Source organism: Acinetobacter courvalinii, from assembly GCF_014635545.1.
GTDB lineage: Bacteria > Pseudomonadota > Gammaproteobacteria > Pseudomonadales > Moraxellaceae > Acinetobacter > Acinetobacter courvalinii.
Genome location: NZ_BMDA01000001.1, coordinates 260410 through 721782, shown reverse-complemented (window position 1 = coordinate 721782; position 461373 = coordinate 260410). Strand labels below are relative to the sequence as shown.

Sequence of the window (461373 nt, the reverse complement as noted above, 5' to 3'; positions counted from 1 at the left end):
CAGAAGATCCAAATTCGGTTGATTACTATACCTTGGTCAATCTGGAAAATACCTCTCGAACACTTTATGGTGATGAGTTTGCGGATTGGGTGATGAAGAATAAAAATCCAACCGAGCTATTATTCCGCGTTGCCGATGAAACAGGTGTGGTGCTGTTACCAGGTTCTGGCTTTGGTGTATTGCATCCATCTGCCCGTGCATCATTGGCCAATTTGAATGAATATCAATATGCAGCTATCGGAGACTCATTAAGACGCTTTGCTGAAGAATCTTATCAAGAGTACTTAAAAACCAAGAAAGGCAAAAAATAAACCTGTTCTTAAATACATAAAAAAGCAGCTTAAGCTGCTTTTTTATTCTTCAAAGCTTTACATTAAAGATCAAGCACCAGTTTCTTGCCTTTGGCACGTGATACACAGATCATCATCGATTGCTGTGAGGCTTTTTCATCATCACTCAGATATTGGTCAAAATGCTCTGCCTCACCTTCTAGAATCGTGGTTTCACACGTGCCACACACCCCTTCACGGCATAAACACTCCACATCAATATTCAGCAATTCAATCGCTTGTAAAATGGTTTGATTGCCTTGAACTTCGACTTGCTGATTGGATTTGGCCAACACCACCGTAAATGCTTCCCCCTCTTCAGGTACAGTTGAAGCAAATTGTTCCCAGTGAATATATTCATCGCGATAACGATGGTAATTACAACGATCAATCACCGCATCAATCATCGGTTTCGGACCACATACATAGACATGCGTGCCTTTGGGTTGAGACCCAATCAATTGATCAAGATCAAGACATTTTCCATCCGAATCCACATAGCTAAATATATGTTCGCCATGTTTTTGTTTGAGTTCTTCTAACAGTGCTGCATACTCTGGTGAACGATAGGCATAATGCAACTCATAGTCGGCACCGCGTGCAGCCAGTTCATCCATTTGCGGTACAAACGGGGTGATGCCAATTCCACCTGCAATCAGAATATGTTTCTCGCCATCTGCCGCCAATGGAAACAGGTTCTTCGGTTCAGAAATCAGAATCTCGCAGCCTTCGTTACACTGATCATGCATAAAGACTGAACCGCCCTTACCTTCAACGTCCTTGCGTACACAGACTTGATAAGTCGACAGATCTTGAGCACAGCTCATCAATGAATAAGCATTGGACAACTGGTCATTCATTTTTACAATGATATGACTGCCGCCATTAAACTGAGGGAAATTTTGTCCATCCTGACGTTTAAATGTGAACCGTTTAATCAACGGAGTCAGTTGCTCTACACAAGTGACCACTGAAGGGAACATTTCATAATGACTCGCCATGTCTAAATCCTCTTTACCGCCTGCTGCTCATCCCAGCATTTTCTATTTTTAAACGCAAATGGCCTGTTGGTCGACATTTAGCTCGTCCCAACAGGCAGTATTGCTATAATCCTAAACACATATACTTAATGGTCATGAATTCTTCTAAACCGTATTTAGAACCTTCACGCCCCACTCCTGACTGTTTGACACCACCAAATGGCACGACTTCGTTGGAAATAGCGGTGGAATTCATCCCGACCATGCCATATTCCAGTTGCTCAGCCACACGCCAGATCCGTGAAATATTTTCGCTATAAACATAAGCGGCCAAACCAAAAATCGTATCGTTGGCTTGTGCCACCATATCGGCTTCATCCGTAAAGCGAATTAACGGTGCAACGGGGCCAAAAATTTCTTCCTGAACAATCTCCATATCACGCGAAACATCGGTTAACACCGTTGGTTCAAAGAAAGTCTGACCCAATGCATGCTGTTGACCACCACACGCCACTTGTGCACCTTTTTCACAGGCATCATCAATCAACTGTTTTGCTTTCAACACCGCTTTGTCATTGATTAACGGTCCGATCTGCACATTCGATTCCAAACCATTGCCGATTTTGAATTTCTGTACCTCTTGCACAAATTTCTCGGTAAATGCCTGATAAATCTGGTCATGCACATAGATTCGATTGGCACAGACACAGGTTTGCCCAGCATTACGGAACTTGGCAAAGATTGCGCCTTGTACCGCTTTATCCAGATCGGCATCATCAAACACAATCAGAGGTGCATTGCCACCGAGTTCCAACGCCAACTTTTTGATGGTGCCTGAACATTGCTGCATCAATAAACGGCCGACTGGTGTAGAACCGGTAAAGGTCAGTTTTTTGACTTTTTCATGGCTAGTAAAGACCGAACCAATCTCTTGCGATTTGCCTGTCACCACATTAATGACACCCGCAGGAATGCCCGCCATTTCTGCCAGTTTAGCAAGCGCAAGTGCACAATACGGCGTTTCATTGGCAGGTTTGATCACGATGCTACAGCCCGCTGCCAAAGCAGGCGCTGCTTTACGGGTAATCATCGCAATCGGGAAATTCCACGGTGTAATGGCGGCAACCACCCCCACAGGTTCTTTGGTCACAATAAAACGTTGCTGACTGTTGGTGGTTGGAATCACATCGCCATAAACACGTTTGCCTTCTTCGGCAAACCATTGAATAAATGAAGCGGCATATTTCACTTCACCCAAGGCTTCGGCTAAAGGCTTACCCTGCTCAATGGTCATGATCCGTGCCAGCTCATCCGCATGGCTCAAAACCAGTTGATACCAAGCCAGTAACAGATCTGCACGTTTTTGTGCCGTTAATCCTTTCCATGCTGCTAAAGCTTGATACGCCACTTCTACCGCTTGCGTAGCTTCCGCTGCACCCATATTTGGAATCTGGCCAATTTCTTCACCCGTTGCCGGATTGGTCACAGGGATTGTGGCACTGGATTGTGCATTCACCCATTGACCATTGATCAATCCGCGTTGTTGAAATAATGAACTTTCTTGCAAAGTTGACATGTCATGATCCTATCGATTGAAAGCAAGGTACGGTCTGCGTCCCGTACCTTAAATGACTGAATAGCTGATACGCGATTATTTGTGATATTGCGCAACAAGATTCTGGAAATAGGCAATGCCATGCTCACTGATCCCTGAACGTTGCTTGTCAGTCATAATCCGGCCCTGACCACGATAACCCCGTGATTTCAAGCCACGTTGTACGCTTTCAACCAGTTCCAGGTCTTCAGGACGGAAGACATTGCGATACCATTCAATCAAGTCTTTCTGATCTTGGGTCAACTCTTCATTGGTGAAGAAAATATCGTAGTGCTGCAAAGTGGTTTCCGCATCCATCGGAAATTCATAGATCACGGTCATGAAGTTTGCACCGGGTGGCACGTTAAACATGGTGCATGGCCAGGTCCAGAAACCGCTAAAGGTCGGGTCTTTCACCGATGGGTCAAGCTTGAATGACTTTTCTGAAGAACGTGCATAACCATATTGCAGCGTCCAGTTCTGATGGGTGGTGTGCCAGTATTTATCCACCTGTACCGAGTCGGCAAAACCGGGATGCGCCGGACCACAGTGATAACATTCCAAATAGTTATCCACGATCACTTTCCAGTTGGCAGGCGTTTCAGTCACAAAACGTGCCGCCAGTTTCAAATCCTTAATGACCGCACAGGCTTCATTCAGTTTTTGTGCAAATTCAGGCAACTGATCTTCAACACAAGTGGCATTTTCATCCATATTGATAAAGACAAAACCGCCATATTCTTCCACTTTTAACGGCACCATGCTGGAGTTTTGCTTGTCAAAAGACTCGACATGATCACAGTTACGCGCCAGTGCCAAGCTCCCATCTAGCTTAAAGGTCCATGCATGATACGGACAGGTAATCACATTTTTAGCTTTACCGCTACCGCTTAACAGCTCATGACCACGATGTGGGCAGACATTATAGAATGCACGCAGTACACTATCTTTGCCGCGAATCACGATGATGTTTTCACCAATGACCTTACGGGTAATATAGTCATTGTTCTGGGCAACTTCACTGCCATGTGCCACGCAAATCCAGCTTTTCGCAAAAATTTCTTCTTTTTCACGCTCAAATACCTGAGATGAGGTATAGAACACTTTGGGGAATGTCCATGCCACATCCGGGTTTGAACAGAAATCTTCTGGTAATTTTTCAACTGCATTCATGGTTTTACTCCATTAAACTCTTTTGTCCTAACGACCGTTTTATCAAAATTGGCTGGTGTTCAAATCACTTGAACATTTGCTTTAACGAACTCAGCATGTGCTGATATAAATCCTGTACCACAGGACAGTCGCGTACTAAACGTAAACTGCCATGCAGTAATCCTTTGCCGAGATAAAACTCGGCAGCAATATGGGCTTGTTTTAACTTGTCCACGAAAATACGTCCGTCGTCACTCAGTGGATCGTATTCAGCCACCGCAACAAAACTGCGTGGCATGTCAGAAAAATCCTGTGCGTTCAATGGCGCTAAACGTGTATCTTTCCAGTCGCTTGCATTCGGTGCATATTCCTTCAGGTAATAATGCATTTCCTCTAGCGTCAGTAACGGCGCATGTGCATGCTGCTGGCAAGACGCCGTATCAAAACTGCTGCCTAAACATGGGTAGATCAAGGCCAGTCCGCAGGCCTGTTTCCCTGTATGCTGCAACTGAACCGCCAGTGCTGCGGCTAGATTGCCACCTGCACTATCACCTGCTAATACCACCTGCGCTGGATTGATGTTCCAGTCTGCGCCATGCTCATGTAGCCAGTGATAGACCGTTTCACAATCCTCATAAGCCGCAGGAAAATGATGTTCTGGTATCAAACGGTAATCTACGCTCAACACTGCAACATTCAGATCACGGCATAAATAGCGGGTGATAAATTCATGTGAATCCAGATTGCCCAGCATCCAGCCACCACCATGGATAAACAGGATACATGGCCACCCCTCCGCGGCTGCTTGGCCTAATGGGGAATACAACCGAACATTGACGGGATGAGTCGCATGCACAACGGTTTTATCTTCAATATGGACTGACCCATCGCGTGGCAAGGTGTAATGCAGGCACATCGCATCATAGGCTGCACGTATTGAATCAATATCGTTATCCGCGGCTGAATAAATGCTGCTCCAGTACACCAGACTTTGCATTTCTTCGCTTAACTCATAGCGCGTGTTCGATTGCTGTGTCATGATAATTCCTTTTGACTGCTTTTATGGGCCAGTGCGGTTGCCGCAATATCAATCTGCATCTGTTGATTTGGGTCAGTGTGCTCAAGCGCGTCCAGATCACTAAAGCTGCTTTGTTCAATCAAATGCGATGGCACTTTGGAATAATCCTCAATCAACCATTTCACCAGGCCATAGGTCTGTACCAGAATAATCACAATAAACGGTAAGGCAGTCACAATGGTGGCCGTTTTCATGGTGTCTAAGGGTGCCTTTGAGAAAATCATCGCAATCGGTACCAGGGTTAACATCAGACACCAGAACAAACGCGCATTCGGAGATGGATCTTGCCCTTCACTTAAACCACGGGTACAGGTTGCAGACACCGCATAACCGACCGCATCCATATGTGCCGCAAGGAAAATCACCATAATGCCAAGGAACAACCACATCATCAGCTTGCCTGCTGGCAATAAACCCAACAGTTGACCAATCGCCACTTCACCACCTTGCTGACTCAAGATTTGCGGAACATTGACCATACCGTGAATGAAGCTGTGAACGCTGTAATTTTCAAATACCCCAAAGATGAACCATAAACCAACGCTACCGCCGATGACCATGGCAAGAATCACTTCTTTAATGGTGCGTCCTTTAGATACACGGGTGACAAACAAAGCCACGCCCGGTGCATAAGAAATCCACCATAACCAGTAGAACACCGTCCATTCACGGGTGAATTTGCCATCGCCCATCGGGTCGGTAAACAGGCTCATATCGACAAAGTTGGTTGCCATGAGGCCGAAGCTCATCAATGAATTATTCATAATGAACTGGGTTGGTCCAAAGCACAGCACATAGATCGCAAACAGCACCACACCCAAACACACCATATGACTCAAGCGCTGCATGCCTTTATCCATACCGACATAGGAGCTGAGTGCGAATAACACAGATACCGCTAAAATGATGATCACTTTGGTCATGAAGGTATTTGGAATACCCGTGAGTTGCGAAAGAATGTTAGTAAAGGTAACGGCAGTCAAAACCAGCGAAATGGTCAAGGCACCAAACATACACAGCAAGAACATCAGGTCGACCACACGTCCAACTGGGCCCGTTGCTTTAAAGCCTGTGACCGCTTCCACCATTGACGCCAGACTCAAGCCTTTGTTCTTTCTGACATGATAGCTATAGCACAGTGAAATTGATGCCAAAGCATAAATCGACCATGCACTCAAACCAGAGTGAAAGAAGGAATAAGCCACGCTGTATTTCAGCGCTGCTGCCGATTCAGGAGCTAAATTCAACCCCGGCGTTTGGTAATAATAGGCCCAGTCCAGAAAGCCCCAGTACAAGGTGGATGACCCAATCCCAGATAGAATGAACATGAAAATCCATGACATGGTGCTGTATTGGGGCTTGCCTTCACCGAGCTTGATCTTGCCGTATTTACTAAAGGCCAAACCGAAGGTAAAAATAATTGATAAAAAAGCAAATAACAGCACTGGCGTAGTGAATACCGAGGTGGTCCACTGCATCCATTTTGCCGCCAGCTGTATTGATTCAGATGAGTAGATTGCCAGACCAGCCACCGAGGTAAATACAACGGCCAGACTGGTGATCGCAAGCGTCTTATCTGTATAAGGTTTTGTAATTTGATTATCCATATCTATTCAATCCATCTCGGATAGTGACTATTCCCTGAGGGGTACTTACTCCATCGCGAATAAATCCATTTTTTGCTGAGTCACACAGGCTGCAATCGCATCACCCACTTCATAGGTTTTTGCCGTTCCACCGACATCAGGCGTTTTCGGGCCATGCACCAACACATGCTCAATCGCCTGCATGATTTCCTGTCCAGCCTGAACCACCTGTTCATCTCCATCTGCCAGGAAATCCAGCATCATCGCACCCGACCAGATCGCTGCAATCGGGTTGGCAATTTGCTGACCGTAAATATCGGGTGCTGAACCATGTACAGGTTCAAACAAGGACGGAAACTTACGTTCAGGATTCAGGTTAGCCGAAGCCGCCAGACCAATCGTGCCTGTACATGCAGGACCTAAATCTGACAAGATGTCACCAAATAAATTCGACGCCACCACCACATCAAAACGCTCTGGCTGTAGAACAAAACGTGCCGCTAAAATATCAACGTGTTGCTTATCTGCCTTGATCTGTGGATAGCGTTTCGCCATTTCATCAACTCGTTCATCCCAATACGGCATGCTCACCGCAATCCCGTTCGACTTGGTTGCAGCCGTGATTTTCTTAGCCTCACGTTGATCGGCAAATTCAAAGGCATATTTCAAGATGCGATCGACACCGTGACGAGTAAACACCGCTTCTTGCAACACAAACTCACGATCGGTGCCTTCAAAGGCTTTACCACCAATGGCAGAATATTCACCTTCACTGTTTTCACGCACCACATAAAAATCGATATCGCCCGGTTGCTTGCCTGCCAGTGGACATTTCACCCCTGGCATTAACTGGACCGGGCGTAAGTTCACATACTGATCAAAACGACGGCGGAACTGCAGCAATGATCCCCATAGTGAAATGTGATCCGGCACCTTTTCAGGCCAACCCACAGCACCAAAGAAAATTGCATCATATTCCTGTAAGACTTCAAACCAGTTATCCGGCATCATTTTGCCGTGTTCAAGGTAGTAATCACAGCTGGCCCAATCAAAGCTATCCATTTGAACTTGAATGCCATATTTGTCTGCTGCTGCCTTTACAACCTTGATGCCTTCTGGTAGAACTTCTAAGCCAATTCCATCGCCTGCAATCGTGGCAACTTTATACTTTTTTGCCATAACGCTCCCTTACACCTTTGGTTAATATCCTGAGTTGTAAACATGCTGTTTTCGGCAGCAATGATCAATAAGAAAACTATCACCCCAATGGACACGGATCGTGAATAATCTACCTAACCTATCGGATTTAAAGGTTTTTTGCACAGTCGCCAAACGCAAGAGTTTCGTCGACTCAGCGGAGGAGCTCGGTGTTTCACCTGCATTTATCAGTAAACGCATCAATATTTTAGAAACCAACCTGAACTGCAAACTGTTCCACCGCAGTACCCGCCATGTCAGTTTGACCGAAGATGGCAAACTGATTCTGGATCGGGTCTCCAATATTCTGGATGAATTTGATGAAATCAGTGAGCTGGTGAATAACCCCTTAAGCACGCCCACCGGTCATCTCGACATTGTCAGCAGCTTTGGTTTTGGCCGTAAACATGTTGCGCCCATTTTGTCTAAACTGATGACCATGTACCCCAAACTGGAGATTCAGTTTGATACCATCGACAACACCAAAGACCTGATCCAGCACAGCATTGATCTGGATATTCGCATTGGCAACGACATTGCGCCGAATATGATTGCCAAAAAACTGGTGCCGAATTTCCGGATTTTCTGCGCTGCGCCAAGCTATTTGTTGCAACAAGGCATGCCTGAAAGTCTGGATGATTTACGCAATCATGATTGCCTGACCATCAGTGAACGAGATCAATCCTCAGTGTTATGGAAATTACGCCATCCTTCGGAAGATCGGTCGGTACATGTCACACCACGTTTTATTTCCAATAACGGCGAGATTATTCACCAGTTGGCAATTGAAGGACATGGCATTATCTTACGTTCGATTTGGGATGTGGCGGATGAATTGATTAGCGGTCAGTTACAGCATATCTTGCCGGAATACTGGCAAGATGCCGATGTCTGGGCAGTGTATCCTTCACGTTTAAAAAGCTCGTCTAAACTACAGACCTGTATCCTGTTCATTCAAAATGAACTGATCAACCGTTTACAGCATATCCAAAACCTCAGCCGTGGTCAGTTGATCCAACCGATTGAGCCGATCAATCCAAATACAGAGAAAGTATTTCTATAATCCCGCTAAGCTGCCGGCTTTCTTTTTTCAACCACATCATGCACATTAGCAAGATCATGAATTAACAGGCAGCTTATGAGCACGGCAATATTTGGCCTTATTTTACTTGCAGCGGCATGTCATGCCACATGGAATGCCATTGTAAAAGCGGGTACAAATAAGTTTTTAACCACGGTATTGGTCACTGCATCCGCAGCCGTCTTAGCTGCGATATTGTTGCCCTTTTTTCCAATACCGCAACGCGAGAGCTGGCCTTTTATTCTGGCTTCAACGGCAATACAAATTCTGTATTTTGGCATGGTGGCTAAAATCTATCGGGTTGCCGATATGGGCCTGACCTATCCCTTAATGCGTGGTACAGCACCACTGATTGTGGCCGTTTTAGGTACCTTGTTATTGCATGAACAACTTCAATTCAATGCATGGCTAGGCATCATCACCATTTCCATCGGCATTTTATCGATGATTCTGGCTGCACCCAAAACGGGACGCAAAGGCATTGGTTTAGCGTTGCTGAATGCAGTGCTGATCGCAGGTTATACTTTGCTGGATGGTCATGGCGTTCGTCTTGCAGGATCAGCGATTGCCTATATCCTATGGAGTTTCGTACTCTCCGGACTGATCTTTTTTATCTTTGCCCTGAAAATGCAATATCGTCAGATGGGTGAGTATTTTCGTCATAATTGGCATTTAGGTTTAATCGGTGGAATCGGTTCATTTTTCTCTTATGGTTTGGCACTGTGGGCGATGACACTTGCACCGGTTGCGATTGTTGCCGCACTAAGAGAAACCTCGATTTTATTTGCCACGCTGATCTCAATCTTTATTCTAAAAGAACGCATCAATGCAGTACGGATTATCTCTTCGTGCATCATTTTAATCGGGGCTTTGATCTTAAGAACCGCCTAAATGAAAAAAGCCAGTCTATCGCAAACAGACTGGCTCATTTTCAACGCCGAATTTAGAAATAATAACCTAACGATAAATAGAACAATTTATTCCATTGATTGCTGTCACCTTGTGCCAGTCCATCTGCGCCACTACCCGTCATTGGGTCATTGCGACTCCAGATATATTCACCCTGTAGGCCGACTTTTTTATAGTTAAAATATAGACCTGCGATTAAGCGATCCGAATCTTGATAGCCTGATTCATCTTTATAAAAACGGCTATACGACACATAAGGTTTAATATTTTCTAACTGGTGGAAAGGCTTGGCAAAAGTATAGTTAATTTCATTGGCCATATATTTGCCTTTGTTGGCCACCTGATAGGGATAGTCAAATGCACCAATGGTCGAGCTTTTCGGTAAAAGATCATCTGCATTTTTAACGTCCTGCTCGCCTGCCAAGAACAACCATTGCCATGCCTGATAATTGGTGGTGCTAAAAACACTCCAGGTACTACGATGCCCATCTCGGTTGCTGCGGTTATTTTCCAATTCCGAATACCAGTAAGACCCACCAATTTCCGTGGAGAAATTCTGAGATTGATCTAGCTCAAACTTTCTAGATAAACGCGTCACCCACATATTCTTTTCATCAATATCAGTGCCTTGGGTCAGATCATCTGCGCGCACAAAGTTACCGCTATAGCGGCTGGAATCCTTGGAGGTACCTTTGTAATTGCCGCCATCGGTCGGGTAAAAACCGAGAATGAAGTTATATAGATTGTCCTTAAACTGGTACTTCACCCCAAGATTCTGGATATCTTCCAGTCCAACGGTATTGAGTAAAGTTTCATAATAGCTATTGCCCCACAGTCGCCCAAAGCCAAAATCAACCGATTGAAAACCGACTGTCAGCCGTTGCTGATCTGAAAATTTATAGCCTGCCCAAGCATCTTTTAAAAACAGTGCATCGCACAAGCGGTCATACTGGTAGCAACGTACATCCATCGATGCAATCCAGTCTGGGTTTTCATAACTCAAGACCGCCTTGATATCGGCCAGTTGCCAGTCATCATTTTTAGAACCTTCATTGGCTTCGACAATATAGTCTTTATGGATATAGCGGGTACGGATTGCACCTGTCAGTTTCAGTTCACCCGCTTGGGTTTTCGGTTCACCGATACTGATATCGGCGGCCCAGACTGGCGTATTTGCCAAGACACCCATTGAACCCAAGAGAAGCAGTGCTTTTTTCATTGTTGTACGTCCTTGTTTAACCTTATATGAAAATGAAGAAATTCATGCAGACAAACAATGCTTAAACTATAAAGTTGGTCTTTACGGAGTGTGTTTAATGGGACAGGATTTGAGATGCTGAAACTATTTACACAGTTTAAAAAATTTAATTCATGCAATAGATAGCTTCTTCTGAAATCTGATTTACATGAACAATTTCAGGTTGACTATCCTTAAACTCTTTAATTTCAAAAGTATTATCACGATCAAATAGGTTGAAAGAGGATATTCCAGTTCCTAAACACACCAAGGTAATCAATACTGCAAAAATCTTATGCTTAGGCCACATCTCAGGAACATGTTGTTCTTGATCAACTTTTTGTAAATTAATCACCATTGAACCCGCAACGAAGTCATGAAGTGAACGGCGGTTTTGTCGGTTAAAAATATAAAAATAAATAAGCAGAATTTGTAAGCAGGCCAACAGCAGGTTGAATAATTCAGATAACAGTAAAATCGGAAAATAACCACTTAATGATATGAGGCAGGATGGCGCAAACAAGATGGCTGAACGAAGCAATGATGGGATTACAGCAAGATCTTTTCCATGTATGTCAGCCACTCTGATTTTTAAAAGCTGTTTGCCAAAAGTTTGACCAGAATGTAAATGACTGTTTAACAAACCAAAATATAAAATAACAAAGGCATATCCAATAAAAATAGATATAACTGGAAACGGATACATAAACTCAGAGAGAAGTCGAATCGTAATAATATCTAAATTCAGTCAGAATATTGGGTTGTCGAATCTGGAACAATAGACCATTTTCACTATAGCTATAGTGCTTTTCCTCACCGTCAAAGGCTTGTTCACTGACCAACTGACCAAACTTGTTATAGTTAAATTGGTATTCAGCCCGATTTTGGTTAATAAGCTTTTGGATATGGCCCTGCTCTTATCCCATTGATAGCCCACTCGGTGCTGATTGGCATCAATGCGTTGTTCTAACAGACCGACAGTATTGTATTGATATTGAGTGGTTAAGCCGTTGGTATCAGTGTGTTTGAGCAGACGGCCTTCTTGATCATGCTCAAATAGCTCTTTCAAGCCATCTGGATAAACAATCGCTTGAAGCTGAATCTAAGAGTTTTAGACGCCGTGTAAATTTTTTAAAGCCCTCAAATGAGGTTTTTTTCAATCCATTCATCCACTTTACCTAAAAATTCACTATAAAAATAGAGCTTAAACATAAGTGAGCAAATAGAATGCCTAAGCTCTATTCTATTTTACTTAATTGTAATCACAGGTAAACCATCTCCACAGAATGTTGTTCCTTGTTCTTGATAAATCATGCCAACATTCCACTCCTTATCAATTGGAGAGAAAGTTAACTTATCATCTTCATTAATAATATCTTTCGAATATTTTTTAGGTCGAATAACTTCTAACTGATGTTTTTTCCCATTACAAAAAATATCCGTATTTTTTATACTCTTATTAAAAGTCCATCCATTTTCCTTAATTTTTGGAAAAATATTTTTTTGATAACTTTCTTCATTAAGTTCTTCTATTGGAATTTGCACCACTAAAAAACTTTGTGTTGGAGCAAAAGCAATGCCCTCATCTCTCAAAATATATTTCTGATCGTTAAGAATCCTATCTAATTGCTCTTTAAAAAAACTTAATTGTCCTTTGAATTGATCTGAAGGGACTTTACTGTAATCATTTTGAGCTGTTTCATTTACGCTTATGGCTTGCCGCTTTAGCTCAACATCTTTATTGCATGCTGATAATAAAAGACCAAGACCTGTAAGTAATAGTAAATAATTAAATTTTCTCATAGCTATTTTTTATCTTCCTCATACTGATTAGTAGATAATGGAACTGAAACTCCAACTTCCAATATAGGACCTGGAGTTCCCACACCTGCATTATAGCTACGTGTATGCCTTAAAGGATTATCTTTTGTAGCCATAGGTTTCGTTGTTGAAATTATACCTCCATACGCTCCCATTCCTATAGTAGTTGAACCTCCGGCTAAAAATTGATCAGTAATTGCAGCCTTACTAACATATGGATTAATTCGTTTATAAACACTCGCATCAATCCATGAGGCGGTACAACTTCCACCTTTTGACTTAGCCAAACTTTCTGGATTACCGATTGTCGCTATAGGAGCTTTACCACCGCCTACATACACATTCCCATTATAATTATTTACACTAACACTCCCAGACACACCAATAATGCCCCCGCTACATGATAAATAATCGGGTTTAACAATTTGTGCTAGTCTTTGTACATCTTGTTTTGCGTAATAAAGACTCGTTGGGGGGTGATAATGCTTTTGATCACATTTCTCCTTACCATAGTATTGATAACATGAAACTTTTTGATTAACAGCTGGACCACCTAATGATGCTAAAGCCCCCCAATCATTTAATCCATGAGGATCAACTTTTTGCATAGTATTTCTTACATAAATTGATGTATTTAAACCACCATTTATACTTATTGGATCTTTACTCAAATACCTAGCGCTATACGGTTCATAATAGCGATAACGGTTATAATGCAGTCCTGTTTCATTATCGTAATACTGACCTTGGAATCTCAGATTACTCTGCTCAAATGGATTGTCCTTATTGAGCATCTGAATCTCGAGTGCAGTCCCCCAGGTATCCTGAGTAATTTCCCAGACACATTTACCTGCGGCATTACTCAATGTTTGCGGTGTTCCGACTTGATCACAATGATAAAAAACAGTTTGTTCTAAAGCCACACGGTTTTTACGTGTATCGCTGCTCCAAATCGGATCTTTATAAATAGAATAAGGCTTGTTGAGATATTCACTATAATCAGGTGTTTCTATCAGTTGAATAAAACCTTGATATCCCGCCTGCATTAAGGGTACAAAACTATCAGGCTCATAAACATAATGTTTGGTATAGCTGTTCTCAGGCTTGTCCGAATTTTGGCATGATTCCCAAATCATCAAATCTCCATCCCAACCGAATAAGGTTAACTCTTGATTTGATGATTTCTTATATAAACGACGGCCAAAGACATCATAACCATACTGAGTCACTAGCCCATTTAAGTTACTTTCGATCAAACGATTGAGATTGTCCCAAGTCAGTTTTAAGATTTTACCATTTTGCGTGATTTCAGTTACATTACCACGTATATCATATTGATAATGCTTACCTTGATATTGTTTGATTAAATTGTTCTTGACATATGTTGTCTGACTGTTCATTAGATCAATAAGATTCCCCGCTGGATCAAACTTAAAACTCTCGTTTTTATGCTGACTCTGGGTTGAAATCAAACGTCCAATCGGATCATATTGATAATTAAGTTGTCCTAAACGACTGTCTTCAACTTGGGTGAGCAAATAGTTTTTGTCATATTGATAATATCTATGCGCTTGGTAAGAGAGTCGACCTGAGGTTTTTTGTTCAGGCTCAATCTGCTGAGAAATCAATAACCCGACATCATTATAATGTTTGGTTTGCATCAAACCATTTGCCAAGAAACGTACTGTCTCACGATGTAAATCATCTCGCTGAAAAGAAACAACATCCTGCTGGTTAAACGCTATTCCGTAGATATTTCCTGAACCATAGCTCAAATTGGTCTGCTGCTGTCCATCTGGGCGAATGGTTTTAACCAGATTACCTAATTCATCATATTCATAACGTAGCACCGCTGTTAAATTAAATAAAGTATATTCTTGATGTTCTCTTATAATTTGTCCATTCCTATTATAAAACCAACTGATTTGGCTATTTTCATCTTTTACACAGTTTAATTGTCCTTTTAAATTATAATCAAAAAATTGGGTAGCAGCATGTCCACTATTGATGTTTTGAAATACTTTTGAACATATTTGCCCATCCTCGAAATAGCTCAAAGTAACCTTAATATTTGAATAAATAATTTCTGATAAAAAACCATTTTGATTGTAATTAAAAAACTTTTCTTCTCCATCAAAAGCTTTCTCAAAAACTAGTTTTCCAAAGTGATTATATTCAAATAAATATTCAGCTTGATTTTGATTAATAATTTTGTGAATACGTCCTTGTTTATCCCATTGATAACCCACATGATGCTGATTTGCATCAATCCGATGCTCAAGCAAACCGACAATATTGTATTGATATTGGGTAATTAAGCTATTGGTATCGGTGTGTTTAAGCAGGCGCCCCTCTTCATCATGCTCAAACAACTCTGTTAATCCATCAGGATAAATAATCGTTTGAAGTTGACCTTTATTTTTACCTTGACAACCATAAATATATTTAACAATTTGATTCGATGGGGAAATTTCAATATTTACATTTTCATTTTCATCATATTCCCATGTAGTACTTTTGCCCGAACAATCGGTATAAGACAGCATTTGTCCTTGATCATTGTACTGAATTTTCTTGATACCCCCTTTGGCATCAATCACTTCCACCACTTGATTACTGGTGTTGTATTTATATTGGGTAACATGACCTAAAGGATTAATCTCTTTGCTGACATTGCCGTGTACATCATATTCACGTTTCCAGATATTGCCTTCTGGATCTTTGGTCTCGGTTAAATTGCCTTGTTCATCATAAGCAAAGCGAATCACACCACCATTCGGCTGTACAATTTTCGCCAGTTGGCCCTGATCATTATATTCTTGCTGAGTTTCCCGACCTTCAAAATCAATTTGTCGGGTGATACGTTTCTCACCGTCTCGAGAATACCAAGACTCTCGACCATCGGCTAAACGGATACGATAGGTAAAACCATCCAAATCGAAATAATAATAGGTCGGTACATCATAAGCATCGTAAACAGCAACTTGGCGTAAACGCGGATGCCATTTCAGTTTGGTATGGAAACTGCCGTCATCCGCCCATTCTTCAATGGCTTTGGCATTTGGCAACGTCGATTCATAACGAATATTTTGTCCACGACCTGTACGATCGGTATAGCGCGTTAGCTGATGCGCCTGATTATATTCGTATTGACGTGCATGTCCATTTTGATCGAAAGCTGTCATCAGATTGCCTTGTGCATCATAGTGATAGCGTGCCCAAGGTTCAACTTGATCATCCACAAATACAGCAATAATCTTAACTTGCTCATTAAAGGCAAATTTTAGTTGATGCTGTACCTGTTCAAACTGGAAATCAATGGCTTGAAGATAAGCAACACCATCTGCCAAAAGGTAACTTAGGCTAATTTTTTCATTGGTGTTTTCATTGAATTGTTGGATTAAATGATAGGGCTGGCCAAGACCAAATTGATGAAAATGGAAACTCCAGTCACCACCAAAATTTAATAATAAATCACCATTTTCAATTGGGTGAACCGTCATTCCCTCAAAAGGAACCGTGTAAGCCTGCTGCAAAATCGTGGATGGTAAGGCATGTTTACGCCCTTTCGCATCAATGAAGATATAACCTTGTGGCTTTGGCAGGATCACATTGGAAAAAGGCATCATCCAACGAGCACCCATCATCCCCTGATCAAACTCATCCATTTGCGAGTTATATTGGCGACTAAATACAAAACCAACTTTCGGTAAATAGAAATCGGCATGCTGAACCCGCTCTGCGCCAATTGAATAACTGATACTCTTACTAGTCTCTGAACCGTTACCTTCACAAGGTGGTGCATTCAACGCATCCGCCTGTAAGCTCACAAACTCCAAGGTATCACCTTTGGTATGGCGCTCATATTCTCCCGTCTGGTTAATCGGCACACTGGCATTGCCTTTATTTTCGCTGGCTTGAATTGCAGTTAAAGTTTGTTGTAATAACCAGGCCAAGCTGTATTTTTGTCCTGCATTGGCTTGCTGCTGTAAAGTCTGGCTTAAGGTTGTAAGTGCTTGTATTGCTTCTTGTTGCAGACGTGTTTGAATATTTGGTTGTAGTTTAGGAGTTAAATCTGCCTGACTCGGTTTACCGATTAAATCAATGAGTGGTGCAGCCCAATTGCTAAATTTAAGTTTGGGATCTCTTTTCTCGGCTGTCGCACCTGCCGACGTTGCAGTCATGCTCGCACTTATTGGTGTCGCAGGCACGGACAAACTCGTAAGAATACTACTTCCTAAAATCGTTGCCTGTGAGAGCAAGGTCGCTAATTTGGCTTGCGTTTCTTGTAAAAACTTTTCTAAATCACCTGCGACCATCGCATTCAGATGCAGGCCCAAGCGTTTAATATCCGCGTCTTTAATCTTTCCATTTTCTGGATATAAACATTGTGACATTAGACCAAACATCGGACGTAATACCATACGCGCATGTGCTTCATTGCTTGGTTCTGCAAATAAACCAATTAAATTTGCAGCGAGCAATGCACCCTGTTGTACTGCAGCATCCTCTGTCTTGCTGTCAGTCGCGTATAAAATTAAATCCAGCACACTGCCTGTTAAAGCAAAAATATTGGCTACCGTTGCCGTATTTGCACTACCTTGTAATTGTTCTAAACTGGTATTGCCACATACCTGTAAATAAAGCTGGATTTGCTTGGCAATCATTTGCAGGTCAGTTACCGTGTGTACGCTGTCCAAATTAAAAACAGCAAGTTCAACCTTCGACGCTTTTTGATCTGTTGCCTGTTGTGTTTTTTCCGTAGCCATCAATCTCAAACCCTTAATTTATTTCAATACATCTATTTTTTAAATTGCTGCGCGTGAATTAAAATCTGTCCTAACCATTGTTCTGACCATGAAAACGATCAACGATGCCTTGTTGAAGAATCGAATCCATTTGGGTGGACTCCGCCAATTTTGTAGCTGCCTGATCTTTTACAAAACCCACACCCTGTGCTTTGATCATGTCAACCGACTGGCTCGGATTCATGGCGAGTTGTGCCAAGCTTTTCATTTGGTCTGGAGAAATATTAAGGTTCAGTTGCTTTGAAACAGCACTTAAAGCGGTATTACTGACTTGATCCTTGATTTGCCCAACCGTCTGCTCAACCAAACCATTTAAGGTATTTTTACCTATATTTTTAAGACTATTTTTATCCATTGAAACTAAACTGCTGGTCAGCTGTTGCTTCATGTTCTGTCCCAATGCACTGCTTAATGAGGCGGCAACTTTTTCTACCGGCTCTGCCCAAGTATAATCACGTTTAAAGTCACTACTTGATGCCCATGCACTGGTCTCATCTTTTTCAAAAATGACCTTGGCTGCGCCTGGTGCAATACCTGTCACTTGAGCAAAACCATTTCCATCCAGTTTGCCAGTCAGTTGCTTACCCAGAGAATCAATCACTTTATAGCTGTTCTGCTTAAAGAAATTATCTCCCCCATAACTTCTTAATAACTGTAGCGCTCCTTTTAGTGATTTTGCTTGTGGTAACTGAGGTGCATTGCTGCTTGCACTTGCGCCTGAGGCCAGTAAATGCTGCCCAGCCTTCACCTCAAACTTGCCACTGGTCACGGGGAAAATCCCCGAACCATTCAGCTTAATCTGAGAACCACCGGCAGTAATCACAATCTCTTTCGGACTGGTAATTTCAATTCGATCTTCGGTTGAAATAATCTGAATACCTTGCTTGGCCAGTAAATCCATGCCATCCGACTGTGCTTGGACTTCAAACTTACCTTTAGCAGCCACCTGTTTAATCCCATTCTGCGCAGCAAACACACTGATTCTGTTTTGTGCATGCGTAATCAGATTTTTCTGCGTGCTTAAGTTGATACTATCGCCTGCAAACTGATTGATCTGCCCATCCGCAGATAAATGAATATCTTCATTGCTACTTAAACCAATACCCGCAGGTGAGTTCAGCAATAATAATGATTTTTTAAACTGGGCGATCTTCTCTTGAATCTGCTCAGCGAATTCTTTGAGTTGATCAACGGATTCAATCTCATCGGTCTGCTGGTTCTTGGCCACTTCACTTAAGGCTTTGGCATTGCTTTGGTTACCTTCTAGCTGCTGCTTGGCAGGCTGTGCATCCAGATGTTCGCCTTGGGCTTGATCCTGTTTATGCGTGGAAACGAGTAAACCTTCTCCAGCTCGTACGGCTCCCCATTGATCGGTACGCAGTTCAAAACCTTCGCCCCGATCTTCACTTTCCGCTTTATCTTTCGGGTGGCTCAGTTTACCTAAGTTAAGTTGACTAGCAGCATGACTGCTCTGCAGTTGTGCGCTAATCTGTCCAGTGGTGTCATCAAAGCGTAACTGGTTAAAGCCTTCGCCCTGATATTCTTTGGATTTGATCCCTGCCAGTTTTTTGGTGTCTGGTAGCTTGCCTGCATTGTCGAATTTGCTTGGACTACGATGGGCTTCGTGGATACGTCCCACTACAAATGGACGGTCAATGTTGCCATCAAAGAAGTCGATGACTACGATTTCATCGATACGCGGCAGGAAGCGTGCGCCATAGCCTTCTCCAGCCCACGGGGTCAGTACATCGACCCAGGCTGAATCGGTATCGTTGTCATTGGCACCTGCACCGCCATCATGGCTATGATCTTCATTACGGGTAAACAGGAAACGGACTTTGATACGGCCCCATTCATCCACGTGAATTTCTTCGCCGCTTGGGCCAACTACTTTGGCCCGTTGCGGTGAAGCGGCTGGACGGTGTTGTAATGGGTTAAATTCAGGAACGGTTTTGATGCTACGTCGTTGCAGCGTCAGCTGATTGGCTTGGCGTTCTTCTGTATTGCTTTGTTGGCTTGGCTGCCAATTACTTTGGGCCAATAGCTGATGAATCTGCTGGTGCAAATCTTTAGGCAAGTTGTTCTGGTTGTAGAAGTGTTTGCCTGTGATCAGGAATTCTTTATCACTGCCATCGTGTTGGTCGATTTCAGGGTGTTCTGCCAGTTCAAACCAGTAACCGACATGGGTGTCACGGACGGTGGTCTTCGCCACGAACTGTTTCGATTGCAGATCGTAATATTGTCCGAGGTTCTGATTCAGCTTTTCTATCTGGGCGTTGCCGGACTGGGTTGCTCCATCTTCACCATTCAGATCTTGCATCCATGCCGGTGAAAAATGCCAGGCCTGTTCTAGTCCAAGACTGGTATTGTCATGTTGTTCGCTGTGTTTATGCGTGCTTTGGACACTGCCTGCACCGTCTTCCTGTTCCAGTGCATCAGCTTGCCAGCGTTGCACATGTACGCTGCTCGGTTGTAATGAGCGTTGTCCGACCAGACTGGTCATGCTGTCGTATTGTTCGGTGGCACTGCTGCGGTGATAACGGATCTGGCGACGGTCTAAGGCCTGATACTGGCTATTGTCGTCAATCAAACGCAGTTTTTGCGGCTGAATCGCAGCACTACTTTGTGGAACGGTTCGTTCTGCTTCATTCACCAGCCAGTTGATGCCTTCGCTGCGTAGCAAACGGGTGAGAAAGTCATAGTCGCTCTCATTAGACTGCATTATGAATGGGCGGATATCGTAATCCTGGCTGAGTCCACTGAGGTCCAGCGTTAGACTGGAAGCGAATAAGGGGCTTTTTTGTTGCCATTCTTTAAAGACAACTTCCACTACATCACGCACGCTTTTATTCATAAACACACGACTGTTACGGCGTTGTTTCCACAGAGCCGTTGGATCTTCAAGCGTGAGTTTATAGAGGGTTAAGCTACCGTCAGATTGGCCTTGCAAGGCTTGCGTAATAATGCCTGTGACACGGCTGAGTTGTCCCTGATCGGTGACGGTATCAATGGCGGCCTGGCTGCCGATGAACTGTTTCAGGGGAATGCTGGCATTGGTCGACAAACAGATCAGCTCAGCCTTAAAACCGGCGTTCAACGCATGCTGGCCATCAATACGTTGCAGGAAAACTTGAGTATTTAAATTTTGATTCGAAAACTGAATATGAATGGCACGTTTTTGTGCTGTAAGGCCTAAACTTTCCAGAGCCTGAAAAATATTGTTCAGCATTTTTTATAGAACATTTCATTAAATTTGCCATATTTTACTCAAAAAAACGATTTAATGTCTATACAGTTCTGTCTATAGATGACCATAATTGTCACATTCTATTTATTTTTTTAAACTTCCCTGTTAAGTACTGCACACGCTGCTGCTCAAAAAGACATTTTCCCTTTGTTCAGCTGCTGCGGATTTATTTGGTCAAGCGGATGGCTTTACCGTAATGTGTTGGGTTGAGTCTGATCATCAGTATGCTCACCACCACTACCATTGCCAAATGCCAGATCCAACCAAGGGTATAACCACCTGTGAGACCGTGAAATACAGCAAGTAGCCACGGCGCAAGCGCTGCAAGTAAGAAACCACCACCTTGCATCAAGGCAGAAAGCTGTCCTGCATGTGCGGGATCAGCCAGATGATCAAGTACCACAATCATCAGTAAGGCAAAACTGCCACCCAAGCCTGCCCCTAAAACCACGACCCATAGATAAGGCAGATATTCAGGGATAAAAGCCAAGCCCGCAAATCCAAGTAGTTGCATGAGCAAAGTTAAACCAATCCATATCCGGCGGTCCTGATTGCTTCGGGATAAATAAGGCAATAGCAATGCTGCCGCAGCTTGACTGAGTGTCAGTACTGCCATCAAATTACCGCTCGCTGTTGCACTCCAGCCTCGCTCCTGATACGCAGGTGCCAGCCATGCCACGATTGAGCTGTAGCCACCATTGATCAACCCAAAGCAAAAAATCAACAACCATGTCCGCGGCTGTTTCATGAATACACCAACCGATGGAAGTTTGTATTGAGATTTTGCAGGTCGAGCCAAAAAACAACTGGCAAGAAGAAATGCAGCAATTGCGGGTAAAGTGAAAATCGATAGACCAACTTTCCAGTCTCCACTTACGCTAGTGACTATCGGCGCAATTAAAGCACCCAAAGCCCCGCCGCCCATCAACATGGCTGAATATAGCCCCATCATCGGCCCTAGATGATCCGCAAATTCTCTTTTGATCATGCTTGGAAAGCAGGCCTGTACAATCGCCACACCTAAACCAATGATGGCAGCAGTCAAAATCAAGAATCCACCATTCGGCACAATAAAACGTAATGCACATCCCAGACAGATAATTGCTAAAGCCGTCAGAATGGCCTTACGTTCACCCAAGGCACTTTGTATCGAAGGCCCAACAAAGGCAATGATTCCCATCAGCAGCATAGGAACTAAAGTGAGTAAGGCAATCCCTTGCAAACTCAGGCTGGTTCCTGTTCGTATCGGATTCGCAACTGGCCCAATGCTGGTCATAAAAGGCCGTAAATTGAGTCCGACCAATGCCACAGTTGCGATCAGCATCGGACGATGTTGAGGAGAAGTCAGCATGATTCAGGCCAATGATTTCCAGTAAGCATACAAATCTGGTTTTTGCTCCAGCCGTACAGGGACATAGCGAATCTGCATCGATTGCTCTGCAAAAGGCTTGGCCAGGTCGGCATAAATTGCAGCGGTAGATAAGCCAAAGGGTTCACCCGCTTCATTTGAGTAGGCATAAGTCACGGCTTGTATACCTGCCATACGCATGGCAGCCATACACATCGGACAGGGATGTCCACTGGCAAACACCGAACATCCTTCCAGATTGGCCGAGTTCAGCTGTTTGCTGGCTGCACGGATGGCCTGTAACTCTGCATGCGCAGTGGGATCATTGCTGCTGAGAATCTGATTCACACCGGTCGCAATGACCACGCCATCTTTGACAATCACCGCCCCGAATGGACGGCCACCCGCCTCACTATTTTGATAAGCAAGTTCAATGGCCTGACGTAGAAAATCCGTATTTTGTTCCATGTTTATCCCCTCTCGGTTTTATTTTGCGCCTGCAGCCAATAATGCATTTTCAATCGTCTTGTAACCGCGTGCCTGAGCGTGTGCCAATGGCGTTACGCCATCACGATCAGCCAGATTGACATTGGCACCTGCCTTAATTAGAAGGTCGACGATTTGCTGATAGCGCGTGTCGCCATTGCCCAGCATGATGGCTTCCAGTAATGCCGTCCAGCCCAGATGATTGACATGATCAACATTCACATCAGCCGCAATCAGGGTTTTTACCGTGTCGACATGTCCCCGCTCAGCCGCAGGAATCAATGCTGTACCGCCATAACGATTGGTACTTTTCAAGTCTGCACCATGTTGCAAGGTCATGTTCAATATCTCTAAATGTCCTCTTGCACCCGCATAGAGATAAGGACTGTCCTGAATATCATCTTTGGCATTGACATCAGCTCCCGCCTTGATCAACGCCTGTGCCGCCTGAATATGGTTGGCGCGTGTAGCAATCATTAACGCGGTTGCACCTGATGAGTCACGCACATCGATGTCTGGACTTTTAGACAAGAGTTGCTCGATTCGGACCACATCATTTTGTGCTGCCGCCTGATGTAAAGCATTATTTTGCATCGTATCTCCTGAGCTGGCATAACCACAGGCAGACAATGCCATGATTAAAGCAGCAGCGATTAAGGATTTGTTCATCGACTTCCTCCTAGCCAACATAAAAAGGCAGCAAAAATCGGGTCACCCCTGTTGGTTGCACCATTGCTATCCTTCCAGTCAACCCATTTATAAGTTGAGCATAGCGAGATTCCCTACTATTTAAAAATTAAATTATTGAATCAAATGTATTAAGATAATGAATACCTATTTAAGTTTTAAATGGAAAAATAATTCCAAACAATGAGTTATTGCGATGTTTGATCCACGCTTGTTACGCGCCTTTGTCACGATTATTGAGGCAGGTAGTTTTACTCTCGCAGCCGAACGATTGCACATGACGCAATCAACGGTCAGCCAGCAACTGGCAAGGCTGGAACAAGCTACAGGAAAGCAGTTGATTGATCGTCATGCCCGGCCATTGCAGCTGACCAGTACAGGCGAATATCTGATTAGTTATGCTCGACGCATTCTAGCACTGCAGCAAGAGGCACAAAATGTTCTCGGTGATCCGACGGGCACCATCCCGATTCATATTGGTTTGCCCGAAGATATTATGAATACCGATATGGCGCTGGCATTAAGTGCATTTAGCAAACAGCATCGTAGTATTCGGCTGGATGTAACAGCTGGACTGAGTCGTGATCTGATGGAAGGCTACCGAAGTGGACAATTTGATCTGGTGATTGTGAAAGAAGCCATTGCCAGTGCGGATCGTCACGCGACTTTTCCTGAAGAAATGGCTTGGTTTGAAAGTATTGATCATGGCGGAAACTGGTCAGATCCAATTCCACTGGTGACCTTTCCACAAGGTGGGCTATATCGCGAAGATATGTTTGAGCAGATCGAACGTGAACGGCGACACTGGTATATCGCATTTACCAGTAACAGTTTAGCCAGCGTACTGATTGGTGTTGAAACCGGGCTGGGCGTGTCCCTGCTTCCGGTGGTTACCACCCGAGGCTATCGGGTACGTGAATATCTTGCGTTGGGTAAAGCACAGCCAATGACAGTTTCGATCTATGCCTGGGATAAAGACGGACTGGTTGCACAGCTTTTACAGCAAATGACCGAAGTATTGAATCGACGTTTTGAACACTCAAAGGCGTCTGCTTTCTGATTTTTAAATGACCAGAAAGACAAAATTAAATCGTCTTTAAGTGTCAAAAAATATGCTTCATGTGCCAATAATCTGTTTCATGGCACAAGAAGTTAAATTCATTCATCTACTGTCAAGACATGTCTGATACTGCTTACTACTATCAATAGACATCAGTCCATTTGATAAGTAGATCACCATGGCAAAAAAAACAGCCACAAGATACAGCGAATATCGTCGCAATAACCTGATTTTCAAGGTCATTGATACAGGTCCAATTGATGGTAAACCAGTTATTCTTTTACATGGCTTTCCAGAAACTGCCCACAGTTGGCAAGCAACTAGTGAAATCCTCAATCAGCATAACTTCCGCACTTTTGCCATTGAACAACGTGGCTATAGCTTAACTGCTGCTCCCAAAGGTCGTTTCCAATATTCGATTGGTGAACTGGTTGCCGATGTCAAAGCTTTCATTGATTTGTTAGGAAAGCCTGTATACGTCATAGGTCATGACTGGGGTTCGATCGTTGCTTGTGAATTGGCCTTGCAATACCCAAATTTGGTAAAACATCTAACGCTGGTTTCTGTTCCTCATACAGGCGCATTTCTAAAAGCCATGCTGAGCAGTACGCAAATCTTCACCTCTTATTATATTGGCTTTTTCCAGTTGCCATTCATTCCTGAACTGTTATTTAAAAGAGCCAAGACGCTCAGCCATTTTTTATTGAAAAATTCGGGAATGAATACCGCACAGATCAACGATTTTCAGCAGTATTTTGTTCAGGAGGATCGTATTGGCGCGGCGATTAACTGGTATCGCAGTATGCCACTGGCCCCAATTCGCTCTACCTTCAAGAAAGTCAAAGTGCCAGCCCTGTTTATTTGGGGGAATCAAGATATTGCGATTGGCAAAAAAAGTGCCCAGCTCAATAAACAGTTTTTTGCTGGTCCTTATCAAGAAGTTCATCTGGATGCCACCCACTGGATTCCGGTCCAGAATGCTGAACAGCTCAGCCATTATTTTCTAAAAGCAGTCAATTAAGGAGAACTGTAATGCACCCTAAACAACGACTGGAAAACCATTATTTGGAACAGCGCCGTGTCCAATTTGATTTTAGCCAAACCCCTGAACACTGGATTTATAACAATCCTTTTGCCACACATTTAATTAATGCCGTGCATTTAATTTTACCAGTGGGTGAACTGTGGATGTGTCGTGCCTTTAATGAAGCGCTACCCTATGTAAAAGATGAAAAGCTTCGTGCTGATGTAAAAGGATTTGTACATCAAGAAGCACATCATGCCTCTGCCCACAAAGTCGCGCAAGACTATTTAAGACATTATGGCTATAAAATTGATGACTTTATTGCTGCCCTAGATACAATATCGAAGCAACTCAATACAGCACCTTTGGGCTTGGCATTACCGCAAAATCTGGCTTATCGCTGGTTAACCGTCCGTGTCGGCATTGCCGCAGCAGTCGAGCATTTCACCACCATGTTGGGCACCTGGTGTCTGGATGACCAACCTTGGCAAAACAAAACTGCCGATGAAATGATGTCTGATCTGATGACCTGGCATCTGGCGGAAGAGGTTGAGCACCGTAGTGTCGCTTTTGATCTGTATATGCATTTATGTGGTGAAGACAATAAAACTTTTGCCTATTTACAGCGCCAGATGATCATGATGGGTGTTGCGCCAGGCTTTACCCTCGCGATTTATCAATGCTTTAAGAAATTAGCACAGCAAGATACACAGGCCCAGCGCTATAGCCAGTACGGTTTACTGCGTTCTTTGGGTCAAACCGCAATTGAAAATGCCCGTAGCAAACAGGTCCCAAGTTTCTTCTCCATGATCTTTAGTTTAAGGCATTGGGTGAAACCCAGTTATCATCCCTACGATGAGGGAGATACACTTAAGGCCTTAGAAGTGATTAATAACTCTGCTGCAGTAAAAGCCCTAACCAGGCTCCGCGTCTGTTAAAGCAAAGTTGGTCACTTTTCTCAGGCACATCAAGTGCCTGTTTTTTTAATTCTAGATTAAATAAAAAAGCCTTATGCAATGACATAAGGCTTTTTTTTATCGTTAACCTTAAAGGAATCTATAATTCTTGCTATCAAAGTGCTCCAGATCATTTCTCATATATTGCATGGTCCAAGGATAATTAACCACATTGGTTTTATTTTCATCCAGATAATAACTTGCGCAACCACCTTGATTAAATACCGTGCCATGTAGCTTATTCTGCAATGTACGGTTAAATTGATCATCCGCGAAATGATTGATTTCAAAGCTGGCCAATTGATTATCCAGTACAAAACGAATTGCCTGAACCGCATAGTTCACCTGATTTTCAGCTGCCGTAATTAAAGAGTTATAGCTAATACTATTCGGTCCAAGCAACATAAATGCATTTGGCAAATCCTTGATCACACAGCCTTTATAGGCTTGAACGGTTTGTTTTGACCAAATGTCATCCAGCAAAGTTCCATTCTTAGTGATAATCCGTTTCGCAATCGGCGGTTTTGCGACCTCGAAACCGGTACTCCAGACAATAATATCCAGTTGGATTTCTTGCCCATCGACCAAAATCCCCTTAGGGGTAATCTCCTTCACTCCTTGATTGATCAGATTTACATTTTTTGCAGCCAAGGCCGGATAATAAGTATTGGAAAACAAAATCCGTTTACAGCCCAAAGTAAATTTAGGAGTTAGCTTTGTACGCAGTACTGGATCCTGAACCTGATAATGCATCCAGTTAATCAATCCTTTGCCCAATACATTCAAGGTTTTGGGTTGATTGACACTTGAACTGAACATATCCATGGAAATGCTGGTGACTTTACGCAGCGATTGCATGGTAAAAGGGACTTTTTGCTGTAAATTTTTAGAACTTTCATTCAATACCAGATTCGGTTTTGGAATCACCCACGGTGCTGTTCTTTGAAATACATACAGTCGCTCAACGATGGGCTGAATTGCAGGAATAATCTGAATCGCGGATGCACCTGTCCCAATGACGGCAACCCGCTTGTTGCTTAAATCAACCGAGTGATCCCATTGTGCAGAATGAAATACCTTTCCCTTGAAGCTTTCCAAGCCCTTAACAGCTGGAGTTGCGGGTTCACTTAGAGGCCCTGTCGCAAAAAATACGAACTTGGCGGTGTAGCGTCCCTGATTGGTGTCAATCAACCAGACTTGTTGCTCATTTGACCAAGCCGCAGTAGATAGCTCGGTATTGAATAAAATATGTTGATCCATTTTAAAGCGGTTGGAGACATCTTTAATATATTGCTGTATCTCTTTCTGTTTCGAAAAAATATGGCTCCAATTGGGATTAGGGGCAAATGAATAAGAGTAGATGGATGACGGTACATCACATTCACAACCTGGATAAGTATTTTCACGCCAAACGCCCCCAACCTCATTGGATTTTTCCAAAATAATAAAATTATGAATGTTTTCCTTCTGGAGTTTTATTCCTGCTGCAATCCCTGAGAAACCGGCACCTATAATCACCACATCAAATGAATAAGCTTTAGTATTCCCATTTTGACCTAAATCTGACATTTTCCACTCCAAGAGATAAAGTTTTACTCGCTAAGCCTTTCAATACATTTCAAGTAGGCTTAAAAGACATATCCTTGGAAAATAATTAAATTTAGTACTAAAAACTTGACAGTAAATGCCACGGAGAAGAAAGATAAGTCAAATCAACACAATTTACTTATTCAACCATCTAATAATATTTTGATTTTTAATAGAATATTTCTCCAACTCTAAATAAAAGTATTCTGTCCTTTGATGATAAAGCTGAATGTGAGTAAATACGTTAAAATAACCAAGTAAATAAAAAAATCTGATCAATCCTATATTTTATTCACATGAAGTTAAAGGATTTGACTTTGATATCAGCAGAGCATTTATGACCGAAACACCAAGTATTCCCTCGGTTCTATTAGAACTGATTGCAAAGTATTTACAACAAAGAAATATGTCCAATTCCCAACTCGATGAATTGAGTCAACAATATGCTCATCAACAACGAATGCCGCTAAGTAAATGGTGGGAATTATTAGAAGAAATCTACCAGCAACATCCGACACCAGTTTTGGGGCACTATATTGGCGAATTGGCTGAACCACACCATATTCATATTTTAGGCTATTTGGCACTTTCCAATCCTAATCTGAACAGTTTTTTAAACTGCTTCAAGAATTTTCAGCCAATTTTACAAAATTCAGCGGCCTTTTCAATCCTGCAAAAAGAAGACAGCTTTTGTATGTGCTGGACCCCAGTCGTGCATAAAAACTCCCAACTTTCCAATGAGGTGCTAATTTCTGGTGTAGTCAGTACAATTCGAAAAATTTTACATCGTCCCGATATCCAGCCTTTAAAAATAGAGTTTTCAGCTGTGGCGCCAGCAGACTGTACGCCTTATCAACAGGTCTATGGCTGCCCTGTCAGCTTTGATTCTGAAGTACTACGCTTATGGCTGCCACTCGAAATCCTGCATCTACCGATTCCGAGCAGCGATCCTCATCTCAAAAAACTATTGGATCAACAGGCTGAAGCCTTACTTAAAAGTATCCCAAACCCGGATACCTTTTTGAAAGATCTACAGTTGCTCATCGTCAATATGCTCAAGAGTGGAGAACCCTCTGCAGAGCATATTGCCAGACAGATGAAACTATCCTTAAGAAGTTTTTATCGTAAATTGGGCAGCTATAATTTACAGTACAGTGATCTGGTCAAAAGTATACGTTTAGAACTGGCAAAAAGCTATTTGGTCAAATCAGAGCTGTCTCTCACTGAAATTGCACTGCTACTCGGTTATGCCGAACAAAGTGCTTTTAGCCGTGCCTTTAAACAATGGGAACACCTGACACCATCTGAATATCGAAAAAGCCATCTCAGCTAAAAAACCTCCTAAAAGCAAAAAGAGTGAATCATGGGCATGATTCACTCCTTCTAGAAAAGTACCAATTGGAAATTTAGAAACTAAATCCAATATTTAAATTGATGCGGTATAGCCATTGGTCACTATAGGGCGAAACCGTTGAGGTATAACCTGTGGCATTGGAAGCCCCACCAATAATATTGGAGTTTTTACCCCAGGTATAATCAGCCCATACCATAAACGGCGAAGCAATAAACATCATCCCTGTGGTATTCATTTGTGAAGCCGACCAATCATCACGTTTCTTGTCCATATAGCTATAGTCATTATAGAAACGGATGGCCTTGAGTTTACCCATATCCTGCACAGGCAAGGTATAAGCAAGGTTTAAACTGGCAACAGTGGCTTCCGAAGCAATGAAATAGGCAGGTGTAAATCCATTATTGCCCATCAAGGTCACATCATTACTGACCCCATCAGGGTTTTTGGCATCATATTGATAATGAATCACAGAACTTTGTAAATTAAAGCGTTTGTAATTATTATCGGTATGTAGGCCGACTGCATAATATTGACCATTTTTATCAGTCGTTTTATTATGCAATTGCGCAATCGCCCCTGAAACGCCAAACTCTTGCTTACCGAATTCGGTTTCAAGCTTGCGTACAATACGCGTGTTAAATTGGTGACGCTTTTCGTTTTGATAGGCTTTCTGATTCGGGAAAGCATTTTCTGAAAGATCATCATAGGTTGCACTTTCAGGCGAATAACGCAGACTGGTCTCCAGCATTTGCGGATAATAGCCGAGTTTTACATCCCAGTCCTTGTTATGAAAATTCCAGTTCAAACCTGGCGCAACGTTATTGCCGTAGCCGAGGAAGAATGGAATATGGTATGTCCAGCCATTCTGCGGATAGGGATAGATCGCAAAAGGTTTATAGACAAAACCTGCTTCGATACTATTATTTTGATCAAGGTTATAGCCCACATAGGCTTTCTCGACCGAACGCTTTTCCTGATCTTGAAACAGGTAACTGGCATTAAAATAGGCATCATCAAATTTACCTTTTAAGTCCACCCGAAAAATATCGAAATACAGCTTACCAAATCCACCATTCGGTCCTTCCCAATTTTCATAACGCTGATTGAGTCGTACCACACCGCCGACTTGTACTGAATCCGTACCGTCTTCACTTTTCCATTCTAGGGCTGAGCTTTGTGCAAACACCTGGGATGGTGTACCCAAATAACATGCAGCAAGCATCGCGACCATCACTGTCTTTTTCATCGGTTGTTCCTTCGCTTTCGTCCCAACGATCCTGTTGGTCTTGTTGTTGTTTTACCTATAAAACATAGTTTTTATTGCCTTATGGGCAAAAAATTTTGCCCATAACGCGGTCTTCACATCAGCACGGACTGCCAATGCTCAGTGGGATTAGTACAGTTTTTTCTGTGGCGGACCTGCGAAGTTCAATGGCCCAATTGAATGCATATCCAGTTCAATCACACTTGGCCCTTGGAATGCAACGGCTTGCTGAATCACGGTCTTGAATTCATCCGCACTGCCTACTTTCCAGCTCTTCACGCCCATGGCTTCGCCTAAGACTTTATAGTCTGGGGTATGCAATTCATTGAAATACTGGCGACCACCGAAGTAGTTATTTTGAATGCCGCGCATTACGCCATAACCACCATCATTCATGATCATCAGCACCATATTGGTATTTTCTTGCGCCATGGTTGCGATTTCGCCGATACCTAACATCAAACCACCATCACCGACCAAGCCAATGACTTTCTTGTCAGGTTTGGCAATCGAAGCACCAATCGCAGTTGCCAGACCTAGACCAATGGCACCTGCTAGAGAATGAATATTCTGGTTTGGTGCCTGTACCGGGAATAAACGACTGCCCCAGGTACTGCCTGACATGGTAATGTCACGTACAAAAATACCGTCTTGCGGTAATGCGGCGCGTAAGTGATCACAGATCAAGGCATATTGATCAAGCTGCTTGCGTAAAGCATCAATCGCAGCCTGTTTTGCCTGCACCACAGCTGCATCATAATCTGCGTCAACTTTTGAGATACCTTGCAAGCCCGTCAATACACGTTGCAACACATCTTTGGCATCACCACAAATAAAATTACGAACTTTGTAATTACGCTGCTGTGCTACAGGATTGGCATCAATCTGGATAATATTGTCAGGGAACTGCACGGAATAGGTCTTGGTTTCATTACTACGTAAACGAGAACCCACCACTACTAATAGATCAGCATCTTTAAGCAGCTGCTCAACCCCAGCCGAGTTATGGAATGCACCTAGGCTACGCGGATGATCATCGGCCAATACGCCACGCGCATGGGTTGATGACACCACAGGAATACCAAGATCAGCAATCGCCTTGACTTCCGCAATGCTATTCAACGTACCACCACCGATCCAGAACACAGGGCGTTTGGCTTTTTTCAGTTCTTCAACGATTAAGTCGACTTCGATCTGTTCAGCCTGTGGCAATTCAAGGGCTTTTACTGGCCCCAAGTTTAGCGGCAAATCGATTTCGGCTGCCTGTACATCAATCGGCAACTCGACACTGACTGGCCCCATCGGCACTGTCGTGGCGACACGAATTGCTTCACGAATCACGCCTACTGCATTGTCAGGACTGGTGATACGAAATGCCGCTTTGCTGGATGCACGTAAGAAGGTCAGTTGATCTTTGGTTTCATGAATAAAACTGGCATCACGATCCAGATATTCACGCTCTACCTGTCCGGTTAAATGCAACACTGGACTGCCTGCATTCATCGCTTCAATCAATGAACCGACTGCATTACCTGCACCGGCACCAGTACTGGTGAGCGCTACACCGAGTCCTTTAAAACGTGAATGACCATCGGCCATCGTAACTGCACCCGCTTCACCGCGTGCCGCCACAAAACGGATTTTTTCACGACGACCCACTGCATCGGCAATCGGTAAGTTATGGATCGAGATTACCCCGTAAATACTGTCTACTTGGTGTGCTTCTAAAACACGGGCGATGGCTTCGCCGACATTTACACGTTCTGTCATTTGTATATTCCTCAAAAACGGTTCATTCCATGAATGTATTAATTCGCCCAAGGATTTGGCTGCTCGCTTAATCCCATATAGATACTTTTTTGTTGCATGTAAGACAAAATGCCTAAACGACCTTTTTCACGACCAATGCCACTTTCTTTAAAGCCGCCAAATGGCGCAGAAATCGAGAATTTCTTATAGGTATTGATCCAGACCGTACCAACTTCTAAGGCACGGGCAATTTGCCATGCCTTACGATAGTTTTCTGTCCAGATACCTGCAGCAAGTCCAAAACAGCTGTCATTGGCTTGTGCCAGCAAATCTTGTTCATCGTCATATTTCATCACCACCAGCACAGGGCCAAAAATCTCTTCCTGACAGGTCTGTGCTGAGTTGCTTAAGCCAGTGATAATGGTGGGCAAGTAATAGCTACCTTTGGCAAACTCACCTTCAGTCAAGGCATGACCACCGACCAGCACTTGACCGCCTTCCTGCTTGGCCAGCTGGACATAGGCATCGACAGAAGCCAAATGTTTCGGATTGATCAAAGAGCCAAGGTGTACGCCTGCAGTTTCAGGATGTCCAACCCGTAAGCCTTTGGTGATCTCAACCAGACGACTAAGGAATTGATCATAGATGCTGCTGTGTACAAATAAACGTGAACCTGCAATACAGGCTTGTCCTGCCGAACTAAAGATGCCATAAGCCACGCCTTTGGCTGCCAGTTCAATATCTGCATCTGGCAATACAATCGTTGGAGACTTTCCACCCAATTCCAAAGAGGTGGTAATCAGTTTATCCGCTGCCAAATGTGCCAGATGACGCCCCGTAGTCGTTCCGCCGGTAAATGAAATTTTACGTACCAGAGGATGCTTCACGATCGCATCACCAATCACCGAACCACGTCCGACCAGTACACTGAGTAAACCTTTTGGTAGTCCTGCTTCTTCAAAGATTTTGGCGAGTTCCAATGCAATCAAAGAAGTCACTTCTGCAGGTTTTAGAATCACGGCATTACCTCCCGCAAGCGCAGGTGCCAGTTTCTGTACTTCACTGGCGATCGGCGAGTTCCACGGGGTAATTGCAGCCACCACGCCCACAGGTTCATGCACGCTCATGGTCATGAAATCTGCGGCACGTTGCGTGGTCAGCTCATCATTTAAGGTTTCGCAGGCTGCTGCTACATAACGCGCTGTTGCTGCCGCACTTAGGGTCAAGGCACGGGTTTCAGCCAGTGGCTTGCCATTATCGCGGGTTTGTAGCTTTGAAAGTTCATCCACACGCGCTTCAATAATGTCGGCCACTTTATATAAAATACGGGCACGTTCATGCGGCATGCTGTTGCGCCACTCGGCTTTACGCCAAGCCGCATCTGCCTTTTCGATGGCTTCATTGACATCTTCCAGATTCGCCGTTGAGATTTCAGCATTCACCGATTGATCTGCTGGAAATAAACTTTGAATCGTAGCGCCTTTACCTAATCGCCATTCACCTGCGATATAAATTTCCTTTACCATGATCAAATCCTTTTAAATCTGAATTGCTTCAACGCTATTGCGACAAGCGCGAATCACACTTAATGCAGCCAAGGTTGAGGTTTTGGGATTACTCGCCAATGGCACCCCCACCAGTTCAATGGTCATTTCACCAAACACGCCTTCCGCCACGATGGTGTGTTTGTTCTTATTGATATTTGGATCAACCGTCAGCTCCACCAGAGTCTCATCCATACCCAGTCCAGCCAGTGCAATCGTGGCGGCCACATTTGCATTGGCTGGAAACTTCAAGGCAGCTTCTCTGGCTGTACCACGGAAAAAAACCGTTGCTTCACAGACCTGATCAAGATCGACCAGTTGTTCTGCATAGCTGCCACGCCAGCTTTTCGGACTCTTACAGCCCTTATAGGTGACCTTTTCCAGACCGCCTTCTTTGGCCGCAGAGATGCCATCAATCCCGGCAATTGCACCCGCTAATAAATGCAGATGCGCATCATGTTGTTCTGCCGTGTTTTTCAGTTGAATTAAAAATTCGTTATCCGCCAGAGTGCCCACGGAAATCAGGCCAATGGTCCAGCCTTTTTCCAGCACTTTTTGCGCATGTTCTTTCACCGCTGCCTGACCAGCCACTTCAATCACGTAGTCCGGTGTACCCTGACATTGATCAATTGAAGAAATGACCTGTACATCAGCCGCAACCTGCGCCCGTACTTTTTCGACACTGCGTGCAGGGACCACAATCCATTTAAGTTGCAGGTCTTGAGGCATATGCGCATACACTTCTGCTGCCATGGCGCCAAAACCGATCATCATCAACTGTTTCATGGGAACACCTTATAAATGTTTATTAAATCCACCAGAGACATCGAGTGTCGAACCTGTGGTATAGGATGCTAAAGGTGATGCAAGGAACACCAAGGCACGTGCCGGTTCTTCCGGCTTGCCTAGACGTTGCATTGGAATACCACGGTTTTTGGCGATATTGCCAGTCCACTGCTCCCATGTTGCATTGAGGTCTGAACGGGTTTCAAAACGGCGTTTCCACTGGGCCGACTCCACCATGCCCAACAGGATTGAGTTGACCCGGATGCCGTACTGGGTAAATTCATGCGCCAGTGAATGGGTCAGGTTCAGCAATGCCGCACGTGCAGATGAAGTCGCAATCATGTGCGGTTCAGGTTGCAGGGCCAGCAAAGAATTCACATTGGTAATCGACCCGCAAGCCGACTGTTTTAAATCTTCCAGAAATGCCCGCACAGGATGCAACACACTGAAATACTTCAGTTCAATTTCCTTCATCCAGTCTTCATCCTGAGTATCTTCAAAATTAGACACACGGCCCTGACCTGCATTATTGATCAGCATGTCGACATTGCCCAGATGCTGATGGACCTGTTGGGCAAAGCGTTTCACATCTTGTTTATCCAAGACATTGCATGCGCTAGTGAAGATATTGGCATGCGGATATTGTTCTAAAATATATCGTTTTGATGCTGCCAAACGCTGCTCATCACGGCCACACCACGCCACCTTGGCACCTTCTGCAACTAAAATTTCGACTGCAGCCAAACCAATGCCTGACGAGCCACCTGTGACAACTGCTACTTTTCCTTCAACTTGGAAGCTCATATCCATATCTCTCGTTTAAGTCTTAATGCGCCGATAAAACAATGTCGTTAAACTGTTCAGGTTGATCGACATAACTCAGATGACCTGCATCGGTAATGAGATGACATCGGCTCAATTGCATTTCTACAGCCAGTTCCTTGATCGCTTGCGCAGGTGTAATTCCATCCTTGTCACCCGCAATGACCACACAAGGAACTGTCAGTTCTGTTAAATAATTTCGAATTTCGTCATACGCCAGCAAATAAGATGCTCGGGTAAAACCGTCTAAGGTCAGTTGCCCCATCACTTCACTGACCAATGCCAGTGCCTGAGGGTCCTGTTTATAAATCAAATGCGGACCACGACTGGCTGCCATGCCTGCATTGCCCAAGCTTTTCAACATATTTGGTCGTTTTTGATAGACCTGTGCTTTGGTGTCTTCATCGGAACGTTGATAGCCTTGTGCCGCATTGGCAAGCACTAAAGTCTGTACCCGTTCAGGATAAAGATGGGCAAATGCACTGGCTTGCAATGCACCCAATGAATGACCAATCAGCATGGCTTTTGCAATGTTCAGCGCATCCATCAACCCCAATACACGTTCTGCATAATCACTTGCATCCGGTTGATCTGTGCTTAAGCCATCGGATAAGCCATAACCCGGTGCATCCCAGGCAATGACATGAAAATGCTGACTGAGTGTCTCTAGCTGGTTAATCCAGGATGCTGAACCCGAGCTAATCCCGTGTAGCAAAATCAGCGGCTGGCCTTGACCTGCTTCGCGATAAGCCTGCACAGCGCCATTGACGACAACGGTTTTAACGGGATAGTGAATTAAACGCTCAGTCAGGGTCATCATGTCATTCCTTCTACAGTTATGAAATCAATCGGATTAACGTTTGATTTGAGACAATGGATGCTCAGGTGGATAGTTCGGAATAGACGGTTTACCCGCACCCAACATCACACACATCAAGGCATCTTCCTGACCCGGATTGAACAGGCCGCGATAAATACCCGGTGGAATTGAAATCAGGTCACGCTCTTTCAGTCGGGTTTCGAATTTTTCGCCGTTATGTTCAATGAACAGGTCAATTTCGCCACGTAACATGAAAAACACTTCTTCCACATCGTGATGAATGTGCAAAGGCCCTTCGCACTGTGCTGGAAGCACCATAGTTGAAAAGGTAAAGTTTTCAGCTGGAACCGTATTGCCATCATTGACCACACCGGTTGCACCCGTGCCCATATAACGCATTTGTGCACGGCGATATTTGGGGTCGTAATCTGCCTGAAATTTCAAGGCATCAAAATCATATTTACGTGTTTCAAAGCGTGCGATACGGGTATTTAACCAGTCTTGTAAGCTTGTACCTTCAGGTTGTGTCCATGATTCAAATTGTTGAGTAGTCATGTTTGAACTCCTAGGTTTTTGTTCAATAGTTTGATTAATAACGTTTCAATAAAGGAACCAAGAAAAACGATCCGATCACGGCGACGGCTGCCAGGAAGGTAATTCCTAAATTAAAACTGTGGGTTTGCATCACGATGTAACCGATCAGAACAGGTGCAATTGCACTGGCAAAATTCCCCATTCCGTTGAAAATTCCACCCGCAGTTGCCCCCACATCGGCAGTGGTGACACGGGCAAGTAAGGCGAATACAGCTGCGACACCAAAGCCCCACGCCATTGCACTTAAAGACATGGCCGCGATAACGAGAATCGGGTCAGTCATAATGACCATGACATACATAAAGATGCCTGCCACCAACAGTCCACTGAAGACCTGAACAGCACGGCGGCCTAACTTGTCAGAAAGGAAAGCACCTATCACTTCACCAATCAGCATGGCAATAAATGGCAAGCTTGAGTAAATACCAAACTCTTTGAGGTTAAAGCCTTTGTCCTGAATCAGATAAGAAGGCACCCAGCTGTTTAAGCCCCACAGATAAGTCATCAAGGCAATATTGAAAATACATACCAGCCAGAAGGCACGGTTTTGCAATAACAGCTTGGTATTGTGAATATGACCTTTGAAATTCAAACGTTTGCTGCTCGATTCCAGTTCAATGGTTTTCTTGAGTTGTAAATTACGCAAACCAAATGCAATCGCCAGCAGTGCAATCACCGTTAAACCTGCCATTACAAAGAAGGTGGTGTGCCAGTCATGCTTCGCAAGCACCGCTGCGGTAATGGGAAAACCCAGAAATGCACCAATCGGTGTTCCTAACAGGAACATGGTCGAAGCACGTGCCTGCTGGCGGTCAGTATAAGTCTGTTTAACGATGGCATACGCCAGTGCAAACAATGGTCCTTCAGCTAGACCAAGCAAAACGCGCAGGATCAACATGCCGGTATAGTTGGTGGTAAAACCCATACAGAACATCAGGATGCCCCATGATGCGACGCTCCAGAACAGCATTTTCTTCGGGTTAAAAATATCGCCAAGGAAACTCAAAAATACCGAAGAGAAGCCATAAGCCAACAAGAAGCTGGTCATCAGCCATCCGAGTTTTGCCTTGTCTTCTGCAATTCCCATCGCACCTTGGAAGTGCGGGTCAGCAAACAAGACCGCGATACTAATTTTGTCGAAGAATGCCAGAACGACACATACCATTAGGACGAAAGCAGGAACCCAATGCTTTAATCCACTTTTCTCTTCATTACTCATACTTCATTCCTTCGATTGAGTCATGAACCGGATCTAATGTTTATGGTTTTAATTTCATGACATTAAATTCAGGGTCTGCTAATAATTTTGGGTCTAACTCGGTATTCGACTGCATCCAGCGCTTTGCCAGTTTGACCAGTTTTGAATCATTGATGGCGATCATGTTCAACAAACGATTTTGATCATCTAAATACAAATAACTGCATTGATCATCTGCGCTTTTTCGAACCACAATCTGCCCTGTTTTTTCAGGTTGATAAGTACCTAAAATCTGAATATTGAAGTGATACTGATCTGACCATAACCACGGAATATCGCTATATTCGGTTTCAATACCCAGCATTGATTTTGCTGCGGCAATCGCCTGATTCTGTGCATTGGCCCAAGACTGGATGCAATAGCCAAGGCCCGGATGAATCGCTACATCACCTGCGGCATAAATATCCTGATCAGACGTCTGCCCAAAACCATTCACCACAATGCCATCTTTCACGTCCAGACCTGCATTGACACCCAGCTCTTTGGCAATATCCGCCCCGGCACCGACTACCACACAATCAAACAGTTCACTTGCATTCGGATGATTCACCACTTCAACTTTTTGCTGACCGGCTTCAATCAAATGCAGGTTTTTACTGTCTAAATGAATCTGAGTACCCTGTTGCTCATGCATGTTTTTCAGAAACTCAGAGACATCCGGACTGACACTACGTGCACACAGGCGATTGCCATATTCAAAAATATGAACCTCTTTGCCTTGTTTACGTGCGGTCGCTGCAATTTCCAGTCCAATCCAGCCGCCACCAATCACGGCCAGCTTTTGTGAATGCTGCAAGATTTCGGCTAGGCGCTCACAATCCTGAACATTACGTAACGTCACCACATTGGGAATAAACTGCCACGTATTCACGGGTACACGCGCACGACTGCCTGTGGCGATCAATAATTTGTCATAGGGTAAAACCTGACCATTTTCCAGCACCACCTGCTTCAGCTGACGATCGACCTGTGTGGCAAGTGCTGGCTTGTGCCACTGAATATTAAAATCCTGCACCTGCTCTGGAGAAAACAGATGCAAGCTTTCATAAGTGGCTTCTTTTGAAAGTACCTGTTTTGACAATGGCGGGCGTTCATAGAACACACGGTCTTCATTAGAGACCACATGAATTTCACCTGCATAACCATTCTGGCGCAAGGTACTGACGGCCCAACCTGCGGCTTGTCCTGCACCCACAATTACAATTCTTTCCATCGCTTGCACTCCCTGCTCAACCGGACTTAGACAGGTTTGATCTGACGGCGGGTCTGATCATCCAGACCGCCTTCAATCGCCCATTCTGTAAAGAGTTCCAGACGATGTTCTTCAACACGTGGCTGCCACTCTTCAGTCAGATAGTCATCATTGGTGTAATACTCAAATGCGCCACCCAGCGGTGAATTGACATACCAGAAGTAAGCTGAAGAAATCGGATGACGTCCCGGGCCAATAAAGGTTGACCAGTCAGAACGGTTCATGTGCAATCCACCACCAATGACTTCATGAATATCACGCACCACAAATGCCACGTGATTGAGTCCAGCTGGTTTATTTGGTACCGAAAGCAAGAACAGGTCATGGTGGAAACCTTTACCGCGACAGCGTAAGAATGCACCACGATTGCGATAAGCATCTGATAAGAAGAAACCAAGTTTTTCGATATAGAACTGTTCCGTCTTTGCTAAATCAGGGGTAAAAAACACCACATGACCAATTGCGACCGGTTGCCCCTTGTCATAAACAGGGCTGGCTGCATTGACACGCTGCACGTTGCCGTACTGGTTAATGCCTTCTGTTTTTAAGGCAGGTAGATCTTGGGTAAAGCTTTTCTGAAAGCGAATGGTCATGCCATTCGGGTCCAGACACTGCACCATGTCCGCAGTGGCCTGATAACCCTCTACATCCTTTAAAGCGGTTGCTAAATTTGCCAAATCCTGATTCGCATCATCTAGCCCCCAAGTCACTTCACGTAACGTTGAACCTGACTCAATGGCTTTTGGTAAACGCTGGTCATCACAATCAAATAAGTAAATCTTGCTGCCATTTTGAGTCTGGTAAAGATCAGTCCCTTCAATATCCGACTGGCTTTGCTTGAGGCCGAAATCTGCCAAAAATTTATTCGAAGCAGCTCTGTCTTCAACACCAAACTTTAAAATCTCAATCCCTGTAATCATGAGATGACTCCTTAATTAAAGACAAAACCGCCATTTACCGGAATATTCTGTCCTGTCACAAACGAGGACAAATCTGACAGTAAATAAAGGGCTGTTCCGTTCAAATCCTGTGGTAACTGCTGACGTTGAATCGCACGACCATTCACATAGAGATCATGGCGTTCTTGCGGCACATAGGCTGTAGCTTCGACCAGAGTCAGTCCTGGTGAAAGCGTATTGATACAGATATTGAACGGTCCAAGTTCTCTCGCCATGGAACGGGTCATGGCGGTTAATGCACCTTTGCTCGCCACATAGGCCATCAGATTCGGTGCGCCCCATAAAGCGGTATCCGAAGCCACATTAATAATTTTGCCTGCACTAGATTGCTGGAGATAAGGCACCGCAGCCTGGGTCACCAACCAGGTACCTTTGACATTGATGTTCATGACACGATCCCAGAGATCAGGGTCATAATCCATCATGCTTTTACCACCGACATTGGTTGCCAGTGCGGCACAATTCACCAGACCATCTATTCCGCCCATGCGTTCAGCCGCTTGCTGAACTGCTTGCTGGATCGAGTCGGCATTGGCCAGATCAATACTGACCGCATCAACCTTAAAGCCTTGTGCTTGCAAAGCAGCAGCTTCTTGTTGCACCAGATCAGTCAAGATATCCGCCATGACCACTTGCGCACCGGCTTCCGCGATGGCTTGTGCAAAGTCTCGCCCCAAGCCTCTTGCCGCGCCTGTGACAAGGACTTTTTTGTCCTGCAACAACGCGACATTAACCATGAACTTCTTCCTGCATTTCAATACGGTTCGACGTATTCAATGCTGCAATTTTCTTTAACTGTTTTTCCGCTTCTTTTTTCATTAAGCGGCGTAAACGGGACAGACCAACATCATGTTGATACAGGAATTCGTGTTGACGGGCATTCGGTGCAAGATTTTCTAAAATAATGCGATCCTGTTCCAATACATCCCAGTGCAATTTTTCTAAGTGATTGCGGTAAAGGAAGCGCCAGACATTACGTTGCCAGCCACTGACTTTACGGCAACGCCAGAAGAACACACGGGTATTGTTGGCATCTATCGGTGTGGCATAACCCACAATCCAGAACTCGCCGCCTGGACCAAAGTCTTTACGATACGGGATTGAAAGGCGTAACCAGCTTGCACCGGTATTGGCATATTCAACCCAGTCAAAATTCACACCAACCTGGCCTTCTTTTTCAAAAATAAAGCCATTTGGCGTTGAACGATGTTTCATTTCCGCCGTACGGTCACCCTCTGCCATTGAGTGTGAGGTGCAATGCAAATAACTGCCGTGCATCGGGTCCATGACATTATCAATCGCATACTGATGATTCACTTTCCAGTCCGCCTGACATAAGAATGAACTCCATTCTTCACTTGCCAGTTGTTCAGGAAAATCTAGCGGCTTAGGTTCTTCATTGGCATCGATACCGAACCACATGAAAATTGCACCATGCTGTTCAATCACAGGATAGCTTTTGACACATGAAGTACCTTTCATTGGACAATCATGTACCGCAGGCACATCTTCTACAACGCCATCATGGCGAACTTCAACACCGTGATACCAGCAAGCCACACGATTGCCCAGATTCCAGCCCAAAGAAAGACGTGCGCCACGATGCGGGCAACGATCCTCCAAGGCATGCACCTGACCTTCTGCGTCACGCCAAACCACGATATTTTCACCTAAACAGGTAATACCGACTGGATTTGCAGCCACTTCCCAGCTTGCTAACACAGGATGCCACTGATCACGTAAACCTAAATCTAAATACTCTTCTACACTTGGAGTCACTGATACTGCTGCGTTCATCACTATTCTTCCTTGAATTAATAACCTAAACGTTGCATTTCTTCTGAGAACTTTTCAGAAGTCCAAAGCTCACCAGATTCACAGCGAAAACCTTGCTGGTTTAAAGACTGGACTAAATCTGTGAGTTCAGTGACGCCTGTAGAAAAGGCTTTGATGAGATGTTGAACAAAATCCTGTTCATAAACCGTTGGCTCTTTATAACGTGTTTGCCAAACCAGTAGCTCTGCCTGTCCCGGTATCTGAATATTGTTAATCCCTGCTTCGGTCGCTGGCGTGGCATGAATCCAGTTCGCTAGCTTCTCATTAAAAGTTTTCATGAGATTCCATCCTTTAAAATAAAACTTATAGTTGAATTTGAACGTCCTGCCCTTCAACACGTACTGGATAGGTGCACAAATCACGGCATCCTGGTCCACTCTTCAACTCACCTGTCTGGATATCAAAGATCGCCTCATGCAATGGGCATTCCACTGTTTGATCTTCGATAAAGCCTTCTGTTAACAAGGCAAAGGCATGTGGACAAACATTCTCGATGGCAAAGTAATTATCATCGATGAAAAATACGCCAATTTTCTTACCGTCGACTTCAATGGCTTTCGGCTCGTCTTCGGTGATGTCGTCTTGCTGACAAACTGAGATCCAACTCATCCTTGCATCCTCATTTGTTTTATATATAAAACATTATTTGATATAACAAACTTTAGATAAGAATACTCCCATGATGTTTTTTCTGTCAAATTAAATATATTTATAAAATTCAATATCTTGAATTTTAAAACACATTCTTTTACGTTTTACTAAAAAAATTTTGTTTTATATATAAAAAAATATTTTATAAATCTAATTGCAGTTACAATACAAATCGAAGAAAACGAAATGTACAGCAGTGTGCTTTTTTGATAGGAAAATTGAACAGATGAATTCAAGCATTGAAACAGACTCCCAAGAATCTGATGCAATAAAAAATGAAGAGCGCTATTTAGTCCCTGGCTTAGTGCGTGGTTTGGCAATCTTGCAGGCGTTTAACCAGCAAACCCAAGAAATGACGATTACCGAAATTGCCGAAATTCTGGATGTTAACCGTTCCAGCGCTTTTCGCCTGATCTATACGCTGGAGTCTTGTGGCTTTTTACGCAAAGCCTCACAGAAAACCTATGCTTTGGACTCAAAGGTCATGGAGCTTGGCTTTAACAGCTTAGCCAGACAGTCCTTACTGGATTTAGCCACACCATTAATGAAAGAGTTACGCGATCAAACCCAGCTCGCAGTCCATCTTTCTATCTTGGAAGGCACGCATATTGTCTTTATTAACAATATTCAGTCCAATGGCACATTCACCAGTAATATTGGCCTAGGCACACGCTGGCCTGCACATGCAACCGTGATTGGGCAAATGCTATTGGCAGATTTAACTGAAGCCGAAATTAAAGAGCGTTATAAAGGTTTTAATCAATGGGACACTTTTTCTGAACTTACCCCGAAAAATCTCAAAGAGCTGTTACAGCGTCTCCATTTTGTAAAGACACAACGTTCTATGGTGAGTTGGGGCCACTATAACCATGATATGGCTGCTTGCGCTGCGCCGATTTATAAACAATCCACCAGTAAAATGGCCGCTGTTTTATCCGTGAGTTGTCCGCTTGGCAGTTATGATGAACAGTATTTTAGAAATGAAGTTGCCGAAGCGGTCATTCAAACTGCAGACAAGATTTCTAAATTTATCTATTAATATAAAAAAGCAGCTTTCGCTGCTTTTCTTTTAACTCGGAATTGCCAAGTTCTGGTTTTGGCTTAAATATCTGCTTCCAATTTATTTTTTAAACGTTTATCCATGCGCTGAAACAGTGGTCTGGACAGATTCATCATCCAGGTCGGTACGGTATTTAACAGTGCATTGGCCACCAACCCGGACTTGCTGCTAACACGATAGGATTTTTCAGTAATCGCTTTCACAATCCATCCGGCTGCTGCTGCTGTATCCAGCATTTTCATATGTTTATAAATTGCTGTTTTAGAAGACATTGGTGTTCTAACCATCGGAAAATACACAATGCTGACATCAATTCCCTTGTCCTTAAGCTCCATTGACAAAGAGCGGGAAAAAGATTCAAGCGCGGATTTACTGGCCAGATAGGCCGAAAACAAAGGAATGGGAACTTGCGTTGACATGGTCGAAATATTAACAATATGCCCTGCACCATGTTCCAGAAAATGCGGCAATATATGCAGGGTCATATTCACCGCAGCAAAATAATTAATCTGCATGGTGCGCTCGTAGTCATGTAAACGATCAAGTGACTCAAGTATAGGACGTCGAATTGATCGAGCTGCATTATTCACCAGCACATCAACCTTTTGATGCTCGGCTAAAATCAAGGCGATGCAGGTTTTTAACTGCGCCGAATCCGTAATATCTGCTGGGTAGATAAATACTTGCCCTGCCTGTGCTTGAATAACTGAATGTATGCGTTGCAGTTCTTCAGTGCGGCGTGCAATAAGACAAACTTTCGCACCTGCTTGTGCAAGTTGAATCGCCGCTTCTTCACCAATTCCACTGGAAGCACCAGTAATAATAATCGTCTTATTGCTGAGATCCATCGTTTTCCCTCTTGCTGGATATTGAAAGCCTGATGATGGGCTTAATATTTTAATCTATCGAGTTTAATAGACTTTTGTCGTAGAGTTGCCATTTTCAGGCATACCAAATCATCATGTACTCCTACCATGATCATTGAGGCTTATATTGCTCGATTTGTGCTGCGACTTTTTTTAATCCTCGGGTAGCTGACCATTTGAGTTGAGCCAAGACCAATGTTGCAAGTAAAGGGATTTTACTTTGCAACCAGATGGTATAGCTTACGTAGGTAATCCCCTCTTTTTCTTCAAATTCCAGACGGCCTAAATGAAAAGAAAACATACAGTTCCTTAACATTTGATATTCAATCATCTGATTGGGGATCATTTTGGTAATTTCTTCCTGAATAAACTTAAAAGGTCCAATTCCCATTTTTCTGATCGAACCAATACCATCACTATTTTGTGGATCCTGAGCACTTTTAAACAGGACAGAATGCAATGGCCACAAGATAATATTAAATGTTCTATGTTTGCAAAAAATAGGAAAAACCAAATCTAAAGAGGCATTAAACTGTTGTTTCATCACTATATATTTGATCATATCTATTCTACCTTTTCTGCCCTGGCAAGTATAAAATTATCTCATTCTCTTCTAACAGGAATGTGAGCACTAAAATTCTGAGCTAATTTAGTTTTAATGCATTAAATTCCTACAGTTGAATACGCTTAGTAAGCAACTTTGAAAAACTGAACTCTCAATTATATAGATCCGATAAAATGTATCTTGACGTTTATCTATCAATTTGACTTTTTGTGCCATTCCATCTAGAGACATGTCAGCCAGTTATATCTCAAATATTAACACTCGCACACACCAAACATATTATAGATAAAATATACGGGTGCATCTTCTGGATAGGCATCACTATCCTTCACTACAAATAAAACATTATTACTCAATATAATTAATGAGTTATCATTCCGACTTAAAACTGCTCCCTTCGCTATTTTCTCATTTAATTTATTGAGATGCTGATCACGCTTTATAAAAAAAACTTTCTGCCCCGACTTGATTTCACCAGGATTAATTTTTTTATATAAACCACACTTTTTACAAACCCATTTCTTCATTATCAAACTCAAAATAAAAATATGATAATAAAAATAGTCAAGCAATACTTAACAGCATAAACATTAAAAATTAACATCATGGTCTTTTTCTATTCAACAACCTACGATAAAGTACAATTAAAACATAAAAAACAAACCCAAAAGGACAGTTCATTTTTTCTTAAAAACTTTAATAATATAAGTAATAAACCCGCTATAAAATAGAATATAATTTTTTGATAACTAAAAAACAAAGTAAATAACAACAGTTATTTAGCCTATTTAAAAACTATAATCTGAAAGTTAAAATTTTCTATTCAGATTCAAATTCTGCATACAATCTGGCCTTAAAAATATTGACACCTAATAAAATAATTAATTGATTTTTAATAATTTTTAAGATTAAAAATTCATCAAATCCTATCCAAAACATTTATCATTTTTCATAAAATTCAAGAAACCTTATTCAAGGCTTCTTGTTTGAATGAAATTAATCAACGTTTGCTGTTATTTTAGTTTTTAGATTAGCATTTACGCCTGATTTTGTATTTGCACTCGAGTTATGCTGGCTTTGCGCTGAGCTCTTCAACTGGCTGTTCAGATTAGATTTTAAACGTGCTTGAGCATTTGATTTAAGTTTTTTTGACTTTTTTTGTTGATATTCTGCATTCTTCTTCAAACGTGCTTTTGTATCTGAAGTTACTTTTCCGGCAGCCTTGGCTGAACCAGCGCCATACGCTGTTGTTTTGCTCATCGCATTTTCAGTTTTAGTAACAGCATTTGAGCCCACTTGAGTTGCTGTGCTCATCGTCGCTTGAGCGTGTTGCGTCCCTGCTTGCAGGGTATTTTTCGCAGTATAAGCTGCATTGACTGCACCGTTAGCAGAACCATTTGCCTTGACTTGCACCTGAGCTGAACCATTGGCTGCATCCTGCGCATTTTTTACGGTTTCTACCGTCTGGTGCGCAATTCCAGTTCCAATATCTCTCGCGGTACCTAGTGTTTTTTGTGCTCCCCCTACAGCAGCATTCATCGTATTCTGGCTGGTACTTTTTACTGCGCCTGTCACACCATTTACTAAATAGCCAGTCCCAACATTTGCCTGAGCCGAGCCATTTACATGCGCACCAACAGTCTGAGCAAAAGCCGAGGCAGAAACAAGCATGCTGGTTGTTACGATAGCGCTTTTGATCAATTTATTCATGACAACTTCCTTTAATTTTAGACCCTATGAGGTCGTTTGGAAAATGCATCATAGCGACTAAAAAAAGGCAGTATGAAAAATTCATTAAAACTTTACAGCTCAAACACAGGCCGTAAAACATCAGGGAGAAATGATGGATTATACAATTCAAATTTGAAAGTGATTCAATTTTAGGCAGTATTATCGATTCAAAACAGAACGACTAATATAAAAATTATTTTTAGTTTATTTGCCCTTCTTGGCTGATATGATCCCTTATGAAAGAACATACCTGCATGATTCACAGTAATTATCTTAACATTCTGCTTGATACTGCTGCGGAGTTTCGTATTTCAAAACAGGAACTCATAAAGAGAAGCCAACTTCCCTTGTCTTTATTTGATCAAGAACATCTTCCTGAGAAAATAAAATTTAGTGACTGGGTTTGTATTATTTCTTATCTCCTCGAACTTGTACCTGACAAAGGTATTGGATATAGGTTTGGCCTTAACTGTCGTGTGACATCACATGAAACATTAGGTTTTGCCATGCTTTCAAATGATACTCTTGGCAACGTAATTCTTGATCTACAAAAATATTTTAATATCCGTCTTCATAAGATGGAACTGAATATTTATAACAAGAATGATAAATTAATCATGACCATACATCCACTTTATCAATTAGAGAAGCACATAAGAGTCGAAAAACAGGAGGCCATTAGTCAGTTCTTAACAGAAGCAGCGATTGTGAATATCATCACAAATCTTAAAGAAATTACAGAGTATGAAATTACTGGTATGCAGGTACGGGTCAAGTGGGGGAAAAATTATTATCATTCTCTATTTGAAAAGCGCCTTCCAGAATTTAAATTCAATCAAGACAAGAACCAAATCATTTTCGATCTTAAATGTCTTGATCTCCCTCTCAAATTCAGTTCCAAATCAGCTTATCATTTTGCGATTCAGCATGTACAAGAAGAATATTTAATTTCTCAAGAGCCAGATAATAAAATTGTTTCTTTAGTGAATAGAAATATCAGGCTTATCCCCAACGAAGGCTTTCCGACACTCACAGATACAGCTAGAAAACTACGCGTCTCTGAAAGGGTACTCAAAAGAGAACTGATGCTCGCCAATACCACATTTTCATCGTTGATTCAGACCAAAAAATTTGCGCTGACCAAACAATTAATCTCTTCCAATAAAAGTATTCAGGAAATCTCGGACATTCTGGGATATAGCCATATCAATGCTTTTTCTCGAGCATTTAGAGGCTGGACGGGTAAAAATCCTAGAGACTATATCCGCGATCAAAAAAGCAGCTCAGGATACGTCGCTCAATTACATTAAAAGTATCAACTTTTAGGCTGGGGAAGCTGGTTTAAAATATGAGGTGCCAAAACTTCAAATTTCTTAATTAAGAAATCTAGAAAAAAACGGATTCTCGGCGCAATATATTTATTCTTATGCATAACCGCATAGATACCAGCTTCCCTGACGATGCCTTCCGTTAAAATCGCCTGTAGATTTCCTTTTTTTAAGTCCGAAGCGACATCCCAGATAATTTTTCTGGTGATGCCATGGCCTGCAAGTGCCCACATACGGGCCTGAACACTGTCATTAGTTTCCCAGGCAGTCTCCATATGTACAGTATATTTTAAGTTTTGCTGATCAAAATTAAAATAATATTCATTCAAGGGGCCATTTTCTGTCGTCAGCACAATGAATTTATGTTTGGCCAGATCCGAAGGACGTTCAGGGATTCCATATTTTTCCAGATAGGCAGGTGACGCGCAAAGTACTCGCCAGTTGGGTGCCAGATAACGAGCCACTAGCAAATCATTATCTGGTAGGCCAAATCTGATGGCAATGTCGATATCATCATGGATCAGATTGGAATTTGAGTCCGTCAAGGTCAGAGAAATACTCAAGTCTTGATAAATGAAACTAAACTCCTCAATCCATTGACTGAGCAAGTTACGCCCTAAATCTACAGCTGCAGAAATCCTGATCTTCCCTTTAACTGTAGATTGTTTATCTTGCAAGGCAACTTCTGCATCATCTATAGCTTGTAAGGCAATTCGACAATATCTTAAAAAAACCTGCCCTTCATCGGTCAACCTTAAACTACGCGTTGTCCGATCAAATAACTTGGCTTCAAGTGATGACTCCAGCTTGATCAGTCGGGCACTGGCGGCAGCAGGAGAAATGCCCATTTTACGCCCAGCAGCGGACAGGCTTTTTAATTCTGTTGCCTCGACAAAGAGGCGCATATCACCTAAACGATCAGTCGCCATTTTAAATCTAGATTAGAAAGTTAGTTCATTATTAGAGACATTATCAAATTGCAGCGAATCGATCAAACTATCTGCAATGCTATCTTGTATATTATCTATGAAACAACAGCTGCACCCTTCTCATACTGAATCGACAACGATTAATGATTTGGCACAACTGCCAATCGCTCCATTGCTAGCCCTGATGCTTGCAAGTTTCTTAGCCACAGCCAACGAAACCATTCCTGCAGGCTTGCTTACCCAGATTGCCTCGGGTTTCATGACCAATGAGGCATGGGCTGGCCAAACCGTTACCTTGTGTGCATTAGGTGCTGGAATCTCGGCGATTCCTTTAACCTTACTCACTCAAAAATTTCAGCAACGTCATCTGTTACTGGTCAGTTTAATCACCTTTGCCGTATGTAATTTTTTAACCGCTTTATCTCACAATTTCATTTTTGTCCTATTACTCCGTTTTCTGATTGGTTTAGCCACAGGACTAGCCTGGAGTATCTTGGCAACTTATGCACGCAGCATGGCCCCAAAGCAATTACAAGGGCGAGCCTTAGCCCTCGCCATGCTCGGCATTCCATTGGCTTTAGCCTTGGGAGTCCCCATGAGTGCCTGGCTAAGCAACTTCATTGGCTGGCGTAATATTTTTATAATTTTATCTCTTATCGCAATCCTCTTGGCTCTTTGGATCTTTTTCCGGGTACCCTCTTATCATCAACCCTCTCGTCAACAGCATGTTCCATTAAAAACCGTGCTGCAAATACCTGGCTTAGGTCCAATCCTGTTTCTGGTCATGGCATGGATCCTTTCACATTACTTGTTGTATACCTATATTGCTCCATTACTGGCAGCTATAGGTTTAACCTATCAACTTGACTTTGTTCTGCTTATTTTTGGTCTGGCTGCTCTAATCGGGATTTGGCTCGTTGGAATGCTGGTCGATCAATATTTAAAAAAACTCATATTCATCAGCCTTGGGGCTTTTCTGCTTATCTCAGTTTTATTCAGTATTTATTTTCATCTCCTAGATTTAAAATTTTTTGCCCTTTTTACTGTAATTTGGGGTCTAAGTTTTAGTGGTGCCCCCACTTTACTACAAACTGTCCTTGCCAATGCTGCACAACATTATGCAGATGTCGCACAATCGCTGTTAGTTACGGTTTTTAATCTTTCCTTTGCCTGTAGTGGCATCATCGGTGGGATTTTATTAGAAACCTTAGGAATACAATATTTCCCTTTCATGATCTCATTTATTTTAGCCACAGCGATTGCAGTAATGCTTATCCATAGAAACAATATTTTTAAATAAAATCATTTCAACATGGTCATTAAATAAGGACTTAGTGACCACACTTTTATCTGTAAAATATTAGCTTGAAGTTAATAATCATTTAAATCGGTTTATTGATTGCAAGAATAAATAACCATAATTTCAAAGCTCAGAAAAAAAGGAGTTCCACCACGTTGATCCGATAACCTTATATTTTATTAATTAAACTATAGGTTAAAAATTTCATAATTTATTTTTAAGGGAAAATTAAAAGGATTATGAAAATGAAAAATATATTTTTAAGGAATCAAAACAAAATGTCAGCAATCAAGTTAGGTTTTATTTTTGGAACAGTTATGATGACAACGACTACTTTTGCTCAATATGATTGTAATAGTTTAGGTCTAAAGGATTGTCCTTCCCCCCTTGATAAAAATTTACCTACTGCCCATGACATGCTGTCCTGGTCGCAAAATGACAGGATCATTGGCTTTAGAAACACGTACCGACTGTATGATGGTAGCGTTTTCAGACCCGACCGAAAAAATACCCTTACACTTCCAAAAAGTAAGTCTAACTTAAACAATAACACCATAAGCTATAGCATAAATAATAAAAAATATGATCTAAATCAATATTTAAAAAATCAGAATGTGACCGGATTAATAATTTTGAAAGATGGCAAGATTGCACTTGAATATTATGGGCACGGTAATACACCAACTACGCTCTGGACTTCTCGCTCAATTGGCAAATCTGTAGTATCGACCTTAGTAGGTATTGCCATTCAACAAGAAAAGATCGATTCTGTTGATGATCCAATAATTAAATATCTTCCAGACTTGCAAGGTACTGCCTGGCAACACGTGACCTTAAAGCAAATCTTGCAACATACCTCTGGAGTAGAATGGAATGAAGACTATACCGACCCAGTCTCTGATTTTGCCCACATGACTTACTGTGAAGCCAAAATCAATCCGGATGAATGTGTATATCAGCTGGTTAAAAATGTAAAAGCAAAAAACAAGCCTGGCGAAGTGTGGTCTTATAATACTGGCGGTGCATGGTTGGTCGGTAAAGTACTGGAAGCTGCGACAGGACAAAATATTGCTGCCTATTTACAGGACAATCTATGGAAAAAAGCAGGCATGGAACGTGAAGGTGTATGGCATTCCTATCAACGTGATGTGACTGATATGGGTGGCCACGGTTTTAATGCCACATTAAGAGATTATGCAAGATTTGCACTTTTCGTTTCTAGAGAAGGAAAACTGTCTAATGGCCAAAAACTGCTTCCGGATCACTGGTTAGCAGATTCAAGTAACTGGACTCAAGCCCGTAATTCGGTCACGCCAGAATATCCTAAAGGTCAATACGGCTATCAATGGTGGAATTATCATCCAACCTCAGGCACCCCCTTAAGCTCGAAAAATATGGATGCGACCTTCTGGGGACGCGGTATATTCGGGCAACGCATGGCGATTAATCCTAAAAATAATATTGTGATGGTGCAATGGAGTGCCTGGGATTCCGCACGTCCATCGGCTGAAATTGAAAATGAAAATGCCCTGTTCTTTAATGCCGTAACGAATTATCTGAATCAGTAGAATCTCAGGACAATACTGGCACATCAAGTCAGTATTGTTCCTGCTTTAAAGCATAGGCCCTTAAAATTCAGTTGAGTGATCGGGTTATATTTCTAAAACAGGTTTTGTGCGTAGGATCTATCAGCTTTTCAATAAGAAACAATCCTGCTACCCAAGCCTGTGATTAAGTCTATACAATTGTTTTCATTATTTTAATCTAGATGTGCGCATGAAAATAGAAGAAGAACTGACTCTGAAAAAAATCCAGATTTTTTTAGCGTTTATGCGCCATGGCAACTTGTCAAAAACTGCTGATGAAATGCAAATCAGTAATGTCAGTGTGCATAAGGCCCTGCATTCACTGGAAAGTTCTCTGGGTTGTCCTTTATTTAAAAATGAAGGACGAAACCTGATCCCCCTGAAAAGTGCCTATGTGTTACAGGAGCATTCGCAACAACTGGTCCAGGACCTGCTCAATGCTGTCAATAAAACCCGTGAAGCAGCAGGCTTTGCTGCAAAAATTTTAAAACTGGGTTCACTCTATTCCTTAACGGTCAATACCATTCCCAATGTCATTAGCGGGTTGAAATTAAGAAGAGGCGAACTGGACATCCAGTTGCTGCTCAGCTCAAATCTGGATCTGGTCAAGAAACTGAAATCGACAGAACTGGATGCCATCATTGTGGCGCTAAATGACACCACCTGCGATGCTGATTTTGAAAAACTGCCGATGTTTCAGGACAATATTTATTTGGCTGTCAATAAAAACTCTGCATTGGCGACCTTGGACAATATCGACCTGAGCAGCTTAAAAGACGAAAAATTTTTAACCCTTTCACAAGGCTTTGCAACGCGCAATGATTCGGACATTTTGTTTGAAAAGGCTGGCATCGATCCCAAAGTGTTTTTACAAGTCAGTGATATTTTTACCTTGATCAGTATGGTCAGCACGGGTGTAGGCTTGGCCCTGTTGCCGGGTCGCATCTCAACAATTTATGAAAGCTCGGTCAAACTTATTCCACTACAGGCCCCTTATCAGATCAAACAGGAAATTGGTCTGGTATTTCTTAAAAGTAAAGAGCGCGATCCAAATCTGCTGGCTCTGATCGCCGAGTGCCGGATGTTTGCAAGACAATATTTTTAATTATTCAGTCACTTAGTATTATTATAACGAGCCCACCAGATCATTCCTTTTTATATAAAAATAGAACCTTAGCCGATCAAGACAAGGTTCTATTTTGCTTCTCTTGATATCAATCCAGATGCATCACCACAGTTCTAGTGGTTTTCTTCTTTCGGGTCACAATCAGTCCACAAATCACCACGCCTATGGTGACACTTAAGGATAAGGTGGTTTCATAACTATACTGCGGTGAAAAGAACATATAAGCCAATACACTCAGGATAATGAGGATCACGAACCAGGTTAGCCACGGAAATAACCACATTTTAAATGGCACTTCCAAGCCAGCTTGCTCCAGTTTTGTTCTTAGGCGTAGTTGTGAAAAAGCAATCACCAGATAGACCAGTAAGGCAATTGAACCGGTACTGGAGAGTAACAACCCGAACACCTTGCCTGGAAATGCATAATTGATGACACAACAAATGAGGCCAATAAATGTTGAGGAGAACACCGCAACTGCAGGCACACCTGCGTAATTGATATGGGTAACTTTGCTCGGTGCTTCATGACGGGTGCCTAAACGGAATAACATACGCGAGGAGGTATAGATCGCCGCATTCATACAGCTTGCGACTGCAATAAATACGACCGCATCAATAATAAGTTTAGTTCCGGGAACATTCAGGCTCATCAGGACATACTGGAAAGTGCCATACTTTTGCAAGTCGGGTGAGCGCCAGTCGACCAAGGCGACCGCGATAAACATCGAGACCACAAAGAATAGGATAATACGGTACAGCACCAGATTGGTGGCCCGTCTTATTTTCTGTTGCGGATTAGACGATTCTGCTGCTGCAATCGACACAATCTCCACACCGAAAAATGAAAATGCCGTAATCAGGATTGCGGCTAAAATGCCGCCAACACCATGTGGCATGAATCCCGAATTGTTGTATAAATTGGCAACACCGCTGACATTTTGCGCTAAAGGCCAGAACCCGGAAATCGCTAATATACCAATGATAATAAATCCAATAATCGCAACCACTTTGATTAAAGAGAACCAGAACTCAAATTCACCAAAACTTTTGGTACTGAAAAAGTTGGCCAGACTTAAAAAAACGATAAAACAGAAGGCATAAGTGGAAACCGAAAAATAAGGAAACCATGAATATAAAATTTGCGCACCCGCAATCGCTTCGACAGGAATCGCCAATACCCAGAACCACCAATATAACCAGCCAATCGTAAATCCTGCCCAGGGACCTATCGCCTTCCGTGCATAAGTTGAGAATGATCCGGTATCGGGTTCCAATACCGCCATTTCTCCGAGCATACGCATCACCAGAAACACCATGATACTGGTGGTCAGGTAGGCTAGAATCACTGCAGGGCCTGCCTTGGCAATCGCCGCCGATGAACCGACAAATAAACCTGCACCAATCACACCGCCGATACTAATCATTGTAATGTGGCGATTTGAAAGTCCTTCGCCTAATTTTTTTGTTTTAACGCTATCCATATTTTATTCCTTAAAATAATTTGGGTTGGTTCACGACATGTTTCAATTCCTATCCAAAGAAAAAGGGAAAACTCAGGTTTTCCCTTGATGCAAAAATTAATTTAAAGTTGGCATCGCGAACTGTTTGGCTTCACGGACTTGCGCAGAAGGCCAGCGTTGGGTAATGGTTTTACGACGGGTATAGAAACGCACGCCATCCGGGCCATAAGCATGCAGATCACCAAATAATGAACGCTTCCAGCCACCAAAGCTATGATAGGCCACCGGAACGGGTAAAGGCACATTGATCCCGACCATACCGACCTGGATATGACTGCTAAAATAACGGGCGGCTTCACCATCACGGGTATAGATGCAGGTCCCGTTACCATATTCATGCTCATTGATCAGTTGCATGGCTTGCTGCATGGTATCCACTCGCATCACTTGCAATACTGGCCCAAAAATTTCCTGTTGATAGCTGGTCATCTTCGGTGTGACCTGATCAATCAAGGTCGGCCCAACAAAGAAACCATTTTCATAACCAGCAGGTTTGGCATCACGGCCATCGACCACAATTTTTGCACCTTGCTGTTCTGCACTCTGAATATAGGCTTGCACCTTATCTTTATGGGCTTGCGTGATCAAGGGGCCAAAATCATTATTGCTATCGGCATAATGCCCAAATTTCAATTTCTGCATTTCTTGGGTCAGCTTCTCAATCACAATATCTGCAACTTCATCACCAATCGCCACGGCGACTGAAAGCGCCATACAACGCTCGCCGGAAGAACCGAAAGCAGCACCTAATAATGAAGTCACCACATTATCAATATCTGCATCTGGCATAATAATGGCATGGTTTTTTGCACCACCCAATGCCTGACAACGCTTACCTGCTGCGGTAGCTGTACGATAGATATATTCAGCAATAGGGGTTGAACCGACAAAACTGACCGCCTGAATTTTTGGATGGTTCAATAAGGTATCAACCGCTTCTTTGTCGCCGTTCACCACATTAAATACCCCATCGGGTAAGCCCGCCTGTTTTAGTAATTCAGCCAGGAATAAGACGACTGACGGTGCTTTTTCTGAAGGCTTTAATACAAAACAGTTACCACAGACCAGTGCCATCGGGAACATCCACAACGCCACCATTGCGGGGAAATTAAACGGGGTAATGCCTGCAACTACACCTAAAGGCTGAAATTCACTCCACGAGTCGATATCTGGCCCGACATTTTTTGAATATTCACCTTTGAGTAACTCTGGTGCGCCACAGGCATATTCTACATTTTCAATGCCGCGTTGCAGTTCCCCTTTCGCGTCATGGGAAATCTTGCCATGCTCCTGTCCAATCAATTCACAGATTTTTTCAGCATTTTCTTCCAGTAACTGTTTGAACTTAAACATCACGCGCGCACGCTTGATTACTGGTGTATCACGCCATGCCGGAAAAGCCTGCTCTGCCACGTGAACTACGTCATTGACCGTTTGAGAATCTGCAATTTCAACCACTTTACTGATTTCACCCGTTGCCGGATTATAAACAGGCTGTCTTTTGGCAGACTTGGACACCACCTTTCCATTAATAAAATGTCCTACCACCTGTGTTTCCTGTGCTGCTTGACCGTCATGGCTATGCGTCGTTTCACTTGAAAAATGTTCTAAGTTATTCATCTCTTATTCCTTGTATGGGATCATGTCTTCCGATTGATGTGCTTTTGAGTTAAAAATTGAATTTATTTCACCTGATAAAGTGCATCGCCAACCGCATTCATCAATCTTGACAATTGCGCCTCGGTGCTATTAAACATTGGGCCAAACTGCAAGGTATCTCCGCCAAAACGGACAAAGAAACCGGCTTTCCAAAGTTTCATTCCAAGTTCAAAACCTCGGATCGTGGCATCACCATCGCGTGGCGCCAGTTGTACAGCACCAATCAGTCCACAATTACGGATATCCAGAATATGTGGTGCACCTTTTAATTCGTGTAGTAGCGTTTCAAAGCTTGGTGCCAATGCCGCAGATTGCGCCAATAAATTCTGTTTTTCCAATACATCCAGTGTGGCTAAAGCTGCTGCACAGGCGACCGGATGTGCGGAATAGGTATAACCATGGGTGAACTCAACCGCATGCTCAGGTAAATCTTGCTGCATGAACGCGTCATAGATGTCATGACTTGCCACAACCCCACCGAGTGGAATTGCACCATTGGTAATCTGTTTGGCAAAATTCAGAATATCAGGTGCAACACCAAAGTACTCGGCTGCGGTCCATTTCCCCAAACGACCAAAGCCGGTAATGACCTCATCAAAAATCAACAAGATATCGTGCTGGTCACAGATTTCCCGAAGTCGTTTTAAATAACCTGTGGGTGGCACAATACAGCCTGCAGAGCCTGATACAGGTTCAATAATCACAGCCGCAATATTGGACGCATCATGTAACTCGATCAGCTTGAGCATTTCATCTGCCAGCTCAATCCCGCCTGTTTCTGCACAGCCTTTGGTAAAACTCAAGTCGGGTTGCAAGGTATGAGGCAAATGATCCACATCCATCAACTGACCAAACATTTTACGGTTGCCTCCGATTCCGCCAAGGCTGGTTCCTGCGACATTGACGCCGTGGTAACCGCGAGCACGACCAATCAGTTTAGTCTTGCTGGGTTTCCCCTTAATCCGCCAATAGGCACGCGCCATCTTGATTGCAGTATCAGCTGACTCAGAGCCTGAATCCGTAAAAAATACATGTTGTAATTTTTCAGGCATGTGCTGAATAATTTTTTCTGCCAGTTGAAACGACAAGGGATGCCCAAACTGGAAGCCAGGAGAATAATCCAGTTTTGATAACTGCTGGCTCACCGCCTGCTGGATTTCCGGCAAAGTATGCCCTGCACCACAAGTCCATAATCCAGACAAGGAATCATAGACTTCACGGCCTGTGCTATCCACTAAATAGGCACCTTTTGCTCCCACAATGATACGGGGGTCTTTATGGAAGTTACGGTTGGCAGAAAATGGCATCCAGTGTGCTTGATAATTGAGGTTCATCTGGGCGCTTGGCGATGTTGCTTCCAATGCTTCATCACGGTCATTTGCGGTATCGATATCAAACATAATCACTCTTCTTGTTTTGTGGTTATCTCTGGAGTGTACAGAGCCAAATAGTTTTGATAAATTCAAATTGTCTTGAGTTTAGATATAAAAAAGCAAAACTAAATGAAACCGAAAAAATTAAATCAAGTGACTGATTTTGATATAAAACTTCTTAAGATATTTAAAACGGTTTGTGACTGCCATAGTTTTAGTTCCGCTGAAAGTATTCTTGGGATTAGTCGCTCAGCCATCAGTCTGCACATGAGTGATCTGGAAAATCGCTTGGGTATTCGGCTGTGTCAACGCGGACGGGCTGGCTTTGCCCTCACCGACGAAGGACGGGAAATTTTGGAATATATCGAAGTTCTAACGGCTTCGATTGAAGACTTCCGTGCCAAAATCAACCAGATGCACAACCAGCTCAAGGGAGAATTTAATATCGGGATTATTAATAATCTGGTGACCATGCCCAGTCTGTATATCACCAATACGCTGGCCCAACTTGCGGAAGAAAATGCAGAAGTGGTGATTAATATCAGTATGAGCACCCTTTCCGATATCGAATGCCGGGTACTGGACAACCGTTTACACGCGGGCGTGATTCCTCTGGTGACGCCCTTGTCTGGACTGGATTATTTGCATTTATATGAAGAAAAGTCATTTCTGTATTGCGGCAAAAATCATCCTTTGTTTAATCATCTGGATGAAATCAAATCGAAGGATCTGAATAACTGGCAAGCGGTGCTGCCGAATTATGCGATAACCGCAGAAGCATCGAAACTACATCAACTTCTGGACTGTTCAGCCACCGCCAGTGACCGTGAAGGCATTGCTTTTATGATCCTGACCGGGAAATTTCTTGGCTTCCTGCCCGATCACTATGCCAAGAAATGGGTCGATGATGGTTTTATGCAACCGGTTCTGCAACAGGTCATCCATCATAGCACCCCGATTTGCCTGATTACCCATAAAGGCAAAAATTACAATATGGTGTTAAAAGCATTTATGGATATTCTTAAAACCAGAATTATACCGCTAAGTTAGTGCATTTTTAGACAAAGCAAAAAGCCAATTGCAAAGACCATCGACTTTCCTGTTCCAGAGATTAATAATGCAGGTTAAGCTTCGCCTGTTTCTGCAACCTTTATCTTGGAGTTGTCTGTCATTTTACTGCCATGATCCGACTCGTGCCGTTTTAGCATTGATATAGCAAAGATCGCAATGATGGCTGGAATGGCAATCATCACAAAATTGAGTTTATGTGGCAGTCCTAAACTCAGTAATATTCCAGTCAAAATTGGTCCAACAACTGCACCCAGTCGCCCTACTGAAGAAGCACAGCCAATACCCGTGGAACGAATACTTAAAGGATAGTATTGAGCGACATAACTATAAAGCAGGATTGATGTTCCAATTGTTGCTGCCCCCGCAACTGTCACCAAACCATATAAAACATATACTGGCGAGTTATAGCCCAATCCTAGCAACGCAAAAACGCCAGCAACAAACATGGTTAAAATCACCGGCTTCAAATGGAATTTATCTGCAAGGATTCCTCCTGCGATCGCACCAATCATGGCACCGACATTCAACGCCAGCAGGAATAAAATACTTTTGCCTAATGAATAACCTGCTGCCAGCATCAGTTTCGGTAACCAGCTATTTAGGGTATAAACCATCAGCAGGCACATAAAGAATAATACCCAGAACATGAATGTACTTAGCGCACGACCTTGCTGGAATAGTGCTTTAGCAGAGCTCCCTGTCACCAGATTATCTTCATTTAAATATAATCGTGTATTGCGGCTTAATGCTTGTTCGGGTGCGATTTTTTGGATAATGGTATAAGCCTGCTCAGGCTTGCCAGTTTTAACCAAGAAGGTTAAGGACTCGGGTAAGAACTTCCATAGAATCGGTAATAATAGTAAGGGAATGCCTGCAATCAGGAACATGATTTGCCAGCCTTGGCTTTCTACCAGATAACTGCCGAGCAATGCAGAAATCATTCCACCAATCGCATAGCCACTAAACATGCTCCCCACCAAGGTACTGCGTATGCGCTTTGGTGCATATTCAGAGGTTAATGCCACCAGATTCGGCATTACCCCCCCAATACCCAAACCAGCCAAAAATCTCAAGGCACCAAACTCAAAGGGACTTGATGCAAAAGCACCTAAAAAGGTAAAACCACTAAAAAAAGCCACACAAATCAAGATGACATTTTTTCGACCAATTTTATCAGCCAAAGCACCAAAAAATATGCCACCAATCATCATTCCACATATCGCAGTACTGGCCAGCATACCTGCCTGTACCGCTGTGAGTGACCACTCTTGCATCAGCACAGGCAAAACTACACCATAAATTACCAAGTCATAACCGTCAAAAATAATAATCAGTAAACACCAGAGCAAAATACTCCAGTGAAAAGGGGTAAATTTTGCCTGGTCAATGATTGCATTGACATTCAGCCTCGAATCCGTCATTTATACATCTCCTCAATGAGATAAATCCCTGTTTATTTTTTAAAAAAACATAGTGCATCCTAAAGAAAAACAATATTATTCAAATCCTTAATTAAAAGTCGTAACTCGCCATCATGTTGACACGATTATCAATCCCGTTACGGCCATCGAAGGTTTCACGCTCGCCATAGACATATTCCACGCCCAAGGTGATTGGCTTGTACGGGTTGTACATCGCATTAATCCAGCCCTGCCATAATTCTTTATTCTGGGTGAGATTGCTTTTCTGGATTTCAGCAAAGCGATTGTCATCCTTGGCCTTCATATAGCCATAACCTAAAGTGGAGCGCAGCTGGGAATTAAACTGATGGGTGATGCCCGCAGAAATCGTATCGAACTCGTTGCTCTGAATATTATTTTGATCATCAATCACATAACTATTATTGGCCCAAAGCAGAAAGCGACCATCCCCTTTGACATGGTAATAATCAGCCTTTAAGAAAGTTTGCGGACTCAATTGATATTTGCCCCCTAGCCCGACACCCCATGCCCACTCCTTGTCGGTACTGGTTTTTTTCTCAGCCATAAACGTTCGGCCTGACAATAACGAGCCATTGTCAAATTTATGATTGAGGCGTCCCACCAAGGCAGGCATACGCATTTCATTGTCCGGATCTGAAGTTGCAATATATTTTGGATCTTCAATCGCGACCGCAAAACTGGTGTTTGCCGAGAGCTCATCGCTATAGCGCAGCATCGGTGAACGTTGCAAGGCCCCTCCCACAAAAGTTCCGGCATCCACCGTTTCCGGATAGTATTCAGGTGCAATAAATGTCGACCAAGTTTGACCAATCAGCCATTGATCAAGGGTGATATACGCATGACGGATACGGAATTGATCCCGCGTTGCACCCCCAAAAAAATCCATTTCCAGCTTACCGCCCACTTCGCCAGCGACACTCGGTGTTTTAAAGTTTAGCCCCAGACGCGTGACATTGACGGTTGAGTGTAAACGGTCTTTTTGCTGCGCTTCCTCTGCCGTGTGCTCCAGTGGCACACCACTGATATTGTTATACATGGTCGATGCACCTTTGGCCTGATAAGAGGCATCGGCACGGATATAACCATATAAATTGACCTCTGCACCGCCTTTACTCAGGTTCAGCTTAGGTGCTGTTGTCTCGGTTACTTGGGGTGAAGCCGTCACAGCCACTGGAGTGGCAGGTTGTACGGGTGCTTTTTGCTGCACATATTGCTGCAGCATCGCTCTTAATTCTTGTACTTCCTGTCGGAGTTGCGCAATTTCAGCCTGATCCGTTGCTGCATAAACAGGTGACATCACCGTTATAACCGACAGTGCCAACAGGCTTTTTTGTACCGTTAAAATAAACTTATCCATTTAAATCAATTTCCTTGTTCGCAGATCTTCCCGACCTTTTAAGATCATTGTTTATTTGTGTTTTTCCTTTGCCTGAAAGGCAATTTCACAGCACATTTTTTATTTTAAAAATCAACACCATTTGATTTATTTGGTTTCACCTCCTCTGTTTTAATCCTTGCGAGGTCTTTCTATTCTTAAATGGCAACAGCAAGCCAAAGCCGAATTGTCCAAACATGACAATCGCCATTGATCAGCTTAATTTTTCTGTGCAATCAGCCCCTGATAGGCCAAGGTCTGGCTAAAAACATGGACATTGCTAAAACCGGCATGACTAAGCAGGTGCTGATAATTCGTGAAAGACAGCGTGTAAAAATCCTGTCCTAAACGTTCCATCATCGCCTGACTCTGCGCTGCACTCAGTCCATTGGCCTGGCATAACAACGGTAAGGCTTTCATTTGCAGTGTATCTTCACAATGCATCAGATCGTAGGTCAATAAAATGCCACTGCTTTTTAAGCGTTTTGCCATCTCAAAAAAGAAAGCGGGCTTGTTCTCATGCGCAATAAAATGAGCAACGAGAATACAAAGTACGGCATCAAACCTTTGCAGTTCGGATAAACAAGTTGTCTCTCCATGTACAAAGTTAACGCGAGCTTGCTGCCCGATTGCCTGAATTTGCGCTTGAGCCTTTTGCAGCATGGCGAGAGAAGGATCAATAGCGGTAAAAGACCAGCTCGCATGCTTGTTCAGTAGATATTCCAGCTCATAACCTGTGCCGCAACCCACCACCAGAATATGCGCATCCCGTCTCAAACTGGCCTGTAAAATGGCATCGACTTGCTGATGCATCAGCTCGTAGCCCGGAATCAGACAACGAATATGCTGGTCATAATGCTCCACCACTTTGTGGCTGTTAAAATCTTTGGCCATTTCATCCCCTGTTTTTTTAGTCACATGGCACTCAGCAATCGCTAAAATCCTGAGTGATCCCAGCGTGCTTAATTTTAATCAAAGACTTCTGCTGTCAGGTTTAACTCGGCACGCATGATTTCCTGCAATTTAAATTTCTGTGCTTTGCCTGAGGCTGTCATGGGGAATTCAGCAAAGAATTTGACATAGCGTGGCACTTTATTATGTGAAATATGTTCTTTGCAGAAGTGTCTAATGCTGTCTTCATCACATTGATGATGTTCATGCAAAATAATGCAGGCGCAGAGTTCCTCGCCATAACGGCTGTCTGGCAGACCAATCACCTGAACATCCGAAATATCGGGATGAGTATATAAGAAATCTTCGATTTCCTTAGGAAACAGGTTTTCCCCGCCACGGATCACCACATCCTTGATGCGGCCTTTGATTTTGATAAAACCGTCTTGATCCATTTCTGCGATATCACCGGTATGCATCCAGCCTGCCGCATCAATGACCTCTTTGGTTTTTTCAGGCTCATCCCAATAACCTGCCATGACTGAATAGCCACGGACACAAAGCTCACCCAGCACACCTTGCGGAACAATCTCGCCTTCCAGATCGACAATTTTGACTTCCAGATGCGGATGTACATGTCCAACTGTACTGACCCGTTTATCAATGGAATCATCAATATAACTTTGTACACTGACCGGTGACGTCTCGGTCATGCCATAACAAATGGTAATGTCAGACATGTGCATGCGGTCTATGACCCGCTGCATGATTTCTCGTGGACATGGACTACCTGCCATGATACCGGTACGCAAACTGGATAAATCGAATTCGGTAAATTGCTCATGCTCTAACATGGCAATAAACATGGTCGGCACCCCGTAAGCTGCGGTGCATTTTTCCTGGTGGATGGTTTTTAAAGACTCTAGTGGATTAAAAACGGCAGCTGGATACACCATGGTTGAACCGTGGGTAATACAAGCCAGATTCCCCATGACCATGCCAAAACAATGGAATAAAGGCACCGAAATACAGACCCGATCCTGAGGGGTTAAACCAATGCCTTCACCGACAAAATAACCATTATTGAGAATATTGTGATGGGTCAGCATGGTTCCTTTCGGATTCCCTGTGGTGCCGGAAGTAAATTGGATATTAATGGTTTCATCAAACTGCAAATGCTGGGCTAAAGCATGTAGCTGCTCGAGTTGCTGGGGTGTCGGCTGTCCGACCAGATCGCTAAAACGGTGAATACCGCTATGCTGCTGTTCATCAATTTTGATCACATATTTTAAATGCGGTAAACGTGCTGAATGAAGTACCTTATCTGTACTCAATGCCAGTTCAGGTGCAATCTTACTTAGTAATTCCTGATAATCTGTGGTCTTGAATTGCGCTGCAATGACCAGCCCTTTACAGGCCACCTTGTTCAGCACATATTCCAGTTCATGGCTTTTATAAGCCGTATTCAGATTAACCAGAATGATGCCGGCTTTTGCAGCTGCAAACTGCGTCACGGTCCATTCCACACAGTTCGGAGACCAAATCGCTAAACGATCGCCCTTTTTTAATCCCAGTTTTAACAGGCTACAGGCAAAGGCATTGACCTCATCCTGCAATGCCTTATAGCTCAATCGTCTGTTCTGATGAGCACTGACAATGGCCTCCTGCTCCGCATATTGCGCACAGGCCTGATCAAATTTTTCTCCAATCGTCATCCCCAACAGGGGCTGAGAACTGGTTCCAGAAACATAGCTTAACCGTTGTTGTTGCATTGAATCACTCTCCTTGATTCTTTGTAATTCTGTTTTCAGTCATCTAATTATTTTGAGTACAGCTACTTTTCCAACATCCTGTTGTGTCATTCTAATGATGCTGTTGGCCTTACTTTTTCTGCACCGCATCCACACAAAAGTCAGCAATCTGCTTGGAAAAATAGTTTTTATACTGCTGATCAAACTTGATATTTTGCGCTGGATCTAAAGGTTCAACCACCACATAGGTCATTGCACCCACCACACACAGCGCTGCGGTATTAAGATCCTCCAGCACAAACTCACCACTTGCATTTCCATCTGCAAGGATTTTTTTAATACTCTGTTTAATCAGCTGTTTCACACGGAAACGCTCATGTTCAACTGTAGAATCAACAGGTTCAAACATGAGTGAATAGGCCAGCTGAGGACTATTCAGTGCCCGTTTTACAAAGCTGGTGACGGCCTTATGTAATTTCTGCTGTGCGCTTAAATTACTTTCGGTAATCGAATCAATCACCAATAGCTCGGTATTAATCGCCTCGGATAAAACTTCAATCAGCACCTGACTTTTATTATCAAAGTAGCGATACACCAGTCCACTTGAAACACCTGCTTGCTCAGCAATGGTTTGTATTTGTGCGTCCTTAAACCCTCCCTCCGAAATCAATTTTCTGGCTGAACTCAAAATCGCTTTGCGATTTTGTTCCATCCGCTCCTGCATCAAAGATGATCGTTTATAGCTCATGAATTTTATTCTCTACCAAATAAAATGAATTGTAAATCATTTTATGAATCACTATTCACTTTTTCAAAAAATCATTGTATGGTACTTCTTAAGCACATACAACAACGCTTTTTGGAACAACAAATATAACCAATGGGATGACGATACAATGAACTTACGTAGCTTGAATTTTGGTCTGGATGAAACGTTAATTGCGCTACAAGATTCAGTAGCCGCATTTTGTGCAAAGGAAATTGCACCCATTGCCCAGCAAGTTGATCAGGACAATCTATTCCCGGCCCAGCTCTGGAAAAAATTTGGTGATATGGGCCTGCTCGGTCTTACCGTTTCTGAAGAATACGGTGGCACCAATTTAGGCTATCTGGCACACATCATTGTGCTACAGGAAATTTCACGCGCATCTGCCTCCATCGGGCTTTCTTATGGCGCGCATTCCAACTTGTGTATTAACCAGATTAACCGGAACGGTAGCGAACAACAGAAGCAGAAATATTTACCAAAACTGATTTCAGGTGACTTTGTCGGTGCTTTGGCAATGTCAGAACCGAATGCAGGCTCCGATGTGGTCAGCATGAAACTGCGTGCCGAGCAAAAAGGTGATTATTTTGTTCTCAATGGTTCGAAAATGTGGATCACCAACGGCGGTGATGCCGATGTGCTGGTGGTTTATGCCAAAACTGATCCACACGCAGGTGCCAAAGGCATGACCGCCTTCCTGATTGAAAAAGACATGAAAGGTTTTAGTCATGGCAGCCATTTAGACAAACTGGGTATGCGTGGCTCTAACACTTACCCGCTATTTTTTGACAATGTTGAAGTACCTGCCGAAAACGTATTGGGCGGTGTCGGTAACGGTGCCAAAGTACTGATGAGTGGTCTGGACTATGAACGTGCTGTATTAAGTGCTGGCCCGCTTGGCATTATGGATGCCTGTCTGGATGTGGTGATTCCTTATTTACATGAACGTGAACAGTTTGGTCAGGCTTTAGGTGAATTCCAGCTTATGCAAGGCAAACTGGCCGACATGTATTCCACCTGGCTGGCATGTAAAGCACTGGTCTATGCCGTGGGTGCAGCCTGTGACAAAGCTGATCATGACCGTAGCTTACGTAAAGATGCAGCAAGTGCGATTTTATATGCAGCTGAAAAAGCCACATGGATGGCAGGTGAAACCATTCAGACTTTAGGCGGCAATGGTTATATCAATGAATACGCTGCTGGCCGTTTATGGCGTGATGCCAAACTTTATGAAATTGGTGCAGGCACTTCTGAAATTCGCCGGATGCTGATTGGCCGCGAACTGTTCAATGAAACCAAATAATAATAAACAATAAGGACGCAGCGTATGAACCAATTACACAGCAAGATCAATGTTCGAAGTGAAGACTTCAAAACCAACCAGCATGCCATGCAGACCTTGGTTGCAGACCTTCAACAGGTTGCTCAAAAAGTGGCGCTTGGTGGCGGTGAAAATGCCCGTCAAAAGCATCTTTCCAGAGGCAAACTTTTACCACGCGATCGTATTGATCAACTGATTGATGTAGGTACCGCGTTTTTAGAAATTGGTCAGTTGGCTGCTTACAAAGTTTATGAAGATGACATTCCTGCTGCGGGCGTGATTGCCGGAATTGGGCAAGTCAACGGTGTGACCTGCATGATCGTCGCCAATGATGCAACGGTTAAAGGTGGCACCTATTATCCGTTAACCGTGAAAAAGCATTTACGTGCGCAGGAAATTGCCGAACAAAATCATTTGCCTTGTATTTATCTGGTCGATTCAGGTGGTGCGTTCTTACCGATGCAGGATGAGGTCTTCCCTGACCGCGATCACTTCGGACGGATCTTCTATAATCAGGCCCGTATGTCGAGTCTGGGGATTGCCCAGATTGCTGTAGTAATGGGCAGTTGTACCGCAGGTGGCGCCTATGTCCCTGCTATGTCAGATGAAACCATTATTGTCCGCAATCAAGGCACCATTTTCTTAGGCGGTCCTCCTCTGGTCAAAGCTGCGACTGGCGAAGTAGTCAGTAGCGAAGATTTAGGCGGTGGTGATGTACACACTCGTCTCTCAGGTGTGGCGGATCATTTAGCTGAAAACGATGAACATGCGCTTGCGATTGCACGGAACATCGTTGCGAACCTGAATAAAAAGCCAAATGACCTAAATAAACAAGTTGATGAACCGTTGTTTGATGCATCGGAACTTTATGGCGTGGTGCCAAGTGATGCGCGTAAACCTTTCGATGTACGTGAAGTCATTGCACGTATTGTAGACGGCTCTCGTTTTGATGAGTTCAAAGCACGTTTTGGTTCAACACTGATTACTGGTTTTGCTTCACTCTATGGTATGCCAGTCGGCATCATCGCCAATAACGGGATTTTATTTTCCGAGTCTGCACAAAAAGGCGCGCACTTCATTGAGCTATGTACACAGCGCAATATTCCATTGTTATTCCTGCAAAACATTACCGGTTTTATGGTGGGTCGCCAGTATGAAAATGAAGGGATTGCCAAAAACGGCGCCAAACTGGTGATGGCAGTTGCCACCGCCAATGTACCCAAACTCACCTTGATTATTGGTGGTTCATTTGGTGCAGGTAACTACGGTATGTGTGGCCGTGCTTATTCCCCCCGCTTTTTATGGACTTGGCCGAACTCTCGCATTTCAGTGATGGGCGGCGAACAAGCAGCAAGCGTACTCTCGACCTTAAAGCGTGATCAGATTGAGCAAAAAGGTGCCGAGTGGTCAACGCAACAAGAAGACGAATTTAAACAACCGATTCGTGAACAATATGAACGCCAAGGCCATCCATACTATGCTTCTGCCCGCCTTTGGGATGACGGTGTCATTGACCCTGCTCAAACTCGCCAAGTACTCGGTTTAAGTCTTGCTGCTGCGATGAATGCGCCGATCCAGCCAACCAAATTTGGCGTGTTCCGCATGTAAGAGGTGTCTATGAGCTATCAATTTTTACAACTCGAACAACAAGGTCAGGTTGCCTATGTTTGGCTGAACCGCCCTGAATTGCACAATGCTTTTAATACGGCAGTCATTGAAGAGCTGCATGCCTGCTTTAAGCAAATTAATACACGTGATGATATTCGTGTTGTGGTTTTAGCAGGTCGCGGCAAAAGCTTTTCGGCAGGTGCCGACCTCAACTGGATGAAACAGGCAGGTCAGGCATCTTCAGCAGAGAATGAAGCCGATGCATTAAAACTGGCGCAAATGCTGGAAGCACTCGCAACCCTTAAACAACCGACTATAGCCCGTGTACATGGTATTGCCTTTGGTGGTGGTATGGGCTTGGCATCAGCATGTGATATTTGCATTGCCAGCACCGATGCCAAGTTTGCAACTTCTGAGGTGCGTTTAGGGCTTGCTCCATCTACCATTAGTCCCTATGTGATTCGGGCAATTGGTGCAAGACAAGCCTCTCGGTACTTCTTAACAGCCGAGCGAATTTCGGCACGTGAAGCCAAACAGATTGGTTTAGCCCATGAAGTAGCAGATGCTGAAGACTTGGATAAAAAAGTTCAAGAAATTATTGATGCTTTATTACTCGGTGGCCCACATGCCCAAGCGGCATCAAAACAACTCATTCAAATGGTGAGCAACCAGACCATGAGCAATGATTTGCTGCAACAGACAGCCCATCATATTGCTCAAGTTCGTCAAGGCAGTGAGGCAAAAGAAGGGCTGAGTGCCTTTTTAAATAAACAGCAGCCTGCTTGGGTTTCTAATTCGAATAACAATAATTAAGGATGATCATCATGTTTGAAAAGATTTTAATTGCGAACCGTGGCGAGATTGCCTGCCGTGTGATTCGCACAGCTAAAAAATTAGGTATTGCAACGGTTGCCGTTTACTCAGATGCAGACGCAAATGCACAACATGTCAAACTTGCAGATGAAGCGGTTTATATTGGTCAGTCCCCTGCAACGCAAAGTTATTTACAGGTGGATCGTATTATTCAAGCAGCGATTGATACCGGTAGCCAAGCGGTTCACCCGGGCTACGGCTTCCTTTCTGAAAATGACCAGTTCGCGCTTGCTTGCCAACAACACAACATCTGCTTTATTGGCCCGCCAGTGGATGCCATTTTAGCGATGGGCTTAAAAGCGACCTCGAAAGCTTTAATGGAAAAAGCTGGTGTCCCTTTAACACCGGGTTATCACGGAACCAACCAGGATGCCGACTTTTTAAAACAACAGGCAGACCGAATTGGCTATCCAGTTTTAATCAAAGCCAGTGCTGGCGGCGGCGGTAAAGGCATGAGTCTGGTTGAGCGCAGTGAAGACTTTCTGCATGCCTTAGCCTCGTGTAAACGTGAAGCCAAATCGAGCTTTGGTAATGATGACGTCTTGATTGAGCGTTATGTGATTCAGCCAAGACATATTGAAGTGCAAGTGTTTGGCGACACACATGGCAACTATGTACATTTGTTTGAACGTGATTGTTCTGTACAACGCCGCCATCAAAAAGTACTCGAAGAAGCGCCTGCACCACAAATGCCAAGCGAAAAGCTTGATGCAATGCGTCAAGCGGCCATTGATGCTGCACGTGCGGTAAATTACGTTGGCGCAGGTACGGTTGAGTTTATTGTGGAACAAGACGGTACGGCGTATTTCATGGAAATGAATACCCGCCTACAAGTCGAACACCCTGTTACTGAAATGATTACTGGTGAAGACTTGGTTGAATGGCAACTTCGTGTGGCTTATGGCGAAGCTTTGCCTAAACTACAAAACCAATTGCAAATTCACGGTCATGCGCTCGAAGCACGGATCTATGCCGAAGAACCTGAAAAAGGCTTTTTACCTGCCATTGGTAAAATTGACTATTTGCACTACCCAACGCAAAACCCATATGTACGTGTCGACAGCGGTATTGTAGAAGGCGATGAAATCACCACCTATTACGACCCAATGATTGCCAAACTGATTGTATGGGGTAAAAACCGTGAAGCGGCGCTCATTCAAATGCAACACGCTTTAAGCCAATTCCATGTGGATGGCTTAGGCAACAATATTGCCTTTCTTGAAAAGATTGTTCGTAGCGAATCGTTTAAACAAGCCAAGCTTGATACCAACCTGATTCAACGTGAACATGATTTTCTATTTAACACGCAACAGACAAAACCTGAGCTTATCGTGGCAGCAGCATTTATTGAGTTTCTTAGCAAACTTGATAGCAATTGCTCAAGTCAGAAACAGCTTTGGCAAGCTCAACCACTCTGGCGTTTAAATATTGCTTATCAGCACAGTATTAAACTGAACTATTTAGATCAGCCCATTAAAATTAAATTTGCCTCAAATAAAGATGGCTTCATCGCAGAATATAACGGTCAAAGCTACCCGATTTCAGGTCAATTGATCGATGCACACACCGCCTCTATTCAAATTGGCGGGTCTCAGCAAAAGCTGTCTTTTAACCAAAGTCAGCAAGGCATTACCTTATTCCAAAATGGACAAAGCTATAAGTTTGCCTATATCCGTCACGACTTTAATCAAACAGATCACCAAGCCGATGAAGGTCACCTAAAAGCACCAATGCCGGGTGTGGTCACGCAAGTACTGGTGAGCGCCAATCATAGCGTGAAGAAAGACGATATTCTGATGACGCTTGAAGCCATGAAAATGGAATATACTATCCGTGCGCCTAAAGACGGCGTGATTGTAGACTCCTATTTCCAGGTGGGTGATCAGGTCAAAGCTGGCGACGAGCTTGTGGAATTTCAGCCTGTACAGGAGGAAGTTGCATGAGTGAGTTTGTCAAAATCGTGGAGGTCGGTCCCAGAGACGGCCTGCAAAATGAAAAGCAGGCTTTAACTGTTGAGCAACGCTTAAACTTCATTCATGACCTGATTCATGCAGGTCTGAAATCGATTGAAATCGGTTCATGTGTGTCGGCAAAATGGGTGCCACAAATGGCGCAGAGTGACGAGCTGTTTAAGCTACTCCCCCAAACTAGCGATGTGCAATTTAGCCTACTCACGCCCAATATCAAAGGTTTTGAAACTGCTCAAGCGGTCGGATGTAAAGAGGTGGCGGTGTTTACCGCCGCTTCGGAAAGCTTTACCCGTAAAAATATTAACTGCTCTATTGACGAGAGCTTTGAAAAATTTAGCGATGTCCTGAGCGCAGCAAAAGCACATAACATCCGTGTGCGTGGTTATGTCTCCTGTATTGTCGATTGTCCCTATGAAGGCGCAATTGCCCCGGAGCAAGTGGTAAAAGTTGTGAAACGGCTGTATGACATGGGCTGCTATGAAGTGTCTTTAGGTGAAACCATTGGCACCGCAACACCAGATCGCGTTCAAAAAGTCTGGCAAGCCTGTCTGGCTGAACTCGATAGCTCCGTTTTAGCTGGGCATTTCCACAATACCTACGGCATGGCGATTGCCAATATTTATCAGTCTTTACAGCAAAGCATTCGTGTGTTTGATTCATCCCTTGCAGGACTAGGTGGCTGCCCTTATGCCAAAGGTGCTTCGGGTAATGTGGCGACCGAAGATCTGTTTTATCTACTCTCTCATATGGGCTTCGAAACAGGCATTGATCTGGAAAAACTGATGCAGGCCAGCCAGAATATTAGCAAGGTACTCAACCGAAAAAGCTTGTCGAATTATGCCAATGCGTATTGGCAAACCAAGTGTGCCTAATAATAAATTAAAATAGCTCAGCATCTGGTATAAGGCTTAATATTAAGCAAAGTACCAGATCATCCTCTCTCATCTTTATCTCATTTCATTCAGGAATTGGGATTAAATCCCTCATACAATTTTTTTAAAATTTATGGTTTATCTCTGTATGAAATGCCTCTTTCTAAAGAAGCATTTTCTACTTTTAATTTTAATCCTTATTATTTTGGGTTTCTTTACTACCACACCTCAAATAATTTATAAAAAATAATCCGTATCCTGCTGTATTTTTGGAGAAACATGTTGCTTAACCCACTCCAGCCAAGTCCGCGTTTTGACATCGACAAAATCCCGTGACGGCAGCAAGGTATACACCCCAATATCGGGAGAACGCCACGCTGGTAAAATACGGCGTAATCGACCTGTGCGAATTGCATCGATGGAAGAAAAGGTAGGCAATAAGGCAATACCCATATCCTGCTGCACCACATCCAGTAGCAATTCAGGGGTATCGGCAATGAGTGGCCCATTGATATCAATCTGATACGAACAGCTATTTTCACTGGTCAGATGCCACTGCGGTGTAATCGAAGGATTGACCAGACGTAAGCAGGCATGTTGCTGCAAATCATCCAGTGATTGAGGTTCGCCATGCTTTTCCAGATAGGCAGGCGAAGCACATAACACCGAAAAAATCGTACCAATGCGACGCGCCACAAATCTCGAATCCGCCAGAGATTCAGTCAAGTAGAGACTGACATCAATGCCCTTACCCAATAGATCGGGTACATTTTGTGAGGTTCGATATTCAACTGTCAGGTCGGGATAGGTTTGACAGAACTCCGCCATCATCGGTGCCAGATAATGATGACCGAAACTCGCCATGCTCAGCACCCGTAACCGCCCTTGCGGCTTGGTGGCCATACCCATTGCCTGTGCTTCAGCCTCCTCCACCATGGCAAGCACCTGACGGCACTGCTCGGCATAGCTTTCACCAATCTCGGTCAAGGCGTGCTGGCGGGTGGATCGTTGTAGTAGTTTTGTACCTAAACGTCCTTCTAATTCGCTAATTAATCGCGAAACTTGCGCAGTTGTCAGTTCCATCTGTTCAGCGGCAGCCGTGAAACTCCCGCTATCAATCACTTTCAGGAAGGCATTCATGGCATGCAAGAGTCCACCATCAAGATTTTTGCGCATAACGTAAATATCTTTTTCTAAATTACGCATTGTTGCACCAGTTTGGATCAACCACAATGACATTAATGTACATACATTGATCAGCTCTTTTTCCAACCCGAACTGTTCAATCTTTTTTCTTATGATGTACTTACTCCAAATATTCAACCGGATGTTGAAAAAACAAGTAGTCAAAACTACGAAGAATTCTAAGGAGATATAAATGAATATAGCGACAAAAGTTACTCCAAAAATGATCGCTACTAAAGATGTATCACTGGACGATAAATATATCAGTGATCACGGTTCAGCCTATATGACAGGCATTCAGGCACTCGTTCGGTTACCTCTAGCACAGACTCGCCGTGATGAATTGAACGGATTGCACACTGCCGGCTTTATTTCAGGTTATCGCGGATCCCCGGTCGGTAACTATGACAATTTCCTTTGGCAAATTGGAGGCATACTTAAAGATCATCATGTCGTCTTTCAACCCGGTATCAATGAAGATTTAGCAGCAACCGCAATCTGGGGCACCCAGCAAGCCAATCTTGCAGGTCAGGGAAAATATGATGGCGTTACCTCCTGGTGGTATGGCAAAGGCCCTGGTGTAGACCGTTCCGGCGATGTATTACGTCATGCCAATCTGGCTGGAACGGCTGAACATGGTGGTGTAGTGGCTTTATTTGGTGATGACCATTCCTGTAAATCATCTACCGTTCCCCATCAATCTGAACATGTCATGATCGGTTGTGGCATTCCAATTTTCTATCCAACCTCTGTGCAACATATTCTTGATCTGGGTGTACATGCTGTCGCAATGTCACGTTTTGCTGGCCTATGGACTTCAATGAAACTGGTCAGTGAAATTGTAGAAACTTCGGCTTCCGTCAATGTGGATTTAGATCGGGTCATTCCCGTGATTCCAGAAGATGTGGACTTCCCTGCTGATGGTGTCAATATTCGCTGGCCTGATCATGGCATCCAGCAAGAACAGCGTCTGTATCAACATCGCTTACCCGCTGTGCTGGCCTATGCCCGCGCCAATCAGCTGAATCAGACCACCTGGCCGTGCGAAAATGCCCGTATCGGGATTGTGGCCAGCGGTAAGGGCTATCTCGACACCATTGAAGCCTTACGCATTCTAGGGATTGAGAACGAAACAGCACAACAGCTTGGGCTACGGGTCTATCAGGTTGGATTGATCTGGCCACTAGAGCCGCAAGGGATTCGTGAATTTGCCAAGGGCTTGCAAGAGCTGATTGTGGTGGAAGAAAAACGTCCTATTCTTGAATCACAAATCAAGGATGAACTGTATTCCCTGCCTGATCAGCAACGCCCACACGTCTTCGGAAAAGCAACTCATGGTAAAGGTGAATGGAGTACCTCCATTGAAGAAGCACCGCTGATTGGTCATTATGAGTTCCAACCTGAACCGATTGCCAAAATGCTGGCGGCACGTTTTCTGCAACTTGATTTACCGCAGAATTTAAGACAACAAATTCAGAATCGCATCGATTTATTGCAAAAAGCAGAACAAGAGTCCCGCCGTGTACTGGATCTGGCAGACCGCAAACCGTATTTCTGTAGCGGTTGTCCGCATAATACGTCCACGGTGGTTCCAGAAGGCAGTCGCGCCTTAGGCGGTATCGGTTGTCATTATATTGCGGTGTCACTGGATCGCGGAACGGAAACTTTCTCGCAAATGGGCGGTGAAGGCGTCAGTTGGGCCGGTGCCTCACATTTCACCAATGAAAAGCATATTTTTGCCAATCTCGGTGACGGCACCTATTTCCATTCAGGCTATCTGGCGATTCGACAAGCCATTGCAGCCAATATCAATATCACCTATAAAATCCTCTATAACGATGCGGTTGCGATGACCGGTGGTCAGCATGTCGATGGACATTTGAGTGTCGCCCAACTCACCCGTCAGCTGGATGCCGAAGGCATTAAAAAACAGGTCATCGTAACGGATGAGCCAGCGTTGATTCATGCAGAAGAACACCTTGCGCCAAATGTAGAAATCCGCCACCGCAATGATCTGGACGCGGTGCAACGTGAATTGCGTGATATTTCAGGTGTCACCGCTTTGGTCTATGTGCAAACCTGTGCCAGTGAAAAACGTCGTCGCCGTAAACGTGATATGTATCCGGACCCCGCTGAGCGTCTCTATATCAATAGCGATATCTGCGAAGGCTGCGGTGATTGCTCGAAAAAATCAAATTGCCTGTCGATTGAACCGGTCGAAACCGCGCTGGGCACCAAACGTCAAATTAACCAGAGCAGTTGTAATAAGGATTTCACTTGTGTCGAAGGCTTCTGTCCAAGTTTTGTGACTGTACATACCCGTGATATGAAACGTCCCGACAAGTTTGAAGGTTTTGCCCCAGGCTGGCCTGAACGACCAATTCTTCCTCAACTCGATCGTACACCAAGCCGGATCATGGTCGGTGGCGTAGGTGGTACCGGTGTAGTCACCGTCGGCGCATTATTGGGAATGGCCGCGCATCTGGAAGGTAAAGCAGCACGTGTCATGGACATGGCTGGACTGGCACAAAAAGGCGGTACGGTGTATTCCTACGTACAGCTAGCCTCAGATGATGAACAAATTTCTGCAACCAAAATTCCCGCCGGTCAATGTGATCTTCTGATTGGTGCCGATGCGGTAGTGGCAGGCAGTAATGCCGCCCTGTCACGTTTAAAACCGGATGCGATGGTGATCGTCAATGAAGATGGTTCCCCAACCTCTGACTTTATCAATAAACGTGACTGGTTTGCGCCGATTACGGATTTGATCAATCGTCTGCGTGGTCGTGTTGATCAGGGCAAACTGGTGTCTTTACCAGCTGCACGTATTGCGACACAGGTCTTGGGCGATGCCATCTTTGCCAACCAGCTCTTGCTGGGAATGGCATGGCAATCGGGGCAGATTCCATTACTGCGTGAGAGCATTGAAAAAGCCATTCAACTGAACGGTACGGCAGTCGAGAAGAATCTGGAAGCATTCCGCGTTGGTTGCCATCTCGCCAGCGATCCAGATCTGGCCAAGCGATTACTGGATAGCTTACCTAAACAGCATGTGCCACAAACACTGCCAGAACTGATTGATGATCGTTCGGTCCGTTTGCAAGACTACTGGAATGATGCGTACGCCAATACATACCGAAATATTGCAGAACAGGCCGCGAAGGTGTTACCGGAAGAACTGGCCAGCACGATTGCCACACAGCTTTATCGGGTCATGGCCTATAAAGATGAATATGAAGTAGCGCGCCTGCTCACAGGAGCCAGCTTTAAAAAATCAATCGAATCACAATTCGGACGTGGGGTACGTTTATCCTATCACCTTGCCCCACCGACACTGGGCACCAACGTCCGCAAACACATTTTTGGTTACTGGATGCGCTTCCCGATGATGTTACTCGCCCGCTTACAATGGCTGCGTGAAACCTTCCTTGACCCATTTGCACGTCAGGAAGAACGCCAACATGAGCATGCATGGCGTGATCGCTACATTGACTTTGTAAAAGCACTGGTTGCAGCACCACAACAGTATGATTTGACGGTGGCTGCACAGATTGCCGAGCTTCCAGCAGAAGTACGTGGCTTTGGCCATGTTAAAATGCAGGCGATGCAATCTGCAAATCAACGCTGGGATGAGCTATCAACTCAGCTGAATAACAACACTTAAAAACAATTAAATCACTGGCTGAGTCAGTCCCATCAAAAGGGAGTGGCTCAGCTAGCCGATTCAAAATCAATTGCAATAAATGATCATCCACACAAATAGCCGTTTCCCCGATTTAATAGCCTTTGAAGGTATCCACCTGATTCAACAAAGCTTGGCCCTGCATCACCCGTTGATCATTTTCCAAAATCTGATTCACTACAATTGACCAGGGTGCATGTGAAGCAACATGCGGCGTGATCACCACTTTTTCATGTTGCCAAAGTGGATGATGTTCAGCCAAGGGCTCTTTGCTAAAAACATCCAGAATCGCGCCACGTAAACGTCCAGAATCCAGATAAATTAATAAATCCTGCTCAACCAGATGCTGACCACGACCACAATTAATGATACAGGCCTGCTCAGGAAGCTGGTCAAATAAAGATTTTGATAAAATCCCCTGTTTACTTTCCGTAAGTGGCAATAAGTTAATCAGAATTTCAGCCTGTGCTAAAAACTGATGAAAATCTTCAGCGCCGGCATAGCATGTGACCTGTGCAATCTGTTTAGGACTACGAGACCAGCCAGCAACCTGATAACCCAGTGCGGCAAACTGTTTCGCCATATAGGCACCCATTTGGCCGAGCCCCATAATTCCGATTTTTACTTCAGCATGCGCGCGTTGCGGGTATTGTCGCCAGCGTTGTTGCTGCTTTTGTGCAAAGGCCTGATCAAAAAACCGTTGATAATATAAAACACCCCATTGCAGATAATCGAACATCCCATGTTGATGGAGCTGATCGACCACCCGACATACTTTATATTGTGACCCAATTCTTTGTAGATTCAGGTGCTCAACGCCAGCAGCCATTGAATGAATCAGTTTTAATTCAGGTAACTTCTCCAGATGATCCAGATCGGGAAACCATGAAACTGCCGTGGTGGCAAATTGAGCCTGCTCACTGTCTGCCAAACAGTACGAACCTGGTGGAGCATATTGTAAAAATGCATCTTCAAGCCATTTTTGAACCTTGGGCACCGTGGTTGCAATTACAATCATGTACAGTATTCCTCACGCTGCTGTTCAATCAATGACAAGGCGGCGTTCCAGGCATTTAGAATAATTTTTTCAACACCGTTAGATTCGAACTGCTGGGTTGTATGTTCACACACCGCTTCGGAAGGAAAATGTAATTCCGCCCCACCCGCAAGCGCCTTGATCTGGGCCTGACATGCTCGCTCTAAAAAATAAATTTCATGAAAAGCACGCTGCACACTATCCCCTGTTGCCAGCAAGCCATGATTTCTTAAAATCATGACACGATGATTGCCCAGATCCTGAACCAGCCGTACTCTTTCCTCAGTCGATAGTGCGACACCTTCATACTGGTGATAACTGACTTTTTTATAAAATTTCAGTGCGTGTTGTGAGATGGGCAACAAACCCTGCTGCTGTGCTGAAACTGCAATTCCATCGGCAGTGTGGGTATGAATGACACAGTGAATATCTTCACGCGCAGCATGCAATGCGGAATGGATGACAAAACCGGCGACATTGACTGTTTTACCTTGATCATAATCTTCTACGATATTGCCTGCACCATCAATTTTCACCAGATCCGAGGCTTTCATTTTTTCAAATGGAATGCCATAGTGATTAATCAGAAAATGCCCCTTCTCATCAGGTACACGCAGACTAATATGGGTATCGATCAGATCCGTCATCCGATAATAGGCAATCAATCGATATAAAGCCGCTAACTGACAACGCGCGTCCCATTCGGTTGTCGAAACCATGTCTTTTAAACTCATGTTATCTCCCTATTTAAGTGCTTCCGATAGCAAATAGTCTTTTTCATTTTTAGATGTAAAGGCCATGCATAGTCAATGCATCTAGTTAAAGTCAGGTTTCCTCTTTTGCATAAATGCGGCCACACCTTCTTTATAATTGTCTGATTGTCCTGCGATACGCTGAAATTCGCGCTCCAGTTGCAACTGCTCAGCAAGCGTGTTGTCTGCAGCATGATTTAACGCTTTTTTTATCAATGCAATTGAACTACCGGGACGTTCGGCCAACTGTTCAGCCAATGCGGTGACATTTGCTTCGAACAGCTCATCTTCATAGACCTCCCAGATTAACCCCCAATCCAGGGCTTGCTTGGCAGAAAGCTTTTCTCCCAGCATGGTCAGCCCTTTGGCACGAGCCAAACCGACCAGTTGCGGTAAATTCCATGTTCCCCCCGCATCAGGGATCAGGCCAACCTTGCAAAAAGACTGTATAAAGACAGCAGACTGTTTAGCCACCACCAAATCACAGGCCAATGCCAGATTGGCACCTGCGCCGGCAGCGACGCCATTTACCGCAGCGATGACGGGTTTAGTCATGTCTGTAATTTTAAGTACCAGCGGATTATAGAGTTTTTCTAAAGCTGCGCCTGCATCATAATCCGGCGCAGCAATAACATCCATCCCCCGTGATCTTAGATCCTGTCCAGCACAAAAACCTTTGCCTGCGCCAGAGATGACTACCACTTTGATTTCCTTGGAAACTGCCCACAGATCTAAGGCTGCTGCAATTTCACGATGCATGTGTTCATTGAAACTATTCAGCACTTCTGGACGATTCAGCGTCAAATAACCGATACGATTGTGTTGACGAAGCAAAATATGTTCAAATTCCATTTCTGTTTAGACTCCTAAATAAATCCAGACCGTTCCACACAGACTTAGAATGCAAAAGCCGCTGCATCCAGTTCCATCACAGCCTCAGCTCCAGATGCAATAGCAGCGGCATGTGCTTGGGTACGATGTAATAATTTCTGAAAGAAGAACTTGGCTGTCGTGAGTTTGGCCTGATAGAACTTTTCTTCTGTCGTTCCTGTAAGCAACTGTTCTTGAGCAACCTGAGCCATCCGTGCCCAAAGATAGGCAAAGACCACATAGCTGGAAAAATAGAGATAATCGACCGAAGCCGCACCAATTTCTTCTGGGTTTTGCTTGGCTTTTTGTGCAATATCGCGGGTCAGCGATAACCATTGCTGCTTCAGTTCAGTGAGTTTTTCCCCGTAAACTGACAGGGTTGTATTGGACTGATGCTCAATAATCCACTGCTCAATTAAATCGGTCATGTTTTTTAACAGTTTGCCTTCGGACTTCAATACTTTCCGTGCCAGTAAATCTAAAGACTGGATTTCAGTAGTGCCTTCATACAAGGTAGATATCCTTGCATCACGCACAATCTGCTCCATGCCATGCTCAACAATAAATCCATGCCCGCCAAAGATCTGCATGCCATGCTTGGCAGACTCATTTCCCGATTCAGTCAGGAAAGCCTTGGCAATAGGCGTTAGCAAGGCCAGTAAATGATCTGATTTTTCACACTGTTCCGGGTCATTGGAACTTTCCACAATATCGACATGCTGCGCCAGAAAATAAGCCAACGCCCTCCCTCCTTCAGAGAAAGCTTTTTGGGTCATTAACATGCTGCGAACAGCAGGATGGACAATAATTGGATCTGCATTTTGATCCGGGCATTTTGCACCCGCTAAAGAACGCATGGCCAAACGATCTTTGGCGTAGGCTAAAGCACCCTGGAAAGAAATCTCGGATGCAGCCAGTCCTTGCACAGCCGTGCCAATGCGGGCGGTATTCATAAAGGTAAACATACAGTTTAGCCCACGGTTTTCAGGGCCAATCAGATAACCTTTTGCAGCATCAAAATTTAAAACGCAGGTGGCATTGCCATGAATTCCCATCTTATGTTCAATCGCGCTACATATCACATTGTTTCGGCCTTGTAGATTTCCCTGATCATCAACATTCATTTTAGGCACAATAAACAGCGAAATTCCTTTGGTACCCGCAGGAGCATCGGGTAAACGTGCCAACACAATATGGATAATATTTTCAGAAAGATCATGTTCCCCTGCAGAAATAAAAATCTTTTCCCCCGTGATGGCATAACTTCCATCTGGATTGGGTAGCGCTTTGGTCCGAATTAGCCCCAGGTCAGACCCTGCATGCGACTCTGTCAAACACATGGTGCCGGTCCAGACACCTGTGATTAACTTGGTTAAAAATAGCTGTTTCTGCTGTTCAGTGCCGTGATGCTCAATGGTGCGCATCGCGCCATGGGATAAACCCGGATACATCGCCCACGCCCAGTTCGAGCCACACAACATTTCTGAAATCGCGATACGCAGCAGTGTCGGTAAACCTTGACCGCCATATTCAGGATCGGCTGTGAGTGAAGTAAAACCGAGTTCCACATATTTATCATAAGCTTCTTTAAAGCCTTTCGGGGTGGTGACTACCCCTTGGTTTAAATGACAACCTTCCTGATCGCCATTTTGATTCATCGGTGCCAACTCATTTTCACAAAAATCTGCTGCAGCCTCTAAATATTGATCCACCAGTTCACGACTGACGACATCCTGATATTTAGATAATTTTTGGTAGTTTTGTTCGGTTTGAAGCAATTCATGCAGCACAAATTGCATATCGCGTTGAGGAGCTTTGTATAAAGGCATGGTTTTTTCCTTATCTATCTTTCACCAAGATGCAATCAAGCGATAATCCTGAATGAACTTTTCTTATTCCTGACTTTAAAAATATCAAATAAATTTCTTATTGCAAAATTTATTTTCATTTTAATAGCTTTAATTTTGTAAAACCACTTCCAGATTCACATTAAAAAAACCGTAAGACACTGTATACATATAAAAATATAAATCTAAAATGCATTTCCATAAAAAATAAAGCGAAAAATAAAATTTTGTTTTACGAAATTATATTCCGTAAAAAATTAAATTATAGTATGTTGATGAGATTGCTTAGACTTGCAAGGATGATTTATGGATAACCCGAAATATACTGGTCTTGAATTCTTAACTGCTTTAAAAAATGGTGAGGTCTCTGCTTCTCCCATGGCTCACACCATTCCCATGGAACTGGTCGAAGTCTCAAAAGGAAAAGCGACTTATAAAGTGACCCCTGGACAACAACATCGAAATATACAGGGTGGTGTGCATGGCGGCTTTTGTGCAACAGCGCTGGATACTGTCACCGGGAGTGCAGCACATACCTTACTTGAACATGGCGTTGGCTATGGAACCATTGATTTAAATGTAAAAATGATTCGTCCTATGCAAGTTGATAGTATTTATTACGCGCAGGCCGAATTGATTAATGCCGGACGAAATATCATTACGACTGAAGGTAGAATTGTCGATGAGAATGGAAAAGTGTATGCATTTGCTGCTGCGACTTTAATGATTATTCGCAAGGCCTAGAAAGAAAGCGCCTCTTTATGAGGCTTGCTTCTCCAGCTCAGCATTCTTTACTGCACGAAAATCCAGACGATCAATCATAAAACTGATCACAGCCATGCTAAGCCCCAAAGCTACACAGGCCGGCCATCCCCAATGTTTCCATGCATACACAGCAATGAAGGAACCTAATGCTGCGCCACCAAAATACAGGGTCATATAAATCGAGTTAATACGGGAACGTGCTTCTGCGGAAATCCGGTACACCAGATTTTGATTTAAAACATGAAAGGCAGACAAACCAAAGTAAGCCAGAATAACCCCGATGGCATAGGCAAATAATGACTGCTGAGCAAAATACAGCGGTATCCAGGCGATTATCAGTAACCACATACAGATCAGCGCAACCCGATTTTCCCCACCTGCTGCAATCTGCTTTCCCGCCCACGGCGTTGCAAAAACCCCTGCCAGTCCAACGATACCAAATAGACCAATCTGGAAGTCATTAAAGTGGTATGGCGCATTGGCGAGAATAAAGGTCATGGTGGTAAAAATAAGTGCCAAAATACCGAAGCCAATTCCGCCCGCCAGACCACGACGGAGTAAATGGGGTTGATGTGTCGCCAAAGAAAATAAAGAACGATAAATTTGTAGAACCGTTAATTGATGAGATTTTCGGGCATCGGGTAACTTTAACCACATCACTGCTGCAAACGCTAAAATCAACAAACCACTTAATAAATAGACAGCATGCCACGACCAGATTGTAGATAATAACCCTGCAACTGATCTGGCCAGTAAAATTCCAAGAAATAAACCGCTCATTAAGGTCCCTACAATTTGCGGGCTTTTTTCAGGTCTCGCCAATCCTGAGGCAAATGGGACCAACACCTGTGTTGCGATCGAAAAGAAAGTCGCTAAAAAGGTGAACCCATACAGTACCGGCAAGGACTGGCTAAACGACAAGCCTACTTGGGCAAATCCGGTGCAGCACATCAACACACAGATATAGCGCCGCTTTTCAAAAAAATCCCCAAGCGGAACCAAAATAAAAAGACCAACTGCATAAGACAGTTGGCCAATGACGATGGTAAAAGCCACCTGCTCTGCATTCACCTGCAAGGCTTGAGCAATTGAATAAATCAGAGGCTGGTTATAATAGTTCGACCCTGCACAAAGGCCACATGTCACTGCCATGATGAAAATAAAACTTTTTGACAATAGCGTGTCTGTGTCGGGCCGAATCATTTTTTCCATTTAGCCTGTCCTATTTTTAAAACTTGTACATCGATACAAAGTTAAGACGAGATACATCCGCTGTTCTGCCATCAAATACTTCACGTTTGCCCTGATGATATTCGAGCCCGATATCAATTTGCTCAGCTGGTGAATAAAAGATATTGGCAGCATAATCGGTTAAACGTTTATTCGCATCCTGATTCAGCTTGGCATATTCAGTATTGTCATCATATTCAAATAAAGAAGCAGATAGATTGCTACGCCACTGATCATTGAATTTATACGAATAACCAATATTAAAGCTATGCAGTTTATTCATCAGCAAATCGGTTTTATCCTGATCTAAAGAGAAATCACCTGCCGCATTCAATGCAGTTGCATTTGCCAAACCACTTTGCGTGGTATAAGGCATGAACTTCTGATCCCCTACAATATATTGATAATTCGCCTGAACAGATTGTTGCGGATCAAATTGGTATTTTAATCCTGTTCCAGCGCCCCAACTGACTTTCTTGACCGTATCTTTGGCTACATCGACTGATTTTTCGTTCAAGAAACCTTGCGCCAATGCAGTCAGAGGGCCTTGCTTAAAGGTATATCGCCCCGTCAATGAAGGAAAAGCGGAAACCCGTGACCCGGTATGTTCCAAAGCAACTTTCAGGTCGTGATTCTGATCAATTTTCCAGTCATAACGCACTTGTGGCGTACGGGTATAAGACGTCCCCATAAACTGAGTATAATCCACGGATTCGGTTCGGGTTTCCATATTGGACATCAATGACCAGGTTTGACCAAAGGTCCAGTCTTTATAGGTAAAATAGGCATGGCGAATACGGAACTTGCCATCTCCCGTTCCCATATTGGAACTGTCAAAGAAATCAGCTTCGACATTACCTGTGACCGTCTTGTCCGGACTATTGAAATACACTCCCAGTCGGCTGGCATTAATACTTGCATCGGAACGGGAATGATTCGCGCGTTTATCATTTTCAAATGGAGTCCGATAAATACTGCTGGTGGTTCTTCCGCCTGAATCGGGTGAGGATTTAAAATCAACTGCAGCATCCAGCCGGGCGATTCCATACACCTTTACATTATCGGTCCAGGTCACCCATGACGGCGCAATCGGCTTTACCGTCTCGGCAGTGATATTTTTTTCTACATTTTCTTCAATTTTTGCCTGTTTAACCTGCAAATTATTTTGCGTCTGCTTTTGTGCTTGCAGCTCTGCCTTTAATTTTTGCAATTCGGTTTCTAACAGATTGATCCTTTGTTCTGTCGTGGTTGCCGTATTGGCAAAAATAGTCCCTGAAGCCACAGCACATGCTGTCGCTAAAATGAGTTTTTTCATCTTTTAATCCTTTAAGATAGTTGTTTCCGTGTGCTTCAGTTAAGCCACTCGCGCATCAATCAATGGACAGGCTGTCAGCGCCTGTAATTGTTCAAAACTTAAACCTGATACCATTTCCTTGACATAGGCTTGCTGATCTTTGAGCTCAATAATGCATAAATCGGTGTAAATACGGTCGACACATTGCTCGCCAGTGATGGGATATGTGAGTGCTTCAACAATTTTTGCCTCACCTTTTTTAGTCACATGTTCCATATACACATAAATACTTTTAGCGCCCACCGCTAAATCCATTGCCCCACCTACAGCAGGTACATCATCAGCTTTGCCGGTGTGCCAGTTGGCTAAATCCCCATTGACCGCAACCTGAAAGGCACCAATGACACAAATATCCAGATGCCCGCCACGCATGATGTCGAACGAATCACCATGATGCATAAAACAGCCTCCATCCAGCAAGGTCACCAACTCCTTGCCAGCATTGACCAGATCCTCATCTTCTTCCCCGGGTTGTGGAGGTGGCCCAAAAGCCAGAACACCATTTTCAGAATGCAGGAATATCTCCTTATCCTTAGGCAGATACTTGGCGACATTGGTGGGAAGGCCAATGCCCAGATTGACATATGCACCTTCAGGAATATCCTGCGCAATCAACATGGCAATCTCTTCACGAGAGCGTTTTTGAACTGACATTAGATATCTCCTACTTTCACAACATGTTGTACAAAGATTCCCGGGGTAATAATGCACTCTGGATCGAGTGTTCCTATCTCAACCGTATCGTTAACCTGAACAATGGTGGTTTTTGCAGCCTTGGCCATAATCGGCCCAAAGTTTCGTGCCGCCTTGCGGTAGGTTAAATTGCCCCAGCGATCGGCTTTATCAGCATAAATCAGGGCAAAATCAGCATCAATCGGATATTCAAGTACATAGTTTTTACCGTTAATGCTGCGGGTTTCTTTGCCTTCAGCAATTTTGGTTCCATAACCTGTCGGGGTAAAAACCGCCCCCAAACCAGCACCTGCAGCCTGAATACGACATGCCAGATTGCCTTGGGGTACCAGTTCCAACTCGATTTTTCCTGCGCGATATAAGTCCTGGAATACTGTTGACCCTGCTGACTTTGGAAATGAGCTGATCATCTTCTTTACACATCCGGCGATGATCAATTTCGTTAAGCCCCGATCACCGGAAGCCGCATTGTTATTGACAATGGTCAGCTCTTTTTTTCCCAGATCAATTAAGGCTTCGATAAGCTCTGCAGGTTGACCAGTAACCCCAAAGCCACTGGTCATGATGGTTGCACCATCTGGAATTGCTTTTAAAATCGGTTCGATATTCGCTGTGATTTTATTTATCATTTCATTAATCCCTTTTCATCCTTCAATTGAAGTAACAGCGCAAGCCATTACTCTGCTTTTTGCGGGTTAAATAGTCGGTCTTTAATAAATAACAATGGAATTACGCCGCAGATAAAGTAAGCACCCGCCATCACTAATAGACCTAAACCAATCGAGCCATTTTGAGATAGAAAACCAATTGTTAATGGAGAGAAAATAGAAAGTACTTTACCAATGTTATAAGCGCCACCCACTGCCGAGCCCCGAATAGAGGTCGGGAAACTTTCTGTCATATAGGTGGCATTAATTGCGTAAGGAATACCGTAAAGGAAACCGAAGAACAGCATCATCCATAAAATATTCGTTGGTGTATTTAAGTAGACAATGACTGGAATAAATAAGGCTGTGCCAATGGTTCCAAAAGCAAATACAGCACGACGTCCTAATTTATCGGCAATAATTCCTGCAATCACTTTGGCAAACATCATAATCAGGAAAGTACCGACCATATACATGGCCATTTCTTTAAACTTGATGCCAAGATCAGACTCTAAATAAGCCGGTAACCAATTACTTACCCCGTAATAACCGAACTGCAATGCACCTGTACTAATAATCCAAAGTACAAACATGGTGCCGTGTTTCTTATCTCTTAAAATTTCAAGATATGGGTTTTGACGTTTTTTAGGTTGGTTACTTTGAGCGACTTCTAGCGCTTTTAATTGACGTGCTTTTTTCCAAGACTCAGGTTCAGGTACACAAAAGTGCATTAAAATTGATAACACCACAGGCGTAATTGCAATCCAATAAAGGAAGCGCCAGCCATGTTCAGGAATAATATGACCCGCTAATAAAGTCGCTAACAAAGAACCTAAGGTATAGCCCGTCATGAGAGTAGCCAAAACAGTCGAGCGATGTTTGGTTGGCACCATTTCTGACATTAAAATATTACAGGCAATATAGAGCGCACCTAAGCCCATCGCCCCAAAAGTTCTTAAAACTGCAAATTGCAGATAAGAATCAGTAAAACCCAGCGCACTAGTTAAAACTGAAGAATAAGCAATAAAGAATACAATGATGCGGACCCGACCAAAGCGGTCACAGGCCCAACCACCAATCAGGCCACCAATTGCTGAACCTAAAAGTGTTAAACTGCCTAATGTTCCAGCTTGTACACCCGTTAAATGAAATTCTGTTTTAAGACTGGTCAGGCTCAATGCCAAAAAACCCAAATCTGCCCCGTCACATAACAATGTTAAAAAAGCGAATATAAATGCGGTAATCCAAATCTTTTTAGGTGTTTGAATCGCTTCCCCGCGATCAATTTTTTGTGTAGCTGTATCTGTTGTCATGTCCATATCCTCAGCAAGAATATGAGGCATCCCCTGCCTCATGGCACTTGATTTTTTATTAGGTCGTCGCTTCCCGAATCATGTTTTTTGCAATAATTAATTGTTGAACCTGCGTCGTTCCTTCATATAAACGGAACAGGCGTACATCGCGGTAAAAACGCTCAATTGCATATTCACTGATATAACCCGCACCTCCATGAATCTGTACACAGCGATCAGCCACGCGCCCACACATTTCAGTGGCGAACATTTTTGCGCAAGATGCTTCTGTACTAATGTTTTCGCCATTATCTCGGCGGCGAGCTGCATCCAGCACCATACATTTGGCTGCATAAATCTCGGCTTTTGAGTCGGCCAACATGGCTTGGATTAACTGGAAGTTTGCAATAGGTTGACCGAACTGCTTACGTTCGATGGCATATCGTAGTGCATCGTCTAGCATACGTTCTGCCACACCCACACTGTACGCGCCAATATGTAGTCGACCTTTGTCCAGAACTTTCATGGCGGTCTTAAAACCAACGCCTTCGACGCCACCAATCAGTGCAGTGGCTGGTACACGACAATTTTCAAAAATCACATCACAGGTATGAGAACCTTTTTGCCCCATTTTCTGATCGATTTTGCCCAGACTAATGCCTGGTGTATTTGCTTCAACCAAAAAAGCAGAAATACCACTGGCACCTTTAATGTCAGTATTGGTGCGGGCCATAACGGTAAACGTCGCCGCATGGGGTGCATTGGTAATAAAACGTTTGGTGCCATTTAGAATATAAAAGTCACCGTCTTTGACTGCACTGGTTTTTAAAGAAGCAGCATCTGAACCGGCTTCAGGTTCAGTCAGACAAAATGAACCAATAATTTCACCGCTGGCATAGCGTGGCAGATACTTTTGCTTCTGTTCTTCTGTACCATCAATCAGAATCGCGCTGGAACCAATGCCATTATTGGTCCCAATCAAGGACCGAAATGCAGGTGAGGTTTGTCCGAGTTCAAATGCAACATTGACCTCCTCTTCCATGGTGATTCCTAAGCCGCCATATTCCTCCGGAATCGTGAGTCCGAATAAACCCAACTCACGCATTTGCTGGACAATGTCATCAGGAATCTTGTCCTGCTCAGCAACTTCATGCTCACGCGGAATCAATTCATTTTTTACAAAGTCGCGAATTGTTGTAAGCAACTGCTGCAACATCCCTTCATCACGGATCATCTGTGATCTCCCTTTTTATGTACTTGCATCGTATTCCTCAGCTACTTCCCAGCTGATTGCAGAGACGATGTTTTAAATCTTGTTTACTGTGGATGTGTTTCATAGTACGAGAATAAAAACCTAAATTTCAAGTTTTTTTGGAAATTAATTTCGTTAAACGAAATTTAAAAATCAGCCAGTACTAAATATCAAATACTTATGTGAATAAAACCCTAAAACACAGCGGAGACAAATAAAAAATGCTTGAAATAAATTTCAAAATAAGCATGATTAAAACAATATAGTTTTGATCTGCGAAACAAGGAATTCAAAAATGAGCAAAATAACAGGGAATAATTTCATTGAGCTTGATTATTCCACTCCGCAAGTGGCGATTGTCAAAATTAATCGTCCCGATGCCAAAAATGCACTGAATACAGAAGTCCGCAAGCAACTGGCTCAGGCGTTCACCGAGTTAAGTTTCAATGATGATATTCATGCCATTGTGCTGACAGGGGGTGAAGAAGTGTTTGCTGCGGGCGCAGATCTCAAAGAAATGGCAACAGCCACATCAACTGAAATGTTACTTCGCCATACCGAGCGCTACTGGAATGCAATTGCCCAATGTCCGAAACCTGTGATTGCTGCGGTAAATGGTTATGCGCTTGGTGGTGGCTGTGAACTGGCGATGCACGCCGATATTATTATCGCGGGTAAAAACGCAACCTTTGGTCAACCCGAAATTAAAGTGGGCTTAATGCCAGGTGCAGGTGGTACCCAACGTTTGTTTCGTGCTGTAGGGAAATTTCATGCCATGCGCATGATTATGACAGGTGCAATGGTCAAGGCAGAAGAAGCTTATATCATTGGTCTGGTTTCTCAGGTCACTGAAGATGACCAGACCATTGCAACAGCGATCCAGATGGCACAAAGTCTGGCAAAAATGCCCCCAATTGCCTTACAACAAATCAAGGAAGTCGCCTTGATGAGTGAAGATATTCCGCTGAATGCCGGACTGGCACTCGAACGTAAATCATTCCAGCTATTGTTTTCAACTGAAGATAAAAACGAAGGTATTCAAGCTTTTATTGAAAAACGTAAACCTTCTTATCAAGGTAAATAATTTAAAACGATAATCACAAAGGAATGAAAATGAGCAGAAAAGTATTGATTAGTGCAGGTGGTTCCGGGATTGGACGATACATTGCCGAAGCATTTTTAAATAATCATGATGAAGTTTTTGTTTGTGATATTAGTACTAAAAGCCTAGAACAGTTTCAACAAGACTATCCAAAACTACACATACATAGCTGTGATTTGGCTGATCAAAAACAAATTAAACTGATGCTTGGCGAAGCAGTTCAAAAACTTGGCGGAATTGATATTTTAGTGAATAACACGGGCATCTCAGGTCCGACTGTTGCAGCAGATGAGCTAAGTTTTGAAGACTGGAACACGGTGATTAATTTAAACCTGAATAGCACTTTTTTAATTACCCAGTTAGCCATTCCTTATTTAAAGCAAGCACAGGCAGGCGTAATTATTAATATGTCGTCTATTGCTGGTCGCTTAGGCTATCCATACCGTTTAGCCTATTCCACTTCAAAATGGGGCCTGATCGGTTTTACCAAAACCCTATCCATGGAACTTGGTCCTGACAATATTCGCGTTAACGCTATTCTTCCGGGTGCGGTCGATGGTGATCGGGTTCAGCGTGTATTACAGGCCCGTGCCGATATAGCCCATACCTCACTTGAAGAAGTGACTCAAAACGCATTGAAAAATCAGTCACTCAAATACTTTGTCGATCCAAAACATATTGCAGATTTATGCCTGTTTCTGGCCTCAGATAGCGGACGTTCAATTTCAGGCCAGATTTTACCGATTGATGGTGACAAGCAATGCCTAAGCTAAATCACCCAACTTTATTTTTCCGTTTAATTTCAAATATAGATTAATCATCAGGATGATCGACATGACTTATGATATTAAAAGCATGGCTGTGATTGGTGTCGGGATTATGGGCAGCGGAATTGCCCAAATTGCTGCACAGTCAGGTCATACCACTTATTTATATGACACCAAAGCAGGTGCAGCTGAACAGGCAAAAGATAAACTGGCAGCAACTTTCCAGAAGCTGGTGGATAAGAATAAAATTACAACTGAACAGGCGGCAGCAGCAAACAAGAACTTAGTTGTTGCGCATCAACTGGAAGATTTAAAAGACTGTGACCTGATTGTAGAAGCGATTATTGAACGTCTGGATATCAAACAAAGTTTGATGCAGCAGCTTGAAGCAGTGGTTTCTGAACACACCATTTTAGCATCCAACACTTCCTCTCTTTCGATTACTGCAATAGCCGCGAACTGTAATAGACCTGAACGTGTGGCCGGTTTTCATTTCTTTAACCCCGTTCCGCTCATGAAAGTGGTTGAAGTCATTCAAGGCTTGAAAACCGATCCGGCGATTATTAAAGCATTAATTGAACTGTCTCGGGCATTTGGTCATCGTCCTGTCGTGGCCAAGGATACGCCTGGATTTATTATTAACCATGCTGGTCGCGCTTATGGCACGGAAGCACTCAAAATTTTAAATGAAAATGTTTGTGACATCAGTGAAATTGACCGTATTTTACGTGATGGAGTCGGTTTTAGAATGGGACCATTCGAACTGATGGATCTCACAGGACTGGATGTTTCCCATCCGGTCATGGAGTCGATTTATCATCAATATTATGAAGAAGCCCGCTACAAACCCAATCCACTGACCAAACAAATGCTGGAAGCAAAACAGCTTGGACGTAAGGTCAAACAAGGTTTTTATAATTATGCAACGGGTGAAAAAACAGGTGAACAACCTGCCAAGTTTGTAGAGCGTTTAGCGCAATATCCAAGAGTTTGGGTAGCTGCCGATTTCTTAGACGATAAAAAACAGCTCGAAGATTATTTAACTCAGCAAAATATCGACATAGACACCAATCCCGAACCTCAAACAGATAGCTTATGTTTGCTCGCTTGTTACGGTGAAGATACCACCCAAGCAGCTATACGCTTAAGGGTTAACCCTGAACAGGCGATTGCGATAGACATGCTTTATGGTATTGCAAAGCACCGTACTTTAATGCCGTCACTGGTCACAAAAACCGAATATCGTCAGGCTGCTCATTCAATTTTCAATCTGGATGGCGGGATGGTCAGCATGATTAATGAAAGTATTGGCTTTGTTGCACAACGTGTTTTAGCAATGGTCATTAATTTAGGCTGCGATATTGCCCAGCAAAATATTGCAACGGTAGATGACATTAATGCCGCGGTACGTCTTGGCTTAGGCTATCCATTTGGCCCAATTGAATGGGGTGATCAAGTCGGCAGCCAAAAAATCTTACTTATTTTGAACCGTATAACAGCACTTACGCATGACCCGCGTTACCGCCCTAGTCCGTGGTTACAGCGTCGTGTCGCACTTCATTTACCTCTTACTTTTACTTATGAGTCTTGAAAAGGAATTTCTCCATGTTAAATGCCTATATCTATGAGGGTTTACGTAGTCCCTTTGGCCGTCATGCCGGTGAACTTGCCTCCATTCGTCCTGATGATTTAGCCGCAACAGTCATTCAAAAGTTGCTAGAAAAAACTGGTGTTCCGGGTGCTGATATTGAAGATGTGATTTTAGGTGATACCAATCAGGCGGGTGAAGATAGCCGTAACGTTGCACGAAATGCGCTATTACTGGCAGGCCTACCTGTCACTGTGCCGGGCCAGACAGTCAACCGCTTATGTGCCAGTGGTTTAGGTGCCGTAATTGACTCGGCACGTGCCATTACTTGTGGTGAAGGCGATCTGTATATCGCAGGTGGTGTAGAAAGTATGTCACGTGCACCTTTTGTCATGGGCAAAGCGGAAAGTGCTTATAGCCGTGATGCTAAACTTTATGACACCACCATTGGCTCTCGTTTTCCCAATAAAAAGATTACGGCCCAGTACGGCGGCCATTCAATGCCGGAAACCGGTGATAATGTCGCGGTCGAGTTTGGTATTAGCCGTGAACAGGCCGATCTGTTTGCGGCCCAATCTCAAGCCAAATATCAAAAAGCCAAACAAGAAGGTTTCTTTGCCGATGAAATTACGCCGATTGAGGTATTTCAGGGTAAAAAATTACCGCCTAAACTGGTTTCAGAAGATGAACATCCTCGCCCAAGCTCTACGGTTGAAGCCCTCACCAAACTAAAACCGCTGTTTGAAGGTGGCGTAGTGACTGCGGGTAATGCATCAGGGATTAATGATGGTGCAGCAGCTCTGTTGATTGGTTCAGAAGCAGCAGGTCAAAAATATGGCCTAAAACCAATGGCAAAAATCTTGTCAGCAGCAGCGGCCGGGATTGAGCCACGCATTATGGGTGCAGGTCCGATCGAAGCGATTAAAAAAGCAGTTGCGCGTGCAGGGCTTACTTTAGATGACATGGATATTATTGAAATCAATGAAGCTTTTGCCTCTCAAGTTTTATCTTGTTTAAAAGGCTTGAATGTTGATTTTAATGATCCACGTGTCAATCCGAACGGAGGTGCGATTGCTGTTGGTCATCCACTCGGCGCTTCTGGTGCCCGTCTTGCCCTAACAGTTTCACGTGAACTGATACGCCGTAACAAGAAATATGCTGTGGTCAGCCTATGTATAGGTGTCGGACAAGGTCTAGCGATGGTGATTGAAAACGTTTCATAATCATGTCATTGACACTCCATTCATCACAACGACACAGTGATGAATGGATTTATTTTGCAGAGCGAAATATAATGACAAGCTATTGCTTTATTATATTTGAGTATCGAATGTCTCAGAATCCTGAAACTGAACAACCCATAAACTTTGATGAGATACGCCTAGATCCGATTTCACATATTCATCGGGAAAATAATCCGCAATTTATCGCTTCTCTGGCACGTGGTTTAGAACTGTTACGCTGTTTTTCGGTCAACAATCAAGTGCTGGGAAATCAGGAACTGGCCAAGATGACCGGTTTACCCAAACCCACCATTGCCCGTATTACCAATACTTTGGTGTCATTGGGTTATTTGAAACAATTGCCTGGCTCAACCAAATATACACTGGATATTGGGGTTTTATCTCTCGGTTATGCCGCCCTGTCCAATATCTCTATCCGTAATATTGCGCATCAATATATGGAAGAGATGAGCCAGTACGTTCAGGCGCCTGTGGCCATGGCCACACGTGACCGCCTGAATATGGTGTATATCGATGTGGTCCAGACCGAAACTGCATTAAATATGCGTCGCCCGATCGGATCAACCTTACCCCTGCACAGTAGTTCGATGGGACGGGCTTGTTTAGCCGCAACTCCTGAACGTGAACGTAATTTTTTACTTGATGCGCTTAAACAGAAAAATCCTGAAAACTGGCCTGCAATCAAACGTTCTCTGGAACGGGCATTCCGTGATTATCAGGATTATGGCTACTGCCTGTCTCTAGGCGAATGGCATAAAGAAGTGAACTCGGTCGCTGTGCCTCTGGTCAGCTCGAAACACGGTCTTTATGTGTTTAACTGCGGCGCACCAAGTTTCCATTTAAATCCGGAAAAACTCGAAGGTGAAATTGGACCACGTTTAATCCATATGGTACATAACATTCAAGATGCCTTGAGTGAAACACATTAATACAGCCAGATTGAGCGATGCCTGATCATGGTTGAGGATTAAAATGCCAATTTCATTGTGACAATAGACATGATGAAAAATGCACTCTATACCCCGACCATCATCCTGATGGCAATTGCAGCAGGTATCTGTACCGGCGGCAATTATTTTAGCCAGCCCTTAATTCATTCGATTGGCCTGAGCATGAGTCTGGATGAAACCACCACGGCCTGGGTGCCCACGCTGGCGCAGATTACCTATGCCTGTGGTTTGCTGTTCCTGATGCCTTTAGGCGATATTCTGGAAAAACGTAAACTGCTGTTTAGCTTTATGTTACTGGCAGCATTTGGACTGATTCTCAGTGGTTTTGCCACTAATATTTATCTTTTAATCTTGGGAACCATCATTACCGGCCTGTTCTCCAGCTCGGCACAGCTGTTATTACCTCTTGCCGCCAGTCTGGTTCCGATCCAGCAGAGCGGACGTGTAGTGGGCTTCCTGCTCAGTGGCCTGATGATGGGGGTTTTACTGGCGCGTTCCCTTTCCGGGCTGATGTCTACCCTGTTTGACTGGCATGTAATTTACCTGCTGAGTGGATTTCTGTTACTGGCCATTGCGATTATCCTGTACCGTAATATCGGATTGTTTCCCCCAACCAAATCCGAGAACTATCTTTCCAGCATACGTTCACTGCCACAGATTTTTCTCAATAGTCCTCGCCTTAGAACACGCACCTATATCGGGGGGTGTACTTTTGCCTGTGTCAGCCTGATTTTTACCACCATGTCGCTGCTGTTGGCGCCTGCACCCTATTTTTTTAGTGATTTTAGTATTGGTTTATTTGGGTTTGTCGGTATTCTGGGAACCTTTATTGCCAATTTTTCAGGCAAGTTTATTGATCAGGGCTATGTCCATAAAATTTCGGTTTATTGTGGTCTTGGCCTGATTTTAAGCTGGCTGTTCTTTCTCCTGCTTCCCTATCATTTTCTCTTTTATGTCCTTGGCTTACTTCTGCTCTACGCAGCACTATCGGCTGTTCATGTCACCAACCAGAGCATTGTATTCAAGCTGAATCAGGAATTACGTTCACGCTTTAATGCGCTGTATATGACGGGGTATTTTGCAGGTGGAGCGCTCGGTACTACGGCTGGAAGTTATGCCTGGAAACATTTTGGCTGGACAGGCGTTTGTATTCTGGGACTTGTTTTTGCGGTTTTATGTTTATTTTTCTGTATTCGGGATGCCAAAAGCCAGCATAGTGATTGATGCTGGCTTTTTAAAACAATAAGACTTAACTAATCTCGGTACGGATATTATTCACCATATGTAATAAACGCGGTGCAATATCTTCCTCAAGTTTTTCACGGTTCATGATAAAGCTTGGCCCGCCACAGTTAAACACCAGCAAACCATGCTGTTCATGAACCAAGGGCACAGCGACCGAGTTGACATCCTTATGCCATTCACCTACGGAAAAACAATAGCCAAAGTCCTGATAATCCTTAAAGGCCTTATCCAGATCGCGGTTAATCTTGATCCAGTCCTCTTTATGCTTGCTACGAATCGCATCCAGCAAAAACTCCCGTTCATCTTCTGGCATGGCGGCCAGACAGGCACGTCCCATTGAACTCAGATGAATAGGTAAGTAAGTCCCCACCTGACGGCGCATGGTCATATTGCCTTTGCCCTGTACCACATCCAGATAGATCATATTCAGGCGATCACGTGTAGCCATGGCAACTGCAGCACCGGCATAGTCCGCCAGATTTTTCATATAGGGATGTGCAATTGAGCGGATCGACACATTGGACAACATGGAATAACCAAAAGCCAATACCCCCACCGAGAGCTGGAATTTACTTGAATTTGGCACCTGCTTGATATAGCCCAAACGCGATAAGGTATGGGTTAAACGGGTAATGGTTGGCTTGGGTAAACCCGTCATCTGCGCCAGTTCCTGATTGCCCAGATGTTGATGCTTGGGGGTAAAGCAACGTAGCAGTTCTAAACCGCGGGCTAAAGCCGTGATAAATTGACGGTCATTTTCATCCTGCATGTCTTCAATCGGATGCAATAGTTCATGCCTTAAAGGCGCTAATAATTTTTCTGTTTGTTCTGCATCTACGGCATCATTCATGATTCTACCAATCTACTTCTTTATTTCGCACTGCGAAAATTATAATCTATTTTTTCTATAATAAACAGTGAAAAGCATTTTCTGCTTTATCCGGGCAATTAAAATAATGGTCATCTACAGCCCATGCCAAAATACAGATGCATTTTGACATAGGTGCATGCTTTATCCAACAATCCCTTTCAGCTTGAGTTGCTGCAGTTTTTCCGGTGAAAGTATCCGGCTGAGAATCGTATCGGTATGTTGCCCCAATAAAGGCGGTGCAGTTTTATACTCGACTGGCGTTCTTGAAAGTTTAATCGGCGATCCAATCACGGTCAGCTTTTCGCGTTGCGGATGCTGCATTTCAACCAGCATTTCCCTTGCCTGCACCTGTGGCTCCTGAAAGGCCTGCTCCAGATTATTGATCACACCCACCGGAACTTTGGCGGCATGAATGGCAGCAACCCAATCATCGGCGCTCTTGCTTAAAAAATGCTTGGATAAAATTCCGATGATTTCCTCACGATAGCGGATACGATCGGCATTGCGTCGAAACCGGGGATCATTCGGTAAATCAGCTAAACCGATACTGCTACATAACTGAATAAACTGGGTATCATTGCCACAGGCAATAATAAACTCCCGATCAGCAGCTTTAAACACTTGATAAGGCACGATATTGGCGTGTGCATTACCATAACGCTTGGGGATATTTCCGGATGAAAGATAATTCATGCCCTGATTGGCCATGGTGGCAATTTGCACGTCAAGCAGCGCCATATCAATATACTGCCCCAAACCAGTCTGATGGCGGTTAAGCAACGCAGCCTGAATGGCAATGGTTGAATAAAGCCCGGTCGCCAGATCCGAAAATGCCACCCCGACTTTTTGCGGACCGCCACCCGGCAAATCATCCTTTTCACCAGTGATGGACATTAACCCGCCCATGCCCTGGATAATAAAATCATAACCAGGCTCTTCTGCTCGCGGGCCAGTTTGTCCAAAACCAGTAATCGAGCAATACACCAGTTCAGGGTTAATAGCAGCTAAAGACTCATAGTCCAAACCATATTTTTTTAGTGAACCCGCCTTATAGTTTTCAATGACAACATCGCTATCCTGAATTAAAGCCTTGATCAGCTCCTGTCCTTCAGGGCTGGCAATATCAATCGCCACCGAGAGCTTGTTCCGGTTGGTCGACTGATAATAAGCTGCCTCTTGCGTGTCTTGTCCTGAATTATCCTTCATCCAGGGTGGTCCCCAAGACCGGGTATCATCTCCAAGCCTTGGCCGTTCTACCTTGATCACTTCTGCACCCAGATCAGCAAGTATCTGGCCACACCACGGTCCAGCCAGCACCCGACTCAAATCAAGTACACGAATTCCATTTAAAGCACCCATGTTTATCCCTTCAATTTACAGCTTATTTCCCAGATGAAAACTTATTTAACAAAGTTTCGCATAGCGATATATATTTTTAATATACAAACAAGATTTATAAAAATCAAACCCTAATTTTTCATTAAAAAATATGATTAATTTCCAATAAATATAGATGAATTAAATCAACAGATTAGAAAAAACAAAATATAAATAATATATCGCATTGCGAAATTTATTTTCAAAATATATTGTTTTGCGGCTTTTCTTTGATTACTATCGCATCAATATTGATGATTTTACGAACACCGTATGGCTGTTTTTAGCTGTATGTACAAAGGATATGACTATGATTCGTGATCAGGAAACGCTGAACCAGCTGGTCGATATGATTCGGCAATTTGTTGAAGGTGTTTTGATTCCTCATGAGAATGAAGTCGCTGAAACGGATGAAATTCCTGAAGATATCGTTGAGCAAATGAAAGCTCTCGGATTATTCGGTTTAACCATTCCAGAAGAATACGACGGACTTGGGCTGACCATGGAAGAAGAAGTCTATATCGCCTTCGAACTTGGTCGTACCTCTCCTGCCTTTCGTTCTTTTATTGGAACGAATAATGGCATTGGTTCTAGTGGACTCATTATTGATGGGACTGAAGCACAAAAATCTTCTTTCTTACCCCGTTTAGCACGCGGTGAAGTGATCGGCTCTTTTTGCTTGACTGAACCGGAGGCCGGCTCGGATGCTGCCGCCCTAAAAACAACTGCAGTTAAAGACGGCGATTGCTATGTCTTAAATGGAACCAAACGCTTTATTACCAATGCGCCGCATGCAGGTGTATTTACAGTGATGGCGCGAACCAGTCCGGATATTAAAGGTGCAGGTGGTATTTCGGCCTTTATCGTGGACAGCAGCACCCTGGGGATTTCTCTTGGTAAACGCGATAAAAAGATGGGACAAAAAGGTGCGCATACCTGTGATGTGATTTTTGAAAATTGTCGCGTACCCGCTTCGGCATTGATTGGTGGGATCGAAGGGATCGGTTTTAAAACGGCGATGAAAGTTCTGGATAAAGGCCGACTGCATATTGCAGCGCTCAGTGTCGGGGCAGCAACACGAATGCTGGATGATGCATTGAATTACGCGATTGAGCGTAAACAGTTTGGTCAGCCGATTGCCGAATTTCAACTGATTCAAGCCATGCTGGCTGACTCTAAAGCCGAAATCTATGCAGCTCGATGTATGGTGCTGGATGCAGCACGCTTACGCGATCACGGACAAAACGTCAGTACAGAAGCCTCTTGCGCCAAAATGTTTGCCACTGAAATGTGCGGTCGCGTGGCGGATCGTTGTGTACAGATTCATGGCGGCGCCGGCTACATCAGTGAGTATGCCATCGAACGCTTTTACCGTGATGTCCGCCTGTTCCGTTTATATGAAGGTACCACGCAAATTCAACAAATGATTATTGCCCGAAACATGATCCGGGCGGCCTCTTAATCAATTCCCCAGCACTTTAAACGACTTAAGGTGCTTTAAAAATCAAATGTAGGTAATGGATTATGGCTACACACGACAACTCACCCGTTTCCGCTGTACAGGCCCGCACCTGGAAAATTGCTTTTATTTTTGCCTTTCTGGCTCTACTGGTCGATGGTGCCGATTTGATGCTGCTGTCTTATAGCTTAAACAGTATCAAGGCAGAGTTTGGCTTAAGTTCGGTTCAGGCTGGAATGCTGGGTAGTTTTACCTTGGCAGGTATGGCAATTGGCGGGATTTTTGGCGGCTGGGCATGCGATAAATTCGGACGCGTCCGCATCGTTGTGATTTCTATTCTCACCTTTTCGCTATTAACGTGTGGCTTGGGTTTTACCCAAAGCTTTATGCAATTCGGAATATTAAGATTCTTTGCTTCACTTGGTCTGGGTTCACTTTATATTGCCTGTAATACCCTCATGGCAGAATATGTTCCTACCCGCTATCGCACCACTGTACTCGGCACCTTACAGGCTGGCTGGACTGTGGGATATATTGTAGCAACGCTTCTGGCTGGCTGGATTATTCCTGATCATGGCTGGCGTATGCTGTTTTATGTCGCGATTGTTCCGGTCATGATTGCCGTATTGATGCATCTGCTTGTTCCAGAACCTGAAGCATGGCAGCAGTCCCGTTTAAAACAGTCAAATGCCCCAGCAAATACCGAAAAAACTTCTGCCTTCAAACTGATCTTTCAAGATAAACGCAATCGGAACATGTTTATTTTGTGGGCTTTAACCGCAGGTTTCCTACAGTTCGGTTATTACGGCGTAAATAACTGGATGCCGTCCTATCTGGAAAGTGAACTGGGCATGAAGTTTAAGGAAATGACCACGTATATGGTCGGCACTTATACTGCCATGATTCTGGGTAAAGTACTGGCAGGTATGATGGCAGATAAACTGGGTCGCCGTTTTACCTATGCCTTTGGGGCAATTGGCACTGCGATTTTTCTCCCGCTGATTGTGTTTTATAACTCTCCAGACAATATTCTGTTTTTACTGGTCACATTCGGCTTCTTATATGGCATCCCATACGGCGTAAATGCAACCTATATGACTGAGAGTTTCGCGACTGCTATCCGTGGTACCGCGATTGGCGGTGCGTACAATGTCGGTCGTTTAGGTGCCGCAATTGCGCCAGCCACCATCGGCTTTTTAGCCTCTGGCGGTTCGATCGGTTTGGGTTTTGTGGTCATGGGTGCAGCCTACCTGATCTGTGGTGTGATTCCGGCACTGTTTATCAAGGAAAAACAATATGATCCACAGAACTCTTAAAAGGATATTACTGAACATCATGGGGTAGCGTTACGCGATGATGGCTTGAATATACTGATCTGTTCAATGTATTCATGCAGGAGAATTCATCTTCTTCTTACCCAAAAGCTTAGGGTATTGATCACTCTAAGATTGAACTTTTTAGGTAAACCTAGTCCTCTCGAGGGCTAGGTTTAAAAAAAGCAAACCTATCAATGGCAAGCGTTAACGCATTAAATGGCTGATCTTTTCTACATCAATCACCGTACACTGATTAAATTCAGCGAAACGCTGTAACTCCAGCTCTAAAGCGTTGATAAAAGCCTCCCAATCCTGCATATTCGGATCTTCCAAATGCAGAGCAATGACTTCTAGTCGCTTTTCACGTCGATGCACTTTACAATCGATACGACCCACAAAGCGATCTGCATACAACAGCGGTAAACAAAAATAACCGTATTGTCTTTTGGCGGCGGGGACATAGCATTCGATGCGATAATTAAAGTCAAATAAGCAATCCAAGCGCTCCCGATGAATCACCAGATTATCAAAAGGAGACAATATTTTTAGTTCCGGCTGAATGATGGGCTGATGTTCCAATATTGCGCTGGCAGCATAAACCGTCTGTCCATTTTCGAGTTGCAAAACCTTCACCAAACCCGCATCAATATAGTCATCCAGAACAGTACGCATTACATGACGTAGCTCTTTTCCCTTTAAATGTAATAACTGTTTCCATGTAAATACGCCATGGGCCCGTATATTCATTTTTAACAAATAATCAGCATATTCATGCAAGGTCGGTGTGCTGAGATCGATGCCCTGAGGTATACTGCGCTCCGTCAGGTCATAGACTTTCTCCATCCCGTTACGCTCACAGATCATCAGGTCACCTTGCATAAATAACTGTTCAAGCGCTTTTCGGTTTGGTCCGGCATTCCACCAACCAGCGGAACCTTTCCGCGTTTGCTTTTCCATCTGTCGAAGCTGAATTTTACCTTCTGCCCTGACCCGTGCCAGAATTTCAGTCATCAAACGCTGATCAGCCCTGTAATAGCGGCTTTCACCCTTTCGGATTGCATTCATCAATGGTATGGCATAACGATAATCCCGCATCGGCAGATAAGAAGCTGCATGCGCCCAGTGTTCAAAAATCTGTTGCTGTTGCACCAGCTGATTTAAATAATCCAGCTGATAATCAGGCACCCGATTCCACAAGACATGGTGATGGGCACGCTCAACCACTGAAATGGTATCAATTTGCACATAGCCCAGATGTTCAATCGCGTTCAGGGTTCCGGATAATCCCTCACCGAATATGTCATTTTTGTGCAGACCTTGATGAGACAAGGCCAAAGCTTTTAATAATGAAAGCATAGTTTTATCATTTATATTGTTTTCGTGAATCCAGTGGAAGGCTCATGCATTGAGTCAACCCAGCCCCTATACATTAACACATCCGGCCTGATCATTTGGCCTGTATATAAAAGCGTGGTGCCTGTCCTAAAGAACGTTTAAATGCTGCTGTGAATGCACTGCTACTGCTATAACCAAGCGCAATTGCCACCTCGGTAATCGACTGTCCCAGCTCCATACGCGTCAAGGCATTGAGTAAACAAGCCTGTTGCCGCCAATGGCTAAAACTCATCCCCGTCTGTTGCCGAAAAATTCGGGTGAAATTACGACGGCTCATCCCGACCCGTTCGGCTATCTCATCCAGATCATGATCTAAGCTCGGTGCTTTTAATAGTTGCAGACATAATGCTGCCAGACGTGGCTCTTGTGGCAAAGGTGCATTCAACGGCAATTCAGGCATCAAGGCAATTTCTGCAATAATCAGTTGCATCAAATAGTCATCCCGCCCGCCCAGTTCATATTCAGCAGGCAAATCTACTGCGCTAGATAACAGTTCATGTAATAACGGCGATACATTGATCACCGCACAATCACCAGGCAAGCCTGCCTTGCTTGCAATGTCTGGAAGTATATAAGCGCTTCGTGTTTTGGTGAGTCCCCCCATGTGTACCTCATGGTCAATTCCAGCGGGAATCCAGAGTGCCCGTTTTGGCGGCACCACCCAGCTGCCTTTACTGGTCGTGACGGTTAATACCCCTGTGATCGCATATAGGCATTGTCCCCGGGCATGACGATGGCTTGCCAGAATCTGGCCATCCACATAATCATTGCCCGTCGCCATCACATTACGGGCGACATCTTCAAAATCGTTGACCTGAATATTACGCATTGCCTTGGTCCTTCAAAATGGCCTGAACTCGATACTATATGTCCCAAATATGATTGTGGGCCGCTTTCAGTTCAGTTTAGGATATAAATGCTGAAAAACAAACCTTCTTCAATAGCACGATTTAAGCTAAAACAGCATGTTGGAGCACGCATGGCAAATCATACAGGGACGCTTGAGAACACAGGTCCACAAGCGCAATGTCCACCACAGGATCAACCACAAAAATTCGTGTTAGGTATTGTCGGTGCAGTCGCATTTGCCCATCTCTTAAATGACTCGATTCAGGCGGTGGTCACTGCAAGTTATCCTCTGCTCAAAGCAGAGTTTTCATTGAGTTTTGCCCAGATTGGCTGGATTGCTTTGGTTTATCAAATCACGGCCTCATTATTACAACCCTGGATCGGCCTGTATACCGATAAACATCCTAAACCGTATTTACTTCCAGCCGGGATGTTTGCCACGCTCATTGGCATTGGACTGATGGCAACAGCAGGCAGTTATCACAGCCTACTTTTTGCTGCGGCACTGATTGGGGTGGGTTCATCCACCTTTCACCCTGAAGCTTCCCGTATTGCGCGCACGGCTTCGGGTGGCCGTTTTGGTACGGCGCAATCCATGTTTCAGGTTGGCGGAAATACCGGTTCAGCCCTTGGCCCCTTAGTCGCTGCTGCCGTGATTATTCCTCACGGACAAGGTGCAATTGGCTTATTTGTTTTAGTCGCTGCTTTAGCTATTTTCGTGTTGTTACGCGTAACCAAATGGCTGGTTAAACAAGCACCAGTACAACGCCTCGCCAGTCAACGTGCTATGTCGACCTTGACGCGTCAACAGGTGATTCAGGCCATGACCGTGATCTGTATTTTACTATTTGCCAAGTTTATTTATATCGCAGCCATTACCAACTATTTTACCTTTTACCTCATTGAAAGATTTAATGTTTCAATTCAAACCTCTCAGCTCTACCTATTTATATTTTTAGGCGCTGTTGCACTCGGTACTTTTGCAGGTGGTCCAGTCGGTGACCGTATCGGACGTAAAGCCGTGGTTTGGGTGTCTTTCCTGGGGATTGCGCCATTTGCCCTGATGCTGCCTTATGTCGGCCTAACGGGAACTGCCATTCTGGTGATTATCATTGGTCTAGTGATGTCTTCTGCTTTCTCTGCGTTGGTGGTCTATGCTCAGGAAGCGGTACCCGGCCGGGTGGGCATGGTCGCAGGCTTAATGTTTGGCTTGATGTTCGGTATTGGTGGAATTGGTGCAGCAGGTTTAGGTCATTTGGCGGATACACATGGCATTGTCTGGGTCTATAAACTTTGTTCTTTCCTACCTTTGTTAGGCTTTATGACTGCGTTATTACCCAACACTAAAAAGTAATTTTTATCTTCCCTATCAGACAACAGCCACTCTCGGCTGTTGTCTGACCTGTAAAACATTAAAGTGATTCAGACCTGATCTATTTTAATAAAATACACGGATTCACTAGACTGAATCGGCGGCTCTGCAAATGGAACAATGATAATGCAATTGGCAGCAGCAAAACCATCGATCTGAAAAGCTTGTTGTGGAATGATCTGTAGCGAATATTGACCATCTGCTTCAAACTGGTAGCGTCCCCATAATAATGTTCTATACTTTGGATCAGGCTCAAGCTGCTGGTCGATCCTGCCTTGCAAATACAGATTCTCAAAAAAATCAGGATCATGCTTATTTAAAATATATTTCACAAATACGTGCATCAACAACGCAACGTCATGCATATTGCCAGGTAGGCTGATAATTGTCGTTCGATCTTCAGTGATCTCTGTACGTATTTCCCTTAACTGCCCACGTTCACCATAACGGTTTACGACCTGAGTGAGTCTAGGGCTTCGGTCATTACTCTGAAAAATCCGGAATTCACTGGCTGGCATACAACAGGTCGTAACGGGACCATCACCATTGCCTTGATAAAAGTTAGCCAGCTTTGAAAGCCCCAATCCAGAACCATAATGATTTAAAGGTGACCAGCATAAAATAATGTCAAACTCAGGGATTTGCTCGTCAAAAAACTGATGATATTCGTCCCAAGCGGAAGTCAAGCTTCCATCTAATGCGGGATGTCCAGCTTCTTGATGGTAATTAAATGCCCCGTCATAACGTGCCGGTTTATGCGGTTTAATTTCAACCTCGCCATACCCCCATGTTTTTAACAGATCTTTGAGGTATAAGCATTCTTCACTGATTTCCCCCGCTTGATCGAAAGGAAACATATTAACAATCAGTATTTTAGGGTGTCGATAAATAGAAAGCTCTGTAATACCCGCACGTCTGAGTGCGACTAAGCGTTCAGGTGTAATTTTCTGATTTTTTGCAATGATTAAATCGCCTTGTTTAAACACACTGCCTTGTTGAATAACACCTTGCATCGGCGCAATGGTTTTTTTTATTTTTACACCGCTGCTCTTACCAGAGAAATCTAAGCGCTTATCCTGTTCTAAAATAATAGTATCTACCCCTTCAGGAAGTCTGGTAAATTTAGGTATCTTGATTATATATCTGTCCAGATCGAGTTTATAAGGATTAATAGAGTGATATAACTGCTGTGTCCAGAAATACAAATCTCTTTCTATCACCAGATTTTTTGAACTAACCTGCTGAGTGATATTCGAATCAATGCCCCAGCCTTCATAGGCAGAAAAATTATGCAGGGGGAAATCCTGTAATGCATAAAGATCATCGGTATTGATCTGATTGAGTGCATCATCCAGCTTAACCCGCTGTTTTACATTTCCTTTTGGCAAATATTGATGAATGCGGTAAAAGGCATCCGTTAATCTACAGGGAAGGTTTTCAGGTACAGGCAATCGATTGAACATCTATATTATTCCGCAGCGTACTGATAAAGTGAGTACGACTCTATTATTTATAATGATAAAAATATGACAGCTTTTTAAAATATGATTATCCCTTCATACTGAAGAATAAAGATATTAAAGAAAAAGCCCCAGCAAAAAAAGCCAGGGCATTTTAAATGATTTACAAAAAAAATGACGCTTAATATATAAGCAGTTAAAACCTATACTTTTATAATCTTGAAGTTAATTTAAATCATTCAATAATCAAATCTTTGGCTGGGATACCCTCACCATAAACAGGTTTTAAAGTTTTTTCATAAGCTTGTTGAATAACCCCCTCTTTAGCCAACTTTTCTAAATCCTGGTTTAACCAATCTAGCAATTCTTTATTGCCTTTTTGTACAGCAGGTGCAATTAAATCTTGCTCACCCAGATTGGTAATGCCGACGGTGTAATTTGGATTTTCTTTCGCCCAGGCCAGTACCAATAGATTGTCATGGGCCAAAGCAGCACCACGGCCATCTTTTAGCGCATCAAAGGTTTCGGTATTTTGCTCATATTTTTGCAGCTTAATTTCAGGATGTTGTTTGCTGAAAAAAGAGTCCGCTGTGGTGCCCTTATTCACTAATAGAGTCTGATCCTTTAATTGAGCAATATCCGTTATCGGTTTATTTTTTGGAGACACCACACCTAAGGCAACTTTTAAATAAGGCTTGGCAAAATCCACCACTTGCTTACGTTCAGGGGTCACGGTGAAATTGGCAAAAATAATATCGACTTTATTGGCTTTTAGATATTCGACACGATTGGCCGCTTCAGTCAGAACAAACTGCACTTTATTTTCATCACCCAATAAGTCTTTGGCCACATGCTTGGCAATTTCAACATCAAAGCCCTGATTTTTACCTTGCGCATCCAGATAACCAAACGGCGGCTTGTCGCTAAATACGCCAATACGAACCACACCATTTTTCTTGATCTGTTCAATACTGGAAACCTGAGCTGAACTATCCGCTGATTTTTCTGCCGACTGTGGGGTCTTGTTACATGCGGTGAGACCCAGACTGAATACAGAAGCCAGCAACAGTTTTTGAATATTTGAGAATGTTATTGTCTGCATATCGTTACCTCTATTTTTGACCTTTTCATTTATGTTATTGCTTCGCTAAATCGACATCTAAAAAGATATTAGGATTCACTTTTTCACCGTATATCGGCTTTAAGGTTTGGTCATAAATCTTTTGAACTTCGCCCGTGCTTCGTAGCTGTTTGATTTCATCATTGAGCCAGTGCAGCAATTCGGTATTGCCTTTTTTCACGCCTGCGGCGATAAAATCTTCATTGCCAATCTGTGGAATACCGACCACATAATCCGGATTCTTGGCAGCCCATGCCAAGGCATAGGTACTGTCTTGGGAAATCGCATCCCCCCGACCATCGGTGAGTGCATTAAACGCATCGGTATTTTGTTCAAACTTCAACAAATTCACTTTCGGATAGTTTTTAGTGAAATAGCTGTCCGAGCTTGAACCTTTATTCACAATTAAAGTTTTACCTTCCAGACTTTTTACATCGGTAATGGCTTTGGCTTTAGGTGAAACAATACCTAGTGATGCCTTTAAATAAGGTTGGGAAAAATCCACCACCTGTTGACGTTCGGGTGTCACAGAGAAGCTGGCAAAGACCACATCGACTTTGTCTGACTTTAAAAATTCAACCCGGTTGGCTGCCTCTGTGACGACAAACTGGATTTTATTTTCATCTCCGAGCAAATCTTTGGTCACACGCTTCGCCAAGGCGACATCGAAGCCCTGATTTTTGCCTGCACTGTCCACATAACCAAACGGCGGGTTATCCGCGAACACTCCAACCCGTAGCACATCATTTTTCTTGATCTGCTCCAAGGAGCTGTCTGCTGTACTACTTTTGGTTTCGGATGAAGCCGGTTGATTACACCCTGTTAATATGCCTGCCACCAGCACACAGCTCATGCCAAGACTGACCGTTTTTATTTTCGATGTATTGCCAGATCGTCCGGCCACTAAATGTAATCTCATCACGTCCTCTGATTGCTTTTAATAATTCAAAATATTTAAAAAAGTTTTGGCCCGTTCCGTCTGCGGATGCTGAAAAAAATCCTCAGGGGTGCTTTGCTCAATAATCTGGCCCTTGTCCATAAAAATAATGCGATCTGCCACTTTGCGGGCAAAGCCCATTTCATGCGTAACAATCAGCATGGTCATGCCCTCTTGTGCCAGTTTTAGTACCACATCCAGCACTTCGCGTACCATTTCCGGGTCTAAAGCTGCAGTAATTTCATCCAGTAGAATGACTTTGGGCTGCATCACCAAGGCACGGACAATGGCAATCCGCTGTTTCTGCCCACCTGATAGATTAGATGGATAATCATATTTACGATCCAGTAAGCCCACGCGCTGCAATAACTGATCTGCCAGTTGTTCCACTTCTGCGCGTTGGCGTTTTTGTGCTTTTAGCGGACCCAGCAGAATGTTATCAATCACATTCATATGCTTGAATAATTCATAGTTCTGAAACACCATGCCAATCTGCTGACGTACGCTATCCCAAGGCAAGTCCTGCCCAAGCACGCCCACATCTTTGAGCTGAATTTCTCCCTGCTGAATCGGTTCCAGCCCATTGATACAGCGCAACAAGGTGCTCTTTCCACAACCGGATGGCCCCAAAATCACCACCACTTCACCTTGTTGCACATTCAGATCAATGCCATGCAATACCTGACTTTGCTTATAAAATTTATGTAAATGCCGTATCGATAACAAAGTCATGCGTTTTCCCACACTTTTTCTAAATGCGCTGCTAAAAGCGATAATGGATAACAAATCAGGAAATAAAGAATAAAGATAAAACCGTAGATCCATAACGATGCACTAGGAACCGTTAATAATGAATTTTCAATAATTTGCTGCCCTACCTTCAGCACTTCCACCATACCGATCAATACTGCCAGAGAGCTGGTTTTGATCATGCGAGTAAACAGATTCAGTGCGCCCGGGGTGACTCGTTTTAAGCTTTGCGGGAAAATCACATAAACCAGAATTTGTACATGATTTAGACCTACGGCATAAGCTGTATCACGTTGATGATGATCGATCGAAGTGATAGAAGCACGAACCAGATCCCCCATTTCCGCGGTTCCCCATAAGGTAAAGACAAAAATACAGACCCAAAATGATGACAACTGCCAGTTAAACCATGTCGCCAGACCAAAATAGAACACAAATAACAGCACCAGAATCGGCACAATCCGAATGGTTTCCAGATAGAAACGGCACAGGATCTTGACCAGCAAATTTCTGGAGGTCATGATCACGCCAAAAATGGTGCCGAAAATGGCAGATAAAAATACCGATAAGAAGGCAATTTCAATGGTTTGCAACAAGCCATACAGTAAACGCTCGACATGGCTCGGTTGAAATAAATACTCAAGTCCCATGGCTCACCTTACGACTGCGATATTCCAGATAACTGGTCAGCGCTGAAACGGGTAGCAAAATCATCAGATAAGCCACGATTAACAGAAATAAAGCTTCGGTGGTTTTATAATCCATCCCGATCAGGTCTTTGGTCACAAACAGAAGTTCTACCACTGCTATGGCACTCAAGACCGAGCTTTCTTTAATCAGGAACAAACAGTTTGCGCCAATGGCAGGAATGGACAGCGATAACGCTTGGGGAAATACCACATATTGAAAGACTTGCACGGCGTTTAATCCTACACTTCGGGCCGAATCAATTTGCCCTTGCGCAACGGACTGTAAACCCGCACGGAAAGCTTCTGCCATGTAGCTGCCGCCAAGAAAAGTCAGACCAATCACACCGCAGGTAAATCCATCTAGTTTGATCCCGATCTTGGGCAAGCCGTAGTAGAGAAAAAATAGCTGAATGAGCAAAGGTGTATTGCGGGAAACCTCGATATAGACTTTGACAATTTTATTGAGTATCCGGACCTGATATGTGCTGATGATGCTACAGATCAGCCCAAGCAGAATAGAGAGTACGATACCGATAAAGGAGATTTTTAAGGTCATGAGGGTGGCCGCATAGAACTGCGGCAACACACTCTGTATATACTGCCAATCCAAAGAAAACATCCGAATAAAAAATTGATTCTTTTGATAAATACATTGTTGTTATTTATCTTTGGATGAGTCTAATCTGGTTGAAAATTCACATAAAATATTATTATTTGCTAAGCTTTGCTGAAATTGGAATGATGGGTTTTTAGCTAAGTAAAAAATAAAAAAGTGGCGATATTTCAGATTAAATACCGCCATTCTTAAATAAAAAATCATATTTCAACAAGAAAATGCAGTTAAACTATAAAACTCATTCGGCATGCCACCATTTTACAAAATTTCCGCTTTCATCATATATTTTATGAGCTAATGAATAAGGGCAAAACATTAAAAAGTACCACCCTAAATAGCCATTTTCCTCATCCATCTTATCCATTTCTGCTTTACCAATCCAAACCTCTTTAAGTAAAGCAAGCTGTTCTTCTGGTGTGCCTGCTAAATGCTCGCCATCTCTTGATGGTTCTTCACTATTTAAATTATAAAACAAACATTTATCTCCACTTTTCAATAAGGCTTCTAATGCTTTAAAGAAGGCAGTATCTGGATCATATTCTATTTCTAATTCTGGATAAAATCTAGTTAACTCATCATCACTAGCGTACCAAAGATACTCTAATCCCATATTTTCATGCCATTCCTGAAATATCTTTAAAATTGCACTTATTTGATTCATTGAAATTTCAACTCCAATTTATTTACTTTCATTCCAGCAGGTTTCTGAATATCAATCGTAAAACGTGCCTGCGATTCAGTCTGAGATAAAGAAAAATTTCTTAATACCACGGTGCTGCCATCTGCTTGAGGTACACGAATAATGTATCCAGGCTGACCACTTAATGAAGTTTTTCCTTTAATCGGTTGATACATTGGGTTACCTGTGCTTGGCAACGTTCTTATTCCTGCTATATCTTTAAACGCTGTATAAATATCTTCATTTGAAGCTCCTTTATAAACAGCTGCTCCTGAAGATAAATTTGCATCAGGTTTAAAAACTTTACCATTTATAGGTAGATCTAAATTTTTCAGGTTTGATTCTTTTGCAGCTGCAATAATTGCATTTTTTGTAGTAGACGTCCCAAGATTCTTAACAAGAACTTTTTGATCAACTTTAAGAACATCAACATTTTTACCTGCTTTTAAATCAACTCCAATTGCTAAATCAATTAAAGCAAATGCTCTATCCCCCATAGTTGATGAAGGACTAACTAATGTAATGAGATTATCACCAATATCAATGACACCTTGGACCCCTTCTTTCCTTAACATTTCGGTAATTTCAGAAGGCTTCAACTTAGCTCGTGCTGCTGCTGGCATTTCCGAAATCACTTTAGCAACTTTATATGCTGCCTTACCAGCTGTTGTGAGAACTTTAGCCAAGGCATTATTTTCAACAGTTGTCTCTGCCTTATTCGCAGCGGTAACAACATCATATCCAGCAAAAGCAGCTACCGAACCTGCTACAATTTTACTAGTATCTTTAATACTTTTTCTTTCAGCTTCAGTTAAATCTAATGCAGTTTTTCCTTCAGGAATCATGAGTTCTGCTACAATTTCACCAACACCTGCTCCAATCGCACCCGCCCCACAACTTGAATCCGTTACTGCCGCAGTTGCACATCCTGCTGCCGCATGAGCAATTTTATGAAGTACATATTCAAGTGTACCTGGATCAACTTTTCCAAAACCTGTACCAATTTGACTCGCTAATTCCCCTTGCAATGCTCCAGATAATCCTGCCAATAAGGCTTTTTCAAGATTATCCTGTAAATTTCCACCATTAATTGCCGTCTGAACTAAAGTCGATCCAACAGCATTAGTAAAATTATTCATTAAACGATCAGACAATAACGTACTATCTGGTTTAAGGTTTAAAGCTGTACCTACTTGATTCAACAGCCCAGCAGTGACAACACTAGTCACTAATCCCCTAACTGATTCTTTACTTCCTAAATCTTTTAGTGTTTTTCCAAGATCTCCACCATTATTAATCAAACTAACGCTTGCTTGAGTAGCTAACGTAGCAACAGCAGCCTGTGCACTTGCTCCTAATGATGCAACTCCTGTTGCGGATGTAACAGAAGTGGCAGCGGCAGAACCAGCGCCTGACGTCAACACCGTTACAATAATAACGATAAGTGCAGCCCCAGCTCCTGTTAGTCCTTGTGACTTATAATCCCAATTCTCTTGAGCGAGTTTTACCGCTTCCCAATTCACATCTTTACGAGCAATTAAAGCTTTCAGATATTCATTGCCAGGTTGATTAGAAAGCTTAATCACTTCTGCACGCACATCATTATTTTTGCCAGAAACGACGGGTACTTGTACAGTCAGTCCACCTTTCGCAATAAACGTTGGCGCAACAGGTCCTTTAAAACTTGGAAGTTCTGCGGTCTCCGTAATAGAGCCTTTATCTTGCATTGACTGCCAAACAACACTATTACTTTCTTTTTTTAGGGTTTCCGTGACTGTAGTTGAAGCTCCTTCCAAAGTAATGGTTCCACCCGCTTGAATATTTGCACCCTCTAAGTAATTGAATACAGTACCTTTTAAACGAGTATCAAATCCGGATTTTGTTCCGATATAATTGGCATTTAATACGGCGGGCAGTTCTGATTTCACATTCCGCGTATTCGTGGTATGTGACTTATTTAGTTTGACACCAAGAAATGAACTTTTTTTACTAATGTCTGTGGTGTTCAGTGTTTCATCATTAGCAGTTAAGAAATTCAAATCCCCCCCTGCTTGTATATTGATTTTTCCATCAATCGCGGTCAGTTGGCTTGAATACATATCGATACTGGTACGATTCTGACCCGTCATCGCGGCTGTATTTTTTTCCTGACTTTTGATATTGATATTATTGGCATCAATATCGACGGATAGCCCCCCACTTTGCTCTGAAGTTTGTATCGTAGTAATGGTTTTCTTTTTACCGTACCATTTTCTTTTAGTTTCAGATTTCTGAGATTTATTAAAACTATTGTTAATAGCAACATCAAAAATTATGTTTTTATAAGCTTCGATATTAACATCACCATCTGATGTAATTGATACACCTTGCAAAATTAAATTATCTGTCGCCTGCTTACCTGTAGCCTTTATAGAAACTCCTTTAGCTCCATTAATACTTGTCGCACTTACAGGACTGAACCAACGGTAATCATTCCCTGAAGGACTGCCTTGTTCGTATGAATCCTGATTCGCATCAATAATTATACTGCCTTTTATAATTCCTTTTTTAACACTATTTTCAATAGAATTATTATAGTTTCCTTGAATATTATATCCCTCTCCATCTAAAGTTCCTGCTGCTTCCAGATTAACCTTTCCAGATTTTGCATCAATTGATGAACCACTTATACTCAAACCTTTATTTGATACAAACTGAATATTGCCTTTGTCGCTGATAACTTTTGCACCAGTATGCACTTCACCATTAACATAACCTACGTTAAATAACTTTAACATTTCCGAATAATAATCTTGTTCTTCTTTGATTTGATTAGCTTTTGAAACATAATTCGGAAATTTTTTAGTAGATACATTTATAATTTTTTGTATTTCATTCCAAACAGCATCACCTCCGGCCACTAATTCTCCAGATTCAATTCTTTTACTTAAAGTAGTAAATTCCTGTGTTACAAATGCCATAGCATTCTTATACTCATCTGATTCTTGTAATACTTTTTCTTCATTACTTAAATTTTTTATTTTTTCTTTGTATACATCAGTATGCTGATTAATAATGGTATTCCGAACTCCATCAACAATTAAATCACCACCTGTCGATACAACCGAAATATCTTTAGCCGCGTTTAATTGCGAACCTCGTAACTCAACCTTATTTCCTTGTAAATTGATTCCACCATTTGCTGTATTTAAAGAGACAACTTTTTCAGAACCATTGCCAGCAGTGCCACCATATCCATTTAAAATTAAGGCCCCACTTTTAGAAACTAAATCAATATCTCCAACAGCTGATAATTTGTGTTTTGTTGGATCAATCGTGAGATCACGGCCCGTTTGGATACTCAAGTCACCATTTAGGCTATTCAGTTTTGTATCATTTTTTATTAAGTCACTGCCTGTGGCGTTATAGTTCATTCCTGTTTGACCAAGAATAAAACCACCAGCTTCCATTAATACAGCACCACCTGTAATATTGGCATTTTGTAGAACTTGATTACCTATCGCTGTTACAGAAGTTACCCCCTTAGAAGTCAAGTTAGTGACTTTATTTGGAATCCAAACGGTTGCGGGCGTGTACTCTGCATTAATGTAAACTGTACGCCCAGAGTTCACTGCTAAGTGTTGATCTGAAGTAGCTGTTACACCTTGCAAGGTAAGTAAGTCTTTTGCATGAAGCTCTGTATTACCTTTGGAAGTCAAGACACTATCTTTTATTGTGGTCATACCAGCTTTACTACTGACCAAAAGCTTGCCAGTTGTAGCATTTAATTGTGTATCTGCAATTTGGATATTGGATTTATTATTATCTATTGAAATGGCTTGTCCATTTAAAACACTGCTTACGACGCCATTGCTTAAAGTATCATTTTTTAGAGTGACATCTACATTCTTGTCGAGAGTAATACCATTTTGGCTGGTAAGCTGAATCTCACCTTGTTGAGCAGTTAAGTTAGTGGCATTTATCTTAACGTTACCCTCACCAATTGAACCGATGGTAACACCTTTCTGACCACCAATTACGCTTTTATCTGTGGTTAAAGTATCTTTTCCAGCTACAGGTGTCGCAGTTTTTTGTAAAGAGTTAAGCTCAACATTGTTATTTGCAAGTATTGCAATCTTTCCACCCGTTGTGGCTTTGAGGCTATTCGCAGTAATATTTCCATTTAAGGCATTAATATTAATATCCCCAGTATTGCCCCAAATTCGGCTTCCTTGATCTAAGAGGATATCTCCTCCATCACTGACAATATCAACACCATACGCCCCAGAACCCGTCATATAAATATTCTTGGTGGTGATGTTCTTTCCGGAAAGTTTGAGTCCACCACCGCCAGACAACTTAGAGTTTTGGTCTTTACCTTCTAACGTCAACTGATTGCCAGCACCTAACTGGATCTTGCCACTGGTATAAGGGAATTCTTGATTCGTCGTACTAAAGTTCAGATTGTTACCTGCATAGGCATTAATACTGTTCACTTGTGCTTGTGTACTATTTGCTTTCTTAAGAAAGTTAAGATTATTTATGGTCGCGTCTTTATCCGAATAGATGGTTAGTCCCTTAGCGGCATAAACAGAACCGCCTTGGACATTAATATCATTGCCAACTTTATCTTTTGAGGTCGATTGTAAATAGATATCACCCGTGGAAGCATGTAGTCGGGTATCCGTAAGTTTTAAGTTTGCGTTTCCACTAAGCGTTAAATCTTTTGCAGCAACAAAACCAGCTTTATTTGAAACAAGGCTATTATTGGCTTGAATCACCGCGGAACCTCGGTTGCTTCGAAGCTCCGTATCTGCGCCTAAATTGATATTTTCAGCATCGATATACAAATCACCCAAAGTTCCTAAATTAGCAACTTTTGTTCCAGCTGCTAAATTGAGATTGCCTTTAGCACTCAGAATTAAAGGTGAGGACGCAATACCCTCATAGTTCAAAGTGATATCTTTGGCATTAACATTGATATTATTGCCAGCATCGATATTTAAAAACCCATAACCGTTGATACTACCAGAGGAATTAATATCACCTGCCGTACCCGTACCTCTGGTACTGATACTTACTAGGCTTTGGGTTTTACTGGTCGAACTGATCGTGCCTTTATGCTCAATTTTACCATTGCTGTTGAGTACCACATTGTTTTGAGCTTGGATCACCCCAGCATTATTTACGCCCACACCAGCCTCATTGGCATAGAGATAAATACTATTGGCATAAAGCCCCCCCAATTGTGCAATATCAATTGCAACCGTCGGTTTCGTCCCCGCCCCAGTGGTAGCAGTAAATTCACCCGTATCTGCTGCAACAATATTAGCACCAGTTACGGCGGTAATAGTCGTAGCATTGACTGGTGCATTAATCGCAATAGAACGCCCCAAGAGCTCTAATGCAACAGGATTATTCGCATTGCCTCCTAAGCCTCGGTTATTAGCATCAGGATTAATTGTGATCGCACCTTGCTTTACCGTATGCTGCTTGATTGAACCATCGCTGTTATAGCCCAGTACCCCTGTAGAGAGCGTGACTTGATTGGCATTGATAAATCCACCACCATTGACAGTAATTCCTGTTGGGTTGGCAATCACCACATTTGCTCTTGACCCTAAGACTTCAAGATTACCCTGTAATAAACTCGGGTTGGTTGAAACCACCTCATTGACAATCGTCGTAGCTGCCCCTTTTGCTAAATTCGGGTTCGCTGCAATGGAGGTTTTGGTAATTTGACTGGTAGCTGCGCCACGTGAGTTGTTCAGAATTACCCCATTTTGATTGACATCAAACTGAGTATAACTATTACGTGACACACCTGATGCAGACGGCGCCGTAATCCAGACATTGGCTGCATTACCTTCCTTGAGTACAGTCGCTTTATGTGCTGCTGCAGCATTATTATTCACCACTACATTGGCATAAATCGGACTAAACGCCATCAAACCAGAAAGCGCCAACACCAATTGTTTTAATGTTCGTTGTCCAGTTGTAGCAATGCTTGAGTTTGTTGTCTCGGTATCGATTGAAGCTTTTATGCGTGGAGAGATATCCCCCTGATGCGATTTTGCCAATTCAGATACTGCGACATAAGTCCCAAGTTTAGCGTTAAATTTTGTGCGATAAAATTGCTTATTCATCTTTATGCCTATATTTCTATGAATAGATTTGCTTAATAGTTAAATGAGAGATTAAAACCTGTGATGACGTCTTTCTGGATATGTCGTGGTGCCACCAGTCCACGACCTACGAAAAACTCACCATTGATATGTTTGAATTGAGTTCTTAGCCCCACCACGCTGCCTAACAGGTAACGGTCGGAGTAATATTGAGTGCCTTCTCCTGTCACAAGTCCTTGATCCAGCCCTGCGTAGAATGAGAAATTCGGAATAGGATTGAGCCAATGCACGGTCTGTTGTACATAATGTCCATTACTGCCCACGATGCTTTGCTCTGGTCGATAACCGCGAATGCTGTAGCGTCCACCAATATTAAAAGTTTCCTGACTGACCACTTTCTGCGGACTCCACTGTCCTTGCCAGTTCAACTGATACATAAAGTTATTTTTAGCGGTCTGCCATGGCATTGCATATTGAACAGCAGCATTCCAGATCCCAGCGCGAGAATCACCTTCACCGGTAATATCTTCAGCCGTTTGGCTGGCACCTAAGATACTTGTACCTTTTCGATAGCTGAATTGAGCATTAATGGTTTGCTGCCCAAGGCGTAGCTGGTATTTACTGCCAAGTTCCCAGCCTGCAGTGCGTTTGCGTTGTACTTCAATTTCTACATCTTCAATAAAACTAGATGCCGATTTTCGGTACAGTTGGGCATAACCTGAAAGACGGTAAGATTTACTGCGACTAAGTTCGCGCTGTGCTTGAAGGTTAAAATCTTTGTTAATTGTTTTATAATCAAACCACTGATCGAAGCCTTCCAGTTCTTGGGTATTGGTATATTGACTGGCATTGATATTAAACAGCCAGTTCTGATATGGGACTTCGTAGGAAACAAAGACATTATTAAAATCGGTATGGTCGACATTCCAGTCATTGATTGACTTGGTATAGTAGACAAACAGACTATCTGCAGCATTGAATGGATTCTCTAAAGCATAGCTGGTATAGCCTTGATATTTTCCAGAGCTTTTACTGCCCGCATCATTCAACCCTAGAGTAAAAAAATTCTTTTCGTGAATCTCCCATATAATTTCGACATCGCTATAACCCGCGTCTTCACTACTTTTTTGACTCGGTAGAAGATTAAAATTGGCCTGCATACCTTGTAAACGAGCAAAGGTTTCTAGGATTTGTTCGAGTTTACGAATATTGAGAATATCGCCAGCTTTCATTGGCAAAGAATAATTTAACGATTTATTTTGACTGTTTTTAAGCTGGATTTCCCCGATTAACCCTGGAATCAAGGTTAATCGTAAATGCCCTGTCGCCAGATCTTGCTCAGGTACAATGACTTGAGTCGATACATAGCCCAACTGTACCAGTTGCTCATTAATATAATTAACGACTCCAGCCAAGCCCTTTTCACCAATACAGCGCCCTAAAACTTTATTATCTGAATACTTGAGCTCTTTAAAGATGTGATTAAAATCCGATGTTTTTATACTGGGGTGTGTAGTTGGGGCATCAACTTCTAAAGTCGTGATGCCAAAACAAATCGGCTCTTTCTGCAACCAGGGATATGTCGATTGAAGACTGGTTTGTTGTAACTGAATAAAAGGTGTAACAGATTGCGTTAACTGATCAATCTGTTGTTTCTGCGCAAGATAATCTCGGGTCTGCTGTTTACTCACCTGATCTTCGGCATGGCTAAAGCCTGAAGATAAAATCAGAGGAATCAATAAATAATTTTTATACATTTTTTACAGTAGTTATACAATAGTACAGACAAGGCTGTATTGTATAAAAAACAATATTATTTTCAACAAAAATAATAACTGCTTTAAGTTTTTTTTATCAATTGTTAAATAAGTCTCTAAATTATTTAGTAAAAAAATTATGAGAAAATTAGGTTTTGACTGGTTAAATCTTTTCGAACTCGTTCCCTCCTAAAGGCTTTCAGTTAAATTACCTCCATCTAAAGAAATGAGAAGAATTAGGCCTATATTCTTGTTTTCAAACTAGTCGATCCTGTCACGATCTATTACAATCACTTCTTTTTTGTTCAGCGCATCTTATTTTGAGTAACTCTTCCCCCCAATTAAAACGTGGACTAAAAAACCGTCATATCCACCTGATCGCTATGGGCGGTGCGGTGGGTACAGGTCTGTTTTTAGGTTCTGCTCAAGTGATCCAGTCTGCTGGCCCTTCGATTATTTTGGGCTATGCCATCGTTGGCCTGATCGCATTTCTGATCATGCGTCAAATGGGTGAAATGATTGTAGAAGAACCTGTCGCAGGCTCTTTTAGTTATTTTTCACAAAAATATTGGGGAAGATTTGCTGGTTTCTTATCGGGCTGGAATTATTGGGTCGTCTATATTCTGGTGGCAATGACTGAGCTGACAGCCATTGCCAAATATGTCCATTATTGGTGGCCACATATTCCAGCCTGGATCTCGACCTTATTTTTCTTCATTGTGGTGACCTGCTTAAACCTTGGCAATGTGAAGTTTTACGGCGAATCTGAATTCTGGTTAGCGATTATCAAAGTCGTTGCTGTCATTTCCATGATTGTGTTCGGTTTGTACTTATTGCTAACTGCAGGTGCTGATTCGACGGCCAGTTTCACCAACTTATGGCAACACGGCGGATTTTTCCCGCATGGTTTCTCCGGTTTGTTTTATATGCTGGCCTTTTTAATGTTTGCGTTTGGTGGCATTGAACTGATCGGTATGACCGCAGCTGAAGCAGAAAATCCTGAAAAAAGTATTCCGCAAGCCATCAATCAGGTGATCTTCCGGATTTTGCTTTTCTATGTCGCTTCACTTGCCATCATCATGTCCCTCATTCCATGGAATCAACTGGATTTGGGTGGTCTGGATAAAAGTCCTTTCGTGATGATTTTCAGCCAGCTCGGGATTAATTGGGCAGCGCATTTACTTAATTTTATTATTTTAACCGCCGCGCTTTCAGTCTATAACAGTGGCATGTATGCCAATAGCCGTATGTTATATGGCTTGGCTGTTCAAGGTAATGCTCCCAAAGTGTTTGCAAAAGTCAGCCCACAAGGTGTGCCGATGCCTGCGGTGATCTTTTCTTCTGTGCTGATTTTTGGCTGTGTATTACTGAATTATTTTGTGCCAGAACAAGCCTTAAGCCACTTAATGTATATGGCGGTTGCGGCGCTGGTCCTAAACTGGGCCATTATTAGCTTTACCCATTTAAAATTTAAACGTGCCATTCAGGAACAAGGCAAAACCGTCAAATTCCCGGCCCTATTCTCACCCCTGAGTAATTATCTGATTTTGGCATTTATCGTGATGATCTTATACATCATGTGGACGCAAGGCTTTAAGGAATCGGTGATTTTAATTCCGGTCTGGATCATGTTTATGTTTGGATTATTTAAATTCTTGAAATGGAATAAATCACTCTAATATCTACCTCACAATACGCATCTACGGTAATCTTTAAAAATAGACTGTAGATGCGTTATGTCTTATCAAAAATATATAAAAACAAGATGGGTCTGATTTGTTATCAGGTTAATCCATTTGCTACTATAGCCCTATCCTATTCATTGTCCGACCTAATGTCTGAACCGCAACTTTCTCTAAGCGATTATCTAGCAACCGTACAGGAAATCATTCGCCTGACCTTTGACGAGCCAGTCTGGGTGAAAGCCGAGATTCGCAATCTCAGTATCAAAGGTGGACATTATTACCTTGAACTGGCTGAAAAAGAACAGGACACCGACAAAGTTATTGCCAGCTGTAAAGCCACGATCTGGAAATTTACTGCCGTAAAAATCGTGCTGAAGTTCGAGCGTGAAAGTGGTATTGAGCTATCCAGAGATTTGAATGTACTGATTAAAATTAAAGCTCGCTTCGATCCGCAATACGGCTTCTCTGTCAATATTGAAGATATCGACTCAAGTTTTACCCTCGGTGATATTGCCAAACGTTATCAGCAAATCCTGGCCAGACTCAGCAGTGAAGGTTTACTTGCTCTGAATAAAGCGCTTCCTACACCGTTTGATATTGAGCATGTATTGGTGATTGCACCTGAAAATGCAGCCGGCTTAGGTGACTTCAAGAAAGATGCCGACGCATTACAGCAAGCAGGTGTCTGCACTTTTGTCTATCACACCGCGACTTTTCAGGGAAATACAGCAGCCAATAGCATTATGGAATCCCTAGGCACAGGACTCCGTCAATGGGCAGCAGATTACACCATTCCGCCCGACCTGATCGTGATCATTCGAGGTGGCGGTGCAGTTAACGATCTGGCCTATTTAAATGACTATGATCTGGCCGCCCTGCTATGTAAACGCAAAGTACCGATTTGGGTCGGGATTGGACATGAAAAAGATCGAACCATTTTAGATGAAATTGCGCATCGTTCCTTCGATACGCCAAGTAAGGTGATTGCCGGGATCCGCAATTTGATCTCGGAACGTTCTGTAGAGGTGATGGAAAATTTTCAAAGCATCAAATTGCTTACCCAACATCAAATTACGGCTTATCAAAGCCAGAATGAGCAGTTGATTCATCGTATCAGGTCACAGGCTGAGAACCAGATCAGCACCAGCCATATGCAGCTTCAGGTTGCCAGATCAACGCTACAATATTTTGCCAAGCAGCAACTCAAAACAGCCTCGACTCAAATCGAAACCTTGATGCGGGAAACTTTATTGCAAAACCCGAGAAACGTACTCGCCAAGGGTTATGGCATTGTCCGTAGTGAAAACAAGGCGATTCGCTCTATCCATCAAGCGAGTTCATCCCTATCAATTGAAATGCAGGATGGCTATATCCATGCCCAGCTTACCGAGGTGATTGATCATGACGAAGAAAGAACTAAGCTTTAAAGACGGTTATGCATTATTAAAAAACAATGCCGAACTACTGGAAGCGCAGGAACAACCGGATATTGATAATTTAATGAAAATCGTCGAAGAATCAATGACGGCTTATAAAGCCTGTAAATCCAGAGTTGATGCAGTGCAACAGGCCTTGAATGAAACCTTTAAGGACAGTGAGTCATAGAGAACCCAAAAGCCACTTGCTGTGATTAATAATCAGCTTTGACTCATGCCCTATTTTCTTATGTAACAGTCAATTCAAGACTTAAATTAATAACCATAGGTGAATGGCAAATGGCCCGACCAATACCATCAGGATACCCGCAATCACCATGGTTAAACTGGCAATCACCCCTTCCTCACTATTACGTTGCTGCGCCCGAGCTGTACCAAAACCATGAGCTGCATTACCGAATGCGGCACCATTGGCTACCGCTGAACGGATTTTGGTGAATGCTAAAATGGCATCACCACAAATCATCCCGACCAAGCCGGTAATTACGGTAAATAGCGACACCAGTGCAGCCGAACCATGAATATCTTCAGCGAGAATCATCGCAAAAGGTGTTGAAATTGAACGGGCCATCAAACTGTTGGTGACTTCGGGACTGAAATGAAACAGTTGCGCCATCTCATAAGCCGACATTACCCCAACACTCATGCCGACAATGATCGCGATGGATAACACCCCCAGGTTTTTACGGATAGTATCGCGATAACGGTAAATAGGCACAGCAAAGGCAACTGTTGCGGGTCCAAGCAAATTCACGATCCATTGCGTATCTTGGGCATAAGTCTGATAGGAAATACCAAAAATCGCCATCAATACAATCGTGAGCACCGGCACACTAATCGCGGGAGAAAACCACAATTTAGGATGTTTCTGATAGAGACGTTTTGCAACCACATAGGCGACCAAGGTCCAGATCAGACAGAGGATTGACCAGATATTCATGTGAAATGCCTTTAGATATGCTTATGCTGGAAAGGTTTACGTGTTTGCAGATAGCTTTTGAGGCGATTGTAATAATGAATGGTGAGACAGGTGCTCAACATCACCAGAATTGTGCCTAAGGCAATACTCAGGACAATCTGCCAGCCTTCAGTCATAAATAAGGTTTTGTACTGGACTACGGCAACAACCACAGGCACAAAAAACAGCAATAACTCGCCTAAAACCACCGTAGCCCCCATGACCACCTGCTCGATTTTAATCAGTTTTAGAAACAGACAGATCAGCAATAACAACATGCCTAAAATCCCTGCGGAGATCGGGACACCGATTTGTTGATGCAGAATATAGCCTGCGCCCCAAAAAGCCGCCAGAATTAAAATCTGTTTGAGCAATGCGAACAAGCTTTTGGGAGAGAACGTTGCAGAAGTGGATTCAGTACTCATGACAAGCAAATAAATTGGTGAATTACCTCATTATGCTAGCCCAGTACTACTCGGAAAATATGAATTATTCATGTTAATATTATGCCTAAATGGAATAATATTACATTCATTATGCTTTCCTTCAAATCACTACAATGCTTTGTCACGCTGGTCAAAACCAAAAGTTTTACCCGTACCGCTGAACAGCTTTATCTGACCCAACCGACCATCAGTAAAATCTTGCAGCAGTTGGAAGAACAACTGCAGGTACAGCTTTTGGTCAAACCTGAACATGGCAGAAAAAGACAGGTTGAACTGACGGAAATTGGCCAGCGCATCTATCAGCATGCACTCGAACTTCTTCAAGCAGAACAAAATATTTTTCTGGAAATCGAAAATTATCAGCAACTAAAAACAGGCACTTTAAAGTTGGGTGTACCCCCTTTAGGCTCGCAACTGCTGACTACCGCCCTGTTTGATTATCATCAACAATGGCCAGAGATCGAGCTTGCCTTTCTTGAGGTCGGTTCCAAAGGAATTGAACAGGCGTTATTAAATAATGAACTGGACGTAGGCGTGTTGCTGCACCCTTTTGACCAGCAGATTTTTAATAGCATTGAATTATGTAACTATCCTTTGATGGTGTTATTACGGCGTGATGCGACCTGGGCAACACGCAAGAAAATACACTTGGAAGAATTACAACATCAGTCCTTTTTGATGTTTCCTGAAAACTTCTCGCTGAATCGTATTATTCTGGATGCCTGTGAACAGCATGGTTTCTACCCAAGCATTGCCTGCCGAACCAGTCAATGGAACCTGCTGGCAGATATGGTGCTGCAACGTATGGGCATTGCCCTGTTACCGCAATATTATACCGACATGCTCGATCCCGATTTGTTTGCCGCCATTCCACTTGAAAAGCCAAATATTCAGTGGCATCTGGCTATGGCATGGAAAAAGAATCTGCCTGTCTCTCCGGCAGTACAGGCCTGGCTGCATGTGATTGATCAACACTTTCAGATCATGCCATCAAAATCTGATTAATCAGGCTTCAGTCTTGTTTATTCAAAAACGGTTAAAGTTTTGCCACAAAAAAACCACTCAATCCTGCGCTGGCTCACCTACACTGAATTCATCAATTCAGCATATGGCCAATAAAAATGAAGGATTCAGATTACATTCCGCCGCAAGTCTGGCAATGGACTGGAGAAAAGACCGATCTAAACCAGCCCACCTCAGGGAGTCGCTATGAGCACAAGCTTCCGGTCGGAAAGCACCCATTACAGTTATATTCACTTGCCACTCCGAACGGACAAAAAGTCACGATTCTATTGGAAGAATTACTCGCGCTTGGACATGTCGGGGCTGAATACGACGCATGGTTAATCAAAATTGGTGAAGGTCAGCAATTCGGTAGCGGCTTCGTTGAAATTAACCCGAACTCTAAGATTCCCGCCTTGGTGGATCATAGTCAAAATCCACCACTGAGGGTATTTGAATCAGGTTCAATCCTGCTCTATCTGGCGGAAAAATTTAAAGCCTTTATTCCCACTGACATTGCTGCACGCACCGAATGTTTAAACTGGTTATTCTGGCAAATGGGCAGCGCACCGTATATTGGTGGTGGTTTAGGACATTTTTATGCCTATGCGCCCGTAAAAATTGAATATGCGATTAACCGTTTTGCGATGGAGACTAAACGTTTACTGGATGTATTAGACCAACATTTAGCAAAGCACGAATACCTCGCAGGTCAGGAATATAGCATTGCCGATATTGCAGCTTTTCCGTGGTATGGCAGCGTTATCAAAGGTTGGGTTTATAATGCGGATGAGTTTTTAAGCGTCGATCAGTATAAACATGTGCAACGTTGGGCCGACGCCATTCTCGCGCGTCCTGCGGTACAACGTGGTCGTATGGTGAATCGTACTTTTGGCGATTTAGCCAGTCAACTGCATGAGCGGCATGATGCCAGTGACTTTGAGACCAAAACCCAAGATAAGTTGCAATGAAAGTAAAAAAACCTCTTGGCTTAGACAAGAGGTTTTTCTGAATCTTTAAATAGTCGATCTCATTCAAACTGAATATGAAAAAACAACTCTATTTTCAATAAACTAAAAATATTTAAGCAACGGAATATGCTTATTACGATGTTTAAAGGAAGAGAATTTCAGCATCGCCGGATATAAAACAATGCTTAAAATCACAGCAATCCCCCACACTGTCGCCATGTGATCTACGCCATAATAATCGCCATAATTATGTCCCCAAATACCTACAGCAATGACATATAAGGCTTTAAGCACAAATAAATGCACGATGTAGAAAAACATTGGTACAGAGCCAAAGATGATTAAAGGCTTGACCCAGTTTTTGGTTTCAATCTTCTGTAATAAGACCAGAATAATAAGCCCGATACCCACATTCCATAAAATGAAAAATAATGAAGGTGGATATTTGGTCAGGTTCAGGAAACTCATCAATGTTTCACTCCACGTTGGCATCATTTCCCAAGCTTGGTCACCATAAATGTTAAGCCCCCTTAACACGAAAAATAAAGCAATGCCCATCAACCCAAAAGTGAAGAGCATACGATTCTTTTGCTGAGTCGTCTTCGGTTTGCCAAAAACAACATGGCCAAGACAATAACCTAAAGTAATCACGCCAATCCAGGGCAACACGGGATACGATGTTCTGACCCGTAGTACCTCTCCAAAGTTGATCCAGCCCCGTTCATGTAAGACCAACCATATCGCATTCATCACTGAACTCTGTGCGAATGAAATATGGTCCATTAAATTATGCCCAAAAATGATCAGCAAACTGATGCCCCACAGCAGTTTTTGTGGCAAGCCAATGAGTAATGCCAAGGCAATCATACTAAAACCAATCGCCCAAATGACTTGTAAATAAATCACATCGGGCGGGAATTTACCTGTCCACGCGAAATTGACAATTAGTAGTTCAAGTCCAATTAAAAATAAACCGCGTTTCAACAAAAATTCGCGCGTCATCGCAATACTATTGTTCTTGGCCTGATAGAGATAAGCAGATAAACCGGTCAACACTACAAAAACGGGTGCACAAAGATGGGCTAAAACTCGGCTAAAAAACAGTGATCCTTCTGTTTCAGAAATCACCATCGGATCTGGGACTTGATGATGCAGGTAAAAGGTTTCCCGTACATGATCAACCATCATGATTAGAATCACTAACCCTCTTAGTGCATCAATTGCTTGTAAACGTTGAGATAAATCAGACATAAAATCATAAATAAATTAAAGTTATGTTATATCATAACAATAATTGATGATTGAATGAAATAACGGCTGGCAAATGAAAGATAAAATTCATTGAATTAACACAACAACTCGCTGTGATTTTCGATGCATTGATTAATGTAATCTAGAGGTAATGACACATAAAAAAGGTAGATCATTGTGCCCAATAATCTACCTTATATATTTTAATGGATAGGAAGCAAAGCCTAGGCAGCCTGCACCTCAACCACTTCACGGCGTTTTAATAGCGCATAAATTACACCGGTAATACCGCTGCCAATTGCAATGGCTGCCAGATAGAGCCAGGCATGACTAATCGCATTCGGAATCAGTAATACAAAAATGCCGCCATGTGGTGTCACCAATTCACAATGGAATAATGCCACCAAGGCACCTGTGACTGCTCCACCTGCAATACAGGCTGGAATGACCCGAATCGGATCTTTGGCTGCAAAGGGAATCGCCCCTTCGGAAATAAAGCACAGGCCCAACACAAATGCAGCCTTACCCGCATCTCGCTCACTCTGATTAAACTTTTGCTTTGCCAACAGGGTTGCAATCGCCATCCCAATCGCAGGCACCATTCCTCCGGCCATGGTCGCAGCCATTGGCATATAGGTATTGGTGGTCAACAAACCCACGGTAAAGGCATAGGCGGCTTTATTAATCGGCCCGCCTAAATCAATACACATCATCGAAGCCAGCACAATCCCCATCAGCACGGCGTTGGTGGTGCCCATATTGTTGAGAAAGTCCTTCATCATCTCAAAAATTTGCGCAACCGGATGCCCCACCACATAAAACATGATCAGACCGACCGATAATGTTCCCAATAAGGGCACAATTAAAATCGGCTTTAAGGCTTCCAGACTGGTTGGAAGCTTGATTTTTTTGGCCAGAAATAAGGCAATATAGCCTGCCAAAAAGCCAGCGACGATCCCCCCTAAAAAGCCCGCATTTAATTGCGTTGCGATGAGGCCACCGACCAGACCTGGCGCCAGACCCGGACGATCTGCAATCGAATAAGCAATATATCCGGCAAGCATCGGCACCATCAGGCTAAAAGCAGCCGCACCAATCTGCTTTAATACAGCAGCCAGACTTCCCGCCTGCTCTGCGGCATTCAGTCCAAAACAGAGGGATAGCGCGATAAGCAAACCGCCCGCTACCACCATCGGCAACATAAAGGATACGCCAGTTAACAGGTGTTTATAGACACCTGTTTTTTCCTTATTGGCCTCCTGACTGGTCTTTTGGCTGTTTTGTTTAGAGGATTCTAAAAGCTTGGCTTCCGTGATTGCTTCCGCAAATGCCTTATCGGTTTGCTTCAATGCAAAGCCTGTACCACAACGATACACACGTTTGCCGACAAAGCGGTCGGTATTGACTTCAATATCGGTAGCAAGAATCACAATATCCGCAGCAGCAATGGCTTCATCCGTTAGGATATTTTTAGCACCAACCGAACCTTGTGTTTCGACCTGAATGCGATAACCCAATTTAGCTGCACCCTGTTGTAATGCTTCTGCCGCCATAAAGGTATGTGCCACACCTGTTGGACAAGCCGTCACTGCAACAAAATTCTGTGCCTGAGGCTGAGCATTTGGCTGTGTTGCCAATTGCGCAACTGTCGTGGTCTTGCTTAAAGCATCCTGCAAAGACTGCTCGGCATTATCCATCGCTTGCTGCAATGAAATGGTGGCAACCGCATAATCATTAAAAGCCTCAAGTTGTGAGGGTGCTTGGCCAATAAAAACAGCCGTATCAAAATCTTGTTCAGGAAGTTGATCCTGCACAGCAATGATCGCGCTGTCATAGCCTTGCTGCTGCGCAAGCTGAGACAGTTTTTTTGCCAGAATCAACGCATTGACATACTGTTGCGAATTGATCACAAATAAAACAGATTTAATTGTTTGCATCAGACTTATCCAAAGTGTTGATTATGGTTTGTTGTTTTAGCGCTTCCAGTCGCTGAGCTTCAGGCACACGAAAGCCGACTTGCGTCACTGCATGACTGGCAATGGCGGTAGCCGTTTTGAGGGTTTGCTCAGCTGTCATGTTACTTACCAAGCCATGCACCATGCCTGCCAGTAATGAATCACCTGCACCGACGGTACTTTTTACAGTGACTTGAGGCGGACTGGCATGCAAGGCCAGTGCCGGATTGATCCAGTTGACACCGGCTTCTCCCATCGAAATGACAATATGTTCAATCTGACAATTTAAGCGCTGGAACAAGGCAAGCTGTTGGGAAAAATTTTCAACCACCTCACCAAAACTTTCCTGTAATTCATCGGTATTGGGTTTGATCATCCACGGATTCATTTCAATCGCAGCCACCAAGGCCTGCCCGCTGCTATCAATCGCAACATGCTTGTGCTGTTTATGTAAGATCGAGATCAGGTACTTGAAATCATCTATGCTAAAACCCTGAGCCAGACTGCCAGCAATCACCACATAATCGACGTGTTGCGAACAGTCCTGAATACGCGCAAATAAGGCCTGTTTATCATGCTCAGACACCCGAAAACCCTTGGCATTAATATCGGTCATTCGTCCAGACTGTTCAGCAATCTTGATATTCTGGCGGGTTTCACCATCTACATAGATGAATTGGTTATCAAACTGCATCGCCTGAAAATGCTGGTCAAACAAAGCCCGATTTTGTTTCCCCAAAAAGCCCGACACAATCAGCTCATGTCCAAGATCATGCAATACCTGTGCAACATTGAGTCCCTTACCTGCAGCATGGGATTGTACCTGTTGCTGGCGATTGACCTCACCCACTCGCAATTCATCCAGTTCAAGTGTGACATCAATCGCAGGATTTAAAGTAATGGTTAATATTTTAGCCATGCGTCAACTCCACCAAATCACGGACTGCTGTGGCACTTTCACACTGTAAAGCGCGTTGAGCAAGCTGCTGGCAATCTGCATAATTCAAGGTCCGAATTTGTGCTTTGACCAAAGGAATGCTGGATGAAGACATACTCAGTTCATCCACTCCCAAGCCCAATAAAACCGGGACAGCCTTCGGATCGGCTGCCAGTTCACCACACACTCCGACCCACTTCTGGTGGGCATGTGCTGCCCGGACAGCTTGATCAATCAATAATAAAATACTTGGGTGTAATCCATCGGCTTCGGCAGACAATACCGGATGTCCACGGTCAATCGCCAAGGTATATTGGGTTAAATCATTGGTACCGATACTAAAGAAATCCACTTCTTTGGCCAGTAATGGTGCGAGCAAGGCAGCTGAAGGGACTTCAATCATGATTCCCACTTGCAGGTTTTCACATGGATATTCTGCCAGCACCTCATCCAGAATATGTCGGGCTGCACGCCATTCTTCGATTCGCCCCACCATCGGGAACATAATCCGTAAAGGACGTCCATCTGCTGCTTTGACCAAGGCTATGAGCTGCTGTCGTAAGAGTTGCGGCTTTCTCAAGGTCAGGCGGATTCCGCGTAAACCGAGAAACGGATTTTCTTCGGTAGCAATCGGCAAATAAGGTAACGGCTTATCACCACCGACATCCAGTGTCCGTACCACCAGTGGACGTCCTGCAAGGGTATCCAGCACATGACGATATTCTTTTTCCTGCGTGATTTCATTGGGCGCCTGACGATGTGCCATAAACACCAGCTCGGTCCGCAATAAACCAATCGCCTCCGCACCATGATCAACTGCCTTTGCGGTATCCAGAATCTTGCCAATATTGGCTGCAATCTCAACCTGATGCTGATCCACTGTCATGGCTGCTTCCTGACAATGGCGTTCCGCTTGCTGACGTCGCTGTTTTTGCTGCTCACGCTCACGAATCGCCTGCTCAATCTGCTCAGCTGCTGGATCAATATCAATTGCGCCCGTATCCCCGTTAATCAGCACGGTGGTTTGTGTCTCAATCTTTAGAATCTGCTCACCCGCACCGACCACGGCGGGAATCCCCAATGCACGTGCCACAATCGCACTATGTGCCGATGCACCACCAACCGCTGTTAAAATTCCTGCTACGCGGTCTTTGTCTAAACGCGCCACATCCCCAGGCCCAAGATCATGCATGACCAGAATATAAGCTTGTTCGGGTTCAAGCGGCATCACCTCATCACACAGCACACTTAAAACCTTATCGCCAATATCGCGTAAATCCGCTGCGCGCTCTGCCAGCAGTGGATCATTCAATGCTGCCTGCGTTTGTGCTGCCTGTTCAATATAGTCATGCCATGCTGCAGCTGCTGTTAAATTCTGATTTAAACCCTGATGCACCTGCTGAATCAGGTCGGGGTCGTCCAGCATTTCCAGATGAGCCTGAAAGATTTGTTTAATCTCGTCAATCTCGGTTTTCAGGATGAGCTGGTGAATCGTATTTTTTACGCTATACAGTGCGATTTCCAGCTTTTCTTTTTCTGCTTTAAGGTTGCGCCCAAAACGTTCATATTGAAATTTTTTCGGTTTGATCACATGAGCTGGGCCAAAAGCAAGCCCTGAAGATGCAGCTGTTCCCTGAGCAGGTAAATCAGTATCAATAATTTCTTCCCACGCAGTTTCTGCTTGAACAATTGAAGCTGTTTCAGATTGGTCAAGTGGTTCAACCTCTTCACCCAAACCATTTTTAACCGCCTGAACAATTGCCGTGAGACCTTCTACGGCATCGGTATTGGGTTCAGCAATAAAGGTCAGGGTCTGCCCATATTGACAACCCAAAGCCAGTAATTTGGTCAGACTTTTCGCAGAAACATAGGGGCCGCCATCCACCGCAACCTGAATGTCGCCTTTAAATGTTTTACTGATATTGACCAGTTGCGTAGCAGGACGGGCATGCAAGCCATGCTTATTGGCAAGTACTACCGGCTGATACGGCCAGTCCGGAATAATTTCTGCACCAATCAACTTGGCGATTTCATGGCGACTTTGCTCGGATTGAAGTTGCTGTTGAATATTTGACTGAAATAGAAGATCAATTAAATGATTCAACTGTACCATATCAAGTTGCTCATGCTGGGCAATGCAGATTAAGGTCTGGATTTGTCCTTGCGCGAAATTCAGAACCTGCTCTGCTTGAACAATACTGACGGCGGCTTCTGCAACGTAATTTTTTCCTGAAATGGTCCAGATAGCATCTTGGATCTGAATCAGGTTTTTAGGATCTAACTGGCTCAGAAAACCCGCTTCCACCAGTTTTTGCTGTTTTAATAATTTTGCTGCAGCCCAGAAAAAATCATCAATATCTTCAACATGGGTCTGGGTCTGGATTAAATTTTCATGGATAACCAACGTATCCGGGCGTACCTGCAAAATATCGATAATTTGCTCAGCCGTGGTTGCCGTTTGTACCTGAACACTGACATCGTGATTTAAAGCGCGGGTCAGGATTTGCAGAACCTGTAAATGCTCATCTGATTTGGCAGCGATGACCACAGCCAGATAAATTTTATGCTCCCCGTCCCACCCCACACCTTCCGGGAAATGCGCAAGCCGGATCCCGGTCTGTTTGATAAATTCACGCGACTGAGGTGTACCATGCGGAATGGCGATGCCCTGTCCCAGATAAGTGGCACCCTGCGCTTCACGATCCTGTAAACCCGTCAAATACTCTGCTGTCGTTAACTGATCTTCTACCAGAATATTAACCAAACATTGCAGTGCTGTTGCCTTATCCTTGGCACGTAGATTCATATGTACATGCTTTGGCTCAAGTACAAACATAAAGTGTCCTTCAAAAAAGTTGAAACCGTTATTGTTCGTTAAGTATGAATGAAGGAAATATAAAAAAAGTTCATCCAATTTGACTCCATTCTACAATAAGGTGTTGAGTTCTCGTTTTAACAGTCACAAATCTTATGAAAAATAAAATCACTCACAGAATATTTTTTAGACCAGTCTTGATCTGGCTTCCAGTTTGTGACAAAGAGTCGAGCACTTGAATCATAAAGTTTCACTCAAGCTTCATAGAATGAAAAAGAAAGGCGCTCAATCCACTGCCCTCACAAATGCCAGTTCAGGCTTATATAGGTCAGTTCTTCATCAACACATTCACAAAGCTACAACCTGTATCCGACCATATAAAATTAGGCTTAAAAGATTAAAATTCCACATGGGCCAACTGACTAAATTTTAATCGAACCCCGATGTTTTTTAGGCTTAAAAACGCCTTTCTGCAGCCACGAATTCCCTACAAAAACTAGACCATTCGGTTATGAACAATTACCATAAAACGCCTTGAGACCTTTCAACATGTATTTTCTTTTATAGAAAATTAATTAACTTATTGAATAAATACGGATAATATTTTGGAAAAAATCTACACACAATCTGCTTTAAGCTTTTTACTCTTCGCAATTTCTTTACCAGCCACTGCTGGCATTACATTAGGTGATGCGCAAAATCAATTGGGTGCCTTAACCGTTTCAGGAACCTTACGCGCCAACTACCAAGATAAGCACTATGGCGAACCAGCTTCCGATCAAAAAATTAAGTTCGATGCTGCCATTTTACGTTTAGATTATGAGCGCTCGGACTGGTTTGGAAAGCTGGAATATCGTTGTTATCAATATGACCGTTTATGTGACTTTTCAACTTTGGTGTATGGTTATGCGGGCTATCGTTTAAATGCCACGGATAATATTACATTGGGCCTGCAACCAATTCCTTTTGGTCCGGGAAGATTTTGGGATAGTAGTTTTTATGCAGGGCTCAACAATACCATGGGGCTGCAGGATGTGACCAACTTAGGGATAAATTATCACACTGAACTGCCTTCCTTAACCAAAATCGATCTGGCCTATTTTGCCAGCGATGGAGGCAACTATCATGGCGCAAGTCAGGATTCAGCCCGCTACACAGCCAATATGGTTCACTCTTCCGATCCATTAAAAACCAATTTAAACGAAAAAAATATGTGGATGGCGCGAGTGGATCAGGCGCTTTTAAGCCGTGATGATCTCAATGTATCGGTAGGTGGAAGTTATTGGTACTCAGACATTGAAAATAACAAGAATGGGGCTGACGGTTCGAGAAATACCTGGGCATTGTTTAATCGCATTCATTATAAAAACCTGAATGTTGTGCTAACGGGCGGCAAACAGTCGATTCGCAATAAGGATGCCTTAAGCCCTGATCAGTCAACTTTTGGCTCATTTGATAGCGAATATGACATTGCCAACACAGGTTATTTCTATACGCTAGATAGCAGCTATGTATTTAAAGACGTGATGGAGTCGCTCAATGTAACTCCTTATCTGGTATTCAGTGGTTTTCATAAACAGGAACAAAACTTTAATGACTCTCAAAGAAATATTCTAGGTGTCACTTGGGGATACAAGAATATGTCTTTAAATACAGAATATGTGATGAGTAAAAATGATCCCTTTGTCGGCGGAAACAGCAGTTCACTCGCACAGGGAGATGACGGTAAATGGAATAAACTCGTGAATGTCATGTTCCAATACCATTTTTAATTTGTCGTAGACATCATGGAACAAGCGCAATCTGGTTTGATTGCGCTTGTTCCCCTAAATACATCTGTGTATTTACGATTCATTATCGCATGGGTCAGGTGTGATGCCGTGTATCCAATCGCTTTGCCCAAGTCACTTATACCACTCAGATTAAACAAGTATTTTTACAGCATATCTGCGATATTTTTAGTTGAATCTATCTTGGTGGAAAACATAGTGTCATCTCATCATTTGATACTTTGACAAGAGCTCATTAAATCGAATCCTATCTCGTTCTTTTTTTTCTATAAATATTGCAGCTAGCTCATTGGCTCTTGTGGGTTCTAAAATAAAAACCCCATTACTGTCAGCAATAACTAAATCTCCTGCTTGTACACAAACACCACCTACACTAATGACAGAATTGATTTCGCCTTCCAATTTTAAAGATCGTGTTGTAAGTGGACTAATGGTTCGGGCAAAGACCGGGAAGCCTAATGTTTTAATTGAATCGATATCTGTCACAGCACCATCAATAATAACACCTGCAAGATTTTTAATCATTGCGGCCAGCGTTCTAAGCTCTCCCCAGCATGCACGTTGATAATCTCCCGAGGTATCAATCACCAGTATATCGTCAGGTTGGCTTAAGATTAATGCCTCACGAAGAATACTTCCATCACAATGCGGGATTCGTACTGTAATCGCATTACCAACAATACGGGGCGTTTGATTACCCATGTAATGAACATTTCTGACATGTCCAAAATCAGTAAAATGACCAATTACAGAAGTATCAATTTCTTGATAAAGCTGTCTTAACGCATGATTACTCCCTTCTACCCGAGGGTTAATTTTAAACATTTTTCACCTTTCGCTTTTTTATATCTGGATGAACTAAAGGACATGTTGAACAATATTCAACGGGGTCTGAGGCTTTATAATAAAAGCAGCAACTTTTCCGATAACGAACTTCTTCGCCAGTTTCTACCACTGTTATTTTCTTGAAATCGAAGCGCTTTAATGGATTGTCACTCAGTCCGAATACTTCGGGTGGTGCTTGTTCAAGTAAATAATGGAAATCTTCCTGCAGATTTCTCTGCACCGCACAATTATTGATTTTCTGTATTCGTTTTTCATAAAGTGAAAATACTCTGACCGCAGTATTTTCCCAAAGAATTCTTGGGTTTACTTTGGATACATCGACAAAAACTTGCCAAACTTGTGCCAGATTCTCTGCAAATATTTTTTTCACTATGTCTTCACGCCACTGTGCCCTATGACCAAGAGGCAGAGAATAAGCGAGATCTTTTACAGGCATCTTTGAGCGCCAAAGCCGTTGTTCAAAGCTAAAGTCTAAGAAGCAATTATGTGCTGAAAAATCGATCCCTTTATTAAATACAGTCATCGCGTATAAGCTGGAAGCAGTTGCTAGAAATGCATAACGTTTACTTAATAAGGACGCCGTAATTTTTATAGACGGCGAATGAATGACTGGCGTCAGTTCAAAAAGCAGTTTTTCACAACGTTCATGATCCAGCAGCATGGAAACTTCTATACAGTTTTCAATACGCCGTTCTTGTGCGTTAATCAGTGCTAGAGATTCTGATAGTATTTTCCATTCTTCTGCTAAAAAAAGATCGGTCGATATCAACATTGATCAGACCCAGAGGAAATATGTTTTTCTTTTGTTTCATCTCTATGTTCCCGGTGTTGCCCTTTCCCATAAGGGATACATAAAGGTGTTCCAAAAAGAGGATCGGCAACAATGATGCTGTCCAGACCAAAAACATTTTTTACGGTATCTGCTGTTAGTATTTCAGAAGGAATACCTTGTGCATAAACATTTTTGTTTGCCACAGCAATCATATGGTGGGCATAGCGACAGGCCAGATTGAGATCATGCAGCACCATGACAATGGTTTTTTTATGCTGCTGGTTTAAATCATAAAGTAAATCCAAAATTTCAATTTGGTGCGCGAGATCCAAATAGGTTGTTGGTTCATCTAACAGTAAAATATCAGTGTCTTGAGCTAAAGTCATTGCAATCCACGCACGCTGTCTCTGCCCTCCAGAGAGTGAATCGACCAAACGATTGCTAAGCTCGAATAAATGAGTCTGATATAAAGCCTGATTCACTTTATCTTCATCTTCAGCCGCCCATTGTTTTAACCAGTTTTGATGAGGGTATCGACCCATTCGAACAAGTTGATAAACAGTCAGACCATCTGGCACCTGAGGTGATTGAGGAAGAATCGATAAGTTTTGAGCAACTTTTGCAGTCATTTGATGATGAATATCTGCACCATTCAACAGAATGACACCATGTTTAGGTCGAATCAGCCGGGCAAACGATTTAAGTAACGTACTTTTTCCACACCCATTGCTGCCAACCAGAACAGTAATCTTAGCGCTTGGGATATTTAGATCGAGTTGATCAATTATAATTTGCTGTTCATAAGCCAATGTTAATGATTTACTTTGGATCGGATATATCATCTACGCTCCTCCCTAAAAAGAACGGCGTTGTCTGAACAACAAATAAAGAAAGAATGGAGTTCCCAATAAAGAAACAAAGATACCTGCAGGCAAGTCTTTGGGCAAAAACAGAGTTCGTCCGACTAAATCAGCAAGCATTAATAAATTAGCGCCAACTAAACATGCGGTGATGGCTAAATCAGGAAAAGAACGAGGGACTAAATATCTGGCAATATGAGGGGCAATTAAACCCACAAAAGCAATAGCGCCAGCATAAGCTACAGATATCGCTGCTAATGCTACTGCAAGAAATAATAACCACATGCGATGTCGCTCAGGTCTGATGCCTAAACCCACCAAGATGTCATCACCTAATTCGTGTGGATTAACATGACGGGCAATCCAGAACATCAAAAATAATAAAACAGCTAACCACATCGCAAGCTGAGTTACCTCCTGCCACAAAGCTCCGTAGATACTGCCAGTTAACCAAACATAGGCAGATAAGGTCGTTGTCAAAGGACTCAATACTAAAACTAACGTGGTGATCGCCCCCATGATTGAAGAAAGTCCAATCCCGATCAGTACCAGACGTATGGGCGTTACACCATTACGCCATGCCAATATATAAATGAGCAATGCGGTTAACCACGCTCCAAAAGTAGCAAAAACAGGTAACCACTGAATTGTTAAACTGGTGGACAAAAAGGACATGAAGAATACGGCTGAGGCAGAAGCTCCAGCTGTAATCCCCAAGATATCTGGCGAAGCCAGAGGATTGCGAATGATGCTTTGCAAAATAAGCCCAGATAAAGCCAGTGCTGCTCCAATCATCAGGGCCATTAAGATTCTTGGTAACCGCAGAGTCTCTAAAATAAAGTGATAATCACCATTTCCTCGAAAAAAGAATTCATTCAGAACTTCAGTGACAGAAATGGGGATTTTACCAACAGATAACGAGAGAATAATCTGAAACAAAGTCAAGAAAATGAGACAGCTCACCACCAACACTGTACGAAGATGGATGATTCTCGAAAATGGACCGAAACGTAAGCTAAAAGTTTTATCCATGGCGCATACCTTTACGGACTAAATAAATGAAAAAAGGTGCGCCTAATAAAGCAGTCATAACCCCAATTGGGATTTCCTGAGGAAAAATAACCAAGCGTGCAAGAATATCTGCAAGTAACAACAATAATGCACCCAAAATTGCGCAGCCTGGAATTAACCATTGATGATCTGATGAGATAAGTCGACGTACAATATGCGGTACGATTAAACCGATAAAGGCAATATTTCCAGCGATGGCAACAGCGCCACCCGCTAAAATAATAATGGCGATACCCATCATGACTTGAATCAGAATGGTTCGCTGTCCTAAACCCTTTGCAATCTCCTCACCTGCCATTAAGATATTAATTGGCTTTGCCAACAGATAGATGAGAAACAGACAACTCATCATATAAGGCAAAACTGGCCAAACGAAGTTTAATTGCCGATTTGCAACTGAACCTGCCAGCCAGAATAAAATGCTATCTAATCCTTCCTGATCAATCACCAGCATTGCTTGGGTAAAGGAGCTAAATAATGCAGTAACAGCAGCTCCTGCCAATACAATTCTGAGCGTATTGAGTTGCCTTTGCCCGACCATTCCTAAAAAATAAACCAAAATACCTGCGATTGCGGCACCGAAAAATGCCAGCCATAGAGAGTGTCCAAGCGAATCAAGTGCAAAGAGTCCAGAAAATAAAACAACACTAAACATTGCCCCAGCATTGATTCCAAAAATACCTGGCGAAGCCAACGGGTTTCGGGTCAGTGCTTGCATCAGCGTTCCAGCAACTGCAAGACAAGCTCCAACGACCATTGCAATGATTGTTCTTGACAAGCGAGTGGTTTGGACTAAGACATGTTCAATATTCAATGGGTCATATTGCAACATCGCTTGTAAGACAACATTGAGACGAATATATTCATGCCCAATCGCAAGACTAAACAGCGCACATATGATTAAAAGAATGAGAGCTACGGATAGTTTGTGTATGGGTTGCAGAATAAATGGGTTTGTAGGAAGAGTAACACTCTGATTTTTATTCATAAGAGATGGACCTAATCAGCATGTGTAACGGTATGGTTAACTTCATCTAAAACCTTATTGGCGCCTAGAATCCCACCTGATAAATTCCAACTGACACTATCGACTTGGTAGACCTGTTTCATTTGGGCGGCACGCATTTGCTTCCAAAGCGGATGTGAGGTCCATTGCTGATAATTCTTTTGAACTGCGGGCTTGTCTCGCATAAAAATAAAGAAATTGTCAGCATTAATAATCGGAATACTTTCTTTGTTCACAAGTTTTTGTAAAGCCCATTGCTGATTTGCTGTTCCTTTGGACCATTTGAAGCCTAATTCAGACAAAATTGAGCCTGAGAAGCTATATGGTGAATATGCTCGGACATGGTCTTCTCTGAACTCTAATAATGAAACACTCTCAGGCCATTTATCACCAAACTGCTGCTTTAATTTTGTACGTGTAGCAATAATTCGATTGTCCCATTGTTTTAATAACAGATCGGCCTTCTGTTGTCGTCCTACTGCTTGACCAACAATCTTAAGTGTCTGGCGAAACTCATACACTTCCTCTAACGCAATGGTCGGAGCAATTTGGGAGAGTAACGTATAGGTTTTCTCATTACGGAATCTTGATGCAATAATTAGATCCGGTTTAAGCAATGCGATATCTTCTAAGCTCGGTTGAGTTTCTAAACCAAGATAATGTACTCCGGTCAGTGCTGGTCTTAAATATTTATACATCGGCTTTTCAGACCAAGATTCAACGACTCCAATCGGTTTAATGCCTAATGCCACTAAAGTATCCGTAGCACCTTGAAACAAACTAATGACACGTACAGGTTGACCTTTGATCACCGTTTCGCCCAAAGCATGTTTGATCGTTTGAGAGGGAGAAGCTACTGCTGGCATGGATACCAGCAATACCAGCAGTAAACAGATAGAGAACAAGTAAGCATACGGGCTTACTTGTCTATCTTTCTGTATGTTTTTTAAAAAATCAGAGGAAAAGTTCATTGGCAAATTACAAACTCAGACCGTTGTTATCTGCTGGAAAGGATTGGGAATTCCCCCTACTCCAAATGGCATACTACCTGGATCATTACCACGATCAATCATCGGCTTGAGTAACATTTTAAAGGGCCATGTTGGTTCTACAAACAACAGTTGATGAAGCAGGTTCTGGGTGTCTTTATCAAAACCGATTTGATGGATAAGATCTTTCAAAACAGCTTCAAGTGTTTTCCACAGAGCTGGCGCAGGAATTGTGTAAATTTCTGCCAATACATCAATAATGGCCCGAATGTTGACTTGTATGGCCAAGGTTTGAAAATAAAAGAATAAATCTTCAGGTCGTTGGTGATACAAGGTATTTGGATGACCCTTTTTAATACTGTAACTTGGATCATATAAACTATTTTTTTCTAACCATGGCACATGAATTCTTAATGAGTCATGATCACGGAATAAGATGCCTTGTGCCTGACCTGCTTTCCATACAAAAACAGCATTTTGCCCGTGCACCTCACCAAGCATACCAATTTTGAACATGCGAAGATTAACCTCGAAAAAGGTATGACAGAGTTCTTTGAACAGTATTTTGACTGAATTTTCTGAGCGTTCTAATTGACGGTATGTGATCCAATCATCAAAGAAATGATGCTGGCTATCCGGCAGTTTGGTTCCTAAAGCCGCCATTGGAATCAGACGATATTGATCACTCAATAATTCATCTGGGTAATGTCTCAACATGGCCGATAAATGCCGTGGTGGTTGAGAAAACAGGATTTGATTGTCTGGTGTGTAATCGGCGATTTGTTCTGGTAAATAAGCCCACCATTTTGTTTCATCACAAATATAAACTTTTTCCAATAGCACAGGATCTAACTGTATTCCTTCACGGAATAAGCGTTCACTTTTCTGACCATTGATCATTTTAATCGCTGGCAAATAACGTGAAGATGCCAGTGAATACACCGACATTGGGAGCTTTAAATAATACGGGCTTTCGGATGCAGGTGCCATTGAGCGCAGTGATGAAGTGGCAAAATAGGGTTCAGATTTGAACTGTAATAAATGACAGTCATCACAAGAGAAAGCTTCTAGCAACATATCTTTTAGAATGTTTTTAACTTGCCAAGGATGAACTGGAATCGCAGTATGTGTACCGAGAATATTTAAACTCTCCAATTCCTGCACCAAATGATGTTGTTCAGTTGCAGATAAAAAATAATGCATCGGTTGCTGTTTTTTAGATTCAGTGACGCCCTCACCCAACATTAATTTTTCATTATCAATGGCGACCCAAGACAAAGGGATGCCGTGAGAAAATTCAGCTAAATATTGCTTATAGTCTGTTTCATTCAGCCCCATTTTTGCCTTGGCTAATGGATGATATGGACGGTCACGCAGAGATCCCCATTGCTCCATAGTCTGGAAAAAAGTGGCTGGCGATTTATTAAACAAGTCCTGATGTTCGATACAATGATCAAGAGACCATTCCATTTGCAATATATTTTGTTTTAAGGTATTCATAAAACGTTGAATACCTTCGTCTTTATCTGAATACTTATGAGCAATTATTTGAAAAATATATTCCATCAATGTAATGGGATCTAGAACAACAATGTGTAAAGGCTCTTGGCTATTTGCTTCAAGACGAATGGCATACACAGCGGTGTTTACTATTTTTTGCCATGTTTGTGTGATCGCAGGTTGTAAAGCAATAATGATGTCGGTATTTGCCGATGGTAATTGTATCTTCCAAATTGATGTATTTTCTGGTAATGGCACTGGAAATAATGTTGAACTACTCAAGCTTGAAATCCGAGATGTTTGTTCATTCCACTGCTTTAAGCTAAAGCATTGAGGAGATAAATCATCAAAAAAATTTTCTACCAATAAACAGTCAACAAGATCCTGCATCACTATTTTTGTTGCTTGTTTAAAAAAACGATTATTCGCATTCATTTTAATTTCCACAAAATTCTATTTGATTTCTAGTTTTGCCTGCTCTAAGCGAGAACAGAGTGCTCTAAAGGCAATCCCGCGCTCATCACCTAAAACAAAAGCTTTTACTCCCAGATCAAACCACTGTTGAAGTTGATTGTCTTGGCGAGGAATCGCACAATATGGCGTACCTATTTCTTTACATACATCCAAGACTTCTTTTAATGCATGCTGTACTTCAGGGTGGCTTATTTCCCAAGGGTGACCCAATGATTGGGATAGGTCTGCGGCACCTTCGAGTACAAAACTGACGCCCTCAACCGCTGCAATTTCCTTGGCATTTTTAACGCCAGATATGCTTTCAATCATCGGAATAATCATGATCTGCTGGTTAGCAAAGGCCATATAATCCACAAGGCCGTTGCTGCCAAATGCTTTATTCCTTCCGAAAGCACCTGGTCTACCAGCATTCAAACTGCGTTTTCCCAACGGATGATATTTACAGGCTTGGATCACTTGTCGGACTTCTTCTGCATGTTCAATCATGGGTAATACTATGCCCTGAGCACCAGCATCCAATATTTTTAAAATCCGCTTAGGATGGGTATCTTCAACCCGAACCAAGGGGGTTAAATGAACACACTCGGCAGCCCGAATCATATTCTCTAAGGTTTCAGGATTTGTTAGAACGTGCTCTGTATCAATAATGACAAAATCAAAGCCAGATTCACCGATTAATTCAACTGCTGTAGGCGAAGGAATTGAGCTAAACACACCAAATACCTTTTCCCCGCTTAGCATTTTTTTCCTCAGCTGATTTTCTCCAAGCATGTTGATTCCTTAGACTCTAGAAAATTGATGCAATGGATTCGGTACGGTTTTGAAGCGTGGCTGGGAATCACCTAACAAGCGTCGTTTTGTCAATTCCTCAACTTGGTATTGTTCAGAAAATAAATTGAATAAACCAAAACGTTGTTGATGTTGAGGATGCTCAACCTGATATTGATGTATTAAATCCGCGGTGAGCTTCCAAAAGAGATTTTCGTCAAACTGATAATTTTCTTGCAGGAAAATGGCGATATCTGTTAAACAAATAAAGAAGAAACAATCACAAGAAAAATCACGTACAGCGTCGAGATCTTCAGTCAAAATAAACGAGTTTCTATTAATTTTTGCATGGCTCGCAGGTAAAGGAACCAAATTGGGTGCTAGATTTTGTCGCGCCAGATGAGCAGGAGAATAACGGACACCATCGTGGAAATCCTTAAGTGCAATACGAGTCGGCCATCCATCCCTATGAATAAGAACAATATTCTGTCCGTGAGATTCCATTCCAATTCCTTCTGCATACAACATATGAATGATCGGCAGAACGGCAACCTTAAGTAATTGCTGAGTCCAAGCAGCTGCACCATAGCGTTGAATCCAAGTATCAATTAGAGGCTGTTTATTGGATTGAATATAGCTTAAGCCATTGAATGGAATAGCTTCTTCCCCTTCTTTTAAATACTGGTGGATACTTTCCCTCCAGATTGCACCCATTGTTCCATAGGCTTTAGGCATTCGCTCTTCAACCAATGTTTCATGATTGAAACTCACGCCTAAAAACTCACCTAATACTACAAAATCTAATTTTTTAGCTGTTTCGTCAGATTGAATCAGTTGTTGTAACCAGTCTGTGATGATGGGACCATTCATAACCGTATGACGTGCAAGAATACGGGTACTGGAGGTATTGGTCATATTCATGGAAAGTTTGATATAGGGCTTTTTCAGATCACTAAAATTGGTTAATGAGCGTAAAGATTGCTGTGCGCGGTAGCTGTCTTGTGTTTGGCCAAGTAAAACAATCTTTTGTTCTTTTATTTCAAAATAAAAAGCGGTAATTAATGTATTTTCCCACTGCCAAGGATGGACAGGCATAAATACATAGTCGCGTGGATTTAAGCCCTTAGTGATTAAAATATCTTTAAATTTTTGTTGATTTTCCTGATCTAGCTGTTGATCAATAAAAAGCTCTTGATCAAGACGGCATGACATATTAATTGAAGCATGATTTTTATGTACAGCAACCCAGATCAAATGAATCGGCTGTTTGAATTCAGCACCATAGTTATAATTGTCTGTTAGCGTAAAACCAATGCGTGACTTATAGCATGGGTGGTAAGTATGGGCATCTAAAAGGTTACTTTCCAATTCATCAAATTCACGTTCCTGCTTCGATAAAATACCTTGCATGCATAAACTACGTGCTTGAGTATCCTTGATTAAGGTTTGTTCGAGTTCATGTATAAAACTGGCTAAATTGACGGTATCTGGCAAGTGCAAAAGGATTTCGCTAATGATATCTTGTAATGTTGCTTCACGCTTATCTTGTGCTGATACACGTAAAACAGGTATTTCTTTACTTAAACGAATTAAGGAGAAACTTTGATAGATATTGCCCGTACATTGATATTCAATTTTTTCGTTATTGGTACTGATTCCTGAGATAGAAAAAACAAAGGTGCCATTAGATTGTTTTTCAGATCTATAAGACAATATTTTTTCATACAGCATTGCTTGAATTAACTGTCGAATGACGCGATGCTCTACTTGTTTAAAGATCTCTTGTTGAGGTTGATTTAGCCAGCTTTGCGCCATTTGACCTTGAGTGATTTGGTCTAATATTTTAATTTCATTTAAAGAACTCATAATTTTATCCTTAATCAAACCTGAATTAATTTGTTTGTTCTGATGACATTGAAGGAAAACCCTCTTCTTTGCTGTTTAGAGGAAAGAAAAAGGCAAAAGGTAATGTCAAAAGAATAAATAGGCCTGTAGCCAAAAAAGCTTCACTGATTGCGGTATGCATTGCGAAACTATGAGATGTACCTAGGGTTGTGATTTGATGACTACGAACCTCTAGATAAACAGCAGCGATAATGATTGCCACTGACGAAAAAACTCGCCGTAAAATATTATTCATTGCAGCACCTTGAGCAATGAATTGCTCTGGTATTGCATTTAACCCCGCTGTTGTGACAGGCATATATGACAGCCCAATACCAACCCCACGCGCGATCATTAAAGCCATGATGAGCCAAATCGATACATGATTATTTAAGCTGCCCAAACTGAGTGTAGCGATGCCTGAGATAAAGACACCGATCGTAACAATGCCTCTTGGCCCATAGCGATCCAGGGTTTTCCCCCCCCAATTAACAAACCAGCTTGCTGAAACAGCAGTGCATAACAAGGCTAAACCCGTCCAAATCGGACTATAGCCCAACACCATTTGTACAAATAAAGGTAATAGAACTAAACATTCGAACATACCAACAGCTTGCGCTACTGCAATCACAACGCTGAAAGAATAACTTTTGATTTTGAAGACTCTTAAGTTAAGCAAAGGCTGCTGTTTGCTTAACTCGACGATAATAAACAGCAATAAAAATAAAGCTGAAATCATCAAAAATAATGCATGCAATGGATCGATCAAAGCATCCAATGTGCGAATCTGACTTAAGCTAAACATCAACAGGCCTAAGCCTAAAGTAATGCAGATAAACCCTAACCAATCAAAGCTTATATCTTGACCCTGTTGTTCTTTTGGCAAAGACTTTAAAGCTAAAACAAAGCCAATGATTCCGATGGGAATATTCATGACGAATAACATTCGCCATGAACTAAGCTCTAAGAGAATTCCACCAATTAAAGGCCCAACTGCAGGCGCAAGCATAACGGCTGCTCCCCATAAGCCTGTGACACGACCACGTTCATTTTTGGGATAAACTGAGAAAATCAGTGCAAGTGATAAGGGAATCATTAAGCCACTCGAAATGCCTTGTACACATCTGGCAAAAATGACCCACCACATGCTATTTGCACAGGCACCCAGCAGAGACCCCACAATAAAGACCATCAAGCCCAATAAATACATGAATCTATTGCCAAATTTCCGGCTGAGATAACCCGTAAGTGGCATGGTCATACCCATACTGATCATGAAAGCAGCAACAATCCAACTCGCAGAAATGGGTCCAACACCAAATACATGCATAAATTCAGGAACAGCTGGATTTAACGCACTATTATTTAAACTTACGGTTGTTGTACCTAATAAAACACTTAATACGACCAGCCAGCGAGGAATACCTTGTTGTGGAAATACACGCACCATTAACCTCCAATAAAGATTTGTTGAGGCCTTGGGTGACACAAAAAGTCAGCGTGCGAAATGTTATAGCCATATGCCCCCGCTAAAGGGAGAACCAATAAATCACCAATCTGCACATCACTGAGTGCTTGGTTTCGGCTCAGAATGTCCTTTGGAGTACATAATTGACCAACGATATGATAGAGCTTGGTGGAGTGGTTGTTGACAGCAGCATTCAGGGTAATATGAGAAACTGGATGGTCGTGTCCTTGGGCTACAGGTAAACGAAATTGGTGAGTCCCACCTCGGCATACAAGAAAATTTTGCCCATGGCTGCTTTTTATATCTAAGACCTGAATAATGTAATAACCACAAAATGCTGAAATAAAGCGGCCCATTTCAAAACGGATAAAGGGAACGTCCTTATGACGAGCAAGTAACTGCTGTAACTCTCCACAAAATAAAGGCCAATTAAATTGTTGGTTGCTCAGATAATTAACCCCAATTCCTCCTCCAACATTGAGATGTTGTATTGTTTGAGGGTTGGTGGATATTTTTTTCCAAATCTCCCATTGATGTAGATACCACTCCATCAATTGTAAATGTTTAGACACATCGGTTTGATGGGACATCGCATGTATATGGAAACCACATAGACGCAAATGCTGGCTTGTTTCTGTCAGTTGAATCGCTTCAACCAAATTAGCCTCTTCAATTCCAAAAGGCGTTGCGGTACCAGCCATCGACAGTTTGGTTGATAAGTTGTCTGGCAATGACGGATTGATGCGAATCAATATGTTTTGAACAATCCCTGATTCTGCCGCAATCTGGTTAAGTCGCTGGATTTCATGCAGGCTTTCCACATGAATAAACTCCACGCCATGTTGTATTGCCAAGCGTAAATCTGAATCTAATTTGCCTGGTCCAGAAAAAATAAAGGGCTTATTTGATTCACATTGCTGAACTTTTGATATCTCTCCCCCAGAGGAAATTTCAAACCCGTCAATAACAGGCGCCAAGATATCCAGAATTTGTTTTTCACTATTGGCTTTAATCGCATAATAAAGCGAGACATTTTTAGGTAAAGCCGTGACCAGTGTCTGGGCATGCTGTTTTAAGGCATCCAAATCATAAGCAAATAATGCAATAGGATCATCATGACTTGCTTGCGCTACTAAAGCCTTATCAACAATACGTTGGGAAATATCAAACATAAGACTTTTCCCAAGGTGATTGTAATTCTACATAGCCCGCTTTACGATCAGCCTCGGCCGCGAGACGTACCTTAAAATTCGTCTTACAATGAATTGGCCCACCGTTCAATAAGGCATCAAGTTCAGGTGTGGGTCTTCGTAGTTCAGTCCGAATCGTCTTGAGCTCATCGTGCACGATATCCCACATCTTTGTTGCTAAAGTCGGACGTTTCCATGTAAGCGCAAGAATAGCCTCGGATATGTTATTCACGAATAAACAGTAGCAAACACGTTGCCATCCATTATGTCTAGAGTACTCCATTGACTGTTGAACACGAGGATGAATCTGCTTATTTGCAATTAGATTCATACCCACATCTGAAGTTAATTTGACACCTTCGAAATCTCTTAATAATATTTTTTTAGGTTGGCCTTGTTGATGTACTAAAATCGTATTTTGTAAATGAGGCTCCATAACAATGCCATGGTTATAGAACAAAAATAAAACTGGACGCAAAAGTAAGGCTTGATATTGTTTAAACCAATTGAGTAAGTCCTGTTCTTGTAAATTCTTAGGGGAAGCTTCTTCCAGGAACCCTAGAATATTGGGGGTTAAATTGGTAGAGCGCCCAAAAACGGTTCCTGCAAGCAAACAACTTTGTTCACCTTCTTCTTTACAAAAGTTATGGCGCAGAATGATTCCAGTTTGTTCTTTAAACCAGTTTTTATCTTCTGCTTGGGCGTCTGAGGGACACCAACATAAAACAGCAGGTTCTTCTACGGGTTCAAAGCCACCTAATGAGTCCATTTGGTTGGACATTAATTCTTTAAAAATTGCATCAATTAAAATTGTACTTTCTAATTCATACCAAGCATTTTTTCTTACACAGTTTGTGATACGCACATGCAATGAACCTTTGATGAAATAATCATGCTGTGGAGAAAACCATGTTCGTATGGATGCCGTTGGATAAAAGGGATGACCGTTACAACCCAGATCTTTAATTACACCAAGTTTGAGTAAATGCTGAGTACGAGGGTCTGCAATAAATAATTTTGCTTGTACAGGATGAAGAGAAATAACTGCTCTTTCCTCTCTTGTATTGATTTGATCTGCGACTCCCGCAAGTACTTGGTTGTCATCCAACCCATTTGCTTTAATCCACAAGTCAGACTTATTCACTTCAAATTGATGAAGTGCTGAACAACTACCAAATTCAGGTGAATATTGCAATTGATCTGTAACTAATGACCAAAGCCGGGCTTTAGGTGCAGGATGTGTTGGATGTCCAAACCATAATGCTTGTTCACTTCGTCTATAATTTTCTAAGCAATTATACTTTTCTTTGCTTGCATAATTATAAATTTTCTCTTTGAGTGCCCTGCTCTCAAAAATCTGCTCAATTAACTCATTATTTTTTTGTCCAGTAGCATCACTACAACTGTCGACCAAGGCAATAACAAATTGTCCGAAATCTAAATATTGCCAAATATCTTGATTCTGCTTCCCATAAATATCTGATAAATAATAGTGACTTCCTAAACAATCTTGTCGATCAACAAGAATAAAGAATTCCTGTAAATTTGGCATCTTAATATAAAGTGGAGTTCCCTTGACGATTTCACCATTAAAGAAAACACCAATTGGGATTCCACGCATGTCTTGTGGCCACTCGTACTTTACTAGCGACATTGGAAGTGCAAACTCTTTAATCAGACAGTTTAATAAAGCGTGTGATGCGGCTAAGTCACCAATCAAATTTGATCTAGAGGGACTACTTAACTGTTTCATACTAACTCCTTATTCTTAAGGCTTTTATATAGTGAATTATTTATTAAAATTTAATGGAATAACCTAAGGTGAGGCTTCTACCCCGACCTGCAAAATACCGTTTAGGCTCATTTAGTGCGCTTTGGGAATAATAAGTAATGTAGTCTTTATCCAATAAGTTTGAGACCGAAACACTGGCAGTACCTTTCGGTAATTGATATGCAACCACACCATCAACCAAGGTATAGCCACCAAAGTTAAGGTTTGGGTCATCAAAATTTCTTTCGAAAGCATGATTAATCTGAAGATATGAACTTAATTTATCTGTCCAGTCGGCCCCCCAGGTTGCAACCAGTCGATTCGGTGCAATGCTTAAACCATCCATACGACTATCTAATGAACCATTTTCATCACTGTCGTATTTACCTTGGGTATATGAGTAAGATAATTTCAAATTATGATTTTTGAGTTGATGACTCACACTGGTATCGACCCCTCTAATTCGTGTTTTTTCACGGGCCATCATGAATGTGCGTGTTTCAGGATCATATTTTGAACGGTCACCAAAATCTGAACTGGATTGAAACAGGCTTAAATCAAAGTTGGTATCTCCAAACTTGACCCGAGTTCCTGTCTCAATATTTTCTGTAAGTATGGGCTCAAGATTGCTTAAATTTTGAATACTTAGCCCAGGTGTATTAATGGCACGCAATGCTCGACCAACATCTGGCATTCCAAATCCTTCACTATAATTTGCGAAGAAAGTCAATTCATCAAGTGGCGAATACACGATTCCAGCATTGAACAAATTCTTGTCGAAATCCAGTTTACCACCTTGAACAAAGGTATTGTTATAGCGCGCAAGTGTCGTATAACTATCGGTTTCTAATGTTGAAATTTCACGACGTGCACCTGCATGCAGTGATAAGTTATCTAATACTTTTACTTCTGCTTGTAAAAATGGTGAATAGCTTTTATATCGAGACACAGGAACATAGGTTCTATTGGTGCTATAGAGATCCTGCTTACCTTTATCGTAAAGTGTATCGAGGCCAAGCGTCAATTTGAGATGGTCTTGGAATAAATTGTCTTTTATGAGACTGAGTTTGCTCCCAAACTTTGATCCAACGGAACGAGACTGATCATATAAGGTGCCATTGGGCGCAATACCTGGGTCTTGAAATGTAGGAGAGTTATCGGCTCCAAATAAACCTTCAAACTCTTGATTAAAAGCCATAACATTGAGCTTCATTCCAGCCAAATTATTATGCTCATAACTAATACTTGAGGTCCAGACATCATTATGAGGAGCAGTTCCAGGAGGTGTCTGCTCTATAGAGGTTGTTGGTATCCCAGCATTGCGATCTCCTGAAACCGCGGTATAGTTATTTTTCCCCTTGATTTGATAACGATTTACACTCGCTTGCACATGTTGGTCGTCATCTATTTGATAGCCCAATTTAGCAAGTATGTTATACATGCGCGAATCCATTAAGTCGCCTTGGGTATTATCCACACCGATAGGACGTCCCTTTCCATCAATATATAAACCTTGATCTTCGTAACTCATGGACAGTAAATAGTCGAAATTGTTATCGCGCCCATTCACGCTATAATCAGTTTTATAATTGAGTGTGTCAGAGCTGAACTGATCTGTTGGCATTGTTGTCTGAACATTCAGTGATTGATTAATCTCGCCATCTTCTGGGCGTTTGGTAATAATATTAATTACCCCGCCTGTTGCACCGATACCATTGGTTGCATTGGCTCCTTGAATCACTTCAATTCGATCTACCATGGAAAAATCAAGCGTATGTACTTCTCTGCCCGTTGGACGCAATGGATTTGATTGCGGTACACCATCAATCATAATCAATGGAGTTCTTCCTCGCAGTGTCTCACCACTACCGTTCATTTTGCCGCGACTCGGTGTATATGATGGTAATAAATTACTCAAGACATCTGATGAGTTAGAAGAAATTGCCAACTGTTTTTGTATATCTTCTTTCTTTAGAACAACAATGGTTTCAGATGCTTTTTTTTGCTCTACTTCGGAGCGAGAAGCCGAAATAACAATAGGTTTTAAGGTTTGAACTGAGTCTTTTTCCAATTCTTCATGATTTTCAGCATAGGCATAATGGCTAAAAATTAGAGGTGTCAGTAAAAGTAAAGAGTGTTTTTTGCTTAACGGAAGAGTTAAAGATCGAAAAAAGCGTTTTTCCACAATAATAACCACCAAAAAATTAAAACGATTACAAGTGCTCTAAATTTAAGCCAATGAATTTATAATCAGCAGATTTTTCAATACGGCTGCCTATTCTCCATGAACTGATTATTTATGAGACTTAATTTACGCATTTAAGGATAAAAATATTTTGCGAATGCTAATCACTCTCATTTAAGTTGTCAATTTCGAAAATCTTCATTCTTAATTTTATTGCTGGTTAATTTTTATTATCAAATTTAATAATATTTAATTAGGTAAATTGATATTTTTTTTCAAATTAAATAGTTAACAAAAATATAGATGTAGAAAATTTAAGATTTTAGCATTAAATTTGCATTGTAAAATAAAGTTAAAATATGTAATAAAAAAAATATATAAAATGTCCCATTTTGTTAAAAATTAAAATTTAAAATTACTATAAAAAACATGTACTTAAAAAAACAAAAAACTTAAATTAAAAAAATATAGTTAAATATAAATGTATGAAAACACTTATATTAAATTTTAAAAATAATTATTATCGTAGATTTTTTTACAGAAAGTGCCAAATAAAATTTTTAACTTCAATAAAACCTTTAACAATCATTAAAGTAAAGAAATTACACTATATAGATATAAATTTATTTTATAAATTATTTTTATGTTTTTTATAATTATTTTTAATAAATAAAAGACAATCATAATAAAATTTTATAACCCCATGTCATGAAATAGCTGTGCTAAAGATTTGAAGAAATTTTATCTGACATAAACTCACATTTTTAATCATTTAGTTTTTTATTTTATATATTCGTTTATTTAATGAAAGACTTAACCGAAACATAAAATTGTAAAATTTCAGCTAATCAAATAAATTTTATATCATCCCCCCTAAGTGTATGAGCTTCACCACTAATTACACCCTTCGTTGAGAACTATCTCTAAAATTACAGTAATATCTCTTCCACTATAAAAAACTATAAAGGTACGGTTTTACCAAATTGTGCATCGCCACTCAAAAACTGTAATGACATATTGACTTTATTGCGAAATGCATACAAGTTAATTCAAGCTGATAAAGTTCTTGATAAAAAGCCATTTGATTGAATAAAAAATTAGAAAATACTGATAGATGAACTAGATTTGTTCTATGAAATTGAATGCGAAAGAATACTAAAATGACTAAGAGAGAAGTATATTTCAGATGATCTAATTGTAAATTGGTGTTTGGGATATAGGTTCTGTGGACAAGCAGTTTCACAACAATGAAGGTCTTATTCGATTAATTTTAATTTTTAAACATATATGATGAGACCGGTGAAAAATTTACAGCGTCAAAATCATTAAGTTAGAAGTTATGGCTGTTTTGAAAGCGAATGGCATACGCTATCGCCCTGCCTATAACACTCGTCATACTTATACGACTGTATGCTTAAAAAATGGACTCAATCCAGTTTGTGTGGCTTCACAGCTGGGTCATAGTTTGGTAATGCTCATGCAGCGTTATGTGAAGTAAATTAATTCAGATAAGAACAAAGAAGAAATTACTAAAATTTCAAAGCGTGCCAAAGTTATGACAAAGAAAAAGGGAATCAAACTATATGTCTGATTCCCTTTTTAGATATTTGGCGGAAGCGGTGAGATTCGAACTCACGGAGGACTCACACCCTCGTCGGTTTTCAAGACCGGTGCATTAAACCGCTCTGCCACGCTTCCATGTGCGTAAGAATACAAAGCTTGCCCTGTTTATACAAGAGAAATTTAACTGCAATGTATTCAAATGCATATTGTTTCATCAATTTTACAGTTTAGCGGCTAATTCAGCACCATCTCGGATCGCTCGCTTTGCATCAAGCTCTGCAGCAAGCTTAGCTCCACCAATAATATGATAATTTGCCAAAGTACTTTCACCTTCTTTAGGCATTAAATCCTTGACCGATTCTTGTCCGGCACAGACCACAATGGTATCTACGCGCAACAATTGATCGTGTCCATTATGTTCAACCCATAAGCCCTCATCAGTCACTGCCTTATACTGCACACCACGTAACATACGCACAGCATGTTTTTTCAATTGCGCACGATGCACCCAACCCGAAGTTTTACCCAGACCAATTCCGAGTGGTGTCGTTTTACGTTGCAATAAATAAATCTGGCGCACAGGAACTTCCACTTCTGGACGCTGCATGCCCCCTTCAGAAATATAATCCGGGTTTGGGTCAACCCCCCATTCACGTTGCCACTCTGCCAAAGGTTGCGGCTGAGGCTGATGAGGCGGCTTTAATAGAAACTCTGATACATCAAAGCCAATCCCGCCTGCACCGATTACCGCAACTTTATGTCCGACCTCAGCACCACGCAAAACCTCAGCATAAGACAAGACCTGCGGTGCGGTGCTGCCTTGTATTTTTAACGCACGTGGCACCACGCCTGTTGCTACCACCACCTCATCAAAGCCTTCTCGCTCTAATTGTTCGCGACTGATCCGCGTATTTAAACGCACATCGACACCAGTTTGCTTCAATTGCACTTTAAAATAACGAATGGTTTCATGGAACTCTTCTTTACCAGGCACTACTTTGGCCAGATTAAACTGCCCGCCAACATCGTCATTGGCTTCAAATAAGGTCACGGCGTGGCCACGACTTGCAGCTACTGTTGCGGCAGACATTCCTGCAACACCACCACCGACAACGGCGATACGTTTTGGTTTTTTGGTTTTGATATAGACCAGTTCAGTTTCAAAACAGGCTTGCGGATTGACCAGACAAGTGACCCGTTGATTTTTAAAAGCATGGTCTAAACAGGCTTGGTTACAGGCAATACAGGTATTAATTTCATCAACACGATTGGTGGCTGTTTTATTGACCCAATACGGATCTGCCAAAAATGGACGTGCCATCTGCACCATATCCGCCTTACCTGAAGCAATGATTTCTTCAGCAACATCCGGCATATTGATACGATTCGATGCAATCACCGGAACAGAAACATGCTGCTTCACGGCTGCGGTATAGTCCACAAATGCTGCACGTGGTACAGAGGTTACAATGGTCGGCACACGGGCTTCATGCCAGCCAATCCCGGTATTGAGCAAAGTAATGCCTACTTTTTCCAATGCTTTGGCGACCACAATCACTTCTTGCATGGTATTGCCATCATGCACCAGATCCAGCAAAGACAGACGGAAAGCAATAATAAATTTTTCACCGACTTTGGCACGAATGGCCTTGACGATTTCGACCGGGAAACGCATACGGTTTTCAATATCGCCGCCCCAGCGATCGGTACGTTTATTCACGTGACTGCTCAGGAACTGGTTAATTAAATAACCTTCTGAACCCATGATTTCTACCCCATCATAGCCGGCTTTTTTAGCCAGACTGGCACAACGGGCATAATCATCAATGGTGGCCAAAATCTGTGAATCAGACATCTGACGCGGCTTAAACGGATTAATGGGCGCCTGAATGGGAGAAGAAGAAACTGAAAAAGGATGATAACCATAACGCCCGGAATGCAAAATCTGCATCAGAATTTTTGCACCATGTTTATGTACCGCATGCGTGACCAGACGATGATGCGGAATATCTGCCAGACTATTCATGGTTCCGCCCGCTGGTAATAACCAGCCTTGACGGTTTGGAGAAATCCCCCCCGTGATAATTAAGCCAACACCACCCTTTGCCCGCTCACCGAAATAAGCTGCAAGTTTAGGATAATTAAAAAAACGATCTTCTAAACCTGAATGCATTGAGCCCATTACGACACGGTTTTTAATGGTAGTAAAACCCAAATGTAATGGTTTTAAGATATTTGCATAGCTAGTCATGATATTCCTTGTTTAATTTTGGCTTTGCAACTTGTTGCATAGTACTTTAATACTTTTTTATTGATTTGGGATGACTATAGCGCGAATTTTAATGGTTGAAAGTGTCAATTTAACGTGATGACTGGAAACTAATCTTCATTATCAACCTATAAAAAAGCAGTCATTTCACTGACTGCTTTTTTACGTCAACATTTAATAATGGTACATCGCTTAAGGCTGTTGATTGCATGAATAAGCCAAACGACTTTTGTTTTTTTTCACTTTGAGCGAACTCATCACAATCCCCAGACAAATAAAGACCGCACCGATTAAGATATTCAGGGTTAAAGGTTCATGCCAGATCAGCGAACCAAAAAATAAACTTAGAATTGGAATACACATGATTGAGATCGAAGCAACAAAAGTATCCACCTGACTCACGATCCAGTTCCATAATGCAAATGCAAATCCTGTTCCAACCACTGCAATATAAAATAAGGCAGATTCATTTAAAGGGTTGAGCCAAACTTGGACATCTACAGGCTCAAAAGCTAAAGCACCAGCAAAAATAATAGCTCCACCTAATAACAGTTGCCAAATGGTCAGCTTGATTTTGTCATACGTCGCAAAATTCTTTTTAATAAACACCGTTGATAAGGCCCAAAAGAAACCAGAACCAATTAACAAGATTTGTCCAAGCAATGAGGTATTCATATGGATATGCTGCAGTTGTGGCCAAAGAATGGCGATCAGCCCCAATGTACCTAAAACCAACCCCAAACCCTTTTGGCTATTCAAACGTTCATTTAAGAAATAATGTGCCAGCACCCCAATAAAAATTGGCATGGTAAAGACCAGCACTGCCGATAAACCCGAAGCCACAAATTGCATCGCAAAAGTTTGCGTTGCATAGAAACCTAGACAAATCAGCAAGCTTAAAATCATCAAGGGCTTCCACTCTGACGGTTTTGGCAAAATCGGTTTCTTCAACATTCGCTGTATGATCATTAAAGTCAGTGCTGCCAGAATCAAACGTGTAGAAATAAACAGGAATGGTGGAAAGACTTGCAAACTGTGTTTAACCAAGCCCCATAAAGAACCCCAGACCAGACATAACAACGCGATTGCGCTTACGACTCGAATATTCACGTGTTGTACTCAACCCTTGGAAAGTCATGTTAGTGTATAAAATAAATGACATCATGAATAATGCTATGTTTTAATAGATCCATCATTTTTTTTGATGCCTATTTAGCACACTCTCCTTTTTGAATTTTATCCTTTCGGAATGGATGAGCTGGCACGATTGAGGAATTGCCGTGAATATTGATATTAATGATATCCGTTCTTTTGTCACTGTAGCCGAGTTGAAAAGTATTACGGCGGCGGCACATAAGCTCAATTATTTACAATCCAATATGACTGCAAAAATCAAGAAGATTGAAAATCATTACAAACGCCAGTTATTTATCCGTAGACCCAAAGGCGTTGAGCTGACTGAATCAGGTATGAATTTATATGCCCAATATAAAAAAATGATGTTCACCTGGGAGGAAACCGAAAATAAAATCTATCAACAAGAAAGCGTACTGCGTTTCGGGACCAATACCAGTCTTGGTGGCATGCGTTTTTACCCATCTTTTAGCAAATTATATGAGGCTTATCCCGACCTCTCGATTACCATGAAAACGGGTTCTACGGGCTATATTGAAGATGAAATTCTCGCCGGCAATCTGGATATGGCCTATGCACTAGGTCATCCAAAACAAAAGAACCTGCAATATATTCAAAAGGCGGATGATCAACTGGTGATTATTGGCAAAAATATGATTAACCACGACAGTCTTGAAGAGTGTCTGAATCATCAAAATATCTTGTTGGCCTCTGAACAATGCTGCTATGCCACAACTCTGGATAGCATCTATAGCGACTATAATCTTAAAAAGGGTGAACTCACCCATATTTATGATCATGAAGCTTTAATTCACTTTACCCAGCTGGGTATGGGCATTTCCATGATTGCCAAGTCATTGATTGAGAAATACAAGATTCAATACTATCGGGAAACGCCTGAACAATATCGGGACATTGGACTATATTTGATTGCACGCAATGACCATGTCTTTACACCGATCGAGAAGCAATTTATTGGCCTAAATGATGCACTTTGAGCTCATTTTCAAGGACATCGTTAACTTTTTTGCAGTTCAGTTGGCAGTTTAAAAGTTGAATCTTTTTCCCATTTGAATAGAGAGAAAAACAGCATGACAACAGCCATAACCGTTCCTAAAGGAAACATATTGAGCATAAAGACCGTCATTAAGATTGAACCAATACGACTACTTGTACTTCCCGTCCTAACACTTTTTGCACATAGAAAATGAACAACAATCAAGGCTATACGCCCCAACAGACCACCAATAAAATATTTAGGCATATGCATAATCAAGTTATAAATCGCATAGACAAGATCTGATATCAAGATAAACGCGACAATGCGATGTAATGTAGAGAGAATCTGATTGTTCGTTTCTAGCATTTTATTCTTTCACCCTGTTTAGAATCTTAATAAAAACTTTATGTTTATCGTAAAACTTTATATTTTTCCGATGTTAATCTATTTTTCAAATGAAAAAAAAAGAATTCCTTTCCTAACAGAAAAAAAATCGATTTGAAAAGTGATATAGTACGGAACGTATAAATTCTCTTTGGTCACCGAAGTATTAGGGTGCCTATTTCGAAATAGTTAGGACTAGCAATGACTGATAATGCAACGATCTTGCAGCATGTACCAGTAGGTAAAAAAGTAGGGATTGCCTTCTCTGGTGGTTTAGACACTTCAGCAGCTTTATTATGGATGAAACAGAAAGGCGCAGAGCCTTATGCATACACTGCAAATCTGGGTCAACCTGATGAAGATGACTATGATGCTATTCCAAAGAAAGCTGAACAGTACGGCGCAGTCAAAGCTCGATTAATCGATTGTCGTTTACAACTTGCGCTTGAAGGTATTGCAGCGATTCAATGTGGTGCATTCCATATCAGCACAGGTGGTGTTCCTTATTTCAATACCACACCTTTAGGTCGTGCAGTGACAGGTACCATGCTGGTCACCGCAATGAAAGAAGATGACGTTAATATCTGGGGTGATGGCTCAACCTATAAAGGTAACGATATTGAACGTTTCTATCGTTATGGTTTATTGACCAACCCTGCTCTTAAAATCTATAAACCATGGTTAGACCAACAGTTTATTGATGAGTTGGGTGGCCGTGCCGAAATGTCGCAATTCTTAATCGACAACGGCTTTGACTATAAAATGTCAAAAGAAAAAGCCTATTCAACTGACTCGAATATGTTGGGCGCAACACATGAAGCCAAAGATTTAGAATACTTAAATGCTGGTATTAAAATCGTCGACCCGATCATGGGTGTTGCATTCTGGAAAGAAGAAGTTGAAATCCAACCAGAACAAGTGAGCATTACTTTTGAAGAAGGTATGCCGGTTGCGCTCAATGGCCAACGCATCGAAGATCCGGTTGAATTTATTTTAGAAGCAAACCGTATCGGTGGCCGTCATGGTTTAGGTATGTCTGACCAGATCGAAAACCGTATTATCGAAGCAAAATCTCGCGGTATTTATGAAGCACCGGGTATGGCATTGTTACACATTGCTTATGAGCGTCTAGTCACTGGTATTCATAACGAAGATACCATTGAACAATACCGTATCAACGGTTTACGTTTAGGTCGTTTACTTTACCAAGGTCGCTGGTTCGATTCACAAGCGTTAATGCTTCGTGAAACTTCACAACGTTGGGTTGCGAAAGCAATTACTGGTACTGTAACACTCGAATTACGTCGTGGTAATGATTACACCATCATGAATACTGAATCTCCAAACCTCACTTATGAAGCTGAGCGTTTAACGATGGAGAAAGGTGATTCGATGTTTACACCGATGGATCGTATCGGTCAGTTAACCATGCGTAACCTTGATATCACAGATACACGTGCAAAACTGGGTATCTACACAGAAACTGGTCTGCTTTCTGTAGGTCAAGGCTCTGCAATTCCACAATTGGAAAACAAATCAAAATAAGCATTTGATACATTGGTATCAAACCTTAAAAGGCTGAATCTTGTATTCGGCCTTTTTTATACCCTTAAACAATAAGCAGCCCCATCATCTCAATTATAGAACAACACGTCGCAATAAAAGACTATTTATCCCTATAATGAATCGATAATATAAGCATCAAGCAGAACATAATAATTTGGGAGATGAAAGATGAATGCTTATCTACATCGTAGTGAAAATCGTGGTCATGTTAAAGCAGGCTGGTTAGACACCTACCATAGTTTTTCATTTGGTAGCTGGTATAACCCGAAATACATGGGTGTCAGTGCCCTGCGCGTCATTAATGACGATACCGTGGCTGCACACAATGGTTTTGGTACTCACCCGCATGACAATATGGAAATCCTGACCTGTGTACTGGATGGCACCATTTCCCATAAAGACAGCATGGGCAATGAAGGCCAGATCAATGCAGGTGAATGGCAATTGATGAGTGCGGGTACAGGCGTCACTCACAGTGAAATGAACAAGCATGATAAAGCGGTGCATCTGTTACAGATCTGGATTCAACCGAATGTACAAGATGCAGAACCCACCTATCAGCAAATTCAGCTCAATCCGAAAGATCATCCAAACCAATGGCACTTGATCGCAGGTGATGAATCTGCACCGATGCTGATCCGTCAAAATGCTGAAGTGAAAACTGCGGTCATTGAAAAAGATCAACATCTAGACATTACAGCACGGAAAAAAGTGAACTACGTGCATGTAATTTCAGGTGAAGTGATGATTGCAGATCATTTAGTCAAAGCTGGTGATGCCTTGCTATTTGATGAAACAGCCACCATTACTGCACTACAAGACAGTCAGATGATCTGGTTTGACCTACCTTAAGTCCTGGTTTAACTCGTACTCCTCCCTCGGGGGTACGAGCTTTTTAATCGCTACTTCCGCCACCATCACAACTCCCCGAATCCGAGCTAGGACTGTCGCTTATGCTACAGTGATCGGTAGGTCTGGAATCATGATGTTGAGATGAGTCATTTATATAAGGTATTGGCGAATACGAATCATTAGAGTCAGATGAAACTTGTCTAGCGCTGGTTCTCTTTACCCAGAGAATGAATAAAACCAAGCCAATCACAACCAGTACAATAATAAATAACAGCATTAGAAATCTTGAGTGCCGTGCCAATCTTTAGAAATGACTATATCCTGAGTCTAGACTTTTAAAAAGATAGACATTAAAAAAGCCCGATTAACGGGCTTTTCTACAACCTTGAACATTTTTAAAAACAATCTAGATTGTTTCGTTCGTTGTTAGCTGTGTATTCAGGTCATCATATCTTTTTGCATTTAGGCAAGATTTCTCTTAAATCCCAAATAGTATATGACTTCCTTATTGTTTAAATTAGCACCAATTATGAATGGGGTCAAGCACCCTTTTAATGCTAAAAAGCTAAACCCAATACAGCATAGCCGTGCCGAAGCAAACTATCCAAACAATGTGTTGAACTCAAAATAATGTAATCATGAAAAACTAAACATTATTTGTTTTTACGTTCTTTATTCACCAGATAATCCACCACTTGCACAACCTTTTCATCACCGCCCTGAACAATATATTTACCATTTACCACGACCGCAGGAACGCCAGTGAGTTGGTATTTACGCGCCAATTGATTGGATTCGGCAATTTTTGCCGTGATTGCAAAAGAATCAAACATGCTATTAAACTTTTGCTCAGGTACGCCGTATTGGGTAAAAAATTTAGCAAAAGCTTCCTTTTGCAAAACTCTTTGATTGCCAGAAAAATTGGCATGGAATAATGGTAAATGTGTCCGCTTACGAACGCCTAATGCTTCACTGACATAATAGGCACGCGCACCCTGCTCCCACATGGGTGTCATTGCTGCCGGCGTACGAAGAAAATACACATCTTTTGGAATCTTCTTCAACCAGCTTTGCATATGCGGTTCTAATTTAAAGCAATAGGTACAGCCATACCAAAAAAATTCCCGTACCTCGATTTTATCTGGAACAGACGTTTTTTCTGGATTTTGTACAACCGTATAATCTTTTCCTGCAACAAAATCTGCTGCCATTGTCTGGGTAGAAAGTACTGCAACCATTGCAGTAAGGCCCGTTAAAATAAATTTTTTCATTAACTTCACTAAGCTCTTAGCGCCTTTATCGCGCCCGAGAATTTATAAGTAATACCATTCCAAAACCTCATCGTAAAACACTGTTTATGTCCTTAAAACAGTCGATATCAGACTACGATGGGCATAGTTTACTCGAGAAATGCCCTACAAAAAGTAGGTCTTATAAATTATCGATTAAAATCAACAATTAAAAACAAAAATACTACAGCTTAATAGATCTATTATTAAGATTCATGTCGTTACGTCTTGTTTTATCAGTTAGTCTCAGCCGCCTTTTTAAAGCTATAAAAAAAAGCCCTGGATCGTTTCGAATCAGGGCTTTCGAGTTCATGTAACTTCATAAAAAGTTATATGACTTTAATATCTTGGTAGGTATATCCAATACCGAACTTAATTACAATCAATTGTTTTTATTGATTTATTTAAAAAAAACAAAATCAATGATACACATTGTGATACATATAATTATCTAGTGCCATAAACTTTTGTTCCGAGGGTCGGACTCAAAATATTAACATTTAACATTGTTTTTTAACATTTTTATATAAAAAGAATTAAATAAGGTACTTAGATAGGTGTTCATTATTTACAATAAATGGGCTTTATTAACAATGAATTTTTAAAAAATATTTCAAATTTTCCTATATTAGATCTTTGCTCACACCCCTTTTGATATATTTACCAATGATAATTTTATTCGATTCAGGAAAATTTTAGCGCTTCATATATAGATTTTTATATGTTATAAAACATAAGTTTATAAATAAAAAAACTACTAATCGTAAGTTGGAAATAAGATGCGTTTTACTAAAAGTGGTCCAAATATTCCTAATGAATTAATTGAAGCACAAAAAAAAGGCGAACTTTTATTTTTCTGTGGGGCAGGAGTATCAGTTCCAGCTGGGTTACCTACTTTTTATAGCCTAACTAAACAAGTAGCTGAAAGATTACATGCATTGGATGATGATAATAATGAAGTTTCACAATTACTCTTTAATAATCAATTTGATAGAACATTTACAGCATTAAAAAGAACATATGGTGATAAGATTGTTGATACTATTTTATTAAATACACTAAAAGTTACAAAAACCCCTTTACTAACGAATCATGAGAATCTGTTAAAACTTTCGATAAATGAAGAAAAGAAACCTTTTCTAATAACAACAAACTTTGATCTACTTTTTGAAAAAGTAGATAGGAAAATAAAATCATTTGTTCCACCATATCTACCCGACCTGCAATCTAAAGATGCTTTATCAGGCATTGTTTACTTACATGGCAAATGGATAGACCCAAAGAAAAATGAACCTAACAATCTTATTATCTCATCTCAAGATTTTGGTAGTGCCTATTTATCTCATGGTTGGGCTACACGTTTTTTATCAAATCTATTGACACGCCGTACAGTCGTATTAATTGGGTATTCAGGTGATGATACTCTAGTTCGATATTTGCTTGAGGGACTAAACTCAGAAAATTCGGAGAATAAAAATCAAATATATGCATTTGAAAGAGGTGAGCAAAGTCAGATTGATAAAAAATGGGCACAACTTGGTGCAATAGGTATTTCATATCCCAATCATGATGATCTATGGAATACCATTACAGAATGGTCAAAATATTCACATGATGAAGATCACTGGAATAAGCATATTTTTGAACTGAGTCAAAAAAGTCCTAAAGATCTAGAAGCATTTGAAAGAGGACAAGTTACTAATTTTATTTCCACTCTCAAAGGTGCAAATAAATTTCAATTATATGATCCCCCTGCTCGTGCAGAATGGATTTATGTGTTTGATAAATACGTAAGACTGGGAGAACCAAAAAACTTAAAAGATGAAGCTGGCAATGAATATCTACTTGATCCAATTGATCTATATGGCATTGATACTGATCCCAATCGGACAGAGATAGAGTTAGCGCCTAGTCATTTAAAACATGATATAGGAGAAGATTTCATTGATAATTTAACTATTGATCATTCAAGCAATTTAAGGGAAAGAATATCAAATCTAGAATACAGAAAACTGTTCAGCGTTAACTCAAGGGTTACTAGCTTAATTAGGTGGTTTATAAAAGTTATTGAACAACCCGAGAGCATATGGTGGATAGCCAACCAAAACCACTTACATCCTTTAATAATTAGTGAAATTGAAAAAGAATTTAGTAAAACAACTCACTCCCTATCTAAATATAAAATAGATTTTTTTGAAAAATTAATATTAAGCCATAAACTATTAGAACGACAACCAACAATAACTTGGTATGAACTAAAATTTTTAGTAGAAAAAAATAATAATTTATTTACCAACTCAAATTTACATGATCTAGAGTCTTTACTAGAACCAACTCTAAAAATAAACCACACCTTCTCTCATACATCATACTTAGCAACTGAAGATGAAAATAATCAAAAAATTGTTTTTAAACCTAAATTCATTGGTTTTAATCATGATGCAATAGATGTCCATGAGAACTCTCTCATAGATGTTATAGACATTCTTGCAAGGTCATTAACTAAGTATTTAAATTTACTTAAAATTACTTCAGCGAGTATTAGTTCTTTTTTACACTTAGATTATCCAACAATAAAACTCAATGATTTCAATGAAGATATGTATGAAACATATGATAATATTGGTAAAATAATTGTTTGGATAAGTCACTTAATTAACAGACAAATCAAAATAGATGAAAATGAAATTCACAAGCTTTCTGAAAAATGGCCAAAAAATGATTCCTTCATTTTCAATCGCTTGAATCTATTTATTTGGACTTATTCTCAAGATATTCAAAAACATCATATCGGAAAACATATAAAAAACTTCTCTGATGAACTTTTTTGGAGTTCAGTTTTAGAAGCTGATTTATTTAAACTTATATCCAACCAATGGAATAATATTCAAGAAGAAGATCGCACAATAATTGAGAAAAGAATAATAAAATATTATCCAAATACTGAATATTTTGATAAGAAAAGATTTGAACAAAGTAAAATTTATCATATTGGTAGATTTTTGAGTAAAATTGAAAGCACAAAAATAGGACTATCTGAATCTTCTAGAGGTTATTTGATAAAAATTAAATCATCAGATAAATGGAGAGAAAGTTTTTTAGATAATGATCCATTCACTCCCAATGTTATTTCAGGTTCCGTAAAAACCAATACATCTATGGAAATGCTAGATTTAACTCTATTAACTGACTCAACAAAACTACTTGATAGGATAGAAGAAGTTGAGAAGGACAGAAATATAGTTTTTGAGCAGAACAGACTATTTATTGGCCTAATACAGAAAGATATACCATATGTTCTGAAGTTGCTTTCAAATGAGCTTAATTTGAATAATTTACGAGAAAGCTTTTGGCAGCAGTTATTTTATAACATTCCTGATAATGCGACTCTAGAAGAAAAATTATTAATTGCCAATACGATATTAATTTTGCCATCAGAATTAATTTCAAGTTGTCGATTTTGTTTACCGCAATGGATTAACGGAAAACTTGTAAATACATGTAGGTCAAATCAGCCCCTGTTTTGGCAAGTTTGGGATTATGTATTTATTGCCTTAAATACTATGGGAGTAGATGCAACTAAAAGCTCATTTGGGGATATTAGAAGAGGAGGAAAAATTATCAAAAGATCTCGAAAAACATTAGATTATGCCCTGAACTCACCTATAGGTCAGTTAGTTGATGCAGTATTTTCAACCTTTAATGCTTGGGAATTAGATCCAATGATTTGCAAAAAAGACTACCTTCCGAGATTTGAATTAGCACTAAATAGTGTGGGTGAAGGAGCTGATCATGCGGCAGTAATGATAGCTTATCGTTTTAATTTCATCTATTACAATTATAAAAAATGGACTGAATCTCATTTAATCCCACTTTTAGATATTGAAAATCCATTAAGTGAGCCTGTTTGGAATGGGATAACACTTAATATGCCATACAAAGAATCATCTTTAAAAATAAAGCCTTATCTTGAATCATTAATAAAAAGTAAACCAGAATGGTTTACTAATGAAAAACTAAAAAATAATTTAGCAGTATATATTGTTGCATTGAGCTTTTGGTCACATTCTTACCCTAAACACTATTCAGATATTGAATTAAGAAATTTATTGCGTAAATGTGATATTGATATGCTTTCTCATTCATTATGGATGTTGAATCAAATAATCATTAAAGAAAAAAACTGGTTGAGTTTTGGTCAACACTTTGTAAAAAACATTTGGCCTAAAGAGCTTGCTTTCCAAAATTCGAGACTTTCAGAAAGATGGCTAAATTTAATTTTAGAAACATCTAATGACTTTATAGATGCTACCAAGCATATAATGCCTTATTTAGGAAAAATAGAATCGGGCTCTTTATTCCTATTTAGATTAGTTAAAGACGATAAAGTTTTTCTTTTAGAACAGCACCCTGAAGAAATCCTCATGTTACTAGATCAAGTAATAGGTTCAAGAATTGAACATTATGATTTTTATCTAAAAGATATATTAGATAGACTAATCTTAGTTGAACCCACTATTAAAAATAACTCTTCATGGAGAAGATTAAAAGAAATCTCAAGATAATTTTATTTATCTTGAGATAACAAGCCTTGATAAGTTATATATTTTATCAATTCCTTGAAATATTAAGTATTTTAAGAACAAATGAAATTAACAACATCTTCACTACTACCACCTTCGGTAACATCCACCCAATATACCGCTATAAAAAGCTAAAAAAAGCTAAAAAAAGCTAAAAAAAGCCCTGAATCTATATAATTCAGGGCTTTGGAGTTCATGTAACTTTATAAAAAGTTATATGACTTTAATATCTTGGTAGGTATATCCAGACTCGAACTGGAGACCTCTACGATGTCAACGTAGCGCTCTAACCAACTGAGCTATACACCTAGAATGAGAAGCATGATATTCATTTTTTTGTCGCTTCACAAGTTTTTTTGCGACTGTTTGATGACAATCGCACAGTCTTTAAGCAACCGCTTGAATTCTTGGATATTGAGCTGGTCGTTTTGTTCTAAAAATACGATTTTTTGATATAACACAGTCACTTGTTCGAATGGCGTCTGGTCCTCAACCAACACAGCGATACGTTGTATCCAGCTATGAAAGGTTTCCGCTGGATATTTATGCAAATGCCGGGGCAACTGTTTCTCAAATTGAATAATCAAGCGTTGATATTGTTCTTGCTTGCCTCGTTGTCCCCACCAGTACCAGCCACCGTAGAGCAACAAAATACTGCCAATACCAACGACTAAAATAATCACATAGCCATAGCTTGAATCCAGACCTAATCGGGATAACCAGTTTTTCTGCTTTTCGGCATCATAACCGACCACTTTGCTTTGCCATTGATAGCTGAGATATTCACTCCAGATGCGAACATTTTTAAGGAATTTAAACTGCTGCAAACGCCAAGCCTGCGTTTGTCCTTCGCCCCAGACATTTTGGTCTTGCGCCAGATAATCTTGCATACCGGTATCAATTCGTTGTGGTGCAATCATGGCGGTAGGATCAACTCTTTGCCATTTCCCATCCAGATAAACTTCACTCCATGCATGTGCATCCAGCTGGCGGACTTCCCAACTCTGTCCATCTGGTGCCCATTGTCCGCCTTGATAGCCTGTTACTACGCGTGCGGGAATTCCCACATAACGCATCATCATCACAAAGCTCGAGGCATAATGTTCACAAAAACCTTTGCGACTAGAAAACAGGAATTGATCAATCCGGTCTCCGCTCAAAGTGCCCGGCGTTAATGTATAGCTAAAGCCATTTTTTCTGTACCAAGACAGCACCGATTGTAGGTATTTTTCAGGCCGCTTCTGGTTCTGCTCAAATAACGCCTGTGCCAGTTGTTGTGCTTTTCTATCTCGCCCCTGCTCAAATCGAGTATTCAATTCCAGTTGACGCGGTGATAAGTAGACTGACTCCGTTGCTGTTTGTCCTAACCAAAGCAGGTGTATCGGTTGATTGCGTTTAACCAGTTTGGAAGGACGAATACTATCATCTTGATACAGCTGTAAATAACGCTCTTGGGGAATCGAATATTCCAGTCCCATGATCCAGTTGGCCTGCTCATCGGCAGGTAAATATTGATAGCTCACACGGCGTGTGGAGACAGGAATGCGCTTGAGCTGCTGATTATCAAAACTACTGCTCCATATGCTGCCATCATACTGGTCCAGAACCAGTGCTCGCCAGTATAGCTCTGGCCGACCGGGCAAATCATACATCGGTGCGATGACACGGAAAGCCAAGGCGGAAGATTGAGATAGTTGCGCAATATCTCCCGGTGACATCCGGTCACTGATGCCTGTGGTCGCGTGGTTCTGTTGAATCGGAATCGCCCACAACGGTGGTAACCGCGGAAAGAATATAAACAGCAGAATAAAGAATGGTGTGGCAATCCCCACAAACTTCAGGATTTGCCTTATATCTTGTTTTAACTGATTTCTGGTCTGATTCTTCTGTTTAAATAAATCAGTTTGAAGCCGATAGAGGCCCATGAGGCACATCAGCAATGTCCCAAACACGATCAGGGCCATCCAGAATGCCTGGCTATATAACAATAAGCTGGCACTGACAAATAGGGCAAAGTTAAAGACAATCAGTAAATCGCGGGTATTTTTAGACTCCAGACTCTTGGCAAATAAACAGGTGGTTAGAAATGCAACCCCCGCCTCTACGCCGATTAAGCTTTGGTACTGAATATAAATCAACGCAACCGACACTAAGGTAAATGCCACCAAAAGCAGTTTAGGCATTGGCGTAATTTTTTGTTTGCGATAGCGCCATACTAAAGTTAGCCAGACAATGCCCCACAACCCGCTGAGTGTGACTGGAATAAAGCTCACTTGACCGATCAGGATCAATCCTAAGGCAGCTAAAATACAAAAATAGATGGCTTTGGTCATGTTTAAGCCTGCGCAAGTAAAAGTCTGGCTTTGCTTAATTGGCTTTGGCCTTGTCCACGTTCCAGTCTGGCGTGCGGCAAAATCACAGCATAGTCATTCCCAGATTGTTCACATTGTTCAATCAACCCCATCATCAAACTTAGCTTCTGTTCATGGCCCAGCGCTGGAATGAGCTGATAATCAATGTCTAGGTGTTGATGAGTGGTCTGCGCTTCAAACATCTTGATTAAAAAACCCTGCCCACGTGCAACCTGCTTCCATGCTACATTCTGATAAGAATCTCCATGCTGGAAAGTTCTGAGCTCTTTAAATTCATCTAGACTGTCTTGCGCCGAGGTCAGCTGAAGTTTATGTTCTTTTTGCCAGTCAGTGGCCTTTGGTGCGATCCAGACCTCTTGTTGTGGATATAGATAGGTCCACGCACGCACCAATCCTAAAGGATAGGTCGCATAAATTTTCAAGGCATCCAGTTCATATCTACCACGTTGTTCCGGTAAAACGGCGAGTTCCAGACTTTGCTGAGTCTGGTCCAGATACAGGAAATGTTCTTGTTCTTGCCAATTTAGACGCAAATATCGAACTGTTTGGGTGGATTGTTTTAATAAAATTTTCAAGATCAGCGGCTGGTCTACTTGCCCTACCTCCGCAGCGACCACTTCAATCTGCAAGCCATGCAATTGCTTAAAGGTCAGATAAAAGCTGATACAAAGAATGGCACTGATTAAAAAGCAAAAACCGAGAATCAGGTTATTGGCATAGTTAATGCCAGCAATAAATGTAATGACAATCAGCACCAGATATAAAAAACCTTGCTTGTAAATAAACACCAGTACATCTTTCTGCAATAAGATTTTGCTGCCTTCGACCTGAAAGCGCTTTGCAATCCATTGTTGTAGCTGCCGCTTGAGTCCATTTTGCATAGTTCAATCTCAACTATAAGACATCAACTGATTGCAAAATCTGTCCAACTTCAAGCTCACTCAGACTTAAGCGATGTGCGACCACCGCAACAAAAACAGCTTGTACATCGTCTGTCATTACAAAACCACGCCCCTCAACCAAGGCATAGGCTTGTGCCGCAGCCTTCAACGCCAATACCCCACGTGTGGACAGCCCATGACGTAACTTCCGTGTTTCAGCAGCCAGATCCAAAATATAATTCAGTACCGCCTCGCTGAGGAAAACCTGCTTTGCCAGCTCCCGTAAATGTAAAATATCAGCTTGATTAAACACGGCATCCAGTTGATGGATCAATACCTGTCGTGAACGCTGTTGTAATAACAATTTTTCCGCTTGTCGGGAAGGATATCCCAGTGATAAACGCATCAAGAAACGGTCGAGTTGTGATTCAGGTAATGCATAGGTGCCACTTTGAAATAACGGATTTTGTGTGGCGAGGACCCAGAACGGTTGCGGCAATTCATAATGCACACCATCGACGGTGACCGCCCCTTCTTCCATTGCTTCCAGTAGTGCACTTTGAGTTTTGGGACTACAGCGATTAATTTCATCGGCCAACAAAATCTGGGTAAAAACTGGACCCTGCTTAAATTCAAACAGATGTTCTTTCTGGTTAAAGATATTGATGCCAATCACATCACTGGCCAGCATATCGTTGGTGAACTGAATGCGCTGAAAATGTAATCCTGCCAGACGCGCCAAAGCACTGGCCAATGTGGTTTTCCCTAGCCCAGGTAAATCTTCGAATAACACATGACCACCCGCCAGCAAGCAGGTCAGCGCCAATCTGGTTTGTTGCGGTTTATCTAAAATCAGTTGGTTTACTTCAAATAAGAATTGCTCAATCTTCTGGGCAAAGCTTTGAATATCTTGTTCTAATGCCTGATTCTGCTTGGTTTTCTCTTGAGCTGATGACTTTTCCATGCCCCACATTATTCTATCCCCCAAAATAAAACAGTGTATGTTCAACATACACTGTTTTGGTTTTTTTTCAAAGAAATCAAATAATTTCTAGCAAGGACACTTCTTCATATTGCCACCCGCCGAAGGATAACGTGCATCGATACAATGACGATAAAAAGTCTTGGCATCCATCGGGGTTAAATCTGGATGATGTGCTTTCATATGCGCTATATAAGTTTCATAATCAGGCACACCGACCATCAACCGGAAACTCTGCTGCAAACGTTGCCATAAAACAGCGATACGTGACCAATTCTTCGGTGATAACAGTAAGTGCTTTTGCGACATGATGGTGAATTTAATAATCTTCACGATCACTGCACTGCCTTGCCGGGCAATTTTAAAATCCATCGTTACTCTCCTTTGATGCTATTCGCAGTCATCGGTGTGTCTGAATAAACGGCTGGTGCCTCATTCACGGTTGGTGTTGGACTTGCCAAAGCACGGCGTACAATGCCAATTGACGCAATCACCATCACAACCGCAACAATCATAAAGAAGCCACAAAGTGCCGCATTGATCTGGTTTGACATCACAATGGTCTGCATTTCAGCAACGGTTTTGGCTGGTGCAAGTACTTCACCACGCGCAATCGCATCTGAGAAACGATTGGCCTGTGCAAGGAAACCAATCTTCGGATTTTCATGGAAGATCTTTTGCCAGCCTGCGGTCATCGAGGTAATGAACAAGAAAATCGTTGGGAAAATCGTCACCCAAACATATTTCTCTTTCTTCATTTTGAATAAAATGACGGTACCTAAAATCAGTGCCATCGAGGCAAGAATCTGGTTACCAATACCAAACAGTGGCCACAACGAGTTAATCCCGCCGAGTGGATCAACCACCCCTTGGTAAACGAAGAAACCCCAACCTGCGACCGCGACAAAGGTCCCGACCATATTGCCGAAGAATGAACTTGATTGCTTGATTGCCGGAACCACAATCCCCACGGTATCCTGCACCATGAAACGACATGCACGTGTTCCTGCATCTACCGCAGTCAGAATGAATAAGGCTTCAAACAGAATCGCAAAGTGATACCAGAATGCCATCATTGAGCGGTTATTGAAAATCTCTGAAATGATATGCGCCATACCAATTGCAAATGTCGGTGCGCCACCGGTACGAGACAAGATTGAACTCTCACCCACTTCCTGCGCCAGTAAGGTCAACATTTCTGGACTAACCACAAAGCCCAGATTACGCACCGCTTCCGCTGCAGTCTCTACTGAAGTTCCTAAAACTGCTGCTGGCGCGTTAATGGCAAAATAAATACCCGGATCAAGTACTGTCGCACAGATCATGGCCATGATGCCGACGAATGATTCCATCAACATACCACCATAACCGATCATACGAATGTTGACTTCATTATCAACCAGTTTAGGCGTTGTACCTGATGCTACCAGGGCATGGAAACCCGAAATCGCACCACAGGCAATGGTGATAAACAGGAAAGGAAATAAACTACCCGCAAATACAGGCCCTGTACCATCGACAAAGTGTGTGACTGCTGGCATTTTCAGGTCCGGCATCGCAAAGATAATCCCGACCGCCAAACCTGCAATTACACCAATTTTCAAGAAAGTTGATAGATAATCACGTGGGGCTAACAACAACCAGACCGGTAATACCGAAGCGATAAAACCATAAATAATCAGTGCCCATGTCAATTGGGTGCCACTGAGGGTAAATAACTGTCCCCAATAGGGATCTTTGGCCACATCACCCCCGTAGACAATCGCCGCCATCATCAGCACAAAACCGATAATCGATACTTCGGCAATTTTCCCTGGGCGTATATACCGCATGTAGATACCCATGAATAATGCAATCGGAATCGTCGCAGCGATACTGAACACCCCCCACGGGCTATGCGCCAGTGCTTTAACCACCACCAGTGCCAGTACGGCCAGAATAATGATCATCACGCCCAGCGTACCCAGCATCACAATCACGCCTGCAAAGGTACCCAGTTCCTGCTTCGCCATTTCTCCCAAAGAACGACCATCACGTCGTGTTGAGATAAATAGAACAAGGAAATCTTGTACCGCGCCTGCAATCACCACCCCGACCAAAAGCCAGATGGTCCCCGGTAAATAACCCATTTGCGCTGCGAGAATTGGACCAACTAAAGGTCCTGCTCCTGCGATGGCTGCGAAGTGATGTCCAAATAAAACAAATTTATTGGTTGGAACATAATCCAGACCATCGGCAAGGCGATGCGCTGGAGTTAACCGTCTCGGATTTAATTCAAAAACTTTGTTTGCAATAAATAAACTATAGAACCGATATGCAATGCTATATACACAGACCGCAGCAAGAACCAACCAGACCGCATTGACATGCTCACCACGACTAACCGCCAATATCCCAAATGAAATTGCCCCAACAATGGCAACCAAACTCCATAGGAGCTTTGAGGAAAGTGTTGACTTTGCTTGTGTTGTCTCCATTCAAAACCTCTCAATTACATAACGCGTGGTTAGGGTCTGTTGACATTTCACAGATGCGTGCGACAAAGGACATTTTTAGAGGACACAAAGCATGTCTTATGCAATTTAGCTATTCTAAATAATGACCAGCGATTACAGCTGTACAAGATAATGCAATGGCAGTAAAAAATGTCAGCAAACCCTCTTAGCTTTCCCTTTCTATATTTTCTGTAGAAGAAATATCTTTGTAAGTTTACCTTCTAACTACAATTATTTATCTAATACTTTGGCATAAAAAAAGGGATGATTGTTGATCATCCCCTTCGATAATTGTATATCTTGCGTAGCTCAGCTACACAGGCACAATTATGCACGCTCTAGGTAGTCACCAGTACGGGTATCTACACGAACGCTTTCTTCTTGCTGTACGAATAATGGAACACGTACCACAGCACCTGTTTCAAGTTTCGCAGGCTTACCGCCACCGCCAGAAGTATCACCACGTACACCTGGATCAGTTTCAACGATTTTGAGTACAACGAAGTTCGGTGGGCTTACCGTCAAAGGTACGCCATTGAACAACATGATGGTACATTTTTCATTTGAATCGTCTTTTAACCATTTCGCAGCATCACCCATTGCGGTTTTATCAGCAGCGATTTGCTCAAAAGATACAGGATCCATGAAGTTCCACATTTCACCATCGTTGTAGAGGTAGTCCATTTCAACTTCTACAATATCAGCTGCTTCTAAAGAATCACCTGATTTGAATGTTTTTTCTAATACTTTACCAGAGCGAAGGTTACGTAATTTCACACGGTTAAATGCTTGACCTTTACCTGGTTTTACATATTCATTTTCCATGATTGAACATGGGTTACCATCAAGCATAACCTTAAGGCCTGCTTTAAAATCATTTGTAGAATAATAGGCCATGAAAGGCGCACTCCAAACTTAAAACTCAAATCTATTAATGTTAGACTACACGCACTGGTGTAACACTAACACTATTTTTAACGTATGGCATGATAAACTATTTACATCAAGAGCAAAACTGGCAATCGCAACTCAGTGACCTAATTACTGATCCTTTAGAGCTGTTAAATCTGCTTGAGTTATCTACCGACCAACTATTATCAGGGGCAATCTTGGCCTCTGAACAGTTTAAATTGCGCGTCCCGCGTGCATTCGTCGGAAAAATGAACATTGGCGATCCTCTAGACCCTCTGTTGCTACAAGTCTTGCCACATCATCTGGAACTGGAAGAACATCCTGAGTTCGTGACCGATCCGCTTGGTGAGGAAGCCGCCAATCAAATGGCTGGGGTTCTGCATAAATATCAGTCGCGTTTTTTACTCACGCTGACGGGTGCCTGTGCCATCCACTGTCGCTATTGTTTTCGTCGCCATTTTCCTTATCAGGAAAACCTGCCTAAAAATGACGACTGGATCAATATCAAAGCCTATATTGAACAAAATCCACAGATCAATGAAGTGATTTTAAGTGGTGGCGATCCACTGACACTAAGTAACCGAAAAATTGCGTTGTGGCTAGAACGTCTAGCATCTCTCCCTCAGCTCAAGATATTGAGAATTCATTCACGCGTTCCAATTGTGATCCCGAACCGTATTGATGATGAGCTGATTTCTATATTAAAAAACAGTAGGCTACGCATTGTAGTAGTGGTACACTCAAATCACGCAGCTGAGCTGGATGATTTCACCTGCTCGAAGTTATTACAGTTATCACTCCACCATATTACTGTGCTTAATCAGGCGGTTTTACTTAAAGGTGTGAATGATGCTGCAGAAACTTTAAATGCATTGAGTAGCCGTTTATTTGAAGCACGAGTAATGCCCTATTACCTTCATGTTTTAGATAAAGTCAAAGGGGCTCAGCATTTTGATTTAAGATCTTCAGAGATAGATCAAATATATACTGATGTATTAGCAAGTTTGCCAGGCTATCTGGTACCAAAACTTGTCAGGGAAATTGCGGGCGAAAAAAATAAAACACCGCTTTTTGGGGTTCAAACGTTCTGAGATTGATAACACAATGATGAATAATGCTTTTTCGGATATTTTTCAAATTCCAACTGTCTTGAGACGAGACAAACTCAGCTTTTGCGATACCAATTCGAAAAGTCTAAATGAATGGATTTCCAACTTGTCCATCATGCAGTTGGGCGATACCTCTAAAGCATTATTCGCCGCCTTACTTGAACTGAGTGAACTTGAGTGCCCTGAAACCTTACGTTTCGATCTGGTGCAGGTGTTACACCCCACTATTGAAAATGTGTTAGGAAGTCTGGAAAAGAACTTTTTCAATCAGGGCATAATCAGTTCAGACCGTAATGAACACATTATTGAACTGGCCATGCTCTTGCGCTGTTATTTTGCAGCAATCTATATCAATATTGTGCGTCGTAGTAACGATCAGCTCGATCAGCAGAAGTTCTCCATCTTCGCGCTTAACCAAAAGAAAAATCTGCAAACCGCACGAACGCTAGCCACTTTTCAGTCCTTGCAACAACTAACCCAACTGCTCTATCAACAACATATGTTGTATAGCGAACCTGTAGCAGGACAATGGCTCATTGCCCATCAGCTTTATGATGCCGCCGTGACTCATAAATATCAGCATACCAATCTGGATCAGATACAAGGTAAACCCAATGCCTTAAGCAATATCTCGCAAGCCTATGCACAATTGATTTTGATGGATATTTTTAATACCAATCAAATCCGTCAATCCGAGATTCAGGCTTTATTCCAGTGTAGTTTTGACTGGGCAAAAATGGTCCAGATCCTGACCAAAGAAACAGACCTGACCAAATATGTGGTCGATACGACTAAAGATCACCCACCAATTTATAATAAAAAACAAAGCTCTGGCTTTAATCCCAATATTTTTATCAGCACGCATAGTCTGCTGGACCATGTCACCGCGACCTTACACAAAAATGCAGAGTATGTATCCAAGAATGAGAAGATCTATTTAACCCCTGCATTGAAATTCCATGTGCAAACCATTCTTGGTACCACGGCAGAGCGTCGACATGAGCGTTATGAATATTCCGCTCAATTACATATCTGCTTTGGTTTACTTACGGCCCACTTCTATCTGTCCAAAGCCAAGAATTTTTCAGAAACACTCTTATTAGACCATAGTTACGGTCTACAAAATGAATCAAAGTTTATGTCGTCCTGGGACAAAAAAAGTTCAACCGACAATCAAGAATCGGCAATTCAACGTTTAAGCCGTGAAAGTAAAGCCGTTTACCAAGCCGATATCCTAGATATTAGTGTGAACGGTTATCGTATTAAATGGTCTGGGGAGGCACCAAAAAACTTAAGAACAGGAGAATACATTCTAGTTAAAGAAACATCGCATGGGCATTGGCGTGGCGGTGTGATTCGTTGGCTCAAACAATCGACCGAGAAAAGTCTGGAACTCGGTTTGGAAGTACTGGCACAGGAAATCTTCCCTTGTGCGGTACGGGTTCAGGCAGATCGCCATATCAGCAATTATCATCCGACACTTTTATTAAAAAACCAGAATTTGGATGAAACCAAAACAACTTTAATTTTACCAGGTTCACAAATTTTTCGAGAACACCAAGCTGTTTATTTAAGATTGGGGAAAGAGGAAGTAAAAGTGTATTTATTAAACGCACAATTAATAACCCAGAGTTTTGTTCAATTTGATTTTGAACTGCTGAATGATGAGGAACAACCGATCCTTCAGCGATATATGGCTCAAAAGAATATGGACACCATTGATCAAGATTTATGGGAAGCTTTAAAGTGAGAAATTCTTTACTCTCTAAAAAATTAAAACGCACTGAAACACGTTTATTGATTATTGATGACAACCAGCTTCGTTATAATCAGATTTCAGCTTTATTTACAGCTCAAGACCATCAAATTAAAGCCACTTTACTCGATGATCTAAAAACCTTCGAGAAACAGCTGAATTTACCATGGGATATTGTGATTTTTGGTCGGGCCTACGACTTAAAAATCGAACAGACCCTCTCCCTGATTCAAGCCTCAGCACAACCCAATTTGCCTGTTCTCCTGCTTGAACCTGAGGATTATAAAGCCGATCAATATCAGAGCTACATTCATAAAGGCATTTATGACATCCTGAATCTGAAATCACCAGAAAAATTCTATATCAGTATCATTCGTGCGCTTTCTTATAGTCGTTTAGTGCAAGCAGAACATCGTTTACTGAATGAACTGGAAGCCGCACAAACGCAAGCACAATCACTGGTTGCAGAAAGCCATAAAGCGGTTGCTATTTTGCAGGAAGGCATTCACATGCATGTGAATGCCGAATACGCCAATCTATTTGGTTTTGCCAATCCAGAAGAATTAATTGGCTTGCCGATTCTGGATGTGTTGCAGCCAGAGGATTTAAGCCAGTTTAAACTGCGCTTTAAAAAGATTTCTCAAGGACAGTTTGAACAAGGCCGCTTTGAACTTCGCACCCAAAACGCGACAGTGAAGCAGAATCCCCTTCAACTGGAATTCTTACCTTCAGGCAATGAAGATGAAATCCAGCTCAATATTGAATGTGGCACTTCATCTCAAGCGGCAGCCACATCTTCAACAGCCGCGCCTGCCGAGAAAGCATCCAGTCTAAGCAGCGCTTTACAACATATTAACCGCCAGCTTAGCAATCACCCGGCCAATGCCAATGCGCTGGTTTTATTCAGCTTAAGCAATTGTCCAAGTGAGGTTTTCCAAACCGATTGGCGTGGCACTCGTGCATATTTTGCCAATATTCCTCACTTCATTAAAGAACAGGTAAATGTGCCGGTCTGTCAGGTAGAACATGGTTTATATGTCTCGTTATTTCAGGCCGAATCAAAGAGCGTGCTCAATTCCCTGCTGATGGGTTTGAATGGCTTACAAAAACCGCAATTGGTAGTGACCGATCACTACACCTTCCCACTGCATTTAAAATTAGGCTATTGCGAAATTACCCAGCCTATCGCAGATGAAGTTCGTTTTGAACAGGTGTTAACCAAGGCTTTCCTAGTTCCTCTACCTGTATTTAACAGTCCGAAGATTGATGCAGATATTGGCCTGACCACAGAACATATTCCTGTTGCTGTGCAGTTAACCCTGTTACAAGAGCTGAAAAAGAAACTGGATGCAGGCGATATCCATTTAAAATATCAGCAGCTCTATGACAAACAGGATCAACACACCCATACTTATGAAGTATCTGGCGGGTTTATCTATAATAACCAGTGGCAGGATTTAAGTGATCTTGCCGACCTGAAAGATGATCCTGAGCTATCGATTCAACTGGATCGCTGGATTCTTGTTGAAGCCTGTAAGCAGTTGCACAACTTTATTACCCAATATCCAAAGGCGAAATTGATTGTAAACCTCAATCATCAGGTCTTGCTGAATGATAAAAAGCTGCCAGAACTGGTGGCGAAACTATTAACCATTATTGGCAGCAAGCAAGCTCATCCTTTAATTTTGCAGTTCTCTGAACAAGCGCTACAACAAAACCTGTCACAAGCGCAGCCACAAATCGCGCTATTGCGTCAGCACGGTGCCGAGATTTCCATCCGTGGTTTTGGTGATTCGCTCTATAGCGATTCGATGTTGCAGCAAATCGATGTTCAATATCTGAGCTTGCACAGCAAACTTACTCAAATGCTGAGTGCTGAAAAAGAAATGGCCGCTCTACAAGAGAAAATCTTGCACTTTATCGGGCAAAAACCTGTCGAGATTTTCTTAACCGAACTCAACGACATGAACCTGTTTGCCAATGCATGGAATGTCGAAGCACGGTTCTTGCAAGGCAATTATTTCCAGAAAAAACTGGACCGTCTTACTGACGTACAGGATCAATAACCCTTTCTCAGGATTGGGGAACTGCCATAAGTTCCTCAATCGAATAATCTACAGGCATAAAAAAACGGGCATATTGCCCGTTTTTTCTTTCTTGATATTAACGTTTGATAGAACGTGACATACCAGAGAAACGTTGTTTGAATTTGTCGATACGGCCGCCTGTATCCACATTCTTTTGTTTACCAGTGTAGAATGGGTGGCAAGCTGAACATACGTCAAGGTAAATTGTTTCTTTACCAAGCGCAGATTTAGTTTCGATAACGTTACCACATGAACAAGTAGCAACTAATTTTTCGTATTTAGGGTGAATATCGGCGCGCATGGTCGATGCTCCTATTAAGTAAGAAAGGCTTAAGCTGTTATCGCAATTGATCACTCTCAACATGAGGAAAGCAACGTGTTCGCACACGTGCAGATCAACACCACAACAGACCATTTCTTTTGACTCACCGAGACTCTAAAGGTCAGAGCAAAGCCAACAAGTGGCGAGCATTATACGCCAATAAATTAAATTTTGCGAACTATTCTTGATTCGATTTTGACCAGTGATTCGCAATAATGCCACAGACCATGAGCTGGATTTGATGAAAAATCATAATCGGCAGCACAATCATCCCCAAAGGCTGTCCGATAAACAGAATCTGGGCCATCGGTACGCCACTTGCCAGCGTTTTCTTGGAGCCACAAAAGAAAATTGTCACCTGATCTGCTCGGCTAAAGCCCAGCCATTTTGGCACGTATAACGCCAGCAACATCACGATGGTTAACAGCACCGAACATGCTAAGATTAAATAAAACAGTGTCAGGCCATTCACCTGCTGCCATAAACCAGCAATTACCGCGCTACTAAACGCGCCATACACCACCATCAGAATCGATCCCTGATCGAAAGCCTTGACCAGACTTGGCATTTTAACCATATAAGGAAAAATATAAGGGCGTAACAACTGACCCAACACAAACGGCACTAGTAGCAATAAAGTAATTTGCAGAATCGATTCGGTTGGATCAAAATCATGCTGACTTTGGCCTAAAATAAAATAGCTGACTAAAATCGGGGTAATCATCATGCCGACAATATTAGAGAAAGACGCGCTGCACACTGCCCCTGCCACATTGCCTTTAGCCATCGAGGTAAATGCAATAGAGGATTGCACCGTGGATGGCAAGAAACACATGAACAGGAAGCCCCAATACAGTTGCTGACCGAGTAAGGGCTCTAACACCGGCTTTGCCAACAAGCCGATCGCTGGAAAGACCAAGAAAGTAAAAGCAAACACTAAAGCATGCATTTTCCAGTGCAACATGCCTTCAACCACAGCTTCACGTGAAAGTTTTGCCCCATGCAAGAAAAAAAGTACGGCAATTGCAACAGTCGTCAGAATATTAAAATAATGTGCAACCTGACCTGAAACTGGAAAAAACGTTGCCAGTATCACCATCACAACCAATAAAATTGTAAAGCGGTCCAATGCCAATAATTTCAACATAACTATCCCTATCCACACTAATAATGAAAAAGCCCAATATGGCGAATAATTCAACCATTCGATCAAATTACTCATCATACTGGGCTATTTCAATAAAGCTAGCGTTTTAGCTCAAAAATCTTCAACCAATCAGGCCAGAATCAGTTGTTATAGGCATCCTGATCTTGCTGAATCAATTCAACTTTATAACCATCTGGATCTTCAACAAAGGCAATCACGGTAACACCACCTTTCATCGGACCCGCTTCACGCACCACTTTACCGCCACGCGCCTTGATTTCTTCACAGGCTTTATAAGCATCATCTACGCCAATGGCAATGTGACCATAAGCATTACCCAAGTCATAACTAGAGGTATCCCAGTTATGTGTGAGCTCAAGTACGGTATTGTCTTTTTCATCACCGTAACCGACAAATGCTAACGTAAAACGTCCTTCTTCATAGTCACGTTGGCGTAGCAATTTCATACCAAGCACCTCAGTGTAGAACTTTAAAGACTGTTCTAAATTACCTACTCGTAGCATCGTATGTAACATGCGCATAGTTATTCACCTTTCTGCTGTGTTGTCTGGTTTTCATGATCACGTAACAGTTTCGCAACCCAAACCACAAGAACTAAAATTGGGATACCAATTAAAGTCGTCATTAAAAAGAAATTCGGATAGCCGATATTGCTGACAATTGTTCCCGAATAGCCACCCAACAATTTAGGCGTGAGTGTCATGAGAGAACTGAAAATCGCATATTGAACAGCTGTAAATGATACGCTGGTTAAGCTGGATAGGAAGGCGATAAATGCCGCACCGGCCAAACCAGAAGCTAAATTATCGATAATAATCGCCAAATACAACCATAAAGAACTATAGCTCTTAATGACCTTCCCAGAGAGTTCAACAGTGCCAGCCTGCCCTGGATCAATCACCGCCACAGGCTGAATATCAATATCTAGCGCTTCTGTAGGTGCAGTGGTATCGATACGATATTGTCGGGTTGCCAGTAATTCATGGCCAGTGTTATTTTTCAGATTCGCCAAAGCGGTAATGGTTTTGCTGCTAGATGCTTGCAAAAGCTTGCCGTCTACCGCACCCGTAAATAAACCATTGGAATCAACTTTCGCGACAAATTCCTGACCATCCAGCTTTAAAACAACCGGACGTTCAGCATTTAAATCTTCAGCCTTGATCCCTGCCAACTGCCCTTTAACCACCAGACTTTGTTTTAACTCTTTTGGCGTTAACTGATCATCGTTGCTAATCGGCAACAACTGGATTTGTGGCTGTTGTGAAGTAATTAAATAAGGCACTGCAAGTTGAATGTTTGAATCAGCTTGATTCTGATACTGGGCACTGACCTGAACTGCATTGGCTTTCGCCAAAACCTCATTCGGTACTTGCAACTTCCAGTAACCCACCTCATCAGTATCTACCTGATAATGCTGTTCACCTACCTGAACTTGCACCTGATCCAGTGCTTGACCTGACTTCACCAGACCAATGAAAATCAAATTGGTTGAACTGGCCAGCACCGCACCCACAAACATCAGTTTCATAATGTTCATACGTTGCGCCAGCAAACCACCAAGGAAACCGCCAATCAGGCTAAATAAAACGCCATAGATCTTCACGGCTTCCGCAATCTGCTCTTTACTAAAGTTCAGATCCTGGTAAAAGACATTGGAAATGACGCCTGCAATAATGTCCGAGATACGGAAAAAGCCAATCAGCAATAACAAGACCAGCGCAAGCTTTACACCATAACGTTTAAAGAAGTCCAGAATCGGCGCAACCCAGGTTTCTTTCGCCATTTGCTGATTCACTACCCCGACTTTGACCAGTCCAAAACCAATCAAGAGTGCTGAGGCGGTTGCCGTCAAAAAGCGTAGTGCTTCTAGACCAAACAATGCGGCTGTATCTTTAATATCTGCAGATTTCGAAATTGCTTCAGTGACATTACCCGAATAAATATAACTCACCACGAATGTCGCGACTGCAATAAAGAATACAAAGACCAGTCGATAATAATCCGTGGTTTTGTAATGTTTATTGACGCGATTAACCTGTGGTTCACGCACACAAAGGGTGGTAACGATTCCCACCAGCATGACGGCGGCCATGGTTAAATAGGTATATTTCCAAGCCTCGTAAATATAGTTTCCTTTCGCAGTGCCCAGATAAGCAGCTAAGAACAAAGCTCCAGCGCCCGCAACAATCATCCCGATACGGTAACCCGCATTGTAGGTGGATGCCAATACAGTCTGCATTTCGGTTTCAGCCAGCTCAATACGATAGGCATCAATCACAATATCTTGCGTTGCCGCCGAGAAACCCAGCAACACTGCCCCTACAGCCATCTGGATCAAATAACTCTGCCCAAGCGCCGGATCAGAAAATGCCATGATACAAATTGCACAGATAATTAAACTTTGGGCAATCAGCAGCCAGGCGCGGCGTCGACCTAAACGTTTGGTTAAAAATGGTACGGGTAATTCATCAATCAGCGGCGCCCAGACAAATTTAAAAGAATATCCCAATGCAGCCCAACTGAAAAAAGTGACTGCACTCTTCTCAATGCCCGCCTCACCTAGCCATAAAGACAAGCTAGAAAAAATCAGTAAAATCGGTATCCCCGCAGAGAAACCAAGAAATAACATAATCAGGGCACGGCGATCTAAAAATGCTTTAAATGCCGAAGCCCACCCGGTGGCTTGCGTTGTCATTGGTTATTATTTTCCAATAATCTATAAATGTGCTTATTCAATCGTTTCTTGCTCCTGCTTGCAAGTTGCTTTATGCAATCATTCTTTTGTTTTGTCGATAAAAAACACAAGTTCGCTTGATCTTTAGGTCTAAAACTGTATACCTTTAATTACTCAACTTACGTTTATTTGTTGGATAGCAACAGTGACCCAAAAACTTGATCAAATGACTGCAACAACTTTATCTTTAACACCAACAAACACGATTACAGCGAAGATCAATTCATTTCCAAGCGCTTTTGAACAGACGGACATACAACCAACACTGCTTAAAACAGCACTACGTGCAGACCAACTTACCCATATTCCAGATTTAGCGGAAATACCAAGTTCAACCAAACGAATCAAGCCGCTCAATAACTTCTTAGGACAAGACCGCGCACGCGCTTCCGTTGAGGCGGGTATCGCACTGCCTTATTCGGGCTACAATATTTTTGCTGTGGGGACAGCAGGCCTGGGTAAACGCACCATGATCAAGCGTTTACTGCAACAACATGCCAAGACCATGCCGACTCCGGATGACTGGGTCTATCTCAATAATTTTAAAAATCCGCGTCAACCGATTGCTTTACGCTTCCCGGCAGGACAAGGGGTTAAGTTCCAGAATGCCTTACAGCAAACATGGCAGATTATTCTTAAACAGTTAGAACGCCGTTTTAGTGCTGAAAGCTATCACAACCGCATCGAGCGTATTCGTCAGGATACCGGTGATGTTCAACAGCAGGCACTGGTTGAACTGACCAAAGAAGGGGAAGAACTCGATTTAAAACTGATTTCACGCAATGACAAACACGTCTTTGTCCCCATGCAACTCAAGGACAATGAATATCATGAGTTGACGCAGACTGACCTGAATACTCTGAATAGCAAAGAGCGTGCAGAAATTACCTCCAATATTCGCTATATGGAGAAGAAACTCGAACGCCTCGGATTACATCTCGGTGATCTGGAAGATGATGCCCGTGATCAGGTTTCAAGTCTAAATCGCGATATCGCAACGCAAGTGGTTACCCCACGGGTAGAATCGATTTTAAATAAAAATAAAGACGTCAAAGGTCTGGATCTATATTTAAAACATTATGCGGAAGACATTATTGATAATGTTGAGCTGATTCTTGAACAAGAAGAGGATGACTTTACCCCTGCTTTATTCAATCGTGTTCCATCACGCTACCAAGCCAATGTCATTGTGTCGAACAAACCGAATAGCGGTGCGCCCGTCATTTTCGAAGACTTCCCGACGCACTACAACCTGTTAGGCCATGTTGAGCAACTGACCCATAACGGTACCATTACTACTGATTTTACCTTGATTCGTCCAGGTTCATTACATCAGGCCAATGGTGGATTTTTGATGCTGGAAGCAGAGCAACTGCTTGAGCAACCTTATGCATGGCAGGGATTGAAACGTGCCTTAAAATCGGGTCAGCTTAAACTGTCTTCGCTAGAGCATATGTTGACCCTCACAGGTAGCATTTCTATAGAGCCGGCTTCCGTTCCGCTTGAAATAAAAGTAGTTTTATTAGCAGAACCTGAAATTTATTATGAAATTTTAGAGGTTGAGCCTGAACTCGGCAGTGTCTTTAAAATCCGTGCCGACTTTACAGATACATTACAACGTAATGACAGTAATGAGCAGGCCTATATGCAGCTGATCGCGGATTATGTACAAGCTGACAAACTATTGCCTTTTGATCGCTCTGCACTTGCAGCCTTGCTGACGGATTCAAGTCGTCAGGCTGAAGATCAAAGCTCATTATCGCTCCATGCATCTACCTTAGGCGATTTAATTCGTGAAGCGCATCACCATGCCTTTAAGGCAGGCGACAAGATCGTGACCGACGAGCATGTCAATCAGGCCCTGCATCATCGTCAATACCGCTTAGGCTATTTACGTGAACTGTACTGGCAGGATCTGTCACGTGGCACCCAATTGATTGAAACCTCAGGCCACCGTCTAGGTCAAATCAATGCCCTCTCCGTGATTCATTATGCTGATGTCGAGTTTGGCCTACCTTCTCGCCTGACGGCATCTGTGTATCAAGGTGGCGGCGATATTCTGGACATTGAGCGCAGCGTCGAACTGGGCGGTTCTCTGCATGCCAAAGGTGTGTTGTTGATGTCGAGCTTCCTAAAAGCACACTTTGGTCGTGAACAGATCCTGCACTTCTCTGCTGCACTGGCTTTTGAACAAAGCTATGGTCAGGTCGATGGTGATAGTGCAACCGTTGCGGAACTGTCTGCCTTGATCTCTGCAATCTGCCAGATCCCGATTGACCAATCATGGGCAATTACCGGTTCGATGAACCAGTTGGGCCAGGTGCAGCCGATTGGCGGTGTCAATGCCAAAATTGAAGGCTTCTATGATGCCTGCAAATTGCAAGGCTTGACTGGCAAACAAGGTGTGATTATCCCGCGTCAAAACATGCAGCATCTGATGTTACGTCAGGACGTGAGTGAAGCGGTCAAAGCGGGACTCTTCCATGTGCACGCGATTGACACCATTGACCAGGCCTTGGAAATTCTAATGGCACGCCCAGTGGGTACACTGGATAAAAAAGGTCGCTATAGCAAAAACTCGATTTATGCTGCAGTCATGGAACAACTTGAATACTGGCAAGCCATCGAAGACGGTGAAGCGGTGGAAGAGGACGAGCCAAAGAAAAAGAAAAAGCGTAAAAAAACCAAGAAAGATGAGGTAGAAGCAAAAGCCAAAGCAAGTGAAGAAAACACTGCTGAGGCAAAAACGCTAAAATCGATGCGTAAAAAGAAAAACAGATAAACAAAAAGGCCATGTTCCGAGGAACATGGCCTTTTGACTTAGGCAACACCCTGTAACGAGCGTCCGCCAGGTAACTGGGCAAAATATTGCTTCAAGGCATCAATACAGCGATGCACCTTCATTGGATATTGTTCGCGTTTAGAGGTTAAGGCATGCAAGGTATAAGATGGTAGTTGCCAATCTGGCAGAACCTCAACCAACGATCCATTGATCAGTTCTTTTTGAATATCCATATACAGGATACGTGCTATGCCATGTCCTTGTTGACATAAGGCCTTGGCTACAAAAACATTATTGGTGCCTAAGCGTGTTTTCATATCCACATTCACCACATCGCCACTGATGCCGTGACGGAAGGTAAAATGTTGATAATTTTGCATCAGAGTTATCGGCAGTAATTCATGGTTACGCAAGTCTTCAGGACGGGTGATTGGTTGCGCCTGATTCAGATAACTTGGCGATGCAACCAGAACCTGATCTACCCGCGCTAAAGGCACAGCAGATAATTGCTGATCTTCCATCTTCAAGCTCATGCGTATCGCAATATCAATACGTTCTTCGATCAGGTCAATATAACGATGGTCTGCTTCAAAATGAATCGCCAGCCCTTTATGCGCCGACATCCAGTGCGACAATGCAGGAATAACATGCAAGGCACCGAGTTCAGGAGTGGTAGCAATACGCAAATCGCCTACCAGATCATCACGTAATTCATTAATGCGGATTTTGCCTCGCTCAGCTGCGGCCAACATTTCCTGACAACTGAGGAAAAATGCCTGTCCAGCTTCAGTGAGACTGAGTTTTCGGGTAGAACGATGAAGTAAGGTGACATCCATTTCTTGTTCTAAAGAACGGATTTGTTGACTGACCGCACTGGTGGTAATTCCAAGTTCTCTTGCTGCACCACTGAAAGAACTTTTTTCGACGACACAAGCAAAGACCCCCATTGCACGCAATTGATCTAGCATAGACTTCCCTCTCAACTTAATTTATTAATATGCTTATTGTTCTAATGAAAGCAATCAAATTAAGTATACAAGGAAGTCTATTTATAGACTAGGGGAATTATTAATAAATTATTGAAAGTTTATTAATAATCTTTAGTTAATTTGGTAAAACTGTGCTCGGGTTCACAGGTTTTCCATCTAAACGAACCTGGAATTCCAGCATGACTTGCGATGCACCAGAAGAACCCATTTCTGCAATTTTCTGTCCTGCTGTCACATTATCACCGCTTTTCACCAGCATCTTGCTGTTATGGGCATAGGCTGTGATGTAGCCATCAATATGTTTAACCAACACCAGGTTGCCATATTCTTTCAAGCCATCCGCCGCATAAACCACCTGCCCGTTTGCAGCTGCAAAAATCGGATCGCCCACATTTCCACCATAGCGTGTACCTTTGACATTACTCGCCAGATTAAAGGTTTGAATGACGGCACCATTTGATGGCTTCACCCAACGCAGGCTTGAGGCCACAGTGGAAGATGACGGATTAACCGGTACGGTCGGCACTACCGGACGTGGTACCACTGGTTGTGGTTTTGGTGCGACTGGTTGCTGGCTTGGTAAATTAATACTTTGGCGCTGGATTGGTGCGGTTTGTGCCATGGCTTGCGTCGATGTTGTACGCTGGGCAGCCGAGCCTTTTAAACGCAATGACTGATTGACATAAATACGATAAGGCGGTGCGATATCATTCAGTGCAGCTACATTCAGATAGTTCAAACCATAACGATTTGAGATCCCGCTTAGGGTATCGCCTGAACGCACCGTGTAATAGTTTGGTGCTGGCAGCGTATGACGTGCTCCACCATTGACTTGCGGTTTTGATGCACACCCTGTCATAACTGCCACTGTCGCAACCGCCATAGACAAAACGATTGTTTTAATCATTTTCTGTGATAGAAAAACCGAGACATGGTTTAAGTGCATCTTCGCCCTCATCGAAAAAACCTCAATTTATTTGCGCTAAGAGTATCAAAAAAGTGAGAAAAAACGAGTTCTCACTTTCTTTATTCACAAAGTTATAACATTCATACCCTTAACCATTTACATGCGCATGTAAATTTTCCAATACGGTATAGTTGGTCGCATCCATCTGGATCGGGGTAATACTGACATAACCATTTGAGACTGCAAAAAAATCTGACTGGACATAATCCGAGACAGGTTGCGGATCGGTAACGGCTTCACCCGCCAATCCAATCCAGTACACCTGACGTCCACGTGGATCAACATGACTGCTGATTGGTTTGGATTGTGCCCGACGGCCTTGGTAGGTCACTTGAGCCCCTTGAATTTGCTCAACATCCGGAATATTAATATTAAAGATATGTCGCGGCGGTAAAACCGGCAAGCCTTTGGCAATGAAGTCATGGACCCATTGCGCTGCTTTGGCATAATGTTCAGGATGCTCATAGGCTCGTACATTGGCGCCCGCCAGTGAAACGGCAATCGCAGGATGCTTCATTAACCGCCCTTCAAAAGCAGCACCAACCGTACCAGAATATAAAACATCATCACCCAGATTCGCGCCACTATTGATTCCGCTGACCACCAGATCAAATTCAAAATCAAATAAGCCATTCATGGATAAATAGACACAATCTGCTGGCGTACCATTGACCGCCCAGACATCTTCAGCGATCTGTACAGGACGTAAAGGACGGTCCAGCGTTAATGCACTTGAATAACCACTACGTTCACTTTCAGGCGCAACTACAACCACACGACCTAAAGGTTTTAAGGCTTGAGCCAAAGCTTGTAGACCGGGTGCGAACACACCGTCATCGTTTGCTATTAAAATATTCACTAAAATCAATTCTCTTCAATGTTACTAAGCAGTTTTTTCAATTGAATTATTCCTTGAATTATATATATTTATGGCTTCTTAGTATTAAAAATTTACGTAGCCATGAGACATTTATCTAATTTTATTAAGGTTTTTGGGGTGAGTTTCACGCTTTTTACAGCACCTGTTGTCTTTGCAGATGAAACGGTTTCAGTGAAAGAAGCAGATGCCCTCATTAAAGATGACATTGCCAATGCACAGGTACTGATTGAGATGTGTCCAGCTCTGATTGGGAAAAATGCCAAATTTGATCAGAACATCAAAAAAATGGTCGGCACCTATTTAAGCAATTATTCTGACAAATCAGCTTCGCTTGAAAGTCTGCAAAAAGATGCTGAATTTAAAAGCCTGTTAAAAGATGCTCATGAAGCAGCGGCTGAAGTCGACAAGGCAGAGCAGAAAGCGGTATGTGAAGAAGTCTTGAATTTCGAAGGCTAATCTGGCTTTAAAATATCGGTGTGGTTTTAAATTAAGATGGATAAAACCACACCTCTTCCATCTCATCATCCATACAAGCGGTTCTTATCTGATCAACACTATTACCATGCATCTGGTTCACGCACCATATGGATAATATTTGCAGGGCTAGTAATCCATCCTCCTTTAAAACCTTCGGGCAAAGGCTCAATTGCATCACAACGCACCACGCCTGCTTTATTTAGATAGTGAGCTGCCTCAGTAAAATCATCGGTAAAGAGCTCAAGCCAAAGTTCTGCCTGACTCATCTCTGGCACGGCTGCGATCCAGAGCTTGATTGGGCCCAATTCAAAACCGACATCAGGTTCTTTTTCTGTAATTTGTTTAAGACCAATCACATCACGATAAAATGCAATGGTTGCTTCATATTGATGAGGTGGAAGTTTGAGTGCGATATCAACGCCACCCTTGAATCGATTCATGCCCTTACTCCTTTTTTTCCTTACCAGTTCTTTTTTAATTATCCTGATTTTCAATCCCACGCATTGCTGGCTATTTTTTAATCTTGTTGATCTTAATCTCGGATGTCAAGTTAAGTTACGCTCCTCTACCAATAGCTAAACCGCCCTATCCACGATAGAAAACGCCTTAGAAGTTGTAAGAAATTTAAGATTCTGAAAATTTAAACCCACAGTTTCTCCACGTTTCCTACAGCAAACATACATTTTTTTACCGGCTTCTATGCTATAAGTTATTCAAATTCTTTAAGTCTTGTTCTGAGTTTGATTTATTATGAAGAAAAATGTTTTTAAAACACTAGGTTTATCATTTCTCATCGCTTCTAGCGCTCTAGCTCCTACGGCCTTTGCGGCAGATAAAAAATCTACAGAAGCAGAAAAGATTGAAGTGACTCCGACTTCAGATAGCGTTACCAAGCAAGAGCTTGCCGCGATCTATGTGCTTTCTGAAATTTGTCCAAGCCTGATTGGCAAAGACCTAAAATTTAATAAAGCTTATGACAACCTGGTTAAAGCCTATTTGAATAACGATGCCAACGCGGTTGAAAGCTTGAATAAACGCGTAAAAGGTAAGGATTTTAAAGAAGCTTTAAAAGAAGCACGTAATGATGCAAAAGCAGCTTCTGACAGTGATAACCGTCAAATTTGCGATGACGTTCGTAATTATTATTCCAAATAAGATGAACAATTAAGGTTCAGGTTACAATACTGTATGAAAAAGCCGATTTCCCCCGTAGAAGTCGGCTTTGCTTTATCCTAAAATGCTAGGCTCGTCTGCTTCATACAAGATATTGGAACCACCTAGAATGACTCACAAAAGCGCTCTTGCTGCATTATTACTTTTGCCAAGCTTTTCATATGCAGCAACTGTCCTATCCGCTCCACCAGAATTAAATAATAAATCCTATGTATTAATGGATTATGAGACCGGACAGATTCTCGCTGCCAAAAACGAAAATGAAAAACTGGCACCTGCTTCAATGACAAAAATGATGACAAGCTACATCATTGAGCAGAAACTTTTAAAGGGTGAATTGACTGAAAACGAACAGGTACGCATGAATGAATCTGCGTGGTGTCGTGGTAGCAGCTCTGAATCATGTATGTATGTTCCACTGAATGGTACTGCAACAGTTTTAGAAATGTTGCGTGGTATTATTATCCAGTCAGGAAACGATGCTTCTAAAGCAATGGCTGAACATATCGCGGGCAATGAAGGGACCTTTGCCCATATGATGAACCAGGAAGCAAAACGTGTTGGTATGGTGAACACTCACTTTATCAACTCAACCGGTATGCCAGCTGAAGGTCATTATTCAACTGCCAAAGATATGGCCATCCTTGCACAGCACATCATTAAAGACAGTTCTAAATACTATCCGATTTATTCAGAAAAAGAATTTGCTTTTAATGGCATCAAACAAGGCAACCGTAATGCCCTGCTTTATACCGATCCAAGTGTAGATGGTTTAAAAACAGGTCATACCAATGAAGCGGGTTTCTGCTTAACCACGTCAAGTAAACGCGGCCCAATGCGTTTAATTTCAGTGATTTTCGGAACACCAAGCATGAATGAACGTGCCGATCAGACACGTACGCTTTTAGCTTGGGGCTTTTCAAACTTTGAAACTGCCAATGTTCAACCAGCCAACCAGGTTCTTGCCAAGGCTAAAGTTTGGTTCGGTAAACAAGATGATGTTCAAATTGGCTTAGCAGAAAACTTCAATGTGACCATGCCTAAAGGCCAGGCAGACAAAATCAAAACTCAGCTTGTGGTTCAGCCTAAACTCAATGCACCTTTAGCTAAAGGTCAAGTGGTAGGTAAACTGGTTGCAAGTCTGGATGGTAAAGTGATTGCAGAAAAACCATTGGTCGCATTGAAACCAGTTGAAGAAGCTGGCTTCTTTGCACGTATGATTGACCATATCAAAATGTTCTTCAGTAACTTGTTCTAAATTTTAGAATCGTTAAATTAAGCATTCATGCTCTTGGGTATGAATGCTTTTTTATTTTATAATTCTCCTAAATTTTCAAGCGAACGCTGCTATGCAAAAGAACATTCGTCCCTATCTCGACCAGAAACCAGATGTTGATTCAAGTTGTTATATCGATGACATGTCGGTTGTTGTAGGTGATGTTAAACTCGCTGAAAATGTGTCAGTCTGGCCTTTTGCCGTGATTCGCGGTGATGTAAATTCAATTCAGATTGGCAAAAACAGTAACGTACAGGATCATTGTATGTTGCATGTCAGCCATAAGAATCAATCTAAACCGAATGGTTCTCCACTGGTCATTGGAGAAGATGTAACGGTTGGGCATCATGTAACTTTACATGGCTGCACCATTGGTAATCGCGTCTTGATCGGGATTAATACCGTCGTGTTAGATGACGTCATCATTGAAGATGATGTAATGATCGGTGCCGGTAGTCTTGTTCCGCCACGTAAAGTATTAAAAAGCGGTTATCTCTATGTCGGCAGTCCTGTCCAACAAGTGCGTGCACTGACTGAAAAAGAAATGGAGTTTTTACCTTACTCGGCACGTCACTATGTGAAAGTGAAGGATAATTATTTAAACTCAGCAACGTCATAATTAGAAATCATCATATTATAAAAATTGGAGATACTTGTGGATCATACACCAAGACTTGGTAAAAGCAATTTTCAATGCCCACATTGTAAAGTAGTTTCTCAACAGAATTGGTTTGATAAGCAAAATGCAACCACTGCTGTAGAAGAGATATTAAATAATACTTTTCTAGACTATAGATCTGGTATTAAAGATTATTATCAAGATGCTATTGTCAATTTTCTAAATCGTTTTTATAAAGAGAATGAGAAAAAATTACCTAATTTCATCCCATCTAAATTTTCACTATCTACCTGTTTGACATGTTCCGATATCTCTATTTGGGTAGAAGAAAAGCTAGTTTACCCCAAGCAAATCGTCATCGAACCGCCTAATCAAGATATGAGTGAAGAAATTCAAAATCTATATAATGAGGCTTCATCAATTATTATGGAATCACCTAAAGGTGCAACAGCGCTTTTAAGATTAGCACTACAACTTTTATTAAAACAATTAGGAAAATCAGGAAAAAATATTAATAATGATATAAAAGAGTTAGTTGCTGAAGGTTTAAGTCCAAAAATCCAACAAGCATTAGATTTACTAAGAGTGGTTGGAAATAATGCGGTTCATCCAGGTCAGATTGATCTGAATGACGATAATGAAATAGCCATAAAGCTTTTTCATATCCTTAATTTTATTGCAAATGAAACGATTACCAAACCGAAAGAATTAGAGTTTCTATATTCCAGTATAATTCCTGAAGACACCAAGCAACATATTAAAGATCGTGACAAGACATAATAGGATAGCCACCGCGTCTCAAATTTTGTAGAATACATTTTTTAAAACCATGGTGCTTTCTATGACCGCTTGGACACCTCATGTCACAGTCGCCACTGTAGTCGAAAAAGACGGACGTTTTCTGTTTGTTGAAGAGCACAGTGAAGGCTTTGTACATACCGTGTTTAATCAACCTGCAGGTCATGTTGAATGTGGTGAAACCATTGTGCAGGCAGCGATCCGTGAGACACTGGAAGAAACAGGCCATCACGTTGAAATCGATCATCTGCTTGGGATCTATACTTATACCCCGCCGATGTTTCCAGATCGTACCTACTACCGTTTTTGTTTCCTGGCGCATGTGACGTCAGTTGAAGAAAATGCACAACTGGATACAGGTATTGTTGCTGCAGTCTGGATGAATCTGGATGAGCTACAAGAATCAGCACGTGCGCGCAGTCCACTGGTTTTAAAAGCTGTTGAAGATGCCCTTGCTGGCAAGAAATATCCTTTATCGCTTATTTATGAGCACCCTTTCTCTCCCTCATTAACTTCTCATTTGGACGCTTAATTAGATGCAACAACGTGTCATCGTCGGTATGTCTGGTGGTGTAGACTCCTCTGTTTCTGCCGCACTGTTACTTCAACAAGGATATCAGGTTGAAGGTCTTTTCATGAAAAACTGGGAAGAAGATGATGGTACGGAATACTGCACAGCACTTGAAGATCTGGCAGATGCTCAGGCCGTTGCAGATAAAATCGGCATCAAACTACATACGGCCAACTTTGCCATGGAATATTGGGATCGTGTCTTTGAGCATTTTCTGGCTGAATATGCTGCAGGTCGTACCCCTAATCCGGATATTCTGTGTAATAAAGAAATTAAATTCCGTGCGTTCCTCGACCATGCCATGACCCTAGGTGCAGATTTCATTGCAACAGGTCACTATGCACGCCGTGGCGCAAGCATGCAAAACTCTCGTGGCGAAACTTACGCCCCCTTACTTCGTGGTGTCGATAACAATAAAGACCAGACCTATTTCTTACATGCGGTGCATGGTCGTGAAATTAACAAGACGCTATTCCCTGTCGGTGAAATCGAAAAACCGGAAGTTCGTCGTATCGCAGAACAACTGAATCTCGCGACTGCGAAGAAAAAAGACTCAACAGGTATCTGTTTTATTGGCGAACGTCGTTTTACCGATTTCTTAAAACAGTATTTACCTGCGCAAGCCGGAAAAATTGTTTTGGAATCAGGTAAAGAAGTTGGTGAACATCACGGCTTGATGTACTATACGCTGGGTCAACGTGGTGGTATCGGTATCGGTGGGATGAAAGGTGTACAAGAAGGTGCATGGTTCGTACTCCATAAAGATATTGCCAATAACCGACTGGTGATTGGACAAGGACATGAACATCCGTTGATGCAAAGCACACAGCTTTGGAGCGAAACGATTGACTGGGTGGCTGGCGAACAGGACATCCCGAGTACCGGTTTCCGTTGCACAGCAAAAACCCGTTATCGTCAACCTGATCAGGCATGTACAATTTACCGCGATGAACACACTGAAAATGGTGTGCGTGTTGAATTTGATGAACCGCAACGCGCTGTAACACCAGGGCAAAGTGTGGTGTTCTACTCAGGAGAGGCTTGCTTAGGCGGTGGTGTGATTCACCATACCAATGCACCTGAACCGGATTTTATTTAAGGAAATTGGAAGCGAAGCATGGTCGAGTTACCCTTTCAGCACACGCAAGCGTTGAATGTCAGACAAAACCGTGCTTTGGCATTGGCAGCAGTCTTTCAGGCAACCCAGCTGACGCATATGACGGCGATGGCTGGACAGCAAAGTATTGGCGATAGTGGTAACTTTTATTTCGAACTGCTCATCAAGGCCAGTTTGAATATTCGCCCGACGGCCAATAATGCCACGCAAACCCTCGATTTCTTTAATCAGCTGGCCGATATTTCTCTTGGCTTAAAAACACTGGAAGGCTGCATTACCCAGCCCTTTAATACGGCACCCAAATCCCGTGTTCCCAAAATGTCGACCGCTAAACTTCCAATGTCCTATGCAATGGCCTTATTGCAGCTGGAAAAGAAAGTCTACGGTAATCCTGAATACGTTAAAATCATTGAAACAGCCCAACAGAAAATCCTAAAACAACTCTCCTTTTTTGATAATAATTATTTGCATCCCAGCATTATTGCTAATCTCGCACAAACCTATGTTGAAACTGCGGGCCAAATTAATCCGCGCATTTTAGTCCGTGGTAATGCGGAAGCCTTTAAAGATATTAATCATACTAACCGTATTCGAGCTTGCCTGTTTACAGGCTTGCAGCTGGCCCATTTATGGAAACAGTCCGGCGGCAGCTCGTGGAGTATGATCTTTAGTAAACGCAAGTTATTGCAAGATATTCAAGCTCTCGCTCGTTTGCAGTATCAGGTGGTATAGCCGATATGCCAACGATTTTATTTTTATGTTTATTCCAAAATTAAGGAATCTGTATGAATGCTTTAACCGCACTCTCGCCACTTGATGGACGTTACGCTAGCAAATGCGATGCCCTACGCCCTTTTTTGTCTGAGTTTGGTTTAATCCACGCTCGTGTCACGGTTGAAGTGCGTTGGTTACAAGCACTTGCGAATCGTGCAGAAATCATCGAAGTTGCGCCATTTTCAAATGAAACCAATGCCGCACTCGATGCGATTGTTAGCAACTTCTCTGAAGAAGATGCAAACCGCATTAAAGAAATCGAACGCACTACCAACCATGATGTAAAAGCAGTTGAATATTTCCTTAAAGAAAAAATTGCCAACATTGATGAACTAAAAAATGCAGGCGAGTTTATTCACTTTGCTTGCACATCAGAAGACATCAATAACCTGTCTCATGCATTAATGTTGAAAAATGGCCGTGAAGTTCTCGTGGCAAGCATGAAGCAGCTTCTTACTTCAATCTCGGCTTTGGCAACCACCCATGCTGAACAACCAATGTTGTCTCGTACACACGGTCAAACAGCAAGCCCAACCACCTTGGGTAAAGAAATGGCAAACGTTGCTTACCGTTTAGCACGTCAAATCAAGCAATTTGAAAATGTTGAGTTACTTGGCAAAATCAATGGTGCAGTCGGCAACTATAACGCTCACCTCTCTGCTTACCCTGAAATTGACTGGGCTGCGCATGCACAAGCATTTGTTGAGTCTTTAGGCTTGGCATTTAACCCATACACCACGCAAATCGAGCCACATGACTACATGGCTGAATTGTTTGATGCATTACGTCGCTTTAATACGATTCTGATCGACTTTAACCGTGACGTTTGGGGTTATATCTCTCTCGGTTACTTCAAACAAAAGCTAAAAGATGGCGAAGTAGGTTCTTCAACCATGCCACATAAAGTCAACCCAATTGACTTTGAAAACTCTGAAGGTAACTTGGGTATTGCCAATGCAGTATTAGGTCATCTTGGTGAAAAGCTTCCTGTTTCTCGCTGGCAGCGCGACTTAACCGACTCAACTGTATTACGTAATATGGGTGTTGGTTTTGCACAAAGCTTGATTGCTTTTGATGCTTGCTTAAAAGGTGTAGGTAAACTTGAACTCAATGCTGCACGTTTAAATGAAGATTTAGACCAGGCACAAGAAGTTCTTGCAGAACCGATTCAAACCGTGATGCGCCGTTATAACGTTGAAAAGCCATACGAGAAATTAAAAGCCCTGACTCGTGGTCAAGCCATGACACGTGACATGATGGTCAACTTCGTGAAAGGTGATGAACTTGCTCAAGTTCCAGAAGATGAACGTACTCGCCTTGCTGAGCTTACGCCTGCAACCTACACAGGTAATGCAGCTGAACAAGCAAAACAGATCAACGATTTGATCAGCAAAATCTAAAAAATGGATGTCATAAAAAGCAGAGCCTCGGCTCTGCTTTTTTGTTTTTAAACGGGGTCAGATTTTATCGCAACTGCGCAACCCTGCTCAAACATAGTCCATAGGTCTGGCTTTTAGCAGATCCAGCTCCAACATCTTTTTCTTTTTACGACGATAGGCAATAAACAGACCCAAAAACCAGATGGGTGAAACTGCCAAGGCGATCAAGGTATCATGATCCAAGGCCAGAATAACGATGGTAAACACTAAAAATGACATGGTAAACCAAGCCATAAACAGGCCACCCGGCATTTTAAACTTAGATTGCTGATGCAACTCAGGAAACTTCTTACGATAGCAAATATAAGAAAGAATAATCAGTATAAAGGTAAAGACACATAAGATCGAAGTCAGCGCTGAAATGATGGTAAACGCTGTCATGACATTCGGTACAATAAATAAAATTGAAGTACCAATGGTGACGCAAGCCATAGAGAAAACCAAACCGCGAATCGGCACTTTTCTTTTCGATAACTTACTAAAGCTTTTAGGTGCATCATTGTCCAAAGACAAACCATAGAGCATACGACTGGTCGCAAAAATACCGCTATTGGCAGAAGAAAGTGCCGAAGTTGCCACCACAAAATTGACCAGACCCGCCGCAATCGGTAAGCCAATCAAAGAGAACATCTCAACAAATGGACTTTTTTCTGGTGAAATTTTTGCCCAAGAAGTGACCGCAATAATACAGACCAATGCGCCGACATAAAACAACAGGATACGAAACGGAATAGAGTTAATGGCTTTAGGCAGTGATTTATGCGGATCTTTGGTTTCAGCGGCTGTAGTGCCGACCAGCTCAATCCCAACAAAGGCGAAGATTGCGATCTGGAAGCCAGCCAAAAAGCCAGTGAGGCCATACGGAAACATCGATTCAGTTTCAAATACATGACTCATCGATGCTTTAACACCACTTGGAGAAGTAAAGCCTGTACTAATCAGATATATCCCTGCAAGGATAAACAGGATAATGGCAGAAACCTTAATGAGAGAGAACCAGAACTCCAGCTCACCAAACATTCGAACCGCGACAAAGTTCAAAATCGTCAAAATCGCCAGTGAGGTAAATGCAGGAATCCAGACCGGCACATCGGGGTACCAGAACTGCATATACCCCCCAATCACGATCACATCTGCAATGGCGGTAATAATCCAGTTGCCCCAATACGACCAGCCCAGGAAAAAGCCAGCCCAAGGACCGATATAAGCGGTTGCAAAGTCGGCAAAGGTTTTAAAATTGGTATTGGCCAGCAATAGTTCACCCATTGCCCGCATTACAAAGAAAAAGAAAAAGCCGATAATTAAATAAGTTAAAACAATGGAAGTACCCGAAACACTTAAGGTTTTGCCAGAACCCATAAATAAACCAGTACCAATTGCACCACCAATCGCAATCATTTGAATATGACGATTGGTCAAAGAACGCTGTAACTTTTCCTCATCCTGCGGGTTCCCTGGCAGGTCTTCATCCTGAAGTTGCTTTTCTTTATTTTGACTCATGTAATCCTTACTCCAACTTACAACAACCGTTATAAGCACTTGATAAAAATATAATATTTTTAAACTGCTTTAATATAAAAATTCCATTTCGTTCAATAAAATTATTTTAAAATGAATGTATTAAGTCGTACTCACCTCACCAATCATCCTTTTCCATGTATGTGTTATCAGTGCACTAAAATCTATCGTTATTCGCCAAAAGTCCTTTAGGCGCAAGCATCATATCCTATTCCCTTGTCACTTGAAGGTGAACGCACATCTTCCTGCTCAATTTACAAGCAATTAAACGTGAAATATATTTAATTATAAGGAGATTTTTTATGTAAAAAATCGTTATAACCCTTTACTGTCCAGAACTTAAAATTTCACATCTGCAGATTAAGCTCATAAAAAATACAATACAAATCAAATAAAATTCACGCTTAAAGATGCTGCAATATGCGAAAAGTCATTCTTTAATGTTTATGATGAACATTGATATTTAATACCCGAACCGAGTCACTATTTTTGACATGCAGCTGACGGGCCTGCTCTTCGGTCAATTTCACCAGACCATGATGTGGAGGGTTATAAATCAGGATTGCGCGATAATTGTCATAATCATCATTGGCAACGATATACGGCTCATCATCTCCCGAAACCGCATCAGATGGCTCAACCTGTACCTGCACCACATGACTGTCCTTAATCGCCCTTAAATTTTCGATATCAGCCTGTAAGGTTGCGCCCCCATCAAAGATATCGACATAACCCTTATAACGCAGCCCTTCTTCAATTAGGAGGTTATACGCAGGGACAGTATTCGGATGCACGGCACCAATCACGGCTTTGGCTTCATCAGGCAGCATATCGACATAAAGTGGATGACGCGGCATCAATTCTGCAATAAATGCTTTTTTGCCAGTCCCACTGAGATAGTCCGCTTTGGTAAAGTCCATATCAAAGAATCTATGACCGACTGCATCCCAAAAGGGTGAACGCCCATTTTCATCCGAAAAACCACGCATTTCGGCAACAATGGTTTCTTCAAAATATTGTCTAAAGGCGGATAGAAATAAAAAACGGACTTTGGACAGAAATTTGCCATTTTTATTTAAGCGATAATCAGGATCGAGGAATAAAGTACACAGCTCACTACAGTTGGTATGGTTATTACTGAGATACAAGGTCGGCAGCGCTTTATACACATTCAAAGGCTCGGAGGAATGAACTTGTGTCCCGACATGGAAATTATACCAAGGTTCTTTTAAACCAAGTGCCACCTCAATACCACAAACACCGACCACTTTATCCAGTTCGGTATCTTCCAGTACAAATAAATAGCCCTGCTCCGATTTATCTAATTTGCCCTGTACCGTTTTAACCGCCCGATCAATACGGGCAGCCAGCATTTCCATATCAGGCTGTAAGGAAGTTAAACCAAAACCTGCTTTTTGTGCTAAGCGGTAAAGATCATGAATATCTTTCTGCTCAATATAACGGATAATCATCATGCGATTGGGTCCTTATTTTGAGAACGATCTTGATAATTTCCTCGAATCACCTCATCCCAATGACGCTGTCCTTGCTGAACCATGCACAATAGCAACATTTCTTATTCCTTAATTATTAAATTTTCCCTAGCCAGACCAATTTTCGGCTGAGCTGACTTTCATTATGCAAGTCTTTTTTTGACCACTTTCATCAACCTGAAACCAAAGTTAAATAGCATCACCAGATGCATATTCAGATTAATAACTCTATTATTCAAAAACTAATTGCCATACAAAATTTAAAATTAAGCAAAAAATGAGCTGTTTTTTAGCAATTTATTCATTGACAGTGACAATGTGAAAACTCTGTAGCTGGTTTATGGATAAAGATGTAAAGCGTTGGAGCATTCCCCTGATTGAATCTTTTTTTGTTATTATTGTCTCTAACACAGGTATTGAAATGATCGCCTCCCCTAGAACAATAGCTTCTCTTCATCACAATTGCTGGAGAATCATCATCTGATGAGCATTCAGAAAAATTAATCATCAACATATGAGCATCCTGTTCAGCTTTACCAATCTATCTGGTAGCGTCAAGCGTGGAATAAGTGCTATCCTGCTGGATGATTAAATAGAAATTTTGAGTCTGATCAATACCACCGACAAAGCAGCAACCACATTCAGTCTCAATAACAAGGTTTTTAAGACGTTGCTAAATTAGAGTGGTCAGCGTAAAAGCATTTAGCTAAAATAAGGCAATAACATTTTAAAGATATAAAATTAAGCCTGATCAGTGAGTGAAAAAGTACAGTTCTGCATTTTTAAGGGATAATATTAAGATAAGGTTGGAAAATTGTGCTAACCCTTTGCTCAGATTGGTAAAATGAGCTGATGATCTTCTCAGCCCATCTTAAGTAAAATCTGTCTACCTCTTACCGCTGATAGACCCGTATTCCATCAAAAATAGTCCACAGCACTTTGGTTTCAGCCAGTTGTTCAGGTGAAACTTTAAAAATATCTCGATCCAGCACGATCATATCTGCCTTTTTACCAGGCTCAAGTGATCCTATGCTTTTATCCAGATATAAAGCTTTAGCCGAATGAATGGTATAAGCTTTAAAGACAGAATCACGATCAATTGCCTCTGCAGGATTGAGACGATCTCCATCTAATCCTTTTCGGGTAATTGCTGTGGCCATGGCAATAAAAGGATTTGGGGTTGAAACTGGAGCATCGCTGGCGCCAGCAATAATTGCCCCATGCTTCAGCAAAGAATGAGCAGGATACATACCTCGATAAGAGACAGCACTGATATAGGGTTTGACCAATTCTTTATTAAAGCTATCTTCATAGGCCCATGCCAGTTGCATGGAGGCAATTACATTATTTTGTTTGAAACGCTTATAGTCTTGAGTGTCCACCAGTTGCAGATGGGTAATACTATGAGGAACCTGACTATGTCTTTTGGAACGGGTATATTCAAACGCATTTAATGATTCATGTACAGCTTTGTCGCCCACTGCATGAATATGAACTAGCATGTCCCGCTTGTCTGCCTCATCAATAATGGTTTTAAAAGCAACCGGATCAAACAGTAATTGTCCACTCTTTTTGCTGTTTGTGTATTGTCCCAGTAAAGCAGCAGATTGTGCTGGATATTCTAGTACACCATCAGCGAATATCTTGATACCGACCAGATTAAAGTTTTCAATGTTTTGATACTGGTTGTTAATAGATTCAATTACATCAAATACCTGTACTGTACTCTTTGGATTAACGACATGTAGTCCCGACACACGTGCGGTTAATTGTCCTCTCTGCGATAATTCTTTATACATGGGAATCATGCCCAGTGTAGTTGGGGTATTTTGTATATTAGAAATACCTTTATTCGGCTCTGCATTGGCCGCAATATCCATCCATGCCGTAATACCTAAACTATTATAGTATTTCACTGCTTCTTTAGAACCTTTATAAAGCAAGTCATGTGATACAGAAGGAATTTTCTCACTAACCGCGTCCCAACCAAAATCCACTAAAAAGCCCGTCGGCTGAAATTTTTCATCATGAGCAATGGTTTGCTGATTTTCAGGGCTAAGCTTTTTAATATAATTGGTATCAATATTTGCTCTTTTCAACATTGCCTGATTTGCCCAGGCAGTATGATGATCGCTTCCAATCAATACCAGCGGCTGGGTTTTCCATTCATTCTGGTTAAATACGTCGGATAACTGTTGGCTCAATTCCCAATATTCGGATGATAATCCATTTAAAAACAGCACATCTCCTGCAACCCCAGTACCATCCAGTTTAGACTGTCTGAGCTTGTTTTCGACCTTCGCAATATCAACCTGTGCTTCATCCATGGTCGCTAAAACCATTTCCACACCAGAAGCTAGAGCATGAATATGACTATCCACTAGCCCAGGCATCATTACTTTATTTTTTAAATCATAAACTTGAGTATTTTTATCCGCAATTTTTTTAATCTCGGCATTACTCCCTACGCGGACGATGGTACCATCTGTGGCTATTGCTATGGCCTGTTGTAAAGGTTTATTATCTTGTGCTGTATAAATTTTTCCATTTATATAAATACTTCCCACCTGATGATTTGCCCATGCCATATTGGGTATGATCAAGCTCAGACTCAATGCCAAAAATCCATTTTTAAATTTCATGTTTTACTCCAAAAACGATCTTACTATTTAAAATTTAATTAAAAGTTATAACTTAAGCCTGCAACCAGCAGATTTTTCTGACGTTCACTAAAGCGGTCTTTTCCACCCACAATATATTGCATCCATCCTATGGCCTGCTCTTTCTGATCAAAGGCATGCGAAAATTCAAATGTGGTATGTCTAAAAACAAAATCTTCTGTCGAATTTTTTACATAGGTACCGTTTTTTTCAAAGTATGAAAAACCAGCATAAAGATTAAAATAGTAGCCAGGATATATTAGAGTGGCGTAATTCAACTCAATATAGGTGTCACCTTTATTCATAAAATAAACATCATTCAAATAGGTCTCAAAGCTGATTCCAACACGATCTTTATCCTTCCGAATAGGATACTTTAGAAAAAGGCCTGCCTCTAAACCACCCGTATGATCAGATTCTGGATAATATAAATATTTTAGATTTACGTCATAATCTAACTTTGCATAACTATTTTCGTAGCCTATGAAAAAATCATTTTCATAGTAGCTAAAATTCGATACTTTCTTTGCATTCTGCGACAGGTGCCTATACGCTTGGTATAAAGCCTGTTCATATTCTTCAGCAGGAAGAGCTGGATTAATCTGGGTTTCAGCCTGTCGATACAAATACTCATCTTTCTGAATTTCACTAAATGAATATCCAAGCTTGCTATTAAAAAAAGAAATATAAAAATTCTGATAGTTCAACTTAAGAAAGCTTTGTATTGCGACATCTTCATTTTCTGGAAAGTTGGTCATGCCTCGATTGATATAAGCCGAAGCAACTGAAATATTGCCAGAAAAACTTAATCGACTCTCTGCATCCTCCTTTGCAAACCCTTTCGCAGAAATACTATAAAATATCAGTATAAAAACCATCTTTATATATTTTAAATACATCTTACATACATCCATGTTTCAACTTAAACAATTAAGTTTTATTAAAAATAATGATTCTATTCTTCAATCAATACGCGATTTAATATAATATTTTAGACGGATAAATTTATTTCAATAAATTTAACTGCGACTAAAAACAAAAAACTCAGGAGAGTACTTCTTCTTTCCTAACCTTTGACAATAATTTTTTAATTGATAAAGTTTCTGATGCTGAATCAACAATTGCATTTTTTTATTTAAGCCTTCCATAAATTAGCCTCCACTTCTTTCTGGATAAACTAATTTTTAAATTTAGTTGGTGCTATAACATGAATAAGAAAAAAACCGTTGTATGATACTTTCATCCGCCTGGCGGACAAAATATTTAAAAGGAATTTTATAATGAAAGACAAGTTAATTGAGAACACTTATACACATGAGTTTATAAAGGAAGAAGACTATATTAATGCCTTAGCAAAAGGGTTAAGTCTGCTAGAAGCATTTAGTACTGAACGGCAAAAATTAAATGTTACTCAAATTGCAGAAAAGACCCAGATTAGTAGAACTGCAGCACGTAGACATTTGAAAACATTAAAATTTCTAGGCTATCTAGATACAGATGAGTACTTTTACTGGTTAACACACAAAGTATTACGTTTTTCTAGCACTTATCTTCATTCGTCTCATCTTTCAAAAATTTCGCAACCGATTCTCAATTTACTGTCTGCTCAAACGACTTTAACATTTTCCGTGGTTGTACTGGATGATAATGAAATCGTACCGATTGCCCGTAGTTATTTACCCCAGCAAGAGAATCTCAGAATCAGTCCTTACGGAGTACATCTGGGTAATCGACTACCCGCTCATGCTACCTCGACAGGAAAAGTATTATTGGCTGCTCTTAGTAAACAGCAACAGTTTACATGGCTTAAAAAATATGGATTAAAACGTCTTACTCCATTTACCCATACAGATGAAATTATTTTTTTAAATATTTTAAAGCAAATTTCTATGCAAGATTATTGTTTATCAATCGATGAACATGAACTTGGAATTATTGCACTTGCGGTCCCTATCATCGACTCCACAGGTAAACATGTTGCTGCCTTAAACTGTATTTCTCAAAAAAACAAGGTAACACAGGATTATCTTACTAAACAAATTCTACCTTTATTAAAAAATACAGCGAGTGAAATACGGAGCATGTTATAAATATTTTCTAATCATGGCCTATTTTGTTCAGATATAATATTGAATTGGATAAAATTTTATCCAATTCATAAACCAATATTGAAATACATCAGATTTATCGTTTTTTATTTCTATTATCTCCTTCAAATTAATAAAATACTTTTATATTCAGTGCATTAAAAGATTATTATCGCTTTCCCCTTTTAAATCTATTGCTTTTTTTTTAGTGATCAGGTTATTTTAAAAAGCCAAGTTGTATATACATGAGTATTCATGTTTACACATAAGACAATAAAGCAGCAAGAGGCATATTGAGTATAAGTGGCTTCACTATGCTCAGTTTGGCCGCTGATCAATGCCAGGATTGATAGGAAATATTGAATAATAAAAGGAACTTTCGATGCAACAAAGCAATGATATTGATCAACAACAGCAAAATAGTTTTATAGAAAATCGCTCTATAGACTTTATTCCTGAAAACGAAAGACATGGCAGTGTATTCAGCCAATTTACCCTGTGGTTTGGAGCGAATCTACAAATCACTGCAATCGTTACGGGCGCCTTGGCTGTTGTACTAGGTGGAGACGTTTCCTGGTCAATTATTGGTCTTATGATTGGACAGGCATTCGGTGCTTCGATCATGGCCTTACATGCTGCGCAAGGTCCAAAACTTGGTCTCCCACAAATGATCTCAAGCCGGGTTCAGTTTGGGGTATATGGTGCCTGTATTCCAATTTTTCTGGTCAGTCTCATGTATATTGGCTTCACCGCCACCGGGACAGTTTTATCAGGACAAGCCATCGCCAAACTATTCAATATAAGCAATATTTCAGGAATTGTTATTTTTGCCTCGATTATTATTGTTCTGGCAACAGTGGGGTATAAAGCCATTCACTGGATTGGAAAAGTTGCCAGTATTTTAGGAATGGTTACTTTTTCGATTATCTTAGTCAAAATGATGCTGATTGTTGATCTTGGCAGCTTAATGTCCGTTAAACATTTCAACTGGTCAACATTTTTGCTTGCTGTTTCTCTTTCAGCCTCATGGCAAATCGCCTTTGGACCTTATGTTGCAGATTATTCTCGTTATTTACCTAAACAGACCTCATCATCCAAAGTATTCTGGGCGGTGGCGTTAGGTTCGTTTATCGGTTCCCAAATTTCGATGACCTTAGGTGTATTCATCGCCCAGATTGCTCAAGGGAACTTTGTTGGAAATGAAGTCGCTTATGTCATCGGTCTAGGAAGTGCTGGTGCCATCGCTACCTTACTTTATTTCAGTATTGCTTTCGGAAAACTGACGATCTCAACACTCAATTCATACGGCTGTTTCATGTGTATTGCCACGATCTATAGCGGTTTTAAAGGTTCTATAAATATCACTAAAAAACAGCGTTTGATTTCAGTGCTAGGCATTGTCGCGATTTCAACCGTTATTGCTATCTTAGGTGAGCAATCTTTTCTCAATACCTTTAAATCCTTTATTCTTTTCTTACTCACATTTTTTATTCCATGGAGCGCCATTAACTTAGTGGATTACTACTTCATTTCTAAAGAAAAATGTGAAATTTCAGCCCTGTTTGATCCCAATGGTATCTATGGTCGCTGGAATATGATCGGCATCGGTTGCTATGTTGCAGGTATTCTGTTTCAGCTTCCGTTTATTCATACCAAAATTTATCAAGGAAAAATTGCAGAGTTATTAGGTGGTGTAGATCTGTCATGGATCATGGGGCTATTTTTTACCGCATTGCTCTATTTCGCTTGTCAAAAGATCTTTTCCGGTATCAAACAGCACCAGCTTAAATCCAATACGCTTTAGCCCCCAATCAAATTCATGATTTGAAAAGTAACAAGGCCACTTTCTTGTTACTTTTTGAAAATTACTCTGCACAAACCTACAAAAAATTAAATAAAAATTCTCAATCTATGACCTCAATATTTATTTCAATAAAAAATTTAAAAAACATATCTATAAAATTAAAAATAAAACCCAAATTATCAAAAATTAAATCCCAAAAAGATAAATATTGTTTTTATTTGCATCCTTATATTTTAATAAATCATATTGAAATTTAAGATACACAAGTAAAATCAAATACATAGTATTTAAAAATTCACGATAAAATTTATTAATAATAATTCCTATAATACATTTCGTTGTTATCATATTGACCATAAAAAATTTTATCTTTAAGGTAACTTACAAAATAAAAGTAAATTTTAAAATGAATTTTTAAGGTAAAAATCTAAAAACTTTTATTCATCACTTTGTGATTAAACTCTATATGCCAACTGTAGTTTTTTTAATAAAACTACTTTTTTTAAATAAATCTAGAGATAGAACTATGGAAAGATTTAAAGGGCGCCGTATCTTGGTTACAGGTGCAGGATCCGGGATTGGTCAGGCCACTGTAGCAAGATTGCTTGCTGAGGGTGGCACCGTCATTGCAGCGGATATTTCAGAGGCTGGTCTAAAGAAAACCACCGAACAGGCAGAAAATAATGGTAATGCAGAACGTTTGTTAACTCTCACCATTGATTTAGCAGAGGAACAACAGGTTCAGGAGAAAGTCGGCAATATCATAGCTCAAGTTGGTGGTTTAGAAGTCCTTGTTAATGCCGCTGGAATACTCAGGGGTGCACACTTTTTAGAAACCAGCTTAGAACTTTGGAACACGTTAATTAAAGTTAACCTCACCAGCACATTTCTGGTTACACGACAGGCGCTCCCCGCTCTTCTTAAATCAGGAAAAGGCGTTGTCGTTAATTTTAGCTCCACGTCGGCAAGTTTTGCCCATCCTTATTTTGCCGCTTATGCAGCGACTAAGGGAGGAATTCAGTCTTTTACTCATGCTATTGCATCAGAATATGCAAGCCAGGGCTTACGCGCTGTAGCTGTAGTCCCCGGAGGTATCGCTTCAGGTATGACCAACACATCTCCTCTACCAGAAGGCGCCGATTTGAGTTTATACGCTAAACATACCCCAGCAATTCCAGGTGGTTATGGTTCACCTGATTCTGTAGCGGGTGCAATTGCCATGTTAGCCTCAGATGATGGTGAATTTATTACAGGTACAGAACTACGCATTGATGGTGGTGCGCATATGTAATCCTGACTTTGAAAATATTTCAAAGTGACCGACAAAGCTGTTGATCCTTTTTCATTTTAAACGGCATACCATTAATGCCGTTTGTTTCTTAACTTTTTACTTGGAGAGTACCTGAATTTTTTATATCACTCTCTCCGCTATAGAAACCCTCATTTGATTTAATTATAAGATTTTATTTCTGTAAAAATGAAAAAGTCTTTAGCTAGGAAAATAATAAACTCTGGTGTTATATGCCTTAAAAGAATTGAAAAGCTAGAATAAATATAGGATTAAAACATCATCACATCATTCACTGTTTATCAAAACAAGTACAGTATAAGTCTAGATCGTTATGCTGAATCTATTACTGATTTTTTCAGGAGAAAACCATACTTTTTATCCTACAATAACTCAATATCTAAGGGCTGTGGACAAGACAAAAGGCTCAATAACAAGGTAAATCCCCTATATCAATACCAACTCATAATGCCCTATGTTCAGCATCAAAACAGATTTTGTAGAAACAAAAAATACTCATTGTACTCGTTTGTTTCTATACCAATTTTATGCAACATTCATCTCATTTCTGTCGCATAATATGCCTGTCCGAAATTGCAGGTTCATCTCATGGTTGAAAAAGCTGACAGTCAGATGCTTGATAATGAAATTGCTCGTTTACTACTTAAGCAAAGAAAAAGTAAGGGATGGACTGTTGCCGAATTAGCACAATATTCAGGCGTCAGCCAAGCCATGATCAGCAAGGTTGAGCGCGGGGCTTCCAGTCCAAGTGCAGCCATTCTCAGCCGCTTGGCCAGTGCCTTGGGCATTACCCTATCCAAATTATTTGCAGAAGCTGAACTCAGCCAAAACACACATGTATTGGTCTCTAAAAAATCGCAACAACACTATTGGACAGACACACAATTGGGACTTACCCGCTGGTCAATCTCGCCCGCAGGCGCAAATCCGGAAATGATTAAAGTCGAAGTTCCACCGGCAGGACAATTCAGCATTCCTTCAAGCGCATACCAGCATCTTAATGGACAAACCATTTGGATATTAAGCGGACAACTTGATATTCAAGTTGATACACAACGCTTTCATCTGGAAACTGGAGATTGCATCGCACTCACTCAACCTGCAGATTGCCAATTAACCAATCCTGATAATCAACAACCTTGTGTTTATATGGTGAGTTTTGGCCAGAAACAGAGTTAGCAATGAAGGGTCAAAACCAGATTTCACCCCTAATCAGCTAACCCAGTAGCTATGATTTAATAAAAATAGTATTAAGCCTTGGAGTTAATCGCAAGATGTAATAATGGATAGGCTCGGCCTTGACTATCAAGTTCTGAGCGTCCTGTTACCTGAAAACCGAGATGTTGATAAAATCCAACCGCCTGCTGGTTTTGCTCATTCACATCAATGGTAAGATTAGGATATAGCGTTAAAGCATGAGATACCAAAAACTTTCCAACGCCTTGTCCACGGGCTGTGGCAGCAATGAATAATGCTTCCATATGCCCTTCATGCAAGAACATAAAGCCCAGCGGTTGATCTTCCGGATTTACAGCAACCCATACAGGCGTCTCTGAAAAAAAGCCAACCACCTCTTTCTCAATTTCAAGACGATCTTCAGGCTTAAGAAACTGGTGAGTTGCATCAACAGAACTTTTCCAGATTGCAATCACCTCAGCACCCTCATCCGGACGCGACATACGAATATCTAACATTTTATATCTCTTCACATAAACTTAAAATTTAGGCAAAGAATTCCTCTAGAATGAATCATTCACCATGAATTTAATTTACTATAGTGAATAAATAATTACAATAGTAATAAAAATAAAGTCTTTTTATCCATTCATACTAGTTGATTGTAAAACCGTCATTTTAAATTTTTCAAATCCACAGAATCTGCTGCCAGTACTGATTGAATCACCTGCATTTCAATTTGAATGCAAGATTTATAAAAGATAATACGCTTTTTAAAAGAGAGATGAGATAAGGACATATCACAGACAAATAAAAAAGCCCTTGTTTTCACAAGGGCTTTTTTATTTATTTGGCAGAGGATCAAGGACTCGAACCTTGACGAACGGTTTTGGAGACCGTCATGCTACCATTACACCAATCCTCTATAACAGCATGGTTATTGCCTAACAGGCTTAACCATAAAAAAAGCAAGATGGCCTTGCTCTTTTAAATTTGGTGGGGGCGAAGAGACTCGAACTCTTACACCTTGCGGCGCTGGAACCTAAATCCAGTGCGTCTACCAATTTCGCCACGCCCCCGATGGGTGTGTATATTAGAGAGAAACTTTGCTCATGACAAGCCCTTTTTATAAAAAAAACATGTCTATGAAACCTAATGCTTTTTTAATATACAACTGAGAAAATAACAGACATAAAAAAAGGACTTTATAAAAAGTCCTTTTCAGATTTGGCAGAGGATCAAGGACTCGAACCTTGACGAACGGTTTTGGAGACCGTCATGCTACCATTACACCAATCCTCTATAACCGCATGATTAAAGCCTAAAAGACTTAACCATAAAAAAAGCAAGGTAACCTTGCTTTTTAAATTTGGTGGGGGCGAAGAGACTCGAACTCTTACACCTTGCGGCGCTGGAACCTAAATCCAGTGCGTCTACCAATTTCGCCACGCCCCCGATGGGTATGCATATTAGAGAGAAACGTTCTTCATGACAAGTCTTTCTTTTAAAAAAACCACTCAAATGAACATATAATATTCAAATCAAGGTGTTATGTTTACTTTTAAAGCAAAATTAGCGTATTGAGGCGTGTTTTTATCGCGTCAACACAATCAAATCGATGTTGAACATGTTTTTCCAGCAACCCTTTTAACACGGGGGAAAAACACTGTAATTGCTCGGGAAGCTGGATCTGGAGTTGCTGACAATGCAATATCGCCCAATCATGATAGCTTTTGGCGTGTAATCTGCTTTGTGTCAACCATTCATAAACAATAATACCGAAGGCATATAAATCGCTTTGCACGCTCTTGCCTGCACCCTGAAACAGTTCTGGGGCCATATAATGCGGTGTTGCATTCAAGGTCGTGATGGACTGCCCTATCTTAACGGTCTGTTCAAAGTCGATCAGCCTGCAACCGTTATCATATAAGCGAAAATGTTCTGCCTTTAAATCACCATGAATCCAGCCCGATTGATGCAACTCATTTAATGCATCTAAGGCCTTCAGCAGCTTTTGCCGTAGTTCTTCAATATTGCTCAAATCCTGCATAGGTGTAAAAAAATCTTGCGCAGCAAGCGTGATCAAGCCTATTTCATCACCCTCACAATCCAATAGGGGTGTGAACGGGTTAAGCTGAACGATCTGATGCGGTAACAAAAAGTGTTGCCCAGCTTGCTGCTGGTAAAACTCCAGCTCGCTTAATAAAGCCTGTTTTAAACCGGTATGGGTATTTGAACGATGGAATTTCAGCCAGTATTGCTGCTGGTTAATTTCAAAAGTATATAAACGACGCCCAAAGGCATAGCTTTGTGCTTTGGTCACTAAAGTTAAGTTTTCAAGTTGACTCTTGGGATCACAGATCCACGTAGTAAAACTCATTCTGCTGCTTTTCTTCCTGCTTTCGCAATGATGTTAAACAATGCTCAATGGTTTTACCAATCCGTGCATGAGTTTCAATGGCAGAAACTTTGGGCCAGGTAGCCCGCTCACCTTCTCGCTGCAAGATTTTGAACAGTTTTGGCCGTGGATTTTTCAGCATATAGCTATAGTGCCGTAAACCGTATTTGGCAATGATATTCACATCACCATAATAACGTTGTCCCAGAATACCGTAGCCATGATCCAGCGCACGGCGGATCGGGAAAAAGCTTCCCACATAATTACGTGTCAGATCCATCACTTCCAATGCAATCGCTTTGCCTTGACGGCGCACAATCCGCTCAGGCCAGCTCAAGACATCTCTACGAAAGCGTTCAGAATCACTTTGCATAAACGGCACAATGTGCGGATTGACCTGACTGGCGATGGTGTAATTAATATTATACAGCCGTGCCATTTTTTCCTGCGGGAAATCACTACGCATACTGCCATCCACCCATTTAGTGTTGGCCAGATATGGAGTATGCTGCCCGTCATAACGCTTACTGGTCAAATGCACAGGTGGAAATAGCACCGGGACCGCACAAGAAGCCAGTACTGCACTCCATACCAACACATTCGGTGCAGTTAATGCATTCATGATCCGCGGACTTTGCGCCGTGTTATAGGGTGCAATCACAATATTAATATGACGGTTGGACTGCTGATAAGCTTCAGCAAAGGTGACGTCGCCCAAGTTTTGCATCAGGAACTGTTTTAAATACATGACATCGGCGAAACCGCCACGTCCCTTGACCAGTTCACTTATTTTCCTGAACTTGAATGCATCACTAAAAAAATGCTCTCCTTTGAGCAAGTCGGGCACCTGATCCGAGGTGGAGACGCCCAGCATGCCGGTCATGATGGCCCCCGCACTGGAGCCGGACAATACCCGTGGCATTAAATCCTGCTCGAGCAAGGCCTTACATACGCCGGTATGAAACAGTCCCAAGGTAGCGCCACCAGAAAACATCAAGGCTGGCTGTCCATAGGCTTTCTGGCATTCTTCAAAAAACTGGATTTTTTCCTTTAACTGAAAGGTAATACATTCACTAGAGGCAAGATAACGAAAACAGTCACTCATTTCCTCGACATAATTTTCAATAATCTTTTTTGTTCCGATATAGGTTTGCGCAAATAACATTGGATGACCAATATTGGCAAAGTCATAAGACAAGCCTTCTCTTAATACATAAATCAGATCAAGTGTCCGATGCTGAGTGCGATACTTTTTTAATAGGTTATAACGCTTGGATAAAATTTCGGCATCAAAATAAGGCGAGTCATTGTCATATTTCCATACTTCATGACCCGATTCTTCGTCCAGTTTTAGTGCAATTTCCTTCCATTCATCATAAGAGTTTGCGTGCCGTAAGTGTTCTTGCAATACATCAACCCTATGCGACTGATATGTATTCTTTTTTTCCTGAACTCTATTGAACATTCGCGATCCTGTTTTTCAGCATATTTTTTGAATTCTTGCACCTATACAATGCAAAAAGCTGCTGTAACAATCAAGGGTAAAATCGATTTATTTCGATATTTCTGATGAGATCTTCTTTCTTTCAGAAATAGCAATGTTAGTATCACTATTCATCATTAAGTTTGGTTTGTATTTATGGCGATCCTTGATTTACCCGAATCTATTCTCCAGTCTTTATCGAATGTCCTAACACAACTGCAGCAAGTTCTTCCTGCACCAAAACAGCCGACTGATTTTTCTGCGATTGCATTTCGATGGGAAAATCAACAACTGGTCGCAATACAACAACCCAAGCAAATGTATCTGGAAGATTTAAAAGGGATTGAACGCCAGAAAGAGAAGATTATCCAGAATACCTTACAATTCCTGAATGGCTTGCCGGCCAATGATGTATTGCTCACTGGCTCTCGAGGCACAGGGAAATCGTCGATTGTACGTGCCCTGCTTACCGAATATGCAGCGCAAGGTTTACGTTTGATCGAAATTGAACGCGATGATCTGTCAGACTTGCCTAAAATTCAAAAGCTAATTGAAGGGCGCCCTGAGAAATTTATTGTCTATTGTGATGATCTGGCTTTTAACGCCGAAGATGAAAACTATCGCAGTCTAAAAAGCGTTCTGGATGGTTCCCTGCAATCTGGCTCAAGCAATTTTATTATTTACGCCACCAGTAACCGCCGTCATTTATTGCCTGAATTTATGCATGAGAATACCCCGGTACGGAAAGTCGATGTGCCGCAATATACGGAACTGCATCCACAGGAAGCCATTGAAGAAAAAATTTCACTTTCGGATCGGTTTGGCTTGTGGCTATCCTTCTATCCTATGGATCAGCAGCTTTATTTAGAAATCGTTGAACACTATATCGTGAAAGCCGATTTGGAGTATAACGAGCTGGTACGTGGTGAAAGTTTAAAATGGTCTCAGGCCCGTGGACAACGTTCCGGACGTGCCGCCTACCAGTTCTCAAAACATTGGATTGGTTCACAAAATTTAGAAAAAATTACCTAAAAAGTTAAATATTGAGTTGTCCTCTAAAGCTGTGGTTTTGTCCTCATTTCCGCTTAGCAATGGCAATTGTTTTCCCTAACCTACTTCCCTGCGTAAATAGAGTTTAGGAAAATGAGATGAAAAAACAATTGCCACCAGCCTCCCTGACCAGCAAAATATTAGGTAAAAGTCTATTGCTTGCTCAGGGCACATTAGATAAAGCGGTCAAGTATTCAACAATCCCTTTTTCCGCCCCTGAAATCATCCGTCCAAGAACAGAAGAAAAGTTTTATACCTGGACGCATTATGGAATTTTCTTTCCATTGTTGCCTGAACCGCACCGTTATTTAAATATTATGATCTTGCTTGGTACGCCTGGTGCACTGGCTTTTGACCATGATGATATTACCTTGGGCAATCCACGAGAAAGCGCAACCTTCTTTTCAAGCACGGCTGCTGTAGATGAACATCTGTTAAAAGCCTATATCATGCCTGAAAATGCGAATATTCAGGAAGATGGCACGTTAATCGAATTGGGCGAAGAGGTTTCAATTCAAGGCACATTACCACATATTCACCTCAAAGGTGCTTATCATGGCCTCAGCTTTGAATTTGAACTGGATGTCAGCGATCAAATTTCATGGTTTATCAAAACCCCGATTTATGATCATTTCAGTCTATTAGCCAGCTTCAAAGGTCAACTTGAGTATAAGGGCAAAAAAACACCTGCTGAAGGTTTATGTACCTATGAATATGCGCGCGCAACTGGTGCTCATATGGTCGCTAAAAAACTCATACCTGAAGCTTATAAACTACCGCTGGATTTCTTCACGTATCAGATTATTAATCTTAGCGAAACAACGCAACTCTTATTAACCAAGGCTGACATTCTGGGGAAACCTGCTGCATATAGCTTGCATATACGTCATACTGATAAACCAGCTGAAATTTATACTGAAGTTGAATTTAACGTGATTTCTCATCAAATCGAGGACTATGTTTCACCAAGCGGTAAGAAAATGCGCTTACCGCAAGTGTTTTCATGGTCTGTTAAAAATAAGGCCAATCAAAAGGTACTGGAAATTACAGCAAAAATTGATAGTCCGTTCCGTTATGGTCATGGTGTGGGTTACGCCAGTGCTTATACCTTTACAGGTGAATATTTAAATGAGCCTGTTCAAGGACGTGGTTATATTGAATATGTAGATGTCGAAGACCAAAAAGCATTTCAATAAACATTCTATTTAGAAGTTAATATAGCAATAAGCCTTTGAAAATATTAGAAGGCTTATCTACTCTCTCATTTCTCTCGCCGCTTCATCGCTAAAAAATTGCTGTCTGTTTAAGGATTCATACTTGCGAATAAAATAATTTTTACCTAATATTAGGTAGATCGGTATACATAAGTAATTTTACGATGAGTTCGAAATCAGCAAAACAAAAAATTCTGGATGCAGCATCCACCCTGTTCTATAACGATGGCATCAGTAATACAGGCATCAACAGCATTACAGAGAAAGCCAACGTGGCGAAAATGTCTTTGTATAATAACTTTGCTACCAAGTCAGATCTGATCACCTGCTATATCGAAGCACGTCATCAGGAATGGCTCGACTTATACGAAAAACGAAAAGTCCAGATTAAAACCCCTCTAGATGGAATTCTGGCCGTGTTTGATGCCTATCAGGATCATGCCGAATTTGCCTATGAAAACGGTTTTCGTGGCTGTGGCTTATTGAATGCGGCAGCAGAATTTCCTGCTTATAGCCCTGAGCGATTAGTTGTAAAAAACCATAAAGACGAAATTGAAGCAATTTTAGCCGGCCATTTAAATCAATTAATCCACGATGCTGAGCGAGTCAAAGAACTGGCATTACTACTTTCTTTTCTTCTTGAAGGATCGATTGCCCGCGCAGGTTTGGAAAGTTCCAGCGACAAGGTATTTGCAGCCAAACACATGGCTCAGCGTTTATTAGAACAAGAGATCACAAATTGAATAGCTCAATCAATATAAAAGCTCATTATGGCTTTATTGCAGTGTTAGTGGCCTCTATTTTATGGGGAACTACAGGGACGGCTGCGTCCTATGCACCGAATTTAAGTCCTTTGGCCATCGGCGCAATTGCCATGGGTGGTGGTGGGTTGTTACAAGCCTTGCTTGCCCATAAAGATATTCGCAACCATTTACCGCACATTCGCGCTTACTATCCATTATTATTGATCGGTATGGTCTCGGTCGCGATTTACCCATTGGCGTTCTATTCATCGATGCGTATGGCGGGGATTACCATTGGCACCGTGGTTTCAATCGGTTCAGCCCCTTTATTTACCGCATTACTAGAAAAGTTTTTTGATAAAAAGGCACTTTCTGGCAAATGGTTTATCAGTTTCGTTTTTGGTGTCGCCGGCGTTTTACTGTTATCCATTGGCGAATCTCATTCTCAGGGATCAACACATACTATTGCGACAGACCAGAAAAGCCTTGGCATTATTCTCGGATTGATCGCTGCCCTGACCTATTCTTTATATTCCTGGGCTGCAAAAAAGATGATTGATCGTGGCGTTGATTCCAAAGCCTCTATGGGTCTGATCTTCGGTTTTGGGGCCTTAATTCTATTACCGACCCTATTTTTTACCGGGACCAACCTGTTTGATGAACCGGTAAATCTTTATGTGGTGGGTTATATGATGCTGATTCCGATGTTTCTCGGCTACCTATTATTTGGTTATGCGCTAAAAACCATTTCAGCCAGCACCGCCACCACACTAACCCTATTTGAACCACTGGTTGCAGCACTATTTGCCGTCTTGCTGGTTGGCGAACAACTGGCACCTATTGGCTGGCTGGGTATGGTGTTGATTTTTGTGTGTCTGGCATTGTTGTCTAAAGCTGATCGTTAACGGTTAATCACTTAGAAAAATTGCTAAGCCATTAAAATCAATAAATAGTAATAAAGCGCACACAAAGCTAAAAGCAATGATTTTCCCATTAAAGAACAATGCTACTTTGGCTAGTTTTTTAATGGGTTCATCTTTTTTCAATCCAATGATCGAAAAAATGATGCCAATAAAATTACAGATAATTGAAATAATCCATGCCAGCAAAAAGAATAAATGAATGGGTGGCATTTCACAGATTCGATCAGTTGTACATGGAATACTGAGAACATAAATTGAAAAAATTGCTGCTGCGACAACTATAATTATACTTAACCATGCACAACCATTGGCTGCTTTAATCACCCACATTATTGGTTCCTTTTTATTTATACATTATTAAAAAACACTGAAATTATTTGATTATTAAAAAAATTGAGTACTATCGATGCAGAGCAAGACATTGTCTCTGCATCGAAAATAGAGCTTAAAGATTAATACTCTCTTGCTAACTTTTCTAAAGTGGTTAGCATTTTTCTGACCACACTTCTTTTATGATGCAACATATTCTTAATGTTACTTGGATTAAAACCCGTCAATTTTGCGATACCACGACTGGTCATGTATTCACCAGTTTTCGCAAAGTGCTTTTCACTTAACTCAGTTTTCGCATTAGAAAAACGAACTGCCAGCTTATAATCATTAAACTCAGACCATGCACCTGTCTTATATTCATCCGCATCAAAGTTGCTTTTCTGCTGAGTCGGTTTCTCGCGCAGAATATTACTTAAGCGATTAATGATAATTTTTTCTTCACTTTGTTCAATTAATTGATAAAGTTCAGTTTCTTCAAATGGTCGACCTAAAGCGATATCTTTCCGATATTGTTCAACGATTTTTTCTTTTGATGCAACCTTGTCCTCACCTTTTTGAGTGAGGCATAGAATCTTGAATAAAGATTCTAATCGGCCACATGTAAAAATATAAGAAATTTTCAACTTTTGTACTCCACAATGAGTTTTAGCTCATCAAAAATAAATAATATATCCAATACTTTATAACATAGCGCGGGCCTCAAACCTGTGCCATGTATATCAATCAAGAATCTGATTTGTAAATATAAGAATAGTCCAGTAAATCCAGAGATCTCCGGATTTACTCATCGCTCCACAACCAATTAAAAGGAAGCGTTTAATTTAAGTCGGTTTTAACTCGGTCATCGGCCAGCGTGGTGTGGTGGTCACCGCCAAACCATCCTGCTGTCCTGCTTTTAATCGCTGGTATCCGGCAAAGGCAATCATGGCGCCGTTATCGGTACACAACGCAGGCTCGGCATAATAGACTTTAGCCTTTATCTTCTTCAGTGAGGTCTCTAATTGCTCACGCAAACGCAGATTGGCACTGACTCCACCCGCAATCACCAAACGTTTTAAACCCGTTTGCTTTAAAGCTTTCACAGATTTTTTTGCCAGCGTATCGACAACTGCCTCTTGGAAAGAGGCAGCCACATCCGCATCCCGATTTTCTTCACCCAGCTTTTTCAGTTGTACCGAAACTGCTGTTTTAAGACCACTAAAAGAAAAATCCAGACCTTGATGCAAGATTGGGCGCGGGAATTCAAAAGCTTGTGCATCGCCCTGTAACGCCAGCTTCGCAATATTCGGTCCACCCGGATAAGGTAGCTTCATCATTTTCGCGACTTTATCAAAGGCCTCACCCGCAGCATCGTCAATTGATTCACCGAGTAATTCATACTGACCAATGCCATAAGCCGCCATTAATTGGGTATGCCCGCCAGAAACCAGTAAAGCCACAAACGGAAATTCCGGTGGAGTTTCCGAAAGTAATGGTGCCAGCATATGACCTTCCATATGGTGTACACCAATCGCAGGCTTATTCAGCGCAAAGGCTAAGGTACGACCAAATAACGCACCCGTCATAAGCGCGCCCATGAGACCTGGGCCACGGGTATAAGCCACTGCGTCAATCTCTTGCTTGGTGACACCACTTTGCTCAAGCAGTTGATTCATCAAGGGAATCATTTTACGAACATGATCACGTGAAGCCAGTTCAGGCACCACACCGCCATATTCAGCATGCAGTTTGATCTGGCTATAGAGAACCTGTCCACGTAAGCCGAGCTCGCTATCATAGAGTGCTAACCCAGTTTCATCACACGAAGTTTCCAAGCCCAAAACAATCATTAAACTGCCTTTACAACGATCAAAAATAATATCCGAGCTATTATAGACTTGTGATCTGAGTTGTAAATGAGTAAAATACTGACCTTCACTTGCGATCTAGTGCATAGTGCGTTAGATCTTATCCATTATCTTAGAGGATTTTACATGCCACAAGTTAAGTTGAAAGAAGGCGAACCAGTAGACGTAGCTATCCGTCGTTTCAAACGTTCATGCGAAAAAGCGGGTGTTTTAGCTGACGTTCGTAAGCGCGAATTCTATGAGAAACCAACTCAAGAACGTAAGCGTAAAAAAGCTGCTGCAGTTAAGCGTTATCAAAAGAAATTGACTCGCGAATCTGTACGTACTACTCGCCTTTACTAATTAATTTGTGATTGACTGCTGAAGACTATGAATACTTTAAAAAACCAGATTACTGACGTGTTAAAAAACTCAATGCGTGCCAAAGATATGGCAACAGTAACGGTGATTCGTGGTGTACAGGCAGCAATTAAGCAAATCGAAGTCGATGAGCGCATAGAGCTTGACGATGCTCAGGTTCTTGCGGTCATTGAAAAGCAAATTAAACAACGTAAAGAATCGATCAAAGCCTTTCAAGGCGCTGGTCGTGATGATTTAGCTAGTAAAGAACAAGCCGAAGTTGAGGTTATTTCTCAATTTCTACCAGAAGCTATGACTGAGGAAGAGCTTGATTCTATCATTGAGCAAACGATTGCTGCTCAAGAAGCTACTAGCATGAAAGATATGGGTAAGGTGATGAATTCTCTACGTCCGATCATAGCCGGGCGTGCCGATCCTGCACAAGTATCTGCTAAAATTAAAGCAAAATTAAGCTAATCTGCTTAATCCCCCCTTTATATAATTTATTTAATTCAAAAATTGGATTCATTGCAACAATGAACCCAAAGCCGCTGTTTTATTTAAAATCACACTGAACATGATATTTCGCGAGCATTTGCATCTCTTTCGATTCTGCAACCTGCTTGATGAGATCCTGTCTGGTCATACTGGCATATTGTGCCGGTAATGATGAGCGATTTTGTTCGATCGCATCCGACATATCCTGAATATAACGCTGATTTATCTGGCAATATTTGGCCTGCTGCTCAGGCGTAAATTGTGAGGTTTGGGGATTCAAGCTGCGTAAAAAACTACGGATATCCTGTGCATAGCTACTACGAATTTTATCGACTGCATTTACATATTGCTCAACAGAAGCTGCTGAACTCATCCCCACTGCACTTAATGCACAAATTAAAACTAAAATCTTTTTCATAAATGTTCTAAATGCTCAGCCATTGCTTACGCAGGCCATCTTATCTTAATTCAATAAAATTTGGTTTATGCTCAAGAAAAAATTCTTCTTTCGGTGCAGGGATATCACCTTCCGTCACTGTACCCAGACGTAAACGGATGACATTCGGCAAATCAATACGATAAGAATAAAGCGGACTGGCACAGTTTTGACAAAATACACGTGCCTTGTTCGGCGTATGAAAATATTCTTTCAGTTGCTCACGCCCGCAAATTAGCTCAAATTTACTTTGCTCAAGCGGGCTGTTCCAGCCTGCAATTGCACCTTGAGCCTGCTGGCAATGCATGCAATAACATAAGATGCTGTTTTCAATTTCCCCATGATATTGATACTGCACCGCACCACACAAACATTGCCCTTTGATCATTTTATTTTCCTTGGGGTCTTAGCTGGTTTTAGATTTTCATACGCCGTTCATCTTGCATTTGTTTTAGGCGCGAGTCAATTTTGGCTGACATAGCCAGATTTCCTTTTGCCAAGCGCTGGGCATGCAGCATCGATTTAATCGCATTTTCCTCATATCCCGACCAATACTCGGCTTCTGCACGATAGCACAGCACATTAATCGCCTGCAGCGAAGAACTCTTATCCAGATTAGTGGCACGCTGCAATAATTGCCAGCCTTCAATATCTCTTTGGTTCTTATGAATAAAACGTTGTACCAAAGCTTGTGCCTGCGCGACCTGTCCTTGACGAATCAACACCTCTGCCAGTTTATAAGACAATGCCCGGTTTTCAGGCATGGTTCTTTGTACTGAAACAATACTATTACTGGCCTGCTCTATTTTATTTTGCCCCAAATAAATATCTGTCTGGATCAAAGGAATCAGCACATGATTTTTTAATCTTGTTTTAACCAGATCCAGATTTTCCTGAGCCTGCGTATAGTCACCGCGCTCTAAATAGAATTTGCTGAGTGCAAGTTGTGCTGCAGTATTGTTCTGGTTGGCCAGTGCCTGTAACTGGATTTCTGTCGCCTGATTAGACACAACCAAGGTATAGAGTTTTAGAATTTCAAAATCGAGATCGTAAATTTTTGATTTAACTTTCGGCAGTTGATTCGCCCGCAATCGTGCTTCGCTCATACGCTCAGTGGTTAAAGGATGGGTAAACCAAAAGTCTGGTAAAAAGCTAACCCGACTGGTTGCACGATGCATGGTTTCAAAATAGTCCGCCATACTTTGCGGATTATAGCCAGCAGCATACATAAACTGCATACCGATACGATCTGCTTCACGTTCCTGATTACGACTATAACTCAGCTGCTTGTCCATTAATGCGGCTTGAGTTCCCAGCATGACCGCCGAACCCGCATTGCTATCTGCCTGAGAGGCAATGGCGGCACCGACAAGAATCCCCGCCAATGCCAGTAAGCCCTGCCCTTTAAATGCTTCTTGTGAACGACTGTAGTGTCGCTGTGCCACATGCGCGATCTCATGCGCCATAACGCCCGCAATTTCATCCAGATTTTTTGCCGAGGTAATCAGACCGGTGTTTAAGGCAAATAAGCCACCCGGTACCGCAAAAGCGTTAATTTGAGGATCTTTTACAATCACCAGCCCAATCGGCTGGCCCAGTTGGGTCTGGCTTAAAATACCTGAGAAAACTTGTAAAAACTGATCTTCCAGCCATGCATCCTGCACGGTTGGCATTTGACGATGGACTTCACGATACACCTTTTCGCCAATAAATTTTTCTTTTTGCTGGTCGAGTAAACCGATACCGCTGCCAATTTCAGGTACTTCTGTTTGCCCAGCCGTCACTGTCGGCAAAAACACCTCTGTATGACTCAATTGAGTTGTGGCCAGTAAGCCACATGCAAGCAGCAACGATCTCAAGGGGTTTCTCTATGATTTTAATAAAGAAATTTAATATAGCACTGAAAAAAGGAGAAATTTGCAACAATGTGTTATAAAAGGCAGAAAAATCCTGCCTTATTTTATGATTTTTGCAAGCAGCTTATTTATTCCGCTGTCATATAACGCTGGTCTACACTGAATTTTTCCGGAAATTTACCTTGAATTCCCGCATAAAAAGCCATGATTTCCGCCATGTCTTTTTCATAATCCCCTGTTGGATAAACAATTTTTCCTACACCGGTCTTTTTCTTGGCATAATCCATATAAGCCAAAGCAATCGGCACACCCGCAGTGGTCGCAACATAATAGAAGCCCGTCTTCCATTGTTCCTGTTTTGCTCGCGTTCCTTCAGGGGTCACCAGCATCACCAATTTAGGATGTGTCTTAAACAGATTACTCATGAGCTGAACCATACTTGGACGCTCCTGGCCTTGCTGCTTGACACGACGGTCAATCCCGATTCCGCCCATCGCACGTACAAAAGGACCAAAGGGTAATTTCATATAACTGTCTTTAATGGTGATACGTACATTAACCCCTAAGGCTTTTAGGGCCAGACGTGCATAAAGCGCATCCCAGTTGCTGGTGTGCGGGGCTGCAATCATGACACATTGATCAATATTCAGATCCCAATGATTGTCAATTTCCCAGCCCATTAACCCTAAACTTTGTTCAGCTAATTTCTCAAACACCAGACACCCCAAGATGAAGTCACAAAGGGCGCAAGTGTAGCAATATCCATCAATTTAGAAAGATCGTCCAGTACAATAATCCAGCGATTAAATGCTCAGCATTGTAAGCAATTATTCGAATTTCGGATTGACCAGATAACGTGGCGTACGGCCTTCTAAAGCCTCAATCAGGTTTTGATAAGCAAGATTCACCATCTTCTTGCGTGTCTCTGCGGTTGCCGAACCCAGATGCGGGACAGTCACGGCATTAGGTAAGTCGAATAAAGGAGAAGTTTGCAAAGGTTCTTTGGTATAAACATCCAGACCTGCTGCAAAGATTTTGTTTTGCTGCAAGGCCTCGATCAATGCATTTTCATCGACCACTGAACCACGGGCAATATTGACGAATACCGCATGTTTCTGCATTAAATCGAACTGTTCCGCACCAATCAGGGTTTTAGATTCGGTATTCAAATCAACCGCAACCACAATAAAATCCGACTGTTGTAACAGTTGATCGAGCTCACGATATTGCGCATTGAAAGCTTGTGCAACTTCAATTTTTTCACGGCGATTATGGTACAGAATATTCATATTGAAACCATAAAAACCGCGACGGGCAATGGCAGCCCCGATATTTCCCAGACCAATAATACCCAGGGTTTTACCAAAAACATCGACACCAAACTGTTCAGTCGATACGGTCCGTTTCCATTGGCCCTGTTTGGTCCATGCATCCAGATAGGGAATTTGACGTGCCGCACTGAGCAATAAAGTAAAAGCAAGGTCTGCTGTGGTTTCAGTCAATACGTGCGGTGTATTCGCTAGCCAGATTTTTTTCTGATTCAGATAATCGACATCATAGTTGTCGTAGCCCACCGAAACGGTAGAAATCACTTTGAGTTTTTGTGCGGGTGCAAGATTACTTTCATTAAGTAAGCGCCCTGCGCCAATCATGGCATCGGCATCAGCCACTTCTGTTCGGATTTGTTCATTGATATCACCAAGCTTGGGATTCAGTACCACCACCTGATAATCTTGCTGTAACTGGGCAATAACATCCTGGTCGATCTGGCTAAATACAACGACTTTCTTCATTATTAAATTCCGCTCTTTATTGCATGAGCTGCCACAACCGTCTTTTGAGTAAAGGTTGAGTCAGCATTTCTTCCAAACTCGCTAAATGTAATATATTAGAATGCTGGATAAAGTCCAGTTGACCTAAGCATAATATTTTTTTACCAGTGGCGGTTGCATCCAGAAAGCCTTGAATATATGAAGACAGTCCTCGACTTTCCTGAAAAGCCGCCAAAGGAAATGGCCATTTTAACTCAGCATATTGTCCCAGTCTGGCCTTTTGTATGTTTTGCCATAACTGGCGCTGTGCATCGTTGAGCTGACTGCTTTCCAATAAAATGGCGCAGTTTTCCAGAACATACATTTGCAATTCAAATGCCTGGATCTGGGTGCTAACAACGATCTGTTCTTTTTCAACGACCGCTTCTTTAACCACAGGTTCTGCAACGACTTCCGCCTGTTGAGGACGTTCAATTTCAGTAACCAGCGCTGTCTGGACAGCTTTGACCTCAACATCTTGAACCACTGGCGCAGGCTCAAATACCGGTGCAGGGGCTTGTTTAAGCTCTTCAAGCACCTGATCCCGCCACAGGCTGGACGCAGTATTTTTTTGACATACGGCTTCCCTAGGAATCCAGACATCTATTCCTAAACTTGCCAATATGTTTCTCTGCTGCCCGATCATGCTACCTACTCGTCGTCTCTACTTACAGTCATTTTCGATCCTGTAATGTGCGCTAGTCTAACACAAACCTACCCTGTCTAAATGGCTTCCTTTTGCTCAATCACATTTCTTCTCATGCCATAGACCGCGAGATAAAAAGAACCGGTTTGATGCTTTGAAGCAAGGCTTCAATCAGAATAGGCCATCTTTCATTCATCGGTTTTCAAGTCTATTTCATCATTTTGTCGCTTTGACTTTTTATTACTGTCGTATCGAATGCTCAAATGAAATGGTTGACTGCATTTATGCTTATTGTTTTTGCGATCGCTGTGATGCTGCTTATTGTGAGCAGTTTTATTTATACGCAACACCCCTTATTTGGTAAAAGTCCCTCTGGCGAACGTTTACAATTAATCAAAAGCTCTCCCAATTATCGGCAAGGTCAATTCCGTAATCTGATTGAAAAGTCAGGTATGAGTGAAGGTTGCAGCATGGTTATTGAACTCTACAAAACGTTTATTCAGACCATTCCCCATCGCAATCCACTTGATCCGATTCCTTCGATTAAGACCAATCTAAAAACACTGAATCCACAACAAGATGTCATGGTCTGGTTTGGACATTCCTCGGTATTTATGCAGCTGCAGGGTAAAAAATTCCTGATTGATCCGGTCATGAGCGGCAAAGCTTCTCCCTTCCCTTGGGGCACACGCGCCTATAAAGGAACCGATATTTATCAGGTTGAAGATTTACCCGATATTGATTATTTACTGATCTCACATGATCACTATGATCATCTGGACTACGACACCATTATCAAACTCAAAGATAAGGTCAAATACGTGATTACCGGTTTAGGGGTTGGAGAACATTTTGAGTATTGGGGCTATCCCAAAGAAAAGCTGATCGAGAGAGATTGGGGTGACCGGATCGAATTTGATGAGGGTATTTGTATTATCACTGAAACTACGCATCACGACTCAAGGCGGGCCTTTGAGGGCGGTAAAAATCTATGGGTGTCATTTGTGATCCAGTCACCGAATAACAAGATTTTCTATACCGGAGATGGCGGTTATGGTCAGCATTTTGCAGCGATCGGCAAAAAATATGGTCCCTTTGATTGGGCCTTGATGGAAAATGGGCAATATGATGCAGCCTGGCGTTCTGTACATTGTCATCCAGATGAAGTCGCTCAAGCTACTGAAGAGCTGAATGCACGCAATATGCTTCCAGTTCATCACTCCAAATTTAGCTTAGCCAAACATGCATGGAATGAACCGATTATCCGTATTTCTGAATATTCAAAAACTCGCAATTATCGCCTTGCCACACCAATAATTGGTGAACTGGTTGAACTTGATAACCAACAGCAAGTCTTTCAAGCCTGGTGGAAAAATATCCGTTAATTTCATCAAGTCATCATGCTCTATTTCAATAGGGTATTTTGTTTCACCTCTAAAAGTTAAAATTTGTTTAGCGTGCTTGTCATGTTTTTTTCAGATAAAAAAAATCGGACAATAGTTGGAACATTGTCCGATTCTGCCAATACGGCAGTAAGGGGGATGAGAGGTATTACACTGCCATCTGTTGTGCTTTCAGATGCGCATCTTTCAAGGCATCGGCCTTTAGTGCAGAAATATCAAGACCTTCAGCATAAACAAAATCAACCTCATGGATACCCATCAAGCCCAATACTGAACGAAGATAAGGTGTCACTGCATCGGTCATTTGCCCAAGATGAATACCACCACGGCTGCTCATCACAATCGCTTTAACGTTTTCAACCAAACCTTGTGGATAGGTTTCGGTATAACGGAAGGTATGGCGAGCACGTGCTACCAGATCAAACCAGTTTTTCAATTGGGTTGGCACATTCAGGTTGTACATCGGTGCACCAATCAACAATAAGTCTGCCGCTTTAAGCTCTGCAATCAGCTCATCTGATAGTTGCACAATCTGCTGGACCGTAGCATTCACATTTTCGGCACCACGTAAAGCATGGAAAATCTCGGCATCCAGTACAGGTAAATTCAGTGTGGTCAGATCACGAATGATGACTTCATCTTGTACACCGTTTTCTACACGCTGTTTTAGAAATGCATCGATCAAACGGCTAGTTTGTGAATGATCGCCCATAATGCTTGACTTCAACACCAACACTTTTGCCATGTTTGTTCTCCATATCTTTGATGGAGTTATCTTACTATTAGATTACAATCACCAGTAGTGATAATATTTCAGTTAATTGGTTCCAAAAATTCTACAATTATGCAAACTGAACTGAGTACGATTTCCATCTTTGTAACGGTGGTCGAGGCAGGAAGCTTTAGTAGCGCCGCTGAACAGCTGCATCTAACCCGTTCAGCGGTTAGCAAAAGTATTGCCCGCTTAGAAGAGCGTTTAAGTGTCTCGCTATTTAAACGTACAACCCGAACCCTGAGCTTAACGGCTGAAGGTACGCTGTTTTATGAACATAGTCAGCGTGCTATTGCTGAAATTCATAGCGCGGAAAGTTTGCTAGACCAAGGTAAAATCACGGCAACGGGCTTATTAAGAATCTCAGCTCCAGTGCTGTTTGGACAGCTTTATGTTGCCCCACTCATGGCAGGTTTTGCACAACAGCATGTCGATTTACAGATTGAACTGTCGGTTAATGACCGGACGGTTGACCTGATTGAAGAGGGTTTTGATCTGGCAATCCGAATTGGAAATCTGCCTGACAGTCATCAACTGGTGGCCAGAAAACTAGGCATGCATCGGATGTTACTGTGCAGCACACCTGAATATCTTCAACAATCAGGGCCTGTCAACGCTCTGGAAGATTTACAGCTCCACACAACTATTGCCTACGCCTCCTCAGGACATCTGCAAAAATGGCAATTACAGGATGAACAGCAACAGCAATATACGGTCAAACCGAAAGCTAAATTTATGTTGAATGACATGCAAGCAATCAAGGATACGGTGTTATCGCATTATGGTATCGCATGGTTACCGGACTGGCTCATCCATAAAGAACTGCAGGAGGGTCGTTTAGTTCAGATATTGGCAGAATTTACCAGTGTCCATTTTCCGATTCACGTGGTCTGGCCTGCTTTAGCCTATATGCCGCTTAAGACGCGTTTGACGATTGATCATGTGGTGGCAGCCTTGCCTCAACAACTGAAAGCTTAAAACCTATGCCCATTCAAAAGCCGTTTTACCTATGTAACCGGCCAATGAGGGTGATCGATATCGCAAGGTCGATTCACATGACTTTCAGAAGCTCATCCCAGCGGGTTAAATAACTCGGAGATTTATGGTTCTGAGTCATACGCCATGTTCGTCCATGCGGCGTAATCAAACGTCCTAAAGTCATGGCGTCCCGACCAAATTTCTGATTGATTTCATCAAAGGCCTGTGAGAGATGACGGCGGGCAACCAGTTCATCCGTGTCATGAAACAGATCGACGGCATGACTATGTTGCGGAATAATATCCAGCAAGATGACTTCGGCTTTTTTATAGCGATGTCCTACCTGATAAATCCGATCCAGACCTTGCTGGACTGCTTTCATAATCTCCAGACGGTCATCGCTATAATCTGCCAGATATACCACGGTAAAAGGACGGTAATAAGTTTCTTGATTAAAACGATTGGTACGAATCCCGACCCCGACCGCTTTACAGAGTAAGTTTTGTTGACGTAAACGCTCCACCGCACGCAAGGTAAATTCAGTTAATGCTCCACTTAGGCTATTTTTATCTTCAATCGGCTGTCCAAAAGAACGGCTACTCAATACTTGCTGACGGTCGGCTATCACGTCTTCAATCTGCAGACAGGCCAGACCCTGCAACTCCTTTACGGTATTTTCCATCAGTACGGAAAAATATTTTCCCATCATCTTTGGGTCAGCCTGTAGCAAGTCCAGTACCGAGTAGACTCCCATTTTTTCCAGACGTTGCCGGATCTTTCGACCGACACCCCATACCTCTCCTACCGGCATATGTTGCAGCAGATCTTCAATTACGCATGGGTCTTCTGCAACGATATTACAGACACTATTAAAACAGGCATGGGTTTTGGCCAGGTTATTGGCAAGCTTGGCCTGAGTTTTGGAATAACCAATCCCAATACAACACGGCATTCCCAACCATTGTTTTACGGTCCGTAGAATCTGTTGAGCATATTCATTTAAATCATAACTGTGCTGATAAGCTGTCAATTCTAGAAAGCATTCATCAATCGAATAAATTTCCTGCTCGCATGGATCTACAAAGTTACCCAATATATTCATAAAACGGCGCGACATTTCCGCATACAAGGCGTAATTACTTGAAAAGACTTCAACCTGATGTCGGCGAATAATCTCCTCAATCTGAAACACTGGCGCAGCCATCTTGATGCCGAGTTTTTTGGCCTCATAAGAACGCGAAACCACACAACCATCGTTATTGGACAGCACCACAACAGGACGATTTTCCAGTTTTGGATTGAATACCCGCTCACAACTGACATAACAGTTATTCACATCAATCAAGGCAAAAATACGTTGTGGAGGACTCATCCGCTTATCTCATCGGTTTCAGGTTATAAGTCACTACACCCCAGATCAGCAGCTCTTGTCCTTCTGTAATATAAATATCCTGATAATCAGGATTCTCAGCCTTTAGCCAGACTTTTGGCGGGCTAAAGTGATGGTCAACCATTAAACGCTTCACGGTAAAATCATTGTCGATCAAGGCAATCACAATATCACCCGATTTGGCAGACAAACTACGATCGACCACCAGCGGATCATCAATATCAATGCCTGCATCCAGCATTGACAGAGAGTTTGCCTTAACGATAAAGGTCGAGTTTTCATTACGAATTAAAAACTGATTTAAATCCAGGGCTTGTTCAATATGGTCTTGGGCAGGCGATGGAAATCCGGCGGCGACGCGTTCCGTGGCCAGTGGAATATGGTAAATTCGATCATTATTGGCCTGTACATTTTGTATTTTCAGCGAGGGCGTCAAATCGGACCGTGTTCCGGTTTTGACATTATTCAGTAACCAGTTTTTGATGAAATCAACCTGAGACTCCGGTACACGGATTACCTTGGTCGGCTCACTGAACTGTGACTTACGTCCAGCATTGGTTCTAGCCCCACCATGCTCAAATTCCGTTTTTTTGGACATATCTCCCCCCTTAGCCAAGTCTAAAATGCTTTTAAATAATTTAACTTGAAAAAGTTACAAATTCAAGTTGACGCCTCATTAATTTTGCATAACAATAAATCCCATAGATCAGATTTTGGCTTGTTTAACTAAGACACGGATGTAGAACAAACCAGATTCATATTTTAAATCAATAGATTAAAGCTTTAAAATTCTTTTAAAGTAATTAAGTTATTGATCTGATTCATGAATATATCTGATTACTCGGCAGTTAGATTTTATTCAATTATTTTTGATGTGGAGACATGAAAAATGAACAATCAACGTGATGCTATTTTAGGTTATGCAGACGAACAACATGCTTACTTTATTCGTCTAATTGAGAACAATACCGTGCTTGGCAATAGCTATGGACTTTTTTGCGAAAGTCCTGACAGTGAAAATGCAGAGCATATTATGACCACACTTTTCCTGAAGAAATCCTTTTGGTTAAATGGCTCAGAATTTAAAGATATCGTAAAAGGTCTTAATCCGATTACCTGAACAATCCAAACCAGAAGATAATGTTTTATGTTAGACAAAGCCTAGACTTCTCACCCTAGTTAGTCGGCTATTTAAATTGCCTCCCAACCCTAGAAGCAAATATTGATACGATAAAAATAGCCATGAAAAACAATAAATTTTTATGATGAACAACAACACAACCCACTTATTTCAAGATGATAAGTGGGTTTTTTAGATGAGATGATATGAATGTTATTTAAACAAATCGTTGATCATCCACGGGTGCAACCAGTTTATAAATTTTTCCATCTGCTTCATTTTCAAATAGCCAATCAATATTTGGATGAATAATATGTCCTTCGACCTCAATATGTTCTACCCGTTTAAAAAAAGGTATATCCTGATCTTCGAGATCATTTAACTGGGCCACGACAATAGACTCATTTTCTTCTTGATCTTTTACAATGACTGTAATTTTATCAATCTTATCCATAACAGTTCTCCCAATAATCTTGTTCATAGGACTATGGGAAATTTTCTATAAATTGTCGATAAAATGGTTGTAACAAGAGTTATAAGTATTATAGTTTTATTTTTTAAACTGCTAACTTATTGAAATTAACACCAAAATCAGCTTTTCCGTTAATCTTGAGTTAACTATCGAGTTACAATGCACAGCACAAACGTTTCAAAATAATTCCACGCATGTCGGGCATTTAAATTTGTAAAGATTGCCTTGAATAGCCTGCTTCCCTTCACTGTGACGCACAAACTGTGTAGTCTCCCTTTCCTAGAATAGCAAACAACTATTTACTTGCTACAACCTCGGTTACATTTTTAACTTTGGCTTTTTCTACTGGTAATTGTTGCTGACTTTGTTGTGCATCTTTTTTTAACTCAAGATATTCACGTGCATCCTCTCTACGATGAATTCCACCTAGCTTTAAAGCTTGGGTACCTACTTCCTCGTTAATGTCAGCTTTTTTTACCGACTGCTTAATCAGCGATTCTTTGCCTTTATCACTCGATGCTGTAGCACTCGCAACAGGTTCTGAACTCGGTAATTGCGCATCAGCAGCACAAGTCAAAGTTGATGCCATAAAAACAATCCCCAAACATAGCGTCTTTTTCATTCTCAAGCCCCATCGATTTTTAATTTTAGTGATGAATATTATCATGTTATGTAGCATTGAATGGCATAAAATTTAGCCGAATATTTTACGCCACCGAAAGCCTGCACATTGTGCTTTTCACACTCTGGTGTTGCCTTTTACCCCTCATTAGCAAAGCCATACTTTAGCTGAATGATAACCAAGAACAATCCAAAAATTTTCCAACTCGTTTTTGTTATTTTAGATTTTTACTTAACCCTATTATGTGGATAGGATTTTCTAGGAAACCCGATAGGTGGAGCACTCTACTTAAACAGATCTACACGTTATCCAATAAAATCAAATATTTTTGATTTCGTCTGCAAAATCATCACTTCTAAAATATGAAATGATTCTTTCACCGCTATGCTGGTTACGTATATCTAGCACCACATTTGGATCACTCTGAAAGGTAAATTCGGGCGGGATATCGGCATGCAATGGCGCTAAGCGTTTCACTCCGCCTTCAGTAATTCTTTCGATAAATCCTGCCAGCCATAACACAAATTCATCCTTATGCTTATAGCTCGGGATCAGACTGATATCCAGAGTCATGCGTCTATCTTTTACAGGTTCTTCAAATCCTTCAACAAAATCAATATAGTTATAGATTAACTTAAGATCTGTATCGACAAGTTCCTTACGGATTTGTTTGATAATCAGATTCAAACAATCTTGTTTATTATCCGTAAACCGATCATTTTCCTTAAATTTTCTATATATATTTTCAGATATTCGTAAATATTGAGGCATTTCTATTTCCTTTAAGATGCAACCTACTATTCTTATTTTGAAATAAAAACTATTTTTACTTTGTAAGGATTGATACCTTACATGTAATTAGTGTAATTTTTGTGCAACATAGACATCATTGTTAACATTCTGGTTACTTGTCTTTTATCTGCTTTTTAATTCGAACTGGTTCAGCATATTTCTAAAACGATTATTCAGTTGACTGAAAAACTTAAACTTTCTACTTTTTTGTTCTTATCTAAGTATTGCCTATAGCTAAAAGATTTTATTCATCTTAGCGTACACATTAAACCCTTGTTATTTAATATTCTTTTAATACAACAAGAATTCCACCTATCTTTCCAATCTAAGCCCTTTAACTGTTTAGTTTATATAATATTGAGACCTCAATTTCTGCTACATCGACATTCACCAAATATTTTATAAACAAGCTGAGCTGGTGCATCTAATGGGTAAACCTGAGTATCTTTAAAGTAAAGAATTAAGCCATTATCCAGCACCGTTAAGATTTTATTCTTTATTTTGATTATCACTCCTTTTTTCATTAAGCTCTTCAGCTTTCCTGCAATCACTTCATATTGATAAAAGCAAATGATTTGCCCTAACTTCAAAGTATTTGGATTAAACCTTTTATACTTTTTACATATTTTACAAATCCAATCTATCATTCAAGACACCTTATAAAACAAGAGCAATTATTATATAAAAATATATAATAAAAAATTATCATTAAGATCATTTTAATTTAACATTTAATGTAATTTGTTATGTTCAACAACAATTTTTCCTCAATCAATATATTTCCACATAAAAAATTTAATTTTTTATTATAAAAATCATTTTAGCTATTTTTTTATTTATGACTCAATGAATCAATAATCTTTGCCCTCTATAAAATAGAGTGATAAGCATAAAAAACCCATGATCTTTTGACCATGGGCTCCGTTATACAGTAGAGAAGCTTAGCATCTCAACGACTCAATTATAACTCCTCTATAAATCTATAGATACGTCCATCTTTTGGATTCTCATACAGAAGTTCCATATTAGGTAGCAGGATCTCTCCTTCAATTTCAATATGCTCTATTCTTTTGAATAAAGGAATTTCCTGCTCATTTGCCTTCCGAATTAAGGCAAGAGCTATATTTTCAGCCTCAAACTGATCCTTTACTTTGATTTTTATATTGTTCATCAAATAACTCCATTTTAAAATTGGAAAACAGCTAAATAAATTAGAAAATATCATTGCCGAATAAGCTAAAAGCATTGCAAAAGAGGTTAAAATAAAAGCAGCTATTCGTTGCAATTTTTGTTAATTTAACCAAACGATTTTATTAGAAATCAGTATAGGTTCAAAAGCAATCCATAAAAATGCATTGCACTAATCCCTATCAAAAATATTCCTCTGTAATTAAAATAATGATTCAGGATCAACGGTACTATACGCAAAATGACCAATCCCAATAATAGTTTATCTAGTCCTTGGAATGGGTGTAAACAGAATCCTTGCACTCAACTCCGTAAATAAAATGACGCCATAAGCAAATTCCTTTGCTAAGTTTGCAAGCGAATATCGCAAATAAACATAAAGTTTGTCGATCAAAGGGTTGTAACTAAAAATGTAGATATATTTTAAAATATTAAAAAACAATAGATTAGAAAATAAAAATAATAAATTAAAACTTTATGCAACCGAAAAAATATGTGATAAACATCACAGTTATAAATTATCTTCTCCCTAGAGTTTAGTTATATTCCCCATAGTATTTTGATTATTAAGCAAAATTTCCTCCATTAATTCCTAGAGCCTTTCAGACATCCATCTGTTCCGAAAATGTGCATTGAGCTCAGCCTAATCAAGCAGCGTTGCTTTATCAGGCTAGAACTTTGACGTCGGGAAAATGGACTTAATAAATTAGGCCAATGATGCTATCTGCCTGACAAGTCGCACCCTTCTCTGCACTAATCTGAATAACGCCGCTGCGATGTGCCAGTACCTGCACTTCCATTTTCATGGCTTCCATAATCGCAACCACTTGACCTTCGCTAACTTGCTCACCATTTTCAACTTTCCAAGCACTCATCACACCATTAATCGGTGCCAGTAAATGCTCTGCACTCACTTCAAGCTCGACTGTTTGTGCTTGGGCTGCGGTTGCTGGGCCTTGTGCAAACATGCCCGCAGGTAAACCTAAACGGTGTAACTTGCCATCAATTTCAATGTAGCTGAGCAACATCGGTTGTTGATGATTTGGAATGCCGCGTTTAGTCGGTTTCAACTCTTGTTTAAAGTCATTTTCGATCCAACGCGTGTGTACATTAAACTCATCTGTAAAGTCAGGTTCATTAAGTACCGCACGGTGGAAATCTAAAACAGAAGCCACACCTTCAATTTTAAATTGCTTCAAAGCACGTTTGGCGCGAGCAATTGCAATTTCACGGGTTGGGCCAGTCACAATCAGTTTTGCCATGAGTGAGTCGAAGTGACTAGACACTAAAGAGCCAGTGCGAATTCCTGTGTCGACTCGTACACCTTGACCAAACGGCGCTTCGAATAAACTCAACACACCAAAGGCCGGAATGAACCCGCGAGCTGGGTCTTCGGCATTAATACGAAACTCAATGGCGTGGCCTTGGGCTTTTGGTGTTTCTTTAATAGAGAGCACTTCACCTTGTGCCACACGAATTTGCTCAACCACCAAATCGACTTTTGAGGTTTCTTCAGTCACCGGGTGCTCGACTTGCAAACGGGTGTTTACTTCTAAAAATGAAAGCTTGCCGTCACGACTCAGTAAGTATTCAACTGTTCCTGCACCCACATAGTTTGCAGCCTGACAAATGTTTTTTGCCGAGCTTAAGATTTGCTGATAAATCTCATCGCTAATAAATGGTGCTGGCGCTTCTTCGACTAACTTTTGGTTACGGCGTTGCAACGAGCAATCACGTGTACCCAATACCACAATATTGCCATGTTGGTCGGCAATCACTTGCGCTTCGACATGACGCGGTTTATCGAGATATTGCTCGACAAAACATTCACCACGACCAAAGGCAGCTTTTGCTTCTCGAACTGCCGACGCATAAAGCTCTTTGACTTCTTCGAGTTTCCAAGCGACTTTTAAACCTCGGCCACCGCCACCAAATGCAGCTTTAATGGCAATGGGTAAACCAAACTGTTTGGCAAAATCTAAAGCTTCCTCTGCATTGTTGAGTGGATCTTGCGTACCCTGAACCAAGGGTGCACCCACCGAAGCAGCAATTTTACGTGCTTCGATTTTATCGCCTAATTTTTCAATGGCACTTGGTGATGGCCCGACCCATTTTAAGCCTGCATCAATTACGGCTTGGGCAAATTCAGCACGTTCGGATAAAAAGCCGTAACCTGGGTGCACCATCGTCGCTTTGGATTTTTTTGCAATCTCGATAATGGCAGTAATATTTAAATAAGTTTCACTGGCGGTTGCACCAGCCAAGCCCCATGCTTCGTCTGCAAGTTCAACATGCAAGCTGCCCATGTCATCATCTGCATATAACGCGACCGAAGCAATTCCCATGTCACGGCAAGCATGGATAATACGAACGGCAATTTCACCACGATTCGCAATCAATAATTTTTCTGTATTCATCATTCATTCTCAAAATCTGTAAATTCGGCAATTTTTTTAAATTTGATGCGGCAACCTGCTGGAATCTGTGCAACCAAGTCCCAATGGTGTTTAGCAACAGAGCCAATGACTGGATAGCCGCCCGTTAAAGGATGATCATTCATAAACAAAACGGGCTGCCCGCTCGGTGGAATCTGCAAAGCACCAATGCATGTACCTTCACTTTCCAGTTCATGGGTGATTTTGCGAGTTAAAAGCTGCTCACCTGAAAGTCTGAGTCCGACGCGGTTGCTTTCATTGGTCACTAGCCATTCTTGCTGACAGAGCAGTTCAATACTGTCTCGTTCAAACCAGTCAGTGCGTGGCCCCATTACAATATCGAGCTCAACCACTTCGCCAGCTTGTGGTAAATCACTTTTACCCACTTCATTTACACTAATGTTGGTCGCCTTCACCTGTCCTTGGTAAATGGTATCTCCGAGCTTTAAAGGCTCTGGCCCTAACATTGCCAAGCTGTCAAACGAGGCACTATTCAGTACAGGTTCAACGTCTATACCACCGCGAATTGCCAGATAGTTTCTTAAGCCTGCTGTTGGTGGCTGAATTTGAAATTCATCTCCTTCATCCAAATTAATCGGCTGATCGCTTGCAAAGTCTACGGTTTGACCGTCGGCAAATTTCACACGAATGTTTGAGATGGCACCTGCCACCGCAATAACACCTGCATGTTGCATCTTGGCTTTTAAGCCACCATTTAAAACTTCAATAACGGGTGTGTCGGTTGGGTTCCCCACAATACGGTTAGCACGATGCATGGCAGACAAGTCCATTGCACCTGCCACGCCAACGCCAATATTGGTTTGGTTTAAGCGTCCTTCGTCTTGAATGAGCATCTGTAAACTTGGCGCAGTAATCGTAAACAGTGGTACAGATTGTTTCGGCTCAACTGTACGCGTAATTTGCTGCGGTACAGCTACAGTCGTTGGGCGATGCGTGACATCTTCAAAATGTACAGTCATGCCCGGTAACAACAAAGCAGGATTTTTACGCGCTAAATCCCACATTTTTTCCGATGTAGTACCAATTAGCTGCCAGCCACCCGGACTGTCTTTTGGGTAAATACCAGAGTATTTTCCAGCCAAGCCCAAAGAGCCTGACGGTATTTTTTTTCGCGGAACCGTTAAGCGCGGAATATCAGTAAATGGTCGGTCGGGACTGCTCATATAAGCAAAGCCTGGCGCAAAACCAATAAAAGCCACATTCCACATGCTTTGGTGATGCATTCTAATCACATCCGAGATCGATAACCCTTGTAACTCGGCAACCTGCGCAAGGTCTTCACCATCGTAACGAATAGGTACAATCATTGCTTGGCTGCTACGCTCAAATCCAGCATCAAATTTGAGGCTCTGAATTGAAGCAACCAGCGTTTTAAAGTTGGTTCCGATCTCGTTGAAAAAAACCAAAATTGTTTTTGCAGCGGGGACGAAGTCTTTAATTCCATTCAATTGCGTATTTTGCAATTTATTGTACAACGCCAAAGTTTCCTCTAGGCTCGCAAGCTCAATCAGGAAACAATCGGCGTTTACCGATAAAAAACGCATTTGCTTATCCTTTTAATTCTTCTTTAGCCCAATTAGCCCATCCAAGCACGGTCAGGAATGTCGGTAATAAACATGTACCCCGGAGCATGACTAATCGCAAAAGGAATTTTCGAGTTCATGACTGCTGCTTGCGGTGTTACTCCACACGCCCAAAACACTGGAATTTCACCCGCTTCAATACGGGAAGCATCACCAAAATCTGGTTTATTTACATCCTTAATGCCTAAGCTTTCAGGGTGACCAATATGTACAGGTGCACCATGCACGCTTGGCATACGTGAAGTAATTTTTACCGCTTCACTAATTTGATGCGATGGAATGGGTCGCATGGAAACCACCATATTTCCTGAAATACGTCCTGCTGGTTGACACTGAATATTGCTCAAATACATCGGCACATTGGTATCGTCATGAATATGGCGAACTTCAATCCCCGCTTCTTGCAAAGCTGTTTCAAACGAAAAACTACAGCCAATTAAGAAAGTCACCAAATCAGGATGGGCGTTGTAAATCTCGCTCGCATCGGTCACTTCATCGACCATTTCGCCATCTTTCCAAATGCGATAGCGTGGGAAGTCAGTTCGGATGTCTGAATCTACCGCCAGCTGAGTTGCATAGATACCTTCTTCGAGCACATCAAGTACTGGGCAGCTTTGCGGATTACGATGCGCATAGAGTAAAAAGTCATATGCCCACTCTTTTGGCACCGAAATCATGTTGACCTGCGTCATACCTGCCGCCATGCCTGCTGTCGGTTTATCAAAACCTGCACGAATTTTTAAACGCGCATCTAAAGCGGCTTCAAGCTGAGCTGGGTCGACTTTAATATCCTTATACATGGTGCTCATCCTTATGCTTTGTTTACAAATGGGCGAATTTCAATATTGTTTTTTAAAAGTTCGGCTTTAATGGCTGCCGACATCTCTAGCGCACCGTCGGTGTCGCCATGTAGGCAAATAGTATCGGCCTGAATTGAGGTAAAGACACCGTCAATTGACTCGACCCCACCATTTTTAAGCATAGACACCACACGGCTCGCAACAAATGCCGAGTCATGTAAAACCGCACCTTCTAAACGGCGGGACACCAATGAGCCATCGCTGTTATATGCACGATCTGCAAATGCTTCTGACACAACTTTTAAGCCAGCCGCACGTGCCTGCTCGACTAAGTTCGACCCCGCCAAAGCCACCAAAACCAGCTCAGGGTTATATATTTTAATCGCATCAATCACTGCGGCTGCCTGAGCTTGGTCATGTGCAATAGTGTTATAGAGCGCGCCATGCGGTTTAACGTATTGCACTTTTGAGCCTGCCACTTTCGCCAAACCATCGAGTGCAGAAATTTGATAAAGCACATCGGCAATCAGTTCGTCACGTGACAAATCCATATTCCGGCGACCAAAACCAACCAGATCTGGATAAGACACATGCGCCCCAATTGTGACACCCAATTCAACGGCTTTACGAACCGTTTTTAAAATACCGAGTGGGTCGCCAGCATGGAAGCCACACGCAATATTGGCACTGGTCACCACAGGTAATATCTGGTCATCATTACCCATTTTCCATGAGCCAAAGCTTTCACCCAAATCGCTATTTAAATCTACAAACATGGCATTATTCCTTTATCTCTTCACATCGTCTGGCTTAAAGCTTGGTCAAATAGTTAAACACTGTCGTAAATGACATATAACCCATCCACCACGTCAACAGACATGTTAACCCACCCAAAATAAGTAACCATTTTGGATAGGTATAATTACCCATTAAATCTTTACGGCATGCAGCAACATACACAAAAATTGTAAGACCAATTGGCAACACCAAACCGTTAAAACCACCTACAAAAATGAGTAGACCCGCTGGAGTTGCACCCAATAACACATAGAGTAATAAAGCCAATGCGATAAAGGTAATGGTCGTATAGTTGCTTTGTTTTGGTGTTAAGTTCTTTTTAAAGGCAGTAAAGAATGACACTGAAGTATATGCTGCACCGATGGTACTACTAATACCCGCTGCCCAGAAAATTAAACCAAATAATTTAAAACCGAATGTACCCGCTGCATATTGGAATGCTTGAGCTGCCGGATTGGCATTATGACTAGCGAGATCAATCGTGGCACCGCTGACCACCACACCTAAAAACGCTAAGAATAATACGTAGCGCATGATACCAACCACAACAATGCCCTTAGTCGCAGCTCTAGCAACTTCATCAATATTTTCAGGGCCAACCGCGCCTTTATCAAGTAAACGGTGTGCACCCGCATAGCAGATATAGCCACCCACCGTACCACCGACAATGGTGGTAATAATGGCAAAGTCGATCTGATCGGGCGCAAAGGTTTGCTGTACCGCTTGTCCAACAGGAGGCATCACAATCACAGCCACAATGATGATCAGGATGATTTTCAGCAATCCCAATACAATCATGCTTTTATCCATGGCGAGCGTGGCTTTTCTTGATGCAAAAATCAAAATCGCCAATGCACCACTGAGGATACCGCCCCATTTGGTGTCTAGACCAAATAGCGCATTTAGACCTAATGCCGCCCCTGCAATATTTCCGATGCTAAAGAAGAAACCGCCTAAAATCACTAGAAATGCAAGTAGATAGCCACTGCCGGGTAAAGCCTTATTGGCAATATCTGATGCACGCATTTGCGTCAGTGTGACTACACGCCAAATATTTTGTTGAACTACATAATCAATCAGAATGGAAACTAAAATGGCGAAGCCGAATGCTGCGCCTAACTTGACTGTAAATACAGCGGTCTGGGTTAAAAATCCTGGCCCCATTGCTGAGGTCGCCATCATAAAGATCGAGGCGACAATGGCCCATTGGCGATCTGATAAAAAAGAAGATTTCAGTAAAGACATATTGAGTGCGTTCCTCATCCATTTGAGCTTCATAACGCTATTTTTAATTTGATTCAGAAATATCATTTTTGACCAATGATCTTCTTCAATCCTTTTCAATAACCAAGATTCTCTGTTCCTGAATGACCACATGAGTTCATCAAATCTTGTATTTAAGATAAAAACACAGCAAAGCCAGCTGAACAATACGACTTTTTACAACAATCGTTAAACTCAAGATTTTGAATTTTAAATATTTTTATTTTCAATATCTTTAATGATAAATTTTACTTATCACGTTCTATAAGCTGTGTTTATCACTTGGCAAATAAGCAATGCTTATAAGAATGAGAAAAAGAACTGGAAAATGCCGCCAATCATTTAGGTATTAATCTGCGCATTCAGTCTTTTCATGGCACTATCCGACACCATCACCGCAACGTCAGTTAATTTTTCTTTCAAGGCCACATCGTTGCCATGAATATACACCGAGGTAAAGTGGAAGGTCTTTAGGCGAATCGGCGTATTTAAGATTTCCAGCCGACCGTCAGTGATCTCCTTCAAGGCAGTTAAGGTCGGCACCACAGCGATCCCCAAACCTTGCTCAGCAAGACGTAGCAGTGTTGCCAAGGAGTAACTGGTAATTGAAAGTGGTTCATCCAGCCCCTGTTCCTTCATTTTGGCTTTGAGCTCTTTATAGGGATAGGTAATTTTTGGATAGGTTAAAATGGTATGTGACATTAAGGTCTTAAAGGACATTTGAGCAATCCCTCCTTTAAATGAAGGTGAAGCCAAGAAGCTGAGTTCAAAATCACAAAGTGCCTGTTCAATACATTCAAAAGCCAGCGTCGGACCGAGTAAAAAAGCCATATCCAGATCACCTGTGCGTACGCCTTCTTGTAAATTCGGGGTCAGATCAACTACGATTTCTACAGAAACTTTAGGGAATTCCTGCTGAACTTTCTCGATATATTCCACCAACCAAGTGTAGACAATGGTTTCCGAAACGCCCAAACGAATTGTACCTGTCAAATGCTGATTTTCAGTTAATTCTGCGATGAGTTCAGTTTCTAAACGCATCAACTTTTCAGCATATTTAAATAAGGTCATCCCTTTATGCGTTGGTTTCAGTTGGCGAAAGCTTCGATCTAAAACTTTAAATCCTAAGTCATTTTCAATTGCAGTGATTTTCTGTGATACCGCAGGCTGAGTAGTCTGTAATTTTGTCGCTGCCTTATTAAAACTATTCAGCGTCACCACCCAGTAAAATACTTCCAGATTCTTTAAATTCACTTTAAACCAAAGCTCGCTATCCCTTTCTTGCTATATAGTATGAGAGTGAAAAGCCTGATTAAGCTACCTATTTATTAATTTTTGTTGCAGTCATTTGCAAATTGACTCATTTCACTCTTACAAAAATAATATCCAAATCCTGTTTGGGAACGAAGTTACGCTTGCTCATCTGAAATTGAGTTGGGTTAATTTTTTCGACTTTGCCATTCCAGCAAAATGAAACCAATTCATTCTTATCACGCTCAATCGTTAATTTAAAATTTTCAATCGGTTTAGCCCAATTTGCCCCTGTGATCAGAATATAGCTTAAAGCGTTAAACGGTGAATTTTCTGCTTTGGCTTTTTTTAAGCCTTGTTTAAATTGCGCATCCATACAAAAGTTCTGATTATATTCATCAGGATATAGCGCAACAGAACCACCCACCAAAGGTTGATATTGATGCTGAATTTTGGTCAAAGCATTGGCTTTAAAGGTCTGTTTCCAACTATAAATCACTTGAGATGACCATGGAATTTCATCATCTTTTTTAAAGTTCGCCAATATTTTCTGTACTTGTGGCTGCTTACATTGCTTTAATTTATCGACAAAATAGCGATAGTCATCATTGTTACGCAGCCAAGGATTAAGCATCTCAGTTTGGCTAAAGCCACATTGTTGAAATGCCTCTGTGCTATCTATCAGCGGCGACTTATCATCTCTTTGAATAAAGGTACGCACATGCATTTCAGGTTTTATATTTTGACCATCAACAATAACCTTAAAACTTTTTAACAGTGCTTCGGTATGGGCAAAATCCGCTTCAAAGGAATTATCGATACGTGGTAAGGGAAATAACACGGTTTCAGTAATATCGTGCTTACTTAAATTTTTATAAACATAATTAACCTTGATCAGCTTTTTGCTAATAAACAAATCTTCACTTTGCATCGCTATCTGCGCGTTTTTAAGATACTGAATACCACCTGTGCCAACATAGCCCGTAGAATCATTGGCTAGACTAAAGGTCGATAATGAAGCTAAACAGACCCAAACCACTGTCATTTTTTTCATTTTTAACTGCGCTCACGGAACTTGTTATTATGAGATTTTCATTTATTAGAAATCATAGCGGTTATAACGCCACAATGTGAAATTTTTATTGGGATGGGTGAAGGAAAAGCATTTATTTAGAGCAAGTAATAGCCTTTTCACAGATTAAATTACTAAAAAAAATAGGTCTATTTAAACCCTATATCCGAGTTCTAAATCGATACAGCGTGTCTAAGCGTTTTAACTAAAAGATCGTTTAAGTGATCTACAGCTTTTGAGTCACGAGAAGCCTGGCTTCGGTAAACCGCGACCTCCATTGGCTCTAAAGGACCTAGCCCATGTTCTGCTCCAAGAATTTCTAAATGCTGTGGCGCACTACATAGAGTAAACACAGCAATAGCCAATCCACTTTCAACAGCAGCAATTTGTCCAACCAAACTTGAACTGCTGTAAACCACACGATAACGGCGCCCTTGCAAGGCAAGAGAGTTAATTGCACTCTTTTTAGCTGAACTGGTACTTTCATACACTGCAATAGGCACAGGATCTTCACGCCAAAGCTCAAACTGTGGAGATCCCACCCAAACCATTGGCTCATGAAATAATAAATTACCTTGACGCTTGCCATCTCTGGAAATTAAAGCCAGATCAATATCACCACTTTCTATACGAGGAATTAAGGAGGTGGATTGTTCACAAATGAGTTCAATTTCAACCCCACTATAACGAGGTGCAAATCGTTTCAATACAGGGGTCAGATATTTCACAGCATAATCATCAGGAACTCCTAAACGTATTTTTCCACTTAACTCTTCCCCATGAAATGCCATCACAGCTTCATTATGCAAATCTAATATTCGCCGCGCGTATCCTAATAGCACCTGCCCCTGAGGGGTAAGTTCTATCTGTCTATGGGTTCTGATCAATAACTGACATTGCACAGCTTCTTCTAATTTTTTCAATTGCATGCTGACCGCAGATTGTGATCGATACAGCTCAGGAGCCGCATTTGAGAGTGAACCAGTATCAACCACCGTAACAAAACACTTTAACCAGTCTATTTGTAAGTTCTTTAGATTCATGACAAATCTTTCTATTTGATTTTCGAATAGTATATTCAAGAATTATGCGCTTTTCATTATTTCATAATAGGACAATACTTACCCTATTCAGCAGGCCGTCACATTGATTTGAAGGCTTTTTTCGATAACTTTTTATCATCATTTTTTATTTTAAAATTTAATAATTTCTTAGGAATTAAATGACTAGGAGTGATTCCATGCGTCTCAATAAAAGTACACTTGCTGCACAAAGTGCCACTTCAGGATTTGTTCTATTATGGGGCTGCGCTGCGATCTTTACTCGTTGGGGGCTCGATAACGCATCACCAATCGCTTTATTAATTTTACGATTTTCAACTGCTTTAATAGTCCTCCTCTTACTTGCTCTGTATAGAAAAAAATTATTGCCTAAACATGGGAGTCGCAAACAAGTGTTACTCACTGGACTTCTCATTATTGCGGGTTATTCGATCTGTTATTTTCAAGCAATGGCACATGGCGTTACACCAGGTTTAATTGCGACTATTTTGGGAATACAGCCAATTCTAACGCTATGCATCATGGAGAAAAATATACAAAAAACACGCTTGCTAGGTTTATGTATCTCTTTAGCAGGCCTGACTCTTCTGGTCTGGAAAAGCTTGTCTATGACTTTGATTGCACCTATTGGTATTTTGTTTGCACTGGCCGCGCTACTCTGCATGACTTTTGGTGCCATCATGAAGAAGAAGATTCAACAAGCACCTACAGAAGTATTACCCTTACAATATGCAATCAGTCTTGTCGTATGCTTGATCTTTATTCCATTTGAACATTTTGAAATCCACTGGAACTCACAACTTATTATCTCTGTTCTTTTTCTTGGAGTTTTGATTTCTGTTGTTGCCCAACTTTTATTGTATAAGCTACTAAGTCAGGGAAATATTGTAAATGTGACGAGCTTGTTCTACTTAGTTCCTGTGGTGACTGCATTACTCGACTTTTTAATTTTAGGCAATAAACTGCCAATAGCAGGTCTTATTGGGATGCTCGCAATTTTATTAGGCTTGTTGCTGGTGTTTAGAAAAGAATATGACATTCAACGTTAAAATGATGACACCTTTTCACCCGATATCTATTTTTTATTAATTTTTAAAGAATTTTCAAACGGTTTCCCGATTTTTAGAAACCGTTTGAACATATTTACTGTTTAAAACTTAAAGCTATAGTCAATATTCAAGCGTGTTTCATTCGCAGCATGAAAAGTCATATTGGTTGGCATATCGTTGCGATAGTGGGAAAATCGAGCCCGCATTCCCAAACCTTTTAACTTGCCTTCAGGAATTTTATAGCCCAAATCAAATTCCATCGACTCTTCATTAAAACGCTGATCGCCATATTGCAGTAAATCAATGTCTTCACCTTTTGCATAGCGAGTCATAAAACGCAGTCCGTTTAATGAAACATCACCTACCTGCGCATTTTTAAAATCATATTCATAACGAACTGAATAGACTTTTTCGTCTTTATTTGAATAGTCCGAACTCATAAAATCAAGCACAACTGGACTTTCAGTTCCCGACAAAAACGGCAGACCAGTTGAACCAAACGACTGCATGTAGCCCAAAGAAAGCGTATGATTTTGATAGTTCAAACCAAATAAACCACTGATATGGCGGTTATCGACCTCTCCTATTTTTTTACTTCCAGTTTCCTCACTGTTAAAAAACCGAACGTCACTTAAAAAGTTAAGTTGATCATTTAAGGGTTGTTTGCCGTTAAAACCCAAAAACTGTTGTTGGTAAATGTCTTTGAGTTCGGCATGATAAGCTCGTAGGTGATAATCCTTTAACTGATAGCTTCCTCCCAAGGTATAAAAAGAATCAGTAGTTGCCGCCTTGTCAAAACGATGATTGATATTATCCGTGCCAACATCGGTAAAACGAATCGAGTCGCGTTGACGTACTTCGTCGACATAAAAGCCTTCGAGTTGAAGATTTGGAATTTCATTAGAAACAAAGCGAATACCGCGATAAGTCTGTGGGAACAAACGCGCTGGCGATGAAAATAGGGTCGGCAATTGTGGAACCATATCTCCTAAAAATAGCTCATTTTTTCTGAATTTCGCCTTCCCTGTAATACCTATTTTTCCATAATAATCATCACGCGAGTTGTCAGGATTAACTTGCAATAAGCCACTACGTGCATAGTCATTAGCACGGCTTCCCATTAGATTAAAACCTGCCATTGCCACTACATCGATACCAAACCCAACTGTCCCTTCGGTATAACCAGACTGTCCTTTAAAAATTAGACCCTGCGCCCAATCTCTGGCTGCAGTATAGGGATATGGGTCTTTTTTATAGTCTCGGTCAAAGTAAAAATTACGTAGTGTCAGCTCAGCTTTACGGTCTGCAATAAACTCGGCATGCACAACTTGACTCAATAACGGGCACAAGCATACCCCCACCCATAATGGTGTCTTTTTCATTTTTTATCTCAACTATTTAATTTTTAATGATTTAAGGTGCTGTTTTAAGCGAGTAGCTTTGCTCTTTCTGACTTCGGTAAAAAGCATTACTCAAACTTAAAATCAGGAAAATGGCTAAAATAAACACCACACCGTAATAGGCGTACAGCGTTGCGGGTGCAATCCCTTGATCTAAAAAAATGCCTGCAACCGTTGGCGATAAAATAGCCCCAATTCGTCCAAAACCAATGGCATAGCCCACGCCACGACTACGGATTTCAGCATCATAAATTGTTGGAGAGATCGAATATAAACCTGCCACACAGCCATTAATCAGTGTGCCAAGTAATAATCCCACCATGAGTGCAATGCTGACTTGAGATGAGACTGCAACAAAAAGAAAAACACATGCCGAAGTTAGTCCTAAAAACAGACTTAAGGCATAGAAAATTTTCATACGTGATGCCAATAAACCAATAATGGCTGCCCCGAAAATCCCACCAATACTAATTAAAATACCGGTACTTACACCTTGTTCAGGTGACATCCCCATTGAAATAAGAATTTTTGGTGTCCAGCTCATCACGAAGTAAAAGCCAAACATCACTAAAAAGAATGCAAACCAAAGACAAAGTGTTTGAAATCCAAGCTGTCCTGCAAATAATTTGCTCAGCTCACTGCCATTTTGCGTACTGATTTTTTCATAACGCGGCATAACCGGTAATTCATTTATCCCCATACGATTTACAGTTGCATTAATACGTTCTAGTGCCTGTTTTGGTCTTTTCGCGAGTAAATAATCTAAAGATTCTGGTAATAACCAGGCACTGATCAACAGCATTGCAATAGTGGTAACCCCACCTGCCAAGAAGATTGAACGCCAACCCAAATGCTCAATCAATGCCAGTGATAGTACTCCGCCAAGTGTCGCGCCAATGCCATAACCTGTAGACATTAAACTCACTGCAAGACTGCGCCAGCGAGCATTGGCATATTCACTTGCCAATACATTACTACTTGCAAGAATGCCACCCACCCCGATTCCAGTAATAAAGCGAAGTGCTGCCAACATGACGTGACTTTGTACAAAAGCACAGCCCAACATGCTAAGACCTGCAATCACAAGACAAACCAAGATAAGTAAACGGCGACCGATTTTATCGGCTAACGGTGCGAGAAAAATGGAACCAGCAGCCATTCCAAACAGGCCGGAACTGAGTAACAAACCAATTTGTGCACCTGAAAGTGACCATTCTGCTGACACGGATGGAGCGGTAAATGCCATTACCATCACGTCAAAGCCATCAATAATATTGAGACAAATACAAATCAAAATGACGAACCATTGGTAGCGGCTCATGCTGTTTTGATTGATCTCATTGAGAACGTCTCTTTCCATTTGTGTATCTCCTAATGCGGATAAGAGACACATACGACATCGCCAATATGAGTAATTGTGTGCTTATGCATATCCGTATCCATAGACCTAGAGGAATATTTGTTTTTGAGCATCCTGCTCTTTTTCTATACTGAATATTTGGATCCAAAAAATCAACAATATTTTTTAAATTTAATTAAACCAAAATTAAACAACTGAAAAACATAAGTATAATTTATTTATAACAATAAAAACAAAAAATATGGATCCATAAAACATTACCCATTTTACTTACCACAATTCCAAATATGAGATCCAATTCAGCTTTCAAGCATACAAAATGGATCCAAATAAAAACCAATAAAATTTTCTCCCAAAAACTCAAAATAAATACAAAAAGCCTTCAATAACATCAGAGAATATACATAAAAGCCAAACCTAAAGATCAATATTTTTTCAAAATATACTGCTTATCAATTGACCAATATTTTTATTTATTATAAATTGGATCCAATAAGTGATAAGGAGTCGTCACAATGTTTATTAAAAATGCTTGGTATGTTGCCTGCCGCCCAGAAGAAATCCAAGACAAACCACTAGGTCGCACCATCTGTGGTGAAAAAATTGTTTTTTACCGTGGCAAAGAAAACCAAGTTGCAGCCGTTGAAGATTTTTGCCCCCATCGCGGTGCCCCACTTTCACTTGGCTATGTAGAAGATGGCAACCTCGTATGTGGATATCATGGCTTAGTCATGGGTTGTGACGGAAAGACCGTTTCAATGCCAGCTCAACGTGTCAATGGTTTCCCTTGCAACAAAGCATATGCAGTTGTCGAAAAGTTCGGTTTTATCTGGATATGGCCAGGCGAGAAAGCTTTAGCAAATGAAGCAAAACTGCCAACTTTAGAATGGGCAGAGCATCCAGAATGGAGCTATGGCGGTGGCCTGTTTCACATTCAGTGTGACTATCGCTTGATGGTCGATAACCTGATGGATTTAACTCACGAGACCTATGTTCACTCCAGCAGCATCGGACAAAAAGAAATTGATGAATCATTACCAGTCACTAAAGTTGACGGCGACCATGTCATTACCGAACGCTATATGGAAAATGTGATCGCACCTCCATTTTGGCAAATGGCGCTGCGTGGTAACCACTTAGCAGATGATGTACCCGTTGACCGTTGGCAACGTTGCCACTTCTTTGCGCCAAGTAATGTCCACATTGAAGTGGGTGTAGCGCATGCCGGACACGGTGGTTACCATGCACCAAATGACAAAAAAGTTTCCTCAATTGTGGTCGATTTTATTACACCGGAAACCGAAACCTCACACTGGTATTTCTGGGGAATGGCACGTAACTTCCAGCCGGATAACGCCGAACTCACCGATCAAATCCGTGAAGGTCAAGGCAAAATCTTTACTGAAGATTTAGAAATGCTGGAGCAACAGCAGCAAAATATTTTAAACAATCCACATCGCAAATTACTGATGCTCAACATCGATGCAGGTGGTGTACAGTCTCGTAAGGTGATTGAGCGACTCCTTGCCGAAGAAAATAAAACACCTCCTGAAACATCCGCACAGAAGTTTCCAAACATTCGGATTATTTAAAGGAGTATGAACATGGACGTTATTATTCAGAAAATTCACCAGCTCACCCCGACCATACGTGCTTTTGAGTTGGTCTCGGCAAATGGCACAGCGCTACCGAATTTTGAGGCAGGTGCGCATATTGATGTGCACCTGAAAAACGGCCTCACCCGTCAATATTCACTTTCAAACTGCTGCAATGAAAAACATCGTTATGTCATTGGTGTTTTACATGATGCCAATTCACGCGGTGGCTCACGTTGCATCCACACCGAATATCGTGAAGGCGACCATTTAAAGATTGGTGAACCACGCAATTTATTTGAAATTCACCCTCAAACAAAGCAGGCAGTTTTATTTGCGGGTGGTATTGGTATTACCCCTATTTTGTCGATGGCGTATCGGCTTAAGTCGGCCAATATACCTTTTGAATTGCACTACTTTGTTCGTAGTCATGAAATGATCGCCTTCTATGGCAACTTAACCGAGCACTTTGGTAACCAAGTCCATTTTCATATTCAAGATCAACCGGACACCGAATGTAATATGGCAGAGGTTTTAGGCCAAGTTTCACCAAACAGACACTTATATGTATGTGGACCAACAGGGTTTATGCAGTTTGTCATGAGCTCAGCCGAACAAGCAGATTGGCATAGCGATCAGTTACATCAAGAGCATTTTGTCGCTCAAAAAGTAGATACCTCTAACGATGAAGCTTTCACGATTGAAGTGAAAGGTACGGGCCGTCGAATTGAAGTACTACCAGAGCAAACTGCTACTGAGGCATTAATTGCAAATGGTTTTGATATCCCGGTTTCATGTGAACAAGGCATTTGCGGGACCTGTATTACACGCGTTGTAGAAGGCACGCCAGAGCATCGGGATCTATTTATGACCGATGAGGAACATGCACGAAATGACCAATTTACGCCTTGTTGTTCTCGTGCAAAAACTAAAAATCTTGTGATTGAGCTTTAATTCTGGAGTTCCTTTATTCAAAAATAAAGGAACTTTTCACTTTAAGCGCTGAGAACATTTGTTAGGGTTTCACCCAAAATCACCACACTACTGTGTTCGCGCATTAACGTTTCAGCACGCCCTCCCTGACGATGTACCAATGCATCGAAAATCGAACAATGCTGTAAATGCGCATAGTGCAAACGACGATATTCTGACAAAGCTTGGTTCTGGTCATAGGTAATGGCTTGGGCAGAAGCCATTGGCAATTGATTGTTTTTTGCTAAGGCTTGGATGAGCGCAACGTTTTGCGCGCCTTCAATAATGGTGTCATGAAAAATGACGTTGAAATGATGATAACGTTCCAGTTCAGCATCACCAAACCCGTCTGTTTCATTAAATAGTTTTTCAGTTTCCTTAATGCAATGTTGCAGCGTCTTTTTCTGCTCTTCGCTTAAGCCTTGTTCTGCCAGAGTTTTTGCAGCTAACCCTTCCAGCACACCGCGCACTTCAAGCGCATCATGAATCAGTTGCTCTGAAATTTCACGAACCGTGTAACCACGAGTTGGGTTTTTAATGAGGAGACCTTCTTGCTCAAGCAAGCGAAAGGCAATACGGACAGGCTGTCTTGAAACGCCAAGTAACTCGGCAGTCGGAATTTCGGCAATTCTGGCACCGCCTTCAAGCTCCCCTGAAATAATCATTTTTCTTAGTTTAAGTAAAACTTGTTGTCCTGAAGACATTCGCTGCCACACATCACCAAAAACGTCACTTCGATGCTAGCAAGTTCATTTGTAAAATGAAATAAATTTTCTGTGTGAAACAGTGCTTAAGCATTTCTGTAGATTTTAATAAATTAATTTAAAAACCACATTCAATTAAAGATTTTTAAGATTATTGACCATAATATCGAGATTATTACGGATTAAATAAGCCAAGTTAATATCAATGCCTTCAAGCATTTTTTCTTCAACTTTTAAAACCACTTCATTACATTTATTTAGCTTATCAATACCACTGTCTGTCAGCGTAATTAAAATACGGCGGCCATGTGTTGGGTCCGGTTTTTTCTCAATCCAGCCATTCACCAGTAAATCTTGCAAAATTTTATTGGCAGATTGCGGCTTTATGAAAGAACGTTCAGCAAGCTTGGCATTAGATAAATTACTTTTTGAAGCTAAAACCGAAAGTGCAGTAAATTGCGGCAAGGTAATTTCAAGTTCTTTTAAATGTTCGGTTAAATGTTTACTAATGATCCGGTCAACACGAGCGATCATGTAACTTAATTTCGGCTCATCTTCTGCTTTTTTTTGAACTAAATTTGAACGTACCATAACCTTTCATTCATCATAAGAAAATCTGTAATGAAAGTATGAGGCACCAACCCCATACTTTCGTTAAAACTTAGCCAGCACCTGAGCTTTGTACTAAATGTACAGGCTGTTTAGGTTTTTTGACAAGAAGTAATGCAGAGATCGCTGCAATTAAAATCACTGGAATGCTTGAACCAATTACAATGGTCGAACTTTGTCCGAGTGAGAGTAAAAACCCTGCCATTAAAGGCCCTGCAAAAGAACCTATACGTCCGATTGCAACCGCTGTCCCCACTCCGGTCCCACGCATTTCGGTTGGATAATACATGGCAGCCAGACCATACAACGCCGATTGTCCGCCCACAATGAATAAACCACAGCCCACTGCCGAAAGTGCAAGTAAAGCCACGGTCGGAGAAATTGCTAAACAACAAAGCGAAAATAAAATGCCGAGATAAATCAGCTTAATCACAAAGCTCATGCGTAATTTATCAAGTAAGACACCCATGAGGATTGAACCTAAAATTCCACCCACGTTGTAACCCATCTGTACATAGTTTGCCTGAAGTTTCGATAAGCCTTGCGCGCCCATCAGCAACGGCAACCAGTTCAACAAGAAATACAGTACAACGAGCGTACAGAAAAAACTGACCCAAAGCTGAATGGTTGACATACGGCGTTCTTTGGCAAATAAAACTTCCAAGAAAGGCGTGGTTTTTTGCGCTTGACCTTTACGTTGCAGGTAATCATTTGACTCAGGTAAAAAGCGCATAATCAGCGGAATGAGTAAAATAGGCGCAATCCCACCAATATAGAAAATATGACGCCACTCCGCATCGCCAGCCAACGACATAGCAACTACAGAAGTAAGTAATCCACCAAAAGGAATGCCGCTATACATAATACTTACCGCGGTACCTTTATATTTATCGGGTACAGCTTCAGATGCCAGTGTAATCATCATCGGAAGTGCCCCACCCATTCCTAAACCAGTACAAAAACGAATGAGTAACAGCAAACTAAAGTTAGCAGCATAAGCCGTTAGCAAAGACATAATTCCAAAAAGTAAAATACTAAAAATCAGAATTTTCTTACGCCCGACAATATCAGCAAACCTACCGCCCAATATGGCGCCTGGTAGTGTCCCTAAAATTGCAGCACTAAATGCCCACGCCATCTGGCCATTGTCCAACATGAACTCAGCCCGCATTCGTGGGGCGGCCACCCCCATTGACTGAAGATCAAAACCTTCAAAAATTGCGATTGCAAAACATAATAGCAACGTGATTTTTGCCCTTGCAGACTGTCCTAATATCTTTTCCATTGTGTTATCCCTTATTGACTAGTCGTTCCATTTAGCCCTTTGTGTATTATTGTTTAAACACAGCAAAAATATCAGTTAAACTTACTAAAAAATCAACATATTTTTATATAAAATCATCAAAAAAATTAATTAATATTTAAAATACAATTGATTATAAAATATTTATGAAATTTTATAAAAAAGACTTGAATGTAAGTTTAACTGATATTAAATTAAATCCCAGAACAGCTAAAAATCATTCAAGGAGTATGAAGATGAGTTATGAAAACCGCTGGGAAACAGTAGATGTTAAAGTTGAAGATGGAATTGCATGGGTAACACTAAACCGCCCAGAAAAGAAAAATGCCATGAGCCCGACACTCAACCGTGAAATGATTGATGTGCTTGAAGCGATAGAACTTGATCAAAATGCACGTGTGCTTGTGTTGACAGGTGCAGGCGATTCTTGGACAGCAGGCATGGACTTAAAGGAATATTTCCGTGAAGTCGATACTCAACCAGAAATTTATCAAGAACGTATTCGCCGTGACTCATGCCGTTGGCAGTGGCAACTTCTTCGTATGTATTCAAAACCAACGATTGCTATGGTCAACGGCTGGTGCTTTGGAGGCGGTTTCTCACCTTTAGTGGCGTGTGACCTCGCAATTGCAGCAGATGAAGCAACTTTCGGTTTATCTGAAATTAACTGGGGTATCCCACCGGGCAACCTTGTAAGCAAAGCAATGGCAGATACTGTTGGTCACCGTGCCTCTTTGTACTACATCATGACGGGTAAAACCTTTAGTGGTAAAGAAGCTGAAACGATGGGCTTGGTGAATAAAAGCGTACCGCTTGAACAGCTAAAAGCTGAAGTGACTGAGCTTGCAAACTGTCTACTTGAGAAAAACCCTGTGGTTCTTCGTACCGCTAAAAATGGCTTTAAGCGTTGCCGTGAACTGACTTGGGACCAAAATGAAGACTACTTATATGCCAAACTTGATCAATGTATCCACCGCGATACAGAAAATGGTCGCCAAGAAGGTTTGAAACAATTTTTAGATGAAAAATCAATTAAACCGGGTTTACAGAGCTATAAACGTACTGGTTAACTTTTGATTCTCTAATGGCAATGTAAGGACACAACCCATGCAAAATGTACAGTTACTTATTCACGGTCAAGCTGTTGATGCATCAAATCAGGCAACGTTTGAGCGTATTAGTCCTATTGATGGATCAGTGGCAACAAAAGCTGCTGCTGCAACTTTGGACGATGTTGATCGTGCAATCGATTCGGCACAACAAGCTTTTAAAGTATGGTCGAAACTCTCGCCTACCGAACGTCGCTTACGTTTGTTAAAAGCAGCCGATTTAATGGACCAAAAGACCGAGCAATTCATTGAAACTGGAATGCAAGAAACAGGTTCAACTGCAACATGGTATGGGTTTAACGTTCACCTTGCTGCCAACATGTTACGTGAAGCCGCAGCCATGACCACACAAATTGACGGAAGCCTCATTCCGTCAGATGTTCCGGGCAATCTCGCGATGGGTGTGCGAGTTCCTTGCGGTGTCATTGTTGGCATTGCGCCTTGGAACGCCCCTGTCATTTTGGCAACACGTGCGCTTGCTATGCCTTTGGCTTGCGGAAACACAGTGGTATTAAAAGCATCTGAAGCCTGTCCAGCAACACATCGTCTCATTGGTGAAGTGTTACATGAAGCAGGTCTTGGCGAAGGTGTGGTCAATGTGATTACGCATGCCGCTGAAGATGCACCACAAATCGTGGAGCGTTTAGTCTCTCACCCAGCCGTGAAGCGTATTAATTTTACCGGTTCAACCAAAGTCGGAAAAATTATTGCCGAGACTGCTGCTAAATATTTAAAACCTGTTTTACTCGAACTCGGTGGTAAAGCCCCTGTCGTGGTTTTAAATGAAGCTGATATTCATGAAGCCGTAAATGCAATTGCTTTTGGAGCATTCTTTAATCAGGGTCAAATCTGTATGTCGACCGAACGTGTTTTGGTTCAAGACAAAATTGCCGACCAGTTTATTGAAAAGCTGCTTGAAAAAACTCGCTTTATTCGGGCAGGTAATCCAACTTCAAAAGATAATATACTCGGTGTTTTAGAAAGTCGACGCGCTGCAAACCGTATTCAGCATTTGCTGGAAGATGCTCAAAACAAAGGTGCTGACTTACCTTTAGGCATCCATATTGAAGACACCACCATGCAACCGACGTTGGTGCTCAATATTAAACCTGACATGCTGCTTTACCGCGAAGAATCATTTGGACCTGTATGCACAGTTCAACGTTTTTCAAGCATTGAAGAAGGCATAGCACTAGCAAATGACAGCGAGTTCGGTCTTTCTTCGGCAGTGTTTAGCCAAAATATTTCACAAGCATTAGAAGTCGCTCAACAGATTGATTCGGGTATTTGTCATATTAACGGCGCAACCGTACATGACGAAGCTCAAATGCCATTTGGCGGAACAAAATCGAGTGGTTACGGACGTTTTGGTAGTAAAGTCTCTGTTGCCGAATTTACCGAACTACGCTGGATTACCATTCAAACCCAATCACGTCATTACCCGATTTAGTCAGGCTAATGCGGACAACAATATATTAAATAAAAATTGCATGATGCAAAAAAATAAAGCGCAGTGATGCGCTTTCCATGGAGTGAAAGAAATGCAAATGAATGCCACTCAATCACAAGACCGCGAACGATTGGTAAAATTAGGGCAACATGATATTCATTATCACCATAAAGATGACACGCTCTATATCAGCCCAAAAGAGCAATTAAAACCGTATCCACAAAAACTGACAGATCGATTAATTCATTTTGCACAAACCAAACCAGACCATATTTTTGCAGCAAAACGCAATGCTCAAGGTGAATGGGTCAAACTGAGTTATGCAGAAGTTTTACAACGTGCATGGCACATTGCTCAGGCATTACATGAACGGAACTTAAGCCAAGAAAGACCTCTGGTCATTTTAAGTGGTAATGATCTCGAACATTTAACACTGTCTATGGCTGCCATGCTGGCAGGCGTGCCTTTCTCGGCGATTTCACCCGCCTACTCTCTGATTTCTCAAGACTTTGGCAAACTTAAACATGTGTTTGAAGTGCTGACACCGGGTATGGTCTATGCCAACGATGGACAAACCTTCGCCAAAGCCATTCAGGCATGTATTACGCCTGATATTGAAGTGGTGACCAATAAAGGGATTGTGGGTGATCAGATCTGCACGTCTTTTCAATCGCTATTAGATACGCCTGTTTCAAATGTTCAAGAGTTTTATCAAACCCTTGATGAAAACCAAATTGCTAAATTCTTATTTACGTCAGGTTCAACCAAATTGCCTAAAGCTGTACCAACCACGCATTTAATGTTGTGTGTGAATCAGCAAATGTTATTACAGACTTTCCCTGAGTTTGAAGAAATACCACCTGTCCTACTCGACTGGCTATCTTGGCACCATACATTTGGTGGTAGTCACAATGTCGGCATTGCGCTCTATAACGGTGGCACCATTTACATTGATGACGGCAAACCCGTTGCAGGAAAATTTGACGAAACCATTCGTAATCTGAAAGAAATTTCTCCAACCGTTTATTTAAATGTGCCAAAAGGTTGGGAAGAACTCACCGAAGCTTTAGAAAAAGATGAAGAATTAAGAGACCGCTTTTTTGCCAAAGTTAAAATTTTATTCTTTGCAGGTGCAGCGCTTTCAGAAGCGGGCTGGAACAGACTCGATAAAATTGCTCAGCAACATTGCGGAGAAAAAATTCGCATTATGAGCGGATTGGGCATGACTGAAACTGCTCCCTCTTGCGCTTTTACCACTGGCCCACGTGTGATGGCTGGCTTTATTGGTTACCCGGCTCCGGGATGCGAAATCAAGTTGGTTCCATGTGGTGACAAACTTGAGTTTTGTGTTCGTGGCAAACATGTCATGAAAGGTTATTGGCGTTTAAAGGCAGACCAGCAAAGCACTGTGTTTGACGATGAAGGCTTTTTCCATACTGGCGATGCTGTTCGTTTGGTCGATGTGAATGATCCAACTAAAGGTCTGATGTACGACGGACGAATTGCCGAAGATTTTAAACTCAATACAGGTACTTTTGTGAATGTGGGCACACTACGCAACAAAGTACTCATTCAAGGTAATTTACTGATTCAAGATGTTTGTATTACAGGTTCAAACCTGAATGCGGTTGGTTTTTTGATTTTTCCAAAACTAGATGCTTGTGCTCAACAAGCTGGCATTAAGCTGGGCGAACATTCTCCAGCAGAGATACTACAACATCCTAAAGTCCAGCAATGGTTCCGCCAATTTTTAACGACCTTTAATAAAGATGCGACGGGCAGTTCAAATACAGTCTCAATGCTTTATTTAATGACCGAGCCGCCTCAACTCGATGCAGGCGAAGTGACCGATAAAGGCAATCTCAATCAAAGCAGTATTACGAAACGTCGAGCCGCTTTAATTGATGAACTTTATCAAAAGCAGGCCGAAAACCCACTGATTATTCGGGTGCCTACCTTAAAGCAATAAGCAATTGAAATAGAAAAGCAAGCTCAAACTTCGGTTTGGGCCTTAGCCTCACTTTTGCCTAAAAAAAGGTTCAACATGCCACACGATACAGAATTTGAACTATTTCGGGACAGCTATCGCAGGTTCTTAAAAGAACAGGTTGCTCCTTACTACGAACAATGGGAACAAGATGGCCTGATTCCACGTGATCTATGGCTTCGTCTTGGGGAAAATGGCTTTTTGTGCATCGATGTACCCGAAGAATACGGTGGTTACGGCGCTCCTGTGCATTACTCCCTCATGCTGGTTCAAGAAACGGCTCAAGCTGGCTTTGCATCTTTGGCGGTTGCCATTGGCGGACAAAATGAGTTGGTCTCACCTTATCTGCAAAATATTGGAACTGAAGCGCAAAAACGTTATTGGCTACCCAAAATGGTGACAGGTGAAGTCGTCACTGCAATTGCTATGACAGAGGCCAATGCTGGTTCAGACTTACAAGCCATACGCACTCAGGCCATTTTAGAAAATGGCCACTGCCGTATTAATGGTTCAAAAACATTTATTTCAAATGGTTTACATGCCGATCTGATTGTTCTGGTGGCGAAAACCGATCCGCAAGCTAAAGCAAAAGGCATTTCGATTTTTTTAGTTGATGCTGCTTTAGACGGCGTTAAAAAAGGCCGTTCATTACAAAAAATCGGGCTGCATGCCCAAGATACAGCCGAACTATTTTTTGATGATGTTTGTGTGCCTGCAACTCAGCGTTTGGGTGAAGAAGGACAAGGCTTTGCTTATTTAATGCAAGAGTTACCTCGTGAACGTTTAAGCATTTCCATGATGGCGTTGGGGTCAATTTTAGGCGCCATTGAAATTACTAAAGACTATGTGCTGGAACGCAAAGCTTTCGGACAACCGTTAAGTCAAATGCAAAACACACGCTTTGTGCTCGCAAACGCGCAAATCAAAGCAAAAGCCGCACAAGCCTTTGTAGATCAATGTGCAGCGCTGTATCAACAACAGCAGTTAAGTGTCACTCAAGTTGCCGCACTGAAATGCTTTATCACCGACACTCAATGTGAAGTGATTGATCAGTTACTTCAGCTCTTTGGCGGCTACGGTTACATGCGGGAATACCCAATTTCACGCTTTTTTGTGGATGCACGGGTACAGAAAATTTATGGGGGAACCAATGAAATTATGAAGGAAATCGTGGCCCGAGAACTGCTCGGGAAATAATTCGATTTAAAAACCAAATCAGGCAGACACAACAATCATGCCTTGTTTAAAACAAAAAAATGTTATTTCAGGAAGAAATGCGATGTCGAAATTATGGATGTACTCTACCCTTATGCTCTCTGGTTCAGTGTGGGCTGGCAATTTTATTGACAACAGTTCAGTAGAACTCACCACGCGAAATTTCTATTTTGACCGTGACTATCAAGAGCAATCCGCTTACCCTGCTGCCAAGGACTGGACACAAGGGTTTATTCTTAAAGCCAATTCAGGTTATACCGAAGGGACTGTCGGTTTTGGGCTGGATATACTGGCAACGGCCGGCTTTAAGCTGGATGCCGATGCCCAACATGCAGGTACAGGCAATTTAATCAGAAATACGGTCACCAATGAACCTGCTGACTCTTATGGCGAAATTGGCGTCACGGCAAAAGCGAAAATGAGCCAGACCGAGCTACGCATCGGTACGCTCATGCCGATGAACCCTGTTTTAGTGGCTTCACCTGCTCGTTTGCTTCCTCAGACCTATCGAGGTATTTCACTAACCAGTAAAGATATTAAAGACTTCGACTTACAAGCGGCCTATCTCGATAAAGTGAATCATCGTGATTCGACCGATTATGAAAAAATTAAAATTTCAGGTGTAAATGGACGATTTAAAAGTGCCGAAACTGATGGGCTCTATTATTTAGGTGGAAACTATCAGTTTAATCCTGCACTCAAACTTACCGCTTTTTATATGGATGTTGATGATCTGTATAATCAAACGCTGGTCGGTGTATTACATCAATATAAAATTAATGACAGCACCAATCTGAGTTCACAATTACGTTACTACCGCAGCCGAGATGACGGACAAGCAAAAGCCGGCTTGGTCGATAATGACCTGTATCATGCGCATTTCGAACTTAAACATCAAAACCATAAATTTATTTTTGGAACCTTCCAACATCACGGCGACACCGCCTTTCCATATTTGACGGGAGGTGAAACTGGCTTACTGATTGATACATGGCCAGGCGAGTTTTTAAACCCAAAAGAGAAAGCCTATAGCTTCCGCTATGAATATGATTTTAAAGATTATGTACCGGGTTTGCGTTTTATGACCCGTTACACCACAGGTCACAATATTTATGCACCCAACTTAGGCGGAACCAATCTAAAAGAACGCGAAACAGACTTTGATTTAGGCTACACCATTCAAAGTGGCTGGTTAAAAAATCTAGGGCTACGTGCGCGCTACGCCATTTATGACAACAACATGCTCTCTACAGCCAATATCAAACCTGTCAACGAAACCCGCATCAACATCGACTACACATGGAAATTTAAATAATTCAAAACGAGAGGTTCTGTCACATATAGAACCTCTTTTTATTTCGGGAAGTTCATCATGAAGAACGTTGTAGCACTACTCTGCGGCATGAGTCTGATTGCCCTGACTCATGCCGAAACACAATATAGCCCGCCACCTATTCAGCTTGAGCCTTTAGCAAAATTTAGTGTTGATTTAAATGCGCCTGTTTGGGAATTAGGCACCACCAGTGATGCTGGTAAGCGCCGAATTATTCCTATTACAGGTGGGACATTTGAAGGGAAATCACTTAAAGGCCGCATTTTAAATAACGGCGCAGATTGGCAAATTGTCGACAGTAAAGGATTGGCAATTATTGATACGCGATATTTGTTAGAAACCGATGACGGTGCACTTATTTATCTTCAAACCAAAGGTTACCGACATGGCTCGGCAGAAATACTAAAACAGCTTGCTCAAGGCCAAGATGTCGACCCGAAAAATTACTATTTCAAAATTACCATGCAGTTTGAAACCAGCTCACCAAAATACTCATGGCTTAACCAGACCGTTGCGGTAGGTAGTGCAATGCGTTTGGGCAAAGCGGTTATTTATGATGCCTATACCCTGAAATAATAATTTTTATAACACCAACAAAAAGGATGGAACCTTCACTATGGATCAAAAAACTTTAGAACACTTACCGTCCATCCATCACCATTTGGGTGGACACAATATCCATTGGAATGAAAAAAACACTGAACTCACCATCCACTACACGGCGCTAGAAAGCTTTACCAATCCACGCGGCACCGTTGAAGGTGGCATGATCTGCGCCATGCTTGACGACGTGATGGGGCTTTTTGCATTTCTTGCAAATGACAGTAAACCCGCCACCACCATTAACTTAACGATGGATTTTTTAAGACCCTGCGCTGTGGGCGAAGTCATTACAAAATGTCGATTCATTAAACAAGGCAAAACTGTACTGAATCTTGAAAGTGAAGCTTGGCAAAACAACAAAATGATTGCACGAAGCACAGCGAATTTTCTGGTTTTAGATTAATTGCAAACATTCATTCAATAAGGATATGAATAAATGAATTACACCGACAATAAACGAATTTTGACCCGCTCCGCTTTGGTGCTTGCCATTCTTAGTGCTTTGACGGGCTGTGGAAGTGATAATGATGAGACAACGGTTCCCTCAACAACCAAACCACCGCAGTTGTCTCCTGCTGTTGGCGTAAAAATGACAGGAAGCTGTTCAGACTTACTCGGATTTCAGTACAACAATACGGTCATTAGCTCAGCTACCCTTCAAGAAGCAGGCACATTGACTGTCGCCAACAAACCGATTGGCGCTCATTGTTTGATCAAAGGTTATATGGACCAACGTGTAAGCCCTGTGGATGGACAAACCTATCAAATTGGTTTTGAAATGCGCCTACCAATAGACTGGAATGGCCGTTTCCTCTATCAAGGCAATGGTGGAACCGATGGTAACTTAGTACCTGCAACGGGTCAGGTCGGCAGCGGTGGTCCACTCACCAATGCCCTACATGATGGTTTTGCTGTCATTTCTTCCGATGCAGGACATAACGCTTCACAAAATCCAATGTTTGGTTTAGACCCTCAAGCTAGAATTAACTACGGCTACGGTGCGATTACCAAACTCACGCCTATGGCAAAAAATCTAATTAAAACAGCATATGGTAAATTGCCAGATCGCTCCTATGCAGGCGGCACATCGAACGGCGGGCGTCATGCCATGATTGCTGCAACTCGTTTGGGCGACCAATATGATGGAATTTTAGCAAGCACACCGGGTTTTCATTTACCTCGTGCAGCCGCAGCTCAACTCTACACAGCACAACAGCTTCGTCGTGTCGCAACAGATGAAAATGATTTAAGTACCGCTCTTACCCTTTCAGAGCGCAAAGTATTAGCAAAAGCGATTTTAGATCGATGCGATGCTCTAGACGGTGTTGCAGATGGCTTGGTTCAAGATGTCGAGGCTTGCCGTACAGCTTTTGATATTCACAAAGATGTACCCGTTTGCTCAAGCACAAGAGATGGTACTTGTTTAAGCACCGAACAAATTGATGTATTAGCCAACATTTACCGCGGCCCTGTAAATTCGGCTGGACAAGCGCTCTATGCAACCCAGCCTTTCGACCCCGGTTTAGTCGGCAGTAACTGGGCAAGCTGGAAATTCGAATCTTCGGTGGGAACAGCACGTGACCCAGTTGCAGTCGGCATTCTTTTTCAGGTTCCACCAGACCCAACTGTGACTCAAAATTCTAGACAATTTGCCTTTAATTTTGACTTCGATACCGACTATCCAAAACTCTCGGCAACCAATGATGTATACACCGAAAGTTCCATGTCATTCATGATGCCGCCCGATGAACTTAATCTAGATAAACTGCGTAATCACGGTGGAAAAATGATTGTGGTACAAGGCACAGCAGATGGCGTTTTCTCTGTAGATGACACTCAAAATTGGTATGATCAACTGCTACAACACTATAAAAATGATGCAAAAGGTACAGCACCTGAATTTGCACGTTTCTTTAGAGTTCCGGGTATGAACCATACCCGTGATGGCATTGCGACTGACCAATTTGATGCATTGACTGCTTTAGTTAATTGGGTCGAATATGGCCAAGCACCTGAAAAAATCATTGCCACTGCACGCGGTGCAGGTAATCCGAGTGGTCAAGTGAATACTGAGCTTCCTCAAGATTGGGCACCAGATCGTACCCGTCCACTTTGTCCTTACCCACTGATTGCCCGTTACAATGGTCAAGGTGATAGCGAAAAAGCTGAAAACTTTAGTTGTAAATAAGTCCATTGGAACTAAAAGAGAGCTTATTTAAGCTCTTTTTTAGCTTTAAGAATGACGGTTCTTAATGACTATAAGTTATTCCAACTCAATTGATCTATTAGTGATATTGACTGTTTTTACTGGCATAGCATCAAACAAAGTCGAAAAGTAATTCATTTTAGACCAAGTATGAATATTACCGATGACATATAAACGACTCTTAGCTCTAGTTACAGCAACATTTAACAGATTAGGGCTTGAGGAAGCCCAAGCTCTGGCCCCCTCGCCTTGATCCTTACACGTTCCTAATACAAGAAACACAATCTCAGCTTCTTTCCCTTGAAAGGTATGCACAGTGCCACATTCAATACCTGTTAGTCTTTCTTCTCTAATACGCTTTTTACAAGCTTGGATAACTTTTCTAAAAGGAGAAATGACATATACTTTGATTCTTGACTGATCAGCTGATTTTTTTTGATTTGCTTCAAGCTTTCTTAATGAATAGATCAATACATTAAGTTCTTCATAATTAACAGGATGAATAGAATCTACTGAATCCACATTGAGCCATGAACTAGCACCAATGTCATAAGCAATCTCTGTCACTTTAGGGTTTCCAAGGTTATCGACACGACCTTGCACCATTTGCCCTGCATAAGCAATATTATTTGCGATTGAGAACATCGGATCGTCACATCGACGATGTGTCCTTAAGGGCATACCCGTCCAGATTCTTGATAGTTCATTTACATTACCATCACCAATCCATGAACCAAATTGTGTTATTCGATCAGCAATCGTTTGTACCGACTCAAATACCGGGGACCAAGAGATATCTACATTATTTTGTTTGCACAGGACTTCAACAATACTATCAGGTAATGTAAATACGGGTTTTACCTGTAATGGATCACCAATTAAAATCGCTTTTTTACTCCGCCAAATTGCTCCTGCTGCGGACTGAGGAGTAGCTTGACCAGCTTCATCAATAAGTAACCAGCCTAAACTATCTTGTCCCAAGCCTGCAAAAAGCCGACTAAATGAAGCTAAAGTTGTCGATACAACAGGGACAACAAAAAATAAGCTATCCCAAATTAATGGGCGACCTTCATACTCTAATCCCTTTGCATTACCTGCCAGCATTTGTCCAACCATTCTCAAATTGCTTAAGAACCTCTTGGCATTAGATAAAATCGTTAGCTTATGCAGTTGCATTGATTTAATAAAAATACGGGCCCTCAGATCATCTATGACTTCTGACGTATTTACTGAAGTTCGATGGAGTTCTTCAAATGATAACTTCCATAAATCAGGACCAACAATATTTTTTACGCCTAAATTCTTTATCTCCAATAAATCATGGCTTAACCTTTCATATTCTTGTTTTAACTTGAGAGATTCATTATTAAGCTCTAATAACTCTTGCTGACAGATTTTTATCGCTTTATTTCGTGTTGTCCTATCATCAATTAAGTTTTCATAGTGAGACGTATTTTTTTGCAATGATAAGGTTACCTCATTAATCCGCTTATTATAGATTTCCAGACGCTGTGTCCGAAAACCAAATAATGCGCATAGACGATCCCAGAGTCGAGGTCCATCTGAGATCTGGATTTGCTTTAATATCTGCTGTTTAGACTGTATTAAGATAGATTGATCTTGTAATTCATGCTGTAACTGATCAAATATCTGTTGATGCTCATTTAATACTTTATTTTTTAGTATAACCGTTTGTGATAACTTTTCTCTGTTCTCCCTAATTGCAGAAATAGACACTGAAGCATGCTCTGCTTTCGTCAAAATAGAACGGATTTGTTCTAGTTGCTCAATTAATTCGAGAAGTTCGCGCTTTGTTTGATTCCATTCTTGGCGATAACTATTCACATGGGGAATAGCATCCTCAAGTATTTGCTTCATTGATACAAATGAATCTTTATTACTCACCTCCTCGTTATCAGTAACATGATCTTCCTTAAAAAAAGCCCGCGCAAAAGATTTACGATTCGTACTATTACCTAATGCAGCCGCAATGATTCCCCAAGTCGGAATCGTTTTTTGATTTCCATCTAGAACTTTTTGACTATCAAATACCCCCTTTATGACTTCTGGAAAATACAAGGAGGTTGATGCGTACTGCTTTTCTAGTTTACTAAGTGCAGGTAATTCCTGTGAGATATTTTTCACAGCATTATTATTGTTACTACTGATAACAATTGACGTATCCCGTACCAACTCTTCTAAAATCGGTGAGAACATTCTCCCCATGAGTCGAATAGGTTCTTTAAATATAGCTTCAGGCGTAGATAGCGCAGAGATTCGCTTGGCACGCTCAGTAATGACTGTTGCGATGACATCGCATAATAAAGTCGTTTTTCCTGTACCAGGCGGACCATTTACCCCAATAACTCCATCTTGCTTGCTTAAAAAGTTTTGAATATGTGCAACAACAGCTTGTTGTGCTAATACCAATGGTTTATCGGGTGATGTAGGCCAGCGACTAATCGGCAAGTGTGAAGCACAAACAAGCTCCGCCATAGCCTCATGATTTTTTAAAATATCTATTCGATCATCATGAATAATCGAGGAGCCAAGATATGCTGATAATGCTTGTCCAAATGGCTGCTTCGACATACTCTGTTTCAGCATTTGGTCAAGATCATCTAAATAAAATGAATTAAGAAAGTTAACTTCTTGCTCAACTTTCTCTAAATCAGATGGTTTTTTGGGAGAGCGTTTAGTAACAACGATAAACCGCCAATCTAGCCCAGCCTGATCATCCTGTTCAAAAATAGAACGAACTAATTCCGTCTCACTTTGTAAATCCTTCCATGAACAGCGATAGTCCAGTTTTGATTGAGATAAACAGTGACAGCGCTGAGCAAACTCTTCTTTTGCTCGTGTAAGTCTAACATTCAGATTTGTAAGAGACTCTCCTACACTTAAAGCTTGAGTACCATATACATAACTGGCTGGTGTATAACTATCTTCAATCAAACGCCCATTTTCATTTACCGAAAAAGAAGCTAACCAACCAGTACCAGAAATGCGTTCACGCTCTTTATCACTCAACTCTTTTCTTACAACCTTTTGCAAAATAAGTCGGGTGAGATATTCTTGCTCTGTCACACCAATATAGACTGTATGTGTGTATATATTTTTTTGTGTTGGTTGATACTCTGACTTATTCCAAGGTAATTCTTCACCAAACCTTAAGGTGGTGATCTTTGTAAATTCATTACTATCTTTCGCGGTTGGAGCAGATGGTATCGTAAAAATTTCTAAATCTCGCCAAAATGAAAGAATTTGGCTCACTTCTGTAAAATTGCAATTGCTCTTTTTATTATCCATAAAAATTCTCAAAAAAATTATATTCACATCCTTCAAAAGGATTAGTATTTAAAAATACTAATCTAAATAGATATTTAGCACTTTTAATTAAGTTTTCTGTTCTCCCGTACATTGATTTGCGTATCAACAAATGGCAGGAATACTTAACAATGAAAATGAAAACACCTGTCTAGATTACCCCCTAAGTTCTTTAGGGCCCGAGGAATGTTCAAGCTTCCGTTATCAGCTATTCCCTTAAATTTAATCCATTTTACAAATTATAGGAACCTGCTGTCTATACAGATCTGTATACCCATAAACTTCAGTTATTATTCCTCATAGTTTGATGTAATTTTTTAGTGATAACTAAAATTTGCTGAAGAAAATATTTGGTGAATTATTCAATTTATAAAATACTATCTTTCAAAACTGCTCTTTCCGCTCACCTTAATGCCCCAGCACATCTATATTTTTACTTAACTAAGGCAACTGCCTACCACCAATTCATCCAGTTGCTTAAAGTTAATCTCCTCGAATAAATCAAATTAAAAATCTTCAAGAACTCAGTGTATATTACTGCGGATGGTTTCTTTTTTTACTGCTGATATGAACAATACATTTTCTGATCACAAGCAAGTCGGTGTGGTGTCTACTTTCTCTGAACTGATTAACACGCATTTCCAAGGAGAAATGAATGCGCTTTGCTGGCATAGAAATCCGCTTGGAGATTTTAAAGAAATCGTGACTCAGCTTCAGTTAAAAGAAAATGTTACCGAAATTTCGGCAGAAGACCTTTTAGCACTGCACCTTTCAGAACAAGGGAATCTAGCTAGAACAATGATTTTGCAGGATATACAGTTATTGACTGATCTTGGAGCCTTACCTACTCTTAATTTAATTGAAAGTTACCAGCGCGATGACGAACTGGATTTCATTTCAACAGATGTCTATTCCTATCACGTCGATCGGTCGCCCATCGCAACGGATACATTTTTATGCACCTATCATGGGGCGGCTAGCGAAATCTTGCCTAATGATCAGGTTGAGCAAAAAATTTTAATCCCGGAAATCAGAGAACAGCTCAGAAAATTACATGACGGGCCGGAAGCTGAATTTGAACACTTCTTGCAAGAATACTTTTTTGATTTGCATTATCAAGCCCAACCTGATGCTCAACCAGTCAATTTAGGGATCGGACATCTTTGGCGCTTGGCTGTAGATCACCCCACCCAACAGGTCTTGCCTTGTGTTCATCGAGCGCCAATTGAAAAAAAAGGCGAATATCGGTTGCTGTTGATTTGTTAGGAGGCTGATGCACTAGATTAGACAGCTATTGTGTAAGAATATAGTGCATTTTTCATTTAAATTATCCAATAAAATCGAAGTTTAGCGTGGCATAAAATTTGCTCTAAACCTATCCGTTATTTTTTTAAATTCATTAGGATATGTTTTATGTTTAAGCGCTCGCTCCTTTCTTTTGTCATTCTCAGCAGTTTTGCGACGTCAACGGTTTACGCAGAAAGTTTTAATATTCTTAAACAGATCTCAAATAAACCTGTCCAGCTAAAAGATGGTAACTATAAAGGCAATTATTATGTTCCTTCGACTTTAGAGACCATCACTTGGGGCTATTTACCCAATAAAGATGCCAAGCCTGTTATTGCCGTTCCATCAGGAAGTGTGGTGACCTTTGATACGGTCTCACATGAAGGCTTATTGGAGGATCAAGGGCGTGATGCAGAAAAATATTTTAAATCGAAAGGTGTAAAAGCTGAAAATATTCTCGATGAAGCAAAAACAATTACGAAGTCTAATTTAAAACATGATTTTCATCAGGATGGCCCGCATATCGTCACTGGACCTGTTGAAATTCAAGGTGCACAACCCGGTGATATTTTAAAAGTCGAAGTCATTAAAGTTGAACCTCGTGTTCCTTACGGCGTGATTTCCAATCGTCATGGTAAAGGAGCACTGGTGGGTGAATTTCCTAAAAAACCTAAACAAGAAAATGCATCTGCTACTCACCCAGAACGTTATGGGAATGTTTCAGTATTTACCCCGATAGAAAAGAACGCCAAAGGTGAATACGAAGGCGTACTCAAAACAGAATCAGGAAAAGCGATTCGTTTCCCGCTTTATCCATTTATGGGCATTATGGGCGTAGCAGCCAATACATCTGAGCCTGTCCATTCTGTCCCGCCTGCAATGTATGGCGGTAATATTGATATCAATGAGTTAGGTGCAGGATCAACCATTTACTACCCAGTACAAGTTCCCGGTGCGCTGTTCTATACAGGCGATAGCCATTTTTCACAGGGTGATGGTGAAGTTGCACTGACAGCACTAGAAGCATCCGCTCGTGCAACCCTTAAATTTACCTTATTAAAAGCAGGCAAAGACAAAATTCCGGGTAAGGAAATTGTGCAGCCTTTGGCAGAGAATGCAGAATTCTGGATTACGCCAGGACTGGATGAGGAATTAGATGAAGCTATGAAAAAGTCGACTCGTGAAGCAATCCGTTTTTTAAATCAGGAATATGGCATTGATGAAGCGCTTGCTTATGCTTATCTAAGTGCAGCCACAGATTTTGAGGTTTCACAGGTAGTGGATAAAACCAAAGGGATTCACGCCAAAATACGTAAAGCTGATTTTAAAGAATTTAATCAAGCAGCCAAATAATACAGTTAATTCCCTATTCGTAATTTTGCTCAGAGAGTCAGCGTGTATCGCTTGGCTCTTTGAGCTTTATATTTAATTGATAGGATGAAGATAGTATGGAAATTGATACTTCTACTCACGCTATATATTTATTCTCTACAATGACCAGTGGCAATGGAATAAAACACGTTCAATTGGTTAGGAATATCACCCAATATCTTAAAAAAAGATACTAGATTGCTCAATAAAAATGATAATTAGTTGACACTTCATTAACATCAGTTCTTATGATTTCTTTTATGATGAGACTTTTCAATAATTGAGAAAACAAATGAAAAAAATCTTATTTATAGCATTAACAACAATTGCGCTAACAGCTTGTTCAAAAGACGCGAATAAACAGACTGAGACCAAACCCACACCTGAAGATAAATCTGTCACAGCACAAACGGGAGCAGAGCAAATGCCTAGCCGAGTTTCATATCTTGAGATTTCTCCAAAAACTCAAAAATGTGATGCTGGAGCAGGACAAATGGATTGCTTACAAGTTAAACAACTTGATTATAAAGATGGGCAAAAAACATATAAGAGCAAAGATTGGGAAAATCTCTATGCAGGAATCGAAGGTTTTACGCATAAGAGCAATGAACAAGTCCTCATTCGTGTTAAAGAATATGACATCCCGAATCCACCCGCTGATGGCTCAAGTATCCGTTATGTCCTAGATGAAGTCATTGAAACGGTTCCTAGCAAATAAAATTTTTAAAATAAAAAGCACTTGGTTTTAGTACCGAGTGCTTTTTATTTTTAAAACCTGAACTGTTTAGTTGGTGGCTCGCCTACATCTTTCTTATATATGATTTAGAATTTTGCTCGCAAAGACAAGGTTACATTACGTGGTTCTCCCCAATACACACCATTATAAAACCCTATTTCCTGATAGTACTTTTTATCAAATAAATTAGTAACTTGAATATTAGCACTCAGATCTTTACTTAATTCATAGCCAATATTGGCGTTTGCCAGAAAATATGCTTCTTGTCGAATAAAACCATCTGTATTCGATGGTGCTCCACCCCATTTGCGCTTTACTTCACTTTGCCAATTTACCCCAAAGCCTACGTTTACCTTATTTGCACCATCCCATAAATCTTCTGGTAATTTAAAGTTGGTATAAACCTTCGCTAAGTTTTGGGGAATAGAGGTAGAAGCGCTTACTTGTTCTGAACTTATGCTGTTTACATAGGTATAACCCGCTGTAATATTCCAATTAGGTGTGATCTGCCCAATAGCTTCGAGTTCAAAACCTTCAATTTTTAACCCCTCACCTGATGCTTTCATTGGGTCAGCACCATCATCTGTTTTAATACCCGCAGCGACTGCTTCACTATCAAGTATGGCAACATTCGATTTTTTAGACCAAAAAGCAGCAGCTGTTGCCAGTAATTGATTATCTAGCAAACTTGCTTTCAAACCTGCTTCATAACTTTTACCAACTTCTGGCTCCAAGAAACTATTATTACGGTCTTTTTGACTACTTGGATTAAACATATCGGTATAACTGGTATAGGCCGTTATAAAATCATTAAGATCATACGTCACTCCAAAGTAAGGCGTAAATGCATCAGCTTTTACATCACTTTTCGTTCCATTCGTCGCTGAATAATCACTATAGCGTCCACCTACAATTAATTTTAATTCATCGGTAACATTGAGTTTTAAAGTGCTATATACCCCATAATTACGTTGTTTGGCATCTTTGGTTGCTGGCGTAACGGTATAATCTGGTTTAATGGTTGCATTGCCATCCCATGTACGCCAATCATTAATCACGCATGTATCACCAATATTATTAGAAGGTAAAGTGACATCATTCACTTTTTTAGTACAGGTCAATTGGCCACTCGCCAAACCATTGAGCTGACCTGAAGGACTATCTGTAGAACGGTCAAAGCCATTAGCACCAATAATAAGTTCATGTTCGCGATTAAATAACTGAAAAGGACCGCTCGCATACAGCTCTAAACTGGTTTTTTTAGATTCTGATGTTGGATAGACTGTTGACCATACTCCTACTCCAGTCCCATCATTTTGATTCGGGAAACCAGAACCGCCATAGGACATCAACCAAAAACTTTTGGATAGTGAATACGCGGCAGCAGCCTTGATCATCCAATTATTATCAAATTTATAGGTCAAATCGGCAAATGCTGTTTTATCTCGTTGACTAATGGTGTTCCAGCTATTTGCCAAGCTAAAATTTCTTGGTAAATTGGCAAGCGAACCATCTTGATTCCAGTAAGGTACTGTTCCCCATGTCGAACCACGAGGCTGATTGTCTTGATACTGGAAGCCAACACTACCCGTTAATTTTTCTGTAATATCGGCTTCTACCATTGCCATTGCAGCCAAAGTTTCTAGAGAGTAGTAATCCATATATGAATCACCCTCAGTTCGGGCTGCCATCACTCGGCTTCTTACACTCCCGTCTGTAGATAATGGAATCGAAACGTCAACTTCATTACGAATTTTATTCCAACGGCTAAATGAAGTTGCTACATTACCCGACAGTTCTTTAGTTGGTCGTTTACGAATCATATTAATGGTTGCAGAAGGATTTCCCGTACTCCCTGTTAAACCCGTCGCACCCTTCACAACCTCAATACGATCAAAGAAAAAACTATCTACACGTGGACTGTTTTCACCTATTGGCATTCCATCAATTTGTCGATTTGTAATTGCATAACCTCTCGCAAAATAATTTGAACGCTCGCTATCACTTTTAGTGACCGTTACCCCAGGTGTAGCAGCAAGGACATCATCGATAATATTTAGATTTCGCTGTTCTATTTGTTCTCGTGTAATCACACTGACTGATTGAGGTGTTTCTTTTAAAGAAAGTTTAAGCTTGGATGAACTTCGAGATGAGTTCGCTTTAAAACTTTTATTCCCTTCAGTTTTTTCATCTTCTTCCGCAGTAACTTTTATCGTAGGTAAGATTGAAGATGACTCCTTGGCCAAAGGCTGTTCTTCTGCAAGCGCACTGTTTGATAAAACGCCCCACATTAAGATTGACTTTATCGCAATATTTAAAGCAGTTTTTCTGATCTGGCTGTCCATAATATTTTAACAAATAAACAAGAATCATTATTATTATCATTTGACCAACAAAAACAAACAAATTTAACTGATTTCTATTATTTATGAGTGATATAAGCAGCTCTTTATGATCCTTTCCATCTCGCTAGGCCTGCTTAGCTCAAGTCTTCAATGCCCTTGCTTCAGCAATATTATGCTGTTCCACCAAAGTACGAATGGTATATTCATGACTACTTTTCTGATCACAGGCAAATTCACATTTCTGATCCAGCGGCAAAGCACTCCCGCCTAATAATGGACATCCTGCAAACAGCTCCGCCACCCAGTCAACAAAAACCCGGACCTTGTGCGATAAATGCCGACTCTGCAAATACACCACTGAAATCGGCATCGGTGCAGGTGTCCATTGGGGTAATACTTCCTTTAAAGTCCCTGCTTCAAAGTGATTGGTCAGCATATAACGTGGTCCTTGAATCAGGCCAAAGCCTTGCAGCGCCAAATCGATATAGGCATCGCCATCATTGACAGACACCTGCCCATTGACACTGACACTCTGGATCAGGTCATCGACCACAAAATCCCAGTCAAAATTACGCCCTGTACGACTGGAAAAGAAATGAATGGCTTGATGATTCTTTTGCAAATCCTCAAGTGTTTTTGGTTCACCATATTTTTCTAAATAGCAGGCCGATGCTGCCGTGGCACACTGAAACGTACCAATACGGCGTGCAATGAGACTGGAATCCTGCAATTCCCCCACCCGTATTGCACAATCTACCGCCTCACCCACTAAATCTACAGGGCGATCATTCATACCAATGACCAGATCAATATCGGGATAACGTTGATGAAAATCTCTCAACCTTGGAATCAGAATCAAACGACCAATCGAAACGGGAACATCAATCCGTAATCGTCCTCGCGGCCCTCGTTCCTCATCATGGAAAGATGCTTCAATATCTTCCACGTCCGCCAAAATTCTCAAGCTACGGTCATAATAGACTGCACCATCAGGGGTTAGGCTCAGTTTACGCGTGGTTCGATTCAGCAGGCGAACCTGTAAATGTTTTTCTAAAGCCTGAATCGTCGTGGTCACCGATGCACGTGGCAGCCCCAGACTATCCGCAGCCAGACTAAAGCTGTTGGTTTCAACCACTTTATTAAAGACTTTCATTGCATGAAATAGATCCATGGGCCACTCCCATTGATGCATTTTTTGGATTTTATGCATCAATTATTATAAAAATACGAATAGTGTTATCAAATTTAGTATATTTATTCGTAATTGACAAACTTTTATGCTCCTTCCATTCCATAAACCTGTTTCTCCCATACAGACCACAACAAAAAGTCTGAAAACAGGGATTCAAATAACCAGGAGCATCCCATGTCACTTTCCCGCAAACAGCTGACGCTGTCTGCTGTCATTATTGCCGTTTTTGCAACAGGTGGCAGTTTTATTCTCTTCCAAGAAAATGCAGATGCCAAAGCGACTTCAACAACAAGCGCACCACCTGCAGCAACCGTTGATATAGCCAATGTCGTCAGTCAGACCATTACCGACTGGCAAGAATATTCGGGACGTCTCGAAGCCATCGATCAAGTCGATGTCCGTCCACAAGTTTCAGGCAAACTGATTGCCGTGCATTTTAAAGATGGCAGTTTAGTAAATAAAGGCGACCTGCTGTTTACCATTGATCCTCGCCCTTTTGAAGCAGAACTGAATCGCGCCAAAGCGCAAATGGCTTCTGCTGAAGCACAAGTCACCTACACCTCAGCAAATCTAGACCGGAACCAGCGTTTAATTCAAAGTAATGCGATTGCCCGTCAAGAACTTGATCAAGCGCAAAATGAAGCACGCTCAGCCAATGCCAATTTACAGGCAGCCAAAGCCGCAGTGGAAACCGCCCGTTTAAATCTGGAATATACCCGTATTACTGCCCCTGTCAGTGGGCGTATTTCCCGTGCCGAAGTCACAGTAGGTAACGTGGTTTCAGCAGGTAATGGCGCACAGATACTGACTAGTTTGGTTTCGGTATCACGTCTGTATGCTTCTTTCGATGTCGATGAACAGACTTATTTAAAATACATCAGCAATCAACGCAGTTCAGCCCAAGTCCCTGTTTATCTTGGTCTTGCCAATGAATCTGGTTTTAGCCGTGAAGGTTATATCAGTTCGATCGACAATAATTTAAATACCACCTCAGGCACTATCCGTGTCCGCGCTACCTTCGATAATCCTAAAGGCGTAATGCTTCCCGGACTGTATGCCCGCATTCGTCTGGGCGGTGGACAACCCCGCGCAGCCATTCTGATTAGTCCAACTGCGATTGGTGTCGATCAGGACAAACGTTTTGTGGTTGTAGTGGATGCCAAAAATCAAACTGCGTACCGTGAAGTAAAACTCGGCGCGCAACAAGATGGCCTACAAATCATCAATAGCGGTCTGCAAGTTGGTGATCGCATTGTCGTAAATGGTTTACAACGCATCCGTCCGGGTGATCCTGTCAAACCTCACCTCATTGCTATGCCGAATCCTCAAATCATTGCCGATAACACAGCACAACAACCTCAGCCTTCAGAAAAAACCCCAACTTCGGCAAAAGGTTAATCCTCATGAATATTTCCAAGTTTTTTATTGATCGCCCGATCTTTGCCGGGGTGCTGTCCGTCCTGATTCTACTGGCGGGCTTACTCTCCCTTTTCCAACTGCCCATTTCTGAATACCCAGAAGTGGTGCCACCCTCTGTGGTGGTGCGTGCCCAATATCCGGGTGCCAACCCTAAAGTGATTGCTGAAACGGTTGCTTCTCCTTTGGAGGAATCCATCAACGGCGTAGAGAACATGCTATATATGCAGTCTCAGGCCAACAGCGATGGCAACCTGACCATTACCGTCAATTTCAAGCTCGGGATTGACCCAGATAAGGCACAACAACTGGTGCAGAATCGGGTGTCTCAAGCCCTGCCTCGTTTGCCTGAAGATGTACAACGTCTCGGTGTGACCACGTTAAAAAGTTCACCAACCTTGACCATGGTGGTGCATCTCACCTCACTGGATAATCGCTATGACATGACCTATTTGCGTAACTATGCCGTGCTCAATGTCAAAGACCGTTTAGCACGCCTACAAGGTGTAGGTGAAGTCGGCCTGTTTGGTTCGGGTGATTACGCCATGCGCGTGTGGTTAGATCCACAAAAGGTGGCTCAACGTAATCTCACCGCGACTGAAATCGTCAATGCCATTCGTGAACAGAATATTCAGGTTGCCGCAGGAACCATTGGTGCAGCGCCAAACAATTCACCATTACAGCTATCGGTGAATGCACAAGGTCGTTTAAGTACCGAACAGGAATTTGCGGATATTATTTTAAAAACGGCTGCGGATGGTGCAGTAACGCGTTTGGGTGATGTTGCCCGGGTTGAACTGGCCGCTTCGCAATATGGTTTACGTTCATTACTGGACAATAAACAGGCCGTGGCGATTCCAATTTTCCAGGCACCGGGTGCCAATGCCTTACAGGTCTCTGACCAAGTGCGTAGCACCATGGCGGAACTGTCCAAAGATTTTCCAGCCTCAATTAAATACGATATCGTTTACGACCCTACCCAATTCGTGCGTTCAAGTATCAAAGCAGTGATTCATACCCTGCTTGAAGCGATTGCACTGGTGGTTGTGGTGGTGATCCTGTTCTTACAAACATGGCGTGCTTCAATTATTCCTTTACTGGCAGTGCCTGTTTCAATCATTGGTACCTTCGCCTTGATGCTAGCCTTTGGTTATTCGATCAATGCCCTGTCACTATTCGGTATGGTACTCGCCATCGGAATCGTGGTCGATGATGCCATCGTGGTGGTGGAGAATGTTGAAAGGAATATTGAAGCAGGACTCAGTCCAAGAGATGCGACTTACCGTGCCATGCGTGAAGTCAGTGGCCCCATTATCGCGATTGCATTGACACTGGTTGCCGTGTTTGTCCCGCTGGCCTTTATGACTGGATTAACGGGCCAATTCTATAAGCAATTTGCCATGACCATTGCCATCTCCACTGTGATTTCGGCTTTCAACTCACTCACTCTGTCTCCTGCATTGGCCGCCATGTTGCTGAAAGGTCATGATGCCAAACCAGACGTCCTGACCCGTGTAATGAACCGTGTCTTTGGACGCTTCTTTGCCCTGTTTAACCGCGTATTCTCACGCGCATCGGATCAGTATGGTCGTGGTGTCAGTCGGGTGATTTCCCATAAAGCCTCAGCGATGGGTGTGTATGCAGCTTTACTTGGTCTGACCATCGGAATTTATTATATCGTTCCGGGTGGCTTTGTGCCCGCACAAGATAAGCAATACCTGATCAGCTTTGCCCAATTACCGAATGGTGCCTCACTGGATCGAACCGAAACCGTGATTCGTAAAATGAGCGATGCCGCGCTGAAACAACCTGGTGTAGAAAGTGCGGTGGCCTTCCCTGGTTTATCCATTAATGGTTTTACCAACAGCTCCAGCGCAGGGATTGTATTTGTCACCTTAAAACCTTTCGCTGAACGTAAAGCAGCCGATCTTTCTGCCAATGCGATTGCAGGTGCTTTAAATCAGAAATACGCCGCGATTCAAGATGCTTATATTGCAGTATTCCCTCCACCACCAGTGATGGGTCTCGGCACAATGGGCGGCTTTAAACTCCAGCTCGAAGATCGTGGTGCTTTAGGTTATGCCGAATTGAATAACGCAGCGCAATCCTTTATGAAGGCGGCACAATCTGCACCTGAATTGGGGCCAATGTTCTCTAGTTATCAAATCAATGTACCGCAATTGAATGTTGATCTGGATCGAGTTAAAGCCAAGCAACAAGGTGTTGCCGTGACTGATGTATTTAATACCATGCAGATTTATCTCGGTTCACAATACGTGAATGACTTTAACAGTTTTGGTCGTGTCTATCAGGTACGTGCCCAAGCCGACGCGCCGTTCCGTGCCAATCCTGAAGATATTTTACAGCTTAAAACCCGTAACAATGCAGGACAAATGGTGCCGCTGTCTTCTCTGGTCAATGTCACTCAAACCTATGGCCCAGAAATGGTGGTGCGTTATAACGGCTACACCGCAGCGGATATTAACGGCGGTCCTTCACCAGGTTATTCATCCAGCCAAGCCGAAGCTGCGGTTGAGCGCATTGCCGCTGAAACCTTGCCACGTGGGGTAAAATTTGAATGGACCGATCTGACCTATCAAAAGATCTTGGCAGGTAATGCCGGATTGTGGGTGTTCCCGATCAGTGTACTGTTAGTGTTCTTGGTCTTGGCGGCGCAATATGAAAGCCTGACCTTGCCATTAGCCGTGATTCTGATTGTGCCAATGGGTATCTTGGCGGCACTAACAGGGGTTTGGCTCACAGGCGGTGATAACAACATCTTTACCCAAATCGGCTTGATGGTACTGGTCGGGCTGGCTTGTAAGAATGCCATCTTGATCGTGGAATTTGCCCGAGAACTGGAAATGCAAGGCGCGACCGCATTCAATGCTGCGGTTGAAGCCAGCCGTTTACGTTTGCGTCCGATCTTGATGACTTCAATCGCCTTCATTATGGGTGTGGTTCCACTAGTCACATCAACAGGTGCAGGTGCTGAAATGCGTCATGCCATGGGTGTTGCGGTATTCTTTGGTATGATCGGGGTGACCTTCTTTGGTTTGTTCCTGACCCCTGCCTTCTATGTGTTGATTCGTACCCTGAACAGCAAACATAAACTGCTCTCGGCAGCTGTGCATGAAGCACCACTGCACAGTTCACACGATCATTAAGGAGCAGGCCATGACAGGATTAAAACCACACTGGATACTCTCCTCACTCATGGGAAGCCTGCTGCTTGCAGGCTGCTCATTGGCACCTGAATATCAGCCTGCCAAGGTGGTGATTCCACTGCAATTTAAGGAAGCTGATGCTAAGTTGAACGATCCGAACTGGAGCATCGCGCAACCTGCCGATGCACAATCTCGCGGTGAGTGGTGGAAGATTTTTAATGATCCACAACTGAATGAGCTAGAACAACAGGCTATCGCAGGCAACCAGAATCTAAAAGCGGCAGCAGCCAATATTCGGGCATCACGCGCCTTGAGGTCTGCTGCACAAGCTGAACGTTTACCTAGCATCGGCGCAGGTTTTGGCCCGACCCGTCAAAAGCCCTCACCCGCTTCTTTAGGACTCGATACAGATGCATCGACATCGGCACGGACACTGTGGCGAGCACAAGCCAATGTCTCCTATGAACTGGACCTATTTGGACGGATTGCTAGTAGTGTCAATGCCGCAACGGCTGATGTGCAGCAACAAGAAGCTTTGTATCATTCAGCATTGTTAGCACTGCAAGCCGATGTTGCCCAAGCTTATTTTCTGATTCGTCAATTCGATGCTGAACAGGCCATTTATGCGCAAAACATCAAATTACTGACTGAGAATCAAAATTTGATCCAAGCACGTTATCGCAATGGCTTGGTCAGTGATCTGGACGTTTCTCGCGCACAAACTGAACTCTCGACCGCCCAAAGCACTGCGCTCAGCATTGCGCGGAATCGTGCCAGTACCGAACATGCACTGGCGGTATTACTCGGCAAACCGCCTGCTGATTTTAGCTTGGTGATTCAACCATTGTCCGCTACAGCGATTCGCCTCCCTGCAGGTTTACCTTCGACCTTGCTTGAACGTCGTCCTGATATCGCTGCCGCAGAACGCGCAATGGCCGCCGATAATGCACGCTTCGGTATTGCCCGTGCTGCCTTCTTTCCCAAACTTGATCTCACTGGTGCGCTGGGTTATGAATCTGCGAGTTTAGGAGATTTAGGTAAATGGTCGAGTCGGACTTTTTTACTTGGCCCTGTTGCGGGCACAATTTTATCTTTACCGTTATTTGATGGTGGGCAACGTAAGGCGGGTATCGCTCAAGCGCGTGCAGGTTATGAGCAAAGTGTAGCGAATTATCGGCAGACGGTGCTGAATGCTTTTCGTGAAGTTGAAAATGGCTTATCTGATCAGCGTATTCTGGATCAGCAAATACAGGCTCAGAGCCAAGCACTGGCTTCATCCCGACATGCCAATCAGCTTTCACATTTGCGTTATCGTGAAGGCAGCATTAGTTATCTGGATGTGATCGATTCTGACCGAAGTATCTTGCAGCAAGAGCAACTCGCTGCACAGCTTCATGGTAGTCGCATGATTGCCAGTGTAGACCTCATCCGTGCTTTAGGTGGGGGTTGGCATACAGGACAAGTGGAGTTGGTAAGGCAATAAGGCTTAAATTGGGAAAATATACATGGATGTAGATTTTCTCGGTTATATTGGGCAAGTTAAATTTTATCTCAACATTCCTCAACCCGCATCTACTCAACAAAATGATTTTTTAGAAATATTTGAATGGATACAAAGCATATAAATCTTTAGATATCGTACTCATTGTTTGTTTAAATTTTTCTTGTTCATCTTTGCTTAAATTTTCATTTTTATCTAGTGCTTGTTCAAGTGCTTGATAGTGAAACGCCATTGTCAAACAATCAACTAACACTTTTTATCCCACCAACCCAGTAATGTTTCATCATCAAAATCTTCATAATTTTTATAAATATTAGTAAAAGCCCAGCTATTACCTGATATTTCACTAAAGTTTATAAAAAAACTATTTACTCTTTGGATACCTTGAGTTGATGGAACAGTAATAGCCATATTATTCCCACTCAAACCATCTATAGTTCCTTCTAAATAGTCTAAAAGTTCATTCTTAAAGTCTTCATAATCCTCAAGAGTTAAATTCGCCTCATAAATATGTATATTAAAATTCCCACCTCGATGTATAACCTTTACGGGTTCTCCGCTATTAAAAAATTTAAAAATATCGCCTTTTGCTAAATTTAGAGCCAAGCCTGGGGCAGATAGTAGCTTATAAATGTTTACATCTATATCTTCTACAAGGACTTCCTCTGCTTTAGTATTACCAGAGCTAGTTTTTCCTGCATAAATATTTAATACGTTTAAACTACGACCCATTTATAAACACTTCCAAGCACACAATAAAAACCCAACAAATATTTACACCTACCTAATCAAAATTAGAGTTTAAAGCTATAACCCTCTTAAAAAGACCTTCTTTATGTTTCATAAAAAGTATAATTTTTCAGAAAAAAAACTGAATAAAATACTTAACTTTAAAAATAAAAAACAATTAACTTGCAGTATAATTGTTTTTATTCCAGTAGTTCACTTTCAATTTAGCTCTAAAATTTTTTTATATATCACATCTGTATGTGGATCAACTGAAATTAATTTAAATGTATATTTTTTTGCTATAATTACAATTTGATAATCATGACTGTTAACAACAAAGCACCTATAATCTTTAATATTAACTTTAGAATATTCCCATTTCTCTCTTTTCTTTAAGTATTTCCTTATCACTTTAGAATCTAAAACCTCATATATAGATGATCTATACTCGGGCTCATCTACTAGGTAACTTCTAATTTTACTTTCAATTTTGACACTTAAAACATCATTAAAAAAAATCTCTCCGAGTTTATTTTTTATCAGCTCAGCATTATCATCCCAGCATGTAAAATAGGTAATTAAATCATCCCGATAATGTTGAGTAAAAACATGACATTGGGGATCTTGCCAAAAGGGAATTTCTATTTCAACAATCATAACAACTCTTCTTTAAAACTAGTATTTTGGTAAGTTTGATGTACCTTGGCTCGGTAACCCATTATTTCTCAATCTCGAATTTAGATCTTTTCTTTTATCTAAACATCCTGAGTCATCTATAGCACTTATAGATGTAGCCTTGGTAGACTTTGCAATCAATAAACGACTATTACCATCTCTTGCAACCCATTGACCTTTTACATTAATTACACTAATAGGTGGAAAATTAGCAACTTGAGCTGCACCGTTATTAATTGAGCTTTGAATTGAAACTTTTCCATCTGGTGTATCAAATTTTGGGTTCACTGATCTTTGAGCAAAATTAATATCTTTAGGGTCTAATAGTAATATCCCCCCACAATCATCCTTACAATTATTTGTTTCTGATACATTGTTTTGCTTCTTCTTCTTAGCTAAACCTAAAGGATCAATCCAACTTACAGGATTCGGCGCATAAGCATAAACGTTATTCCCGCCCAACAATCCAATCGGATCTTTAGAGATAAAACGTCCTACATAGGGCGAATAATATCGATAACGGTTGTAATGTAAACCTGTTTCTTCATCAAAATACTGCCCTTGGAAGCGGATATTATTGGTGACGATTTCTGAATTTTCAAAAAAGTTAGATGCTGACTTTGCTGACACGAGCTCGCCCCATGCCTTATATTCAGCTTTCCAGACCATTTGACCTTGAGCATCGCTCATCTCCTGAGGTGTACCCAAATGATCACAATGATAGAAACAAATATCATTTAAAGATTTTGCTGGGGCGGTCTTACGCCATAAAGGATCTTTGGCAATATGATAAGGCTGATCTGTCCAATCAGGTGTCTGTACAAGCTCAATCGGTTCACGATAGATTGCTTGCAATAGAGGGACAAAACTATCTTTCTCATACACATAATGCTTGGTGATCTGTTCATTGGATTCAAAGGCCAAAGTATTGCCATCCCACCCATAGATCACCGTTTGCTCATGCCCAGTATGATGCTGCTTACTGCGTTTCTGAATACGTCGTCCTAAAGCATCATAACGATACTCCGCAGTGTATTCTGTATTACGACTCTTGATCAACCGCCCACAAGCATCCCACTCAAGGTACAAGTCCCCTTTAGATGACTTTTGACGCACCAATTGACCATAAGCATCGTACTGATATTGCTGATCTAGATATGCTTTAACAACATTATTCACCAAACGGTTATAACCATAAGCAAGACTTGCTGTTGCGGCTGCATTCGGTTCTTGATGATGATTTCGGTCAATAATGTTACTCGCAGGGTCAAAACTAAAGGTTTCTTTGCCCAGCTTACTATTGGCTTCAAGTAAACGACCGACAGGATCGTATTTATACTGGATATTGCCCCGGCGAGTATCTGCAATATTGAGCAATTGCCCCGTTTTATCGTACTGATATAAACGCTGAATCAACTGTTCAGTTTCTTGAATGGCATTGTTCTGTATTGCCTGCTGCGGCGATGTATATGCAAATTCATGCCCATTCAGCACGCGCTGCTGAGTCAGACGCCCCAGTTCATCATAATGCTGCTCTTGGCTAATCCCGTTGGCATAATGGCGAACAGTTTCACGATGCAAATCGTCTCGTTCAAAACTGACAGTATCTTCACCATTCAGGACCAAACCATAAACATGTCCACTGCCATAAGTTAACCAGTCAACCTGTTGTCCATCTGGGCGTATGGTTTTAATCCGATCATTAATTTCATCATAACTGTGTTTCCACACCGCAGTTTTATGCGTTTGATAATCTTGATGATGCTCTCTCACCAGATTACCGACGACATCGTAATACGCTTGGAGATTGCTCTCATTATTTTTAGCCTGAATCAATTGACCATTATTGTTATAGGCAAATTCTTCAACCTGTTTTTGTTCTAATTCCTGCTCGGTATAGCCATAGCCTGCCTGACGCCGTTCCAGTCGTCCCATGCTGTCAAATAGGAATTGTTGAATACGATCTTTCGGTGCAGTCCGATCTTTTAAGTCCTGCCCAAATGCAGAGGCCACCTCAATACTGCTGGATAAATTACCATCTGTTTCATCATATTTGTACAGGGTTTCTTTACCATCAAAATCAATTTCTTTAATCAGGCGACTGGCAACATCATAGAAAAATTCGTAGCTTGCCCCATTTTCATTGGTCAAACGTTTTAGACGATTTAGCTTGTCCCATTGATATTTCAACGTATGCTTCAAGGCATCCGTACGAGATGAAATCAGTCCTGCCGCGTCATATTGATATTGCGTGAGTTGTCCTTTGGCATCGACATGCGCCAATAAACGCCCTTCGGCATCATGCACAAAATGTTCTTCCGTGGCATCGGCATGTTTGATTTTTTCAAGCTGACCAAAAGCATTCAGTGGCAAACCTTTAATAATCGGTTCACGTGATTCTGTGCTTAAATCACTATAAAAATATTCAACTTTCTGCTGTAAGGCATTTTCAACTGATTTTACTCGCCCACGTTCATCATACTGCCATGTTGTGGTTTTGCCCGAACAGTCGGTATAACTGATCAGATTGCCTTGATCATCATACTTTAACTGCTTGGAGCCCCCTTTGGCATCTTTTATCGAAGTGAGTAAACCCAAAGAATTGTAACTGTATTCTGTTACACGTTTTAGCGGATCGATTTCCTTGCTGATATTGCCCTGAGCATCATATTCCTTAAACCATCGCCCTTGCTCAGCATCGACCATACCTGTTAATTGACGTTTGTCATCATAAGCATAATATAAATTTGAACCGTCAGGTTGGGTTACACTGACAATATTGCCACTTTCATCATATTCATAAATGGTTACCGCGGCGTCACGATCAACATGCTTGGTGACACGGGCAAAATCATCACGGAAGAACCATTCTTCCAATCCATCAGGATAAATGATGCGATAGGTATAGCCATCAATATCATAGTAATACCAAGTTTCTGCCCCATAGGCATCCGTTACATAGGTTAAACGGATATTTTCATCCCATGCCAGTCTGCTCTCAGAGCTGCCATCATCAGCCCATTCGTGAAAGGCCTTCGATGTGGGTTCAATCCCGTCATATTCCAGATTAATACCACGACCCGTTAGATCGGTATAACGACTTAATAAGTGATGCTCATATTGATAATGATAGCTTGCGCCATTTTCAGTAATGGCCTCGATTAAATCGCCTTTATAATTATAGTTATAGCTCGCAAGCGGACGAAGCAATTGCCCATTTTCCACCAACCATGCATCTTCAATACGGCCTTGTGCATCGACTTGGAAAGCGACATGCGCCAATAGTTTTTGCTTCTCTTTAATCAATACATCCGAAATAAATGAATGATCACCTGATTGATGGTCATAACGAACCGCTAAAGTCACCCCATTTTTATATTCAATCGCAGATAAGCGATAATAATCTTGATACTTTTCAAAAATATGCTTTTCTTCTTTTTGATACGAAATCATCTGAATATGTTCAGAGATCACACTATAGTAAAAATCTTCTGTTTGATTGTGAAAGCTTTCGCCCACTTTTAATTGAGGTAATTTGACAGGGCGTGCGTCTGGACCAATATATTCCAGCCCTGCCAACGGTTTGATATATGCGGTCTGTTGTTCCGTTTCCTCAATATATTCACTTTGCGGCACAATTCGGGTGGTAAAAGAGGTCAACCATCTTGCCCCGAACTCGCCTTGATCTAATTGATACAAATTCGATGCATAGGTTCGATTTAAAATAAAACTTTCAATCGCAGACACATATGCATCCTGATGAGTTAAAAACTCAGTTCCCAATGCATAAGTAATATGTTTTTTAGTACCTGTTTTGGTCTTTCCACCACCTAAATTCAGTGCACATGTCACTTCATTTGGATTGTTTTTAGCTTTGGCTTGGTGATTGGTTTTTTCCAGTTCCCCACTCGGTCGACTCTTTTCTTTTTTAGCAACCTGTTTCTGAGTAATATTGGCTGTGGCTTTTTTCTTTAATTTGAATTTTTGCACCGCTTTTAATAAGACATTAAGTAACCAGGCAATACTCATTGCTTTGCCTGGATCGGCTAAAGTCATCAAGAACTGCGGCGCTTTTTTACCAAAACCACGAATCCCTGTAATGACCAGCTGAATTGGCTGTTTCGCACTGGCTGGCACAACCGATGAAACACCTTTGGCAACCGTGTTAATATTTTCCTTAACACTCGCTTTCCATAAATTCGTCAAACCATCTACAGCATTATTGAAAGTAGCTTTAGGATTACGCTGTAAATTATCTAAACTGACTTTATTAAGTTGTTTCTGTGCTTGCTTAACATTACCTGCTGAACTAAAGACGTGACCATTTAATATTTTTTGTATACCGTTGGCAAAATCATTACTGATGCTGGTGATTTTTGTTCCACAGTGCTGCATCATATCTTTGACAAGCGGTTGAGCTTTTGCCGCAAACTGATCGAGTTCACCTGCAATACGTTCATTTAAGTGATCACTTAAAATCACCAAGATAGTATCGGAAATTACCCCGCCTGCTTTTTGACGAACCAGATTCAAAGTCGGTCTCAAGCTCATGCGCATTGTTGCCATGGTTGGCGGTACAGGAATAATACCAATCACATCTAAACCAAGATTCAGCCAATCTCCAAAACCAGGGTTTGGTTTTTTACTGATATCGACAACATCATAAACCGCATCGACCAAAGCAATTGCATTACCAATCACTGGAAGTGAGCCTGCTACACTTTTAATGGTATTTAAATCGACATAGTCATTTGTATTTTTTTTCAACCATGAATTGATTTTATTCATACCTGCTTTGACATCAGCAGCATACATTTTGTTTAAAGGCACAACCGCAACTTGTCCAGTATTGGTTCTTACACTCTGTTTATTTTGCTGGTTGTTGGTCTTCTTAGGTGGTGTTGCCATCTTTCATCATTCTCAAAGCTTAATTTTTAAAATCAAAACGCGTTGCATCGAACGGATCTTTAGTCTTTTTATCGCTTGCAATTAGGTTCTGTTGCGTACGCAATGGATTTTTTAACTGGGATAGACTGTCTAAAGGACTACTCATATTTTTCATCACTTTTTGCGCCAATGGATTGTCTTTGACCTGATCAGCCAATAGTTTATTTGCTTGTTCTGTCAGGTTCGACTGAACTCCCTGCTGTAGCATTGGCAATAAAGCCTTTGCTCCCCTCTCTTTCAACTGCTTTGCAGTCTCAAGCGTTTTTAGCACAGAAGAAGGATTGGTAAAGGATTGACCTAAAGCATTCTTGGCACTGCTAACAGCATTTTTTAGACCTGTTTCTGCTTTGCCTAATAAGGTCTGCGCATCAGGGTCATTTTCATTTGGCCACATTGGCGGGCGTTTAAAGTCACTGGATTCCGCCCACGGATCACGTTTATCATCTTCAAATACAACTTTTGCTGCACCCGTTGCCAGTCCAGAAATCCTTACAAAACCTTTATCATCCAACTGTCCGGAAAACTGCTGACCCAGTGAATCAATAACCTGATAGCCACCCTGTTTCACAAACTCGCCATGTTTATAATCGTGCAGCAACTCCAATATCCCGTGTCCACGTTTTGGTGGTGGTGGCAAACTGGATTGGGCACTAACACTCGCCCCACCCATAAACAAATGCTGCCCCGCTTTCACCTCAAACTTACCACCTGTAGTCGGAAAAATCCCTGAACCATTCAGCTTGAGTTGCGAACCTTGCGCAGTAAATACAATTTCTTTAGGGCTGGTAATTTCAATGCGGTCTTCGGTGGAAATAATCTGAATCCCTTGCTTGGCAAGTAAGTCCATCCCATCCGACTGGGCATGAACTTCAAACTTACCTTTGGCAGCGACCTGCTTGATGCCATTCTGTGCCGCAAACAGGCTAATCCTGTTCTGAACATGTGCAACGAAATTCTTTTGGGTACTCAGATTAATACTATCACCCGCAATCTGATTGATCTGTCCATCCGCAGAAAGATGAATATCTTCACTGGTACTCAGACCAATCCCCGCAGGTGAATTCAACAGCAATAACGCTTTTTCAAATTTTGCGATCTTGTCCTGAATCTGATCAGCAAAGTCTTTTAACTGTTCTAAGGATTCAATTTCATCGGTTTGCTGGTTCTTGGCAACTTCGCTTAAGGCTTTGGCATTGCTTTGATTGCCTTCGATCTGTTGCTTGGCTGGCTGCGCATCGAGATGTTCGCCTTGGGCCTGATCCTGTTTCTGTGTACTCAGCAGTAAACCCTGACCTGCACGTACTGCCCCCCACTGATCGGTCCGCAGCTCAAAACCCTCACCTCGGTCTTCACTTTCAGCCTTGTCTTTGGGATGGCTGAGTTTACCGAGATTCAGTTGAGTGGCAGCATGACTGCTTTGTAGTTGTGCACTGATTTGTCCCGTGGTGTCATCAAAACGCAGTTGGTTAAAGCCTTCGCCTTGGACTTCTTTGGATTTAATCCCAGCCAGTTTCTTGGTATCCGGCAGCTTGCCGGCATTGTCAAACTTGGTCGGACTCCGTTGTGCTTCATGAATTCGCCCCACCACATAGGGACGGTCAATATTACCGTCAAAGAAATCAATCACCACAATCTCACCAATTCTTGGCAAGAAACGTGCGCCGTAGCCTTCACCTGCCCACGGCGTCAACACATCGATCCATGCAGAGTCAGTATCGTTGTCGTTGGCACCTGCACCCCCATCGTGGCTATGGTCTTCTGTACGGGTAAACAGGAATCTGACTTTAATGCGTCCCCATTCATCGACATGGATTTCTTCACCACTAGGCCCGACCACTTTGGCCCGTTGCGGATACGCTTCGGGACGATGCTGCTGAGGATTGTATGCCGGAACAATCTTGATCTGACGGCGTTGTAGTGTGAGCTGATTGGCTTGGCGTTCTTCTGTGTTATCTGTATTGAACTGTTTAGGTTGCCACTGACTCTGTGCCAAGAGCTGGTCAATTTGCTGATGCAGATCTTTTGGCAAGTTGTTTTGATTATAGAAATGCTTGCCTGTAATCAGGAATTCCTTGTCTGCCCCAGCATGTTGATCAATTTCAGGATGGTCATGCAACTCAAACCAGTAGCCCACCTGTGCATCACGTAGAGTCGACTGGGCAATGAATTGCTTGGCCTGTGCATTATGGTAATGACTGAGATTTTGATTGAAACGTTCAACCTGTTGATTGCCTGAAGGCGTTGCGCCATCTTCGTTATTCAGGTCTTGCATCCATGCAGGCGTAAAGTGCCATGCATCTTCCAGCGCCAAGCGGGTTGCATCATGCTGTTCTGAATGTTGCTGGGTGGTAAGGACCGAACCGGTGCCTTCATCCATGTCTAAGGCATCAGGCTGCCAACGGTTCACATACACCGAAGTCGGTTGTAAGGAACGGTTGCCGATAAAACTGGTAATCGAGTCAAATTGTTCCGTTGCACTGCTACGATGGTACTGTACTTTACGTCGATCCAGCGCCTGATACTGGGCATTGTCATCAATCAGTCTTAATCGCTGCGGCTGAATGGCGCTATTTGAATTCGGTACTGTCAATTGCGCTTCATCAATCAGCCAGTTGATCCCTTCGCTACGCATCAGGCGAGTCAGAAAATCATAATCACTTTCATTCTGTGACATGATAAATGGGCGAATATCGTAGTCTTGACTTAGCCCGCTTAAATCTAGTGTCAGACTGGCGGCAAAGAGCGGGCTTTTCTGTTGCCACTCCTTAAACACCAGTTCAACAACGTCCCGCACACTTTTATTCATGAATACACGGGAGTTGCGGCGTTTATGCCACAGTGCCGTCGGATCTTGCAAAGTCAGCTTATAGACCGTCAGGCTACCATCCGATTGTCCTTGCAATGCTTGAGTAATAATGCCGGTGGTACGGAATAGCTGTCCTGTATCTGTGACCTGATCAACGGCAACCTGACTGCCAATAAATTGTTTGAGTGGAATGGTCGCATTGGTCGACAGACAGATGAGTTCAGCTTCAACCCCGGCATTGATTTGGTGTTGCCCATCGATACGCTGCAAAAAGATTTGCGTATTTAAATCTTGATTTGAAAATAAAATATGTAAGGCACGTTTTTGTGCAGTAAGCCCTAAGCTGTCTAAGGCTTGAAATATATTGTTCAACATCTTGTTATAGGCTTACGCTTAAATTTAGTGCATTTTACAAAGTATCGCGTTGCTCTGTCTATACGGTTCTGTCTATTTGTGACAATTTACGTCACTGAATTGATTATGCCTGAGTCGCTCCAATCAAGATCAAGCTTAAAAATAAACAAGCCCATCATGAGATGAGCTTATTCATCAGATAAAATAAACTAACAGTTGCCCTTTTTAGCTTGTCCCGGAGGACAGAAACGACCATTGCCATGCCCGTCATAATAACGGCCATCATTGAGTCGTCCTTCCGGATCCACCACAATACTTCCTTCACGGGTATGCACAGCACAGGCAGTTAGTCCCACACTGCCCAACAAGGTCACGACTAATAAAAAATATTTCATAATCCACTCCTTTTTAATAAAAAAATAAAATTATTTTGTCCATTTTTCAATCCAGATTTTGTTATCAATATTTCTTGTATGATCTGTCACTCACGTGCCTGTACAGGATACTGCTATTGATTTAAAAGGGCATAATGACGAGATGCTAAGCATGGATGCGAGATCATCCAGTATGTATGTCATCTCCCTGAGATATAAGGCTAACTTAAGCTGTAAAAAAGTAGATTATCATCGTGCATTGCCATATTCCTGATTGTTGAATAACGGCTTGATCCGCTCTAGACCGGAACTCAGCGGCAGCACGCATGCTGCAGCTAAGCGAATGATTTACATCTAGCGTTAAATTTCAATCTGGCTTCCCAACTCGACCACACGGTTGGTTGGAATATGATAAAAGTCACTGACAGCACTGGTATTACGTTGCATGGAAATAAATAAACGCTCACGCCAAGGGGACATGCCTTCCCCCACGCTATGCACAATACGGTCACGTGAAATAAAGAAGCTGATTTGCATCACATCATATTCAAACTCTAATTGTTCATAGGCCTGAACCAAGGCTTGCGGTACATCCGGCTCATCTTTAAAACCATAGAAAATCTTGATGCGATAAAAATGCTCATCCAGGGTTTCAACGCTAATCCTTTGCTGTTGTGCAACGAAAGGTACATCTTCAACCACGACCGTTACCAGAATGTTGCGTTCATGCAACACTTTATTATGTTTAAGATTATGCAGCATTGAATGCGGAACCACATTAGGCGTTCCGGTCAGAAACACGGCATCACCCGGTACACGAGGGACGCTATTCCCGATACTTTTCACAAATAATTCCAGTGATAAGGTATCGTGCTCAAGCTTGGCAAAAGTAAGCTCCCGACCTCGCTTCCATGTCATGAGAATGATCATTGCGACAGCACCAATTAATAACGGCACCCAACCACCTGAGAATATTTTTAAAGAGGCCGCAGCAACCAGAACCGATTCAAGAATGAAAAATGGAATGATCAGCAGAAATACTTTAGGTAAGCTCCATTTCCATCCATAGTAAATAAAGACTGCCACCAAAATGGTGTCACACAGCATGGTCAGGGTAACCGCAAGCCCATAGGCGCTAGCCAGATTTGAACTGGTTTTAAAAATCAAAATCAGCACCACGATGGCAACCAGCAGTAACCAGTTTAGAAAAGGTACATAGATCTGGCCCGCCTCCTGATCAGAGGTGTGCTTGATACTTAGCCGAGGTAAATAACCCAACTGGATTGCCTGACGTGCTAGAGAAAAGACGCCGGAAATAACCGCCTGCGACGCAATCACAGCCGCCATGGTCGCAAGTATGATCATGGGATACAAGGCCCAGCCCGGAACCAGCAGATAAAAAGGATTTTCGATTGCAGCAGGATTACGCAACAGCAAGGCGCCTTGTCCTGCATAGTTTAAAACCAGACATGGAAGAACCACACTAAACCATCCAAATCGGATGGGTTGAGCACCGAAGTGTCCCATATCTGCATACAGCGCCTCGCCCCCTGTCACGGTTAAGACTACGGCGCCCATAATAAAAAATGACTGTACCGGATGGGTAAAGATAAACTGTATCGCCCAGTGCGGACTAATCATCCCAAGCACCAAGGGCGTCTGTATCACGCTGACGATCCCGAGAACACCCAGTGACAGGAACCATAGCAGTGTAATCGGGCCAAAGAACTTGCCCACAAAAGCGGTGCCCTGTTTCTGCATTAAAAATAATGTCAGCACGATGACCAGCGCGATCGGTACAATAAAAGGATCCAGTACATTTGTGGCAATAGATAAGCCTTCAACGGCCGAAAGTACGGAGATGGCCGGAGTAATGATCCCGTCGCCAAAAAATAAAGAGGCGCCGATAAAACCAATTGCAATCAGATAAATCTTTTTATGATCGGAGATTCTGGCCTTGCGAAGGTTCAAGGCCAGTAAAGCCATAATGCCGCCCTCGCCATTGTTGTCGGCACGCATCACGATGGCAATATATTTAATGCTGATAATCAGCATCAAGCACCAGAAGATAATTGAAAGAATCCCCAAGACATTGCCGGGCTGAATCGCCAGTCCATGCGCGGCATGAAAAGACTCTTTTAAGGCATATAAAGGACTGGTCCCAATATCCCCGAAAACCACGCCTAATGCAGCTAATGCCGTGGCAGGCAATGCTGTCTTTTTTACAGTACTTTGCATAATCAATGTTCTATATCAGGTTATGGCAGGCAATATTTTTAATGACGCGTGTTGTAACTGAGCTCGGTTTATATGGATTTTGCCAGTGCTCAACTATTTTATTGCTTAAGCATCTGCTGGATTTCGATCGAGCTATAGCCTCTTTCTTTTAGAATCTGAACCATCATTCGTTGTATTTCAACTGGTTCCTCAGGATACTTTTCAACCAAAGCCTCGGTTGTATAACCTGTAAAGACACTTTTTTGATTAAGAAGCATGTTATGCAGGTGATTACTTTGACTGTCGGTATTAAATAAACCCATTAACCTACCTATAGGAACGATCTTCAAAATGATATTTTAGTAATCTTCAAAACTCGGCGGCGTAAAATTTGCGTAAATTTTTTATTCTATTGACCCTATTCTTAAATCAGCAGCATCTATTTATTATTGTAGCCAGACGACTCTAGATTTTCATTGACCGACTTAAATTTAACGCTTGTTCGAGACTCGTCAATTTAGCAGAGCCAAATTCATTTAAAGCATGCGTTAAAATCAATCAGCCCAGAAAACGTAAGCCAACCCCTGCAATGGTATAAATATATTTGGGACTGAGGGCTGAATCGCCAATTTTTGTTCTGAGTTTTTTCACCAGGATCCTCAGATAATGAGTGTCTTCTTCATGAGTAATACCCCATAACTCGGTCATGATCTGTTTTTGCGTCACAATCTTGCCTTGGTGACGAATCAACAGCGCCAAGAGCTGAAATTCTTTTTTGGTCAAGGTAATTTCCTGACCTGCCAACTGCGCCGTATGCTCGGCGACATCGACCCAAAGCTGGCCATCATTAAAGACAATATTTTGTTCTAAGTGCTGCGGTTTATTGCGGAACATCACCCGGATACGGGCACACAGTTCCTGAATACTAAAAGGTTTGGTCACATAATCATTGGCACCGGCATCCAGTAACCTGATTTTTTGATTTTCATCCGGCCGCGCAGATAAGACAATCACGGGAATATCCGACCATTGCCGTAATTCTGTCAACACCTCTTGTCCTTCCATATCGGGCAAACCCAGATCAAGAATCAGCAGATCTGCACCACGGCTCGCTAGACTTTCCAGTCCTTTGACCCCATTCTCAGCGACATGGACCGAATAGCCTTGCGCGCGTAAGGCAATATCCAGAAATTTTCGAATTTGCGGCTCATCATCAATAATGAGAATAGAGACATGCTGATTGAATGTGTGTGGCATAAAGAATGATTTTAATCCTGATGAAGTGGTAGGCGTACTCTAATTAAAGTCCCTTGAGCATGAACTCCCGCTAAAGCTTCTATACTGCCCATATGCGCCCCGATAATCGCTTTTACAATGGCAAGCCCTAAACCTGTTCCTGTTTTACCACGATCTCCACGTTGCATGGTATAGAACATATCAAAGATTTGTTCACGCTCTTCTTCAGGAATGCCCATCCCTTGATCCATAATATCAATCTGAAGCGCGTTTTCCTCCTGCCGAATCCGTATTTCCACTGGCACATGATCTGGTGAAAACTTGAATGCATTTTCCAGCACATTAAAAATCGCCTGTTCAATCAAGGCAGGATGTACATAAAGTTGCGGCAAGTCTTCCGGAATCTGAACCTCAATACTGACCTGAGGTTGATAGCGTTTCAGTCGCTGGGTCGCTGAACCAATCAGTTCTTCCACCGCAATCCAGTCGCGACTCAAGCTTAATCCCTGATGACCGAGCCGGGTCATATCCAGCAAGTTCTGAATATAGCGGTCCAGTCGTTCCCCTTCGACATGAATGGTGTCCAGTAAACTTTCACGATCTTCTGCGGACATCTGCCCGGCATAGTATTTCAGGCTATCCGCCGAACCGATCATCGCTGCCAAAGGCGAACGCAGGTCATGCGAGACCGACGACAATAATGCCGAACGCAATTTTTCAGTTTCGGCGACAATGCGGGAGTTTTCCAACTGCAAAGACAACTGCACCCGCGACGTGGTTTGGGCAATATCATCAATCATCAGTTCAGCCAGCCGCTGCTGCTCAAAACTGATGGTGTCTGTGTTTTGACTAAACCGCAGTGCAATCACACCATAACCGCCGACCAGATTCAGCGGATTAAACCACCAGTCCGATTGGGTTAAGGTATTGGTAAAGCGTCCACAGGCTTTGGCATTTTTCTGGGTCCAGTTTGCTGCAATCTGGTCTTTTTCATTTAATACACTGCTATCGCCTAATTCCTGCTCTCCGATTCTGAGCCAGACCGTCGCTTTTAAACAGCTCTCTAAATGTTGCTTGGCAACATTCATCACTTGCTCAATATCAACACAGCTAGACAGTTTCCGTTCCAATTCCTGCATTTGTAAGGAAACCGAATTGGCTGCACGTAAACTCAGCACCTGCGCACGTAATTGATTGGCTAAACGCCCAACCAGCAAGGCCGAAATAATAAAGATAATGATGGTCATGACCCCACGCTCGGCACTAATTCGAAGCGTAAACCGTGGTTCAATAAATAAATAGTTATATAACAAGAAGCAAATCAGTACACTCAGAATGGTGATGAACATTCTGGCGCGCATCGCCACGATCAGCACAGTGACCACAAAGATTAAAGCCAGCTCGCTATAACCGATAAAATGATCACTCACGGTTGCCGCAATCAAGCCAAGTAAAACAATCAAAATACTTTCGATCATCTCGCGCGGATTGAAAGCTAGCCCCTGTTCAAACCAGGATGAGCGGACATGATCGCCCTGTGACCTGGCCTGATGATCTTGAGTTTTTAACGGTTGAACAAAGGTAATCTCAAAGGGATGCTGCTTTTCTAACAGCTGATCGGCAATATGGTCGGAAAACAGACGTTGCCAGAGCGACTTGCTTGGACTTTTCCCCAATAAAATATTGGATGCACCATAATCATAGGCTGCCTGTAAAATGGTCGATGCAATATGATTGCTATACAGCAAATAGGTATCGGCCCCCAGTTTCCTGGCTAAATTAAAGGCTTTAGTCACGGCAAAGGCTTGGGTATTGGCGTTTTGGCTCTTTTGGATCGAGATTACGCTCCAGCTTGCATTGCGTCGTTCTGCAATACGATGCGCGCGCCGTACCAAATCTTCAGAAAATGCTGAACCGTCAATCGCCAACATGACATGATTTTGAATCGGGATAATCTGTCCCTGCGCAACAAACTTTTCCCGATAATCAATCTCAACCTGCCCTGCAACAGTCTGAATCGCCAAATCACGTAATGCGGTTAAATGGGCAGGCTTAAAAAACCCCTGTAATGCATGGGGGGCAACATCGGCTAAATAAATCTTGCCATGGTTCATCCGCTCTAATAGCTCAGGTACCGGCAAATCGACCAGACGAATGTCTTTCAATCGCTTGAATAATGCGTCGGGAACGGTCTCAGCCACCCGAATGCCCGTAATCTGATAGACCACATCATTCAGGCTTTCCAGATGCTGTATGTTTAAAGTGCTATAAACATCAATTCCTGCATCCAGCAATTCATTAACATCTTGCCACCGAAATTCATGCCGGCTGTTCGGTACATTGCGATGTGCGAGCTCATCCACCAGCACGATTTCAGGCTTTATTTTGAGGATCTGGTCAAGATCCATCTCTTCCAATCGGCGGCCTTGATATTCTACCGCCTTTCTTGGAATTACATTGAGACCTTGAATCAGGCGCTCGGTATCAGACCGACCGTGGGTTTCAACCACGCCCACCACCACCTGCTGCCCTTGTTGCATCAGTTCATGGGCCCGGGTCAGCATGGCATAGGTTTTACCTACACCTGGTGCAGCTCCTAGGAAAATGGTCAAACGTCCAGACTGTTCACGTTGACTATGCGCCAACCATGCATCTGCTTTGTTATTGCGGTCAATCTGCATAAAAGTGACTCTATCAACGAGATGTAGATGACAATTGATCTAAGGCCAGATTGAGCTGTAGCACATTGACCCGCGCTTGCCCATAGACACCGAACTGGGCCGGCTGAATCTGTTGTTGCACCAAATCCCGCAATTGTTGTTCTGCCAAATGGCATTGCCCTGCTACGCGTTTCACCTGTAACAAGGCACTTTCAGGTGAAATGTCCGGATCAATCCCGCTGCCTGATGCAGTGATCATCTCATTCGGCACCTGTTGCTCTGAAATATGATGACGATGAGCAAAGTGCACGGTTCTTTCCTTAATCTGTTTTTGTAACTCTGGATTGGAAATTGCCAAATTACTGCCTGCCATTGCATCGACATTGTAACTTACCGCACTGGGCCGGCCATGAAAATATTGTTCACTGCTAAAAAGTTGTCCAACTAAACGCGAACCTACAATTGTTCCATTTAACTCAATCAAACTACCATTGGCCTGCGTAGGAAAAATCAGTTGCGCGATAGAAACACTGGCCGTAGTGTACAAAAGTCCAGCCATTAAAAAGCCCACCAAAACCAGCCCCATACCCGGACGTAGCATTGATTGAGCTTCGGTTGATAAGGGCAGATTTTCTAATGTGTTCATTTTCATCTCCTAAATCCACAATGACACAACAAGGTCAATCAACTTGATCGCAATAAACGGAAAGATCACGCCGCCTACACCATAAATCAGCATATTACGGCGCAACAGTTGCAAGGCACTGGCAGGTTTAAACTGTACCCCTCTTAATGCCAAAGGAATTAACATCGGAATAATCAAGGCATTAAAAATCAAGGCTGAAATCACCGCACTGCTCGGACTGCCAAGTTGCAGAATATTCAGCACCTCAAGTTGTGGAATGGCTACCGCAAACAAGGCAGGCAGGATCACAAAGTACTTGGAAACATCATTGGCCAAAGAAAAGGTGGTTAAGGCACCCCGGGTAATCAATTGCTGCTTGCCAATTTCCACCACATCGAGCAGTTTGGTTGGATCGGAATCCAGATCCACCATATTGCCCGCCTCTTTCGCGGCCTGCGTGCCCGAGTTCATGGCAAGACCAATATCCGCCTGCGCCAAGGCAGGTGCGTCATTGGTCCCATCACCCACCATCGCCACCAGTTTACCCGCTGCCTGTTGTTGACGGATACATGCCAGTTTATCTTCAGGTTTGGCCTCTGCAATATAGTCATCCACGCCCGCTTCTGCTGCAATCGCGGCGGCAGTCAACGGATTATCACCCGTCACCATGATGGTTTTGATGCCCATCTCACGTAACAGTGCGAAGCGTTGTTTAATCCCTGATTTAATCACATCCGAAAGCTCAATCACGCCTAGAATGCTATGATTTGAAGCCACCACAAGCGGTGTTGCCCCTTTAGAAGCCACTTGTTCGACCCGGGTTTTAAGCTCGATGTTGTCTTTGATCTGTTGATGGGTAAAGTTCAGAATGGCATCGACAGCACCTTTTCGAATCTTTTGCCCATTGACCAAGTCCACCCCAGATAACCGTGTCGAGGCACTAAACTGGATAAATTCTGCATCTTTTGGCTCTTGGATGCTTTCACCCAGTTCTTTCCCTAGGCTGATCACCGATTTGCCTTCAGGGGTGGGATCCGCAAAAGAGGTTAGCATGGCTGCTTGACGCAACTCGGTGGCTGTCACGCCCGCCAATGGATAAAAGGCGGTAGCCTGACGGTCTCCATAAGTAATCGTTCCCGTTTTATCCAGCAACAGCACATCAATATCACCCGCAACTTCAACGGCTTTCCCTGACTTGACCAAGACATTGGCTTTTAAAGCGCGGTTCATTCCTGCAATCCCGATTGCAGGCAATAAGCCCCCAATCGTGGTTGGAATCAGACATACCAGTAATGCGATCAGCAATACTATGCTGATTTTAATCCCGACCATAGAACCAATAAATGGTAAGGTGATGACCACCACAATAAAGGTGATGGTCATGATGTTGAGCAAGATACTCAGTGCAATCTCATTCGGTGTTTTCTGGCGATTGGCCCCTTCAACCAAGGCAATCATACGATCCAGAAAGCTATGACCAGCTTCATTGCTGACACGAATAATAATCTCATCGGACAGAACCTTGGTGCCGCCAATTACCCCTGAACGATCGGTATGGGCTTCACGCAATACCGGCGCAGACTCACCGGTAACAGCCGATTCATTGATGGTGGCAAAACCCTGAATAATCTCACCATCCGCAGGAATAATTTCACCAGCTTTAATAATGACTAAATCATCTTTTTTGAGTAAATTGGCTGAAATCGTATTCGGTACCGCATTTAAATCGAGGATACGATTTGCAGTTAAATTTTCACGCGCCTGACGTAAAGATGCAGCTTGTCCACGCCCTTTGGCCTCGGCAACGGCTTCTGCATAATTGGCAAATAACACCGTGACCAGTAAAATCAAGCTGAGGATCAAGCCAAAACCAAGACCGGCATGACCCAGCAAAGTCGCAACAATCGTTAAAATTGTTCCTACCCAGACACAGGCCATTACCGGGTTTTTAAAAGCATATTGTGGCAACAACTTATGAAAGGTCTGTTGAATAATTTCTTTATTCAAAATATCCATCTGTTGTGTCGCATTAGAATGTTTCATTGTGCTTGCTCCACTCTTAAACTTTTAGAGATAAATAATCTGCAATTGGCCCAATCACCAACACAGGCATGAATTGCAACACAGTCAGAATCAGTACAATCCCGATTAAAGTTAAAGCAAAGGTTGGGGATTCGATCTGTAAAGAACCTTTACTTTCAGTAGCTTGCGCTTTAGTTGCCAAACTGACTGCTATCAGTACAGGAATAATCAGTACGCTATAACGTCCCGCCAATAACGCCACACTGGCACTCAGATTCCACCACAGCGTGTTATCGCCCAGGCCTTCAAAACCTGAGCCGTTATTGGCATAGGCCGAGACATATTCATAGAACACTTGGCTAATGCCATGGAAAGCTGGATTTGAATGACCTGTAAGGGATGGAAAGGCAATCGCGATTGCGGTCAAGCCCAAGATCACCACAGGTTGTAATAGAATTACCAATGCCAAAAGTTTGATTTCCGTGACTTCAATCTTGCGACCAAATAATTCAGGGGTACGCCCTGTCATCAAGCCTGCGATAAATACTGCAAGGAACAGATAAATAAAGAACTGTAATAGACCACAGCCGATCCCGCCCCAAATGGCATTGATCAGCATATTGCACAGTTCTACCAGTCCGGTCAGTGGTGAAGCCGAGTCATGCATCATATTGACTGAGCCATTATTCACTTGCGTGGTCAAACTTCCCCATAATGCCGATGCTTCGGCCCCGAAACGGACTTCCTTGCCTTCCATTAAGGCAGTATCTGGAATTAAGGAAGATTTTTCAGTCCACAGCGTCAACAAGGTTGAGGCCAGCGACATCAGTAACATGCTGCCAAAAATCATCCACATCAATTTCTTACGTTGGATAAAACGCCCCACCATAAACACCACGGACAATGGAATCAGTAAAATCGCAATCATCTCGATTACATTGGACAACGGCGTTGGATTTTCTAAGGGCACACTGCTGTTCGGTCCATACCAGCCTCCACCATTGCTACCTAATTGTTTAATTGCCACCATCGGAGCAACGGGTCCCAGTGGAAGATGCTGGGTTTTAACGTCTGCCGTTTGTTCCAGAACCTGTGCGGTTGGACCAGCAGATAAAGTTGCTGGAACGCCCTGAAATGTCAGCAACAAAGAAAAAATCAAGCCGAGTGGAATAAAGAACCGAAACAACGGGCGGATGAGATCCATCCAGTAATTTCCTAGATTGATCGTCTGCCAGTCTTTTTTATTTGCTCCATCCTTAAGCTCTGGTTGCAGGAACAAAGCCCTCAACATGGCGACCAGTAAGGCCAGTCCAATTATGGGCGATAAATACTGCAATCCCACAATCACGGTCATTTGCGATAGGTAAGACAGTTGCGCCTGCCCTGAATAATGTTGCTGGTTGGTATTGGTCAGGAATGAAATGGTGGTATGTAACGCCAGATCCCAATTCATATTCGGAATATGATCCGGATTTAGCGGTAACCATGCTTGAGTCATCAAGATGGCGAGACTGGCTCCTAGCAGTAAAGCATTGCTGAGCACAAAAGCACCCAGATATTGCTGCCAGTTCATGCCGTTACGCTTGACACCGAGCACAGCATAAATCGGCTGTTCAATCCAGTTAAACAGCGCATCACTTTTCATTGGCTTGGCCTGCATCACATCGGCAAGATAAGTCCCGAGCGGATAAGCCAGCAGTAATGAAAGGACAAATACAGAGATAAATTCCCACATAGCAGATGCCATTTAATAATAGGTCAGCTTTAGTATGGAAATTGAAGGCGTAAATTCTCTATATTGAATAAAGCCGAACTCGTAAATTTTGCGTAAATAAAAATCCCCCTCTACAATCTGCTTGGCGAAACTAATCGCGTCCAGCAAGTTGATGTTATTATTTTTGAGATACTTCAATTTCCATGTGGAGGAGCCTCCTCTATTGGACATGTTGTTTTATAAAGAGCAAATTAAATGAAAATTCTTATTGGATTCATTTTATCAATAATACTGAGTACGTCTTGTCTTGCAGAAACTTCCGACAGAATCTATACCGTGCAAAATTTAGAAGTTCACTATAAAGACTTCCAAGCATCTAAAGACAAATATCAGGCATTAGACTCTTTATTTAAGATGAACAATGCCATACTTGATCTGATGGAGTTTTTGCCAGCTCCTTTAAATCAATTACAGGAAAATGATCCAAAGGTTATTGAATATCAGGATGTCATGGGTAAATTACTCACGGAAATAAACGAAATAAAAAAATTATTTATCGCTGGAAAATTCGTGGAAGGTAAAAAGGCTACGAAAGACATGAATAAACTGATGACAATCGTCCAGGAAAAATATCTTCAGAAATAGTGAGTAAAGTAATTTTCTTTTGCTGCTTATTTCTGCATTCCGCTTGGCAATCCTTTTTGTGAATTTCGATGGATTTGTTAAGATGAGCTGTGTGCACATTCAATCTCACCTCATTGCGTTTAACGTCATGTGACATAAAAAAGCTATACTTTTTTAAGCAATTCGGTCAGATTTGCACAGAATAATGAGGATGAATGATCACGCTCACCATCCAGAACAGATTTAACTAATTTTTAAGTTTCAAGGATTTAAAACGAATGAACAGCGCTGAAATCATGGCTGACCTAGATTCTCATACACCTATGATGCATCAGTATTTCATATTTGATATTAAATAACTTTTTTATAATTTATTGAAAAAGGTATACACAAAGGTACACTTAAGAAAAATTTACAATTTGTGTATTTAAATTTTCAGTTCGAATGAGCGGTGACAGTAAAATTAAAAACTCAAATAATTGATTAATAATAGTAAAAATATTTAAATTTAATTTTTTACTGCTATTTTTACTATAAAAAAATCAACCAATAATTTTTGTGCTCAGTTATGAAAAATTATTTAATTCATCTACTTGTTGATTGCATTCCAACAATCATCACTTGCCGTAAAATATTTCTAATAGAACTACTTAGGCTAAATTGAACCGAAACAGAATCGAGTGTTTACTACACATGGTTTTCGTTCTATATTCCGTGATTAGTCAGCCCATAAAACAGATTACCCTCGTGAAATATGCAAACATGTACTTGCTCATAAGGTCCCCGATGAAGTAGAAGCAGCATACTTACGTGGAGCATATCTTGAAAAACGTAAAAGGCTAATGGCTGATTGGGCTGGATATTGTTGTTTACCTTGAAAATGATGCACTACGTAAGACTTGTATTTAATAAGCTCAAATAATAATCTTATCTTTTAAAATATTTATAGTAGAGAGAACATGTCAATACAAACTATTAGCAGCACCATAACTAGACTAAACAAAGAGTTAGCTGATATTACTCATCGAATGAGCTTAGAACAGAAGAAGGCAGCTGATGGCACTTCCAAAATTTTACAAATTCAAAATTCTATAGGTAAAACTACTAGTCCTAGCACCCTCAAATCAAAGCTATCTGAAATTAATAGAAAAGAACAAGAAAATGCTCGTATACAATCGAAACTTTCAGAATTACAAAAAAAGAAAACTGATATTGATAACAAACTTTTGAAAGAGAAACAGAATCTTATAAAAGCTGAAGTTCTTGAAAGAAAAAAATTAGATGCTTTATCTAAAAAGCAGCAAAAAGTTGAAATTGAACATCAAAAGAAATTAAAACGCGAAATTGATGGTCTTAAAGCTTCAACTCAATTTATTACCAATGTTTCTGTGTCATCAATTGATAAAGCATCTGAGGTTGAGCCAGAATATGATTTGTTTATTTCACACGCTTCAGAAGATAAAGAAGATTTCGTCAGGCCCCTAGCTGAGACATTACAACATCTAGGAATAAAAGTTTGGTATGACGAGTTCACTTTAAAAGTTGGAGACAGCCTACGTAGAAAAATTGATAGTGGTCTTCGAAACTCCAAATACGGTACCGTAGTCCTTTCAACAGACTTTATAAAGAAAGACTGGACAAACTATGAACTTGATGCATTGGTAGCTCGTGAAATGAATGGGCATAAAATGATTTTGCCAATCTGGCATAAAGTTACTAAAAATGATGTTTTAGAGTACAGCCCTAATCTGGCCGATAAAGTAGCACTAAATACTTCTGTGAACAGTATTGAAGAAATAGCCCATCAATTAGCTGATGTTATATTAATGAAATAAGCATTATAAGAATTAAAAATGACTGGGAGTTAGAAAGAATACTAATCCCCAGTGGTTTCTTAGAGAAAATTTAATTTTTACTACCCTTCGCAAAAGAACCAATATAAACTTGCGAAATTGCGCAAACTCAAATATCCTGAATTGTATGAAACTTAATCTAGAAAATTATCGGACCCCAGGACAATTAATTTCAGCTCTAATTAATGAAAGAGGCTGGAATGGCCGAGTTTTGTCTGGAATTCTGCAAATAGATGAATCTGGCGTTAATCGTCTTATACAAGATAAAAAACCAGTTAATGCTGAATTAGCTTTAGTTCTTGAGGATATTTTCTCAGTCCCTGCTGAAGACTTCCTAAAACTTCAGATTGACTTTGATCTAGCAAAAGCACGAATCAGAGCTTTACCTGATCCCAGCAGAGAAGCAAGAGCTAAGTTATTTGGTAATCTACCAATCGCCGAAATGATTAATAGAGGCTGGCTAAATGTCGAGAATAAAAAAGACTTTCCCAAAATTGAAAGTGAATTATTAAAATTTTTTAATGTTGAAAATTTAGATGAAATTACCTACGTAGCCCATTCAGCAAAAAAATCAAATGCTTCTGAGATAGCATCTGAAACACAATTAGCTTGGGTAAATAGAGTTAAATCAATAGCTTCTGAATTGTTAGTTCCACAATTTTCTATACAAAAAGCAAAAAATGCTGAAGAGCAATTAAAGTTGTTATTATTTTCAGTAGATGAGATTAGAAAAGTTCCACGGATTCTTGCTGAAGCAGGTATCCGCTTTGTAATTGTAGAAGCTTTGAAATCAAGTAAAATGGATGGTGTTTGTTTATGGTTAAACGAGAACTCCCCTGTTATAGGAATGTCTTTAAGATTCGATCGAATTGACAATTTTTGGTTTGTTCTACGACATGAACTTGAACACGTAATACAAGGCCATGGCAAATTAGTACCTAAAATTGATATTGATATTGACCTAGAAAGCGTAGATGAAGAAGAAAGTATTGCTAACAACGCATCTTTAAATTTTAGTATTCCTAGAAAAAAAATGGATAGCTTTATTGCCAGAAAAGCTCCCTTTTTCTCAGACTTAGACATTCGGGGCTTTGCAAACACACTAAAAGTTCATCCTGGTTTAATCGCAGGTCAATTACAACACCACACAAAGAAATACAATCTATTCAGAAAACATTTATTGCCAATAAGAGAAATCATCATACCTAATGCTGCCGTCGATGGCTGGGGGGATGTTTACCCTTTAGATTAATCAATAAATTTCACTACCAGAGGATAATATATGGCTAGAACCAGAGATCTACAAAAAATCATTTCACTTTACCGACATAGGACGGGAAAAAATGAGATATCAATGCGTGAGGTAGCGGAATTTGCTGCTAAAGAGTTAAAAATGGAGTTACCTACTCCACAAGACCCTTTAGATTTATTAGCAAAAAAATTCGCAATAGCTGCACGTGAAGAAACTAAAAAAGATAAAACTACTAATAGGCCTTATCGAGTCAATCATGCTGTATCTATGGGTTCTCAGCAAACATTATGGGTAGATATTGATCAAGCGTCTAGAAGTCAAATGCATAAATCCCTCATTACGCGACGTAATCAAATCATAGGTGATACGCTCCAATTAGATTTGGATGCTGAGCATTGGAATAATATCAACCCAACTGAAGCTCCAATTCAAATTCCTTTAGATTTCACAGAGGATGTCGAAGAACGTAAAAATATTGAAAGCCCTTTTGATACTCCTATCGAAAACGATAGACGTATTTAATATGAGTCCAAGTGAGTAAGTATTTCCCACCCACCATAATTTGGTGGGTCATCTTTATCAAATTTTTTAAATATTAAGCCTATATACCAGTTTTATAAAAAGTCTGTAGAAGAATATTTGTTTGATTCGGAAACAGTATTTTATAACTTTTATAAACCCCCTTAGTACTTCACCCCAAAGCTTATTACCACAACTCTGTCGTGCAACATGATCTAATGCCTATTAACAATTAACATGCTTGCTGAACTCTATAAAATTTTGGTGTTACATTAGTCCATTTCTTAAATGCTCTAGAAAAATGGGACAGATCTGCATAACCTAATCTGTATGCAACTTCATTGATCGCAATATTTTTTTGCTTCAGCCAATACTCAGCTTTTGTCTGTTTTACTTCTGCAAGTAGTTTATTAAATGTGGTGTTCTCAGCTGAAAGTTGCCGCTGTAATGTTCTTTCTGAAATATGAATCTTTTTGGCAACCTCTTTGAATGATAAGAACCCATCCATCTCATCATAAAGTGATTCTTTTACAGCATTTGTAATTTCATCCCCTCCTTTCCTGTAAAAAGTATTATTTTTTATATGACTTTCGCAAAGGGAACGAGCTAAACGAGCAATTGTTTTATCAGCTGAATTAAGAGGCAACTTCAAAAATTCAGTTTTAAAAGAAAGTCCGTTTACTTTTCTGTTGAATTCATAAGTCATATGAGTTTTAACTTTAAGGTTTTCATGAAATGAAGGATATGGTTCTTTAAATTCCAATTTAATATTTAATCTTCGTTGCACAAGACTTTCTAAAATGTATGCAAAACCAAAAACTAAAAACATATTCAAATGATGATTAAAATCTAAGTCTTGTGATGGTTGTTTGATGTATAAATATGCTTTTTCTTTATCAATTATTAGTTGAGGGTTAAACACCGTACAATACAGACTTATGTACTGCTCTAGAACACATATAGCCTCACCTAAATTTTCAGATGCTTTAGCAGCAACACCAATATGACCATAGCAAGATACTTTAACTTCTTTAGCTAAAATCAGACTAATAGCCGGATCTCTTGACAGTGAGACCGCCTTCTCTAATAAAACATTGAAGAGATGGAGATCGATATACCAAAATGGTAATTCTAAATTTTGAATGGAAATACCAATTCCAGCAAATAGCTGCTCAGAAGAAATACCTCTTTTGTGTAGTACATCCACTAAGAGATTGACAAAAGTACCAGGTAATTTAGGTCTCTTAATTCCCCTAATTCTAACGGCCACTAATTCATTCCTTACCTTTTATTTACACTTTACTAAGTCTTTGTAGTAGAACTAATAGTTTCTATGCTTAATTCATCTTTACTTTTTATCCAAGTTTGAGTACGTCCCTGAAGAGATATAAGCCATAACTCAAAAAGTATGGAATAGCCCAAATTAATTAAAATCGATAACCAATTTTCAAACCATAAGCAATCGCATGATTATTTTTAAAATCAGCTTGCTCTGCAAATTGCTTAATACCATCAATAGGCAAGTAATAGGTTCCATCTTCTGTACGAGCATCGCCAAGCCAATAATATTTAACTCCACCCGCAATGAAATAGTTTTTTTCAGGATTAAACTGAGCTCCCAATCCCAAAGACCAAGATCCCTTTATAGGCCCTAAAGTTGAAGTCGGATTTCCTGTACCAGAGTCCCAACCAATCTCCGTTGATGCACTCCAACAATCTGTAAATTGGTGACCTATCCCTATAGTGGCACTATATTGGTCTTTTTGATAAGAGTCGAGCTTAAAACCTTTTGTATATTCTCCAGCTGTTGCCTCCTTCAATAAAATCTCGGAAAGTGCACCAAATTGCGTAGGCCTTGATTCAAAATTTTTCCAGTTAACCCATCTTAAATTTGTATATGCAATTGTCTTTTCAGCAACACCTGTTTGAAAATCAATATTAATTGATTGGGGTGTCTCTAACCTAGTTTTTGCAGATGTTACGAGTTCTAGAGGTTGGCCGGAAATATTTTCATCAACGCGTAAATCGTATGTGATTTTTGAACGGTAAGTAATAGCTGCCCTTAAAGCAATTTCTGGAATTTGGTAATTTAATCCAGTGATCCAACCAACCTCCGCTTTTTTTTTAAAATCAGCCTCGTAACCATTAAAAACTTCCGTATAAGCATTACCTCTTAAACTCACCTTGCCTTTGACTTCTTGATAAACAGGGCCTCCATAAATTTGAAAATTTTTAATCGGTGAGTATCCCAATACTAAACTTAGGTTCTGTGTATCCACTTTTACAGAAGTACCTTGCTTACTAGAGTCATTATCTGAGTAGCTATTATTAGAACGTAAAGGATAAGTAATTTTTGCTGAAAAAGGCTGATCATATAGCATTCCAAAACTCAGTTTATCTGTGAGCTGAAACTTTATTGCTGCCGTATAAAATTGAGTATTTTCAGCAATATTTCCAGTATTCCTTTTTTGATTATTACGAACTAAGTCAGCACGATCCCTTACAATGCCAGCAACAGATGAATCTACAGCAAATATATTCATTTCTGCGTAATTTCCATTTTCTAAAAAAGGAAGTATTGATTGTCCTGATTGCTCTAAGGCTGAAGCATAACTATCACTACTAAAACAAGACGCAAGCAAAATAAACAGTTTTAAATACTGCTTAGTTGAGTCAAAATTTAAAATCGCAATATTCAACTTTTGAGTTCGTATTGCATTAATAGTTGAATAGAATTTTGATAAGTCCACGTCCTTGTATATAACTTTTTCCATTTTTAATTCCTAAAAAATTCTGTTTTAAGCTATTTTTTTCTTAATAGTCTTATATAGGACTACGTTTTATATAAGACTCATTAACCGATCACAATTGATCAAAATACATGCTATTCCAACAATTACACTACATCAATGACATTATGTAATTAATGTAGAAAAATAGTAGTTCTATTAAACTATTAGGTATCAACTACTTAAATAAAATAAAAAAATTAGAAATTAGAAATTAGTGGCAAAAAATGACAATAATGAGGCAGTATTTAATCCATTACTGCTCATCCTGACTATATAATTTATTATAAAAATTAAAAAAACTATTTACGCAATATTGCTATAAAGCGTTGATAACCAAATATTATAAAGAACCTTAACTACAGTTTTGGGATCAGCTTGTGGCGAACGTCCAAGTGCTTCAGATAGATATCTCTCCTCAAGCCAAACTAATGCTCTTGCAGTTTCATCAACATCAATATCTAAGCTAATACGTCCAATTTCTTGCTCTTCGCGGATGTGTCGTGCCGTAGCTGTAATAAAATCCTGAATTAAAGCGCGATAAATCTGCTCAACTCTTTCATCGTTCACAGCCGCATCCGATAAAGCTCTTAAAACTATCCCATGCTTTTGATATACCTTTACAATCCCTTCCAAGGCTTGAAGTGAATCATCTGGAAAGTTATTACCTTTTAGCCAACGATTCGCTAAAGTAAATAACTCCTTTCCTATGTCCTGCACAACACGTAATGCTAAATCATGTTTATCACGAAAATGGACATAAAAAGCAGGACGTTTAAGTCCAGTTAATCGCATGACTTCGTCAACATTTAGTTCACGAAAAGGACGTTGACTTAGAAACTTTTCAGCAGCATTTAAAATTTCTCGTTCAGACTCTTTTGGATCATGCTTCGGACGTCTTTTGAATGTTGTCATCTATTCCAACCACCTTATTGACATTGTGTAATTTTATAGTAATTTAACTTCATAAAACAAGTAATACTATTATAAATGTTCATTTAAGCTTATTTATCTCAAATAAAATTTTCTGCTAATCCATTTCTAACTCATAAAAAAGTAAGTTCCTGATTTAAAAAAAATAATAGAAGAAATCTAATATAACTTTTTTAAATAAAGATCAAAAAAAAGAAATAAGTGATTGATTATTATTAGCATAATATTAATTACACAGAATCATTGACACACAGTAATTAATGAATTAATAATAACCAACACGATTATCAAATTCTTGTTCAAAGCAATGTCTGCAACATGAATTCGGCAATTTAGAGACAGGACTTACATTCGTTCCAAGGAAATCGGAATTATGGATATAAGTAAAATTTTAATCGGCATGGTATGCCGTTTCTCAGGAAAATTCATATGAGTCGTCGTATTGTATTTATTGGTGCAGCTGGCGAAATGTGTAAGCTAGCTATTGAGCGTTTTGCAAAAGCCAAAGGTGATTGGGAATTAGTTTTATGTGACATTAGGCCCGAATTGCTTACTAATCTTGTCACTACACTTCCTAAAGGCCTGGCTACTACAAAACGCTTAGACTTGTACGATAAAGAAAACTTGCAGGCCGTAGTTAAAGGGGCTGATCTAGTTGTACTCGGCGCTGGCCCCTACATTCGAACTTCTGCCCCAGTGATTGAAGCATGTATTGAAGCAAAAGTTCCGTATTTAGATTTCGATGATGATGTAGAAAGTACAGAGCATGCCCTCTCTCTACATGAAAAAGCAAATGCAGCAGGCATTCCAATTTATGTAGGATGTGGAGCCTCCCCTGGTATGGCGAATGTTATGGTCGTTGATGCTGCGAATGAACTAGATACAGTTGAAAATATTGACTGTTGTTGGATTGTTGGCGATGAACGTCCTGGAATTGGTCGTGCGGTTCTTGAACACTTTCTACATATTACTGCTGGTGATTGCCTTACTTGGGAAAATGGTACAAGAGTTAACCATGAAACATTTGTTGAGACTGGTTCTGCACCTATGGGAGGTGGGCTTGGTGAAATATTAATGTACGAAACGGCCCATCCTGAACCTGTCACCTTGCCCCGTAAATACCCAAATGCCAAGCGAATTCGATGTTTAGGTGGTTTAAATCCTCCTCCGTTTAATGGTATAGGTCGTGGTGTCGGACTTGCCGTTCAAAATGGCGAGATGACCACCAAGGAAGGTATTGATTTCCTAGAAAATTTGCTTAACAACAAACTTGGTTCTGTCAAAGGCTGGAAAGCTGCAATAAAAGGTCTTGCAGGGCAAATTAAACGTAAAGAAGCTTCTGCTCTTGAAGTTGCTGAGTTTTTAGCAAAATCTGCTATTGGACAAACATATGACTATAAGGGAGGCTTACTCGCACGTGTATATGGAACTAAAAATGGACAACCTGCCATAGCAACTCGCCGTACTGTAAAGGCTGGAGAAGGCACATATTTAATGCGTGATATGGCATCGATTACAGGTACAGCATGTGCGGCGTTCATGGTGCTCGCTTTGGATCAAAAGGGACAACGGGCTGGTGCTTTTGCACCTGAAGATTGGGCAATTCCAAATGAATTTTATGCTGCTTTAGAACGTGTTGGAACCCCTTCCTCAGAAATCGTGGAGAGTGTTTAACATGTCAAAAAATTATGATATCGCTGTCGTAGGTGCTGGTTTTGCAGGTATGGTCACTGCTCGTGATCTGAGCAAAGCTGGTTATTCAGTTATTGTACTGGAAGCACGAGATCGAATTGGTGGGCGAACGTATTCAAGTGAAGCCTTTGGTCACCCTATTGAATTTGGTGGGACCTATTCTCACTGGACACAACCCTACATCTGGAATGAACTACAGCGTTATGGTTTAGCTTTAAACCCTCCCGTAGAAACAACAAAAATGTTGTGGTATGCAGATGGTGCTCTACATCAAGGGTCATTAGAGGAGTTTGGAGCAATTGCTGAGCCTCTGCTCACTCAGTATTTAGGGGATGCCCGTGCCTGGTTTCCAATGCCATTTATGCTTTCAGCTGTAGATACTCAAGAGATTGAACAACAAACTCTTGCAGATCGTCTCAATGCATTAAGTCTTTCACAATATGAAAAAGACATTATTGATGGTGCTTTATCGACCTTAGTTCATTCATGGGATAAACAGGGTATGGCACAACTTCTACTCTGGACAGCAACCTATTTTGGACATTGGGGGGCATTTTTTGAAACCGCAGGTTCATGGCAATTAGAAGGTGGAACTCAATGCCTATTACAAGCAATAAAAGCTGATACTAAAGCAGATTTCCAACTTTCTACACCAGTTGCATCAATATATGACAATGGCTCAAATGTGATTTTAACCACCCAAGCGGGAGAAAAAATTACTGCACAATCAGCAGTATTAGCAGTACCATTTAATACTCTTTCTGATTTGCAGATTTCCCCTCCGTTAGCAACACCTATTCAAACTATCGTTAATCAAAAACACCCAATGCTGACTACTAAATTAATGGTACGTGTGCGAGGTGAACTTGAATGTTTTGCTGCCTTTGCTCCAGTAAAACAAACACCAATCAATACCGTTCGAATGGAATATCATCACGAAGGTGACACTATTTTGGTTTGTTTTATTTCTGATGCAGCATCAATTGATGCCAATGATAAAGATGCGGTACAAAAAGCTTTAAGACTTTTTGTGCCAGATATAGAGGTACTTGATGTTTCTCATCATGATTGGGTAAATGATCCTTACGCTCAAGGCACTTGGATGCACCACCGGCCAGGTAACTTAACAGGAGCTGCCACTTTATTAAGAGAGCCTCATGGTCGTATCTATTTTGCTGGTGGAGATATTGCAGCTATGGCAATAGGTGGAATCGAAGGTGCTGTCGAAAGTGGTACTTCGACTGCTCGAAAAATCATAAATCAAATTTCTACTCAGCAAAAACAAGGAGCAGCATAATATGAAAAAAATAACTGAGCCAAACAATGTTGATGTGCTAATTATCGGTGCTGGTATAGCTGGTATCAGTGCAGCTTATCATTTAAAAAAATCCAGACCAGATACCACATTTACTATTCTTGAGGCCAGAGATACATTTGGTGGAACATGGAGCCAATTTAAATATCCAGGTATCCGCTCTGACTCAGATATGCCTTCTTTTGGTTTTGGTTTTAAACCTTGGACACATAAAAAAGCGATTGCTGGAGCAGATGTAATTTGCAATTATTTAGAAGAAACCATTAAAGAAAACAGTATAGATAAACACATTAATTTTGGTTATCACGTAAGCAAGGCTGAATTTTCAACAGAGGAAGGCAAATGGACCATTACAGCAGAAAATCTTGCTGCAAAATCTCCAGTAATCTTTAAATCTCGGTTTTTACTTTTAAATACAGGGTATTATGATTACCAGAAAGGTTTTACTCCTGAGTTTGATAATATCGAATCTTTTAAAGGTAAAATTATCCATCCTCAACACTGGCCAGAAAATTTTGATTACACAGGAAAACGTGTAGTTGTTATTGGTAGTGGAGCTACAGCTGTTACCCTACTCCCATCAATGGCAGATAAAGCAGAGCATGTCACTATGCTCCAGCGATCACCAACTTATATGGTTTCTTTCCCTGCTGTTGATCCAATTGCAGGTTTATTGAATAAGGTTTTAGGCTATGAAAGAGCCTATCCGATTATTCGCAAAAAAAATATTTCACTAAATCGAACATTGTATAAAGCTTGCCGCAATTATCCGCAAGTTATGAAAAAGCTATTAATAGCGGATGTTCGCCGTCGACTTCCTAAAGGTTATGACGTGGAAACTCATTTCACTCCACGCTACAACCCATGGGATGAACGTCTATGTCTAGTACCTGATGGAGATCTATTTAAATCTATTTCTTCAGGTAAAGCATCCGTTGTTACGGACCGTATTAAGAAATTCACAGAAGATGGGATTTTATTGGAATCTGGTAAAACACTAGAAGCCGATATTATTGTGACAGCAACCGGTCTAAATATGTTAGCTTTTAGTCGAATTCAACTAACAGTTGATGGCAAAAAAATCCAATATCCAGATACAACAATTTTTAAATCTATGATGCTTTCTGATGTACCAAATTTAGCATTTGCATTTGGATATACCAATATTGCCTGGACATTAAAAGTTGATCTAGTTTGGGAACATTTCTGTCGTATTCTCGACTATATGGATAAAAATGGATACGGGATTTTTAAACCATTTATCCATAACTCTAATATGAAACGTGTTCCATTTATAGATTTAAGCCCAGGGTATGTACAACGAGGTTTAGCACAATTCCCAATGGCAGGAACCGAAGGACCATGGGTACTACAACATGCATACGAACATGATCTTGAGCGACTTCGTAATGGCTCTGTAATCGATAGAGAACTACAGTTTATAGCCTTTCCTACTAAGACGAAACTCAGTGTAGTTAAAGATTCTCCTTCAAACCATGCAAGAGCAAAAGCTCAGGCCTAAAATTAATACATAGTCTCCATTCGAGTCTTTTGGATTATTGAATGGAGACTATCCTTAAATTGAGTTAAAGATATTATGGAAAATATAAAATTTACCAGCAAAGGAGTTACATGTTGTGCGTGGCATATACCTGCAACATCTGATGTATTAAACAATGGTAATGGACGCCCTTGCATCGTTATGGCTCATGGTTTTGGTGGAACAAGAGATACAGGCTTGTTAGAGTTTGCAAAACCATTTAGCGAAGCTGGTATTGATGCTTTTGTGTTTGACTACCGGGGTTTTGGTGACTCTGGAGGATTCCCAAGACAAAATGTTTCTTATAGAAACCAGCGAGAAGATTACCATTCAGCTATAGCAGCCGCGCGTAAACTCCCCCAAATTGATAAAAATCGTATAGCGATCTGGGGTACCTCCTATTCAGGAGGACATGTAATCGTTATAGCAGCGCAAGATACCAAAATTGCTGCTGTGGTATCAATGACACCAGCGACAGATGGATTAGCGGCATTAGTACAAATACGTCGCTATGGTGGCATAAGTCAGCTAGCGACAGCAGTTGGTCATGGTTTACGCGATCTGGTACGTGTAATCACACGTCGAGAACCTCATCTTATCCCTATCGTTGGACAACCTGGCTCTGCTGCGATGATTAGTACCCCTGGTGCTGAAGATGGATATAAAGCGATGGCTGGTCCCACCTGGCGTAATGAAGTATGCGCGAGAACCGCATTAGAAGTAGCACAAAATCGACCTATTACCTTTGCAAGTAATATAATTTGTCCGTTATTAGTTCAAGTGGGTTCTAAGGATCAAGTGGCACCTCCGGATGCAGCAAGAAAAACTGCTAGCCTAGCCAATGGACAAACAGAATTACTTGAATACCCGATTGATCATTTCGATGTTTATGGTGGACCTTGGCAAGAAAAATTGCTGATGGATCAAATTACCTTCTTAAAAAAAGTATTTATTCCAAAAGCTTCCAAATAACTTCAAGTTAAAATATTTAGTGCAATCCAACACAGGAACTAATTGGATTGCATATTCAATATATTAAATGGGTTACTGTATTTTAATTCTAATAGAAAGTACATTACTTCAATTTCGACTCTCACACTTAATTCAACCAGTATGAGTTAAAATAATGGCACTAATAATACAAGAATATAAAGACCTTTATCTTTTAGTACCAAAGTAGAATCACGATCCTCTACGAATAAAGTTATTTTTAGAATTTCTGGATTTGTATATCCAACTGCATTACCGATTAACACTATTCCAGGCACTTTTAATCAATTTTTCTACTTAATATTTTCGTATAAATATCTACATATTTACCGCATTTAAACCCACATCAAACACTGCCACCCAAGTAACAAAGATAAATTCATAATTATTACAAAGAGAACAACCTCCAAAATTACTAACTTTTACCCAACTATAGCAACCATCACAAATAGCGGTTAAAAAATTAGGTTAACCACTGTTGCAATAAATACTAGACACATAAATTTATTAATTAATAAAAAAGTCTCATAAACCATCGAATTCATAAATTAAAATTGGTTTAATAAATATTTATAAGGACAACAATCCAAGCACCTAACTATTGTATTAATTACTTTTAAGAGTAGATATTTTAAACAATATTTACTCTTAAAGAATATGTAAAAATTAGAAGTGGTATCCTATTTTAAATGAGTAAGCAATAGTTGAATTATTTCTAAAATCTGCCTGTTCAGCATTTTGTTTAATTCCATCAATAGGAAGATAAAATGTTCCATCCTCTGCCACAGCATCACCTAACCAATAATATTTCACTCCTGTAGAAATAAAATAATTTAATGTAGGATTAAATTGTAGCCCTAAGCCAAATCCCCAAGCTCCCTTTGTGGGATTTAATGAAGAAGTAGGATTTCCAGTTCCTGAATCCCAACTAACTTCTGTACCTACGCTAGTTTTTTCAGTCAGTTGATGTCCTAGGCCAATAGCAGCATACAGCTGATTTTTTTGATGGCTATCTAGATCAAAACCTTCTTTATACGCCCCATTTGATAGTCCAGCAGTAATAGTCTCTGAAATAGCACCAAATTGTCTTGGGCGAATATTAAAATCTCTCCAATTTACCCAACGTAAATTTACAAAAGCCAAAGTAGTTTGGTTAATTCCAGTTTGAAAATCAATATTAATAGATTGTGGAGTTACAATATTTGTTTTCTCAAATGAAACCTCATTGAGAGGTTGACTATGTAAAGCTTCATTTACAATCATTTCATGTTTGATTTTTGACCTATAGGTTGCAGCCAGTTTAAGTTCAATCTCTGGAATTTTATATCTAACACCAGCAAGCCATCCTATAGCTGAGTCTTCTTTAAAATCTGCATTATACCCATTAAAAAAGGTTGTATAAGCATTGCCTCTTAATGAAACATCACCTTTAATCGATTGATAGGTGGGCCCGAAATAAAATTGAAAATTTTTATACGGTTCGATTCCAAAGATCATACTAATATTTTGTGATTCAACGTCAACAGAAGTACCTTGTGTTAAGGGAGAATTAATAGAGTATGTATTATTTTGTTTTATGGGATATAAAACATTAGCTCCAAAAGGTTGATCATAGATCAAACCAAATGATAAGAGTTCATTTAGTTGGATTTTTAATGCAGCATTATAATAACTAAATGATTTTGCCATATCACCAGTATTAAAGTCACTTGAACCTCCCAAAAGTTGTGGATTGTTTCGTATTTTACCCGAAACTTTAGGTTTTACTGCAATAACACTTGCTTCAGTATAATTCCCCTTCTCCAGAAAAGGTAAAATTGATTGACCTGATACATCTAGAGCAGACGCATAACCACTAGTTGTAAACACGCTACTTATTATGTAAAAGAGAAAACTATTAAATTTCATTTTAAATATTCCTGGTATTCTATAGTTAATAAAGACTATATATGCCAAGCAATTTTTACTTTGGTTTAAAGCATTCCTTGCTTTAGCACTATCCTATTTATACTTTTTTTAAATATTTATTTACTGATTAACTCTCCAGCAGCCCTAATTCCTGATTGTAATGCACCATCTAGATAACCCATCCATTCAGTTGCTGTTTCCGTTCCCGCCCAATGAATTAAGCCAAATGGCTCACGAATACAATCACCATATGTAGTTAAAGTACCTGGCGGCATATGCGCTACATACCCACCTTCAGACCACTCTTCTTTCAACCAATCTTGTTCTACATATTCAATAGGTTGGGCTGCTTGTTTACCAAAGTAATAAACAAAGTTATCTATCACTTTTTGTTTACGTGTGTTTTCATCCATTGCACTTAAAGTAACAGCATGATCGGCTTCAATTAATCCAACAAGAATACCTTTACTTTCGTCCTGAGGTGATTGATCAAATACAACGCTGACAGGCACATCTAAACCTACAGCTGCACCACTAAAATTCTGGTGGCGCCAAAAAGGTTTGCTATAAGCAAGGTGAACCTTTATAACCGCCCCCATCAGCATACTTTGGAGCATTTTTAGTCGCTTAGTTGGTAATGGAGGTACATATTCAATTTTTGTAGCTAACACTGGCGGTATTGCAACAATGACATTTCTAGTCTGATATACATTATCTCGTGTATAAACTTTGACTTGACCTTGAATTTGCTCAAGCTTGAATACTGGAGAGTTCAGAATTAAGTTATCCTTAAGAGTATCTGCCATTTTTTTTGGAATCTGCCACGCACTGCCAAGAAATTTATCTTGTTGTGCTCCCCCCTTTGTACCTAGGAGAACCTCTATTCCATGGCCTTGACGAAGATATTCAAGAAAAAATAAATATGATAACTGAGATGAATTACAACAAAAAATTGCACTAGAAATGATACGTATGAAGTCTTTTGCACCTTCAGAATTTACGTTTTTATTTATCCAGCTCTCTAAAGTTTCACTGTCCCATTCTTTAGCTTTTGGTGCTAACCACGGTTGACCTAAGGGCAAAGTATTCATTTCCTTACCCCAACGGCGCTGAATTAATCCTAATTCCAACAAAGAAATTAAAGATAATTTTGGAAGATCAGATTTATAGTATTTTATTTTCCCATTTCTACTCAATATATGAGTACCTTTATTATATTGTTCACAAGTCGAAACGCCCATTTGTTTTGCTTCTGCTAATAACAGCTTCTGCTGAGGCCCAACCCATTGCCCACCAAGATCTATCGTATTACCACATATCTCTCCTGCTTTAGACCTCCCTCCAACTCTATCTCTCGCTTCCAATAATAAAATTTTTTTCCCAGCCTTTTTGAGTTCTGTGGCTGCTTTTAAACCTGCTAGGCCAGCACCGATAATGATTACATCCAAGACCTGATTTGACATTTCCTTTGCTCCCATCTTTAAACGGACATTCGACTTATTTAAAGAACGCGTTCTTTAAATTAATATTGATTTTATAGAACGCGTTCTTTAAAATCAATATTAATCCAATTATTTTTCATAAAAACCTTATGATCAATAACTTGGATTACGTAATCAGAATAAGTTCCAATAAAACCCAAGAGCTAATGGAATTCCAAAACGGACAAAGATCTTAATATCTAGGAGATAAAGATGAGCTTTTTAACTTCAAATCAATTTCTTGATTCATCGAGTAAATATATGCATTCGGTTTTTAATCAACAACGTACTGCTTTCGACGCAAATCCTTATCCAGATTTTGAACACCGTCGTACCAAAATATTTCAAATAAAAAAACAAATTATTCGTTATCAAGATGTGATTGCGACAGCAATTAATACAGATTTCAGTTCCAGATCTGTTGATGAATCCAAACTGCTGGATTTACTTGGCTCAGTTCTAGAAGCAGAACATGCAATTCGTCATTTAAGACGCTGGATGCGACCGAGCAAACGTAGCACCGAGTTATTATTTTTATCTAACCGTCTTCGCGTGCAATACCAGCCTAAAGGTGTGGTCGGGGTTATTGTGCCTTGGAACTTCCCTGTTTACCTTGCCTTAGGTCCTTTGATTGCAGCCATTGCTGCGGGCAATCGCGTGATGATCAAGCTGCCTGAAGTCACCCCAGCAACCAATGCAATGGTTAAACGTATGCTGGCTGAGATTTTTACTGAAGATGAAGTTGCTGTTTTTGGTGAAGAAATTGTCGATCCTGCACAATTTACGTCTTTGCCTTTCAACCATATCGTGTTTACAGGCTCACCTGCGATTGGGCGAGTAGTGATGCGTGCTGCGGCAGATAATTTGACCCCTGTAACCCTTGAATTGGGTGGTAAATCACCTGCCCTGATTAGTCGGCACTATCCTTTAGCCGATGCTGCAAAACGGGTTTTACATGGTAAAGCCACCAACTGTGGTCAAGCTTGTGTAGCACCAGATTATGCTTTAGTGCCAAAAGAACAAGTTGATACATTCGTCACTGAATGCCAAACCAGTTTCACCAGCATGTATGGAACGAACATCAGTAACAATTCCAACTACACATCGATTGTGAATGATCGCCATCTCAAGCGTTTATTAGAAATACTAGATGATGCCAAAGCCAAAGGTGCTCAAATTATTGCTTGCGGCGAATATGATAGTGATAAAGATGCGCGCCGTATGCCTGTACATCTGGTACTGAATTGCACACCAGATATGCGTATTTTAAAAGAAGAATTATTCGGGCCTGTACTGCCTGTTGTCCCTTACGATAATTTAGATGAAGCCATTCGATATATTCGAGAAGGTGAACGACCACTGGCTTTATATTGTTTTAGCCATGATGCGAGCGAGCAAGAGTACATCTTAAAACAGACTCATTCTGGTGGTGTCACCATCAATGACTGGGGCTGGCATGTTGTCAATCATGATGCACCTTTCGGTGGTATTGGCAACTCAGGCATGGGAACCTATCACGGCGAAGAAGGCTTTAGAGAACTTTCACATGCAAAAACAATCTTTGCCCGTCACCGCTTCTTCCCAACCCAACTGTTCTATCCACCCTATGGTACCTGGATACAAAAGTTGACTTTAAGTTTCTTTTTAAAAAAAGGCGACTCTTCAGTTAAATAGATAAAATGAGCTTTCTACTTAAACGAAAGGACTGATGTATGTATCAGTCATTTCGTTTTTTTAATTTAAATACTAAATAACTACAATCTTATAAGTAATATGAGTATTTAAATTTAATGATATTACGAAGTTCCAATTACTTACGCATTGATATTTATTCAGCAATTGAATTAGATGGATTAGCAGAATCATAGACTAACTCACCATCTATAAATGTCTTAATAACCTTTGTTTTATGTATCTCAGTAACAGGAACTTTAAAAGGATTTGATTCCGTTACAATAATATCCGCACGCTTACCGGGCTCAATCGAACCGATTTGATCACTGTTTCCCATTGCCGCAGCAGCATTAGCTGTAAAGATACGTAACGCTTGTTCTAAAGTTATCTGTTGTGCTGGAGCAAGCTTTTTATAACTTCCACCGGGTTCTTGTCGGGTAACCATTGTTTCTATGGCAGGCCAAGGATTTACCGACGGAATAACTGGCCAATCTGAACCAGCAATGACATTTGCTCCAGTTTCAACTGCTTCTCGAATAGGGATTGCTCGTTCCATTCTTTTTTCACCTACATTGTGGCGAACATCAATATCAACAATTGGATTCGGGTACCAAGCATATGGAGAAAACTCCCATGTCATATGCAAATCACGTACTCGAGGTATATCTTTAAAAGTAACAAAGGAGCCATGTCCGAGTTGATGTGAAGCTCCCATCCACCCATTTTTTTTACGTGCTTTTTCTACCGCATCGATACTTGCCTTTACTGCTGCATCGCCAATAGCATGAAATTTTATTGTAAGTCCCATTCGATCATATTTAGCAACTCCTGAGTCCATCACCTCTAGAGGCATCATAAAAATACCCTTATTATGTTTATGACCTTCATAAGGCTGTAACATAGCAGCAGTCATGCCTTCAGTTGGTACACCATCCACAAAAATTTTAACGCAATCAGTTTTTAGGCGTTCCGTTACATATTTATTACGCTTAAGAATTAATTGCTCTCCCTCTAAAGGAGACCAGACGATACAAGCACGAACACGTTGTTTAATTAGGCCTTCCTTTGATAACGCCGATAAAGTGCGTATTTCTGGCATTCTAACCTCAGCATCCGTAAAAGAGGTTATGCCATATGAAAGCATTTGTTGGGTTGATAATTCTAAACCTTTACGTAACAGTTCATCCGAAGTTACTGGTCTACGTTGATCAATATATAGAGCCGCATTTTCACGGAATATTCCATTAGGATATCCTTTTTTATCTCTTTCAATAACACCGCCAACTGGATCTTTTGTATATTTATTAATGCCCACAGCCTCAATAGCTTTAGAATTAGCCCACTGAGTATGATGCGCCTCATCTGCAAGCAAAACTGGGTTATTTGGTGATACTTTATCAAGGAATTCTCGAGTTTGCTGACCTGGTTTGAATGCACTAGATGACCAATTTCCTCCAATAATCCATTCACCAGGTTTTGCTTTTTGCACGCATTTTGAGACTTGACTAAGAATTTCTGTAGGCGTAGCTCTATAAGGCAAACTACAAGTAAATTGCTCAACCCCTGCGGATGTAGGATGAACATGCATATCATGTAGGCCAGGAAATACTGAAGCACCTTTAAGATCTAATATTTTTGAGTTATTGCCACGATACGAAGCAATCTCCTTATTATTACCAATAGCTAAGATTATTCCCTCTCGAACAGCAAGAGACTCAACCCAGCCATTTGGGGTATAAATTTCCCCATTTGTGAAGATTATATCCGCAGGTTCATCTGCGGCATATACTCCTATTGAAAACAGTGCAAGTGAACTACTTATTAAGAACTTTTTCATTTTTCCTTCCTTGAGTTTATATACATGAAGAACATATTTATTTCTTAAACACTATAGATATTTAATAGAACGCGTTCAAAAAATAAAGTTTGATTTTATTGATCTTGTTAATTAAAATCAATACCTATGGAAAATAAACGAACAACTACGTCTCGTCGTGGACGCCCTCCTCGTAGTCAGGAGCAAATCATATCTAGTCGGAATTTAATTATTCAGGCAGCCCGGGATCTATTTGCAGCACATGGTTACGAAGGTGTATCCATGCGTAAAATTGCAGCCAAAGCAGGTTGTTTGCCTGCCACCCTCTATACTTTGTTTCCTAACAAAAGATATTTACTGCATCATATTTGGGAAGGTATCTTTACTGATCTAATTATGAAGTTAGAGGAGAGCTTTAAAAGCAGCCCTGAATCTGAAAGATTAAAAAATCTTTGCATTACTCAAGTTGATTTTTGGTTAAATCGGCCAGATGACTGTAGAGCTATATTCTTAATAGAAGACCACCCGCAATCAACTGAAGAACATTACTTTGTAGATAACTCACAAGCAATTCCACAACTTGAAATATATACTAAAGCAATCCAAGAAGCTCAAAAACGTGGTGAAATAAGAAATGATGACCCTGACGAAATAAAAAATGTTTTACTCTGTAGTATTTTAGGTATTTCTTTGAGTTTAATTGGAGTTCCAGAATATCCATGGGGAGAGCCTACAACCTTAAAAGAAATGACTATAAATGCGCTTATTAAAGGATTGGAATAAAATTTTAATTTTTAGAAAAAATAAATTACACCAAATAAAAAGGCATCAAAGGATGCCTTTTTATTTGGTGTAATGCATGCACTGACTGCTGCAACCCTTTCTGAATATTCTGAACATGGCTCAGATGATTCTTGTTTGGATTCATCCGAGTAAAACTCCTCAAAATTGGCATTACCATAGCCTTGTCGTGCCACATAGTCCAACGCCTTCTGATAAAACCCTGCCGCTTTGCTCTGCTCATCAATCTGTTTGGCAGAAGTAATTGCCTCCTGCAAATTGATACCATCCCGTATTGTCAGGTCCACATAGTAGATCGGTGTTCGATAACTTTGTGTGGTGCTTTTTCCTCTCAGAGTGAGTTGCAATGGCAGACATAAAAGTAGGACACCTGAAGCTGCATGGTATAGCGTAGTCGTGCTGCTAAAGTCCGGATACTATTAAAGCCTGTAGTTCTAAATAAAAATGTCCCTAGCTCGTCTGACTCATCTAAGTTCACATAAAGTCTACCGTAAGGCTTACACAGCCCACCATGAGCTAATGAGCATAAATCAGGTGATGAACATGGTGATTGTTCAAATTAATGATGGAGCTTCAAAAATAGATTAATTCACGATATACCTATACTGAGTAATATGTTAATTTTAAAAAGATTAAAAAACAGATATACATCGTGAAAAAAAATTCAGTATTTTTATACTATTTAGACGTTACTGCACCTTTTTATTATTTTTATCTTGTACCAGTTGCAATTGCACTAGTCATTGTTAGTTTTGATTTTTCTTTTTATGGCATATTCCCAAATACAATTACATCCACTCTGTCGAGTCAACATAAGTTTCTAAATGACTTTTTTGCACTATGTAATTTTTTAGTGATTGGGCTTATCTTTGTGAACTACTTAAGATACCCACTACGTGCCCCATACGTGAGGCAAATACGTGAACATTATGCAAGGTTAAATAAAAACCAACAATCTATTAATGGTTGGCTTGGCATTGTATTTTTCTGCTTTATATTATGCATTATCAATCTAGTTTGGTTTTTAATTGATGATGAAGCACTTCCATCATACAAAGAATGGCGTAGAGGAGATACACTCACTTACTTACGTAATTTTGCTCATCCCTATATTTCTACTTTTGCCATCAGTTTTCAATATGTCGTCACTGTGTTCTTAGTGTTAATGTTTACTAACATACTGAATAATCGTAAATATAGATCAAACTAAAAGACCATAATTTTCTATTTATTAACTAATATGGTTAGGATGTGTACTAACCAAGTCATCATAGCTCTTCACTTTTATTTTATCTATAGGTTGATACCTTGCTTTTAACAAGCTCCTAAATATCAACAAAAAATATGGGTCTGTTGATGCTGCTCTGGTTTGGTTTCATCGGTGTGAAACTCCTCAACCATGTCCAAGCCCTCTTCCCTACCCGCCTCAAAGCTAGCGTTGCCATAACTTCGCCGTGCGGTATGACCTATCTCAATTTGTGTTTAAATTTCAACCTAACAAGTTCTTCACGTCCAACAAATTTCTGAGGTTCTAAATCCCAGTATTGGTCTAAAATTCTCACTATTTCTCGACGCGCACCACAACTAAACTGTTTAAGTTCCAATTGTTTCATTAGGTGGTCACTTCTATACTCTGGCTGTAAACAAAATCCAATACTGCTAAGCTTTAATTTTTGATCATAGTTTAACTTCTTTTTTGAGATTGGCCTCAAAACATTAATACTAGAAGCAAATGAAGAATATAATCTTGCATGTTGTAATAGTTCTTTGTCTACAATATGCCGAAGATTAAATCCAAAACTTTCAACATAAATCTGATGTGTTGTTATAACTAATTTTGCGTTTAGGAATAGAAGCCCAACAAGAAATATAAAAATTACAAAAATATATCCATAAAAATTTTGAGTTAACAAAAATTCTAGCAAGCTTCCTAAACTCTTTACTTTACTAATCTCTTGTTCTGAGTTCATTGACAAAGTAAATATGAGAGCTACACTAAAAATTAGTAAAACAAAGAAAAAAGGCTGATAACGCTCGCGAAGCAATTCACTCTCAATATTCATAATACTTAAACTTAATAAAAATAATTAATCTTATACCAAAAAAATAAGAATGCTCATCACCTCTCCCCGCATAATTAATTCAAAGTCTGTACCAACTGCTTAAGCCTTTATGTATATCCTGAACATGGTCTAGATCATGAGTTTACTGATGTTGTTTTAATCTAGATTCATCTGAGTAAAACTCCTCCACAATATCTAGCCCTTCCTCTGCTTCTATCTCAAAACTGCCATTACCAGCCATACCACATGCTCTAAAACCTCATCCCACATACCACTTTGTACGTTTCATAGATTTGTTTAGTAAATGAAGATGAAGTCCGATTCCCAATAGTTGTATGTGGATAAACATAGATTTGGCTTATCTACAAAAAGATTAGGTCTGTGAAAAGCCTTTCCAATAAAAAGCTTCTTAAAAAGTGGCTAATTTACAGAATCAATTTTGGTGGGATAGCGTCAGTTGAATCAAATCAATAACACCCTGTTTTATTTTAGTTTTATTTCAATACAAATTTAATTCACCCAAATTTTTCCAATTGTCCTTCTATAGATTTAAAAAGGTGAGATAAATTTAGCTCAAATTTAATCTGACAGCACATTAAAAAATGGGTAACTGTCAGATCAGATTTGAGTTATTACATGCTAACAAGTTCGATAAAGCACTAACAATTTCCTTTTTTCGCTTGCCCTGGTGGACAAAAACGCCCATTTCCGTGACCATCATAGTAACGACCATCATTCAGTCGACCTTCTGGATCAACGACGATGCTCCCTTCACGTGTATGTACAGCACAAGCAGTAAGACTTAAGCTGCCAAACAATGCCATAACTAATAAAAAATATTTCATAACCCACTCCTGTCTAATAAAAATATAGATTTATTTTGCATTTATTTTTACCTAAATTTTGTTGCTCATTACCATTTTAAAATCTTCGTATCTCTTTACAGGTTACGCTGATTAACACGTTTTGTTAACTCCTCAGCAGACTCTTTTCGCTCAGAATAGCGATCAGTGAGGTATTTGCTCTGTCCACGCGTTAGTAATGTGAATTTATACAATTCTTCCATCACATCAACGATACGGTCGTAATACGACGAAGGTTTCATTCGTCCATCTTCTTCAAACTCTAAAAAAGCTTTAGGAATGGAAGATTGATTTGGAATGGTGATCATCCGCATCCAACGCCCTAAAATACGCATTTGATTCACGCTATTGAAAGATTGCGAACCACCACTAACCTGCATCAATGCCAACGTTTTTCCTTGGGTTGCTCGAATCGCACCGCCAGCCAATGGAATCCAATCAATTTGAGATTTAAAAATAGAGCTCATCGAGCCATGACGTTCAGGCGAACACCACACCATGCCCTCTGACCATGCCAAAAGCTCATGTAGCTCTTTGGCTTTTGGGTGCTCCATGTCCGCATCTTCTGGTAAGGGCAAGCCTTTAGGATGAAAAATTTTAACCTCAGCACCAAACTGTTCCAAAATACGCCCTGCTTCCATCACTGCCAATCGGCTGTATGAACGCTCACGATTAGAACCATACAGCAGCAAAATACGAGGTGGATGATCCAACTCCTTTGCCTGTGCTTTCTCTAAAGTGGGTTGATCAAGAAGATTCATATCTACATTTGGGAGAGACATAAAAATTAAACCTCTTCCTTAAAAAACTTTTTTCTAAGCCACAAAGACACACTAACTAAAGCAATCAACACAGGTACTTCAACCAATGGTCCGATTACCGTAGTAAAAGCGACTGGTGAAGCTAAACCAAAAGTTGCAATTGCGACTGCCAAAGCCAGTTCAAAATTATTCCCCGCAGCAGTAAACGAAATTGCTGTGGTTTTAGGATAGTCATTCCCCATCCATCTGCTCATAAAGAAGCTAATGAAGAACATCACGATAAAGTAAATCGTCAATGGAATGGCTATACGCAAGACATCCATCGGTAAGCTCACCACATCGTTACCTTTTAGGCTAAACATCGCCACAATCGTGAATAATAAAGCCAACAAACTCAGTGGACTGATCTTAGGTAAGAAGACATTTTGATACCAGCCCAGACCTTTAGCTTTCACTAGAGTGAATCGCGTCATAAAGCCAAGGAAGAATGGAATCCCTAAGTACACCAATACCGCATGGGTAATGGTCCAGAAATCGACATTGATCACTTGCCCTGCAACACCAAAATACGGTGGTAAAAAGGTCAGGAATAGCCAAGCATAAGTACTGAAAAATAAAATCTGGAAAATACTATTAAAAGCGACCAATGCAGCTACATATTGGTTATCACCACAGGCTAAACCATTCCACACCAAGACCATTGCAATACAGCGAGCCAACCCAATCAGGATTAAGCCTGTCATATATTCTGGATAGCTATGCAAAAAAATAATGGCTAATGCAAACATTAATACTGGCGCTATCACCCAGTTCTGTACCAAAGACAAAGTTAAGGTTTTTTTGTCTTTAAATACTTGTGGTAGGGCTGCATAATCCACTTTGGCTAACGGTGGATACATCATCAAAATCAAACCAATCGCAATTGGAATATTGACTGAATCCACACTCATTTTATCCAAAGCAACGGAGGCTTGCGGAAAGAACACACCTATCGAAATCCCCAATGCCATGGCAATAAAAATCCATAGCGTGAGGTTGCGATCTAGAAAGGATAATCTTGGTTGAGCCATGATATTCTCATTCAATATGCGAAATTTGATTGATTGCTGCAATCAAATCAGGGCGTGTCATATTTGCTGTATCCAGTGCAAATAGAGCATCCAAGCGACGATTGATATGGTCTACAGTGACTTGGAATGCCTGTAATTTTTCTTCTTTAGGCAAGTCTAGGTGTGATGGATCAGCCAAGCCCCAGTGTGCTTTAATCGCTCCACCTAAATAAAGTGGACACGCTTCTTGCGCTGCTGAATCACAAACAGTAATCACCACGTCAAGTTGATATTGTTCGCAGTCATCAATGGTTTTGCTCCACAAGCCAACTGTTGAAAGACCAAGATTTTGTAAGGTTTCAATCGTTAATGGATGCACCTGTCCTGATGGCTTACTACCCGCACTGTATGCTTTACATCCTTCAGGCGCACGGCTGTTAAAAAGAACTTCTGACAGGATGCTACGGCAACTATTTCCAGTACACAAAAAAAGAAATTTCATTCTCTGTTACTCACAATAACTTTTTATTTGAATCGTTTGGGAATCTTTATTCGCTATGGTTTGACTGCTTACCAAAAGATTCAGAATGTCATGGCACAAAGTTGGTAACTGCGGATTAATGCTGTAATACACCCATTGGCTTTGTCTTCTGTCTTGCAAGAGACCAGAAGAACGTAATAACGCTAGATGCCTAGAAATCTTTGGCTGACTTAGCTGTAACTTTTCAGTCAAATCACAAACACAGAGTTCTTTATTCTCAGCGACTAAAGTCACGATATTGAGTCGAGTTTCATCTGATAAGCATTTAAAAAAATTAACTTGGTCCATTCTTAATTCCTATTCACTTATTTGGATATACAGATAATCATATACAAAAGTTAAATTTTTTAATTCACTCTTTGACCTTTTTCATCAATCACTTTTTCACCATCCTCTTTCGTAAAGGCGCCCTGCTGAGGTAGTGGTGGAATATCTAAAACAACTTCTGAGGGACGGCTTAAGCGAGTACCTAATTCAGTAACAACAAATGGTCGATTAATTAATATTGGGTGATCAAGCATAAAATCGAGTAACTGCTCGCCATTCAAATCACTACGATCAAGGTCTAAATCCCGGTAGGGATCTACATTTTGGCGAAGAGCCTCTCTTACTGTTAATTTTGCGTCCTGAATCAATTTAACTAATTCGTCATGACTAGGTGGTGTAATAAGATATTCAATTATGATTGGCTCAATCCCTGTATTGCGAATTAGAGCCAATGTATTTCTAGAAGTTCCACATGCTGGGTTGTGATAAATTCTCACATTTGATGATGTTGCCATAAGAGTAGACACTTTTGATCTTATTCTTGTATTTTATATATGAGTTTCCATATATCTGCAATACCATATATTGAAATTTAACTCTTCCCCTAGTCTATGCTTCACATATTTCTATTATTTTTTTTGAATTCTACACTGTCAAAATATGCGATGATGTCTTCTTGGGCTTGGCTAATATTATTATTTGGAAAAATTTCTTGCTCTTCAACTTGTCGTAAAGTTTGTTTTTCCTTGAATGTAAACGTAAAATCTTCAGGTATATTCTTGTATAAAGGAGGAAGTTTTTTAACTCCACCTTCTGTTATTTTCTCAATAAATCCAGCTAGCCAAAGTATAAACTCACCTTTATTTTTATAATTAGGAATTAAACTCAGATCAAAACCTGAATCTCCCTCCTGAGATTTTATAAGTCCTTTCTCCATATCAATAAAATTTACTAGAAGCTTAAGATCTGTATCTTTCAGAATCTTTCTCAACTCCCTAAAAATTAAATTAACTAACTCTTGAGAGTCATACGTAAATAACTGTTTTCCATCAAGAATACTGTATAAATTATCAGCTAAACGAAGATATTGTGGCATTTTTATTATCCTAAATTATTTAATTTATCTAAGTTAAAGTATGACTTTTCAAGTATTAATAAATGTAAAACTTTAGGTTATATATGTTTCTTCCATATTTTTAATGTAAATAGAAAAGAGTATAAATCACATTATTTTTATTTTTTGTGATGCACCAAGTAAAATTTAAGCTTCAGAATAATAAAATGTTTCAACTGCTTTTAAATATTTAAATTCTTATATATAAAACCAAGTATAAAGGTCTACTTTCTAAAAGTAAAATAATATTTCCAGCTACAGCTAAACACACCCTCAAAACTTTAACATTAAAATCAATAACTTATACTTGACTTAACACTTCTCCAACCATGACGAATAAATTACTACTCATCTCCACTATTTTTTACTTAAAAACCTTTATTTTATTAATTAGATAAGAAATCTTTCTGGAATAGGAATAGAAAAAAATGGATCTTTTTAAGATTTTTATTGGTGATACTACCTGGATCTTCCTTTTAGAAATCATCGTACGCTGTGTTGTTATGTTCTTTGTCATTATTAGTTTCTTAAGATTATCTGGTAAACGAGGTATTCGACAGCTTTCGATTTTCGAGCTTGCGATTATTTTATGTTTAGGTTCGGCAGCAGGCGATCCAATGTTTACTGAAGATCTTCCAATTATTCATGCGGTAACAGCATTTATTATTATTCTGACTCTCTACCGAATGACCACTTGGAGCATGGTAAAACAAAAAAAGATAGAGGATCTATTAGAAGGAAAAGCCCTTTGTGTAGTTAAGGAAGGCCTTCTTGTCTATAAAGATTTTCTTAAACAAAGCTATTCTCATGATGAGTTTTTTTCAGAAATGCGACAACAAAATGTTGAACATTTAGGCCAAGTTAGGACAGCTCTTCTCGAGACAGATGGTGCATTAAGCTTACTTTTTTATGAAGATAAAGCGGTAAAATGGGGCCTACCCTTATTTCCAGATAATTATTGTAAAGTCACAATCCTAAAAATGAATACATTTTATTCTTGCATGAAATGTGGCGAGACTAAGATATTGAATGCAATCGATCAGGAATGTACTCGGTGTAAAAATCATAGTTGGGCTGAATCCTTAAAGACGTGTCGGATCGGTTGATCAATCCATTTATTGATTTGAATACCTTGAAGCTTTTATATTTAACTCAAAGCTCTGTACTACTAAGTAATAGTAATTGGTTATAATGTAATTATTAAATAATTAAAAAAACCAATTTTCTTTCAACTTAAAGCCTGAACCGACTGTAATAATTCTTTTTGGATATCCTGAAAAATGAGTCCGATCCTGAATTTACTGATGCTGCTGTGGCTTCAATTCATCCACATAAAACTCTTGAACAATATCCAAGCTCTTTCCACTCCCTATTTCAAAACTGAGGTTGCTCTAACCTTGACTTATCACATGATCTAAAGCCTCCTGATAAAATCCTACCGCCTTGCTCTGCCCATCAATGTTTTGGTAAATGTACAGGATAAGAGGTTATCCAAAATGGAAGCATATCAATGAAGTTGAGTAAACTAAAGACAGACTAGATCTGTGAAAAACCTGTCGAATGAAAAACTTCTTAAAAAATGGCTAAAATACAATCAATTTCAAGAAGGTAGCATCAGTTGAAATAGATCAATAACATTCTGTTTTATTTATTTTTTATAAAAATAAAATTTACCCAATTTTTTCCCTTTGCCATTCTTAACATCCTAAGTATGGGTCAAGTCAAGAATATCTAGATTTCTTCTGATTTTCATTCATCTCACTATTGGTGGAAGCCTTATGCCTATCAAAATCTTAAATGCTCCATAAATCAGATGAATGAAATAGATATTATTTATGTTAATCTAGAAGGTTTACTCTAAGAAACGCTCTGCTATGAATTTCAGATATCAGCATATTGCAGGTAGGTTTCACTGGACATTTTTGCTACCCAAATATTGGTTTATATGGTTTGCAATTAGCTTTTTAATATTTTTATCATTGTTACCATGGTCATTACAATGGCGTTTTGCAAAAATATTATCAAAAATTGCATGGAAAACACTGACATCTAGACGCAAAACTACTCTTAAAAATCTACACCTTTGTTTCCCTCATAAACCCTCAGAAGAAATTGAATTAGATGCAAAACAAGTTTTTTTTAATGGGATTTTAGGTTATTTTGAGGCTGTCAATTCTTGGTATTCTCCTAAATGGTTTGCTAATCGAATTCATGTTCATGGGATAGAACATCTTAAAAATTATAAAGGAAAAGGCATTTTATTGCTTGGCAGTCATACTACACTTTTAGATGCTGGCGGTTTCGTAAGTAGCTGCTTCTTTAATTTAGATGTGGTATATAGACCGCAAAACAATCCTCTCCTAAACTTCTTGATTATTAGATCCCGCTCTAGAGTTTATCAAAATCAAATTCCTAAGAATGATATGAAGGAACTTATTAAAAAATTAAAGCAAGGTCATGCTATCTGGTATAGCCCAGATCAAGACTTTGGTTTAAAACAAGGTGTAATGGCTCCTTTCTTCAATGTTTCTGCAGCTACATTGACGGCCCATAGACGCTTAATGAAAATTACAGATGCTGTAGCTATCCCTCTATTTTTCTATAGGGCGGGTGATTTAGAAAATCCTCAATATCATGTGCTGTTAGAACCTGCATTAAATAATTTCCCAAGCAACGATGAAGTAATGGATGCTACCAGAGTTAACCAAATACTTGAAAACCAAATCAAAATGTATCCTACGCAATATATGTGGTTTCACCGAAGGTTTAAAACTCGTCCTAATGGAGAAAAAAGTCTATATTAAAATTTAAAATCTATATATTGCATTATTGCAAAAATTAAAAAAGCCCACATAAAGTGAGCTTTTTTATTTCTTATATTAGATAACTTTAATTAAAGTAGCTTGAGGACCTTTCTTTCCTTGACCAGGAATAAAGCTTACACGTTGCCCCTCATTCAATACCTTAAATCCATTACTTTGAATTTCACTGAAATGAGCGAATAAATCTTCTCCTGAATCAGCCTGGATGAAACCAAAACCTTTAGTTTCGTTGAACCATTTAACTGTACCAGTAGATATATCAGACATATTTTAAACCTTTAATGTTTTCTTTATTTAAGGATAAGCACATAATTTTCATTATGATTTTATCCAATCAATCTTTATTAAAAAGATGCTACAAATGTGTAAACTACTCAGGCCAATCGGTAAAGTTGATTAAAATCAGTATAGAAGCTTTTCCCGTCTAAATTAAAATCAATTTCTTGACCAGAATTCAGAAGTACTCTTTTTCCTACTTCTACCCATTTAGAACCTTGCAACGTATTTTGCTGACGTTTTAACGGGATAATCTGCACACTAATTTCATTGCCATTACTGGCTTTGGCTACATGCCATTTATTAATAATTTTTAACACTAAACCACTCATTTATGAGCCCATGTGAATATTTTGATTTACTACAATGCTAGACAGATGAGAGAAGGTTACTGCATTTCTAGAATTTAATAATTTTAGCTTTATTTAGGATTATATAAGCTAGTTGAATTGCTATTTTTTCTTTCCAGAATAACAACTTTAAATATATCACAGAGCAAAATTAATTTAGTCGATTGGTAGCGGGAGCTGGATTTGAACCAACGACCTTCGGGTTATGAGCCCGACGAGCTACCAGACTGCTCCATCCCGCACCGATGAGATAGCTTTATAGACCTTCTGACCTAATTAAGCAAGTTTAATCTTAATTAGCATTGCTATAAGATCAATATATATTCATATTTGCAAATTTAACCAATTAATTCCAGTAGATAGTAAAAAATCTATCCTATTAGTGTTTAATATCCCAATTTACTTTATTTTTCAGAATTCCAATTCAAAACAGCTCTTTTTATACCTTCTTGTACAAACAAAAGCTAATAAAATTAAACATTAGTTAATAAAGTTTATATCTAAATTTGTGCATATCATTTGGCATATTCAGTTTCACATACCATTCGTCACCCTTTGGATTTCCCATAACAATTGCATCAACCTCAAAAGCATCATGCGGAGATAAGCCTTTTATTTTTATAAAATTACAAAATTCTCTGGCGCTATTCGTGTTTAGATATCCAACTCTTAGAGTATCTATATATACCCCAATCTCCCCTGTGGCTTCTTGAGCAATAATTGCATTTTTTTTAACCTTAATAAACTCTTCACTTTCTATACCTACAACTGTTTTTAATTCATTTTGATAAAGGATAACTATTACTTCATGTACATATTCCTCCCCTGCTTCATTAAATATTTTCCCTAAAATATTTAATGTACTATCTGGGAGTTCCTGTACCCTCCCTATTTTCCTTATATTTTTTTCAAATAAAAAATATAATATCCACAACACTATTATCATAATAACAAAAAACCAAATCATAACAATTTACTCTTTTCTATATAGCCTATAAATACTCACCAAATTAAAAATTAAAAAATATAATTAGAGAGCTATTTTAGCTCTCTAATACTTAACTTATTATCTATGTATTAATAAGATTTAAATCAATAATGATTATTTAGATTGTTCACTATTTTCTTTAGGCTGATTAGTCACAGGCTGCTGTGAATCTGGTTGAACAGGAGGTTTCTGTTTAGAGTCAGATTGCTGTTGTTGACCAGATGATTGATTTTTTTGATTAGGTTGCTGTTTTGAATTATCTTGATTCTGAGACATTAGCGTCTCTCCTATATAATGATGTGTAGATAACTATCTATCACTCATTCACAATAAGCCTTAATTTCATATATAGATACCACTGACATATGTTTAGTTGTAATAAATTAATTCTTGTAAAAATCAAACAACTTAATCAGCTAATAAATATCAACTTTATAAAACCTATACTTTATAATATTTTTTATAATCACCCCAAAATTCCTTCTCATCGAACTCATTAGGGACTTCACTCTTATTTCCGCCAACTTTTCCCATAGAAAAATTTTTTAAATAATTACACTCAACTGGAACATAAACTTTAAAAGCTGGAGGAACTTCTTTTCCGCCTACTGTTATTTTTTCTATAAATCCTGCTAACCATAGAATAAATTCATATTTATTCATACAATTTGGTATAAGACTTATATCTAAATCTAAAAATTTAATTTCGGTTTTAAAGCCATCGGTGAAATTAAGATGATTCAACTTAAGCTTCAGATCAGTTCCAACAATTTCTTTTCTTATCTCTTTAATCAAGTAGTTCAAGCACTTACTTAAATTACAAGGATATTTTTTCTTATTCCGCAAAGTTATATATATTTTTCCTGCTATGCTTAGATAGATTTCCATTTTTTATCCTAATATCTTAGTTTTATAAAAATAACAAAAAAATATTATTAAGATTTAAAATCAATTCTTCTTTGTAAAAAACTGACACAAATTATAAAAAATATTTTGTTAAAAAAGCCTGCAAGAGGCTTTCTAATTTAAAGAGTAACTTTGAATAATGAAAAAATCTAACTTTTATCACCAATTAATTTTGCTTGAACAAGCAAAGGTACAGTCTGTAAATTTTCAACATTCCCATGCAATATATAGCCTTGATTATCCTCATGAAAAGTTAAATTAAGTTTTAGTGATCCAGAACCTCCAAAAAGAGAATGTACATTTATATTATGCTTATTGAGATTCAAGATTAGCCGATTCTCTTCAATCAATCCATTGTAAGAATAGGTTGTATCTCCACCACTAGCTATCTCATCATCAACAACAAGTATTCCATTTCCAAAATCTTTATCACTACTTTTGAATGTAAGCAAATAAATTCCGTCTTTCATAATTATCTCAATAATAGACAACTGAACATACAGTTACCCTTACATTAACTCTATCTCGAAGAAATGTATTCATTTTGATCAAATTAAATGTAATACTATATATTTAAACTCTACATTAAAACCAAAAAACACTATAAGCCTATAATATTAATAAACATTATAAATACTATTTTTCTCTCAACAAAATCTTGTTATATTAAATTTCATTCACTATATATAAATGGTGGTTCACATGTGTTCAAATTACGAACCAATTTTCAGAAATCGTGTGTATCTTCTCAATCTTTATGAACCTATTTTCGATTACAATTCAAATATTTATCCCACTTATAATGCCCCAATTTTGATTTCTGCTAATAATGATATTGAATGGCGCTCTGCCCGTTTCGGTCTAATACCTTTTTGGACTGAGGATTTAGAAAGGGTCCAAAATACATTTAATGCTCGATCTGAGACAATTGCTACCAACCCCTGGTTTAAGAATGCTTGGAAGAATAATCAATTCTGTCTAATACCTGTTGAAACTATCTATGAACCAAAATATATAGATGGCAAAGCTATATGGTATGGTATCTATCGACAAGACAGCATGCCTTTTACAATCGCTGGGCTATATGAACAATCAAGTATTAACGGTAGGCTAATCACCTCTATGACAATGCTTACAATAAACGCCGATTCACACCCTTTCATGCAGCAGTTTCATGCCCCTGAAGATGAAAAGAGATCAGTTGTTGTTATTCCACAGGGCAAGCGAAGCAACTGGCTAACATGCGACAATGAGGAAGCAACTCAATTTTTACATGAATTTTCTCCAGATGATTACACAGCGGCACCCAAATTTGATATGCATAAATTTCGACCAAATAGGTATTAAGCAATTGTAAGATATCGTTTATTCTTAATTAGCAATAACTTTTTAAATTTGAGCCCATTTCATCTATATGCCCACTCCTAAACAACTCCTATAGAGTTGCTTATTTTCTAGAGTGTTAATAAATTTTTTATTTCCCAAATATCTCTATTAAACATCAATAAGCTTATAAAAATAATGGACTTAGATTTATAAACCCTAAAAACCATATGGTTTTTAGGGTTTGCTTTAAAAATTTAGATTATTTGTCATGTAAATACTTTTCAATTCGTTCATATACATACTTTCTATCTAGACTTTCAGGTATCCAAAAAATATGTGTAATATGATCCTTCTCAAATTCATTACGAATATATTCAGTACACTCTGAAGTATCCATATGAAAAATTTTGAAAGTATCGGACTTGTATTCTTCTATTGGTAGAATTTGGCCATCCAAAACACCAGAAATAAAAATATTCACTTCGTGGCTCTCTAACAAAAAATCACTATAGCATGTATTCAAATGAACCTTTCAGATTCAGATTTTTGCTTACATTTATTATCTATAAGCGCTACTTTTATTATTTTTACGGAATCAATTTCTATTTTTAAATCCTTAATTCTCATAACAAATTAATTTCTACAAAAGGGTTTGGGTCACTCCCAAAGAGAGAATAAAAGTGAAGAGGAAGCATCGGGTTCAGCCCCCTATAGAAACGATCACACACTGTATTCATTTCAGGATCATTCGAGATCATGCGGATCTGGAACCATTCTAAGCTTTTACTTCAATGAAGCTAAAAAATAATAAAGTGGCCAAAGCTTCCAAAGGATTCAATTTATCAATAACCACATGATTATAATAAATATTTTTTAAAACCAATTTTTAATATAGGCTTTTAAAATATAAGTATATTATTGATAGCATAAGAATTTTTTACTTAAAATAAATAGTAAAATCTTTGACAGAGAGTTTTACGTATATTATTTAATTTTCATCCCTATACAAAATTACTTAATAGATACTCTATTCCCTATTCGGCTAGCTTTGTGCTAGATATATTCTTGTCAATTAAAAATATGATAGAGTGTTCATAACCTTCGCTGATAAAAAGAGCACCTAAGTGCTCTTTCATCTTATTGATTTTTGTATAGAGCAAAATTTATCGCCCTTTCATAAGCATCTTCTTTCAATTCAGTGTATACAAAGAAATACTGCTCTTGTTTAGTAGCAGGGTTTCTAAGCCTCATTGGTTCATAACTATGAGTGTCTAAATCATCAGGATCAACATCAAAGGCATCCATTTGCTGATCCCTCCATTCTCCACTTAAAACACCACCAACACACAGCCATTTAGTTGAGTTGTCAGACATATATCCCTCTTGTAATTAGTGGATACACTCTTATACCACAGAAAATCAAAAGCCCTGCTAACACATGTTATTAACAGGATTTTTCGTGAAGAAATACGCTCAGCTTGTTGACGGGCATTACTACCATCCGAATAAAAGTTTTACTAATTCTTGATAAAACTTATCCTTTGATTAATTATGATTGGTTAACTTCGAATATGAGTTTCAACTTTGAATGTTAACGAGATTTTCAACTCCTCATCTACGTACACAATTCTATTTTCTTTCATCCTTTTTTTAAGTCTCTCTAAGGCGGCATCAACTTTAGCCGTAATTAAAGTCTCTTCTTCCTGATCAAGATCTGGAATATATTTAATCACTTATCTAATCCCTTAAGACTTAGGCACATTGGCACATTGGCACATTGGCACTAATAAAGCATGTTTACAAAACATACAAGTTTATTAAGTTTTTTTAACAATATTTAAGAATTCACAAAAAAACCGCCGAAGCGGTTCTTTTCATTTTATATAGTAGCTACTACCATCTGAACTATTAAAAACCCAATCTAAAGTGGGATAAATAATTTCACCTTTAATCAAAATATATTCAATTTTTTCACTTTGGATACGTTTTCTTGAAAGTGTAATTTCAGTATTTTCCTCTAGATAGCATGCCTGTGCTCTTCTTTCGCTACCCTGATAGTCAACAACTGTAATGTCTTTTAGCATCAATATGCTCCAGTTTAATCAATCATAGTATGCCGAGAAGTACATTTATACAAACTATAATTTTCTAACTATCAATTTTTATTATTTTGCAGAATTTTTAAAGGAACTCCTGAATAAAAATATATATGTGTGCTTTATGTAACCCTACTTGAAATTTATAGAGTATGTTTTCAATCTTTAACTGATAAGACTCAAGTAGTTATATATAATTGATTTTATTTGTGAAATATTTCATCGAGATAAATACCATCTATCGCACATATCAACACATATAGATCTTAAAACTACCGTAGTGTAACGGCTTTTAAAGCGTACTATGGGCTCTCCACAGTGAAGTTAAGAAGATAAAAATGTCAGGTTTTAAAAGTTTCTCACAAAATACAACTAGCCATGCAAATACGATTAAAGCTCAATCGAATGAGCATACAGAAGTAAACTCCCCTACTGAATCTAAACCTTCACAAGTTCCTGGCACTGATAAAGATCAGCCAGAAAATAATGAACAGCCAGATCCTAACAACAAATAATTTCTTATTAACAGCGCTTTAGAGTTATTTAATTTGCTGCTACTATTAAGAATAAATTAGTGCACTAATTTATTTTACGTTTAACTACTATTATCAATTTGATTTGTTTAGTTATTTAGAAATTAAAACCATTCATTCCCTAAAATTGATATGACTAGTCTCTCAGATCTGAGGGGCTTTTTTAATTTTTTTAGCATTTTACCCTTCAACTAACATTTTTCTTTCGGGCACTCCCTCTACAAAAAGCTCACCTTCCGATGAGCTGTATCCTTTTATAAAAACTAAATTACGAAAGATATGAATATTTTTGGGCTAAGTAATTATTCGCCGTCCTTGTTGTTTCTGCATAAGGTAACTCAGCACAAACCCAAAAAATATATGTTTTTTCACCCACGATGTAACTTTGCCGATTGTAAGTAGATTTTTTGCAAGGATTTATTTCACTTGCTTTAAAGTATGTCCCTAAGCGGTTAATGACAACTTCACCGTCTAAATCACCACCTATACAGATGTGCATCATAACTTATCCTTGGAATTATGACTCACAGCTTAACACATAAATTAAAAGCCCACCTTTCGATGAGCTTTCTATGATTGAATAGTTGTGAACTCTATACAATCAAATACCAATATACACTTTCTGAATTTAAGACTCAATCTTTAATCAATTATAACTATATTATATTTAGTTAAAAAATAGAAAAATCTAGTTTTTATCTATACACTTTTATGAATTTAAACATAAGTCTTCCTAGAATCAAGACTCTAACTATTCTTAAAATGTTCATATTCATCACTCTTAAAATATGAATCTATTAATTGTGCAACTTCATCTTCATTTTTATTAAAGAAACTTTTATCATTTACATCAAAAGATGCCTTTCCATTTTCTCTAAATATTTCTTTCATATTTTTTTCAAAAGAAAATTCAGGTGGGATTTCGTCAAAAATAGGAGGTAACCTTTTTACACCTCCCTCTGTATTTTTCTCAATAAAACTTGCCAGCCAAAGAATAAATTCATCTTTGTTCTTATAGCTGGGAACTAGACTGACATCAATACTGATTCGTCCATCTGGAGGTTCCTTATAAAAGCCTTCTACAAAGTCTATATAATTGTAAAGTAGCTTAAGATCTGTATCTTTTAGCTCCTCTCGTAACTGCTTAATTATCATATTTAAACAGTCTGGAAGTGTAGTATTAAATTTTTTATTTTTTTCAAAATACCTATAAATATTTTCAGCAATACGTAAATACTGTGGCATTACGTTATCCTCCCCTATATCTTAATGAGTATAATTATTTAAATTAGATTACGAGAATTATGTAAATTTTATTGTTAATTTTGCAATCAATGTGTTCTTTTATATAACTAAATGCATGTCTAGGGGGATAAACCTCCCCTAATAATTAACGATCAACTTTCTTAAATTCTTTTGAAAGTTGAGACAAGGTCCTTATCTGCTTTCCATAACGGCGGCAAGAGCGACAAGCGAATAAATGCAATTGTAAATTACTCTGTTCAAGGAGTAGTAAAGGCCTATCCTGTTTTTCAGATAATAATTGAGTGGCTTGGCGGCATGTCAACATGAGCAATCCTCCTGCAATAACCATTTATTTTCCAAGCATTCCCGCAGTCGTGTTCGGCTGCGATACATCAGCACATTAAAATGTGAAACCGTCAGTTCAAGCTTCTCGCAAATTTCAGTGCTACTCAGCTCAATCATTTCACGCAGCATAAATACCTGCGCATATTTTGCAGGTAAATGATTGAGACAAGCATCAAAGACTATCCAGAAATCTTGTTGCTCCATCATCTCTTCCGGGCTTAGCCATGCTTGTGGCGCTTCATATTTATGCCAATGCCCTGAAGCATCAAATAACGCCTCTATACTGAGTTCACTTTCTTCATCCTTAAAGAGTTCACTCATACTAACCAAACGAGATTTCTGCCGAATCAAATCAATAATCTTATTTTTAAGAATCGCAAATACCCAAGTTTTAAAAGCCGCCCGTCCTGTAAATGAATCCAGATGCTGAAATGCACTGGTCAACGCCTCCTGAACCACATCTTCCGCCTGCGGCAATGAAGCAAGCTGCAAGACAGCAAATTTAATCATTTGCTGTCTTAAATCTTGTAAAAAAGCAGGATTGTGCAATTGATGGAATAGATCATCATGATCTGGTGCTGAAGCTGAATTCATCCCTATATCTCATCATTATTATGCGGAACGTGAATTAATCTTAACCGAGTTAAGAATGCTTTTAACCCATAGATTTGTAGTTGCACCTCCTCTTCATCAAAATCAGAAAGTACTGATTTAATCAATTGTTGTAGCGCTTGTTCAATCTCCCTATTCTGTTGGATCAATTCGATCATCGCAGCGTATAAAGGTGACACGACCTCAACACAGACCTGATCAAGTTCATTCCGCCATACCAGAATAGCGCTTGGCGCTTGTTCCACCTGTTCAATCCTCATGGTTGTTGTCCAGTTATAAACGGGATATTGATAGGCCAATACCCAAACTTGGGTAGTCAATTGCCAGTCTTGATCTTCTGCCAGAATCGGCATTTCGATTTCTACCGTATCTAAATAGAGTTCAAGCCATTCATATTGTAATAACTCTGCCAACCAAGGAAATTCTTGCAGTACAGGATGTTGCTGAGTGCTTAAGTATTCTCGAAACTGTAAAGAAATATCATTGTATAACGCTGATTGGCACTGTGATTTCTGAAAAAATTCTGCTAATAACGGTTGCCATTTCGGCTCCTTCAACATGCTACGTGCAACTGGAAAAACTAAATTGATAAATGAACCAATATTATTAAATAATAAATCACGATAGACCTGCATACGCTGCGCTGAAAAGTTTTGTGGTAGCTCTAATTCAGGATCACGAATCCAGTCACAAAACTGTCGCTGCGTGGTATGAAAGGATATTGGCTTTGCCTTCATCACGACCCTCCTGCTGCATATTTTTGATACTGGTCAATTCATCTAGTAACTGTTGCCATGATGGAATATTAAAGTCTCGTTCCAGTAATGTGGGTTTAACTCCACAAACCTGATAGGTATATCGAAGGAGTTGCCAAACTGGATCACTAATTTCAGCACCATGGGTGTCGATCAACAGGTTTTGTTCAACTTGTTCATGTCCCGCAATATGTAAGTAACGAATTCGCTCTTTCGGCATTGCGTCAATAAATGCATAAGCATCACTGTCATGATTCATGCTATTCACATAGATATTATTCACATCCAGTAGTAATTCACAGTCTGCTTTTAGCAGTACTTCACGCACAAATTCGGCTTCACTCATTTCTGCATTGGGCATTAAATAGGTGGAGACATTTTCGATCACAAGCCGCTGCCCTAAAATATCTTGCACACGTAAAATTCGTTCAGCTACATATTCAACCGCTGCTTGTGTCATCGGAATTGGTAATAAATCATATAAATAACCACCATCATGGGTATAACTTAAATGTTCTGAATAAATCGGTACTTGATAGCGTTGTAGAAATTTTTTAACCTGCTGGAGAAATTCAAGATTGAGTGGATACGGCCCACCAATCGATAAAGATAGTCCATGACAGATTAAAGGGGCTTTCTCAACACATTGTCCAAGCAGCTTGGCATGCCGACCACCAAAGCCCATCCAGTTTTCAGGAGCCACTTCGATAAAATCGGGATGTGTCTCAGCATTTAAAAATTCATCAATAAATTCACGCCTTAACCCAAGACCCACCCCTAACAATTCAGCCATACATAAACTCCTTTTATTAAAATGATGTCGATCTAAGCTTTAGACCGACATCACTCATGATTGAATGACTTATTTGGCACCACACTTGCCATCAGCCACTTTTTTATCCGCGCCACATTTTGCATCAGCTGCTTTCTTGACTGCACCACACTTGGCATCCACAGTTTTTTTTGCTGCCCCACATTTGGCTTCGGCAGACTTTTGCTGTTGTTTTGCTTTATTGGCGCCACATTTCGCTTCACCGCACTTTCCATCAGCAGCTTTGCTTGCATGGGCTTCTGTTGCAGTTGTCGTTGCTGCAACAGTCACTTGGCTTACACCTGCAACAGATAATGCCAATAATGCTGCAACTGAGGTCATTGAATTAAGTTTGCTCATTGGTCTATTCCTTTTAAGATAAATGCTCGGTTTGTACACAGGTACATAGAGTTAGACGAAAACAAACAGGATTTATTACAGTACAAATAAAAAAATTTAATGTAAGAAATGCAATCCTCACCCGACTAAAGATGAATCAGTCCTATTCGGTGTGAAATGACCATGAAAAACATTGTTTATTCTCTCGCTCAGCGCTATCAAAGCATTTGTACTGTACTCAAACATGCAGATGGCATTGCAGCACTTGCCTTACGTTGCTACTTAGTTCCGATCTTTTGGATGGCAGGCACAAATAAGTTCATGCATTTTCAAAATACGGTGGAATGGTTTGGCAATAGCGATTGGGGCTTAGCTTTGCCCTTTCCCTATCTGATGGCAACATTAGCAACTTCGACAGAACTCGCAGGCGCGATTCTTTTAGCCCTCGGTCTTTTTACCCGTTTAATAAGTATCCCGTTGATCATCACCATGTTCGTGGCTATCGTTACAGTTCATCTACCAAATGGCTGGCAGGCTATAGCTGATCCGAATGCGCCCTTTGCCAATACTCAAGTCTTGGCCTCCACTGAGAAATTAGAAAAGGCACGAGAAATTTTAGAAAACTATGGTAATTATGAATGGCTGACATCAAGCGGCTCATTTGTCATACTGAATAATGGCATTGAGTTTGCAGTGACGTATCTGATCATGCTGATTGCACTGATGGTTCTTGGCGGTGGACGTTATTTCAGTTTAGATTATTTTATAAAATCAAAGCTTTAAAGCAAACAAAAACCTGCCGCTTTAAGAAGATCAATCTGATTAAGTGCTATGCCTTATTAAAATTTTCTTTTAATGCATTGATTAGGATATTTAATAAAGGCGCTTGCTCACGCCTATGCGGATAATATAAGTGATACGGTTCATAGCAATGTCGCCAGTCTTTAAGCGTTTCTTCCAGTTCACCACTTTCAATATAAGGCTGAACCATATCAATAGGTAGATAAGCGATTCCTACTCCACTTCTTACTGCTTGAAGCACGGGAGATAAGGTTGTGAAAACAATTTTAGCGTTAACATTAACACTCTGAGTTTTATTCCCTTTGGTAAATTGCCAACGGTAGAGTTCGCCATGTGTGGGTAACCTTAAATTGATACATTGATGTTCAACCAAATCTTTTGGCTGCTTAGGATGGCCATAACGTTGTAAATATTCTTTGGTAGCCACTGTAAGCATTTGTATGGGATCACTAATTTGTAAAGCAATCATATCTTTAGAAACCAAACCGCCTCTTCGAAGTCCTGCATCAAAACGGCCATCTACAATATCGACTAAACCATAATCAGAGGTAATTTCGACTGAAATTTTTGGAAATTTTTGTATGACTTTTTCCACGGCAGGCCATAAAACTGTCTGGATGCCATATTCATCGGCACTAATACGTAATGTTCCTGCTGGATCATTTTTTAAAGCACTGAGCTGATTCATGCCATGTTCTATTTCTGCAATGGCAGGTTGAACCAAACTGAGCAGATATTCACCCGCTTCTGTCGGTGCGACACTTCTGGTGGTTCGTGATAATAGCTTTATACCAATTCGGTCCTCTAAATTACGGAGGGTTTGACTAATAGCGGATTGTGAGGTGCTGAGTTTTGCCGCCGCACGGGTGAAGCTTCGCTCCTGGGCAACCACAATAAATGTATGCAAATCATTCAGATTTTCTTTCATTATTTATAAGTATTCAATATAAGTGCTATCTCATTATATGGGATTATCATAATGAATCACTAAAGTTATATTTATCTCATCGACATAATTCCTCTCTTGGAGAAAGATGATGAAAACTGTAATTTTTAAAAATAAAGAAATTGATGTTTCTGCAACCATACGTTTTCCAAAAGATTTTGATGAAAACAAAAAATATGCAGCGATTGTATGCGCCCACCCTATTAGTAGTTGTAAAGAACAAACTGCCGGTGCAATCTATGCTGAAAAACTCACTGAAGCTGGGTTTATTACTTTAGCATTCGATGCATCTTATCAAGGTGCGAGCGGTGGTGAACCTCGATTCCTTGAAGACCCTGCAACACGTGTAGAAGATTTCCGTTGTGCAGCCGACTATTTAACAACGCTTGCTTATGTTGATGAAAACCGTATTGGTGTCTTAGGGGTATGCGGCGGCGGCGGCTATGCTGTTAATGCTTCTATGACCGAACGTCGTTTTAAAGCAGTCGCAACTGTGGTTGCGGCAAATTATGGTCGTTTAATGCGTGAAGGCGACCAGACACCTGAAGCTGCCATTAAAACTTTAGAAGCCATTGCAGCACGGCGTACTGCGGAAGCGCGTGGTGCCGAACCGTTTATTACCCAGTACATTCCAGACTCACAACAAGAGCGTGAGCAAGCTGGCATTCATGATATTGATATTAAAGAAGCTGTAGATTACTACAAAACCCCGCGTGGTCAGGCAGAAGGTTCACCCAATAATCTTCGCTTTACAGGTTTAGCGGCTGCTGTTGGATTCGATGCCTTTCATTTGGCAGATCACTTACTTACCCAGCCCTTACAAATTGTGATTGGTGAAATTCCGGGTGGCTTCGGTTCATATCGTGACGGTTATGAGCTATATAGCAAAGCGGCTTCTAAAGATAAAAACCTCTTTGTAGTCAAAGATGCAAGCCATTATGACTTATACGATCAACCTGAACCTGTTGCTCAAGCTTTAGATAAAATTATTCCCTTTTTTCAGAAGCATCTTTAATCAATCTCTATACAAAAGGAAGTAGCTACGTGTGCTTCCTTTTGTGTTTTAGAATATGCGATACATCTTTTTAAAGAAATCGAACAAGCCCGAATAATATTTTCGGTGAAGGTGGCGTCAATTAAACACAGTTAGCAACATCATGTTTTTATTTAAATTTTATTTTAATACAACTTAAATTTACCCAATCATTATCCTCACCTTTTGAACAGTTCTTGATAGATTAAATTTTTTATTAAATAACATTTACGATAGAGAAATGTATCTAACTCTATCTAGAATTTTTAACTTTTGACTGCTTGACTTTCTAAGGAAACCCTTTGTTTTTAAGTGAGATTTTCGTAGAAAATATAGGATTAAAAAACTTAAAGCCTCCCTGTATATTACCTACTCATGGCTTCTCCTTGCTGGACATAAGTTACATCACATACTAATTGATGTAGTTCTGATCTTCATCCACCTAAATTCTTTAATACTATTCGCAATTTACCTCGCCTCTAGTTTAGCCACTAATTCTAAAAGAATAGAAACAGATAAGATCATTTTTTATCTGTTTCTAAACAATTTAAGCAACATTTCGATTAGTTTTTATCTCTTCTAATACACTTACCAACTTTGTTAAATTTTGCTCTGGATCTAACCACCAATCTACAGTCCAAACTGATAGAATTTCCCAGCCTAGTCCATTTAAAACAGTTGGTCTCAGCTGGTCTCGGTCTCGTGCTGTAGCTGCTCTAGCGTAGTTTTCACCATCCACCATAATACCTGCTATATAACTACCCGAATTCAAATCATCTTTAATAGCTATATCTACACAACTATCGCCCCGTCCTATCCCAAGGTCCACACTCCAACCTTGTTCTTGCAACTTAGTTTGTAGATACTGTATGAATTCTTTTTTCGCCTGCTGTTTACTTTGATCAGCATAATTTAAATGCAATTGACCACTGCGAGTAAAAACAAGGAAGTCTTTCAGATCCCTCACACCTTCGCTATTCGTACGTGCTAAATTAATTTCTTCAGGACTCAAAGCAGAGAAAACATGCAATCCTTGACGGGCACGAGTAATTGCTACATTTAGACGGCGCTGACCACCTTGACGGTTTAACGCACCAAAATTCATTGATAAGCGTCCGTCCTGATCTCTAGCATAAGTAATTGAGAAGATAATAATATCGCGTTCATCCCCTTGTACATTTTCTAAATTCTTAACGAATAAAGGTTCAATGCCTGACTTACTCAATGTCTCTAATTCAGGATGATTTACCAGTTCATTATCTAGTAAATCTTCAATTAGCTTTTGTTGGGTCATATTGAAAGTTACAACACCAAGAGTCAGAGGGTTATCCTGCCCTAACTGTGACTGTAAATGTTGAATGATAAATTCCACTATCGCCTTTGCTTCATTACTATTGGTACGTGTATCACCTTTATCGTATACACCATTAACTACATGTAGTTTTACAGCGGTATCCATAGCAACAGGTGCAGGGAAAGTAAATAAACCACCTTTGTAATATTTCTGATTACTAAACTGAATAAGACTTTCATAACGACTGCGGTAATGCCAGTTCAAGGCCAATTCTGGTAATTGAGCAGCAAGGCATTCATCTAAAATACTTTCTAAGTCTTCAGTTATTTCCTCATCAACCTCTTCTTCAGAATCTCCTTTACCAAAGAAACTTGTTGGCGGCATTTGTTTATTGTCACCCACCACAATTGACTGTTTCCCTCTCGCTAATGCACCAATCGCATCCCATACAGGAATCTGCGATGCTTCATCGAAAATCACTACATCAAATTTTGCTTCAGTATCCAGATATTGAGCAACTGATAACGGACTCATTAATAAACATGGTTTTAACCCAACTAACACATCAGGAATCTGACGCATTAATTCGCGTACAGGAATATGACGGCGCTTCTTACCTAATTCTTTATTGAGAACAGTCCACTGAGCCTTATATATATCTTGCTCACAAAAAATAGCATTCCAACGATGAATAATCTCATGGCTCGCAGCAAGCTGATGATCTCTGTCTTGCTGTGCAAAAGTCTGGATTTTCTGTTCATGTTGTTGACTATTGAACTGATTTAATTCTGGATGTTGACTAAATTGATGAGTAATCCAGTGTCTCGCTAAATTAATATTCAAACGCTTTAAAGCAGCATCCAACTCCAATGGAGTATCTAAGAGTTCAAAGGCCAAGGGTTTTAATCCATGTTGAATTAACTGGCTTTTTATAGCCTGCCAATTTAACCAATGTCTCCAAGATGAACTGTGTTGTTGTAATTGCTGCTGTCTTGTAAGGATTTCATTAAAATTAATTTCTAGATATGGAGTAAGTTGAGCATCATCTTTTAGTGCATGGTCATTCAGCAATTGACTGAATGTATCTTCCACTTGAGCTATGTTTTGTTTTATTTCATCCAAACTATTGTTTTTACTAAATTCCACAGCTTTTAATAAAGTTGCTTGATCAGTAATTTTTGAAGCAACGATTTGCTTAATTTCTTGCCACTGATTATGAGTAGTTTCAAAACTTTCCCACGCACTGTCTTCACTTTGCCAGTAAGGGCCAAGTTTACTCGCCAACTGATTTTCACATTCAGTGAACAGTCTTTGTTGACTTTGGATATGTTGCAGAATTGGTAAGTCATGTGCAACAGCCAAAGCTGTAGGACGTTGAGTTGAGCTTTGATAAGTTTTGAGCAAATTTCTCAACTGAAACTTAGCAAACCATGAGAATGGGAAAATTTTTGACTCTGCTTCACGCCATTTAAAAGCAATTTGACTTAAATCTGCTTCATAAATTTGAGATTGATATTGTCCAATCAACGAAGAACGCTGCTGTCTTAAATCTTGGACTATTTGTTTCGCTTGCGTGATTATTCCTAAATTTAAGTCTTTAACAGCGCTGAGTAATTTTAAATCAGTGTGTTGAACAAGATCAGATAATGCCTTAAAAATAGAAATATCATGTTTAACCTGACTCAAATTTTGCTTTTCATCAAATCCAAAAACCTCTTGCCAAGTAGACACTGAATTTTGCAAACGTTGTATCTGGTCTACAAGTTGATCTTGTAATATTTGATACTGTTCTTGCCATGCCAAGCTCCAAATTGGCTCAGCTATACCCTCAGCAAAACCATTCAATACATCTTTCGCATTTTCGTTGACAAGCTGACGTAAACTTACAGCTTGTGTCACTGTCTCACTCATTAGCTCCCGTTTTTCTGCTGTCAAAGTCGCAATACTGATATCAGGGAAACGTAAATGCGGTGTATCCCGATAACGGAGTTCATCACTCATTGCAGCATATAAACTCCAGCCAATCGTATGTGATGTATGGAGATTTTTTACATGTTGATTCAGTTCATCGCGGGTTTGAATCAGTCTATCTGAAAGCTTCTGCCATTCTGTTGTTTTGGGTTGAGCATTGAGGAAGTAAGGATCATTATTTTTCTGCGCTCTTTCTCTCAGTTGATCAAGTACTTCCATTTTTTGAGATTTTGATGAGTGTAACTGCAAGCACAATTCACTTAAGCCAATTTGTGTCAGACGGCGATAAACAACTTCTAATGCAGCCATCTTTTCAGACACGAATAATACTGATTTACCATCGGCCAAACATTGAGAAATCATATTGGTAATGGTCTGTGACTTACCTGTACCAGGAGGACCTGATAACACAAAAGTACGCCCCAATGCTGCGGACATGACTGCTGCCAGCTGCGAAGAATCAGACGATAATGGCGTAAATAATTGTTGTGGCTTATATTGTTGGTCTAATTGAGCAGGTTGCGGAAATTCATCTTGTTTAATAAAAGGTTCCCGTGGGGATTCAATCAGATGATTTACCACAGATTGATTTTTTAATTGATCCATCCGTGAAGACAAATCAAGCCACATTAAATATTTTGAGAATGAGAACTGACCAATTGCAGCTTCAGCTTTTACCTCCCATCCTGCTATATTTACAATCGCTTTTCGTACAATATGTAAAACTTGATTGACATCAATACCAGAATCATCTGTTGGTAAAGGATTTAAGCCCCCAATATCAAGTTCAAAATCCTGTCTTAATAATTGTAATAAGGTAGAGTTAAAACGTGGTTCATCATCATACATAAATAGACGATAACCTGTTTTAGCTGTCTCACGCGTAATCTGTACAGGAATGAGGAGTAAAGGTGCTTTAAATATACGTTTCGAGCGTTCGGACTCTCTCCATTCAAGAAAACCAACCGCAAGAAATAATGTATTAGCCCCACCTTCCTCTAAAGCAGTACGTGAAGCACGATAGACTTCAATCAAGCGTTTTTCTAATAAAGGTGTATCTAAAGGACTAAATAATAATTTTCTAGAAAGGTTTTCATCAACGTATTGATTAATATGCTGGCTTTCGTTGTCGCGCTGAACATCTTTTAGAGAAATACTATCAACACTTTTAAATAAGAAACCTTCCTGATTTGCTAGCGCATCTTCAAGTTTGCTAAGTGTTAACTCAGAACACTGTAATGGAATGCTGTAACGATTATCTTTAAAATTTAAGAGTTTGTTACGAAGGCTTAAATCCAATAAACGGCGTAACCAACGATCAACACGTGTGGCTTTGTTTTCAAGAGGGTGCTCATTATCGTAAACAGGAATAGATGCCGTCGCCCATTCAATCTCTGTATCATCCAAATGATTTTTCTTTTCCAGATTTGCAGAAATCGGCTTAATACCACGTAAACGGGATTGACGAACATCTATCGCAAGATAAAACTTATTCTGACGAGATTCATCCTTTATATATTGTTTTGCATTTTCTAGCGCAGTTGTAAATTTGCCTTGTTGTGTAAGCAACGTGGTTTCGATAAAGACTATCTCACCTAAATCATAGCGTTTTCTTAAAGCTTGAATATCATCAATGATCAAGTCAACATTTGGCGTCTCATTTAACCAAACACCAAGATACGAATGTCCTTCTTCAATAATAAGTAAAGTATCTAAGCCTATTTGTTCAGCCAAAGCACTTAAAAGAATTGTCGTATCTAAACAACATGCTAACTTTTCTTCAAAAATCTGCTTTGCCAATCGAATTCGTTGCCCCGATTTAACAAAACTTGCTGGATTAACAATATAATGAATATCTTGTTGTAATAAAGATTCCCATAACGCATTCAGCTGAGATAAAACAGAATCTCGATCTCGGTCCTGATAGCCATTTAGTGAACCTAATCCTTTTGTTTTTAAAATCTCACTCGCTTTAACAAGAATTGGACTAAGGGCTGAAGCATTAGGTTGCGAAAAACTTGCCAACAACTCAATTGGCTGGCGTTCTCCGCCCCATGTATCAATGGTCAACACATCAATTTCTATCTGTTGTTCTGCTAGTAGTTCCTCATTTGCACTAAACCAGACTACTTCGATATTCCCTCTAATATTCTCAGGTATCTCTTGTAATAATTTAATATCAAAAGCCACTTTGGGTTTATCAAGAGCTAAGACTTGATTGCCTTCCAAACTCGCAATATTGATGGTGTGTTCTTTGAAATACTCCGGATTAGAGCGAATCACAATTCGAGAACCAGAAATTGTTACAGTTGAAGAGATTAGAACTTGTCGAATAAGGGGTACTGAGTTTTGCTGTAAAACAAAATTCAAAGCTGAAGCACATTCAACTTTTAATGAATACTCATGATTAGGTTGTTGTTTATTATCAATTTCTAACACTATTGGCCCCATATCTATTTTATTAAAGACATACTTAAAAACTAAAGTCACAATATTAAATGATTTATTTCATATTTAAAAATTAAACGAGCAGCACAATTAAATTTCTAGTAATTGTAAAAAAGTATCCATTACTAACATTTTAACCAAAAAAAAGAGAGCCTAGACTCTCTTTTATCTTTGAGCAATTTTAGATTCAATCCAAGCATTGATCTCTGCTGCTAACCATCCAACTCGATTAATGGACAATTTAATCTGCTTAGGAAAAGTGGAATCATAACTTTTATTTTTAGGATTAAGCATATTGTAAATCGTTGCTCTCCCTAATCTTGTTAGATGCATCACTTCTTTAAGATTCAAAATTTGGTTTTTCTGAAAAGTCTGGCCCGTGAACGCATTCATGATGTTTTTCTCCCTATCAGCAATGCGAGCGCAATTTCGCTCAAATAATAGAGCTCGCCGTAAGAAAAAACATTCTGCTTTCATCCGATCAATTCACCGATTGGACTGACTGCTGTAATCCTTTTTGAATGTCCTGAACCTGAGTTAAATCATTAGCTTGGTGATGCTGGTCTGAATTCGCTTCATCCGTATAAAACTCTTCAACAGTATCTAGCCCCTCTTCACCACCCACCTCAAAGCAAGCATTGCCATAACCCTGTCGTGCCACGTGATCTAAAGCCTCCTGATAAAAACCTGCTGTCTTGCTTTGTTCCTCAATCTGCTTGGCAGAAGTAATCGCTTCTTGTAAATTCACTCCATCTCGTAAAGTTAAGTCCACGTAATAGATTGGAGTACGGTAGCTTTGTGTCGTGCTCTTGCCTCGTAAAGTAAGTTGTAAAGGTAAGCATGAAAGTAGATCACCTGAAGCCGCATGGTAATAACGTAATCTTGCTGCCAAAGTCCGGATGCTGTTAAAGCCTGTAGTTCTAAAGATGAATGTACCCAACTCATCAGATTCATCCAGATTGACGTAAAGCCGCCCATAAGGCTTACACTGTCCGCCTTGAGCTAAAGGACATAAATCAGGTGATGGACATGGATGTTGTTCAACTCCGTTTTGTCCAAGTCGCTGACAGGTTTCCCCATTACCAGTACAGATGGGCCGACCTGTTTGTCGGTCAAATAAAGTATATTCAGCACGCAAGTTGAGTTCAGGATCATTAAAGATCATACGGACTGGAATGGTTCTGAGTTTCTGGTTTTGTGCCTTGGCACGTAGTTGCTCATCCAATGGATGTTTCACCCAACCATCTTTGTTTTGGATCTGACTGGTAATGGTAAATTGATCATCCTTTTCAGGGACACGCTTGCCATTTTTCTCGACGATCTTACCAATACTGATACGTCCTAATACGGGCGGCGTGATTGCTAGACCTTTAATCATGTTGTTTTCCTCTGCGGTAATTTTTGACGATTGCCCCTTTGATATGTGTAAGAAGCAAACATTTTTAAATGCATAAATTCTGCGCAGAACAGTCCATTTAGTCGTCAGTAAGTACTTCACGGTACTTGCTGGCGACGGGGGCTGTTTTGCGCTTTTTTGATGAAATGGGATTTGGGGAAGTTCGGAAGGATTTGCTTAGGCTAATTCGGTTGGATTAATAAGCATCTGTATAAATCTGGAAACGACGTGTGCCCTGTTTGTTTTGCGGGAACTGTTGTAGAAACTCTGGATGCTGTTGCAGTAAAGCTTTACTGTCTAAGCTGACCGAATCTTTAGATTTCTTCCAAGTGACTGAACCTGCCTTAAATATGGCTCGTTCTGAATCCTGCATCTTGATTTGAATTTGATGTTTCAACTGATCAAAACTACTCTGGTGTTGCTCCAGCAAATGACGTTGTTTTAGCAATTGCTCAAAGTCTTGATTGGCTACCACATCTTCAGATAAATCCGTTGTACTGAGTGGGATATGCGCTGGATATAAAAGCTGTAAGGCTTTGGCTGCTGATTCAGACGCATCAACATCAGGCGGTACATCCTTCTCTACACACTCCCAGAAGTAACGCTCTGCATCCACAATGTATTTAATCACCGTTTCACTGCGTGTGACCTTAAAGATTCGGGTTTCATGTCCACAGATCAATGCACAGATATGCGCTGCATGTTTGCCCGTGACTGCCAGTTGATGTTGAACCTGGCATAAAACATAAAGCGGCACACCATCTCGCCATAACTTAGAACCGTACTCACCTACAGTTTTACATTCCAATATCTGGACTTCTTCATTACCCACCACGGCATAGTCCAAATTAGCCAACATAAAGTGTTTGTCTTCGTCAGGATGCTGTAGCACTGCATTGACCCGACGAACCTTATGATTGGTATGCATGCTGTAGTATTGCGCCACCAAAGGTTCAAGCTGTTTCCCCCAATATAAAGGTGCATAGCCTGCGCTTTCGTCTTCAATGTTTTGCTGCATACGCCCAGTCTTGATCATCCATAGTTCCAGCATCGACATATAGGGATTAAGCCCACATGCCGTTGCTGCATCACTGCTGCCAATGCCCTGTTTTCTGACCTCCAGCCATTGTTGATAGTTCAGCTTTTTGGTGTTGGCAAGACGTTTTGCTGAAGGTAGTTGACTGGTTTTCTTTGGTGTTTTCTTGGTTCGTGTGCCCACCTCAACCTTATGCTCAGTTTCAATCTTGATGGGATAAGGTTGTAAAGGTGGGTTGTTTAAAGTGTTTTGAATATGAGTATGACTATTCATAATAAATATTCCTGTATCGGTAAAATCTTAAAAGCTGAATTTTGGGCATAAAAAAAGCCACGTCGGGGGTGACGTGGCGAAAAGGGTTTTGCTACTTGAAGTTTGATCTAATCGTTAAATTAAAATAGAGAGCTTAAATAAAACTGAAGAAATAATGGGTCTGTTTAAGCCACCATTCTTAAAGCTTGTTCAAGACCTCGTTGTTTAATCGCTGCACCTGCCCCAAACCAAGCTGAATCGAGTCGGTGATCCGTACTCATTGCTCGGCGTTCATGATCACAGAACTCGGTGATTGAGCAAAGCAAACCATAGGCGGTATCTTTGGCTGAACTGAGTTCTGCCCCTCGTCCATGTCCGTTAAACATGGTCATGACTTTCGACATGGCACGTCCATTCGGTTCAGTTTTATTGTCTGATCTGGATGTCTGAGTTTGCTTGGGCATCGCTGCATTTCGGTAGAACTGAATAATGCTTTCATCCTGTTCTGCCACACTGAGATTGGTATTGTTAAATACTGCATCAAAGTAAGCAGCTGCTTCTTGTTGAGTCACTTTACGTTGGCTCAGTTGTTTCATTTCATACATGTGTTCATCCCATGCACGAACTGAGATACCAAGTTGCTGTTTGACTTTCTCAGCATCGAATCGAGTGCTGTGCGGAACTTTGACGACGCCTGCATTACCTTGCTGACCACGTAAAGCGATTGCCAAGGTGTTATTACATACCACACGGATACTGGTGAATTGTGCTGTTGTTGCCAAGGTTCCATCACACGCGGTTGCCAAGAGAATGTAGCCGTTGCTGACATCCTTACCCTTGAGTGCGGATGTCTGCCCTGTTTTAGCCAATGCCCAGAATTTCTTGCCGCCTTTCAGTACACCTGCGGTTTCCAGTTCGAAGCCCGATTGTTCAGTCAGATCCCGATAGAATTCTAAAATCTCCATCGGCTGGACTTCCTGAAAGCGCTGGCTGACCACCGATAAGGGGGCATGCGTATCTGAACGATATAAAACGCGCTGTTCTTCAAAAGGCATAATGATGCTTTGCCCTCGATGATTCTGTGCCATATAACTGACATCAGAAGATTCAATCTGCCAATCCATCCCTGCCTGCTGTGCCCAAACGTGTAGGGGTTGATTGGGTGTCAGTTGATTGCCCAAGCCATGCCAAGGGGTTTGTCCTGTAAATGCCATTGTTTCAACTATATGTGCCATAAGATATGTCCTTTAATGCTGTTGTTAATTTTTACTCAGTATTTGGCTGTGCTGATATTGGATCTGGTTTGATCTGCCAGCACTAAAATCACCCCACCTAATGCTGCGCCTGCAACCCCACCAATCAGCGGTGAGAAACCCATCGACTTAGCTAAGCTCATGCCTAGCACTGCCAAAGTTGTGGGCGCACTGGCAAGGCTCAGTTGCAAAGGTTGGGCTTCACGGAAACGTGGGTTATAGATTTCTTCCTCGTTATCCAGATACGACATGGTGTTTCTCCAATGTTTGAAATGACTGTTTAAAACGCCGTTGCAGACCTCATTAGGACGCTGCTTGGCGTTACTTCATTTCAGTAATATGTATTTGAAATAATTTGGAATCGTAGAGCTGTTCATTTTTTACTGAGTTGTACAAAACATCAGGACAAATCGAATTGACCTATCAAATCGTTATGATTATGATGGACTTGCTGACCCTCATGGTCAGTCGGTTTTAGCAGACCGATCAGCCGAAGCACACTAAAAAGTCTAACTTTTTGGTGGGTATCCCTGCGTGCCCCCTCTGCGGCGGAACGGGAGGGGGACACCTTCGGGTGTGCTGATCCCTTTGGCTATCAGTCTGCTAACCCCTTTTCGTTTCGCCACCATTATTTAGCAGTGATGTGGTGAAACTTCTTTATAGCCAAAGGAGTCAATCATGACTGTTTCTTTTTTAGCATTTAGCTTTATTCCAATTTCATCTCGTCTATTCAAGTCATACAGCATTGCTTTGCTTCGGCTGTGAAGATTTTTGCACGTCTGATTTTAATTATTGGTGTTGTGATCTGGCTTGGCCCTGCTTTTCTAGGTTTTATGGCCTTAGTGATCCTGTTCTATATATTGATGGCATTGGCGGGTTGGAATAAACAACCACCGCAATAAACCAGTCAATCCGTATTTACACCTATTTTAATGTCAGGCATCGATCATCCTCTTTAATGACGAGAATCATCATGTCTCTTTTTTATCGTCTGCCCTTTATGGGTGTTGTATTGCTGACGGCTGTTGCTATGACAGGTTGTGAAAGCAAATCCAAACGTGACTTTAATGCTGGCTGTCAATCTGGTGGCACAGATCGTTCCACCTGTTCCTGTGTCTATGACAAGTTGGAAGCACATTATTCACCTGAAGTAATGGAAAAGCTTGGTCAACAGAATGTGAGCCAACTCGATCTACCACGAGACTTTACTGAGCAAATGCTTCGTGCTGCTCAAGCCTGTCAGTCACGCTAGGAGTACAGCATGCAAATCAAACATTATCTGATCGGGATTTATATCTTGATTGCCCTGCTGTTCTCAGCCTACTTAAAAGGTTGCAGTGCCACAGCAGATCGTAGTTATGCCTATAACCTGGGTAAAGCCATTGTCTGGCCGATCTCAATGTTCAATTAACCGTAATAAAGCAATAACCGATTCAACAACAATAATCAGGATTCTTTGTTTATGAACAAACATATCAACCGTTTTTTACAAGGTGGGACACTCATCATCGGACTACTCGGCGCAACACTGAGTCATGCGGATGTGGGGAGTATGAGCAAAATCTACACCAACCCTCAATCAGCACCAAAGGTAAAGCGATGTAAAGGCAATATTCAATGCAATGCCTTCTATGCCTTGGCAAAGGATTGGCAATCCATCCCTAACAATTTCAAGCTGGATGGCATCAATGTTAAAGCTTATGCCAAAGATGGCGATGGCTATGGACTCTGGAAAGGTTTCACACTGAATTCTAATCGTGCCATTGCCTTAGCAAATGCAGGTGATGCCGTTTTTTTCAAAGGTGGTGATAGCTCTAAGGCAGATGAGCGTATTTATGCACAAGGCATGGCTGTTTTACTCTATCTCGAGAATAAGTCAGCCCGATAAAGGTCAATCCCATTACGCTTAAACTTCTGCTCTTCGATCCAGCATCTTGATCAGCGCAAAATATCAAAGTTCCTTTGGATTAAAGAGCAGAAAACTTTTTAGGAGGTTGTCATGCCGAACATGAAGCCCTTTTTACTTTCAGCTGTATTGATGTCCTTATTGAATGGATGTAGCCCTTCGCATAAAGCGGAACAAGCTAAATCAGCTCAACAAGAACAAACCGACATTGATCCAGAAACCAAACGTATCCTTGAGACTGATCTGAGTGAATTAGAGGTCAGTGTGCCTCAAGCAGAAACCAGTGATCAGGAATATGCTGATCCTGCTCTTGAACCGATTGCAGAGAATCGACCAGTACAGGAAGAATTTGACATTAAGGTCTATCGTGCTGAATCCCAAGGCTCAATGACTGGCTATATCGATAAGATCGATGTCATCTCACTCAATGATGCGCCTACAACCATCACAGGCATTCAAGTCAATCGAGGTAATTGTGGGATAACCAGAATGTACGACTATAGCAACATGCGTTATGGATCAGTTGCGCTCGCCTATCCACGCTGTAAAGCTGAATATATTCGTGAGGTCAGTATCAGTACTGCCAGTGGTACTTACGCTTATCGCATTCAGTAAAGTAATACATAAGATGTGTAATCCTGTCTTGAATTACACATCCTCTCCCTAAACCTACAGGAACATCTCTGAGCCTATGTCAGAAACTGTACTGTTTCTACGCCAGTCTACCTCAAACAAACCTCTACCAAAGGTTCGCATCGCTTTTATCTGGGCCCTTAAATGCTGCCCATCCTTTTCAGGATTTACTAGATACATTGCAGCATTGAGTGCATTTAGCACTTGTTGAGGATTATCACGATGTATCATACCTATTCCCAATACTCCCTTTTGCTCTAGTCGATTTTTATATTCAGGTGTATTCGAAGTAAAGAAATATCCTTGGTCGTCCGTAATCTCTTTCCAGCATTCACCAACCATCGAAGCTAAACCAAAGTCATTCTGATGTTTATGTCCATCGTAGATCAACAACAAATGGCAGTGGTATCCCTTTTTCTCACCTTGCTCAATCGCCCATGCATAACCTTGTAAGTCTTTAAAACAAGTACTCTGATCGTGCACTCGCTTTAATAGTTTATGCAAATAAAAATTGAACAGTTCAATATCAACAGTAGACTGATGCTCATACTGTATCCCTAAATCAACACGTACAAATAGCAATCTAGAATAGTGCCGCGTCAACTTGGTCAGGTACTCAAATAAGCTTTTCCTATTACGTTTTTCTTGTCGCTGGAAAAACTTTAGATCGATCTCAATGTCGTTCTGATTTTCGATAATATAATCTTTATAACAACCAATTTCTGAAGAATAAGATCCACCGTCTATATGACAAGAATCGTAAAGCTCAAAAAAGGATGGCAACTGACCATTCTGTAACACACGTAATTCATTAGCGATGAATTTAAATGTTTCTACACTCTCGCAATACTCTAAATCTGGATCAAATATCATTTCGAATAGAGGAACTAATTCAAGCAAACGTTGAGTGAATTCCTGATTACTCATTTGTGGTGTATACAATACACGTTGTATAAATTGTTCAATACCAATAAGTATTTCAGACTCGTTTACATAAACGGTTGAAGTGTTCATATGAAATTATCCTTGGGATATAAAGTTCATATGACTAGAGCTATAAATATCTTTTTACATACATAGCTCTTTCTCCTTACAGCTCTTTTCAACTAACCTATACTCATAACTATTATTAAGATTATGTTTTATATAGATTAAGTATATTATTCATTACATTAAAAACCCACTAAGCCAAAATCAAATTTGCTCGACAAAGTCGGACACTTGCAATTGCAAACCTTCCGATAAGAAGGAGAAATAACTTAAATTAAGCTAAGCGAGAGTTACGTCTCTTTGTCATCATTTTTATTTAGACCTTTATCCTTCACCGCTCTTTGTCTTTTCTTTGGCAAACTACCTTTAATCAAAGCCTTCGGAATATTCTTTTCTGGCTTTTCTTCGAAGGTACAATCAACAATTAACTCATGAATAATTTCCTTAAGAAATGTTTTTTGTCTAGGCTTATTATCACTCTCTAAAAGTACAGATGGTTGTGAATAGATTTCGATTGATGCTGACTTTGCCTTCTTCTGCTCTAAGATAAGGGTAGAGTTATCAGTTTTTGCCCAGAGAGTCTTAGATTTATAATTTTTATCAAGACAAGTGGACCAGTTTTTATAAATCCAATCAAATATCTGCTGATCAGTTTGATCAAATGATCTTTTATCAAGAAAAAATACTAATTCGGCATAAGGTTCAGACTCTGAATTTTCACGCCAAAAACCAATATACCCCGTCATCCAATATAGAGGTTTAGCACGTTTTGCCCCATGAAAAAACTTTGTTAGTAGCTTTGAAAACTCCCCTTGCGTAATAACTGCATCCATAAAATTAAGATGTAATTTAACATGATAAATCTTCACATCCTGCTTAAATAGCTGCTTTACATATGGTGTAATTGCTTCATACCTTTTTTTATACTTCTGTGATTGGTACATCCGATAGTCAGCAATTGACCTATTACCCAATTGCTCTATAGGAATATTTAAGAAATTCCTTAACTCAACTATATGATTATTTACATCAATTAGATTTTTTAAAACCAAATTATCAAGAGAAGCTAGTGCTTTAAAATTATGAATTAACTCAAAATTTATTTTTTTTCTAAAAAGGTGATGATATGGACAACTTTGATTAGATTGTAAGTAATGATCTGCAAGTGAAAAAAATTGCCGCCCAATACGTGTCATGGTTTTTTCTATCATCTGGATTCCTCGTTTCGACATACCTACTTGATCTTGTTTTAATTCGAAAGCATTGAACGTTGATGCCAAAATCGTTTCTATGAAAATTTCAATATAATTTAGACTTTTTGATAAGACTTCTTGCTTTTCTCGATTGTAACATTGAGACAATTGGATTCTTGCATTTGCATCTTTGGATAAATGACTAGTTATCCAAGTACTTTTCTCATCCACATGGATGGATTTTTGCATCTGACAAAAACTTTTCATTTTCTTATTAGCTGCCGCTATTTCTTTTACAATGGCTTCACCTTGTCTATATGATCTTGAGGTTTCCATCTCAAATGGAACTTGAAATTCTGGCCAAAGATACCGATCACTCATAAAGTAATAATTCAATACCCAATCTTGAAATGCCTTAATTTGATCCTTGTTATTTTTTTTCACACAACCAACAGCAAGCTTCGAGTAGAATTTATTTAGTACATTGTTCCAATTTCTAACCTCAAAGTTTTTCAAGTTGGGAAAAAGTACGGCAAGCTTTTCCTTTAACAATGTAATGATTTGCTGCTCATTAAATTTGGGCGTGTATTTAAAGTAGAGAATACAGTGTAAATTTATGCCTAAGCGAAGATCCCTCTCAGCCTTAGTATACCCATATAAGCATTCTGGCAACTCTTCAAGCATCTTCCGTATAGCAATTACAATTGGTCCATTGCCCCACCAAAAGTTCTCTTCTGATATTCTATGATGGGTTGTAAAGTAATTAATTAATCTTATATCAAGAACTAAAACAAAAAGACTCGAATGCTGTTCTAATAATGCATTAAGTCTAATGGTTTCTTTATGAATTAATTGATTTTGTAGATTTAAAGCTTTGTTGTCTTCTATAAACCACTTTTCACTTTGATCGCGTACTTGTGCAATAAGTTTTTTAATTTGCTCTAAAGGGAAACTTTCAATCGTCCAAACCTTATGACCATCTTTAAAACCAGGATAAATGAGTGCCTGACTCTTATATTTAACTTCTATCTGTTTGGTTTGGTTCGGATTCAATGGCCCATAAATTGAATTCTGGCTACTAAATTTGTTACGTATCTCATTACTCAATCCCAAATCTAAATGTTTATAAATTTTTAACAGTCCTTGAAAATTAATATTTCTCGAAATAATTGGATTGTCACATAGTTTTTCTGAAAAGCGATAAGAGTCTAGAGCCTCACAAACCTCAACAATTTTATTCAAATTTCTCGGTTCAGAAAATAATACATCCAGTTGATTTTCCTCCCAGATACCTTCCCGAACTTCCCGAATAAGCTGTGCAGTTTTTTGCAAAATATCGACATGTTCTTTGAACAATAAATGTACTTTTCTAAAAGCTAAATTCCCGCTCAATGATCCAGCTACCCTGTGTTTAAATATAAACAAAAACTTTTCATTCAAATTTATATAATTTTTATTCACTTCTACTCCGAATAATCTATTATTTTAAAGGCATACAGAACAAATATAAGTCTTTAATTAAATCTATTAATAACAGTCAATATACTAATAAAACACACAATAAAAATGGCAAAAAGCACAAATATAAAAGCACAAAAAAAAGACAAAAGCTATATGCTCTTGTCCAATTTTACTAAGGTTGTTTCTCTGTCAATTCAGCAAATCGTTCTTTTCACTTTAAGTTGTAATTTCATCCAAATAATCTGCCCACTTTTGTAGCCATTCAGCACATTCACTTTCATAAGTGTGTAAGTTATAGGTACCTTCTATTCCCTTTTTTGAATGGCCTAATACAGCTTCAGCAATATCTGCCGGGCACCCCAATCTAGATAAATTTGTTCTTAATGTTCGTCTCAAATCATGTGGATTCCAATCTTCCATATCCTTTGGCCAAAGTTGATGAGGCTGAAAATTATGGTTCTTCGCCCGACCCTCTCCTTTCAAAAGCCATTTAACTTCCGTTAATGTTTTTTGGGCTATTGGCTTTCCTGTACGAAATGAAGGAAATAAATAAAGACTATTTAAACTTGGCAAAGCATTTAAGTGGTTTAAACATTGCTTGGAGAGTTGAACAAAACGCTCACTACCATTTTTAGTGGCTTTTAAATGCCAAGTTGCCTTATTCAAATCAATATCCTTCCATTCGGCAGAACAAATTTCACCTGTCCGTGCTCCTGTCCAAAGCGAAATCATCAAGATACTTTTATGATGTGTGGAAAAACCTGATTCAGGTAGCCAAGAAAGAACGTGTCTTAATTCAGAATCAGAAAGTACTCGAGTACGTTTATTGGAAGTAAGTTTTATCCTCGTTTGCTTTAAACTCGATTTTGCAAGTAACGCTGGATTTGCAAAGCTTTCCGAAAAGTAATCCAGACCAATAGCATAATCATAAGCCGCTATTAATTCAGACAATACGCGTCCAGCTTGAACCTGAGCACCACGATCTATAATTTTTTTAATTAACTCAACAATATCTTTTCTTACAATATTATCAGCTTGTTTATGTCCAAGTTCTTTAACAGCATCTACATATAACGTTCGTCTTGCCTCTTGCTGCCCTTTTAGACTTCTTGATCCATCTACTATCTTTTTCACTCCAGTTCTCTGGTCGACAATAACTCGATCTTCAATAACTTCTGTTAAGTAAAGATCTACCACATCTTTTAAGGTCAAGGTTTTAGGTGCCAGAGACTCTTCTTTTTTTTGTTTGTTTAGAGCTTTTTCACCCTTTCGTTCTGAAATAGGACAAACGCCTTGGGAGCGCAACAATTTTAGTTTCTGTAGCTCTATACGGGCTTCGGCTAAAGACATGTTCGGATAATTACCTAAAGTAATTTTCTTTATGGAGTTATCTATAGGACTTCTATAACGATATATAAAACTTTTAAGTCCAGTTTTCCCACAAACAACTCTTAAGCCTGTGTATTCACCAATATCACTTTTAACTGCATCACCAAACTTCATTTTATCTATAGCGCGAGCGGATAGAGCAACTTTCTTTTTGTTGTTTATTTCTTCACTCATATTCGTATACCTTTTTGTGAATCAGCATTGATTTGTTAAGATGACAGGCGTGTGAATTCCAAGAGACCTCACACACACTGTTGACTCAATTTTGACATAAAAAAAGGTACACCAAAAGGTACACTTTTTTCTTAGATTAGGTCAGATTTGCACAGATGTTGTTAGAATTGGTTAGACAGCCAAACTTTCAAAACAAACATATTTATTGTTTAAATTTAAGGATTTAACATACATGAATAGCACAGAAATAATGGCTGACTTATCTTCACATACACCTATGATGCAGCAGTACCTCAAAGTCAAAACCGACTATCAACATGCTTTGCTGTTCTATCGTATGGGAGATTTCTACGAGCTTTTCTTTGAAGATGCTCACTTGGCCGCCAAACTGTTAGGAATTACCTTAACTCATCGTGGTAAGGCCAGCGGACAACCGATTCCGATGGCGGGGGTTCCGTATCATTCAGCGGAAGGTTATCTAGCACGTTTAGTCAAAGCTGGCCGTACAGTTGCGATCTGTGAGCAAGTCGGTGAGGTCACAGGTAAAGGTCCAGTGGAACGTAAAGTCGTCCGTATTTTGACGCCTGGAACCTTGACCGATGATGCCCTGCTGGGCAGTTATCAATCTTCAAATCTGGTGGCGCTGTGTATTCAGCAAAATCAGATCGGTCTGGCTTTACTTGATCTGAGTGCTGGTATTTTTAAAGTCCAGCAGCAGGACTATAAGCCAGAGCAACTGGCAATTGAACTGGCACGTTTGATGCCGAGCGAAATCCTGATTGATGAGGATCTGATTGACCAAAATATTATTGAACAGATCAAGAAAAATCTGGACTGCCCGATTGCCAAACGTCCAAATGTCGACTTCAATTTAAATAATGCGCATAAGACTTTATGTGACCAATTTTCAGTGTCGACCTTATCTGGATTTGGTCTTGATCCATTCCCGCTTGCCAGAGCTGCCGCTGCAGCCCTGATTCACTACGCAAAAGAAACCCAAAAAACCGCGTTACCGCATATCCGCTCCATCCAGATTGAGCAAAGTACTGACTTTATTGCACTTGATCCGATTACGCGCCGCAATTTAGAGATCATTGAACCGTTATTTGAACATGGCACTTCACTGTTTCAGCTCATCAATGATTGCCAAACCGCAATGGGTGGACGTTTGCTGAGCCGAACCTTGATGCAACCGATCCGTGACACAGCCATATTGGATGCACGTCTTGATGCGACTGAACAGTTATTAAAAGGCTTTCATGAAGCCCCTGTTCGGCTGGTGCTGAAAGAAATTGGTGATATTGAACGTGTGCTCAGCCGGGTTGCTTTAGGCAGTGCTCGTCCCCGTGATCTGGTACAACTCCGTCATGCCTGTGCACAGATTCCGTTCTTGCGTCATGCCTTGGCGCCTGTATTAAAAACCCAGCAATCTAAATTACTTACACAGCTTGACCAAGAGCTGGGTGATTTTAAGAGTCTACATCAGCACTTAATGGCTGCGATTGTTGAAAATCCACCAGTGCTATTACGTGACGGCAATGTCATTGCTGAAGGTTATGATGAAGAACTGGATGAACTCCGTAAAATTCGTGATCATGCAGGTCAGTTCCTGATTGATTTAGAAATTAAAGAACGTGAACGTACCGGCATCAATACCCTGAAAATCGGCTATAACCGGGTCAGCGGCTATTATATCGAATTGACACGTGCACAAGCTGAACAGGCCCCTGCCGATTATATCCGTCGTCAAACCCTGAAAAATGCGGAACGTTACATCACACCAGAACTGAAAGGCTTTGAAGATAAAGTGCTTTCAAGTGAGTCGCGCGCCCTCGCCCGTGAAAAGCTTTTATTTGAATCATTGCTTGATGAATTACGTCAGAATATTGCACATTTGCAAATGATGAGTGCCGCGATTGCACATATCGATGTATTGGCAAACTTTGCCCATCAAGCCAGATTAAACAGTTGGGCAAGACCAGAATTTACCGCTGAAACCTGCATCAAGATTCAGGCTGGTCGCCATCCTGTGGTCGAAGCATTAAATAAAGCCCCGTTTACACCGAATGATACTTTCCTTGATCCCCAGCATCGTATGGCAATCATTACCGGTCCAAACATGGGCGGTAAATCGACCTTTATGCGTCAGACAGCCTTGATTAGCCTGCTTGCTTACTGTGGCAGTTTCGTTCCGGCCAAAGCTGCAAAGCTGGGTTCGATTGACCGTATCTTTACCCGTATCGGTTCAGCAGATGATTTATCGACAGGTAAATCGACCTTTATGGTTGAAATGACCGAAACCTCACAGATCCTGCATCATGCCACCAGCCAGTCTTTAGTGCTGATGGACGAGGTCGGTCGTGGAACCAGTACCTATGATGGCCTTTCTCTGGCTTGGGCCTGTGTGGTTGATTTAACCAAACGGGTTAAATGCTTATGCCTATTTGCCACTCACTATTTTGAGTTGACTGAGTTAGGTGGTGAAGCAGGCATTGACAATTACCATGTCACCGCACAGGAACTAAATGGCAATCTGATTTTGCTACATAAAGTCCAGCATGGCCCAGCCAGCCAAAGTCATGGTTTACAGGTTGCGAAACTGGCCGGGATTCCTGCAAGCGTAATCAAGGAAGCCCAGAAACGTTTAAAAATTCTGGAAAAGCAACAGCATCAGCATTTGCCTAGTAGCGTTCAGAATGACTTATTCAGTTCTGTTGAGCATGAAATCGAAACGCAGGTGATTGAGAAAATTGTTGAGGTTGAAGCAAAATCACCGGCCTTAGAGTTGTTACAAAATATTGATGTAGATGACCTGACACCACGTCAGGCACTGGAACAGCTTTATCAACTCAAAGCCTTATTCAAGACCAGTCAGACACTTGAAAGTTAACTGTGCCCAAATCAGCTCTGGAATTTATACTAGAGCTGATTTACACAGATACCGTTTAAACAAACAATCCCTCACCCATTGCCTGATCTGATCATGTTATTTCTAGATCAGATCTATCAGTCTATGGAGGAACATGTCATGTCTCGTGGTGATAAAACTGCATATACCGCAAAACAGAAACGACAAGCCAAACATATTGAAGAAAGCGAGCTAGACCAAGGCCGCTCTCAGGAAGAGGCTGAACGGATTGCCTGGGCAACAGTGAATAAGCAAGACGGTGGTGGTCTCAAGAAAAAGCATAAATAAGCGAATTACGGCTGTAGTTGAGACTTATTATCAACAAAAGTCATATAAATAAGTCCATTTCATTGATACGAATAATAAATATCAATAAAAGGAATTGTTTCTATCGGTATTTTTTGCCTAAAATACGCTATTCAAAATGAAAACCATATTTTTAGGTAGCTGCCGCCATGACCTTTGTTGTCACCGAAAATTGTATTAAATGTAAATATCAAGATTGTGTGGAAGTTTGTCCAGTAGACTGCTTCTACGAAGGTCCTAACTTCCTGGTGATCAACCCGGATGAGTGTATTGACTGTGCACTATGTGAACCTGAATGTCCGGCAAATGCGATTTTCTCGGAAGATGAGTTACCAGAAGGCCAAGAAGTCTTTATCGAACTCAATGCCGAATTGTCTGAAAAATGGGCAGGCAATAACATCACTCAAATTGGTGAGCAACCTGCTGACCGCGAAGAGTGGAATGGCAAGCCAGACAAGCTGCAATATTTAGAAAAATAATGAAGAAAGGCCAGTTTTACTGGTCTTTTTTATACTTTAATCACACATTTCTTTGCAATTACCTCATTATTCAGGCGCCATTTTGCATTAAAATAATACGCCTATCGATTATGAACTGCGCTTTTTATGATTCGAAATAAATTACAGGGTCTATTATCATTATTTGTCATCCCTGTGATGATGGTGGGTTGCTCAAGTTCAACCCCGAAAGTCAATCAAAACCAAGGTAAAAGAATTTATATCCCTCAAGAACAAGTCACTTTTACCCGCCCTGTTCCCAATAAAGTCGAACCTGCCTCCTATCGCCAATGGCTCGGTCAAGGCGACAATTATGCACGTGTCCGCGAATATGAACAGTTTTTAGCGCGTAATAATGTTGCGCATATTGTGCCAAGTTTTGAATTGTTACGGACGGCACGCGACTGGCAAAAATGTGGTCGTTCTGAATATATGGTGCCAAACCGTGAGTTATGGGGAAATGCCCTGCCAACCTTACGTGTCTTTAAATATCTGGTCGCAGCAAAAGTCTTAACCGATTTTGAAGTCACCTCGGTTTATCGCGATTTACCATTAAACCAGTGTGCAGGCGGTGCAGGTTCATCCAAACATCTGTTTAACTCGGCTATTGATTTCCGCATCGGGCCTGAATATCCGCAGCCTCAAGACTATGCCTTTATTGAACAGACCAAATTCAAGTTATGCCAGTTCTGGGCACAGCATGGACAAAGTCTGGACATCGGCGTTGGTTTATATAGTTCCGGACAGATTCATATTGATACGCAAGGTTATCGTACCTGGGGCCCTGACCTGACCCGTAATAGCTCGATGTGTAATTTCTAACAAACCTATAACCACTTAAAAAGAGATCACATTGATCTCTTTTTTATTTCATTACACCAGATTAATTAAGCAATCAAATTGCACTCTGGTCATAAACGTTTAAAATGCAGCTAACAGATTCATAGGTAAATTTGATTATGCAACAGATGTGGACCGAGATTGATGACTATATCAATTCACATTTAATTCCCACAGACCCAAGACTTCAACATGCATTAGACAATACCGATACGCAGGGTTTTTCTAATCATTTGGCTGTTGCACCTAATCAAGGCATGTTTTTGCAGATGCTGATCCAGATGAACCAATGCAAACGTGTATTGGAATTAGGCACCTTTGGGGCTTACAGTACCATTTGGCTCGCCAAGGCATTGCCGGAAGATGGTTATTTGCTCACTGTTGAAGGACGCGATACCCATGTTGTTATCGCACAGGAAAATATTGATTTTGCCAATATGCCCACCACCATCGAGCTAAAAAAAGGCCGTGGTGCAGATATCATGAATCAGTTGATTGCTGAAGGCAGCCAACCCTTTGATTTGATTTTTATTGATGCGGACAAGCAAAGTTATCCTGAGTATTTTGATTTAAGTTTAAAACTGGCCCATTCGGGCACCATTATCGTGCTGGATAACGTGATTCGTGCCGGGGATATTCTTGATCCGAATAACAAGAAACCGAGTATTGAAGGGATTCGTGAGGCATTCACGGCATTGAAAGACCATCCTCAGCTTTTATCTTGCACCGCATTACAAACGGTCGGCTCAAAAGGTCATGATGGCTTTGCAATTGCCATCGTAAAATAGAGATTAAAAAACAACCTATTTAATTTAGTTGTGTAATATCAACCAATTATATTTATCTCTTATGCTTTTCCATACAGTTATCCACAGGAATTGCGGATAACTATATGGAAAGAAATGAATCACTTAGCGACAAGTAACGGCACATTGGCATTCCGGAAGATCGTGGTGGTAATACTTCCCAGGAAGAACTGATGAATTTTACTATGGCTAAATGCCCCGAGTACAATCAGCTGAATATCGTGTTCCTTTTGATATTCAAGAATATTTTGCGCAACATCACCATAACGGTACACCGATACCACCTCTAAACCGGCATCGGTTAAGTACTTCTCAGGCTCTGCCAGCATCTCCGGATGATCGCCGACGTAAAGCAGATGACATTGCAATAGTTTTAACAGATCACTTTTTGCAATCCGTTGCAGCATTTTCTGACAGGTTGGCGAATATTCATAGGCAAAGATAAACCGTTTCGGTGGCTGGAAATGCTCGCCTACTGTTATAACGGTACAGTTTGCGCCACGGATAAAGTTTTCAACATTACTTCCAATTGGTTTGTTTTTCTCAGCAGCGCGCTCACCCACCCGACCAATAATCACAATATCGTTTTCATCAAGCAGATTAAAACTTTGTTCAAGAAAATCACCTTTTTCCTGAATCTTGGTACTGGTCAGACCATACTGTTTCTCGATCAGCTCCGAGATATGTTTTAGTAAATTATTACTATAATCCAGGGCCAGCTCACTTTGTTTTTGTTCGAGCTCAGCCAGTTCTTTCAGTAACATGGCATTACTTTCAAAACCAATTACCCCACTGATTTCACCTAAATGATAGCTCGCTGGGTAATAGTCCAGAATTTGCAACAGTACCAATTCTCTTTGTGTCTGTTTAGCTACCCATACGGCCGCTTCAGCCACAGCATCAATGCAGGGTGAAGAATCGATACATGCAATTACACGGTTCATTTTCGCCTCTCTTTAGGTACATACCTTAGGTCTTCTACTTGTTTTTAACTTAACATAGATAAAAGTGAGGAAGGTTAAATTTATGTATCGAATCTCAGATGCTTTTTAATAAACCTTTATTCATTACGATAACGGATTATTTTTGCTGGATTCCCTGCCACAATTGCGTAATCGTCTACATTTTTAGTGACCATACTGTTCATGCCGACTACCGCATGATCTCCGATTTTAATCCCGTCCTTGATGCCCACATGTGCGCCGAGCCAGACATCACGTCCAACTTCAATTCCTTTAGAGCTAACAGGCTGTTGGTAAATCGCACGATCCATTTCCATACCATGGTCAAAGGCATATAAATGACTATAGGCTGCGATTCTAACCTGATCATGTAATCTGATCCCTGCACGTCCCCCATCCAGAATACTGTGATGGTTAATCGCGACTTCATTGCCGATCTCTAACGGGCCATGCAAGGTACAATCCGCTGCGATAAAAGTATTATCTCCAATCGAAATCTTGCGACCGCGTTCAGCAAAAATATGTGCCAATGGAGAAATGAAACAGTTCTTGCCGATTTCCACCGTCTCCATCTCCATGAGATAGGCCTGATATTCAGCTTGCCATGCTTCTGCCCATTCACGATGTTTCGGCTTGAGTGTCCAATACAGCCATGGCATATAATTAAGGCGCTGTTTATGCTGCTCTCGGTATTTTAATAAAGGATCATTCATTGTCTTGCTCCTCAACCAATACCAATTGCTCGCGACCTCTAGTGACATCTTGGAGTTTTAACCTTAATGGCTCAAGCTGATGCACTTGCAGTCGAGCCTGAACCGTAACACCGGTATCGGTATAAGCTTCCTGATACTCAATCTGTTGCTGCATCAATTCATACTGCATAATAGCCCATTCATTAAACAGACATGCAAAACGTATTTCTTTCTTTTCAATCAATTCAATTTTTTCTGCCAACAATAAGCACTGGCCTGCGCAACCGCCGTAGGCACGAACCAAGCCGCCCGTCCCCAGTTTTATACCGCCATACCAACGATTGACCAGTACAATCACATTGGTGAGTTCATTACCTTCAATGGTTGCAAGTATTGGGCGACCTGCTGTACCCGAAGGTTCGCCATCATCATTAAAACGGACATGATGCCCAATTTTCCATGCCCAGCATTGATGTGTGGTTGAAGTATCTTTGTACTGTTCCAGAAAATCTTTAACCTGCTGTTCATTTTCAACAACAGCCGCAATCGCCTGGAAACGACTTTTTTTAATGTCTTCTTCAAAAGTTACCGTACTGGCAATGGTAAATGGCATAAAAAACAAGATAAAAATTGAAAAACAGATTATAGCTGCTTCACTGACAAATAAAAAACCTCGCCTGAAGCGAGGTTTTCTCAATCCGCATCACTTAGCGTTCGCGTAATGCTTCCTTGGCTTTATTAAACGGTTTCAGCAGATAATCCATAATGGTTTTTTGACCGGTACGAATATCCACTGTCGCCACCATCCCCGGGGTAATACTGAAGGCCTTACCCGCCTTGTTATAGAGGCGGTCCGAATCGGTCCGGATATAGACACGATAATAGAACTGATCCTGCTTGACTTCATCACGAATGGTATCTGGAGAAATGATCGTGACTTTGCCATCCAGACCACCGTAGATAGAGTAATCATAGGCCGTAATCTTCACCAAGGCCTCTTGTCCTGGACGAATGAAAGCAATATCTCGCGGTGAAATACGTGCTTCGATCAGCAGTTTATCTTCCAGTGGGACAATCGTCATCAATTTACCATTTTGCGGAATCACCCCGCCTAAAGTCGTGACATCAATTTCTTTGACCACACCCCGTACCGGTGCTTTGAATACCGCACGTTGCAAGCTGTCAGCACGTCCATTCACCACCTGTTGTTGGGTCTGGATGTCAGTATTGGCTTTGGAAAGCTCCTCTCGCGCTTTGACATAATATTCGTTACGGGTGTCATTGATCTTGTTATTCAAGTCATTGGCTTCACGTTTTAAGCGCAAAACCTCAACTTCACTGGCTGCACCTTTGGCCACTAATGGCTCAGTCATGGCAAGCTCTTGTCGTACCAGTTTGGCCGCCTGTTCATAACCTGCGATGGATTGCTCCAGATTCTCACGGCGTGAATAATAAAGTGCGGTTTCCTCTTGAACCAGTTTAGGACTTTTCTTGACTTCCTCAGGAAAGGTCAGTGGCGTACCATTCACTTCGGCACGTAAACGTGCTGCGGTGGCCTGTGCCGAAATCAGTAAAGACTGCGACTCGCCCACATTCGACGCTAACCGTGTCGGATCAAGTTGAGCCAGAATCTGCCCCTTTTCCACCACATCCCCTTCATTTACATCAAGCTTGGTTAGAATGCCCCCTTCAAGTGACTGAATGATCTGCTCTTTTGAAGATGGAATAACTTTACCTGTCCCCGTAGAAACTTCTTCTAAATTAAACAACCATGCCCAGATCAAGAGTACAAGTAAACCAATCCCAATCATCCAAACAACGAGTGTCGAACGAGGTAACTTAGGTTCCTTGTAAGTTACATTCATCGGACGACTACCCGTTTTTTGTTCTTCACTCATAAATTTGCCTCTATGCTCTAAGTATTAAACTATTTTTTGTTTTATTGCTGATTGTTGTAAGACTTGTTCCACTGGCCCATCCATCACGATCTTGCCTTCATTCATGACAATAATCCGGTCCACCAGTTCCAGAACGGCACGACGATGGGTCGCCACCACTAAAGTCCGATAACCGAGCCAGCTTCTTAAATGGTCAATCAGCTGCTTCTCGGCGACATCATCAATGGCTGCCGTTGGCTCATCCAGCAATAGAATGTTCGGTTGACGGATCAATAAACGTGCCAACAATAACGCTTGACGTTGCCCCCCAGAAAAACCGACCCCACCTTCTAACACCAGATGATCCAGCCCTTCTTTCTTCTCATGCACAAAGCTCAATGCGCCAGTTACTTTCAGCGCTTTTAAAATGTCTTCATCACGTGCCAGTGGAGCGCCTAACGTCAGGTTTTCACGGATCGTGCCATAGAATAAATGTGCATTCTGATTGAGTAAGCCCATGTCACGGCGTACATCGGATGGATCAATCAGGCTAATATCCAGATCATCTAAATGCACCGAACCTGCGTTTGGAAATTGCATGGCAGATAAAATCTGGAGCAGTGTTGATTTGCCTGCCCCATTGCGTCCAAGAATGGCAATACGCTCACCCGCCCGAATCTTCAAATGAGGAATAGACAAACTTGGTCGTGGATCATCTTCGGAATACTGGAATACGACTTTCTTCAGCTCATAGTCGCCGTGTAGCACTTCTTTATGCACCAGATGAGCCTGATCTGCCTGATCCACCGGCTTTTTCATTAATTCATCCAGACCTTTTTTCGCTACTTTGGCTTGTTGTAAACGCCCGAGAATCCCGGTGATTTGCGAAATCGGTGCCAGCATACGCGAAGACAAAATCGAACAGGCCACCAGTGCACCCGTCGTCATATCACCTTTCATCACCGCGAAACAGCCCACCAGAATCACCGCAGCATAGGTCAGACCCTGAATCTTTTGTGTCCATGCCGTAAGTACACCCACAATTTTACGTTGCTGCATACTAATATCGGCAGACACTTCATTCATATGGTTCCACTGATTCTGGAAACGCGACTCTGCACGTAATAGCTTGATATCTTCAATACCTTGCACGGCTTCAACCAGAATCGCATTACGAATGGAGGATTCGCGCATCCCTTCTTGTGCCAGTTGCGCCAGTTTCTTTTGTGCCAAGATTGCAGGCAAAATCATTAAAGGCACGACCAGTAGCATGACCCAAAATAAATTTCCGCCAATCAGCGCAAAAATAACCAGGAATAAGAAGAAAAATGGTAAATCTGCAATCGCGCCCATTGTGGTCGAAGTGACCAGCTCACGTACGCCTTCCAGCTCCCGAATCTGGGAAATAAAAGTACCGGTAGATTTAGAGCGCTCACTATTTTTGATACGCAGTGCATGACCAAATACACGGTCAGACACTCGTAAATCGGCCCGTTTTCCAATAATGTCTGAAATGTAAATACGCGAAAGACGCAGTACAAATTCGAAAATCGCGGCGATGAGTACACCCGCTGCCAGTACCCACAGCGTCGGAATAGATTGCGAAGGAACGACCCGATCATAGACCTGCATGGAGAAAATAATGGTCGCCAATGCCAGGATGTTGGCAATCATCGATGCCAGCATGATATCGATATAGCGCTTCCAGTCTTGTAAGGCAATCGACCAGAACCAGCTCGGTTGATAAGGCTTGATATATTCATCAACACGCGCATCAGGAACCGACTGTTCAGGACGCAGTACATAGACATTCTTAATGATGTGTCTTAGCGCGCCGACGGCAAATTTCTGTGACAGGCCCTGATCACCACTGAGCTGAATGCTGACATGTCCGGTACCATCCGCCTTATCAATCACACCAACCTGCCCGTCGGCCAGTTCGACCAGTACCGGTAGGCGCCAAGGGTTAATCACGTCATTGCTAAAGGCAACTTTGCGTAAGTTCAGGCCAATCTGCCGACTGATCAGGATCAGGACCTCATCCAGGTTCTGGTTCTGGTTCCAGTCCAGTTGTAAGCGAATCCGTTCTTCAGATGGTTCAATCCGGTAATGTTTGGCGATGGTTAATATTGCCTGTAACCATGGCTGATAATTTATTTTTGTAGTAATCATGGTTGTACCTCAAACCCTTGTATATTTAAATTATTGAGGTCATAGGCCTGACGAGAACGTCCTGTCGCAGCAATGTATTGTGCAATGCTGCTGTAAATATCATAACGTGCTGTTTCAGCCTCTGAGTTCGCACTATGAATCGCTTGTTCTGCATTGAGCAAATCGACTAGAGTCCGTGTTCCCAATTTATATTGTTCTTGATAAAGTTCTCTTGTACGTATTGTTGTTGCTTGTTGTCCTGCCAAAACCTGCATCTGGCGTTGTTTATTTTCAATCTGTTCACGACTGGTACGGATCTGGTCCAGCACCTTGAGATAAACCGCATTTACTTGCGCTCTTGCTGCCTCTTCAGCATAACTGGCGGCGCGTGTTCTGGAAGAAGTCGCTCCCCCTTGATAGAACTGGCTGCTGGCTTCCAGCATGATGGCGCTATCAAAGCCGCCTTCTTTATCATTTCCCGGGTTACGTCCGTGTAAAGCCTGACTCAGTTCTCCTTTTACCGATAGTGTCGGATAATTACTCACCTGTGTCTGTAATTTTTGATTACGCGCCACTTCAATGCCCGCCTGTGCAGCAATCATTTGTGGAATGGTATTGAACTGTGGTGTTGCGTATAAATCTGATTGTTTTACAAAATCGTCAGGAATGGTCCATTGCACGTTGCGGGTATCAAAACCGAGCAAGGTATAAAGATGCTGCTGGTACTGACTGAGTAAAGATTGCTGGGCAATCATCGCCGACTGTGCAGATTGTAAATAAGACTGGGCCTGGATCGGGTCAGCCTGACTACTGATCCCGGCATTGGCACGCAGATTGGCCATTTCCTGAATTCGCTTAATCCCGGCAATCTGCTGATTGGCAATCCGGATAAGCGTCTGATAACGCTGAATATTGATAATAGTTTGTGCCACATCCAAGGAGATATCGTCAATTTTGACCAGCACATTGGCCTGTCCAACCAACACCTTGGCTTTTTCTACATTGACACCCGATTTAACCTTGCCGAAATCATAAAGCATCTGGGTTGCACTCAAGGTCAGTAATTGCTGCCCCCGTGTACTTTTCTTCCCCAGGTCTCCTGTGCTGACACCACCGCCAATCTGTGGATAGTAGCCTGATTTTGCCACGTCGATATTGGCATTTTGCGATGCCAGTGCCGCGATTCCTTGTGCAATATCCGGATTACGCTGTACCGCTACCTGCACGGCATCTCTCAATACCTTACGCTGATTCTGCCAAAATGCATTTGCGACCGCCGTCTCTTGTGGACGTCCTGATCCAACAACAGGTAAATCATTGCCTAGTGAGGAATCGACCGAGAAGTTGCTCAACTTTTGCATTTGCGCAACTTTAAACTCATCACTACTTTGCGGAACAAACAGCCGGGACAAATTGTTCTTTAAAGTGTGATACTGTTCACTTGGTGTGGTTGCATGTGTCATTGGTACAGATAGCGTTGCTGCATAAAGTAACCACTTAAAACTCATACTTCTTTTCCATGATCCATTATTCACTTTTATATCGTTCTTTAAGTTCATATTTTTTCGTATTGTTATCATTTCAGCATTTTCATTTTAATCATTTTTTTACATAAAACACTATGTTCTAAACACGTTTTCACACATTTATAAGTGTTTATTTTTGTAAAACAGTTCTCATTTTTATAAAATATGCCAAACTAATTAAAAAAATAAAATAAATATTTATCAGCTAATTAGAATAAAATTCTCGCTATTCCCCACTAAATGAGTTGGGATTGAGCAATTTGATTTATATGCAGCCATAAAAAAAGAACCTTTCGGTTCTTTCTTCACATACACAGTTGATTCGAGGCTAAACGACGAAATCATCACCTAAATAGACTTTACGTACCTGTTCATTGTCCAGAATTTCTTGCGGTGTTCCCTCCGCAATGACTGAACCTTCACTAACGATATAGGCTTTTTCACAAATCGCCAGCGTTTCACGCACGTTATGATCGGTAATGAGCACCCCAATACCACGATCTTTCAGCGTCTGGATAATATCTTTAATATCACCGACTGAAATCGGGTCAACCCCGGCAAAAGGTTCATCCAGTAGCATGAACTTCGGATCTGCAGCCAAAGCACGGGCAATTTCAGCACGACGGCGTTCACCACCAGACACACTCATACCCAGTGAGTCTTTAATATGAGTAATTTTAAAATCACTTAACAGTTCGCTCAGACGTTGCTGTCGTTGCTGTTTGTTCAAATCTTTACGCGTTTCTAAAATCGCCATAATATTTTCAGAAATGGTTAATTTCCTGAAAATGGAGGCTTCTTGCGGTAAATAGCCGATACCTTTACGCGCACGTTCATGCATCGCAAGGTCAGACATGTCGAGGTCATCTAAATGAATCTCGCCTTTATCCATCCGAACAAGTCCAACAACCATATAGAAGCTGGTGGTTTTACCTGCACCATTCGGGCCAAGCAGACCCACGATCTGCCCACTTTGCATGGTAAAAGATACATCTTTGACCACCCAACGTTTACTATAGTTTTTCGCTAAATGCTTAATACATAAAGTCTGGGGTTGTTGCACTGCCTGTTCCATTAATCACGTGCCCCTGGGAAGCTTTTAGAGCTTGATGGTGGAATAATGATTTGTACACGGTTACTTGATGAGCCCTGCGCTTCAACATCGCCTTTATTCATACTATATTTCAGGCTATTTCCACGGATACTTGATCCATCCTGATACAGGTAAGCATTACCTGTTAGCGTAATAATCCCGGTATCTGCGTTATATACGATATTTTGCGCTTCACCACGTGCCAGACCTTTGTTGGCATCCATTTGTTGCTGGAACTTAGCAGGTCGTCCCTTTGCCGTAATGGTTTGAATTTCTTTCTTGCTATTCAGGTTGGCCACCAGTGAATCTGCTTGCAGTTTCATCGTGCCCTGCTCAATCACGACATTACCGGTATAGGTGGTTACACCAGACTTATCGTTATAGGTTGCGCGATCCGCAACCAGTGAAAGCTGTTGATTGCGGTCTGACGGCAAGGCGAAGCTCGTGCTTGCAGCTAATGCAACCACAGCCACGCAGCTGGCTTGTTTTAGGAAAGTGAGACGAGATTTAGAATTAAGAGCTTGGCGCATACTTTCCTCGAATTTTATAAAATTCATATTGACCATTATTCATATTAGCCTTGAGACCTTGACTCACAAACTCAGCAGTCGGTGATTGAACCGTGACCTGATGTTGTGTTTCGAGTTCTCTTGTTTTCGGGTAACCCGTGAGCTCATCGGTATGAAACTCCATTTTACCCTGATCGGACAATTTCGTCGCAACGACATTACCAAGCAAGACAACTTTAGTGTTGTCGTCATAGCCATTTGCCTGTTTGGCGTAAAAGGTTGCGTCTGCTTTGCCCTGTTTGTACATCACTGCATTCAGTTGATCAAGCTGAGAGGTTTTAAGTTGCATATTCTGTTGCAACTGTTTCACTTCAGCACGAATATATAAATTACCCTGCTCATCAGTTTGTGTTAAGTGAACACCCTGTGCGGAATAGGTCATATTCTTGGCTGAATCAACATCCAGCTTTTTTGCCTTGCCACTGTAATAATAATAGCCACCGCTCACCGCAGCGACTGCAACAGCAACAACATATAAAACTTTGGTATCCATAAACTGGGTTACCTAACCTTTGAGCAAATCAACACTATATTAATGTGGTACCGCAAGATATTTTTCAAGCAGTTCTTGGTAAACACCTTTTGCCATCAACAACATATCACAGACTTCCCGGACAGCCCCACGACCACCCATCGCCTGGGTCACCAGATTGGCACGACGACGCACTTCTTCATGGCCATTGGGAACAGTGACTTTCATTCCGGCAATTGCAAATGCAGATAAATCCGGCCAGTCATCTCCCATATAGATGCAGTCTTCAGGCAATAAACCGAGTTGGGCGCACGCTTCACGTAAGGCTGTACCCTTATCTTCACGGCCTTGATAAACCAGATCGACACCAAGATCAGACATGCGTTTTTCAACGATATGGCTTTTCCGGCCTGTGATAATAATCACCTTCATACCTGCTTGCTGGACCAGTTTCATGCCCAGACCATCACGAATATCAAATGATTTAATTTCATCACCCGAATTGGTTAAGGTCACAAAGCCATCGCTTAAGATCCCATCCACATCAAGCACAAGTGCCTGTAAATGACGTGCTTGTTCTTGTAAAGCATAAGATGCCATGGCTTAGTTTACTCCCGCCTGAATAAGGTCATGCATACTGATCACACCGATCACTTTTTTGCTGTCATCCACCACCACAAACTGGTTAATTTTTCTCTCATGCATTTTTTCTAATGCTTCCACCGCACGGGCTTCTTGAGAAATGGTAAACGGATTTTTAGTCATCACTTCAGAAACCGCCAGATTGACATCAAAACCCTGTTGCTGGTCAATCATGCGACGTAAGTCACCATCAGTGAAAATACCCAATAAGGTGTCATGCTCATCAACGATCGTGGTTAAACCAAGACGTTTATCCGAGATTTCATAGAGCACCTTGTTCATTGGTGTATCAGGACGTACCTTGGGTAATTCTGAACCTGTATGCATCAAATGCTTCACATGCAACAGCAATCGTTTCCCCAATGCGCCTGCCGGATGCGAACGCGCAAAGTCATCTGCGGTAAAGCCACGTGCTTCCAGTAGCGCAACCGCCAAAGCATCACCGAGCACTAATGTTGCGGTTGTACTTGAGGTTGGCGCCAATCCTAGAGGGCACGCTTCGTCAGCTGCACCCAGTGTTAATGCAACATCTGCATTTTGTGGCATTGGCCCTTTATCATCACGACTAATCGTGATTAATGGCACACCTAAATGCTTGATCAGTGGCATCAACATCATGATTTCATCACTCTTGCCCGAGTTTGAAATCGCAATAAGTACATCGCCACGCACCAGCATGCCCAGATCGCCATGCCCCGCTTCACCTGGATGCATAAAAAATGAAGGTGTACCTGTCGATGCAAATGTAGCTGCCATTTTACGGCCAATATGACCCGATTTCCCCATCCCCGTGATGACCACACGACCTTGGCATTGCAATAATATTTCACATGCACGATCAAAATGTTGATTAATCTGGGTGGCAAGCACTTCAATCGCTTGCTGTTCAATACGCAGGGTTTCGAGTGCGCTTTTCTGGAAATTTATGGCGTGTGACATATGAGTTTGACTCAAAATAATACTCTATCTACCAATCGGCAGATGATTTTAATCAAAAGAATGAAGGCGATTCTAACATAACTGTGAATTCTGCACGTTTCTAAATGTATAAGTTTTCATGAAAAATGGAGAGAAATAACTCAAAACCATGAGTCAACTCAGTGATCACAGATAGTGCCATAAAGCGAAGGAAAATATATTTCAATCGCTTATTTTACCGTGATTACCAACTTACCGGAACATTCCGAATTTCCTTATCTGAATATGCAACTACATTTGCCTGCCCTGAATTTTCAGAAAAAGAAATACTAGAAACATAGTACTGGAAACCAGAGCCAAGTTGTTGCTGAGCCAATTTCTTAGCTTTCTTCTCTGACTCACTACCTTGTAAGAAAATAAACATTCCGATCATAAAGATAAACAGGAAGGTTGCAGACAGATAAGCTGACAAAGGTCTATCCGTTGCATAGCCTGCTTGAGCTAATCGTCTCAATGCATGGGGAGAGGAAAGCTGACGATAAATCCAGATCAAAAAGTAGAGCAAGAACATCATGAACAGGAAAAAGACTACCGCAGACCACGTATTCAATTTTATTTGTAGTTTTAACAGGTCAAAAGGCATCAATAGGCTTGCACCTATAATAATCCCAATAAACATGATAAAGAAGAATACACTCAACCATCGTGCTATACGTGCTGTCTTGACACTGCTCTTTAGAAGAAGAATACCAACAATCACAGCGAATATATTAAAACTGGATGAGTAACCAATTTGATTGATAATGCAATAAATCATCAAAATAATATCAAGAACACCGATGACTAGAAGTACAACACCTACTTTTTTAAAAGGGTTCTCTGTAGAAAACATATCGTTCTTAGCCACTGAAATTTCTAAACATCTTGACTCGTATTAAATTCATTTTCAAATAAATTTGCTTCTCTACAATGCCTTGCTTTCAGCTTGATTCAACGAATGATCCTCTATTGAAATTTATTAGGCTCTAAAACAGAATTTAGTCATTCCAATCCACATCTAGCTAATCATCTTTTTTTCTGCTGATAACTTTATGAAATATGGTGCATACGTTATGATGAATAACGATTTTTGTAGAGTGTTTGAAAACCCTTATGCAACCTTTTGTTCTATATAACTCTGAGCAACGTAAAAAAGTTGAATTTGTCCCACGCAAAGAAGGTCAAATCGATATGTATGTCTGTGGTATGACGGTTTACGATTACTGTCATATCGGGCACGCTCGGGTTATGGTTGCATTTGACTACATCATTCGCTTCTTGCGTAGCCAAGGCTGGAAAGTTCGCTATATTCGCAACATTACCGACATTGATGACAAGATCATTGCCCGTGCCAACGAAAATGGTGAAAGCATTCAACAGCTCACGGCACGTTTTATCGATGCCATGAATGAAGATGCAGCCAACCTGGGCTGTGCGGCACCGGATGAAGCACCCAAAGCAACTGAATATATTGATCAAATGCAAAGCATGATTAACACCTTGGTTGATAAAGGGGCTGCTTACCCTTCCAGCAATGGCGATGTTTATTTTGAAGTAAGCAAATTCGATAAATACGGTCGTCTATCTGGCCGTAAACTGGACGACATGCAAGCGGGTGCATCTGAACGCGTTGATGTCGAAGTGGAAAAGAAACATCCCTTTGACTTTGTGCTGTGGAAACATGCCAAAGAAAATGAACCTGCATGGGCTTCACCTTGGGGTAAGGGCCGTCCAGGCTGGCATATTGAATGTTCTGCAATGTCGACTTGCTGCCTAGGCAATCATTTCGATATTCATGGTGGTGGTTCAGATCTGATGTTCCCGCATCATGAAAATGAAATCGCACAAAGTGAAGCCTCAACTGGCGAACAATATGTCAATTACTGGATGCATGTCGGCTTCATCAATGTCGATGGCGAGAAAATGTCTAAGTCTTTAGGCAACTTCTTTACCATCCGCGATGTGATGGAGAAGTTTCATCCAGAAGTGATTCGCTACTTCATTGTGTCGTCGCATTATCGCAGTCCAGTTAACTTTTCTGATGTGGCATTAAAAGAAGCAAAAACCGCGCTTAGCCGTTTCTATCATTCTTTCAAAGCCTATCAGCAAGTCTATGGTCAAAAAACGATTGAGACTTTAGAACAAAACTTTGTGGAACGCTTTAACAATGCAATGTGCGATGATTTCAATACTGCTGAAGCCATGGCAGTACTATTTGAACTCAATAAAGAACTCAATCGTGCGGTGAAAGAAGAGCAAGTAGAGCAGGCAACGGCTCTTTACTCTACCCTACGTCATTTAACCCATATTCTGGGTCTAGTTCAGCATGATGTAGATGAGTTCCTGAAGTCGGATATTGGTCAGGAAGCCTTAAGCCTCTCTGATGCTGAGATTGAAGACTTCATTCAGCAACGCGTTGACGCGAAAAAAGCCAAAGATTTTGCCAAAGCTGACGGCATCCGCCAGTCTTTACTTGATCAGGGTGTAGTTTTGGAAGATACACGTCAAGGTACGATCTGGCGACGTGCTGATTAATTCAACACTTAGCACTATAGAGAGTTGACACTTGAATGAAACTCTCTATAATGCGTCCTATTGCGGGAATAGCTCAGTTGGTAGAGCATAACCTTGCCAAGGTTGGGGTCGCGAGTTCGAGTCTCGTTTCCCGCTCCAAGATTTTATGTATTAAAATCAATAGGCTGCATAACTTTAATGAGTTATGTAGCCTGTTTTTTTTGTCGATCAGTCAGCTTTATCTAGTCAAAATTCGCATTAAAAAACGCTTTATATTTCCGTTGCGACACCACGAAATTTGGAGTGTTATTATGCAAAAGCCGGTTAAGCGCCGGGACGCGTGGCGCATCACTGTTCGTTACTTAGGAAAACGTTACACAGCTACTCGAGATACTGCGAGCGAGTGTGAACAATGGGCCGCAAAAAAATTATTAGAATTACAATCTCAACAGGCTAACCCTGAGCCTGAAAAAATCCATATCTCCTTCTATGCTCTTTTTGAACAGTACTATCAAGAAGAAGGCAGAAAAATGAAGATTGCCCGCTTAATTGTTCAAATGCTTAAATGTCTAAAGAAAAACTGGGGGGAAATTAGCAGATTAATCAATTCACGACCTGACACCAGCGTTAGTTAAACAATGGCATGATAAAAGACTAAAACAAGTTAAAGGTGCAACAGTCATTCGAGAAATGGCAATGTATAGTTCAGTTTTTGACTTTGCCCAGAAAGAGTTATTTTTAACTAAAGAAAACCCATTTAAAGAAATATCAAAACCTACTGCTCCTGCTCCACGTAATCAAAGGATTTATAAGAACCATATAGATGCTGTTTTAGCTGGGCTCGATTATGAATGGGGAAAAGTATCTTTTCAGCCAAGACACCGAGTTGCCTGGTCATTTCTATTTGCGCTTGAAACTGCAATGTGTAAAGGTGAAATACTTAGTGTAGAGAAGCGATTAATATTTCCCAATTTCATTCACCTATTAGATACTAAGAATGGTACTTCTCGTGATGTGCCTTTAACCGCTAAGGCAAAAGAGCTACTTTCTTGGCTACCAGACGATCCTGATGATAACCGTATGGTTTCTCTTACATCTAATGCCTTTCGATTAATATCGCAACGTAACTTACGTCGAGTTGGCTTAGACGGTGTTATTAAGTTTCATGATACACGTCATGAAGCTATTACACATTTTGTTCATAACTACCGTTTACCAGTAGAGATCCTAGCGAAGATTACTGGCCATAAAACGATTAGTGTTTTGGTGAATACTTATTACAATCCTACTGCATCTGAAATTGCCAAGATGTTAGCTGCGGCATAATAAAAAGCCCCTTAATCAGGGCTTACGGACGCGGGTCAAATACCATGACTATATAATAAGTGGCAGCAGTCTAAAATGCATAGGATAAACGTCTACACTTTCATGATGATTCTAATCAAAGCCACAGAGATATTCATCAGGAAATTTAATTACACTATGATCAATTTCACGAATAGAACCTTCAAGCAAAGTAACATTTACACCATTTATTTTCCCTTCTTTTGAAATACTTACGTCAAGTTTATATACCATGCCATGTATTATGGGTACAAAGCTTTCAATATATGTTGATAGCTTATAGCCATTATCCAAAATTTTTAATGCGCTATCGTAGTATCCACCTGCCATATATATTGATTCTTGCACCTCCTCATTCGGTACTAAGTGCATTTCATTTCCAATATATTGAATATTCTCTCCTTGTTTTTCTAAAACACATGTCTTTTTTCGATCATTTGTAATCAACTCATTAACTGTAAAATCACCAAGTACATCATTAGAACAATTTGTATAGATATCAGGGGTTAGTCCTGGTTTACATGCTTCTAAATTTGGAAAGATTACGGGGATATTAACAGAAAATTTATTTGGTATAAAAAAATTATATTTATAGATGTGTTCCAAGTAATAACCATATTCACCAAAGATAAGATCTATTGCTATTCTTAGTCCTTTAATATTATCAAGTATCTTGCCTTCAAGATCGATAACATCGGTAAAAAATTGAGACAATGGATCAATATCATACCCCCCTTCAATAAGATTTTTTACCAGAAGATTATTGTTATTATTCAATTTTTTCTGAAGTATCGAATAATTAATTTGATTTCCGTGCATATTGTACAGATCACTAGGAAGATATGCATATCCTGGTCTGTAAGCAATCGCCAAGTCTGTAAAAGGAGTTATATTAATATGATCAGTTGAGTTAAATATAACGCTATAATGTGTCATATTAGCATGATCATTCTTTGCTACTTTCAAGCGACAAGGTAATTGATCTGATTTAACCTGTCCTTCCCAATTTCCTTTCACGTCTGTTTTAACAATACTTTTAAATCCAGAATCATCCTTACATCGGGCTGTCACAGTTGCATCTGATAAAATATCTCGTGAAATTGCTGTACCCTTAATAGTTACATAAGTTATTGGGGATGGTTCCTTTTTTGGTGGTGTGCTATCTGAGTCATCTCCTCCACATGCAGATAAACCTAAAATTGTTATTAATCCTATTATTTTCAAAGAAAAATTAGACATTTTAATTTCTTCCTTTTATAACTTAAATTCTGTTTAAACCAATTATTTTATAATTTGGAGGATTTATTTTATAGTATAGTTGATAAGTACACAAAGAAGCAAAAATCCTGCTGAATAACTTGAAAGGCGACGTGCCCCTCTTTCTTTTTAAAACCTAAGACTTATATATCATTTAGGTTAATTAGGGCATTAAACCACTTTGTTTTAAAATTTTATCTATACCTTTGCTATCATAAAAAGTATATAACGTATTCCATTCTGTAGAGGTTTTCCCCTATGAATACATTTTTTATCACAAATTAATAGAGTTCCAGCTTTAGCATGCACTTCCTTCATACCATTTGGAGTTTCAACATTTGGGAATCGGTGTTCTCCAAGTGGAAATAACTTACGGCTCCACCAAATATCAGTATGTGTACCCGGTAAATATTGGAAAGCTCCATTAAATCCATTGACATCATTCAAATACCAAATAAATTTTATTTGATGTGAAAAGGGTGAATCTCGATGTAATCCACCACCTGAGCCTAAATTGTTCTCTTTAGAAATAATACGATTTGCCATTAGACACCAGGACTGTGTGTCACGACCAGTATACGCATCCGATGCACGTATCCATCGGTCGACCTCAAAGTGAGGTAATAATTCTTTTATTTCTTTCTCAAAACACCATAGACGCGTATTAGACTCAAGAGCATCACTCCACCGATATGAATAATTTGCATTCTTTTCAATAAGTTCAAAACGTTTAATAATTTCATCACAAACTGAAAGTGGTAGATAGTTACCAAGAATCTTTACTGTATCATGGTGTAAACTTTTTAACTCGCCTTTACTTGCGAATAATGACATCCATATTTTAATAAAAGTTATTTTTATATAATTAGTGAACACGTATATATACCAATTCTCCAAAAATATTTTTATAATAAATTAAAACACGGATAAATCCTAGAGTTTAAAAAAGAAAGGTCGATGGCTGCATATCCTAAGCCTCCTCAACAAACTCATTAACATAATTCATTATTATTTCTAAAATTTATTAAAAGAGTATTATGATTAATTTTATTTCCAGCTAGTCCATATCAGTTGTCATACAGAAGTTCTATTGGAATAGCCAACCATAGAAAAATTGTTCCTGACTAGGGTTGCGCTCAAAAATTTCAATGTAGCGTTGGCCTTGCATGATATTTAGCTACTGCCCAACTAATTGCATTAACTTGATCAAATCGCGGAGCTGTCCAATATTGTTTTTTATAAATGGCTTTAGCAAAATCAAGTGGTAAATCTCGATTATTACCTTTGAACCCATTTGCTCGAGCAACTGCTTCAGTAATGCCATATTTAGTTGCCCCTACTCGATCTGCTGGGTTATTTACATAACCACCTTCACGCTTAATGAGTTCTTCAAGATATTGTTCAATATTCATTTCACTTTCCTATAGATATAAAAAAGCTACCCGTAGGTGGCACAGATTTTCAGTTTGGTTCATGCTTTTATAGAAGCAATTATTACATCCAACTTCCACATTAAGATTGGTATGGAAAACAAAAGAATAAACGCAACTATTGTTTACCATAAGCCGTGCTTTTCAATAGACACTTTCATAAGCTCCACTATTGGTTTAAAATTCTCCATATAGATATATCTTCTCCTTAATCTAACTCAGGCTAAGTTGATAAAAAACCTCAGTGCGCCAACACTGGTTTTTTGCTTTTTTGGAATAAAGTACATTTCTTACTTCCCATAGAATTAATAGACGAACTTTACTCCCATCCGTTTTTTAATATCAGGCTAAAGGACTTCCTATGACTTTGTTAAAAAATTGTTTCTGTTAGTTGACGCACGCTTCATACACGTTTTCCTACCCGTAAAAAAAGAATTACCACCCGAAGGTGGTCGTTTCATAATATTAGTTGCCAATAAGTTTTCGTAGTAGTCAGGGCTTGCAGGGACAACAGGTAGTTTCTCTCTTATACGTGTACTTCCAAACAAAACCGCCCGAAGGCGGCATTAAATGTTTTCAATGTCTCTTCTAGCTTTCTTAACTTCTTTGATTACTTCGACTATCGTCTTACCTTCTTGTTTATCAATAAAGTTAATAATCCATCGGACCAAAGCCCAGCCGGAAATCCCACAAATAAAGAAGAACCCACCAAATGCAATCATTCCCCAAATATCCGTAATCCATTCATAAAGCCCCCACTTCACAATAATGAATGAACCGCCCGCCAAACTTGATATAACCGTACAGATCAAGCCCACTGCCCACTCTTGAGGTGACCGTGGCATACGTGTCATCAATACAACTAACGTAACACCTAAAGTCACCATAATTGCCGCCCCATAAAATTTTAATAGTGCTGTTAAACCGCTTGTAGAAACTGGTTCCATGCCTTTTACTCCAGAAGTAGGCAAAAAAAGCACCCGTTTGGGTGCTATGAATTAATTTAAATTAAGCTTCAGAAGTACTTTGAGTAATCTGATTTATATATAGTTCCAGACTGTGTTTTCCCATAGATCACGTACAGCGACACGAATGTAATATGGGGTTGTTGGCTGTAGGTCTCCAAAAGTAGTTGTTAAATCTTTGCTGGTCCAAGTTGGCGGCATTTGTGTAGGATCAAAATTAGAAGTCATGCTGAGCCATACAGCATAGTTTTTCAGGTCTGGCACTTCGCTCGGTACCCAATTCACTGTAATTGAATCAACCGTAGCAGCTGTATAAACATTTAGGAGCACTGGCGGTACGGGATTGCTAATACTTAATTCAGCATAGGTGCTGATCTGGTAGCCGTCCTTACTGGCTACACAAATTGTATAAGCTCGGCCTATTCCATCAGTCTTAGCCTCTTCTATCGAATAACTGTAATCCCTATTTGTTGTATCAACTTCACGAATCATTGCATCATTCGACCAGACTTGCATACGATAACCGTCTGCACCTGCTGAGCTTTGCCATTGAACTTTAAATGTAGTTCCAACAAACAGCGATTAGTGATAAGCCCTTCACACCCGCAGGACGTCCGCCAGATAGTGTATAGCTGTATGCTGTTACCTCATCTAATGTCTGTTCTTTGCGCTTCGAACCGTTAAAGCTAGTGAACTTTAAGAAGATCTGTTTACCCACAAGATTTCATTGTATAGATATTCAAAAATTGCCCGATCAAGACTCACAAAAGGCTCACCAGCGTTATGAATCTGAGCATCATCAAAACGCCCATGTAGCACATCACTTAAGGTATAAAGACCAGATCCGTTTAAAGTGGCCACTTGATAATTAAAATACTCATCACCTACTTTACAAAGCATTTGATCGGCTTGAGCATCTTGTAAGGTTCCACTGAGAATACGATTTGCTGTATTTAGCTCAACCTGTAAAGCCGTATCATCCGTATCGATGGCCGTATCGTGCAGAGCCATAAATTATGCCAATCATTTCATAAGTCGTATTATCAAGGCTGGTCCACACATTACAATTCCCCCAATTAATGCCACCTGATACAGCTACCCATACTTGATTCTTTCCATCCGTTAAATCTAACGGAGGCTCAAAGATAGCTGGAGTATTAATATTTCCCGGTTCTTTGTTACCACCTTGATAACCATTAGATGCCTGTGAATCATATTCAATGGCAGATCTTAAACCTATGGCCAGTTCTTCAGCCGTGATGGTTAATTCACCGAACTCGTCTTCTTCAATACGTGTGATACGGACAGGGCATTGATTTAAGCCCAATGCTACGTCTGTAATGGTAACAATATCCATTGGCTCTAAACGGCAATACTTCCAACCTAAGGTAAACTCATATTCATTACGCACATAAAGCAATCGTTGTAAACAAAACTATGCAGCATGACTCGCTATTTTAGGCTCACAGAAGTAATGACTTTCTACGGGATCCTGAGTACTTAGCCCAAACATTTCAATTTTTGCTTGGTCCTTGGCCTCAGTCGTTTCTGTGTTGTACTGGTTGTAGCGATTGATGTATTCAATCTGCACATGATTATAAGCATCAGTATCACGGCTACGGCGAACTCGTACTGGTTCATCATCACTAATAAAATCATCATCAGTTAAATGATAAACCGGTGTGAGATCTGGTGTAAAAGTAGCGCCGTTTCCAGTAATTGCTGAATCGCCATAAGAACGGATATTTAAACCGTCTGGACTTGGTACCACAGCACAATTTATACAGCCTCAACAATCTCATTAATTGTTTCATAAGCAGCTCGCTATTCGGTGAATGCAGGACTAATTAAGAGATTGGCTGCACGACAATAAGTACGGAACTCTTCTAAATCAGCCCTATTTAAATTAGGTGCTGCCCCCATGGCGTGGATGTGTAATAAAGTCCTCAATCACATCTGCCGGATTAGCATCATCAATACTGTCTGATAGCGTAATAGCGCTAATTACTTCAAAGTTATGATTTGAAAGACTGGCACTATTTCCCATCTCATAATTAGCACATGCTACATATCCCAAATATGGGTAGTTAATTGCCTGATCAAGATGCTTTGTAACTACTCCCCAAGGCGGGTTATTATTACCATCAAATAATTCAAACTTTAGCAGGTCGATTGGATCTAGCGTAATAGAACCTTTCTGCTTTGGTATGTACTGTTCTTTATCAAGCCAATCTTTTTAATTTGGTTTTCGCATAACCCCAGCATGAGTGAAATACTATAACTAAATATAGTATCGCTGGTTTTACTGCTTCCCCCTTACCGTCTGGTTTCTCAACCGTAGTATGAGGTTTTGCTCAAAAATCACCGTACCAAAACATGTTTGCAGCTACACGGGTTTTACCATAAACCAAAGGCTGACAAAGCCCGTATGCTGATTGCTGGATCCGCATAGAGTTAATACGGGGATCCGTTGTACTAATCGTAGTACCACCAAATAATCCACCCATTATTTTTTCAGCCTCTTCATACGAAAAAACCCGACAATTCGCCGGGCTAAACGCCCTTTGGTTCCATCCTGAATAATGACTCCTTGATGGATATAGCTGTGAATGATCTGCGGCCACTCAATAACAATTGCACCATGACTAATGCACTTGCCAAAATGATATAAAACGATGTCGCCCGGTTGTGGTGGCCCTTCAATCGGATCACATACACCCAAAATGAGCTTTAAATAAAGTTGCCCCATCTGATGCATGTGCCAGTCTGGTGGGTATGGTCGCGGATCCAAATGATCCATAAGCCCTACTTTTTCATAGACCTCACAAATCAAAGTACTGTAATCTACCCCAACACCTTTTACACGGCCTTGGTGGTGGTGAGGTGTACCTAACCAAGTTAGGGCTTCATTTACCGCCGCTGTACCTGTAAGATTATCGCCTAAATTTCTATCGGTTACTCCATACCCCATTTTGCTGAACACTCCAGACAGAATTACTTACTGCTACCAATTTAACTTTTGACTGAATTGAGGCTGATTGCAAAGCCTGACCTGATGCTAATCCAGCAAGAGAATCGAAACCATTTGGTTTAATCGATATTGAATTTTTAGAATCTACAGATATTTCATAATTAATGCCGGGCTCCGCTTTAGGCAAAGTAATTAAAATGGCTCCAGAAGCATTAACATTCGAAACAAAGGACCCTGATTTATCTTTTGTCAAAGCTATACTCGATTTGGGAGCAATAATATTCAACCTACTGCCAGTTATCGCGCCATTAGAGTTTGTAGTAATTTTTCCATCATTTTTCAACGTATCGATCTTGGTGCCATCTTTCAAAATATCGGTTCTATACGAAATATCATTGCCATATTTATAAATCTGGGTAAATCCTCCTGTGTCTGTATCTGGTCTTGAATATTGAGTTGAAAAGGCGTCATTCTCTTTCACACTTGGAGGTTTTCCAAAAGTATAACTTGTCGTTGTATTTTTACTAATTGGAGCATTAAAAGCATATTTACCCCATGCTGGGCCATCTTGATGCCCGATTACTAGGCTTCTAGTCCCATAAACTTTTGAGCCATATTGAACAATTGAAAAGTCGCGTATATCACTACCAGGATTAGAAACAAGTTGCCATTTAGCTTCACCGTGATCCCTAAAAATTACTGAAGATCTTCTCCCATTAATACCATCTGACCAAGTGTCAATAAAGAAAGCAGGATGATAATTCCCTGCAATACCAAATGTATTACCAGAGGTTTTCTCGGTTTCAGAATTTGTTTTATACCAAATATATCTCGAGTTTTGCCATACTTTCCTTGGCTTATCTCTACCGGAATCATCGATAATCGTCTGATAATCCTTCATTTTACTGTAGACCCCTCTATAATCCCAATCTACCCCCGAAGGGATATAAAGGGTAGAGTTCGGACCAATTTCTTTTATAATCTCATCAATTTTATTAGTCCAATCTGTTTTCTTATCAGGTTTTACTCCAAAAGATCGAACATCAAAATAATTACCCAAATCTGTACGTGCTACAGCATTGAGCTGATAATTTCCTTCCCGTGTTGAAAGTGCTTTATCTTTTACTGATTCCGAGGGATTAGAATCCTGTGCACAGCCAACCACAGGCACTAGTAGGAAAGCGCAAATCCAATACTTATTCTTCATTCTAAACCTATCATAGAACATGATGTAAATAGCGTCATATTAATATTCCCCAGACATCAAAGTATTTATACTTTTCGTACACTTATATGTCCACGTGAATGAGAGAACTGATACGACTTCTTGTAATACCACCTACATAATATATGTAGTTCGTTGTATCAAACGGATAAGTTAAAGAGCCTGAAAAATTATTTACCCTGTGCACCGCTTCAATCACTTTACGCCAAATAACGAACTTTGCTTTCTTGTCAGATGTAACCGTACTACCTGAAATACTTAAATTAGGTGCTAAGGCATCATAAAGTTGATCATTGGTAAATGCCTTTTCAACTTCAAACAACATTGTACCGTTCTTATATGTATTGATTAGCGAGACATTAATAATGCAATGATTTGAGCCTATGTTTCTAACCATTTGTGCCTGACGAGAATAAATATTTTTACCCGCTAGACTCATCCCATTTAAATCAATTTGTATAGAAATTGGGGTGGTCATTCTAGTTGGGTTAATTGCGTTACTAACACCGTTGGTATCCGAGTCAATAAAAAGATCCTTAAACCGAACCGCTATATATGCTTTACCTCTGGCCATGTAGCTACCAATACGCTCTATTGAATTGGCTATAACATAGTATTCATTTACTTCATTATTGCCCGCTCGCCAGACATCACGACCATTAATTGCAATATTAACCATCTACATAAATAGCTCAAAGAAAGCAGTATCACCAAATCTATACAAGCTATGCCAGTGCATAAACTCGCTATAAAGCCCACCGGCGACAATTGCTCGATCAATTTCAGAAGCTGAATAATCTAAAGCCATCGTTTGATCTACAATTTGCCCAGCATTTACAGCATCGCAACCCTGACATGTAGAGGCCTGCATCATCATTTCTTGGCGGCTAAGGCCAATATATTTGATATTGCCATTATTACCTGCATACCCATAAGCTGAATTACGCATACCAAATAATTTTGGAATTAACACATTCCAGCCACCTTGAGCACCATTGGTAAAAGATCCTGAAATTAAATCAACTCCAGGAATTGCTTTGATATGGTTTAGTTGCTGTTCAATATGAAGGTAGGTCTCCAAAAGGTTTGACGCACCCATGATCTGGTTAACCATGTCATAGCCAAAATCACCATTGGACACATCAAAAAGTTGTTGTCCATGATTTGGATAACGGACTGATTTAGCGGCATCAATAACAACATTAGGGAAATATTGCTTGCCCAGACTAGTCCATTTTAAGGCATTATAATTTGGGATTGTTTCTTGAGCACCAGTGCGTGGATTGATCCACATATCTGACCGCTAATATAGGCCAAAACTAATGCGGCCAGTGTGATGCACTGTCTTGATGGTTTCACCATAATTCTGGTTTTCTATAGAGTTTATTCCATCTAGAGTTGAAGAAGTTGTCTCGCCAAACGCATGTAAAAAATATGTGCATTGCACGTTGTGTTTAAATGCATACATCTCGGCTAATCCATAGTGCCGATCAATCAAACGATCAGTGTTATGACAGACAATAGCTATGTGCCCATTAAAAATGGGGCAAATTGATGCCCCAAGTGTATTAGCTGAAAAAAATATCCATAATTAGATCACTACTTTAACAAACCCATTTTCATCAACATATGTGCCTCCGACGGGTAGACCCTCTGGAGAACGTGGCCATGCTCCTCTGATATTTCCGAAAATTAATTCATCAGCTGTTATGGTTCCTAGCGTTGCATCACCGCCTTGAACGACAACATTTTCTGGCAAGAGAACATCACCACCCTCAGCAGTACCCGCAAATTTTAGGCCGCTAATGCGAAGATAGTATCGATGGGCTCAATAATCTAATAAGACATCACCCTCATATGCCGCCAGCTGTGCATATAAAGATAGATCTGTTTGCGGACGACACACATCAAAGCCAACCAAGCCCCACCTTCGGGAATCGTTATTGTTTTAGGTAATGTTCCTGTTTGATAAATTCCATACATCAAAGTAGCATTAATTACTTGCTACATTCTGAACCGAGTAGTAGCCGCTTGTAGTAATGCCAAATCCACCAAACGTATATGTCTTGCCTGCCACTACCGGAATCTTGATATACTTCCAACCAGCGCCAGCAGAAATAGTCCCTGTGTTATTTACGTAGTAATCATTAATAATGTACTCAGGGTGGGCAAAATTTAATGAAGTCTCTACAGTGAAATCATTCTGCTTTACCACATCACTTGAATTAATGACTGAGTCAATGACAGCATTACAGTATGGCAAAGCAACAAGTGTCGGGTTATTGGATAGTCTGACATATGCAGCATTTGCAGGAACTACAGCCGTTCTTACTGCTACTCCTCCATTATCCACAATCGGACTAATAAAATTAAAACTTGAATCATAAAAAGATAAGACCGATATAACTGAGCTTCCAGCAGATACATAACTAAGATTCTGGCCAGCCTTTACTGGCTTGAAGTACGTAGTTTGATAGCTTGATGCTGTAAATACACCAGAACTACTAATGTGACCAGTAATAGAAAAGTTATAAGCTACAGCTAAAGGTGCAGGTCCCAGCACCCCTTATTACACCTAGAACCTTACGTAGATGTAGGTGCCGTGCTTGAACAGAAATTAGATGCAGGCGAGCTCGATTTTGCCATCATGGCTGGCCGGTCTTCTAAAAGCAGTATTCTCTCTCAGTCTATTACCAAAGCTGATTTTGTATGGATGATCGCCGAGTCTTTACTCGATCAGGGCTCACCCCAAGATTTAATCAGTCTATTAACTCAACATACACTGGTCACCCTACCCGCCGGTGCGGGAACAACCCGTATTCTGGATGAATGGCTATTAAGCCAGAATATCTATGAAATTAAACGTATTACCTGTAATAACTGGAGTGCTGTTGCCGGCATGATTCGAGAAGGTATTGGGATTGGTTTTTTACCCAAAGGCTGGATGGAAAATGGTGCAGATTCCACACTGATTCAACTTGAAAGTCATCCTCCACTCCCCTCACTGCATTATGCTTTTCAGTGGAGACGTGGCGATATTCGAAATATTATTCCAACCATGCAAATATTAGTACGTGAACACATCAATTTTTCCCTAAGACCGAATGATATTTTATAACACCTGATATCGCCTCCAAATTACGGATAAGAATTCAATATAGATGTTCTATCAATTTATCTATAGCACTTTAAGAACAGCTAGCCCCCTTGCCAAACTTGGGGTCGCGAGTTCGAGTCTCGTTTCCCGCTCCAAATTCAAAAAAGCCCTTATCTTTCGATAAAGGCTTTTTTATTGAGTTTAAATAAATTTATTTTTAATCAGAGCAGTTGTACTTGGTATAAAATATAAAGCAATACACCGTCTCACTAAAGCTTAGAACCCTACTCAGTCCTACTTAACCTAGAATGCACAATCAATGAGTAAAACGCTTTAAAATGACCATGCTCTATAAGCATGGTCATTCCCCTCTTAAGACTTTTTCACTTGCAAACGTGCGCGATGTAACAATGGTTCAGTATAGCCCGCAGGCTGCTTTGCCCCTTCAAAAATCAAATCTGAAGCAGTTTGAAAAGCAATACTATTGTCCCAATCAGCAGACATTGGGCTATAAAGTGGATCATGTTCATTTTGTGCATCCACAATTTTCGCCATACGCTGTAGCACTTCCTCAACCTCATTGTATGAAACAATACCATGACGCAACCAATTCGCGACATGTTGAGAAGAAATACGTAACGTGGCTCTATCTTCCATTAATCCAACATTATGAATATCTAAAACTTTAGAACAGCCAATACCTAAATCAACCCAACGCACTACATAGCCCAAAATGCCTTGGCAATTGTTTTCCAGTTCTTTGGTTATTTCTTCTTTTGACCAGTTCGTGTCCTTAGCCAAAGCTGGTGTTAAAAGCTCATCTAAACTCAGTGTTTCAGTTCTTAATAATTCCTGTTGACGATGAGCGACATTGACTTGGTGGTAATGTAGTGCATGAATTACAGCTCCTGTAGGTGAAGGAACCCATGCACAGCTTGCCCCAGCTTCAGGATGTTCAGATTTGCTTTGATACATCGCACCCAACATATCTGTTTTAGCCCACATCCCTTTACCAATTTGTGCTTTACCTTGTAAGCCTGTTTTCAAACCAATCATGACATTTCTATTTTCATAGGCCTCAAACCAGACTTGATTCTTGATTTCAGCTTTTGGCACAAAAGGACCTGCTTCCATAAGAGTATGAATTTCATCACCCGTCCGATCCATAAAGCCAGTATTAATGAAAATCACACGATCTTTGGCTGCTGCAATACAATTTTTTAGATTTAAAGAGGTGCGACGCTCTTCATCCATAATCCCAATTTTTAACGTTTTGTTGGGCAAACCCAGTGCTTGTTCTACCCGCTCAAACAGCTCAACTGTAAATGCGACTTCTTCAGGACCATGCATTTTCGGTTTTACGATATACATCGAACCTCTACGAGAATTTAGCAAAGAATTCTGACCACGCAAGTCACTCAAAGAAAGTAATGGTGTAATTAAAGCATCCATAATACCTTCATAAACTTCTTCCCCATCTACAAGAATAGCTGGATTTGTCATTAAGTGCCCGACATTGCGTAATAACATCAATGAACGACCATGCAAACTCTGTTTTTCACCTTGGAGATTGTTAAAATGCAGATCCTGATTCAGTTTACGCGTAAATAGCTTCCCATTTTTTTCAATTTCTTCGACTAGGGTGCCACGCATGAGACCCAGCCAATTACGATAGGCTTCTACTTTATCCTTGGCATCAACAGCAGATACAGAGTCTTCTAGATCTTGAATAGTGGTTACTGCTGCTTCCAGAATGATGTCTTTAATACCAGCAGCATCTTGCTGACCTACCACGTGTATAGGATCAAATTGTACAATCACATGTAAGCCATTATTTTTTAATATAACTTCAGTTGGTAGAGCAGCATTTCCATTAAAACCGACACATTGACTGGTATCTTTTAATGTGGTGACTTCGCCATTTTGAAGACCAATCACCAGAGCTCCATCTTTAATCTGCCATTGGCTCACATCATGATGAGAGCCTTGTAGCAGAGGAAAGGCTTGATCCAAAAAGTCTTTCGCAAAAGTAATAACTTTTGCTCCGCGAACAGAATTATATCCTTTGGTTTTCTCTGCTCCTTCATGTTCAGGAATCACATCTGAACCATATAAAGCATCATACAATGAACCCCAGCGTGCATTGGCTGCATTTAGGCTATAACGGGCATTGCGTACTGGCACCACCAATTGAGGACCAGCTAAAAGAGCAATTTCTTCATCGACATTTTCAGTACTTACTTGAAAGTCTTCGACTTCAGGCAGTAAATAGCCAATTTCAGTTAAGAATGTTTTATAGGCATTTAGTTCAAAAAGATGGTTACGATGCCATTGATCAATTTGTTGCTGTAAATCATCTCGCTTCTGTAATAAAGCCTTATTTTTGGGCGTTAAATCTAACACCACATTTTCAAAGTTTTCCCAATAGGTTTCGCTGTCTATTCCCGTTCCAATCAAGGCTTCATTTTCAATAAAGTCATAGAGTTCAGTGGAAATCGATAAATGTCCGTATGTCGTAAATAATTTCATTTTAATTTAACCTAATTTTAGTGCGCTCTAGATGGCTTTGGCATCTTTTTGAATAAATTGAGCGGCTGTATTTCCAAGATAGGCTGTGCTGTATTCTGGTTTTTATGATCCTGCACCGCTACATTACCGAGTATGATAAGTATTTGTAATACAAACATTAAACCAAATATCAACCAGCCAAGTTTTTTATCGCGGTACTGAAATTTAGAGACAAAATTTTTCATTTCACCCCCTCTACAGTAGCTTTAAGCCACTAAAGCACGTTGAATTTCGTGACTGATCATGACTGCCGTCGCAGCAGATAAAGTGAAGCCAAGATGACCATGACCAGTGTTATAGAACACCCGCGCTTGTTTGCTGCGTTGTACTCTTGGCATCATGTCTGGCATCATCGGTCTGAGGCCAGCCCAAGACACTACACTGTCGGTAGCGATATCAAAGTTTTTGTTAACCCAATCAATCAATGGCTGAATTCGATCATTACGAATATCTTTATTATAACCATTAAATTCTGCTGTGCCGGCAACACGGAAACGGTCTACTCCTAATCGAGAAGTCACAATTTTTGCACTTTCATCCAGTAGGCTCACCCATGGGGCATTTTTTACACTACGTTCATCTTTTAGATTCACGGTAATCGAATAACCTTTCACAGGATAAATATTAATCTTATCCCCAAGTTGATCACCTAAATGGTAACTATTTACGCCACCACAAATCACAACGCCATCAAAAACAGATGTCTCTGCCGCTTGTTCGATTTGGTGTTTAGGGTTCTGTTGGTTATATAAAATTTCAACTCGATCCAGCGCAGGATTAATTTTCAGTACATTTGCACCAAAACAGAATTTAACACCTCGCTTTTCACAGACTGTGGCCAAGCCACGAGTAAATTTGTGAATGTCACCTGTCGCATCATCTGGGGTAAAGAATCCGCCAAAATAGTCACCGGTTAAAGTTGGTTCAATTGCTTTAATTTCTTCAGGAGTAACTCCATAACGCTCTAAACCACCGCGGTTAAGCAATGCGTTGACATTTTTAGCAACTTCAAAATCTTTAGCTGTATGATAAAAATGTAAAATGCCTTTTTTTTTCAGATTGAAGTCAAATCCTTCTTGATCCGCAATCGCAAACATGTGCTTACGCGAATCCAGGGCTAAACGTACTGTTTCAATGGTATTTTTTTCGTAATTTTTAATGTTGTTTAAAAATGCGACCAACCATGTGTATTTATGCATATTAAAGGATGGATTAAGTAATAATGGCGCATTTTTTTGTGACATCCACTTTATGCCTTTGACAATTGTGGATTTTTGATTCCACACTTCTGCATTACACGCAGAAAGTTGTCCACCATTCGCAAAGGAAGTTTCCATTGCTGGATATAAATTTTTTTCAAAAACAGTAACGCTAAAACCTTGTTTTATTAATTCGTAAGCAGTGGTCACTCCCGTGATCCCAGCACCGATAATCGCAATATGTGGCATATGATCCTCACCAGTTCATGTGATGCCCCATCTGTCCTGTGACCTGAGAGTTTCGGGTTTTCCCCTTCTTCCTTCGGTGTGCTGTTTAAGCACTCTCCAGATTTTTGATTGATTACAGTCCTTTTGCCTGAGAGTTTCCGGGATGTTGCACCTTCGGCGAATCATTGAAGATTTCTCTCCTGTAACACTCTCTTATAACACTAGAAATTATGTTCTTAAAATACCCATATTCACATTAGCCCGAAATGAATAATAAAAATGATTTAAATGTTAAAATAAAAGCATTTAATCCTATTTTTAAATCTACTATGGCTTTTTCGCACACAGATTATAAGGTTAAAACTAGCCTAATCTGCACAAATTTAAATTACAACTTGGATGTTTCATGAGTTTAAATAATACGACCATACGTGTATAAATCTCATTGACCTAAATTTCAAAATCTATAGAATTCAGTTTATCTACTAGCAATATGTTCAAATCATCGTTTAATCTGATGTCATTTAACTCAAACCACAAAGATTAATTAGACTTTGTGTAAAAGCATACGTAGAGACAAACGAAAGAAAGAAAGAAAGAAAGAAAGATTTAATCATTAAATAGTACTGAACCAAAGTATCTGAGTAGACTTGATTTATCCCTTTTTTGTCTTTTGATTCGGCATCCTAGTGAGTATTGGAATCAAACCAAATCGTGATATTTCCACGTTTGATTAAAGCTTGGTTGTAACAAAACCAATTCGTTATACGATATATTTTAGATGCAGGCTTATGCAGCCAAAAATTATATTGCTGAATAAGCCTTTAGGGATAGGTCTATATAACAAAGCCGTTTATCTTTAGGCATTTGAAAGTTGACTTTTAACCTCCTCTGTCTTTTGACTTTTGATCCAAAAACTCATTAATAAAGAGAAAATTACCGAGCAAATTAAGAACATGAACACAGCTTGATAGCCTGACCAACTGACCAATGCGCCAATAAGCACTGGTGCCACAAAACCAGCGGCCATACCTCCAGTATTAATAACTCCCAGTCCGCGACCAATTTGTTCTTGCGGTAGTTTTTTTGCTGGTAAAGCAATTACCAAGGCAAAGATCAAAGATTTAAAAAGATAAACAACACCTTGTGCAATAATTACTTGAGCAATGGTAGCTGCCGAATACATTTCATATAAACCTAGGCACATTAAAATACAGCAAGGAATAATCAGCAGTCGTTCTTTGCCATCAAAGAATTTATTTACAAACCAACCACCTGCTGCTGTTGTTAAACCTGCAATCAAAAATGGAATCGGTAACAACCAGCCGACTGATTTCAAGTCAAGTCCACGCTCTGTCATGAGGTAAATTGGCATCCATGTATCCAAGCCTTTATTGACAATACTAATGCCAAACCACATCGCGCAGATAGCCCATAAATACTTGTTTTTAAATACAAGACTTGAAGCTGTTTTAGTTACATCTATTGTCTTCTGGGTCTCTTTACTAGAAGGTGTTAAGACGGCATAAAGCACAATATAAATAAAACCTACAACACCGATGATCATGAAGGTATTACGCCAATCAAATGCGATGATCAAAGGTGCAATAATTAAGGGTGCAATCATACTACCGATATAATTTGAGGACATCATCGCACTAGATGCATTGGAACGAGATATACCTTTAAAATTTTCCGCAATACTTTTAAAAGATGCAGGCGGAAAACCTCCTTCCCCTAAACCAAATAAAAGTCGAATCACGAGCAATCCCATTAAGGATTCAACCATGCCTGTCAACATGGTAAAAATCGACCATAGCCCAACCGCGACTAGAATAACTTTTTTTGATCCGATTTTATCGGCCAGCCATCCTCCAGGAATCTGCATGATAGTGTAGCCAATATAAAACATACTTAGCACCGCCCCCATTTGTACAGGGGAAATAGATAAATCCTTAATAATATGTGTAGCACTTATACTAATTGCTGTACGATCAATAAAAGAAATGCACCAACCTAAATACAGCAGTAAAAAAACCAGATATTTACGTACGCCTATTTTCTCTATCCATGCAGCCATTGCCAATTTCTCCATTATTTAAAATCTTGTTGTTTTCAATAATCAAAATAAATAGCACCTTGGCTTTACTCAAGCGCATTTTTCGCAATTTATCTTTGCCCAAATGGCAATGCTTGAGTACATTGGCTCGTATTCAAAGTTCATTAATTTCAAAAATTATATGTATAAATATTGCCAATTCAGCAATGAAGTATTCTATTTATTCTAATTGTGTGAAGTATAGAAATGACTAATATCTTTAAATATCGATAAATAAAACATAGGATTTTCACATGTCTCATACTTCAGAGCTAGCGTCATTTAGTGCAGTAAAACTGAAAAAAATGATTGAAAAAAAACAAATCTCACCTGTAGAACTCACACAAATCTATATAGATCGCATCATCAAAATCGACCCCAAAATCAACTCCTTTTGTGCTAAAAACTATGAACAAGCCCTGGCTGATGCCAAATCTCAAGAACAGCAACTCATGGCTGGTCAGGCACGCGGCTTATTATTCGGTTTACCTATCGGTATCAAGGACTTAGAAGACACTCAAAATTTAAATACCACTTATGGTTCGCTAGCCTATCAGCATTATGTTCCGAAAGCAGACAATGAACTGGTGCAACGGGTACGTCATGCAGGTGCGATCATTTTAGGTAAGACCAATGTGCCTGATATGGGTGCAGGTGCTAACACTCGTAATCCTGTCTGGGGTGCAACAGGCAACCCATTTAATCCAAGTTTAAATGCTGGTGGTTCATCAGGTGGGTCTGCCGCAGCTTTAGCTGCAAGTCTTGCACCCCTATGTACAGGTTCGGATACAGGCGGATCGCTACGTATTCCTGCAGCCCTGTGCGGGATTTATGGCCTACGTCCTTCAGCAGGTTTAGTGCCAAGCCAGCGTAAACCATTGGGCTGGACTCCAATTTCTGTGGTCGGCCCAATGGGGCGTAATGTCGAAGATACTTGGCTGCAATTGGCTGCAACGATTGGTTTATCTAAAAATGATCCTCTCAGTTACGATACACAAATGTCTGCCGATATCCGGGACCTACCTCCAGTTGACCTATCTAAACTGCGTGTAGCCTACACCGAAGACTTTGGCTGCTGTGAAGTCGATAACGATATTCGTCAGGTATTTCGCAATAAAATTCAGAAAATAAGTAAGCTTTTTCAAAGCTGTGAAGAAATCCAATTCAATCTAGACGATGCACACCGCTGCTTCGATGTGCTGCGTGCCGAAGCTTTTGTTGCCGGTCTGCAAAACACTTATGAGAAGAACCCTGAGCTTCTAGGTCCGAATCCACGTATGAACTATGAAATGGGTGCCAATATGAAGTTGACTGACTGCATATGGGCGCAAAAAACTCAAACCCAGTATTTTAAAGATTTTCAAAAACTGTTCGATCAATATGACTTAATCTTGTCTCCTGTCACACCTGTCAGTCCATTCTCATGGCAAAACCTGTATTTGAGCGAAGTGAATGGTAGACCACTAGAAAATTACTATCGCTGGTTATCGCTAACCTATGTAGTAACATTGATGACCAATCCTGCACTTTCATTTCCACTTGGACGTGATCATCTTAATATGCCGTTTGGACTGCAAATGATCGCAGGCTTCCGCGAAGATACTACGCTCCTACGCATGGCAGATGCTTTAGCTCAGCACTGCGAACACGATCCTGATCTGGCCCAGCCACAACTAGATCTTAGTGCTTTAATGCAGACGCAAACTGACTTTAAAACAGGTATTGTAGATACTAGTCAGATTAGCAAGATTGAGTATGATCACACGGCATCTGCGGTTTAATACATAGCTAGAGTTGATGAATTAAGGAGTTTAAAAAAACTCCTTAATTTCTTTATATAGACTCATGAGAGAGCCTTATCAATAAATCTAATCATTGGAGCTTATCCCAATTTTTGTTGAGGCAAATGAAAAGTGGAATTTGGCTTCTCCTCACAAAAATCGTAAACAAACCTCAATAATCAAATTTTCGCAGAAACAATTATTTTTGTACAGTTGCGAATGATATATTCGCGTATCAAGTACAGTAAGGAAATTTAATCTCTTAACTTGATTTTACCTCCATCAAAAAACATGCTTTGTTACTATCTGTCTTATTAATCAATCCTGGTTTCCGGCACAGCCAATTCATCATATAAATATTCTAAAAACACGCGTACCACATCAGGCAAGATCCGCCCACTTAACTTACACACTTCTATCGACAGCGCATTATTTAAAATATTGTCTTGTAATGGAATGGCTTTAATAATATTTTGGCTTAAATAAGATTTTAGTACCAGCTCTGACGAAAGTGTAACCCCACCTGCTAACACATACGATACAATCGAGCTGATGGTATTAGAAGTGAAAATAGGCTTAATCACCCCACCCTGATGGCTACAACGCACATCAAATACATCCCGTAATACAATCCCGCATGGAGGCAATGCTAAACGTACTGTTTCAAGAAGCGGTAAAGTAATACTTTTACGATTTGCCAGTTCATGCTGTGGGGTAACAAAACAGTAAATCGGAGCATTGACAGAATACAACACAGAAATATCCGACTGGGACACATGATTAAAGGTCACACCAATATCAGCAGTACCATCTTTAAGTTGTTTAATGACATTTTTACCACTATCAGCATGTAAAAAAACTTGCACATCAGGATAATAGGACTGAAATTTAGCGATAATTGAAGGTAAAAAATCGAGTGAGAAACCTGTCGAGCAGGCAATTTTAATACTACCTTTACTTAAACCTTTTAGAGCATTGATTTCATTAAAGACCCGATCACTTTCCAATTGTAATTTTAACGCATAAGCTGCTAAAATTTCTCCTGCCGAAGTAGGTTTCATGCCATGAGTTTTACGCTCGAACAGCAATACATTCAAATTCGATTCCAAATGGGCAATTTTCCGACTAATTGCAGATGAAGCAACATTTAGTTTGAGCGATGCTTCTGCAATTGAGCCACACCGTACCACTTCCAAAAAATAACGTAGCGAAGTTTCCTGAAGAATTTTAGAACTCATTATCCACACTCAAGGCAATCCATGGCAATTTTTCCATCATATTTCTCATCTAACCTATAGCGAGTCAGTTGGCTGACATTAAACTGGCAGACAAGTCTGACAAGGTTGGTTTAATCTTTTTAACTACTCACTCAGTTTGTGCTTTAATACCATCAGGTATCGTGTCATCAATATTTAAAAGAATTTCACATTTCATCTAACAAAAAATAAATCCGTTACTTTCAACTCATGTAGAAAATGGAGGTAGCATATTTTTCTCCTGTTTTAAATGAAAAATATATTTCATCACGAGAGTCTGCTCGACTCCTCAATTTAAACTAGAACAGAATAAAGCTTGTCACAGCCGAAAAGCTAAATCTTTAACCCGGTAAATTGCCCTGTATAAGCCGTTGTTATATCAAGTTTCTTTTTTTATTTGGTATCATTATTTTAAATTTTTCACATATATAAAAAATATAACACTTAGTTAAAATATTGTATGTATTAAATACTTTATATTCATAATTATTGTTGGCTAACTGCAACCTAGTGGTGTTTAATTTTCATGTACTTTAGATTACAAGCATACACCTTAAGTTTTTGATCTAAATTAATATTAACTATATCCCAACTATAACCAAGTTGGCGTCACGAGTTGGAGTCTCATTTTCTGCCCCACATTCAAACATGCTCTTATTAAAAGATAAGGACTTTTTATTTTCCCCCTTCATTTACACTTTCGACAACGAGACGAACTTTACAAGACAAATTTAATGTAATATTATAACATTACATTAAATATAGAGAAGTACAATGAAAGTCTGCTCATCCCTCAAAAGTGCCAAACGCCGTAGTGCTGATTGCCAGATTGTAAAGCGTCGTGGCAAGTTATTTGTGATCTGCAAATCAAATCCACGCTTCAAGGCAAGACAAGGTTAAGCTTGTCTTGCTTTACCAAAGGTTAAACAACCCTTACATTCCCTTACTTCCATTTCTTTTTAAAATCTAATAACTTGGATATCAATACTTTCCAATAAGGTTCTATCCAAGATGAAAAAATCAATTATTGCCATTTCTCTAGCATCGGTTTTCCTTGTCGCGTGTAACAAGGCAGAAACACCAAAAACTGACGAGCAAACCCCTCCAGCTGCAACCACAACAGAAACAACGCATGAAGCTGTTGACAGTGCGCACACAGCGGAAAACTCACTCGACTGGAATGGTACTTATAAAGGTGTTCTTCCATGCGCTGACTGCGAAGGTATTGAGACTGAGCTTGAACTAAATCTAGATAAAACTTATGAATTAAAAGAAAAATATTTAGGCAAAGGTGATGGTAAAACCTTCGAAAGCAAAGGTAGCTTCACCTTTGATAGCAAAAATACCTCAGTCATCACATTGGATAAAGCCGGTGATGGCCGTAAATATTTCGTTGCTGAAGGTTACCTGAAAGCTTTAGATACCGAAGGTAAAGAAATTACAGGTGAATTGGCAAGCAAATACGAGCTAAAAAAAGAAGCTGAATAAGCCTTAAATGATATTAAAAAGCCCATTTGATGAAGTGGGCTTTTTAATAGGCAATAAAAAACCCAGTCAAAATGACCGGGTTTTTTTAGAAGATACGAATTACTTCGCAGCAGCTTGAGCAGCAGCAACTTCTTCCGCAAAGCTCATTTCAGCTTTCTTCTCAATACCTTCGCCCACTTCGAAACGAACGAATTGAGCGACAACAGTACCAGTCGCTTTCAATACATCAGCAACTTTCTTGTCATTGTCGATAACATACATTTGACGATCAAGAGCAACTTCGTTCAAGTATTTTTCAACTGAACCAGTTACCATTTTCTCAACGATGTTCGCTGGTTTACCAGATTCTAATGCTTTCGCTTCAGCAATTTCTTTCTCTTTAGCGATCAAGTCAGCTGGAACAGCTTCTGCATTTACCGCAACTGGGTTGAACGCAGCAACGTGCATTGCAATACCTTTACCAGTGTCAGCATCACCTGTGTAAGAAACAACAACACCGATTTTTAAACCATGCTTGTAAACAGCCAAGTTTTCGCCTTCAACGATTTGAGCACGACGAACTTGAATGTTTTCACCGATTTTTTGAACAAGTGCAACACGCGCTTCTTCTACAGTTGAACCGTCTTCAAGTTTAAGTTCAGCAATTTTCGCAGCATCAGTTTCGTTTGCAGCAAGTGCAGCAGCAGCAACTTTATCAGAGAAGTTTTTGAAGTTTTCGTCTTTTGCAACGAAGTCAGTTTGACAGTTAACTTCAACAAGAATCGCTTTGTTGCCTTCCTGGATGATTGTGATCGCGCCATCAGCTGCAATGTTACCTGCTTTTTTAGCAGCTTTTGCTTGACCTGATTTACGAAGGTTGTCAATCGCAAGTTCGACGTCACCACCAGCTTCTGTTAATGCTTTTTTGCATTCCATCATTGCAAGACCAGTACGGTCACGTAATTCTTTTACCATGCTTGCAGTAATTGCAGTCATGTTGTTCTCCTAAAATCGGTAGAAAATAAATCTGTTCAACAAAAACGGCCCAAAGAATCTCTGGGCCGTTTGCAATCTCGACGCTTTAATTTGCCACCATTACATGTCGCAAAAATGACAAGCTTGCGTCAAAACGCATTAAGCCTCAGAAGCGTCTTTAGCAGCGTCGTCGCCTTTTGCTTGTGCATTTGCTTGTGATTGAGCATATTCTTTACCAGCAAGAATCGCATCAGCCATAGCAGAAGCATACAAAGTTACTGCACGGATCGCATCGTCGTTACCCGGAATAACGTAATCAACGTTGTCTGGGTTAGAGTTTGTATCAACGATACCGATTACAGGAATACCTAAGTTTTTCGCTTCTTTGATTGCAATCGCTTCGTGATCTACGTCGATTACAAATAATGCGTCAGGTAAACCACCCATGTTCTTAACGCCGCCTAAAGCACGTTCAAGTTTTTCCATCTCACGAGTACGCTCTAAAGCTTCACGTTTAGTAAGCTTAGCAAAAGTACCGTCTTGAGATTGAGTTTGAAGATCTTTTAAACGGTTGATAGATTGGCGAAGTGTTTTCCAGTTCGTCAACATACCACCTAACCAACGGTGATCTACATATGGTTGACCAGCGCGTTGAGCTTGTTCACGGATGATGTTAGAAGCAGCTCGTTTTGTACCAACGAATAATACTTTGTTCTTTTTGCTCGCTAGGTTGTTAACGAAGTTCAAAGCATCATTTAACGCAGGAACAGTGTGCTCAAGGTTGATGATGTGAATTTTGTTACGCGCGCCAAAAATGTATTGACGCATTTTTGGGTTCCAGAAACGAGTTTGGTGACCAAAGTGTGCGCCTGCTTGAAGAAGGTCGCGCATGCTTACGTTGTAATCTGCCATTTTCTTTACCTTAAAGTTTGGGTTAGGCCTCCATATATCCGCATTCTCCACCTATTGCTAGGCACCCAGAGTAATGTGTCGATATATGTGCGGATTTTTTTACGACTATAATTATCAGATAATTTCGTAAAATATATTCACGAAAAGCATTTGATAAAATAGGCGGCTATTTATACCATAGACGCTTGCAAATTACCAAAAGTTTTTAGAGATCATGAATACAACTTATACAGCCCCTCGTCGATTAATCAAAACACCTGAAGAAATTGAAAAGATGCGTGTTGCTGGCAAATTGGCGGCTGAAGTTCTAGACATGATTAAACCGCATATTAAAGCGGGCGTGAGCACACTAGAACTCGATACCATCTGTCGCAATCACATTGAAAATGTTCAGCAAGCAATTCCTGCCTGTGTCGGCTACGGCGCAGCACCAGGTCGCCCTGCTTTCCAGCATTCTATTTGTACTTCGGTCAACCATGTGGTTTGTCACGGTATTCCGTCTGAAAATAAAATCTTAAAGAACGGCGATATTCTTAACATCGATGTAACTGTCATTAAAGATGGTTATCACGGCGATACCAACATGATGTATATCGTGGGCGGTGAAACCTCTATTCTTGCAAACCGTTTGTGTTCAGTGGCCCAAGAAGCCATGTATCGCGGCATGGCCACGGTAAAAGATGGCTCATACTTAGGTGACGTGGGTTATGCCATTCAACAATATGTGGAATCTGAGCGTTTCAGTGTCGTGCGTGAATATTGTGGGCATGGGATTGGTAATGTGTTCCATGATGAACCACAAGTTTTACATTATGGGCAAAAAGGTACCGGGATGCGTCTGGAAGCAGGCATGACCTTTACCATTGAACCAATGGTCAACGCAGGTGTTTGGCAAACCAAGCTTTTAGGTGATAAGTGGACCGTTGTCACAAAAGATCACAAATTGTCGGCCCAATATGAACATACGATTTTGGTAACCAAAACTGGTATTGAAGTATTAACCGCGCGTCCTGAAGAAGATTTATCTCGTTTTATGTAATTTATTTTCTTTAATTTTTTTAGTAAAAAGTCACTTCGGTGGCTTTTTTTGTATCTTCATAATTTCTTCATCAATTTATCTAAATCAAACAATTTTTTTCATAAGCATAACAATTATAAATTTTAACTAAACAAAGTAGGTCAAAAAAAGAGTTATCGTGGGCGCAAGAAAAATCCTTACAAACTTTAGGACATGGAGTCCCAAGATGATGAAGAAGTCATTTGCTTGCCTGCTTACAGGCTTATGTGCCCTGCCAACAATTACTTTCGCAGACTCACCATATTTCAGTCTAAAAGATGGTGATGGGTTTAAACGCTTTTCAGTTTCTGCGGGTTGGTTGCATGCCATGCCGCAAGGATCTGCCAATCCAATTGATATCAATACCAGTGTTGCTGAAGGCACTAAATCTAAAGTCGGAGAAGTATCTAAACAAGCTGTACTTGCTGCTGCAGTAAAAGAGTCAAATCCTATAGCTTATGGTGCAATTCAAGCATGGCCTACCAGTACAGTACCAGCTTTTACTACGGGTACAGCTACAATTAACGGACTTTCTAACTGGAAAAGTGAAGGAACCGGCTTAGAGGCTGATGATGTTGATACCGTAGGTATTATGGCCAATTATCATTTTACTGATAATGTTTCTTTAGAAATTAAAGCAGGGATTCCACCAAAGGTTGATATCAAAGGAAAAGGCGATATCTATGCACCTTTAAATGGTTCAGCAAGCACTATCCTTGGTAATATTGATTTAAGACAAGACCTACATATTACCGACCTTACCCAAGGTGATAAAGCTGCCACCGCACGCGCTTGGTTACCAGCTTTTGAATTACACTATCAATTCGGCAAATCAGGCGTCAATAAATTCCGTCCTTATGTTGGTGCGGGTGTCATGTATGCCTATTTTAATGATTTAAAAATGAATTCAGGGATCGAATCAGACTTAATCAAAGCAGGCCACATGATCCAGAATATTCATGACGGCAAAGCAGGTGCAGCTTTAGATAATAAAACTTCTTCCGCAGATCCTGTAGTAAAACTCAAGGCAACTGACACCTTTGCCCCGATTGTGACTGTAGGTGCAACTTATGACTTTAATCCAAACTGGTTTGCCGTTGGTTCTGTGTCTTATTCAAAAATGAATAATGAAGCAAAAATCTCTGTGACTGATCGTAATACAGGCAAAGAGTTGATCCGCGCCAATACCAAAATTGATATCGATCCATTAATCACCTATGTCGGTGTCGGCCATCGTTTCTAAGTGTATTAGCTCATCAAAAAGCAGCTTTCGCTGCTTTTTTATTTCCTGAGATTTCTAATACTAAACAATTTAATCAAACAAATAGAACTCTAATCTTTTTTAGAATCGAAATATAGACAGAAGTATTTTAAAATACTTTTCACTTATTCCTTGATCATAACAACAATGTCAAAGCCACAATTCTCAAAACAGTTGATCTATATGCTGATAGGAAGTGCACTGATCCTCGCACTTTCGCTGGGCGTACGTCATGGCTTCGGTTTATACCTGGTCCCGATGAGCGACGCATTTGGCTGGGGACACCATATTTTTAGTTTTGCCATTGCCTTACAAAACTTGATCTGGGGTGCGGCCCAACCTTTCACAGGTGCAATTGCCGATAAATATGGCACCAAGAAAGTGGTTGCAGCAGGCGGCGTGCTCTATGCGATTGGCTTGGTGATGATGGCATTTAGCTCGACCGGAGTTCTGCTAAATCTTAGTTTAGGGCTTGTCATTGGACTGGCTTTATCTGCGACCTCATTTACAGTGCTGCTTTCAGCCGTTGGTCGTGCAGCTCCGCCAGAAAAACGCAGTATGGTGATGGGGATTGCCAGTGCAGCAGGATCATTCGGTCAATTTATCATGTTGCCATCCACCCTACTGTTACTCAAAAGTATAGGCTGGTCCTCCGCACTACTCGTCAGTGCATTCGCGATTGCATTCATTGTCCCGTTGGCATGGTTATTAAAATCCCCTACTTCGACCGCACCGAAGGCACTGAATCAACCCAGTCTCGGCTTTAAACAGGTTCTTAACATTGCCAGCAAACATAAACCGTTCTGGTGGTTATCCTTAGGTTTTCTGGTCTGCGGCTTTCAGGTGGTATTCTTAGGAGTGCATTTACCGGGTTATTTGATCGATCATGGCTTTGATGCCACCACAGGCACCATATTTTTAGCACTGGTAGGCCTGTTCAATATTGTGGGGACCTATGGGGCTGGCTGGTTAGGCGATCGTTATTCAAAACCGAAACTGCTGATGTTACTGTACGGTTTACGTGGCATCGCAATCATTGCCTTCCTGTTATTACCCCTGAGTATATTTACCGTTTATAGTTTTGGGATCATCATGGGATTACTCTGGCTTTCAACGGTGCCATTAACCAATGGTATTGTTGCCAATATGTTTGGCGTAAAATATTTATCGATGTTGAGTGGCATTGTGTTTTTTACTCACCAAATCGGTTCATTTTTTGGAGGCTGGCTAGGGGGTATCAACCACGACATGACCGGCAACTACAATATGATCTGGCTTGCCTGCTTGCTATTAAGTGCTTTTGGCGTGGTGATTCATCTGTTCGTCAATGAAGAGGCCATTATTCATGACTAATCTTGAACGAAATTTTAAAATTTTACTGATGGGCTTTATTCTTGGTTTAATTAGCCTTTCAATCTTGATCTGGTTTCAAACGCCTGATCTATTTGAATATTTCAATCAGGCATTTTGTGCCCACTAAATACGTATTTCCAAGTTTCACACTTGTCATTGAATCATCAAAAATTTGTCATAAAACGATAAAATTTGCATGATTTAATGAAAAATAAAAACACCTATAAAATGCAAAAAAGCTTGTTGACCCCAGCGCCAACAAGCTTTTTTATTGTAGCCATAAAAAGGGCCGCTTTAAGCGACCCTCTCTGCTAAAACCATCGTGATTAAGGATGTTTCGGTAAAGGTATATATTGAGATTGCGTATTTTGCTGTACTTTACGCTCTCCCACCTTCACTTGGAGCGTTTGCTGCTTGCCTTCTCGCTCCACGATCACATCAATCAGACTACCCGGCGCTTGCAATGCCACATAATTAATTAAATGCGAAGCGGAAGAAATCTGTTCGTTATTGACCTGGATAATCTTGTCACCACGTTTAATGCCTGCCGTATCTGATGGTCCGTCACGCAATACATCAGCCACGGTAACCCCAATCGGTTTTGTTGCCAGAACATCCTCTTCAATGGTATTTGGAATCAGGCTAATACCCAACCAGCCTCGTACCACACGGCCATCTTTCAGGATTGAATTAAGCACTTGCTGACAAACCTTGGCAGGAATAGCGAAACCAATTCCCAAGGAACCGCCAGATTGAGAGAAAATTGCAGTATTGACACCAATCAGGTTGCCCGCCACATCAATCAATGCACCACCCGAGTTCCCCGGATTAATGGCAGCATCGGTTTGAATAAAGTCTTCGTAGGTATTGATTCCCAAGTCAGAACGACCTGTGGCAGAAATAATCCCTTGGGTTACAGTTTGACCGACACCAAATGGATTACCAATCGCAAGTACCACATCACCCACTTCGTTACCACTCAGCTTAAATGGCAGCACTGGCAGATTATCTAATTCGATCTTGATCACAGCCAGATCTGTATCTGGATCTGTACCAATCACTTTGGCTTCAGCACGACGGCCATCATGCAATGCCACCACAATATGTTCAGCCTGAGCAATCACATGATTATTGGTAAGAATATAACCATCTGCACGTACAATCACCCCTGAACCCAGACTGTTTTCATTTTGAGGCTGTTGCGGCATTTGATTGCCAAAGAACTCGCGAAATACAGGATCATTCAATAATGGATGATTCATCTGTTTGACTTTCTGCGTGGTAAAAATATTCACCACAGCAGGTGCAGCCACTTTGACTGCAGCACTATAGGAAACCACCCCACCGGCACGTGATGTATCAATGAGAGGCTCAACCTTTTCTGCCGGCATTTTTACCCCATCAGCCGCAACAGTCGGTTTCGGTTGATGTGATTTCTGCCAAGCCAGAAAACTAACGATAACAAGAATGAGTAATACCCAAGGTAACCATGTAAATGCACGGCGCACGTCTATTATCCTCTAGGCGAAATTATGTGATGTACGTAATTTATTGAAGAACTGGAAGTTTCCACTATTGTAAAGTAAATTGCTTAAAATCAATGCAAAAGTTAAAAAAGTTTTGTCTAGCTTTAGTTACATTTAAAAATATGTTTTTATTGAGCTCTAACAAGCTGTTAATCATTTGAGGAATCGCATGGCAAATGTGCAAGATATTGTGCACTGGTGTAATCAGACTTTAAAAGCAAACGAGTTTAAAGACTACGCACCAAATGGCTTACAAATTGAAGGCAAAACTGAAGTCAATAAAATTTTATGCGCCGTGACCGCTTCTGAGGATGCAATTGATGCCGCGATTGCTCAACAGGCGGACGTCTTACTGGTGCATCATGGCTACTTCTGGAAAGGCGAACCCTATCCGATTACAGGGATGCGTGGCAACCGTATCAAAAAACTGATTCAAAATAATATTTCCTTGATTGCCTATCACCTGCCACTAGATGCGCATCCGACTTTAGGCAATAACGTCGCCATTGCCGATTTGTTGGAGCTAAACGATCTGGAAGCATTAGATCCAAGTGAAAAGCACCCTATCGGCAACATTGGTTATTTAGACCATGCACTGAGCCCTGAGCAATTTAAAGCAAAGTTACAAGCTGTCTTTGATTTTAATGTGATTCATTTACCGAGCGATAAAACTGCAATCAAAAAAGTAGGCTTCTGTACAGGCGGCGCACAAGACTTTATTGCCAAGGCTGCTCAAGCAGAGTGCGATGCTTATATTTCAGGTGAAGTTAGTGAACGCACTTTCTATGAGGCCAAAGAGTTAGGGGTTCACTATTTTGCTTGCGGCCATCATGCCACTGAACGTTATGGCGTACAGCGCTTGGCACAGGCCATTGCAATCCAGTTTGCCATTGAATCTGAGTATTTTGAGCTCAACAATCCAATTTAAGCCGATGCACGGATAAAGGAGTGAAATTCATTTCATTCCTTTACCTGATTTTTATTTTCCAATTTCTGCTCCCATCGATTCATTTCTGGTCGCTTAATGATGCAGGGTTCTCATCGTATAGCTGCTCATCTCTATAGTGATAATTTTAAATACATAACCACTTCTAGATTCCCCTCTCTTAATCGACTGATAAATAAAATTTATTTTTTAACTCATATCATATAGATAAAAGCAAATTAAAAGATATTGATTCTCATTTGCTTTTAAAACAATAATGAAAGCGCTTTAATCTATCGTTATAAAACCACATTGATTAGAAAAGGAATCGAACACATGGCTTATTCTTTACCTGCACTGCCTTATGCCTATGATGCACTTGAACCCAATATCGATACCAAAACCATGGAAATTCATCATAGCAAACACCATCAGACCTATATCAATAATATTAATGGCGCAATTCAAGGCACGGTATGGGAAAAATTTCCTGTAGAGGAGCTAGTCGCCAAAGTGAATCAAGTTCCAGCAGACCTTAAACACATGGTGATCAATAATGCTGGCGGACATGCCAACCATTCACTGTTCTGGACCGTTATGAGCCCACACGGTGGTGGTGAACCGACAGGTGATATTGCAAAAGCCATTGACCAGCAACTCGGTGGTTTTGATGCATTTAAAGAGGCATTTACCAAAGCCGCGATTAGCCGTTTCGGAAGTGGCTGGGCATGGCTGAGTGTCACACCTGAAGGTAAAATTGTGGTGGAAAGCAGTGCCAATCAGGACTCACCCCTGATGCATGGTCATACCCCTATTTTAGGACTTGATGTATGGGAACATGCCTATTATCTAAAATATCAAAACCGTCGACCTGAATATATTGCGGCTTTTTATAATGTGGTGGACTGGGATGAGGTCAATCGCCGCTACCATGCGGCTTTAACAGCAATAAAAAATTGATTTTAAATAATAAAGTTAAAAACTTCTGCTTGAACAACGTAGATTAGAGCCAGCTCAAAGATAATCTAAAATAATCATTGGCTCTAATTCTATCTTGTGTATGGTATATGTCTCAGATGGAAATTTTTTGCATATTTTGTGTATTAAAAGACTGCCCTATTGCATGCAGAATCATTTACAATAAAAACACTTAATGTAAAACCCAGCAAATTTGCAAGGAATGAAACATGACAACCATTACTTTACCTGCACTTCCATATGGCTATGATGATCTAGCGCCACATATCACTCGCGAAACTTTAGAATACCATCACGACAAACACCACAATACTTATGTTGTTAACTTAAACAACTTAATCAAAGGTACTGATCTTGAAGGTAAAACTTTAGAAGAAATCATCAAGGCTTCTGCTGGTGATGCATCTAAAGCTGGTATCTTCAACAATGCTGCTCAAGTATGGAACCACACATTCTACTGGAACAGCATGAAGCCAAACGGTGGTGGTAAACCTACAGGCGCGATTGCAGCGAAAATTGACGAAGCATTTGGTAGCTACGAAAAATTTGCAGAAGAATTCACTGCTGCTGCAACAACTCAATTCGGTTCAGGTTGGGCTTGGTTAGTTGCTGACGAAGTAAACGGTAAATTATCAATTACTAAAACTTCAAATGCAGACACGCCGCTTGCGCACGGTCAAATCGCTGTATTAACAATCGACGTTTGGGAACACGCTTACTATATCGACTTCCGTAACTTACGTCCAAAATACATCGCGACTTTCTTAGAAAGCCTGGTTAACTGGGACTATGCAAATGCAAAACTTGCAGGTCAACCAGCAGGTGTTGAGAAATAATTTATTATTTCTGCAATAAAAAAAACTGCCCTTATAGGGCAGTTTTTTTTATATCTGTTGATTGAATGATCGGTCTGCTGAACAGTTGATTTCAAAGAGTTCTATCTGAGACTTGAGTCTGCTGAACAGAGGTTAATCAACCATGCAAATAATAGAAATGGTTAAATAGATCCTACTCAATATAATTAAAAATAGAACAATCTATTTTTTAGAGAGCCGAACATTCATCTGGCCTTAAGCAATGATGTAAACAATAAAAAACCCTGCTTTCGCAGGGTTTTTTATTGAATCAGTTCAGTGCTTAGTGAGCAGCGAATTGGTTCATTGTGTTTTTAGCATCATCATGTGCTTTAAGCGCATTGTCACCAGAGAAGATTTCTTTGTGATCATCACCGATGTCAGAACCCGCCATTGCTTGGTGTTTAACACAAGCGATACCGCCACGGATTTCTTTACGTTGTACGCCAGCAACATAAGCCAACATACCTTCAGTACCGAAGTAACCTTGTGCAAGCTCATGTGTAGAAAGAGCAGCAGTGTGGTAAGTCGGAAGTGTGATCAAGTGATGGAACACACCTGCTTCACGAGAAGCATCTGCTTGGAAAGTACGGATCTTAGCGTCAGCATCAGCAGCTAATTCAGTATTGTCATACTCAGCGCTCATTAATTTAGCACGGTCGTAAGCAGAAACGTCTTTACCTTCAGCAACCCAACGGTCGTAAGCTTGTTGACGGAAGTTTAAAGTCCAGTTGAATGATGGGCTGTTGTTATAAACAAGCTTCGCATTTGGAACTGTTTCACGTACACGGTTAACCATGTGAGCGATTTCTTCTACGTTTGGAGTCGCAGTTTCGATCCAAAGAAGGTCAGCACCATTTTGAAGGCTAGATACACAGTCAAGTACCACACGGTCAATTTGAGTGTCAGGACGGAACTGATATAAGCCAGAAGCTAAACGCTTAGGACGGTGTAATTTACCATCACGCTTGATCAGGATTTCATCTTCTTGAGCATCAGCGATGTCAATTTCAGTTGTATCCAAGTAGCTGATGTATTGAGAAGCGATGTCGCCTGGCTCTTTAACCACTGGGATTTTTTGAGTCAAGTCAGCGCCTTCAGAGTCAGTACGTGCAACGATGATACCATCATCAAGACCCATTTCTAAGAATGCATAACGTAATGCATGGATTTTAGCGATGAAGTCTTCGTGTGGAACAGTTACTTTACCAGCTTGGTGACCACATTGTTTTGCATCAGATACTTGGTTTTCGATTTGAAGTGCACATGCACCCGCTTCGATCATTTTCTTCGCAAGTAAGTAAGTCGCTTCTTCGTTACCGAAACCAGCATCGATGTCCGCAATAATTGGCACAACGTGAGTTTCAAAGTTGTCGATTTGAGCAGTGATTTCAGCTGCTTTAGCAGTATCACCCGCTTCTTGAGCTTTTTTAAGTGCACGGAATAAATCGTTTAATTCTTTTGCGTCAGCTTGACGTAAGAAAGTGTAGATTTCTTCGATCAACGCAGGAACAGAAGTTTTTTCATGCATTGATTGGTCAGGAAGTGGACCAAATTCTGAACGAAGTGCAGCAACCATCCAACCAGAAAGGTAGATATAGCGACGTTCAGTTGTACCGAAGTATTTTTTGTTCGCGATCATTTTTTGTTGAGCGATGAAACCATGCCAGCAACCTAATGATTGAGTATATTTGCTAGAATCGGCATCATAAGCAGCCATATCACGACGCATAATCGCAGCTGTGTATTTCGCAATGTCTAAACCAGTTTTGAAACGGTTTTGTAGTTGCATGCGAGCAGCATCTTCAGGACTAATATCTGCCCAAGTGTTGCCAAATTTTGCTTTTAATTCGCGGATTGCATCAATCGCTGTTTGATATGTAGTCATGATCTATTCCTTTGAGGATTGGCATCGAACGGGGGCTAAAAATCCTGATTGTATTTAGTCTAGATTTCAAGCACCTCATCAACATGTCTCAAAGCTTAGTCTTTGGCAAGAGATTTAGCCAATATTCTAGCTTAATCTTCGGTATTTTCTTAGAAAATGTATGTATAGGCTTTTATCAAAAACTTTAAAAATACAACGTAAGCAATTGTTTTTAATTAATTTTTAAAATACACTAAAATGCGTAAAAACCCTTTTTCAGGCTATTTTTCTAGACTGGTCAGTTCAAAAAATACGGTAAAACAAGTGTTCAAATCATAAAAATATTTAATTTTTTAGCGCATTTTACTGGTGTTACAAACAACAATTGTATCAAAGTTGAGCATGACCCGATCAATAAGTGCACCCGATATTTCAAGCGGCTTTATATGCTTTGGCGCTGTTGCTTTTATGTAGGATTAAGTTACACAAAAGGCTTTAGATATGTCATAATTCAACACAATTTAAGGATTTTATTTTCGGTATTTTTTTTATGAATCTGGAGCGGGTCGATCTTAATTTATTAATTTATCTTGACGTACTTCTTCGTGAAAAAAATGTCACACGCGCCGCAGAGCAACTCGGTGTTACCCAGCCTGCGATGAGTAATATTTTACGTCGTTTACGTAATCTGTTTAATGACCCCCTCCTGATTCGCTCTTCTGAAGGCATGACGCCGACTGAGCGTGCATTAGAATTACAACCGCGTATTCGCGATGCGCTCTCAGATCTTTCCATGATTCTGGAGCCACGTACCGAATTCCGTCCTTATACCAGTACGCGCGTGTTCCGTATCATGACCTCGGATTATGCCGAAGCAACCTTAGTGCCTCGCCTGGTCAAGGCATTGCGTTCAGAAGCACCCAATGTGGTACTGGATTTCTTGACGCCGAGTGATGTGTCTTATCGGGACATGGAGCAAGGTAAAGTAGATCTTGCCATTAACCGCTTCAATGAAATTCCACAAAGCTTCCATCAGGTTCTGGTTTGGCGTGATAGCTTTAGCTGTATTTTAAATGACAAACACCCTGCTGTAACCCACTTAAATCTGAAAAGCTATTTAGATGCACAGCATATCTGGGTATCAAAGACCGGTATGGGGGTGGGTTTCGGTGTGAATCCGGATAAACAGGCGGGACTCGGCTGGATTGATCAGGCGTTGGAGCGTATTGGTCAACGTCGTAAAATTTCAGTGTTTACCCGTCACTATCAAATGCCAGCATTGTTAGCGCAAAATGTAGATTTGATTGCTACCCTGCCAACCCGTATGGCGCGTTTGCAAACCCAAAATCCAAAGCTGGTTATAAAGGATCCTCCATTTTATATTCCTGAGTTTGAATTAAAAATGGCATGGTGTCCGTTATTACATCATCATCCTGCCCACCGCTGGTTAAGACAGCTGATTCTGTTTGTGGCACGACAAATGATTGAAGAAGAGAATCGTGAATTTCTCTTAAATAACTCACAATTTTCACAATACTAAAAATATTGCTCTATAATCATATTTAATTTCGAATGGATATGCTTGTTTGCTCAGCAAAACTGTTATTACGAGGTAATGATTTGATTACCTCTGTTCTTTTTTGTGTTACAACATATTCATAATAATATGCAACACAGGTGATGTGTGAGTCTCTTCCAGAATATTATTGTTATCGCCCTGCTGATTTCAGCAGCAGGCTTTTTATCACTCACAGAAATTGCTCTCGCTGGCGCTAGAAAAGTTAAATTAAAAATTTTGGCCGAATCTGGCGAAACCCGCGCTCAAAAAGTTTTAGATCTACAAGAACAATCCGCTGATTTCTTCGCAGCCTCGCAAATCGGTTTAAATGCCGTTGCAATCCTCGGCGGTATTCTCGGTGAAGCTGCCTTCCGACCATTCTTTGTTGATCTGATTGTGAAGTTTTATGCAGGTCCTTGGCTAGAAACCATTGGTTTTGCCCTCTCCTTTACCATGGTCACCTCTTTGTTCATTCTGTTTGCTGATCTGATGCCAAAACGTTTGGCCATGATTGCGCCAGAAAAAATTGCCATTAGCGTCATCGAGCCGATTCAGATTTTTATTAAAATCTGCAAACCTCTGGCTTGGGGCATCAATGCAATTGCCAATCTGTTATTCCGCTTATTCAAAGTCAATACCATCCGTGACGACAATATTACCTTTGATGATATTTCAGCAGTCATGGACGCAGGCGCACAAGCTGGGGTGCTACAAAAGCAGGAACATCATTTTATTGAAAATGTATTTGAACTGGAGGAACGTACTGTTCCTTCAAGTATGACCACCCGTGAAAATGTGGTGTTTTTTACCCTGACAGAACCTGAAGATAGTATTCGTCAAAAACTGGGTGAATATCCGTATTCAAAGTTTCTCGTCTGTAATGAACATATTGATCAGGTGATTGGCTATGTCGACGCCAAAGATATTCTGGTGCGTATTCTGAACAAACAATCTTTCACACAACTGAATGAATCGACCATTCGTAATGTGTTAATGATTCCAGATACCCTGACCCTGTCTGAATTGCTCGACCGCTTCCGCTCGACCAAAGAGAAATTTGCGGTCGTGATTAATGAATATGCGCTAGTGGTCGGGGTGATTACACTAAGCGACATCATGATCACCGTCATGGGCGATTGGGTAACGCCAATGGATGAAGAACAGCAGATCATTAAGCGTGATAATCATTCCTGGCTCATTGATGGGGGCACACCGATTGAAGACGTCAAACATGTTCTGGAAATTGAAGAATTTCCTGAAAATGAGAATTATGAAACCATTGCCGGCTTTATCATGTATCGCCTACGCAAGATCCCGCGTCCTGCAGATGCCGTAGAATATGCAGGCTTCAAGTTTGAAGTGGTCGATATTGACCATTATAAAATTGACCAGTTATTGGTGACACAAGTTTTACCGAGTCAGGAAAATGATGCGATTATCCAGTCTGAAGACTAAGTAAAAGTCAAAAAAAAAGCCCGTTTGACGGGCTTTTTTTATTTCATGATCCACCAGATCAGAATGGTCAACAACACCACAATAAAGACCACAACCTTTACACCACCACGGCTACGCTGTGCCACCTGTTCCTGCACACGTGCCTGTTCTTGTGGATGGGCTTGCAAATACTGGTCAATTAAATCCTTTGATTCCTTTAACCCCAACCCAGTTTTCTCACGAGTAATCTTGATGGCCTCAATCAGTTGCCCTTCACGTAACACATCTAATGCTTCAGGTGGAATATGAGGTAATGAACTCATAAACTAACATTCCTTGTTATGTTTGATTGATGAGTAGAACTGGCGTTTATCCGCGCTTAGTTTCCACCTAGTTGTGCCAATAAGGTATCTAATGTCGCCTGATAATGGATGCTAATATCTTCGGCTAGAATCTTGTATGCATTGTCAAATTGAACCATTGGCCAGCCCTCTTTCCAGAATGGAAAAATATTGTGCAGGTCATGGGTTACTGTCGCATCTTCACGACCAATAGCCTGTGCAACCTGAGCCAATACCTGTGCAGTTTCTGCACCATCAATCGCTAAATAATCAATGCCACGAGCTTTTAAAATACGGATACGGTCTTTTTTATAACGAATTTTTTTAGCCTGACCTGAATTCAGACCCAATGCCAAAGTCACAGCTTCGACAAATTTGTCCTCAAAGCTGGTATTCAGTGCAACCAAAGCCTGTTTATGTGCTTCTTGACGCCCAGCTTTCCCCCCATTACGGATCATCTCATTTGCTTCCGTATCCAGCTTATCTTTTTTCATAGACTGTAAAATGTCTAAAATTTCGATATCGCTTAAAGATTCAGGAGATTGCTCAATCATGGGAGTCCTAATACACAAAAATAAAAAAACATTGTCTCATAAAAGCGCGATCAACGCAGAATAAAAATGAAAATTGGCATTCTATCTGCATTATTTTTTTAGATCGGTTTTCCAGAATTTAGCCTAACTGGCTTAAATCCCTTTTTAGAAAATGGATCAATATATTTGCTAATTTATTTTTACCCTGGTAATATTATTTTACCCGTATAAAACTATGTGAATAAAATGAATACTCAACCGACCTATACTGCTTTTTCAGGCTATACGCTGATTGCCCAAGCGCAACTTGCTGACATTGCATTAAAGCTCAAACAACTTGGTGAAACTGCCGAGACGATCCTGATTTTTAATGATCAAACAGGTCGACAGATCGACCTTGACCTTTCAGGTGCTGAGCAACAGATTCAGCAGCGCTACAGCGAACCTGAACCGGAAAAGAAAGTTGGTCGTCCAAAACTCGGTGTGATCTCTCGTGAAATTACCTTACAGAAGAAACACTGGGACTGGTTAGATCAACAGAGTGCCAGTGCATCTGCAGTGATTCGCAAACTGATTGATAAGGAGCTAAATGATCCAGCCTCTGAAAGTAATATCATGCTGGCTAAACAAGCCACTGATCGCGTTATGTCGGCAATGTTAGGCAATATGCCCAACTACGAAGAAGCAACTCGCGCGTTATATCAAGGTGATCGGGTAGTCTTTTTGAAAATGATTCAGGATTATCCTAAAGATCTAAAAGAATATTTAATTCAAAAAACCCAAAATATTTTTTAATTTTTTGATTGTTCCGCCTTTTCGATAAGTGGAACAATCAGACTTAACCTATAAATCATCTTCATCACTTATTGAAGATGTCATTTTCATATCAATATTTTTATAATCAACTTTCTGCAAACAACTTAGACATCTCTCTTTCAATTCATCAATCATTTTCTGTTGCTTTACCTCTCCACCATCAAAGTTAGATAAAGCATCAATCTCATCAAAACATGCAATTACATATTTTAGATCGTCAGAAATTATTGTGGATTTTAAGAATTCATTAGAAAAGCTCGACCTTGTTAAAGACCATATTCCAGCTTCAGGAGAAAGAACACCCTGTTTCATTCCCTCTAAAACTCCTAGAGCTAGTGAAGCGATATAGAATTCAGCATTTTTATTAAGGGTTTCAAGTTTCATCTATTAGAAATGTAGTTATATAAAAATATAGAGTATACACAATACAAAAAAACCCGCTCACGCGGGTTTTTTCAAATCAGTTCTGCCTATTAAAGACGAACCAACTCCACAACTTTCTCAGCTGCTTCTTCAACCGTTTCAGCCGTGATTTCTGTATCCGTACCTTCAACAGTTGTGGTAACAATCACCACACCTGTTTCACGTAATAATGCAATTTGCTCAGCCGTTAAATTGGCTTTTGCAATCGCAACCACACCTTGCTGAATCAATAGACTCTCTAAAGCTTGAGCTTTCTCAATCAACGATGCAGACACACCAATCACCGCAGGCTTTTGACCTAAACGCGCCGCACGATCTTCCGCAGTCACAGGATTACTATCTGCAGTCCATTCAACTGCCGCTTCAACCATACCTGCACCAACCGTGACATTGCTTAAACGGTCAATAAAGATAAATGAACCGGTATAACGGCTATCTTGGTATTGATCAAACACGACTGGCGCATCAAACTCAACCACAACATCTGCAATGGCATTCAACTCAAGCTCTTCAACTTGCGTATGTTCCAATGTATTGACATTGACACGGAAGTTAATCGCAGTGACTTTGGCAGGAACCGTCTGTGTACCAATTTTGACGTTGTACAGCTTGCCTTTCACCAACGGATGTTCATTCATCCAGACCACGGATGCACGTACACTACGTGAAATCAAAGGCTGCTCGCCCGCACGGACTAAAACGTTACCACGAGAAATATCAATTTCATCATTTAAGGTTAAAGTCACGGCCTGGCCTGCAACGGCCTGCTCAAGATTGCCATCAAAGGTAACAATTTCTTTTACCGTTGATCTCTTGCCTGATGGCAATGCAACAATCTCATCCCCCACACTGATTGCACCCAATGCAACCGTTCCGGCAAAACCGCGGAAATCGAGGTTTGGACGGTTTACATACTGAACCGGGAAACGGAATTCATGTTTATTTGATTCACGCTTGATTTCCACAGACTCAAGAATGCTCATCAAGGTTTGACCCTTGTACCATGGCGTACTTGCAGATGGATTCACTACGTTATCGCCATTCAATGCCGAGATTGGCACGAACAGAATATTTTCAGGGCGACGATCACCGAGTTGGCTGACAAAAGCATCATATTCAACCTGAATTTCGTTGAAACGCGCTTCCGAGAATTCAACCAGATCCATTTTATTGATCGCAACAACGATATTTTTAATCCCGAGCAAGCTTGCAATAAATGAATGACGGCGGGTTTGGGTTTGTACACCATAACGCGCATCAATCAGGATAATGGCAAGATCGGCAGTGGAAGCGCCCGTCGCCATGTTACGGGTGTATTGTTCATGTCCAGGCGTATCGGCAATGATGAACTTACGCTTTTCAGTCGAGAAATAGCGGTAAGCGACATCAATGGTAATGCCCTGCTCGCGCTCGGCCTGTAGACCATCGACCAGCAAAGCAAGGTCAGGTGCATCACCTGTCGTTCCGACTTTCTTACTATCACGTGTTACAGCTTGCAACTGATCTTCATAAATCAGTTTTGAATCGTAAAGTAAACGACCAATTAAGGTACTTTTACCATCATCGACGTTACCGCAAGTCAAAAAACGCAATAAGTCTTTTTGTTCATGTTGTTTTAAATAACCCAAGATATCTTGGCTAATAAGATCTGATTGATGAGACATTGCTCAAAACTCCACATATTCTTTAGAAATCGCTTTTAATCTCCCTAAATCCCTCTTTAAAAAGAGGGATTTACTTAAGGAAATTAGAAATAACCTTCTTGCTTTTTCTTTTCCATCGAGCCCGCTTCATCGTGATCGATCATACGACCCTGACGCTCAGAACTGGTCGCTAAAAGCATTTCCTGAATAATTTCAGGTAAGGTATCTGCTTCAGACTCAACTGCACCTGTTAACGGATAACAGCCCAGTGTACGGAAACGTACCGATTTCATTTGTGGAACTTCGCCCTCTTTTAAGCGCATACGTTCATCATCCACCATGATCAACGTACCACTGCGTTCAACCACAGGACGGACTGCAGAGAAATAAAGAGGAACAATCTGGATATTTTCCAGATAGATATATTGCCAGATATCCAGCTCGGTCCAGTTCGATAACGGGAAGACACGAATACTTTCGCCTTTGTTCACTTTACCATTGTAAAGGTTCCAAAGTTCTGGACGCTGGTTTTTAGGATCCCAACGGTGCTTACTATCACGGAACGAATAGACACGTTCCTTGGCACGTGATTTTTCTTCATCACGACGCGCGCCACCAAAAGCGGCATCAAACTGGTATTTATCCAAGGCCTGTTTTAGACCTTGGGTTTTCATGATGTCGGTATATTTTGAACTACCGTGATCAAACGGATTAATCCCCGCATCACGACCCTCTACATTTTGATGCACGATCAAATCGAAGCCGTGGGTTTTTGCCATGTTGTCACGGAACGCAATCATGTCTTTAAACTTCCAGCCCGTATCGACATGCAATAACGGAAATGGAAGTTTTGCCGGATAGAATGCCTTAAGTGCCAGATGCAGCATCACGGCTGAGTCTTTACCAATCGAGTAAAGCATTACCGGGTTTTCAAATTCAGCTGCAACTTCACGAATAATATGAATACTTTCTGCCTCAAGTTGCTTGAGGTGCGTTAATCTATTTTCAGTCATGTACAATTCCTCCTTTATCCATGCTATCCATAAAATCTATAAGTGGTATCAAACCACCACTTTGAAGACTGTGTGGAGGAACGAGTGCCATAACAACTCCAATTTTTCATGATATCGAGATTCTTACTCGTGTTACTTTCACGATCGAGTAAAGGATATTCATTATAATAATTTAGATGCAGTTCTTTAGCTTGTTTTTTCATATTGATATGCAAAATTATGATATGAAAATAAGAATATGGAATATCAAAACAATCTATTTCACATGAATAAATAAAAAAAGAAGCCCATCAGGACTTCTTTTTTATCGGCTCAGCTTTGTTTAAAAGCGGAACATTTTGGTTTCTAATGGAATTTCAACGCCTACAGAAACACCACCATCACGTCCATCACGATCTGAGTCGCTGACCCAGCCATTCACTTTCAATGGAATGGTTGGTTTTAGGTAGTGGGTCCAAGTTAAATCCAGACCTTTGATAGTATCGGCTTCAGGGAATGCAGCATTATTGTCTTGAACGCGTTGGGTCTGGCTTACTTTAGCGTAGATCACGCGCCCACCTAGGCGATTCATCACATCAAAACGGATATCTCCACCCACCGAATACATCTGACCATCACCGCCCATGGCATGACCTAGCGGGAATCCATGCTGGTAGTAACCATCAGTGTATTGATGATGGCTATAAGAAATGCCTTTGGCCTCACCATTGGTACGGGTATCTGCCCATTCTGCATAGAGTTGATACGGCATATTGTTATAGCTTGATGAGAAATCAGCACCAGCAAGGTACATATATTTTGCAGGTAGACCACCCGCTTCATCTTCACCTACAAATTGCGTATATAAACTTACTGGTAAGTTCAGTACAGGCTGCAGCAATAAACGTCCATCAAAACCAGCAATTTGGTTAGATGCATTGTCATCTCCTACACAGCCACTATCATCACAACCATTATCTTTACCAATCATTGCATTCCAATAAGCCTTAAAGCTATTCGGCTGGCCTTTGCCCCCAATTTGAATTGCTCGAGAAGCGCCAAATTCCAAATAAGGTAAAGGCTGAGCAGTAAAACGCAGCCCAATCAATTTTGTGTCTGGTACAGCTTTATAGTCATCTAATTGCCCAGCAAAAGCTTGGTACTGCCACGGCCCGATCCAAGAGAGCCATTTGGTCTCAAATGCATTTTGTACTGCACGTTGCACGGTCACGCCATACACAGGACGACTGGCATCACCACGAATCAAGCTACCATCATGTCCAGGGCCCCAATACGTTGGAATTTGACCGGCAATCACCCATTGGTTCCACAGTTTACCTGCGATATATGAACCTTCGACATTGGCATCATGACCATTATCAATCAATGGGTCTTTCTCACCATTAACACGTAGTTTGGCATCCCAGTTCTCGCCACCCGCATTAAATTCAGCAGCAATTTGATATTGGGATTTTTGATTATCACCAAAAGCTTGAGGAACCGTTTTAAGATCAGTACCTGCATGCAAACCGACTTTGACGGTGGCATTATCTGCCTGTAATGCATTCAATACAGAGTTAATTACTTTCTGCTGCGTATTATTGCTTACTTTTGCTTGGGATAATGCATGTTGAATCTCATCACCGCTCATTGGCCAAGTCGATGTGCTGATTTGAATGACACCTTGCTGGTTCAACCAGTTTAAATCTGTTCTTAAATTTTCATCGTTGAGTACAAGACCCTGAGCAAATACCGGGGAAGAAAGAGCAGCAAATAATGCGATACAAAGCGATTTTTTTAAAAACATGTCCAGACTGTTCTCAAATTTATTTATGGACACATGATCGTTGGTTTATGAGCACATTTCAATCGTCAAACGAAACAATTACATTTTTTAACATGCAGGATAAAATTGACAATAATTGATGCCTGTCAGTAACATTTATTTCACCTATAACACGACTGAAATCAAATAATGAAAATTATTGCGACATTTATTACTGCGGTAGCAATCTCAATTCCTGCGTTTGCTCAGCCAGCGTCAAACCAATCTGTAAAAGAGTTATTAAAGATAACCAAGTCTGAACAATTTCTTGGTCAAATGAGTCAGCAGATGAATAGCATGATGCATTCAAATCTGGATAAGATCACTCAAGGCAAAAAATTAACTACAAAACAAGAACTTGCCATGGTTAATTATTCTCAGGAACTCGGCAAAATTATGCAAGAGGAATTGACATGGGCAAAGTTAGAACCAGAAATGATTAAAATCTATGCTGAAGAATTTACCCAAGAGGAAATTGATGGCATGATCCAATTCTATAAAACGCCTGTAGGGCAATCGACTATTGATAAAATGCCAATCGTGATGCAAAAAAGCATGCAAGTGGGCTATAAACGAATGGATACCGTTACACCAAAAATTATGCAAGCCGCAGAAAAGTTAGCAAAAGAAATGCAAGCGGAATAATTCATTCAAGCATAAAAAAAGCCACGCTAAACGTGGCTTTTTTAAGATAAACAATATTAATCTTTACGGCGCATATGCGGGAATAAAAGTACATCACGAATACTTGGCGCATTCGCAAATAACATCACCAAACGGTCAATACCGATACCCTGACCTGCTGTCGGTGGCAAACCATATTCCAACGCTTCAATAAAGTCAGCATCGTAATGCATAGCTTCATCATCACCGGCATCTTTTTCAGCAACCTGTGCTTGGAAACGCTCAGCCTGATCAATCGGGTCATTTAACTCCGAGAAGCCATTGGCTAACTCACGACCACCGATAAAGAATTCGAAACGATCGGTAATGTGCGGGTTGTCATCATTACGGCGCGCAAGCGGTGAGGTTTCAGCAGGATATTCAGTAATGAATGTTGGCTGACGTAACTTGGTTTCTACCGTTTCTTCAAACACGATGGTTTGCAACTTACCTAAACCGAAACCAGCTTTCACCTGTTCTTTTAACACGTCCTGAGTGAATTTCGCCAAGAACTCACGGTCGTTGACATTTTCAGGCGTGAAGTCCGGGTTATGTTCAAGAATTGCATCAAACATTGAAATTTTCTTGAATGGACCTTTGAAGCTATACACTTCATCACCATACGGCACATCAGTAGTACCCAAAATATCAACTGCCAGCTTCTCAAGCATGTTTTCAGTCAATACCATCAAGTCTTTATAGTCAGCATACGCCTGATAGAATTCGATCATGGTGAATTCCGGGTTATGACGTGTTGAAACACCTTCGTTACGGAAGTTACGGTTAATTTCAAATACACGCTCGAAACCACCCACAACCAGACGCTTTAAATAAAGTTCAGGTGCGATACGGAGGTAAAGCTCCATATCCAGTGCATTGTGATGGGTTACGAATGGTTTTGCAGATGCACCACCCGGAATCACATGCATCATTGGCGTTTCAACTTCCATGAAACGTTCATTAGTTAAGAATGTACGGATACCAGCGACTACTTTGGCACGAATTTCAAAGGTCTTACGGGTTTCTTCGTTTACAATCAGGTCTAAATAACGCTTACGATATTTCGCTTCAGTATCAGTTAAACCATGGAATTTGTCTGGCAGTGGACGCAGTGATTTGGTCAGTAATTCAAAGCCTTCAAGGTGTACATATAAGTCACCTTTACCAGAACGGCCGATATAGCCTTCAGCCGCAATAATATCACCAAGATCCAGACTCTTGATCGTTTCTAAAATATCTGTCGGTAAACCTTTACGGTCAACATATAGCTGGATACGGCCGGTCATGTCCTGAATCACAATAAATGATCCACGGTTCAACATCACACGACCTGCAACCTTGACATAAACTTTTTCAGCACCTTCGATTTGTGCTTTATCTTGATCTTTAAATTGTTCTTGCAAATCAGCTGTATAGTGTTCACGTTTAAACGTGTTTGGCCACGGGCTCTTACCCGTTTGTTTTGCAGTCTCTTGGATTTGCTTTAACTTGGCATGACGCTGTGCGATTAAATCGTTTTCGGAAAGTGTTTGTTCAGAAGTCGATTGAGCGTTTTGTTGCGTCATCTCTGCCTCGATTAAGTAAAAAATGAAGTGACATAGAATAGCAGATCACAACCCATTTTCGTATTATTTCAATCAGACAATTCAAAAAAATCAAGATTTATCAATTTTGAATACAGATGACACAAGCATTTGCCCTGTTCAACCAGCCAAATCAGCCCTCTTTTTCTGCCAGATGTTTGACCATGGCGAGTCCCTGATCAAAGCCTTTATTCATGAATTCGGCATGCTCTGGCTGAATATCCACTTCAACGTGCAACTGGGTTTCGCCATTAAAATCAAACAGCATATATTTTTCCAAGGCACCCGCCCAGGTCTTGATCTCTTCACTTTCCAGATCTTCCTGACCGTTCTGGATCATTCCCAGATGCTTAAACACAACTTGTTTCGGTTCATCCAGACTTTCAATGGTAGAGACCATGCCATTGCCCTTGCCATCACCAAAATAGGTTCTACCCCCCACTTTCCAGTCGCTTTGCATGGTAGAGTCACAGGCAAAGAATTTTGTCCATTCCGGATAGCTTTCAGGGGACCAAAGCACCTGCCAGACTTTTTCAGGGGTCGCATAAATTTTAATATTATAAGATAAGGTTTCCATGCGTTATTCTCCTTCTATCATTGTTTTCTTCATCATAACTTGATTTTGAATGTTTGTTTTTTATACATACTATTTTTATACGATTGGCTTTTTTCATTATATAAGTCCTGAACTTTCGATAAAATTTTAGAGCAATTGCTCAAATAACAAGACTTTCAGATAGAATTGCCATATCGCTTTTTGAATAAATGATTAAACTCTTGCATTTACTTTACTTAAATGTCGTTCTGCGTAAAAATCTAATTCCCGATTAACATAAGTTAGTTCCTCTTGCAGCGATCATAGCGACATTACGGAATAGTTTTACTGAAAGGCAACTTGAGCATACCGATCAGTTTGGAGAGTCACATGAAAAAATATCAATGTATCGTTTGTGGTTGGATTTACGACGAAGCAGAAGGTTGGCCACAAGACGGCATTGCAGCAGGGACCAAATGGGAAGATATTCCTGATGACTGGACTTGCCCAGATTGCGGCGTTTCAAAAGCTGATTTTGAAATGGTTGAAATCTAAAGATTAAAGAAAAAAAGACTATGAAAATCATGGTCTTTTTTTCTGAGCATTCATTTTTAAATAAGAAAATACTGGAGAATATAATGCACCCTATCGTCATCATCGGATCAGGTATGGCTGGATATACCGTTGCACGAGAATTTCGCAAATTAAGCCCAGAGCAAGAGCTGGTCATGATCTGCGCGGACGATGCGGTAAATTATGCGAAACCAACCTTATCCAATGCCTTTGCAGGTAAAAAAGCACCGGAACAGATCGCGCTCGGTGATGCGGCAAAAATGGCCACCCAATTGAATATGCGCATCGAAGCGGAAACCTGGGTCAAACAAATCCATGCCGAAAAACATGAAATTATTTTAGAAAAAAATGGTGAAAGCATTGCCCAGCCTTATTCAAAATTGGTCCTTGCAGTCGGTGCCAATCCTATCCGTTTAGCCATCGCTGGTGATGGTAGCGAAGACATTCATGTGGTGAATTCACTGATTGACTATCGTACTTTCCGTGAAAATCTGTCGAAACGTAAAGACAAACGTGTGGTGATTCTGGGCGCAGGTCTGATTGGCTGTGAATTTGCCAATGACTTACTGCACAGTGATTATGAAGTGACGGTGATTGACCTTGCGCCACAGCCTTTAGGTCGCTTACTCCCTAATCATGTCGCAGATGCATTCAGAACCAATCTGGAACAGGCAGGCATTAAATTTGCGCTATCAACCACGGTTGAAAAAGTCACGAAAATTAATGATGGCGAAGACTATGCAGTCACTTTAGCCAATGGTCAGACCTTAGTCGCAGATATTGTGCTTTCTGCCATCGGTTTACAGCCAAATATTGCTTTAGCGAAAGCTGCAGATATCCAGACCAGCCGTGGCATTATTACCAATACCTTGTTAGAAACCAGTCAGGCGGATATTTATGCCGTGGGTGACTGTGCTGAAGTAAATGGTACCCTGCTCCCATTCGTTATGCCAATCATGCAACAAGCCCGTGCTTTAGCCAAAACCCTAAGTGGTCAAACCACTGCCGTTCACTACCCTGCTATGCCCGTGGCAGTAAAAACCCCTGCCGCACCGTTAACGGTATTACCAGCGCCACTGGATGTGGAAGTAAACTGGGAAACTGAAGAGTTCGATGATGGTATGCTCGCGAAAGCAGCAGATGGCGAAGGCACCCTAAGAGGATTTGTGCTGTTAGGTGCAACTGCGGGTAAACAGCGTTTAACCTTGACTAAACTGGTTCCGGACTTGATTCCAGCACAGGTTTAGGGTTTAAATACCAGAGCTTGCTGAGAAAAGAATGTCCGGCAAGCCCTTAAGTTATAAAAAGAATTCAATTTGGAACGAAGATCATGAACAGTGCCCTCCAGTTTAATGTGTCGCCTTATGCTTCCTTTATGCAAGAAACCAAAGTCACTTTGGGCAATGGCATTGAATTGCATGTTGAAATTGGCGGCAACCCTGAACACCCAACAATTCTGCTGGTCATGGGTTTAGGTGCTCAAATGTTATTCTGGCCTGACTTTTTCTGTAAGGCTCTGATTGATCAAGGCTTCCGGGTCATTCGTTTTGATAACCGTGACATCGGCTTATCTTCTAAAATCCGCAATAAAGGCAAACGGCTCAATACCATGAAATTGATGAGTCGCTTTATGTTTGGTCTGGGGAATGAAGGTGCACCCTATACGCTTTATGATATGGCGGATGATGTCGCAATGCTGATGGATCAGCTTGGCCTGGAGAAAACCTATATTCTTGGCGCTTCCATGGGCGGTATGATTTCACAAATTGTTGCGGCAAAATATCCAGAAAAAGTGGAAAAGGTTGGCTTATTATTTACCAGCAATAATCAACCGCTTTTGCCACCACCTTATCCAAAACAACTTTTCAGCCTGCTCGGCAAGCCAGCCGCACACGATGAAGAAACCATTATCAATCACAGCCTGAATGTTTTCCGTATTATTGGCTCACCGGGTTATGTCAATCCGGTTGAATCAATTCAAACCATTCGCAAATTATATCGTCGTAGTTTTTACCCTGCGGGTGTACTTCAACAGTTTTTAGCAATATTATGTACGGGTTCTCTGTTACCATTGAACAAAACGATGACTCAGCCGACGCTGGTTGTACACGGATCAAAAGATCGACTGTTACCGCCAAGTCACGGGAAAGCTGTTGCAAAAGCAATTTCTGGTGCTAAGTTTGAATTAATCCAAGGAATGGGGCATGATATTCCTGCACATTTCATTCCGCAACTTAGTGGTTTGTTTGCTCACCACTTTAGATCATCACACTAGGACTCTATGGCTGCATTACCCTCATTAAGACAGCTATCATATTTAGTTACGTTGTCAGAAACTTTACATTTTACTGAAGCAGCGCGTCGTTCCTTTGTCACCCAGTCGACGCTGTCTGGCGGCATCATGGAATTAGAGCGCTTATTAGGTGGCGTCTTAGTTGAGCGTGATCGTCAAAACGTCCGTTTAACACCGTTAGGTGAACAGGTGGTAGCGCGTGCGCGTGTACTGCTTGCCGATGCTCAGGATTTGATGCGCTTAAGTCGTGAAATGAGCGAACCGCTCACAGGTGATTTGCATCTTGGTATTATCCCAACCATTGCACCCTTTATCCTGACGCAGCTATTGGAAGAAGTGCATCAGCAACTGCCAAAAATTCAGCTGCATTTACATGAAGCGCAAAGCGAGAAGATTGTAGAAAAGCTGGAACATGGCAATCTGGACATGATTGTATTGGCGCTTCCTTTCGACACACGCAGCCTTAAAGTTGCCGAAATCGCGAAAGAACATTTGTTCCTGGTGTACAACAAAAAAGATACCAATGCGGCGAATGCAAACTCTCTCGATGATCTGGATTTGTCGCGCCTGATGTTGCTTGAAGAAGGACATTGTTTACGTGACCATGCCTTAAGTGCCTGCCCGGTTGGTGAGCGTAAAAATGATCACCGCTTAAAAGCAAGCTCATTGCCAACACTGGTAGAAATGGTATCGTCAGATCTTGGCTTTACCCTGTTACCTGAGATTGCCTTGAAAAACAGCATGATTCACTTTAATGAAGACATTGATGTGAAATCAATCGAAGCTGCACCAAGTCGTACATTGGCTTTAGTGACTCGTAAAAGTACGCCGTTACAAAGTGAATTTGATGTGATTCTGCAAATTCTGCAAAAAATCACGGCTCACTTAGAATAATCCAATAAAAAGCCTGTAATTGAATTACAGGCTTTTTATATCAACAAGAATAATTATTTGATATCCAGTAAATTGACCTGCTCAACCTGCACATCACTCATCCGCTGTCCCTGATCCAGTAATTGATCAAAATAGCTTTCAACGACTTTTGCCTGATCTGCGGTATTTTCTACTTTATACATGTTCTGGCGGAACTCGTTACTTGAACGTAATCCTTTGGTGTACCAGGCAATATGCTTACGCGCGATACGACAACCCGAATATTCACCATAGAATGCATACAGTTCAGCCAGATGTCCCAATAACACTGCTTTGACTTCTGCAATATCTGGTGCAGCCAGATGCTCACCGGTTTTGAGGTAATGGGCAATTTCCCGAAAAATCCATGGTCGGCCTTGAGCAGCACGCCCGATCATAATGGCATCTGCACCGGTGTAATCCAGCACATATTTGGCTTTTTCAGGACTATCAATATCACCATTGGCAATCAATGGAATATCAATCAGCTGTTTCACCTGCTTGATCAGTTCATAACGTGCCGTATTTAAATACATATCTTCACGGGTACGACCATGTAAAGCTAAGGCAGCAATTCCCGATTCTTCGGCACGTTTGGCCACACGTAAAATATTTTCATGACCATTTAAAAAACCCAAACGGGTTTTCAAGGTTACAGGCACATCAACAGCTGCAACCACTGCATCCAGAATACGGGCAACGAGATCTTCATCTTGCAATAAGGCCGAACCTGCCAATTTATTGCAGACTTTTTTGGCTGGGCAACCCATATTGATATCAACAATTTGCGCCCCATTTGCCACCTGATAACGCGCCGCTTCCGCCAGTTGTTCAGGATCAGAACCTGCGATTTGTGCAGAGATTGGCGCCAGCTCACCATCAAAATTGGCCCGATAAAGGCTCTTCTTGCTCATGCGCAAGGTCTTGTCTGCGGTCATCATTTCACTGACTGCATGTCCGGCACCAAAGTACTTACATAGCGTCCTGAAGGGCCTATCGGTGACGCCGGCCATTGGGGCAACAATCAAATTATTTGACAGTTGATACGAACCAATATACATATATTTTCTTACAATTTCTGACCAACATAGTATACTTCATTCGCCCGTTCGGCTCATCTTTTTGTGCGGTGTTGTCTTCATTATGAACAAATCTGTTTCGACTCGTCCTCTACTCAAAACATTTAGCCTGTTGGCAATCAGCATAAGCTTAACTGCTTGTGGCGATAATGCTTGGTGGTCAAATAGTAAAGAACCTGAAATGAAGGCAGAACAGATCAAAAAAGTTCTTCCGCCGCGTGTAAATGATCGTGAATCATGGTCGCAAGATATTTTTGATATCATGCAACAATTGAGTATTCCAAAATCCAAGCAAAATGTGTGTAGTATTGTGGCGGTCGTGGATCAGGAATCTAACTTTGTTGCCGACCCTGCTGTTCCAGGCTTAGGTGAAAAAGCTGTTCAGGAAATCAATACCCGACTCAAGGAAAAGTTCGAAGCCAAGTTAGGTGAAACCATTGGCGGCACGGTGGCAGGTTATTTCGAAGATGTGTTGAAAAATCAGCCATCTCCAGAAAATAATTACATGAGCCAGATGCGCAAAGTAAAAACTGAACGCGAACTGGATCTCCTCTATCGTGAAATCTTTGACTATATGTCCAAGCATTATCATGTGAGTGCTTTAACTGGTGCTGCTAAATTAATTGGCCAAGATATTGGCGAGAAAATGAATCCGATCACCACGCTGGGTTCGATGCAAGTACACATTAACTATGCCAAAGAGCATAAACGTCAAAGTGGCAATATTGCGGAATTGCGTGATGACCTGTATACCCAATATGGTGGGTTATATTATGGCATTCATCGTCTGATGGAATATTCGACCGATTATGATAAAGCCATTTATCGCTTTGCAGACTATAATTCGGGGATGTATTCAAGCCGTAATGCTGCTTTTCAAAAGATGCTTGAAGTAATCCAAGATAAAGATCTTGATTTAGATGGCGATTTATTACTTTATAATAAAGATGGTAATCCACAATCCGCATTGAGCCAGTCAGAAAAAGAAATTATTGCTGCATTTACCAGTAATAGGATTTTGGTGACGCCACGTCAAATTCGTGCGGATTTAAAGAAAGAAAAAGAGAGAAAATTTGAAGATACACAGACTTACCTAGCGGTTCAAAAACTATATCAAACTAAAACCCATAAAGAACCAATTTATGCAATTATGCCTGAGGTGATTATTTCAGGGCCTAAACTCAGCCGTGATTACAATACCAATTGGTTTGCAAGTCGTGTAAATGGACGATATGAAACATGCATGCAAAGAGCGAAACGTATAAAACTGTAAATCTTGCCTTATTTGATTTTGATGGAACACTTTATCCCAAAGACAGTTTCACGGGATTTATTTTCTTTGCGCTATCAAAACGCCACATTGTTAAAAGAGGTCTGAAAATCCTGCCTTGGATTCAGGCCTACTATTTACGCCTTTACCCTGCGCATGCCATGCGGCCACGTCTATTTGAAACCATGTTTAAAGACACGCCGATCGACTTTGTGGAAAAATTAGCACAGGAATATACTCAAAAATTATTAAAAAAATTAGACCCTGAGTTACTTAACCAACTTCGACAGCACCAACAACGCGGTGATCATGTGGTACTGGTGTCGGCTTCGGTTGACCTTTATCTCGCTCCAATCTGTGATGTGCTCAAGATTGATTTAATCTGCACCCAGACCGAAACAAAAGATGGTCTGTTAACAGGAAAATATAGCTCCGAAGACTGTAGTTGCGACCAGAAAAAAGTACGTATTTTAGAAAAGTATGATTTAGACGATTATCATGCGGTTTATGCCTATGGCAATAGTGAAGAAGATTTAGAGATGCTTTCACTTGCCGACTATCCTTATATGATGGGTGAGCAAAAAGGATTACCTGTCCTGGATGCCAAATACGCAAAATCAGTCGACATAAAAAAGCCCGCCTAAAGCGAGCTTTTTTTATTGATGGCCATTTAATAAATGGCCATATGGTCCCGATGAATCATTTCCAGCGAACGTGCTTCACCTAACACCTGATAGACTTTTTCTGATGATAAACCTTTGATCATTTCTGCCGAACGTGAACTGAAATTGACACGCCCAACCGCAATACGAGCACCGTTTTTATCAACACATTCCACCACATCACCACGATCAAAATGTCCTTCAATCGCTTTTACGCCGACCGGTAATAGACTACGGTGCTTGCGCTTGATCGCTTCAACCGCGCCATCATCAATCACTAAACGTCCAGCCGTTTGCAAATGCGCTGCCAGCCATTGCTGATGTGCCGTGACACGGTCATTGTCTGTGGTAAATAAAGTACCCAGCATCTCGCCCGCCATCAAACGTGCCAGTACATTGTCACTTTCACCACTGGCAATTAACGTTGGACAACCTGATCTCGCTGCGAGACGTGCGGCACGGACCTTGGTGACCATACCGCCACGACCCAGCACACCACCGCCACCTGCCATTTCAAACAGGCTATCATCAAGTGCCCGAACAGCTGAAAACAATTTCGCATTGGGATTACTACGTGGATCGGAATCAAACATCCCCTGCTGATCTGTCAGGATAATCAGTAATTCTGCATGCACCTGACCCGCGACCATGGCGGCCAAGGTGTCATTATCTCCAAAACGGATTTCATCCGTAGAGACGGTGTCATTTTCATTAATCACCGGAATCACATGCCAGTCAATCAGGTTCTGCAAAGCATCACATGAGTTTAGGTAACGACGACGATCTGCAAGGTCATCATGCGTGAGTAAAACCTGTGCAGTCTGGATGCCATGCTGATCAAGCACACTTGACCAAGTATGAATCAGGCCCATTTGGCCAATGGCCGCACAAGCTTGCAAACTGGGTAGATCGGTGGGTCGACTCGCAAGTTTCATGCGTACCATCCCTTCTGCAACTGCACCTGAAGACACCAGAATAATCTCATGTCCGGCATTGTGTAGATCTGCAATCTGTTTCGCCCAGTGCGAAATTGCATTTAAATCTAAACCTTGCCCATTTGCAGTGAGTAAAGATGATCCGATTTTAACAACGATTCGTTTACACGCATTGAGCTGACGTTGCCCATCGACCACTTCTATCATTTTTCCCTCGGTTTACTAGTCACGAATGTAGATACTTTCTACATCGCCTTCATCCTCATCAAAGTCTTCGTCATCGTCCAGACCAGCTTCACGCTGAGCTTTACGCATGGCACGATAGGCTTCTTTAGCTGCGATGGTTTGTTCACGTGTTTCAGCTTCAAGCTGCTCACGGAATGCTTTAACTTCTGCTGCGTATTCTGGATCTTCAACTTCGCGTTCACGTTGTTGCTCGATTTGATCCATTAAATAGTACACCACCTCTTTGGTGCCTTCAGACATCAAACCAGAGGTTTTAAATACAGGGCCTTGCCATTGCAATTCATCCAGAATGTGCTGACACCACTCTTCTTTAGATTCTTCAGGAAGCTGGTCAAGTTTGTTTAAAACCAGTACCACTGGAAGTTTTGCCAAGGTTGGTGAGAATTTAACCAACTCACCCAGAATCGCTTTGGCATTATGTGCAGGATCTGAACCATCAATCGGTTGAACATCAACGATATGCAACAGGATACGGGTACGTGCCAAATGCTTAAGGAAGCGAATCCCTAGACCTGCACCTTCTGCCGCGCCTTCGATCAGTCCTGGAATATCCGCCATCACAAATGAACGGTGACGGTCGGCATCGACCACACCTAGGTTAGGTACCATTGTGGTAAACGGATAATCAGCAACTTTTGGTTTTGCCGCACTGACTGCACGGATAAATGTCGATTTACCTGCATTCGGCATACCCAATAAGCCAACGTCTGCGAGTACTTTTAACTCTAGACGGACTTCGCGGTACTCACCTTTAATCCCGTGTGTACATTTACGCGGGGAACGGTTGGTTGACGATTTAAAGTGAGTATTGCCTAAACCACCATCACCGCCTTGGGCAACTTTGACACGTTGACCATCAGCAACCAGGTCACCAATAATGTCGCCAGACTCAGTATCAACAATGGTTGTACCGACTGGCACTTTTAAAATAACGTCTTCACCGCCACGGCCTGAACAGTTTGCACCCGAACCATTTTTACCGCGTTCTGCGCGATAACGACGGGTATAACGGTAATCTACAAGTGTGCTGGTATCATCATCCGCCTGGATGTAAATACTTCCGCCACGTCCCCCATCACCACCATCCGGGCCACCAAAAGGGACAAATTTTTCACGGCGAAAACTGGCTACGCCATTGCCACCGTCGCCAGCCTCTACGGTAATGACTGCTTCATCAACAAAGCGCATGTGCCAATCCTCTGAATTCTTTAAAACGGGGTATTTTGCCACATTTTAAGAAAATTCTCGAATAGAAAAATCAGCAAATTGATTTTTTTGATTTTATTCTTGTTTTAGTCCTCAAATTGAATAATTTATCATCGTAAAAGATCCTTTTTGATAGAATATGGATTGCCTGATTTTTTAACAACTAGTAAATATCAATTACGGTTTTACATTTTTTAAAGGTAAGGCCATTTGCATATCCAGATTGGCTTTGGTCTGCTGTACCGAGTTATACATGATGGCATCAAAAGACGAAATTTTACTCATATTAATCGCATCATTCATATAGAAGCTGGGTTTAAACTGATGTTTGACCGGTAAGTTAATTGTTTCATCAAAGGCAAAATGCACCGGACCATCGAATACGATTTTTACCGGTACGGTATAGGTGCGTTTCAATTGAAACGGGATGTCCAGCTTTACTGGAATATTCAGGCTCAAAGGAAATTTCGGCAATAATTTATTTTGATAGATCAGATCGGTATTGGTCTCAATCGGTACCACATCATCAACTTTCAGAACGGTTTCATAGTTAATATCAACGGTAATCGGCGTTTCAACTTCAAAACTAAGATCAGCCAGATATTTTCCTGATAAAGGCAAGCTTAAACTACGATCAATATCCAGCACAGTATCCAGTTGGCCTTGTGACTTGGCGCTTAAATGATCCCCGACCTGAATTTTAGTAGCTAATGATTCAGGCAAGCGAATATCCGCCTGCTGGGCAGATACAATTAAGGAAGCCTGAATATTCAGATAAAACCAGAATAAGATCGCCACCAAGGTGGTCACGATCACAAAACTGATCAGCATACTTTTCACTGACTTGGTGATATCCATCACTCACCTACCTTGACGTCAGTTGGCGTTGCGGGTTCATCAACCGCTTGGGTTTTTACACGTCCCAGATACATGCTGGATAGAGGAATCTTGAGTTCTCCCTGCGCAATTTTGACAGGCAAGGTATTTTTTACATCCACAGAAGCATTCAGTTCCGAGGTAATCGGTACATTTAAATTGCCTTGAATGGGAATATTGGCATTCAGTTGTGCTTTTAAAGGAATATTTAAATTTTCCTTGAGCACTGTGCGCACTGGCGCATCAAACTTCAAATGTACCTTTTGTTGTAAAGGCACCTGAATATCAATCGGCACATCCAGTTGCAAAGGAATCGAGCCTTTTAAAGGCAACGTCACGTCCTTACCCAGAATTTTAACCTGTACCTTGGTATCGATCGGCAAACTTTGATTCACCTTGATGGTTTCTTTGACAGGAATGGTGGTACTGATCGGAACCTGACTATCGAAGTACACCCGTGGCGTCAGGGTCTGGGTCAGCGGTACATTCAGTTGCTCGTTAATTGGAATCTTGGCATTTACCCGCCCATTCACATCGACATTAAGCGCATCTTTCACTTTGACGCGAACTTGCAGCGGTTCTTGCAAGTCAATCGCCACATCCTGATTCTTTAAGGGGATATAAATATTAAAATGCTTGAACACCCACATTGCGATATACACACCACACAAGTTGGCCACCACAATCAGAGCAAATACCACGAATAAACGTCTAAACTGCAACAATGATCTATCCTTTGTTTAATTATGTCCCTTTTCCTGCATTCTCATCGATTTTTATGTTTTATTCAGCATATATTCTGTACAGTCATTAAAAAAGCCCAGTTTAAAACCGGGCTTTTTTTATTGCGATGCAAACAAATTATGCATTTGTTTCAGCAGGAACTTTGGTATAGCTTACGCCACACATTTGTTCAGCAATACGTAATACCTGACAGCTATAACCGACTTCGTTATCGTACCAAACATAAGCAGTTAAGCGTGTACCAGAAGCGATGGTTGCTTGCGCATCAAACACACCTGCTGTACGTGAACCGATAAAGTCACTTGATACCACTTCAGTCGAGTTGGTATAACCGATCTGACCTTGTAACTTCGAGTTGATCGAGATTTGACGAATGTATTCGTTCACTTCTTCACGATCAATTTCCTTCTCTAAGTTTAAGTTCAAGATGGCAAGCGAAACGTTTGGTGTTGGAACGCGAACAGAGTTACCTGTTAACTTGCCTTTTAAGCCAGGTAAAGCTTTCGCAACCGCTTTAGCAGCACCAGTTTCAGTGATCACCATGTTCAACGTTGCAGCACGGCCACGACGGTCAGCTTTATGATAGTTATCAATTAAGTTCTGGTCGTTTGTGAAAGAGTGAACGGTTTCAACGTGACCATTCAATACTTTGTATTTGTCGTCTAAAACTTTTAATACAGGGGTAATTGCGTTAGTTGTGCAGCTTGCAGCAGAGATGATTTTGTCTTCATCCAGGATATCGCCGTTGTTCACACCAAATACAACGTTCTTCATTTCACCTTTACTTGGTGCTGTTAATACAACACGCGCAACGCCTGCACATTGCAAGTGTTGGCTCAGGCCTTCAGCATCACGCCATTTACCGGTATTGTCGATCAAAAGTGCATTTTCGATACCATAAGCAGTGTAGTCCACTTCACTTGGGCTTGATGCATAAATCACTTTGATGAACTGACCATTGGCAATGATTGCTTCGTTTTCTTCATCTACAGAAATCGTACCGTCAAAGGTACCGTGAATAGAGTCACGACGTAATAATGAAGCACGTTTCGCCAAGTCACCATCAGATGATTTACGGACCACGATAGCTTTAAGGCTTAAACCACGTCCTAAACCAGACTGGCTAATGATTAAACGAGCCAAGATACGACCGATACGTCCAAAACCGTAAAGTACAACATCTTTAGGCGCGCCAGCAGTTGGGTTACCTTGAATTGAAGCAACAGCGTTAGCAACAAAAGCGTCTACATCACCGCCTGCATTTTTATATTCAACCGCAAGTTTACCGATATCCACTTCAGCAGAACCGATGTTTTCAACTTTCATTAACGCTTCCAGAATCGGGAAGGTATTCACCACAGAAAGTTCAACATCAAGCATACGTGTACGACGATGCGTTTTTAAAATCTGGATCACTGAACGGTTAATTAAAGAACGGCCGTAAACAGAAACAACAATATTTTTCTCACGGTATAATTGACCGATTAAGGTAATCATACGTTCCGCGATTTCTTCACGGTTTTTCCAACGACCTTGGTGTTCTGCGTGTAGGGCAATGATAGTGTCTTTGCTCACTGTTACGTCCTCTAATTTATATATACTGGGCGTGAATTTTTAAAACGCCATAATTGTAATAGAATTATCATCAAGATTGAATCAAAAGCTGCTCAACGAGCTAAGATTTTGTCCTAATTGACTATAAATTCATAAAATACCTATAATTATTTTTGTGAATTTAGGTAAAAATCTTTTTCTTTCATCATAATAGCTGTGATTTACATCACAGCCATAACAGTTTTACTGATAATTCCTGTCGTATTCGCGGATTTTTTAGCTCTTATCGTTCAAATCGACACGTTTCGAATACTGCTGCAGATTGAGTGCCAACTGTTTTTTACGCTGATTTTGCTGATAAAGATGGACTGCTCCCTCAATCACCAATACCAGCACCGCTAACCAGATGGGGATATAAGTCAGCCACTCTTCTGCGCCAATTTTCTCTCCCATGACCAAAGATGCCAGCGCCAGCAGCACCGGTTCCAGATAGCCCAGCAAACCAAAAATAATCAGTGGCAAATAACGGCTGGCCAGAATATAGCTGCCTAAACCAATGGCACTTAATAATCCCAGACCGATCACAACAAGAATCAGACCTGGATGTTCGAGAAACTTGGTAAAAGAAGCATCGCCAGTTTGAGTAAAGAAGATGGCGACCGGAAGAATAATCAACAGATCCCACCAGAAGCCGCCCAGATTATCTGTCTGGATTTTTTTACGCAGAATGAAATAGGCTGCATAACCCAGTGCAACAAGTGCAGTTTCCCAGGCCATGCTGCCTAGACGCCAGATCTCATGTCCCACTCCAAATACCGCAAAAGATACAGCGACATACTGGAATTTAGACAGTTTCTCACCGTACAGAAAACTTCCAGCAAGGACCAACACCAGTGGCAAAAGAAAATAACCTAATGACACCTGCAAACCCCGTCCATGCATGGGTGCCCACAGGAACAGCCATAACTGCGCTGAGGTCAGGACCGAAGTGGTCATTAGAAAAATTAATAAAATCGGCTTTTTTAAAATTCTTTTAAAGATGGTTTTGATATGGATCAAATCGCCAGTCAACCACATAAACAGGGTTAAAACCGGCAAGGTCGCAATAATCCGCCAGCCAAAGGTCTGCTCACTGTCCAGTGCACCCAGCAGTTGGGTATAAAAATATAACACCCCAAATGTGATAGAAGCCAAAACTGAATAAGCGATACCTTTAACCACTTTGAACCTCTACATGGGGAAATTTAAAAAAATACGTGATTTATCCACTATCTAAAAATAAAAAAACCATGCATGCATGGTTTTTAAACAAGTCTATTCTATTCTAACGATGTTCAGGATAAATCACATCACTAATATTATAGCCCAGTGATTTCGCATAATTTAAATATTCATGAATGGTGTCTTTATGGGGGTTCGGTGTTCGCGACAATACCCATAAATATTTACGGCGCGGCTCTCCTACCAGTACGGTTTGATAATCATTATCCAGTTTCAAAATCCAGTAATCGCCACGTGCCATCGGCACCCAGCGCACCACCTCAGGTAAAAAACTCACCCGTAACTTGGTATTAAATGGTGCATTGGCAACAAAAGCTTCACCCACACTTTGCTGTAGATTTCCTTCACTGTCATAGCATTTATTATCAACTACAATATTGCCATTTTCATTGAGGGTATAAGTGGCAGTAATGTTATAGACACACTTTCGTTCGAAGAACATCGGTTTTCGGGCGACTTCATACCAGACACCCAGATATTTATCCAGTTCTACTTTTTCAACAGTCGGTAAAGGTTTTGCCTGTGCATAAGCAATGGTCCCAACCGCTAACCCAGTTAAAACCACCCCACCCACTGCAATCTTTGTTAAACGCCAACTGGCTTTCGGGAAATTCTTAATCAATGGCATGAGAAATCCTCAAAACAAAATTTGTTATCAATAGTCATATACTTAGCACTTCAAAATAGCCTATTTAATAAACAAAAACTGTTGCGATATGTATCACTTTTGAGGGTTTCTCTGCGCAATTAAGATTGCAACATGTGTGCTTTCAAACGCACGATTTCATCACGCAATCGTGCTGCCTGCTCAAACTGTAGCTCTTTCGAGGCTTTCAGCATTTCCTTTTCCAGTTTACTGATATGTTTTGCAAACAGTTTTGGATCAGACAATAAATGCCGTTCATCCGCACTGACCGCTTGCGCCTGCTCAAGTACATTTTCATCTATTTCTTCATCAGTCAGCACTTCACCGGTATCAATTTCCTTAATCGCCTGACGGACTGCACTACGCGGGGTAATGCCATGTGCTTCATTAAATTCGATCTGCTTGTTCCGACGACGTTCGGTTTCATCCATGGCCTTACGCATGGAGTCGGTAATCCGGTCTGCATATAAAATCGCTTTACCCTTCACATTACGTGCAGCACGCCCAATGGTCTGGATCAATGAACGCTCTGAACGCAGGAAACCTTCCTTATCAGCATCCAGAATCGCCACCAGAGAAACTTCGGGCATATCCAGACCTTCACGCAACAAGTTAATCCCGACCAGTACATCATGCACGCCAGTACGTAATTCATGGATAATCTTGACCCGTTCCACCGTATCAATATCCGAATGCAGATAAGCGACTTTAATCCCATACTCTTTGAGATAGGAGGTTAGATCCTCTGCCATACGTTTGGTCAAGGTGGTCACCAGCACACGTTCATTCAGCTGTTTACGAATATTGATCTCGGACAAGACATCATCGACCTGGGTCAACACCGGACGTACTTCAATCTCGGGATCAATCAGCCCCGTCGGACGAACCACCTGCTCCACAATTTGCTCGGATTTTTCCAGTTCATAATGTGCTGGCGTTGCGCTCACAAACACCGTGGTCGGAACGATCCGCTCCCACTCTTCGAATTTCATTGGACGGTTGTCCAAGGCGCTCGGCAAACGGAAACCATAATTGACCAGATTTTCTTTACGTGAACGGTCACCTTTATACATTGCACCAATCTGAGGTACCGTCACATGCGACTCATCAATAATCAGCAAGGCATCTTCAGGCACATAATCAAATAAAGTTGGCGGCGCCTCACCTGCGGTACGACCAGACAAATGGCGTGAATAGTTCTCGATCCCGTTGGTATAACCGAGCTGTTGCATCATTTCCAGATCATAACGGGTCCGCTGTTCAATACGTTGCGCTTCCAGTAATTTGTCATGATCCTTGAAAAATTTCAGTTGGTCTTTCAACTCATCTTTAATAGTATCAATAGCACGGGTTAAATGGTCCTTCGGCGTAACATAGTGACTTTTTGGATAAATCGTTACCCGCGGAACTTTACGTACCAGTTTTCCGGTCAATGGATCAAACCAGCGAATCGAATCGACCTCATCATCAAATAATTCGACCCGAATTGCATCCTTATCCGATTCCGCAGGGAAAATATCAATAATTTCACCGCGAATACGATATGTACCGCGCAGGAATTCCAGCTCATTGCGGGTGTATTGCATTTCCACCAGACGGCGAATAATGTCATCGCGGCTGACCCGATCACCTTGCACGATATGCAACAGCATTTGCATATAGGCATTTGGATCACCCAGACCATAAATCGCAGAAACCGAAGCCACGATAATCGCATCACGACGCTCTAATAAAGCACGCGTCGCAGACAAGCGCATCTGGTCAATGTGATCATTGATCGCCGAATCTTTTTCAATAAAGGTATCTGAGGATGGCACATACGCTTCAGGCTGGTAGTAATCATAGTAACTGACGAAATACTCTACCGCATTGTTCGGAAAGAAGGCCTTGAACTCACCGTAAAGCTGAGCTGCAAGGGTTTTGTTATGTGCCATCACAATCGTTGGACGTTGGGTTTGGGCAATCACATTGGCCATGGTATAGGTTTTACCTGAACCGGTTACCCCAAGCAGCAACTGATTACGAAAACCCTGGTTAATACCACTGACCAATTTCTCAATGGCCTGAGGTTGATCGCCCGCAGGTTGATAATTGGTGACTAACTCAAAAGGCTGGTTTTCGCTCACAAGCTCATTCCTACACTAAAACTTAATCTCTATTTATGGGGGAAAATGTTATTGATTTAAAGTGTTGCATCGATGATTTTATGAAATCTTTTGTGCCATGCAATTTGGTAGATTTTACTTGACCATCTGCCTAATCAACTGCAACATGAAGTTATACTCGATTTCAATGGTAAAAATATGTCTTACCAATACCACGACGAAACAATTGTAACGGAACTCCCAGAAGATACAGTCTTTGTTTTTGGCAGTAATCTGGCGGGTATACACGACAGCGGCGCCGCCCGCGTTGCAGCACAGCACTTTGCAGCAGTCACAGGGGTTGGTCGTGGTTGGGCTGGACAAAGCTTTGCAATACCCACCTTGAATGAACATTTACAACAAATGCCACTCGCCCAGATCGAGCATTATGTCGATGATTTCAAAATCTATGCCAAGAACCATGCAAAAATGAAATACTTTTTGACGGCTCTAGGTTGTGGTATCGCCGGTTATAAAGTCTCTGAAATCGCACCATTATTTAAAGGCATCCATTCCAATGTGATTTTTCCCGAATCATTCCGCCCTTATATTGAAGAAGATGCAGTTTCCCAGTTCCCCAACCTCACCGCAGCCACGGTGCAGGCCTTTATTAATGATGAGTTAATTTTCTACTTCAATCATGGTTATGAATCTTTTGAAGAGGCACTGGATAAAACCACTTTAACGGCAGCCGAAAAAGCCATTGCCCTAGTAGTTTTAAATGAAGAGCTTTATCCACGTGACCGCTATGGTCGTGGCCGTGAACATGAAATCAGCGATATTCTCGGCAAGCTCAACGGCAAGATTTTTAATTTCCATGACAAGTCGGAAGGCGCAATGATTTTTGTCAGTGTGATTATTGCCTTGATGGAGCTTTACGATATTGATGAATATGATTTTATCAAGCTGTGGCGTGGTGAACTAGAAATACAACATCCATTAAATCGCCATTAAAAAAACAAAAAAGCCAATCAGATTGATTGGCTTTTCTCTTAACGCTTCCCCATCGAACGGCGTGTGCCGCGTGGTGGCATCCAGGTACGATCTGCGTATTGCTCAGGTTTTGGACGAACCTGATTATGCGCCGCATCCTCAGAATCATCCTGAGCAGATGGCATCGGGAAGGGTAATTTCACTAAAGCTTTTTTTGCTTTAGGTTGCTGGGTACTCATTGAAATTCTCTCGAAATCTAGATTTCTAGCCACTATTGTAATGGATTTTTATGCATTTGATAAAAATAAAATATGTAAAAAAATAGAAAGCCTGCAAGAACTAAATTTTGGTAACTTTTTATGCGATTAAGGCAAGTTTCGGCCACAATGAAGTCTAATTAGGCTAAGATAAGCTGCTTTTTATTTTTTAATCCCATAAGAAGGAATAATGCCGTGGACGTACGTCTCTCTGATCGTGTCAATGCTATCAAACCGTCCCCTACACTTGCAGTAACCAACAAGGCTGCTGAGTTAAAAGCTGCAGGTAAAAACGTGATTGGTTTAGGCGCAGGCGAACCAGACTTCGATACACCTCAACACATCAAAGATGCTGCCATTGAAGCCATTAATAAAGGTTTCACCAAATATACAGCGGTAGACGGTACTCCAAGCTTAAAAAAAGCAATTATTGCAAAACTTAAACGCGATAATAATCTCGATTATCAAGCCAACCAGATTCTGGTGTCTTGTGGTGGTAAACAAAGTTTCTTTAACCTTGCACTGGCTTTGTTAAACAAAGGCGATGAAGTGATTATTCCTGCGCCGTTCTGGGTCAGCTATCCAGATATGGTAATCATTGCGGAAGGTACGCCTGTCATCGTGAAATGTGGTGAAGAACAACATTTCAAAATCACCCCAGAACAACTAGAAGCGGCAATTACTCCAAATACACGTTTAGTGGTCTTAAACAGCCCATCGAACCCGACTGGCATGATCTACAGCAAAGCTGAACTGGAAGCTTTGGCTGAAGTATTACGTCGTCACCCACAAGTATTCGTTGCCTCTGATGACATGTACGAACCAATCCGTTGGGAAGATGAGTTCTACAACATTGCAACAGTTGCGCCAGACTTATATGACCGCACCATCGTTTTAAACGGTGTGTCTAAAGCTTATGCAATGACAGGCTGGCGTATTGGTTACGCAGCGGGCCCTGCGAAAATCATTGGCGCAATGAAAAAAATCCAGTCTCAATCAACGTCTAACCCAACTTCAATTTCACAAGTTGCGGCTGAAGCAGCATTGAATGGTCCACAAGACGTTTTAAAACCGATGATTGAAGCATTCAAACGCCGTCATGACTTAGTCGTAAATGGCTTAAATGACATCAAAGGTATTTCTTGCTTACCTGCTGATGGTGCTTTCTATGCCTACGCCAACATCCGTCCATTGATTCGTGCCAAAGGTTTAAAATCTTGCACAGAATTCTCTGAATGGTTACTTGAAGAAACTGGTGTTGCCGTAGTTCCTGGTGATGCATTCGGTTTAGGCGGTTTTATGCGTATCTCTTATGCAACTGCGGATGAAGTGCTGGTTGATGCCTTAGCCCGTATCAAAAAAGCAGCTGATTCAATTGAGGGCGTAGACGCTGCCATTGCCTCAATCGAAGCTGAAAAAGCGGCAAAATAAGTTCTGCTGTAAAAAAGCTTCCAGATGGAAGCTTTTTTTATTGCTAGATTATCTATTTTTTTAAGATTATAAATTTAATATGAGCTTTTAAAGGATGAGTAATTATTTAAGCTGGTTTGGTCTTACTCTAGTATTAAAACAATACTAAATGTATTATTCTTTTCATAAATTTTTCTTCATTAAATGTACATTGAGTATAAAAAATGACAGCTTGGCAACGATTAGGAATTGAACCAACAGACAATCATCGAGAAATAAAAAGAGCATATGCCAAACAGCTTAAGTTAATAGATCAAGATAATCAGCCAGAAGAATTTATCCGTCTCAGAGAAGCATTAGAAATTGCCCAATTCGAAGCAGACCATTTAACTAATAATTATGATGATCAAGATTCAGAATCAATATTTGAGTCAATAGAGACAGAATCTGAAAAGAACACTCAGTCCGAAAATTCAAATCAGCCATCTTTTGAACTAAGTTTAAAAAAAATACAGCATCATATTATAACTCAGGACATTCATTTCGATATCCGTCATGAACTAATTCATTTTAAAAATGAACTCAAAGCATTTAATGATATAAATATAGAAAAACAATTCACAAATCAAGCCATTGATATATTAAAAGAAAATGATTTATCTGATTTTCTTTATATTTTCTCAGAAAGTGATATCCATTTTTTAGATTCGTCCAATTATGCTGAAGATGAGAAAACTATATATGCAGCAGAGGTTATTGAAACAAGCCAGAACAATGTAAATCCTTTAATTACAGTTCTTGATGAGGTCGTAGAACAACTTTGGAATAAAGATATTAGCGATACAACATTTGAAAAATTTAGTTATCTACTTAATCAACAATTTGATATTCCTCTAAGTCAACAGATTCAGATCAAGGATCAGCTCCAAGCCCCTTTAGCTGAAATTGAAACATCTTATTTACAATCAGAATATTTCAGATTCCTAGAATTATGGCAAGCAACCTATCCTGAAGATATTCATCAATATAACCAGTCCTATTATTCAGCTTTATTACATGAAAAACTAAATAATTATCTTTCTAGACGCCAATTTTTGACAAAACTACCTGTTGAAAAGCTTGAACTTCTGAGAGATCTTTCAGGAGAACAGCAGCTTAACTTCTTTAAAATGCTAAAATTAAAAAAAGATTTCAGCAAATTTTCTCCAAATCATTCCGCTTTTGAAATTATTGATAGCTTACAAATTTTCAATACTCAAAATAACATAAATTTCATGTTTATTAAGAGCTTATGTGAAATTAAAAAATTTAATATTATTAATGTATTATTTGCTCTCGTCACTTTCGTGCTTTTTAATTTTTTCATTAACCCTAATAGTCATTTCTTAATCAATTCTTTAATTACTTCTATTCTTAGCTTTATATTTATATTTGTATTACAACCCACTATCAATGCCAAAATTTTAAGCCATTCTAATTATGAAAAAATATTAGCACAATATTTAAAATATTGGTGTTTAAGTGGATTTCTACTTTGTTGTTTTACCCCGGTATTCCCAGAACTTATACATCAACTCCTAAGCTATAGTTGGTTTCTCTGCTCGATTGGATTACTGGGTGTCTTGTTATTAGATGCAACACCATTTATGAATAAAATAGAACAAAGTGCTTTTATACATTTTGATACATGGATGATCAATATTGGCTTAATATCGCTTAGCCTTTTCTTTATTTCCTTCTTTTTTATCATTGGAGAACCTAATCATATTTGGTTAATGGTTTACAGTCTTATTCCAATAAGTTTTTTATTTTTCCCAGAATCATTCCGCCCTCTCTTTCATATTTTTGGATACAACAAAGAAGATTCCAGCATCACCGAGAATCAAGTTATCTATAAAAGCATTGGTATTATTTTTTTTAGATTACTATGGATTGTGGGCTTTAGTTATTTTTTACTCAATTCATCATCACAACCTTTCATATATGCAGCTTGTCTAATTTTAGCGAGTATCATAATTACAGGATTTAGTGCTAAACATCTTTCTTCCACACTTAAATATTTAACTTATACTTCTTTATTTATAGGAACCTTATATTCAATTATTATACCAGTTGCTTTGATTTACTTTTTATACCAAAGTTTTCAAGCAAAAAAACTTATTGCCTCCAGCCTATAACCCCCTTGTATTAATTCAATATAAAAGTAATACAAGGGGAATGGCTTAATATTCTTCAAATAAACTTAAATCTTCAATCTCATTGAGAAAAGCCTCAAAATATTGTTGGGCTTCGCGTATTTGCCTATCATCTTGTTGATTTAAGATATGATTAAAATGCTGGGTGCGATCTCCAATCTGTAAACGAAGATCCCCCGTATATTCACTATATAAACGCTCAGCTCGTAACAATAAGCTCTTATTCATTAATGTATCACGGGGATGTATTTTTAGTTCTTGCAGTTGTTTACGTGCATTTTCAATTTGCTCTGCAGTCATTACGTTTTGATGATTGACAACAACTTTCTGGAGCTTCTCCCCTGTGATCGGAACATCTATGTCAACTTCCAGAATACCATTGGGATTATATGAGAAGCGCACATCAATAGATAAGTAATCATTATTTTGAGGTAATAAAACTTTAAGCTCACCTAAAAAAATATTTTCCTTACACAGACGATGCTCACCCTGATAAATCTTAACGTAAATCTCTCTCTGTCCTTTTTGCATCGCGGTATAAGTATTTACTTTACTGGCAGGGATCACAATATTGCGTTCTAAAATAGGCGAAAACTGCTCATCATTTCCAACTGCGATCCCCAAGCTAAATGGACATACATCTGTCAGCACCACTTCTTTCAAGGATAAATCTTTCGCTTTTAACCCTGCTTGAACGCACGCCCCTCTGACAATTGCCTCATCTGGTTGAATACTAGTTGATGGAAAACGTCCAAACAATTTTGTCACAAGCTTCCTTACAGCAGGAATACGAGTAGCTCCACCCACCATAATAATTTGGTCAACCTGTTGAGGTAAAACTCTAGCATCTCTCAAAGCACGTTCTAAGGGACGGCGTAAGCGTAGCAATAATGGTTCTGCCCAAGTAGCAAATTGATCTTGAGTAATTTCAAGTGTTGCTTCTTTATCTTTCCATTTAAATGATAACTGTGTTCTTGCTTCTTTACTTAAAACGTGGAGGCTATGTTGTGCTCTTGCTTTTAAAGCTGTTTCTATATCAAATGGAATGGTATTTTCAGTGAAACCAAAAATAGATGCATGCTGTTTCCAAAATTGTTTCATCAACAATTGAACAAAGTCATCTCCCCCTAGATAATTATCCCCTGCACTCGCCCTGACCTCAGTTATACCGTCAAACAATTCAACGATAGAAACATCAAATGTACCTCCCCCTAAATCAAAAATTAAGAAGCAACTATCTTCTGTTTGACCTAAACCATATGCTAGTGCTGCAGCAGTAGGTTCATTGATAAGTCGGCTAACTTTTAACCCTGCAAGTGCAGCAGCAGATATCGTTGCTTGTCGTTGAATATCGTTAAAATAAGCTGGAACTGTGATGACTGCTTCTTCAACCTCACATTGCAACGCTTGCTCTACATCCTGTTTAAGCGATTTTAGAATTAACGAAGATAATTCAACTGCTGAAAAGTTTTGTTGGCCTAGTTTTAATTTTTTTGAAGTTCCCATCAGACGTTTAAAGCTAGTCAACACTTCCCTTCCACTACCTCTTAACTCTAATGCTGCTTGTCCAATCAGGATTTGTCCCTGATCATCCATTGCAATAGCTGAAGGAGTAATTTTCATCCCATAAGGATTTTCAATAAGTCTTGACTGGCCATTTTCAAAAATACCAACAAGAGAGTTACTGGTTCCAAGATCGATTGCTATAAGAGGTTTAGTCTGTGTCATTTTCTATCAATAATTTAAGGCTATTAGTTTTTAGATGATTTTAATCAATCTCATTAAAATTAGCGAGTTTTAATATTGTTCTACAATGGCCAACTTAACCTGATACTATCAGCAAAAAAGTTTAAAATTAAAAAATTAAATTATTATTAAACAATTACATAAATCAAATAAATATAAAGAAGAACAATTCATCTCCTTTATTAGTGATGAATCGTTAATATAAATTAAAAAAGGAATATTAATAAAATAAAATCATTTTAATCCATTAAATTTTATTGAGCTAATTTTCTAGAAAGATAAAAAAATCTCAAAGTATTAAATATTAATGAAATTATTTATCCGAATTAAAGAGTGCAATGACCTCTGCCTCTGTCATCTTCTTGGTCTGATTCTGAAACGTATAAAAATCCGGTTTACAATCAATATAAATTTCCAGATCCAAATTCAGATCTTGTGGTGGTTCATTCAAAGAAAATACATTGATATTGCAATAATTTTGATCTTTAGTGCGCCAAAACAAATTTGTTTCACACGCATTACAAAAACCACGCTCTCCCCATTTCGATGAGTTGTAAATTGCTAAACGATCCTGCTTCAAAAATTTTAGACTGCCCTGTTCGACATCAAGCGTCATAATCACGCCACTGGTCTGTCTACGACAAATGGAACATGAGACGTATACGTCGCAAGGGCATGCACATCATGATTACTTAATTCAACTTCAAAAGTGGTTTCGCCACATACACATTGTCCGTTCATTATAAATTTACCTTTTATTCAAAATTGTTATAAGACATTTATAAACATCATAAAACAAAGCATTTCGCGAGTAACTTAGAATTTACAAAATACTCAGCGAATAGATGCGCGATATTGACAGCCTGATCTCTCAAGGCTATGTTATCAACAAGTTCTATTTTGGAACTACAAAAGGAAATATAAGATGAAACATCCAAAACAAATGAATGGACTTGAGTTTTTAACCGCCATGTGTGAAGGGAAAATTCCACCCGCCAGTATTAGCCAAACCATTCCCATGCAACCCATTGAAGTTGCGGAAGGTTATATCAAATTTGAAGTAGAGGCCGATGAACGACACCTGAATCCTCTCGGAGGTGTGCATGGAGGTTTTGCTGCAACGGTACTGGACTCGGTAACAGGTTGTGCTGTGCATACCCTTTTAGAAGCTGGTGTGGGTTACGGCACCATTGATCTTAATATTAAAATGTGCCGCCCTGTTCCAAGAAATCAGAAGCTCATTGCCACTGGAAATATAATTAATATCAGTAAAAATTTAGGTATTTCCGAAGGTAAAATTGTTGATGCCGATGGCAAACTCTATGCACATGCGACTGCAACCTGCATGATTATTCGCCCATAAACCGAAATGAAAGCCAATGGGCTATTTCATCATAGCCCTATGCAATGGCTTTATTTTGTTTAAACAGCTTTGGTCGAATGCACAAATGGCTGAACACCGCATATTGCCAGATACTTTTCACTTGTACGCTAACCACCTTCTGTTCTGCGACCGACCATGCCAATGCAGTATTTGCGCCTAAAAAGAGTTCGCCACCCAATTGAAATAAATACAGGGGGGAATTCTGATCAAGTGTGGAGGTATTTTTTTGGGCTAGCAGGTTATTAACATTCTGAATTTTCCATTTATTGCCAAACCATAATTGCAATAAATCACCCAAATACAAGGCTTGTTGCTTAAAAGGAAAGGTATTTAAGAATGCATGTTCGACTGGCGTATAATATTGCGCCGGATCCTGAATGATTTGAAGATAATGGTCTTGATAAAAAGAAAAGTTTGAAAAAATAGATTGAATATTAAGAATAGTCATTTCGACCTCCGGTTTAGCCATTTTAGTGCTGGCAAGTAGGGTTAAATCCACACTGTTTAGATGAATATCTAAACGTTCTTTCTAATTCGAATCTAGCAACAGCCTGATCAAAGTTCAAGTTATTTTTCCTACTTTCGCGTAATTGTGCAAATAAAAAGCATACAACACAAAAATGAAGGAAACATGACATTTTTATCTTGACCGATTTTAAAAGCTGCCTATAATGGCACTCAGATTCTCCCATAGCTCAGTCGGTAGAGCGACGGACTGTTAATCCGCAGGTCCCTGGTTCGAGCCCAGGTGGGAGAGCCAAGATTCTAAAAGCCCAGATCATTGATCTGGGCTTTTTATTTTTAAGTCTATAAAAAATAATGCTTCATTTGAATTACGGTGAATCTGTTCATTTCATGTTGAATATCGTACAAATTTAAGCCGCAGCTCTTTTTATCATCTAAAATAAAATTTCATTATTATATTAGGGATAGCAAATAATGAAAAAAATCCTGTTGTGTGCAATATTTTTCTGTAGCCCAGCGATGGCAGCTCAAACCACCTGGTATGCTGGTTCCAGCTATAAAGGTACCGTGACCGTTTCGATTGAGAATGGTCCCAATGTGGTCTGGAAGTGTAATGGAAAGGTATGTAGCATGTCTGGTCCTTGGGGCAATGCTTTATCGGTAGATTCTTGTCAAAGCCTTGTACTGCGTATTGGCAAGATTAGTTATTATAAAAACTCGGCAGGTGCCAGCTGGGATGCACGCTCTCCTGAACTGGCACAATGTAATCAGGTTGCCCGCTAATCCACAATATTTTTGTTAAGCGATTATTATTCATACTCATTTTACTTGACGGACCTGCATTTAAGCCCTAGAATTCGTTCCAGATTCTCCCATAGCTCAGTCGGTAGAGCGACGGACTGTTAATCCGCAGGTCCCTGGTTCGAGCCCAGGTGGGAGAGCCAAGATTCTAAAAAACCCACTCTTATCGAGTGGGTTTTTTCTTTGTACGCTATTAAATCTATGTTTCAATCGAATCATCTCCTTTTCCTGACTATTGGCTTGATCAGCACAGCTTGGCTGCTTTATAGCTGCCTACGCCCCTTCTTTCCCAAACAGAAATTTTTCGCACGTCCTGTCATTACAAATTTCGAATCACGGATGTTTATTCGTCTGCAACAAGCCTTTCCACAGCATCACGTACTTGCTCAAGTGGCCTTTAGTGCCTTGATTACCAGCGATCATTATAAAATTCGCAGTAAGTTCAATCGTAAGGTCACCGACTTTGTGGTTTTAGATCAGGACATGAAAGTACTGGCGATTATTGAACTAGATGACCCGAGCCATATAGGAAAGGAATCCGAAGATAAAAAACGTGATCAGATGTTGCAAGAGGCTGGTTATCAGGTTCAACGTTATACCCAGATTCCATCTGTAAAACAGTTACAGATGGATATTCGATAACAAAAGATCTGGAAAGAAATTATTCAGCTTTTTCTGCTTGCTCAGCACTTTTCTGCTGTTCAAACTTTTTGGCGATTTCTGCATGTTGCTGATCATATTTCTTTTTGGTCTGCGCATCACTTTTTGCTGCCAGGAAAGCCATACCTACAATAAAAATAGGGATCAATAATCCTAACCCCATCAATAACCAAGGGACTGATTTTTTTTCAACAGGTTGCTGGCTCATAGCGGCTTTAAACTCAAACGACATCAATTTTAAGAATGCAACAATATAACAAAAAAGAGCCTCGATAAAGAGACTCTTTTTTTAAAGCAAATTTCTAGCTAAATGAAAACCTTAGAATTTACCTGTACAGTGAGGGCTTTGGCTGGCATCTTTCTGGGCATCCGTCAGTACAATACCCGTACCTGCCGACATATTCGCTTGAATAAATCCATATGCTTGAGCATTTTTGCATACAATAGCCTGTGTATGACTTGCTCCATCAACCCCTAAGAATTCAACTTTTGTACCTAAGGCTTTTAATCCATTTTGCAAAGCATTTGTCACGTCATAAGGAACAGCCATATCTAGCTTACCTTGAATAATCATGACAGGTGTATTAATTTTCTTGGTCGCAGGTTGGTTATCTGCTAGAAATTTTTTCACGGTTGGATTTTCTTGGAAGTTGCCTGCTAAGCCTGGATAATCTAAAACGGTCTTAGTGGTATCCTTACTGATAAAGTCACGAATATCCGCTGCAAACTTATTATGTAAATCTTCTAAACAGATGCCATTTTCACCTGTAGTACCTTCAGCAAACTCAGCAATTGCACGAGAGCGATCCTGAAAAATTTCTCTATAATTAAATTTAGGTTCATAAGCTGTAATACCCACAGTGGTATATGCAGCGTAAGCAAGTAGTTCCGCATATACTTCAACAGCTGTGCCTACTGGTGCAAGACCAGCTTGTTCCTGCTTAAGAATATTTGCAATCGCCTGTGGCGCCACAACAGAAATGATATAGCCAAGGCTAGAAGCAGGCGCCCCAGCGACAGCGCCTTTATAGTTGGCATCATTATTGGCAAACTCAGCCGTACCTAATGAAGCATGGCCACCTTGGGACTGACCAATAGACATCCATTGTCCGTTAAGTTTCGTTCCATAATGATCTTTGGCTGCTTTTACCGCTGCAATGGCAGACTTAGCTTCACTGCCCAAGTTTAGATATGGATGAATTCCAGGAGTCCCCAAACCCTCATAATCTGGTGCAATGACGACATAACCTGCCGCCAATAAAGTATCAGCGAGGATTTTAAACCGAGGGTTCACGGTATTGTTACTTGGGGCGCAGCTATCACCTACCCCAACCGTACCATGCTCCCACACCACCACACGATAACCGTCAGCAGGCTGAGCTACTTTCGGAAACATTACCAATGCTGTTGCTTTGGCAGTCCGCCCTTGGACATTGTCCATGTTATAAGTCATGATTTTGATTGATGAGGCATTATCCACTTTATCCTTGGAATAAGTGGTTTCCGATAAATATGTTTTGTTTGAATCCCCGCCCGTATAACTATCATTATCGTCATTACATGCGGTTAAAAATAATGCAGAAATTGAGAACGTCATCGCCAATGCAATCTTCGACCGTTTCATAAAATATCCTTTTAGTGTTGGTGTTATTTTTGTGCATGAAACTACATGCCAGCTTATTAAGGCATAAAAAAAGTGCCCTGCATAGGACACTTTTCAACTATACAGTCAGATTAAGCTATTAATTCTAAAAAAATTCCAATAAAGATAATCAACCCGACCCAACGATTGTGACGGAATGCCCAAAAACAGATTTGTGGATCACGATCTTTGGTTTTCATCGCCTGATAAATAAAATCAACGGCAACAATACCCAAGACAATCAAGCCAAAAGGCAACAAAAGATTTTCGAGATATAAGGCACTGCCAATCAAGATCAGACTCATTAACTGAAGCAGACCGATCATCTGGATATCATAGCGACCAAATAAAATGGCCGTCGATTTCACCCCAATCTTTAGATCATATTCACGATCGGTAATCGCATATTGGGTATCGTAGGCCACTGTCCAGGCCAGATTACCAAAATAAAGCAGCCAGCAAGTTAAATCAGGCGTTTGCCCAACAGCCGTATACGCCATTGGAATTGACCACGAGAATGCTGCACCTAAAAATACTTGCGGTAAATTGGTATAGCGCTTCATAAAAGGATAGATAAACGCCAAGAATAAAGCCCCAAAAGACCAGTAAAATGATTCAATCGGCAGAAAAAATAACAAGGCAGCACTTGCCAGCACCAAAGCCAGAAAAACAAAGACAGCCTCTCTAGCACGGATCACTCCTGTTGCTAAAGGACGCGTTTTGGTTCGCTCCACATGAGCATCTACCTTACGGTCAGCAAAATCATTAATGGCACAGCCAGCGGCACGCATAAAAATGACACCTAAAATCATCACAAGCAGGATTTTAAGGTCAGGAATTCCTTTAGATGCAATCCATAATGCCCACATGGTTGGCCAAAATACCAGCTCTGTGCCAATTGGTTTATCAAAACGACAAAGGTAGTAATAAGCCTCTAAACGTTGTCGCCAAGTCGTATGCTGCACTGTTTCCATGATAATCCTTAGCGTCAATGCTGTTGAATAAACTGTTCAAATGCGGGTAAAAAGGTTTCCTGCACGATAAATTTACAACCATGCCAAGTATAACAACTCTGACGTGTCCACCCCTCGTCAAGATAGATAACGCGTCTTTCACAAGCTGGACTGGTTCTGTGAAACAGGAACCAGCCAATCGGTTTGTTACCAATATGCTGAAATAATCTGGCCTTTTTTTGCAGGCTTAAGATGGGGAAAATACTTTTGGCTTTTACCCAGGCCTGCTCTTCGCTGCCATAAAGATGGGTTTCTCGCACCCATGCCACATGCTGGAGCGGCATTTTCATCCACTGACTATCATTCAAAGTCATTCGCTGATAATGCTCTTTAATCCGTTCAACATGAAATTGACCTTGCCCTAAATCGGTCAATTGTTGGGTCAGTGATCCCGATGCATACAACCATTTTTTTAATACTGCAGGAAGCTCTTTTCCTTTTATTCTGTTTGGTCGTAAATTTCGCATGCTTGGCTCACTAAAAACATCGCGATTAGTTTACATTAATTTCTTACGAAAAAGAGTACGACTTTCAATCGAACCAAAAACATAAAAAAGCTCGCCGAAGCGAGCTTTTCTGAATCAGGGATGTATTACAGGCTGTAGTACATATCAAATTCAACTGGGTGAGTTGTCGTGTTAAGACGACGAACTTCTTCAGTTTTAAGTTCGATATATGCATCAAGCATTTCTTTAGTGAACACGCCACCTTTCAACAGGAACTCATGGTCATTTTGAAGTGCTTCAAGTGCCATATCCAAGCTGTGAGCAACGGTTGGGATTTTTGCTTCTTCTTCAGGAGGAAGGTCATATAAGTTCTTATCAGCAGCTTCACCTGGGTGGATCTTGTTTTGGATACCGTCAAGACCAGCCATTAACAATGCCGCGAAACCTAAGTACGGGTTCATCATTGGATCTGGGAAACGTGCTTCAATACGCTTGCCTTTCGGGCTAGAAACGTAAGGAATACGGATCGAAGCAGAACGGTTACGTGCTGAGTAAGCAAGCATGATTGGTGCTTCGAAATGTGGAACCAAACGCTTATACGAGTTTGTAGAAGGGTTGGTAATTGCATTCAATGCACGAGCGTGCTTGATTACACCACCAATGAAGAATAATGCCATTTCTGATAAACCAGCATATTCATCACCAGCAAACAGGTTCTTGCCATCTTTAGAGATTGACATATGCACGTGCATACCAGAACCGTTATCACCTACCATTGGTTTAGGCATAAAGGTTGCTGTTTTTGCATATTGGTGTGCAACGTTCCAAACTGCATATTTGAACTGTTGTACTTCGTCCGCTTTACGAACTAAAGTGTTGAAGCTTACACCAATTTCTAACTGGCAAGATGCAACTTCGTGGTGATGTACTTCTACACGACCTGGGCCCATGATGTCTTCGATTTTTGCACACATGTCAGCACGCATGTCTTGTGAAGAATCAACAGGAGGAACTGGGAAGTAACCACCTTTCACACGTGGACGGTGACCAGAGTTACCTGCTTCATAATCTTTACCAGTCGACCAAGCCGCTTCTTCAGCGATCAATGTGTGGCGCGCGCCAGACATGTCGATGTCCCATTTCACTTCGTCAAAAACGAAGAATTCTGGTTCTGGGCCAAAGAATGCAGTATCACCGATACCTGTAGATTTTAAGTATTCTTCAGCGCGACGAGCAATTGAACGTGGGTCACGCTCGTAACCTTGACCAGTTGATGGCTCGATAACGTCACAAGTCACAACAACAGTCGGTTCAGCAAAGAACGGGTCAATAAAACCAGTTTCAGCATCTGGACGTAAGATCATGTCCGAAGCTTCAATGCCTTTCCAGCCAGCAATTGAAGAACCATCAAACATTTTACCGTCTTCAAAAGTATCTTCATCAATGGTATCAGCTGGGTAAGTTACGTGCTGCTCTTTACCCTTAGTATCAGTAAAGCGAAAATCGACCCATTTTGCGCCACTTTCTTTGATGAGTTGAAGGACCTTGTTCGCCATGCTCATTTGCTCCAATGAAATTTTTATGCACTTGTTAAGTGCGTGTTAGGTGTTGATGTATAATTAGCAATTATCATACCAACAATTTTAAATCCTACCTAAAATATTGAATTACTTATAAGTAATCATGATTTAGGTTCCTTGACTTGAACGCATTATACTGTTTGCTTATGTAAATGCACCATATTCACACATTTTCAAATTATGGCATATTTAAATAGTTCATTACCGCCCCAAATTGGTGCAAAATTGTTGCACTGATATAACGCACTGCATCAATTTCAAACAGCTGTTCATGATCATAATACTTTCTTATATAGAATGCTGAGATTCTTATCGGATGACCTGAAAGTAATCATATCTTTGATAATGACTTACTCAATAAATTTTCGGGGTTGATTTGCACAACTGTAATCTGTTTCCAAACCTATTTATCAGTAGGCATTATGCTTCATTTAAAAAGCCCATCTATATATTTAATTTTTATGAATTTTTCTAAATAGATGCCCGATTTAAATACTGTCTGGCCAGCCGATCAGAGCTATTAGACTTAGATCGGCCCCTCTTGGATACTCAACAAATTTTACTATTCATGTTCTTTTTCATTCACTTTTTTTATACAGGCCAAACTTGCTTTTACGATTAAAAAAACTAAAAATCGTATACATAAATTTTTATTATTAATAAACAAACCCAAAGTTATGTTTATAAAAACTTAAAATCATTCAAGGATTTGATTAATGAAATATGACTTTGAACGAGCGGATAAGGCTTTTTTTGGCCATCCCAAACCGTTACAAACGCTTTTTTTCACAGAGCTTTGGGAAAGATTTTCCTATTATGGCATCCGGCCTTTACTGATCCTTTATATGATTGCTATGGTCAATCAAGGTGGTCTGGGCCTCGATCGACCCACTGCTGCCGCGATTGTCGGATTGTTTGCAGGTTCGATGTATTTAATGACCGTTTTTGGTGGCTGGATTGCAGATAACTGGTTAGGTCAAGCGCGCGCTGTCTGGTATGGTTCTATTATTATTGCCTTGGGTCATCTTTCCATTGCCCTTACCCCTGTATTTGATCAGTCTTTCTTTTATTTAGGTTTAGTACTGATTGTTTTAGGTTCCGGCCTATTTAAAACATGTATTTCGGTGATTGTTGGAACTTTATATAAAGCTCAGGATGCAAGACGTGATGCAGGCTTTTCCATTTTCTATATGGGCATTAATATGGGCTCATTTATAGCCCCGCTGATTACAGGACTATTGGTCAGAGATCATGGCTGGCATTTAGGCTTTGGTATTGGTGGCCTCGGGATGCTGATTGCCTTATTAATTTTCCGTTTTAGGGCAATTCCCCAGCTCGAAACGTTTAACGCGCTACGTCAAGAAAACAATAGCTGTAGCAAACCGGTGGTAGAAAATAAAAATGCATCTAAAATTGTATTTGGCTTTTTATTCACAGTTGCAGTCGTTATTGCACTAACGTTCTTGGGCATCATTCACATCAACCCTGTCGCTGTCGCCGCCTATTTAACCGTAGGAATTGGGATTGGAATTATTGCCTATTTTGCTTATTTATTGCTTTTCCTTAATTTAGATCAAAATGAAAAGTTCAAAGTTATTATTTGTTTTGTGCTGTTGATTACTTCTGCCCTGTTCTGGTCAGCCTTTGAGCAGAATCCCACCTCCTTCAATTTATTTGCACAAGATCATACCAACCGTAATGTTTTAGGTTTTGAGATTCCAACGGTATGGTTTCAATCTATTAACGCGATTTTTATTATTATTTTTGCGCCAATTGCAGCCTGGCTGTGGGCAAGACTAGGCAAAGCGAACAAAGACCCAAGTTATATTTCAAAATTTATTATTGCACTTTTACTGGCAGCAGGCGGATTTTTACTGATGTCGTTGGCGAGTCATTTTGCCATTAGCGATGGTCTGGTTTCTCCCTTCTGGTTAGTTGGAGCTTTATTTCTGCTGACTTTAGGAGAACTCTGCCTCAGCCCGATTGGGTTATCGACCATGACCAAACTTGCACCAAATGTTATTCGTGGACAAATTATGGGTCTATGGTTCACGGGTTCGGCTTTAGGTAACCTCATGGCAGGCTTGATTGGTGGTCAAATCGCCGCAGATGCTATCGAAAATTTACCCACCCTGTTTATGCGCTGCGTATTGGCCTTGGTTATTGGGGCAATCGTGTTATTTTTATTAAAGAAACCAATGAACAAATTAATGGGCAAAAGTACCAGCAAAGTTCAACCTGATTTGGAAACCATATGAACGACTTAACTGTTCCAGAAAAACTAGTTCAACTTCGTGAACTCATGAACAATCAACATGTTGATGCTTTGGTTGTCATGAGTGCAGATCCGCATATGTCAGAATATTTAGCTGACCACTGGAAAGCAAGGCAGTGGTTAAGCGGTTTTAATGGCTCGGTTGGCACGTTGGTTGTGACCCAAAACTTTGCAGGACTCTGGGCTGATGGGCGTTATTGGGTACAAGCCGAACAACAACTCGCTGGAACCGGCTTCCAATTACAAAAACTGACCAGTGAAGAATCTTCGACACATCTTGCCTGGATGAAGAAAAATCTACAGCCTGGTTCGGTCATTTCAGTGAATGGACAAACGCTTTCAATTCAGCAGTTTAAGGCATTGCAAAATACGGCAAAACAACGCGACTTTAAACTTGAAACACAGCAAGATTTAATTGGCTTAATCTGGTCTAATCGTCCAGAACTGCCCTCAGAAAAAATCCATTTGATGCCTGAAGGCTTAAATGCTCTATCCCGTAACGAAAAAATTCAGGCAATACGGGAAACTTTAGATACTAAGGCGATTGAAGGACATTTCATTTCATCTTTAGATGATATTGCCTGGGTCTTAAATGCACGTGGTCAAGATGTAGAGTACAACCCCGTATTCCTTTCACACTTATATATCAGTGCTCAACAGGCTGTTGTATTTGTTGATCGCAATAAGGTAGATCTAAGCACACAAGAGGCATTCAAAGCTGATGGTATTGAGATTCGGAACTATCAGGATACAGCTCGGTTTTTAGCCAATATTTCTGATGCATCTGTCCTGTTAGATCCAGCCAAAGTATCGATTCACCATGAACAGGCGATCGCAAAGGATATTCAGGTTGTCTACGACATCAACCCAAGTACACTTTTTAAATCGCGTAAGCATGAAAGCGAAATTGCGCATATCCGCCATGCCATGCTTAAAGATGGGGTTGCCCTTTGCCATTTCTTCCACTGGTTAGCAAAAGCACTTGATCATCAGGAGAACATTTCAGAACTGACTATTGATGAGAAAATTACCGCCTTCCGAGCTCAACAAGACGGTTTTATAGGTCCAAGTTTTGCCACGATTGCAGGCTTTAATGCCAATGGTGCATTGCCTCACTACCGTGCAACGCCAGAACACTACTCATTCATCGAAGATGATGGTCTATTACTGATTGACTCTGGCGGGCAGTACGTCGATGGCACCACGGATATCACCCGTGTTGTTCCCGTTGGGACACCGACAGCGCAACAAAAACGTGACTATACCCTGGTTTTAAAATGTCATATTGCTTTGGCAAAAAGCATTTACCCAGAAGGTTTGGCTGCGCCGCTCCTTGATTCAATTTGTCGTCAGACTTTATGGCAGCATGGTCTGGATTATCGCCATGGCACAGGACACGGCGTAGGTTTTGCGCTGAACGTTCATGAAGGACCGCAAGTGCTTTCTTATTACGCGCCAATACATGCCTATAGCAAATTGCGTGAGGGCATGATTATCTCCAATGAACCGGGCCTCTATCATGAAGGGAAATATGGCATTCGCATCGAGAATCTGGTGGCAAACCGGCTCCATGCAGGTTTTGAAAAAACCTACGGTGAATTTCTGGAGTTTGAAACACTCACCCTTTGCCCCATCCATTTAGATTGCATTGTTGTGGATATGCTTACGCAGGAAGAGAAAGACTGGTTAAATCGCTACCATCAAACTGTACAGGAAAGACTGGCCGAACATCTGTCTGGAGAGGTTTTAGACTGGCTGATTGATAACACCCGTAAGATTTAATCTTCTTCCGTGACTGAGGCAGAGGGGTTTTTTATGTCTAAAGAAAAGCTGATTCTGCCTTGATTGGCGTGATCTGTGTGAATAATCATATGTGGATCCGTTAAAGCTTTTTTCTGCAAAGTTGTAATGAATGAAATAGTTAAACTGGCTACTTCATTTTTTGTTATATTAGCTGCTGAGAAAGCGGCTTTTTATTTGATCAAATAAAGGTACTTTTTCAATATTGAGTATAATTGTGAGTACAATTTAAACTTCGAAATAAATTCCTTTTACTTATTAGTGAGTTAATCCCAAAATGCTTCTAATGATCGACAATTACGACTCTTTTACCTATAACATCGTTCAGTATTTTGGCGAGTTAAATCAGGACGTAAAAGTAGTTCGCAATGACCAAGTCTCATTAGAGGATATTGAACGATGGCAGCCAAAATATTTAGTGATTGGACCGGGCCCATGTTCGCCAAGTGAAGCAGGAATTTCTATTCCAGCGATAAATCACTTTGCAGGGAAAATTCCTTTACTGGGTGTGTGCTTAGGTCATCAAGCCATTGGACAGGCGTTCGGTGGCAACATTATTCGCGCGAAAACCGTGATGCATGGTCGCTTATCCGACATGTACCATACCGATAAGGGAATTTTTAGCAACCTCCCTTCTCCATTCGCAGCAACACGTTATCACTCCTTGGTCATTGAGCAGGAAACGCTACCAGAATGTCTGGAGCTCACTTGCTGGACCAATCAGGCAGATGGCACAATTGAAGAAATTATGGGTGTTAAACATAAAACCCTTCCTGTGGAAGGTGTACAGTTTCATCCCGAATCAATTTTAAGCGAACATGGACATCAGATTTTTAAGAACTTTCTAGAGCAGTATGCTTAAAACCAAAACCTGATTTCCCATTTCGGCCTGTAAACAGCTTATTGCTTCCCAATAGGCTGTTTTTATTTTGAACATATAAAAACAATATACAACTTATACAAACTGCCTGTTTTTTAAGCTTTAAAATTAAATGATGAGCTATACCATTAACACAAATCATTCTTTTTCAATAATTAATCCACTTTTCACAGATTATAAAAAGTAAAGCTGCGACAGGATTTCAGATTGAACAGCTCCCTTTTTACTTTTTTAGATTAACTATAGTCATAGGAATGATTAAGTTTCAGGGCAGCTGGATGGTAGAATCTATGCCATTATTTTTTAGCATCCCCCTGAAATATCAATCAGGACAACCTATAGTGAATACCTTGGTTTTATTGAATATTATTATTTTTGTCCTGCTTATGGCCGGATTGTTCTTTTCC

391 protein-coding genes, 10 tRNA genes, 12 pseudogenes and 2 riboswitches (2 of these 415 cut by a window edge) are annotated in these 461373 nt (G+C 40.9%); of the genes and pseudogenes, 147 read left to right on the top strand and 266 right to left on the bottom strand.

The window, feature by feature from the left end; all coding sequences use genetic code 11:
• On the top strand, positions 1-311 hold the end of the coding sequence (locus IEV39_RS03135; RefSeq protein WP_005286886.1) for a bifunctional aspartate transaminase/aspartate 4-decarboxylase. The gene continues 1291 nt to the left of window position 1, outside the view; 311 of the gene's 1602 nt are visible here — the last part of the coding sequence; its start codon lies beyond the left edge, outside the window; it ends in the stop codon at positions 309-311.
• Between the two features lie 62 nt (positions 312-373).
• On the opposite strand, the gene cntB is transcribed toward IEV39_RS03135, so the two are convergent.
• The 6 genes from cntB to IEV39_RS03105 form a co-directional block, all read right to left on the bottom strand.
• Positions 374-1330, bottom strand: coding sequence for a carnitine monooxygenase, reductase subunit CntB (cntB, locus tag IEV39_RS03130; RefSeq protein ID WP_005286889.1), 957 nt, complete (start codon positions 1328-1330; stop codon positions 374-376).
• Positions 1331-1433: 103 nt separating this feature from the next.
• A complete protein-coding gene (locus IEV39_RS03125) occupies positions 1434-2885 on the bottom strand; it encodes an NAD-dependent succinate-semialdehyde dehydrogenase (protein WP_005286891.1) in 1452 nt (483 codons plus the stop codon).
• A 75-nt stretch (positions 2886-2960) separates the two neighbouring features.
• Positions 2961-4076: a carnitine monooxygenase subunit alpha gene (gene cntA / locus IEV39_RS03120; protein ID WP_005286894.1), complete on the bottom strand. Its 1116-nt coding sequence runs from the start codon at positions 4074-4076 to the stop codon at positions 2961-2963.
• Between the two features lie 64 nt (positions 4077-4140).
• The gene (locus IEV39_RS03115) at positions 4141-5094 is read right to left on the bottom strand and encodes an alpha/beta hydrolase (RefSeq protein WP_005286897.1); all 954 of its coding nucleotides are present in this window, start codon (positions 5092-5094) and stop codon (positions 4141-4143) included.
• Positions 5091-6746, bottom strand: a complete 1656-nt coding sequence (locus IEV39_RS03110) for a BCCT family transporter (RefSeq protein WP_167510617.1) — start codon at positions 6744-6746, stop codon at positions 5091-5093. The genes IEV39_RS03115 and IEV39_RS03110 overlap by 4 nt, the downstream gene beginning before the upstream one ends.
• A gap of 39 nt (positions 6747-6785) precedes the next feature.
• The gene (locus IEV39_RS03105) at positions 6786-7898 is read right to left on the bottom strand and encodes a tartrate dehydrogenase (protein ID WP_005286903.1); all 1113 of its coding nucleotides are present in this window, start codon (positions 7896-7898) and stop codon (positions 6786-6788) included.
• Between the two features lie 100 nt (positions 7899-7998).
• Here IEV39_RS03105 and IEV39_RS03100 point away from each other — a divergent pair, with 100 nt between their 5' ends.
• A complete protein-coding gene (locus IEV39_RS03100; RefSeq protein ID WP_005286906.1) occupies positions 7999-8979 on the top strand; it encodes a LysR family transcriptional regulator in 981 nt (326 codons plus the stop codon).
• 75 nt (positions 8980-9054) lie between these two features.
• Positions 9055-9888: an EamA family transporter gene (locus IEV39_RS03095; protein WP_005286908.1), complete on the top strand. Its 834-nt coding sequence runs from the start codon at positions 9055-9057 to the stop codon at positions 9886-9888.
• Positions 9889-9940: 52 nt separating this feature from the next.
• Here IEV39_RS03095 and IEV39_RS03090 read toward each other — a convergent pair whose 3' ends face one another.
• The 9 genes and pseudogenes from IEV39_RS03090 to IEV39_RS03050 all read right to left on the bottom strand — a co-directional run bounded on the left by IEV39_RS03090 (position 9941) and on the right by IEV39_RS03050 (position 23522).
• Complete coding sequence (locus tag IEV39_RS03090; protein WP_005286911.1) at positions 9941-11125, bottom strand: porin; 1185 nt, start codon at positions 11123-11125, stop codon at positions 9941-9943.
• A 145-nt stretch (positions 11126-11270) separates the two neighbouring features.
• Complete coding sequence (locus IEV39_RS03085; RefSeq protein ID WP_005286915.1) at positions 11271-11849, bottom strand: RDD family protein; 579 nt, start codon at positions 11847-11849, stop codon at positions 11271-11273.
• Between the two features lie 19 nt (positions 11850-11868).
• Positions 11869-12242 (bottom strand): annotated as a pseudogene (locus tag IEV39_RS18660) (hypothetical protein); the annotation flags it as partial.
• 149 nt (positions 12243-12391) lie between these two features.
• Positions 12392-12946 (bottom strand): hypothetical protein, encoded by a 555-nt coding sequence (locus IEV39_RS03075; protein WP_005286917.1) that lies wholly within the window; start codon positions 12944-12946, stop codon positions 12392-12394.
• A 2-nt stretch (positions 12947-12948) separates the two neighbouring features.
• Positions 12949-17733, bottom strand: coding sequence for an RHS repeat-associated core domain-containing protein (locus IEV39_RS03070; RefSeq protein WP_005286921.1), 4785 nt, complete (start codon positions 17731-17733; stop codon positions 12949-12951).
• A gap of 70 nt (positions 17734-17803) precedes the next feature.
• Positions 17804-21001 carry a type VI secretion system Vgr family protein gene (locus tag IEV39_RS03065; protein WP_005286924.1) on the bottom strand — a complete coding sequence of 1066 codons (3198 nt, stop codon included), beginning with the start codon at positions 20999-21001 and terminating at the stop codon, positions 17804-17806.
• Positions 21002-21185: 184 nt separating this feature from the next.
• Positions 21186-22370, bottom strand: a complete 1185-nt coding sequence (locus IEV39_RS03060; protein WP_005286927.1) for a cyanate transporter — start codon at positions 22368-22370, stop codon at positions 21186-21188.
• Positions 22371-22373: 3 nt separating this feature from the next.
• Complete coding sequence (locus IEV39_RS03055; RefSeq protein WP_005286930.1) at positions 22374-22835, bottom strand: nucleoside deaminase; 462 nt, start codon at positions 22833-22835, stop codon at positions 22374-22376.
• A gap of 18 nt (positions 22836-22853) precedes the next feature.
• Complete coding sequence (locus tag IEV39_RS03050) at positions 22854-23522, bottom strand: ankyrin repeat domain-containing protein (protein WP_005286932.1); 669 nt, start codon at positions 23520-23522, stop codon at positions 22854-22856.
• A gap of 214 nt (positions 23523-23736) precedes the next feature.
• Between IEV39_RS03050 and IEV39_RS03045 the strand changes: the two genes are divergently transcribed.
• The 3 genes from IEV39_RS03045 (at position 23737) to IEV39_RS03035 (ending at position 26562) form a co-directional block, all read left to right on the top strand.
• Positions 23737-24600, top strand: coding sequence for a LysR family transcriptional regulator (locus IEV39_RS03045; RefSeq protein WP_005286934.1), 864 nt, complete (start codon positions 23737-23739; stop codon positions 24598-24600).
• A gap of 178 nt (positions 24601-24778) precedes the next feature.
• Positions 24779-25621 (top strand): alpha/beta fold hydrolase, encoded by an 843-nt coding sequence (locus tag IEV39_RS03040; RefSeq protein WP_005286937.1) that lies wholly within the window; start codon positions 24779-24781, stop codon positions 25619-25621.
• 11 nt (positions 25622-25632) lie between these two features.
• Entirely contained in the window at positions 25633-26562 is a 930-nt protein-coding gene (locus IEV39_RS03035) for a metal-dependent hydrolase (RefSeq protein ID WP_005286940.1), read from the top strand.
• 108 nt (positions 26563-26670) lie between these two features.
• Here IEV39_RS03035 and IEV39_RS03030 read toward each other — a convergent pair whose 3' ends face one another.
• Complete coding sequence (locus IEV39_RS03030; RefSeq protein ID WP_005286943.1) at positions 26671-28149, bottom strand: flavin-containing monooxygenase; 1479 nt, start codon at positions 28147-28149, stop codon at positions 26671-26673.
• A gap of 355 nt (positions 28150-28504) precedes the next feature.
• On the opposite strand from IEV39_RS03030, the gene IEV39_RS03025 reads away from it, so the two are divergent.
• Complete coding sequence (locus tag IEV39_RS03025; RefSeq protein ID WP_005286946.1) at positions 28505-29500, top strand: AraC family transcriptional regulator; 996 nt, start codon at positions 28505-28507, stop codon at positions 29498-29500.
• A gap of 73 nt (positions 29501-29573) precedes the next feature.
• Here IEV39_RS03025 and IEV39_RS03020 read toward each other — a convergent pair whose 3' ends face one another.
• The 14 genes from IEV39_RS03020 to IEV39_RS02955 all read right to left on the bottom strand — a co-directional run bounded on the left by IEV39_RS03020 (position 29574) and on the right by IEV39_RS02955 (position 43014).
• Positions 29574-30767 carry a hypothetical protein gene (locus IEV39_RS03020; protein ID WP_005286949.1) on the bottom strand — a complete coding sequence of 398 codons (1194 nt, stop codon included), beginning with the start codon at positions 30765-30767 and terminating at the stop codon, positions 29574-29576.
• Positions 30768-30914: 147 nt separating this feature from the next.
• Positions 30915-32555: a thiamine pyrophosphate-binding protein gene (locus IEV39_RS03015; RefSeq protein ID WP_005286952.1), complete on the bottom strand. Its 1641-nt coding sequence runs from the start codon at positions 32553-32555 to the stop codon at positions 30915-30917.
• A 38-nt stretch (positions 32556-32593) separates the two neighbouring features.
• Entirely contained in the window at positions 32594-34060 is a 1467-nt protein-coding gene (locus tag IEV39_RS03010; RefSeq protein WP_005286954.1) for an aldehyde dehydrogenase, read from the bottom strand.
• A gap of 12 nt (positions 34061-34072) precedes the next feature.
• Positions 34073-34864 carry an aspartate dehydrogenase gene (locus tag IEV39_RS03005; RefSeq protein WP_005286956.1) on the bottom strand — a complete coding sequence of 264 codons (792 nt, stop codon included), beginning with the start codon at positions 34862-34864 and terminating at the stop codon, positions 34073-34075.
• 9 nt (positions 34865-34873) lie between these two features.
• Positions 34874-35668 carry an SDR family oxidoreductase gene (locus IEV39_RS03000; protein ID WP_005286958.1) on the bottom strand — a complete coding sequence of 265 codons (795 nt, stop codon included), beginning with the start codon at positions 35666-35668 and terminating at the stop codon, positions 34874-34876.
• Between the two features lie 22 nt (positions 35669-35690).
• Entirely contained in the window at positions 35691-36506 is an 816-nt protein-coding gene (locus tag IEV39_RS02995; protein WP_005286961.1) for an alpha/beta fold hydrolase, read from the bottom strand.
• A 33-nt stretch (positions 36507-36539) separates the two neighbouring features.
• Positions 36540-37061: a cupin domain-containing protein gene (locus IEV39_RS02990; RefSeq protein ID WP_005286964.1), complete on the bottom strand. Its 522-nt coding sequence runs from the start codon at positions 37059-37061 to the stop codon at positions 36540-36542.
• A 34-nt stretch (positions 37062-37095) separates the two neighbouring features.
• Entirely contained in the window at positions 37096-38319 is a 1224-nt protein-coding gene (locus IEV39_RS02985) for an MFS transporter (protein WP_005286967.1), read from the bottom strand.
• A 40-nt stretch (positions 38320-38359) separates the two neighbouring features.
• Positions 38360-39571 carry an NAD(P)/FAD-dependent oxidoreductase gene (locus IEV39_RS02980; protein WP_005286970.1) on the bottom strand — a complete coding sequence of 404 codons (1212 nt, stop codon included), beginning with the start codon at positions 39569-39571 and terminating at the stop codon, positions 38360-38362.
• Positions 39572-39597: 26 nt separating this feature from the next.
• Positions 39598-40530 (bottom strand): VOC family protein, encoded by a 933-nt coding sequence (locus tag IEV39_RS02975; protein WP_005286972.1) that lies wholly within the window; start codon positions 40528-40530, stop codon positions 39598-39600.
• Between the two features lie 11 nt (positions 40531-40541).
• Positions 40542-41306 carry an SDR family oxidoreductase gene (locus tag IEV39_RS02970; RefSeq protein ID WP_005286974.1) on the bottom strand — a complete coding sequence of 255 codons (765 nt, stop codon included), beginning with the start codon at positions 41304-41306 and terminating at the stop codon, positions 40542-40544.
• Entirely contained in the window at positions 41299-42366 is a 1068-nt protein-coding gene (locus IEV39_RS02965; RefSeq protein ID WP_005286976.1) for a Rieske 2Fe-2S domain-containing protein, read from the bottom strand. The genes IEV39_RS02970 and IEV39_RS02965 overlap by 8 nt, the downstream gene beginning before the upstream one ends.
• A gap of 17 nt (positions 42367-42383) precedes the next feature.
• On the bottom strand, positions 42384-42683 hold the full coding sequence (locus IEV39_RS02960) for a recombinase-like helix-turn-helix domain-containing protein (RefSeq protein ID WP_004772875.1): 300 nt from the start codon (positions 42681-42683) through the stop codon (positions 42384-42386).
• Between the two features lie 25 nt (positions 42684-42708).
• Complete coding sequence (locus tag IEV39_RS02955) at positions 42709-43014, bottom strand: non-heme iron oxygenase ferredoxin subunit (protein WP_004772876.1); 306 nt, start codon at positions 43012-43014, stop codon at positions 42709-42711.
• Positions 43015-43282: 268 nt separating this feature from the next.
• Here IEV39_RS02955 and IEV39_RS02950 point away from each other — a divergent pair, with 268 nt between their 5' ends.
• Positions 43283-44095: an IclR family transcriptional regulator gene (locus tag IEV39_RS02950; RefSeq protein WP_005231181.1), complete on the top strand. Its 813-nt coding sequence runs from the start codon at positions 43283-43285 to the stop codon at positions 44093-44095.
• Between the two features lie 62 nt (positions 44096-44157).
• Here the strand turns inward: IEV39_RS02950 and IEV39_RS02945 are convergent, their stop codons facing one another.
• From IEV39_RS02945 to IEV39_RS02930, 4 genes are all read right to left on the bottom strand, one after another.
• Positions 44158-44964 carry an SDR family NAD(P)-dependent oxidoreductase gene (locus tag IEV39_RS02945; protein ID WP_005286981.1) on the bottom strand — a complete coding sequence of 269 codons (807 nt, stop codon included), beginning with the start codon at positions 44962-44964 and terminating at the stop codon, positions 44158-44160.
• Between the two features lie 130 nt (positions 44965-45094).
• On the bottom strand, positions 45095-45544 hold the full coding sequence (locus IEV39_RS02940) for an SRPBCC family protein (protein WP_005286983.1): 450 nt from the start codon (positions 45542-45544) through the stop codon (positions 45095-45097).
• Positions 45545-45801: 257 nt separating this feature from the next.
• Complete coding sequence (locus tag IEV39_RS02935) at positions 45802-46074, bottom strand: hypothetical protein (protein ID WP_005286985.1); 273 nt, start codon at positions 46072-46074, stop codon at positions 45802-45804.
• Between the two features lie 469 nt (positions 46075-46543).
• Complete coding sequence (locus IEV39_RS02930; protein WP_005286989.1) at positions 46544-47257, bottom strand: hypothetical protein; 714 nt, start codon at positions 47255-47257, stop codon at positions 46544-46546.
• Between the two features lie 257 nt (positions 47258-47514).
• Here IEV39_RS02930 and IEV39_RS02925 point away from each other — a divergent pair, with 257 nt between their 5' ends.
• Positions 47515-48588, top strand: coding sequence for an AraC family transcriptional regulator (locus IEV39_RS02925; protein WP_005286991.1), 1074 nt, complete (start codon positions 47515-47517; stop codon positions 48586-48588).
• Positions 48589-48593: 5 nt separating this feature from the next.
• Here the strand turns inward: IEV39_RS02925 and IEV39_RS02920 are convergent, their stop codons facing one another.
• Complete coding sequence (locus tag IEV39_RS02920) at positions 48594-49535, bottom strand: LysR family transcriptional regulator (RefSeq protein WP_005286995.1); 942 nt, start codon at positions 49533-49535, stop codon at positions 48594-48596.
• A gap of 97 nt (positions 49536-49632) precedes the next feature.
• Here IEV39_RS02920 and IEV39_RS02915 point away from each other — a divergent pair, with 97 nt between their 5' ends.
• The 3 genes from IEV39_RS02915 (at position 49633) to IEV39_RS02905 (ending at position 53526) form a co-directional block, all read left to right on the top strand.
• A complete protein-coding gene (locus tag IEV39_RS02915; protein ID WP_005286998.1) occupies positions 49633-50835 on the top strand; it encodes an MFS transporter in 1203 nt (400 codons plus the stop codon).
• 278 nt (positions 50836-51113) lie between these two features.
• The gene (locus IEV39_RS02910; RefSeq protein ID WP_032883169.1) at positions 51114-52403 is read left to right on the top strand and encodes a serine hydrolase domain-containing protein; all 1290 of its coding nucleotides are present in this window, start codon (positions 51114-51116) and stop codon (positions 52401-52403) included.
• A 208-nt stretch (positions 52404-52611) separates the two neighbouring features.
• Positions 52612-53526 carry a LysR family transcriptional regulator gene (locus IEV39_RS02905; protein ID WP_005287006.1) on the top strand — a complete coding sequence of 305 codons (915 nt, stop codon included), beginning with the start codon at positions 52612-52614 and terminating at the stop codon, positions 53524-53526.
• Positions 53527-53635: 109 nt separating this feature from the next.
• Here IEV39_RS02905 and IEV39_RS02900 read toward each other — a convergent pair whose 3' ends face one another.
• From IEV39_RS02900 to aptA, 3 genes are all read right to left on the bottom strand, one after another.
• A complete protein-coding gene (locus IEV39_RS02900; RefSeq protein WP_005287008.1) occupies positions 53636-55027 on the bottom strand; it encodes an amino acid permease in 1392 nt (463 codons plus the stop codon).
• A 96-nt stretch (positions 55028-55123) separates the two neighbouring features.
• Positions 55124-56686, bottom strand: coding sequence for a CoA-acylating methylmalonate-semialdehyde dehydrogenase (locus IEV39_RS02895; protein WP_005287011.1), 1563 nt, complete (start codon positions 56684-56686; stop codon positions 55124-55126).
• 62 nt (positions 56687-56748) lie between these two features.
• On the bottom strand, positions 56749-58131 hold the full coding sequence (aptA, locus tag IEV39_RS02890) for an omega-aminotransferase AptA (RefSeq protein WP_167510602.1): 1383 nt from the start codon (positions 58129-58131) through the stop codon (positions 56749-56751).
• Positions 58132-58227: 96 nt separating this feature from the next.
• Between aptA and IEV39_RS02885 the strand changes: the two genes are divergently transcribed.
• On the top strand, positions 58228-59148 hold the full coding sequence (locus IEV39_RS02885) for a LysR family transcriptional regulator (RefSeq protein WP_005287017.1): 921 nt from the start codon (positions 58228-58230) through the stop codon (positions 59146-59148).
• Between the two features lie 74 nt (positions 59149-59222).
• Here IEV39_RS02885 and IEV39_RS02880 read toward each other — a convergent pair whose 3' ends face one another.
• From IEV39_RS02880 to IEV39_RS02860, 5 genes are all read right to left on the bottom strand, one after another.
• Positions 59223-60590, bottom strand: coding sequence for an MFS transporter (locus IEV39_RS02880; RefSeq protein WP_005287021.1), 1368 nt, complete (start codon positions 60588-60590; stop codon positions 59223-59225).
• 91 nt (positions 60591-60681) lie between these two features.
• A complete protein-coding gene (locus IEV39_RS02875) occupies positions 60682-61968 on the bottom strand; it encodes a DcaP family trimeric outer membrane transporter (RefSeq protein WP_005287024.1) in 1287 nt (428 codons plus the stop codon).
• Positions 61969-62205: 237 nt separating this feature from the next.
• Entirely contained in the window at positions 62206-62880 is a 675-nt protein-coding gene (locus tag IEV39_RS02870; RefSeq protein WP_005287027.1) for a class I SAM-dependent methyltransferase, read from the bottom strand.
• Positions 62881-62954: 74 nt separating this feature from the next.
• Complete coding sequence (locus IEV39_RS02865; protein ID WP_005287030.1) at positions 62955-64649, bottom strand: AMP-binding protein; 1695 nt, start codon at positions 64647-64649, stop codon at positions 62955-62957.
• Positions 64650-64758: 109 nt separating this feature from the next.
• Positions 64759-65376 carry a TetR/AcrR family transcriptional regulator gene (locus IEV39_RS02860; RefSeq protein ID WP_005231201.1) on the bottom strand — a complete coding sequence of 206 codons (618 nt, stop codon included), beginning with the start codon at positions 65374-65376 and terminating at the stop codon, positions 64759-64761.
• 148 nt (positions 65377-65524) lie between these two features.
• Between IEV39_RS02860 and IEV39_RS02855 the strand changes: the two genes are divergently transcribed.
• Genes IEV39_RS02855 through IEV39_RS02835 form a run of 5 tightly spaced genes read left to right on the top strand, consistent with a single transcriptional unit; the run spans position 65525 to position 72038 of the window.
• Positions 65525-66697: an isovaleryl-CoA dehydrogenase gene (locus IEV39_RS02855; protein ID WP_005287035.1), complete on the top strand. Its 1173-nt coding sequence runs from the start codon at positions 65525-65527 to the stop codon at positions 66695-66697.
• A gap of 24 nt (positions 66698-66721) precedes the next feature.
• Positions 66722-68323, top strand: coding sequence for a carboxyl transferase domain-containing protein (locus IEV39_RS02850; RefSeq protein ID WP_005287038.1), 1602 nt, complete (start codon positions 66722-66724; stop codon positions 68321-68323).
• A gap of 9 nt (positions 68324-68332) precedes the next feature.
• The gene (locus IEV39_RS02845; RefSeq protein ID WP_005287040.1) at positions 68333-69136 is read left to right on the top strand and encodes an enoyl-CoA hydratase/isomerase family protein; all 804 of its coding nucleotides are present in this window, start codon (positions 68333-68335) and stop codon (positions 69134-69136) included.
• 11 nt (positions 69137-69147) lie between these two features.
• On the top strand, positions 69148-71139 hold the full coding sequence (locus tag IEV39_RS02840) for an acetyl/propionyl/methylcrotonyl-CoA carboxylase subunit alpha (RefSeq protein ID WP_005287043.1): 1992 nt from the start codon (positions 69148-69150) through the stop codon (positions 71137-71139).
• Positions 71136-72038 (top strand): hydroxymethylglutaryl-CoA lyase, encoded by a 903-nt coding sequence (locus IEV39_RS02835; protein WP_005287044.1) that lies wholly within the window; start codon positions 71136-71138, stop codon positions 72036-72038. The genes IEV39_RS02840 and IEV39_RS02835 overlap by 4 nt, the downstream gene beginning before the upstream one ends.
• A gap of 237 nt (positions 72039-72275) precedes the next feature.
• Here the strand turns inward: IEV39_RS02835 and IEV39_RS02830 are convergent, their stop codons facing one another.
• On the bottom strand, positions 72276-73214 hold the full coding sequence (locus IEV39_RS02830) for a LysR family transcriptional regulator (protein ID WP_032883264.1): 939 nt from the start codon (positions 73212-73214) through the stop codon (positions 72276-72278).
• A 202-nt stretch (positions 73215-73416) separates the two neighbouring features.
• Between IEV39_RS02830 and IEV39_RS02825 the strand changes: the two genes are divergently transcribed.
• The gene (locus IEV39_RS02825) at positions 73417-76887 is read left to right on the top strand and encodes an indolepyruvate ferredoxin oxidoreductase family protein (RefSeq protein WP_005287048.1); all 3471 of its coding nucleotides are present in this window, start codon (positions 73417-73419) and stop codon (positions 76885-76887) included.
• 112 nt (positions 76888-76999) lie between these two features.
• Here IEV39_RS02825 and IEV39_RS02820 read toward each other — a convergent pair whose 3' ends face one another.
• From IEV39_RS02820 to IEV39_RS02805, 4 genes are all read right to left on the bottom strand, one after another.
• On the bottom strand, positions 77000-77923 hold the full coding sequence (locus tag IEV39_RS02820; RefSeq protein ID WP_005287051.1) for a 2-hydroxyacid dehydrogenase: 924 nt from the start codon (positions 77921-77923) through the stop codon (positions 77000-77002).
• A complete protein-coding gene (locus IEV39_RS02815) occupies positions 77920-78675 on the bottom strand; it encodes a class II aldolase/adducin family protein (RefSeq protein ID WP_005287054.1) in 756 nt (251 codons plus the stop codon). The genes IEV39_RS02820 and IEV39_RS02815 overlap by 4 nt, the downstream gene beginning before the upstream one ends.
• Before the next feature lie 81 nt (positions 78676-78756).
• Positions 78757-79545, bottom strand: a complete 789-nt coding sequence (gene paaG, locus IEV39_RS02810) for a 2-(1,2-epoxy-1,2-dihydrophenyl)acetyl-CoA isomerase PaaG (protein ID WP_005287057.1) — start codon at positions 79543-79545, stop codon at positions 78757-78759.
• 44 nt (positions 79546-79589) lie between these two features.
• On the bottom strand, positions 79590-81392 hold the full coding sequence (locus IEV39_RS02805) for an acyl-CoA dehydrogenase C-terminal domain-containing protein (protein WP_005287060.1): 1803 nt from the start codon (positions 81390-81392) through the stop codon (positions 79590-79592).
• Between the two features lie 324 nt (positions 81393-81716).
• Between IEV39_RS02805 and IEV39_RS02800 the strand changes: the two genes are divergently transcribed.
• On the top strand, positions 81717-82154 hold the full coding sequence (locus tag IEV39_RS02800) for a PaaI family thioesterase (protein WP_005287063.1): 438 nt from the start codon (positions 81717-81719) through the stop codon (positions 82152-82154).
• A gap of 15 nt (positions 82155-82169) precedes the next feature.
• On the opposite strand, the gene IEV39_RS02795 is transcribed toward IEV39_RS02800, so the two are convergent.
• From IEV39_RS02795 to IEV39_RS02770, 6 genes are read right to left on the bottom strand one after another with little or no spacing between them, the layout of a single operon-like run.
• Positions 82170-83387 carry an MFS transporter gene (locus tag IEV39_RS02795; protein ID WP_005287064.1) on the bottom strand — a complete coding sequence of 406 codons (1218 nt, stop codon included), beginning with the start codon at positions 83385-83387 and terminating at the stop codon, positions 82170-82172.
• 16 nt (positions 83388-83403) lie between these two features.
• Positions 83404-84720 (bottom strand): outer membrane trimeric porin-like protein DcaP, encoded by a 1317-nt coding sequence (dcaP, locus tag IEV39_RS02790; protein ID WP_005287067.1) that lies wholly within the window; start codon positions 84718-84720, stop codon positions 83404-83406.
• Positions 84721-84759: 39 nt separating this feature from the next.
• Positions 84760-85413, bottom strand: a complete 654-nt coding sequence (locus tag IEV39_RS02785; protein ID WP_005287070.1) for a 3-oxoacid CoA-transferase subunit B — start codon at positions 85411-85413, stop codon at positions 84760-84762.
• Positions 85413-86081: a 3-oxoacid CoA-transferase subunit A gene (locus tag IEV39_RS02780; RefSeq protein WP_005287073.1), complete on the bottom strand. Its 669-nt coding sequence runs from the start codon at positions 86079-86081 to the stop codon at positions 85413-85415. The genes IEV39_RS02785 and IEV39_RS02780 overlap by 1 nt, the downstream gene beginning before the upstream one ends.
• Before the next feature lie 47 nt (positions 86082-86128).
• On the bottom strand, positions 86129-87412 hold the full coding sequence (locus tag IEV39_RS02775; protein WP_195805477.1) for an MFS transporter: 1284 nt from the start codon (positions 87410-87412) through the stop codon (positions 86129-86131).
• 58 nt (positions 87413-87470) lie between these two features.
• The gene (locus tag IEV39_RS02770; RefSeq protein WP_005287078.1) at positions 87471-88625 is read right to left on the bottom strand and encodes an acyl-CoA dehydrogenase family protein; all 1155 of its coding nucleotides are present in this window, start codon (positions 88623-88625) and stop codon (positions 87471-87473) included.
• Between the two features lie 313 nt (positions 88626-88938).
• On the opposite strand from IEV39_RS02770, the gene IEV39_RS02765 reads away from it, so the two are divergent.
• From IEV39_RS02765 to IEV39_RS02740, 6 genes are all read left to right on the top strand, one after another.
• On the top strand, positions 88939-89727 hold the full coding sequence (locus IEV39_RS02765; protein ID WP_005287081.1) for an enoyl-CoA hydratase: 789 nt from the start codon (positions 88939-88941) through the stop codon (positions 89725-89727).
• Between the two features lie 29 nt (positions 89728-89756).
• Complete coding sequence (locus tag IEV39_RS02760) at positions 89757-90518, top strand: SDR family oxidoreductase (RefSeq protein ID WP_005287084.1); 762 nt, start codon at positions 89757-89759, stop codon at positions 90516-90518.
• Between the two features lie 61 nt (positions 90519-90579).
• Complete coding sequence (locus IEV39_RS02755; protein ID WP_005287087.1) at positions 90580-92103, top strand: 3-hydroxyacyl-CoA dehydrogenase; 1524 nt, start codon at positions 90580-90582, stop codon at positions 92101-92103.
• Between the two features lie 14 nt (positions 92104-92117).
• Positions 92118-93323 carry a 3-oxoadipyl-CoA thiolase gene (locus IEV39_RS02750; RefSeq protein ID WP_005287089.1) on the top strand — a complete coding sequence of 402 codons (1206 nt, stop codon included), beginning with the start codon at positions 92118-92120 and terminating at the stop codon, positions 93321-93323.
• A gap of 107 nt (positions 93324-93430) precedes the next feature.
• Positions 93431-94273, top strand: coding sequence for an IclR family transcriptional regulator (locus tag IEV39_RS02745; RefSeq protein WP_005287092.1), 843 nt, complete (start codon positions 93431-93433; stop codon positions 94271-94273).
• A 69-nt stretch (positions 94274-94342) separates the two neighbouring features.
• Complete coding sequence (locus IEV39_RS02740) at positions 94343-95518, top strand: MFS transporter (RefSeq protein WP_005287095.1); 1176 nt, start codon at positions 94343-94345, stop codon at positions 95516-95518.
• Positions 95519-95543: 25 nt separating this feature from the next.
• Here the strand turns inward: IEV39_RS02740 and IEV39_RS02735 are convergent, their stop codons facing one another.
• Both IEV39_RS02735 and IEV39_RS02730 read right to left on the bottom strand, forming a co-directional pair.
• Positions 95544-96389, bottom strand: a complete 846-nt coding sequence (locus IEV39_RS02735) for an IclR family transcriptional regulator (RefSeq protein ID WP_005231232.1) — start codon at positions 96387-96389, stop codon at positions 95544-95546.
• A 162-nt stretch (positions 96390-96551) separates the two neighbouring features.
• Positions 96552-97769, bottom strand: coding sequence for a CaiB/BaiF CoA transferase family protein (locus IEV39_RS02730; protein WP_005287099.1), 1218 nt, complete (start codon positions 97767-97769; stop codon positions 96552-96554).
• Between the two features lie 328 nt (positions 97770-98097).
• On the opposite strand from IEV39_RS02730, the gene IEV39_RS02725 reads away from it, so the two are divergent.
• Both IEV39_RS02725 and IEV39_RS02720 read left to right on the top strand, forming a co-directional pair.
• Positions 98098-99249 carry an acyl-CoA dehydrogenase family protein gene (locus IEV39_RS02725; protein WP_005287102.1) on the top strand — a complete coding sequence of 384 codons (1152 nt, stop codon included), beginning with the start codon at positions 98098-98100 and terminating at the stop codon, positions 99247-99249.
• Between the two features lie 62 nt (positions 99250-99311).
• Positions 99312-100562 (top strand): MFS transporter, encoded by a 1251-nt coding sequence (locus IEV39_RS02720; protein ID WP_005287105.1) that lies wholly within the window; start codon positions 99312-99314, stop codon positions 100560-100562.
• A gap of 204 nt (positions 100563-100766) precedes the next feature.
• Here IEV39_RS02720 and IEV39_RS02715 read toward each other — a convergent pair whose 3' ends face one another.
• Together IEV39_RS02715 and IEV39_RS02710 are read right to left on the bottom strand one after the other, a co-directional pair.
• Complete coding sequence (locus IEV39_RS02715) at positions 100767-101918, bottom strand: winged helix-turn-helix domain-containing protein (protein WP_005287109.1); 1152 nt, start codon at positions 101916-101918, stop codon at positions 100767-100769.
• Positions 101919-102009: 91 nt separating this feature from the next.
• Positions 102010-102786, bottom strand: coding sequence for an AraC family transcriptional regulator (locus tag IEV39_RS02710; RefSeq protein ID WP_005287111.1), 777 nt, complete (start codon positions 102784-102786; stop codon positions 102010-102012).
• A 150-nt stretch (positions 102787-102936) separates the two neighbouring features.
• Here IEV39_RS02710 and IEV39_RS02705 point away from each other — a divergent pair, with 150 nt between their 5' ends.
• Entirely contained in the window at positions 102937-104160 is a 1224-nt protein-coding gene (locus tag IEV39_RS02705; protein WP_005287115.1) for an MFS transporter, read from the top strand.
• Between the two features lie 68 nt (positions 104161-104228).
• Here the strand turns inward: IEV39_RS02705 and IEV39_RS02700 are convergent, their stop codons facing one another.
• The 9 genes from IEV39_RS02700 to IEV39_RS02660 all read right to left on the bottom strand — a co-directional run bounded on the left by IEV39_RS02700 (position 104229) and on the right by IEV39_RS02660 (position 118290).
• Positions 104229-105641: a molybdopterin-binding domain-containing protein gene (locus tag IEV39_RS02700; protein ID WP_005287118.1), complete on the bottom strand. Its 1413-nt coding sequence runs from the start codon at positions 105639-105641 to the stop codon at positions 104229-104231.
• 232 nt (positions 105642-105873) lie between these two features.
• Positions 105874-106740, bottom strand: coding sequence for a cysteine ABC transporter substrate-binding protein (locus IEV39_RS02695; RefSeq protein WP_005287120.1), 867 nt, complete (start codon positions 106738-106740; stop codon positions 105874-105876).
• Between the two features lie 34 nt (positions 106741-106774).
• On the bottom strand, positions 106775-107611 hold the full coding sequence (locus tag IEV39_RS02690) for a transporter substrate-binding domain-containing protein (RefSeq protein ID WP_371873704.1): 837 nt from the start codon (positions 107609-107611) through the stop codon (positions 106775-106777).
• Positions 107612-107695: 84 nt separating this feature from the next.
• Positions 107696-108427, bottom strand: a complete 732-nt coding sequence (locus IEV39_RS02685; RefSeq protein ID WP_005287126.1) for an amino acid ABC transporter ATP-binding protein — start codon at positions 108425-108427, stop codon at positions 107696-107698.
• Complete coding sequence (locus IEV39_RS02680; RefSeq protein ID WP_005287129.1) at positions 108424-109095, bottom strand: amino acid ABC transporter permease; 672 nt, start codon at positions 109093-109095, stop codon at positions 108424-108426. Before IEV39_RS02680 ends, IEV39_RS02685 begins: the two co-directional genes overlap by 4 nt.
• Entirely contained in the window at positions 109085-109744 is a 660-nt protein-coding gene (locus IEV39_RS02675) for an amino acid ABC transporter permease (RefSeq protein WP_032883265.1), read from the bottom strand. The genes IEV39_RS02680 and IEV39_RS02675 overlap by 11 nt, the downstream gene beginning before the upstream one ends.
• Positions 109745-109988: 244 nt before the next feature.
• On the bottom strand, positions 109989-110411 hold the full coding sequence (locus tag IEV39_RS02670) for a hypothetical protein (protein ID WP_005287135.1): 423 nt from the start codon (positions 110409-110411) through the stop codon (positions 109989-109991).
• Positions 110408-116554, bottom strand: a complete 6147-nt coding sequence (locus tag IEV39_RS02665) for a DUF637 domain-containing protein (RefSeq protein ID WP_005287137.1) — start codon at positions 116552-116554, stop codon at positions 110408-110410. Before IEV39_RS02665 ends, IEV39_RS02670 begins: the two co-directional genes overlap by 4 nt.
• A 32-nt stretch (positions 116555-116586) precedes the next feature.
• The gene (locus IEV39_RS02660; RefSeq protein ID WP_005287140.1) at positions 116587-118290 is read right to left on the bottom strand and encodes a ShlB/FhaC/HecB family hemolysin secretion/activation protein; all 1704 of its coding nucleotides are present in this window, start codon (positions 118288-118290) and stop codon (positions 116587-116589) included.
• A 320-nt stretch (positions 118291-118610) separates the two neighbouring features.
• Between IEV39_RS02660 and IEV39_RS02655 the strand changes: the two genes are divergently transcribed.
• From IEV39_RS02655 to xseB, 3 genes are all read left to right on the top strand, one after another.
• Complete coding sequence (locus IEV39_RS02655) at positions 118611-119969, top strand: amino acid permease (RefSeq protein ID WP_081401880.1); 1359 nt, start codon at positions 118611-118613, stop codon at positions 119967-119969.
• A gap of 155 nt (positions 119970-120124) precedes the next feature.
• A complete protein-coding gene (gene xseA / locus IEV39_RS02650; protein WP_032883170.1) occupies positions 120125-121402 on the top strand; it encodes an exodeoxyribonuclease VII large subunit in 1278 nt (425 codons plus the stop codon).
• Positions 121377-121580: an exodeoxyribonuclease VII small subunit gene (gene xseB / locus IEV39_RS02645; protein WP_005231258.1), complete on the top strand. Its 204-nt coding sequence runs from the start codon at positions 121377-121379 to the stop codon at positions 121578-121580. Before xseA ends, xseB begins: the two co-directional genes overlap by 26 nt.
• An 81-nt stretch (positions 121581-121661) precedes the next feature.
• On the opposite strand, the gene IEV39_RS02640 is transcribed toward xseB, so the two are convergent.
• Positions 121662-122351 (bottom strand): LrgB family protein, encoded by a 690-nt coding sequence (locus IEV39_RS02640; RefSeq protein WP_005287149.1) that lies wholly within the window; start codon positions 122349-122351, stop codon positions 121662-121664.
• An 11-nt stretch (positions 122352-122362) separates the two neighbouring features.
• Positions 122363-122794: a CidA/LrgA family protein gene (locus tag IEV39_RS02635; protein WP_005287151.1), complete on the bottom strand. Its 432-nt coding sequence runs from the start codon at positions 122792-122794 to the stop codon at positions 122363-122365.
• A gap of 111 nt (positions 122795-122905) precedes the next feature.
• Between IEV39_RS02635 and IEV39_RS02630 the strand changes: the two genes are divergently transcribed.
• Both IEV39_RS02630 and yghU read left to right on the top strand, forming a co-directional pair.
• Positions 122906-123820 (top strand): LysR family transcriptional regulator, encoded by a 915-nt coding sequence (locus IEV39_RS02630; protein WP_032883266.1) that lies wholly within the window; start codon positions 122906-122908, stop codon positions 123818-123820.
• A gap of 116 nt (positions 123821-123936) precedes the next feature.
• Complete coding sequence (gene yghU, locus IEV39_RS02625) at positions 123937-124788, top strand: glutathione-dependent disulfide-bond oxidoreductase (protein ID WP_005287155.1); 852 nt, start codon at positions 123937-123939, stop codon at positions 124786-124788.
• 102 nt (positions 124789-124890) lie between these two features.
• Here the strand turns inward: yghU and IEV39_RS02620 are convergent, their stop codons facing one another.
• From IEV39_RS02620 to ptsP, 4 genes are all read right to left on the bottom strand, one after another.
• Positions 124891-126039 carry an acetyltransferase domain-containing protein gene (locus IEV39_RS02620; protein ID WP_005287159.1) on the bottom strand — a complete coding sequence of 383 codons (1149 nt, stop codon included), beginning with the start codon at positions 126037-126039 and terminating at the stop codon, positions 124891-124893.
• Between the two features lie 224 nt (positions 126040-126263).
• Positions 126264-127976 (bottom strand): fructose-specific PTS transporter subunit EIIC, encoded by a 1713-nt coding sequence (locus IEV39_RS02615; RefSeq protein ID WP_005287161.1) that lies wholly within the window; start codon positions 127974-127976, stop codon positions 126264-126266.
• Entirely contained in the window at positions 127963-128913 is a 951-nt protein-coding gene (pfkB, locus tag IEV39_RS02610) for a 1-phosphofructokinase (RefSeq protein WP_005287164.1), read from the bottom strand. The genes IEV39_RS02615 and pfkB overlap by 14 nt, the downstream gene beginning before the upstream one ends.
• On the bottom strand, positions 128906-131767 hold the full coding sequence (gene ptsP, locus IEV39_RS02605) for a phosphoenolpyruvate--protein phosphotransferase (RefSeq protein ID WP_005287167.1): 2862 nt from the start codon (positions 131765-131767) through the stop codon (positions 128906-128908). Before ptsP ends, pfkB begins: the two co-directional genes overlap by 8 nt.
• A 584-nt stretch (positions 131768-132351) precedes the next feature.
• Here ptsP and IEV39_RS02600 point away from each other — a divergent pair.
• The gene (locus IEV39_RS02600; protein ID WP_005287170.1) at positions 132352-133518 is read left to right on the top strand and encodes a hypothetical protein; all 1167 of its coding nucleotides are present in this window, start codon (positions 132352-132354) and stop codon (positions 133516-133518) included.
• A 219-nt stretch (positions 133519-133737) separates the two neighbouring features.
• On the opposite strand, the gene IEV39_RS02595 is transcribed toward IEV39_RS02600, so the two are convergent.
• From IEV39_RS02595 to IEV39_RS02535, 13 genes are all read right to left on the bottom strand, one after another.
• Entirely contained in the window at positions 133738-134361 is a 624-nt protein-coding gene (locus tag IEV39_RS02595) for an RraA family protein (RefSeq protein WP_005287173.1), read from the bottom strand.
• Positions 134354-135154 (bottom strand): (2Fe-2S)-binding protein, encoded by an 801-nt coding sequence (locus IEV39_RS02590; RefSeq protein ID WP_005287176.1) that lies wholly within the window; start codon positions 135152-135154, stop codon positions 134354-134356. The genes IEV39_RS02595 and IEV39_RS02590 overlap by 8 nt, the downstream gene beginning before the upstream one ends.
• Positions 135148-135996 (bottom strand): ABC transporter ATP-binding protein, encoded by an 849-nt coding sequence (locus IEV39_RS02585; RefSeq protein WP_005287179.1) that lies wholly within the window; start codon positions 135994-135996, stop codon positions 135148-135150. The genes IEV39_RS02590 and IEV39_RS02585 overlap by 7 nt, the downstream gene beginning before the upstream one ends.
• Positions 135997-136008: 12 nt before the next feature.
• Complete coding sequence (locus IEV39_RS02580) at positions 136009-137046, bottom strand: FecCD family ABC transporter permease (protein ID WP_005287182.1); 1038 nt, start codon at positions 137044-137046, stop codon at positions 136009-136011.
• On the bottom strand, positions 137039-138073 hold the full coding sequence (locus IEV39_RS02575; RefSeq protein WP_005287184.1) for a FecCD family ABC transporter permease: 1035 nt from the start codon (positions 138071-138073) through the stop codon (positions 137039-137041). The genes IEV39_RS02580 and IEV39_RS02575 overlap by 8 nt, the downstream gene beginning before the upstream one ends.
• Positions 138074-138084: 11 nt before the next feature.
• Positions 138085-138957, bottom strand: a complete 873-nt coding sequence (locus tag IEV39_RS02570) for an ABC transporter substrate-binding protein (protein ID WP_126687385.1) — start codon at positions 138955-138957, stop codon at positions 138085-138087.
• A 120-nt stretch (positions 138958-139077) separates the two neighbouring features.
• Positions 139078-141015 carry an IucA/IucC family protein gene (locus tag IEV39_RS02565; RefSeq protein ID WP_005287189.1) on the bottom strand — a complete coding sequence of 646 codons (1938 nt, stop codon included), beginning with the start codon at positions 141013-141015 and terminating at the stop codon, positions 139078-139080.
• Positions 141016-141033: 18 nt separating this feature from the next.
• Positions 141034-141825 carry an HpcH/HpaI aldolase family protein gene (locus tag IEV39_RS02560; protein WP_005287192.1) on the bottom strand — a complete coding sequence of 264 codons (792 nt, stop codon included), beginning with the start codon at positions 141823-141825 and terminating at the stop codon, positions 141034-141036.
• A 9-nt stretch (positions 141826-141834) separates the two neighbouring features.
• Entirely contained in the window at positions 141835-143688 is a 1854-nt protein-coding gene (locus IEV39_RS02555; protein ID WP_005287195.1) for an IucA/IucC family protein, read from the bottom strand.
• A 25-nt stretch (positions 143689-143713) separates the two neighbouring features.
• On the bottom strand, positions 143714-145156 hold the full coding sequence (locus IEV39_RS02550) for a DHA2 family efflux MFS transporter permease subunit (protein ID WP_005287198.1): 1443 nt from the start codon (positions 145154-145156) through the stop codon (positions 143714-143716).
• Positions 145156-146346 carry a type III PLP-dependent enzyme gene (locus IEV39_RS02545; RefSeq protein WP_005287201.1) on the bottom strand — a complete coding sequence of 397 codons (1191 nt, stop codon included), beginning with the start codon at positions 146344-146346 and terminating at the stop codon, positions 145156-145158. The genes IEV39_RS02550 and IEV39_RS02545 overlap by 1 nt, the downstream gene beginning before the upstream one ends.
• Positions 146339-148117, bottom strand: a complete 1779-nt coding sequence (locus IEV39_RS02540) for an IucA/IucC family protein (protein WP_005287206.1) — start codon at positions 148115-148117, stop codon at positions 146339-146341. The genes IEV39_RS02545 and IEV39_RS02540 overlap by 8 nt, the downstream gene beginning before the upstream one ends.
• Positions 148118-148160: 43 nt before the next feature.
• A complete protein-coding gene (locus IEV39_RS02535; protein WP_050560211.1) occupies positions 148161-150320 on the bottom strand; it encodes a TonB-dependent receptor in 2160 nt (719 codons plus the stop codon).
• 1283 nt (positions 150321-151603) lie between these two features.
• On the opposite strand from IEV39_RS02535, the pseudogene IEV39_RS18700 reads away from it, so the two are divergent.
• Positions 151604-151911 (top strand): annotated as a pseudogene (locus IEV39_RS18700) (site-specific integrase); the annotation flags it as partial.
• Positions 151912-151928: 17 nt separating this feature from the next.
• On the opposite strand, the gene IEV39_RS02525 reads toward IEV39_RS18700, so the two are convergent.
• The 3 genes from IEV39_RS02525 to IEV39_RS02515 all read right to left on the bottom strand — a co-directional run bounded on the left by IEV39_RS02525 (position 151929) and on the right by IEV39_RS02515 (position 155262).
• A tRNA-Ser gene (locus IEV39_RS02525) sits at positions 151929-152018 on the bottom strand.
• A gap of 85 nt (positions 152019-152103) precedes the next feature.
• The gene (locus IEV39_RS02520; protein ID WP_005287212.1) at positions 152104-154134 is read right to left on the bottom strand and encodes an NADPH-dependent 2,4-dienoyl-CoA reductase; all 2031 of its coding nucleotides are present in this window, start codon (positions 154132-154134) and stop codon (positions 152104-152106) included.
• Between the two features lie 210 nt (positions 154135-154344).
• Positions 154345-155262, bottom strand: a complete 918-nt coding sequence (locus IEV39_RS02515) for a DMT family transporter (protein WP_005287215.1) — start codon at positions 155260-155262, stop codon at positions 154345-154347.
• Between the two features lie 170 nt (positions 155263-155432).
• Between IEV39_RS02515 and IEV39_RS02510 the strand changes: the two genes are divergently transcribed.
• A complete protein-coding gene (locus IEV39_RS02510) occupies positions 155433-156284 on the top strand; it encodes a LysR family transcriptional regulator (RefSeq protein WP_005287218.1) in 852 nt (283 codons plus the stop codon).
• Positions 156285-156304: 20 nt separating this feature from the next.
• Here the strand turns inward: IEV39_RS02510 and IEV39_RS02505 are convergent, their stop codons facing one another.
• Positions 156305-156652: a hypothetical protein gene (locus IEV39_RS02505; protein ID WP_005287220.1), complete on the bottom strand. Its 348-nt coding sequence runs from the start codon at positions 156650-156652 to the stop codon at positions 156305-156307.
• Between the two features lie 219 nt (positions 156653-156871).
• Between IEV39_RS02505 and argG the strand changes: the two genes are divergently transcribed.
• Both argG and IEV39_RS02495 read left to right on the top strand, forming a co-directional pair.
• Positions 156872-158215, top strand: coding sequence for an argininosuccinate synthase (argG, locus tag IEV39_RS02500; RefSeq protein WP_005287223.1), 1344 nt, complete (start codon positions 156872-156874; stop codon positions 158213-158215).
• A 189-nt stretch (positions 158216-158404) separates the two neighbouring features.
• Positions 158405-159088: a pirin family protein gene (locus IEV39_RS02495; RefSeq protein ID WP_005287227.1), complete on the top strand. Its 684-nt coding sequence runs from the start codon at positions 158405-158407 to the stop codon at positions 159086-159088.
• Positions 159089-159741: 653 nt separating this feature from the next.
• Here IEV39_RS02495 and IEV39_RS02490 read toward each other — a convergent pair.
• Positions 159742-160359, bottom strand: a complete 618-nt coding sequence (locus IEV39_RS02490; RefSeq protein WP_032883171.1) for a thiol:disulfide interchange protein DsbA/DsbL — start codon at positions 160357-160359, stop codon at positions 159742-159744.
• Between the two features lie 797 nt (positions 160360-161156).
• Here IEV39_RS02490 and IEV39_RS02485 point away from each other — a divergent pair.
• The gene (locus IEV39_RS02485) at positions 161157-164942 is read left to right on the top strand and encodes an SIR2 family protein (RefSeq protein WP_005287231.1); all 3786 of its coding nucleotides are present in this window, start codon (positions 161157-161159) and stop codon (positions 164940-164942) included.
• A 250-nt stretch (positions 164943-165192) separates the two neighbouring features.
• Here the strand turns inward: IEV39_RS02485 and IEV39_RS02480 are convergent.
• The 7 genes from IEV39_RS02480 to efp form a co-directional block, all read right to left on the bottom strand.
• A tRNA-Val gene (locus tag IEV39_RS02480) sits at positions 165193-165269 on the bottom strand.
• A gap of 35 nt (positions 165270-165304) precedes the next feature.
• On the bottom strand, positions 165305-167293 hold the full coding sequence (locus IEV39_RS02475; RefSeq protein ID WP_005287235.1) for a transglutaminase TgpA family protein: 1989 nt from the start codon (positions 167291-167293) through the stop codon (positions 165305-165307).
• A gap of 2 nt (positions 167294-167295) precedes the next feature.
• Positions 167296-168213: a DUF58 domain-containing protein gene (locus tag IEV39_RS02470; protein WP_005287237.1), complete on the bottom strand. Its 918-nt coding sequence runs from the start codon at positions 168211-168213 to the stop codon at positions 167296-167298.
• A gap of 13 nt (positions 168214-168226) precedes the next feature.
• Positions 168227-169186 (bottom strand): AAA family ATPase, encoded by a 960-nt coding sequence (locus tag IEV39_RS02465; RefSeq protein ID WP_005287239.1) that lies wholly within the window; start codon positions 169184-169186, stop codon positions 168227-168229.
• Between the two features lie 78 nt (positions 169187-169264).
• Positions 169265-169567, bottom strand: a complete 303-nt coding sequence (locus IEV39_RS02460) for a YbdD/YjiX family protein (protein ID WP_005287242.1) — start codon at positions 169565-169567, stop codon at positions 169265-169267.
• Positions 169568-169569: 2 nt separating this feature from the next.
• Positions 169570-171672 (bottom strand): carbon starvation CstA family protein, encoded by a 2103-nt coding sequence (locus tag IEV39_RS02455; protein ID WP_005287247.1) that lies wholly within the window; start codon positions 171670-171672, stop codon positions 169570-169572.
• A 345-nt stretch (positions 171673-172017) separates the two neighbouring features.
• Positions 172018-172587: an elongation factor P gene (gene efp / locus IEV39_RS02450; protein WP_004652839.1), complete on the bottom strand. Its 570-nt coding sequence runs from the start codon at positions 172585-172587 to the stop codon at positions 172018-172020.
• An 89-nt stretch (positions 172588-172676) separates the two neighbouring features.
• Between efp and epmB the strand changes: the two genes are divergently transcribed.
• From epmB to IEV39_RS02435, 3 genes are read left to right on the top strand one after another with little or no spacing between them, the layout of a single operon-like run.
• A complete protein-coding gene (gene epmB / locus IEV39_RS02445) occupies positions 172677-173693 on the top strand; it encodes an EF-P beta-lysylation protein EpmB (protein WP_005287251.1) in 1017 nt (338 codons plus the stop codon).
• A gap of 13 nt (positions 173694-173706) precedes the next feature.
• Positions 173707-175461, top strand: coding sequence for a cyclic-di-GMP receptor FimW-related protein (locus tag IEV39_RS02440; RefSeq protein WP_005287253.1), 1755 nt, complete (start codon positions 173707-173709; stop codon positions 175459-175461).
• Complete coding sequence (locus IEV39_RS02435; RefSeq protein ID WP_005287256.1) at positions 175443-177533, top strand: EAL domain-containing protein; 2091 nt, start codon at positions 175443-175445, stop codon at positions 177531-177533. Before IEV39_RS02440 ends, IEV39_RS02435 begins: the two co-directional genes overlap by 19 nt.
• A 97-nt stretch (positions 177534-177630) precedes the next feature.
• On the opposite strand, the gene rpmE is transcribed toward IEV39_RS02435, so the two are convergent.
• The 4 genes from rpmE to IEV39_RS02415 all read right to left on the bottom strand — a co-directional run bounded on the left by rpmE (position 177631) and on the right by IEV39_RS02415 (position 181739).
• The gene (gene rpmE / locus IEV39_RS02430; RefSeq protein ID WP_005231378.1) at positions 177631-177855 is read right to left on the bottom strand and encodes a 50S ribosomal protein L31; all 225 of its coding nucleotides are present in this window, start codon (positions 177853-177855) and stop codon (positions 177631-177633) included.
• 199 nt (positions 177856-178054) lie between these two features.
• Entirely contained in the window at positions 178055-179029 is a 975-nt protein-coding gene (locus tag IEV39_RS02425) for a bile acid:sodium symporter family protein (RefSeq protein ID WP_171067746.1), read from the bottom strand.
• A gap of 134 nt (positions 179030-179163) precedes the next feature.
• The gene (gene gloA / locus IEV39_RS02420) at positions 179164-179565 is read right to left on the bottom strand and encodes a lactoylglutathione lyase (RefSeq protein ID WP_004770462.1); all 402 of its coding nucleotides are present in this window, start codon (positions 179563-179565) and stop codon (positions 179164-179166) included.
• A gap of 2 nt (positions 179566-179567) precedes the next feature.
• Entirely contained in the window at positions 179568-181739 is a 2172-nt protein-coding gene (locus IEV39_RS02415; RefSeq protein WP_005287261.1) for an AmpG family muropeptide MFS transporter, read from the bottom strand.
• A 184-nt stretch (positions 181740-181923) separates the two neighbouring features.
• Here IEV39_RS02415 and IEV39_RS02410 point away from each other — a divergent pair, with 184 nt between their 5' ends.
• A complete protein-coding gene (locus tag IEV39_RS02410) occupies positions 181924-184560 on the top strand; it encodes a Lon protease family protein (protein WP_005287265.1) in 2637 nt (878 codons plus the stop codon).
• Between the two features lie 38 nt (positions 184561-184598).
• Here IEV39_RS02410 and IEV39_RS02405 read toward each other — a convergent pair whose 3' ends face one another.
• From IEV39_RS02405 to surE, 3 genes are all read right to left on the bottom strand, one after another.
• Positions 184599-185528, bottom strand: coding sequence for a LysR family transcriptional regulator (locus tag IEV39_RS02405; protein ID WP_005287268.1), 930 nt, complete (start codon positions 185526-185528; stop codon positions 184599-184601).
• Between the two features lie 136 nt (positions 185529-185664).
• Positions 185665-186495, bottom strand: coding sequence for a peptidoglycan DD-metalloendopeptidase family protein (locus IEV39_RS02400; RefSeq protein ID WP_005231389.1), 831 nt, complete (start codon positions 186493-186495; stop codon positions 185665-185667).
• A 109-nt stretch (positions 186496-186604) separates the two neighbouring features.
• Positions 186605-187375, bottom strand: coding sequence for a 5'/3'-nucleotidase SurE (gene surE, locus IEV39_RS02395; protein WP_005231390.1), 771 nt, complete (start codon positions 187373-187375; stop codon positions 186605-186607).
• Between the two features lie 102 nt (positions 187376-187477).
• Here surE and IEV39_RS02390 point away from each other — a divergent pair, with 102 nt between their 5' ends.
• Entirely contained in the window at positions 187478-187852 is a 375-nt protein-coding gene (locus tag IEV39_RS02390) for an MCR_0457 family protein (RefSeq protein WP_005287272.1), read from the top strand.
• A 101-nt stretch (positions 187853-187953) separates the two neighbouring features.
• On the opposite strand, the gene IEV39_RS02385 is transcribed toward IEV39_RS02390, so the two are convergent.
• On the bottom strand, positions 187954-188313 hold the full coding sequence (locus IEV39_RS02385; RefSeq protein ID WP_005287277.1) for a VOC family protein: 360 nt from the start codon (positions 188311-188313) through the stop codon (positions 187954-187956).
• Positions 188314-188623: 310 nt separating this feature from the next.
• Here IEV39_RS02385 and IEV39_RS02380 point away from each other — a divergent pair, with 310 nt between their 5' ends.
• From IEV39_RS02380 to purB, 8 genes are all read left to right on the top strand, one after another.
• On the top strand, positions 188624-189028 hold the full coding sequence (locus IEV39_RS02380; RefSeq protein ID WP_005231397.1) for an MCR_0457 family protein: 405 nt from the start codon (positions 188624-188626) through the stop codon (positions 189026-189028).
• Between the two features lie 127 nt (positions 189029-189155).
• On the top strand, positions 189156-190304 hold the full coding sequence (gene dacC / locus IEV39_RS02375; RefSeq protein WP_005231398.1) for a D-alanyl-D-alanine carboxypeptidase PBP5/6: 1149 nt from the start codon (positions 189156-189158) through the stop codon (positions 190302-190304).
• Between the two features lie 91 nt (positions 190305-190395).
• Positions 190396-190941: a gamma carbonic anhydrase family protein gene (locus IEV39_RS02370; RefSeq protein ID WP_005287279.1), complete on the top strand. Its 546-nt coding sequence runs from the start codon at positions 190396-190398 to the stop codon at positions 190939-190941.
• Between the two features lie 36 nt (positions 190942-190977).
• Positions 190978-191721 (top strand): DUF4145 domain-containing protein, encoded by a 744-nt coding sequence (locus IEV39_RS02365; RefSeq protein WP_005287282.1) that lies wholly within the window; start codon positions 190978-190980, stop codon positions 191719-191721.
• A gap of 61 nt (positions 191722-191782) precedes the next feature.
• Entirely contained in the window at positions 191783-192271 is a 489-nt protein-coding gene (locus IEV39_RS02360; protein WP_005243020.1) for an NUDIX hydrolase, read from the top strand.
• 4 nt (positions 192272-192275) lie between these two features.
• Positions 192276-193409: a tRNA 2-thiouridine(34) synthase MnmA gene (gene mnmA, locus IEV39_RS02355; protein ID WP_005287285.1), complete on the top strand. Its 1134-nt coding sequence runs from the start codon at positions 192276-192278 to the stop codon at positions 193407-193409.
• Between the two features lie 18 nt (positions 193410-193427).
• Positions 193428-194159 (top strand): high frequency lysogenization protein HflD, encoded by a 732-nt coding sequence (gene hflD / locus IEV39_RS02350; RefSeq protein WP_005231407.1) that lies wholly within the window; start codon positions 193428-193430, stop codon positions 194157-194159.
• Between the two features lie 53 nt (positions 194160-194212).
• Positions 194213-195601, top strand: a complete 1389-nt coding sequence (purB, locus tag IEV39_RS02345; protein WP_005287287.1) for an adenylosuccinate lyase — start codon at positions 194213-194215, stop codon at positions 195599-195601.
• Between the two features lie 87 nt (positions 195602-195688).
• Here purB and IEV39_RS02340 read toward each other — a convergent pair whose 3' ends face one another.
• The 4 genes from IEV39_RS02340 to IEV39_RS02325 form a co-directional block, all read right to left on the bottom strand.
• On the bottom strand, positions 195689-197140 hold the full coding sequence (locus IEV39_RS02340) for an amino acid permease (RefSeq protein WP_005287290.1): 1452 nt from the start codon (positions 197138-197140) through the stop codon (positions 195689-195691).
• Between the two features lie 455 nt (positions 197141-197595).
• Entirely contained in the window at positions 197596-198633 is a 1038-nt protein-coding gene (gene astA, locus IEV39_RS02335; protein ID WP_005287293.1) for an arginine N-succinyltransferase, read from the bottom strand.
• A 911-nt stretch (positions 198634-199544) separates the two neighbouring features.
• Complete coding sequence (locus IEV39_RS02330; RefSeq protein WP_005287297.1) at positions 199545-201293, bottom strand: amidohydrolase; 1749 nt, start codon at positions 201291-201293, stop codon at positions 199545-199547.
• 38 nt (positions 201294-201331) lie between these two features.
• Complete coding sequence (locus IEV39_RS02325; protein WP_005287300.1) at positions 201332-202210, bottom strand: hypothetical protein; 879 nt, start codon at positions 202208-202210, stop codon at positions 201332-201334.
• A 381-nt stretch (positions 202211-202591) separates the two neighbouring features.
• Between IEV39_RS02325 and IEV39_RS02320 the strand changes: the two genes are divergently transcribed.
• From IEV39_RS02320 to IEV39_RS02305, 4 genes are all read left to right on the top strand, one after another.
• Positions 202592-203401 carry an IclR family transcriptional regulator domain-containing protein gene (locus IEV39_RS02320; protein WP_005287306.1) on the top strand — a complete coding sequence of 270 codons (810 nt, stop codon included), beginning with the start codon at positions 202592-202594 and terminating at the stop codon, positions 203399-203401.
• Positions 203402-203780: 379 nt separating this feature from the next.
• Positions 203781-205202 carry a purine-cytosine permease family protein gene (locus IEV39_RS02315; RefSeq protein ID WP_005287309.1) on the top strand — a complete coding sequence of 474 codons (1422 nt, stop codon included), beginning with the start codon at positions 203781-203783 and terminating at the stop codon, positions 205200-205202.
• 466 nt (positions 205203-205668) lie between these two features.
• The gene (locus tag IEV39_RS02310) at positions 205669-206493 is read left to right on the top strand and encodes an SDR family NAD(P)-dependent oxidoreductase (protein WP_212749903.1); all 825 of its coding nucleotides are present in this window, start codon (positions 205669-205671) and stop codon (positions 206491-206493) included.
• 606 nt (positions 206494-207099) lie between these two features.
• The gene (locus tag IEV39_RS02305) at positions 207100-207690 is read left to right on the top strand and encodes a helix-turn-helix domain-containing protein (RefSeq protein WP_005287316.1); all 591 of its coding nucleotides are present in this window, start codon (positions 207100-207102) and stop codon (positions 207688-207690) included.
• A 71-nt stretch (positions 207691-207761) separates the two neighbouring features.
• Here the strand turns inward: IEV39_RS02305 and IEV39_RS02300 are convergent, their stop codons facing one another.
• The 7 genes from IEV39_RS02300 to IEV39_RS02270 form a co-directional block, all read right to left on the bottom strand.
• Positions 207762-208205, bottom strand: a complete 444-nt coding sequence (locus IEV39_RS02300) for an acetyltransferase (protein ID WP_005287319.1) — start codon at positions 208203-208205, stop codon at positions 207762-207764.
• A 333-nt stretch (positions 208206-208538) separates the two neighbouring features.
• Positions 208539-208612, bottom strand: a tRNA-Trp gene (locus tag IEV39_RS02295).
• Positions 208613-208681: 69 nt separating this feature from the next.
• A tRNA-Leu gene (locus IEV39_RS02290) sits at positions 208682-208766 on the bottom strand.
• A 149-nt stretch (positions 208767-208915) separates the two neighbouring features.
• A tRNA-Trp gene (locus IEV39_RS02285) sits at positions 208916-208989 on the bottom strand.
• Positions 208990-209057: 68 nt separating this feature from the next.
• Positions 209058-209142 (bottom strand) — tRNA-Leu (locus tag IEV39_RS02280).
• Between the two features lie 106 nt (positions 209143-209248).
• The gene (locus IEV39_RS02275) at positions 209249-210067 is read right to left on the bottom strand and encodes a protein kinase domain-containing protein (RefSeq protein WP_005287322.1); all 819 of its coding nucleotides are present in this window, start codon (positions 210065-210067) and stop codon (positions 209249-209251) included.
• Complete coding sequence (locus tag IEV39_RS02270; protein WP_005287325.1) at positions 210042-211550, bottom strand: DUF3336 domain-containing protein; 1509 nt, start codon at positions 211548-211550, stop codon at positions 210042-210044. The genes IEV39_RS02275 and IEV39_RS02270 overlap by 26 nt, the downstream gene beginning before the upstream one ends.
• Before the next feature lie 174 nt (positions 211551-211724).
• Between IEV39_RS02270 and IEV39_RS02265 the strand changes: the two genes are divergently transcribed.
• From IEV39_RS02265 to IEV39_RS02250, 4 genes are all read left to right on the top strand, one after another.
• Positions 211725-212600, top strand: a complete 876-nt coding sequence (locus IEV39_RS02265) for an ATP-binding protein (RefSeq protein WP_005287328.1) — start codon at positions 211725-211727, stop codon at positions 212598-212600.
• 116 nt (positions 212601-212716) lie between these two features.
• Positions 212717-213814, top strand: coding sequence for a DUF6670 family protein (locus tag IEV39_RS02260; RefSeq protein ID WP_005287331.1), 1098 nt, complete (start codon positions 212717-212719; stop codon positions 213812-213814).
• Positions 213815-213996: 182 nt separating this feature from the next.
• On the top strand, positions 213997-214575 hold the full coding sequence (locus tag IEV39_RS02255) for a TetR/AcrR family transcriptional regulator (RefSeq protein WP_005287334.1): 579 nt from the start codon (positions 213997-213999) through the stop codon (positions 214573-214575).
• Entirely contained in the window at positions 214572-215480 is a 909-nt protein-coding gene (locus tag IEV39_RS02250) for a DMT family transporter (protein WP_005287337.1), read from the top strand. The genes IEV39_RS02255 and IEV39_RS02250 overlap by 4 nt, the downstream gene beginning before the upstream one ends.
• Positions 215481-215483: 3 nt before the next feature.
• Here IEV39_RS02250 and IEV39_RS02245 read toward each other — a convergent pair whose 3' ends face one another.
• The 3 genes from IEV39_RS02245 to tsaD all read right to left on the bottom strand — a co-directional run bounded on the left by IEV39_RS02245 (position 215484) and on the right by tsaD (position 217660).
• Positions 215484-215828, bottom strand: coding sequence for a hypothetical protein (locus tag IEV39_RS02245; RefSeq protein ID WP_005287341.1), 345 nt, complete (start codon positions 215826-215828; stop codon positions 215484-215486).
• Between the two features lie 122 nt (positions 215829-215950).
• Positions 215951-216454 carry a hypothetical protein gene (locus IEV39_RS02240; protein ID WP_005287343.1) on the bottom strand — a complete coding sequence of 168 codons (504 nt, stop codon included), beginning with the start codon at positions 216452-216454 and terminating at the stop codon, positions 215951-215953.
• Between the two features lie 198 nt (positions 216455-216652).
• Positions 216653-217660 (bottom strand): tRNA (adenosine(37)-N6)-threonylcarbamoyltransferase complex transferase subunit TsaD, encoded by a 1008-nt coding sequence (tsaD, locus tag IEV39_RS02235; protein WP_005287346.1) that lies wholly within the window; start codon positions 217658-217660, stop codon positions 216653-216655.
• 144 nt (positions 217661-217804) lie between these two features.
• Here tsaD and rpsU point away from each other — a divergent pair, with 144 nt between their 5' ends.
• Positions 217805-218020 (top strand): 30S ribosomal protein S21, encoded by a 216-nt coding sequence (gene rpsU / locus IEV39_RS02230; protein WP_004652785.1) that lies wholly within the window; start codon positions 217805-217807, stop codon positions 218018-218020.
• A gap of 27 nt (positions 218021-218047) precedes the next feature.
• Positions 218048-218494, top strand: a complete 447-nt coding sequence (locus tag IEV39_RS02225; RefSeq protein WP_004652784.1) for a GatB/YqeY domain-containing protein — start codon at positions 218048-218050, stop codon at positions 218492-218494.
• A gap of 79 nt (positions 218495-218573) precedes the next feature.
• Here the strand turns inward: IEV39_RS02225 and IEV39_RS02220 are convergent, their stop codons facing one another.
• The 6 genes from IEV39_RS02220 to IEV39_RS02195 form a co-directional block, all read right to left on the bottom strand.
• Positions 218574-218933, bottom strand: a complete 360-nt coding sequence (locus tag IEV39_RS02220) for a hypothetical protein (protein WP_005231428.1) — start codon at positions 218931-218933, stop codon at positions 218574-218576.
• A 40-nt stretch (positions 218934-218973) separates the two neighbouring features.
• Positions 218974-219339, bottom strand: coding sequence for a GFA family protein (locus IEV39_RS02215; protein WP_005287350.1), 366 nt, complete (start codon positions 219337-219339; stop codon positions 218974-218976).
• Positions 219340-219367: 28 nt separating this feature from the next.
• Complete coding sequence (locus tag IEV39_RS02210; protein ID WP_371873703.1) at positions 219368-220780, bottom strand: M48 family metalloprotease; 1413 nt, start codon at positions 220778-220780, stop codon at positions 219368-219370.
• A gap of 155 nt (positions 220781-220935) precedes the next feature.
• On the bottom strand, positions 220936-221523 hold the full coding sequence (locus tag IEV39_RS02205; RefSeq protein WP_005287356.1) for a 1-acyl-sn-glycerol-3-phosphate acyltransferase: 588 nt from the start codon (positions 221521-221523) through the stop codon (positions 220936-220938).
• 111 nt (positions 221524-221634) lie between these two features.
• Positions 221635-222600, bottom strand: a complete 966-nt coding sequence (locus IEV39_RS02200) for a 2-hydroxyacid dehydrogenase (RefSeq protein WP_005287359.1) — start codon at positions 222598-222600, stop codon at positions 221635-221637.
• 16 nt (positions 222601-222616) lie between these two features.
• Positions 222617-223264, bottom strand: coding sequence for a hypothetical protein (locus IEV39_RS02195; RefSeq protein ID WP_005287362.1), 648 nt, complete (start codon positions 223262-223264; stop codon positions 222617-222619).
• Positions 223265-223548: 284 nt separating this feature from the next.
• Here IEV39_RS02195 and IEV39_RS02190 point away from each other — a divergent pair, with 284 nt between their 5' ends.
• Positions 223549-224649, top strand: coding sequence for an MBL fold metallo-hydrolase (locus IEV39_RS02190; protein ID WP_032883173.1), 1101 nt, complete (start codon positions 223549-223551; stop codon positions 224647-224649).
• 166 nt (positions 224650-224815) lie between these two features.
• Here the strand turns inward: IEV39_RS02190 and IEV39_RS02185 are convergent, their stop codons facing one another.
• The gene (locus IEV39_RS02185; protein WP_005287366.1) at positions 224816-225412 is read right to left on the bottom strand and encodes an FMN-dependent NADH-azoreductase; all 597 of its coding nucleotides are present in this window, start codon (positions 225410-225412) and stop codon (positions 224816-224818) included.
• Between the two features lie 99 nt (positions 225413-225511).
• On the opposite strand from IEV39_RS02185, the gene IEV39_RS02180 reads away from it, so the two are divergent.
• A complete protein-coding gene (locus IEV39_RS02180; protein ID WP_005287368.1) occupies positions 225512-226417 on the top strand; it encodes a LysR family transcriptional regulator in 906 nt (301 codons plus the stop codon).
• A 73-nt stretch (positions 226418-226490) separates the two neighbouring features.
• On the opposite strand, the gene IEV39_RS02175 is transcribed toward IEV39_RS02180, so the two are convergent.
• Positions 226491-227789 (bottom strand): Y-family DNA polymerase, encoded by a 1299-nt coding sequence (locus IEV39_RS02175; RefSeq protein WP_005287370.1) that lies wholly within the window; start codon positions 227787-227789, stop codon positions 226491-226493.
• Positions 227790-227793: 4 nt separating this feature from the next.
• Positions 227794-228405 carry a LexA family protein gene (locus IEV39_RS02170; RefSeq protein WP_005231448.1) on the bottom strand — a complete coding sequence of 204 codons (612 nt, stop codon included), beginning with the start codon at positions 228403-228405 and terminating at the stop codon, positions 227794-227796.
• 291 nt (positions 228406-228696) lie between these two features.
• On the opposite strand from IEV39_RS02170, the gene IEV39_RS02165 reads away from it, so the two are divergent.
• The gene (locus tag IEV39_RS02165) at positions 228697-228927 is read left to right on the top strand and encodes a hypothetical protein (RefSeq protein WP_005231449.1); all 231 of its coding nucleotides are present in this window, start codon (positions 228697-228699) and stop codon (positions 228925-228927) included.
• 217 nt (positions 228928-229144) lie between these two features.
• Here the strand turns inward: IEV39_RS02165 and IEV39_RS02160 are convergent, their stop codons facing one another.
• The 13 genes and pseudogenes from IEV39_RS02160 to IEV39_RS02100 all read right to left on the bottom strand — a co-directional run bounded on the left by IEV39_RS02160 (position 229145) and on the right by IEV39_RS02100 (position 242267).
• Complete coding sequence (locus tag IEV39_RS02160; RefSeq protein ID WP_032881702.1) at positions 229145-229372, bottom strand: hypothetical protein; 228 nt, start codon at positions 229370-229372, stop codon at positions 229145-229147.
• Positions 229373-229694: 322 nt separating this feature from the next.
• Positions 229695-229988: a hypothetical protein gene (locus IEV39_RS02155; RefSeq protein WP_005287375.1), complete on the bottom strand. Its 294-nt coding sequence runs from the start codon at positions 229986-229988 to the stop codon at positions 229695-229697.
• A 351-nt stretch (positions 229989-230339) separates the two neighbouring features.
• Positions 230340-230792: a hypothetical protein gene (locus tag IEV39_RS02150; protein ID WP_005287377.1), complete on the bottom strand. Its 453-nt coding sequence runs from the start codon at positions 230790-230792 to the stop codon at positions 230340-230342.
• A gap of 386 nt (positions 230793-231178) precedes the next feature.
• Positions 231179-231460 carry a hypothetical protein gene (locus IEV39_RS02145; protein WP_005287380.1) on the bottom strand — a complete coding sequence of 94 codons (282 nt, stop codon included), beginning with the start codon at positions 231458-231460 and terminating at the stop codon, positions 231179-231181.
• Positions 231461-231774: 314 nt separating this feature from the next.
• Positions 231775-231984: a hypothetical protein gene (locus IEV39_RS02140; RefSeq protein WP_005231455.1), complete on the bottom strand. Its 210-nt coding sequence runs from the start codon at positions 231982-231984 to the stop codon at positions 231775-231777.
• Positions 231985-232699: 715 nt separating this feature from the next.
• Positions 232700-234418: an acetyl/propionyl/methylcrotonyl-CoA carboxylase subunit alpha gene (locus tag IEV39_RS02135; protein WP_005287383.1), complete on the bottom strand. Its 1719-nt coding sequence runs from the start codon at positions 234416-234418 to the stop codon at positions 232700-232702.
• Entirely contained in the window at positions 234418-236001 is a 1584-nt protein-coding gene (locus tag IEV39_RS02130) for a 5-oxoprolinase subunit B/C family protein (protein ID WP_005287385.1), read from the bottom strand. The genes IEV39_RS02135 and IEV39_RS02130 overlap by 1 nt, the downstream gene beginning before the upstream one ends.
• A gap of 32 nt (positions 236002-236033) precedes the next feature.
• A complete protein-coding gene (locus tag IEV39_RS02125) occupies positions 236034-236849 on the bottom strand; it encodes a putative hydro-lyase (protein ID WP_126687628.1) in 816 nt (271 codons plus the stop codon).
• Positions 236850-236851: 2 nt separating this feature from the next.
• A complete protein-coding gene (locus IEV39_RS02120) occupies positions 236852-237616 on the bottom strand; it encodes a LamB/YcsF family protein (protein WP_005287392.1) in 765 nt (254 codons plus the stop codon).
• Between the two features lie 34 nt (positions 237617-237650).
• Positions 237651-238905, bottom strand: a pseudogene (locus IEV39_RS02115) (NRAMP family divalent metal transporter).
• Positions 238906-239243: 338 nt separating this feature from the next.
• The gene (gene mumR / locus IEV39_RS02110; protein ID WP_005287397.1) at positions 239244-240155 is read right to left on the bottom strand and encodes a LysR family transcriptional regulator MumR; all 912 of its coding nucleotides are present in this window, start codon (positions 240153-240155) and stop codon (positions 239244-239246) included.
• Between the two features lie 106 nt (positions 240156-240261).
• A complete protein-coding gene (locus IEV39_RS02105; protein WP_005287400.1) occupies positions 240262-241206 on the bottom strand; it encodes a DUF4424 family protein in 945 nt (314 codons plus the stop codon).
• A gap of 191 nt (positions 241207-241397) precedes the next feature.
• Complete coding sequence (locus IEV39_RS02100) at positions 241398-242267, bottom strand: LysR family transcriptional regulator (RefSeq protein ID WP_005287401.1); 870 nt, start codon at positions 242265-242267, stop codon at positions 241398-241400.
• A gap of 197 nt (positions 242268-242464) precedes the next feature.
• Here IEV39_RS02100 and IEV39_RS02095 point away from each other — a divergent pair, with 197 nt between their 5' ends.
• Positions 242465-243334, top strand: coding sequence for a DMT family transporter (locus IEV39_RS02095; protein ID WP_005287404.1), 870 nt, complete (start codon positions 242465-242467; stop codon positions 243332-243334).
• A 101-nt stretch (positions 243335-243435) separates the two neighbouring features.
• On the opposite strand, the gene IEV39_RS02090 is transcribed toward IEV39_RS02095, so the two are convergent.
• Entirely contained in the window at positions 243436-244716 is a 1281-nt protein-coding gene (locus IEV39_RS02090; protein ID WP_005287408.1) for an OprD family outer membrane porin, read from the bottom strand.
• Positions 244717-244747: 31 nt separating this feature from the next.
• Positions 244748-246094 carry an MFS transporter gene (locus IEV39_RS02085; RefSeq protein WP_005287410.1) on the bottom strand — a complete coding sequence of 449 codons (1347 nt, stop codon included), beginning with the start codon at positions 246092-246094 and terminating at the stop codon, positions 244748-244750.
• A 515-nt stretch (positions 246095-246609) separates the two neighbouring features.
• Between IEV39_RS02085 and IEV39_RS02080 the strand changes: the two genes are divergently transcribed.
• Both IEV39_RS02080 and IEV39_RS02075 read left to right on the top strand, forming a co-directional pair.
• Positions 246610-247686 carry an aromatic ring-hydroxylating dioxygenase subunit alpha gene (locus tag IEV39_RS02080; RefSeq protein WP_005287413.1) on the top strand — a complete coding sequence of 359 codons (1077 nt, stop codon included), beginning with the start codon at positions 246610-246612 and terminating at the stop codon, positions 247684-247686.
• Positions 247687-247698: 12 nt separating this feature from the next.
• A complete protein-coding gene (locus IEV39_RS02075) occupies positions 247699-248643 on the top strand; it encodes a PDR/VanB family oxidoreductase (RefSeq protein ID WP_005287417.1) in 945 nt (314 codons plus the stop codon).
• A gap of 41 nt (positions 248644-248684) precedes the next feature.
• Here the strand turns inward: IEV39_RS02075 and IEV39_RS02070 are convergent, their stop codons facing one another.
• The 3 genes from IEV39_RS02070 to mhpT all read right to left on the bottom strand — a co-directional run bounded on the left by IEV39_RS02070 (position 248685) and on the right by mhpT (position 251259).
• Positions 248685-249377 carry a GntR family transcriptional regulator gene (locus tag IEV39_RS02070; RefSeq protein ID WP_126687629.1) on the bottom strand — a complete coding sequence of 231 codons (693 nt, stop codon included), beginning with the start codon at positions 249375-249377 and terminating at the stop codon, positions 248685-248687.
• A gap of 123 nt (positions 249378-249500) precedes the next feature.
• Positions 249501-249956, bottom strand: coding sequence for a MarR family winged helix-turn-helix transcriptional regulator (locus tag IEV39_RS02065; protein ID WP_005231463.1), 456 nt, complete (start codon positions 249954-249956; stop codon positions 249501-249503).
• 70 nt (positions 249957-250026) lie between these two features.
• Positions 250027-251259 carry a 3-(3-hydroxy-phenyl)propionate transporter MhpT gene (mhpT, locus tag IEV39_RS02060; protein WP_005287423.1) on the bottom strand — a complete coding sequence of 411 codons (1233 nt, stop codon included), beginning with the start codon at positions 251257-251259 and terminating at the stop codon, positions 250027-250029.
• Between the two features lie 248 nt (positions 251260-251507).
• On the opposite strand from mhpT, the gene IEV39_RS02055 reads away from it, so the two are divergent.
• From IEV39_RS02055 to IEV39_RS02020, 8 genes are all read left to right on the top strand, one after another.
• Positions 251508-252347: a p-hydroxycinnamoyl CoA hydratase/lyase gene (locus IEV39_RS02055; RefSeq protein WP_171056853.1), complete on the top strand. Its 840-nt coding sequence runs from the start codon at positions 251508-251510 to the stop codon at positions 252345-252347.
• Positions 252348-252384: 37 nt separating this feature from the next.
• Positions 252385-253836 carry an aldehyde dehydrogenase gene (locus IEV39_RS02050; RefSeq protein ID WP_005287427.1) on the top strand — a complete coding sequence of 484 codons (1452 nt, stop codon included), beginning with the start codon at positions 252385-252387 and terminating at the stop codon, positions 253834-253836.
• 82 nt (positions 253837-253918) lie between these two features.
• The gene (locus IEV39_RS02045) at positions 253919-255805 is read left to right on the top strand and encodes a feruloyl-CoA synthase (RefSeq protein WP_171067875.1); all 1887 of its coding nucleotides are present in this window, start codon (positions 253919-253921) and stop codon (positions 255803-255805) included.
• 75 nt (positions 255806-255880) lie between these two features.
• A complete protein-coding gene (locus IEV39_RS02040; RefSeq protein ID WP_005287432.1) occupies positions 255881-257020 on the top strand; it encodes an acyl-CoA dehydrogenase family protein in 1140 nt (379 codons plus the stop codon).
• A gap of 82 nt (positions 257021-257102) precedes the next feature.
• Positions 257103-258353 carry an OprD family porin gene (locus IEV39_RS02035; RefSeq protein WP_005287435.1) on the top strand — a complete coding sequence of 417 codons (1251 nt, stop codon included), beginning with the start codon at positions 257103-257105 and terminating at the stop codon, positions 258351-258353.
• Positions 258354-258410: 57 nt separating this feature from the next.
• Entirely contained in the window at positions 258411-258947 is a 537-nt protein-coding gene (locus tag IEV39_RS02030; protein WP_005287437.1) for a DUF3237 domain-containing protein, read from the top strand.
• Positions 258948-258987: 40 nt separating this feature from the next.
• A complete protein-coding gene (locus IEV39_RS02025; RefSeq protein ID WP_005287440.1) occupies positions 258988-259377 on the top strand; it encodes a PaaI family thioesterase in 390 nt (129 codons plus the stop codon).
• A 33-nt stretch (positions 259378-259410) separates the two neighbouring features.
• Positions 259411-261162 carry a tannase/feruloyl esterase family alpha/beta hydrolase gene (locus IEV39_RS02020; protein ID WP_005287444.1) on the top strand — a complete coding sequence of 584 codons (1752 nt, stop codon included), beginning with the start codon at positions 259411-259413 and terminating at the stop codon, positions 261160-261162.
• A 75-nt stretch (positions 261163-261237) separates the two neighbouring features.
• On the opposite strand, the gene IEV39_RS02015 is transcribed toward IEV39_RS02020, so the two are convergent.
• Positions 261238-264489 (bottom strand): DEAD/DEAH box helicase, encoded by a 3252-nt coding sequence (locus IEV39_RS02015; protein ID WP_005287448.1) that lies wholly within the window; start codon positions 264487-264489, stop codon positions 261238-261240.
• A gap of 585 nt (positions 264490-265074) precedes the next feature.
• Here IEV39_RS02015 and IEV39_RS02010 point away from each other — a divergent pair.
• The 3 genes from IEV39_RS02010 to IEV39_RS02000 all read left to right on the top strand — a co-directional run bounded on the left by IEV39_RS02010 (position 265075) and on the right by IEV39_RS02000 (position 267883).
• Positions 265075-265773: a DUF1826 domain-containing protein gene (locus IEV39_RS02010; RefSeq protein WP_032883270.1), complete on the top strand. Its 699-nt coding sequence runs from the start codon at positions 265075-265077 to the stop codon at positions 265771-265773.
• A 147-nt stretch (positions 265774-265920) separates the two neighbouring features.
• Entirely contained in the window at positions 265921-267147 is a 1227-nt protein-coding gene (locus IEV39_RS02005) for an acetamidase/formamidase family protein (RefSeq protein ID WP_005287456.1), read from the top strand.
• Between the two features lie 310 nt (positions 267148-267457).
• On the top strand, positions 267458-267883 hold the full coding sequence (locus tag IEV39_RS02000; RefSeq protein ID WP_005287458.1) for a DUF4377 domain-containing protein: 426 nt from the start codon (positions 267458-267460) through the stop codon (positions 267881-267883).
• 104 nt (positions 267884-267987) lie between these two features.
• Here the strand turns inward: IEV39_RS02000 and IEV39_RS01995 are convergent, their stop codons facing one another.
• The gene (locus tag IEV39_RS01995; RefSeq protein WP_005287461.1) at positions 267988-270246 is read right to left on the bottom strand and encodes a TonB-dependent siderophore receptor; all 2259 of its coding nucleotides are present in this window, start codon (positions 270244-270246) and stop codon (positions 267988-267990) included.
• A 139-nt stretch (positions 270247-270385) separates the two neighbouring features.
• Positions 270386-271417, bottom strand: a complete 1032-nt coding sequence (locus IEV39_RS01990) for a LysR family transcriptional regulator (protein ID WP_005287465.1) — start codon at positions 271415-271417, stop codon at positions 270386-270388.
• A gap of 195 nt (positions 271418-271612) precedes the next feature.
• On the opposite strand from IEV39_RS01990, the gene IEV39_RS01985 reads away from it, so the two are divergent.
• Genes IEV39_RS01985 through IEV39_RS01975 form a run of 3 tightly spaced genes read left to right on the top strand, consistent with a single transcriptional unit; the run spans position 271613 to position 277504 of the window.
• The gene (locus IEV39_RS01985; protein WP_005287469.1) at positions 271613-272836 is read left to right on the top strand and encodes an efflux RND transporter periplasmic adaptor subunit; all 1224 of its coding nucleotides are present in this window, start codon (positions 271613-271615) and stop codon (positions 272834-272836) included.
• Positions 272837-272841: 5 nt separating this feature from the next.
• Positions 272842-276021, top strand: a complete 3180-nt coding sequence (gene adeG / locus IEV39_RS01980) for a multidrug efflux RND transporter permease subunit AdeG (protein WP_005287472.1) — start codon at positions 272842-272844, stop codon at positions 276019-276021.
• 10 nt (positions 276022-276031) lie between these two features.
• Positions 276032-277504 carry an efflux transporter outer membrane subunit gene (locus IEV39_RS01975; protein ID WP_005287475.1) on the top strand — a complete coding sequence of 491 codons (1473 nt, stop codon included), beginning with the start codon at positions 276032-276034 and terminating at the stop codon, positions 277502-277504.
• A 109-nt stretch (positions 277505-277613) separates the two neighbouring features.
• Here IEV39_RS01975 and IEV39_RS01970 read toward each other — a convergent pair whose 3' ends face one another.
• The 13 genes from IEV39_RS01970 to kdpA all read right to left on the bottom strand — a co-directional run bounded on the left by IEV39_RS01970 (position 277614) and on the right by kdpA (position 297902).
• Positions 277614-277754 carry a hypothetical protein gene (locus tag IEV39_RS01970; protein WP_167510596.1) on the bottom strand — a complete coding sequence of 47 codons (141 nt, stop codon included), beginning with the start codon at positions 277752-277754 and terminating at the stop codon, positions 277614-277616.
• 14 nt (positions 277755-277768) lie between these two features.
• Positions 277769-278254: a DUF4265 domain-containing protein gene (locus IEV39_RS01965; RefSeq protein ID WP_005287484.1), complete on the bottom strand. Its 486-nt coding sequence runs from the start codon at positions 278252-278254 to the stop codon at positions 277769-277771.
• Positions 278255-278470: 216 nt separating this feature from the next.
• The gene (locus IEV39_RS01960; protein ID WP_005287487.1) at positions 278471-278908 is read right to left on the bottom strand and encodes a hypothetical protein; all 438 of its coding nucleotides are present in this window, start codon (positions 278906-278908) and stop codon (positions 278471-278473) included.
• Positions 278909-278926: 18 nt separating this feature from the next.
• Positions 278927-283834 carry an RHS repeat-associated core domain-containing protein gene (locus IEV39_RS01955; protein ID WP_005287490.1) on the bottom strand — a complete coding sequence of 1636 codons (4908 nt, stop codon included), beginning with the start codon at positions 283832-283834 and terminating at the stop codon, positions 278927-278929.
• A gap of 19 nt (positions 283835-283853) precedes the next feature.
• Entirely contained in the window at positions 283854-287054 is a 3201-nt protein-coding gene (locus tag IEV39_RS01950) for a type VI secretion system Vgr family protein (RefSeq protein ID WP_005287493.1), read from the bottom strand.
• 188 nt (positions 287055-287242) lie between these two features.
• Positions 287243-287428 (bottom strand): hypothetical protein, encoded by a 186-nt coding sequence (locus IEV39_RS01945; protein ID WP_004773573.1) that lies wholly within the window; start codon positions 287426-287428, stop codon positions 287243-287245.
• A 339-nt stretch (positions 287429-287767) separates the two neighbouring features.
• Positions 287768-289645: a potassium transporter Kup gene (locus tag IEV39_RS01940; RefSeq protein ID WP_005287497.1), complete on the bottom strand. Its 1878-nt coding sequence runs from the start codon at positions 289643-289645 to the stop codon at positions 287768-287770.
• A 98-nt stretch (positions 289646-289743) separates the two neighbouring features.
• Positions 289744-289947, bottom strand: coding sequence for a hypothetical protein (locus IEV39_RS01935; RefSeq protein ID WP_005287500.1), 204 nt, complete (start codon positions 289945-289947; stop codon positions 289744-289746).
• A 235-nt stretch (positions 289948-290182) separates the two neighbouring features.
• Positions 290183-290881, bottom strand: coding sequence for a response regulator transcription factor (locus IEV39_RS01930; RefSeq protein WP_005287504.1), 699 nt, complete (start codon positions 290879-290881; stop codon positions 290183-290185).
• An 11-nt stretch (positions 290882-290892) separates the two neighbouring features.
• Positions 290893-293541 carry an ATP-binding protein gene (locus IEV39_RS01925; protein WP_005287507.1) on the bottom strand — a complete coding sequence of 883 codons (2649 nt, stop codon included), beginning with the start codon at positions 293539-293541 and terminating at the stop codon, positions 290893-290895.
• A 13-nt stretch (positions 293542-293554) separates the two neighbouring features.
• Positions 293555-294166, bottom strand: coding sequence for a potassium-transporting ATPase subunit KdpC (gene kdpC, locus IEV39_RS01920; RefSeq protein ID WP_005287511.1), 612 nt, complete (start codon positions 294164-294166; stop codon positions 293555-293557).
• 9 nt (positions 294167-294175) lie between these two features.
• Positions 294176-296188, bottom strand: a complete 2013-nt coding sequence (gene kdpB / locus IEV39_RS01915) for a potassium-transporting ATPase subunit KdpB (RefSeq protein ID WP_005287514.1) — start codon at positions 296186-296188, stop codon at positions 294176-294178.
• A 16-nt stretch (positions 296189-296204) separates the two neighbouring features.
• Positions 296205-297902, bottom strand: a complete 1698-nt coding sequence (kdpA, locus tag IEV39_RS01910) for a potassium-transporting ATPase subunit KdpA (protein WP_005287516.1) — start codon at positions 297900-297902, stop codon at positions 296205-296207.
• 234 nt (positions 297903-298136) lie between these two features.
• Between kdpA and IEV39_RS01905 the strand changes: the two genes are divergently transcribed.
• The 5 genes and pseudogenes from IEV39_RS01905 to IEV39_RS01885 all read left to right on the top strand — a co-directional run bounded on the left by IEV39_RS01905 (position 298137) and on the right by IEV39_RS01885 (position 302132).
• Complete coding sequence (locus IEV39_RS01905) at positions 298137-298526, top strand: cytochrome b562 (protein ID WP_005287519.1); 390 nt, start codon at positions 298137-298139, stop codon at positions 298524-298526.
• Positions 298527-299164: 638 nt separating this feature from the next.
• Positions 299165-299383 (top strand): annotated as a pseudogene (locus IEV39_RS01900) (integrase); the annotation flags it as partial.
• An 81-nt stretch (positions 299384-299464) separates the two neighbouring features.
• Positions 299465-300340, top strand: a complete 876-nt coding sequence (locus IEV39_RS01895) for a toll/interleukin-1 receptor domain-containing protein (RefSeq protein ID WP_005287522.1) — start codon at positions 299465-299467, stop codon at positions 300338-300340.
• A gap of 145 nt (positions 300341-300485) precedes the next feature.
• On the top strand, positions 300486-301610 hold the full coding sequence (locus IEV39_RS01890) for a helix-turn-helix domain-containing protein (RefSeq protein ID WP_005287525.1): 1125 nt from the start codon (positions 300486-300488) through the stop codon (positions 301608-301610).
• A gap of 102 nt (positions 301611-301712) precedes the next feature.
• Positions 301713-302132: a hypothetical protein gene (locus IEV39_RS01885; protein WP_227554495.1), complete on the top strand. Its 420-nt coding sequence runs from the start codon at positions 301713-301715 to the stop codon at positions 302130-302132.
• 229 nt (positions 302133-302361) lie between these two features.
• Here IEV39_RS01885 and IEV39_RS01880 read toward each other — a convergent pair whose 3' ends face one another.
• From IEV39_RS01880 to IEV39_RS01870, 3 genes are all read right to left on the bottom strand, one after another.
• Complete coding sequence (locus IEV39_RS01880) at positions 302362-303399, bottom strand: AraC family transcriptional regulator (protein ID WP_005287531.1); 1038 nt, start codon at positions 303397-303399, stop codon at positions 302362-302364.
• 157 nt (positions 303400-303556) lie between these two features.
• Positions 303557-304903, bottom strand: a complete 1347-nt coding sequence (locus IEV39_RS01875; RefSeq protein WP_005287534.1) for an OmpP1/FadL family transporter — start codon at positions 304901-304903, stop codon at positions 303557-303559.
• 321 nt (positions 304904-305224) lie between these two features.
• A complete protein-coding gene (locus tag IEV39_RS01870; protein ID WP_005287537.1) occupies positions 305225-305833 on the bottom strand; it encodes a TetR/AcrR family transcriptional regulator in 609 nt (202 codons plus the stop codon).
• A gap of 447 nt (positions 305834-306280) precedes the next feature.
• Here IEV39_RS01870 and IEV39_RS01865 point away from each other — a divergent pair, with 447 nt between their 5' ends.
• The 4 genes from IEV39_RS01865 (at position 306281) to IEV39_RS01850 (ending at position 311370) form a co-directional block, all read left to right on the top strand.
• On the top strand, positions 306281-307525 hold the full coding sequence (locus tag IEV39_RS01865) for a saccharopine dehydrogenase family protein (protein WP_005287542.1): 1245 nt from the start codon (positions 306281-306283) through the stop codon (positions 307523-307525).
• Position 307526: 1 nt separating this feature from the next.
• The gene (locus IEV39_RS01860; RefSeq protein ID WP_005287544.1) at positions 307527-308840 is read left to right on the top strand and encodes a flavin monoamine oxidase family protein; all 1314 of its coding nucleotides are present in this window, start codon (positions 307527-307529) and stop codon (positions 308838-308840) included.
• A 1-nt stretch (position 308841) separates the two neighbouring features.
• Entirely contained in the window at positions 308842-310380 is a 1539-nt protein-coding gene (locus IEV39_RS01855; RefSeq protein WP_005287547.1) for a flavin-containing monooxygenase, read from the top strand.
• Positions 310381-310455: 75 nt separating this feature from the next.
• The gene (locus IEV39_RS01850; protein ID WP_005287551.1) at positions 310456-311370 is read left to right on the top strand and encodes an alpha/beta hydrolase; all 915 of its coding nucleotides are present in this window, start codon (positions 310456-310458) and stop codon (positions 311368-311370) included.
• 684 nt (positions 311371-312054) lie between these two features.
• Here the strand turns inward: IEV39_RS01850 and IEV39_RS01845 are convergent.
• Together IEV39_RS01845 and IEV39_RS01840 are read right to left on the bottom strand one after the other, a co-directional pair.
• Positions 312055-313296: a hypothetical protein gene (locus tag IEV39_RS01845; protein ID WP_005287554.1), complete on the bottom strand. Its 1242-nt coding sequence runs from the start codon at positions 313294-313296 to the stop codon at positions 312055-312057.
• Positions 313297-313412: 116 nt separating this feature from the next.
• Entirely contained in the window at positions 313413-314759 is a 1347-nt protein-coding gene (locus IEV39_RS01840) for a flavin monoamine oxidase family protein (RefSeq protein WP_005287558.1), read from the bottom strand.
• Positions 314760-314990: 231 nt separating this feature from the next.
• Here IEV39_RS01840 and IEV39_RS01835 point away from each other — a divergent pair, with 231 nt between their 5' ends.
• The gene (locus tag IEV39_RS01835; RefSeq protein WP_005287561.1) at positions 314991-316451 is read left to right on the top strand and encodes a coniferyl aldehyde dehydrogenase; all 1461 of its coding nucleotides are present in this window, start codon (positions 314991-314993) and stop codon (positions 316449-316451) included.
• Between the two features lie 154 nt (positions 316452-316605).
• Here IEV39_RS01835 and IEV39_RS01830 read toward each other — a convergent pair whose 3' ends face one another.
• Entirely contained in the window at positions 316606-318288 is a 1683-nt protein-coding gene (locus tag IEV39_RS01830; protein ID WP_005287564.1) for an amidohydrolase, read from the bottom strand.
• Between the two features lie 126 nt (positions 318289-318414).
• On the opposite strand from IEV39_RS01830, the gene IEV39_RS01825 reads away from it, so the two are divergent.
• Entirely contained in the window at positions 318415-319050 is a 636-nt protein-coding gene (locus tag IEV39_RS01825; RefSeq protein WP_005287567.1) for a TetR/AcrR family transcriptional regulator, read from the top strand.
• Positions 319051-319061: 11 nt separating this feature from the next.
• Here the strand turns inward: IEV39_RS01825 and IEV39_RS18445 are convergent.
• Positions 319062-319624: pseudogene (locus IEV39_RS18445) on the bottom strand (recombination directionality factor); the annotation flags it as partial.
• A gap of 96 nt (positions 319625-319720) precedes the next feature.
• Here IEV39_RS18445 and IEV39_RS18440 point away from each other — a divergent pair.
• On the top strand, positions 319721-320278 hold the full coding sequence (locus tag IEV39_RS18440) for a hypothetical protein (RefSeq protein ID WP_005287573.1): 558 nt from the start codon (positions 319721-319723) through the stop codon (positions 320276-320278).
• Positions 320279-320400: 122 nt separating this feature from the next.
• Here the strand turns inward: IEV39_RS18440 and IEV39_RS18435 are convergent.
• The 9 genes and pseudogenes from IEV39_RS18435 to IEV39_RS01780 form a co-directional block, all read right to left on the bottom strand.
• Positions 320401-320532, bottom strand: a pseudogene (locus tag IEV39_RS18435) (recombination directionality factor); the annotation flags it as partial.
• A gap of 2 nt (positions 320533-320534) precedes the next feature.
• Positions 320535-321131: a hypothetical protein gene (locus IEV39_RS01815; RefSeq protein WP_005287576.1), complete on the bottom strand. Its 597-nt coding sequence runs from the start codon at positions 321129-321131 to the stop codon at positions 320535-320537.
• Positions 321132-321790: 659 nt separating this feature from the next.
• Entirely contained in the window at positions 321791-321976 is a 186-nt protein-coding gene (locus IEV39_RS01810) for a hypothetical protein (protein WP_005287578.1), read from the bottom strand.
• A 95-nt stretch (positions 321977-322071) separates the two neighbouring features.
• Positions 322072-322776, bottom strand: coding sequence for an arsenical resistance protein ArsH (gene arsH / locus IEV39_RS01805; RefSeq protein ID WP_005287581.1), 705 nt, complete (start codon positions 322774-322776; stop codon positions 322072-322074).
• Between the two features lie 5 nt (positions 322777-322781).
• The gene (arsB, locus tag IEV39_RS01800) at positions 322782-323825 is read right to left on the bottom strand and encodes an ACR3 family arsenite efflux transporter (RefSeq protein WP_005287584.1); all 1044 of its coding nucleotides are present in this window, start codon (positions 323823-323825) and stop codon (positions 322782-322784) included.
• Between the two features lie 7 nt (positions 323826-323832).
• Positions 323833-324306 carry an arsenate reductase ArsC gene (locus IEV39_RS01795; RefSeq protein ID WP_005287588.1) on the bottom strand — a complete coding sequence of 158 codons (474 nt, stop codon included), beginning with the start codon at positions 324304-324306 and terminating at the stop codon, positions 323833-323835.
• Positions 324307-324312: 6 nt separating this feature from the next.
• Positions 324313-324633 (bottom strand): metalloregulator ArsR/SmtB family transcription factor, encoded by a 321-nt coding sequence (locus IEV39_RS01790; RefSeq protein WP_005287590.1) that lies wholly within the window; start codon positions 324631-324633, stop codon positions 324313-324315.
• 59 nt (positions 324634-324692) lie between these two features.
• A complete protein-coding gene (gene arsC / locus IEV39_RS01785) occupies positions 324693-325127 on the bottom strand; it encodes an arsenate reductase (glutaredoxin) (RefSeq protein WP_005287592.1) in 435 nt (144 codons plus the stop codon).
• Positions 325128-325228: 101 nt separating this feature from the next.
• The gene (locus IEV39_RS01780; RefSeq protein WP_005287595.1) at positions 325229-325708 is read right to left on the bottom strand and encodes a hypothetical protein; all 480 of its coding nucleotides are present in this window, start codon (positions 325706-325708) and stop codon (positions 325229-325231) included.
• A 446-nt stretch (positions 325709-326154) separates the two neighbouring features.
• On the opposite strand from IEV39_RS01780, the gene IEV39_RS01775 reads away from it, so the two are divergent.
• A complete protein-coding gene (locus IEV39_RS01775) occupies positions 326155-326832 on the top strand; it encodes a DUF421 domain-containing protein (RefSeq protein ID WP_005287598.1) in 678 nt (225 codons plus the stop codon).
• Between the two features lie 122 nt (positions 326833-326954).
• On the opposite strand, the pseudogene IEV39_RS18430 reads toward IEV39_RS01775, so the two are convergent.
• Positions 326955-327192 (bottom strand): annotated as a pseudogene (locus IEV39_RS18430) (recombination directionality factor); the annotation flags it as partial.
• Positions 327193-327600: 408 nt separating this feature from the next.
• Here IEV39_RS18430 and IEV39_RS01770 point away from each other — a divergent pair.
• Positions 327601-328530: an LpxL/LpxP family acyltransferase gene (locus IEV39_RS01770; protein ID WP_005287601.1), complete on the top strand. Its 930-nt coding sequence runs from the start codon at positions 327601-327603 to the stop codon at positions 328528-328530.
• 75 nt (positions 328531-328605) lie between these two features.
• Here the strand turns inward: IEV39_RS01770 and IEV39_RS01765 are convergent, their stop codons facing one another.
• The 7 genes from IEV39_RS01765 to IEV39_RS01735 all read right to left on the bottom strand — a co-directional run bounded on the left by IEV39_RS01765 (position 328606) and on the right by IEV39_RS01735 (position 331538).
• Complete coding sequence (locus IEV39_RS01765; protein WP_005287612.1) at positions 328606-328815, bottom strand: cold-shock protein; 210 nt, start codon at positions 328813-328815, stop codon at positions 328606-328608.
• A gap of 107 nt (positions 328816-328922) precedes the next feature.
• The gene (locus tag IEV39_RS01760) at positions 328923-329156 is read right to left on the bottom strand and encodes a hypothetical protein (protein WP_005287616.1); all 234 of its coding nucleotides are present in this window, start codon (positions 329154-329156) and stop codon (positions 328923-328925) included.
• Positions 329157-329339: 183 nt separating this feature from the next.
• Positions 329340-329416: transfer RNA gene (locus IEV39_RS01755), tRNA-Met, on the bottom strand.
• Between the two features lie 242 nt (positions 329417-329658).
• Complete coding sequence (locus tag IEV39_RS01750; protein WP_005287620.1) at positions 329659-330141, bottom strand: hypothetical protein; 483 nt, start codon at positions 330139-330141, stop codon at positions 329659-329661.
• A gap of 135 nt (positions 330142-330276) precedes the next feature.
• Positions 330277-330438 (bottom strand): hypothetical protein, encoded by a 162-nt coding sequence (locus IEV39_RS01745; RefSeq protein WP_005287623.1) that lies wholly within the window; start codon positions 330436-330438, stop codon positions 330277-330279.
• Between the two features lie 165 nt (positions 330439-330603).
• Positions 330604-331050 (bottom strand): hypothetical protein, encoded by a 447-nt coding sequence (locus IEV39_RS01740; protein WP_005287626.1) that lies wholly within the window; start codon positions 331048-331050, stop codon positions 330604-330606.
• Positions 331051-331217: 167 nt separating this feature from the next.
• Entirely contained in the window at positions 331218-331538 is a 321-nt protein-coding gene (locus IEV39_RS01735) for a GrlR family regulatory protein (protein WP_005287630.1), read from the bottom strand.
• Between the two features lie 232 nt (positions 331539-331770).
• Here IEV39_RS01735 and IEV39_RS01730 point away from each other — a divergent pair, with 232 nt between their 5' ends.
• On the top strand, positions 331771-332415 hold the full coding sequence (locus IEV39_RS01730; protein WP_005287634.1) for an SOS response-associated peptidase: 645 nt from the start codon (positions 331771-331773) through the stop codon (positions 332413-332415).
• 1116 nt (positions 332416-333531) lie between these two features.
• On the opposite strand, the gene IEV39_RS01725 is transcribed toward IEV39_RS01730, so the two are convergent.
• The 3 genes from IEV39_RS01725 to IEV39_RS01715 all read right to left on the bottom strand — a co-directional run bounded on the left by IEV39_RS01725 (position 333532) and on the right by IEV39_RS01715 (position 334478).
• Entirely contained in the window at positions 333532-333768 is a 237-nt protein-coding gene (locus IEV39_RS01725; RefSeq protein ID WP_005287640.1) for a hypothetical protein, read from the bottom strand.
• A 185-nt stretch (positions 333769-333953) separates the two neighbouring features.
• Positions 333954-334127: a hypothetical protein gene (locus tag IEV39_RS01720; protein ID WP_167510603.1), complete on the bottom strand. Its 174-nt coding sequence runs from the start codon at positions 334125-334127 to the stop codon at positions 333954-333956.
• Positions 334128-334268: 141 nt separating this feature from the next.
• Positions 334269-334478 carry a hypothetical protein gene (locus tag IEV39_RS01715; protein ID WP_005287643.1) on the bottom strand — a complete coding sequence of 70 codons (210 nt, stop codon included), beginning with the start codon at positions 334476-334478 and terminating at the stop codon, positions 334269-334271.
• A gap of 350 nt (positions 334479-334828) precedes the next feature.
• Here IEV39_RS01715 and IEV39_RS01710 point away from each other — a divergent pair, with 350 nt between their 5' ends.
• Positions 334829-335005: a hypothetical protein gene (locus tag IEV39_RS01710; protein ID WP_005287646.1), complete on the top strand. Its 177-nt coding sequence runs from the start codon at positions 334829-334831 to the stop codon at positions 335003-335005.
• Between the two features lie 286 nt (positions 335006-335291).
• Here the strand turns inward: IEV39_RS01710 and IEV39_RS01705 are convergent, their stop codons facing one another.
• From IEV39_RS01705 to IEV39_RS01675, 7 genes are all read right to left on the bottom strand, one after another.
• Positions 335292-335522 (bottom strand): hypothetical protein, encoded by a 231-nt coding sequence (locus tag IEV39_RS01705; RefSeq protein ID WP_032883274.1) that lies wholly within the window; start codon positions 335520-335522, stop codon positions 335292-335294.
• A gap of 248 nt (positions 335523-335770) precedes the next feature.
• Positions 335771-336268, bottom strand: a complete 498-nt coding sequence (locus IEV39_RS01700) for a hypothetical protein (RefSeq protein WP_005287653.1) — start codon at positions 336266-336268, stop codon at positions 335771-335773.
• 145 nt (positions 336269-336413) lie between these two features.
• Positions 336414-336593 carry a zf-HC2 domain-containing protein gene (locus tag IEV39_RS01695; RefSeq protein WP_005287656.1) on the bottom strand — a complete coding sequence of 60 codons (180 nt, stop codon included), beginning with the start codon at positions 336591-336593 and terminating at the stop codon, positions 336414-336416.
• A complete protein-coding gene (locus tag IEV39_RS01690) occupies positions 336587-337207 on the bottom strand; it encodes an RNA polymerase factor sigma-70 (protein WP_005287658.1) in 621 nt (206 codons plus the stop codon). Before IEV39_RS01690 ends, IEV39_RS01695 begins: the two co-directional genes overlap by 7 nt.
• Positions 337208-337209: 2 nt before the next feature.
• Entirely contained in the window at positions 337210-337962 is a 753-nt protein-coding gene (locus tag IEV39_RS01685; protein ID WP_005287661.1) for an HvfC family RiPP maturation protein, read from the bottom strand.
• Complete coding sequence (locus IEV39_RS01680; RefSeq protein WP_005287663.1) at positions 337913-338773, bottom strand: HvfB family MNIO-type RiPP peptide maturase; 861 nt, start codon at positions 338771-338773, stop codon at positions 337913-337915. Before IEV39_RS01680 ends, IEV39_RS01685 begins: the two co-directional genes overlap by 50 nt.
• A 69-nt stretch (positions 338774-338842) precedes the next feature.
• Entirely contained in the window at positions 338843-339151 is a 309-nt protein-coding gene (locus tag IEV39_RS01675; protein ID WP_005287666.1) for an HvfA family oxazolone/thioamide-modified RiPP metallophore, read from the bottom strand.
• 162 nt (positions 339152-339313) lie between these two features.
• Between IEV39_RS01675 and IEV39_RS01670 the strand changes: the two genes are divergently transcribed.
• Positions 339314-339913, top strand: a complete 600-nt coding sequence (locus IEV39_RS01670) for an HvfX family Cu-binding RiPP maturation protein (RefSeq protein WP_032883176.1) — start codon at positions 339314-339316, stop codon at positions 339911-339913.
• 46 nt (positions 339914-339959) lie between these two features.
• Here the strand turns inward: IEV39_RS01670 and IEV39_RS01665 are convergent, their stop codons facing one another.
• The gene (locus IEV39_RS01665; RefSeq protein WP_005287673.1) at positions 339960-340859 is read right to left on the bottom strand and encodes a LysR family transcriptional regulator; all 900 of its coding nucleotides are present in this window, start codon (positions 340857-340859) and stop codon (positions 339960-339962) included.
• 109 nt (positions 340860-340968) lie between these two features.
• Between IEV39_RS01665 and IEV39_RS01660 the strand changes: the two genes are divergently transcribed.
• On the top strand, positions 340969-341892 hold the full coding sequence (locus tag IEV39_RS01660; RefSeq protein WP_005287676.1) for an alpha/beta hydrolase: 924 nt from the start codon (positions 340969-340971) through the stop codon (positions 341890-341892).
• A gap of 565 nt (positions 341893-342457) precedes the next feature.
• Here the strand turns inward: IEV39_RS01660 and proA are convergent.
• The 6 genes from proA to IEV39_RS01630 form a co-directional block, all read right to left on the bottom strand.
• Positions 342458-347614: an anti-phage protein ProA gene (proA, locus tag IEV39_RS01655; protein ID WP_032883178.1), complete on the bottom strand. Its 5157-nt coding sequence runs from the start codon at positions 347612-347614 to the stop codon at positions 342458-342460.
• A 174-nt stretch (positions 347615-347788) separates the two neighbouring features.
• On the bottom strand, positions 347789-348016 hold the full coding sequence (locus IEV39_RS01650; protein ID WP_005287682.1) for a helix-turn-helix transcriptional regulator: 228 nt from the start codon (positions 348014-348016) through the stop codon (positions 347789-347791).
• 88 nt (positions 348017-348104) lie between these two features.
• Positions 348105-349001, bottom strand: a complete 897-nt coding sequence (locus IEV39_RS01645) for a recombination directionality factor (RefSeq protein WP_005287686.1) — start codon at positions 348999-349001, stop codon at positions 348105-348107.
• 214 nt (positions 349002-349215) lie between these two features.
• Positions 349216-350328 carry a YqaJ viral recombinase family nuclease gene (locus IEV39_RS01640; RefSeq protein WP_005287689.1) on the bottom strand — a complete coding sequence of 371 codons (1113 nt, stop codon included), beginning with the start codon at positions 350326-350328 and terminating at the stop codon, positions 349216-349218.
• A gap of 164 nt (positions 350329-350492) precedes the next feature.
• The gene (locus IEV39_RS01635; protein WP_005287691.1) at positions 350493-351542 is read right to left on the bottom strand and encodes a DUF932 domain-containing protein; all 1050 of its coding nucleotides are present in this window, start codon (positions 351540-351542) and stop codon (positions 350493-350495) included.
• Between the two features lie 35 nt (positions 351543-351577).
• Positions 351578-351811 carry a hypothetical protein gene (locus IEV39_RS01630; RefSeq protein WP_005193976.1) on the bottom strand — a complete coding sequence of 78 codons (234 nt, stop codon included), beginning with the start codon at positions 351809-351811 and terminating at the stop codon, positions 351578-351580.
• Positions 351812-352321: 510 nt separating this feature from the next.
• Between IEV39_RS01630 and IEV39_RS01625 the strand changes: the two genes are divergently transcribed.
• From IEV39_RS01625 to IEV39_RS01605, 5 genes are all read left to right on the top strand, one after another.
• The gene (locus IEV39_RS01625) at positions 352322-352462 is read left to right on the top strand and encodes a hypothetical protein (RefSeq protein WP_155757812.1); all 141 of its coding nucleotides are present in this window, start codon (positions 352322-352324) and stop codon (positions 352460-352462) included.
• Positions 352463-352533: 71 nt separating this feature from the next.
• Positions 352534-352812: a hypothetical protein gene (locus IEV39_RS01620; RefSeq protein WP_005287694.1), complete on the top strand. Its 279-nt coding sequence runs from the start codon at positions 352534-352536 to the stop codon at positions 352810-352812.
• Positions 352813-352821: 9 nt separating this feature from the next.
• Positions 352822-352971 carry a hypothetical protein gene (locus IEV39_RS01615; RefSeq protein ID WP_005287698.1) on the top strand — a complete coding sequence of 50 codons (150 nt, stop codon included), beginning with the start codon at positions 352822-352824 and terminating at the stop codon, positions 352969-352971.
• Between the two features lie 51 nt (positions 352972-353022).
• Positions 353023-353448: a hypothetical protein gene (locus IEV39_RS01610; protein ID WP_005287701.1), complete on the top strand. Its 426-nt coding sequence runs from the start codon at positions 353023-353025 to the stop codon at positions 353446-353448.
• A gap of 111 nt (positions 353449-353559) precedes the next feature.
• Positions 353560-354081 (top strand): hypothetical protein, encoded by a 522-nt coding sequence (locus IEV39_RS01605; protein ID WP_005287704.1) that lies wholly within the window; start codon positions 353560-353562, stop codon positions 354079-354081.
• 54 nt (positions 354082-354135) lie between these two features.
• Here the strand turns inward: IEV39_RS01605 and IEV39_RS01600 are convergent, their stop codons facing one another.
• The 3 genes from IEV39_RS01600 to IEV39_RS01590 all read right to left on the bottom strand — a co-directional run bounded on the left by IEV39_RS01600 (position 354136) and on the right by IEV39_RS01590 (position 359306).
• Positions 354136-355113 carry a YagK/YfjJ domain-containing protein gene (locus IEV39_RS01600; protein WP_005287707.1) on the bottom strand — a complete coding sequence of 326 codons (978 nt, stop codon included), beginning with the start codon at positions 355111-355113 and terminating at the stop codon, positions 354136-354138.
• Between the two features lie 266 nt (positions 355114-355379).
• Positions 355380-357743, bottom strand: a complete 2364-nt coding sequence (locus IEV39_RS01595) for a hypothetical protein (protein WP_005287709.1) — start codon at positions 357741-357743, stop codon at positions 355380-355382.
• A gap of 216 nt (positions 357744-357959) precedes the next feature.
• Entirely contained in the window at positions 357960-359306 is a 1347-nt protein-coding gene (locus tag IEV39_RS01590) for a tyrosine-type recombinase/integrase (protein WP_005287712.1), read from the bottom strand.
• A 232-nt stretch (positions 359307-359538) separates the two neighbouring features.
• On the opposite strand from IEV39_RS01590, the gene mutS reads away from it, so the two are divergent.
• The 5 genes from mutS (at position 359539) to IEV39_RS01565 (ending at position 364645) form a co-directional block, all read left to right on the top strand.
• Positions 359539-362196: a DNA mismatch repair protein MutS gene (gene mutS / locus IEV39_RS01585; protein WP_005287715.1), complete on the top strand. Its 2658-nt coding sequence runs from the start codon at positions 359539-359541 to the stop codon at positions 362194-362196.
• A gap of 138 nt (positions 362197-362334) precedes the next feature.
• Positions 362335-362502: a hypothetical protein gene (locus IEV39_RS01580; protein WP_032866431.1), complete on the top strand. Its 168-nt coding sequence runs from the start codon at positions 362335-362337 to the stop codon at positions 362500-362502.
• A 167-nt stretch (positions 362503-362669) separates the two neighbouring features.
• Positions 362670-362999 carry a ferredoxin FdxA gene (fdxA, locus tag IEV39_RS01575; RefSeq protein WP_004652744.1) on the top strand — a complete coding sequence of 110 codons (330 nt, stop codon included), beginning with the start codon at positions 362670-362672 and terminating at the stop codon, positions 362997-362999.
• Between the two features lie 126 nt (positions 363000-363125).
• The gene (locus IEV39_RS01570; protein WP_005231517.1) at positions 363126-363839 is read left to right on the top strand and encodes a D-Ala-D-Ala carboxypeptidase family metallohydrolase; all 714 of its coding nucleotides are present in this window, start codon (positions 363126-363128) and stop codon (positions 363837-363839) included.
• Between the two features lie 137 nt (positions 363840-363976).
• The gene (locus tag IEV39_RS01565; protein ID WP_005287721.1) at positions 363977-364645 is read left to right on the top strand and encodes an O-methyltransferase; all 669 of its coding nucleotides are present in this window, start codon (positions 363977-363979) and stop codon (positions 364643-364645) included.
• Positions 364646-364764: 119 nt separating this feature from the next.
• Here the strand turns inward: IEV39_RS01565 and IEV39_RS01560 are convergent, their stop codons facing one another.
• The 12 genes from IEV39_RS01560 to IEV39_RS01505 all read right to left on the bottom strand — a co-directional run bounded on the left by IEV39_RS01560 (position 364765) and on the right by IEV39_RS01505 (position 376472).
• A complete protein-coding gene (locus IEV39_RS01560) occupies positions 364765-365607 on the bottom strand; it encodes a universal stress protein (RefSeq protein ID WP_005231519.1) in 843 nt (280 codons plus the stop codon).
• A gap of 116 nt (positions 365608-365723) precedes the next feature.
• Positions 365724-366338, bottom strand: coding sequence for an acyltransferase (locus IEV39_RS01555; protein ID WP_005287725.1), 615 nt, complete (start codon positions 366336-366338; stop codon positions 365724-365726).
• A complete protein-coding gene (locus IEV39_RS01550; RefSeq protein ID WP_005231521.1) occupies positions 366331-366930 on the bottom strand; it encodes an IMPACT family protein in 600 nt (199 codons plus the stop codon). The genes IEV39_RS01555 and IEV39_RS01550 overlap by 8 nt, the downstream gene beginning before the upstream one ends.
• A gap of 94 nt (positions 366931-367024) precedes the next feature.
• The gene (locus IEV39_RS01545) at positions 367025-368215 is read right to left on the bottom strand and encodes an HlyD family type I secretion periplasmic adaptor subunit (RefSeq protein WP_005231522.1); all 1191 of its coding nucleotides are present in this window, start codon (positions 368213-368215) and stop codon (positions 367025-367027) included.
• A 24-nt stretch (positions 368216-368239) separates the two neighbouring features.
• Positions 368240-370363 carry a type I secretion system permease/ATPase gene (locus IEV39_RS01540; RefSeq protein ID WP_032868162.1) on the bottom strand — a complete coding sequence of 708 codons (2124 nt, stop codon included), beginning with the start codon at positions 370361-370363 and terminating at the stop codon, positions 368240-368242.
• Entirely contained in the window at positions 370363-371853 is a 1491-nt protein-coding gene (locus IEV39_RS01535) for a TolC family outer membrane protein (protein ID WP_005231524.1), read from the bottom strand. Before IEV39_RS01535 ends, IEV39_RS01540 begins: the two co-directional genes overlap by 1 nt.
• A gap of 346 nt (positions 371854-372199) precedes the next feature.
• Positions 372200-372946, bottom strand: coding sequence for an LPS export ABC transporter ATP-binding protein (gene lptB / locus IEV39_RS01530; RefSeq protein ID WP_005287730.1), 747 nt, complete (start codon positions 372944-372946; stop codon positions 372200-372202).
• Complete coding sequence (gene lptA, locus IEV39_RS01525; protein WP_005287732.1) at positions 372946-373494, bottom strand: lipopolysaccharide transport periplasmic protein LptA; 549 nt, start codon at positions 373492-373494, stop codon at positions 372946-372948. Before lptA ends, lptB begins: the two co-directional genes overlap by 1 nt.
• Positions 373478-374026 (bottom strand): LPS export ABC transporter periplasmic protein LptC, encoded by a 549-nt coding sequence (gene lptC / locus IEV39_RS01520; protein WP_005231526.1) that lies wholly within the window; start codon positions 374024-374026, stop codon positions 373478-373480. Before lptC ends, lptA begins: the two co-directional genes overlap by 17 nt.
• A 39-nt stretch (positions 374027-374065) precedes the next feature.
• Positions 374066-374605: a KdsC family phosphatase gene (locus IEV39_RS01515; protein ID WP_004773617.1), complete on the bottom strand. Its 540-nt coding sequence runs from the start codon at positions 374603-374605 to the stop codon at positions 374066-374068.
• 3 nt (positions 374606-374608) lie between these two features.
• Positions 374609-375586 carry a KpsF/GutQ family sugar-phosphate isomerase gene (locus tag IEV39_RS01510; protein WP_005287734.1) on the bottom strand — a complete coding sequence of 326 codons (978 nt, stop codon included), beginning with the start codon at positions 375584-375586 and terminating at the stop codon, positions 374609-374611.
• Between the two features lie 223 nt (positions 375587-375809).
• A complete protein-coding gene (locus tag IEV39_RS01505; RefSeq protein ID WP_227554494.1) occupies positions 375810-376472 on the bottom strand; it encodes a hypothetical protein in 663 nt (220 codons plus the stop codon).
• A 245-nt stretch (positions 376473-376717) separates the two neighbouring features.
• Here IEV39_RS01505 and cysS point away from each other — a divergent pair, with 245 nt between their 5' ends.
• The 3 genes and pseudogenes from cysS to IEV39_RS01490 all read left to right on the top strand — a co-directional run bounded on the left by cysS (position 376718) and on the right by IEV39_RS01490 (position 379444).
• On the top strand, positions 376718-378139 hold the full coding sequence (cysS, locus tag IEV39_RS01500; RefSeq protein WP_005287739.1) for a cysteine--tRNA ligase: 1422 nt from the start codon (positions 376718-376720) through the stop codon (positions 378137-378139).
• A gap of 62 nt (positions 378140-378201) precedes the next feature.
• A tRNA-Gly gene (locus tag IEV39_RS01495) sits at positions 378202-378277 on the top strand.
• A 152-nt stretch (positions 378278-378429) separates the two neighbouring features.
• Positions 378430-379444, top strand: a pseudogene (locus tag IEV39_RS01490) (tyrosine-type recombinase/integrase).
• A 111-nt stretch (positions 379445-379555) separates the two neighbouring features.
• Here IEV39_RS01490 and IEV39_RS01485 read toward each other — a convergent pair.
• From IEV39_RS01485 to IEV39_RS01435, 11 genes and pseudogenes are all read right to left on the bottom strand, one after another.
• Positions 379556-380701 (bottom strand): hypothetical protein, encoded by a 1146-nt coding sequence (locus IEV39_RS01485; protein ID WP_005287745.1) that lies wholly within the window; start codon positions 380699-380701, stop codon positions 379556-379558.
• A 216-nt stretch (positions 380702-380917) separates the two neighbouring features.
• On the bottom strand, positions 380918-381595 hold the full coding sequence (locus IEV39_RS01480) for a phytanoyl-CoA dioxygenase family protein (RefSeq protein WP_050560212.1): 678 nt from the start codon (positions 381593-381595) through the stop codon (positions 380918-380920).
• A gap of 211 nt (positions 381596-381806) precedes the next feature.
• A pseudogene (locus IEV39_RS01475) lies at positions 381807-382131 on the bottom strand (glycosyl hydrolase 108 family protein).
• Between the two features lie 584 nt (positions 382132-382715).
• On the bottom strand, positions 382716-383096 hold the full coding sequence (locus IEV39_RS01470; RefSeq protein ID WP_005287757.1) for a hypothetical protein: 381 nt from the start codon (positions 383094-383096) through the stop codon (positions 382716-382718).
• Positions 383097-383157: 61 nt separating this feature from the next.
• A pseudogene (locus tag IEV39_RS01465) lies at positions 383158-385621 on the bottom strand (phage tail protein).
• Positions 385621-386085, bottom strand: coding sequence for a C40 family peptidase (locus IEV39_RS01460; RefSeq protein ID WP_005287774.1), 465 nt, complete (start codon positions 386083-386085; stop codon positions 385621-385623). The pseudogene IEV39_RS01465 and the gene IEV39_RS01460 overlap by 1 nt, the downstream one beginning before the upstream one ends.
• Positions 386063-387292, bottom strand: a complete 1230-nt coding sequence (locus IEV39_RS01455) for a hypothetical protein (protein ID WP_005287777.1) — start codon at positions 387290-387292, stop codon at positions 386063-386065. Before IEV39_RS01455 ends, IEV39_RS01460 begins: the two co-directional genes overlap by 23 nt.
• Before the next feature lie 82 nt (positions 387293-387374).
• Positions 387375-387989 (bottom strand): hypothetical protein, encoded by a 615-nt coding sequence (locus IEV39_RS01450; protein WP_005287780.1) that lies wholly within the window; start codon positions 387987-387989, stop codon positions 387375-387377.
• On the bottom strand, positions 387990-388604 hold the full coding sequence (locus tag IEV39_RS01445) for a hypothetical protein (RefSeq protein ID WP_005287784.1): 615 nt from the start codon (positions 388602-388604) through the stop codon (positions 387990-387992).
• A gap of 297 nt (positions 388605-388901) precedes the next feature.
• Positions 388902-389069, bottom strand: a complete 168-nt coding sequence (locus IEV39_RS01440) for a hypothetical protein (RefSeq protein ID WP_155757813.1) — start codon at positions 389067-389069, stop codon at positions 388902-388904.
• 234 nt (positions 389070-389303) lie between these two features.
• Positions 389304-389873 carry a hypothetical protein gene (locus IEV39_RS01435; protein ID WP_005287787.1) on the bottom strand — a complete coding sequence of 190 codons (570 nt, stop codon included), beginning with the start codon at positions 389871-389873 and terminating at the stop codon, positions 389304-389306.
• 39 nt (positions 389874-389912) lie between these two features.
• Between IEV39_RS01435 and IEV39_RS01430 the strand changes: the two genes are divergently transcribed.
• Complete coding sequence (locus IEV39_RS01430; protein ID WP_005287790.1) at positions 389913-390428, top strand: substrate-binding domain-containing protein; 516 nt, start codon at positions 389913-389915, stop codon at positions 390426-390428.
• A gap of 351 nt (positions 390429-390779) precedes the next feature.
• Here IEV39_RS01430 and IEV39_RS01425 read toward each other — a convergent pair whose 3' ends face one another.
• The 5 genes and pseudogenes from IEV39_RS01425 to IEV39_RS01410 all read right to left on the bottom strand — a co-directional run bounded on the left by IEV39_RS01425 (position 390780) and on the right by IEV39_RS01410 (position 396482).
• Entirely contained in the window at positions 390780-392936 is a 2157-nt protein-coding gene (locus IEV39_RS01425) for a malate synthase G (protein WP_005287793.1), read from the bottom strand.
• A gap of 17 nt (positions 392937-392953) precedes the next feature.
• Complete coding sequence (locus tag IEV39_RS01420; RefSeq protein WP_005287796.1) at positions 392954-393160, bottom strand: KGW motif small protein; 207 nt, start codon at positions 393158-393160, stop codon at positions 392954-392956.
• A gap of 21 nt (positions 393161-393181) precedes the next feature.
• Positions 393182-394423 carry a D-amino acid dehydrogenase gene (locus IEV39_RS01415; RefSeq protein WP_005287798.1) on the bottom strand — a complete coding sequence of 414 codons (1242 nt, stop codon included), beginning with the start codon at positions 394421-394423 and terminating at the stop codon, positions 393182-393184.
• A gap of 29 nt (positions 394424-394452) precedes the next feature.
• Positions 394453-394525: riboswitch (glycine riboswitch) on the bottom strand.
• Between the two features lie 3 nt (positions 394526-394528).
• A riboswitch (glycine riboswitch) is annotated at positions 394529-394615 on the bottom strand.
• Positions 394616-394929: 314 nt separating this feature from the next.
• A pseudogene (locus tag IEV39_RS18425) lies at positions 394930-395199 on the bottom strand (transposase); the annotation flags it as partial.
• Positions 395200-395261: 62 nt separating this feature from the next.
• Positions 395262-396482 (bottom strand): MFS transporter, encoded by a 1221-nt coding sequence (locus IEV39_RS01410; RefSeq protein ID WP_005287801.1) that lies wholly within the window; start codon positions 396480-396482, stop codon positions 395262-395264.
• 272 nt (positions 396483-396754) lie between these two features.
• On the opposite strand from IEV39_RS01410, the gene IEV39_RS01405 reads away from it, so the two are divergent.
• Positions 396755-398281: an amidase gene (locus tag IEV39_RS01405; RefSeq protein ID WP_005287804.1), complete on the top strand. Its 1527-nt coding sequence runs from the start codon at positions 396755-396757 to the stop codon at positions 398279-398281.
• Positions 398282-398595: 314 nt separating this feature from the next.
• Here IEV39_RS01405 and IEV39_RS01400 read toward each other — a convergent pair whose 3' ends face one another.
• On the bottom strand, positions 398596-399519 hold the full coding sequence (locus IEV39_RS01400; RefSeq protein WP_005287808.1) for a LysR family transcriptional regulator: 924 nt from the start codon (positions 399517-399519) through the stop codon (positions 398596-398598).
• 792 nt (positions 399520-400311) lie between these two features.
• Between IEV39_RS01400 and ykgO the strand changes: the two genes are divergently transcribed.
• Both ykgO and IEV39_RS01390 read left to right on the top strand, forming a co-directional pair.
• Positions 400312-400437, top strand: a complete 126-nt coding sequence (gene ykgO / locus IEV39_RS01395; protein ID WP_005231541.1) for a type B 50S ribosomal protein L36 — start codon at positions 400312-400314, stop codon at positions 400435-400437.
• Positions 400438-400548: 111 nt separating this feature from the next.
• The gene (locus tag IEV39_RS01390) at positions 400549-401025 is read left to right on the top strand and encodes a copper resistance protein NlpE (RefSeq protein ID WP_005287811.1); all 477 of its coding nucleotides are present in this window, start codon (positions 400549-400551) and stop codon (positions 401023-401025) included.
• Between the two features lie 99 nt (positions 401026-401124).
• Here IEV39_RS01390 and tsf read toward each other — a convergent pair whose 3' ends face one another.
• Positions 401125-402000 carry a translation elongation factor Ts gene (gene tsf, locus IEV39_RS01385; RefSeq protein ID WP_005287814.1) on the bottom strand — a complete coding sequence of 292 codons (876 nt, stop codon included), beginning with the start codon at positions 401998-402000 and terminating at the stop codon, positions 401125-401127.
• Positions 402001-402138: 138 nt separating this feature from the next.
• Positions 402139-402891, bottom strand: coding sequence for a 30S ribosomal protein S2 (gene rpsB / locus IEV39_RS01380; protein WP_004652723.1), 753 nt, complete (start codon positions 402889-402891; stop codon positions 402139-402141).
• A gap of 214 nt (positions 402892-403105) precedes the next feature.
• On the opposite strand from rpsB, the gene map reads away from it, so the two are divergent.
• The 4 genes from map to IEV39_RS18590 all read left to right on the top strand — a co-directional run bounded on the left by map (position 403106) and on the right by IEV39_RS18590 (position 406689).
• Entirely contained in the window at positions 403106-403930 is an 825-nt protein-coding gene (gene map / locus IEV39_RS01375) for a type I methionyl aminopeptidase (protein WP_004773623.1), read from the top strand.
• 205 nt (positions 403931-404135) lie between these two features.
• Complete coding sequence (locus tag IEV39_RS01370; protein WP_171067877.1) at positions 404136-405191, top strand: OmpW/AlkL family protein; 1056 nt, start codon at positions 404136-404138, stop codon at positions 405189-405191.
• Between the two features lie 165 nt (positions 405192-405356).
• A complete protein-coding gene (locus IEV39_RS01365) occupies positions 405357-406562 on the top strand; it encodes an MFS transporter (protein WP_005287820.1) in 1206 nt (401 codons plus the stop codon).
• Positions 406555-406689 carry a hypothetical protein gene (locus tag IEV39_RS18590; protein ID WP_005231546.1) on the top strand — a complete coding sequence of 45 codons (135 nt, stop codon included), beginning with the start codon at positions 406555-406557 and terminating at the stop codon, positions 406687-406689. The genes IEV39_RS01365 and IEV39_RS18590 overlap by 8 nt, the downstream gene beginning before the upstream one ends.
• Before the next feature lie 199 nt (positions 406690-406888).
• On the opposite strand, the gene IEV39_RS01360 is transcribed toward IEV39_RS18590, so the two are convergent.
• Positions 406889-408070 (bottom strand): trypsin-like peptidase domain-containing protein, encoded by a 1182-nt coding sequence (locus IEV39_RS01360; RefSeq protein WP_005231547.1) that lies wholly within the window; start codon positions 408068-408070, stop codon positions 406889-406891.
• Between the two features lie 187 nt (positions 408071-408257).
• Between IEV39_RS01360 and IEV39_RS01355 the strand changes: the two genes are divergently transcribed.
• The 3 genes from IEV39_RS01355 to sodB all read left to right on the top strand — a co-directional run bounded on the left by IEV39_RS01355 (position 408258) and on the right by sodB (position 410827).
• A complete protein-coding gene (locus IEV39_RS01355) occupies positions 408258-409016 on the top strand; it encodes a Nif3-like dinuclear metal center hexameric protein (protein WP_005287824.1) in 759 nt (252 codons plus the stop codon).
• Positions 409017-409349: 333 nt separating this feature from the next.
• The gene (locus tag IEV39_RS01350; RefSeq protein WP_005287827.1) at positions 409350-409973 is read left to right on the top strand and encodes a superoxide dismutase; all 624 of its coding nucleotides are present in this window, start codon (positions 409350-409352) and stop codon (positions 409971-409973) included.
• A gap of 227 nt (positions 409974-410200) precedes the next feature.
• Positions 410201-410827, top strand: coding sequence for a superoxide dismutase SodB (sodB, locus tag IEV39_RS01345; RefSeq protein WP_005231550.1), 627 nt, complete (start codon positions 410201-410203; stop codon positions 410825-410827).
• 301 nt (positions 410828-411128) lie between these two features.
• Here the strand turns inward: sodB and IEV39_RS01340 are convergent, their stop codons facing one another.
• The gene (locus tag IEV39_RS01340; RefSeq protein WP_004773636.1) at positions 411129-412733 is read right to left on the bottom strand and encodes an isocitrate lyase; all 1605 of its coding nucleotides are present in this window, start codon (positions 412731-412733) and stop codon (positions 411129-411131) included.
• 529 nt (positions 412734-413262) lie between these two features.
• Between IEV39_RS01340 and IEV39_RS01335 the strand changes: the two genes are divergently transcribed.
• Both IEV39_RS01335 and paeA read left to right on the top strand, forming a co-directional pair.
• Positions 413263-414252 carry a LysR family transcriptional regulator gene (locus IEV39_RS01335; protein ID WP_004773639.1) on the top strand — a complete coding sequence of 330 codons (990 nt, stop codon included), beginning with the start codon at positions 413263-413265 and terminating at the stop codon, positions 414250-414252.
• Between the two features lie 144 nt (positions 414253-414396).
• Positions 414397-415725, top strand: a complete 1329-nt coding sequence (paeA, locus tag IEV39_RS01330; protein ID WP_005287830.1) for a polyamine export protein PaeA — start codon at positions 414397-414399, stop codon at positions 415723-415725.
• A 38-nt stretch (positions 415726-415763) separates the two neighbouring features.
• Here the strand turns inward: paeA and IEV39_RS01325 are convergent, their stop codons facing one another.
• Both IEV39_RS01325 and IEV39_RS01320 read right to left on the bottom strand, forming a co-directional pair.
• A complete protein-coding gene (locus IEV39_RS01325; protein WP_005287832.1) occupies positions 415764-416027 on the bottom strand; it encodes a ribosomal protein L7/L12 in 264 nt (87 codons plus the stop codon).
• Between the two features lie 56 nt (positions 416028-416083).
• The gene (locus tag IEV39_RS01320) at positions 416084-416599 is read right to left on the bottom strand and encodes a hypothetical protein (RefSeq protein WP_005287835.1); all 516 of its coding nucleotides are present in this window, start codon (positions 416597-416599) and stop codon (positions 416084-416086) included.
• A gap of 216 nt (positions 416600-416815) precedes the next feature.
• Here IEV39_RS01320 and IEV39_RS01315 point away from each other — a divergent pair, with 216 nt between their 5' ends.
• Positions 416816-417373, top strand: a complete 558-nt coding sequence (locus IEV39_RS01315) for a DUF2239 family protein (protein WP_167510604.1) — start codon at positions 416816-416818, stop codon at positions 417371-417373.
• Positions 417374-417421: 48 nt separating this feature from the next.
• Here the strand turns inward: IEV39_RS01315 and IEV39_RS01310 are convergent, their stop codons facing one another.
• The 4 genes from IEV39_RS01310 to IEV39_RS01295 all read right to left on the bottom strand — a co-directional run bounded on the left by IEV39_RS01310 (position 417422) and on the right by IEV39_RS01295 (position 422259).
• Complete coding sequence (locus IEV39_RS01310) at positions 417422-417778, bottom strand: hypothetical protein (RefSeq protein ID WP_005287845.1); 357 nt, start codon at positions 417776-417778, stop codon at positions 417422-417424.
• Positions 417779-417867: 89 nt separating this feature from the next.
• Positions 417868-419481 (bottom strand): sulfate adenylyltransferase subunit CysN, encoded by a 1614-nt coding sequence (gene cysN, locus IEV39_RS01305; protein WP_005287848.1) that lies wholly within the window; start codon positions 419479-419481, stop codon positions 417868-417870.
• 83 nt (positions 419482-419564) lie between these two features.
• Positions 419565-420473, bottom strand: a complete 909-nt coding sequence (gene cysD / locus IEV39_RS01300) for a sulfate adenylyltransferase subunit CysD (protein ID WP_005231558.1) — start codon at positions 420471-420473, stop codon at positions 419565-419567.
• 322 nt (positions 420474-420795) lie between these two features.
• Positions 420796-422259 carry a capsule assembly Wzi family protein gene (locus IEV39_RS01295; protein WP_005287857.1) on the bottom strand — a complete coding sequence of 488 codons (1464 nt, stop codon included), beginning with the start codon at positions 422257-422259 and terminating at the stop codon, positions 420796-420798.
• A gap of 168 nt (positions 422260-422427) precedes the next feature.
• On the opposite strand from IEV39_RS01295, the gene IEV39_RS01290 reads away from it, so the two are divergent.
• A complete protein-coding gene (locus tag IEV39_RS01290; protein WP_005287860.1) occupies positions 422428-422922 on the top strand; it encodes a DUF2059 domain-containing protein in 495 nt (164 codons plus the stop codon).
• A 56-nt stretch (positions 422923-422978) separates the two neighbouring features.
• Here IEV39_RS01290 and lysS read toward each other — a convergent pair whose 3' ends face one another.
• Together lysS and IEV39_RS01280 are read right to left on the bottom strand one after the other, a co-directional pair.
• Positions 422979-424505 carry a lysine--tRNA ligase gene (gene lysS / locus IEV39_RS01285; protein ID WP_005287864.1) on the bottom strand — a complete coding sequence of 509 codons (1527 nt, stop codon included), beginning with the start codon at positions 424503-424505 and terminating at the stop codon, positions 422979-422981.
• 151 nt (positions 424506-424656) lie between these two features.
• A complete protein-coding gene (locus IEV39_RS01280; protein WP_005287867.1) occupies positions 424657-425100 on the bottom strand; it encodes an SRPBCC family protein in 444 nt (147 codons plus the stop codon).
• A 348-nt stretch (positions 425101-425448) separates the two neighbouring features.
• Between IEV39_RS01280 and rubA the strand changes: the two genes are divergently transcribed.
• The 4 genes from rubA (at position 425449) to oxyR (ending at position 428818) form a co-directional block, all read left to right on the top strand.
• On the top strand, positions 425449-425613 hold the full coding sequence (gene rubA / locus IEV39_RS01275; protein WP_004678010.1) for a rubredoxin RubA: 165 nt from the start codon (positions 425449-425451) through the stop codon (positions 425611-425613).
• 83 nt (positions 425614-425696) lie between these two features.
• Positions 425697-426878, top strand: coding sequence for a rubredoxin reductase RubB (gene rubB, locus IEV39_RS01270; RefSeq protein WP_005287871.1), 1182 nt, complete (start codon positions 425697-425699; stop codon positions 426876-426878).
• An 83-nt stretch (positions 426879-426961) separates the two neighbouring features.
• Entirely contained in the window at positions 426962-427906 is a 945-nt protein-coding gene (estB, locus tag IEV39_RS01265; protein WP_005231565.1) for an esterase EstB, read from the top strand.
• 6 nt (positions 427907-427912) lie between these two features.
• Positions 427913-428818, top strand: coding sequence for a LysR family transcriptional regulator OxyR (gene oxyR, locus IEV39_RS01260; protein ID WP_004773664.1), 906 nt, complete (start codon positions 427913-427915; stop codon positions 428816-428818).
• Positions 428819-428871: 53 nt separating this feature from the next.
• Here the strand turns inward: oxyR and dusB are convergent, their stop codons facing one another.
• Positions 428872-429897 (bottom strand): tRNA dihydrouridine synthase DusB, encoded by a 1026-nt coding sequence (gene dusB / locus IEV39_RS01255; protein WP_005287874.1) that lies wholly within the window; start codon positions 429895-429897, stop codon positions 428872-428874.
• Positions 429898-429979: 82 nt separating this feature from the next.
• Between dusB and IEV39_RS01250 the strand changes: the two genes are divergently transcribed.
• The gene (locus IEV39_RS01250; protein ID WP_005287877.1) at positions 429980-431188 is read left to right on the top strand and encodes a DUF1615 family protein; all 1209 of its coding nucleotides are present in this window, start codon (positions 429980-429982) and stop codon (positions 431186-431188) included.
• Complete coding sequence (locus tag IEV39_RS01245) at positions 431155-431829, top strand: HAD family hydrolase (protein WP_005287880.1); 675 nt, start codon at positions 431155-431157, stop codon at positions 431827-431829. The genes IEV39_RS01250 and IEV39_RS01245 overlap by 34 nt, the downstream gene beginning before the upstream one ends.
• A gap of 26 nt (positions 431830-431855) precedes the next feature.
• Here the strand turns inward: IEV39_RS01245 and proB are convergent, their stop codons facing one another.
• The 8 genes from proB to uvrB all read right to left on the bottom strand — a co-directional run bounded on the left by proB (position 431856) and on the right by uvrB (position 441461).
• Positions 431856-432989 (bottom strand): glutamate 5-kinase, encoded by a 1134-nt coding sequence (proB, locus tag IEV39_RS01240; protein WP_005231634.1) that lies wholly within the window; start codon positions 432987-432989, stop codon positions 431856-431858.
• Between the two features lie 15 nt (positions 432990-433004).
• Positions 433005-434216, bottom strand: a complete 1212-nt coding sequence (gene cgtA / locus IEV39_RS01235) for an Obg family GTPase CgtA (protein WP_005287882.1) — start codon at positions 434214-434216, stop codon at positions 433005-433007.
• 195 nt (positions 434217-434411) lie between these two features.
• On the bottom strand, positions 434412-435092 hold the full coding sequence (locus IEV39_RS01230; RefSeq protein WP_005231636.1) for a hypothetical protein: 681 nt from the start codon (positions 435090-435092) through the stop codon (positions 434412-434414).
• The gene (locus IEV39_RS01225; RefSeq protein ID WP_005231637.1) at positions 435092-435835 is read right to left on the bottom strand and encodes a hypothetical protein; all 744 of its coding nucleotides are present in this window, start codon (positions 435833-435835) and stop codon (positions 435092-435094) included. Before IEV39_RS01225 ends, IEV39_RS01230 begins: the two co-directional genes overlap by 1 nt.
• Positions 435836-435971: 136 nt before the next feature.
• A complete protein-coding gene (locus tag IEV39_RS01220; RefSeq protein ID WP_005231638.1) occupies positions 435972-437429 on the bottom strand; it encodes a glyceraldehyde-3-phosphate dehydrogenase in 1458 nt (485 codons plus the stop codon).
• 255 nt (positions 437430-437684) lie between these two features.
• Positions 437685-438629: an EamA family transporter RarD gene (gene rarD, locus IEV39_RS01215; RefSeq protein WP_005287887.1), complete on the bottom strand. Its 945-nt coding sequence runs from the start codon at positions 438627-438629 to the stop codon at positions 437685-437687.
• Positions 438630-438732: 103 nt separating this feature from the next.
• Positions 438733-439317 (bottom strand): lipocalin family protein, encoded by a 585-nt coding sequence (locus tag IEV39_RS01210; protein WP_005231640.1) that lies wholly within the window; start codon positions 439315-439317, stop codon positions 438733-438735.
• 119 nt (positions 439318-439436) lie between these two features.
• Entirely contained in the window at positions 439437-441461 is a 2025-nt protein-coding gene (uvrB, locus tag IEV39_RS01205; protein ID WP_005287890.1) for an excinuclease ABC subunit UvrB, read from the bottom strand.
• 177 nt (positions 441462-441638) lie between these two features.
• Here uvrB and IEV39_RS01200 point away from each other — a divergent pair, with 177 nt between their 5' ends.
• Complete coding sequence (locus IEV39_RS01200) at positions 441639-442433, top strand: A1S_2505 family phage non-structural protein (RefSeq protein ID WP_005287895.1); 795 nt, start codon at positions 441639-441641, stop codon at positions 442431-442433.
• 38 nt (positions 442434-442471) lie between these two features.
• Here the strand turns inward: IEV39_RS01200 and IEV39_RS01195 are convergent, their stop codons facing one another.
• Positions 442472-442651 carry a hypothetical protein gene (locus IEV39_RS01195; RefSeq protein WP_005231643.1) on the bottom strand — a complete coding sequence of 60 codons (180 nt, stop codon included), beginning with the start codon at positions 442649-442651 and terminating at the stop codon, positions 442472-442474.
• Between the two features lie 213 nt (positions 442652-442864).
• Between IEV39_RS01195 and IEV39_RS01190 the strand changes: the two genes are divergently transcribed.
• Complete coding sequence (locus tag IEV39_RS01190) at positions 442865-444100, top strand: pyridoxal phosphate-dependent aminotransferase (RefSeq protein ID WP_005287898.1); 1236 nt, start codon at positions 442865-442867, stop codon at positions 444098-444100.
• A 203-nt stretch (positions 444101-444303) separates the two neighbouring features.
• Entirely contained in the window at positions 444304-446256 is a 1953-nt protein-coding gene (locus IEV39_RS01185; protein WP_005287901.1) for a hypothetical protein, read from the top strand.
• Positions 446257-446301: 45 nt separating this feature from the next.
• On the opposite strand, the gene IEV39_RS01180 is transcribed toward IEV39_RS01185, so the two are convergent.
• Positions 446302-448002 (bottom strand): Hsp70 family protein, encoded by a 1701-nt coding sequence (locus IEV39_RS01180; protein ID WP_005287904.1) that lies wholly within the window; start codon positions 448000-448002, stop codon positions 446302-446304.
• A 331-nt stretch (positions 448003-448333) separates the two neighbouring features.
• Positions 448334-448761, bottom strand: a pseudogene (locus IEV39_RS01175) (GFA family protein).
• Positions 448762-448945: 184 nt separating this feature from the next.
• Between IEV39_RS01175 and IEV39_RS01170 the strand changes: the two are divergent.
• The gene (locus IEV39_RS01170; RefSeq protein ID WP_005287913.1) at positions 448946-449383 is read left to right on the top strand and encodes a PaaI family thioesterase; all 438 of its coding nucleotides are present in this window, start codon (positions 448946-448948) and stop codon (positions 449381-449383) included.
• A gap of 37 nt (positions 449384-449420) precedes the next feature.
• Here IEV39_RS01170 and IEV39_RS01165 read toward each other — a convergent pair whose 3' ends face one another.
• On the bottom strand, positions 449421-449852 hold the full coding sequence (locus tag IEV39_RS01165; protein WP_005287916.1) for a hypothetical protein: 432 nt from the start codon (positions 449850-449852) through the stop codon (positions 449421-449423).
• 236 nt (positions 449853-450088) lie between these two features.
• Here IEV39_RS01165 and IEV39_RS01160 point away from each other — a divergent pair.
• From IEV39_RS01160 to IEV39_RS01145, 4 genes are all read left to right on the top strand, one after another.
• Positions 450089-450164: transfer RNA gene (locus IEV39_RS01160), tRNA-Asn, on the top strand.
• Between the two features lie 179 nt (positions 450165-450343).
• The gene (locus tag IEV39_RS01155; protein WP_005287919.1) at positions 450344-450652 is read left to right on the top strand and encodes a DUF8200 family protein; all 309 of its coding nucleotides are present in this window, start codon (positions 450344-450346) and stop codon (positions 450650-450652) included.
• Positions 450653-450737: 85 nt separating this feature from the next.
• Positions 450738-450813, top strand: a tRNA-Asn gene (locus tag IEV39_RS01150).
• A 58-nt stretch (positions 450814-450871) separates the two neighbouring features.
• The gene (locus IEV39_RS01145) at positions 450872-451312 is read left to right on the top strand and encodes a DUF2726 domain-containing protein (protein WP_032883180.1); all 441 of its coding nucleotides are present in this window, start codon (positions 450872-450874) and stop codon (positions 451310-451312) included.
• 19 nt (positions 451313-451331) lie between these two features.
• Here the strand turns inward: IEV39_RS01145 and IEV39_RS01140 are convergent, their stop codons facing one another.
• The 5 genes from IEV39_RS01140 to glnA form a co-directional block, all read right to left on the bottom strand.
• Positions 451332-451538 (bottom strand): hypothetical protein, encoded by a 207-nt coding sequence (locus tag IEV39_RS01140; RefSeq protein WP_005287925.1) that lies wholly within the window; start codon positions 451536-451538, stop codon positions 451332-451334.
• 111 nt (positions 451539-451649) lie between these two features.
• The gene (locus IEV39_RS01135; RefSeq protein WP_005287927.1) at positions 451650-452954 is read right to left on the bottom strand and encodes an alpha/beta hydrolase family protein; all 1305 of its coding nucleotides are present in this window, start codon (positions 452952-452954) and stop codon (positions 451650-451652) included.
• Between the two features lie 110 nt (positions 452955-453064).
• Positions 453065-453946, bottom strand: a complete 882-nt coding sequence (gene ubiA, locus IEV39_RS01130; RefSeq protein WP_005287929.1) for a 4-hydroxybenzoate octaprenyltransferase — start codon at positions 453944-453946, stop codon at positions 453065-453067.
• A gap of 14 nt (positions 453947-453960) precedes the next feature.
• Positions 453961-454452 (bottom strand): chorismate--pyruvate lyase family protein, encoded by a 492-nt coding sequence (locus IEV39_RS01125; protein WP_005287932.1) that lies wholly within the window; start codon positions 454450-454452, stop codon positions 453961-453963.
• Between the two features lie 125 nt (positions 454453-454577).
• Positions 454578-455993: a type I glutamate--ammonia ligase gene (gene glnA, locus IEV39_RS01120; RefSeq protein WP_171062179.1), complete on the bottom strand. Its 1416-nt coding sequence runs from the start codon at positions 455991-455993 to the stop codon at positions 454578-454580.
• A 734-nt stretch (positions 455994-456727) separates the two neighbouring features.
• Between glnA and IEV39_RS01115 the strand changes: the two genes are divergently transcribed.
• From IEV39_RS01115 to IEV39_RS01100, 4 genes are all read left to right on the top strand, one after another.
• Entirely contained in the window at positions 456728-458269 is a 1542-nt protein-coding gene (locus IEV39_RS01115; RefSeq protein WP_005287935.1) for a peptide MFS transporter, read from the top strand.
• A complete protein-coding gene (locus IEV39_RS01110; RefSeq protein WP_005287938.1) occupies positions 458266-460068 on the top strand; it encodes an aminopeptidase P family protein in 1803 nt (600 codons plus the stop codon). The genes IEV39_RS01115 and IEV39_RS01110 overlap by 4 nt, the downstream gene beginning before the upstream one ends.
• Positions 460069-460363: 295 nt before the next feature.
• On the top strand, positions 460364-460948 hold the full coding sequence (locus IEV39_RS01105; RefSeq protein WP_005287941.1) for an anthranilate synthase component II: 585 nt from the start codon (positions 460364-460366) through the stop codon (positions 460946-460948).
• 359 nt (positions 460949-461307) lie between these two features.
• Positions 461308-461373, top strand: the beginning of a protein-coding gene (locus IEV39_RS01100; protein ID WP_005287944.1) for an L-cystine transporter. The gene runs 1299 nt beyond the window's last position; only the first 66 of its 1365 coding nucleotides appear in the window; it begins with the start codon at positions 461308-461310; its stop codon lies beyond the right edge, outside the window.

Bases quoted from the DNA above. Each gene is read 5' to 3' on its own strand.
- cntB (WP_005286889.1), bottom strand. From the start codon at position 1,330: ATGGCGAGTCATTATGAAATGTTCCCTTCAGTGGTCACTTGTGTAGAG.
- IEV39_RS03125 (WP_005286891.1), bottom strand. From the start codon at position 2,885: ATGTCAACTTTGCAAGAAAGTTCATTATTTCAACAACGCGGATTGATC.
- cntA (WP_005286894.1), bottom strand. From the start codon at position 4,076: ATGAATGCAGTTGAAAAATTACCAGAAGATTTCTGTTCAAACCCGGAT.
- IEV39_RS03115 (WP_005286897.1), bottom strand. From the start codon at position 5,094: ATGACACAGCAATCGAACACGCGCTATGAGTTAAGCGAAGAAATGCAA.
- IEV39_RS03105 (WP_005286903.1), bottom strand. From the start codon at position 7,898: ATGGCAAAAAAGTATAAAGTTGCCACGATTGCAGGCGATGGAATTGGC.
- IEV39_RS03095 (WP_005286908.1), top strand. From the start codon at position 9,055: ATGAGCACGGCAATATTTGGCCTTATTTTACTTGCAGCGGCATGTCAT.
- IEV39_RS03090 (WP_005286911.1), bottom strand. From the start codon at position 11,125: ATGAAAAAAGCACTGCTTCTCTTGGGTTCAATGGGTGTCTTGGCAAAT.
- IEV39_RS03085 (WP_005286915.1), bottom strand. From the start codon at position 11,849: ATGTATCCGTTTCCAGTTATATCTATTTTTATTGGATATGCCTTTGTT.
- IEV39_RS03075 (WP_005286917.1), bottom strand. From the start codon at position 12,946: ATGAGAAAATTTAATTATTTACTATTACTTACAGGTCTTGGTCTTTTA.
- IEV39_RS03070 (WP_005286921.1), bottom strand. From the start codon at position 17,733: ATGGCTACGGAAAAAACACAACAGGCAACAGATCAAAAAGCGTCGAAG.
- IEV39_RS03065 (WP_005286924.1), bottom strand. From the start codon at position 21,001: ATGCTGAACAATATTTTTCAGGCTCTGGAAAGTTTAGGCCTTACAGCA.
- IEV39_RS03060 (WP_005286927.1), bottom strand. From the start codon at position 22,370: ATGCTGACTTCTCCTCAACATCGTCCGATGCTGATCGCAACTGTGGCA.
- IEV39_RS03055 (WP_005286930.1), bottom strand. From the start codon at position 22,835: ATGGAACAAAATACGGATTTTCTACGTCAGGCCATTGAACTTGCTTAT.
- IEV39_RS03050 (WP_005286932.1), bottom strand. From the start codon at position 23,522: ATGAACAAATCCTTAATCGCTGCTGCTTTAATCATGGCATTGTCTGCC.
- IEV39_RS03045 (WP_005286934.1), top strand. From the start codon at position 23,737: ATGTTTGATCCACGCTTGTTACGCGCCTTTGTCACGATTATTGAGGCA.
- IEV39_RS03040 (WP_005286937.1), top strand. From the start codon at position 24,779: ATGGCAAAAAAAACAGCCACAAGATACAGCGAATATCGTCGCAATAAC.
- IEV39_RS03035 (WP_005286940.1), top strand. From the start codon at position 25,633: ATGCACCCTAAACAACGACTGGAAAACCATTATTTGGAACAGCGCCGT.
- IEV39_RS03030 (WP_005286943.1), bottom strand. From the start codon at position 28,149: ATGTCAGATTTAGGTCAAAATGGGAATACTAAAGCTTATTCATTTGAT.
- IEV39_RS03025 (WP_005286946.1), top strand. From the start codon at position 28,505: ATGACCGAAACACCAAGTATTCCCTCGGTTCTATTAGAACTGATTGCA.
- IEV39_RS03020 (WP_005286949.1), bottom strand. From the start codon at position 30,767: ATGAAAAAGACAGTGATGGTCGCGATGCTTGCTGCATGTTATTTGGGT.
- IEV39_RS03015 (WP_005286952.1), bottom strand. From the start codon at position 32,555: ATGACAGAACGTGTAAATGTCGGCGAAGCCATCGCCCGTGTTTTAGAA.
- IEV39_RS03010 (WP_005286954.1), bottom strand. From the start codon at position 34,060: ATGGTAAAGGAAATTTATATCGCAGGTGAATGGCGATTAGGTAAAGGC.
- IEV39_RS03005 (WP_005286956.1), bottom strand. From the start codon at position 34,864: ATGAAACAGTTGATGATGATCGGTTTTGGCGCCATGGCAGCAGAAGTG.
- IEV39_RS03000 (WP_005286958.1), bottom strand. From the start codon at position 35,668: ATGAGCTTCCAAGTTGAAGGAAAAGTAGCAGTTGTCACAGGTGGCTCG.
- IEV39_RS02995 (WP_005286961.1), bottom strand. From the start codon at position 36,506: ATGATGACCCTGACTGAGCGTTTAATTCACTATCCCGTTAAAACCGTT.
- IEV39_RS02990 (WP_005286964.1), bottom strand. From the start codon at position 37,061: ATGACTACTCAACAATTTGAATCATGGACACAACCTGAAGGTACAAGC.
- IEV39_RS02985 (WP_005286967.1), bottom strand. From the start codon at position 38,319: ATGAGTAATGAAGAGAAAAGTGGATTAAAGCATTGGGTTCCTGCTTTC.
- IEV39_RS02980 (WP_005286970.1), bottom strand. From the start codon at position 39,571: ATGGAAAGAATTGTAATTGTGGGTGCAGGACAAGCCGCAGGTTGGGCC.
- IEV39_RS02975 (WP_005286972.1), bottom strand. From the start codon at position 40,530: ATGATTACAGGGATTGAGATTTTAAAGTTTGGTGTTGAAGACAGAGCT.
- IEV39_RS02970 (WP_005286974.1), bottom strand. From the start codon at position 41,306: ATGGTTAATGTCGCGTTGTTGCAGGACAAAAAAGTCCTTGTCACAGGC.
- IEV39_RS02965 (WP_005286976.1), bottom strand. From the start codon at position 42,366: ATGAACGCAGCAGTATCAGTGACTCCAAGTGTAGAAGAGTATTTAGAT.
- IEV39_RS02960 (WP_004772875.1), bottom strand. From the start codon at position 42,683: ATGAAAACTTTTAATGAGAAGCTAGCGAACTGGATTCATGCCACGCCA.
- IEV39_RS02955 (WP_004772876.1), bottom strand. From the start codon at position 43,014: ATGAGTTGGATCTCAGTTTGTCAGCAAGACGACATCACCGAAGACGAG.
- IEV39_RS02950 (WP_005231181.1), top strand. From the start codon at position 43,283: ATGAATTCAAGCATTGAAACAGACTCCCAAGAATCTGATGCAATAAAA.
- IEV39_RS02945 (WP_005286981.1), bottom strand. From the start codon at position 44,964: ATGGATCTCAGCAATAAGACGATTATTATTACTGGTGCTTCCAGTGGA.
- IEV39_RS02940 (WP_005286983.1), bottom strand. From the start codon at position 45,544: ATGATCAAATATATAGTGATGAAACAACAGTTTAATGCCTCTTTAGAT.
- IEV39_RS02935 (WP_005286985.1), bottom strand. From the start codon at position 46,074: ATGAAGAAATGGGTTTGTAAAAAGTGTGGTTTATATAAAAAAATTAAT.
- IEV39_RS02930 (WP_005286989.1), bottom strand. From the start codon at position 47,257: ATGAATAAATTGATCAAAAGCGCTATCGTAACAACCAGCATGCTTGTT.
- IEV39_RS02925 (WP_005286991.1), top strand. From the start codon at position 47,515: ATGAAAGAACATACCTGCATGATTCACAGTAATTATCTTAACATTCTG.
- IEV39_RS02920 (WP_005286995.1), bottom strand. From the start codon at position 49,535: ATGGCGACTGATCGTTTAGGTGATATGCGCCTCTTTGTCGAGGCAACA.
- IEV39_RS02915 (WP_005286998.1), top strand. From the start codon at position 49,633: ATGAAACAACAGCTGCACCCTTCTCATACTGAATCGACAACGATTAAT.
- IEV39_RS02910 (WP_032883169.1), top strand. From the start codon at position 51,114: ATGTCAGCAATCAAGTTAGGTTTTATTTTTGGAACAGTTATGATGACA.
- IEV39_RS02905 (WP_005287006.1), top strand. From the start codon at position 52,612: ATGAAAATAGAAGAAGAACTGACTCTGAAAAAAATCCAGATTTTTTTA.
- IEV39_RS02900 (WP_005287008.1), bottom strand. From the start codon at position 55,027: ATGGATAGCGTTAAAACAAAAAAATTAGGCGAAGGACTTTCAAATCGC.
- IEV39_RS02895 (WP_005287011.1), bottom strand. From the start codon at position 56,686: ATGAATAACTTAGAACATTTTTCAAGTGAAACGACGCATAGCCATGAC.
- IEV39_RS02885 (WP_005287017.1), top strand. From the start codon at position 58,228: ATGAAACCGAAAAAATTAAATCAAGTGACTGATTTTGATATAAAACTT.
- IEV39_RS02880 (WP_005287021.1), bottom strand. From the start codon at position 60,590: ATGACGGATTCGAGGCTGAATGTCAATGCAATCATTGACCAGGCAAAA.
- IEV39_RS02875 (WP_005287024.1), bottom strand. From the start codon at position 61,968: ATGGATAAGTTTATTTTAACGGTACAAAAAAGCCTGTTGGCACTGTCG.
- IEV39_RS02870 (WP_005287027.1), bottom strand. From the start codon at position 62,880: ATGGCCAAAGATTTTAACAGCCACAAAGTGGTGGAGCATTATGACCAG.
- IEV39_RS02865 (WP_005287030.1), bottom strand. From the start codon at position 64,649: ATGCAACAACAACGGTTAAGCTATGTTTCTGGAACCAGTTCTCAGCCC.
- IEV39_RS02860 (WP_005231201.1), bottom strand. From the start codon at position 65,376: ATGAGCTATAAACGATCATCTTTGATGCAGGAGCGGATGGAACAAAAT.
- IEV39_RS02855 (WP_005287035.1), top strand. From the start codon at position 65,525: ATGAACTTACGTAGCTTGAATTTTGGTCTGGATGAAACGTTAATTGCG.
- IEV39_RS02850 (WP_005287038.1), top strand. From the start codon at position 66,722: ATGAACCAATTACACAGCAAGATCAATGTTCGAAGTGAAGACTTCAAA.
- IEV39_RS02845 (WP_005287040.1), top strand. From the start codon at position 68,333: ATGAGCTATCAATTTTTACAACTCGAACAACAAGGTCAGGTTGCCTAT.
- IEV39_RS02840 (WP_005287043.1), top strand. From the start codon at position 69,148: ATGTTTGAAAAGATTTTAATTGCGAACCGTGGCGAGATTGCCTGCCGT.
- IEV39_RS02835 (WP_005287044.1), top strand. From the start codon at position 71,136: ATGAGTGAGTTTGTCAAAATCGTGGAGGTCGGTCCCAGAGACGGCCTG.
- IEV39_RS02830 (WP_032883264.1), bottom strand. From the start codon at position 73,214: ATGCGCAAAAATCTTGATGGTGGACTCTTGCATGCCATGAATGCCTTC.
- IEV39_RS02825 (WP_005287048.1), top strand. From the start codon at position 73,417: ATGAATATAGCGACAAAAGTTACTCCAAAAATGATCGCTACTAAAGAT.
- IEV39_RS02820 (WP_005287051.1), bottom strand. From the start codon at position 77,923: ATGATTGTAATTGCAACCACGGTGCCCAAGGTTCAAAAATGGCTTGAA.
- IEV39_RS02815 (WP_005287054.1), bottom strand. From the start codon at position 78,675: ATGAGTTTAAAAGACATGGTTTCGACAACCGAATGGGACGCGCGTTGT.
- paaG (WP_005287057.1), bottom strand. From the start codon at position 79,545: ATGGAATTTGAACATATTTTGCTTCGTCAACACAATCGTATCGGTTAT.
- IEV39_RS02805 (WP_005287060.1), bottom strand. From the start codon at position 81,392: ATGCCTTTATACAAAGCTCCTCAACGCGATATGCAATTTGTGCTGCAT.
- IEV39_RS02800 (WP_005287063.1), top strand. From the start codon at position 81,717: ATGGATAACCCGAAATATACTGGTCTTGAATTCTTAACTGCTTTAAAA.
- IEV39_RS02795 (WP_005287064.1), bottom strand. From the start codon at position 83,387: ATGGAAAAAATGATTCGGCCCGACACAGACACGCTATTGTCAAAAAGT.
- dcaP (WP_005287067.1), bottom strand. From the start codon at position 84,720: ATGAAAAAACTCATTTTAGCGACAGCATGTGCTGTGGCTTCAGGGACT.
- IEV39_RS02785 (WP_005287070.1), bottom strand. From the start codon at position 85,413: ATGTCAGTTCAAAAACGCTCTCGTGAAGAGATTGCCATGTTGATTGCG.
- IEV39_RS02780 (WP_005287073.1), bottom strand. From the start codon at position 86,081: ATGATAAATAAAATCACAGCGAATATCGAACCGATTTTAAAAGCAATT.
- IEV39_RS02775 (WP_195805477.1), bottom strand. From the start codon at position 87,412: ATGACAACAGATACAGCTACACAAAAAATTGATCGCGGGGAAGCGATT.
- IEV39_RS02770 (WP_005287078.1), bottom strand. From the start codon at position 88,625: ATGATCCGTGATGAAGGGATGTTGCAGCAGTTGCTTACAACAATTCGC.
- IEV39_RS02765 (WP_005287081.1), top strand. From the start codon at position 88,939: ATGAGCAAAATAACAGGGAATAATTTCATTGAGCTTGATTATTCCACT.
- IEV39_RS02760 (WP_005287084.1), top strand. From the start codon at position 89,757: ATGAGCAGAAAAGTATTGATTAGTGCAGGTGGTTCCGGGATTGGACGA.
- IEV39_RS02755 (WP_005287087.1), top strand. From the start codon at position 90,580: ATGACTTATGATATTAAAAGCATGGCTGTGATTGGTGTCGGGATTATG.
- IEV39_RS02750 (WP_005287089.1), top strand. From the start codon at position 92,118: ATGTTAAATGCCTATATCTATGAGGGTTTACGTAGTCCCTTTGGCCGT.
- IEV39_RS02745 (WP_005287092.1), top strand. From the start codon at position 93,431: ATGTCTCAGAATCCTGAAACTGAACAACCCATAAACTTTGATGAGATA.
- IEV39_RS02740 (WP_005287095.1), top strand. From the start codon at position 94,343: ATGATGAAAAATGCACTCTATACCCCGACCATCATCCTGATGGCAATT.
- IEV39_RS02735 (WP_005231232.1), bottom strand. From the start codon at position 96,389: ATGAATGATGCCGTAGATGCAGAACAAACAGAAAAATTATTAGCGCCT.
- IEV39_RS02730 (WP_005287099.1), bottom strand. From the start codon at position 97,769: ATGGGTGCTTTAAATGGAATTCGTGTACTTGATTTGAGTCGGGTGCTG.
- IEV39_RS02725 (WP_005287102.1), top strand. From the start codon at position 98,098: ATGATTCGTGATCAGGAAACGCTGAACCAGCTGGTCGATATGATTCGG.
- IEV39_RS02720 (WP_005287105.1), top strand. From the start codon at position 99,312: ATGGCTACACACGACAACTCACCCGTTTCCGCTGTACAGGCCCGCACC.
- IEV39_RS02715 (WP_005287109.1), bottom strand. From the start codon at position 101,918: ATGCTTTCATTATTAAAAGCTTTGGCCTTGTCTCATCAAGGTCTGCAC.
- IEV39_RS02710 (WP_005287111.1), bottom strand. From the start codon at position 102,786: ATGCGTAATATTCAGGTCAACGATTTTGAAGATGTCGCCCGTAATGTG.
- IEV39_RS02705 (WP_005287115.1), top strand. From the start codon at position 102,937: ATGGCAAATCATACAGGGACGCTTGAGAACACAGGTCCACAAGCGCAA.
- IEV39_RS02700 (WP_005287118.1), bottom strand. From the start codon at position 105,641: ATGTTCAATCGATTGCCTGTACCTGAAAACCTTCCCTGTAGATTAACG.
- IEV39_RS02695 (WP_005287120.1), bottom strand. From the start codon at position 106,740: ATGCAGACAATAACATTCTCAAATATTCAAAAACTGTTGCTGGCTTCT.
- IEV39_RS02690 (WP_371873704.1), bottom strand. From the start codon at position 107,611: ATGAGCTGTGTGCTGGTGGCAGGCATATTAACAGGGTGTAATCAACCG.
- IEV39_RS02685 (WP_005287126.1), bottom strand. From the start codon at position 108,427: ATGACTTTGTTATCGATACGGCATTTACATAAATTTTATAAGCAAAGT.
- IEV39_RS02680 (WP_005287129.1), bottom strand. From the start codon at position 109,095: ATGGGACTTGAGTATTTATTTCAACCGAGCCATGTCGAGCGTTTACTG.
- IEV39_RS02670 (WP_005287135.1), bottom strand. From the start codon at position 110,411: ATGAATCAAATAAGTGCAATTTTAAAGATATTTCAGGAATGGCATGAA.
- IEV39_RS02665 (WP_005287137.1), bottom strand. From the start codon at position 116,554: ATGAATAAGCAATTTTATCGCACAAAATTTAACGCTAAACTTGGGACT.
- IEV39_RS02660 (WP_005287140.1), bottom strand. From the start codon at position 118,290: ATGTATAAAAATTATTTATTGATTCCTCTGATTTTATCTTCAGGCTTT.
- xseA (WP_032883170.1), top strand. From the start codon at position 120,125: ATGTCTGAACCGCAACTTTCTCTAAGCGATTATCTAGCAACCGTACAG.
- xseB (WP_005231258.1), top strand. From the start codon at position 121,377: ATGACGAAGAAAGAACTAAGCTTTAAAGACGGTTATGCATTATTAAAA.
- IEV39_RS02640 (WP_005287149.1), bottom strand. From the start codon at position 122,351: ATGAATATCTGGTCAATCCTCTGTCTGATCTGGACCTTGGTCGCCTAT.
- IEV39_RS02635 (WP_005287151.1), bottom strand. From the start codon at position 122,794: ATGAGTACTGAATCCACTTCTGCAACGTTCTCTCCCAAAAGCTTGTTC.
- IEV39_RS02630 (WP_032883266.1), top strand. From the start codon at position 122,906: ATGCTTTCCTTCAAATCACTACAATGCTTTGTCACGCTGGTCAAAACC.
- yghU (WP_005287155.1), top strand. From the start codon at position 123,937: ATGAAGGATTCAGATTACATTCCGCCGCAAGTCTGGCAATGGACTGGA.
- IEV39_RS02620 (WP_005287159.1), bottom strand. From the start codon at position 126,039: ATGTCTGATTTATCTCAACGTTTACAAGCAATTGATGCACTAAGAGGG.
- IEV39_RS02615 (WP_005287161.1), bottom strand. From the start codon at position 127,976: ATGCAAACAATTAAATCTGTTTTATTTGTGATCAATTCGCAACAGTAT.
- pfkB (WP_005287164.1), bottom strand. From the start codon at position 128,913: ATGGCTAAAATATTAACCATTACTTTAAATCCTGCGATTGATGTCACA.
- ptsP (WP_005287167.1), bottom strand. From the start codon at position 131,767: ATGTTTGTACTTGAGCCAAAGCATGTACATATGAATCTACGTGCCAAG.
- IEV39_RS02595 (WP_005287173.1), bottom strand. From the start codon at position 134,361: ATGTTTAAAATTAACCCTCGGGTAGAAGGGAGTAATCATGCGTTAAGA.
- IEV39_RS02590 (WP_005287176.1), bottom strand. From the start codon at position 135,154: ATGTTGATATCGACCGATCTTTTTTTAGCAGAAGAATGGAAAATACTA.
- IEV39_RS02585 (WP_005287179.1), bottom strand. From the start codon at position 135,996: ATGATATATCCGATCCAAAGTAAATCATTAACATTGGCTTATGAACAG.
- IEV39_RS02580 (WP_005287182.1), bottom strand. From the start codon at position 137,046: ATGGATAAAACTTTTAGCTTACGTTTCGGTCCATTTTCGAGAATCATC.
- IEV39_RS02575 (WP_005287184.1), bottom strand. From the start codon at position 138,073: ATGAATAAAAATCAGAGTGTTACTCTTCCTACAAACCCATTTATTCTG.
- IEV39_RS02570 (WP_126687385.1), bottom strand. From the start codon at position 138,957: ATGCCAGCAGTAGCTTCTCCCTCTCAAACGATCAAACATGCTTTGGGC.
- IEV39_RS02565 (WP_005287189.1), bottom strand. From the start codon at position 141,015: ATGAATGCGAATAATCGTTTTTTTAAACAAGCAACAAAAATAGTGATG.
- IEV39_RS02560 (WP_005287192.1), bottom strand. From the start codon at position 141,825: ATGCTTGGAGAAAATCAGCTGAGGAAAAAAATGCTAAGCGGGGAAAAG.
- IEV39_RS02555 (WP_005287195.1), bottom strand. From the start codon at position 143,688: ATGAGTTCTTTAAATGAAATTAAAATATTAGACCAAATCACTCAAGGT.
- IEV39_RS02550 (WP_005287198.1), bottom strand. From the start codon at position 145,156: ATGGTGCGTGTATTTCCACAACAAGGTATTCCTCGCTGGCTGGTCGTA.
- IEV39_RS02545 (WP_005287201.1), bottom strand. From the start codon at position 146,346: ATGTTTGATATTTCCCAACGTATTGTTGATAAGGCTTTAGTAGCGCAA.
- IEV39_RS02540 (WP_005287206.1), bottom strand. From the start codon at position 148,117: ATGAAACAGTTAAGTAGTCCCTCTAGATCAAATTTGATTGGTGACTTA.
- IEV39_RS02520 (WP_005287212.1), bottom strand. From the start codon at position 154,134: ATGACTAGCTATGCAAATATCTTAAAACCATTACATTTGGGTTTTACT.
- IEV39_RS02505 (WP_005287220.1), bottom strand. From the start codon at position 156,652: ATGCTAGAAACGAACAATCAGATTCTCTCTACATTACATCGCATTGTC.
- argG (WP_005287223.1), top strand. From the start codon at position 156,872: ATGACTGATAATGCAACGATCTTGCAGCATGTACCAGTAGGTAAAAAA.
- IEV39_RS02495 (WP_005287227.1), top strand. From the start codon at position 158,405: ATGAATGCTTATCTACATCGTAGTGAAAATCGTGGTCATGTTAAAGCA.
- IEV39_RS02490 (WP_032883171.1), bottom strand. From the start codon at position 160,359: ATGAAAAAATTTATTTTAACGGGCCTTACTGCAATGGTTGCAGTACTT.
- IEV39_RS02485 (WP_005287231.1), top strand. From the start codon at position 161,157: ATGCGTTTTACTAAAAGTGGTCCAAATATTCCTAATGAATTAATTGAA.
- IEV39_RS02475 (WP_005287235.1), bottom strand. From the start codon at position 167,293: ATGACCAAAGCCATCTATTTTTGTATTTTAGCTGCCTTAGGATTGATC.
- IEV39_RS02470 (WP_005287237.1), bottom strand. From the start codon at position 168,213: ATGCAAAATGGACTCAAGCGGCAGCTACAACAATGGATTGCAAAGCGC.
- IEV39_RS02465 (WP_005287239.1), bottom strand. From the start codon at position 169,186: ATGTGGGGCATGGAAAAGTCATCAGCTCAAGAGAAAACCAAGCAGAAT.
- IEV39_RS02460 (WP_005287242.1), bottom strand. From the start codon at position 169,567: ATGGATTTTAAAATTGCCCGGCAAGGCAGTGCAGTGATCGTGAAGATT.
- IEV39_RS02455 (WP_005287247.1), bottom strand. From the start codon at position 171,672: ATGGAGACAACACAAGCAAAGTCAACACTTTCCTCAAAGCTCCTATGG.
- efp (WP_004652839.1), bottom strand. From the start codon at position 172,587: ATGGCCTATTATTCTACAAATGATTTTAAAGCAGGCCTTAAGGTTATG.
- epmB (WP_005287251.1), top strand. From the start codon at position 172,677: ATGATAAACTATTTACATCAAGAGCAAAACTGGCAATCGCAACTCAGT.
- IEV39_RS02440 (WP_005287253.1), top strand. From the start codon at position 173,707: ATGATGAATAATGCTTTTTCGGATATTTTTCAAATTCCAACTGTCTTG.
- IEV39_RS02435 (WP_005287256.1), top strand. From the start codon at position 175,443: ATGGGAAGCTTTAAAGTGAGAAATTCTTTACTCTCTAAAAAATTAAAA.
- rpmE (WP_005231378.1), bottom strand. From the start codon at position 177,855: ATGCGCGCCGATATTCACCCTAAATACGAAAAATTAGTTGCTACTTGT.
- gloA (WP_004770462.1), bottom strand. From the start codon at position 179,565: ATGCGCATGTTACATACGATGCTACGAGTAGGTAATTTAGAACAGTCT.
- IEV39_RS02415 (WP_005287261.1), bottom strand. From the start codon at position 181,739: ATGACAACGCAAGCCACCGGGTGGGCTTCGGCATTTAAAGCATTTTTA.
- IEV39_RS02405 (WP_005287268.1), bottom strand. From the start codon at position 185,528: ATGCTAGATCAATTGCGTGCAATGGGGGTCTTTGCTTGTGTCGTCGAA.
- IEV39_RS02400 (WP_005231389.1), bottom strand. From the start codon at position 186,495: ATGCACTTAAACCATGTCTCGGTTTTTCTATCACAGAAAATGATTAAA.
- IEV39_RS02390 (WP_005287272.1), top strand. From the start codon at position 187,478: ATGAGACATTTATCTAATTTTATTAAGGTTTTTGGGGTGAGTTTCACG.
- IEV39_RS02385 (WP_005287277.1), bottom strand. From the start codon at position 188,313: ATGAATCGATTCAAGGGTGGCGTTGATATCGCACTCAAACTTCCACCT.
- IEV39_RS02380 (WP_005231397.1), top strand. From the start codon at position 188,624: ATGAAGAAAAATGTTTTTAAAACACTAGGTTTATCATTTCTCATCGCT.
- dacC (WP_005231398.1), top strand. From the start codon at position 189,156: ATGACTCACAAAAGCGCTCTTGCTGCATTATTACTTTTGCCAAGCTTT.
- IEV39_RS02370 (WP_005287279.1), top strand. From the start codon at position 190,396: ATGCAAAAGAACATTCGTCCCTATCTCGACCAGAAACCAGATGTTGAT.
- IEV39_RS02360 (WP_005243020.1), top strand. From the start codon at position 191,783: ATGACCGCTTGGACACCTCATGTCACAGTCGCCACTGTAGTCGAAAAA.
- mnmA (WP_005287285.1), top strand. From the start codon at position 192,276: ATGCAACAACGTGTCATCGTCGGTATGTCTGGTGGTGTAGACTCCTCT.
- hflD (WP_005231407.1), top strand. From the start codon at position 193,428: ATGGTCGAGTTACCCTTTCAGCACACGCAAGCGTTGAATGTCAGACAA.
- purB (WP_005287287.1), top strand. From the start codon at position 194,213: ATGAATGCTTTAACCGCACTCTCGCCACTTGATGGACGTTACGCTAGC.
- IEV39_RS02340 (WP_005287290.1), bottom strand. From the start codon at position 197,140: ATGAGTCAAAATAAAGAAAAGCAACTTCAGGATGAAGACCTGCCAGGG.
- astA (WP_005287293.1), bottom strand. From the start codon at position 198,633: ATGATGATTATCCGTTATATTGAGCAGAAAGATATTCATGATCTTTAC.
- IEV39_RS02330 (WP_005287297.1), bottom strand. From the start codon at position 201,293: ATGAAATTTAAAAATGGATTTTTGGCATTGAGTCTGAGCTTGATCATA.
- IEV39_RS02325 (WP_005287300.1), bottom strand. From the start codon at position 202,210: ATGTATTTAAAATATATAAAGATGGTTTTTATACTGATATTTTATAGT.
- IEV39_RS02320 (WP_005287306.1), top strand. From the start codon at position 202,592: ATGAAAGACAAGTTAATTGAGAACACTTATACACATGAGTTTATAAAG.
- IEV39_RS02315 (WP_005287309.1), top strand. From the start codon at position 203,781: ATGCAACAAAGCAATGATATTGATCAACAACAGCAAAATAGTTTTATA.
- IEV39_RS02310 (WP_212749903.1), top strand. From the start codon at position 205,669: ATGCCAACTGTAGTTTTTTTAATAAAACTACTTTTTTTAAATAAATCT.
- IEV39_RS02305 (WP_005287316.1), top strand. From the start codon at position 207,100: ATGGTTGAAAAAGCTGACAGTCAGATGCTTGATAATGAAATTGCTCGT.
- IEV39_RS02300 (WP_005287319.1), bottom strand. From the start codon at position 208,205: ATGTTAGATATTCGTATGTCGCGTCCGGATGAGGGTGCTGAGGTGATT.
- IEV39_RS02275 (WP_005287322.1), bottom strand. From the start codon at position 210,067: ATGAGTTTTACTACGTGGATCTGTGATCCCAAGAGTCAACTTGAAAAC.
- IEV39_RS02270 (WP_005287325.1), bottom strand. From the start codon at position 211,550: ATGTTCAATAGAGTTCAGGAAAAAAAGAATACATATCAGTCGCATAGG.
- IEV39_RS02265 (WP_005287328.1), top strand. From the start codon at position 211,725: ATGGCGATCCTTGATTTACCCGAATCTATTCTCCAGTCTTTATCGAAT.
- IEV39_RS02260 (WP_005287331.1), top strand. From the start codon at position 212,717: ATGAAAAAACAATTGCCACCAGCCTCCCTGACCAGCAAAATATTAGGT.
- IEV39_RS02255 (WP_005287334.1), top strand. From the start codon at position 213,997: ATGAGTTCGAAATCAGCAAAACAAAAAATTCTGGATGCAGCATCCACC.
- IEV39_RS02245 (WP_005287341.1), bottom strand. From the start codon at position 215,828: ATGTGGGTGATTAAAGCAGCCAATGGTTGTGCATGGTTAAGTATAATT.
- tsaD (WP_005287346.1), bottom strand. From the start codon at position 217,660: ATGATTGTTTTGGGCTTGGAAACTTCGTGTGATGAAACTGGGTTAGCA.
- rpsU (WP_004652785.1), top strand. From the start codon at position 217,805: ATGCCACAAGTTAAGTTGAAAGAAGGCGAACCAGTAGACGTAGCTATC.
- IEV39_RS02225 (WP_004652784.1), top strand. From the start codon at position 218,048: ATGAATACTTTAAAAAACCAGATTACTGACGTGTTAAAAAACTCAATG.
- IEV39_RS02220 (WP_005231428.1), bottom strand. From the start codon at position 218,933: ATGAAAAAGATTTTAGTTTTAATTTGTGCATTAAGTGCAGTGGGGATG.
- IEV39_RS02215 (WP_005287350.1), bottom strand. From the start codon at position 219,339: ATGATCAAAGGGCAATGTTTGTGTGGTGCGGTGCAGTATCAATATCAT.
- IEV39_RS02200 (WP_005287359.1), bottom strand. From the start codon at position 222,600: ATGAAGAAAGTCGTTGTATTTAGCCAGATCGACCAGGATGTTATTGCC.
- IEV39_RS02195 (WP_005287362.1), bottom strand. From the start codon at position 223,264: ATGATCGGGCAGCAGAGAAACATATTGGCAAGTTTAGGAATAGATGTC.
- IEV39_RS02190 (WP_032883173.1), top strand. From the start codon at position 223,549: ATGCTTATTGTTTTTGCGATCGCTGTGATGCTGCTTATTGTGAGCAGT.
- IEV39_RS02185 (WP_005287366.1), bottom strand. From the start codon at position 225,412: ATGGCAAAAGTGTTGGTGTTGAAGTCAAGCATTATGGGCGATCATTCA.
- IEV39_RS02180 (WP_005287368.1), top strand. From the start codon at position 225,512: ATGCAAACTGAACTGAGTACGATTTCCATCTTTGTAACGGTGGTCGAG.
- IEV39_RS02175 (WP_005287370.1), bottom strand. From the start codon at position 227,789: ATGAGTCCTCCACAACGTATTTTTGCCTTGATTGATGTGAATAACTGT.
- IEV39_RS02170 (WP_005231448.1), bottom strand. From the start codon at position 228,405: ATGTCCAAAAAAACGGAATTTGAGCATGGTGGGGCTAGAACCAATGCT.
- IEV39_RS02165 (WP_005231449.1), top strand. From the start codon at position 228,697: ATGAACAATCAACGTGATGCTATTTTAGGTTATGCAGACGAACAACAT.
- IEV39_RS02155 (WP_005287375.1), bottom strand. From the start codon at position 229,988: ATGGCATCAACTTTGACTTGTGCTGCTGATGCGCAATTACCGAGTTCA.
- IEV39_RS02150 (WP_005287377.1), bottom strand. From the start codon at position 230,792: ATGCCTCAATATTTACGAATATCTGAAAATATATATAGAAAATTTAAG.
- IEV39_RS02145 (WP_005287380.1), bottom strand. From the start codon at position 231,460: ATGATAGATTGGATTTGTAAAATATGTAAAAAGTATAAAAGGTTTAAT.
- IEV39_RS02140 (WP_005231455.1), bottom strand. From the start codon at position 231,984: ATGAACAATATAAAAATCAAAGTAAAGGATCAGTTTGAGGCTGAAAAT.
- IEV39_RS02135 (WP_005287383.1), bottom strand. From the start codon at position 234,418: ATGAATACAGAAAAATTATTGATTGCGAATCGTGGTGAAATTGCCGTT.
- IEV39_RS02130 (WP_005287385.1), bottom strand. From the start codon at position 236,001: ATGCGTTTTTTATCGGTAAACGCCGATTGTTTCCTGATTGAGCTTGCG.
- IEV39_RS02125 (WP_126687628.1), bottom strand. From the start codon at position 236,849: ATGAGCACCATGTATAAGGATATTAAAGTCGACCCAGCTCAGCTTGAA.
- IEV39_RS02120 (WP_005287392.1), bottom strand. From the start codon at position 237,616: ATGTTTGTAGATTTAAATAGCGATTTGGGTGAAAGCTTTGGCTCATGG.
- IEV39_RS02105 (WP_005287400.1), bottom strand. From the start codon at position 241,206: ATGAAAAAAATGACAGTGGTTTGGGTCTGTTTAGCTTCATTATCGACC.
- IEV39_RS02100 (WP_005287401.1), bottom strand. From the start codon at position 242,267: ATGAATCTAAAGAACTTACAAATAGACTGGTTAAAGTGTTTTGTTACG.
- IEV39_RS02095 (WP_005287404.1), top strand. From the start codon at position 242,465: ATGCGTCTCAATAAAAGTACACTTGCTGCACAAAGTGCCACTTCAGGA.
- IEV39_RS02090 (WP_005287408.1), bottom strand. From the start codon at position 244,716: ATGAAAAAGACACCATTATGGGTGGGGGTATGCTTGTGCCCGTTATTG.
- IEV39_RS02085 (WP_005287410.1), bottom strand. From the start codon at position 246,094: ATGGAAAGAGACGTTCTCAATGAGATCAATCAAAACAGCATGAGCCGC.
- IEV39_RS02080 (WP_005287413.1), top strand. From the start codon at position 246,610: ATGTTTATTAAAAATGCTTGGTATGTTGCCTGCCGCCCAGAAGAAATC.
- IEV39_RS02075 (WP_005287417.1), top strand. From the start codon at position 247,699: ATGGACGTTATTATTCAGAAAATTCACCAGCTCACCCCGACCATACGT.
- IEV39_RS02065 (WP_005231463.1), bottom strand. From the start codon at position 249,956: ATGGTACGTTCAAATTTAGTTCAAAAAAAAGCAGAAGATGAGCCGAAA.
- mhpT (WP_005287423.1), bottom strand. From the start codon at position 251,259: ATGGAAAAGATATTAGGACAGTCTGCAAGGGCAAAAATCACGTTGCTA.
- IEV39_RS02055 (WP_171056853.1), top strand. From the start codon at position 251,508: ATGAAGATGAGTTATGAAAACCGCTGGGAAACAGTAGATGTTAAAGTT.
- IEV39_RS02050 (WP_005287427.1), top strand. From the start codon at position 252,385: ATGCAAAATGTACAGTTACTTATTCACGGTCAAGCTGTTGATGCATCA.
- IEV39_RS02040 (WP_005287432.1), top strand. From the start codon at position 255,881: ATGCCACACGATACAGAATTTGAACTATTTCGGGACAGCTATCGCAGG.
- IEV39_RS02035 (WP_005287435.1), top strand. From the start codon at position 257,103: ATGTCGAAATTATGGATGTACTCTACCCTTATGCTCTCTGGTTCAGTG.
- IEV39_RS02030 (WP_005287437.1), top strand. From the start codon at position 258,411: ATGAAGAACGTTGTAGCACTACTCTGCGGCATGAGTCTGATTGCCCTG.
- IEV39_RS02025 (WP_005287440.1), top strand. From the start codon at position 258,988: ATGGATCAAAAAACTTTAGAACACTTACCGTCCATCCATCACCATTTG.
- IEV39_RS02020 (WP_005287444.1), top strand. From the start codon at position 259,411: ATGAATTACACCGACAATAAACGAATTTTGACCCGCTCCGCTTTGGTG.
- IEV39_RS02015 (WP_005287448.1), bottom strand. From the start codon at position 264,489: ATGGATAATAAAAAGAGCAATTGCAATTTTACAGAAGTGAGCCAAATT.
- IEV39_RS02010 (WP_032883270.1), top strand. From the start codon at position 265,075: ATGAACAATACATTTTCTGATCACAAGCAAGTCGGTGTGGTGTCTACT.
- IEV39_RS02005 (WP_005287456.1), top strand. From the start codon at position 265,921: ATGTTTAAGCGCTCGCTCCTTTCTTTTGTCATTCTCAGCAGTTTTGCG.
- IEV39_RS02000 (WP_005287458.1), top strand. From the start codon at position 267,458: ATGAAAAAAATCTTATTTATAGCATTAACAACAATTGCGCTAACAGCT.
- IEV39_RS01995 (WP_005287461.1), bottom strand. From the start codon at position 270,246: ATGGACAGCCAGATCAGAAAAACTGCTTTAAATATTGCGATAAAGTCA.
- IEV39_RS01990 (WP_005287465.1), bottom strand. From the start codon at position 271,417: ATGGATCTATTTCATGCAATGAAAGTCTTTAATAAAGTGGTTGAAACC.
- IEV39_RS01985 (WP_005287469.1), top strand. From the start codon at position 271,613: ATGTCACTTTCCCGCAAACAGCTGACGCTGTCTGCTGTCATTATTGCC.
- adeG (WP_005287472.1), top strand. From the start codon at position 272,842: ATGAATATTTCCAAGTTTTTTATTGATCGCCCGATCTTTGCCGGGGTG.
- IEV39_RS01975 (WP_005287475.1), top strand. From the start codon at position 276,032: ATGACAGGATTAAAACCACACTGGATACTCTCCTCACTCATGGGAAGC.
- IEV39_RS01970 (WP_167510596.1), bottom strand. From the start codon at position 277,754: ATGGCGTTTCACTATCAAGCACTTGAACAAGCACTAGATAAAAATGAA.
- IEV39_RS01965 (WP_005287484.1), bottom strand. From the start codon at position 278,254: ATGGGTCGTAGTTTAAACGTATTAAATATTTATGCAGGAAAAACTAGC.
- IEV39_RS01960 (WP_005287487.1), bottom strand. From the start codon at position 278,908: ATGATTGTTGAAATAGAAATTCCCTTTTGGCAAGATCCCCAATGTCAT.
- IEV39_RS01955 (WP_005287490.1), bottom strand. From the start codon at position 283,834: ATGGCAACACCACCTAAGAAGACCAACAACCAGCAAAATAAACAGAGT.
- IEV39_RS01950 (WP_005287493.1), bottom strand. From the start codon at position 287,054: ATGTTGAACAATATATTTCAAGCCTTAGACAGCTTAGGGCTTACTGCA.
- IEV39_RS01945 (WP_004773573.1), bottom strand. From the start codon at position 287,428: ATGAAATATTTTTTATTAGTCGTGACCTTGTTGGGCAGTGTGGGACTA.
- IEV39_RS01940 (WP_005287497.1), bottom strand. From the start codon at position 289,645: ATGCAAAGTACTGTAAAAAAGACAGCATTGCCTGCCACGGCATTAGCT.
- IEV39_RS01935 (WP_005287500.1), bottom strand. From the start codon at position 289,947: ATGGGTTTATTTAATACCGACAGTCAAAGTAATCACCTGCATAACATG.
- IEV39_RS01930 (WP_005287504.1), bottom strand. From the start codon at position 290,881: ATGCCACACACATTCAATCAGCATGTCTCTATTCTCATTATTGATGAT.
- IEV39_RS01925 (WP_005287507.1), bottom strand. From the start codon at position 293,541: ATGCAGATTGACCGCAATAACAAAGCAGATGCATGGTTGGCGCATAGT.
- kdpC (WP_005287511.1), bottom strand. From the start codon at position 294,166: ATGAACACATTAGAAAATCTGCCCTTATCAACCGAAGCTCAATCAATG.
- kdpB (WP_005287514.1), bottom strand. From the start codon at position 296,188: ATGAAACATTCTAATGCGACACAACAGATGGATATTTTGAATAAAGAA.
- kdpA (WP_005287516.1), bottom strand. From the start codon at position 297,902: ATGTGGGAATTTATCTCTGTATTTGTCCTTTCATTACTGCTGGCTTAT.
- IEV39_RS01905 (WP_005287519.1), top strand. From the start codon at position 298,137: ATGAAAATTCTTATTGGATTCATTTTATCAATAATACTGAGTACGTCT.
- IEV39_RS01895 (WP_005287522.1), top strand. From the start codon at position 299,465: ATGTCAATACAAACTATTAGCAGCACCATAACTAGACTAAACAAAGAG.
- IEV39_RS01890 (WP_005287525.1), top strand. From the start codon at position 300,486: ATGAAACTTAATCTAGAAAATTATCGGACCCCAGGACAATTAATTTCA.
- IEV39_RS01885 (WP_227554495.1), top strand. From the start codon at position 301,713: ATGCGTGAGGTAGCGGAATTTGCTGCTAAAGAGTTAAAAATGGAGTTA.
- IEV39_RS01875 (WP_005287534.1), bottom strand. From the start codon at position 304,903: ATGGAAAAAGTTATATACAAGGACGTGGACTTATCAAAATTCTATTCA.
- IEV39_RS01870 (WP_005287537.1), bottom strand. From the start codon at position 305,833: ATGACAACATTCAAAAGACGTCCGAAGCATGATCCAAAAGAGTCTGAA.
- IEV39_RS01865 (WP_005287542.1), top strand. From the start codon at position 306,281: ATGAGTCGTCGTATTGTATTTATTGGTGCAGCTGGCGAAATGTGTAAG.
- IEV39_RS01860 (WP_005287544.1), top strand. From the start codon at position 307,527: ATGTCAAAAAATTATGATATCGCTGTCGTAGGTGCTGGTTTTGCAGGT.
- IEV39_RS01855 (WP_005287547.1), top strand. From the start codon at position 308,842: ATGAAAAAAATAACTGAGCCAAACAATGTTGATGTGCTAATTATCGGT.
- IEV39_RS01850 (WP_005287551.1), top strand. From the start codon at position 310,456: ATGGAAAATATAAAATTTACCAGCAAAGGAGTTACATGTTGTGCGTGG.
- IEV39_RS01845 (WP_005287554.1), bottom strand. From the start codon at position 313,296: ATGAAATTTAATAGTTTTCTCTTTTACATAATAAGTAGCGTGTTTACA.
- IEV39_RS01840 (WP_005287558.1), bottom strand. From the start codon at position 314,759: ATGTCAAATCAGGTCTTGGATGTAATCATTATCGGTGCTGGCCTAGCA.
- IEV39_RS01835 (WP_005287561.1), top strand. From the start codon at position 314,991: ATGAGCTTTTTAACTTCAAATCAATTTCTTGATTCATCGAGTAAATAT.
- IEV39_RS01830 (WP_005287564.1), bottom strand. From the start codon at position 318,288: ATGAAAAAGTTCTTAATAAGTAGTTCACTTGCACTGTTTTCAATAGGA.
- IEV39_RS01825 (WP_005287567.1), top strand. From the start codon at position 318,415: ATGGAAAATAAACGAACAACTACGTCTCGTCGTGGACGCCCTCCTCGT.
- IEV39_RS01815 (WP_005287576.1), bottom strand. From the start codon at position 321,131: ATGAATATTGAGAGTGAATTGCTTCGCGAGCGTTATCAGCCTTTTTTC.
- IEV39_RS01810 (WP_005287578.1), bottom strand. From the start codon at position 321,976: ATGAAATATTTTTTATTAGTTATGGCATTGTTTGGCAGCTTAAGTCTT.
- arsH (WP_005287581.1), bottom strand. From the start codon at position 322,776: ATGTCTCTCCCAAATGTAGATATGAATCTTCTTGATCAACCCACTTTA.
- arsB (WP_005287584.1), bottom strand. From the start codon at position 323,825: ATGGCTCAACCAAGATTATCCTTTCTAGATCGCAACCTCACGCTATGG.
- IEV39_RS01795 (WP_005287588.1), bottom strand. From the start codon at position 324,306: ATGAAATTTCTTTTTTTGTGTACTGGAAATAGTTGCCGTAGCATCCTG.
- IEV39_RS01790 (WP_005287590.1), bottom strand. From the start codon at position 324,633: ATGGACCAAGTTAATTTTTTTAAATGCTTATCAGATGAAACTCGACTC.
- arsC (WP_005287592.1), bottom strand. From the start codon at position 325,127: ATGGCAACATCATCAAATGTGAGAATTTATCACAACCCAGCATGTGGA.
- IEV39_RS01780 (WP_005287595.1), bottom strand. From the start codon at position 325,708: ATGCCACAATATCTTCGTTTAGCTGATAATTTATACAGTATTCTTGAT.
- IEV39_RS01775 (WP_005287598.1), top strand. From the start codon at position 326,155: ATGGATCTTTTTAAGATTTTTATTGGTGATACTACCTGGATCTTCCTT.
- IEV39_RS01770 (WP_005287601.1), top strand. From the start codon at position 327,601: ATGAATTTCAGATATCAGCATATTGCAGGTAGGTTTCACTGGACATTT.
- IEV39_RS01765 (WP_005287612.1), bottom strand. From the start codon at position 328,815: ATGTCTGATATATCTACTGGTACAGTTAAATGGTTCAACGAAACTAAA.
- IEV39_RS01760 (WP_005287616.1), bottom strand. From the start codon at position 329,156: ATGAGTGGTTTAGTGTTAAAAATTATTAATAAATGGCATGTAGCCAAA.
- IEV39_RS01750 (WP_005287620.1), bottom strand. From the start codon at position 330,141: ATGATTTGGTTTTTTGTTATTATGATAATAGTGTTGTGGATATTATAT.
- IEV39_RS01745 (WP_005287623.1), bottom strand. From the start codon at position 330,438: ATGTCTCAGAATCAAGATAATTCAAAACAGCAACCTAATCAAAAAAAT.
- IEV39_RS01740 (WP_005287626.1), bottom strand. From the start codon at position 331,050: ATGGAAATCTATCTAAGCATAGCAGGAAAAATATATATAACTTTGCGG.
- IEV39_RS01735 (WP_005287630.1), bottom strand. From the start codon at position 331,538: ATGAAAGACGGAATTTATTTGCTTACATTCAAAAGTAGTGATAAAGAT.
- IEV39_RS01730 (WP_005287634.1), top strand. From the start codon at position 331,771: ATGTGTTCAAATTACGAACCAATTTTCAGAAATCGTGTGTATCTTCTC.
- IEV39_RS01725 (WP_005287640.1), bottom strand. From the start codon at position 333,768: ATGTCTGACAACTCAACTAAATGGCTGTGTGTTGGTGGTGTTTTAAGT.
- IEV39_RS01715 (WP_005287643.1), bottom strand. From the start codon at position 334,478: ATGCTAAAAGACATTACAGTTGTTGACTATCAGGGTAGCGAAAGAAGA.
- IEV39_RS01710 (WP_005287646.1), top strand. From the start codon at position 334,829: ATGTCAGGTTTTAAAAGTTTCTCACAAAATACAACTAGCCATGCAAAT.
- IEV39_RS01705 (WP_032883274.1), bottom strand. From the start codon at position 335,522: ATGCACATCTGTATAGGTGGTGATTTAGACGGTGAAGTTGTCATTAAC.
- IEV39_RS01700 (WP_005287653.1), bottom strand. From the start codon at position 336,268: ATGCCACAGTATTTACGTATTGCTGAAAATATTTATAGGTATTTTGAA.
- IEV39_RS01695 (WP_005287656.1), bottom strand. From the start codon at position 336,593: ATGTTGACATGCCGCCAAGCCACTCAATTATTATCTGAAAAACAGGAT.
- IEV39_RS01690 (WP_005287658.1), bottom strand. From the start codon at position 337,207: ATGAATTCAGCTTCAGCACCAGATCATGATGATCTATTCCATCAATTG.
- IEV39_RS01685 (WP_005287661.1), bottom strand. From the start codon at position 337,962: ATGAAGGCAAAGCCAATATCCTTTCATACCACGCAGCGACAGTTTTGT.
- IEV39_RS01680 (WP_005287663.1), bottom strand. From the start codon at position 338,773: ATGGCTGAATTGTTAGGGGTGGGTCTTGGGTTAAGGCGTGAATTTATT.
- IEV39_RS01675 (WP_005287666.1), bottom strand. From the start codon at position 339,151: ATGAGCAAACTTAATTCAATGACCTCAGTTGCAGCATTATTGGCATTA.
- IEV39_RS01670 (WP_032883176.1), top strand. From the start codon at position 339,314: ATGAAAAACATTGTTTATTCTCTCGCTCAGCGCTATCAAAGCATTTGT.
- IEV39_RS01665 (WP_005287673.1), bottom strand. From the start codon at position 340,859: ATGAAAGAAAATCTGAATGATTTGCATACATTTATTGTGGTTGCCCAG.
- IEV39_RS01660 (WP_005287676.1), top strand. From the start codon at position 340,969: ATGAAAACTGTAATTTTTAAAAATAAAGAAATTGATGTTTCTGCAACC.
- IEV39_RS01650 (WP_005287682.1), bottom strand. From the start codon at position 348,016: ATGAATGCGTTCACGGGCCAGACTTTTCAGAAAAACCAAATTTTGAAT.
- IEV39_RS01645 (WP_005287686.1), bottom strand. From the start codon at position 349,001: ATGATTAAAGGTCTAGCAATCACGCCGCCCGTATTAGGACGTATCAGT.
- IEV39_RS01640 (WP_005287689.1), bottom strand. From the start codon at position 350,328: ATGAATAGTCATACTCATATTCAAAACACTTTAAACAACCCACCTTTA.
- IEV39_RS01635 (WP_005287691.1), bottom strand. From the start codon at position 351,542: ATGGCACATATAGTTGAAACAATGGCATTTACAGGACAAACCCCTTGG.
- IEV39_RS01630 (WP_005193976.1), bottom strand. From the start codon at position 351,811: ATGTCGTATCTGGATAACGAGGAAGAAATCTATAACCCACGTTTCCGT.
- IEV39_RS01620 (WP_005287694.1), top strand. From the start codon at position 352,534: ATGTCTCTTTTTTATCGTCTGCCCTTTATGGGTGTTGTATTGCTGACG.
- IEV39_RS01615 (WP_005287698.1), top strand. From the start codon at position 352,822: ATGCAAATCAAACATTATCTGATCGGGATTTATATCTTGATTGCCCTG.
- IEV39_RS01610 (WP_005287701.1), top strand. From the start codon at position 353,023: ATGAACAAACATATCAACCGTTTTTTACAAGGTGGGACACTCATCATC.
- IEV39_RS01605 (WP_005287704.1), top strand. From the start codon at position 353,560: ATGCCGAACATGAAGCCCTTTTTACTTTCAGCTGTATTGATGTCCTTA.
- IEV39_RS01600 (WP_005287707.1), bottom strand. From the start codon at position 355,113: ATGAACACTTCAACCGTTTATGTAAACGAGTCTGAAATACTTATTGGT.
- IEV39_RS01590 (WP_005287712.1), bottom strand. From the start codon at position 359,306: ATGAGTGAAGAAATAAACAACAAAAAGAAAGTTGCTCTATCCGCTCGC.
- mutS (WP_005287715.1), top strand. From the start codon at position 359,539: ATGAATAGCACAGAAATAATGGCTGACTTATCTTCACATACACCTATG.
- IEV39_RS01580 (WP_032866431.1), top strand. From the start codon at position 362,335: ATGTCTCGTGGTGATAAAACTGCATATACCGCAAAACAGAAACGACAA.
- fdxA (WP_004652744.1), top strand. From the start codon at position 362,670: ATGACCTTTGTTGTCACCGAAAATTGTATTAAATGTAAATATCAAGAT.
- IEV39_RS01570 (WP_005231517.1), top strand. From the start codon at position 363,126: ATGATTCGAAATAAATTACAGGGTCTATTATCATTATTTGTCATCCCT.
- IEV39_RS01565 (WP_005287721.1), top strand. From the start codon at position 363,977: ATGCAACAGATGTGGACCGAGATTGATGACTATATCAATTCACATTTA.
- IEV39_RS01560 (WP_005231519.1), bottom strand. From the start codon at position 365,607: ATGAACCGTGTAATTGCATGTATCGATTCTTCACCCTGCATTGATGCT.
- IEV39_RS01555 (WP_005287725.1), bottom strand. From the start codon at position 366,338: ATGAATGATCCTTTATTAAAATACCGAGAGCAGCATAAACAGCGCCTT.
- IEV39_RS01550 (WP_005231521.1), bottom strand. From the start codon at position 366,930: ATGCCATTTACCATTGCCAGTACGGTAACTTTTGAAGAAGACATTAAA.
- IEV39_RS01545 (WP_005231522.1), bottom strand. From the start codon at position 368,215: ATGAGTGAAGAACAAAAAACGGGTAGTCGTCCGATGAATGTAACTTAC.
- IEV39_RS01535 (WP_005231524.1), bottom strand. From the start codon at position 371,853: ATGAGTTTTAAGTGGTTACTTTATGCAGCAACGCTATCTGTACCAATG.
- lptB (WP_005287730.1), bottom strand. From the start codon at position 372,946: ATGGAACAGGCAGTGCAACAACCCCAGACTTTATGTATTAAGCATTTA.
- lptA (WP_005287732.1), bottom strand. From the start codon at position 373,494: ATGCGCCAAGCTCTTAATTCTAAATCTCGTCTCACTTTCCTAAAACAA.
- lptC (WP_005231526.1), bottom strand. From the start codon at position 374,026: ATGGATACCAAAGTTTTATATGTTGTTGCTGTTGCAGTCGCTGCGGTG.
- IEV39_RS01515 (WP_004773617.1), bottom strand. From the start codon at position 374,605: ATGGCATCTTATGCTTTACAAGAACAAGCACGTCATTTACAGGCACTT.
- IEV39_RS01510 (WP_005287734.1), bottom strand. From the start codon at position 375,586: ATGTCACACGCCATAAATTTCCAGAAAAGCGCACTCGAAACCCTGCGT.
- cysS (WP_005287739.1), top strand. From the start codon at position 376,718: ATGCAACCTTTTGTTCTATATAACTCTGAGCAACGTAAAAAAGTTGAA.
- IEV39_RS01485 (WP_005287745.1), bottom strand. From the start codon at position 380,701: ATGTCTAATTTTTCTTTGAAAATAATAGGATTAATAACAATTTTAGGT.
- IEV39_RS01470 (WP_005287757.1), bottom strand. From the start codon at position 383,096: ATGGAACCAGTTTCTACAAGCGGTTTAACAGCACTATTAAAATTTTAT.
- IEV39_RS01460 (WP_005287774.1), bottom strand. From the start codon at position 386,085: ATGGGGTATGGAGTAACCGATAGAAATTTAGGCGATAATCTTACAGGT.
- IEV39_RS01455 (WP_005287777.1), bottom strand. From the start codon at position 387,292: ATGAAGAATAAGTATTGGATTTGCGCTTTCCTACTAGTGCCTGTGGTT.
- IEV39_RS01450 (WP_005287780.1), bottom strand. From the start codon at position 387,989: ATGGTTAATATTGCAATTAATGGTCGTGATGTCTGGCGAGCGGGCAAT.
- IEV39_RS01445 (WP_005287784.1), bottom strand. From the start codon at position 388,604: ATGTGGATCAATCCACGCACTGGTGCTCAAGAAACAATCCCAAATTAT.
- IEV39_RS01425 (WP_005287793.1), bottom strand. From the start codon at position 392,936: ATGAAATTATTTACGACATACGGACATTTATCGATTTCCACTGAACTC.
- IEV39_RS01420 (WP_005287796.1), bottom strand. From the start codon at position 393,160: ATGAAAAATTTTGTCTCTAAATTTCAGTACCGCGATAAAAAACTTGGC.
- IEV39_RS01415 (WP_005287798.1), bottom strand. From the start codon at position 394,423: ATGCCACATATTGCGATTATCGGTGCTGGGATCACGGGAGTGACCACT.
- IEV39_RS01410 (WP_005287801.1), bottom strand. From the start codon at position 396,482: ATGGCTGCATGGATAGAGAAAATAGGCGTACGTAAATATCTGGTTTTT.
- IEV39_RS01405 (WP_005287804.1), top strand. From the start codon at position 396,755: ATGTCTCATACTTCAGAGCTAGCGTCATTTAGTGCAGTAAAACTGAAA.
- IEV39_RS01400 (WP_005287808.1), bottom strand. From the start codon at position 399,519: ATGAGTTCTAAAATTCTTCAGGAAACTTCGCTACGTTATTTTTTGGAA.
- ykgO (WP_005231541.1), top strand. From the start codon at position 400,312: ATGAAAGTCTGCTCATCCCTCAAAAGTGCCAAACGCCGTAGTGCTGAT.
- IEV39_RS01390 (WP_005287811.1), top strand. From the start codon at position 400,549: ATGAAAAAATCAATTATTGCCATTTCTCTAGCATCGGTTTTCCTTGTC.
- tsf (WP_005287814.1), bottom strand. From the start codon at position 402,000: ATGACTGCAATTACTGCAAGCATGGTAAAAGAATTACGTGACCGTACT.
- rpsB (WP_004652723.1), bottom strand. From the start codon at position 402,891: ATGGCAGATTACAACGTAAGCATGCGCGACCTTCTTCAAGCAGGCGCA.
- map (WP_004773623.1), top strand. From the start codon at position 403,106: ATGAATACAACTTATACAGCCCCTCGTCGATTAATCAAAACACCTGAA.
- IEV39_RS01370 (WP_171067877.1), top strand. From the start codon at position 404,136: ATGATGAAGAAGTCATTTGCTTGCCTGCTTACAGGCTTATGTGCCCTG.
- IEV39_RS01365 (WP_005287820.1), top strand. From the start codon at position 405,357: ATGTCAAAGCCACAATTCTCAAAACAGTTGATCTATATGCTGATAGGA.
- IEV39_RS18590 (WP_005231546.1), top strand. From the start codon at position 406,555: ATGACTAATCTTGAACGAAATTTTAAAATTTTACTGATGGGCTTTATT.
- IEV39_RS01355 (WP_005287824.1), top strand. From the start codon at position 408,258: ATGGCAAATGTGCAAGATATTGTGCACTGGTGTAATCAGACTTTAAAA.
- IEV39_RS01350 (WP_005287827.1), top strand. From the start codon at position 409,350: ATGGCTTATTCTTTACCTGCACTGCCTTATGCCTATGATGCACTTGAA.
- sodB (WP_005231550.1), top strand. From the start codon at position 410,201: ATGACAACCATTACTTTACCTGCACTTCCATATGGCTATGATGATCTA.
- IEV39_RS01340 (WP_004773636.1), bottom strand. From the start codon at position 412,733: ATGACTACATATCAAACAGCGATTGATGCAATCCGCGAATTAAAAGCA.
- IEV39_RS01335 (WP_004773639.1), top strand. From the start codon at position 413,263: ATGAATCTGGAGCGGGTCGATCTTAATTTATTAATTTATCTTGACGTA.
- IEV39_RS01325 (WP_005287832.1), bottom strand. From the start codon at position 416,027: ATGAGTTCATTACCTCATATTCCACCTGAAGCATTAGATGTGTTACGT.
- IEV39_RS01320 (WP_005287835.1), bottom strand. From the start codon at position 416,599: ATGATTGAGCAATCTCCTGAATCTTTAAGCGATATCGAAATTTTAGAC.
- IEV39_RS01310 (WP_005287845.1), bottom strand. From the start codon at position 417,778: ATGAAACTTGAAACCCTTAATAAAAATGCTGAATTCTATATCGCTTCA.
- cysN (WP_005287848.1), bottom strand. From the start codon at position 419,481: ATGTCTCATCAATCAGATCTTATTAGCCAAGATATCTTGGGTTATTTA.
- cysD (WP_005231558.1), bottom strand. From the start codon at position 420,473: ATGACTGAAAATAGATTAACGCACCTCAAGCAACTTGAGGCAGAAAGT.
- IEV39_RS01295 (WP_005287857.1), bottom strand. From the start codon at position 422,259: ATGTTTTTAAAAAAATCGCTTTGTATCGCATTATTTGCTGCTCTTTCT.
- IEV39_RS01290 (WP_005287860.1), top strand. From the start codon at position 422,428: ATGAAAATTATTGCGACATTTATTACTGCGGTAGCAATCTCAATTCCT.
- lysS (WP_005287864.1), bottom strand. From the start codon at position 424,505: ATGACGCAACAAAACGCTCAATCGACTTCTGAACAAACACTTTCCGAA.
- IEV39_RS01280 (WP_005287867.1), bottom strand. From the start codon at position 425,100: ATGGAAACCTTATCTTATAATATTAAAATTTATGCGACCCCTGAAAAA.
- rubA (WP_004678010.1), top strand. From the start codon at position 425,449: ATGAAAAAATATCAATGTATCGTTTGTGGTTGGATTTACGACGAAGCA.
- rubB (WP_005287871.1), top strand. From the start codon at position 425,697: ATGCACCCTATCGTCATCATCGGATCAGGTATGGCTGGATATACCGTT.
- estB (WP_005231565.1), top strand. From the start codon at position 426,962: ATGAACAGTGCCCTCCAGTTTAATGTGTCGCCTTATGCTTCCTTTATG.
- oxyR (WP_004773664.1), top strand. From the start codon at position 427,913: ATGGCTGCATTACCCTCATTAAGACAGCTATCATATTTAGTTACGTTG.
- dusB (WP_005287874.1), bottom strand. From the start codon at position 429,897: ATGTATATTGGTTCGTATCAACTGTCAAATAATTTGATTGTTGCCCCA.
- IEV39_RS01250 (WP_005287877.1), top strand. From the start codon at position 429,980: ATGAACAAATCTGTTTCGACTCGTCCTCTACTCAAAACATTTAGCCTG.
- IEV39_RS01245 (WP_005287880.1), top strand. From the start codon at position 431,155: ATGCATGCAAAGAGCGAAACGTATAAAACTGTAAATCTTGCCTTATTT.
- proB (WP_005231634.1), bottom strand. From the start codon at position 432,989: ATGATAGAAGTGGTCGATGGGCAACGTCAGCTCAATGCGTGTAAACGA.
- cgtA (WP_005287882.1), bottom strand. From the start codon at position 434,216: ATGCGCTTTGTTGATGAAGCAGTCATTACCGTAGAGGCTGGCGACGGT.
- IEV39_RS01230 (WP_005231636.1), bottom strand. From the start codon at position 435,092: ATGGATATCACCAAGTCAGTGAAAAGTATGCTGATCAGTTTTGTGATC.
- IEV39_RS01210 (WP_005231640.1), bottom strand. From the start codon at position 439,317: ATGCCATTGATTAAGAATTTCCCGAAAGCCAGTTGGCGTTTAACAAAG.
- IEV39_RS01200 (WP_005287895.1), top strand. From the start codon at position 441,639: ATGTCTTACCAATACCACGACGAAACAATTGTAACGGAACTCCCAGAA.
- IEV39_RS01195 (WP_005231643.1), bottom strand. From the start codon at position 442,651: ATGAGTACCCAGCAACCTAAAGCAAAAAAAGCTTTAGTGAAATTACCC.
- IEV39_RS01185 (WP_005287901.1), top strand. From the start codon at position 444,304: ATGACAGCTTGGCAACGATTAGGAATTGAACCAACAGACAATCATCGA.
- IEV39_RS01180 (WP_005287904.1), bottom strand. From the start codon at position 448,002: ATGACACAGACTAAACCTCTTATAGCAATCGATCTTGGAACCAGTAAC.
- IEV39_RS01170 (WP_005287913.1), top strand. From the start codon at position 448,946: ATGAAACATCCAAAACAAATGAATGGACTTGAGTTTTTAACCGCCATG.
- IEV39_RS01165 (WP_005287916.1), bottom strand. From the start codon at position 449,852: ATGACTATTCTTAATATTCAATCTATTTTTTCAAACTTTTCTTTTTAT.
- IEV39_RS01155 (WP_005287919.1), top strand. From the start codon at position 450,344: ATGAAAAAAATCCTGTTGTGTGCAATATTTTTCTGTAGCCCAGCGATG.
- IEV39_RS01145 (WP_032883180.1), top strand. From the start codon at position 450,872: ATGTTTCAATCGAATCATCTCCTTTTCCTGACTATTGGCTTGATCAGC.
- IEV39_RS01140 (WP_005287925.1), bottom strand. From the start codon at position 451,538: ATGAGCCAGCAACCTGTTGAAAAAAAATCAGTCCCTTGGTTATTGATG.
- IEV39_RS01135 (WP_005287927.1), bottom strand. From the start codon at position 452,954: ATGAAACGGTCGAAGATTGCATTGGCGATGACGTTCTCAATTTCTGCA.
- ubiA (WP_005287929.1), bottom strand. From the start codon at position 453,946: ATGGAAACAGTGCAGCATACGACTTGGCGACAACGTTTAGAGGCTTAT.
- IEV39_RS01125 (WP_005287932.1), bottom strand. From the start codon at position 454,452: ATGCGAAATTTACGACCAAACAGAATAAAAGGAAAAGAGCTTCCTGCA.
- glnA (WP_171062179.1), bottom strand. From the start codon at position 455,993: ATGAGCATGGCGAACAAGGTCCTTCAACTCATCAAAGAAAGTGGCGCA.
- IEV39_RS01115 (WP_005287935.1), top strand. From the start codon at position 456,728: ATGAAATATGACTTTGAACGAGCGGATAAGGCTTTTTTTGGCCATCCC.
- IEV39_RS01110 (WP_005287938.1), top strand. From the start codon at position 458,266: ATGAACGACTTAACTGTTCCAGAAAAACTAGTTCAACTTCGTGAACTC.
- IEV39_RS01105 (WP_005287941.1), top strand. From the start codon at position 460,364: ATGCTTCTAATGATCGACAATTACGACTCTTTTACCTATAACATCGTT.